This window comes from Pseudomonas sp. DR 5-09 (genome assembly GCF_001655595.1).
GTDB classification, from domain to species: Bacteria; Pseudomonadota; Gammaproteobacteria; order Pseudomonadales; family Pseudomonadaceae; genus Aquipseudomonas; species Aquipseudomonas pharyngis.
Map to the genome: position 1 here is coordinate 633872 of NZ_CP011566.1, position 459632 is coordinate 1093503.

Genomic DNA, 459632 nt, shown 5'->3' on the forward strand with positions numbered 1-459632 from the left:
GTACGAACTGGAAATCGCTTTCGCACAAATGCCGGCGCCGGGAGAGGAATGCCCGCCGTGGCTGGTCGATCGCCTGTTGCGCAATTTGCTGATCGACGTCACCGGCAACACCCACCGCGCCGAGTTCTGCATCGACAAGCTGTATTCACCGGACGGCGCCACCGGGCGCCTCGGCTTGCTGGAGTTGCGTGGTTTCGAAATGCCACCCCATGCGCGCATGAGCCTGGCGCAGCAGCTGTTGTTGCGAGCGCTGGTGGCGCGGTTCTGGCGCGAGCCCTACGCGCCGCCGAAACTGGCGCGCTGGGGTACGGAGCTGCACGACCGCTTCATGTTGCCGCACTTCATCGAACAGGACTTCGCCGACGTCATCGTCGAACTCAACAATGCCGGTTACCCCCTGCGTGCGGAATGGTTTGCGGCGCATCTTGAGTTCCGTTTCCCCAAGGTCGGCGATTACGCCGTCAACGATATCGAGCTGGAATTGCGCCAGGCTCTCGAACCCTGGCACGTGCTGGGCGAGGAGGGCGCGGCGGGCGGCACGGTGCGCTACGTCGATTCATCGCTGGAGCGTTTGCAGGTCAAGCTTACGGGGCTGCCGCCGCAGCGCTATCTGCTGACCTGCAATGGCATCCCGGTGCCGCTGCAACCGACCGGACGGGTTGGCGAGTTTGTCGCCGGCGTACGTTTTCGCGCGTGGCAACCGGCCAACTGCCTGCAACCGACGATCCCGGTGCATGCGCCGCTGGTGTTCGACTTGCTCGATACCTGGATGCAGCGTTCGCTGGGCGGCTGTCAGTACCACGTCGCCCATCCGGGCGGGCGCAATTACGAGACGCTGCCGGTCAACGCCAACGAAGCGGAGAGCCGGCGCATGGCGCGGTTCTTCCGCATCGGACACTCGCCGGGGAAACTTCCTGTACCGAACCTGACTATCTCCGACGAACTGCCGATGACTCTCGATTTACGACGTTTTTGATTCGTACACGACGCCCGGATTTTTCGTATATCCGGGCGTCATGTGCCTGCGTTAGTCTGACTGTTCCCTGCCGGCTGCCGAGCTTTCCATGCCTGACCTGCTTGACCGCTACCCGCTGACTGCGGGCACCTATCACGAACTGCTCGACGACAGCGGGGCGGTGCGCCCGCACTGGCGGCGACTGGTCGACCATTTGCAGCGCAGCACCCCGGCGCACCTGGTGCAGCGTCAGGCATTGCTGACCCGGCAGATTCAGGAAAACGGCGTGACCTACAACGTCTATGCGGATCCGAAAGGCGCGGATCGTCCGTGGGAGCTGGATCTGCTGCCCCACGTGATCGCTGCTGATGAGTGGCAGCAACTGTCCGCCGGAATCGCCCAGCGCGCGCGGCTGCTCAATGCGGTGCTGGCGGATCTGTACGGCCCGCAGCGGCTGATCAGCGAAGGGCTGCTGCCGGCGGAGCTGGTGTTCGGCCACAACAACTTCCTCTGGCCCTGTCAGGGCATTGCGCCGCCGGACGGGGCCTTTCTGCACCTGTATGCCGTGGATCTGGCGCGCACGCCGGACGGACGCTGGTGGGTGACGGCGGATCGTACCCAGGCGCCATCCGGTGCCGGTTATGCGCTGGAAAACCGCACTATCGTGTCCCGCGCCTTCCCCGAGTTGTATCGGGATCTGAAAGTGCAGCATCTGGCCGGATTCTTCCGCACCCTGCAGGAAACCCTCGCCCGTCAGGCTCCCTGCGACGATGACGCGCCGCTGGTGGTGTTGCTGACCCCGGGGCGCTTCAACGAGAGCTATTTCGAACATCTTTATCTTGCCCGCCAGCTCGGTTATCCGCTGGTGGAGGGCGGTGACCTGACGGTGCGTGATGCCACGGTCTACCTGAAAACCCTCAGTGGCCTGCGCCGGGTACACGCGATCCTGCGCCGGCTCGACGATGACTTCTGCGATCCGCTGGAACTGCGCACCGATTCCGCGCTGGGCGTTCCCGGATTGCTGGACGCGGTGCGTCAGGGCCGGGTGCTGGTGGCCAATGCACTGGGCAGTGGCGTACTGGAGTCGCCGGGGCTGCTCGGTTTTCTGCCGAAGATCAATCAGTACCTGTTCGGCGAAGACCTGATCCTGCCTTCCATCGCCACGTGGTGGTGCGGCGAAGCGCCGGTGTTGGCCCAGGCCCTGGAGAAACTGCCGGAGCTGCTGATCAAGCCGGCGTTCCCCTCGCAAAGCTTCCCTCCGGTTTTTGGCCGGGATCTGAGCGAAAAACAGCGTGAAAGTCTCGCCGCGCGCATGCAGGCCCGCCCTTATGCCTATGTCGCGCAAGAACTCGCGCAGCTGTCCCAGGCGCCGATCTGGCAGCCCGAGGACGGGCAACTGCAACCCCGGGCAATCGGCATGCGCATGTACGCGGTGGCCAGTCACGACGGTTATCGGGTGTTGCCCGGTGGCCTGACCCGGGTCGCGGCCGAAGCCGATGCCGAAGTGGTGTCGATGCAGCGCGGTGGTGCGAGCAAGGACACCTGGGTGCTGGGGGATCGGTCACCGAGCGGGGAACAGTGGAAAGCCCAGCGCAATATCGGCGTGCCCGATCTGGTGCGCCGCGATCCGTACCTGCCGTCGCGGGTGGTGGAAAACCTGTTCTGGTTCGGCCGTTACTGCGAGCGCTGCGACGACAGCGCGCGGCTGCTGCGGATCATGCTCGCGCGCTACGTCGACGGCGATGACCCGCAAGCCCTGCAGGCTGCGGTGGATCTGGGCGAGCGGCTGATGCTGCTGCCGGATGAAGGCGAACTGCCGGAACGCTTGCTTGCGGCGCTGCTCGGCGAGGACTGGTCGTTCAGCCTGCGCTCCAACCTGCAGCGCTTGCAGTGGGCGGCTTCGCAAGTGCGCGGCAAGTTGTCCCGGGAAAACTGGCAGGCGCTGGTGGAGCTGCAGCGTGAGGCTTCGGAACTGGACACCGACGAACCTGACTTCGGCGAGCTGCTGGATTTTCTCAACCGGTTGGTGATGTCGCTGGCGGCGCTGTCCGGGTTTGCCCTCGACGACATGACCCGCGACGAGGGCTGGCGCTTCCTGATGATCGGCCGGCGCATCGAACGCCTGCAATTTCTCAGCGGCAGTCTCGCGGGTTTCCTGCGGGGCGCCGGGGCGTTCGATCAGGCCGGGCTTGAGTGGTTGCTGGAGCTGGGCAACAGCAGCATCACCTATCGCTCGCGTTATCTGGCGGTGGCGCAGTTGATTCCGGTGCTCGACCTGTTGCTGCTGGACGAGCAGAACCCCCATGCGGTGCTGTTCCAGTTGAAGCTGGTGACCCGCACCCTCAAGCGGCTGAATGATGACTTCGGTATGCCGAGGGAGGCAGGATTGCCGCCGCTGGTCGAGCGTCTGGCGCGCTTCGATCTGAGCTGTCTGGAGAATCCCCTGTTCGGCGAATCCAGCGTACGCGCGGCCCTCGACGGTCTGGCGGATCTGTTGCAGGAAATCGCCGACGCCAGCAGTCAGGTCTCGGATCGTCTGGCCCTGCGCCATTTCGCCCATGTCGATGATGTCAGCCAGCGTACGGTGTCCGTCTGATGAGCGCCCATTACCAGATCTTTCACGACACCTGCTATCGCTACGACAGCCCGGTATCCCTGGCCCAGCAACTGGCGCATCTGTGGCCGCGCGAGTGCGACTGGCAGCGCTGCAGCGAGCAGCAATTGCTGATCAGCCCGCAGCCGACCACCCGCCGTGACGAGCAGGATGTGTTCGGCAATCCGCTGACCCGCCTGGCCTTCGAACGGCCCCACGATGAATTGCAGGTCAACGCACGGCTGACGGTCGAAGTGCTGGCGCGGCCCGTGGTGGATTTCCAGCAGTCGCCGGCCTGGGAACTGACCCGCAACGCGCTGACCTACAGCAGCCAGCCGCTGTCCGCTTCGTTGCTGGAAGTCTGTCGCTATCGATTTCAGTCGCCCTACGTGCATCTCAAACGCAGCTTCGTCGAGTTTTCGGAGAGCTGTTTCCCGGCCGGCAGACCGTTGATGCTGGGTGTGCAGGCCCTGATGCAGAAGATCTTCAGCGAATTCACCTTCGATGCCGAAGCGACCCAGGTCGCGACGCCGCTGGTGGAGGTACTGGAGCGGCGGCGCGGGGTCTGTCAGGACTTCGCGCACCTGATGCTCGCCTGTGTGCGCTCACGCGGGCTGGCGGCGCGTTACGTCAGCGGCTACCTGCTGACTCAACCGCCACCGGGGCAGCCACGGCTGATCGGCGCCGATGCGTCCCATGCCTGGGTCTCGGTGTTTTGCCCGGTGCTGGGCTGGGTGGATTTTGATCCGACAAACAATGTGCAGCCGGCACTGGAGCACATCACCCTGGCCTGGGGCCGGGATTTCTCCGATGTGTCGCCGTTGCGCGGGGTGATTCTGGGCGGTGGCAATCACGACCCGGAAGTCCGCGTCACCGTGTTGCCACTGGAGGAGTGAAGATCAAATGTGGGAGCGAGCTTGCTCGCGAAAGCAATTTTTCAGTCACATCCATAGTGAATGTCACGACGCTTTCGCGAGCATGCCCGCTCCCACAGGGATTGTGTTCAAGGTTTCAGCAATTTGCTCAGGCGTCGGGCGCCGGGTCTTTCGGTGTCTCAACATCATCATCTTCAGTCGCCACTTCACCGTCAGGGTTCAGTGCCGCCTCTTCAGCCATCTGTTTCTTGCGCTGAAGCTTTTCCTCTTTCTTCTGTTCCTTGGCCAAGTCACGTTGACGTTTGGCGAAGGAGTAATTGGGTTTGGCCATGGGCGATCCTCTGGGGTCGAAGGTGAGGTTGAGCGGCGCGTATTCTGCCCTGTATCGGTGCCCGGCGGTTAATCGGGTTTCTGGTCGACCCACTTGGGCGTGACGGTGGGCTTCCAGTGGTCGAGAGCCTCGAGCAGCGTTTGCGGCGATTCACTCACTTGCAGCATGTCACGGTGCGGCGCACGAACGAAGCCTTCGCCGACGATGTGATCGAGAAATGCAGTGAGTTTGCTGTAGAAACCGTTCACTTCCAGCAGGCCCAGCGGCTTGCCGTGGTAGCCGAGCTGGCCCCAGGTCCAGACTTCGAACAACTCTTCCAGGGTGCCGAGGCCACCGGGCAGGGCGATGAACGCATCGCTGAGTTCGGCCATTCGCGCCTTGCGGGCGTGCATGCCGTCGACCACTTCCAGGCGCGTCAGGCTCTTGTGACCGATTTCCTTGTCCATCAGGCTCTGCGGGATGATGCCGATCACTTCGCCACCGGCCGCCAGCGCGGCGTCAGCGACAATCCCCATCAGGCCGACAGCGCCACCGCCGTAGACCAGCGTCAGCTTACGCTCGGCGATAGCTGTGCCGAGGGCGATGGCGGCTTCGGTGTACGCCGGAGTGGTGCCGGCGTTGGCACCGCAAAATACACAAACGGATGTGAGAGACATGCCTTCCTCCTGGGTCAATCGGTCACAGGGTAATGGCTGGCACGTCTTGATCCAAGGGCTAGACTTCGCGTTTCGGGGTTTCACAGGTACCGCTGGCGCCACAGGCGTAAGCAGCGAGCAGACTGCACAACAGGCTGTTGAAGGACATGACGGATGCTCCAGATGAGTGTCGAGCCCTGAAGATACGGCCCGGCCAAACGTCTGGCTGTTAGATTGTTTCGATGAGTGTCATAGCCTGAAAGTTGTATACAATTTTTGACTCAAGTCATAGGAACTTGCGAAGATTTCAGGCAGTCTTCCAACCATTCGTGTTTTGTTAACCCTGCCTTGGAGATTCACCATGTTTTCCAAAGTTGTTGCGGTATCCCTGCTGGCGCTGGCCAGCAGCCAATTGATGGCTGCCGAGTGCAAAACCACCGTTGACTCCACCGACCAGATGTCCTTCAACACCAAGGCCATCGAAATCGACAAGAGCTGCAAGACCTTCACCGTCGAGCTGACCCACTCCGGCAGCCTGCCGAAGAACGTCATGGGCCATAACCTGGTGATCAGCAAAGAAGCCGACATGCAGCCGATCGCCACCGACGGCCTGGCCGCCGGCATCGACAAGAACTACCTGAAGGACGGTGACGAGCGCGTCATCGCTCACACCAAGATCATCGGCGCCAAGGAAACCGACTCGGTGACCTTCGACGTGTCCAAGCTCAAGGCTGACGAGAAATACGGCTTCTTCTGCTCGTTTCCAGGCCACATCTCGATGATGAAAGGCACCGTGACCCTGAAGTAAGCAACACACGGTCAAAAAAAGCGTCCCGAAGGACGCTTTTTTTATGCCCTGGATTCAAGGCGCAAACGGCATCACGCGTTTGTGATGAGTCTTTTTGTAGGTGTTGACGATGATGTCGAACGCTTCCTGACGCACCGGCTCGCCGTGCAGGAAAGCGTCGATTTCGGCGTAGGTCACGCCGTGGGAGGCTTCATCCGGCTTGCCCGGCGACAGGTCTTCCAGATCCGCCGTCGGCACTTTTTCCACCAGCGATTCCGGTGCGCCAAAGCTGCGGGCGATGGCCCGGACCTGGTTTTTCACCAGACCGCTGAGTGGGGCCAGGTCGCAGGCGCCGTCACCGAACTTGGTGAAGAAACCCATCACCGCTTCCGCCGCGTGGTCGGTGCCGATCACCAGGCCGTGGGCCGCGCCGGCGATGGTGTACTGGGCGACCATGCGCATCCGCGCCTTGGTGTTGCCGAGCACGAAATCCACCGACACCGCGTGCTTGCCTTCGAAGGCTGCGACTTCGCTGGCCAGGGACTTTACTGCCGGGCCGATGTTGACGGTGTGGCGCTCGTCCGGGGCGATGAAGTCTACCGAGGCCTGGGCGTCGTGTTCATCGAACTGCACGTCGTACGGCAGGCGCACGGCGATGAACTTGTAGGCCTCGTCGCCGGTGCGCTCGCGCAGTTCACGCATGGCGCGCTGGGCCAGCAGGCCTGCGGTCAGCGAATCCACCCCGCCGCTGATGCCCAGCACCAGGGTCTTGAGTCCGGAATTGGTCAGGCAATCCTGGATGAAGGTGATGCGGCGGGCGACTTCCGCTTCGAGGGCCTGGTGATCGGCGAACGGCGGCTGAACGTTGAGCTGTTCAGCAATCTCACGCTGTACGGCTTGCATGAATTCACTCCTTGCTGGAAAGGCTGGAAACGGCAGGAACCTGGAAAACGTGTCGCAAGTAGGCGACGAAATTCGGATCTTTGCAGTGGGTCTTGCCCGGCTCGTCGGAGATCTTCGCCACCGGTTGGCCGTTGCAGGCGGTCATTTTAAGCACGATGCTCATCGGTTCGACACCCGGAATGTCACAGGTCAGGTTGGTGCCGATACCGAAGCTGACATTGATCCGACCACGCAGGGCCCGGAAGATCTCCAGCGACTTGGGCAGGGTCAGGCTGTCGGAGAACACCAACGTCTTGCTCATCGGGTCGATGCCGAGCTTGTGATAGTGGGCGATGCATTTTTCGCCCCACAGCACCGGGTCCCCGGAGTCGTGGCGCAGACCGTCGAACAGCTTGGCGAAGAACAGATCGAAATCGCCGAGGAACGCGTCGGTGGTGATGCAGTCCGTGAGGGCGATCCCCAACAAGCCGCGGTACTCGCGGACCCAGCAATCGAGGGCGGCGATCTGGCTGTCGATCAGTCGCGGGCCGAGTTGCTGGTGGGCCATGATCCATTCGTGGGCCATGGTGCCCAGCGGTTTCATGTCCAGTTCGCGGGACAGGTGGACGTTGCTGGTGCCGACAAAACGCCCGGGGAAATCGTGCTTGAGCACGTTCACCACTTCTTCCTGCACGCGGTAGGAAAACCGCCGGCGTGTGCCGAAATCGGCGACCTGCAACTGCGACAATTCTTCGGCCGAGGCGTTGGCTGTCAGCCAGTCGAACTTGCGGTAGAGCTGTTCGCGGGCCTGTTCCAGCACCGTTTCGCGGTAGCGATAGCGGTTGCGCACTTCGCTGACGATCGCCAGCAGCGGCACTTCAAACAGAATCACATGCAGCCACGGCCCGCGCAGGCGGATGAACAGCTCGCCGTTCTCGATGCCGGTGTGCAGGTAGCGCAGGTTGAAACGGAACAGACCGAGGAACCGCAGGAAATCCGGCTTGAGGAACGAGATGCGCTCGAGAAAGCTCAACTGATCGGCGCTCAGGCTCAACTCGGCCAGACGCTCGACCTGGAAGCGGATCTCCGCCAGATAAGGGCGCAGATCCTCACTGTTACGGCAACGGAACTCCCATTCGACTTCGACGTTGGGGTAGTTGTGCAGCACCGCCTGCATCATCGTCAGTTTGTAGAAGTCGGTGTCGAGCAGGTTCTGCACGATGCGATCGGCAAACACACTCTCGCTCATAAAGGGGTCTCCAGGCGGACCGCGCGTTGGCGCGGTATCAATCAATGGCGCTAGTGGCGCATATCCGGGGTGGGGATTGCCAGCGATTTTTTGACCGCCACAGGGACTGAATACAACTTCAAACCGGACTGTCGATCTGCTCCAGCATCCACTTCACGAAATCCCGCACCTTGGGCACTTCTGCCGCGTGTTCCGGGTAGGCCAGGTAATAGGCGTCGGTGCTGGGCATCGCATGCTGCCAGGGAATGACCAGTTTGCCGTCGGCCAATTCCTCTTCCACCAGAAACCTCGGCAGCAGGGCGACGCCGCAGCCGACCTGCGCGGCGCGGATGCACATATAAAAGGTTTCGAAGCGCGGGCCGTGGTAGCTGTGTTCGGTCTGGTAGCCCTGGCTGTCGAACCAGTCGTGCCACGCTTGCGGGCGGGAAGCATTCTGCAGCAGGACCAGATCGGTGAGTTGCGTTGGGTCAGTCAACGGAGTGTCCGGCAGGCTGCTCGGCGCGCAGACCGGCACCAGTTCTTCGCCGAACAGCTTCAGGCACTCGGTGCCGGGGCGCGAACCCTGGCCGAAATAGAACGCCAGGTCGCTGCGCCCTTGCAGCAGATCATCCGCTTCTTGCTCGTTGCACAGGTCCAGATGAATCGACGGATGACGCAGACGCCAGCCCTTGAGGCGCGGCACCAGCCAGCGGGCGCCGAAGGTTGAGGGCGTGGAGACCCGCAGGACTTCGGTCTCGCCGCCGTAGGAACGCAGGTAATGGGTCGACATCTCGACCTGGGTCAGGATTTTTCTGACTTCCACCAGGTACAGATCGCCGGCCGGGGTCATCTGCAAACGGCGGCGTACGCGACGGAACAACAAGTGCTGCAGCAATTCCTCGAGCTGCGCCACCTGCTTGCTGACAGCGCTCTGGGTCAGGTTCAGTTCCTCGGCGGCCCGGGTGAAACTCAGGTGCCGGGTCACAGCCTCGAAGCACTGCAACGCGGTGATCGACGGCAAGTGGCGTTTGTTCAGCATGGGCGTTCCTTTTCTTGTCTTTCTGCGCAGCATGAATAAACGGAATGATATCTCGCGTAAAGGTCGTTTGTTGCACAGCCTTCCTGACGCTACAACTAAAGGTCTGCCCGGTCGTGAAAACGCGCCCGCACACATTCAGTTTTTTGCTTGAGGAGTGACCCATGGTTGCCGCATTGCTTGATCGTCTAGGTGTGAACCCGGCCCTGTACCAGAACGGCAAAGTGCCGGTGCATTCGCCCATCGACGGCAGCCGCATCGGCGCCGTGAACTGGGAAGGCCCGGCCGAAGTCGAGCAGCACATCAGTCGCGCAGATCATGCGTTCGAACATTGGCGCAAGGTGCCGGCCCCGCGTCGTGGCGAGCTGGTGCGTCAGTTCGGCGAAGTGCTGCGTGAATACAAGACCGAACTCGGTGAACTGGTTTCCTGGGAAGCGGGCAAGATCACCCAGGAAGGCCTCGGTGAAGTGCAGGAGATGATCGACATCTGCGATTTCGCCGTCGGTCTGTCCCGCCAGTTGTACGGTTTGACCATCGCCTCCGAGCGTCCGGGCCACCACATGCGTGAAACCTGGCACCCGCTGGGCGTGGTCGGCGTGATCAGTGCGTTCAACTTCCCGGTCGCGGTGTGGGCGTGGAATACCACGCTGGCGCTGGTCTGCGGCAACCCGGTGGTGTGGAAACCATCGGAGAAAACCCCGCTGACCGCGCTGGCCTGTCAGGCGCTGTTCGAGCGCGTACTGAAGAACTTCAGCGATGCCCCGGCGCACCTGAGCCAGGTGATCATCGGCGGTCGCGATGCCGGCGAAGCGCTGGTCGATGACCCGCGTGTCGCGCTGATTAGCGCCACCGGCAGCACCCGCATGGGCCGCGAAGTGGCGCCGAAAGTCGCCGCCCGCTTCGCCCGCAGCATTCTCGAACTGGGCGGCAACAACGCGATGATCCTCGGCCCGAGCGCCGATCTGGACATGGCCGTGCGCGCCATTCTGTTCAGCGCTGTCGGCACCGCCGGCCAGCGTTGCACCACGTTGCGGCGCCTGATCGCCCATGAGTCGGTGAAAGAAGAAATCGTCACCCGCCTCAAAGCCGCGTACTCCAAGGTTCGTATCGGTCACCCGCTGGAAGGCAATCTGATCGGCCCGCTGATCGACAAGCACAGCTTCGAAAACATGCAGGACGCGCTGGAGCAGGCGCTGAGCGAGGGCGGTCGGGTGTTCGGCGGCAAGCGCCAACTGGAAGACCAATTCCCTAACGCCTACTACGTGTCGCCGGCCATCGTTGAAATGCCGGAGCAGAGCGACGTGGTTTGCAGCGAGACCTTCGCACCGATCCTGTACGTGGTCGGCTACAGCGATTTCGAAGAGGCGCTGCGTCTGAACAACGCCGTGCCGCAAGGGTTGTCGTCGTGCATCTTCACCACCGATGTGCGCGAGGCCGAGAAATTCATGTCGGCGGTCGGCAGCGACTGCGGCATCGCCAACGTCAACATCGGCCCGAGCGGCGCGGAAATCGGCGGCGCGTTTGGTGGCGAGAAAGAGACGGGCGGTGGTCGTGAGTCGGGCTCGGATGCATGGCGCGCGTATATGCGTCGGCAGACCAATACCGTGAACTACTCGCTGGAGTTGCCGCTGGCGCAGGGCATTACGTTCGATTGAGGATTGAGCGGTAAGTCCCTTGTGGGAGCGAGCCTGCTCGCGATAGCGGTGTGTCAGTCGACACCAATGTTGGCTGAAACGCCGCTTTCGTCGGAGCGCCGCCCGGAGCAGGCTCGCTTCCACATTGTTGAACTGTGTGTTTGTTAGGTTTCTGTTGGAGTCTGGCAATGCCGTTACGCGAAGAATGTCTGTGGGAAAAACTCACGCCGCAACGCCCGGATAACACGGCGCTCAGGGGCGAGGTCAAAGTTGATGTCTGCGTGATCGGCGCCGGGTTTACCGGGCTGTCGGCGGCGCTGCATCTGCTGGAGAAAGGCAAAAGTGTCTGCGTGCTCGAAGCCCATCGCGCCGGGCATGGTGGCTCCGGGCGCAACGTCGGGCTGGTCAACGCCGGGATGTGGATTCCGCCGGACGAGATAGAGGCCGGCTTCGGCGAGGCGGTCGGCAGTCAGCTCAACCGCATGCTCGGTGCGGCGCCGGCGCTGGTGTTCAGCCTTGTGGATAAATACAACATCGATTGCCAGTTGCGCCGCGAAGGCACCCTGCACATGGCGCACAACGCCAAGGGTGAGGCGGACCTGCGCAGTCGCGAAGAACAATGGAAACGCCGCGGCGCACCGGTCGAACTGCTGACCGGCAAGGCCTGTGAACAGGCGACGGGCACACAGAAGATCGCCGCCGCGTTGCTCGACCGGCGCGCCGGTACGCTCAATCCGATGGCGTATGTCACCGGGCTGGCCAACGCTGTAATGAGCCTTGGCGGGCAGATGTTCGATCACTCGCCGGTCGCGCGTCTTGAACGCCAAGGGCAGCAATGGTCGGTGCAGACCGAGCAGGGTTCGGTGCTCGCCGAACAGGTGGTTATCGCTTCCAACGCCTACACCGAAGGCGACTGGACCGAACTCAAGCGCAATTTCTTCCCCGGTTACTACTATCAGGTCGCTTCGGTGCCGTTGACTGAAGACGCTGCCCAGGAAATCCTCCCGGGCGGCCAGGGCTCATGGGATACCCGCCAGGTGCTGAGCAGCATCCGCCGCGACAAGGACGGGCGTTTGTTGCTGGGCAGCCTCGGCAACGGCAATCAGAAACCGACATGGTTCCTCAAGGCCTGGGCCGACCGGGTGCAGCAGCATTACTTCCCCAATCTGAAACCCGTGGAGTGGGAATGCACCTGGACCGGGCGCATCGCGTTCACCCCTGATCATTTGATGCGCCTGTTCGAACCGGCGCCGGGACTGGTGGCCGTCACCGGTTACAACGGCCGGGGCGTGACTACCGGCACTGTGGTCGGCAAGGCCTTCGCCGATTACCTGTGTAACGGAAATCCTCAGGCATTGCCGATTCCGTTCGCACCGATGCAGCCGCTGGCGGGAGTTGGCTTGCGCAGTTGTCTGTACGAGGCCGGGTTCTCGCTGTATCACGCGGGCCAGTGCCTGCGGATCGTCATCTGAGTGTTGAAATATGTTGCCGGAAGCGGCGCTTTTCGATGTAGCGACTAGCCTGTAATGGTGCGGGTTGTAGCAGTCCCGCACCAGCAGTGTGCAGTTCGGTGACGCGGGCTGTTACAGGCTGGTTGCACGTCGTTTGGCGCCGCGGTTGCAATGATGGCGCGTGCGGGTTGCGCCTGAAAAAATAAATGGTTTCACCTTCCGCGGTTTAGACGGTTGCACGCCCAATGAAAATGGGAACGAAACAGTCGAAATAACAAGAAAGCAGCGACTTTTTGAAGAATAAAAAACCGATGGCACGGCCCTTGCTCTGAGCATTCAAGTGAAGTCGCAGTGCCAACTAAAAAAAACCTTGGAGCACCACCTCATGTCCCAGACGTTTTACAAGAAAGGCTTTCTGGCCCTCGCAGTGGCTACTGCGCTGGGTGTTTCTGCGTTTGCACAAGCTGATGTGAAAATCGGTGTGGCGGGTCCGATGACGGGCGCCAACGCGGCATTTGGCGAGCAATACATGAAAGGGGCACAAGCGGCGGCCGACGCGGTCAACGCGGCGGGCGGCGTCAACGGGGAGAAGATCGTCCTGGTCAAGGGCGATGACGCTTGCGAGCCGAAACAGGCGGTGACGGTCGCCAAGGACCTCACCAACCAGAAAGTCGCCGGTGTGGTCGGCCACTTCTGCTCGTCCTCCACCATTCCTGCATCCGAAATCTACGACGAAGCCGGGATCATCGCCATCACGCCGGGTTCCACCAACCCGCAAGTGACCGAGCGCGGCCTGAGCGCCATGTTCCGTATGTGCGGCCGTGACGACCAGCAAGGCATCGTCGCCGGCGATTACATCGTCGACGTGCTCAAGGGCAAGAAAGTCGTCGTGCTGCACGACAAGGACACCTACGGTCAGGGCCTGGCCGATGCCACCAAGGCTCAGCTGGAAAAACGCGGCGTGAAGCCAGTGCTGTACGAAGGTCTGACCCGTGGTGAAAAAGACTTCAGCACCATCGTCACCAAGATCCGTGGCGCCGGTGCCGATGTCGTCTACTTCGGTGGCCTGCACCCGGAAGCCGGCCCGCTGGTTCGCCAACTGCGTGAACAAGGCCTGAAAGACGTCAAGTTCATGTCCGACGACGGCATCGTGACCGACGAACTGGTGACCACCGCCGGTGGCCCGCAGTTCGTCGACGGCGTGCTGATGACCTTCGGTGCCGACCCACGCCTGCTGCCAGACAGCAAGACCGTGGTAGATGCATTCCGCAAGGCTGGCACCGAGCCTGAAGGCTACACCCTGTACGCCTATGCATCGGTTCAGACCCTGGCCGCCGCCTTCAACGGCGCCAAGTCGAACAAGGGCGAGGAGGCCGCTGCCTGGCTGAAGAAGAACCCGGTCAAGACCGTCATGGGCGAGAAGACCTGGGATTCCAAAGGCGACCTTAAGGTCTCCGATTACGTGGTCTACCAGTGGGACAAGGACGGCAAATATCACCAGCTGGAAAAACAGAAGTAAGGGCTGACGCGATCGGCTGACCTCCACTGTTCCATGTGGGAGCGAGCCTGCTCGCGAAGACGGACTGACAGGCAACATCGCTGTTGAATGATCAACCGCTTTCGCGAGCAGGCTCGCTCCCACAGGATCCTGTGGTGGTCGGGCTGAATGCGCTCTGACATTGCTCCGACGTAAATCTGTATTTTTCCTAGAAGAACCGCGCGCCTCAGGGTGTGCAGGTTCTCACTGCGTGAGATTGCGTTATGGATGGTATTTTCCTGCAGCAACTGGTCAACGGCCTGACCCTCGGGTCGGTCTATGGCCTGATCGCCATCGGCTACACAATGGTCTACGGCATCATCGGCATGATCAACTTCGCCCACGGCGAGGTTTACATGATTTCTGCTTACCTGGCGGCAATCAGTCTGGCTCTGCTGGCTTACTTCGGTATTGAATCCTTCCCGCTGCTGATGCTCGGCACCCTGGTATTCACCATCGTGATCACGGCGGTGTATGGCTGGGTCATCGAGCGAGTCGCTTACAAACCCCTGCGCAATTCCACCCGACTGGCACCGTTGATCAGCGCCATCGGCATCTCCCTGATCCTGCAGAACTACGCACAGATCGCCCAAGGCGCCAAACAACAGGGCGTTCCCACCCTGCTGACCGGAGCATGGCGTGTCGAAGTCGGTACCGGCTTCGTGCAGCTGACCTACACCAAAGTCTTCATCCTGGTGGCCGCATTCGTCGGCATGGGCCTGCTGACCTACGTCATCAAGTACACCAAACTCGGGCGCATGTGCCGTGCGACCCAGCAGGACCGCAAGATGGCTTCGATCCTCGGCATCAACACCGACCGAGTGATTTCCTACGTGTTCATCATCGGTGCGGCCATGGCGGCGTTGGCCGGCGTGCTGATCACCATGAACTACGGCACCTTCGACTTCTATGCCGGCTTCATCATCGGCATCAAGGCATTTACCGCGGCAGTACTGGGCGGGATCGGTTCGCTGCCTGGCGCCATGCTCGGCGGGATCATCCTCGGGATCTCCGAGTCGCTGTTCTCGGGCCTGGTCAACTCCGACTACAAAGACGTGTTCAGCTTCTCGCTGCTCGTACTTGTTCTGGTCTTCCGGCCTCAGGGCCTGCTGGGCCGTCCTCTTGTGTCGAAGGTGTAAGCGATGTCTTCAACCACTGCAAAATCCATTGATGTCAAAAAAAGCCTGGTTGAGGCGATTCTCGCCGGTCTGATCGCCCTGATCGTGTTCGGGCCGATCGTCGGCGTCGTACTCGACGGCTACAGCTTCAACCTCGAACCGACCCGCGTGGCGTGGATCATTGCCATCGTCATGGCCGGCCGGTTTGCCCTCAGTCTGTTCCTGCAAACCCCGAAGGGCCTGCGCATTCTCGACGGATTCGAGAGCACCGGTTCCGGCGTGCATGTGCTGGCCCCGGACTACAAATCGCGCCTGCGCTGGATCATCCCGCTGATGATCGCCATCGCCGTGGCGTTGCCGTTCTTCTCCAACTCCTACCTGCTGGGCGTGGTCATCCTTGGTTTGATCTACGTGCTGCTGGGGCTGGGACTGAACATCGTGGTAGGCCTGGCCGGCCTGCTCGACCTGGGTTACGTGGCGTTCTACGCCATCGGCGCCTATGGTCTGGCACTCGGGTATCAGTACCTCGGCCTGGGCTTCTGGACCGTGCTGCCACTGGCGGCGATCACCGCCGGACTTGCCGGTTGCATCCTCGGTTTCCCGGTACTGCGCCTGCATGGCGACTACCTGGCGATCGTGACCCTGGGCTTCGGTGAAATCATCCGTCTGGTGCTCAACAACTGGCTGTCCCTGACCGGCGGCCCGAACGGCATGCCGGCGCCACTGCCGACCTTCTTCGGTCTGGAATTCGGCAAGCGGGCGAAGGATGGCGGGGTGCCGTTCCACGAGTTCTTCGGCATCGCCTACAACCCGGACGTGAAGTACTACTTCATCTATGCGGTCCTGTTCCTGGTGGTGCTGGCCGTGCTGTACATCAAGCATCGTCTGGTGAAGATGCCGGTCGGCCGCGCCTGGGAAGCCCTGCGTGAAGACGAGATCGCCTGCCGCTCGATGGGCCTCAACCACGTGCTGGTCAAGCTCTCGGCGTTCACTATCGGTGCGTCCACGGCAGGTCTGGCGGGTGTGTTCTTCGCCACCTATCAAGGTTTCGTCAACCCGACCTCGTTCACCTTCTTCGAATCGGCATTGATCCTCGCCATCGTGGTGCTCGGTGGTATGGGCTCGACCATCGGTGTGGTGATTGCAGCGTTCGTGCTGACGGTTGCTCCGGAACTGCTGCGCGGCTTCGCCGAATACCGCGTGCTGCTGTTCGGGATCCTGATGGTGTTGATGATGATCTGGCGACCTCGCGGGCTGATCCGCATCAGCCGTACCGGGGTCACTCCACGCAAAGGTGCCATTCACTATGAGAGGACTGCGCCATGAGTGAAGTCGTACTCTCTGTTGAAAAACTGATGATGCACTTCGGTGGCATCAAGGCCTTGAGCGACGTCAGCCTGAAGGTCAAACGCAACTCGATCTTCGCCCTGATCGGCCCCAACGGCGCCGGCAAGACCACGGTGTTCAACTGCCTGACCGGTTTCTATAAAGCCTCCGGCGGCAAGATCGAACTCAACGTGCGCGGCCGGCAGACCAACGTCATTCAGCTGCTGGGCGAATCGTTCAAGCCGACTGACTTCGTCTCGCCGAAAAACTTTGCCAGCCGTCTGTATTACAAGATGTTCGGCGGCACCCACCTGGTGAACCGCGCGGGCCTGGCCCGGACGTTCCAGAACATTCGACTGTTCAAGGAAATGTCGGTGCTGGAAAACCTGCTGGTGGCCCAGCACATGTGGGTGAACCGCAACATGCTGGCCGGCATCCTCAACACCAAGGGCTACCGCAAGGCCGAAAGCGACGCGCTGGACTGCGCGTTCTACTGGCTGGAAGTGGTGGATCTGGTGGACTGCGCCAACCGTCTGGCCGGTGAGCTTTCCTACGGCCAGCAACGGCGTCTGGAAATCGCCCGGGCCATGTGCACGCGGCCGCAGATCATCTGCCTCGACGAACCGGCCGCCGGCCTCAACCCTCAGGAAACCGAAGCGCTGAGCGCGATGATCCGGCTGCTGCGCGACGAGCACGATCTGACCGTGGTGCTGATCGAACACGACATGGGCATGGTAATGAGCATTTCCGATCACATCGTGGTGCTGGACCACGGCATCGTCATCGCCGAGGGCGGACCGGATGCCATTCGTAACGATCCGAAAGTGATCGCCGCTTATCTGGGCGCCGACGAAGAGGAAGTCGTATGACGCAACCCATCCTCGAACTCAAGGATCTGGACGTGTTCTACGGCCCGATCCAGGCCCTCAAGGGCGTTTCGCTGCAGATCAACGAAGGGGAAACCGTCAGCCTGATCGGCTCCAACGGTGCCGGCAAATCCACGCTGCTGATGTCGATCTTCGGCCAGCCACGGGCGGCGGGCGGGCAGATCCTCTATCAAGGCGTGGACATTACCCACAAGTCATCGCACTACATCGCTTCCAATGGCATCGCGCAGTCGCCGGAAGGGCGGCGGGTGTTCCCCGACATGACCGTCGAGGAAAACCTGCTGATGGGCACCATTCCGATCGGCGACAAGTACGCCAAGGAAGACATGCAGCGCATGTTCGAGCTGTTCCCGCGGCTCGAGGAGCGCCGTAATCAGCGGCCATGACCATGTCCGGCGGCGAGCAGCAGATGCTCGCGATCGCGCGGGCGTTGATGAGCCGGCCCAAGCTGTTGCTGCTGGACGAGCCGAGCCTCGGTCTGGCGCCGATCGTGGTCAAACAGATCTTCGCCACCCTGCGGGAACTGGCGAAAACCGGCATGACCATTTTCCTCGTCGAGCAGAACGCCAACCATGCGTTGAAGCTGTCCGACCGGGCATACGTGATGGTCAACGGCGAGAATCCGCCTGACGGGAACCGGCCAGGAACTGCTGGTGAACGAGGAGGTGCGTAACGCTTACCTCGGCGGTCACTGATCGGTTGAAGTTGTCCACAAGCCTCGATGCGAAAGTGTCGGGGCTTTTTTGCGCCTGCCTGTTCACCGAAGACAGACACATTCGGGAAATTGTGGAAAACAAAATTGCCAACCTGCCAAAGCGCGACATATAGACGCTGCAAATGGCTGTTTTTCCACAGTTTTGACTTGTCCCCGTTTGCTGTGGAGCTGGCTGTGAATAACGTGGGTGTAGCTGGCTGGAAGCCTTTGAATACGTGGCTTTCAGCGCTGTGGTTGTTTTTTGAGCAGTGTGCTTTTGATGGTGGGCAGACCTGTTTGTCAACCTTTTTATGGGGGGACAAAGCAGCGCGGATGGCTGTGGTCAATCCTGTGGATAAGTCTGTGATTAAACTCTGGAAAGACTCGGCTGAGGGCCGTAATTGCTGGCCTCGCGCAATCATGGCCATGAACGGTCGGTCGTGCAAAATGCCCTGCCCGGCACAACTGGTTGTTCAGGGTCAAGCAAAAAACTTTCCAGATCACCCGCAAAGCCTTGTGTGGCGCGGCTTTGCGCTTTTCCACTTGCCCCCGGAAACTGTGGAAGGGCTTGTGGATAACGTGCGTGCACATGGCTACAGGCCACGGCGCATATGGCGTAGCGGCCGTTGATCAATTAATGAGCAGGATTCGATGGTTGCCGGTTAAAGCGGGGCCGGGCATGCTGCCCGCTGATTTTCTATTCCAATGGCTGCCCGGGCGGCCGAAGCAAGGAGAACACGATGTCCAACACCCTGTTTATCACCGGCGCGACCTCCGGTTTTGGTGAAGCCTGTGCCCGTCGTTTTGCCGAGGCCGGCTGGAAACTGGTGCTGACCGGTCGTCGTGAAGAACGCCTCAATGCGCTGTGCGCCGAGCTGTCGAAGCAGACCGAAGTGCATGGCCTGGTGCTGGACGTGCGTGATCGCAAGGCGATGGAAGAGGCGATTGCCAATCTGCCGCCATCGTTCGCCAAGCTGCGCGGCCTGATCAACAACGCCGGGCTGGCGCTGGGCGTGGACCCTGCACCGAAGTGCGACCTCGACGATTGGGACACCATGGTCGACACCAACGTCAAAGGCCTGATGTACAGCACTCGCCTGTTGCTGCCTCGCCTGATCGCCCACGGTCGTGGCGCCGGCATCATCAACCTCGGTTCCATCGCCGGTAACTACCCGTACCCGGGCAGCCACGTTTACGGCGCGACCAAGGCCTTCGTCAAACAGTTCTCGCTGAACCTGCGCTGCGACCTGCAGGGCACCGGCGTGCGCGTCAGCAACATCGAGCCGGGCCTGTGCGAGAGCGAGTTCTCGCTGGTGCGTTTCGCCGGCGATCAGGCGCGTTACGACGCCACCTACGCCGGTGCCGAGCCGATCCAGCCGCAGGACATCGCCGAGACCATCTTCTGGGTGCTGAATGCGCCGGCGCACATCAACATCAACAGCCTTGAGCTGATGCCGGTGAGCCAGACCTGGGCGGGTTTTGCCATCGAGCGTAACAAGGCTTGATAGGGTTTTGCCCCCTTCGCCAGTCTGCTGGCGAAGAGGGCAAATCGGCCAAATTCTGGCAGTAAGGTAGACTCACTCCTCAACAACCCCACCGCACCCAGCGGTTTTCAAGGTTTTTCGAGGAGTCAAAGTGAGTAACCGAGGTGAGCAGTCGCTGCTCAAGCAATCCACCCTTCTAATGTTGGCCGTGTCGGTCGCCGGAATCGTCACCGGTTTTGTTTCGGGTTCCCAGTCCATCCTGTTCGATGGCTTTTTTTCGCTGATCGCCACCTTCATCAAAGTCCTGATGCTGATCACCGCGAAGCTCATCGCCAAGCAAAGCAACCAGCGTTTCCAGTTCGGTTTCTGGCATCTGGAGCCGATGGTGCTGCTGATCGAGGGCAGTTTCCTGCTGCTGATCGCCATTTACGCGTTTCTCAACGGTGTGTTCGGCATCATCAATGGCGGACGTGAAATCGAACTGGGCCTGGTGATCATCTACGCGGCGGTGTTCACCGTTGTCGAGTTCGCCTACTTCTTCTATGTGCGCCACCGTAATCGCACGCTCAAGTCGAGCCTGATCCAGTTCGACAACATCAGTTGGCTGGTGGACGCGATGCTGTCGGTGGGCCTGCTCATCAGTTTCCTCGCGGCGCTGTTGCTCCAGTCCCAGGGTTACGGCGAGTGGGCGAAATTTGTCGACCCGCTGATCCTGATCGTGCTGGCCCTGACCATGCTGCCGCCGGCCTTCAAGATCCTCGGCCCGGCGTTGCGGGACGTGCTCGGCATTGCGCCGGACACGCTGGACGATCAGGTGCGCCAGGTGATGGATGCGGCCAAGGTCGAGCATGGTTTCGACGACTACGTGTCCTACGTGCAGAAGCACGGGCGGGCGCGGTTCATCGAGATTCATGTGGTGTTGCCAGCGGACTACCGGCTGCAGAGCGTCGGTCAGCTGGATGTGCTGCGTGAGGAGATTTCCGCGAAGCTGGGCAAACCGGATGCGGCGCGCTGGCTGACCATCAGTTTCACTGGCGACCGGAAGTGGATTGCCTGATGTTTGCGGCGAGGGAGCCTGCTCCCTCGCCACAGCTGTCAGCTCAGATAGCCGGCGATGCCGCGATAGCAGGTCGCCAAATGATACGGCGTGGTCGACGGCATGTCCTTGCGGCTGACCTCGCCCTGATCGTCACGGCACTCGTGCCAGCCGCCGGCATGCAGAAAGCGCTGTTGCAACGCCTGCAACTGGCGCCGCACGGCGGCTTCGCTGTCCGGACGCAGCGTCAGCGCGCGCAGGTATTCGGCCTGGGCCCAGATGCGTTGGGTCGAATCCTTCCCGTGTCCTTGCGGATCAAGCATGGCCAGCACCGCACCGGTGTCGGCCTCGACGCCCTGTTGTTCGGTGAAGGCAAACGCACGATCCAGTGCCGCGTGCAGCTTCGAGCCGCGTAGCAGCGGTGAGGATTCGAGCAGGAAATACCATTCGAACTGATGCCCCGGTTCAAACCAGTTATCCACAGCCCCCAGCGGCTTTTCCATCAACACGCCCTGTTGCGGTTCGATGAAGCGCTTGTGCATGGCTGTGCATAACTCGCTCAGCGCCTGCTGGGTCTGCGGATCTTCGCGCACCGCCAAGGTGGCCAGGAAGGCTTCGGCCAGGTGCATCAGCGGATTTTGCAGCGGGCCGGTTTCCAGCGTGATCCAGTCGCGATCAAGGCAGGCTTCGTAGAGGCCGTCGCCCGTTGCGAAGCGCCGGCCGATCACTTCCAGCGCAGCGTTGAGCGTCGATTCCACCAAGGGCTCGCGGGATTTTTCCCAGTAATGCGCGCAAGCGAACAGGATAAAGGCGTGGGTGTAGAGATCCTTGCGCTGATCCAGCGGTTTGCCCTGCGGATCGATGCTGTAGAACCAGCCGCCGTGCTCGGCATCGTGGAAGTGCCGTTGCAGGGAACGGAACAGTGCAGCCGCGCGGATTTCGGCGTTATCCACAACCCCGATCAGGCTGGAAAACAGGTACAGCTGCCGTGCGCAGGCCATGGCCCGATAGCGCTGCGGTGGCAGCGGCTGATGCGCGGCGTCCAGCGCCTCGTAAGGCAACGCCATGTCGGCGTTCCAGCCCGGTCCTTGCCAGAGGGGCACGATCACGTTCAGAAAGTGCTGTTGCACTTCGCCGAACAGGGCGGTCAGTTCAGGCAGGGAGGTGGAGCGGGAAGCGTGGGGCATGGGCGGACGTCGTCACGGCAGGGGCGATTGCGCGACATGGTAGCAGAGAGACCGGCCTTAGAGACGCGGTGTCTGTCAGGCCGCTTTCGTCGGAGCGCCGCCCGGACCAAGCCCGCTCCCACGATGGTCACGCCGAACACAATACTTGTGAACAACACAGAACAACTGTGGGAGCGGGCTTGCTCGCGAAGAGGCCTGATCAGGCGATAGAGTTCAACCGGCCAGCAACCACGCGCCTGTCACTGCCGAAGCCGCTCCGGCCAGTCGAACCAGCGGCGCGGCCGCCTGAGGCAGAAAACGCACGACGGCATAACCTGCCGCATGCAATGCAGCCGTTGCGACCACGAAACCGGCGGCATACGCCCAAGGGCTCGACATGTCCGGCAACTCGAGGCCGTGAGCCACGCCATGGAACAGCGCAAACAGCGCCGTCGCCGCCACCGCCATCATCAGTGGCGGACGCACCGCCAGCGCCACCGCCAGACCCAGCGCCAGCACCGAGGCGGCAATCCCGCTTTCCAGCACCGGCAATTCCAGCCCTTCAAAGCCGAGCAGGCCACCGATCAGCATGGTGCCGACAAAGGTGCATGGCAGCGCCCAGCGTGCGGCGCCTTGCTGCTGCGCGGCCCACAGGCCGACGGCCAGCATTGCCAGCAAATGGTCGAGGCCGCCGATCGGGTGGCTGATGCCGGCCACCAGACCAGAGTCGCCGTGGCCAGGGTGGGCGAAGGCCAGGGCCGGGGTCAGCAGCAGCGCGACGGCGCCGAGAATACGTTTGAGTGTCATGGATAAGCTTCCTTGTTGAGCAGTGAATCAGGCTGCAGTCAGCAGGCCCTGGCGTTCGATGAAGGCGATGATGTCTTCCAGGCCCTGACCGGTTTTCTGGTTGCTGAACACGAACGGCTTGCCGTTGCGCATGCGTTGGGTGTCGCTGTTCATCATCTCCAGCGAGGCGCCGACCAGCGGCGCAAGGTCGATCTTGTTGATCACCAGCAGGTCGGATTTGCAAATGCCGGGCCCGCCCTTGCGCGGCAGCTTGTCGCCGGCGGAAACGTCGATCACGTAGATGGTCAGGTCGGACAGTTCCGGGCTGAAGGTTGCGGAAAGGTTGTCGCCGCCGGACTCCACCAGAATCAGGTCCAGCCCCGGAAAACGTCGGTTCAGTTGATCCACCGCTTCGAGGTTGATCGAGGCGTCTTCGCGGATCGCCGTGTGCGGGCAGCCGCCGGTTTCCACGCCGATGATGCGTTCCGGCGCCAGGGCTTCGTTGCGCACCAGAAAGTCGGCGTCTTCGCGGGTATAGATGTCGTTCGTGACTACAGCCAGGTTGTAGCGCTCGCGCAGGGCCAGGCACAGGGCCAGGGTCAACGCGGTCTTGCCGGAACCGACCGGGCCGCCGATGCCGACGCGCAGGGGTTGTGTGTTCATGTGCTTCTCCAGATAAAAGGCCCTAGGAACGGAACAGGCGGCTGTACTGGCGCTCATGGGCCATGCACGCCAGGGACAGACCGAACGCGGCGCTGCCGAGGTGTTCGGGGTTGATTCGGGTGGCGTCCTGCTGCGCCTGTTGCAGTAGCGGCAGAAGTTCGCTGGTCAGGCGCTGGGCGGCTTGCTGGCCTAGCGGCAAGGTTTTCATCAGCACCGCGAGCTGGTTTTCCAGCCAGCTCCACAGCCACGCGGCGAGGGCGTCCTGCGGGCTGATCTGCCAAGCGCGAGCCGCCAAGGCCCAGCACAGGGCCAGGTGCGGCTCGGCGCAATGTTCGAGAAAGTCCCGCGCGGGCTGATCGAGCTCGGGCAAGCCGATGAGCAATTGCTGCAACGAATAGCCCATCTGCCGGCTCTCCAGATGCAGCTCGCGGGTTTCGCGGCTGGCGCGATGGCTTTCGCAGAGCTTGCGCAATTCATCCCAGTGTTCGTCCGCGGCGGCCTGGCAATGGGCGAGCAACATGGGCGCCTCGAACCGCGCGAGGTTGAGCAGCAATTGATCGCTGATCCAGCGGCGGGCGCTGTCCGGGCTGTCGACGCGGCCGTTATCCACAGCCATTTCCAGGCCCTGGGAATAGCTGTAGCCGCCAATCGGCAATTGCGGACTGGCCAGGCGCAGCAGCGCCCAGGCCGGGTTCACAGACGGACGCCGAACTGATGGAGTTTCGGCGCGTAGTTGAAGTCTTCGTCGCCGTGCCGCGAATGGTGATGGCCGCCGCCATAGGCGCCGTGCTCGGGCTGAAAGGGTGCTTCGATCGATTCGACCTGCGCGCCCAGTTGTTCAAGCATCGCCTTGAGCACGTAATCGTCGAGCAGCCGCAACCAGCCGTCACCGACTTGCAGAGCAACGTGGCGATTGCCCAGGTGATAGGCGGCGCGGGTCAGTTCGAAAGCATTGGCGCAGGTGACGTGCAGCAATTGTTCGGGGCGGGCGCAGACCCGGACGATCCGGCCATCTTCGGCTTGCAGGCACTCACCGTCATACAGCGGCGGCTGACCGCGCTCCAGAAACAGTCCGACGTCCTCGCCTTCGGCACTGAAACAGCGCAGGCGGCTTTTGCTCCTGGCTTCGAAGGTCAGGTGCAACTCGGCGGCCCAGACGGGTTGGGGGTCGATTCTGCGGTGAATCACCAGCATCGGAAAGCTTCCAGCAGTGGACAATGCTCAGGCTAGAGCAAGGGGCTTGCCAATCGGACGAGATGTAGGAAAACCCTGTCGGAGCGTAGTGGATGTTTCAAGATGTTGCAGGATTGTGAGGTGTTTTGGTGCATGAAGTTTTTTACATGCACCAAATAGGAGCTTGCGTGGGGGGGGTGGGGGATCTGGAGGAGAACTATTCGGTACTGCCGAGCCCTTGCCAGTGCTTCAGCCCGATAAAGATAAAGCGCAACTGCTGGGTGATCTTCGCCTGGGGCGTCAGATGCTCCGGCAGAGCTTCGGCGGGCGGGTCGATAATGTCCGGCAGGGTGGCGAACACCGATTTGACGATCAGGTCGGCCATCACGCTCAGGCCATCGCGATTCAGATGCTGAAGCTTGGGCATCAGGGCCAGGTCCGCCGCCAGGTCGGAGCTGATGTCTTCACGCAAGCGGCCGATGGCCTGACGCACCGGCAACGATCCGCCGTACTGCTCGCGGGCCAGAAACAGGAATTGCGAACGGTTGGCGCTGACCACGTCGAGGAAGATCCGCACCGACGCATCGATGATGCCGCCCATGACGAATTCGTTGTGGCGGACCAGGCGGATGGTTTCGCGGAAGGTCTGGCCGACTTCACTGACCAGCACCAGGCCGAGTTCGTCCATGTCGGCGAAATGGCGGTAGAAACCGGTTGGCACGATGCCGGCGGTTTTCGTCACTTCACGCAGGCTCAGGCTGCCGAATCCTCGGCCGCTTTCCATCAGGTGGCGGGCAGCGTCCATCAGGGCGTTGCGGGTCTGTTGTTTCTGTTCGGCGCGGGGCAGCATCGCAAGGGTGTGTTCTTAGGCAAGACAAGCGCCGCACTCTAGCAAATCGGCTTTGTCGGCGTCGAACGGCAGGGGAGATGGAGGCGGGAAATCGCGACTTCTTTATACAGGCTGCTGAAAAGTCAAAAGCCCAATCCGGGGATTGGGCTTTTTTTCCAGGCCGCCATGGGCTTAGCTCAAAGCGCTGTTGCGTTCGATCACACGGTCACCACCGCCTTCGGCCAGAGTTTGACCTTGTGGGGTGCGATCACCACCGTCCGATGCCAGGGTCTGGCCTTGTGGGGTACGGTCGCCGCCGTCAGAAGCCAGGGTTTGACCTTGTGGAGTGCGATCCGAACCGTCTTGAACCAGACCTTTCTCTTCCAGACGATCACGGCCGCCTTCAGCTACGGTTTGACCTTGTGGGGTTTTGTCATAGCCATCTTGAACCAGGCCTTTTTCTTCCAGACGGTTACGACCGTTTTCAGCCAGGGTCTGGCCTTGTGGAGTGCGGTCCGAGCCATCAGCAGCAACGGTCTGGCTGAACACCGAGTGGCTGGTTTTGACTTGCGGCGTTGCTTGATCAGCAGCTGGCAGAGCGAAAGCGGTGCTGGCCAGCATCGAGAGGGTAAGACTGAACAGAAGTTGGCGTTTCATGATGGGTTGCTCCTTGGGAGGGCGATAAAGTGGGTACGAAGCTAATGCTACTCTCGATAAGTCGATATAAAAGTTCATAAACACAATGGTAATAATCAACAGAATTGATTGTTCCATTGGGAGGCTCTAGCTCGGGCGTTTCAGACGGGCGGTTTTGCACTGCGGTGGGTATTTTCCACCCACTTGCGCTCCGCAAATGTGCGGGGCCGGTAACGCCAAATCGACCGATCGGTCAGAATGGCGACCGTTTTTCCCCTCGACGGGGCTTTGGATTAAACCTGCGGGCTGTTTGTCAGTCACAGATTTCATGAGGGCCATCATGGCCTGCCGTTTCAGCTGCGTCGTGCCAATGGATGCAGTCGTCTTCAGGAGCTTTGTGCATGACGCGCACCCGTAAAATCTTCGCCTGGACCTTCGCCACCCTTGTGCTGCTTCTGGCGGTGCTGGTGTTGGTCATCGTGTTTTTCGACTGGAACCGGATCAAGCCGCCGCTCAATGCCAAAGTCTCGGAAGAATTGCACCGACCGTTCGCCATCAACGGCAACCTGTCGGTGGTCTGGCGGCGTGAACTCGACGAGGGCGGCTGGCGCGCCTGGGTGCCGTGGCCGCATGTGGTGGCCGAAGACCTGACGCTGGGCAATCCGGACTGGTCGAAACAGCCGCAGATGGTCACCCTCAAACGGGTCGAGCTGCGCATCTCGCCACTGGCCTTGCTGGCGCAACGGGTGACGATCCCGCGGATCGACCTGACTGAGCCGAACGCACAATTGCAGCGCCTGGCCGACGGTCGCGCCAACTGGACCTTCAAGTTCGATCCCAAGGACCCGAACGCCGAGCCCTCGAACTGGGTGGTCGACATCGGCGCCATCGGTTTCGACAAGGGCCACGTCACCCTGGATGACCAGACCCTCAGGACCAACCTCGACTTGCTGATCGATCCGCTGGGCAAGCCGATTCCGTTCAGCGATATCGTCGGTGACAAAGCCGCGAAAACCGCACAGGACAAGGGCGGTGCACCGCAGGATTACGCCTTCGGCCTGAAAGTCACCGGCCAGTACCACGGCCAGAAACTTGCCGGTCAGGGCAAGATCGGCGGCCTGCTGGCGCTACAGGACGCGAGCAAACCGTTCCCGTTGCAGGCCCAGGCGAAGATCGGTGATACCAGCGTCGAACTCGCCGGCACCCTGACCGATCCGCTGAATCTCGGCGCCCTCGATCTGCGCCTGAAACTGGCCGGCGCCAGCCTCGGCAATCTGTATCCGCTGACCGGCGTGACCCTGCCGGACACCCCGCCTTATGCCACCGACGGCCATTTGATCGCCAAGCTGCATGAGCCGGGCGGCGCGCAGTTCCGCTACGAACAGTTCAACGGCAAGATCGGCAGCAGCGACATCCATGGCGATCTGGCCTACGTCGCCAGCCAGCCACGGCCCAAGCTGAGTGGCGCGCTGCTGTCCAATCAACTGTTGTTTGCCGACCTCGCGCCGCTGATCGGTGCCGACTCCAATGCCAAGCAGAAGGCCCGTGGCGGCGAGAGCAAGCAGCCGGCGGACAAGGTGTTGCCGGTGGAAGAGTTCAAGACCGAGCGCTGGCGCGACATGGACGCCGACGTCGAATTCACCGGCAAACGCATCGTCCACAGTGAAGAACTGCCTTTCACCGATCTCTATACCCACCTGAAACTCAACGACGGCGAACTGAGCCTGGAGCCACTGCGCTTCGGTGTGGCCGGCGGCAATCTCGACGCGCAGATTCGCCTCAACGGTCGTACCGAGCCACTGGAAGGCCGGGCCAAATTGACCGCGCGCAAGTTCAAGCTCAAACAGCTGTTCCCGACCTTCGAACCGATGAAGACCAGTTTCGGCGAGCTTAACGGTGATGCCGACATCGCCGGTCGCGGCAACTCGGTGGCGAAGCTGTTGGGCGGTGCCAACGGCAACCTGAAGATGCTGATCAACGACGGCGCGATCAGTCGCGAGTTGATGGAGCTGGCAGGCCTGAACGTCGGCAACTACGTGGTCGGCAAGATCTTTGGCGACAAGGAAGTGAAGATCAACTGCGCGGCGGCGGACTTCGACATCAAGACCGGCCTGGCCAGTACGCGGCTGTTTGTGTTCGATACCGAGAACGCGATCATCTACATCGACGGCACGGCGAACATGGCCACCGAGCAACTGGATCTGACGGTGACGCCGGAATCCAAGGGCTGGCGCCTGATTTCCCTGCGCTCGCCGTTGTATGTACGCGGCAAGTTCATCAAGCCGGATGCCGGGGTGAAAGCGGTGCCGTTGATGTTGCGCGGGGCAGGGATGGTGGCGTTGGGGGTGATCGCCGCGCCGGCGGCGGGGCTGCTGGCGCTGGTGGCGCCGAGCGGCGGCGAGCCGAATCAGTGCGCGCCGTTGCTGGAGCAGATGAAGGCGGGCAAGGCACCCGTCACAGTGAAACCTACAAAATGATCGGTGATTGACAGGGCCTCTTCGCGAGAATTACAGGTCTTTCAGGATATCGGCCATGTCATCGGCATGCTCTTCTTCCTGAGCCAGGATGTCTTCGAAGATCCGGCGGGTGGTCGGATCCTTTTCACCGATGTACTGGATGATCTCGCGGTAGCTGTCGATGGCGATCCGCTCGGCCACCAAGTCCTCGTAGACCATTTCCTTCAAGGTGTTGCCGGCCACGTATTGCGCGTGGGACATCTTCGACAGCAAGTCCGGGTTGAACTCCGGCTCGCCGCCCAGTTGCACGATGCGCTCGGCGAGACGGTCGGCGTGTTCGGCTTCCTGAGTGGCGTGCTCGAGGAACTCGTTGGCGGCGACGTTGGCTTTCAGGCCGTTGGCCATGAAGTAGTGGCGCTTGTAGCGCAAGACGCAGACCAGTTCAGTGGCCAGCGACTCGTTGAGCAGGCGCAGCACTTCTTCACGGTTGGCGCTGTAGCTTTCGGTCACCGCGCCATTTTCCACATGCAGTCGTGCGCGCTCGCGCAGGGTTTGAACATCAGACAAATGCAGGTCACTCATTTCAGTCTCCTGGAGGCTAATCCGATTGGCGTCACGTTCTGCTGACGTGATCGTTACCAGGTTGTGAGTGATGAACGCGGCAAAAAGTTTTGTCGGATTCAGCGCGGGGCATGTCCCGAAAGCAATGCCTCCTCGCGCAGCCAGGCAAAAAACGCCTTCACCGGCGGGTGCCGCTCGCGGCCCGGTACGCAAAGTGCGCTGTATCCGGCGCCATCGACCTGGACCTCGCCCTTGTACGGCACCAGCAAACCGCTGGCGACGCTCTGCGACACCAGAATGTTGCTCGCCAGCACCAGCCCCTGTCCGGCAATGGCCGCTTGCAGGGCGTAATGCTCTTCGTCGTATTCGCGGACGGCCGGGTGCTGATTCAGCCAGTTCTCGCCCGACTGCGCGCACCAGGCCTCCCAGCCGTGGGCGTAGAGCTTCGAATTGTGCCAATGCACGCTGATCAGCGCCGGGGTGCGACGGGCGGCCAGCGCCACCTGTTCCGGCGAGCCGTACACGCCGAACGATTCATCGAACAGGCACAACCCGTAGAGGTTCGGGTAATCGTCGAGGCTGTAGCGCAACACCAGATCGACGCTCGCGTCCTGATGCAGGTCGATGACTTCGCAATGCGTATCCAGGCGCACATTGATGTTCGGGTGCTTGGCGTAAAACCGCCCCAGGCGCGGCACCAGCCATAGCGCAGCAAACGCGGCGGTGGTCGACAGCGTCAGGCTGCTGCCGCTGCGTTGCGGGCGCAGGGTGTCGACGCTTTGCGCCACTTCCAGAAATGCGCCGTGCAGGCTGCGAAACAGCCGCTCGCCGCCCTCGGTCAGGCGCACCTGACGCGGCAGGCGTTCGAACAGCGCCACGCCGAGCCAGTCCTCCAGCGAGCGGATCTGATGGGAAATCGCCGTGGGCGTCACCGCCAGTTCTTCGGCGGCCGCCTTGAAACTCAACAGGCGTGAGGCGGATTCGAACGCGCGCAGGGCGGTCAGGGGCAAGGCTGCGAACATGAAAACTCCACGGATGAGATCAATTCATCCCGACTGATTTTTGCTCATTTGAGGCGGTGATGTGATGCCTGCAATCTGGCGCCACACAGTCACTCAAGTCTAGACCTCAAGGAGATTCAGATGAGCAAGATTCTTGCAATCCATGCCAGCCCTCGCGGTGAACGTTCTCATTCGCGGCGTCTGGCAGAAAGCTTTCTCAGCGCCTGGCAAGTCCGCCATCCACAGGCTCAGGTCACCCGCCGTGAAGTCGGGCGGGCGGTGATTCCGGCGGTTAATGAGGCGTTTGTCGCGGCGGCGTTTTACCCGGAGCCCGAGGCTCGACCGCTGACGATGCAAGCCGATCTGGCGCTCAGCGATCAACTGGTGGGCGAGCTGTTCGATCACGACCTGCTGCTGATTTCCACGCCGATGTACAACTTCAACGTGCCCAGCGGCCTCAAGGCCTGGGTCGATCAGATCGTCCGGTTGGGCCTGACGTTTGATCACACCCTCGACAACGGTATCGCCCAGTACACGCCGTTGTTGCACGGCAAGAAGGCGCTGATCGTCACCAGTCGCGGCGGTTTCGGATTCGGCCCGGGTGGCGAGCTGGAGGCGCTGAACCACGCCGATCCATGGCTGCGCACGGCATTGGGTTTCATCGGTATCAACGACGTCACGGTGGTCGCCGCCGAGGGCGAGGAATCCGCCGAGCGCACCTTCGCGGTGTCGGTGGCCGAGGCCGAGCAGCGCTTGCTCGACCTGGCCCGGGAGTTCTAGGTGGCCTGGCTGTTTCTGCTGATCGCGGCCGGGTTTGAGGTCACTTTCGCCATGGGCATGAAGTACGCCGAAGGTTTCACCCGGCTCTGGCCGTCGCTGATTACCGTGGTCGCGGCGGTGGGCGGGGTGTACTTCCTGACCCTGGCGATGCGCGAGTTGCCGGTGAGCATCGCCTATCCGATCTGGACCGCCATCGGTTCGCTCGGCACGGTGTTTCTCGGTTTCGCCCTGCTGGGCGAGAGTCTGACGCTGGTGAAGTTGCTGTCGGTGGGGCTGATTGTGGCGGGGGTGGTGGGGCTGAAGTAGGCTGGTCGTGGAGTTGTCATCATCGAGGAGGATGCTTGGCGGGCGTTTTGCACGCCTTGCATCCACTCACCGACCACAAGGATGTTTGCCCATGTCGCAAGATTCGGCCACACGTTATCCACTGGTGCTGGTGCCGGGAATGCTCGGTTTCATCCGTCTGGTGCTTTACCCGTACTGGTACGGGATCATCAAAGCGTTGCGCCGGAGTGGTGCGACAGTGATTGCGGTGCAGGTGTCGCCGCTCAACTCCACCGAAGTGCGCGGCGAGCAGTTGCTGGCGCGCATCGATGAAATCCTGCGCGAGACCGGTGCGGCCAAGGTCAATCTCTTCGGCCATAGCCAGGGGTCGCTGACGGCGCGTTATGCGGCGGCCAAGCGTCCGGATCTGGTGGCGTCGGTGACGTCGGTGGCCGGGCCCAATCACGGTTCGGAACTGGCCGACTACCTGGCGAAACACTATCCGGCGGACAGCGCCAAAGGGCGCATTCTGGAAGCGCTGTTACGTTTTGTCGGCTGGCTGATGGCGCTGCTGGAAACCGGCTATCACGGGCCGAAACTACCGGTGGATATCCACGCCTCGCACAACTCGTTGACCACCGAAGGCGTGGCGCTGTTCAACCAGCGTTATCCACAGGGCTTGCCGCAAACCTGGGGCGGGCACGGGCCGGAAGAGGTCAACGGCGTGCGCTACTACTCGTGGTCCGGCACCTTGCAGCCGGGCAAGACCGATCGTGGTGGCAACCTGTTCGACGGCACCAACCGCAGTTGCCGGTTGTTCGCCAAAACCTTCGTGCGCGAGCCGGGGCAGTGCGACGGCATGGTCGGACGCTACAGCTCGCACTTGGGCACGGTCATCGGCGATGACTACCCGATGGATCACTTCGACATCGTCAACCAGTCACTGGGACTGGTCGGCAAAGGCGCGGATCCGGTGCGGCTGTTTGTCGAGCATGCGGCACGGTTGAAAGCCGCAGGAGTCTAGGCGGCGCTTGGAGTGCGGGAGCGACCGAGGACGGTGGTCCAGCGCTCGGAAAGAATTACCCCACCCAGTGTCAGCAAACCACCGACCAGGTGATACATCGCCAGTTGTTCCTTCAATACCACCGCAGCAATCAGCGCGGTGATCAGTGGCAGCAGGTTAAAGAACAGCGTGGTCCGGCTCGGGCCCAGACGCTGCACGGCCTGCATCCACGCCAGCGGCGCGAGCATCGAGGCCAGCAGGCACGCATACAGCACCAGCGGAATGTTCTGCAGGGTCAGGCCGGTTTTCGGCGACACGGCGTACAGCGGAAACAGCACCACCACCGCCACCAGCACCTGCAAATACAGCAACACCAGCGGCGGCAGGCGCAGCTGCCACTTTTTCAGCAGGGTGCTGTAGATCGCGTAGGCGAGGGTGGCGACCAGCATCATCGCGTCACCCAGGTTCACCCCGTGTTGCAGCAACGCGCCGAGGCTGCCGGACGACACCACCACCAGCACACCGGCGAACGACAGCAGCGCACCGACCAGCGCACCGGCCGTCAGGCGCTGGCCGAGGCTGATGATCGCCATGGCCAGCGACATCAGCGGCATCAGGGACAGGATGATGCCCATGTTGGTGGCGCTGGTCAGGGTCGCGGCGAAGTAGGCCAGGCTCTGGTAGACCGCCATGCCGAGTACACCGAGGATGAAGATCTTGCCCAGGTTCGGGCGAATCTGCGGCCAGTGCGCGATCACCTTCTTGAGCATGAACGGGGTAAACAGCAGGCCGGCGAGCAGCCAGCGGTAAAAGCCGATCTCGGCGGGAAAGATCGCGCCGACCGCGAGCTTGTTGATCACGGTGTTGCCGGCCCAGATGAAAATCGCCAGCAGGGGAAACGCGTATTGCATGGGAGGAGAAACCAGTACGTTGATGAACGGCGATTATCCCCTGTCTGGATGCAGGCCTATACTGCGAACCGGACAACCCGCCCCTGATTCCGGACAGCATGAACAGTAAACACATCGATCTGCTGGATTTCAGCGAACTGCCGTCGGCAGTGTATTTCCGCTATGCCGACTTCAACGCCCATGAATACGCCGCGCCGCACCGCCATCCGTGGGGCACGCTGGAGTACGCAGCCCACGGTGTGCTGCACATGGATGTCGACGGCAGCCGTTTCATGTCGCCGCCGCAGTACGCGGTGTGGGTGCCGCCGCAGGTCGAGCACAGTTTCTACAGCCATCAGCCGGTCAATTATCGGGCGGTGTGCCTGGCGCCGGATGTGTGTTCCGATTTGCCGGCGCAGGCCTGCACTCTTGCGATCAGCGACATTCTCAAGGCGATCCTCAAGGACTTCGCCGCCCGCGATGTGAAGATTCCCGCGTTCGAAGCCGACCAGCGCCTGGCCCAGGTGTTGGTGGATCAATTGCGCCAGGCGCCGGTCCATCAATGCTATCTGCCCTACGCCAGCAGCCCCGGATTGCTGACCATCCTTGAAACCCTGCAGGCCGAGCCCGGCAACAACCAGCCGCTGGCGCACTGGGCGGCGCTGGTGCATGTCAGCGAGCGCACCCTGGCCCGGCAGTTCGTGCGGGAGCTGGGGATGAGTTTCGGCGAATGGCGTCAGCGGCTGCGTTATCTTGCGGCGATCGAGGCGCTGGAGAGTTCGCGCAGCGTGCAGGAAATCGCCTTCGATCTCGGCTACAGCAGCGGCTCGGCCTTCATCGCCATGTTTGCCCGGCAGGCCGGATGTACCCCGGAGCAGTATCGGCGCAGCCATCTTGAGGCCAGGAAGGTGTAACAAGCTTTGACTACACTCCAGCAGAGGCCACCTCCATCGAGGCGGCGCCAAGGAGAAAACTCCATGAAGATGTTGCGTGTCCCTTTGTTGATGATCGGTCTGCTGCTGTGCTCCCAGGGTTTCGCCGCCACGGCGCAACAGAACAAGATGACCACGTGCAACGCCGACGCCACGGCCAAGAGCCTCAAGGGCGACGAGCGCAAAGCCTTCATGAGCACCTGCCTCAAGGCAGCGCCGGCGGCCAACGATGCCAAGGCCCTGACCCCGCAGCAACAGAAAATGAAAACCTGCAATGCCGATGCGGCCACCAAGGCGCTGACCGGCGATGCGCGCAAGACCTTCATGAGTGATTGCCTGAAGAAAAAATAAAGCGGGTTTGAGTGGTGACTGGCAGATGTGTCCGGCTTGGGATCCAGGCCCTCACCCTAACCCTCTCCCAGAGGGAGAGGGGACTGACCGCGTTGTTTCCAGACATTCTTCGACCTGAAACATCCGGTCGATTATGGATTCGATACAGAGCTTTCAGGTCGCCAGATCACCCAAGCATCCCGCAATCAGTTCCCTCTCCCTCCGGGCGGTCCGACGTTTCGGGAGGGCTAGGGTGAGGGCTGGGCCGCAAGTCAGACACCAAACCCCAAACACCGCATATCCCTAGTGCTCCCCAAGGATCGCTGGCAGACTGCCAATCCTTTTACGCCGTTCGTTTTGAGGCTGTATGCCAACGTTTTCTGAGCGTCATGTTGTGTTCTGGGTCAGTTGCATCATCATTTTCGGCGGTCTGTTGCTGGTGTTGCCATTGCGTTTGCTGCCCAGCCTGCTGGCCGGGTTGCTGGTGTTCGAACTGGTCAACATGCTCACCCCGCAACTGCAACGGTTGATCGAAGGCCGGCGTGCGCGCTGGCTGGCGGTGGCGCTGCTCGGCACGCTGGTGGTGAGTGTGCTGGCGCTGATCTTTGCCGGGGCCATCAGTTTCCTGTTGCATGAAGCGGAAAACCCCGGCGCTTCCCTCGACAAATTCATGGGTGTGGTTGACCGCGCCCGCGGGCAACTGCCGCCGTTTATCGATAGCTACCTGCCGGCCAGTGCCGCCGAGTTCCGGGTGGCCATCGGTGAATGGGCGAGCAAGCATTTGTCGGAGCTGCAACTGGTGGGCAAGGACGCGGCGCACATGTTCGTGACGCTGCTGATCGGCATGGTGCTGGGCGCGATCATCGCCTTGCAGCGCGTACCGGACGTCACCAAGCGCAAACCGCTGGCGGCCGCCCTGTTCGACCGTCTGCACCTGCTGGTTCAGGCGTTTCGCAACATCGTGTTCGCACAGATCAAGATTTCCCTGCTCAACACCTTCTTCACCGGGATCTTCCTGGCCGTGATCCTGCCGCTGTTCGGGATCAAGCTGCCGCTGACCAAGACCCTGATCGTGCTGACCTTCCTGCTCGGCCTGCTGCCGGTGATCGGCAACCTGATGTCGAACACGCTGATCACCATCGTCGGCCTGTCGCTGTCGATCTGGGTGGCGATTGCGGCGCTGGGTTACCTGATCTTTATCCACAAGCTCGAATACTTTCTCAACGCGCGCATCGTCGGCGGGCAGATCAGTGCCAAGTCCTGGGAGTTGCTGCTGGCAATGCTGGTGTTCGAGGCCGCGTTCGGCCTGCCGGGGGTGGTGGCGGGGCCGATTTATTACGCGTATCTGAAGAGTGAGTTGAAGCTGGGCGGGATGGTTTGATCCAGACTTCCAGCGTCTGAACTGGCCCTTTCGCGAGCAAGCCCGCTCCCACAGGATCACACTGAACCTGTGGGAGCGGGCTTGCTCGCGAAGGGCGCACCGCCGCTTTTGGATCAGTTCACCGAGCCGTAACGTTTCATGGCTTCAATCGCCAGACCGCTACCAATGCTGCCAAAGATGTTCCCTTCCACATGCCGCGCGTTCGGCAGCATCGCCGAGACGCTGTTGCGCAGTGCCGGGATGCCGCTGGAACCGCCGGTGAAGAACACCGTATCGACCTGACCCACCGCCACATTCGCGTCGGCCAGCAACCGGGTGACGCTGGCGCGCACGCGCTCGAGCTGCGACTCGATGGCCGACTCGAACAATGCCCGGGTCAGTTCCACGCTCAGGCCCGACTCAATGCGATCCAGCGGCACATGACGGCTGTCGTTGTGGGTCAGGTGGATCTTGGTTTCTTCCACTTCCATCGCCAGCCAGTGCCCGGCGCGCTGTTCGATCAGCTTGAACAGACGGTCGATGCCGCCGGTGTCCTCGATGTCGTAGCGCATGCTGCCCAGGGCCAGGGTCGATTTCTGCGAGTACACCGAGTTGATGGTGTGCCAGGTCGCCAGGTTCATGTGGTGGCTGGTCGGCATGAACGCGCCGCTTTTCATGCGGCTGCCGTAGCCGAACAGCGGCATCAGGCCTTGCAGGCTCAGCTGTTTGTCGAAATCGGTCCCGCCGATGTGCACGCCACCGGTGGCGAGAATGTCGTCGTGGCGGTTATCCACACCACGACGCTCGGGCGACAGGCGCACCAGCGAGAAGTCCGAGGTACCACCGCCGATGTCGACGATCAGGACCAGCTCTTCCTTTTCGATGGTCGACTCGTAGTCGAAGGCCGCGGCAATCGGCTCGTACTGGAACGACACGTCCTTGAAACCGAGCTTGCGTGCCACTTCCACCAAGGTGTCCTCGGCTTCCTGGTCGGCCAGCGGATCGTCGTCGACGAAGAACACCGGACGGCCCAGCACCACTTGCTCGAACTCACGACCGGCGGTCGCTTCAGCGCGGCTCTTGAGCTGGCCGATGAACAGCCCGAGCAAGTCCTTGAACGGCATCGCGGTGCCGAGGACGCTGGTGTCGTGCTTGATCAGCTTGGAACCCAGCAGGCTCTTGAGCGAGCGCATCAGCCGGCCTTCGTAGCCTTCCAGGTATTCGTGCAGCGCCAGACGGCCGTAAACCGGACGGCGCTCTTCGATGTTGAAAAAGACCACCGACGGCAGGGTGATCTTGTCGTCTTCCAGCGCGATCATCGTTTCCATGCCGGGGCGCAGCCAGCCGACGGTGGAGTTGGACGTGCCGAAGTCGATGCCGCAGGCACGGGCTGGAGAGGCGTCTTTCATGGTCTTACGGTTCCGGTCAAAAAACGGCCGCGCAGTGTATGTCAGTGCGCGACAGATTCGAAGGCCGGTCATCTGCTATTTCACGACTAAGCTTGCTTGAAACTCGGCGCTTTGCCCCAAACTTGCTGGCATGGGCCGGCAGACATACCGGCGGTCGCAAGAACCGCCGTCCACTGCCGATAAACTTCTGCTGCGCCACCCGGTCACAACCTTGAGATCGGTCAACCCGGCACGTGCGAATCGGCGCATGCTGGCATCGGCGCGAAATCGATAACGGATGGTGATTCCTTCGATGGACTTCAAAGACTATTACAAGATACTCGGCGTGGAGCCGACGGCTGACGACAAGGCGATCAAGGCTGCCTATCGCAAGCTGGCGCGCAAATACCACCCCGATGTCAGCAAGGAAAAGGACGCCGAGGCCAAGTTCAAGGACGCCTCGGAAGCCTATGAAGCGCTGAAAAGCGCCGACAAGCGCGCCGAATACGACGAACTGCGTCGTTATGGCCAGCACGGTCAGCCGTTTCAGGGCCCGCCGGGCTGGCAGAGCCGTGGCGGCTTTGGTGGCGGCGGTGGCGACACCGGTGACTTCTCGGACTTCTTCAGTTCGATCTTCGGCAATCGCGGCCCCGGTTTCGGTGGCGGCGCTGGCCGGCAATCCCGCAGCGCCGGACGGCGAGGGCAAGACGTGGAACTGGAACTGCCGATCTTTCTGGAAGAGACGCTTTCGAACGAATCGAAAAAGATCAGCTTCCAGGTCCCGCAATACAACGGTTCGGGCCAGCATGTCAGCAACACCAGCAAGAGCCTGAACGTGAAGATCCCGGCCGGCGTGGCCGACGGCGAGCGCATCCGCCTCAAGGGCCAGGGCGCACCGGGCATCGGTGGCGGCGCCAATGGCGATCTGTACCTGACCATCCGTTTCGCGCCGCACCCGAAATTCGACGTTGAAGGCGAAAACCTGATCATCACCTTGCCGTTGGCACCGTGGGAGCTGGCGCTGGGCGCCGAAGTGGCCGTGCCGACCCTGACCGGCAAGATCAACCTCAAGGTTCCGGCCGGCAGCCAGAACGGCCAGCGCATGCGTGCCAAGGGCCACGGTCTGCAGAACAAGGCGGGCGAGCGCGGTTATCTGTTCGTCCAGCTCAAGGCCGTGATGCCCAAAGCCAACGGCGATGACGTCAAGGCGCTGTGGCAGGAACTGGCGAAGAAGGCCGCCTTCAATCCGCGCGAGAACTTCTGATACTGACGACGGAGTAGCCCATCATGAGCAGCCCCCTGATCGTTCAACTGGACATGGCAGAATTCTGTGAGGCGGCCGACCTGTCGGACGTCTACGTGATTGAAATCGTCGAACACGGCATCCTCGAACCTCAGGGCGCGCAGCCCAGGGAATGGCGCTTCACCGATTACGAACTGGCCCTGGCCAAACGCGCCGCCAAGCTGCGGCGCGACCTGGAGCTGGAATGGGAAGGCGTCGCGCTGGCGCTGGACCTGCTGGAAGAAGTGCAGGAGTTGCGATCCGAGAACCGCATGCTCCGTCAGCGTCTGGCGCGGCTGGTGGTCGAGTAGCGTTTCATACCTGTCTGGGCAGCGTCACGCTGAACAGCGTACCGTCGGCTGCGCTTGAACTGACTTCGATCGTCCCGCCGTGTGCGGTCACCACTTCCTTGACGATGAACAGGCCCAGACCGAGGCTGGTCGACGGCTGTCCGAGTTCTTCGTCGGCACTGCGCACCAATGGATCGAAAAGGGTGCCGATGGCTTCCTCAGGGATCGGCACGCCGTGGTTGTGCACGCTCAGGTGCACGCTTGCAGCGTCGCCCCGCAGCGTCACCAGGATCTCCTGCCGGTTCGAGCCATGCTGCAAGGCATTACCGATCAGATTCTGCAGCAGTTGATCGATCCGTCCGGCATCCCAGACGCCACGGGTATCGCCCTCGGCTTTCAGGGTCGGGTCGCATTGTGGATTGCCGGCGCAGGCCTCGGCGATGGCCGCTCGCGCCGCGTCGGCCAGGTCCATCGGCGCGGGTTCGATCGGCAGGCTTCTGCCCAGGCGGCTGCGTACCAGCTCCAAGAGGTCGCTGACCATGGCCCCCATGTGTCGCGCGCCTGTTTTGATGTTCAGCGCGCAAGTCAGAGCATCGCCTTGCAGCGTGGTTTTGCGCATCAGCAACTCGGTGGACATGCTCACCGCTTGCAGGGGCGCGCGCAGGTCATGGCCGAGAATGGCCAGAAAGATGTCCCGGGAATGCTCCATCTGCTCGGCGTAAGCCGCCGTCGATTCGGCCAGGGCTTCGTCGATGGCTTCGTTGAAGCGGATCATGTCCTGGAAGTACGCCATGTCCGGCGATTCCAGACTGTCGACCCAGCGCCGTATCACACAGGCGCGCAGGTGGCGGAATTCCGAGGTCATCTGCACCAGGTCAAAGCCGACGGTATGGCGAAGTTCTCCATGGCTGGCGCCGGCTTCATCCAGACTCGGGGTCTTTTCGGGGCCTTCGCCCTTGGCCTTGGCGACCTGTTCGTCGCGGCTTTGCGGTTTGCTCATGTCGCGGGCGGCGGCCCGCAGGATGGCGCTGGCGTGATCGCGCAGACCGGCGGAGTCCAGATAGTCGGCGGCCGGGGTGATGGTAGCGGCAAACTGTTCCCATTCATCGACGATAGCGTCGATATTGGCCAGGATGAACTCGGAAAGACGCATGGGCAGTTCCTGAAAAAAGGCGACAGCGAATCGAATATTAGTCCCTTTGGCGAGAAATACACGACCCTTTGCCCGGTGGTTTTCCAGCACCACGAAAAAGGCCCCGAGACCCTGCGTCAGGCAGGTGCTCGGGGCCTTTTTTGCGTGCGTCGGCTGTCAGAACAGGAAGTAACGCTGCGCCATCGGCAGGGTTTCGGCCGGTTCACACCAGAGCAGCACGCCGTCGGCCTTGACCTGATAGGTCTGCGGGTCGACATCGATGTTCGGCAGATAGTCGTTGTGGATCAGGTCGGTTTTCTGCACCTCGCGGCAACCTTTGACCACGGCGATTTTCTTCTTCAGGCCCAACGCTTCGGGCAGTCCCGACGCCTGCGCCGCCTGGCTGATGAAGGTCAGGCTGGTGGCGTGCAGCGAGCCACCGTAGCTGGCGAACATCGGGCGGTAGTGCACCGGTTGCGGGGTCGGGATCGAGGCGTTGGCGTCACCCATCAGGCTCGCGGCGATGGCGCCGCCCTTGAGGATCAACGTTGGCTTCACGCCAAAGAACGCCGGGCGCCAGAGCACCAGATCGGCCCATTTGCCGACTTCCACCGAACCCACTTCATGGCTGATGCCATGGGTGATCGCCGGGTTGATCGTGTACTTGGCGATGTAGCGTTTGGCGCGGAAGTTGTCGTTGCCTTCGCCGTCCTGCGCGAGCGGGCCGCGCTGCTTTTTCATCTTGTCGGCGGTCTGCCAGGTGCGCGTGATGACTTCGCCGACGCGGCCCATGGCCTGGCTGTCGGAGCTGATCATCGAGAACGCGCCGAGGTCATGCAGGATGTCTTCGGCGGCAATCGTTTCGCGGCGGATGCGGCTTTCGGCGAACGCCACGTCTTCGGCAATGCTCGGGTCGAGGTGGTGGCAGACCATCAGCATGTCGAGGTGTTCGTCGATGGTGTTGCGGGTGAACGGCCGGGTCGGGTTGGTCGAACTCGGCAGCACGTTGGCGAAACCGCAGGCTTTGATGATGTCCGGCGCATGGCCGCCACCGGCCCCTTCGGTGTGATAGGTGTGGATGGTGCGACCCTTGAACGCGCCGAGGGTGGTTTCGACGAAACCGGACTCGTTGAGGGTGTCGGTGTGGATCGCCACCTGCACGTCGTACTGGTCGGCAACGCTCAGGCAGTTGTCGATGCTCGCCGGGGTGGTACCCCAGTCTTCGTGCAGCTTGAGGCCGATGGCGCCGGCCTTGACCTGTTCGATCAGCGGTTCCGGCAGGCTGGCGTTGCCCTTGCCGGTTAGGCCGATGTTCATCGGGAACGCGTCCGCCGCCTGGAGCATCCGCGCCAGGTGCCACGGCCCCGAAGTGCAGGTCGTGGCATTGGTGCCGGTGGCCGGACCGGTGCCACCACCGATCATGGTGGTGACGCCGCTCATCAGCGCTTCTTCGATCTGCTGCGGGCAGATGAAGTGGATGTGGGTGTCGATGCCGCCGGCGGTGAGGATCATGCCTTCGCCGGCGATCACCTCGCTGCTGGCGCCGATGGCGATGGTCACGCCGGGCTGCACGTCCGGGTTGCCGGCCTTGCCGATGGCGGCGATGCGCCCGTCCTTGAGGCCGACGTCGGCCTTGACGATGCCCCAGTGGTCGATGATCAACGCGTTGGTGATGACGGTGTCGACCACTTCGGCTGCCAGCAACTGGCTCTGGCCCTGGCCGTCGCGGATCACTTTGCCGCCGCCGAACTTCACTTCTTCGCCGTAGGTGGTGAAGTCCTGTTCGACTTCGATCCACAGCTCGGTGTCGGCCAGGCGCACCTTGTCGCCGACGGTGGGGCCGAACATGTCGGCGTAGGCTTGTCTGGAAATCTTCATCTAGCGTCCTTCAGGAAAATAGCGGTGAGCCATCGACTCTCACCCTAACCCTCTCCCAGAGGGAGAGGGGACTGATCGCGGTGAGGCGGCTATCGGTGATCGGCTCCCTCTCCCTCCGGGCGGTCCGACGTTTCGGGAGGGTTGGGGTGAGGGCTGCGGTACACGCGGACTCAGAGGTCACCCATGACCCGCCCGGCAAACCCGAACACCCGCCGGTGCCCGGCGTAATCCACCAGTTCCACCTCGCGGCTCTGCCCCGGCTCGAAGCGCACGGCGGTGCCCGCCGGAATGTTCAGGCGCATGCCACGGCTGGCGGCGCGGTCGAAAGTCAGGGCGTCGTTGGTCTCGAAAAAATGGTAGTGCGAACCGACCTGGATCGGCCGGTCGCCGCTGTTCGCCACCTTGAGGCTGACGGTGCGGCGACCGACATTGAGTTCGATATCGCCGGGCTGGATCCGGTATTCGCCGGGAATCATCAGTTCGCTCCTTGCAGGACTTTGTAATAGAGGGCCGTCGGGCGATAGGTGCCGTTCGGGTCGCAGGCGTAATCGGGAATTTCCCCGGCGCGGGTGTAGCCCAGGGCCTTGTAGAAATCTTCGGCGGGGGAGCCGGCCTCGGTGTCGAGGTAAAGCATGCCGCGCTTGTACTGGCGAGCCGTCAGTTCCAGCGCTTCCATTAACTGTTGGCCGAGGCCGCGCCGCCGGGCGTGTTCGCGCACCAGCAGTTTCTGCACCTCGGCGCGGTTCAGGCCGTTGGCCTTCTGGCACAGGCTCAACTGGACGCTGGCCTGCACCTGTTCGTCCTTGACCACCACCCACAGCAACACGTTGCCCTTGTTCAGGTTGTCCTGCACGTCGTCGAAATAGGCGCGGGCCTGCGCGGCATCGAGGTCGGCCATGAAACCGACGCTGGCGCCATACCCTACGGCGTCGAGCAGCAGGTCGATCAGGCCCTGACGATAGTGCGCAAAACTTTCAGCATTGACGCGTCGCAGTTGGGCGGGGTTCATTGGTGTCACTCCTTGTGGGCGGGCGGCGGCTCCGCGCCAGGATTGAGGGTCAGTTGCATGAAGGTCAGGTCGAGCCAGCGGCCGAACTTGGTGCCGACTTGCGGCATCTGCCCGGTGGTGGTGAAACCGGCGCGCTCGTGCAGGCGGATCGATGCGGCGTTGCCGCTTTCGATGGCGGCGACCATGACGTGTTTGTCGCAGGTTTTCGCGCGTTCGATCAGTGCGCTCATCAATTGCGGGCCGAGACCGTTGCCGCGCTGGTCGCTGCGCACGTAGACCGAGTGCTCGACGGTGTGGCGGAAGCCGTCGAACGGTCGCCAGTCACCGAACGAAGCGTAGCCGAGGGTGGTGTTGTCGGCGTCGACGATCACCAGGATCGGATAACCCTGGGCCTGGCGCGCGCTGAACCACGCCTGACGGTTGCCGAGGTCGACGGCGGATTCATTCCAGATCGCCGTGGTGTTGAGCACGGCGTCGTTGTAGATGTCGCGGATCGCCGGCAGGTCGGCGTGCAGGGCATCGCGGATGGTGTAAGTCATGGCGCGGCCTCAGACGATCGGTTGATGGACGGTGACCAGTTTGGTGCCGTCGGGAAACGTCGCTTCGACCTGGATCTCCGGGATCATTTCCGGGATGCCTTCCATCACCTGCTCGCGGGTCAGCAGCGTGGTGCCGTAGTGCATCAGCTCGGCCACGGTCTGGCCGTCACGGGCGCCTTCGAGCAGCGCCGCCGAGATGTAGGCCATGGCCTCCGGGTAGTTGAGCTTCACGCCACGGGCCAGTCGCCGCTCGGCCACGAGGCCGGCGGTGAAGATCAGCAGCTTGTCTTTTTCGCGTGGGGTCAGGTCCATCGTTTGAAATCCATTTGGGCAGATTTGTGTGGTTCTTGTGGTGAGTGGGGTGTCAGTCAGACCCAGCCCTCACCCTAGCCCTCTCCCGGAGGGAGAGGGGACTGATCTCGGTCGTTTTCAATGGCCAGTTCAGTCAGTTGAATTCTTGTGTCTGAAACATTTCCAGCGGTCACCTCGGTCAGGCTCCCTCTCCCTCCGGGAGAGGGCGGGGGGTGAGGGCTGGTTTTCAGGTGCTCCATATTCTTGGCGGCACTGCCTCGCGTCCCATCAATTTCGGCCGCAGCAACCGCCACAATTCAATAAGCCACGCTCGCGCCAGCAACGCTTCACTGGCCAGGCAACGGGCGACCAAAAGACCGGGCAATTGCGTCAGATCTCCGCGCACGTCGTGGCCCAGCGAGCGGCAGCGTTCCAGCAATTCAGCATCGATCTCACCGGTCACCAGCAAGGTTGCAAACACCGGATTGCCATCCAGCCCGATCGGCGAATCAAGCAAACCATCGTTGCCGACGATGCGCTGGCGCTCATGCCACAGCAGCCGGCCATCACGGCGAATATCCAGATGCGCCTGAAAATGCCCGAGGTCAAAGCGCTCGCCACTGGCCGGACGACCCAGCGCCACCACGTCCCAGTAAAACAGTCGCGCATCGCCTTCAAGGTCGATCGAGGTCGTGAGTTCCGCCTGGGCGGCGCTGTAGACGATGGTTTCCTGGGGCAGCCATTCCAGTGTCGCGCCATCAGCGACATGCAGGTTCAGCGACTGATAAGCGGGCCCCGCCGCGCGATACCACTTGGCCGCGCCGGGGCTGGTGATCTGTGCCCAGGCGCCTTGTGCTACGCGGGCGCTGATGTCGAGCCGGTCACCGCCGGCAATGCCGCCCGGCGGGTGGACGATGATGTGCTGGCAGACCTCGGGCCCTTCGGCGTACAGATGCTTTTGCACCCGCAACGGGCCGAGGTGCCGGCGGCGGGTCGGCCGCGTGCAATCGCCGAAGCGGGCGTACGCCAGCTCCAGCTCGGCGTGCCAGCTCGGGGTAAACAGGGCAGTCGCAACAGGTAAGTTCATGTTTTTTGATTATCGTTAGGACGCTACAGATTAGACCGTAACCTCAAATAGTCACCAGCCCGCGTACACCTTCGGCTTCCATATTTTCGCCACGGCCCTGCTGCACGATCTCGCCCCGGGACATCACCAGGTATTGATCGGCCAGTTCGGCGGCGAAATCGTAGAACTGCTCCACCAGCAGAATCGCCATGTCGCCACGGGCGGCAAGTTTCTTGATCACCGCGCCGATTTCCTTGATCACCGACGGCTGGATGCCTTCGGTGGGCTCGTCGAGGATCAGCAGACGCGGACGGCTGGCCAGTGCGCGGCCAATCGCAAGCTGCTGTTGCTGACCGCCGGACAGATCGCCGCCGCGCCGCTGTTTCATTTGCAGCAGCACCGGGAACAGCTCGTAGATGAACGCCGGAACCTCTTTGGCTTCGCTGCCGGGAAAACGCGACAGCCCCATCAGCAGGTTCTCTTCCACGGTCAGTCGGCCGAAAATCTCCCGGCCCTGCGGCACGTAGGCGATCCCCGCGTGCACCCGTTGATGCGGCTTGAACGTGGTGATCGGTTGGCCTTCCCAGTTCACCGCGCCTTCCTTGGCCGGCAACAGGCCCATCAGGCATTTGAGCAGCGTGGTCTTGCCCACACCGTTACGCCCGAGCAGGCAGGTCACTTCGCCGACCTTCACGTCAAAACTCAGGCCGCGCAGGATGTGGCTACCGCCGTAGTACTGGTGCAGCTTGTCGACTTGCAGCATGTTCAAGTTCTCCTCAAATCCCCCTGTGGGAGCGGGCTTGCAGTTTCAGCGGCCGAGATAGACTTCGATCACGCGCTCGTTGTCCTGCACCTGTTCCAGTGATCCTTCGGCCAGCACGCTGCCCTGATGCAACACCGTGACGTGGTCGGCAATCGAGCCGACGAAGCCCATGTCGTGTTCCACCACCATCAGCGAGTGCTTGCCTGCGAGCGACTTGAACAGCTCGGCGGTGAACTCGGTTTCGGCGTCGGTCATGCCTGCCACTGGCTCATCGAGCAGCAGCAGTTGCGGGTCCTGCATCAGCAACATGCCGATTTCCAGAAACTGTTTCTGCCCGTGGGACAGCAGCCCCGCCGGGCGGTTGACCGAAGTGGTCAGGCGAATGGTGTCGAGCACTTCGCTGATCCGGTCTTTCTGCTCGCCGCTCAACTTCGCCCGCAGGCTGGCCCACACCGACTTGTCGGTTTTCTGCGCCAGCTCCAGGTTCTCGAACACGCTCAACGCTTCGAACACCGTCGGTTTCTGGAACTTGCGCCCGATCCCGGCCTGGGCGATCTGCACTTCGCTCATCTGCGTCAGGTCGAGGGTTTCACCGAACCATGCCTTGCCGTGGCTCGGGCGGGTCTTGCCGGTGATCACGTCCATCAGTGTGGTCTTGCCCGCGCCGTTGGGGCCGATGATGCAGCGCAGTTCGCCGACGCCGATGTACAGGTTCAGATTGTTCAGCGCGCGGAAGCCGTCGAAGCTGACGCTGATGTCTTCCAGGGTCAGGATCGTGCCGTGACGGGTGTCGAGGCCCGGCCCGACGCGTTGCCCGAGGCCGATCGAGTCGCGGCTGGTGCCTTCGTCCTTGTTCGGTTCCACCGGGAAAAAGGCCGGTTCCAGCATGAATTCAGCGCTCGCCGTGACTCTCATGATTCACCTCGTTTCTTCAGCAGACCGATCACGCCCTTGGGCAGGTACAACGTCACGACGATGAACAGCGCGCCGAGGAAGAACAGCCAGTATTCGGGGAAGGCCACGGTGAACCAGCTCTTCATGCCGTTGACCACGCCGGCGCCGAGCAGCGGGCCGATCAGCGTGCCGCGCCCGCCAAGGGCGACCCAGACGGCGGCCTCGATCGAGTTGGTCGGCGACATTTCGCTCGGGTTGATGATCCCCACTTGCGGCACGTACAACGCACCCGCCAGACCACACAACACCGCACTCAACACCCAGACGAACAGCTTGAAGCCGCGCGGGTCGTAGCCGCAGAACATCAGGCGATTTTCCGCGTCACGCAACGCGGTCAGCACCCGGCCGAACTTGCTGCGGGCCAGCCGCCAGCCGATGAACAGGCTCGCCACCAACAACAGCACCGTCGCCAGAAACAGCACCGCGCGAGTGCCCGGTTCGGTGATGCCGAAACCGAGGATCGTGCGGAAATTGGTGAAGCCGTTGTTGCCGCCGAAGCCGGTTTCGTTGCGGAAAAACAGCAGCATCCCGGCGAAGGTCAGGGCCTGGGTCATGATTGAGAAATACACACCCTTGATTCGCGAGCGGAAGGCGAAAAACCCGAACACCAGCGCCAACAACCCCGGCGCCAACACCACCAGGCACATCGCCCAGAGGAAGCTGCCGGTGCCGCTCCAGTACCACGGCAATTCCGTCCAAGACAGGAAGGTCATGAACGCCGGCAAGCCATCACCGGCAGCCCGGCGCATCAGGTACATGCCCATCGCATAACCGCCGAGGGCGAAGAACAGACCGTGGCCCAGCGACAGGAGACCGGCGTAACCCCAGACCAGATCCAGTGCCAGGGCGACGATGGCGTAGCAGAGAATCTTGCCCACCAGCGTCAGGGTGTAGGCCGAAACATGCAGCGAGCTGTCCGCCGGCAACAGCGACAGCAGAGGCAGGGCGATCAGCAAGGCGAGCACCACCGCGCCGATGGCGAGGGTGACTTTCGGGCCGGCCTTTTGTGTGGCCGTGACTAGTAGAGGCTGGTTCATCAGTCGATCACCCGTCCTTTCAGTGCGAAGAGGCCTTGCGGACGTTTCTGGATGAACAGAATGATCAGCGCGAGGATCAGGATCTTGCCGAGCACCGCACCGATCTGCGGTTCGAGAATCTTGTTGGCGATGCCCAGGCCGAACGCGGCGAACACGCTGCCGGCCAATTGCCCGACGCCGCCGAGCACCACCACCAGGAACGAGTCGATGATGTAGCTCTGGCCGAGGTCCGGGCCGACGTTGCCGATCTGGCTCAGGGCCACGCCACCGAGCCCGGCGATGCCCGAGCCGAGGCCGAAAGCGAGCATGTCGACGCGCCCGGTGGGCACGCCGCAGCAGGCGGCCATGTTGCGGTTCTGGGTGACGGCACGCACGTTCAGACCCAGGCGAGTCTTGTTCAGCAGCAGCCAGGTCAGCACCACCACAAACAGCGCAAAGGCGATGATCACGATGCGGTTGTACGGCAGCACCAGATTCGGCAACACCTGAATCCCGCCGGACAGCCATGCCGGGTTCGCCACTTCAACGTTCTGCGCACCGAACACCAGACGCACCAGTTGAATCAGCATCAGGCTGATGCCCCAGGTGGCCAGCAGGGTTTCCAGTGGTCGACCGTAGAGGTGACGGATCACCGTGCGCTCCAGGGCCATGCCGATGGCAGCGGTGACGAAGAACGCCACCGGCAGCGCGATCAGCGGATAGAACTCGATGGCCTGCGGCGCGTAGCGCTGGAACATCAACTGCACGACGTAGGTCGAGTAGGCGCCGAGCATCAGCATCTCGCCGTGGGCCATGTTGATCACACCGAGCAGGCCGAAAGTGATCGCCAGACCCAGCGCCGCGAGCAACAGAATCGAACCGAGGGACATGCCGCTGAAGGCCTGGCCGAGCAGTTCGCCGATCAGCAGTTTGCGCTTGACCTGGGCGAGGCTGGTTTCGGCGGCGGTGCGCACATTGGCATCGGTTTCGACGCCGGGTTCGAGCAAGCCTTCGAGGCGGGTACGGGCCAGCGGGTCGCCGGTTTCACCGAGCAGACGCACGGCCGCGAGGCGCACCGCCGGGTCGGTGTCGACCAGTTGCAGATTGGCCAGCGCCAGGCTCAGGGCGGCGTGGACGTTTTCATCGGTTTCGCCAGCCAGTTGCTGGTCGAGGAATTTCAGCTGCGCCGGTTTGGCGCTTTTCTGCAATTGCTGCGCGGCGGTCAGACGGGTTTTGGCGTCGGCGGCGAGCAATTGGTGGCTGGCCAGCGCGGTGTCGATCAGACCCCGCAGGCGGTTGTTCAGGCGCAGGGTCTTGGGTTGGCCGTCGACGGTCAGTTCGCCTTGTTGCAGGGCGTTGATCAGTTCGACACGCGCCGGATCGGGCTGCGCGGCCCAGGCTTCCAGCAGTTTGGCCTGTTGCGTGGGGTTGGCGGCGACGAAGTCTTCGGCGTCGCTGGCGTGGGTCATCATGGGCAGCAGGAGCAAGAGGGCCAGGATGACGCGGTAAAAGGCAGTGGGCATGGGTGGTGCTTCCTGTGTTGCGGTGGCCGATGGAGCGGTGTCCGACTGCGAAATCCAGCCCTCACCCTAGCCCTCTCCCGGAGGGAGAGGGGACTGACCGAGTTGTCTGTTCATCAAGCATCGACCTGAAAAAACAGAGTCGAACTCAGGCTTTGAAAACGATGGAGATCTGCTCCCTTTCCCTCTCTCCCTGAGGGAGAGGGCTGGGGTGAGGGGGAAGGTCTCAAGTCCGCCTCAAGGTCTGAATCCGCCTCAGTTGCTCTTCACCGCATACTCCGGCTTCTTGTCATTACCCGGAATGAACGGGCTCCACGGCTGCGCACGGATCGGCCCTTCGGTCTGCCACACGACGTTGAACTGACCGTCGCTCTGGATCTCGCCGATCATCACCGGTTTGTGCAGGTGGTGATTGGTCTTGTCCATGGTCAGGGTGTAGCCGGACGGCGCGGCGAAGGTCTGGCCGCCGAGGGCTTCGCGGACCTTGTCGACGTCGGTGGATTTGGCTTTCTCCGCCGCCTGCGCCCACATGTGGATGCCGACGTAAGTGGCTTCCATCGGGTCGTTGGTCACGGCCTTGTCGGCGCCCGGCAGGTTGTGTTTCTTCGCGTAGGCTTTCCAGTCATCGACGAACTTCTTGTTCACCGGGTTCTCCACCGACTCGAAGTAGTTCCATGCCGCGAGGTTGCCCACCAGCGGCTTGGTGTCGATGCCGCGCAGTTCTTCTTCGCCCACCGAGAACGCCACCACCGGTACGTCGGTGGCTTTCAGGCCCTGGTTGGCCAGCTCTTTGTAGAACGGCACGTTGGAGTCGCCGTTGACGGTGGAGATCACAGCGGTCTTGCCGCCGGCCGAGAATTTTTTGATGTTGGCGACGATGGTTTGATAGTCGCTGTGACCGAACGGGGTGTAGACCTCTTCGATGTCTTTATCCGCTACGCCTTTGGAGTGCAGGAACGAGCGCAGGATCTTGTTGGTGGTGCGCGGATACACGTAATCGGTGCCAAGCAGGAAGTAGCGCTTGGCACTGCCGCCTTCTTCGCTCATCAGGTATTCAACCGCCGGCATCGCTTGCTGGTTCGGCGCGGCGCCGGTGTAGAACACGTTCGGCGACATCTCTTCACCTTCGTATTGCACCGGGTAGAACAGCAGGCCGTTGAGTTCTTCGAACACCGGCAGCACCGATTTGCGCGACACCGAGGTCCAGCAGCCGAACACCACCGCAACCTTGTCCTGGGTCAGCAACTGCCGGCCCTTTTCCGCGAACAGTGGCCAGTTCGACGCCGGGTCGACCACCACCGGTTCGAGCATCTTGCCGTTCACCCCGCCCTTGGCGTTGATCTCGTCGATGGTCATCAACGCCATGTCCTTGAGCGACGTTTCGGAGATCGCCATGGTGCCGGACAACGAATGCAGAATCCCGACCTTGATGGTCTCGGCGGCCTGTACGGTCCAGGTCATGCCCATCGCGGCAATCGATGCCGTGAGTGTGAAAGCCTTGATCAAACTGCGACGCTTCATTGTGCGATCTCCATGAACGTTAAAGTTTTTTATGGTTGGCAGATGCGAACGACTGAAGGCTGTTTTGCAAGGGCTGTGCCCGGTCGGGTTTGGGCAGGAAAATGTCGGTTTAGAGCGGTCGCGCGTTGAGTCGGCGCACCATGAGGGGACGTGTTGCATGCAAAGGTGCAGTGGGGCGCGCCAAATTGGGGCGCGCCCCGAGAAATCAGCGGCGGCGCATCAGTCCGATGAAGAACAGCCCGCCGAGGGCTGCGGTGGCAACACCGATGGGCAGGTCTTCGGGGGCTATCAACGTGCGGGCGGCGACGTCCACCCAGACGAGGAAAACGCTGCCGAGCAACACGCACACCGGCAGCAGGCGCCGATGCTCGGCACCGATCAGGCGCCGGGCAATGTGCGGCACCATCAGCCCGACAAACCCGATGGAGCCGCTGATCGACACCAGCACCCCGGTCATCAGCGAAGCAATCACGAACACCCGCAGACGCACCGCCCGGGCATTCAGGCCGAGGGTGACGGCGGTCTGTTCGCCGGCCATCAAGGCGTTCAGCGGGCGGGCCATGCCGATCAGCAGAATCAATCCGAGCAACACGCTCAGCGCCGGCACCGCCAACAACGCCCAGCGCGCCAGACCCAGGCCACCGAGCATCCAGAACATCACCGCTGAACTGGCACGGTGATCGCCCATGAACAACAGCAGATTGGCGATCGCCATCATCACGAACGACACCGCCACGCCACACAGCAGCAGACGATCACTGTCCAGCCGACCCTGGCGGTTGGCGATGCCCAGCACCAGAAACATGCTCAACAACGCGCCGATGAACGCGGCGATCGGCAAGGTCAGCAGGCCGACGATTTCGCCGATGTGCAGCACCACGATCACTGCACCGAGCGTGGCACCGGAGGTGACGCCAAGCAGGTGTGGATCGGCCAGCGGATTGCGCGTCACCGCTTGCAGCACCGCGCCGATCAACGCCAGCCCGGCACCGACCAATGCACCGAGCAGCATGCGCGGCACGCGGATCAGCCAGACGATGTGTTCCTGGCCGGCGCTCCAGTCCGCCACACCGAGGCCGAACAGTTTGTGCAGCAGAATCCGCCACACCACGTCCACCGGCACCCGCGCCGGGCCGAAGCCCAGCGACACCACGCACGACACCAGCAGCACGGCACCGAGGGCGATCAGCAGCAGCGCATAGCGACGATCGATCATTCGCCGTGGAAACCTTTGGCCAGGGTTTCCACCGCCAGCACGTTGTCGATCCCCGGCGTGGCCTGCACGTAGGGGATGACGATGAAGCGCTGGTTCTTGATCGCGTCCACCGATTGCAGGGCCTTGTTCTTCAGCAGGAATTCAATCTTCTGCTCGGCGGTGATTTCGCTGTAGTCGACGATGACGATCACCTGTGGATTACGCTCGACCACGGTTTCCCAGTTGACCCGGGTCCAGCTCGCTTCGACGTCATCGAGAACGTTGTGCCCGCCGGCGGCGTCGATCAGCGCCTGCGGCATGCCGAGGCGGCCGGAGGTCATGGCGCGGTCTTCGCCGCTGTCGTACAGGAAAACACGGGGCTTTTCGGCGGGCAGGGCTTTGCGGACTTCGGCGACCTGACTTTGCATGTCGGCGATCAGCGCGTTGGCGCGATCCTGCACGTCGAAAATCTTTCCGAGGTTGCGCAGGTCGTTATAAGTGTCGTCCAGCGTGGCGGCCGGACGCTTCATCACGAAGGCGCAGGATTCAGTCAGCTCATAGACGTTGATGCCCAGCGGTTGCAGGGTCTGCGGCGTGAGATCACCGCCGACGCGCATGCCGTAATCCCAACCGGCGAAGAAGAAATCGACGTTGGCGTTGAGCAGGGTTTCCACCGAGGGGTACTTGGCCGCCAGTTCCGGCAGGCCGTCGAGCAGGCTCTGCATTTCAGGCGTTACCGATTTCCAGCCACTGACGCCGCTGTAGCCGGCCATCTTCGACTTGAGGCCGAGGGCGAGCATCATCTGGGTCATGTTGATGTCGTGGCTGACTGCGTGTTTCGGCGCTTGCTTGAAGGTCACTTCGCGGTTGCAGCTGTGGATCGTCAGCGGGTACTGGGTGGCCTCGGCGAAGGCGTGGGTGGTGCCCAGCAGCAGAGCGAGGCAAAGCAGGGAGCGCACAGTCATGGTCGGGTTATCCAGGTGATTCGCGGGTAGCCGTGGAGGGGGTGGGAGTCGATCAATGCTTCGACGCCGAACACGTCACGCAGCAGTTCGACGGTGAGCACTTCTTGCGGGGTGCCGCTGGCGACGATGCGACCGTGGTTGATCACATACAAACGGTCGCAGAACGCGGCAGCCAGGTTCAGGTCGTGGATGCTCGCCAACGTGCCGATTTGCAAACGCTTGACCAGTTGCAGCAGTTCCAGTTGATAACGCGGGTCGAGGTGGTTGGTCGGCTCGTCGAGGATCAGCAGTTGCGGTTGCTGGGTCAGGGCCCGGGCGAGGATCACCCGCTGTTTTTCACCGCCGGACAGCGTGGCGAATGCGTGATCTTCGAAGCCATCGAGACCCACGGATTTGAGGGCCTGGGTAGCGAGATTGCGGTCTTCCAGCGTGTCGCCGTCGAACAGGCCTTTGTGCGGCGTGCGGCCCATGGCGACCACTTCTTCGACGGTCAGGCCGAAGGCGTCGGGGAATTCCTGCAGGACCACGGCGATGCGTTGCGCGCACCAGCGTGAGGATTGCTTCCACACGTTGTGGTGATCGAGTCTGACCTCACCGGTTTCCGGCTGACTGAAGCGGTAGGCGCAACGCAACAGGCTGGTCTTGCCGCTGCCATTGGGCCCGATCAGCCCGACGAACTCACCGGCGGCCACTTGCAGCGAGGCGTCACGCAGCTGGAACTGGTGATGACAGTGGCCGTGGCCCAAGGGGGACCAAGCGAGATCAGTGAGGGACAGTGAGGTCATGTGAGGTTCAGTGTGATTTCTAAGGTTATGTCTGTCTGGTAGATCCATCCCCCTCACCCCAGCCCTCTCCCCCAAGGGGGGCGAGGGGGAAAGGGAGCCGATCTTCGTGCTCTTCAAATCCTGAGTTCGACTCGGTATTTCAAGTCGGTGTAACTTGCCCAAACACCTCGGTCAGCCCCGTCCATAGGGGAAATGGGAGCCGATCTTCGTGCTCTTCAAATCCTGAGTTCGACCCGGTATTTCAGGTCGGTGCAACTTGCCCAAACACCTCGGTCAGTCCCCTCTCCCTCCGGGAGAGGGTTAGGGTGAGGGCGGGGCCAGTGAGTCAAAAGGTGTAGTCAGCCGTAACAAAGAACGAACGAGGTTCACCCAGAATCCACTGCTGGCCCTCATTGTATTGGCTTTGCGCATACGTCCGGTCAAACAGATTGTTCACCTGCAACCCCAGCGTGGTGTTGCGCAGGGCTTTCCATGACAACGTTGCATCGACCACGGTGTAGCTCGGCAGCTCGTTGCGGTTGGCCATATCGGCGTAGCGCGCATCGACGTAACGCACGCCGGCGCCGGCTTTCAGGTCATCGGCCAGCGCCTTGCTCAGCCACAGATTGGCAGTGCGGCGTGGCACGTCCACCGGGCGATTGCCGTTGCGCGACACCGGCACGCCGCCGACCACTTCTTCAAAATCGTCGTACTTGGCCTTCACGATTGCAGCGTTGGCTTGCAGCTGCCAGGCGTGTGGCAGTTGCAGATCAAGGCTGGCTTCCAGACCGTTCGACGATTGCTGGCCGACCTGCTGCTTGAGCGTCGGGTTGCCCGGATCGTCGGTCAGCAGCTTCTTCTTCACGATGCGATACGCCGCCAGCGTGAACTCGCCACGCTGATCCCAGAACAGCTGCTTCAGGCCGATCTCGGTTTGCCGCGCGGTGGACAGGTCATATTGCTGTTGGCTCGGGCTCAGCGAAATCAAACCGCCGATGCCATCGGTGCTGGTGGCAACCTGGCCGTAGAACGAGGTGTCTTGCGTCAGCGCGAACACCAGGCCGGCCTTCCAGTTGTTGCCGGTCAGGGTCTTGTCGCTCTGGCTGCCATCGACCAGGTTGTTGCGATCCACGTGTACGTAGTCGCGGCGCACACCGGTCACCAGCGACCAGCGTTCGCTCAGTTGCGTGCGGTTTTCGGCGAACACCGACATCTGTCTGGTGGTGCTGTCGAACTGATCGCGATACGGATCGGCGCTCTCGAAATAACCGGTTTGCGGGTGATAGCGATCCAGCGGCTGGCCGTTCGACAATACGTCGTTGAACGGCGAGTTGCTGTCGAGCTGGAAGCGGATGCGGTTGTAATCAACGCCGGTCACGGTCTGGCTGTCGAGGCCGAACAGCGAGTGCTTGAAGGTGAAGGTCTGGCGGTCGCCGACCTGTTCCTGTTTGTGGCCGATGCCGAAGTAGCCGCTGCGGCCGAGCTGCTGACTGTCAGCGTCGAAGTTGTAGTTTTCGGCGTTCTGCCAACGGCGCTGGGCTTTCAGGTAGTACAGCTCGTTGCTGGCGCTGACCGCCTCGTTGATCTGCCAATCGGTGGTCAGGCGCGTCCATTGATCGTTGTAGTGCTGCTTGTCGTCGCGCACGTTGTAGTTCTTGTTGCGCAGGCTGTCTTTCAATTGGCCGTTGATCAGTGGCGTGCCGAAGTAGTTTTGCGGGCGCTGATCGCCGTAATCGTGGGCGAGGGTGAAGGTCAGGTCGTCGGTCGCCTGCCAGCGCAGGGCGGCGCTGATGAAGTCGCTGGACGAGTCGCCGCGATCGACCCAGCCGTTGCCGCGCAGGCGGTTGAGGTTGAGGCGATAGCTCAGGGTGTCGGTCAGCGAGCCGCCGCTGTCGAACGCCTGCTGCTGGCGGTCGAACGAGCCGTAGCCGACGCGCACATGGTTTTCGATTTCGCCATCGAACGGCTTCTTCGGGATCACGTTGACCACCGCGCCGGTCGCGCCCTCGCCGTACAGCACCGAGGCCGGGCCGCGCAGGACATCGACGCGCTCCACCGACCAGGTGTCGACCGGAAACGTCACCGTGCCCATGCCGGTGTACATGCGGTTGCCGTCATACAACTGCATCACCGAACTCTGCCCGGTAAAGCCCCGGGCCTGCAACGAGGTGCCGCCATCGCCGGGCGTGCCGGTGCGGCTGATGCCGGTGCTGCGCGACACCGCGTCCTGCACGCTGCGGTCGCCACGGGCGCGGACCTGTTCACCGCTCAGGCTTTCGACACTGGCCGGGGTTTCCATGGCCGTGAGGTTCAGGCGCGAGCCGGCGCTGGTCGGCGTGGTCAGGCTGACGGTCGGGTCGTCATTGGCCGGGGCGGTGATGGTGCCGGTGGGCAGCGTCAGCGGGGAGTTGTCGGCGTGGGCGCTGTTGTTCAGGGCGAACAGACAGAGGCTGGACAAGAGGTACTTGTTCATCGGGGCGGTGAATCACTTCTTCAAAAGAAAAGCCCGCAGCCTCATGACAGTGCATGGCTGCGGGCAGAGCAGCAAATTTGCGTTATACAGTAACACTAAAAGTTGCCGGAGTTTAAGCCCCGGCAGTTTAAAGATCTGTCTAAACCGCGCATCTCGCCTGTTTCATGATGAAGTTGAGGCGGATTCAGTTTGTCGGCCCAGACGCGACAGCAGCAACCGATCCAGCAACCACACCACCACCAGCGAAGCCCCCACCAGCGGAAACACCACCGCGAGTACGAGCATGATTGCCACGCCGGTTTTCCACTTCGGCAGATCGTGACGCAGCGGCGGTACGCCGAACTTGCCGTGCGGCCGGCGCTTCCACCAGATCACCACGCCGCTGACGGCGCTGAGCAGAATCATCAGGCAGATCAGCAGCACGATGATCTGGTTGAAGGTGCCGAACATCTTGCCCTCGTGGAGCATCACGCCGATCTCGGTAGCCCGGGCAACAGCGCCGTATTGCTCGAAGCGCACATCGGCGAGAACCTTGCCGGTGTACTGATCGATGTGCAGGGTGGCGTCGTTGCGCGGGTCGTCGGCGAACACGGCAATGGTGAACACGCCGGTGGCGGTGGTCGGCATTGTGATGCTGTAGCCCGGCTCGACCTTGCGCTCGATGGCGATGTTCTGCACATCCTGCAGGCGGATGGTCGGCGCGGCGGGGCCGTGTTGCATGCCGCCGTGGGCCATGTGTTCGGCATGGTCGCCGGACATCGGCATCGGGGTGTTTTCCATCGCCCACGGCACAGTCTGGCGCGCGGCGTTGTTGAGGCTGCCGGCCTCGACGTCGGAGGTCGGCACGTTGTCCCACATCGCCGCCGGGAACACGTTCCACACCTGGGCATATTGCTTGCCCCAGAAGCCGGTCCAGGTCATGCCGCTGAGCAGCATCACCAGCAGCAATGCGGCGCCCCAGAATCCGGTAACAGCATGCAGATCACGCCACAGCACGCGGCCGCGACTGCTCAGGCGTGGCCACAGAATCCCGGCGGCCTGACCTCGCGGCCACCACAGGAAAACCCCGGACACCACCAGCACCACGCCCCAGCCGGCGGCCATTTCGATCAGTCGGTCACCGACGGTGCCGATCATCAGTTCGCCGTGAATCGCCCGGGCGATGGCTTGCAGGTTCTGCTTGGCATCCTGCTCGCCGAGGATGTCGCCGTGGTACGGATCGACGAACACGTTCAGCTCATGGCCGGCATTGGCCACGACAAACTGCGCGCTGCGCTCGGCATTCACCGGCGGCAGGTACTGGGTGACCTGGCCCTGTGGATAAGCGCTTTTGACCTTTTGCAGCAAGTCATCGGCCGGCACGGTGTGATGCCCGGCGGGGACGTTCAGCAGGCTGCTGTACATCAGCGAATCGAGTTGCGGTTTGAACAGGTAAATGATGCCGGTCAGGGCCAGCATCACCATGAATGGGGCGACGAACAATCCGGCATAAAAATGCCAACGCCAGGCCAGGTTGTAGAAATTCGGTTTGGGCTGTTTCATCACGTGTGCTCCGCTTGGCTTGGATCTTCTCGTTGTCTGTTGTCACTCGCGCCCTCAAGGGGAGCGAGTGCCCTTGAGGGTTAGAAACTCATGTCCACCTTGGTCCAGAGCGTGCGCCCTGGCTCATTGATGGCTTGCGGGTCGTTGGCCGGGTAGCCGAACCCGGCGTTGCCCGCCAGGTTCAGGTGTTCGGCGTAAGCCTTGCCGAACAGGTTGTCGACGCCGGTACTGACCTTCCAGTGTTTGTTGATCCGGTAGGCACCGTTGAGCGAGAACACGCCGAAGCCTGAACTCTTGTCGTAATCCTTGCCGACCACGTTGCCCTTGTTCTGGTCGATACGGTTTTGCGCGGCGACCACCCTCCACAGTGCGCCGGCACTCCAGTTGTCTTCGCTGTAGGTCAGGCCGAAACGTGCATCCAGCGGCGGCATCTGCGGCAGGGCCTTGCCGTCGCTGCTGTTCTTGCCCCAGGCGTAGGCCAGGGTCGCATCGGCTTTCCAGTTGTCGGTGAGTTTGTAAGCGGCACCGAGTTCACCGCCCATGATCCGCGCGTCGATGTTCTCGGCGCGGGAGGTGCTCATGCCCATCATCGTCGGGGTGTAGTCGAACAGGATGTAGTCGCGCACCACGCCGATGTAGCCCGAGGCCCAGGCTTCGAGGTCGGCATCCTTGTAGTTCACGCCGAAGTCGAGCTGAGTGGTCTTTTCCGGCTTGATCGAATCGAACGCATTGACCGAACCGGCCGGGCCGGATTTGGGCGAAAACAGCTCCCAGTAATCCGGGAACCGCTGGGCGTGGCCGAGGCCGGCGTAGAGCGTGGTCGGGCTGTCGGCCAGGTCATGCTCGTAACGGATGAAACCGCTCGGCAGGGTGTCGGCGCGGGTATCGCCAGCGGTCGGGTTCGGCCGGGACATCATTCCCGAGCCGGTGCTCTGCCGATAATCCTTGGCCGAGGTGCGGTCGACCCGGGCGCCGGTAATCAGCCGGTCGCGGTCGGCGGCGTACCAGGTCATTTCGCTGAACACGCCGTAGTTATGGAAGTCGGCGTCCTTGGTGAACGGCTGATCCTTGTAGGTATCGATGCCCATGCCGCTGCGCTGCCGGTGTTCGTTGGTCTGCGCATCGAGCCCGGTGATCAGCTGGATGTCGGCCCAGCGCCAGGTGGCCTTGATGCGCGCGCCGAGGGTACGGCGGTCGACGTTGGACGCCATCGGTCCCGCCATCATCCCGGTGCCGGACGGCGTGCGCAGGGTGTAGTTGTCCATCACGTGGTCGGCGTAGTTGTAGTAGACCTGCGCTTCGAGCTTCTCCAGCACGTCGCTGAGGTTGGATTTCTCGAAACGCAGACCGAGGCTTTCGCGCAGGAATTGCGAGCCGTCCATGCCGCGTCCGGCGTAGCGCGCTTGGCCGTCGCCCTTGCCGGCGGTGAGTTCGATCAGGGTGTCGGCGTCCGGGGTCCAGCCCAGCGCCACGTCGCCGTTCCACTTGTCATAGCGCGAGGCAACGATGTCGTTGTTGCCGTCGCGGTAATCGTCGGAATGTGCGGTGTTGCCGATCACCCGCACATAGCCCAACGAACCGCCGGCCGCCGCATCGACGACTTTGTCGAAGCGCCCGTGGGAGCCGGCCAGCACGCTGGCGTTCACGCGGGTGCCCAGTTCGCCGAAGCTTTCCGGTTCGCGGTCGAACAGGATCGTGCCGGCCGAGGCGCCCGGTCCATAAAGCACGGTTTGCGGGCCTTTGATCACGGTGAGTTTGTCGTAGGTTTCGGGCGAGATGTACGAGGTTGGCGCGTCCATCCGGCCGGGGCAGGCGCCGAGCATCATGCTGCCGTTGGTGAGGATGTTCAGGCGCGAACCGAACATGCCGCGCAATACCGGATCACCGTTGGTGCCGCCGTTGCGCACCAGGGCGAAGCCGGGAATGGTCTTCAGGTAGTCGCCGCCGTCGCTGGCCGGCACCGGTTGGCGCGGGTCTTTCGGGTTGGTGACGATGGTCAGCGGCGAGCTCGGGGCGATGGCAGTGATCACCGTCGGGCTCAGTTCGTCAGCGTGGCCGGCATGTTCGTCGGCGTGGACCAGCGGGGACAGCAGGACGCCGCAAAGGACGGCGGTCGCGTGTCTGAAACGAACGCGGGATTCGTTCAGAGCAAAGGACGCCGGGGCAGAACCCGGGCGTGGGACAGCAGAAAACCTGGACATGACAATTTCCATCAAACAGTCGTAAACAACACGGCCGGCAGCCTGAAGCCGTCTTCTCAACCGTGTGCAATCAGAGGTGGGTGTTTACGCTGCGACGGGCGGGGCGCGGGTGCGGGCGCCGGGGAAGAAGGTCCGCCGGGCATGGTCCAGACGCGGGGAGGGTGGGGTGAAGGTGTTGACCAGTGGAATGCTGAAGGTGGCGAAGCTGCCACCGCCGGTCAGCGCCGGGCAGTTGAACAGCAGGCTGCAATAACCGCATTTTTCCCACAGTACGTGGTGCGAGGATTGCGGCGGGCAGTGTTCGGCCGAGGGTTTTGCTGCATGCGCGGAGTGATCCATGCCCGGCATGTCCATCGACATGTCCATGCTCATCGGCATGGAGGTCGAGGCGTGCTGATCCATCGGCATCGACTGGGAAATCAGCGGGCCGATGAAGATCATCAACATGGCGAACAGTGCGATCCAGCTGCCGCGGGTCAGGTGTTCAGTCTGACGGCGTTGCAGGGAGGGCTTGGCGCTCAGGGGGCGCATGGGCGGAGTCTGCCGGAACGGTTACTGGGCGTGCGCGTGGGCTTGCGTGGCTTGCGGCGGCTTCTTCTGCACGGCGACTTCGACGGTCACGTCACCGGCCTTTTCAAAGTGCATCGTCAGGGGAAAGCGTTTGCCGTCGGTCAGCAGACTGCGGTCGGTTGGATTCATCAGCATCACGTGATAGGCCATCGGCGCGAATGTCACGTTTTCACCGGCCGGGATGGCCACGTTCGGCACCTGTTGCATCTTCATCAGATCGCCCTGCATCACGTGCTCGTGCAGTTCCGCTGTCGGGGCAATCGGCGAGTCGACGCTGAGCAGGCGGTCAGCGGTCTTGCCGGCGTTGTGAATGATGAAATACGCGGCAACGGTCGGCGCGTTCGGCGGCAGTTCCTGCGACCACGGGTGGGCGATTTCCAGCTCGCCGGCCTTGTATCCGTGGGCATGGGCGAAGCACGCAGGCAGCAACAGCGCAGCGATGACGATGAATTTGTTCAACATGGCAGTTCTCCAGAACGATTTGAAACGCAGGTCAAATGCGGGAACAAATCAGACCAGAGGAGAGGCGCGGGGATTGAGGCTCGGCCATTGCTGGCGCGGTGTCGGGGTTTGCAGCAAGGCGGGCGCCACACTGCGATTACTTTCGTACTGAGCGAAATACAGCTGCGGCGAATGCCCCGGCAACGCCACCACCGGCGCCGATCCGGAACAGCACCAGCAATGCTGCATGGTCGAATGATTGTCACCGCTTTGCGGCGCTTTCTGATCGAGGCTGCCGATGTCGATCGCCACCATCTTCGTCCCGCTGCCGGTGCAGAAGCTGCTCCACAGCAACTGCTCGGCCGGCGACTGCGCCGCCTGCGCCATCGCTCCCGTCAACGGCATGGCAAGCATGTTGAACAGCACTGCGAAGCAGGCGATCCAGGCAAATGCGAGCCGGTGTCGGTTCATGGGGCAGGTCCGTGGGGTGGGCGATCAGGCGCGGCTATTTAGCCTGATCAGGGCCGATAAGTAAAAAAGCGTCGTGCGGTTTGGTGTCGCAGCGCTACATGCAATTGTGCGAGTAGCATGCTTGCCAGTTCCGTCTCGCCGTTATGAAAGAGTGTAGCGGCTTCGATTCGCAATGCCTGTGCGAAATCCGGATCAGATTGAATTCTCAATCGGATGGTCTGCTTATAGTCTCGGAGCGCCACGCGGTTGAATCGTCCATCGCCTGAGTCCAGTTCCGAACATGCCTTGACGTAGTGCACCAGTTCAGCAGGCGTGTGGAGAAAGTCCTTGATGTCGAAGCGGGTGAATTTTCCGGTCATTGGAACGTGCTCACAAATTCGATGAAACGCTAAACGTAAGCCTGGGCCGCTCGTGCAGATAGTCAGCGATTCTTTAAGTTCTTGTGGGCAGTGTCCTAGCACTCAGTAGGACTTGAGCTTTTTGTTTTTCACGGTCGGACTCCGGCCGCGAGGGCAGCGATGGCTTCAGCAACCGTCCAGAACTCCCGATCAACCCCCGCCAACTCCGGCCGCTTCAACACCATCACCGGCACCCCAAGCTCCCGCGCCACGTCCAGCTTCGGCTCGGTTGCGGTGCTGCCGCTGTTCTTGCTGATCAGCACGTCGATCTGCCGGCTTTCGAACAGGGTTCGTTCATCCTGCAGCAGAAACGGTCCACGGGCGCCGATGACTTCGCAGCGTTCGTTGCCGGGATAAATGTCGAGGGCGCGCAGGGTCCAGAACTGGTGCGCGGGGATTTCATCGAGGTGTTGCAGCGGTTCGCGGCCAAGGGTGAACAGGGGGCGGCGGAAGGGTTCGAGGGCGGTGATCAGTTCGGCCCAGTCGGCGACTTCGCGCCAGTCATCACCCGGTTGTGGTTGCCACGCGGGGCGGCGCAGGGCCCAGCAGGGGATGCCGGTGAGTTGCGCGGCGGTGGCGGCGTTCCGGCTGATTTGCGCGGCGTATGGATGGGTCGCGTCGAGCAAAAGCGTGATGCCTTCAGCGCGAATGAACTGCGCCAGACCATCGGCGCCACCGTAGCCGCCGACGCGCACCTGACACGTCAGATCGGTCGGCACCCGGCCGACACCGGCCAGGCTGTAGATGTGCTCCGGTCCCAACGTGCGTGCGATCGCCAACGCTTCCGTCACGCCGCCGAGCAACAAGATTCGCTTCATTCAAAGGCACCCGCATGGCCAACAATGCCACCCTGACGATCAATCGCAAACACCTCGACCTGCACCTGCGCCGGCACCACGCTGCGGGCGAATTCCAGCGCATGGCGGCAAACTTCATCACCGAGGGCAACGCCCGCCGCACTGGCCATCGCCAACGCCTGCTGGCTGGTGTTCGCCCCGCGAATGGCTTGCTGCAACGCATCGTCAGCACCAATCGCCGCTGCCCATTCCGCCAGTTGCGGCAGGTCGATACTCGAATGACGCGAGTGCAGGTCCATGTGCCCGGCCGCCAGTTTGCTGATCTTGCCGAAGCCGCCGCACAGGCTGAGTTTCTCCACAGGTACTTTGCGCAGGTGCTTGAGCACCGCGCCGACGAAGTCGCCCATTTCGATCAGGGCGATTTCCGGCAGGTTGTAGACCCGGCGCATGGTGTCTTCGCTGGCATTGCCGGTGCAGGCAGCGATGTGCAGGTAGCCGTTGGTTTTCGCCACGTCGATGCCTTGATGGATCGAAGCAATGTACGCCGCACAGGAAAACGGCCGGACGATGCCGCTGGTGCCGAGGATCGACAAGCCGCCGAGAATGCCCAGGCGCGGGTTCATGGTTTTCAGCGCCAGGGCTTCGCCGCCCTCGACATTGACCGTCACCTCGAAGCCGCCGAGATAGCCGGTTTCTTCGGCGAGCAGGGTCAGGTGATCGCTGATCATCTTGCGCGGCACCGGGTTGATCGCCGGTTCGCCGACGCCCAGCACCAACCCTGGCCGGGTTACAGTGCCGACGCCCTTGCCGGCCACGAAGCGAATCCCCGGCTCGGCCATCAGCCGCACCCGCGAATAAAGCAGGGCGCCGTGAGTCACGTCCGGATCATCGCCGGCATCCTTGATCGTTCCGGCTTCGGCGCCGTCTTCGGTCAGCCGGCAGAACTCCAGACGCATCTGCACCTGCTTGCCCTTGGGCAACACGATCTGCACGGCGTCGGCCGATGAGCCACCGAGCAGCAGACGGGCAGCGGCGAGGCTGGTGGCCGTGGCGCAGCTGCCGGTGGTCAGGCCGCTGCGCAGGGGCGCGGGTTGTTCGGCGGTTTCGTCACGCATCAAGGGGTTTGACCAGATCGAGCAGGGTGATCGGCAAGGCCTGGCGCCAGGTGTCGAACTCGCCCAGCGGCTGTGCCTGGGCAATGTGGATGCGGGTCAACTCGCCACCGTGGCGTTCGCGCCAGGCCATCAAGGTCATTTCGCTTTGCAGCGTCACGGCGTTGGCCACCAGTCGGCCGCCGGGTTTGAGGTGTTCCCAGCAGGTGTCGATCACGCCTTCGCGGGTCACGCCGCCGCCGATGAAAATGGCGTCCGGACGCTCAAGACCGGCGAGGGCCTGAGGAGCACTGCCGCGAATCAGTTGCAGGCCAGGAACGCCCAAGGCATCACGGTTGTGTTCGATCAGTTGCTGGCGACCTTCGTCGGCCTCGATGGCCAGGGCGCGGCAGCTCGGGTGCGCGCGCATCCACTCGATGCCGATCGAGCCGCTGCCGGCGCCGACGTCCCACAACAGTTCGCCCGGGGTCGGGGCGAGGCGGGCGAGGGTGATGGCGCGTACGTCGCGCTTGGTCAGTTGGCCGTCGTGCCGGAAGGCGGAGTCCGGCAGACCGGCGAGACGCGACAGGCGTGGTGTATCTGGATCACCCAGGCATTCGATGGCGATCACGTTGAGGTCGGCAATGAGCGGATCGTTCCAGTCGTTGGCGGTGCTGTCGATCCGGCGTTCGGCGCTGCCGCCCAGATGTTCCAGGACGTTCAGGCGACTGGCGCCGAATCCGCGCTCGCGCAGCAATTGCGCAACTGCGGCCGGGCTCTGGCCGTCATTGCTCAGCAGCAACAGGCGCACGCCGCTGAACAGTTGTGCGTTGAGGGCCGCAAGCGGGCGGGCCACCAGCGACAGCACATTGACGTCCTGCAACGGCCAGCCCAGTCGGGCGGCCGCCAGCGAGCATGAGGATGGCGCTGGCAGAACCAGCATCTCGACTCCTGGCACCTGCCGCGCCAGACTTGCGCCAACGCCGTAGTACATCGGATCACCACTGGCCAGCACGCAGACCGCTTCGCCACGGCGTTCAAGAACCGGGGCCAGGGAGAACGGGCTCGGCCACAACTGGCGCTCGCCACCGATGCACGCCGGCAACAGGTCCAGTTGACGCTGACCGCCGATGATCCGCGAGGCGCCCAGCACGGCGCGGCGGGCATTCTTGCCCAGGCCCTTGAAGCCGTCTTCACCGATTCCCACTACCGTCAGCCAGGGTGTCATGCCGTTCCTCAATCTCGTGCGCCGTTCAATCGGCGCATGATAGCGCGGCTTCTGTTGTCTGGCGTTGCTGCCTTGTTGCAGGCGAAGGCAGCGTAGACATGTTATGTGGCTGAAAACCGATTGGTGGATCGAGCGTCTTTGTTATTTTGGTTTTTGATCAAGTTGAACGTTACCCATAAAACGCACTGGATCATTTTCTGAACGATTATTTAATTAACTAGTGGTTGAACGCCTTGCTGGCGTCCTGTTATAGGGATGTGATGTAAACATGGATGACATAAAACATAATGCGACACTTGTCGGCGATATATTGCTGACCGGCAGTCGGGGACAAACACACGAGGACTATCAGTTCGCGTTGAACTGTACTTACCTGGCACAGCGCCAGGCGGATATGACTTATAACAGTGCGACCCAGCCTGGACGATGGACCGATTATTTTACCGATGTACTGTGGTCGCATGGCTGGAACCGTAATTATCAACCGATCGAGCACGTTCAAACGCAGTTCAGGGGCAGCGTGCGCGAGGTCTGGTCACGACTGGCATCGCCGCTGCTGAGTGCTGAACAGGTGGCTGGCGTTGATCGAGGGCTGGTGGCGCTCGAAGGCGACGTTGAACTGTTGAAAAAGGTCAAAGGCCTTAGTGGCAAAGTCTTCGATTTCAAAATCATGCCGATCAATTACAACGCCAATGGTGATATGGAATTGATCGTGACAAATACCCGGTTCATCAAGTCGAGCCTGAACACCGGGTATTTTTTCTGGAACGTTTCGCAAGTAATGACTCAGCTGGATGTTCTGGCTCGGAAGGTGGTGATCAGTCGCCGGGTCTTGGACGCTCGTCGAGCCAGTGTGATAAAGGCGCTGGAGGGGATCAAATTCAATTTCGAGGATTACCCGCTGTGACCGCCTCCCTCTGAGGCGATTTTCTTCCACGGGAATAGCCCGGCAACGCAGAATCCGACCGGCAGGCATTTTCATGCGCTCGGGCAAAGCAGGCATAATGGCGACCTTTCGCCCTCACGGTGCTGCCAGCCAGCCGGTCATCCCTTGAACGAACGCTCGATGTCAACAGCTCTACGCCCCTCGGCTTGTCCGGGGTTGCTGCGTATCGTCCAGGCGCTGGATGGCGGTATCTGCCGGATCAAACTCAATGGTGGTTCGATCAGCGCCGATCAGGCTGAGGTGGTGGCGCATGCCGCCGAGCATTTCGCCAGTGGCGTGATCGAGGCAACCAACCGCGCCAACCTGCAGATTCGCGGGATCGGCGAGCACAGTACCGCGCTGATCGACAGCCTGCTGGCCGTCGGCCTCGGGCCGCGAACCGCTGCCGGGGATGACGTGCGCAACCTGATGCTAAGCCCTGCTGCCGGAATCGACCCGCAGATGCGCCTGGATACCCGCACGCTCGCCGGGCAGATTCTCGATACCCTGCAAAGCCATCCGCGTTTCCACGAGTTGAGCGCCAAGTTCGCCGTGCAACTGGATGGCGGTGAAGCGCTGGCGATGCTCGAACATCCCCATGACCTGTGGTTGTCGGTTTACGAAGATCGCGGCGAAACGCTGTTGGCATTCGGCCTGGCGGGCTGTCCGTCGGAGCGACCGCTGGCCGCCGTGGCGCTTGCGCACGGACATGCGCTGGTGGTGGCGGTGCTGGAGGTGTTCCTCGATCTGGCTCGACCGGAGCAGACGCGAATGCGTCATCTGCTGGATGAATGTCCGGCGCCGATGTTCCTGGCAACACTCGGGCGGCGGATCCGTCTGCAAAGCGTCGGCGACTGGCGGCGTGAATCGACGCCGGAAGGCTTGCACATCGGCATCCATCCTCAGCCATCGGCCGGTCAGGTGTATGTCGGTGCCGCACCGGCGTTTGGCCGCCTCGATCCGGACATGCTGCGTGGCGCCGCGCAACTGGCCAGAACTTTCGGCGACGGCACCCTGCGTTTCACCCCTTGGCAGAGTCTGTTGCTGCCCAATGTGCGGGAAACCGCTGCGGTTCAAGTGCTCGACGAATTGGGCAAGCTGAACCTGCTGACCCATGCCGAAAATCCTGTAGCGCACCTGATCGCCTGCACCGGCTCCAAAGGCTGCGGCAAAGGCCTGGCCGACACCAAACACGATGCCCGCCTGCTGGCGACGCTGTTGCCACATGCCGTGGATGTGCACCTGTCCGGCTGCCCGCGTTCCTGCGCCGCCGCCCACCGCGCTCCGGCAACGTTGCTGGCCGTCAGCCCCGGTCATTACGACCTCTATATTCGCGATGCAGCGGTGCCCGGTTTCGGCGCGCTGCACGCTCAAAACTTTACTATCGAAGCGGCCGCGACCCTGCTCGTCGCCCGCTCACGGAGCCCCCTTGATGCTTGATTACATCCGCGACGGTCAGGAGATCTATCGCAACTCCTTCGCGATCATTCGCCGCGAGGCCAACCTCGCGCGCATCCCGGCCGACCTGGAAAAACTCGCGGTGCGGGTGATCCATGCCTGCGGCATGGTCGAGGCGATCGACGGGCTGCAATTCTCCGCAGGCGCCGGCAAGGCCGGGCGCGATGCGCTGGCCGCTGGCGCGCCGATCCTGTGCGATGCGCGGATGGTTTCCGAGGGCGTGACCCGTGCGCGCCTGCCGGCCAACAACGAAGTGATCTGCACCCTGCGCGACGACAGCGTTCCGGAGCTGGCGCGCGAGCTGGGCAACACCCGCTCGGCAGCGGCGCTGGAACTGTGGCGTCCGCATCTGGAGGGCAGCGTGGTGGTGATCGGCAACGCGCCGACCGCGCTGTTCTATCTGCTGGAAATGCTCGACGCCGGCGCCCCGAAGCCGGCGCTGATCCTCGGCTTTCCGGTGGGCTTCGTCGGCGCTGCCGAATCCAAGGCCGAGCTGGCCGCCAACAGCCGTGGGGTGCCGTTCGTGATCATGCAGGGCCGCCTCGGCGGCAGCGCCATGGCCGCCGCGGCGGTCAATGCCCTCGCCACGGAGATCGAATGATGCAGGCTAAAGGACGTTTGATTGGCCTGGGCGTCGGCCCCGGTGATCCGGAACTGATTACCGTCAAGGCCCTGCGCCTGTTGCGCGAGTCGCCGGTGGTGGCGTACTTCGTGGCCAAGGGCAAAAAGGGTAACGCGTTCGGCATCATCGAAGCGCACCTGCAGGACGCGCAGAATCTGCTGCCGCTGGTGTACCCGGTGACCACCGAAGTGCTGCCGGCGCCGCTGTCCTACGAACAGGTGATCAGCGATTTCTACGATGACGCGGCGCAGGAAGTGGCGGCGCATCTGGAGGCCGGTCGCGACGTGGCGGTGATCTGCGAAGGTGATCCGTTCTTCTACGGTTCCTACATGTACCTGCATGACCGCCTCGCCAACCGTTATGAAGCCGAAGTGGTGCCGGGCGTCTGCTCGATGCTCGGCGGCGCCTCGGTGCTGGGCGCACCGCTGGTGTATCGCAATCAGAGCCTGTCGGTGCTGTCCGGTGTGCTGCCTCATGATGAACTCAAACGTCGTCTGGCCGATGCCGACGCGGCGGTGATCATGAAGCTGGGGCGCAATTTCCCGAAAGTGCGCGACGTGTTGGCAGAACTGGGTCTGGCCGAGCGTGCGCTGTACGTCGAGCGCGCGACCATGGCCAACCAGAAGATCGTGCCGCTGGATGAGGTCGAACCGATGTCGTCGCCGTACTTCTCGCTGATCATTGTTCCCGGCGAACGGTGGCAAGGCTGATGACTCATTCCACACCGGCCATCGTCATTCTCGGCCAAGGCGCGTTGGCCACGGCCCGTCGCCTGCAGCAGGTCTATCCAGCTGCGCAGATTCATGGACTGAAAGGGCGCGTCGATGGCGCCGACCTGACTTACAGCGAGTTCGGCGCGACCCTGCGCGAGCTGTATCAACAGGACACGCCGATCATTGCCCTGTGCGCGGCGGGCATTGTCATCCGCACGCTGGCGCCGCTGTTGCTGGAAAAAGGCGCCGAACCGCCAGTGCTCGCCGTGGCGGAAGACGGCAGCGCCGTGGTGCCGCTGCTCGGCGGCCTCGGCGGGGTGAACGTCATGGCCCGCGAGATCGCGGCTGCACTTGAAGTCGCAGCGGCGATCACCACCAGCGGCGAATTGCGTTTCGGCACTTGCCTGCTCAATCCACCCGGCGGTTACGCGCTCGGGGATCTGGAGCAGGGCAAGCGATTTGTCTCTGATCTGCTCGCCGGCCACAGCGTGCGCATCGACGGTGCCGCGCCGTGGCTTGAGCAGGCGCAACTGCCGGAAGATCCACAGGCGCAGCGCTCGATTCACGTGGGCAGCGATGCTCGCGCGGCGAGCGCCAGTGAGTTGTTGATTTATCCGCGCAGCGTGGCGGTGGCGGTCGGGGCCGATGTGGCCGATCTGCCGGATGCGATTCGCAATGCGTTGCAGCAGGCCGGTGTGGCGATTCAATCGCTGGCCTGTCTGGTGGCGGCTGATACTCAGATGGCCAGTCCGGCGTTGCGTGAAGCCGCGCTTGAACTGGCTGTGCCGTTGCGCTTTGTGGCGCCGGCGAGTGACATCGGTGAGCTGGCTCGCGATGTTGTCCCCGACGCTCGAATCATCACAACATCCCACGACCTTGCCATCGCAGTGGCAGAACAGCCACTGGATGTTTCGCAGATCGGTCGTCCGCGCGGACGTCTGGCCGTCATCGGCCTCGGCCCGGGCGCGGCAGAGCTGATGGTGCCGGCGGTAAAAGCCGAGCTGGCCCGTGCCACCGACGTGTTGGGTTATGAAACCTACGTGCGCATGGCAGGTCCCTTCCGCGACGATCAGGTGCAGCATTGCACCGACAACCGCGAAGAAATGCAGCGTGCCCGCCACGCTTTCCGACTGGCCGCGCAGGGCCGATCGGTGATTGTGGTTTCGTCCGGCGATCCGGGGGTGTTCGCCATGGCGGCGGCGGTGCTCGAAGCGTTGCACGAATCGACGGATCCGGCGTGGCACAGCGTCGATCTGGAAATCCTGCCGGGTGTGTCCGCCTCACTCGCTACCGCCGCTCAGGCCGGTGCACCGCTGGGACACGACTTTTGCGTGATGTCGCTGTCGGACAACCTCAAGCCATGGTCGATCATTGAGAAGCGCCTGGACCTGGCCGCCGAGGCCGATCTGGCATTGGCGTTTTACAATCCGATCTCCCGCGCCCGTCCGTGGCAGTTGGGGCGAGCCCTGGAAATCGTTGCCCAACATCGCACACCGCAGACGCCGGTGGTGCTCGGTCGCGATATCGGCAGACCGGGGCAGACCCTGCGTACCACTACGCTGGGCGCATTGACCGCGGATCAGGTGGACATGCGCACCATGGTGCTGATCGGTTCATCCACCACCTGCACCTTCCCCCGTGCGACGGGAGGCGACTGGGTGTACACCCCCCGCTGGTATGGCGAAAAGCCTGGCGGCTGATGCTCCCTTCCATGCTGTGTGCCCCCTCGGGTATAGATTGACAAGACAAGGCCGCGAATGGATTGTTCGCGGCCTTGTCTTTCGTATCGCACGGCAATTTATATATCTGTGACACTTGTTTGGAAGTTTTGATGTGGCGGGAAGTTTCCGTTGAAATTGTTTGAATGGCTTGTTGTTTGTTGAGTTGGTTTTTTTATACTAGTTTCGCTTCCGGAAAGTGCGTGTCGATCTGTTGTTTGTGCATTGATATCAACTTGTTGCAAGAGCGATTTTTTTGTAATGGGGTATTTGTGCGCGTGATTTTCAATCGGCTCGTGTAATTTGTTATTTCGGGAGTTCACGTATGCGGGAAATTAATAATGATGTTGCCGATGTCGGTCATCTGAAGTTTGCGACGTTGTTCAAGTTTTCCGAATTTGAGCAGGCTCTGCAGCCTTACAAGGACAGCGCGCAATATGACGCGGCGCTTCGTTACTATTCTGCGTGTATCGATCTGCTCGACTCGCCTCGACTGTTGCAACCGCTGGCGCTGCTCAAGCAGGCACTGGGAGAATTGAACAAGGGGCGAGTGCGCCGTAGTTTAGACAAGGCACCGGTATCGACACCGGACGGCGGGACAGCGCCGGATCTTGCGCAGATCTTTGACAGGCTCGAAGTTGTCGAGTCGCGCCTGCACTCCAGTGTCGGGTTGATGAAACTTCCGGCTACGGCCGTGCCGAAAATCCTGCACTTCGTCTGGCTCGGTGGCGGGCTTGGCGAGATCCAGCGCGACTACATCAATCTCTGGAAACAAGTGCTGGCTGGAGAGGGTTACAAGATCAACCTCTGGTATGACAGTGATGCCATGTTGGCGCATGAAACCAATCGGCTGATCAGCGAGGCTGCGAAACTGCACAGCCTGCAGAACGGCGGTATGGATAGCTCCACTGAAGCGCAACTTGGATCAATGTATGAGGCGCGGGCCATCGTACTGAAACAGGAGATGTTCGCGCACATCAATCAGGCTGTTGCAAACGGGGTGTCGGCTGATGAGGCTCGGACGCAGTTGTTGAGTCGGGCGTACGGACAGCAGGCAGAAAGACTCAAATCGTTGAAAGAGCGCAATTTGCAGAGCGTGCATGCGTTGGTCGGTGGCGACTTGCAGTTGCGTGATCTCGCCGGGGCTGCGCAACCCATGCGGCTACGAGCGATCTACGATCAGGAGATGCGCTTGCGCGGCAATCTTGCCGCCGGATCCGATGTCGTGCGGCTGGAGGCATTGCTCCCCGAAGGGGGGCTGTACGCGGATGTCGATAATCTCCCGCCGTTGGTGAAGGTACTGGGCGGCGTGGACATCAGTACGGTCGGAAACGATGGCCAGCGGGGGATTTTGCAATTACTGCTGGACCACAATCCGCACTGGATGCCGGGGCGCCAGGCGGTGCGCGGCGGGTACACGGATTATGCCGACAGTATTCCCGCAGAGCATCGCCAGGCGCTGGAAGCGTTCGCCGGAAGCCGCCCTGCGCTGAATCAGGTTTTCCAGCCCCCTTCCGATCTCCTTGCACGCCCCTACATGTTGCGTGCTGTGCGTGAGGGCAATTCGTTGAGCAATGCCTGGCTGATGGCGCACCCGGGCTCGCCAATGCTGGAGGCCGTCATGCAGCGGCTGGGTTTTAACTATCAAGTGGTCAACGCAGTGTTCCGGACGGCGGCTGAAAGAGGTGTAGCCCCTCACGACGATGACTCCATGCAAGCCCTGGCGATCGCGGAGCTTGAGGATCGCCTCGGTGCCCTGGAGGGGCTGTCGGACGAGGATGAAATCGCGATGAGATATCTGGCGGACGCCGCTGCCAGTTACTACAGCGACGGCATTCGCCTTGAACGTGAGGGCACGATCTATCTCACCGGACCGGCTGCCATGCGTCTTGGCATGGGAGATTACGAGCAGGCGCATTTCACCCCGCGTGCTGGCGAAGCCTCTCGGGCTGAAGTCGGCATTGAACCGAAGGGCACGGTCAGTCGTTCAAGCGAGGAAGAGCTGGATCATTCCTGGAAAGAAAACGGAGCCGATGAACAACAGTGGGTCAGGAACGAACAGCAGCGTTTTCGCGACGGCCGATACACCACCCGTTACGCCGGCGACCTCGACGAACTGCTCAATCATTCCACCGTCGAGTTCGAGCTCGGCTGGCCGCTCATTGAAGGGCGCCATGTTCTGCTGACCGGGCTGCTGCAACGCCTGGCCGAGCGTCTGGGTAAACCGTTTACCCAGGCGATGATGAACGGCCATGACGGCCCGGTAGTGTTCGTCGACCGGCTGCCACTGGATTTCGACGACCGTCAGGCGATCCGCAATCAGGACACGCGGCTGCGACCACCGGCTTCTCTGGCCAATGAACAGACCCGGAGCCTTGCGCTGGACGAAGTGCTGGTGCGTCTGGGGGCGGGCTCCTTGCAACGGGCTCACCTCAGTCCGTTGCAGCGCCTGACACTCGGGGCCTTGCTCGGCGTTGAATCGCTGGATGAACAGAGTTTGCTGGCGCAGAACAGTGTGATGGAAAACCTGATCAACAGTGTCAGGGAGCGCGGGACTTCGGGACGGTTCGGGGTGATCGAGCAGCATCTGTTTCAGCGCAGGGACACCGCATTCGTTGCCGGGTTGAACAGTGTCCAGCACGAACTGCCGATGGACTTGCCGAATGCGCTGAGTCTGAAGAAAGCCGCCCTGGCCGGGGCGACGACGCTGTATGAGTGGGGGCAGCAGGTCGCGCAGATCAAGAAGGTGGCCCTCCAGGAACATCGTGAGCAAGTGCAGGATCGCCTGGAGCAGGTGCTCAATCAGCTCGAGGGCGGTGCCGTGAAACTGGCGCCACAGGACCTGCTGATGCACGGAATGGGCGATATGACTGCCGGGCGATGTTTTCCTCTTGCGCTGGCGATGAGTGCAGCCATCACTGAGGGCAAGGCTGCCACCCAGCGATTGCACGAGCGTTTTTACCTTGCGGTACTCGAGCCGGAACACGCTGACACAATCGCCTTTCTGGGGGCACTTGAGGAGATGCGTGGCGTGAAGTATGGCGATGTCGGGACTGCGCTGGGGCGGCTGGATCTGGACCAGGTCACGGCGACCCTCGAGGAGTCTGTCGGTACTCGAACCTTGATGCTCAACTCTGACAATCATTCGATGCTGGTTGCTCGTACCGTCAACGGCACGGAAGTCATCTACCACTTTTATGATCCCAACTTCGGCCTCTTCGAGTTCGAGACTGCTGCCACATTCAGAGCGGTACTGACGAGATTTTTCCAGAGAGGCATGACCAGACATTACGCCGCCTATGGTGAGCCTGACCGTCCGCAGTTCGATCTGATCGATCTCCAGGGGGAACGGGTAGCCGATCTGGATCTGTCGAGCGGTGCCAAGGTGGCACACCTTTTAAGGGAGGATGCGTTGCCGAGCATGCCGCTGCGCAGGGTTCGCCAGCGGCTTTTCAGCGCACACGGACAATCGCTGGTTGAAAATCCACACCTGGCCAGCACATTGCTGCAGTCCGACAGCCACTGGTGGGCCGAACAGGTCGCAGACGTGACTTCGCGGTTGCAGGAGGGGCATGAGTCAGTGTCGCCACTGGTGCCGTTATTCGAGTCGCTGGAGGTCACCCTCGAGGGCACTTATCGGGTGAGCATGCTCGATCCGAAGAGCGGCGAGGTGATGGCAACGGTCATCAGCCGCGACAGCCGTCTGCTGCGGATCAAAAATTATCTGGCCGAGCTGTTTTCGACGCTGGCCCAAAAACGTACCCGGGCCGGCGCGCCAGTCGATCCGACGGAAGCTTCCGCTGTTCACACCCTCAACGCCGGGTTCGCCGTTCAGGCGTTGATGAATGCCTTGCGCGACCGCGAAGGTGAAGGCCGCACATTGACCACCGCCGTGCAATGGCATGCCTACGTCAACTATGCGCAGCTGGTGCATGGCAATCTGGTGGACGTGGCGGGGCTGGTCGGGGTCCTGCAAACGGCATTGCGTGATGAAAGGATCATGGCCCGGACCACTGGGCAAGTGGTGGCCGAAGCGCTGGCGCCACTGACCGCCAGAACTTTGGGCAATGTGGCGGGGCATGTGGCCAATGAAGGCGTTGGCGCGGTACTGGGGCTGGCCAATGTCGGGTTCGATATCTATCAGTTGGCGAACGCAAAGAACGATGTGGAGGTCGCGACTTACGGTACTCAGTTGGGCTTTGACGCGGCGAGCCTGGCCCTGAGCGGTACAGGGCTTGCTGCGGCGGCCCTGGGGGCGGGTACGGCCGCTGCGGTGCTCGGTGGCGCCGGGGTGATTCTGGGCGGGCTGGCGATCGGGGTGACCGCGTTGGCACATGCCTACGCCATCATTGCCGAGGAGGCAAAAGCCGTCGGTCTGTTCTTCGATGAAATCGAGCAGGCTCATCGCGGTGCCGGCTACCGGTACGACGGCACGCAAGGTGCCTGGCTGCCGAGACCGTCGCTGATTATCAGGCAGTTGGATCTGGGCAACGGCAGGATGCAGCTGGACAGCACCCGGCTGTATCCGCTGCGTGATCATTTCGGAGTGCCGGAATTCGAAGCCGATTACTCACGCGCCATCAACCTCAGTGCCGAATTGGGTTATCCCGACGAGATGAGTTTCACTGCGCCCTCCGATCAACCCATCGTTTTACCCTGTACACCGCTGAACTGTTATCGCTACGAGTACAAGACCCTGCCGTTTGTCTCGGTGTTTCACGACAAGGGTTTTGACATTGCACGTCGCCTGGAAAAGAAAAAACCGGACGGCCAATGGCTGTTCCTGTTTTCGTTCTATTCCTTTCCCAGCGAATACGTCGTCTATCGGATTTATCCCGATTACCGACCCACCGACATCACCGTCAAGCTTGATGCCCGCGAGCGCAAGCTGGTCGTGCCGGTGATCCCGTCCCTGTGGCGGGGCAAGGTTTCCTATCGGCTGCAGGGGGGCGGCGGGACTTGCACGCTGGTGCTCAATCCCGGTGTCGACGTTGAGTTGCAGACGATCGGTGCGCAGAAGGATCGCTGGATTATCGCGGCGCCCTGGGCTCGTGAAACCGACATCGTGTTCGGCGAGGACGGCCGGTTCAGCGTCAAGGATTGCCGGTTCAAGGTCAGTGCCGGTGTTCCACCAGATCTGTATGTGCTGCTCGAAGGCGGCAACCTGTTCAAAGTCGAAGGCCGCATACTCACGTTATTGCTGGACCACCCCCCTCAGGAACAGCACGGACAGGTATTGCAGAATCATCTGCAGGAACTGGCCCGGGCCCATCGGCTGGTGCTGCCCTACACGCCGATCCACGATTATCTGATTCCATTCGAACCAGCCGATGCACCGCGTTACACCACCGGTTGGTACGACGCCCGTGAGGACCGGATTCTTTACGTGCGCAATGATGACGTTTCGGCCGACGATGCGCAGTTGTCGGTCGTGGTGGGCGAGTCGGCGTTTTTTCAATCGGCCGAGGGTTTCGAAATCTGGCAGGTCGAGGCGAACACGGGATTGCTCAGCCATCGCTATCGTCTGTTGTTCAAGCCGCGTGGCACCAGCTCGATTCGCAGTGTGGAGGCCGACGGGCAGGGTGTGGTTCATGTGGTGCAGGAGTATCTGCAGGCAGACGGCCGTGTGGAGCGCTTCAATTACCTTATTCACGATGGGCAGTTATGGTTGAGTTCAGTCACGCGCGGTCTTGAACCGGCATTCGAGGCGCTCCTCGATGAGACGGCCCCGTTGACCGATTGGACGTCTGTGCTCGGCGAGCAGATCGTGCTCAAGTCGAGTCATGACAAGTCCTACGCGACGGTCCACTGGCAGTTCGCGCCCTATGTGTCGATCTGCTGGATGATCGAAAACAACCTCCGTGACATGGCCTGGATCCGCACCCGCGACGACCTGATCATTCGCCCGGTGCCGCGTCGTCATCGCGCCCGGGGCTGGGCCGATTCGATCCAGAATCTGAACGACCTGATGCTGCTGACGGTGGCTGATGACAGCGATGTATTTGTCATCTATGACCGTAACGCGCAGACCTTGTGCCGGACGCAGTGCACGGTGCTCAAGGGCAAGATGCAATGGGCTCATCGTTGGGTGCAGCCTGCTGGACTGAAGCAGATTGCGGCACAGGAAAGCGGCTATCTGGCAAGTACCGCAGAGGGGCTTTCGTTTGAAATCGACAGCACCGGTGAGGTGCGCTTCGCCGGCGTGAGCGAACAATGGCTCAAGAGCCGCACCCAATGGTGGCTGGCGCTGGAAGGGCTGGCCAAGCGGTACTCCGTTGAACGGTTCACGATTGTCGGCGTTGTCAATGCCACCGGCGACGCGCGTTTGCATGCCTGGTACGTGGATAACCATCTGGTGCTGAGTGGGGCGCGGCAGGGCGATGTACGTCTTCTGGGACTGACCCCCGACAGACAGGCGGCGTGGTTGTTCGAACCGGCGGCAGGGCAAGTCTGGCGTCAGGCGTTGATCGATCCGCAGCGACTGGATCAGGCGTTCGGAACCGCTGCGCAGCTATTGCACGCTGAAGTGTTGACCCCGCCGGAACGGCAATGGGCACCGTGGAGCTTCGCCGACGTCAGGATCGACGGTACGGGGCTGCTGGGCACGACCCTCGATGGCCAGGTGTTGCAGTTGCACGCTCAGGCGCAACCTGTGCTGGCTGGTGTGGCGCTCGATTGGGTGGTCGCTCATGACGAGCACCTGATTCGTGACCTCGAGGCCATGCTGGTGAACCAGGCGCATCGCCCGTTCATTTCCATCGCCACCCGCGACGCCAGCGCGTGCTGGTACTTCGTCGACAGTGCGCGATTGATCCGGATCGCAGCGCAGGATCTACCCGGGGATTACGAGTTGCTGGGCGTTCGGCGACACACGGATGTCCTTCTGAACGATTCAGGGCAGCGACTGATTCGGGGTTATCCGAGCAAGCGGCAGATCGGGCCGCTGGATTACGTCCAGCGCAACGCCGAGGTGCTGGTGATCGAAGGGCAAGTGGATGCGCCGAACCTGTTGCCGCTGATTCCTGATGGTGTGCGCACACTGGTGGTGCGGATGGGCCACGGCTCCATGAAGTGCCATCTGTCGCAGGCTCTGACGCGCAGGCTGGATCGGCTGGTCATTGATGCACGGTTCCCGCTGGCCGGCCCGCCCGCGGTGATGAGTCGCCTGATCTGGTCGCTGGACACATCGCAAGCGCTGGAGGTCGGCGTTGTCGGGGATCACCTGGTGCTGATCGATCCTGATTCCGGACTCTGCGTGTTGTTCCGTGATGCCTGCGCGAACGATCCGGCGTTGCACGGCGACGTCATACTCGAGGTCAAGGGGTTGCGACCTTGCCAGGTATCGACGCTCGCCCGAGGGATGTTGGGGGCCAAGGGCGTGACAGGCAGCGTGACACTCAAAAGCTTGATAGAGGAGGCGAAGAGCAACCTCATGACTGAATCAACGATCTGAGTTAACGATTCAGTTGTGCTTGAAAGATAGTTGTCAGTGACCAAAGAAGACCGCCGATGGAAGTATTGGCGGTCTTTTGCATTCCGGTCTATGGCACCAGATAGCCCTTCACCCCGGTGAAGATGATCTGTGCGGCCAGCGCGCACACGAACAATCCCATCAGGCGACTGACGATCTGCAAGCCTTGATCGCCGAGGATCCGTTCGATGCGATTCGACAGATAAAGTACGACACCCACGGTAAAGCTGGCCAGGGCGATGCTCATGATGGCGGTGAGTTTGTCGTCCCAGTGGGGCTGACTGACGCCCATGACCAGCAACGCACCAATAGTGCCCGGGCCGACAGTCAGGGGAATGGTCAGCGGCACAATCGTCACGTCCTGCTGCACATTGTCCGTCTGCACCACCGACTTGCCTTGCGCCATGCCCAGTGCCGAGATGAACAGCACGCTGCCGGCGCCGATCCGGAAAGCATCTACGGTAATGCCGAACACATCGAAAATCACTCGCCCGAACAAATACAGAAGAACGCTGGAGACCAGCGTGGCGATCGCCACTTTCCAGGCCAGGCGTCGTTGCTCCTTGCGCGAATAACCACGGGTCAGGCTGATAAAGCAGGACAGCACGAAGAACGGGCTGTAGAGCACAAGCATCTTCAGGTAAACGCTGAACAACACATGGAGCATGGTTTCGACTCGCCGCTGTGGAGTGGACGACGTGGAGTCTATCAGTGGTTTAGTTGTTTGTGTCTGGAAGCGTGGTTTTAATCAGGTTTGATTTAACTTGTGTGGAAGTTGCTAAGTGGGTGGAAAGTTCAGATATCAAGTTACATGTTTTGCTTTGTTGTTTGTTTGATACTTGGTTATTGTTATTTGGCAAGTTCATGAGGAGCTTGTGATTCTAACTAATGGATGTGTCAAATGTATAATCAAGCTGTTCGTGAAAGTTATGTAAACACCTGTCTTGAAACGCTGGGTGAGTGTGATATCGGTGATCCGCTGATTATCAAGCCACGTGGCTTGCAGATTTCCGGTGATGATGTTGAAGCGCCGTCGCGCGGTAGCATCGTCGGTGAGGGCGTGCTGGGTTTCTCCAGTAACCTCACTGGCGATAACAAGTCCGATGCGCAGAATGCTTTTTTATTCGCAACGCGTGCAGCAAACAAAAAATACCCTGAAGAATCTCAGGGCAAGGAATGGTACCTGTACTTCCGGGACATCATGACCATGGCAGGCTGGACCCCTGTCAGCCGTTACTACAGCGATCTGCAAGTGGGTGGTACCAGTGTTCGCATGGACAAACTGGTTCTGGAGATTCTGTCTTCGGTCGTCGCGGGTGTTGCCTTGCCTGGCCCAACCAGCGCATTGATGCTGAAAGTAGCGGGCGATGCCATTGCCGCCCTGCAAAAGCGTGATACCGCAGCACTGACCGTTTACGAACGCAATCTGCTCGAGCATGGCGTCGGTGGTGTTTCCAGCGCCGCCTGCGTGGAAGTCGACGGTGAAGCGATCATGGCGGTCGGCGCAGTGCGCTTCCTGCGTCGGAACACCTCGACCAAAGTCATGTTTGTGGATCTTGATATTCGTAATGTGAAGTTGTATCGCGGTGAAACGGTATTTGCCAAAAATACATTCGTGGCGGATGGCGTGCGTGAGTTGATCAAGAACAAGTTGATTCCGCACAAGGACAAGATTGACGAGATCGACATTTGATGAGTTAAAAGGCGGCCGTAACAGGTCGCCTTTTTTACGGGGGACGATATGAAACTTGATTATTCGGTTTTGATCGTTGGCGCTTGCGTGATGTTGCTACCGGCAGCGGACGATGCGGATAGTTACAGCGATCTGGTCAACTCAGTGTTGTTGGCGCAGTTGGCCGCGAGCAAGAGAGTCGAAAAGTCGCAAGGTACTGACTGGTATGACGCTTACATCCAATTGATGGATGACTACTGGCTGCGCTACGCGCGCGCCCGACAAGACTGGTCCGTCAATGAGGGGGATGTCGAATCCGTCAGCGAATGGATCAGTGGCGCTATTGCCAAAGGTGGTTCGCAAAACGCCAGTGCGGCGGTGGCGACCTTGCAGCGTTTGGCTCAGTTATCGGGAGCCGAACCCGTCATGACGCTGCTGCGAGCTCATGTGCAAAGGACCATGTCCCTACCCGATGAGGCTCATGCCCCTGCCGGACCCGTTCGATTGCTAGCGATCATCGCCTCGACGCCAATGCGCATTTCGAGCGTCTATGTTGAGTTCCAGGCTCATGGGTCTATCGAACTCAACCCGCTGGCCCAGCGTTTCGAAGCACGGGACATACAGGGAGCGGTCTGCTTGCGCTACGCCAAAGCCAGTTTGTCGGAAACACTCTACGGGCCTGTACGTGATGCCATCGCCTTGAAAGTCAGGGACAGGCAAGCGGCTCACGTTTTGGCGATGGCTGTTGAATAGCGGCGAGACGCTTGATCCGCAACGCCGCTCAAAACGTTGAGGCGGTGCGATTCTGTTGGTCACGCTGCGCCACCCAGTGCTCGATCAGCTCACGCAGTTGCGACAGTTCCACCGGTTTGGCCATGTGCCCGTCCATCCCGGCCTGCCGCGCGCGCTCCTTGTGTTCAGCGAGGATGTGCGCTGTCAGCGCAACGATCGGCGTGCGAATGCGCTGGTTGCTGACTTCCCATGCGCGCAATTGCTGAGTCGCCGAGAACCCGTCGAGGATCGGCATTTCGCAATCCATCAACACCAGGTCGTAACGCTGGGCTTTCATTGCCTGCAAGGCTTCTTCGCCATTGCTGGCGGTGTCCGGTTGCAGATTGAGTTTGCCGAGCATGCCGCGGATGACCTTGGTGGAAATCGTGTTGTCTTCGGCCACCAGAATGCGGAAGTCGCTCGGCACCTTGACCGGCGCAGCGGGGCTGGCCGGCTGCGGCTGGAACACCACCTGGCCACGGTTGCGCTGGTTCAGTTCGTCGGCGAGCGTGGTCTTGAGGGTATAGCCGGCCACCGGTTTGGCCAGGATGCGCTTGATCCCCGAATTGCGCGCGATGATCTTGCTTGGCGCATTGCTGATGCCGGTAAGCATGATCAGCAGGATGTCGTGGTTCAGGCTCGGGTCTTCCTTGATCTTGGCCGCCAGTTGCATGCCGGTCATGCCGGGCATGTTCTGGTCCAGCAGAACCACGTCGAAATAGTCGCGCAGGTGCGCCTTGGTACGCAGCAGGGCCAGCGCTTCCTTGCCCGACGGCACGGCGCTGACGTTCAGGCCCCAGGCGCTGCATTGTTGCACCAGCACCTTGCGGCAGGTGTCGTTGTCGTCGACCACCAATACGCGTGCGCCTTGCAGCGGGCTGTCGAGGTCCGAGGTCGGGTGCTCCAGGCGATCGGGATCCAACGGCAGGGTCAGCCACAGCGTACTGCCCTGGCTGGCGCCGCTCTTGATGCCGAACTCGCCCTGCATCAAACGGATCAATTGGCGGGCGATCACCAGCCCGAGGTTGCCACCCAGACGGTTGGCCGACAGGAAGTGCTTGCTGTGCAACTCGGCGTGCATCAGCGCGTCGCGCTCTTCCTGATCCATCGGCTGGCCGCTGTCCTGCACGGCAATGCGCAGGCGTGGACCGGCACTGCGTTCGTCGAGGGCGACCACCACCAGCACTTCGCCTTCCTCGGTTTTCTTCAGGGCGTTTTCCAGCAGGCTCAGCAGTGTCTGGCGCAGGCGCGTCGGATCACCACTGATGACCCGTGGCACTTGCGGCTGGATGAAACTGATCAGCTCGACGTTCTGCTGTTCGGCCTTGGCGCGGTAGATGCTCAGGCAATCGTCGATCAGCGCGTTGAGGTCGAACTGCACGTCGTCGAGTTCGATCTGCCCGGACTCGAGCCGCGAGATGTCGAGGATCTCGTTGATCAGGGTCAGCAATTCGTTGCCGGCGCTGTGGATGGTTTGCACGTAGTCGCGTTGCTTGACCGACAGCGGCGTGCCGAGCAGCAGTTCGGTCATGCCCAGTACGCCGTTCATCGGCGTGCGGATTTCGTGGCTGATCTTGGCCAGGAACTCGGCCTTGGCGTTGATCTCGGCGTTGCTCGCGGCGAGGTCGCGGCTGATGCTGAAACGGCTTTCGGTAATGCTGCGCTGACGTTCGCCGAGGGCGATGCTCATCAGCAGGCCACTGATGCAGATGAAACCCATCAGGGTCATGATCAGGCCTTGCGGCGCCACCAGGGTCAGCCCCAGCAAGGCCGGGAGAATGATCAGTGTGCCGATGTTGAACACCACCATCGCGGCAACGAACAAGCGGGCAGGGCGGTAGCCTTTCTGCCAGTGATAGAAACCCACCAGCAGCATGCTCAGCCCAGCCAGGGCTACGAGCGCATAGGTGATGATGTTCAGCGGCAGGGTGTTGACGAACAACAGCAGCAGGCTGCAGATCACGATGAACAGGATGTCGCCGATCAGCAGCTTGTTCAGCGGATGCGGACCGAGCGGCGCGAAGAAACGGTAGGCGAACATCAGGCCCGCCGGTGCGGTCAGCAGCAGGGCCAGATAGGCGCCGGGAGTCTGGATCGCATGCCAGTTCGGCAGCCACGGACCGGCGAGGTTGAGCAACAGCAACAGGCTCAGGCTCAACAGGCCTTCACACACCGCGAGCCACAGGCTGCTGCGCGAGCGGGTGTAGGCGTAGCGGATCAGGTTGTGCAGGATCAGCATCGCCAGACAGCCGAACAGCAGGCCGTAGATCAGCGTCTGGTTGTGATTGGCCGCGGCCATCACTGCCGATTGCAGGGTGATATACGGGCGCAACTGGTGATCGGAGACCAGTCGCAGGTAGACGTCGAGGGGTTTGTCGCTTTGCGGCAGCGGCAGCATGAAATCGCTGCTCGGCAGCGGTCGTTCAACCTGGGGCTGAGCGGTACCGGTGTCGCGTTGTTCGATCAGGCGATCGCCGTCGAGGACATACAGATTGAGGTGCGACAGGTCGGGGGCGAAGATCCGCAGCACTTGTTCGTGCGTGCCGGGCGCCAGCCTGAAGCGCAGCCACAGGGCGCCATCGGGTTCGGCCGCGGTGAGGCGGTCAAGCTCGATAGGGCTGAATTGATTGGTGTAGCGGGCGGAGCGGATGTCGCTCAGCTGCAGGTTGCCCTGATCGTCAAGCAATACCGACCAGCCACTGCCTTGCGCGGCCTGGGCCGGGAGCATGCAGAGCAAGGTCAACAGCGTGACGGTGAAGCCTATGGCAATCCTGAGCCAGCGCACGGCGAAATCCCTTCGTAGGTTGATGCCAGAATATAACGATGCGCAGCGTCGGAACAGTCCGGCAAGGGCGATGAGCCCCTGCCGGAAACACAGCGTAGCTTATTACTGAGACTCACCGCGTTCACGGGCAATGGCGCGGTAGCCAATGTCGGTGCGGTAGAAGCAGCCTTCCCAGTCGATGGCCTTGGCCAGTTTGTAGGCCTGCTCCTGGGCGGCGCCGACGCTGGCGCCCATGGCGGTGGCGCACAGCACCCGACCGCCGGCCGTCACGACGTTGCCGTCCTTGAGCGCAGTACCGGCGTGGAAGACCTTGCCTTCCAGTGCGGCGGCTGCGTCCAGACCGTTGATCGGCGCGCCCTTGGCGTAGTCGCCCGGGTAACCGCCGGCGGCCAGCACGATGCCGACGCTCGGACGTGGATCCCACTGCGCTTCAACCTTGTCCAGCGCCTGGGCCAGTGCCGCTTCGACCAGCAGCACCAGGCTCGACTGCAGACGCAGCATCACCGGTTGGGTTTCCGGATCGCCGAAGCGGCAGTTGAACTCGATGACCTTCGGATTGCCGGCCTTGTCGATCATCAGACCGGCGTACAGAAAACCGGTATAGACGTTGCCTTCGTCGGCCATGCCGCGCACGGTCGGCCAGATCACTTGGTCCATCACGCGCTGGTGCACGTCGGCGGTGACCACCGGTGCAGGGGAGTAAGCACCCATGCCGCCGGTGTTCGGGCCGCTGTCGCCGTCGCCGACGCGTTTGTGGTCCTGGCTGGTGGCCATCGGCAGAACGTTCTTGCCGTCGACCATGACGATGAAGCTGGCTTCTTCGCCGTCGAGGAATTCTTCGATGACAACGCGCGAACCGGCGTCGCCAAAGGAATTGCCGGCGAGCATGTCGCGCACGGCGTCTTCGGCTTCGGCCAGGGTCATGGCGACGATCACGCCTTTACCGGCGGCCAGACCGTCAGCCTTGATCACGATCGGTGCGCCTTTTTCACGCAGATAAGCCAGGGCCGGCTCGATCTCGGTGAAGTTCTGGTAGTCGGCGGTCGGGATCTTGTGGCGTGCCAGGAAATCCTTGGTGAAGGCTTTCGAGCCTTCCAGCTGCGCGGCGCCGGCGGTCGGACCGAAGCAGTCCAGGCCACGGGAGCGGAACAGGTCGACGACGCCAGCCACCAGCGGTACTTCCGGGCCGACGATGGTCAGGGAAACGTTTTTCTCGGCGAAGTCAGCGAGCTGCTCGAGGGCCAGCACATCGATGGCGACGTTTTCGCACTTGGCCTCAATCGCGGTGCCGGCGTTGCCCGGTGCGACGAAAACTTTCTGCACACGCGGATCCTGAGCCACTTTCCAGGCCAGGGCGTGTTCGCGGCCACCGCTGCCAATGATCAAAACATTCATTTCAAAAACCTCAAAATTCTGTCAGGCGCTACTGGAGCGCTTTATGTGGGAGCGAGCCTGCTCGCGAAAGCGGTGTGTCAGTCAACGTCAACGTCGCTGGCAGATTGCATTCGCGAGCAGGCTCGCTCCCACATTTGAATCTGTGTATCAGTGACGGAAATGACGCATGCCGGTGAACACCATCGCGATGCCGGCCTCATCAGCAGCAGCAATCACTTCAGCATCACGCATCGAGCCACCCGGCTGGATCACCGCCGTGATACCGACCTTGGCCGCGTTGTCCAGACCGTCGCGGAACGGGAAGAACGCGTCCGACGCCATTACCGAACCAGCCACTTGCAGACCGGCGTGCTCAGCCTTGATCGCCGCGATACGCGCCGAGTTCACGCGGCTCATCTGGCCGGCGCCGACACCGATGGTCTGACGGTTCTTGGCGTAGACGATGGCGTTGGATTTGACGAACTTGGCCACTTTCCAGGCGAAGATCAGGTCATGGACTTCCTGTTCGGTCGGGGCGCGCTTGGTCACCACTTTCAGGTCGTCGGCGCCGATCATGCCGATGTCGCGGCTCTGTACCAGCAGCCCGCCGTTGACGCGCTTGTAGTCCCAGGCCGGAACGCGATCGGCCGACCACTCGCCGCAGGCCAACAGGCGTACGTTGGCTTTGGCAGCAACGATGGCGCGGGCTTCTTCGCTGACGCTTGGGGCGATGATCACTTCAACGAACTGACGCTCGACGATCGCCTTGGCGGTCTCGGCATCCAGTTCACGGTTGAAGGCGATGATGCCGCCGAACGCCGATTCGGTGTCAGTGGCGTAGGCCAGCTCGTAGGCCTGACGGATGCCGCCTTCGGCGTCCGGGCTCACGGCCACGCCGCACGGGTTGGCGTGCTTGACGATCACGCAGGCCGGTTTGACGAAGCTCTTCACGCATTCCAGCGCGGCGTCGGTGTCGGCCACGTTGTTGTACGACAGTTCCTTGCCTTGCAGCTGGGTCGCGGTGGCGATGCCGACTTCGGCAGGCTTGGCTTCAACGTAGAACGCCGCGCTCTGGTGCGGGTTCTCGCCGTAGCGCATTTCCTGGGCCTTGATGAACTGGCTGTTGAAGGTGCGCGGGAATTCGCTGCGACCTTCGGTGCTCAGGGTTTCGGCAGCCTGGTTCACGGTGCCCATGTAGTTGGCGATCATGCCGTCGTAGGCGGCGGTGTGTTCGAACGCCTTGAGCATCAGGTCGAAACGCTGAGCATAGGTCAGGCCACCGGCCTTGAGGTTTTCCAGGACGTTGGCGTAATCGCTGGCATTCACCACGATAGCCACGTCTTTGTGGTTTTTCGCCGCCGAACGGACCATGGTCGGGCCGCCGATGTCGATGTTCTCGATGGCGGTCGGCAGGTCGCAGCCTGGCTTGCTGATGGTGGCTTCGAACGGGTACAGGTTGACGGCTACCAGGTCGATCGGCTTGATGCCGTGCTCGTTCATGATCGCGTCGTCGATACCGCGACGACCGAGGATCCCGCCGTGGATTTTCGGGTGCAGGGTTTTCACCCGACCGTCCATCATCTCTGCGAAACCGGTGTAATCCGCGACTTCCACTGCGGCCACGCCGTTGTCCTGCAGCAGTTTGAAGGTCCCGCCGGTGGAAAGGATTTCCACGCCCAGGGCTTCCAGCTCCCTGGCGAATTCGAGGATCCCGGTCTTGTCGGAAACACTGATCAAGGCGCGGCGGATCGGCAGGCGGGTAGTCTGGTCGGTCATCTCAATTTCCATCAAAAGCAAGGGAAGTCAGCAAAAAAGGCGACCGGTTTTACGCGGGCGCCTTTCTGGTTTGATTGAATGCTTACAGCAGATCGTACTGCTTGAGTTTCTTGCGCAGCGTGCCGCGGTTCAGTCCGAGCAGCTCGCTGGCCTTGGTCTGGTTGCCCTTGACGTAGTTCATCACGCTTTCGAGCAGGGGAGCCTCGACTTCGGAGAGCACCAGGTTGTACACATCCGTGACGGACGCGCCCTCAAGGTGGGCGAAATAATTGTGCAGCGCCTTCTCGACACTCCCGCGAAGGGTCTGGCCTTCTTCGCTCGGGGTATTGAGGTGCTGTTTCAAATTCACGTTGTCGCTCACGGGTGTTGTTCCACTCACTAAAGTCTCGGTCATCATCGTCATGCGGCCACCCCTTCTCCGTCCCCTGTCAGGCTCTTGTAACGCTCGGCGAAGAACTCCCGAACGTTGGCGCATTGTGTTTCCGTACCATCCAAACGATTGAAGTGGGCGCGAAACTCCCTGGCGCCCGGCAAGGTTGCGAGATACCAGCCCACATGCTTGCGGGCAATTCGCACACCCATCACGTCCCCATAGAAGGCGTGGAGGGCGGCCAGATGCTCAAGCAGAATGCGTTCCACCTCGATCAGCTCCGGCGCCGGCAGTTTTTCGCCGGTACGCAGAAAGTGTTCGATCTCGCGAAAAATCCATGGCCGCCCCTGGGCGGCCCGGCCGATCAACAGGCCATCGGCACCGGTCGCGTCGAGCACGTAGCGGGCCTTTTCCGGCGATACGATGTCGCCGTTGGCAAAGACCGGAATCGACACCGCCTGCTTGATCGCGGCAATGGTGTCGTACTCGGCTTCGCCGGTGTACAGGTCGGCGCGGGTGCGGCCATGCACCGCCAGCGCCGTGATCCCGGCCTGTTCGGCGATCTTCGCCACGGTCAGTCCGTTCTTGTTGTCGCGATCCCATCCGGTGCGGATCTTCAGGGTCACCGGCACATCAACCGCCGCCACGACGGCATGCAGGATCTCGGTAACCAGTGCTTCATCCTTCAACAACGCGGAGCCGGCGGCCTTGTTGCAGACCTTCTTCGCCGGGCAACCCATGTTGATATCAATAATCTGTGCGCCCAGCTCGACGTTGGCCCGGGCCGCATCCGCCAGCATCTGCGCATCGCCACCGGCGATCTGCACCGAGCGTGGCTCGGGATCGCCTTCGTGGATCATGCGCATGCGCGACTTGCGGGTGTTCCACAGGCTCATGTCACTGGTGACCATTTCCGAGACTACAAGCCCTGCGCCCAGACGCTTGCACAGCTGACGAAAGGGCTGGTCGGTGACACCCGCCATCGGGGCGAGGATCAAACCGTTCTGCAATGTATATGGGCCGATGCGTACCGCCGACATAGGACTTCCCTGAAGTGGGGCCGGATCATGAGAGTTCGAAAAAGGGTTGGCATGATACCCGCTCTCGATGACTGGATAAAGGCTGAATTGAACAAAATCTGAACAGTTATTCTGTTATTACCGCCGGTTTGGTCGCGCGGTGTGCAGTCAGAAAATTGCCGTCAATCCGGGAGCGGTGAAGCGCTTCACTCGGGTGAGTGGAAACTCAGGCTGTAGTTCACCGCTTTCGGGCCTGGATCGAGGATGTCCAGAGCGATGTGGATCGGCGTCTGCGGTGGCATTTCCGCCATGCCTTCGAGGTCGCCGTTGAGGTATTCGCCGGGTTTGAAGCGACGACTGGCGATCAGGTGGCCGTTGAGGTCGGCGAAGCGCAGCTCCAGCAGCGGAAACGGCTGCGAGAACGGCGCGCGGTTATAAATGATCGCGTCCACCACCAGCGCACCGCTGAATTCCGGGTGGCTGCGCACCACCAGGTTGCTGCTCTTGATCTTGGCGATATCCACTTTGGACGGCACCGTGCAGCCGATTTGCGGGCACAGTTGCTGGAACCACGGCCGGTATTGATCCTGGCGCGCCAGTTCGTCGAAGTGATAGGCGATGTATTGTCCGCCCAGGCCGGCGGCGGCCAGCACGATCAGCAACAGCCAGAGCAGGCGACGGCTCCAGGGCGAGCGGCGTTTCTGCCAGTCCAGTTGCAGCGGATCATCGGTCAGATCCTGCAACGCTTCGGCGCGAGCACTGGATTCGACACGTTCGCGTTTTTTGCGCGCAGGTTCGATCAGTGGCAGTTCGTCGTCGACGTCATCGCTGGCCGACAGGCGTTCACGGCGGGCATTCGGGTCGATCGGATCGTGCAGGCGCAGTTGCGGGATCGGCGGTTCGTCGTCGAGATCCACCGGCTCCAGCGACAGCGAAGGTTCGGTGCGCTCCGGTCGGATCGGCTCCGGCTCGATGGCTTCGGGTTCATCTTCGACTTCGGGTGCGCGCTCATCTGCCGGTTCGCTGAACAGGCTGTCCGGCCAAGCCGTATCTTCCGGTTCATGGCTGTCGCGACGAGCGCTCAGGGCGTCTTCGCGTGGGCGGCCGAATTCGGTGGTCGGCTGGATTTCCCGTTGCTCGAGGCGGGCCAGCTCTTCGTCCAGATCCAGGCTGTCCAGATCCAGCTCGGCGGCGCTCCATTGCTTTTGGCTGATGGCGCGTGGCTCGGGCGTTTCGACGATGGCTGGTGGTTCGACAGGCGCAGGCTCGCTGATCGGCGGCGGCTCGCTGATTAACGGCGTCACCGGCGTGACCGCTTCCTTGCCTGCGTGTTGCTCCAACAATTGCTTGGCGGCATTGAACACTTGCAGGCAGGAGCCGCAACGAACCACCCCGCGGGCCACGCTTAACTGAGCGTGGCTGACGCGGAAACTGGTTTGGCAATGCGGGCACTGGGTGACGAAGCTGTCGGTCATGCGGCGGTCCGGATTGAGCAGGCGGTCATTCTAGCGCCGACGGCCGGTGATGCGCACCCAGCCATCGCGATTGGCGATCGGGTCGAGATCGAAGTCCTGCGCGTAGGCGGCAGCGACTTCGTCACCTTGTTCGGCGAGGATCCCGGACAGCGCCAGACGCCCGCCGGACTTGACCAGGCCGGACAGTTGCGGCGCCAGGGAAACCAGCGGACCGGCCAGAATGTTGGCCACCAGTACGTCGGCTTTGACCTGCGGCAGGTCTTCCGGAAGGTACAGCGGGAAGAGTTCGTCCGCGATGTTGTTGCGCCCGGCGTTGTCGCGGGAGGCTTCGAGTGCCTGCACGTCGATGTCGGTGCCCACGGCTTCTTTCGCGCCCAGCAGCAAGGCGGCAATCGCCAGAATCCCCGAGCCGCAGCCGAAGTCCAGCACGTTGCAGTCTTTCAGGTCCTGGCCGTCCAGCCATTCCAGGCACAGGGCGGTGGTCGGGTGGGTACCGGTACCGAAAGCCAGGCCCGGGTCCAGCAGCAGGTTGACCGCGTCCGGCTCCGGGGCGGCGTGCCAGCTCGGCACGATCCACAGACGCTGACCGAAACGCATCGGCTGGAAACCATCCATCCAGCTGCGTTCCCAGTCCTGGTCTTCGATCACTTCGCTGTGGTGCTCGGGCAGCGGACTGCCGGTCAGCAGTTCCAGATGGGCCAGTACCGGGGCGGCTTCAGTGCCGCCCTCGAACAGGGCCAGCAGGTGGGTGTGTGCCCACAGCGGGGTGGTGTTGAGTTCCGGCTCGAAGATCGGCTGGTCTTCGGCGTCCATGAAGGTCACCGAAACGGCGCCCACTTCAAGGAAAGCGTCTTCGTAGGTTTCGGCTTGTTCCGGGCTGATGGCGAGTCTTACTTGCAGCCAAGGCATGGCGGGCACCTGTGAAAAAGATTGATTGCAGCCTAGCGGCCTGCGAGAAGCGCGCAAGTTTACGCGAGCGCGACGGTTTTGTGGGAGCGGGGAATGTGTGAGCAGATGAAACCTTCGGAAACAACAAAGCCGCCCGAAGGCGGCCTTGTCTGGTGCGGGCTGAAGCTTAGTGCTTCTCGCCAGCCAGCTTGTGCTCGAGGTAGTGAATGTTCACGCCCCCTTTGCAGAAGCCTTCGTCACGGGTCAGATCACGGTGCAGCGGGATGTTGGTCTTGATCCCGTCAACCACGATTTCGTCCAGGGCATTGCGCATGCGGGCCATGGCTTCGTCGCGGGTCGCGCCGTAAGTGATCAGCTTGCCGATCAGCGAGTCGTAGTTCGGCGGAACGGCATAACCGCTGTACAGGTGCGAATCGACGCGAACGCCGTTGCCGCCTGGTGCGTGGAAATGCTTGACCGTACCCGGGCTCGGCATGAAGGTTTTCGGGTCTTCGGCGTTGATACGGCATTCCAGCGAATGACCGCGGATCACCACATCATCCTGGGTATACGACAGCTTGTTGCCAGCGGCGATGCTGAGCATCTCCTTGACGATGTCGATACCGGTGACCATTTCCGAAACCGGGTGCTCCACCTGAACACGGGTGTTCATTTCGATGAAGTAGAAGCGACCGTTCTCGTACAGGAACTCGAAGGTGCCGGCGCCACGGTAGCCGATGTCGATGCACGCCTTGACGCAGCGAGCCAGGACTTCCTTGCGCGCGTTCTCGTCGATGCCCGGTGCCGGCGCTTCCTCGAGAACCTTCTGGTGGCGGCGTTGCAGCGAGCAATCGCGGTCGCCCAGATGGATGGCGTTGCCCTGGCCGTCGGACAGAACCTGCACTTCGACGTGACGCGGGTTGGTCAGGAATTTTTCCAGATAGACCATCGGGTTGCCGAACGCCGCGCCTGCTTCGGAGCGGGTCAGTTTCGCCGAGGCGATCAGGTCTTCTTCCTTGTGCACCACGCGCATGCCGCGACCACCACCGCCGCCGGCGGCCTTGATGATCACCGGGTAGCCGACTTCACGACCGATGCGCAGCGCCGTTTCCTCGTCTTCCGGCAGCGGGCCGTCGGAACCTGGAACGGTTGGCACGCCCGCTTCGATCATCGCGTGCTTGGCCGATACCTTGTCGCCCATCAGGCGAATGGTTTCGGCTTTCGGACCGATGAAGGCGAAGCCGGAGTTCTCGACCTGCTCGGCGAAGTCGGCGTTTTCCGCGAGGAAACCGTAGCCTGGGTGAATGGCGGTAGCGCCAGTCACTTCAGCGGCAGCGATGATGGCCGGGATGTGCAGGTAGGACTGAGCGGCAGAAGCCGGGCCGATGCAGACGGATTCGTCTGCCAGACCCAGGTGCATCAGCTCTTTGTCGGCCTTGGAGTAAACGGCGACGGTCTTGATGCCCATCTCTTTGCAGGCACGCAGAATCCGCAGGGCGATCTCACCGCGGTTAGCGATCAGAACTTTTTCCAACTTCGCAGTCATCAAAGGCTCTCCGCAGTTCAAACGATGGTGAACAGCGGTTGGTCGTACTCAACCGGCTGGCCGTCTTCGACGAGGATGGACTCGATCACACCGCTGGTTTCAGCTTCGATGTGGTTCATCATCTTCATGGCTTCGACGATGCACAGGGTGTCGCCTTTCTTCACGGTCTGGCCGACTTCAACGAAGGACGGCGAGGTTGGCGAAGATTTGCGATAGAAGGTGCCGACCATCGGCGAACGGGCAACGGTGCCGTTCAGCGCTGGAGCAGCAGCGGCAGCTGGAGCTGCGGCAGCAGCAACCGGAGCGGCAGCGGCGGCAGGTGCAGCGGCCGGAGCCTGCATCGGAGCCGGTGCGTAGTACTGCTGCGCCGGGGTCTTGCTGTGGCGGCTGATGCGTACGGACTCTTCGCCTTCCTTGATCTCGAGCTCGTCGATGCCGGACTCTTCCAGCAATTCGATCAGTTTCTTAACTTTACGGATATCCATGAATCATCAACTCCCAAGGGTCGGTCAGGGGCGTATAGCTTGGTGTTCAAGCTGCTCTAGTGCAGCCTCCAGGGCCAGTCGGTAACCGCTGGCGCCAAGGCCGCAGATCACTCCTACCGCTACGTCGGAGAAGTAAGAGTGATGGCGGAAAGGTTCGCGTTTGTGCACGTTGGACAAATGCACTTCGATGAATGGGATGCTCACTCCCAGCAGCGCGTCACGTAATGCGACACTTGTGTGTGTAAATGCCGCCGGGTTGATCAGAATGAAGTCCACGCCTTCGCCGCGTGCGGCGTGGATGCGGTCGATCAATTCGTACTCGGCGTTGCTTTGCAGATACAGCAGATGATGGCCGGCTTCACGGGCGCGGCGTTCCAGATCCTGATTGATCTGCGCCAGGGTGGTCGACCCGTAGGTCCCGGGTTCCCGGGTGCCGAGCAGGTTCAGGTTGGGGCCGTGCAGCACCAGTAGCGTTGCCATCTGCGTGTTCCTTGTTATGGGTGAGCCTTCGTCAGAACCCGGCGACTATGCCGCAAAGACTTTGTGACTGTCCAGTTCTCTGCAATAGCCAGCACGATGACCGATGTTTGCGCAAAATATGTGACTGACTGATTAAATCCGGTCATTCGCTTTGGCGACACGTTCGGCGAAGTCGCTGGCGTTGATCTCGCCGATCACCCGCACATCGCGACGTTCCACTCCGTCTTTGCCGAAGAACATCAGCGCCGGTGGGCCAAACAGGCTGTAGCGGTCGAGCAGGGTGCGCTGTTCGGCGTTGCTGGCGGTGATGTCGAAGCGGATCAGCCGAAAGCCCTTGAGCCGATCCACGACTGTGGCGTCATTGAGTACTTCGTGTTCGATGACTTTGCAGCTGATGCACCAGTCGGCGTACCAGTCGAGCAGCAGTGGGGTGTCGGCGGTTTTCGCTTCGAGCAGCACCCGATCCAGTTCCGCCGGGGTGCTGACGGTCTGCCACGAACCGCTGTTTTGCCCAGTCGAACCGCCGTCGGCGAGGCGTGCCGGGGCTATTGGATTCAGCGGGTCGGTCTGCCCGCTGAACGCGCCGTACCAGCAGGCCAGCGCATAAAACAGCAGGAACAGGCCCAGCAACTGGCCGAGGCGTTTGCGCGGCGGTTTGTAGACGAATTCCAGAGCGCCGAGGAACAGGCCGACGCCGCCGGCCAGCAAGCCGATCAGCAGCAACGTGATCTGTCCCGGCAATACCCGGCTGAGCAAACCGATGGCCAGCCCGAGCAGCAACACGCCGATGCCGTTCTTCACGTACATCATCCAAGGCCCGCTTTTCGGCAGCCACGCCGCGCCACCGGTAGCCACCAGCAACAGCGGCGCGCCCATGCCCAGGCCGAGCATGAACAGCTTCAGGCCGCCACCCAGCGCGTCGCCGCTGGCGCTTATATAAAGCAGTGCGCCGGCCAGCGGTGCGGAAACGCACGGCGATACCAGCAAACTCGACACCACACCCAACACCGCCGCGCCCCACAACGAGCCGCCTTCTGTGCGCCCGGCGATCCGGTCGAGGCGGCTGCTGATGAAGTGCGGCAGTTTCAGCTCGAATACGCCGAACATCGCCAGCGCGAACACCGCAAAGAACATCGCGAACGGCACCAGCACCCACGCCGATTGCAGCCGTGCCTGCAGATTCAGTTGCGCGCCGAACAGCCCCATCAAGGCTCCGAGCAGGGCGAAGCACGCAGCCATCGGCAGCACATAAGCCAGGGACAGATTGAAGCCACGCAAACCGCCGACCTGCCCGCGCAACACCACACCGGACAGGATCGGCAGCATCGGCAATACACACGGCGTGAAGGTCAGGCCCAGGCCCGCCAGGAAAAACAGCGCCAGATCTCGCCAGTCCCAACCGGTCACCGGAGTGGACGCGTCACTTGGCGCTGCGTTGCCCGCGATGCTCAGGCGCTCGGTTTCCGGTGGATAGCACAAGCCTTTGTCGGCACAGCCCTGATAGGTGACGGCCAGCGTGAACGCTCGGGCATCATTGCGTGGCAGCTCCACATCGAGAATGCCGTGGTAGACCTCGACGTCACCGAAATACTCGTCGTGTTTCTGTTCGCCTTGCGGCAGTTGTGCGGCGCCAAGTTTTACCTCCGCCGGCTCGGCGCGAAATTGGAAACGGTGGCGGTAGAGGTAATAGCCTTCGGTGGCGACGAAGCGCAGTTTGACCGATTGCGGCGTGCTCTCGACCAGGCTCAGTTGAAAGGCTTCGCGCACTGGCAGGAAGTCGGCGCTGTTGTTGACCGAGCCCAGCGTGGCGCTGGGTTTGCTGTCGAACAGACCGGCGGCGCCGGCCGGCAGGGCGAAGACGAAAAACAGCAGGCAGAGCAGACGACGCATGACAATCTCGCGAATCAAAGGTGCGGGAATGATAGCGGACTTGGCCCTGCGCTGTGTGTCACACGCGGAACGCCTGCACGGCGGTGTGTAGCTGACCGCCCAGCAACAGCAGGTTCTCGCCTTGCTCGCGGCCCTGACCGATGCGCAGCAGATTGTCCCCGCCCAACTGGTGAATCCGTTCGCTGTGATCGCGAATCTCGCTGACCGCGCCGCTCTGTTGCGCGGTGATCTCAGCAATGCGGATGGCCGTGTCGGATATGGTCTGGATCGCGCCGACAATCTTGTCCAGCGCCCCGTCCGCCGATTGCGCCTGATTGGCGGTGGCTTCGGCATGTTCGACCTGTGCGCGCATGCCCTCGACCGATTGCCGGGCGGCGGTTTGCAGGCCGGCGATCAGGGTCTGAATCTCGGCGGTGGCGCCGGCGGTGCGTTGTGCCAGCGAGCGCACTTCCTCGGCCACCACGGCGAATCCGCGACCCATTTCCCCGGCGCGGGCGGCTTCGATCGCCGCGTTGAGCGCCAGCAGGTTGGTCTGGTCGGCAATCGAGCGGATCACCGTCAGTACGCCGCCGATGGTCGCCGACTCTTCGGCCAGGTGTTCGATCATCTGCGCATTGCCTTGCACTTCACCGACCAGCGCGTGCAGGCCGGTGAGGCTCTGGCCGATCACCTGTTGCCCGTGTTCGACCGCCAGCCCGGCATGGCGACTGGCGTCGGCGGCCTGGCGCGCATCGCCGGCCACTTGCTGAATGGTCGCTTCCAGTTCGCCGAGAGAATCACGGATCAGCGCTGTATCGCCGGCCTGATGTTCGGCACCGCTGTGCAAGTCATTGCTCAGTTCGGCGAGGGTGCGGCTGCTGCCCGCCACCTGTTCGGCATTGCCGCGAATGGTCCCGACCAGATCCACCAGGTAGGCGCGCAGACGATTGAGCGAGGCTTCGATGTCGTGCAGTTCGCGGTTGGTCTTGCCCAGATGAATGTCGCGGCTGAAGTCGCCTTCGGCCCAGGTCGACAGCGCCGGCGCGAGGTTGGTCAGGGTGCGGGCCAGGCGCCGCTGCAGGGTATCGATCAGCAGCGCGATCAGCAGAATCAGGCCGATCATCACGCCTTGCATCAGCCGTACTTCGCCCTGGATCTGCCCGTGCTGGGCGCGTACCACCGGTTCGAGGCCGGCGATGGCTTGTTGCACGGCGGCGATTTTCTGGTGGGTTGCGGTGCTCAGGTCGGTGCGCTTCTGGATCTGCTCGCGGGTGCGCGCCAGCTCCGCCGGATAACGGCCGAGCAAACTGTTGAGTTCGCGTTTGAGGCCGACGCCGGCGTCTTCGGCGGCGGCTTTTTCGGTGCTTTCGATGCCCATCAGCGCGGCGAAGTCGTCGCTGCCGGACTCACTGCTGGCGACCACACCGAGCAAGGGCAGGGCATCGATCGTTTGGGCCTGGGCGCGGATGTTGCTGACTTCGCGCTCGACATCGGCGGCCAGTTCACTGCGTCCGCTGCTGACCAGTTTGTCCCGGGCCAGCGACAGTTTGCCCAGATGTTGAGAGGCGATCAGCAGGGGCGTCAGGTAGGTCGCGTTGCCACCGGCGTAGGTGCTGAGTTGGTCGAGACTGGCGCTCAATTCGCGCTCGGCCTGCAATAGCAACGCCTGCGGATCACCGGCGAGTTTGCCGGCAGCCAGCAGGTCGGTCTTGCTGAATTCATCGAGGCCGCTGAGGCTCGGGCGCAAGGTGTCGGCCAGCGCGGGCGGCAGCTCACCGAGTTCTTTGTGCAACTGATCGATGGCCTGGCTGGCGCTGCTCAGGCGCAGAGCGTCACCGCTGGCGAGGTAATCCTCGACGTTGCGTGCGACTTCATTCTGAAATTGCTGCGACAGCCCCAGGTAACGCTCCATCAACAGATACGGGCGTTCCAAGGCTTTCTGCGACCACCACAGGGTGGCGCCGAGGGCCACGCAGACGGCGACCAGCAACAGAGTGTTGAGATTGGTGAGCAACTTCAGGCGCATGACGGCTACCAACGGCAGAATGGTAAGTGCCTGAATTTATTGCGGTTCTGTTACAGGGTTATGACCGATTGGGGCGATTCCGATGAAAAAGTGGCACTTTGCTTTGAGTCGCGGGCGGTCTGCACCCGATTGCGCCCTTCGCCCTTGGCGCGGTACAGCGCCTCGTCGGCCTGGCTGGCCATCATCAGGCTGTCGGAGTCGTCGTGCATCTCCACCACGCCGGCGCTGAAGGTGCACCACAGATCCTGCGGCTGGGCCGGATAGTGAATCTCGGCAAAGCGCTGGCGGATTTCGTCGAGCACTTTGTGCGCGGCTTCTATATCGGTGTCGGGCATGACGATGGCGAACTCTTCGCCGCCGTAACGGCCGATGAAGTCAGTCTTGCGCAGACGCTGCTTGAGAAACAGCGCCAGGCTCTTGATCACCCGGTCGCCCATGGGATGGCCGTGGCTGTCGTTGACCCGTTTGAAGTGGTCGATGTCGAGCATGGCAAAGCTCAACGGCTTGTTCTCGCGGCGGGCGCGGAACGAACAGTCTTCGAGCAATTGCAGAATGTGCGTGTGGTTGTACAGGCCGGTGAGGCTGTCGCGGACCATCCGTGCTTTCAGGTTGCGCGCGCGGGCGGCGCGGTTGCGTACGGTGGTGATCAGGTGGCGCGGCTTGATCGGCTTGGTCAGGAAGTCGTCGCCGCCCTCGCTCATGGCGTCGAGCTGCTTGTCCAGATCGTCTTCGGCCGACAGGTAAATGATCGGCACGCTGACGTATCGATCGTTATGACGAATGACCTTGGCCAGCTCGGTGCCGGTGCAGGCCGGCATGTACATGTCGAGAATGATCAAGTCCGGCTGGAAGTCCGCCAGCTCGGCCATGGCCTGGATCGGTTCGATCAGGGTGCGGGTGACGATCCCGGCGCTGTTGAGCAGGCGTTCGGTGTGCAGGGCCTGGGCGCGGGAGTCGTCGATGATCAGCACTTTATAGGGTTCGTACTGGGCGACGCAGGTCAGGACTTCGATCTTCTCCAGCAGGCTCGAGGCTTCGAGGGTACCGGTGAGAAATTCCTGGCCACCGGCGCGCACCGCTGCGAGGCGGGTCGGGGTGTCGGTTTCGTGCAGGCTGAAGAACAGCAGCGGCAGCGGTTCTTCCAGACCTTGCTGGGCTTCGGCGGCGAGCTTCAGACCGACGCCGGCGCCGCTGAAATCCACGTCCATGACAATCGCGGCCGGCAGGCGCTCGACCATCGAGGAGCGAAACGCCGACACACTGTCCAGCGCCTGAGCGCTCAGACCGAAAAACTCCAGCTGCTTGGCCAGCCGCTCGGCGCGGTCGTGATCCTGCAGCATCACGTAGATCGGTTTGCGCAAGGGCGGCAGGAAGGTCTGATCGAGCTGGTCGCCATGGCGCAGCCCGGTGCGCGACAGACGCTGCATCAAACGGTTGAGATCGGTGATCAGGCCGCTGCTCAGGCGTCCGCGATTGGCGTCCACCGCTTCCAGCGACTGGCTGATGTGGCGGGCCAGCTGAGTGTGCTCGGGCTGTTCGAAGCGCTCGGCAAAACGCAGCAGGCGCAGATTGGCCTCGCTCAGTTCGGCGAGGTCGGCAGTGGACCACTCACTGCGTTGCAGGCGCTGCCATATCTCAAGAATCTGACGTGCCTGATGAATTACCCGCTGGGCAAAGTGGTGCTTGAGGCGCTCACGGCTGGGGTCTTCTGGCTCGGTCATATCCTGACTACTAGTTAGGGTGCATGCTGAGATCGACTGGTGGCTCTATGCTAGCACCTCTTTTCCCTTACATGAGTGTCGTACGTCAATAATCTGCTGTGCGTCACCATTCAGTTTCTGACTGATCGGTTTCATCCGGGACTTGCTCGTCGATCAAATGCCCGTAAACCGGGCCTTGAAGGATGTTTCTCAGGGCTTTGAGGACGCTTCCCCGCGCTCGATGGTCATCGTCTGTCAGGGCTTTCTGATTTTTCCCAAGGTCGGTTTCGCAAGTGTTTTGCGCTGGTAGGGTCAGGGAAACCCCTACCGGATGTTTGCCCGGACATGACCCAGTGTTTCAACAAATACCCCAGCGATGCCCTGCGCCTGAATCACAACATCACGCCCGTTGCCGACTGTGAGTGCAATGAAGAGATGTTGTATGGCGAACGGGTGAGGGTGACCGAGGTGCCGGTTTTGACGTGCCAGTGCCTTTGGCGTGCCTATCAGCGGGAGGCGGAGAACATCGTCGCCCCTGACGGCGTGCTGATCGCCGATCCGGTGCAGCGCAACCGGGCGATCAACGCCGCGTATGCCCGACTGTGGCTGCATGACTCGCGGTTCCAGTGGGCCGGGCTGGCGGCGTTCGCGTCCAAGCAGGTCGGTTGTGGATTGCTGCATGCGGGGGACAGTATCGAGCTGATCCGCCAGGAGCATGAGGCGCGGCAGCGGGTGCGGGACGGGCGCCGTGAGTCCGGGCTGCTCACTCCGGACAAAATGCCCCGACAGGCCGAGGACTGGGGGGATTACCAAGAGGCGAGGGCGCGCAACCCTGTGCCTTCGCTGGATTTGCGTATTTCGGGTGAAGAGCTGTCATTGGTGCAGCAACAGTTCCGGCATGTGTACGACATGATGGCGATGGGCAATACCACGCTGTTTCTGGATGTTTATCCGCTGCATCAGTTTTATGCGGTGCGAGGGTTGGCGGAGTTGAAGAAGTGTCTGGGTGTCCGCAAGGAAATTTATGGGAGCGCGAGATTTCCGGTGCTTTGGCCAATTGGGGAAGAAATACTTTCCTTCGGTTTGGCATCCAAAGAAGTCCTGAAGGGCTTTGAGGCGATAGAGGCCGGAAATATCGCCGAAAGTGTGGAGCATCTGGCGTTTCACGAGCAGCGAAACATTCTTCAGCCCGCCATTTATGAAAATCGTCATCTGGTAACACTGTTGCGTGGTAACCACTTTTCTTACGTTACCGATTTCCCTTCCGGCGTGGCTCAGGCCATCGAGTTGACCCTCACCAGTCAATGCACGCGCGTCGATGATGGCCGAACCATCGGTTTTGGCAGCAATCCCCTGGCTGATCTGTCCGATATCGATCAGCGGATGAAGTTCGTGCTTCGGGCGGCAGCCCGTTTTGACCAAATGCTCAACGACCGCAACAGAGAGGTTTTGGCGCAATCCATCAGAGAAATTGCCGTCAAAGAGGGCGCTTGATGAGCTTGAGATCCTTTCTGCCCAATTGTCACCGTTGGGCGTGCCTGGTGGTTGGTTTTGGCTTGGCGTTGGCCGCCACACGTCAACTGACGCAGCCATTGTGGGACGACCCGATGATTGCCTTGGAGATCGGTGGGACTTACGAAAATATGCGCGAGCACTCAACCGCCCCCTTTAGCCGGTTGATTCGTGGTCACGTTTGGGGTGGCATGCCGAAGACGGATGCGCGAATGCGATTTGTCGATGCGCAGTACGGATTCGAAACGCCGCTGGCCCGCTTTTTCTCCGTTGGATTCAATGACAACGTGATCTTTGACGTACGTATGTCGCCGCAAGTCGAGCCGTTATTGATCGACGATGCCGTGAAGGTCGTTCTGGATCTGCAAGCCCAATGGTGCGCGAAAGGCTGGAGGCCGATGGGGACGCGAAGAGAACCCACCATGTCGGATACACCCGAGTGGCGGGTCTATCTCAGAGACAGCGTGATTCCCGGGATTTCTTATTGGCAGGCCGGCGATAAATACCAGGCGATGCTGGTTCTTGCACGGTTTCGCGACTCGAGGCATCCCGACCAGGAACGCTATCTCATCACCCTGGCCGTTGCCGAGCCCTGGATACCTTTCGAGGAAACGGAAACCCTCTACGAAGAACCCCACCCCTTTCCCCCGCCGCAACCCAAAAAAGGAGCAATACCATGCCAACCCCTGCCTTTATGACCCTTCATGGCAGCCGCCAGGGCCTGATCAGCGCCGGTGCCTTCACCGAACCGTCGGTGGGCAACAGCTACCAGAACGGGCGTGAGAACAAGATCATGGTTCAGGCCTTCAGCCACGGCATTCTCCTGCCCAACGGCGCGGGTGCCGGGCGGCGAATGCACAAACCGCTGGTCATCACCAAAACCATCGACAAAGCGTCGCCGCTGATCCAGGTCGCCCTGTGTTCCGGTGAACGGCTGAGCAAGTGTTGTCTGGAGTTCTATCGAACATCGGCCCACGGTACTCAGGAGCACTTCTATACGATTGAACTGGAGGACGCGCAGATCGTCAGCGCCGAGGTCTTTATGCCCGACTGCCAGGACCCAGTCACAGCGCACCTGACACAACGGGAAAAAGTCCACTTCAGTTACCGTCGCATCTACTGGCGGCATGAGATCAGCCGGACGATGGGTTCGGATGAGTGGCAGAGCGAGGGCCAGGGATGAGGATGGTTCACCATTCGCACCTGACCGAAAACGAGCGCCTGCATGTCTATCCGGTGGATCAGGCGCTGGAGCGGGTTTGCAAGGTATTGCTGGAAAGGCAACCCCTCGAAGGTCTCGATCAACTGCGGGCCGGTCTGATGCTCGATCTGGACAGTGAAGTGCTGGAGCACATCGAACGCGGCGAATGGCGGTTGCTCAGGGCCGAAGCCGATTACAGTGAATGGCCCACTGCCCAGTCAGCGTTCGATCAAGCGGTACTCGACCTGATGAACAATCCCCCGCCCCAACCCACCCGAACACCGCGAATCTATCGTCTGGTCGACAGCATGACCGGCGAGCCATTGCCGCAGCAGGCCTACATTGCAACGGTCGATGGTGTTCCCACCCAGCGCCGAACCGACGCGCAGGGCATCGCGCATCTGTTCATTCCGGATGATGCCCGGCAGATTTCAATGCGAATTTTCAACGTCTGAAGCCTGCGTCTATCCTTTCGTTCACCGACGACCTCCACTTGTTTTTCTCCGCTACCCTGATCGCGGGTGCCCGGTCGAGGCACGTTGTTGTATGGTTGTGGTCGAACCGTTGAACCCAAGATTGAAAGGATATCGCCATGCTGGACTGGAAGAACCGCGCGGGCAGCGCGCCTGAACGTGCCGCCGAGCCCAAGTCGGCCGCCCGCAGCTATGTCGGCGGGCTGTTGTTCAGCCGGGCGCTGGCCACGCTGGTCGCCATTTACCTGTTGGTGACTATTGCCCTTGGCTGGTACTGGAGCCAGGAGCCGGCGCTGTTTCCCGTGGCGCAGAACGCTCAGGTTGCCGCCGAGAAAGAGGGCAAGCAGATGGTGGTCGGCTACACCACCGTCGAAACCCTGAAAACCGTTGCCGGCACGTTGCTCGACAAGCCGGGCGGCTATATTTCCAACGACCGTTTCCCGCCGGGCCTGTGGATGGACAACATGCCGAGCTGGGAATACGGCGTACTGGTGCAGGTCCGCGACCTGACCCGCGCCCTGCGCAAGGATTTCGCCCGTTCGCAGTCGCAATCGGCTGAAGACGCCGACCTGGCCAAGGCCGAGCCGCGCTTCAACTTCGACAACAAGAGCTGGGTCCTGCCATCCAGCGAGTCGGAATATCAGGAAGGCATCAATTCCCTGAGCCGTTATCAGGCGCGCCTGTCCGACCCGACCCAGAAAAACGCGCTGTTCTACGCCCGTGCCGACAACCTGAACAACTGGCTGGGTGATGTCGGCACTCGTCTCGGGTCGCTGTCGCAACGCCTGTCGGCCAGTGTTGGCCGGGTCAAGCTCAACACCGCGCTGAAAACCGAAGTGCCGGCGGTGGGTGAAGTGCCGCAGGTCGACGAGGAAGTCGTCGAGACTCCGTGGATGCAGATCGACAACGTGTTCTACGAAGCTCGCGGTCAGGCCTGGGCGCTGTCGCACCTGCTGCGCGCGATCGAGGTCGATTTCGCCGACGTGCTGGCGAAGAAGAACGCGACCGTCAGCGTGCGTCAGATCATCCGCGAACTGGAAGCCTCCCAGGAGCCGGTCTGGAGCCCGATGATCCTCAATGGCAGCGGTTTCGGTGTGCTGGCCAACCACTCGCTGGTCATGGCCAACTACATTTCCCGGGCCAACGCGGCCGTGATCGATTTGCGTCAACTGCTCAATCAGGGCTGAGTCATGGACGAGAGCGCCAAAGAGGCGGCCCACCGCGCCGCCTCGGATGCCGAACAGATCGCCTGGGTGGACGAGCAGGACAACCTGCTCGGCGCCCTGGTGCGTTCGGACCTGCGAGAACGCGGACTGATCGGCCGTGGCACCTACATCATGCTGTTCAACTCCGCCGGTGAACTCTGCGTGCATCGGCGCACGTTGAGCAAAGCCATCTATCCCGGTTACTGGGACGTGGCGGCGGGCGGCATGGTGCAGGCGAACGAGACCTACGCCGAGTCGGCGGCCCGTGAGCTGGAGGAAGAGCTGGGGGTGAGTGGTGTCGAACTGACGGCCCACGACCATTTCTACTTCGAAGACACCGGCAATCGCCTGTGGTGTTCGGCGTTTTCGGCGGTGTGGGACGGGCCGTTGATCCTGCAGCCGGAGGAGGTGCTCGAAGCGCGTTTCATTCCGGTCGAACAGGTCATGCGGGAAATCGAGCAAAAGCCTTATTGCCCGGACTCTCTGGCAGCCTTGAAACGTTATCTGAAGGCTCAGCAAAGCAACGTCGCAAAGAACACATAAATTGGCGCCGATTGGCACTTAGCAATCGGCGTTTTTGCCGTTACACTGCGCGACCTTTTCAAGCTGCACCGGCCTGCTTTTATTGAAGAACCGGTGCAGTAGCGCTGCCCCTGCCTGAGTGGGGCTTCGCGGTCGATAGCCTTGCCCAAGGCAGCGATCAGTCTTTGTCCTCCCGAGAGGATTGCCGGTGGCCAAAAAAGCCGCATCCTTCGCCGCCCTGGGCGGCCTGGTATTTTCCACCGACGCAGGTCGTCATTGCCCGGAATGCAGCAAGCCGGTGGACGCCTGTATCTGCAAGCAAACCGTGATCCCGGCCGGCGACGGCATTGCCCGTGTGCGCCGCGAGAGCAAGGGGCGTGGCGGCAAGACGGTGACCACCATCACCGGCGTGCCTCTGGCCGAAGACGCACTCAAGGAGCTGGCGACAACGTTGAAGAAACGTTGCGGCACCGGCGGTGCGTTGAAAGACGGGATCATCGAGATCCAGGGCGACCATGTCGAGCTGCTCCTGGCCGAGTTGGTCAAGCACGGCTTCAAAGCGAAGAAGTCCGGCGGCTAGCAGCCTCTGTGAAACCCACCGGCGGCTTGATTCAGCTCCAGAGTCCCTGGGCCTGACGTCGTTTCCATGGTTTTCACAGAGCCTGTTCATGACCGGTTTCTAAACTCAACGCTGTCAGCGCGGTCTACCGCCCCGCTGACGAACCGTCATTTTCATTCTTTAGACTGCGCCGGCCTGCGATCAGGCGACGCACTATGACTTCTTTATAGGGGACTTCGATGTCCGTACGACGCACACGCAAAGACGATGGCAGCCAATGGACAGTTGCGGACAGCCGCAGTGTTTACGGGATTCGCCATTGGGGGGCCGGGTATTTCGCGATCAATGACGCCGGTCGCGTCGAAGTTCGTCCGAACGGCCCGAGCAGCTCGCCTATCGATCTGTTCGAACAAGTCGACCAGCTGCGCAAGAGTGGCTTGTCCCTGCCGCTGCTGGTGCGTTTTCCCGACATCCTGCAAGACCGCGTCCGTCAGCTGACCGGCGCTTTCGATGCGAACATCGAGCGTCTGGAATACCAGAGCAAATACACCGCGCTGTACCCGATCAAGGTCAACCAGCAGGAAGCGGTGATCGAGAACATCATCGCCACCCAGAACGTTTCGATCGGTCTGGAAGCCGGCTCCAAGCCCGAGCTGCTGGCCGTGCTGGCGCTGGCGCCGAAGGGCGGCACCATCGTCTGCAACGGTTACAAGGACCGCGAGTTCATCCGTCTGGCGCTGATGGGCCAGAAGCTCGGCCACAATGTATTCATTGTGATCGAGAAAGAATCCGAAGTCGGTCTGGTGATCGAAGAGGCCGCCTCGCTCAAGGTCAAGCCGCAGGTCGGTCTGCGCGTGCGTCTGTCCTCCCTGGCGTCGTCGAAGTGGGCGGACACCGGTGGCGAGAAATCCAAGTTCGGTCTGTCGGCGGCGCAACTGCTGTCGGTGGTCGAGCGTTTCCGCGCGGCGGGCCTGGATCAGGGCATCCGTCTGCTGCACTTCCACATGGGTTCGCAGATCGCCAACCTGGCCGACTACCAGCACGGTTTCAAGGAAGCGATCCGTTACTACGGCGAGCTGCGCAACCTCGGTCTGCCGGTCGATCACATCGACGTCGGTGGTGGCCTGGGTGTGGACTACGACGGTACGCACTCGCGCAACGCCAGTTCGATCAACTACGACATGGATGACTACGCCGGTGTCGTGGTCGGCATGCTCAAGGAGTTCTGCGATGCGCAGGCGCTGCCGCATCCGCACATCTTCTCCGAAAGCGGCCGCTCGCTGACCGCGCACCACGCGATGCTGGTGGTGCAGGTCACCGACGTCGAGAAACACAACGACGAAATCCCGTTGATCGAGAACAAGGAAGCGCTGCCGGAAACCGTGCAGTGGCTGGTTGACCTGCTGGGCCCGACCGACATCGAAATGGTCACCGAAACCTACTGGCGCGCCACCCACTACATGAGCGACGTGGCCGCCCAGTACGCCGACGGCAAACTGACCCTGGCCGAGAAGGCCCTGGCCGAGCAGTGCTACTTCGCCGTATGCCGTCGTCTGCACAACTCGCTGAAGGCACGTCAGCGTTCGCACCGTCAGGTGCTGGACGAACTCAACGACAAGCTGGCCGACAAGTACATCTGCAACTTCTCGGTATTCCAGAGCCTGCCGGACACCTGGGCGATCGATCAGGTGCTGCCGATCATCCCGTTGCACCGTCTCGACGAAGAGCCGCTGCGTCGCGCGGTGCTGCAGGATCTGACCTGCGACTCCGACGGCAAGATCAACCAGTACGTCGACGAGCAGAGCATCGAGACCAGCCTGCCCGTGCATGCGCTGAACGAAGGTGAAGACTATCTGCTGGGCGTGTTCCTGGTCGGCGCCTATCAGGAAATTCTTGGCGACATGCACAACCTGTTCGGTGACACCGACTCGGTGAACATTTACCAGAACGCCGACGGCAGCGTGTACCACGCCGGCATTGAAACCCACGACACCATCGAAGACATGCTGCGCTATGTGCACCTGTCGCCGGAAGAACTGATGACTCACTATCGCGACAAGTGCGCCAGTGCCCGCATCAGCGCCAGCGAACGCACCCAGTTCCTCGATGCCCTGCGCCTGGGTCTGACCCGCTCCTCCTACCTGTCCTCCTGAGGCCAGGTTCCGCTTTTATCTGGTTGTCTGAAATTGTTCCGCCCACCGCGGACGTTTCAGATGACCGGGTGAGACGCTTCTTTTTCTCTTCGCGAAATGGCCTGTTTCCAGGCCAGCAAAGTGACGTTGTCTGCTTTTCGCGTAGGTCATTTCCGAATTTGTAGTTCGGCCCTCTACTCGGCCATGGGTCTCGGCGAGAATCCCCGCCCGCCCCCCTGTAGAGAATCCCCCCATGTTCGATCCAGCCGACGAGCCGTCGTTTCGTCTCGATGTAGCGGGCCTGTCCGACTCGCTTGAAGTCCTGGCATTTACGGGTTGCGAAGCCATCAGCGAGCCTTTCGCGTTCGAGATCGACTTGCTGGTCGATGATCCGCACCTGGACCTTGCCGGGCTGATGTATCGTTCGGCGCGCCTGTGTTTCGGGCCTTGCGGCAATGGTATTCACGGGCAGTTGCATAGCCTTGTCCAGCATGAACAGGGGCGCAGCGCCCGGTTGTGCCGGGCGCGGCTGGGGCCGCGGTTGAGCTGTCTGGGACTGCGCTTCAGCCAGCGCATTTTCAGCGACCGCTCGGTGCCGCAGATTCTGGATCAGGTGCTCAAGGAGCACGGCATCAGTGGCAACTGGCGTCGGTTCGATCTGCAAGGCGCTTATCCGCCCCGGACATTCTGCACCCAGTACGGCGAGTCGGATCTGCAACTGGTACAGAGGCTGTGCGGACAGACACGCATTCACTATCACTTCGAGCAAGGGAGCCAGGGGCATTGCCTGGTGTTCGGTGATGACCCGGCCCGGCTGCCACGCGCCGGCAATCTGCAATTCGAGAGCGAAGAAGGAGCGCCGTCGCCGCCAGTGCGCCGCTGGCAACTGGGCGAGCATGCCCGCCTGCACGCAAAGGGGCCGCGGCGGACACTGACGGCGCAGGGGCATTCCGATTCGCCAACCCTGCGCAGTGGTCATTGGTTGACGATTTCCGGCGAGCCCTTGGCAGACGCCAATACGGACTGGCTGGTGAGTCGAATCGAGCATCGAGCCGATCAGTCGCTCGAGCCGCCCTACAGCAACCGGATTTTTGCCCTTGACCAGTTGCCGGAGCCTCGATCACCCGTTGAATACCGCGGTGCTCGCATGTGCAGCCCACAGCGTGCCTGGGTGGTGTCGGTCGAGGAGACGCAACCTGATGCCGTGCGGCCGGTGGCCGTTCAGTTCGACTGGCTTTATCAGGGCGAAGGGGCCCGCCCCAGCCACTGCTGGCTGCCGCTGGCGCCGGCGTTGGCCGATACGCCGATGGCATCATTGAAGGACGGGGTAGAGGTGGTGGTGAGCTTTCTGGAAGGTGACCCTGAACAGCCCGTGATCAGCGGCGTCTTGCAGGTCCCGGCACTCATCGAGGGCATCGAGGATGACGCATCGTCAACGCTGCCCGAGCGCCTGGATACCGCCGGCGTGCCTCAATGGTTGAAGGCGGCCGAGCCTTTGTTGTTGCTGTGCCTGATACCGGGGGGCGGCAGTTATCGCCATTGCTCGGCGTCACTGTGCAGCTGTCGATTGGTCGCCGGGCTCAAAACGAGCGATGGAAGATGAGCGGCGCAGCCCCCGGACAACGCGCTCAATGGTTGTTGCTGGATATCGCACAGGCGCCTCAGGCAGTGAAGACGTTACGTCAGGGATTCTCCGGTGTGCACTGCCTGCAGCTGTTTGACGGTACCGAGTTTCAGCCGGTCAGTGAGCAAGGCCCATGGCTGATCGACCTGCGTGACTGCCCGGCGCTATCGGCGCTCTGTCATACTGATCCCATGACCTGGCAAGGGCTGCTGCTGGGCAGCGAGGTCTCGGCGCAGTCACTGCGCGAACACTTGCAGCGGATGCTGACCGTGTCCATCGGCCTGAATCACCGGGCACTGCTCAATTTCTACAATCGGCAGACCGCCAGTTACTTTTTCGATGCCTGCGATGCCCGGCAATTGAGCTGCTGGCTTGGGCCGATCGGATGGCTGCGCTGGTTCGGCGGGACCTGGGCCGATCTGGCTGGTGGCAGTCAGGGCTGGCAGCAACTTCGCAATCCGGGGCTGCCCGTGGAGCCGCTGCGCATCGAGCAAAGCCTGACCCGGCAACAGCGTGAACGCTTGCACCGTTGCCTGCTGGATCAGCATGTCTGGCGCTGGAGTCAGGCGACGGGAAACAACTTTCGGCTGATATCTGCCTTTCAGGAACAAGGTCTGGCACTGGGCTTCAGCGAGCGGACGCTGCTGGACGACTGGTTGTGGCTGCGTTTGCTGCATCCGCGTGCCGAGCTGATGCCGCTGCCGCAAGGTTTGACTCCGCGAGAACGACTCGAACTGTTGCGTCGGCGCTGGTTGAACGATCCGTCGTGAAGCATCGCTTCAGTGAGCGGCACCGTTGAACCAGCCATCGGTGCGTCGCAGCCACCACGCCAGTCCCCCGAGGGCCAGGCTGCGCAGCACCATGAACAACAGGAACGAAATCCACAGGCCGTGATTGCCCAGACCTTGCAGCGCCCAAGCGACAGGCAGCAGCAGGATCACGGTGGCCAGCATGCCGTTGCGCATTTCCCGGGCGCGGGTGGCGCCGATGAACAGGCCGTCGAGCAAGTAGCTCCAGACCGCGATCAACGGCAGGACAGCCAGGTAGGGCAGGTAAATGTACGCGGTCTCCCGCACGCTCTGGATGTCGGTCTGCATTTCGATGAACAGGTGGCCGGCCAGCAGAAACAGCGCGGCGAAGCCCAGGCTCGCCAGCAACGACCAACCGCCGGCAACCACCAGCGAACGACGCAGGGCCAGACGATCACGGGCGCCGATGGCGTGGCCGCACAGGGCTTCGACGGCGTGGGCCAGTCCGTCCAGTGCGTGGGCGGTCAGCAGCAGGCCGTTGAGCAGCAGCGCGTTGGCCGCGACCGTGGCATCGCCCAGTCGCGCGCCCTGCACGGTGATCAGGAAAAACACCGATTGCAGGGCCAGGCTGCGGATGAAAATGTCGCGGTTGACCGCCAGCAGCGGACGCCAGCTCTGCCAGATTTTCAGAGCCGCCCAGGCAATGTGTCCGGGATAGGCGCGCAAGGCTCTACGAGTCATCCACAGGCCGAGCAGGGCGCCGCTCCATTCGGCGATTACCGATGCGCGGGCCGAACCGACCACGCCCCAATCCAGCCCAATGACGAACCACAGGTTGAGCACGATGTTGATCAGGTTGGTGCTCAGCAGAATCGCCAGCGGCGCCCGGGCATTCTGGGTGCCGAGGAACCAGCCGACCAGCGCATAACTGGCCAGCGCCGCCGGCAGCCCGAACAGGCGGGTGTGAAAGAAGTCACGGGTCAGTTGATCCAGCTCCGCCGACGGTTGCATGAAGTGCAGTGCGACCCCGCTCAGTGGTACACCCAGCGCCCCGAGCAGCAGCGCCAGCCCCATCGCCAGCAGCAGGCCCTGAAGCAGAATCTGCCGCAAGGCCGCGCCGTCGCTGCGCCCGGCGGCCTGGGCGGCGAAGCCAGTGGTGCCCATGCGCAGAAAACCCATGGCCCAGGCCAGAAAGGTATACAGGCTGGCGCCAACCGCCACCGCGCCCAGTTGATGAGCGTGGGGCAGGTGACCGATGACGGTGCTGTCGACCAGCGCCACCAGCGGCACGGAAATGTTGGAGAGGATCATGGGGGCGGCGAGGGCCCAGACCCGTTGATGGGTCGGGCGGTCGCGCCAGTCGGCGATCAGGTTGGACATGCGGGCTCCTTGGGGAGCGGCATTGTAGCGGGAGGTGTCAGTGAATGATCCAGCTCAGCAGCCACAATCCCAGCAGCAACCAGATGATTCCGGCAATGATCGAGGCATTCATGAACGCGCGGATCGCCGACCACAGCAGCATCAGGCCGACGATCAGCGCGATGATGCTGATGATCGACGTGTCCATGCCCAGCGCCTTCGACAGCCCGTCGACAAAGTTGCCGCCGGCGTTGCCGAGCAGATTGAACAGGCCGCTGAGGCCATCGACGATGAAGCGGATGATCGAGCCGAGCGCCTGGCCCAGCCATTCGAAAAAGCTTTCTACCTGCATGTCTGTTTCCTGATGAAAGAGCTGAGCCTTGGGCCGCAGCGGGTGCGGTCGAGTTCCCTGCAAGCATAGAGGGTTTTAACGGTCGACTGGCGCTTGCCTTCGCTCGGCATCCCCCCGAAGCTATACGCCTTCAGGAGAGCCCGATGAACCTTGTTGAACTGACCGAACGCCTGCACGCCATTCGCGACCGTAATGACTGGCGGCAATTTCACAGCCCGAAAAACCTGGCCATGGCCGCCAGCGTGGAAATGTCCGAACTGGTGGAAATCTTCCAGTGGCTGACCGAAGACCAGTCCCGCCAATTGCCGGCGGACAAACTCGCCCATGCCGGGCAGGAAGTCGGCGACATCGTGCTCTATCTGTTGCTGCTGTGCAGCGAACTGGGGCTGGACATGAATGAAGTGGTGCGCAGCAAACTCGCCGACAGCGAACGGCGGTTCAGCTGATGAGCGACCGTCATTTCGATCAGTTGGCGACCCGTTTCGCCGAAAAAATCTACGGCGGCGCCAAAGGCGCGATCCGCCTCGCCGTGTTGCAGGCCGACCTCGCCGAAGCCTTGCCGGATCGTCCGTTGCGGGTGCTGGACATCGGTGGCGGCCTGGGCCACATGTCGTTGTGGCTGGCTGAACGCGGGCACGAGGTGACCTTCACCGAGCCGGCCGAACCGATGCTCGAAGGCGCCCGCCAGCGCTTTGCCGAAGCCGGGCAAAGCGCGACGTTCATTCAGGCGCCCTGGCAGGAACTGCTCGGCCAGCTCACCGAGCCTTACGATCTGGTGCTGTGCCATGCGGTGCTGGAATGGCTGGCCGAACCTCACGCGATCCTGCCGGTGCTGCATCAGTTGACCAAGCCCGGCGGCTGGCTGTCGCTGGCGTTCTACAACCGCGATGCGCTGATTTACCGGAACCTGCTCAAAGGCCATTTCAAGAAAATGCGCAAGAACGACCTGGCCGGCGAAAAGCAGAGCCTGACCCCGCAGCAGCCACTCGATCCACGGGAACTGGCGACGCAACTCGCCGGGTTGTGGCAGGTCGAAACCCAGAGCGGGGTGCGGGTTTTCCACGATTACATGCCGGTGGAATTCCAGGCCCGCGCCGAGTTGATTGATTTGCTCGAGATGGAGCTCGCCCACCGTCGTCACCCAAGCTTCGCCGGGCTTGGGCGCTACTTGCACTGGATCTGCCGGCCGATCTGATCGGAGCGAGATATGAAAGGTCATTCAGGGTTACTGCTGATCTGTCTGGGGTTGGCCGCCTGCCAGGGCAGCAACCCTTACGTGGCGCAGTCACGACCGTTGCCGCCGGCCCCACCGCAAGCGGCGACCACCTTCGACCGCAGCGCTTATCCCGCGCCCCCTCGTGACTACGGGCGCTATCGCAGCTGGGCGTGGCTCAACAGTCAGCTGCCGCCGGGCACGGCCTGGGCGGATTCGGCGCAAGTGGCCGAAGCCGTCAGCAGTGCGCTGGACCAGCGCGGCCTGCGCCCGCTGCATGACAATCGCCCGGCCGACCTGCTGGTCAGCGCCAACCTGAGCCTGGAAACCCGCCTGCGTCAGGTGCAGGACGATTACGGTTACTACGGCGGCGGATACGGCGGTTATGACCGTTACGGCCGCGGTTACGGGATGTACAACTCGGTGCCGATCGTGCGTACCTATCAGGAGCAGGTCGTGGTGGTGCGGGTCGATCTGTTCGACGCCGGCAGTGGTCAACCGGTCTGGAGCGCCAGCGCCGAAACCGGTACCCAGGGCACGCAAAGTGATCGCACCGATGCGATTCGGGAGGCTGTCGAAAAGGCCATGTCGGCGTATCCTCCCGGTTAGCCTTCTGCAAATGAAAGCGCCCTCAGGTTCATGTCTTCCACCGGAGAAAAACCATGTTCCGCCGTCTTGCTTTACTGGTCGTTATCGCGCTGCTCAGTGCCTGCGCCTCGAACCAGGTTAATCATGACTTTGACGCCAGCCGCGACTTCGCCGCGTATCGCAGCTGGAGCTGGAAAGACCCCGCCCTGCAATACCGCCCCGATGATCCAAGGATCAAGAGCGACCTGACCGAGCAGCGCATCCGTCAGGCCGTTGCCGATCAACTGGATCAGCGTGGCTTGCGCCCGGCCGCCTCGGGCGCCCGAGGCGATCTGTTTGTGCAGACCTACCTGATCGTCGAGGACCGTCAGCAACAGGTGACCACCAACTACGGCGGCGGTTGGGGTGGCCCGTGGAACGGTTACTGGGGCGCGCCGATGTACAACGAAACCCGCAACATCACCTACAAGGTGGCGACCATTCAGGTCGATCTGCTCGACGGCAAGGACGGCAAACTGGTGTGGCGCGGCAGCGACGAGCAAATACTCAGCCGCACGCCGAACCCGGCGGATCGCAGCAATGCCATCCGCGAAACCGTGGCGCGGATCCTGTCCAACTATCCGCCGCGTTGAGTCTGTTGAAAAAAGTACGGGAGCCAAATGGCTCCCGTTTTTTATGGGCGGGTGAAAATGGCGCGTTGCCAGCAGTGTTGCCTGCGCGTGTCTACACTCTTACCCATCCATGGAGGTTGCGCCCGGCCGTGCGCCGGCAAAGGAGTGCGCCATGTCGCGTCATTCGCAGTGCGGCGGGCCAGCCCGGCAGCGGGGAGCCATCGGCCTGATGGCGGCCGCCACCCTCAGCCTGGCGCTGGTCCTGATGCTGCTGGTCGTGGACACCGGTCGCCTGTACATGGAGCAACGCAAACTGCAGCGCCTGGTGGACACCGCCGCCCTCGAAGCCGTCAGCCGAGGCGGCAACTGCCTGCCGGGCCTCACTGCGGCCAGTTACGCGGGGCAAAGCGCGACACGCAACGGGTTTGTCGCCAATGCCACCAACGTTCTTGTGATCGATTGCGGAAAGTTGGCGACAGCCGCCACCGGCCTGCGCACTTTTACGGTGGACGCCACGCAATCAGAGGCGGTCAAGGTCGCGGCCAACCGTACCGTCACCACCAGTTTTGCCGGCGGGGTGCAGGCGTTGTTCAGTGGCACACCCGTCAGTCTCAACACCGTGCTATACGCTTCGGCGGTGGCGGCCAAACCCAAGCCGACCGTCGCTCAATTGAACATCCGCAGCAACCTGGCCAGCATCAGCACCGCGCAATCGAACATCCTCAATCCACTGTTTTCCGGCCTGCTGGGCGGTAACGTCAACCTGACGGCCCTGGGCTGGGAAAGCCTGCTCAACACTGACATCAACCTGCTTGGCTACCTGAATCAACTGGCGATCAACCTCAATGTGGCCGCCGGCAATTACACCCAGTTGCTCAATACCCAGGCCACAGTGACGCAACTGATCCAGGCCGCGATTACGGCGGTCCAGCTCAACGGCGCCACCGCTGAAGTGATTACCGCGCTGGGCCAACTGCAAGTGGCGGCGATCAATGCCGCGCCGGTCAAGCTCGGCGACATCCTGCAATTGCAGACCGGCACCACGGCCGCCGGGCTGGATGCCAATCTGCAGTTGCTGCAACTGGTCCAGGGCGTGATTCAACTGGCCAACAGCAAGAGTGCGGTGGCCGCGACTCTGCCGATCAGCGTGCTGGGGCTGGCGAATGTCACGGTGCGGGTCAAAATCATCGAGCCGCCGCAGTTTTCCGCGATCGGCGATCCGGCGCTGGCCAGGACCAATCCCACCGGGCCGAACCGGATCTATGTGCGCACCGCGCAGATACGCACGCTGCTTTCGGTGAATCTGCCGGTACTGTCCGGGGTGACCGGGTTGGCCAACGCGGTACTCGGACTGGTTGGCACGCTGACACCGACCCTCAATGCACTGTTGAGCCTTAATCTGGTCGCCACATTGAATTCGGCCGGCTGCCTGCTCGGTGCCGGTTGTGAGCAACTGGACCCGAAGCTGTTGCCCTCGCCGCAGATCGACATCAGCCTGGACGCCGGTGGTGCCGTCAGTTATGTCACCGATTACAGTTGTCCGACCGGCAATGCCGGCACCAAAAGCCTGACGGCCCGAACCACCACCTCGATTGCCGATCTCAAACTGGGCAAGATCGACCCGACCAACGCCTTCTCTTCTGCCGCCCAACCCACCGTCACACCGTTGCCGCTGGTGGATCTGGGCACGGTGACCTGCCACAAGATTCTGGGGATCGGCAGCTGTGACCCGAGCACTCACGTGCCGTACGGCGCTGGCGGCATTGCGATCATGGTCAACACCAGCGTGGCGCAGAACACCCAGAACCTGGTGTTTTCCAGCGGTAATCCGTTCGCCACACCGCCCAACCTGAAACTGCCGCCAAGCGTGATTGCTGCCGCGCCCTCAACCAACATCGTCAACAGTCTGGCAAGCACCCTCGCCGGGATCAATCTGATCGTCTACAAACCCCAGGGCAGCAACCCGCTGGGCGCGATTGTCACAGGCGTTGCCAGCCTGATCAGTGATGTCACGACGATCCTGCAACCGGTGATCACCAATCTGGTGAGTCCGCTGCTGGATCCGCTGCTGAACAATTTGCTCAAGGGGCTGGGCATCAATCTGATGGACGTCGACGTAGGCGCCAACATGACCTGTGGCCAGACCGGCAAGGCCTATCTGGTGATCTAGTCGTCGGGGGCGATCGGCAGTTCGATGCAGAACCGTGCACCGTCCGCCGAGTTGCGCACACTGAGGTGGCCGCCCATGTTCTCGATGATCCCGTAACTCACCGACAACCCCAGACCAGTGCCGACGCCTATCGGTTTGGTGGTGAAGAACGGTTCGAAAATCCGCTCCAGCAGACGCGGGTCGATACCGCCGCCGTTGTCTTCGACCCACAGTCGCACGTGTTGCTCGTCGCGCTCGGCGTAGATCGAAATCCACGGCTTGAACGTCGAGTCGGACTCGCGTTTGCCCAGCAGCGCATCCCGGGCGTTGACCATCAGGTTGATCAACACCTGTTCAAGCTGATCGACGTACCCGCGCACCTGAACCTCGAATGCGGTTTCACTGATGCGCAGATCCACGCCTTTGCCGCGCATGCCTTCGGCCAGCAGCGACAGCGTGCCTTCGATGGCGCTGGCCGGGTTGAACAGCTGCTGCTCGATCTCGGAGCGGCGACCGAATACCCGCATGTGGTCCACCACTTTCGCGGCGCGCTGCACCTGCGCATCGATGCGATTGAGTTTGTCGGTCAGGTAATCGATCTGCGCATCGCCGTTGCTCAGGCGCTTCCGTACGTTGACGATGGCCATGCGCATCACGTTCAGCGGCTGATTGATTTCGTGGGCCAGGCCGGTGGCCATTTCGCCAAGGGTGGCCATTTTTGCGCTTTGCGTGAGCTGCTGTTGAGAGCGGCGCACTTCAGTGTTGTCACGGCCCACCGCCTGTACTTCGATCAGTTTGCCGTGCTCATCGAACACGCCGCGATCCGACCACACCCACCACGCATGTTCGCGCCCCGGTAATTGCAGGTTGATTTCGGCGCTGCTGACGGGAGATTGCGGGGTCAACTGCGCCAGGCGCTCAACGAAGGCCGCGCGCTGAACGTCGGACATCCAGCTGCCCAGATCGACCCCGGCCAGGGCTTCGGGGGCGCATTCCAGATAGGTCGCCAGCGGCCGGTTGCCGAACGTCAGGATCAGATCCGGGCGGTAGCGGCAGATCATCGCCGGCGAGTCCTCCACCAGAATCCGATAGCGTTCCTCACTCTGTCTGACCTGCTCGGCGGCCAGCGTTGCTTCGGTGACGTCCAGCCACAAGCCGACAGCTTCCACCGGGAGGCCGAGGTCGTTGCGCAACAGCCGGGCTTCGTCGAGCAGCCAGTGGTAATCGCCGCGACTGTCGCGCATGCGATAGCGGGCGCGCACCGAACCTTCGCGCAGCAGTTGCCGGGTTCGCTCGAAATACAGGGCGCGGTCTTCCGGATGAATCCGCTCTGCCAGCGCACTGGCGTCACAGTCCTCCAGGCTCCAGCCCATTAGCGGTTGCAGGCTGGCGCTGAAAAACGCCGGCAACAAGGCGCCTTCGACGTAGTGCTGGACGTAAATCACCGCCGGCGAACTGGCGATCAGGTTGTCCAGCCGTGCATGGGCGGCAGCGGCCAGTTGCTGCTGGTTCTTGATGTCGCTGATGTCGAGCATGAAACCCACCAGCCGCCGGTGCTCGCCGGTGCCGGTGACCTGCCCCTGAAGGCGATACCACGCCTGCGTCTGGTTGCCATCGCGAGGATGCAGGCGCACGCACAGGTCGAGGATTTCCCCTTGCATCTGCAGGGCTTGCAGGCGGCTGCGGACTTCTTCGCGATCGGCGGGATGGATCAGGCTCAGCCAGGCCCCGAGCGTCAGCGTCGAGCTGTCCTGTTGCAGGATGGCAGCCAGCGTCGGGGCCAGTTGAATCTGCTCGCTATGGCTGATTTCCCACCAGCCTGTGCCAAGCATTGTCTGCAACGACTCCAGCCGTTCCAGTTGCAGTTGATGCTGCTGCTCGCGCAGGCGACCGAGAAGGGGGCCGGCCAGGGCGCCTGCCAGCATCAGCCAGTCGCGATCGGCCAGATACGGCGCGGTCTTGTCCACCGCGTAAAAACCGCAGAGCAGCCACGCCATCACGCCTCGATCATCGCTGTAGGGCACGGCGAAGCCTTCGGCATTACCGAACAGGCCCTGGACCCGCGAGTGTTCATACTGGCCGTAATGTTCACCCAGCCTTTGCGGGCCGGTGCCATTGAGGCTGTCGAGCGGCGTGCCCAGACGCTGGCCGTCGTGCCACAGCGCCGGGGCGTCATGGGCGTGGAACTGCTGATGGATCTGCCAGCCCTGTTCCTGCTCATCGAGCAGGGCGAGTGCCAGGCACGGGATCTGGCAGCGCTGGGCGATCACCTGCAATTGTTCGCTGACGAGCATCGGCAACCGTCCCAGGCTGCAGCTGCGCACCTGTTTGCTGATCTGCTCGGCGAGCATGTGGCACGCCTCGCGCTGATGCGCTTGCTGGCGTTCGGACAACAGGTCGGCAATGTCGATCAGTTGCAGCAGCCAGCCATCGCTCAGCGGCTGGACCCAGCCGCGCAGGTGCAAGGTCTGGTCGCCCAGACCGGGAAAATCCAGGTCCAGCAGTTGGCCTTGCCAGTCTTGCGGGCGGCCCTCGATCGCCAGCGTGCAGTGCGCCAGCAGGTAGTCGTGCAACGGCACCGGTTTGTCGCGGGGCGTCTGTTGCGCCAGCAGCAGGCGCAGCGGGCCGGCCATTTGCAACACGCCGCCGTCGTTGTCGAGGTGGATGTGCAGGCCCGTCAGCGGGGTCCCGAGTACGTCCGGCAAATCGCTGGCGACCATATTTCGCTTGAGCAGGCGGCCGAGCAGGTTGTCACCCGGAGTCAAAATTTCAGACTCGAAATGGCGGTCAGGTTGGCGGGCAGGCTGGGGACAGCGCCGACGCCCGGCAACACCAGAAAGGGGATGACCCGATTGAGCTTGCTCACCGGGTAATTGACGCTGACGGTGAGCGTGCCCTGGGCCGGGTCGTAGACCGTTGTCGTGTCCGTGCCGACCACCACGTTCAGCGACGACGGCAGCACCGACAATTGCTGGGTCAACGCGGCATTGGCGGTGCTGACCAGAACGCTTGCATAGTTGGGAACCGCGGGATCGACCGCCACGGCGCGGCGGATGGCTTCGGCGGTGACCTGGTTGAACGTCTGCATCAGCACGAACGGCAAGCTGTAGCTGACGAGGCCATAAAACACCGCGAAAAAGATCACGAACACCAAGGCGAACTCAATCGCCACCGCGCCTTTTTGCGCCTTCCGAGAGCCGGTTTTCATCCGTGCGTCTACCCTGACAGTCACTGCGTAGTATCAGCATAGAATCATTCAGCAAAAACGGACGGTTTTTACCGGATGCAAAGCCTTGTCCTTCTGATCTGGTTGACAGCGTGCGCGGCTCAGGATGCCCGGCAGCGAAGGATTGCCAACGCACTGACGCTGGGCGCTGGCGCGCTGGCGCTGGTCTATCTGCTGTCTTTCGGTACCACCTGGATGGGCGCCGAAGCCGGGCAGGGCGGCTGGGCCTGTGTCGTGGCCCTGGCATTCACGTTGCCCGGGTATTTCATGGGCCGAATGGGCGCCGGTGATGTGAAACTAATGACAGCTCTTGGTCTTGCGACGGACGGCGTCTCGCTGCTCGGGATTTTTATCGGCGCCGGTGCGGCGAGCCTGATCTGGATGCTGCTTGCGCCAAGAGTCTGGCTGCATATGAGTCAAGGGCTTAGGCACCGACTTAGGTATATGGCGCCATCCGTGTCAAAAAAGCTGCCATTTGCGCCGTTCGTGCTGATCGGATTTTTGCTTGCACTACCTTGGATCCATTAGTCGCCAAGCGCCACTAGTCTTATGTACATAGTCGGAAAGTGGGTCTACCTTCAAAGTAACGAGTTATACAGCCAGCGGCTGACAGTACAGGAATGGTCAGTTTTTGGCCCGGGCATGGAGTGGCACGTGAACAAGCTTACATCTGCGGTAAAAGTCATCGTTGTCGATGATCAGCCTCTGATCGTCGAAGAACTCTGTGAATTTCTCGAGAGCAGCGGCTATCGTTGTGTGCCGTGCCAGTCCAGCAAAGAGGCGATCGAGCGTTTTTCGGACGACACGGCGATCGGCCTGGTGCTGTGCGATCTGCACATGCCGGACATGGACGGCATTCAACTGGTGCAGGAACTGCAACGGCTGGCCGGCAAACACCGGGCGTTCGAAGCCATCATGCTCACCGGCCGCGCTGACAAGCAGGACGTGATCAAGGCCTTGCGCGCCGGGATTGCCGACTACTACCAGAAACCGGTCAATCTGGATGAATTGCTCGAAGGCCTGCAACGCCAGGAAGCGGTGCTGCAGGAGCGGCAGAAAACCCTGCAACTGGGCCATCTGAATCAAAAACTTCAGGACCTGTCGTCGTCCATCGATGATCTTTATCAGGATCTGGACAAGGTGCGTCGCGCGCCGGCGCCCGTCAGTGATGAGGCGCACCGTGAGGCCGGTGAACTGGAGATCCCGGCGATCTTCAATCAGCTGTCGCCACGGCAACTGGACGTGGCGCGCCTGGTGGGCAAGGGGCAGACCAACTATCAGATTGCCTGTGAGCTGGGCATCACCGAAAACACGGTGAAGCTTTACGTTTCTCAGGTGCTACGCCTGACCCACATGCACAACCGCACGCAGTTGGCGCTGGCGTTATCGCCGGGCAATTCCGGTTTGCGCCAGCGGGTAACCGCACACTGAGACAGACTGCCGGGTAACCCATTTACCCGGCACTCACTTTCGGCTTGGGAAACAGATTGTCCAGGGTCTCCAGCAGCCGCACGTGATAGATCGGCTTGCGGAACAGGTCCAGCACCTGCAACCGCAGCATGTCGCTAACGTCCTCCATGTCTGCATGCCCCGACGTCACGATCACCGGCAGATGCTGGCGCGAGGTGTGTTCGCGCAGACGCTTGATCAGCGACATGCCGCTTTCCTCCGGCATGCGCAGATCGGTGATTACCAGAGCGATATCGGGATGGCGGGTCAGGTGATGCAGGGCGAGTTTGACCGAGGTGGCGGTATGACAGACGAAGCCTTCGCCTTCCAGCAACTCCGCCAGCTCCAGCAACGCGTCCTCTTCGTCGTCAACCAGAAGCAACTGTTGGCGTGGGGAAGAAGACACGTTCATGGGCAGTACCTGAAAGCTGAATGGTAGATCGAGTGTAGCCCGACATCAGCAAGGTGCTGGCGCAACCGTGCTGTGGATTATGGCGTTGGCCGGGTTTGCGTCGTGCCGCCCAGTGACACCAGAACGTTGTTGAAGATCGCCAGCATACGATCACCCAGCGGAGTGACGAAAACGACCACCACCACGGCGACCATGGCCACGACGATGGCGTATTCAATTGCCGAAGCCCCGTCCTCATGTTTGTAGAGCAGCAAAGCTCTGGCCATTAAATAATCAACGATCATTCGAAACATATGCCCACTCCTTTGCGCACCTGGCGCCGATGTCACAGCAGCGGCAAAGCGTTCGCCGTGCCATTTGAGCATTGTCAACAAAGCCCCACCCAACAACTGTAAGAACGGATTAGTCATAAAGGATTAGTCGCTTCGTCACGCCCGGAATTTCGACTGCTGATTGGGCCAACACCCATACTTTCGTGGGTTATTTGTCTGTCAGTAATGGCGTTTTGTCTTGTTTCAGCTAGCGTGGAAATAGCGAAATAGTTGGATGTTCATAGCTGCCTGATTGCGATGTCCCTTGGTAGGAAGTGCGGGCTGGTAGTGCAGCAGGAAAGGGAGAGCCGTCATGAACAGTCGTGTGACCATGGGCCTTGCAACGGTGCTTTTACTGGGGGCCATCGTTGTCGGATATTGGGGCCTGGTGCTCAGCCGGCAGCCCGCTCCGGTTGCCGAGGCTCCCGCGCCTGCGGTGGTCACCGTCGAAAAAACCGTCGCTGCCGCCGAAGACCAGACCCGCCAGCCGGTCGTGGTCCTGGTGCGTGACGTCCCGCCCTTCACCCCCCTCACTGCCGCCGATCTGGCCGTTGAAAAACTGCTCAGCGCCCCCCCCGGCAGTCTCGGTACCCTCGAACAGGCCGTGGGCCGCACACCGTGGCGACACCTGAGCGCCGGCACCTGGCTCAACGAAGAAAGCTTCGAGGCCGGCGGCACACTGGCGCGCATGATCCACAGTGACGAGCGCGCGCTCGCGGTGTCGGTCGATGAAGTGATCGGCGCGGCCGGGCAGTTGATTCCCGGGGATTTCGTCGACGTGCTGTTGTACCTGCGCCAGGACGCCAGTAACCCGCAGCAGTCGGCACAGATTGTGGTGCCGGCCATGCGTGTGCTCGGCGTCGGCGAACAATACGGCCTGACCAACGACGGCCAGCCGTCCGCTCCTGCAATGAGTGCCGACGACAAGATCAAACAGGACCAGCGCCGGCTCACCGCGCGCACCGTGGTGCTGGCGGTGCCTGAGCAATTGTTGAGTCGAATGATGCTCGCCACCCAGGTCGGGACGTTGCGCCTGGCCGTGCGCAGCAGCGAAGAACAGCGCCTGGCCAGGTATTGGGCCGGCGAACGTCAGGCGCCGGACAAACTGGTCGCCGCCAACAGCCAACTCTTCCAGTTCACTCAGTTGGCGCTGGGGACCGCGCCGAAAACCGCGCCCGGCAGCGACCACAGCGGTGCGATACGGCCCGCGGTGGAAGTGATTCGCGGCAATCAGACCAACCCACAAAACCCATGACTGAGCAAGGATCCAAGTGCATGCAGAGTCGTTCCTGGCCGACCTTCAATCCCGTGCTCCGGGCCTTGCTGCTGATGGGACTGTCAATCAATGCCGCGCAGGCGGCCAGCGGCAACTGCGCGGCCCTCGGGCGCTTACCGCCAGTGATCGAAATCAACGAAGGCTGGCAACAGGACATGCAATCACCGGTGGCGATCACGCGCCTGGCCATCGGCGATCCGAAAATCGCCGACGTGCATGCCAATGGCAACTCATCGTTTCTGCTTACCGCCGTGGCGCCGGGCGCTACCAGTCTGATGGTCTGGACCGGCTGCTCCAGCGAGCCCCGCCAGAGCATGGTGTTCGTCAAGGGCGCCGCCACCTCTGGCCTCACCAACACCGGTGCGCTGCCATCGGATGATGCGCTGTTGCCCTCGCAGGTGCAGACCGACATTCGTTTTGTCGAAGTCAGCCGCACCAAACTCAAACAGGCCTCCGCTTCGCTGATCGGCACCCGCGGCAATTTCCTCTTTGGCTCACCCGGGACCTTGCCGCCCATCGACGGTGTCCCGCAACCGCGATTGCCGGTGGACAACTCGCTGTTCAACTTCTCGTGGATCGGCGGCAAGACCATGGCGATCATCAATGCCCTCGAGGGCAGCGGCTTCGCCTATACCCTGGCGCGGCCAAGCCTGGTGGCTCTCAACGGGCAGAGTGCGAGTTTCCTCGCAGGCGGGCAGATTCCGGTTCCGGTGCCCAGCTCCGGCAGCGATAACGTGTCGATCGAATACAAGGAATTCGGCATCCGCCTGACCCTGACGCCCACCATCATCAGCCACGATCGCATCGCCTTGAAAGTGGCGCCGGAAGTCAGCGAACTGGATTTCAGCAACGCGGTGAACATCGCCGGCACCACCGTGCCGGCCCTGACCATCCGCCGCACCGACACCAGCATTTCCCTCGCCGATGGCGAGAGTTTTGTCATCAGCGGTCTGATAAGCACCAGCAACACTTCCCAGGTCGACAAGTTTCCGGGGCTGGGCGATATCCCGGTGCTCGGGGCCTTTTTCAAAAGCTCGCAGATCAAGCGCGAAGAGCGTGAGCTGCTGATGATCGTCACCCCGCACCTGGTGCGTCCGCTCTCGGCGGAGGCACAACTGCCGTCGTTGCCGGGTGAAAAACTGCGCAACTACGACCCGAATTTCTACCGCATGTTCTTCCTGGAAAACGGTAACTTCGACAAGCGCAGCGGGTTGTCCCAATGAGCCAGAGCCTGAGTCAGACCTTCCTCGCCATCACCCGCAACAACACCGATCTGGAGTGGCTGCAAAGCGCGCTTGCGCCGTTGGGCCAGGTGGTCAGTGCCGGTGGCGGCAGCCTCGACGAATTGCTCGCGCTGGTGGACGTCACCTTCGCCAGCCTGGTGTTCGTCGGCCTCGACCGGGAACACGTGGTGGCCCAGAGCGCGCTGATCGAAGGCGCGCTGGAGGCCAAGCCGATGCTGGCGATCGTTGCCCTTGGCGACGGCATGGACAACCAGCTTGTACTCAATGCGATGCGCGCCGGGGCACGGGATTTCGTCGCCTATGGTTCGCGTTCCAGCGAAGTGGCCGGGCTGGTGCGGCGCTTGAGCAAACGCCTGCCGCCGGTGACCCACAACGCGCAACTGGGTGGCCTGACGGTGTTGTACGGCGTACAGAGCAGTTCCGACGGCGCGCTGCTGGCCAACCATATGGCACTAGTGGTGCAAAAGAGCGGGCAGCAGACGCTGCTGCTGGACCTCGGGCTGCCACGTGGCGACAGTCTGGCGTTGCTGGGGCTGGAAAGTTCGTTCCACTTCGGCGATGCCTTGCGCCACCTGCGCAGGCTCGACGCCACGTTGATCGACAGCGCGTTCACCAGCGCCGAAGCGGGGCTGCGGATTCTGGCGTACGCCGACAATGACGAACCACTGGAAAGCACCAGCGCCGCCGAGCTGTTCATGTTGCTCAGCGCCTTGCGCCAGCACTTCCAGCACATCGTCGTGAACCTCACCGGCCAGCCTGACAGCGAAGCCCTGCGGACCTTTGTCAGCCATTGCGACAAGCTGATCTGGTACACCGACCAGAGCGTGCTCGATTGCCGGCGCAATCTGGCGGTGTTCAATCTGTGGCGGGAAAAAGGCATGAAGCTCGATCACGGACGGCTGTTGGTCGACCGCTATCTGAGCAACGTCGCGCCGGATGCGGACACCCTCGGCAAGACTTTCAACCTGGAAGTGATCGCGGTGCTGACTTTGAGTCCAGAATTGCGCATGAACGCCAAGAACCAGGGCGTCAGCCTGTTTGAACTGGCGCCCCGGGAAAAACTCACCCAGAGCCTGCGGGTGCTCGGCGAACGGCTGGCCAAGCGCTCCGAAGGTCTGGCCAAACCCAAGGTCACCTGGTTCGACCGGTTGCGAGGCACCTCATGAGCCCGGAAAAACTTTTCGGTGCACCGGCGCGGGGCCAGTCGGGCAACACCGACCACGAAGGCCTGAAACTGGTGCTGCATCGCTACATCATCGATGCCATCGAGGAGTCCGGGAAAAACCTGCTGGAAGGCTCGCGGCAGTTGCTGGCGCAATTTGTCACCGACAAGGTCGCCGAATACATCGCCCGTCTGCACCTGGCGATTTCCCGTTACGAGATGGAGCGGCTGGGGGAAGAAATCGTCGATGAGCTGACCGGCTTCGGTCCGCTGGAAGTCTTGCTGCGCGACACCGCCGTCACCGAAATCCTGGTCAACGGCCCGCATCGGGTGTTCGTCGAGCGTGACGGGGTACTGCATCAGAGTGACCTGCGCTTTATCGATGCGCACCACGTCGAACGGGTCATGCAGCGCATTCTTGCGCCGCTCGGTCGGCGGCTGGACGAGTCTTCGCCGATGGTCGATGCGCGCCTGCCCGACGGCAGCCGCGTCAACGCGATCATCCCGCCGATCGCCCTCGACGGCCCGTGCCTGTCGATTCGAAAATTCCGCAAGGACATGCTCAAGAGCAGCGACCTGATTGCGATGCAGACCATCGACCTGCCGATTTTCGAGTGTTTCCAGGAGGCCGTGGGCAAGCGCTGCAATATCCTGATCAGCGGCGGCACGGGCACCGGCAAGACCACGCTGCTGAACATTCTCAGCCAATTGATCAACCCCCACGAACGACTGGTAACCATCGAAGACGTTGCCGAACTGCAACTCGGCCATCCCCACGTGGTGCGTCTGGAAACCCGCCCGCCGAATGCCGAGGGCCATGGCGAGGTCAAGGCCAGCGACTTGATCCGCAACGCTCTGCGGATGCGTCCGGACCGGATCATTCTCGGCGAGATCCGTGGCGTTGAAGTGCTCGACGTGCTGACAGCGATGAACACCGGTCACGACGGTTCGATGAGCACGGTCCACGCCAACAATGCCCAGGATGCGTTGCTGCGCCTGGAAACCCTGGTCGGCCTGACCGGGCGCACGGTGGCCGAACGCACCCTGCGGCAGATGATCTGTGCGGCGCTCGACGTGATCATTCAGTTGACTCGCATGCCTGACGGCCGGCGCTGTGTCAGTGAAGTGGTGGAAGTGGTCGGCGTGCGCGAAGACGTGTATGTCACCAACACCCTGTTTCGTCTGGATCGACGCACCGGGTTCGGCTTCCTGCGCGAGGCGGTCAATCCGGCCGGCGACAAGTTGCGGCGCGAGTCGAGTCTGGGCTGAACGCATGGAGCCTTCGTCATGATCGGACCGGTGATCCTGATTGTCCTTTGCCTGTTGCTGCTGGGGTTGTCGATTCGCCTGTTCCTGCAGGGCGTGCGCAAGACTGCCAACGAACGGGTGCTCTCTCGCCTCGCCGTCGGACAACCGCAAGCAACGGCCGAAAAAAACTCGTGGACCGGTCTGGAGCGGATGTTCCTGCGGGCAGGCCTTGGCCGGCCGAGCGAGCGATTCGGGCTTTGGCTGTCGTTGTGGGTCGTGGGCATGATGCTGGGTTATCTGCTGGCCGACTGGATTGGCCTGTTGCTGCTGATACTGGCGCCGCCGCTGATTTTGCGCTTGTACATCGCCTGGCTGTATCGACGCCGGCTCAATCGGATGATCGAACAGTTACCGCAGTTGCTCGACCACACCGTGCGCAGCCTCAAGTCTGGCCGGACGCTGAGCGATGCAGTGATGGGCGGCATCGAAACCAGTGAGGACCCGTTGAAAGCCGCGATGGGCCGAGTGCAGCGCAACGTGCAGCTGGGGGTGAATCTGCCGGACGCGGTCAGCGATTTCGCCGAGCTCTACGAGCAGGACGAACTGCGCATGTTCGCCCTGGGCCTGAAGGTCAACCACCGCTACGGCGGCAACGCCAGCGAGTTGCTGGAGAACCTGATCAAACTGATTCGCGAACGTGACCAGGGTGCCCGGCAACTGCGCGCGCTGACCGGCGAAACCCGGATGACCGCGTGGGTACTCGGATCGCTGCCGGTGATTCTCGTCAGTTACTTCATGCTGACCAATCCCGGCTACATGCTCGGCATGTGGAACGACTCCGGCGGTCGGACCATGCTGATTGTCGCGGTGGTGTTGCAGGTCTCCGGTTGCCTGGCGCTGTGGCGCATGTTGAGGAGTGTCTGACATGCTGATGCTGGCCAGTCTCATGCTGTTGCTCGGGGCGTTGTTGCTGGTCGGCAACCACCTGCTGACCGAGCGGCGTCGAGTGCGTCAGGTCAACCAGCGTCTGCAGGGCCACCTGGTGCGCGAGAACCGTTTCGGCAACTGGCTGCGGGCACTGGGCAGCAGCCGGTTCGGCCAGCGCTCGGTGAGCATCGACAGTGAAACCCAGACCCTGCTCAGCCGGCTCGGCTGGCGCCGGGCCAGCGAGCGCTCGCTGTTTGCCGCCTGCCAGATCGGCACGCCGCTGCTGACGCTGGGGCTGGGCGTGTTTCTGAAAGAGGTGTTTTTCCCCCTCGCACCCAACGGCTGGCTGGTGCCGATGATCGCCACCGGCGTCGGCTATCTGCTGCCCAAACGCCTGCTGGCGTATGCCGCTGCCCGTCGGCAGAAAATCATTGCGGTGGAAGTGTCGACGTTCATTCCGCTGCTGCGGATCCTGTTCGAGTCCGGCATGGCCGTCGAGCAGGCCCTGCGTGTACTCAGCAGCGAGGGGCAAAAACTGCTGCCGGAACTGACCGGCGAACTGCGTCTGATCCTGGCCCGTGTCGACTCGGGCCTGGAACTCGGACAAGAGTTGAACAAGGCGGCCGCGATGCTGGCGGTGGATGAGTTCACCGACACCTGCGTGATCCTGCAACAACTGATTCAACAGGGCGGCGGCGCGATGAAATCGTTGCTGACGCTCAAGCAATTGCTGGATGACCGACGCCTGACACGCTTGCAGGAGTACATCTCGAAGATGTCGGCAAAGATGTCGGTGGTCATGATGCTGCTGCTTTTTCCGGCCTTGCTGATCGTTTTGGCGGGCCCCGGTTTTACCGCAATCACCCGGGCGTTTGCGTCCTGACAATGACAATGGCGATGGAGAGCGATTGATGAAAGCACTGATGGTCATGGCTAGCCTGTTGCTGCTCGGCGGTTGCGCAACCGACGGTCAGGCACCGTGGACGACGATGCTGGCGCCGGCCAGCTGCAGCAAGTTGAGCTCCGAACAGGAGCTGTCGCTGAACCTCGCCGATGATCTGGTCAACGACGGCAAGCTGCACGCCAGCCTGGCCAATCTGCAGGGTCTGCCCGACAACCTCGTCGAGGTGCGGCTGCGCAAGGCCAAGGTCTATCGCCTGCTGGGACGCAGTGAAGCGGAGCCGTTGTATCGCAGTCTGCTGGGCACATGCCTGAACGCCGACGCCGAACATGGCCTGGGCCAGTTGTACGCCGCCCGTGGTGACAACGGCCAGGCGCAGGCCCACCTGCAACGGGCGGCGCGGCTGGCGCCGACCAATGAAAACATCCGCAATGATCTGGGCGTGGTGTACCTCAATCAGCTGCGGCTCGAGGACGCTCGTTTCGAGTTCCTGACCGCCATCGAGCTGAAGCAGAACAATCAGTTGGCGACGCTGAATCTGGTGACCCTGCTGCTCTACCAGAACAACTGGCAGCAAGCCGCCGAAGTGGTCAGCCGCGCGCACCTGACCCCGGAGCAGTTCAGCGATGCCCAGGCGCGTGCGGAGAAACTCAAGTCGCCGGTCAGAGCCAGACCCGTCGCTGGCAATCAGGTCGCGGTGGCGATTGATGCGCAACCGGCGATCAAGTGAGCCTCAAGGAGATGCCATGAACACGTTCAAGACCCTGTGTTGCCTGAGCCTGTTGAGTCTGCCGCTCGGCGCGCTGGCCATCGACGCCGGCCCGGCCTCGGCCCAGCAGCAGGAAACCGAAGGCTGGCTGTTGCTGCAAAGCCGCAACAAGGCCGCGTCCCCCGATCCGCAGGCGGCCACGGCCACCGAGCGTGAGCTGGCGATGCAGCGCTGGTTGAAGAAGTACAGATATGAAATCCCCGATTTCTACGACCCGGATGCCGGGGGCAAGATCGAAACGAATAACTAGCTCGTCGCAGGCAACCGGCGTTGCCTGCGACGGCGGTCTATAGCTGATAACTGAAACTGATGCTGTAACGCGGCCGGCGGTTGAACGTATCCAGCGCTTCATCCGACATCGCCTTGGCGGCTTCCAGGGCGATGTTGTAGTACTTCGCATCGCCGAATCTCAGGCCGACCGCCGCCGATGACAGGTTGTTGGCCTGTACCGGCAATTCATTGAACCAGCTGCGCGAGCGATCGAGCACGAAGTACGGTTGCAGGATGCGCACCCAATTGCCGTCGCGGTTGAAGCTGTAGTTGATTTCGTAAGCCACGCCCCAGCCCTTGTCGCCGGACGCCTGATCATCGGGATAACCACGGCCGAAATTCTGCCCGCCGAACACCGCGCGCTCGCTGTCGGGCAGGGTGTCGTCGCTCCAGTACAACGCGGCTGACAGTACGCCTTGCCAGTTATCAAAGAACTTGTCGCTCTGCACCCCCGACAGACGCACCCGGAAAAAATCGAGGTCGATGGCGCTGTTGTTGGTGTGCGCGCCCAGGCTGTCGAAGCCCTGGTACACGCCGCCGCTGAGAATGCGCAGTTGCCGGGCATCGGCCTTGCGCCAGTCGCTTTCGAAGGCGAGGGCGCGGATGTCGGTGCGTTCTTCGGCGCTCAGCGGGTAGCCGATCACGTTGTAGCGGGTCTTGTCGTTGACGGCGTACAGGCGCGATCCGGCGGTCAGCAGTTCATCCGAGGCGGCAATCAGCGGCAGGGTGAAACCGAGCGAGTAACGGTCGTTTTCACGGTGCGGCTTGAGTTCCAGACCGTTGTTCAGCACTACGTTGGTGCCGGGATCGGCCCGGTAGCGTGAGGCCGACAGGCTCAGTTGCGCACCTTCGTCGTTGATGAATTGGTTGTAGTCCAGCCGGTAGTAACGCTCGTGATCATCTCCCGGTGGAAACAGGCCGCTGAGGCTCAGCTGTTCGCCCATCGAGGTTTGTGAATTGCTGCTGATACCGAGCAGGGCCTGAGTGCCGTTGCGGTTGTCTTCGGTGGTGCTCAGGGTGCTGGTGAACGGTTTGCGGCTGGCCTGGGCCACCAGCGTGGTTGCACCATCGGTGGTGCCGGGTGGCGGCACCTGGGCCTGGATCGTCACGCCGGGAATGCGGGTCATCAGTGTGGTGTAGCGCTCGAACGTCTTGCGTGTGAGAGGGCGCTCAGCCTGAAGCTTGGCCGCCAGTCGTTCGAGCAGGGCTTTGACCCGCCCGACGTCGCCCGCGATCTGCACGTCCCGCACGTAGCCTTCCACCAGCACGACGCGCGCCACGCCGTCGTCGAAGTTCTGTTGTGGCAGGAAGGCGTAGGACAGCAAATAACCGTCCTGCTGGTAGCGACGGGTGATGTTGCGGGTGGCTTCGATCAGGTCTGCAAGGCTGCTCTCGCGACCGATCAGGGGCTTGTAGATTTCTGCCAGTTCGTTCAACGGGTAGAGCGTGCCGCCTTCGATCTGCACGGTCCTGAGGTTGATCTTTGTACTCATCAGCAGCGGCTGGGCGGCCGTGGCGCCGGGATCCGGTACTTGCAGTGGCGCGGCGTTCGGCCGATAGGCGTCGGCGGGCAGGTTCGGCACCGGCAGGTTGCGAATGGTTTCGTTGCTGTTGAGAAAGCTGGGCAGGGTGTCGGCGAGGGTTGTGCAACTGAGACTGAGAAACAGCAGGGATGCCATAACGCGCATAGGACACTCCATGTTCAAACCCCAGCACCGGGCGGGTTTTCTCCTAAGAAAAAAGCGGAAGACTCGTGGGAATCTTCCGCCCTCAACCAAGCGTAGGCGCTGTAGGTTCGGCCGTCGAATCGGCCAGGTGCAATTCAGCGTTTGTTGCCGCCCAGGGCGCCGGTAAGACCGCCGAGGACGCCACCCAGTCCGCCGCCAGTCCCGGTGGCGGTGCCACCGTTGACCAGTCCGCCGACCGCAGTGACCGTATTGCCCACCGTGGTGACGGTGTTGCCGACCGCCGTCACTACAGGGTTGCTGTTGGTGCTGGCAATCGTGTTGCCGAGATTGCCGACGGCACCGCCGACCTGACCGGTGAGACCGGCGACCGGAGTGCCGAGCCCGGTGGCGGCGCCGACATTCTGGGTCAGGCTGGTGACCGCCGTGGTGACTGGCGCAAGTCCGGCACCCACGTTGTTGCCCAGGGTTGCCAGGGGAGTGGTCGGGCTGGTGATCGGCGAGCCCGAACCGCCGAGCACGGTGTTGAGCGAGGCCACGGTGTTGCCGGCCGCCGCCAGCACGCCACCGGGTGCGGCGAGAGTGCCATTGCCGCTGCTCAAGCCGGCGCCGACGTTGACCACGGCGCCGCCGACGGTTTGCAGCAAGCCATTGCTGCCCAGACCGCCACCGACGCCTGTTCCCGAACCGGTGCCGTTGTCCACCAGCCCACCGGCCTTGCCGACGGCAGTGCCGACATTGCTCAGGGCGCCGCCGACGGTGTTGGTCAGAGCGTTGCCGTTGCCGGCGACAGTGACCTTGTCACCCACGCCGTCCACCGTGCTGCCGACCTTCTGGACCAAACCGTTCAACGGCGCGCCCAGTCCTGTAGCCGTACCGAGTTTGTCCGTGGTGCTTTCGACCATGGCAATCACCGGCACCAGTTTGCTGCCGACTTCTTTGGTCACCGAGCCGAGCGGGCCGGTGGTGGTGGCGGTGCTGAGGGTGTCGCCGAGCATGGTGACCTTTTCGCCGACCCCGTTTAGCACTGGGGCGACCTTGGTTACCACACCGCCGACCACGGGAACGCTGCCCGTGGCAGTCGCCAGTTTGCCGCTCAGGTCGGACACGCCGTTGCCCACATCCTGCACCACGCCGCCGACCGCCGAAGCGGTGACGCCCAGACCATTGTCGGTGGTCGCCAGTTTGCCGATGCCGTTGGCTACGCCGTCACCCAGCGTGGTCACAACGTTGCCGGCGGTTTTGGCGGCGCTTTGCACCACGCCGCCAACGACAGGCACGCCGCTCAGGGAGTCACCTACCTGGCCGACGCCATCGCCGACGCCGCTGACGGTATTACCGACGTCCTGCACCAGGGTGGTCGTCACCAGCGAAGGGGTCGTGGGATTGGTCGGGTTCGTCGGGTCCGTCGGATTGGTGGGATTGGTGGGATTGGTCGGATTGGTCGGATTGGTCGGATCCGTTGTCCCTCCCGTTCCGCCAGTGCCACCGGTACCGCCAGTGCCCGCGGTGTCTCCGGTTCCACCCGTGCCACCGGTGCCGCCAGTACCTGCAGTCGAGCTGTCGGGGGAAGAACTGCCGGAACTGCTGTGATGACCGCCGCCGCCACTGCTGCAACCGGCCAGACCGAGGGAGAGAATGAGGGCCAGTGCCGTTGCCGATTTGCACCATGCCGCCTGAGCTTTCATCTGAGTTTTCATGAGCGTTATTCCTTGCACCTGTCACAACGTTTGTTGTTTTCGATGGCCCGCCGATTCTGTTGCCGGCAGTGCCTTCGTCCGTTGTGCTCATATCAATCGCAAGGCCGGATCCACGCCATTCTCAAGTTGGTATTAACGCCTTTATGCAGGGGGATGCGAGTGCCGCCTAACGACTAATACCGAGGATATAGGCGCGCAAAAAAAAGCCTTGAAAATCAAGGCTGGGTTTCGGCGAGGGAGGTTTGTGCGGCGTGGGAAAACTTAAGTGATATATACACAATTGAGCAGGTTTTCCCGGCCTCGATGTCAGGCTACCGGCTGCCAGTTGCCCACCATGTGCTCCAGATCCCCGGCGCCGATCAGGCGCAACTCACCGCTGGAACCGGCCGCGCTGGCGAACAGACTCACCTCGCTCGGCAGGCGCACCGGTTTGCGAAAGTGCACGGTGACCTCAAGGTTGGCCTTGGGCAGATGATCTGCCAGCGCCGCCAGCGTGCGGGCCTTGTTCCATAACCCGTGGGCGATGGCTGTGGGGAAACCGAACAGCTTGGCACTGGCGGCGCTCAGGTGGATCGGGTTGTAGTCGCCGGAGACTTTCGCGTACTGCCGGCCGATGTCCGCCGGCGCCTTCCATTGCGCCACTTGCATCAGCGGCAGCGCCGGCTCCCAGGCCTGTTCGACCGGTTCGCCTTCAAGCTTCACGCCGCGACAGAGCATTTGGCTTTCGGCTTCCCACAACGGGCCGAGTTGATCGTCGAGGGTGGTCAGCAGATCGAAGGTCGCGCCTTTGGGATGGGGTTGCAGGTTATGCACCCGGACACTGACTTGCGCACGACTGATCCCGCCCATCGGCCGCAATACGCGGATGCGATTGCTCAGATGAATCAGCCCCAGCAGCGGGAACGGAAAGTCTTTGGCCGTCAGCAATTGCATCTGCAGGGCGAACGCCAGGATATGCGGATAGGTCGGCGGCAGCAGACCGTCATCGGTGAAACCGCAGACCTTGCGATAGGCCGCCAGACGTTTGCCATCGACCTCGACGGCGCAACGCAAGCCGCTGGCGGGCAGGGTGGTGCCGGTGATTTTGCGTCGGGTCGCCGCCCGGGCATACAGCCCCGGCAGGCTCGGCTCGTAGTGCAGCGTTTGCCATTCGATGCTCATGCTCAGGCCCCCAGAACGCTTTGGCCGCACACCCGCAGCGCTTGCCCGGTGAACGCGCCGGTGCCCGGTTGTGCCAGCCAGGCCACGGCTTCGGCGACGTCTTGCGGCAGGCCGCCCTGGCCCAGCGAACTCATGCGCCGCCCGGCCTCGCGCAGGCCGAACGGGATGTGCGCAGTCATCTGGGTCTCGATGAACCCCGGTGCCACGGCGTTGATGCTGATGCCGCGTTCCAGCAACGTCGGCGCCCAGGCTTGAGCCAGTCCGATCAGCCCGGCCTTGCTTGCCGCGTAGTTGGTCTGCCCGCGATTGCCGGCGATGCCGCTGATCGACGCCAGCAGAATCACCCGCGCGTTATCGCGCAACGTGCCGCTGTCGAGCAGGGCTTTGGTCAGCACTTGCGGTGCGTTGAGGTTGACCGCCAACACCGCGTCCCAGAATTCCGGCGTCATGTTGGCCAGGGTCTTGTCACGGGTGATGCCGGCGTTGTGCACCAGAATGTCGAGGCCGTCCGGCAGTTGTTCGATCAGTTGCGCGGCAGCATCTTCGGCGCAGATGTCGAGGGTGATGGCGCGCCCGCCGAGGCGCGCGGCGAGGGCTTCCAGATCGGTTTTCGCGGGCGGCACGTCGAGCAGGATCACTTCGGCGCCGTCACGGGCCAGGGTTTCGGCGATTGAGGCGCCGATGCCGCGCGCCGCGCCGGTGACCAGCGCCTTGCGCCCGGTCAACGGGCGCGTCCAGTCGGTGACCTGAGTGGCGCAGGCCGTCAGCCGGATCACCTGCCCGGAGACGAATGCACTTTTCGGCGAAAGGAAAAACCGCAGCGGCCCTTCGAGCTGATCCTCGGCGCCTTCGCCCACGTAGATCAGTTGCAGCGTGCCGCCGCTGCGCAGTTCCTTGGCCAGCGAGCGCGAGAAGCCTTCAAGCGCTCGCTGTGCGCTGGCGGCAAACGGTTCACGCAGGGTTTCCGGGGCGCGGCCGAGAATCACCAGGTGCGCGCTGCTGTCGAGGTTCTTCATCAAAGGCTGGAAGAACTCGCGCAGCTGCTTGAGCTGGTCGGTGTGCTGCAAATCGCTGGCGTCGAACACCACGGCCTTGAGTTTCGGGCCATGGCCGGGAATCCATTGGATGGCGCTGGCCGGCTGATCGCCGTAGCGATAAATGGCATCGGTCAACCGGTTGGCAAAGGCGCTGACCTGCTCGGCCAGCGGACCACCGCCGATCAGCAGCGCACCGTCCACCGGCCGCAGGCGCCCGGCCTGCCAGCGTTCCAGCCGCACCGGCGACGGCAGGCCCAGGGCCCCGACCAGACGGTGGCCGATAGGCGAGTTGGCGAAGTCGATATAGCGGTCAGACATGGAACGCTCTCCAGAAGATGGGGTTCAAAGTGTGGACTGCGAAGCGCAATCAATCGTTCGATCCACGCAATAAGGCCTACGCTAGAACACTGAGGTTTAGCAGGTCTTGCAGATAAATGCGGACCTTGTGGGAGCGAGCCTGCTCGCGAAGGCGTCGTCAGCCTCAACATGCTGGCGCCTGACAGTCAGCCATCGCGAGCAGGCTCGCTCCCACAGGGATCGTTTTTCAATTCAGAATTTCACAAGGAGCATTTCATGAGTCAGCTGCGCCGCGTCGCGATCATTGGTGGCAACCGCATTCCGTTCGCCCGCTCCAACGGGCCCTACGCCACCGCCAGCAATCAGGTGATGCTCACCGCCGCTCTCGAAGGCCTGATCGAACGCTACAACCTGCACGGCCAGCGCATCGGCGAAGTGGTCGCAGGGGCGGTGCTGAAATTGTCACGGGATATGAACCTGACCCGCGAATGCGTGCTCGGCTCGCGGCTGTCGCCGGCCACCCCGGCCTATGACATCCAGCAGGCCTGCGGCACCGGCCTGGAAGCGGCGCTGCTGGTGGCGAACAAGATCGCCCTCGGCCAGATCGATTGCGGCATTGCTGGCGGCGTCGACACGACGTCGGACGCGCCGATCAGCGTCAGCGAAGGCCTGCGCAAGATCCTCCTGCAAGCCAACCGCGCCAAGACCACCGGCGACAAGCTCAAGACCTTTCTGCAATTACGCCCGAAACACCTGATCCCCGACTTCCCGCGCAACGGCGAACCGCGCACCGGCCTGTCGATGGGCGAGCACTGCGAATTGATGGCGCAGACCTGGAACATCCCCCGCGAGGAACAGGATCAACTGGCCTTCGAAAGCCACCACAAACTGGCGGCGTCCTACAGCGAAGGCTGGCACAACGACCTGATGACCCCGTTCCTCGGCCTGACCCGCGACAACAACCTGCGCCCGGACCTGACCCTGGAAAAACTCGCGACCCTGAAACCGGCCTTCGAGAAAAGCGCCAAAGGCACCTTGACCGCCGGCAACTCCACGCCGCTGACCGATGGCGCGTCGGTGGTATTGCTGGGCAGCGAGGAGTGGGCGAGGGAACGTGGTCTGCCGATCCTTGCGTACCTGCGGGACGGCGAAGCGGCGGCGGTGGATTTCGTCAACGGTGCCGAAGGGCTGCTGATGGCGCCGGTCTATGCCGTGCCACGCTTGCTGGCGCGCAATGGACTGACCTTGCAGGATTTCGACTACTACGAAATCCACGAGGCATTTGCCGCGCAAGTGTTGTGCACGTTAAAAGCCTGGGAGGATCCGGAGTACTGCAAGACCCGGTTGGGGCTGGACGCGCCGCTGGGATCGATTGATCGCAGCCGTTTGAACGTCAAGGGCAGCTCGCTGGCGGCGGGGCATCCGTTTGCCGCGACGGGCGGGAGGATTGTGGCGAACCTGGCGAAGTTGCTGGATGCGGCGGGGCAGGGGCGGGGGTTGATTTCGATTTGTGCGGCTGGTGGACAGGGTGTGACGGCGATCATCGAGCGCTAGAAGAGCAAAAGCTTGCCCTCACCCTAACCCTCTCCCGGAGGGAGAGGGGACTGATTGGGGGATGCTTCAGAAGTACGCCGACCTGAAAGAACGTTGTTGAATCCATAATCGACTCGATCTTTCAGGTCGATGTATGACGTAAGACACCTCGGTCGGCTCCCTCTCCCCCCGGGAGAGGGCTGGGGTGAGGGCGCTTTTCAGGTTGCCCGCCAATCTCAAGTACGGAACCGCCGCACCAACCCATCCAGCTCATTCGACAGCCCCGCCAGACTCTGTGAATCCAGCCGCGCCGAATTCGCCAGCTCCGCCACCAACTGCGCATCACCATGAATCTGGCTGATGTGCCGATTGATGTCCTCAGCCACCTGATGCTGCTCTTCAGCGGCCGTGGCGATCTGCGTGTTCATGTCGCGAATCACATCCACCGACTCACGGATCTGCCCAAAGCTCTCCCGCGCCTCACCAATGCGCGCAACCGATTGCTGCGACACATCAAGACTGGCGCGCATCTGCTGGGTTACCGCGCTGGTGCGTTTGGCCAGGTTGCCCAGCAGCCCGTCGATTTCCGCCGTCGAATCCGCCGTGCGTTTGGCCAGTGCGCGAACCTCATCGGCCACCACCGCAAAACCACGACCCTGCTCACCGGCCCGCGCCGCTTCGATGGCCGCGTTGAGCGCTAGCAGGTTGGTCTGTTCGGCGATGGAGCGGATGGTGCCGAGGATCGACTGGATGTCGTTGCTGTCGCGCTCCAGTTGCTGCATCGACTGCGCCGATTGCTCCAGCTCCTGGCTCAGTTGATCGACGCTGTGCACCGCCGCATCGATCTGCTGCTGGCCTTCGCGAGCCTGGCGCTGGCCGCTGTCGGCAGACTCCGCCGCCTGGCTGCACGAGCGGGCGACTTCGTTGGCGGTGGCGACCATTTCGTGGAACGCGGTCGAGACCATGTCCACCGCTTCGCGCTGGCGTCCGGCGGCTTCGGCCATGTCGCCGGAGACCCGGGTCGAGCTCTGCGAAGTGGCGAGGATTTTTCCAGCCGCGCCACCGATATGCTGGATCAGGCTGCGGATCGCGGTAAGGAATTGGTTGAACCAGTTGGCCAGTTGCGCGGTTTCGTCGCTGCCACGGATATCGAGGCTCTTGGTCAGGTCGCCTTCGCCTTGGGCGATGCCTTCCAGACCACTGGCCACGCTGCGGATCGGCCGCACGATCAGGCTGGCGAAACTGGCACCGACCACCGCGAAAAACACCGCCAGCACGGCCGCAATGATCGCGATCAGCCAAGTCAGTTGGGTGGCGGAACTCATCACTTCGTTCTGTTTGATCAGGCCGATGAAGGTCCAGCCCAGTTGCTCCGAGGGCCAGACATTGGCCATGTAACGCTCGCCGTTGAGCTCAATGTCAACCAGGCCTTTGCCGGCCTTGGCCAGTTGCGCGTAGCCGTCGCCGAGGCTGTCGAGTCGTTTGAAGTTGTGCTCCGGTTGTTTCGGGTCGACCAGCACCGTGCCGGTGTTTTCCATCAGCATCAGGTAACCGCTTTCACCGAGCTTGATCTGTTTGACGATCTCGGTCAGTTGCTTGAGCGACACGTCAATGTTGACCACGCCACCCTGGGCGCCCAACTGGTTGGCGACCGCCCGCACGGTGCTGACCAGAACCGCGTCGTCGCCGGCCCAGTAATAGGCCTCGGTGCGCAGGGTCTTGCCCGGGTTGGCCATGGCCGTCTTGTACCAGGGGCGGGTGCGCGGGTCGTAGTTGGCCATCTTCGGATCGCCCGGCCAGAAGGCATAGCCGCCGCTGTTCAATCCATAGGAGACGTAGGAGTAGGCCGGGTGGGATTTGGCCAGCCCCTCGAACAGTGCAAACAGTTGCTTGTCGATCTCGCCATCGGAGGTATCGGCGGCGTTGGCGCTCATGCGGCTGCGCACGCTGCCGTCGGCGTTCTTCACCAGCGGCTGCGCCGCCAGGTAATCGACGTTCTGGCTGATGCCGTCGAAAAACAGCTGCATGGCATTGCTGACCTGACGGATCTCGCGCCCGCTGCTGTCGACAAAATCGTCCCGGGCATCGCTGCGCAGGTTCAGTACCACCAGCGTGGCGACCAGCACCACGGGCAAGCAGGCGATGATTGCAAACGCCCAGGTCAACTTCTGTTTGATGTTCATCCGCGCTCCAGATTTTCTTGTAGGCCCACGCAGTGCAGATGACTCGCGGTTATTGGCAGCCGAGAAACCTATCTCTCACCCGTTTCCCTGGGTGCGACATCGAAGTTTTTTTTGGAACGATTGTCGGACAAGTTCCTCTGTCTCAGAGGAATTCGGCTGATGAAGGGGGAAATTGAGGTCTTGGGAGAAAATTCTTACGAGATCTGTTCAGTTGGATGTCAGATTCTGTCGCAAATGCCCTCAAGTCCTGGCGCCTATAAATTCGCCGGCCTCGGCTATGATTCGAAGCGGTCGATAAAGAGGCGAATTGACCTGATTTATCCGGCACAGTGTGTGCATCCACAGGTTCACAGGTCGGCAACCCCTCCCCGCGATGCGAGGATTGCCGTATAACGAATGACATTCGCGTGTTTGGTAATAAAGGACCCACAATAAAAGCTGATGAAGACTCCAAAACGCATTGAACCCCTGATCGAGGACGGTCTGGTCGACGAAGTGCTGCGTCCACTCATGAGTGGCAAAGAAGCAGCTGTTTATGTGGTGCGCTGCGGCAATCAGTTACGTTGCGCAAAGGTCTACAAGGAGGCGAACAAACGCAGTTTCCGCCAGGCGGCCGAGTATCAGGAAGGCCGCAAGGTTCGCAACAGCCGACAGGCCCGGGCGATGGCCAAGGGTTCCAAGTTCGGGCGCAAGGAAGCCGAAGACGCCTGGCAGAACGCCGAAGTCGCGGCGCTGTTCCGTCTGGCCAACGCCGGGGTGCGAGTGCCCAAGCCGTACGACTTCCTCGAAGGCGTGCTGCTGATGGAACTGGTGGCCGATGAATACGGCGATGCCGCGCCGCGTCTGAACGACGTGGTGCTGGAGCCGGATCAGGCCCGCGAGTATCACGCGTTCCTGATTTCGCAGATCGTGCTGATGTTGTGTACCGGTCTGGTGCACGGTGACCTCTCGGAGTTCAACGTGCTGCTGACGCCGACGGGGCCGGTCATCATCGACCTGCCGCAAGCGGTGGACGCGGCGGGCAACAACCATGCGTTCAGCATGCTGGAGCGTGACGTCGGCAACATGGCGTCGTACTTCGGCCGCTTCGCCCCGGAGTTGAAGAAAACCAAATACGCCAAGGAAATGTGGGCGTTGTACGAGGCGGGTACGCTGCACCCGGCCAGCGTGCTGACCGGCGAGTTCGACGATCCCGAGGACCTGGCCGATGTCGGCGGGGTGCTGCGCGAGATCGAAGCGGCGCGTCTGGATGAGGAGCGCAAGCAAGCCATCCGCGCGGCGGACGACGAGCCCAAGGGCAAGTCCGACGAACCTCCGCCACCACCGTGGATGCAGTGAGCATCTGAAAAACAAAACCCGGCTTCGGCCGGGTTTTACACATTCAAGGATTGATTGTGACCAGCACTTCCCGCAATGCCCGGCTGATCATCACGGCGCGGCTGATCTCCGATTTCGGCGCGTTCCTCAACATGGTTGCGCTGGCCACTTATGTCTACCTGCTGAGCAACAGCGCGATGAGCGTGGGGATCTTTCTCGCCAGTCGCGTGGGGGGCGGGATTTTTGCCAGCCTGATCGGCACCGCGTTTTATCGTCGATGCAGTGGCCGTCTGCCGTTGATTACTTTCGATCTGCTGCGCGCTGCCGTGCTTGGATTGTTGCTGATCGTCCCGGTCAGCCAGCAAGCGTTGTGGCTGCCGCTGATTGCGTTCGGCCTGGGCTTTGGCAATTCGATGTTCGCCATCGGCCTAAACAGCCAGTTGCCGCGCTTGATCGAGCCGGCGCAGTTGCTCAAGACCAATGCCTGGATCACATCCGCCTCGTCCATGGCGATGGTTGGCGGCAGTCTGGTGTCCGGGTTGCTGGTTGCGGGGTTTGGTTTTGAAACGGTGTTTGCGCTGAATGCGGTGACCTATCTGTTGGCGGCAGTGTTGATTGCGCCGCTGCGGTTCAGTGCACCGGAGCCGGTGGCCGAATCCAGCACTAAACAGGGTGAGTGGTCGGCATTGTTGCAAGGTCTGCGCAGTGCCCCGGTGGTGGCCGCGATGCTGGCGGTGACAATGGCCGACACCCTTGGCAGCGCTGCGCACAACGTCGGTTTTCCGATCATTTCCAAACTGCTGACACCGGACTCGGCCAGCACCACGCTGGGCCTGATGCTCGCAGTGTGGGCCGTCGGCAAACTGCTCGGCGCGCGGATCGCCAGTCGCCTGAACGGCTCGGAAAACATTCATCTGGAGCGCCGCTATTTCGGCGGCGTGCTGCTGATGTCCTGCGGTTTCATCCTGATGTTCCAGCAGCACAGCGTCGTCGGTCTGTTGCTGTTTTCGCTGCCGGCCGGATTGGGTGACGGGTTTTCGGAAGTCGGCCTGATGTCACGGCTGCAACGGGAGCCGGAGCCTTTGCGCCTGCCGATCTTCAGCTTCCTGACGCTGTTGCAGATGACCGGGTTCGGCGTCGGCATGCTGATCGCCGCACCGTTCTATGCGTGGTGGGCGCCGGGTGCCGTGGTGCTGCTGTTCCACGGCATTCCCCTCGCCACAGTGCTGTCGATGAAAATCCTGCTGCTCAGGCGCGCGCGGGTTGCGCGCAGCAGCCCGACGCCAGTTCCTTGAGGATCGGACAGTCCGGGCGATGGTCGCCGTGGCAGTGCTCGACCAGATCCTGCAGAGTGTCGCGCAGTTCGCCGAGTTCGCGGATCTTCTGATTCAGCTCGTCGATGTGCTGGCGGGCCAGGGCCTTCACATCGGCGCTGGCGCGCTGGCGATCCTGCCAGAGGGTCAGCAGCTTGCCGACTTCCTCCAGCGAAAAACCCAGATCCCGCGAGCGCTTGATGAATGCCAGTGTGTGCAGGTCATCGTCGCCGTAGACGCGATAGCCGCTGTCGGTGCGATGAGCAGCCTTGAGCAGACCGATCGACTCGTAATAACGGATCATCTTTGCGCTCAGGCCACTGTGGCGGGCCGCTTGGCCGATGTTCATCGGTTGTCCTCCAGATCCTCGGGTTTCCAGGTTTTCAACAGTAGCGCATTGCTCACCACGCTGACGCTCGACAGGGCCATCGCCGCACCGGCCAACACCGGATTGAGAAAGCCGAACGCCGCCAGCGGAATGCCGATCAGGTTGTAGACGAAGGCCCAGAACAGGTTCTGGCGGATCTTCGCGTAGGTCTTGCGGCTGATCTCCAGCGCTGCGGGCACCAGCCGTGGATCGCCGCGCATCAGGGTGATGCCGGCGGCGTGCATGGCCACGTCGGTGCCGCCACCCATGGCGATACCGATGTCGGCGGCGGCCAGCGCCGGTGCGTCGTTGATGCCGTCACCGACCATGGCCACGACCCCGGTTTTTTTCAGCTCGGCGACAGTGGCGGCTTTTTCCGCCGGCAGCACTTCGGCGTGGACATTTTCGATGCCCAGCGCTTCGGCCACCACCCGGGCGCTGCCGCGGTTGTCGCCGGTCAGCAGGTGGCTGTGGATGTGCTGGGCCGCCAGTTGTTGCACCGCGTGCAGCGCGCCGGGCTTGAGGGTGTCGCCGAAGGCGAACAGACCGAGCACGCGAGGTTCCGGGCTTTGCTCGATCAGCCAGGACAGCGTGCGGCCTTCGGTTTCCCAGGCCTTGGCGGACTCGCTCAGGTCTCCGGCATTCAGACCGCTTTCTTCCAGCAAGCGCCGGTTGCCCAGCGCCAGGCGCCGGCCGTCGAGGCTGCCGGCGATGCCGCGCCCGGTCAGGGACTGGCTGTCGCTGACATCCGGCACGCTCAGACGGCGTTCGGCACAGGCATCCAGCACCGCTTTGGCCAGCGGATGTTCGCTGCCGCGTTGCAGTGCGCCGGCCGCTGTCAGCAGGGCGTTTTCATCACCGTCGATCGCGCTGAAATGCGCGATGCGCGGCGTGCCGGAGGTCAGGGTGCCGGTCTTGTCGAACACCACGGCGCTGACTTCATGGGCACGTTCCAGTGCCTCGGCGTCCTTGATCAGAATCCCGTGGCGGGCGGCCACGCCGGTGCCGGCCATGATCGCGGTCGGTGTCGCCAGACCGAGGGCACACGGGCAGGCGATCACCAGTACCGCGACGGCGTTGATCAACGCGGTTTCCAGCGGCGCGCCGTACAGCCACCAGCCGATCAGCGTGGCCAGGGCCAGCAGCAACACGGTCGGTACGAACACCTGACTGACCTTATCCACCAGTTTCTGGATCGGAGCTTTCGCGGCCTGGGCGTCCTCCACCAGACGGATAATCCGCGCCAGTACGCTTTCCGCACCGAGCGCCGTAGTGCTTACCAGTAAGCGGCCTTCGCCGTTGATCGCACCGCCGGTGACCTTGTCGCCCGGTTGTTTGGGTACCGGCAGGCTCTCGCCGCTGATCAGTGCTTCGTCGGCGTGGCTCTGGCCTTCCAGCACTTCGCCGTCCACCGGGAAACGTTCACCGGGTTTGACCAAAACCCGATCGCCAAGACGCAGGGCGCTGATGGCGACGTCCTGTTCGCGACCATCGATGACTTGAATTGCCCGTTCCGGGCGCAACGCTTCCAGTGCGCGGATGGCGCTGGCGGTCTGGCGTTTGGCACGGCTTTCCAGGTATTTGCCGAGCAGCACCAGAGCGATGACCACTGCCGAGGCTTCGAAATACAGATGCGGCATGCGCCCGTCGGCGGTGGCCCATTCGTAGAGACTCAAGCCATAACCGGCGCTCGTGCCCAATGCCACCAGCAAATCCATGTTGCCGGCCCCGGCGCGTACGGCTTTCCACGCCGCCAGATAAAACCGCGCACCGAAAATGAACTGCACCGGGGTCGCGAGGGCGAATTGCGCCCAGGCCGGCAGCATCCAGTGAATGCCGAACGGTTGCAGCAGCATCGGCAGCACCAGCGGCAAGGCGAGGGCGATGGCGCAGATCAGTGCCCAGCGCTCATGGTTCAGGCGCTGTTGACGATTGTCGGATTGAGGATGTTCGAGTTCGAAGAGGCTGGCCGAATAACCGGCCTTGCTCACGGCGGCGATCAGGGTTTGCGGGTCGACCGCGCCGAGCAATTCGAGATGAGCGCGTTCATTGGCGAGGTTGACGCTGACGCTTTTCACCCCCGCAACCTTGTTCAGAGCGCGCTCGACACGACCGACGCAGGAGGCGCAGGTCATGCCGTCGATGTTCAATTCCAGGGTCCGCTGCGGCACGCTGTAACCGGCGCGTTCGACTGCTTCCATCAGCGCCGGCAGGCTGTCGCCGGGGGCCTGCACCCGGGCCTGTTCGGTGGCGAGGTTGACACTGACGGCACTGGCGCCGCTGACTTTGCTCAACGCCCGCTCGACACGGCCGGCGCAACTGGCGCAGGTCATGCCGCTGATGGGCAGATCGAAGGTGATGGAATCGGACATCGGTCGTACTCCCTGTAGAAGATGCCTACAGGATCAACCTTGCCATGCTGGCAAGGTCAAGCGCCAATCCGAAAGCGTCAGTAGCCGAGGCCGGTCGGCTTGAGGTACATGCCTTCCTGGTTCATCGCGATGCGGAATTTCAGGATGTCGCCGGCATGCAGTCTGATCTCCTGCGAGCCCGGCGCGAGCATGCCCGGGTTGCAACCCGGCATTTGCCCCGGCAGCAGTTTCAGGCGCAGCGAGACATTGCCCGGCGGCAGGTTGAACGACGTGCTTTGCTCCTGAAACAGGCGCGCAGACAGCTGATCCTGGATGTACACGCCGATTTCGCAGGAGGTCGCCACTTCCAGGCGCTCGCGGGAAATGATCAGCACCCCGTAATCTTCCCCGGCGGCTTGCACCGAAGGGATCGCGGCAAAGAGGCTGAGTAAGCCAAACAGGCTGAAAGCTGACCAGCGCATGGCTGAATCTCCTGAATTCATGTCATTGATGCGTGCAGCTTGGCCGAGCGCGGCGCCGATTGCCAGCCCGGCAGTTTTTTGCAGAACTTGACCTTGCCATCGTGGCAAGCCTGAAACTGCCGGCAACCTCACTCAAAGGAGTCATTCCATGCAAGTGTTCACTGTTGAAGGCATGTCCTGCGGTCACTGTGTCAAGGCCGTCACCCAGGCGGTGCAGAGCAAGGATCCGGCCGCCAGCGTGCGGGTCGATCTGGCGGCGAAGGAAGTCGGCGTCGAAAGTGCGCTGAGCGCCGAGCAGGTGATCGAGGCGATCAGCGAAGAAGGCTACGCCATCAAACTCGCCTGATCTTTTTAATAGTTAGCGAGCTACCGGAATGTTCAAGGCGTCCTCGCGCAGCTAGACTGTCGGGCTGCACTCAACTCAACTGCCCGCCCGACCTGGACGCCTGATGAACTTCCGTACCCTTCTGATTCTCGGTGCCCTGACCGCTTTCGGTCCGTTGGCGATCGACTTCTATCTACCCGCGTTTCCCACTATGGCGCTGGCGTTCGGCACCGACGAGAAACACGTCCAGCTGACGCTGTCGGCTTACTTCTTCGGCCTGTCCATCGGTCAACTGGCTTACGGGCCGTTGGCGGATCGCTTCGGCCGGCGGATTCCGTTGCTGATCGGTCTGACGCTGTTCACGCTGGCGTCAGTGGCCTGCGCCTATGCGCCGAATCTGGAGTGGCTCATCGCGGCACGGTTGGTGCAGGCGCTGGGCGGTTGTGCGGGGATGGTGATTGCCCGGGCGGTGGTCAGCGACAAGTGCGACGCGGTGGGTTCGGCGAAAGTGTTCTCGCAGCTGATGCTGGTGATGGGGCTGGCACCGATTCTGGCGCCGATGCTCGGCGGTCTGCTGGTCAACACCACGGGGTGGCAGTCGATTTTCCTGGTGCTGACCGGATTCAGTGCCCTGGCCGGACTGGCCGTGGCCCTCGGCCTGCCGGAAAGTCTGCCGGCGCATGTTCCGCGCCAGCCGTTGTCCGGCGCCCTGCGTCAGTACGGTCGGCTACTGGCGGATCCGGTCTACATGGGCCATGCCCTGACCGGCGGTATCGCCATCGCCGGGATGTTTGCCTACATCGCCGGTTCCCCTTTCATATTCATCAAACTGTACGGCGTGCCGGCCGAGCATTTCGGCTGGCTGTTCGGCACCAACGCGGCCGGGTTCATTCTGGTCGCACAGGTCAATGCGCGCCTGCTGGCCAAGCGCGGTCCGGCCTTTCTGCTGTCACGGGCGGTCTGGGTTTACCTGGGTGCCGGGCTGACGCTGCTCGCGGTCAGCGCCTTGCACACCGAGTCCCTGTGGCCATTGCTGATTCCCTTGTTCATCTGCGTGGCCAGCCTTGGCTGCATCAGCCCCAATGCGGCGGCGTGTGCGATGAACGGGCAGGGCGGTCGCGCCGGCAGTGCTTCAGCGTTGCTCGGTAGCCTGCAGTTCAGCGTCGCTGCAGGGGCCTCGGCGCTGGTGGGGATCCTGCACGATGGCACCGCCGTGCCGATGGCCATGGTCATCAGCCTGTGTGGTTTGCTGGTGGTGTGCGCAGCGATGCTCACCCGGCGCATCCAGAATGCCCGGGCGCTGGCAAAGGCGCAGGCTGAAAACTGAAACGAAAGCCTCAGCCGACAGCGCGCTGCTGGCCGTGATCGGGAATCTGATGGGGCGCCTGCAGACGCGCTTCGAGGGTGCGGGTGAAGGCCAGCGCTTCGGCCTCACTGCGGAAGGTCACGGCGTGCTGGTCAAGACGAACTTGCCATTGGGACTTTGCCACTTCTTTTATCAGGATCTTCATTGCTGACCTCCCGTACGTAAAAGATTGCATCGCAGAGGACTCGATTGTAGTCCTGAATACGATCGCAATTGTGACAAGGGTCAAGCATCTGACTGACGGCAAAAAAACACCGCAGCCCCCGAGCCAGCCACATCGGAGGCTGGAGAAGGCTGCGGCCTTGCGGGTTTTAGAAACCTTCTAAAACAATTTTCCCCTTGGCCTTGCCGCTTTCCAGCAATTCATGGGCGCGGCGCAGGTTGCTCGCGTTGATCGTGCCGAAGTGCTCGCCGACCGTGGTTTTCAAGGTGCCGCTGTCGATCAGCCCGGCCACTCGATTGAGCAGTTTGTGCTGCTCGATCATGTCCGGCGTTTCGAACAGCGAGCGGGTGTACATGAACTCCCAGTGCAGTGACAGGCTCTTGCGCTTGAGCTTGGTTACGTCCAGCGCTTTCGGATCGTCGATCAGCGCCAGTTTGCCTTGCGGCGCCAGAGCCTCGACCAGTTGGTCCAGATGCTGTTCGGTCTGGGTCAGGCTGGCGACGTGGGTCACGTGGGCCACACCGGCGCGTTTCAGTTCTTCGCTCAACGGCTGGCTGTGATCGATCACAACGTCGGCGCCCAGCTCGGTCACCCAGTCGCGGGTCTCCGGGCGGGAGGCGGTGCCGATCACCTTGAGTCCGGTCAACTGGCTGGCCAGTTGGGTGAGGATCGAACCAACGCCGCCGGCCGCGCCGACGATCAGCAGGCTCTGGCCTTCGTCAGTGTTGCCTTCGCGAATCTGCAGGCGTTCGAACAACAATTCCCACGCCGTAATGGCGGTCAGCGGCAAGGCGGCAGCTTCGGCGAAGCCGAGGGTTTTCGGCATGTGGCCGACAATCCGCTCATCGACGACGTGCAATTCGCTGTTGCCACCGGCCCGGGCAATGGAGCCGGCGTAGAACACCTTGTCGCCGGCCTTGAACAGGGTCACTTCACTTCCGACGGCCTTGACCACACCGGCCACGTCCCAGCCCAGTACCTTGGCGGCGCCGCCTTCCGGCGCGACGTTCTGGCGAACCTTGGTGTCGACCGGGTTGACTGAAATCGCTTTGACTTCCACCAGCAGGTCGCGGGGGCCGGCTACCGGTTCTGGCAGTTCGATGTCTTGCAGGGATTTTTCGTCGCTGATCGGGAGCGAGGCGTAATAGGCGATAGCTTTCATGGAGAACTCCGAAAGTGAATATAGGAAGGTTTCAGGCGATGACGCGCAGGCGCTTGAGTTCGAAGTGTTCGAGGAACGCCTCGGCCTGGCTGCGGAAATGCTGGATATGCGCGCTGGCATCGTGGGCTTGCAAGGCTTCGTCGCTGGCCCACTGTTCGATCATGTAGAAGGCCAGTGGATTGGCCAGGTCCTGATGCAGTTCGTACTGACCGCAACCCGCTTCGGCGCGGGTCGGTTCGATCAGGGCGCGCAGGTGCTGTTCGAGAGCGTCCTGCTGGCCAGGTCGGGCGATCAGGGTGGCAATAGCGGTGAAAGGCTGGGACATGTTCGACTCCGGGACGGGATGAATTCGATGGAAGGCATGATTGGCTATTTCTGCCCGAGATAAAACCGGCTAAAAGAGCAGTCTCTTTCAATGTTTTTTTGATAATCGAGGCTGAGGATGCTGCGTTTCGATGACTTGCAGTTGTTTGTCCGGGCGGCGGATCTGGGCAGCCTGTCGGCGGCGGCGCGGGTGATGGACATGTCCGCCGCGGTGGCCAGTGCCGCGCTCAAGCGGATCGAGCAGCAACTGGGCGCGCGCCTGTTGGCACGCTCCACCCGCAGTCTGCGGCTGACGGCCGAAGGTGAAGGGTTTCTCGAATACGCCCGCGCTGCGTTGAGCAACCTGGATGAGGGGCGCCGCCTGCTGGCCAGCGGGCAGGACCAGGTCAGCGGCATTCTGCAACTGTCGGCGCCTTCGGACTTCGGTCGCAACCTGCTGTTGCCGTGGCTCGATGAATTTCAACGCGAACATCCGAAGCTGACGGTGCGACTGCTGCTGGGTGACCGCATCGCCGACCTGTTTCGCCAGCCGGTGGACATCGCCTTGCGCTACGGCGAGCCGGAGGATTCGAGTCTGGTGGCATTGCCGATTGCCCCGCACAACCGACGGGTACTGTGCGCTTCGCCGCTCTACCTGGCGCGGCACGGCGAGCCGCTGCATCTGGAACAGCTCGCGCAGCACAACTGCCTGCTGTACATGCTCGGTGGCCGGGTGCATGACCACTGGAGTTTTCATGACGGCAAGCGCGAGGTCAGCCTGACCGTCAGTGGCGATCGCTTCAGTGATGATGCCGATGTGGTGCGTCTGTGGGCGGTGGCTGGCGCGGGGATCGCATATAAGTCGTGGCTTGATGTGGCCGGTGATGTACTGGCGGGGCGACTGAAAGTGCTGTTGCCGGAGCTGCTCTGTGAACGCGCTCCGCTGAATCTGCTGTGCGCCCATCGCGCACAATTGAGTAAGCCAGTGAACCTTCTGAGGGAAATGCTCGCCAGTCGTTGCGCTGAATTGAGTAGCCGATTTCCCGTTTTCTTGGAGACCGATCATTAGTCGCAGGTAAATAGCGAAATTTCTCTCAGGAACAATCACCAGCCACGGCCACTCCGGCGCAGGACGCAGCGAGCAACCCGCTTATACTAGCGACCGCCTGAAGCCCGCACCGACAGGCCGGCAAGAGAACGATCAGACCGGAACCGGCGGGGCAGGAACGAGGGTCGCGACAGTACTGCGGTTTCCTCGCTGCGGCGCGCAAAGTGCCTCGGCTCAAGGCACTTTGCGCGTCTTGGCCGACGACTGATTACTGGTCAAGATGTCTATGAGCAGTAGACGATACGATTCAACAGGGAGTGAATACATGGAACATGCACCTTGCATCAGCCAGATCGCCACGTTGCTGGCCGATCCCAAACGCAGCGCAATGATGTGGGCGTTGATGGATGGCTCGGCGCGGCAGACCGAGGAGCTGGCGTTGCTGGCCGGGCTTTCGCCTTCGTCAGCCAGTGCGCATCTGGGGCGCTTGTCCGCTGGCGGTCTGTTGAAGGTCGAGGCGCGCGGACGCAAACGCTTCTTTCGTCTGGCGGCTCCTGAAATCGGTGCGGCCATCGAGGCGCTGGCCAGTGCCACCCTGGCCAGCGCCCCGCGAGAAATCCCCGACGTGTTCAAGCGTGCCTCGCCGGTCGTCAGACCCCAGGCCGCGCCGTCGTCACTGCTGCGCGCGCGGTTTTGCGACGATCATCTCGGGGGCACGCTGGCCGCCGATCTGTACCAGCGGCTGCTTGACGCCGGCTGGATCGAGCAGCTTGAAAACCGGGTGGTCGTGACGCACAAAGGCTCGACACAACTGGCCGGGCGCGGCGTTTACATCCAGGCCCTGGCTCACCGCAACGCCCAGGTGGCGTGTGCTTGCCCGGACTGGAGCGAGCGTCGTCCGCACATGGGAGGCTCGCTGGGGGCTGCGTTGTTGCAGCTGTTCATGCAGTCGGGCTGGCTGGTGCTGCCCAAGGATTCCCGTGCTTTGCAACTGACGGCGGCGGGCCAGCGGGAAATTCATCGATTTGCCTGTGAGACCGAGCTGGAAATGGCGTTATAGAGCGCTTTCTTCCACCGATGTACTCCTGAACGTCGCCAACGGCTGCGAACAAGTCGCATCTGGCACAGGCGCGCAACCGCTATCGCGCACACTCGATCCGGGGACTTTTCGGATTGAGGAGGTGGCATGGACACGGGAAACTACAGCGCGGCAGATCGACTGGAGCGCCTGCCAGTCAGCGGTTATCACCGGATCATCTTCATCATCATCGCCCTGGCGTTTTTCTTCGACTCCATGGATCTGGCGATGATGACCTTCCTGCTCGGCTCGATCAAAGCCGAGTTCGGCCTGAGCAGCGCCGAGGCTGGTCTGCTGGCCAGTTCGAGCTTTTTCGGCATGGTGCTGGGGGCGTCGCTGTCCGGGATGCTGGCTGATCGATTCGGCCGAAAACCGGTGTTCCAGTGGAGCATCGTCCTGTGGGGGCTGGCCAGTTACCTGTGCTCCACGGCGCAGACGGTCGAAAGCCTGACGCTGTTTCGCATCCTGCTGGGAGTCGGCATGGGCATGGAGTTTCCGATTGCTCAGTCGATGTTGTCGGAATTGATTCCTGCTCAGCGTCGGGGTCGCTACATCGCCCTGATGGACGGTTTCTGGCCGCTGGGTTTTGTCGCGGCGGGCGTGCTGTCGTATTTCCTGCTGCCGTTGATTGGCTGGCGCGACATCTTTCTGGTACTGGCGGTGCCGGCGGTGTTCGTGCTGGCGATCCGCTTTTTCATTCCCGAGTCGCCGCGCTGGCTGGAACAGGCCGGCAAACACGACGCAGCGGACAAGGTTTTGTGCGGCATCGAGGCGCGGGTACGGGCATCGCTGGGCGGTGCTGCATTGCCGGCGCCGGTTCGTCTGCCACGTAGCGTGACCCCGCCGGGCCATTTCCTTTCGGCGCTCAAACAGATCTGGTCTCCGCAGTATCGCCGGCGCACGACGATGATCTGGAGCCTTTGGTTCTTCGCGCTGCTCGGCTTCTACGGCCTGACCTCCTGGCTCAGCGCGCTGCTGCAACAGTCGGGGTTTGCGGTCACCCAGTCGGTGTATTACACGGTGCTGATTTCCCTCGGCGGGATTCCCGGTTTCCTGATGGCGGCCTGGCTGGTGGAGCGCTGGGGACGCAAGCCGGTGTGCATCGTCACGCTACTCGGCGGCGGGGTGATGGCGTTTCTATACGGGCAGAGCGCAGTGTTCGGCGGCAACGTGGCGCTGCTGATCGGTACGGGGCTGTTGATGCAGTTTTTCCTGTTCGGTATGTGGGCGGTGCTCTACACCTACACGCCGGAACTGTACCCGACCTCGGCGCGGGCGACGGGCTCGGGGTTCGCCTCGGCCATCGGGCGCGTGGGTTCGCTGCTCGGGCCGTTGGTCACCGGGCTGGTGTTCCCGATCACCGGGCAGGGTGGGGTGTTTGCGCTGGGGGCGCTGTGCTTTGCGATTGCGGCGGGGGTGGTGTGGCTGTTCGGGATGGAGACCCGGGGCAAGACGCTGGAAGAGCTGACTGAAACCGAGATGCTCAGCTGAATACAGCACCCTGTGGGAGCGGGCTTGCCCGCGATGGCGGACCGTCAGTCAACATTGATGTTGGAAGTGATGGCCTCATCGCGGGCAAGCCCGCTTGTATGTTTAGACTTGAAGGGGTGGGCGGGACTAAAAGCTCGATTCCGACTCTAGCCAGTACGGACCGTGGGAGACTTCTCGTCCCGCCCTTTCTACCTAAAGCGCCGATAAGGAATTCATCGGTAAAACCGACGATAGAGGCAAGCCAGCGCTACGGTAGACCCCGACAAGCTCTTAAACCCTAGCTCCGAGGATTCGTCATGACAATCCTTACCTCGCCAACGGTGATTGGTGTCGATGTGGCCAAAGCCGAAATCGTCGCTTATCGCGAAGATCTGAAAAACATTCAGGTCATCAACAACGACCGTACGTCTATAGGTCGTTGGCTGAAGACCCTGCCCGCACAAAGCTCGATTTCCCTGGAAGCCACTAATCTCTACCACCTGGATACGGCCGAACTGGCCCATGGTATGGGGCATCGGGTTTACGTCGTGGACCCTTACCGGGTGAGCCATTACCGCGAAAGCATCGGTCAGCGTGCAAAAACCGACCCTTGTGATGCACGTCTTCTGGCGCGTTATCTAACCAGTGAACAGCACCGGCTGCGGGTCTGGAGCCCACCACCACGGCACTACACGGTGTTGAAAAGTCTGCTTAACAAGCGTGCGCAGCTGATGAAGGCCCGAGTCAGTATCATGCTGAGCTGGTCAAACGAACCTCTCCTTGAAGATCTTTTGGCCCATGGGTTGGAGCATTTCAAACAGCTTGATCAGGCCATTCAGGAATTACTTCGCAAAGTCAGCCAAGAGGCCGGCATTAGCGAAAACATCAGACGCTGCAAAGCGATTGAAGGGATTGGTGAACTCACGGCAACGGGACTGGCAACTACGTACATGCGAGGTGAGTTCGCCAGCGCCGATGCGTTCATCGCCTTTCTGGGAATGGATTTGAAGGCAAAGGACTCAGGCAAGAAACACAGTCCTCGCCACTTGAGCAAAAAAGGTGACGGGGAATTACGGCGTCTTGCACACAATGCAGCTATGGCAGCTTGTCGGTCCCCTGTTTGGAAACCGTTCTATGAATCCTATCTGGCAAGAGGTCTAGCCAGAACCCAGGCCTTGGTCATCCTCGCCCGTAAGCTTTGCCGGGTGGCATTCGCCCTCATGAAAAATCAGAGCGAATACCAACCCAATTTAAGGTTGCAGGGTTCCCCTGCAACATAGAATCTCCCACAGTTTTTGTATTGCTCTTTATGGTTTTACCAGGCGCGCATCCAGGCTGTTCTGCGCCAGACGCTTGGCCTGATCCTGAGTCATGCCCAGGTGGGTGTGCAGCGCATGGAAGTTCTCGGTCACGTAACCACCGAAGTACGCCGGGTCATCGGAGTTCACCGTGACTTTCACGCCGCGCTCAAGCATGTCGAGGATGTTGTGCTGGGACATGTGATCGAACACGCAGAGCTTGGTGTTCGACAGCGGGCACACGGTCAGCGGGATCTGCTCGTCGATGATCCGCTGCATCAGGCGCTCGTCTTCGATGGCGCGCACGCCATGGTCGATACGCTGGATTTTCAGCAGGTCGATGGCTTCCCAGATGTATTCCGGTGGGCCTTCTTCACCGGCGTGGGCGACGGTCAGGAAACCTTCGTGGCGGGCACGATCGAACACGCGTTGGAATTTGCTCGGCGGGTGACCCATCTCGGAGCTGTCCAGACCTACGGCGACAAATGCATCACGGAACGGCAGTGCCTGGTCGAGGGTTTTCTGTGCTTCGTCTTCGCTGAGGTGGCGCAGGAAACTCAGGATCAAACCGCTGGTGATGCCCAGTTGCTGCTCGCCATCCTTCAGCGCGGCGGCGATACCGTTGAGCACCACTTCGAACGGGATACCCCGGTCGGTGTGGGTCTGCGGATCGAAGAACGGTTCGGTGTGAATCACGTTCTGTTCTTTGCAGCGCAGCAGGTAGGCCCAAGTCAGGTCGTAGAAATCCTGGGAGGTGCGCAGCACGTCGGCGCCCTGGTAATACAGGTCGAGGAATTCCTGCAGGTTGTTGAAGGCGTAAGCCTTGCGCAGGGTTTCGACGTCGCTCCACGGCAGGGCGATCTTGTTGCGCTCGGCCAGGGCGAACAACAGCTCGGGCTCCAGCGAGCCCTCGAGGTGCAGGTGCAGTTCAGCCTTGGGCAGGGCGTTGAGCCAGTCGTACATATTCTTTTCTCATCAGGTGCAATGGCGGGCATTCTACAGATGCCCGCCGAAACAATTGGCAAAACCTGACCAACCGATCCATCACACCGCTTCCTGCTCCCGTCGATAGGCGTAGGTATCGGCGAAGCGCGACAGCAGGAATTCGGCGCAGGTGGTGGTCGGATATTTCGCAGGATGCTGTGCGTCCTGGCAACCGGGCAGGCACTCGATACGGGTATCCGGATGCGGCTCGGCGAAGAACGGCATCGAGTAGCGATCCACCCCGAGAGGGCTGATCACCCGGTGCGGGGTCGAGCGATATCGGTCATTGCTCCAGCGCGCCATCATGTCGCCGAGGTTGACCACGAAGGTGCCGTCGATGGGCGGTGCGTCGATCCACTGGCCGTTGACGTTCTTCACCTGCAGGCCGCCGGCGCTGTCCTGATACAGCAGCGTGATGCAGCCGTAATCGGTGTGCGCGCCGGCACCTTGCTGTTCGGCGGAACTGGCGGTGTGGCGCGGTGGGTAATGGATCATCCGCAGCACGCTGACCGGTTCGTTGAAGCGTGTATCGAAGAAGTCGCGCTCGATGCCCAGCGCTAACGTCATGGCCCGCAACAGGGTTTGCGCCAGGGCCTGCATGTCGAGGTAGTGCTGCTCCATCAGCGCCTCCCAGCCAGGGATGGCCGGATGACGGTTGGGGCCACGTAACGGTTTTCCTGCCAGCACCTCGGGATGATCGGCCGGCAGGTGCAGGCCCATGTCGAAGGTTTCCTTGAGATCGCTGGGTTTGTCCGGGTCGAGCTGTTCGGTGGCGATGGCGCCGTAGCCGCGATGATGGACGGTCTGGGTGATGTCGATCTTGAGTTTTTCCGCGCTCGGCAGCGCGAAGAAGTGCCGGGCGTGATCGAGCAGGGATTCGATGCGCTGCGCAGAAATCGGGTGACCCTTGATGTAGAAAAATCCCCATTCGCGGCAAGCGTGGTCGATCTGTTCGGCGACGGCCGGCCAGGCGTTCTGGTCGTCGGAGTAGAGCGGCGAGATGTCGATGATCGGGAGTTGGTTCATTTCGAATGCTCGTTAGCGACCGCTCCCATGCAGAGGAGCGGTCAGGGGCAGGTGTATTACTTCGGCATCTCGGCCTTCATGCCTTCGACGTAGTAATTCATCGACGCCAGTTCGGCGTTGGTGGCGCTGACCCCCGCCGGGATTTTCTCGACGCCGGCCTGATCCTTGATCGGCCCGGTGAACGGTTGCAGGGCGCCGCTCTTGATGTCGGCGATGATCTGCTCGGCTTCGGCCTTCACCGGTGCCGGCACCAGGTCGCTGATCGGCAGTTCGACCGTGCCTTCCTTCAATCCGCCCCAGTAGTCCTGGGATTTCCAGTTGTGGTCGATCACGCTCTGGGTCGCTTGAATGTAGTGCGGCGCCCAGTCGTTGACGATCGAGGTCAGCACCGCTTTCGGCCCGAAGTGCGCCATGTCCGAAGCGTAGCCCACGGCGTACACGCCGCGTCGCTCGGCGGCCTGGATCGGCGCCGGGCTGTCGGTGTGCTGGAACACCACGTCCACGCCCTGATCGATCAGCGCGTTGGCCGCGTCGGCCTCCTTGCCCGGGTCGAACCACGAGTTGACCCACACCACTTTGATTTCGGTACCGGGGTTGTACTTGTTCAAGGCCAGTTGAATGGCGTTGATGTCGCGGATCACTTCGGGGATCGGGAACGAGGCGACGTAGCCGATTTTTTTGCTCTTGGTCATCTTCGCCGCGAGGAAACCACCGACGTAACGGCCCTCATACGTACGCGCGAGATAGGTGCCGAGATTCTTGTCCTGCTTGTAGCCGGTGGCGTGTTCGAAGGTCACCTTGGGAAACTGTTTGGCGACTTTCACCGTCGGGTTCATGTAGCCGAAAGAGGTGGTGAAGATCAGGTCGTAATTGTCCTTGGCCATGTTGCGGATCACCCGCTCGGCGTCGGCGCCTTCGGCGACGTTTTCCACGTAATTGGTGGTGATCTGCGTGCCGAGTTTTTCCGCCAGCGCCTTGCGCCCCTGTTCATGCTGATACGTCCAGCCGTGGTCGCCGATGGGGCCGATGTAGACGAAGCCGACTTTCAGTGGATCGGCGGCACTGGCGCTCAGGCTGAGGCCAAGGCCCATGGCGATGCACAGCAGTGTTTGCAGTGGACGTTTTTGCATGAACGCGAACTCCCTTTTGTTGTGTGTGGGGAGGGCAATGCAAAAGGCTGACCAAGCGGACAACAAATCGAGTCGAAATCGCGGCGAGGCCTTCGCGAGCAAGCCCGCTCCCACGTGGCAACACCTTCACCTGTGGGAGCGAGCCTGCTCGCGATGGGGCCGGTCCAGGCCAATAAAGTGCACCTGCCGAACCAGCTGCCATTCCGTGGTGCGCTAAGGTGTAACGAACCATTAGCGCCACCCCGCAGTCAGTAGCTCATTCGAACCCCTGCGCCAAAAGGCTCGCCATGCTCACGATCCTCAAGCAAGAAAGCTTTCTGCTGTTGGCCGTCATCGCCACCTGTGTTGCGTATCCGCTGGAGCACTGGCTGCTGCACAGTGGCCAGTTTGTCGCGCTGACGGCCGGGCTGGTGCTGATCGCCTTCATCGTCGCCGCCTCGATGCGCGTTGCCCATCAGGCTGAACTGCTCGCGGAAAAAGTCGGCGATCCGTACGGCACGATGATCCTGACCCTCGCCGCCGTGCTGGTGGAAGTGGTGATCCTGGCGATCATGATGAGCAACGAAGCCTCGCCGACATTGGTACGCGACACGATCTATTCGGCGGTGATGCTCGACATCAACGGCATCCTCGGCCTCGCCGCGCTGATGGGCGGGATCAAGCATGGCGAGCAGTCCTACAACGACGATTCGGCCCGCAGTTACAGCGTGATGATTCTCACCGCCATGGGCGTGTCGATGGTGGTGCCGGAGTTCATTCCCGAGGCCAACTGGAAAATCTATTCGGCCTTCACCATCGGCGCGATGGTGGTGCTTTATGCGTTGTTCCTGCGCATGCAGGTCGGGCCGCACAGTTACTTTTTCAGCTACAGCTACCCGGACAAACGTCGCAAGAAAGAGCCCGTGGAACAGGAGCCGAAACCGGTCAGCCTGGCGCTGTCGATCGGCATTCTGGTGTTCGGTGTGGTGGTGATCGGCGCACTGGCCGAGGTGATGTCCAAGACCCTCGATCTGGGCCTGGAAGGGACGGGCGCACCACCGGTGATCACGGCGATTCTGGTGGCAGCGATTTCCGCGGCGCCGGAGATTCTGACCGCGTTACGCGCGGCGTTGGCTAACCGTATGCAGTCGGTGGTCAACATTGCGATGGGCGCTTCGTTGTCGACGGTGATCCTGACGGTGCCGGTGATGGAGGCGATGGCGCTCTATACGGGGCAGCCGTTTCAGATGGCGATGACCCCGGTGCAGACGGTGATGATCTTTATCACGCTGATCGTCAGCGCGATCAACCTCAATGACGGCGAGACCAATGCCATCGAGGGCATGACCCACTTTGTGCTGTTTGCGACGTTCATCATGCTGTCGTTGCTTGGTCTCTGAGCCGATCACAAAACCAAATGTGGGAGCAAGCCCGCTCCCACATTCAGACTTCCGCTTGGATCAGTTACCGGCAATCAACTGCCGAGCCGCCTGGCTGTGATCGGCAATCAGGCCTTTGAGATCCAGCCCTTCAACCTGCCCGTCAACCACGCGCCACTTGCCGCCGACCATCACGCGATCCGCCCGGTCCGCACCGCACAACAGCAACGCCGAGATCGGGTCATGGCTGCCGGAGAAGCGCAACTCATCGAGCTTGAACAACGCCAGATCCGCCTGCTTGCCGACCGCCAGTTCACCGATGTCGGTGCGACCCAGCAGGCTCGCCGAACCCTTGGTCGCCCAGCCCAGCACACGTTCCGGAGTGATCTTCTCGGCGCCGTAACGCAAGCGCTGGATGTACAGGGCCTGACGCGCTTCGAGGATCATGTTCGAGGCATCGTTGGACGCCGAGCCATCCACACCGATACCGAACAACGCGCCGGCATCGGTCAGATCGATACTCGGGCAGATGCCGGACGCCAGACGCATGTTCGAGCTCGGGCAATGGCAGATACCGGTGCCGGCCGCGCCGAGACGGGCGATTTCGTCGGGGTTGAAATGGATGCCGTGAGCCAGCCAGGTGCGTGGGCCGAGCCAGCCGACGCTGTCCAGATAATCCACCGTGCGCAGGCCGAAGCGTTGCAGGCAAAAGTCTTCTTCGTCGAGGGTTTCGGCGAGGTGAGTGTGCAGGCGCACATCGAGTTTGTTCGCCAGTTCGGCGCTGGCGGACATGATTTCCGCGGTCACCGAGAACGGCGAGCACGGCGCCAGAGCGATCTGGATTTGCGCGCCGTCGCCACGTTCGTGGTACTCGTGAATCAGGCGCTGACTGTCGTCGAGAATTACCTGGCCTTCCTGCACGGTCTGCTGCGGAGGCAGACCGCCGTCCTTCTCGCCGAGGCTCATCGAACCACGGGTGAGCATGGCGCGCATGCCCAGTTCGCGCACGGTTTCGACCTGCACGTCGATGGCGTTTTCCAGGCCATCCGGGAACAGGTAATGGTGATCGGCAGCGGTGGTGCAACCCGACAACAGCAACTCGGCCAGCGCGACTTTGCTGGCGAGGGCGAGCTTTTCAGGCGTCAGGCGCGCCCAGACCGGGTACAGGGTTTTCAGCCACGGGAACAACGGCTGATTGACCACCGGCGCCCAGGCGCGGGTCAGGGTCTGATAGAAGTGGTGATGGGTGTTGATCAGGCCCGGCAGGATCACGTGTTCACGGGCGTCGAACACTTCATTGCATGGCGCGGAAGGTTGCTGGCCGGCACCGAGCACTTCGGTGATCACACCGTCTTGCAGGACCAGACCGCCACGGGCATCGAGACCGTTGGCCGTGAAAATGGCGAGGGGATTTTTTAACCAGATACGGGTCGCAGGCATTGTGGCCGGCTCCTCTGAAAGTTGGGTTCAGGGTTGCCAGCTCAGTGTTGCCCTGTCTGCTGATCCAGGGTCGCCGCGAGGGGCGAGGTGCGGAGTTTCGAACAAAATGTTTCGACGGGCAAGCCCAACCCGACCAGACACCGGGATAACCCTGTGGGGGTGAGCCCCCACAGGGTCCAGTGATTACCAGGGAATGGTTTCACCCTTGTAGTTCACGAAGTGATGGCCGCCCTTGCCGGCGAACGCATCCACCTGATCCACCAGGCCACGGGTGCTGGTCTCCACGTCGATGTCGGCACCTTCACCGCCCATGTCGGTTTTCACCCAGCCCGGATGCAGCGACAGCACCGTAAGTTTCTGCTCGCCCAACTGCGTGACGAAGCTGTTGGTCATCGAGTTCAGCGCCGCTTTGCTGGCCTTGTACAGCGCCAGTTCCGGCGCGTCGGGCATGGTCACGCTGCCGAGCACCGAACTCATGAACGCCAGCACGCCGCTGCCGTCGCGGATCTGCCCGACAAAGCGCTGGGCCAGATTGATCGGTGCCACCGCGTTGGTGAAGAACAACTGACCGACTTCCGCCAGCGTCGCGCCGCCCGGGGTCTGCACTTCGGGGCCTTTGACCCCGGCGTTGACGAACAGCAGGTCGAAGGTCTCGCCCTTGAGCTTCTGGCTCAGGGCGATCACCGCTTGCTGGTCGTCCATGTCGAGTTTTTCGATTTGCACGTTGCCCAGTGCTTCGAGAGCCTCGGCGTTGGAAGGATTGCGAACCGTGGCGGTGACTTGCCAGCCGTCGGCCAGCAGGGTTTTCACCAGTCCCAGGCCCAGGCCCCGGGAGGCGCCGATGATCAATGCGTGCTTGGCAGGATTAAGTGCGGACATGATTGGCTTTCCTTGAAAGTTGAAAGATCACGGGTTCAATGGACAACGTTGACCGAGCCGATGCTGCAACTCCTGGCGCAACTCACCGAGTTCGGCCATGCGGGTTTCGACCAGCTTGAGTTTGTCTTGCAGCAGTTGCGTGACGGTGGTGTCAGGATTTGGCGATTGCCACAGCGCGCCAACGCTGCTGCCGATCTCGCCGAGAGTAAAGCCCAGACGCTGCGCCGTTTTGATGTAGAGCACCAATTGCACCATCTCCGGCGGATAGTCGCGATAACCGTTGGCGCTGCGTTGCGCCGCGATCAATCCGCGCTCCTCGTAAAAACGCAGCGTGTCACGGCTGACATCGCAGGCCTGGGCCAACTCACCGATGCGCATCTTGCAGGTCTCGAAAGTGTTTGACCCTGGAGCATACTCCAGGCTTTACCGTGGTTGCTCCCTGAATTTTCGGAGCAAGGATGATGTGGACTTCAACGCAGTATCGGCAGGTGGTGCGCGGCAGCGCCTGGTATGACTTGATCGTGACGGCGGCGTTTGTCACACCGTGGAGTTTTGCTGTGTTGCACGGGTTGCTGACGGCGCTGAGTCAGGCGCTGGAGCTGCCCGGCGAGCTGCCGCCGTTCGAACCTGCGCATCTGTTGATCGCCAATTTGTTCGGTTCGGTGGTGTGCATGTGGGCGGTGCTGCGGATTCGTGATCCGCAGCCGGTTTATGGGCGCTATGACGCGGTGACGCGGTTTCTGTTCGCCGCGTGGATGACGTATGCCCTGGCCCACGGCGCCAGTTCGTTGGTGGTGGGTTTCCTGGTTCTCGAAGTGGCGTGGGGCATCGCTCAGGCGTTGCCGGTCCGGCCGCTGTCGCGAGCCGTAGCGGCTTAGTGCCCGGCCTGCCACGGCTGCCCCAGTGATACCGGCGCGTACAACCGTGTACGCAGCGCATCCCGCGACAACAACACCAGCACCAGAATCGTCGCGACATACGGCAGCATCGCCAGCAGACTTGAAGGAATCGCCAGCCCCAACCCCTGCGCCACCAGGTGCAGGATGCTGGCGAGTCCGAACAGATACGCGCCGAGCAGCAAGCGCCACACCCGCCAACTGGCGAACACCACCAGCGCCAGGGCGATCCAGCCGCGTCCGGCGGTCATGTTCTCGGCCCACATCGGCGTGTAAGCCAGCGACAGATAAGCGCCGGCCAGTCCGGCCATCGCCCCGCCGAACAACACCGCCAGTGTGCGCACGGTCAGCACCGGCAAACCCATGGCACTGGCCGCATCCGGGTTCTCGCCGACCGCTTGAATGATCAGCCCGACACGGCTTTTCACGATCACCCACGCCACCAGCGCAAACAGCGCGAACGACAGGTACACCAGCAGATCCTGGGCAAACAGCATGCGGCCGATCAGCGGGATTTCGCTCAAGTAAGGAATCGCCAGCGGCTCGAATCCCGCCAGCGGTTTGCCGACCCACGCCGCGCCGACAAAGGTCGACAGGCCGACGCCAAAAATCGTCAGCGCCAGTCCGGTCGCCACCTGATTGGCGTTGAACACCAGCGCCACCAGAGCAAACAGCGACGACAGCAACATCCCGGCGAGCATCGCGAGCACCACGCCGAGCCACAGGTTGCCGCTGTTGAACGCGACGATGAAACCGATCACCGCGCCAAACAGCATCATGCCTTCCTGACCGAGGTTGAGTACGCCGCTCTTCTCGCAGATCAATTCACCCAGCGCCACCAGCAGCAGTGGCGTACCGCAGCGCACCATGGCGTAGAAAATATTGCTCAACAGATCGATATCCATCACAGCGCTCCGGCGGTTACGGCGGTGGTAGAAGTGCGCCGCACCCAGCGCAGGTTAAGACGTGGCCGATAGAGGATCAGCACGTCACAGGCCAGCAGGAAAAACAGCATCATTCCCTGAAATAACTGAGTGATCGCCTGCGGCAGATTCAGCGTCATCTGTGCGCTCTCGCCACCGATGTACAGCAGCGCCATCAACAGGCTGGAAAACAGAATGCCGATCGGATTGAGCCTGCCGAGAAATGCCACGGTGATCGCCGCGTAGCCGTAGCCCGGCGAGACCTGCGGCACCAGTTGGCCGATCGGTCCGGTGACTTCGCAGACACCGGCCAGTCCCGCCAATCCTCCGCTGATCAGTAGTGCGAGCCAGATCAGACGCTTCTCGCGAAACCCGACAAACCCTGCCGCACGCTTGTCCAGCCCCAGCACCTTGATCTGGAAACCGACGAAGCTTTTCTGCAGCAACACCCACACCGCGACCAGCGCGAGCAAGGCGAAATACACGCCGATGTGTGCCCGACCGTCCTCCATTAACAGCGGCAGGCGGCTGGCGTCGCTGAACATTGCCGATTCGGGAAAATTGAATCCGGCCGGATCCTTCAGCGGCCCGTGTACGCAGAACAGCAACAGGTTCAGCGCGATGTAGTTGAGCATGATGCTGGTGAGGATTTCGTTGGCATTGAAGCGGGTACGCAACCAGGCGGTGAGCCCGGCCCAGGCGGCGCCGGCGAACGTGCCGGTCAGCAGGATCAGCACCAGCGCCCAGCGGCTTTGCATGTCGATGATGTTCACCGCCAGCGCACTGCCGGCCAGCGCGCCGAGCAGCAATTGGCCTTCGGCACCGATGTTCCAGATCCGCGCCTGATAGGCCACCGCGAGGCCCAGCGCACACAGCAGAATCGGCAGGGTTTTGACCAGCAGCTCGGAGACGCCATACAGGTCGCTGACCGGGGCGATCAGCAAAGTATGCAAAGTCTTCAGCGGATCGTGGCCAAGGGCGACGAACAGCAACGATCCGCAGACCAGCGTCAGCACCGCCGCCAGCACCGGCGAGCACCAGAGCATCAGGCGCGATTGCCGGCCACGGGGTTCGAGGGAAAGCAACATGGGAAAACTCCGTTAAACCGTGGCCGGTTGTGATTGAGGGGTGTCGAACTGGCCGGCCATCCAGCCGCCGACGTCGCTGAGGCGGGTTTGCGCCGTGTCCTGCAACACCGACAGGCGCCCGCCGCACAGCGCGCCGAGGCGGTCGCTGATCTGGAACAGTTCGTCGAGGTCTTCGGAGATCACCAGAATCGCCGCCCCGGCATCGCGCAGGGCAATCAGCGCCCGGTGAATGGTGGCCGCCGCGCCGACATCCACGCCCCAGGTCGGGTGCGCGGCGATCAGCAGTTTCGGTTGCTGGAGGATTTCCCGGCCGAGGATGAATTTCTGCAGGTTGCCGCCGGACAGGCTGCGGGCGGCGGTCTGGGTGTCCGGGGTTTTCACGCCGAAGCGCTCGATGATCGTTTGGGCGAGGGCTTCGACCTTGCCGCGCTCGATCAAACCGTGGCTGACCAGGCCTTGTTGAAAGGCGGTGAGCAGGGCGTTGTCCGCCAGGCTCATGTCCGGCACCGCGCCATGCCCGAGGCGTTCGGCGGGGACGAACGCCAGGCCGAGTTTGCGTCGGGCATCCGGGCGCTGATCGGCGACAGGGTGTTCCTGGAAGCAGATGGTTTGCGCTGCATCGCGGTGCAGTGTTTGCTCGCCGCTGAGCAATGCCAGAAGCTCGTCCTGCCCGTTGCCCGCCACGCCGGCGATGCCGACGATTTCACCGCTGCGCACCTGCAGATCGATGTCGTTCAGGGAGCAACCGAACGGATCCGGGTTGTGCCAGTTCAGACCGCTGACCTGCAAGAACGCCGCGCCACCGGTGACCTTCGTGAACTCGCCGATCAAGGTCGCGGCGTCGCCCACCATCAATTGCGCCAGTTGCCGATCAGTGCAGTCTGCGGGCACGCAATGCCCGGCCACCCGACCACCACGCAACACTGTGGCGCTGTGGCACAAGGCGCGCACCTCGCCAAGTTTGTGGCTGATGAACAGAATGCTGCAGCCTTCGGCCGCGAGCCGGCGCAGGGTGATGAACAACTCTTCGGCTTCCTGCGGCGTGAGCACCGAGGTCGGTTCGTCGAGAATCAGCAGGCGAATGTCCTGCATCAGGCAACGCACAATCTCGACCCGTTGCCGCTCGCCGATCGACAGGCTGTGGACAAGTCGCTGGGGTTCCAGCGCCATGCCATATCGGCGCGACACTTCACGGATTTTCGCCTCAAGCTGTTTCGGCGAACCGGCCGCTGCACCCATCGCCAATGCAATGTTCTGCGCCACGCTCAAGGTCTCGAACAGCGAGAAATGCTGGAACACCATGCCGATGCCCAACTGCCGCGCCTGGGCCGGGTTGCGCATAGTCACCGGTTGACCCTGCCACAGCATCTCACCCGAATCGGCCTGGGTGACGCCGTAGATGATCTTCATCAACGTGCTTTTGCCTGCACCGTTTTCACCGAGCAGCGCGTGGATTTCACCGGGGGCGATGCTCAGGTCGATGGCGTCATTGGCAAGGCAACCGGGATAACGTTTGCTGATTTGGCGCAGTTGCAGCTGCGGTGTGGACGTGGGGTTTGGCATGACAGGCTCGGGTTGCTTGGAGTTGTGCCTGTGGATAAAGCAATTTCCTGGCCATTGAGTCAGGAACGCAGGTGGCTGCTGTTTGCCAGCCTGTGGCGCAGAGCCTGTGAATCGAATTCGGTTGCCTGCACGGCACCACTTGAGGGCAAAGCCTTTGATCAGGCTCCAGTTTTGCCCGCAACTGGCTGATCAAAAAACGAGCAACCCCGCCGAAGCCATGCAGAACCTGCGACTGCGCCAGCCATGAACGGCTTATCCACAGGTTGCTCCACAGTATTTGTGCGCAAGACAAAATCCCGGGCATAAGCACTGCCGGGCTTTCTTCTAAAGGCGATAAACAACGCTAAGCGATTGTTTTTACGTGAAATTGTTCATTGCGATGGGAGATTGGACGAAAAGTGAGCAAATCCCGCAAAGCCACGTGACAGAAGGGTTACAGCCTCCTGTGCTCAGGTTATCCACAGCCGGGTGCACAGCGGATGTGGGCAAGTCTCGGGCATAAGCAAACGGGCTGGTGCCCCAAAACATGGCGGGGCTTCAACGCTGCAGCAGGATTCGCCCGCGGCTCAGGTCGGCCAGCTGATTCTGCAACAGCTCGATGTGCGCTTCGCCCACGGCCAGTTGCAACTCGACACCATTGGCGGTGAAGTTTTCCTCGACCACCAATCCGCCCAGATCCGCGACCCGCAGCTTTACCAGCGCCAGTTCGCCAAAGGCGCAGGCGCAATGCACGGGCACGCGGCTGATCAACTCGATCTTCGGCGCGGCTTGCAGGCACTTGTTGGCGCCGCCGCCATAGGCCCGGGCCAGGCCGCCGGTGCCCAGCTGAATGCCGCCGTACCAGCGGATCACCAGCACCGCGACCTGATCGCAGTCCTGCGCTTCGATGGCCGCGAGAATCGGCCGCCCGGCAGTGCCGCCGGGTTCGCCGTCGTCGTTGCTGCGGTACTGATCGCCGAGCTTCCACGCCCAGCAATTGTGCGAAGCGTTCAAGTCGCTGTGTTGCTCGATGAAGGCTTGCGCATCGGCAGGGCTGCCGATCGGCGCGGCGAAGGTGATGAAGCGGCTTTTGCGAATCTCTTCGCGGAATTCGCAAAAGCCGCTGAGGGTGAATGGCATAAAACGACTTATATAGAAGAAGTGAGGCCGCAGCCTTTGAGGATGATGCGGATCAGATTGTTGCCGGCGTCTTCCATGTCCTGTTTGGTCAACTTGCTGCGACCGGTCACCCGACAGATCTGGGTGGCGAAGTCGGCGTAATGCTGGGTGCTGCCCCACAACAGGAAGATCAGGTGCACCGGGTCGACCGGATCCATTTTGCCCGCGTCGATCCAGGCCTGGAACACGCCGGCGCGGCCCTGGAACCAGGCGCGGTAATCCTGATTGAAATATTCGGTGAGGCATTCGCCGCCGCTGATCACTTCCATCGCGAAGATCCGCGACGCTTGCGGCTGGCGACGGGAGAATTCCATTTTCGCGCGGATGTAGCGGGTCAGTGCTTCGGCCGGATCGTCCTCGGCCGTCAGGGTATTGAAGGTGCTGTCCCACAATTGAAGGATGTTGCTCAGCACCGCCACGTACAACCCGAGCTTGTTGGTGAAGTAGTAATGCAGGTTCGCCTTGGGCAGTCCGGCCTTGGTGGCGATGGTGTTCATGCTCGTGCCTTTGTACCCGTGACGGGCGAACTCGTCTTCGGCGGCTTTGATGATGGTCTCTTCGTTCTTCTGACGAATGCGGCTGGCGGGTTTGCCGCCGTGGGCTGGGACTTCAAAGGTCATAGGCACTTCCGGGTTTGTCTGTGGGGTGCAACCAGTTGCGTTGATAGCGCAACCATCGGCGCGGGACAAGCCCCGGGCGAATAAAACCCCGGTCGTCAGCGGGTGGCGGCGAGGCTCTCGAGAAAACTTTCCAGTACCAGATGAGGGCGACGGCCCTTGCGGGTAACCGAGGCCAGGCTCAAATCATAGAAGCGGGTACTGGCCTTGAGCGCGCGCAAGCGACCTTGTTGAACCCAGAGACTGGCGTAGTGATCCGGCAGGTAGCCGATGTAGCGCCCGGTCAGAATCAGGAACGCCATGCCTTCGCGGTCGGAAGCGCTGGCGGTGCAGTTGAGCGCCTGATAGTGCGCCTGGATCTCCGCCGGCAAACGGAAGGTCGGGGCGATGGCGTCCTGACTGTTCAAGCGTTCGTCATCCAGCTGTTTATCGTCGACGTAAAACAACGGATGACCAACTGCGCAGTAGAGCAGCGAACGTTCGCTGTACAGCGGTTGGTATTCCAGTCCCGACAACGCACTGGCCTGCGGCACCACGCCGACATGCAGGCGACCGTCGAGCACACCTTGTTCGACTTCGTTGGGGGCGATCATGCGGATCTGGATTTGCACGTCTGGCCCGCGTTCCTTCAACTGCGCGAGAGCGTGGGTGATGCGCATGTGGGGCAGGGTGACGAGGTTGTCGGTCAGGCCGATGATCAGTTCACCACGCAGGTGCTGGTGCAGGCCGTTGACCTCGGTGCGGAAACTTTCCAATGCACTCAACAGTTGCAGCGCCGACTGGTAAACCTCGCGGCCTTCCTCGGTCAGGGAGAAACCGGCGCGCCCGCGTTGGCACAGTCGCAGGCCGAGGCGTTGTTCCAGATCGCTCATCTGCTGGCTGATCGCCGAGCGACCGATGCCGAGCACGGTTTCCGCTGCCGAGAAGCCGCCGCACTCCACCACGCTGCGAAAAATTCGCAGCAGGCGAATGTCAAAGTCACTGACCTGGGCCAGTGGATCGGGGCGGCGGCTGCTCATGCTGTTGTGCTCATTGTTTAGCAGAGTTCTAACTGAAGGTTAGAAGAGTTGAATTTCACCGACTTTATCCCCGTGGCAATTTAGCTGCAACAACGCTTTCTATCGCTCTGAAGCTTATTGCCCTGCGAGGTTTTGCCCGATGAACATGCCTGAAAACGCGCCGTCGCCACTGGCCAGCCAACTGAAGCTGGACGCGCACTGGATGCCGTACACCGCCAACCGCAACTTCCAGCGCGACCCGCGCCTGATCGTTGGTGCCGAAGGCAGCTGGCTGATCGACGACAAGGGCCGCAAGGTGTACGACTCGCTGTCCGGTCTGTGGACCTGCGGCGCCGGGCATACCCGCAAGGAAATCCAGGAAGCGGTGGCCAAGCAGTTGGGCACTCTCGATTACTCGCCGGGCTTCCAGTACGGCCACCCGCTGTCGTTCCAGCTGGCGGAGAAAATCACCGACCTGACGCCGGGCAACCTGAATCACGTGTTCTTCACCGACTCCGGTTCCGAGTGCGCCGATACCGCGGTGAAAATGGTCCGTGCTTACTGGCGCCTGAAAGGCCAGTCGACCAAGACCAAGATGATCGGCCGCGCCCGTGGTTATCACGGCGTGAACATCGCCGGCACCAGCCTCGGCGGCGTCAACGGCAACCGCAAGCTGTTCGGTCAGGCGATGATGGATGTCGATCACCTGCCGCACACTCTGCTGGCGAGCAATGCGTTCTCCCGTGGCATGCCGGAGCAGGGCGGTATCGCCCTTGCCGATGAGCTGTTGAAGCTGATCGAGCTGCACGATGCTTCGAACATCGCAGCGGTGTTCGTTGAGCCGATGGCCGGTTCCGCTGGCGTGCTGGTTCCGCCGCAGGGCTACCTGAAGCGTCTGCGTGAAATCTGCGATCAGCACAACATCCTGCTGGTGTTCGACGAAGTGATCACCGGTTTCGGCCGTACCGGCACCATGTTCGGCGCCACCACCTTCGGTGTGACCCCGGATCTGATGTGCATCGCCAAGCAAGTCACCAACGGCGCGATCCCGATGGGCGCGGTAATTGCCAGCTCCGAGATCTACCAGACCTTCATGAACCAGCCGACCCCGGAATACGCTGTGGAATTTCCGCACGGCTACACCTACTCGGCGCACCCGGTGGCTTGCGCCGCTGGCCTGGCGGCACTCGACCTGCTGCAAAAGGAAAACCTGGTGCAGAGCGTGGCTGAAGTTGCACCGCATTTCGAAAATGCCCTGCATGGCCTGAAAGGCGCGAAGAACGTCATCGACATTCGCAACTTCGGTCTGGCCGGTGCAATCCAGATCGCGGGCCGTGACGGCGACGCCATCGTGCGTCCGTTCGAAGCCGGCATGGCGTTGTGGAAGGCCGGGTTCTACGTTCGCTTCGGCGGCGACACCCTGCAGTTCGGCCCAACCTTCAACAGCAAGCCGCAGGACCTTGATCGTCTGTTCGACGCGGTCGGCGAAGTGCTGAACAAGCTCGACTGATTTTTCCTTCTATATAGATACGCCAATGGCAGGCGCCCCTTGCGGGCGTCCGCGCACAAGAATTCAGGAGTTCCCCGATGAGCGTTATCCCGCATTTGATCAATGGCGAACTGGTGACCGAGAACGGTCGCGCGGTCGATGTGTTCAACCCGTCCACCGGTCAGGCTATCCACAAGCTGCCGCTGGCCAGCCGTGAAACCATCCAGCACGCCATTGATGCCGCCAAGGCTGCGTTCCCGGCCTGGCGCAATACGCCACCGGCCAAACGTGCCCAGGTGATGTTCCGTTTCAAGCAACTGCTGGAGCAGAACGAAGCACGCATCGCGCAATTGATCAGCGAAGAACACGGCAAGACTCTGGAAGATGCTGCCGGTGAACTGAAGCGTGGCATCGAGAACGTCGAGTTCGCCTGCGCAGCGCCGGAAATCCTCAAGGGCGAGTACAGCCGCAACGTCGGCCCGAACATCGATGCCTGGTCGGACTTCCAGCCGCTGGGCGTGGTGGCCGGCATCACCCCGTTCAACTTCCCGGCGATGGTGCCGCTGTGGATGTATCCGCTGGCGATCGTTTGCGGCAACTGCTTCATCCTCAAGCCGTCCGAACGCGACCCAAGCTCGACCCTGCTGATCGCGCAACTGCTGCTCGAAGCCGGCCTGCCAAAAGGCGTGCTGAGCGTGGTGCACGGTGACAAGACTGCGGTGGACGCGCTGATTGAAGCGCCGGAAGTCAAAGCGCTGAGCTTCGTGGGTTCGACGCCGATTGCCGAGTACATCTATGCCGAAGGCACCAAGCGCGGCAAGCGCGTACAGGCACTGGGCGGCGCGAAGAACCATGCGGTGCTGATGCCGGATGCGGATCTGGACAACGCGGTCAGCGCACTGATGGGCGCGGCTTACGGTTCCTGCGGTGAACGCTGCATGGCGATTTCGGTGGCGGTGTGTGTTGGCGATCAGGTGGCCGATGCACTGGTGGCCAAACTGGTCCCTCAGATCAAGGCGCTGAAAATCGGTGCCGGCACTTCGTGTGGTCTGGATATGGGGCCGCTCGTAACCGGTCAGGCGCGTGACAAGGTCAGCGGTTATGTCGAAGACGGCGTGGCGGCGGGCGCGACTCTGGTGGTCGACGGTCGTGGTCTGAGCGTTGCCGGTCATGAAGAAGGCTTCTTCCTGGGGGGCTGCCTGTTCGACAACGTCACGCCTGAGATGCGCATCTATAAAGAAGAGATCTTCGGGCCGGTGCTGTGCGTCGTCCGGGTGAACAGCCTGGAAGAGGCGATGCAACTGATCAATGATCACGAATACGGCAACGGCACCTGCATCTTCACTCGTGACGGTGAAGCGGCGCGTCTGTTCTGCGACGAGATCGAAGTCGGCATGGTCGGGGTCAACGTTCCACTGCCGGTGCCGGTGGCTTACCACAGCTTCGGCGGCTGGAAGCGCTCGCTGTTCGGCGACCTGCATGCTTACGGTCCGGATGGTGTGCGCTTCTATACCCGTCGCAAGGCGATCACCCAGCGATGGCCACAGCGTGCGAGCCATGAGGCGTCGCAGTTCGCATTCCCTAGCTTGTAAGTAGAAGGGCAGTGCAAAGAAGGCCGACCTTTTAAGGTCGGCCTCCGCGTTTCGAGGCATTTTTGACCGATATGACAGATTTATGAAAATAAGGGTTGACGGCGAATTCCAGAGGTCTATAATTCGCCCCACTTCCGGCGCAGTCGAAACGGAAAACTCCTTGAAATTCAATGAGTTAAGTAGGTTTCGATAGTGGGTCGCTTCAGTTCATCGAAGCCTGGAGGCAGTTGGAAATGCCGGTTTGTTGGGTGCTTTCAACGGTTCGATCCTCTCGGTCGAAAGCGGAGAAAAAGAGGTGTTGACAGCAGCGTGTAACGCTGTAGAATTCGCCTCCCGCTAACGAGAGATCGGAAGCGCAAGTGGTTGAAGTTGTTGAAGAAATCTTCGAAAACTTCTGAAAATAATCACTTGACAGCAAATGAGGCTGCTGTAGAATGCGCGCCTCGGTTGAGACGAAAGATCTTAACCAACCGCTCTTTAACAACTGAATCAAGCAATTCGTGTGGGTACTTGTGGAGTCAGACTGATAGTCAGAAAGATTATCAGCATCACAAGTTACTCCGCGAGAAATCAAAGATGTAACCAACGATTGCTGAGCCAAGTTTAGGGTTTCTTAAAAACCCAAAGATGTTTGAACTGAAGAGTTTGATCATGGCTCAGATTGAACGCTGGCGGCAGGCCTAACACATGCAAGTCGAGCGGATGAAGGGAGCTTGCTCCTGAATTCAGCGGCGGACGGGTGAGTAATGCCTAGGAATCTGCCTGGTAGTGGGGGACAACGTTTCGAAAGGAACGCTAATACCGCATACGTCCTACGGGAGAAAGCAGGGGACCTTCGGGCCTTGCGCTATCAGATGAGCCTAGGTCGGATTAGCTAGTTGGTGAGGTAATGGCTCACCAAGGCGACGATCCGTAACTGGTCTGAGAGGATGATCAGTCACACTGGAACTGAGACACGGTCCAGACTCCTACGGGAGGCAGCAGTGGGGAATATTGGACAATGGGCGAAAGCCTGATCCAGCCATGCCGCGTGTGTGAAGAAGGTCTTCGGATTGTAAAGCACTTTAAGTTGGGAGGAAGGGTTGTAGATTAATACTCTGCAATTTTGACGTTACCGACAGAATAAGCACCGGCTAACTCTGTGCCAGCAGCCGCGGTAATACAGAGGGTGCAAGCGTTAATCGGAATTACTGGGCGTAAAGCGCGCGTAGGTGGTTCGTTAAGTTGGATGTGAAATCCCCGGGCTCAACCTGGGAACTGCATCCAAAACTGGCGAGCTAGAGTATGGTAGAGGGTGGTGGAATTTCCTGTGTAGCGGTGAAATGCGTAGATATAGGAAGGAACACCAGTGGCGAAGGCGACCACCTGGACTGATACTGACACTGAGGTGCGAAAGCGTGGGGAGCAAACAGGATTAGATACCCTGGTAGTCCACGCCGTAAACGATGTCAACTAGCCGTTGGGAGCCTTGAGCTCTTAGTGGCGCAGCTAACGCATTAAGTTGACCGCCTGGGGAGTACGGCCGCAAGGTTAAAACTCAAATGAATTGACGGGGGCCCGCACAAGCGGTGGAGCATGTGGTTTAATTCGAAGCAACGCGAAGAACCTTACCAGGCCTTGACATCCAATGAACTTTCCAGAGATGGATTGGTGCCTTCGGGAACATTGAGACAGGTGCTGCATGGCTGTCGTCAGCTCGTGTCGTGAGATGTTGGGTTAAGTCCCGTAACGAGCGCAACCCTTGTCCTTAGTTACCAGCACGTTATGGTGGGCACTCTAAGGAGACTGCCGGTGACAAACCGGAGGAAGGTGGGGATGACGTCAAGTCATCATGGCCCTTACGGCCTGGGCTACACACGTGCTACAATGGTCGGTACAAAGGGTTGCCAAGCCGCGAGGTGGAGCTAATCCCATAAAACCGATCGTAGTCCGGATCGCAGTCTGCAACTCGACTGCGTGAAGTCGGAATCGCTAGTAATCGCGAATCAGAATGTCGCGGTGAATACGTTCCCGGGCCTTGTACACACCGCCCGTCACACCATGGGAGTGGGTTGCACCAGAAGTAGCTAGTCTAACCTTCGGGAGGACGGTTACCACGGTGTGATTCATGACTGGGGTGAAGTCGTAACAAGGTAGCCGTAGGGGAACCTGCGGCTGGATCACCTCCTTAATCGACGACATCAGCTGCTCCATAAGTTCCCACACGAATTGCTTGATTCATTGAAGAAGACGATAGAAGCAGATTTAAGCTCCAAGCTGATAGCTCAGAGCTAGCAGTTACAAGCTCGAAATTGGGTCTGTAGCTCAGTTGGTTAGAGCGCACCCCTGATAAGGGTGAGGTCGGCAGTTCGAATCTGCCCAGACCCACCAATTTTGTTATGGGGCCATAGCTCAGCTGGGAGAGCGCCTGCCTTGCACGCAGGAGGTCAGCGGTTCGATCCCGCTTGGCTCCACCATAAACTGCTTCGAAAGTTTGAGAGTTTAGAAATGAATATTCGAGTTGAATATTGATTTCTAGTCTTTTGATTAGATCGTTCTTTAAAAATTTGGGTATGTGATAGAAAGATAGACTGATGGCCACTTTCACTGGTGGTGATCAGGCTAAGGTAAAATTTGTGAGTTCTCTTAGTTGAGAAATTCGAATTTTCGGCGAATGTCGTCTTCACAGTATAACCAGATTGCTTGGGGTTATATGGTCAAGTGAAGAAGCGCATACGGTGGATGCCTTGGCAGTCAGAGGCGATGAAAGACGTGGTAGCCTGCGAAAAGCTTCGGGGAGTCGGCAAACAGACTTTGATCCGGAGATGTCTGAATGGGGGAACCCAGCCATCACAAGATGGTTATCTTGTACTGAATACATAGGTGCAAGAGGCGAACCAGGGGAACTGAAACATCTAAGTACCCTGAGGAAAAGAAATCAACCGAGATTCCCTTAGTAGTGGCGAGCGAACGGGGACTAGCCCTTAAGTGGCTTTGAGATTAGCGGAACGCTCTGGAAAGTGCGGCCATAGTGGGTGATAGCCCTGTACGCGAAAATCTCTTAGTCATGAAATCGAGTAGGACGGAGCACGAGAAACTTTGTCTGAATATGGGGGGACCATCCTCCAAGGCTAAATACTACTGACTGACCGATAGTGAACTAGTACCGTGAGGGAAAGGCGAAAAGAACCCCGGAGAGGGGAGTGAAATAGATCCTGAAACCGTATGCGTACAAGCAGTGGGAGCAGACTTTGTTCTGTGACTGCGTACCTTTTGTATAATGGGTCAGCGACTTATTTTCAGTGGCGAGCTTAACCGAATAGGGGAGGCGTAGCGAAAGCGAGTCTTAATAGGGCGTCTAGTCGCTGGGAATAGACCCGAAACCGGGCGATCTATCCATGGGCAGGTTGAAGGTTAGGTAACACTGACTGGAGGACCGAACCGACTACCGTTGAAAAGTTAGCGGATGACCTGTGGATCGGAGTGAAAGGCTAATCAAGCTCGGAGATAGCTGGTTCTCCTCGAAAGCTATTTAGGTAGCGCCTCATGTATCACTGTAGGGGGTAGAGCACTGTTTCGGCTAGGGGGTCATCCCGACTTACCAAACCGATGCAAACTCCGAATACCTACAAGTGCCGAGCATGGGAGACACACGGCGGGTGCTAACGTCCGTCGTGAAAAGGGAAACAACCCAGACCGTCAGCTAAGGTCCCAAAGTTATGGTTAAGTGGGAAACGATGTGGGAAGGCTTAGACAGCTAGGAGGTTGGCTTAGAAGCAGCCACCCTTTAAAGAAAGCGTAATAGCTCACTAGTCGAGTCGGCCTGCGCGGAAGATGTAACGGGGCTCAAACCATACACCGAAGCTACGGGTATCACGCAAGTGATGCGGTAGAGGAGCGTTCTGTAAGCCTGTGAAGGTGAGTTGAGAAGCTTGCTGGAGGTATCAGAAGTGCGAATGCTGACATGAGTAACGACAATGGGTGTGAAAAACACCCACGCCGAAAGACCAAGGTTTCCTGCGCAACGTTAATCGACGCAGGGTTAGTCGGTCCCTAAGGCGAGGCTGAAAAGCGTAGTCGATGGAAAACAGGTTAATATTCCTGTACTTCTGGTTATTGCGATGGAGGGACGGAGAAGGCTAGGCCAGCTTGGCGTTGGTTGTCCAAGTTTAAGGTGGTAGGCTGAAATCTTAGGTAAATCCGGGGTTTCAAGGCCGAGAGCTGATGACGAGTTGCCTTTAGGCGACGAAGTGGTTGATGCCATGCTTCCAAGAAAAGCTTCTAAGCTTCAGATAACCAGGAACCGTACCCCAAACCGACACAGGTGGTTGGGTAGAGAATACCAAGGCGCTTGAGAGAACTCGGGTGAAGGAACTAGGCAAAATGGCACCGTAACTTCGGGAGAAGGTGCGCCGGTGAGGGTGAAGCACTTGCTGCGTAAGCCCACGCCGGTCGAAGATACCAGGCCGCTGCGACTGTTTATTAAAAACACAGCACTCTGCAAACACGAAAGTGGACGTATAGGGTGTGACGCCTGCCCGGTGCCGGAAGGTTAATTGATGGGGTTAGCTAACGCGAAGCTCTTGATCGAAGCCCCGGTAAACGGCGGCCGTAACTATAACGGTCCTAAGGTAGCGAAATTCCTTGTCGGGTAAGTTCCGACCTGCACGAATGGCGTAACGATGGCGGCGCTGTCTCCACCCGAGACTCAGTGAAATTGAAATCGCTGTGAAGATGCAGTGTATCCGCGGCTAGACGGAAAGACCCCGTGAACCTTTACTATAGCTTTGCACTGGACTTTGAATTTGCTTGTGTAGGATAGGTGGGAGGCTTTGAAGCGTGGACGCCAGTTCGCGTGGAGCCATCCTTGAAATACCACCCTGGCAACTTTGAGGTTCTAACTCAGGTCCGTCATCCGGATCGAGGACAGTGTATGGTGGGTAGTTTGACTGGGGCGGTCTCCTCCTAAAGAGTAACGGAGGAGTACGAAGGTGCGCTCAGACCGGTCGGAAATCGGTCGTAGAGTATAAAGGCAAAAGCGCGCTTGACTGCGAGACAGACACGTCGAGCAGGTACGAAAGTAGGTCTTAGTGATCCGGTGGTTCTGTATGGAAGGGCCATCGCTCAACGGATAAAAGGTACTCCGGGGATAACAGGCTGATACCGCCCAAGAGTTCATATCGACGGCGGTGTTTGGCACCTCGATGTCGGCTCATCACATCCTGGGGCTGAAGCCGGTCCCAAGGGTATGGCTGTTCGCCATTTAAAGTGGTACGCGAGCTGGGTTTAGAACGTCGTGAGACAGTTCGGTCCCTATCTGCCGTGGACGTTTGAGATTTGAGAGGGGCTGCTCCTAGTACGAGAGGACCGGAGTGGACGAACCTCTGGTGTTCCGGTTGTCACGCCAGTGGCATTGCCGGGTAGCTATGTTCGGGAAAGATAACCGCTGAAAGCATCTAAGCGGGAAACTTGCCTCAAGATGAGATCTCACTGGAACCTTGAGTTCCCTGAAGGGCCGTCGAAGACTACGACGTTGATAGGTTGGGTGTGTAAGCGCTGTGAGGCGTTGAGCTAACCAATACTAATTGCCCGTGAGGCTTGACCATATAACACCCAAGCAATCTGTAGACTCGAAAGAGACCAGATTGCGGTGTGTGAAGACGCAATGAACCGAAAGTTCGATGCTCACAAAACACCTAGCTGTCACATACCCAATTTGCTGAAGCGAGGCCATTTGGTCACGAGTCAGTACCCGAATTTCTTGACGACCATAGAGCGTTGGAACCACCTGATCCCATCCCGAACTCAGAAGTGAAACGATGCATCGCCGATGGTAGTGTGGGGTTTCCCCATGTGAGAGTAGGTCATCGTCAAGATTAAATTCCGAAACCCCAATTGCGAAAGCAGTTGGGGTTTTGTTTTGCCCGCAGGAAAGTTCGTACGGCATTCTCGGACGCCTTGCGGCTGTCCTCGCCAGCCGACAATGCTAAGGTTCAGTCCTAGCTTTTGTACTTTTCCAAGGAAGCCTTCATGCCGGACACCCAGTCCCTCAACGCTGCATTCATGGTCGTTCAGAGCAATAGCCTGGATGAACTGCGCAGCCTTGTGATCAGCATCATGAGGCGTTATCCACTGGCTCCCTTGGAGAACGAAATTGCACTCGTACAGAGCAACGGCATCGCTCAATGGCTCAAGCTGGCACTGGCTGAGGATCCTGAAGCAGACGACTTAGGCGGCTGTGGTATCGCCGCCGCAATTGATGTGCAACTGCCGGGCAGTTTCATGTGGCAGCTTTACCGGATGGTGCTGGGCCGAGAGGAAATTCCGGCAAAGTCGCTGCTCGACAAGGCACCGTTGACCTGGCGTCTGATGCGCCTGTTGCCACAGGTCATCAACCGGCCGCATTTCGAACCGCTGCAACGCTTTCTCACCCATGACACCGATCTGCGCAAGCGTTACCAGTTGTCCGAACGCTTGGCTGACCTCTTCGACCAATATCAGGTTTACCGCGCTGATTGGCTTGAGGACTGGGCAGAGGGGCATCATCAGCTTCGCAATGTAAGAGGTGAAGCGAAGCCGCTCCCAGCGTCCAGTTGCTGGCAGGCAGAGTTGTGGCGCGCCCTGCTGGACGATGTGGGCGAGCAAGGCATGGCCCAAAGTCGGGCAGGCGTGCACCAGCGATTCATGGAGCGCATCAACAGTCTTGAAAGCGCACCGTCCGGACTTCCCCAGCGAGTGATCGTTTTTGGAATTTCCTCGTTGCCCGCACAAGTACTGGAAGCGTTGGCCGGGCTTTCCCGTTTCAGCCAGGTTTTGTTGTGCGTCCATAACCCCTGTCGTTATCACTGGGCCGATATCGTTGCCGACAAGGATCTACTACGTCATCAGTACAAGCGACAAGCCCGCAAAAACGGCATGCCTGTGGTGCTGGACTCGGAATCACTCCACCAACATGCTCACCCGCTCCTCGCTGCATGGGGTAAGCAAGGTCGTGATTACATCAACCTTCTCGACAGCTACGACGAGCCTGACAGCTATCGCGCAGCATTTCGTAACGGGCGTATCGATCTGTTCAGCGAAACCCAGCCGGAGAACATGCTCAATCAGTTACAGGACGATATTCTGGAACTGCGGCCACTCAGCGAGACTCGAGCGCGCTGGCCGGCAGTCGATCTGACTCAAGACGATTCGATCCGCTTTCATATTGCCCATAGCGCCCAGCGCGAAGTGGAGATTCTCCACGACCAGTTGCTGGCACGTTTCAGTGCCAACCCTCAATTACGCCCGCGCGACGTGATCGTGATGGTGCCTGACATCGATAGCTATGCGCCGCATATCCGCGCCGTCTTTGGTCAGCTGGATCGTCATGACCCACGCTTCATTCCCTTCACCATGGCCGATCAGGGGCAACGCGGACGAGATCCATTGCTGATCGCGGTCGAGCATCTGCTCAAGCTGCCGGATAGCCGTTTTCCCGTCAGTGAGATCCTCGACTTGCTCGACGTTCCTGCGTTACGCGCCAGGTTTGGTGTGCAGGAGCGAGACTTGCCGACCCTGCATCGCTGGATCGAGGGGGCTGGGGTGCGTTGGGGCATCGATGCCGGGCAACGTGCCGAGCTGGGATTGCCCGACGAGTTGGAGCAAAACAGTTGGCGCTTTGGCTTGCGCCGGATGCTGCTCGGTTATGCCGTCGGCAGTTCCGGCGCCTGTGGGGATATCGAGCCGTACGACGAAATCGGTGGTCTCGATGCCGCGCTGATCGGCCCGTTGGTAGCATTGCTGGATGCACTGGAACTCTCGTATCAGCAACTGATGAGGCCTGCACAGCCACAGGAGTGGGGGTATCGGCTTCAGGCGTTGATGCAGCTTTTTTTCAAACCCGAAGACGAGCATGACGACTACCTGCTGGCTCAACTCGAGGAGTTGCGCGAAACCTGGCTGGAAACCTGCGAAGCCGTCGGTCTGCTGGACGAGCTGCCACTGACCGTCGTCCGTGAGGCCTGGCTGGCAGGGCTGGATCAGGGGCGTCTGTCGCAGCGCTTTCTGGCCGGAGCCGTTAACTTTTGCACGCTGATGCCGATGCGCGCGATTCCGTTCAGACTGGTTTGTCTGTTGGGCATGAACGATGGCGATTATCCACGCGCTCAACCACCGTTGGACTTCGATCTCATGGGCAGCGACTACCGGCCGGGAGATCGTTCCCGTCGTGAGGATGATCGTTATCTTCTGCTAGAGGCACTCTTGTCCGCTCGTCATCAGCTCTACATCAGTTGGGTCGGTCGCAGCATTCGCGACAACAGTGATCGGCCAGCCTCTGTGTTGATCGGCCAGTTGCGCGATCATCTCGCCAATGGATGGCGATCGGCTGACGACAACGAGGATCTCCTGATTGCCATGACCCAGGAGCATCCGTTGCAGCCATTCAGTTCGCGCTACTTCCACGACGAAGACAAATTGTTCAGCTACGCCAGCGAATGGCAGGTGCTGCATCAACGTCACGAACGGAACGACGTCGTAACAATGCTTGACCCGCATGTCCAGGAGGAGCCGTTGAGCCTGGAGCTGTTGCAGGACTTCCTGCGCAATCCGGTCCGACACTTTTTCACTCAGCGACTCAAGGTTTACTTCGAAGCGGCGCAGGTACCTCAGGCTGACGAGGAACCCTTTGTGCTGGATGCGTTGCAGCGATACATGCTCAGCGACAGCTTGCTCGGGGCCGCCTTGAGACACCCGGACAATGTTGGTCAGGCACTCGAGTCTCAGGCCCGTCGCCTGCAAAACAGCGGACTGTTGCCCATGGCCGGATTCGGTGAGTGCCTTCAGCGAGAGCTGATCGAACCTTTGCCAGACTTGTTGCAACGCTATCAACAGCTGTTGGCGTTATGGCCAATGCCATTGACCAACGCGCTACCGGTCAATTTTGAATGGCAGGAACTGCGTCTGGAGGGATGGCTGGGCGGTTTGCACCGGCGCGCCGATGGCGGCGTGCTGTCGGTCACGACGATCCCCAACAGCATAGGCTCGATCAAGAGCCGCAAATGGCATCGCATGACCAAATCATGGGTCAGTCACCTTGTCGCGTGTGCCAGTGGGCTTTCCCTGACGACCGCACTGGTGGCCAGTGATGACACGCTCCTTCTTGATCCTCTGGAACCAACCCGAGCGGGGCGAGTTCTTGAGGATCTGCTGCTCGCCTGGCAGACGGGCATGCGCCAGCCGCTGCCGGTCGCGGTGAAAACGGCTTTTGCGTGGCTGGCACAGACCGATCCGGTCAAGGCTGAAGCGGCTGCCCGTAAAGCCTATGAAGGGGATGGTCAGACCAGCGAAGGTGAACGTCGCGAAAGCCCGGCTCTGGCCCGACAATTCGCCGACTATGATGCACTGCAGGCGGATGAAACCTTCTCAGGTTGGTGTGATGCACTGTATCGCCCCTTGCTTGAGGCGGGGTGGCGCACATGGACCCATGAGGAGGCAGGCGCATGAGCAATCAACAGCCGCTCGCGCTGGCATTCCCGTTAAGGGGCAGCCAACTGATCGAAGCCAGCGCGGGCACTGGCAAGACGTTTACCATTTCGGCGTTGTATCTGCGGTTGATCCTCGGCCACGGAGGCGAGGCGAGTGGTTTCGGTCGTGAGCTGTTGCCCCCGCAGATTCTCGTGGTGACCTTCACCGATGCGGCGACCAAGGAGTTGCGCGAGCGTATACGTACACGCCTGGCTGAGGCGGCCCGCTTCTTCCGTGACGAGACACCGCCCCCCGATGCGTTGATCGATGAACTGCGTGCACAGTTCGATCCGCAACAATGGCCCGGCTGCGCCAATCGCCTGGACATCGCTGCGCAATGGATGGACGAGGCCGCGGTCTCGACGATCCACAGTTGGTGTCAGCGAATGCTGCGCGAGCATGCGTTCGACAGCGGCAGTCTGTTTACCCAGACCCTGGAAACCGATCACAGCGACCTGCTCGGCGAAGTGTTGCGCGATTATTGGCGGCTGTTCTGCTACCCGATGCAGGGCGACGCCTTGAGCTGGGTCCGCAGTCACTGGGGAGGGCCGGCGGCCCTGTTGCCGCGTGTACGGGGGCTGTTTGGCACCGAGCGCGAAGGGAACTCAGACCAGACGCCATCCGAACTGATCGAAGAATGCCTGCAGGAACGCCGTGCGGCATTGGTGGAGTTGAAGGGACCATGGCGGCAGTGGTCCGATGAGTTGCTCGCTATCTGCCATCAGGGTGTCGCCAACAAAATGGTGGATGGGCGCAAGATGCAGGCCCGCTATTTCGAACCCTGGTTTGAAAAGCTCAAGGCCTGGGCTGAGGACGAGACGCTCGAACAATTGGATATCGGCACCGGGTTCGCCCGGCTCACACCGGAGGGCATGGCTGAAGCCTGGAAAGGCGAGCCGCCGAGTCACCCGGGCCTGGATGCCATGCCTGTGCTCAAGTCGAGTCTCGACAATTTGCCGACGCCTGATGCGGCGGTGCTGCAGCATGCTGCCAAATGGGTCGGTGCTCGCTTTGAAGATGAGAAGCGCCGTCGAGCCGAAATGGGTTTCGACGACATGCTGCTGCGTCTGGATGCGGCTTTGCAGTCCGACGGTGGGGAGCGTCTCGCCACGCTTATTCGCGAGCAGTTCCCCGTAGCTTTGATCGATGAATTCCAGGACACGGATCCGGTGCAGTACCGGATTTTCGAAAGCATCTATCGCATTGAAGAGAATAACCCCGAGACCGGGCTGTTCCTGATTGGCGACCCCAAGCAGGCGATCTATGCCTTCCGTGGCGCGGATATCTACACCTATCTGCGAGCCCGCCAGGCCACAACCGGACGCCTGCATACCCTGGGCACCAACTTCCGTTCCAGTCACGGGATGGTCCGTGCGGTCAACCATGTGTTCGAGCGTGCCGAGGCCCGTGAGCAAGGGCGCGGGGCGTTTCTGTTCCGAGAGAAAAACGGCGATAACCCGGTGCCGTTCCAGCCTGTAGAGGCGCAGGGACGCAAAGAACATTTGCAGGTAGCCGGGCTGGACGTACCGGCGCTGAACATCTGGCATCTATCTACCGACAAGCCACTGTCCGGGGCAGTTTATCGCCAGCAGTTGGCGGCAGCCTGCGCCAGTGAGATCACAGCCCTGCTCAATGGCGGGCAGACCGGTCGCGTCGGGTTTGCGCAGGAGGGCAAGGATTGGCGTGGACTGCGGCCAGCGGACATTGCGATCCTGGTGCGCGACGGTAAAGAGGCGCAGGCGATATGCGGTGAGCTCGCAGCGCGTGGAGTCCGCAGCGTTTATCTGTCGGACAAGGACTCGGTCTTTGCCGCACAGGAAGCCCATGACCTGTTGTCGTGGCTCAAGGCGTGCGCCGAGCCGGATGTCGAGCGCTCCCTGAAAGCGGCGCTGGCGTGCATCACGCTGAATCTGCCACTGGCTGAACTGGAGCGTCTGAATCAGGACGAACTGGTCTGGGAAACCCGGGTCATGCAGTTCCGCGGTTATCGTGAACTGTGGCGCAAGCAAGGGGTGCTGCCGATGTTGCGGCGCCTGCTGCACGACTTTCAACTGCCGCAGATGCTCATTGCCCGCAGTGATGGTGAGCGGGTGCTGACCAACCTGTTGCACCTGTCGGAGTTGTTGCAACAGGCCGCGTCGGAACTCGATGGTGAGCAGGCACTGATCCGCCATCTGGCCGAGCATTTGGCCCTGTCCGGCCAGGCCGGTGAAGAGCAGATCCTGCGTCTTGAAAGCGACGAACAACTGGTCAAGGTCGTGACCATTCACAAGTCCAAGGGGCTTGAGTACCCGTTGGTGTTCCTGCCTTTCATCTGCTCGGCTAAACCGGTAGATGGCAGTCGATTGCCGCTGCACTACCACGATGAATCCGGCAAGGCTCGCATCAGCCTGAAGCCCGACGCGGAACTGATCGCTGTGGCGGACACCGAACGCCTGGCAGAGGATCTGCGTTTGCTCTACGTCGCGCTGACCCGCGCACAACACGCTTGCTGGCTTGGGGTGACGGATCTCAAGCGCGGCAACCACAGCAGCTCGGTGCTGCACCTTTCTGCACTGGGCTATCTGTTGGGCGGCGGCGTAACGTTGAACGAATCCAGCGGATTGGCCCGCTGGCTGGACGATCTGCAACAGGATTGTTCGGCGCTGAGCGTTGTTGAAATGCCAGAAGCCACCAGCGAGGTTTACCAGCCTCCGCGTAACGAAGCCACTTTGCGTGCCACCCTTTTACCGAGCCGCAGGGCCAGCGAGAACTGGTGGATCGCTTCGTACAGTGCCTTGCGCATCAGTGACGTGCTGAGCGTTGGCAACGACGAAGCCCCCGACAGTCCGCAAGCGCAAAAGCTGTTCGACGACGAACGCCTCGATCCTGAAGCACCGCGCGAGATCATCGCCGGCGGAGCTGATATTCACCGTTTCCCTCGTGGACCGAATCCGGGAACGTTTCTTCACGGTTTGCTCGAGTGGGCGGGTGAGGAGGGCTTCGCGGTCACCCGCGAGTCGCTCGATGATGCGATCGCCCGGCGTTGCAATCGACGGGGCTGGGAGGGCTGGATCACCACCCTCGGCGACTGGTTGCAACACTTGCTCAAACTGCCACTGCCTGCGGGCCTCGACCAACCGCCAGTGGTGCTTGAGCAATTGAAGCAATATCGGGTCGAGATGGAGTTCTGGTTCGCCAGCCACAAGGTCGACGTGCTCAAGCTCGACGAACAGGTGCTTCAATTCACTCACAACGGTGTGGCCCGGGTCGGCGCCGAAGCGGTGCAGCTCAATGGTATGTTCAAAGGCTTTATCGACCTGACGTTCGAGCATGAGGGCCGGTACTACGTGGCCGATTACAAATCCAACTGGCTGGGCGTCGATGACGCCGCGTACACCGAACGGGCCATGGAGCAGTCAATTCTCGACAACCGTTACGACCTGCAATACGTGCTGTACCTGTTGGCACTGCATCGTCAGCTCAAGGCGCGGCTCGCCGATTACGACTACGACCGGCATATCGGCGGCGCGTTGTATCTGTTTCTGCGTGGAACTCGGGCGCCTGGTGGTGGCGTTTACTTCGCACGCCCACCACGGGAGCTGATCGAGCGTCTGGACATCATGTTCCAGGGTAAACCGCAACCCAGGGCCGAGCCCGCGTGGGTGCAGGGAGAATTGCTATGAATCGGACGTTCGCCGACCTGCTGCCCACGCCGCTGACCGCCGACAGCCTCGCGCAGCTGACACCTCTCACCTGTGCCGATGATCTGCTGCTATTGCTCACCCGCTGGGTCGAGCGCGGATGGCTGCGGGCACTGGACAAGGCATTCGTGGCTTTTCTTCATGAATTGGCACCCGATGTCGATCCGCTGGTGTTGCTCGCCGCCGCATTGACCAGTCACCAGCTCGGCCATGGACATGTGTGCCTGGATCTGTTTGAAACCCTCAAGGCGCCGGATTTCGCCCTGTCTTTGCCTCCGGAAGGGGACATGCAACCCGGTGCATTGCTGCTGCCATCGCAGCTGCTTGAAACACTCGACGGGGCGCACTGGTGCAATGTACTGGCCGGCAGTTCGCTGGTGGCACTGGCCGCCGACGAAGGTGCGTCGGCTCAGGAGCGCCCGCTGGTGTTGTCCGGCAAACGCTTGTACTTGCGGCGCTATTGGGCCTACGAGCGGCGTATCGACAGCGCACTGCGTCAGCGACTCGCGGAGCAGGAAGCGACACCACCCGATCTTGCTCGGCGGTTGGACGCACTGTTCGATCCGGCCCAGCGTGCGGATGTCATCGACTGGCAGAAACTCGCCTGCGCCCTGGCTACTCGGAGTGCCTTCAGCATCATCACGGGCGGCCCGGGCACCGGCAAGACGACGACGGTGGTCCGTTTGCTGGCGTTGCTCCAGGCACCTGCGGTCGAGGCTCATCAGCCACTGCGCATTCGGCTCGCGGCGCCTACCGGTAAAGCGGCGGCGCGGCTGACCGAGTCCATCAGTCAGCAGGTGCAGTCGCTGAAGGTCGCTGACAGTGTCCGGGAAAAAATCCCGACCGAGGTGACCACGGTACACCGCCTGCTTGGCAGCCGTCCCGGCACGCGGCACTTTCGCCACCATGCCGGTAACCGCCTGCCACTGGATGTACTGGTGGTCGATGAAGCATCCATGATCGACCTGGAAATGATGGCCAATCTGCTCGATGCCTTGCCGCCTCATGCTCGACTGGTGTTGCTGGGCGACAAGGATCAACTGGCCTCGGTGGAGGCTGGCGCGGTGCTGGGCGATTTGTGCCGTGATGCCGAAGCGGGTTGGTACAGTCCGCAGACTCGCCAGTGGCTGGAAGCGGTGAGCGGCGAATCCCTGCAAGACAGCGGTTTGCAAGAAGGCAGTGACAGCTCGCACCCGCTGGCCCAGCAAGTGGTGATGTTGCGTCACTCACGGCGTTTCGGCGAGGGCAGCGGCATCGGTCAACTGGCGCGACGGGTGAATAAGCAACTCTCGGACGAGGCTCGCCAGTTGCTGGATGCCAAAACCCATGGCGATGTGTTTTCGTTGCCACTTCAGAACGAGCACGACCGGAAACTTGAGCACCTGGTGCTCGATGGACACGGCGAAGGCCCCCACGGTTATCGACACTATCTGAGCATTTTGCGCGATCGACGTCCGGTGAGCGGAACGCCGCTCGAGAACCCGGGTTGGGTCGATTGGGCGCGTGACGTCCTGCGGGCCTTCGATACCTTCCAGTTGTTGTGCGCAGTGCGCAAAGGGCCGTGGGGTGTTGAGGGGCTTAATCAGCGCATCACCGATGCATTGCTCAAGGCGCGGCTGATCGAGAGCGACCAGCAATGGTACGAAGGCCGGCCGGTGTTGATGACTCGAAACGACTATGGCCTCGGGCTGATGAACGGTGACATCGGTATCGCCCTGAAATTGCCCGAGCGCGATGGCCCGGATGCCGGTAAGTCGGTGTTGCGCGTGGCGTTCCCGCGTAACGACGGGCGCGGTGGGGTGCGTTTCGTGTTGCCGAGCCGGCTCAATGATGTCGAGACCGTGTACGCCATGACCGTGCACAAGTCACAGGGCTCGGAGTTTGCCCATACCGCGCTGATCCTGCCGGACGCCCTGAACCCCGTGTTGACCAAGGAACTGATATACACCGGAATTACCCGGGCCAAGGACTGGTTCACCTTGATCGAACCCCGCAATGGCGTATTTGAAGAGGCAGTACAACGCAAGGTGAAGCGCTTGAGCGGACTGATGCTGGAACTGGAAGAAGGAAGGACGCCTTGAGGATGAAGGTGCCTGGATGACTGACGATTATTGACCGACCGGTCAGAGGTCGCTGTATCGCTGGTGTTCCAGCGCTGTGCTATCGTTGCGGCATCATTTCGTAACGATCCAAGAGAATCCCTGCATGAAGGTGGCTGTCTGGGCGACAGAGCGCGTAGTTGTCTGCAAGCCGGCATTGCTTGCCGTTGCACTCTGTTTGCTCACGGGTGTGGCCGCTGCCCAGACTCCAGCCCCTGCGGGGATGGCCGAACAGCGGGCCAAATCCGTCACTCAGGTTGTCCTCGGTATCCTCAGTTATGCGCGCTGGCCGGTAGAGCCGGCGCAGTTGCGCCTGTGCATCGTCGGCCCGACCGAATACACCGATGACCTGGTCAAGGGCACGACCCAGGCCACGGGCCGTCCGGTCATCGTGCGCCGGCTGTTGGCCGACAATCCAGCCATCGTCAGCGAGTGCGACGCGGTCTATATCGGCAAACTCACCACAGACGAACGCAGCCGGCTGTTCGCGTCCCTGATCGGCCATCCGGTGCTGAGCATCAGCGAAGGCGGCGATCAATGCACGGTCGGCAGTCTGTTCTGCCTGCGGGTTGGTGATGAACAAGTGTCGTTCGAGGTCAATCTCGACTCCGTCGCTCGTAGCGGTGTGCGCATTCACCCCAGCGTGCTGCAGTTGTCGCGCCGCAAACCGGCGGTGCCATGAGACGCGACAAATCCACAGGGCGCCCGACCCTCGGCTCGGTCATCGGCCGTGGCAACCTGATTGTGGCGCTGGTCGCCGTGGCAATGGCCAGTGTGTCGCTGACGCTGCTCGGGGTGCTGGCGCTGCGGGTCTATGCCGATCACAACCTGCACTTGATCGCCCGCTCGATCAGTTACACCGTGGAAGCCGCCGTGGTGTTCAACGACAAGGCCGCCGCGACCGAAGCGCTGGCGTTGATCGCCTCGACCGAAGAAGTGGCCGATGCCCAGGTGCTGGACGCTCAGGGTCAATTGCTCGCGCGCTGGCAGCGTCCGGAGAACGGCCTGATTTCCGAGCTGGAGATGCAGGTCGCGCGAGTCATTCTGGAAAAACCCATCAACCTGCCGATCCAGCATCAGGATCGCGAGATCGGGCGGATCTTGCTGATCGGCCACGGTGGCAGCCTGATGCGTTTTCTGTTGAGCGGTCTGGCGGGGATCATTCTCTGCACGGCGATCAGCGCCTGGGTCGCGCTGTACCTGGCGCAGCGTCAGTTGCGCAGGATCATCGGCCCGTTGCACAGCCTGGCGGCGGTGGCGCATGCGGCCCGCAGCGAGCGGGCACTGGATCGACGGGTGCCACGGGCAAAAATTGCCGAACTGGACAACCTCGGCACCGACTTCAATGCCCTGCTCGATGAACTCGAATCCTGGCAAACCCACTTGCAGAGCGAGAACGAAACCCTCGCCCATCAGGCCAGCCATGACAGCCTCACCGGGTTGCCGAACCGGGCCTTTTTCGAAGGCCGCCTGATCCGTGCTCTGCGCAATGCCCACAAGTTGAATGAGCAAGTGGCGGTGCTGTTTCTCGACAGCGACCGTTTCAAGGACATCAACGACAACTTCGGTCATGCCGCTGGCGATGCCGTGCTGGTGGCGGTGGCGAATCGGGTGCGGGCGCAGTTGCGTGAAGAGGATCTGGTGGCGCGTCTGGGCGGTGACGAGTTCGCCGTTCTGCTCACGCCCTTGCACAAGACCGAAGACGCCGAACGCATTGCCGACAAGATCCTCGCCAGCATGGACACCCCGATTGCGCTGCCGGGCGACAGCAGTGTCGTGACGTCGCTCAGTATCGGCATCGCGGTTTACCCCGATCATGGCGTCACGCCTGGCACCTTGCTTGATGCGGCCGATGCCGCGATGTATCAAGCCAAGCGTTTGTCGCGCGGCGCCCAATTCACGGCCGGGACGGAGTACCCGGTCGATTCCGTTCAAACCAGGAGCTGATGCCCGTGTCCTCACTTTCCTTTCGCCTGTTTTCCACTCTGTTGCTGACGGCCATGCTGGCCCTGACCGGTTGCCAGACCGCCCCGCAAAAAGGCCTGACGCCGGCCCAGGTCGCGGTTCTCAAGCAGCAAGGCTTCGAGCTGACCGATGACGGCTGGGAGTTTGGCCTGTCGGGCAAAGTATTGTTTGGCAGCGATGTCGAAAGCCTGAATCAGCAAAGTACCGAAATCGTCGAGCGTATCGGTAAAGCCTTGCTGGGTGTCGGCATCGAGCGCGTGCGGGTCGATGGCCACACCGACGCTTCGGGCAAGGAAACCTATAACCAGCAGCTGTCACTGCGTCGCGCGAAAAGCGTCGGCAAAGTGCTGACCTCGGTCGGCATGAAAGAAGAGAACATCCAGTTGCAAGGCCTCGGCAGCCGCGAACCGGTCGCCTCCAACGATACCGCCGCCGGCCGCACCGAAAACCGCCGGGTGTCGATCGTGGTCAGCGCCGATTAGTCGGCGAACTGCATCTCTCGAGTTTCACCCATCAACAGCGCCTGATTGCGCTCGGTCACCTCACGGATGTAATCCCACAACAGGGTGATCCGCTTGAGCTTGCGCAGGTCTTCCCGGCAGTACATCCAGAACTGCCGGGTGATATCGATTTCCTCCGGCAACACCGGCAGCAGGCGCGGATCCTGAGCCGCGAGAAAGCACGGCAGAATCGCCAGCGAGCGCCCCTGCTGCGCCGCCACGAACTGCGCAATCACGCTGGTGCTGCGTAAATTGGCGCTGGCACCGGGCAACACGTTCGCCAGATACAGCAGCTCCGAGCTGAACGCCAGGTCATCCACGTAACTGATGAATTGATGCTTGCCCAGGTCGGCGGGGCGGCGGATCGGCGGATGTTTGTCCAGGTATTCCTGGGTCGCGTAGAGCTGCAAGCGGTAGTCGCAGAGTTTGCAGCACACGTACGGCCCGTGTTCCGGGCGCTCGAGGGCGATGACGATGTCGGCCTCGCGTTTGGACAGGCTGATGAAGTGTGGCAGCGGCAGGATGTCCACCGAGATCGCCGGGTAGGCGTCGACGAAGTGGCTCAGTTGCGGGGTGATGAAGAAGCTGCCGAAACCTTCGGTGCAGCCCATCCGCACGTGCCCGGACAGTGCGACGCCGGAGCCCGACACTTGCTCGCAGGCCATGTGCAGCGTGCTTTCGATCGACTCGGCATAACTCAGCAGGCGCTGGCCTTCGGCAGTCAGCACGAAACCGTTGGTGCGCGACTTTTCGAACAGCAAAGTGCCGAGCGCCGCTTCCAGCGAACTGATTCGCCGCGACACGGTGGTGTAGTCCACCGCCAGGCGTTTGGCCGCCGTGCTGGCCTTGCGGGTACGGGCGACTTCAAGGAAAAACTTGAGGTCATCCCAATTCAGCGAGCCTAGAGAGGTGATGTTTTTTTGCATGATGGACGGGCTTATATGTGCGTTCTTATTAGAAGTTTGCACATCTATACTCCAAAAACAGTCCGACAACCAATTCGTGACACACGCCTCATCTCAAGGCGAACCTTTCGCCTTGGCTCCTAAGATAAAAACAAGTTCTGGAGACCAGCATGAACGCATCGCTTACGCCCAACGAAACCACGATCCAGAAGGTCAAGCTGCTGATCGACGGCGAGTGGGTCGAGTCGCAGACCACCGAGTGGCACGACATCGTCAACCCAGCGACCCAGCAGGTTCTGGCCAAGGTTCCATTCGCCACCGCCGCTGAAGTCGACGCTGCTGTCAGCGCCGCCCAGCGCGCCTTCCAGACCTGGAAGCTGACCCCGATTGGCGCGCGCATGCGCATCATGCTCAAGCTGCAGGCGTTGATCCGCGAACATTCCAAACGCATCGCCGTGGTGCTGAGCGCCGAGCAGGGCAAGACCATTGCCGATGCCGAAGGCGACATTTTCCGTGGCCTGGAGGTGGTCGAGCACGCCTGCTCCATCGGCAGCCTGCAAATGGGCGAGTTCGCCGAGAACGTCGCCGGCGGCGTCGACACCTACACCCTGCGCCAACCGATCGGCGTTTGCGCCGGCATTACCCCGTTCAACTTCCCGGCAATGATTCCGCTGTGGATGTTCCCGATGGCCATTGCCTGCGGCAACACCTTCGTCCTCAAACCATCCGAACAGGATCCGCTGTCGACCATGTTGCTGGTGGAGCTGGCGATTGAAGCCGGCATTCCGGCCGGTGTGCTTAACGTCGTTCATGGTGGCAAGGACGTGGTTGACGGCCTGTGCACCCACAAGGACATCAAGGCGGTTTCGTTCGTCGGTTCGACCGCCGTCGGCACTCACGTTTATGACCTGGCCGGTAAGCACGGCAAGCGCGTGCAATCGATGATGGGCGCGAAGAACCACGCGGTGGTGCTGCCGGATGCCAATCGCGAGCAAGCGCTCAATGCCTTGGTCGGTGCCGGTTTCGGTGCGGCGGGTCAACGTTGCATGGCCACTTCGGTGGTGGTGCTGGTGGGCGCGGCCAAACAGTGGCTGCCGGATCTGAAAGCGCTGGCGCAGAAACTCAAAGTCAACGCCGGCAACGAGCCGGGCACCGACGTCGGCCCGGTGATTTCGAAAAAGGCCAAGGCGCGAATTCTCGATCTGATCGAAAGCGGCATCAAGGAAGGCGCGAAACTCGAACTGGACGGTCGCGACATCAGCGTGCCGGGCTACGAGCACGGCAACTTCGTCGGTCCGACCCTGTTCTCCGGGGTCACCACCGACATGCAGATCTACACCCAGGAAATCTTCGGCCCGGTGTTGGTGGTGCTGGAAGTCGACACCCTCGATCAGGCCATCGCGCTGGTCAACGCCAACCCGTTCGGCAACGGCACGTGCCTGTTCACCCAGAGCGGTGCGGCGGCGCGTAAGTTCCAGACTGAAATCGACGTCGGCCAGGTCGGCATCAACATCCCGATTCCGGTACCGGTTCCGTTCTTCAGCTTTACCGGTTCGCGCGGTTCGAAACTCGGCGACCTCGGCCCGTACGGCAAGCAAGTGGTGCAGTTCTACACCCAGACCAAAACGGTCACAGCGCGCTGGTTCGACGACGACAGCGTCAACGACGGCGTGAACACCACCATCAACCTGCGTTGAGGAATGGCCATGAAAATCGCATTTATCGGGCTGGGCAACATGGGCGCGCCGATGGCGCGCAACCTGATCAAGGCCGGGCATTCGCTGAACCTGGTGGACCTGAACAAAACCGTGCTGGCGGAACTCGAGCAACTGGGCGGCACCATCCGCGCTTCGGCTCGCGAAGCTGCTGAAGATGCTGAACTGGTGATCACCATGTTGCCGGCGGCGGTGCATGTGCGCAGCGTCTGGCTCGGTGAAGACGGCGTGCTCGCCGGGATCGGCAAAGGCGTGCCGGCGGTGGATTGCAGCACCATCGATCCGCAGACGGCACGCGATGTCGCGGCGGCGGCTGCCAAACAAGGCGTGGCCATGGCCGACGCTCCGGTGTCCGGCGGCACTGGCGGCGCCACGGCCGGGACGCTGACCTTCATGGTCGGTGCTACCCCGGAACTGTTCGCCACCCTGCAACCGGTGCTGGCGCAGATGGGCCGCAACATCGTGCATTGCGGTGAGGTCGGCACCGGCCAGATCGCCAAGATCTGCAACAACCTGTTGCTCGCCATTTCGATGGTCGGCGTCAGCGAGGCGATGGCGCTGGGTGATGCGCTGGGGATCGACACCACGGTGCTCGCCGGGATCATCAACAGCTCGACCGGTCGTTGCTGGAGTTCGGAAATGTACAACCCGTGGCCGGGCATCGTCGAAACGGCGCCGGCCTCACGCGGCTACACGGGGGGCTTCGGCGCCGAGCTGATGCTCAAGGATCTGGGGCTGGCCACCGAAGCGGCGCGTCAGGCCCATCAGCCAGTGGTGCTGGGCGCGGTGGCGCAGCAGTTGTATCAGGCGATGAGTCAGCGCGGGGAAGGGGGCAAGGACTTCTCGGCGATCATCAACAGCTATCGCAAGCCGCAGTAATCGTCGTCAGGCCTGTGCTCGCCACAGGTCTGCACATCCAATGCAGTAGGTGTTGCCGGGAAATCACGTCGGGTGGTTTCCCGGCTTTTTTGTATCAGGCGAACACGAAATATTTGCGCACGGTCTCGACGACTTCCCAAGTGCCTTTCATGCCGGGCTCGACCACGAAGATGTCGCCGGCGCGCAGGTGGATCGGCTCCATGCCGTCCGGGGTAATCACGCAGTAGCCTTCCTGGAAATGGCAGTACTCCCACTTCACGTAATCCACCCGCCACTTGCCCGGCGTGCAGATCCACGTGCCCATGATCTTGCTGCCGTCTTCGCTGGTGTAGGCGTTGAGGTTGACGGTGTGCGGGTCGCCCTCGAGTTTTTCCCATTTACAGGCGTCGAGTACGGGCAGGGGATGGGTGTCGCGCAGAACGGTGATAGGTGCGGGCATGACGGCTCCAGGCCAAAGGGGGTTGGAGCCGTCACCGTAGCTTTCGCGGGTACTGTCGGAATGTCTGGGGTCGACCTCCAGATGCCTGTAAGCGCTGGGGGCAAGTCTGCGTGACTCGCGAATGTGCACCATCGCTGTGCATATCAGACGGTTTTAGTACAAGCGTGCACTATAAAAGTTCAATCAATTTTTAGACTAAAACGAGATAACCATTCTGACACCTATTGCAAAACAAAATCGTCTGTACTATAACATTCGTACTAAAGAACTATTCCTCAAAACGGAGCTTCATCTGAGTCACGGACAGACTTGAATCGGCTTTTTCTCATCTCGACAACTGACTTGGCCTTTGGCTCAAGTGTGAACCTTTATCTGTTGTTAATGAATAATGACAGTTGAATGAACCGGACAGTTAATAAGTGGCGCGGACGCAATGTCTCGCGTGCTTTGAGTTGAAGCCTTAAATGAACAGTTAATTAATTATTTGTGCACTGGCGGATTTATATCTGCGGGATACGCACGCCTATCGGAATTTTATGTGCCCGGCATCAATGGAATGAGGCTTTATTGTGGACGACATAAACGTAATTGAAGTTTCGACGACTGTTGATAGTTCAAGTGAGCTTGGCCGGCACGTCTGGGTGCGTGCCGGCAGTCGCCTGAAAAACGTGCAGATCGGCGATGACTGCTTCATCGGCTTCAGGTGCGATTTGCAGCACGCGTCGGTCGGCAAGTCCAGCATGTTCGCCACTGGTGCCCAGTGCCTGGGGACGGCGCAGTCGCCGGTTCGGATTGCCGAAAATGTCTGGGTGGGCGCCAAGGCCACCGTGACTGCCGGTGTTTCCATCGGTGCCGGGGCCGTGGTGGCGGCTGGCGCATTGGTGACCGCGGATGTGCCGCCGGACGCAATCGTCGTCGGTCGCCCGGCGCGGGTCATTGCCCAGCGCACTGTGGTCGAGGACGGCCGGCCGAGCCCGGAACCGGTGCTGGCCAAAGTCCGGGACCGGGCGCGCCAGGGCTTGCCGTCGATGCTCGATCGGTCCACGCAGTCGGTCGCGCGGCTCAAGTCGCTGAACCCCGACACCCTGACGTGGGACATCAGCGACGATGCCCTGATCGATGCCGAATTGCGCGGAGGGGCGTCAGTGGAGATCGCCCGGGACTGCATCCTGATCGGGCGCAGCAACCGTCAGGGCGGCATGTCACAACTGGGCGGCATTGAACTGGGCACTGGCGCTCGACTGGCGCCGGGCGTGGTGATCGAAGCGGCCGGCGGAGTGACCATCGGTGCCTTCAGCGAGCTGGCCGAAGGCGTCACGATTGTCGCGTCCACTCATGATCATTCGTTCCGCTCACTGCCTTGGGAGGAGGCACCGGTGCGCATTGGAAGTCGTTGCGTTATTGGCGAGGGCGCCATCTTGGTAGGTCCACTGAATATTGGTGACGGTGCCGTTATCAAACCGTACTCGGTGGTTATAAGGGATGTATTGGAAAACACTGTGGTTCATGGCGTTGTTCAACTAATGGAGATTCAAGAATGATTTTATTTGCCCCCAATCCAACCGGTTCCGGTCACAACATGCGCGCGCTGTCCATCGCTCAGGCGATTAAAAAGCAGCGCCCGGACATGCCATTGACCGTGGCACTGGCTTCCCTGCAGCCGACCTTTACGCCGATGTTTGAAAAGTCCGGCGTTGAAGTTGTGGATATTGCCGGCCGTTTGGTCGATTACTCGAAAAAGAGCAACTTGTCGAAAGAACTCGACTGGAATAATTACATTGGCGGCTATATCGCCAATACCTTCTTGTCCGGCGAGCGGATTCTGTCTTACCTGGCCTTGATCGCCGAATACAAGCCGACCGCCCTGGTGTCGGACTACAACATGGCCGCCTGCCTGGCCGCGATTTTCAGCGGTACGCCGCTGGTGTTCGTCACCGAGCGCTACGACTTCACCCTTTGCCAGCTCGAAGACCATGATCTGGCCGACGGCGGTTTCGAAGTCAACGCGCTGGAAATGGCCCGCGCCCGAACCGCGCTGCACAGCCAGTTCAACTGGATGATCAATCAGAGCCAGCTGGTGCTGACCGACAAACCGTACGTGGCTTCCCTCGATCAGGGCACTCCGGTGGCCGAAGCGCTGGCCAGCGGCAAGGCGCATTTTGTTGGGCCGATGATCCGCGACATCAATGTGCAGACCGGTTTGAACGTGCGCGAGCAACTGAACCTCGGCGACTCGCCGTTCATTGTCGCCTCTATCAGTGGCACGACCATGTTCGCGGAGAACAAGGACGCATTGCTTGCCGCATATCTGGACAGCTTCAAGATCCTGCGCGAGCGCAATCCGGAACTGAAACTGGTGTTGCTGGGCCGTCAGGATATCCAGGCTCAGGACGGTGTAGTTTGTGTGCCGTACTACCCGGACTGGATGGGCCTGCTGCGCGAAGCCAGCCTGCTGATTTCGGCACCGGGCTGGATCACCGTGACTGAGATCGCGGCGATGAATATTCCGACCCTGTTCCTGTTGTCGTCCAAGTCCGAATACCACGAACTGGAAGCTCTGCGTCGTCTGGAGTTGCTGGGCTTCCCGACGCATATCGGATACGACCGTGATCGTATCGTCGAACTGATCCAGGGCGAACTGGAAAAAGACACCGGCGCTTCGACCTATTACGCACCGCATCAGCAAGTGGCTGCGCCGGATGGCGAAGGTGCCGCCCGCGCCGCGACGCGCATCATCGAGTTGTGCCAGGGCAGCGTTGTGTCGCTGACCGAAAGCAAAGCCGCTTAACCTCAAGGAAGAGGGATTCACCATGTCACTGCATCCGCAGTTTCTATTTGATCAAGGCCTCAAGGACATCGAGCACGGCGGCTTTTTCGCCGTGACCGATGCCAGTGGCGAGGTGGCGATTTCCAGCGACAAGCAGTTGCAGGATCAAGTCGCCGCGACGCTCTACCAGGCCGAGCACGGCGACGATGTCGAACTGCGTTTTGCCCATGACGGGCTGATGCGTTTGCATGATGCGTCGAATGGCGGTTTCCACGAACTGGCCGACCGCTACTGGACGCCGCACGGCTCCGGACGCTGCCGCACGCTGGCATTGCAACTGGACGCACTGGCAGCATTGATTGCCTATCAGCGTCGGGTGCCGCAGGACGCGGCGAATAATGCCGCGATCCACGGCCTGCTGGAAAAGGTCGAAGCGCTCTACGCCCGTTCCACCGTCGCCGGTCTGTACAGCAGCGACTGGTCGACGCCGCTGGAGCTGGCGACCTCGATCGATCTCGACATCAGCGCCACGGCCTTGCTCGCGCGTATCGACAATCAGCCGTTGGGTCTCGGGTTGGTCGGGCACTTGCAGATTCATGCAGAAAACCTGATCGGCCGGGTGGCCGGCAGCGACAGCCAATCCTGTGTCGATGTGGCGCTGACCCGTTGCGGTGTGCGTGCGCAGGTCAGTCTGGTACTGGCGCAACTGGCCGATGTGCGGGACGACAATGCGTTGTCGAATCTGGCCCGTTCGTTCCTGCTGCAAACCCTGGCGCTGTTCCGCGATCCGGCGTACGGCGGGTATTGGGATCGGGTCGGGATCAACGGCAAAGTGCGTTGCGACTGGCACACCTCGTACAAAAATCACGAGTCGCCATTCCCGATCAAGACTGCCTACGACGTGGCGTTGCTGTTGCAGGCGATTCAGGCCTTGCCGTCCGGCGCGAGCGAAGCGGATCGGGCTTCGGTGACGGCAGCGTTGCTGGAGTTCCATGACGCCCGCAATGGCGGTCTGTTCATGGGCAAGGGCTACTTCTGGTCGACCCCGGATGACCCGACCGTACCGTTCATTCGGCAGTTCTGGGCGCCGCCGCGTCAGCCGGGGATCTTCAGCATCGGCAACCTGACGTACCTGCCGCTGCACCTGAAAAGCCTGAAAACCCAGCTCGCCGCCGCCCACGCCTTGCAGTCCATCGCGCCGGCCGCTGCCGTCACTCATCATGACGATGCGGTGCTGGTAAACCGTGAGCTGCAAGTGATCGATGGCGGTGGTGATGTGCAGCGCATTCACCCGAATGGCGTGCCGACCATCAAGGTCGATCTGCAGCGTTATCTGGCGTGGCTGGCCAAGGCCCGGGCGTCGAATGAAACGCCCTACGGGCTGACCGCCGAAACCGCGCCGCTGGGTTTCCGTGCCGACAAGACCTGGCAGGTTTTTTCCGGGCTGCATGTGATTTCGGACTTGCACGCCCTGGGCCTGCAAATCGAAAACAAGGCCAGCCTGATCGATTGCATCAGGGCCTCGCAAAACACCGACGGCGGATTCGCCGAGCAGCCGGGGCATCTGAGCGATGTGTTCGCGACCTACTGCGCGGTGTTGTCGCTGCGAGTGCTGGGCGCGTTGCCGAACGATATCGGCGGTTGCGTGCGTTACCTGCAAGCGTGCCAAAACCCCGATGGCGGGTTCGGCGATGTGCCGGGTTTCGGCTCCGATATTTGGCACACCAACCTGGCGGTGCTGTCGCTGCACGCCCTTGAAGCCAAGGCGCCGGACGAGCAGGGCGTGATGGCGTTTGCCTTGCGCTGCCGCTCGGTCGATGGCGGGTTCGCAAACAAGCCGGGTTATCCGCCGGACGCGTTTTCGGTGTACCGCGTGGTGTCGACGCTGTTCATTCTCAACCGACGCATCGTTGATGCGGAACAGACCGTCGCCTGGCTTCAGAGCCTGCAACTGTCCAACGGCTCGTTCCATTACCGGCCGGGCAAAGCGGTCAGCCTGGTGGGTACTTACATGGCCATCGCAGCAATGTATTTGCTCGACGCGCAGCCGACGTATCTGCAGGAATCGAAAGACTGGATCGCTGCCCATCAGAAGCAGGACGGTGGATTCGGCCCGCTCAACGCGACCTCGGCGACCACCGACGAAAGCTTCGTCTGCATCCAGACGCTGCTGATTCTCGAGCAAGGGCTGTCGCCATACTGGGTCGCGTTGTTGAACTGATCCGCACACAGCATCGAAGGACGTTCAATCATCATTTTGCCAGGGGAGGCGCTGATGAAAATTTTAGTGACAGGGGGCGCGGGCTTCATTGGCTCGGCCGTGGTGCGGTTTCTGATCGATGAGACCGAATGTGAAGTGATCAACGTCGACAAGCTGACCTACGCCGGCAATCTGGAATCGCTGGCCGATGTGTCCGATTCGCCGCGTTACCGTTTCTGCCAGGTCGACATCTGCGACAAGCCGGCGCTGGACGAACTGTTCGCACGGCTGCAACCGGATGCGGTGATGCATCTGGCCGCCGAGTCCCACGTGGACCGCTCGATAGATGGCCCGCAAGCCTTCATCGAAACCAACATCGTTGGCACCTACACGATGCTCGAAGCGGCGCGAGGTTACTGGAACCGACTGGATGCGGCGCGTCAGGCGGTGTTCCGTTTCCATCACATTTCCACCGATGAGGTGTATGGCGACCTGGAACCCGAAGATCCGGCGTTCACCGAGCGCACGCCGTATGCGCCAAGCTCGCCGTACTCGGCGACCAAGGCCGGTTCCGATCATCTGGTTCGCGCCTGGCATCGCACCTTTGGCTTGCCGGTGGTGATGAGCAACTGCTCGAACAATTACGGGCCGTATCACTTCCCGGAAAAACTGATTCCTCACGTCATTCTCAATGCGCTGCAAGGCAAGCCGTTGCCGGTGTACGGCGATGGCGCGCAGATTCGCGACTGGCTGTTCGTCGAGGATCACGCCCGCGCCCTGTATGCGGTGGTCACTCGCGGTGAGGTCGGGCAGACCTACAACATCGGCGGCCACAACGAGAAGACCAACCTCGAAGTCGTGCAGACCCTGTGCGACCTGCTTGAGGCACGCGGTGCGGAGAAGCCGCCGGGCGTTGCGCACTTCCGCGACCTGATCACCTTCGTCAAGGATCGTCCGGGCCACGACAAACGCTATGCCGTCGATGCCGGAAAAATTCACGCGACGCTGGGTTGGACGCCGCAGGAAACCTTCGAAAGCGGCATGCAGAAAACTGTCGACTGGTATCTGGATAACCGTGCCTGGTGGATGCGGGTGATGTCCGGCGCCTACGCGCTGGAGCGCCTCGGCGAGCAACGCGACGAAGCCCTCGTGGCCTGAACATTCCGTCATTCAAATCTCACTGCTTGAAAGGAAAAAAGCATGGCCAAGTACAAAGGAATTCTGCTGGCGGGCGGCGCCGGTTCGCGTCTGCACCCGATCACTTTGGGCGTCTCGAAACAGTCGCTGCCGGTGTATGACAAACCGATGATCTACTACCCGCTGTCGGTGCTGATGCTGGCGGAAATCCGCGAGATCCTGATCATCTCCACCCCGGAAGATCTGCCGGGCTTTCAGCGCATGCTCGGCGACGGCAGCCAGTTGGGCCTGAGCCTGAGCTACGCGGTGCAACCAAGCCCGGACGGCCTCGCCCAGGCGTTCATCATCGGTCGTGAGTTCGTCGGTGAAGACAACGTCTGCCTGGTGCTCGGCGACAACATTTTCTACGGCGCCGGTTTCGGTGAAACCCTGCTGCAAGCGGCGGCGCGTGATGACGGCGCGACGGTGTTCGGTTACTACGTGGCCGATCCCGAGCGCTTTGGCGTGGTGGAATTCGATGCTACCGGCAAGGCCCTGAGCATCTGCGAAAAACCGAGCGATCCAAAGTCCAACTACGCCGTCACCGGCCTGTATTTCTACGACAACGAAGTGCTGCAGATTGCCGCTGACATCAAGCCGTCGCCGCGCGGCGAGCTGGAGATCACCGACGTCAACAACGTCTATCTGCAACGCGGCAAATTGAACGTGTCGGTGATGGGGCGTGGCATGGCGTGGCTGGATACCGGCACCCACGATGCGTTGATGGAGGCCGGCAATTTCGTCCAGGCCATCGAGAAACGCCAGGGCCTGAAAATCGCTTGCCTCGAAGAAATCGCCTACCACAAGGGCTGGATCGACGACGCGCAGTTGCTGGTGCATGCGGGCAGCATGAGCAAGACCGGTTACGGTCAGTATCTGGCCCGTTTGATTCACGATGACGTGGTGGTGGCGATGGATGCGCAGCGCCCGTTGAAAGGCGCTGCCTGATCAAGTGTGGGAGCGAGCCTGCTCGCTCCCCCAGGTTCAGTGGCCGGTCACGCTGTCGAGTTGGGCAGCTTTGACCGTGGCGCGTGGATCGGCCGACGGAGTTTGCAAACGGGCCAGGCGATTGGCGTGCGTCGGCGCTTCGGCCGCCAGCGGCGAACGGCGTTTGCGGGTTTCTTCACGCAGCACCGGCAACACTTCCTTGCCGAACATGTCGAGTTGTTCCAGCACCGTTTTCAGCGGAATGCCGCCATGGTCGAACAGGAACAGCTGGCGCTGGTAGTCGCCGAAGTACTCGCGGAAGGTCAGGGTCTTGTCGATGATTTCCTGAGGGCTGCCGACGGCCAGCGGGGTCATTTCCATGAACTCTTCCAGCGACGGGCCATGGCCGTACACCGGGGCGTTGTCGAAGTAGGGACGGAACTCCCGGCGCGCATCCTGCGAGTTGCGGCGCATGAAAATGTGCCCGCCGAGACCGACGATCGCCTGCTCCGGCGTGCCGTGACCGTAATGGGCAAACCGCGCGCGGTAGAACTCGACCAGCGCCATGAAATGCTCACGGGGCCAGAGGATGTGGCTGGCGAAAAAACCGTCGCCGTAATACGCCGCCTGCTCGGCGATTTCCGGGGTGCGGATCGAGCCGTGCCAGACGAAGGGCGGCAGGTCATCGAGGGGCCTGGGGATCGAGGTGAAGTTTTTCAGCGGGGTGCGAAAGCGTCCGCTCCAGTTGAGGTCTTCTTCGCGCCAGAGCCGGTGCAGCAGGCGATAGTTCTCCATCGCCAGTGGCAGGCCGTCGGCGATGCTTTTGCCGAACCAGGGATAGACCGGTGCGGTGTTGCCCCGGCCGAGCATCAGGTCCATGCGGCCGCCGCAGAGGTTTTGCAGCAGCGAATATTCTTCGGCCAGGCGCACCGGATCGTTGGTGCTGATCAGGGTGGTGGACGTCGAGAGAATGATGCGTTGGGTCTTGGCGGCGATGTAGGCCAGCAGCGTGGTGGGAGAGGAGGTGATGAACGGAGGATTGTGGTGCTCGCCGGTGGCGAACACGTCCAGTCCGATGTCTTCGGCTTTCTGCGCAATTTGCAGGGTGGCCTGGATGCGCTCGGATTCGCTGGGGGTACGGGCGTTGGTAGGGTCTTGTGTGACGTCGCCAACGGTGTAGATCCCGAATTGCATAAAGCCTCCTTGCCTTGGGTAAAGGTGTGTTTGGAACCCTCGCCGCGAAGAATGAATCGTCGCGGCACTTGAAATGTACGCCTGTACACGTACAATCGCAATTCTGCATCATCGTCTGAACGGCTTTGAACACCTCATCGAGAGAGGAACGCGACATGGAACTGGGATTTATCGGTCTGGGCACGATGGGCGCACCGATGGTGCTGAACCTGCTGAAAGCCGGGCATCGGGTCCGCGTGTGGAATCGTTCGACGGCACCGCTGGAGGCACTGGCCGCGGCCGGCGCCGAAGCTGTCGAGACACCGGCGCTGGCGGCCCAGGCCGAGGTGCTGATCTCGATGCTCGGCGATGACACGGCAATCCGCTCGGTGTTCTTCGACGCCAAGGCGCTGGACGGTCTGCGGGCCGGCAGCGTTCACGTCAACATGTCCACGGTGTCCGTGGCGCTGGCCAGGGAACTGGCGGCCTTGCATGAAGCACGCGGCGTCGGTTACGTGTCGGCACCGGTACTGGGGCGTGTCGATGTGGCGGCTGCCGGCAATCTGAACATTCTCGCCTCCGGGCCCGCCGAAGTACTGGCTCGGGTACAGCCGTTGTTCGATGTGCTGGGGCGCAAGACCTGGACGCTCGGCGACACGGCCGAGGTGGCCTGCGCTGCCAAACTGTCGGCCAACCTGATGATCGCCTCGGCAATCGAATCCATGGCCGAAGCCTCGACCCTGGCCGGCGGCTACGGCATCAGTCGCGAGGCGTTCATCGAGATGATCACCTCGACCCTGTTTGCCGTGCCGGTCTATCAGGGTTACGGCAAGCTGATGGTCGATGAAACATTCGAGCCGGCGGGTTTCAAGTTGTCGCTGGGTCTCAAGGACGTGCGCCTGGCGCTGGAAGCTGGTGAAGCGGCGCAGGTGCCGCTGCCGTTTGCCAGCGTGTTGAAGGACAACCTTCTGGACGGCATGGCCCATGGTCAGGCCGATCAGGACTGGGCCTCGCTGTCGAAAGTCAGTGACCGGCGTGCCGGCGTGAAGTAATCCAAAAGTTTCAAGCAACGTAACTTGTGCGCAAGTTACGTTGGCCTTTTGCGCCTTGCGTTATTGTCGGACAGTGATTGCTCTTTTATTGGGAAATGAAAGAAGTCTGATAATAGTGCTTGTCAAATGTACGACTGTAGACGTACATTTTTATCGGGGTTTAACAACAATAAAAGTTCTGTCTGTTTTTTCGTCTGCTGATCGTAAATAAATAATAGCTAGGAGCCGTTATGAAAAATCTAATGCAATGGAACAGCCTTCCCTCCGAATCCAATGAATGGCTCGAGAAGGTGCGTGCACTGAATCCGCTGATTATTCAGCACCGCGATTACAGCGAGCAGACCAATGCGACGCACAAGGATGTGATGTCCCGATTCTTCAAGGAAGGTTTTGGCCGGACCTCGGTGTCCAAGGCGTTCGGCGGGTCCCAGGTAGATATCCAGACCACCTCGGCCCTGCTGCTGGAATTCGCCCGGTTTGACGCCTCGCTGTCCTGGCAACTGGCAGTGCAAGTGGCGATGGGGCGCCTGTCGGACTACCTGCCGGAAGCCACTTCCGAAGCGATCTACAACCACTGCGACGGTTTCGTGATCGGCGCCATCCACTCCGGCGGCGAAGCGCTGCCGATGGGCGACGAGTACCTGCTGAGCGGCAAATGGGCGTTCGCCAGCGGCTCGGCCCACGCCGACTGGCTGGTCTGCACCGCGACCGTCAAAGGCACTGAAAACAACACTAATCCGGAAGTGCGGATGTTCTTCGTGCCCGCCAGCCAGTGCACCATCCTGCCGACCTGGGACACCCTGGGCATGCGCGGCACCGGCAGCCATCACTTCCAGTGCTCCAACGTGATCGTCCACAAGTCTTTCTCGCTGGATGTCGAAACCCTCAAGCAATCCCCCGAAGCGCGCAATTCCCGGGCCTATGCCACCGGTTACTACGAGTTCGGCACCCTGGCGGCGATGTCCACCGTGCTCGGCGTGGCCCGGGCTGCGGTCGATCACTTCCGCAATGACCGCGCCGTGAACACCGACCCGGGCCTGGAAGGGGTGATCTTCGAGAAGACCGGTCGCGCCATCTCCTCGGTGCATACCGCACAACTGCTGCTGGAAGATGCGATCCATCAGGTGATCAACCGGGGTGAAACCATCGGCGAACCGGTCAGCGCCCGCGTCGGCCTGGCAGCCTCGGTGCTGACCGAGAACTCGGTCAATGCGGTCAACCAGATCTACTCGATGGCCGGTTCCAAAGCCGTCTACAAGTCGCACTTCCTGGAGCGTTGCTTCCGCGATATCCACACCGGTTCGAAGCACTTCACGTTGTCGCCTTTGAACTTGCACGGTATCGGCAAGTATTACCTGGATAAAACCAACGTACTGGCCGCGGCGTAACAGCGGATAAATAAAGCGGGCGCGTTTACAAGTGAAAGTTCACAGGGATCGATAACGCGCCCGTCTTTAGTTGCACCTTTATTTTCTTAAAACTCAAACTTTTGTGCTCGCAGCAAAGAGTCAAGGGAGTGCCACATGCTTGCTCGAAACATTATCAAGTCGCTGATCTTTATTGTTTTTGTGGTGGTGTTGTCCGCTGCACTGGGCTGGCGTTTCTGGTCGCCGCCACCGGCGGCGGCCGAGCAACGGATCCCCAGCACCCGGGTCGGTCTGGCCGTGGTCAAAAAGCAGCCTTACACCTACTACCTCGAGGCCATCGGCAAACTCGAAGCCCAGCGTCAGGTGCTGGTGTCGGCTGAAGTCAGCGGCAAAGTGGTGGACATCGATTTCGAGTCCGGCGATGAAGTGAAGGCGGGGCAAGTGCTGCTCAAGCTCAACGACGCGCCGGAGCAAGGCGAACTGGTGCGCCTGAAAGGCGAGTACGAATCGGCCAAGGCCCAGTTCGCCCGTGTCCAGGAGCTAGCCAAGACCGGCGCCGAAAGTCGTCGCGCCTTCGACAGTGCCCGCGCTCAATACGACGCGGCCAAAGGCGACATGGAGCGCATGCAGGCGCAGATCGCTCAACGCCATATCCGCGCGCCGTTCGCCGGCACCCTCGGCATTCGCCTGGCGCACCTGGGCCAATACCTGCAGGCCGGCAGCGCGGTGGCAACCCTGACCGATCCGGGCGTGCTGCGCGTCAACTTCACCCTCGCCGAGCGCGATGGCTCGCAAGTGCAACTGGGCCAGACCGTGCAGGCCAAGGTCGATGCCTGGGGTGATGTGACCTTCGCCGGCAAGATCGTCGCGGTCGATCCGCAGATCAACCAGTCCCACACCATCAACGTGCAAGCGGTCATTACCGACACGCAAAAACGCCTGCGTCCCGGCATGTATGCACGGGTCTCGGTGACCCTGCCGCAGACCGCCGAGCTGCTGATTCCGGAAACCGCGATCACCTACAACGCCTACGGCGAAAGCGTGTTCTCGGTCTACACCGACGAGGCCGGCGTGCAGAAGGTCAAGCGTGAAAGCATCAAGGTCGGCGAGCGCCGCGATGGCTGGGCGGTGGTCGACAAGGGCCTGACCGAAGGCGTGCAAGTGGTGACGTCCGGCCAGCTCAAGCTCCACGACGGCGTGGCGGTGGAAGGTGTCCCGGACACGATTGCTCTTAAACTCAGTGGGCTGGAAAAATGAATTTCACCGACCTCTTTCTTCGCCGCCCGGTGCTGGCCGTGGTGGTCAGCACGCTGATCCTGCTGTTCGGGGTGCGCGCGCTGATGAACCTGCCGATCCGCCAGTACCCGATGCTGGAAACGTCGACCATCACGGTTACGACCCAATATCCCGGCGCCTCTTCGGAACTGATGCAAGGCTTCGTCACGCAGCCGATCAGCCAGGCCGTGGCCTCGGTCGAGGGCATCGACTATCTGTCGTCGGCCTCGACCCAGGGCCGCAGCCAGGTGACGATCCGCATGGCACTCAACAGTGACTCCATCGCGGCGCTGACCGAGGTCATGGCCAAGGTCAACCAGATCAAATACCGCTTGCCGAAGGACGCGTACGACCCGGTGGTGGAACGCACGTCCGGCGGCTTCACCAGCGTGGCCTACGTCGCGTTCGCCAGCTCCAACCTGACCATTCCGGAGATGTCCGACTACATCTCCCGCGTCGTCGAGCCGATGTTCGCCGGCATCGAAGGCGTGGCCAAGATCAACATCATGGGCGAGCAGAAACTGTCCATGCGCCTGTGGCTCGACCCGCAGCGTCTGGCCGGTTACGGCATGACCGGGCAGGACGTGTCGGCGGCCATCGAGGGCAACAACTTCCAGGCGGCTCCCGGTCAGGTCAAAGGCCTGTACGTGGTCAGCAACCTGCGGGTCAACACTGACCTGAACAGCGTCGAAGATTTCCGCGACATGGTGCTGCGCAACGACAACGGCCACATCATCCGTGTGCGTGACGTCGGCACCGTGGAGTTGAACGCAGCCTCCACCGACACCAGCGGCGCGATGAGCGACGTACCGGCGCTGTTCCTTGGCCTGGACGCCGCACCGACCGGCAACCCGCTGGTCATCGTCAAACGCGTGCGCGAATTGCTGCCGCAGATCCAGGAAACCCTGCCACCGGGCGTGACCGTGCAGATCCCGTTCGAAGTGGCGCACTTCATTCAGTCGTCGATCGACGAGGTGAGCTACACCCTGCTCGAAGCGCTGGTGATCGTGGTGCTGGTGATCTACCTGTGCCTCGGTACGTTCCGCACCGTGCTGATTCCGCTGGTGACGATTCCGCTGTCGATGCTCGGCGCAGCGATGCTGATGCAGATGTTCGGCTTCAGCCTCAATCTGCTGACCTTGCTGGCGATGGTTTTGGCCATCGGGTTGGTGGTGGACGACGCCATCGTCGTGGTGGAAAACGTCCACCGTCACATCGAAGAGGGCAAGACGCCGTTCGACGCTGCGCTGATCGGCGCCCGTGAAGTGGCGGGGCCGGTGGTGGCGATGACCTTCACCCTGGCGGCGGTGTACGCGCCAATTGGCTTGATGGGCGGCCTCACCGGCACGCTGTTCAAGGAGTTCGCGCTGACCCTGGCCGGCGCCGTGGTGATTTCCGGCATCGTCGCGCTGACCCTGTCGCCGATCATGAGTACCCGTCTGCTGGACGCGAAAACCAGCGAAGGTTTCATGGCGGTCAAGGCAGATCGATTCTTCCAGTACCTGTCCCGTCGTTATGGCGCGCTGCTCGGCGGTTCGCTGGCCCGGCGCTGGATCAGCCTGAGCGTGGCGCTGGTGATCTTCTTCAGCCTGCCGTTCCTCTATCGCTCGGCGCAGACCGAACTGGCGCCGCTGGAAGACCAGAACATCCTGCTGACCGCAATCAAGGCGCCGCAGCACGCCAACCTGAATTACCTCGAGGCCTACGCCCACGAGTTGTACAAGACCTTCAACGAAATCCCCGAGGGTTACAGCAACTGGGTGGCGAACGGTTCCGACGGTCTGTCCAACAGCGTCGGCGGGATCAACCTGGTGGACTGGGAAAAACGCGGTCGCGATGCCAACACCATCCAGCCTGACTTGCAGGCGCGGGTGAACCAGATCGAAGGCACGAGCATTTTCGTGTTCCAGATGCCGCCGCTGCCGGGCTCCACCGGTGGCCTGCCGGTGCAGATGGTGATCCGCAGCGATCAGGAATACCTGGCGCTGTACAACGTGATGGATCAGCTCAAGCAAGCCGCGCAGGCCAGCGGTCTGTTCGCGGTGGTCGACAGTGATCTGGACTTCAACAACCCGGTGGTGGAAATCCAGGTCGACCGGGCCAAGGCCAACGCCCTGGGCATCCGCATGCAGGACATCGGCGAAACGCTGAACAGCCTGATCGGTGAGAAGTACGTCAACCGGTTCTCGTTCCATGGTCGCTCCTACGACGTGATCCCGCAGTCGGTGTCGGCGGATCGCCTGACTCCGGAAACCCTGAAGCTGTATTACGTGAAGGACCAGAAGGGCAATCCGGTGCCGCTGTCGACACTGGCCACTCTCAGCGTCAAGGTCGAGCCGAATCGCCTGACCCAGTTCAACCAGCAGAACTCCGCCACGTTCCAGGCCATCCCGGCGCCGGGCGTGACGTTGGGTGATGCAGTGGGCTTCCTGCAAAAACAATCGGAAGGTTTCCCCGCCGGCTTCAGTTTCGACTGGCAGTCCGACGCCCGCCAATACGTGCAGGAAGGCAACAGCCTGGCGTTCACCTTCGGCCTGGCCCTGGTGATCATCTATCTGGTACTGAGCGTGCAGTACGAGAGCTTCCGCGATCCGTTCATCATTCTGATCAGCGTGCCGTTGTCGATCTGCGGGGCCCTGGTGCCGCTGGCGCTGGGCATGACTTCCATGAACATCTACACCCAGATCGGCCTGATCACGCTGATCGGTCTGATCAGTAAGCACGGGATTCTGATGGTCGCGTTCGCCAACGAGTTGCAGCGCCAGCAAGGCATGGACCGCGTGCAAGCCATTCAGCATGCCGCGCAGGTGCGTTTGCGGCCGATCCTGATGACCACCGCTGCCATGGTGGTCGGCCTCGCGCCGCTGTTGTTCGCCAGCGGTGCCGGCGCCAACAGCCGCTTCGGCCTGGGCCTGGTGATTGTGGTGGGGATGCTGATCGGCACCTTGTTCACCCTGTTCATTCTGCCGTCGGTGTACACGCTGCTCAGTTCGATCAAGCAACCGAGCCACGCACCCGAAGCCGAGCCGGCCGGCGTGCCGCAACCCATCCTGTGAGGACGTGACATGCATTCGATTACACGTTTGATGCTGGCGCCGCTGGCGGCGTCCATCCTGTTGGCGGCGGGCTGTGTGAACTACGCCGGGATCGATCATCAGGGCAAATTGCTGGCGGTCGGCGATGCGCCGTCCGACAGCCTGAAAGACAAATTGCCGCCGGCCCAATGGCCGCGTGCGGATTGGTGGACATCGCTGGGCGATCCACGTCTGGGAGCTCTGATCGAAGAGGCTTACGCCAGCAACCCGGACTTGCAGGAAGTCGCTGCCCGGGTCGCGAAAGCCAACGCATTTCTCGACCTGCGCGACGCCGAGCGTTATCCGGAAATGGACGCATCGGCGGGTGTCACTCGCGGTCGGCTGTCGCGCTTCGAGGACTACAGCGGCGAGGGACACAAGTACTTCACCGCACGCAATCTGGCGGTGAATTTCAGCTACACCTTCGACCTCTGGGGCGGCCAGCGTGCCGCCTGGGAATCGGCGCTGAACAGCGCGAGAGCGGCGGAAGTCGATCTGCAATCGTCGCGGCTGATTCTGGCGGTCAACGTGGTCAAGGCTTACAACCAGTTGGCGTATGCGTGGCAGGTCTCGGAGCTCAATCAACGGGATCTGGAACGCTTGAGCAAACTGGTGGACCTGACGGATTCACGTTACGGCTCGGGCCTCGACAATCTGTCGCAACTCAAGCAGGTGCAGAGCCTCAAGGCGCGTTCGGAATCGACGCTGATCGGCGCCAACGAAGACATCGAAATCGCCCGCCTGCAGTTGTCGGCGCTGATCGGCAAGGGCGTCGATCGTGCGCACACGCTCGAGCGCCCATCGAGTCTGCAAGCGAGCGTGGTGGCATTGCCGGCGCAGTTGCCGGCTCAACTATTGGGCCGCCGTCCGGACATCGTCGCCGCACGTTGGCGCGTGGAGGCCGAGACTAAAAACGTCGAGGCGGTGAAGACCACGTTCTACCCGAACATCAATCTGGTGGCGGCGGCGGGGTCCCATGCATTGACCGGTGATGCGCTGTTCGCCGGGGTCAGCAAGTTCTGGAACGTGGCGCCGACGGTGTCGCTGCCGATCTTCGATGCCGGGCGTCTGCGCTCGGATCTGAAGGCCGGCAATGCCGAACTCGACAGCTCCATCGCACAGTACAACCGGGTGCTGAATTCGGCCCTGCACGAGGTGGCGATTTCGGTGACGCAGTTGCGTTCGTTCGAGCAGCAGATCGTCGTGCAGCGCGATGCCTGTGCAATTGCCCAGTCGTCCTACGATCTGTCGCAGTCGCGCTACAAGGCCGGGGAGGACACGTTCCTCGATGCGCTTAACATCGAGCAACAATTGATTCAGGACGAAATGCGCCTGGCCTTCCTCAACAGCAAGCACATCGACAGTTCGGTTTCGTTGATGGCAGCGCTGGGCGGCGGGTTCCAGGCGCCTGCGCTGGAGACCGCGCAGAGCAGCGATTTGTAGGTGTTTTGCGGGACGCCGCCTCCGGGGCGGCTGTCGCGGGGAAAAAACATCTTGTGTATAGTCTTACTGTTCTCGTATAGACGAATACAAGCCGGATTTTTCCCGCCTATATCATCAAGGGTACCTACCTATGAACGTCCCGAATCATCCCAATCAGGATCAGATCCTTCTGGAAAATGTGCTGTCCGCATTGGGAAGCCCGCTGCGCCTGACCGTGTTGAAAGTATTGGCCGATGGCCAGGAACATCCGTGCGGCCGGATCCTCAAGGGTGCATCGAAGTCGACCATGACCCACCACTGGCGGGTTCTGCGTGACAGCGGTCTGATTTGGCAGCGTCCTTACGGTCGGGAAAACCTGCTGTCCTTGCGTCGTGAAGACATGGACGTGCGTTTTCCGGGCCTGCTCGACTCGCTGCTGTCGGCGGTCAAGACCGATGAACAGACCATCAGCGTCATCAGCAAACACGAAGTGACCGAAGAAGTCGGAGCCGAGTGACAGACACCGCCGGTGAAGGGTTGGCCTTCCACGGCAACCAACAATTCACCATCACCAGGAAGGTGTGAGCGGGTATGGATACAAGTCATTACTGGTCATCGCGACCGCTGTCGGAATTGACCGGCTCCGAGCATCACTGGCTGTTTTTGCCCGGGGCGTTGACCCCGCGCCTGAAAGCCATGGGCGACTATTCAATCGAAGTCGTCGAGCAGTCCCATGGCCCGCTCAATCCTGAAGAAGCGCAAGTGCTGAACGTGCCGCCAAACACCATTGGCTGGGTGCGTGAGGTGGTGATGAAGCTCGATGGCGAGGCATGTGTCGCGGCGCGCAGCCTGACCAGCGTGCCGGCGCTGAATGGCGACTGGGCGGAGCTGAACGGCTACGGCCGTCGACCGCTGGCCGAGATTCTCTACACCTCGGAGCAGACCCTGCGCGAACCCTTCCAATGTGCCTTGCTGCCGCCCGGTGCGCCGTTGGCCGCGCTGTCCTATCGCTACGCGCCGCAAGCCGAACGTCTGTTGGCCCGGCGTTCGCGTTTCACCCGCAATGGTTCGGCGCTGCTGGTCAGCGAGTGCTTTCTGCCAGCGTTCTGGGCTCGGGTCGAGTACGCTCAGGCGCTCAAGTCGGCCTGATGAAATGAAACCTGCGGAAGCGAACCCCCGCAGGTTTTTTTTCGCCGGTTTTTCAGAGCCGGATCACCGCTTCGATTTGCTTGATGGCTGGCGTCAGCGCTTGCGCCAGTTGCTCGGCTTTCGAGGTCGGGCGCATGGTTCTCGACGAGCGCAGAAACAACGGATCATCGAAGCGCTTGCGCAGCCGTGCCAGCGATCCGCTGATGGCGGGTTGTTTGACGTGCAGACGTTCGGCCGTGCGCGACACGCTGCGTTCGCGGAACAGCACCAGGAAAATGATGATCAGGTTCAGGTCGATATCCGCGAAGTTGTCTTCATTGAATAGCATGGTTACATCCCTGTCATGACCCGCCGGCCGGCTTCAGCCGAGGCCGGCGGGTGTCTGGATCACTGCTCGGGTGCCAGGCGCAGTTCGTCGTTCAGACGGTAGTAACTGCGGTTGAAATAGACCAGGCCTTCCGTGGCCTCGCTGTGTTGCTGCAGCTCGAGAATTTCACAGTAGAAGATGCTGTGGGTGCCGACCTCGTCGACCTTGCTGACTCGGCAATCGAGGCTGACCAGCGCCTCCTCGATCACCGGCGAACCGGTCTTGAGGGTCTGGCAGTTCACGCTGGAAAAACGCTCCTGCATGCTCAACTGCCGATTGGCGAACGCACCGGAGGTCGACTGGTGGTCGCCGGTCAGGACGTTCACGCACAGTACGCCATTGGTCTTGAAATGCTCGTGATTGGACGACGAGCGATTGACGCACACCAGCAGCGTCGGCGGTGAATCCGTCACGCTGCACACCGCCGAGGCGGTAAAGCCGAAACGCCCCGCAGGGCCATCGGTCGTGACGATGGTGACGGCACTCCCCAGCATCGCCATTGCATTACGAAACTCCGTTGAATCAACCATCGCGTCACCTCATTCCATGTAGGTTTAATGGAGCCGATCCGTTCTTCCTTGTCCGTTGTCGTTGTGCGAAAACGGGTATCGGGCAACACGTTCGCTCTGGCGATATAGTACGTATGTATACGTACCTTGCAAGCTATTCCTTGTGCTTAATTTGCCGAAGAAAAAAACATGTTTACGGGAGTGCCAAGGCTTGCAACAAGGCTGTGGCATAGGGCGGCAACGCGGCGATGTCGCGGGCGCACAGCAACAGTTTGCGCCTGGCCCAGCCTTCGCTCATCGGCAGGGTCTTGAAGGCTTGCGGCGCGGCGCGCTGAACCGCCGCCAGCGGCACGATGCCCAGGCCGGCACCTCGGGCCACCATGCGCATCACCCCGTCGAAGCCATCGGCGCGGATGCGGATCTGCATCCGCGAGCCGCTGTGCAGCGCCTGCTCTTCCAGGTAAATCGCCAAAGCGCTGTCGGCCTGCAGCCCGACAAAGTCATGGCGCAGAGCGTCGCTGAAACTGACTTCAGTTGCGTCAGACAGTGGATGTTCCAAAGGCAGAATCAGCACCAGCGGATCATCGCGAAAGGCTAGGGTCTGCAAGTCGGTGGTGTCGATCGCGTCGGACACAATGCCCAGATCCGCCGCGCCCTGACGCAAGGCATGGGTGATGCGAGCGCTGGGCAGTTCCTGCAAATCGATGTCGAGATTGGGATGTTCACGCAGGAAATCCGCCAGCACCTCCGGCAGGTATTCGCTGAGCGCCGTGGTGTTACACAGCAGACGCACCTGGCCTCTGACGCCGCGGGCATATTCGGCCAGATCCTGTTGCAGACGTTCGGCCTGTTGCAGCAACACCCGCGCATGTTGCGCCAGGGCCTTGCCGGCCGGGGTTGGTGTGACACCACGGCGCCCGCGCTCGAGGAATTCGGTACCCAATGAAGCTTCCATTGCCCTGATACGCGCGCTCGCCGCCGCCAGCGACAGATGACTGCGTGCGGCGCCGGCGGTGATGTTGCCGCTGTCGATGATGTGCAAATAGAGGCGCAGGTCGGTGAGGTCGAAGTGCATGGGGCAGCCTCAATATCAGTGGTGTCGGTCCCGACGAAGAGGCCAGTGGCCGCAAAAAATCTACAAGCCTCTTGTGTTGAAAGAGGCTGCCTCAGTGTATGACAGATTTTCAGTCCATCCGCACAAGCGCAAAGTATCGCCATGAACGCACTCGCCGATTTCTATCAAAACCTCGGTCTGGCCCTGTCATTGCTGGTGATCGCGACGTTTGTCGTTGCCGGCATGATCAAGGGCGTGATCGGTCTCGGCCTGCCCACCGTCGCCATGGGTTTGCTCGGTCTGGCTATGGCACCGTCGCAGGCTGCGGCGTTGCTGATCATTCCGGCAACCCTCACCAACGTCTGGCAACTGGCGTTCGGCGGACATTTGCAGGGGCTGGTGAATCGGCTGTGGCCGATGCTGCTGGCGATTTTCCTCGGCACGGCCATCGGCACCTTGTGGATCGGCATGGCAGGCGGGCATTGGGTGGTGCGCGGACTTGGCGCGGCGCTATTGCTCTATGCGTTGAGCGGATTGTTCCTGCCGACGCTGAGTGTCAGTCGCCGCCATGAACCATGGCTGGGGCCGTTGTGTGGCGTGATCACCGGCGTCATCACTTCGGCGACGGGGGTGTTCGTGATTCCCGCCGTCCCGTACATGCAGGCCCTGGGCTTGAGCCGCGATGAACTGGTGCAGGCGCTGGGGCTGTCCTTCACCGTGTCGACCCTGGCGCTGGCCGGCGGATTGCTCTGGCGCGGGTCGCTCGGCGGCGCGGAGCTGAGTGCTTCGCTGCTGGCGCTGATCCCCGCTGTCCTCGGCATGTGGCTCGGCCAATGGCTGCGCCAGCGCATCAGCGCCGTGCTGTTCAGGCGGGTGTTTTTCATCGGTCTGGGCGCGCTCGGCGCCCATCTGCTGATCAGCGGTTAGCGGACGAATCGCTGAGCATTTCAATCGGGCGGATATCGAAATCCCGCTCCAGGTATTCCATGCGCTGGGCCAGGAACTGCTGCATGTGCGGCAGGTTCGAGTGCACGTCCAGATGCGCCTGGCTTTCCCAGATCTCGTAGAAGATGAACAGGGTCGGGTCTTCCTTGTCGCGCAGCATGTGGTACTCGATGCAGCCGGGTTCGGCGCGGCTCGGCTCGACGTAGGCGCGGAAAAACGCTTCGAAAGCCTCGGCTTTTTCCGGGCGGGTCTTGGCGTGCAGGATGAAACCCTGGCGTTCGCTCATCGCAAAAAACTCCTCAGATTCAGATGGCGGCCAATCCTACGGCAACAATCGGCAATCGATTCGTGCGTTTTACTCAAATGATTTTTGCGCCGTCGGTGCTTATTCCGCGCGAGGCGGATCGCTAATCTGCCGCCATTGCATTTTTCCACTTCTCCATCCAGCGCTCTGCGCTGCGCATCGGAATCCGATCGAGGCTCTCCCATGAAAAAAGTGCTGTTGCTCAATGGCGGTAAAAAATTCGCCCACTCCGACGGTCGCTACAACACCACCCTGCACGAAGCGGCGTTGAGCGTGCTGGATCGTGGCGGTCTCGACGTCAAGACCACCTTCATCGACGAGGGTTACGACGTCGCTGAAGAGGTCGCCAAATTCCTCTGGGCCGACGTGATCATTTATCAGATGCCGGGCTGGTGGATGGGCGCACCGTGGACCGTGAAAAAGTACATCGACGAAGTCTTCACCGAAGGCCACGGCAGCCTCTACGCCAGCGACGGCCGTACCCGTTCCGATTCCTCGCAGAAGTACGGCAGCGGCGGTCTGATCCACGGCAAGCAATACATGCTGTCGCTGACCTGGAACGCACCGCAGCAGGCGTTCGATGACCCGACCGACTTCTTCGAAGCCAAAGGCGTGGACGCCGTGTACTTCCCGTTCCACAAGGCCAACCAGTTCCTCGGCATGACCGGCCTGCCGACGTTCCTTTGTGTGGACGTGATGAAACGCCCGAACATCGAAGCGGATATGGCGCGTTACGAGCAGCATCTGACCGAGGTGTTTGGCCTCAAGGCCTGACGCTCGGCTACTATCGAAGGCCTGAGCTTGCGCAGCAGGCCTTTCGATTCGAGGACACCCGTGAAAGCCAGATCCGATGAGTTGCAGATTTTCGTCTGCGTGATCGAATGCGGTTCGATTTCCGCCGCCGCCGAGCAGGTCGGACAGACGCCGTCGGCGGTCAGCCGCACGCTGTCGCGACTGGAAGCCAAGCTCGACACCACGCTGATCAACCGCACCACTCGGCGCATGGACCTGACCGAGGAGGGCAAGTACTTCTTCGAACAGGCCAAGCTGATCCTCGACCAGATGGACCAGCTCGAAGAGCGCCTGTCTTCGCGCCAGCAGACGCCATCAGGGCGACTGCGGATCAACGCCGCGTCGCCGTTCATGCTCCACGCCGTCGTGCCGTACATCGACGAATTCCGCCGGCTGTACCCGGACATCCAGCTCGAACTCAACAGCAATGACCTGATCATTGACCTGCTGGAACAAAGCACCGACGTTGCTATCCGCATCGGCACCCTCGCCGATTCGACGTTGCATGCCCGCTCGCTGGGTTGCAGTCCGCTGCTGATCGTCGCGAGTCCAGCGTATGTGGAAAAACACGGTGCGCCGCGCGAAGTGGCCGATCTGAGCGAGCACACCTTGCTTGGCTTCACCCAGAACGAAGGCCTCAACCAGTGGCCGCTGCGTTACGTGCACGGCGACCGTTGGCCGATCACTCCGGCGATCAGCGCCTCCAGCGGCGAGACGGTTCGTCATCTCGCACTGGAAGGCCAGGGCATCGCCTGCCTCTCGCACTTCATGACCATCGACGACATTCGCGCAGGGCGCCTCAAGGTGTTGCTGGCGGAATTCAACAGCGGTTATCGCCAGCCGATCAACGCGGTGTACTACCGCAACTCGCAGCTGGCGCTGCGCATCCAGTGCTTCCTGGACTTCATCCAGAGCAAACTGGCGGCTTACGCCAGCGCTGATTTCAAGGGCTGATTCGTGATCCCTGCGCAACAGTGATTTGGTTGTGGGCGGGTTTTTCCACAGGACTCGCCGGTCGATACTCGCTCCATCACTTACTCACGCAGGGAGTTTCTCCATGAACGTATTCGTCACCGGCGCTGCCGGTTTTATCGGCGGCTCCATCGCCACCGGTCTGGTCCAGGCCGGCCACACCGTCACCGGTCTGGTGCGCAGCGCCGAACAGGCCAATGAGCTGAAAGCGCTGGGCATCACCCCGGTAATCGGCACCCTCGACGACAAGACACTGCTGGCCGAACAGGCCCGCGCCGCCGACGCCGTGATCAACGCCGCCAGCAGCGACCATCGCGGTGCGGTCGAAGCCCTGCTCGATGCCCTGCGCGGCTCCAACAAAGTGTTCCTGCACACCAGCGGTTCGAGCATCGTCGGCGATGCGTCCGGCGGCAAATCCAGCGACGTTATCTACTTCGAAGACAACCTGCCGGAGCCGACCGTCGACAAGGCCGCACGCGTGGCCATCGACAATCTGGTCCTCGCCGCAGCGCAGGACGGCGTGAACTCGGCCGTCATCTGCAACACCCTGATCTACGGCCACAGCCTGGGCGTCAATCGCGACAGCGTGCAACTGCCGCGCCTGCTGAAACAGGCACGTAAAAGCGGCGTGGTGCGTCACGTCGGCACCGGCCAGAACATCTGGTCCAACGTGCACATCGAAGATGTCGTGGCGCTGTACCTGCTGGCCCTGACCAAAAACGTCCCGGGCACCTTCTACTTCGTCGAAAGCGGCGAGGCGTCGTTCATCGACATGACCACCGCCATGGCCGAAGCCCTGAATCTGGGCCAGCCACAAGACTGGCCACTGAAAGATGCCGAAGCCGAGTGGGGCTACGAAATGGCCAACTACGGCCTCGGCTCCAACAGCCGCGTACGCGGCAAACACGCCCGCGAACTGCTCGGCTGGGCGCCGAAGCGCACGTCGGTGGTTGAATGGATTCGTAACGAAATGGTGTGAGGGTTGATTAAACCCGAGAGGGCTTTGCGACTAACCTGTGAACGGCTGCCTTTGGGCAGCCGTTTGTGTTTTTGGATTTGTCTTGGTGTCGGGGCAACACCCGGCGCTTTTCAATGTTCAGTGGCATCAGGAGGGGCAAGGATGGTTGATCGTTATGATGCCGAGGGCTCGCAAAGTTCTTATGAACCAGGCTCCGACGAACAGGTACTGAGCAATAAATTAGGGATAACCGATCCTGAAGACATGGATGACGCAGAGCTCATCCTGTTGGAAAAGTTGTACCAGTTCGTGCTCATCGAGCATTTGCCAAATCGGCCATTAACCGTTCAGGACCTGAAAGAGTGGCACCGACACTGGTTGGGCAATCTCTATTCATGGGCCGGCGATGTGCGTGCGGTGAATATGGGCAAGGATGGCTTTTTCTTTGCCGCAGCACCGCAGATTCCCCGACTGCTTGATGGTTTCGAGAGGGACTGTCTTGGCAAGTACACACCTTGCAAGCCTGATCTGGATGAAAACCTGATCCACGCCATCGCTGTCACGCACGTGGAGTTCATCCTGATTCATCCATTTCGCGAGGGTAATGGGCGTCTGTCGCGATTGTTGGCGGATGTCATGGCGGTGCAGGCGGGGTATGTACCGCTCGACTACAGCAGTTGGGAGCGAAACAAAGAGGCTTATTTTGCGGCAATCAACCAAGGGCTGAATTGCAATTACGAACCCATGGAGTATTGGGTTCGGCAGGCATTGTGGACTTGAGTGACGATCTCATTTGGCCAGAGAAAGATGCAGAAACTTGCTGTCCTTGAGCTTCAGCTTGCGTTCAATCGATTCAACGCTCTGACCCGTTTCGATGGCTGTCGAGCTGGCAATCGCGCGTATCAACGCTTCGGCAGTGAGCTTTTTGGGGCGGCGGCGCGAAGCAGTCATGGCAGGAACTCGATAGAAAGCGTCTGCCGAGTATAGCGCCTGGACTGATGTTGAAAACCTTGTGGTCTGGGCGAAACCTTCAGCCGGGTCATGAAAATCCCACCCCTCGATTTTCATTATTCGCGACAAGACATATCCAAAAACGACAACCCTTATCCCTCCACGAAAATTACTTTCACCTGGTTTGAAAACTCGATCTCGAAATGATTTATGAGTTTCACAACCCATTCGAACGTGACCCTTTCGAGGAGTACCGCATGACACCGTCCTTCGGCTATTGGCTGCTGGTGTACGCTGCCGTTGCCATCATCGCCCTGATCGTTCTGATCGCCCGTTACCGGCTCAATCCGTTCATTGTTATCACCCTGATTTCCATCGGCCTGGCGCTGGTGGCGGGGATGCCGCCGTCCGGGGTGGTGGGGGCGTATGAGGCCGGGGTGGGCAAGACGCTGGGGCACATTGCGCTGGTGGTGGCGCTGGGGACGATGCTCGGCAAGATGATGGCCGAGTCCGGCGGGGCCGAGCAGATGGCGCGCACGTTGATCGAGCGCTTCGGCGAGAAGAACGCGCACTGGGCGATGGTGTGCATTGCGTTTCTGGTGGGGCTGCCGCTGTTTTTCGAAGTCGGTTTCGTGTTGCTGGTGCCGATTGCCTTTACCGTGGCGCGGCGGGTTGGCGTGTCGATTCTGATGGTCGGTTTGCCGATGGTCGCGGGGCTGTCGGTGGTGCATGCGCTGGTGCCGCCGCACCCGGCGGCGATGCTGGCGGTGCAGGCCTATCAGGCGTCGGTCGGGCAGACCTTGCTGTACGCGATTGCCATCGGCATTCCGACGGCGATCATTGCCGGCCCCCTGTACGCCAAATTCATCGTGCCGCGCATTCAGTTGCCGGCGGATAACCCGCTGGAAAAACAATTCCTCGAACGCGAACCCCGCGACAGCCTGCCAGGTTTTGGTATCACCATGGCGACCATTCTGTTGCCGGTGGTGCTGATGTTGATCGGCGGCTGGGCCAACCTGATTGCCACGCCGGGCAGCGCTTTCAACCAGTTCCTGTTGTTCATCGGCAACTCGGTGATCGCGTTGTTGCTGGCGACGCTGTTGAGCTTCTGGACGTTCGGCATTGCGCAGGGTTTCAACCGGGAGTCGATCCTCAAATTCACCAACGAATGCCTGGCACCGACCGCCAGCATTACCTTGCTAGTGGGCGCCGGTGGCGGGCTGAACCGGATTCTGGTGGACGCCGGCGTCACCGATCAGATCGTCGGCCTCGCTCACGAATTTCACCTGTCGCCGCTGATCATGGGCTGGCTGTTCGCCGCGTTGATGCGCATCGCCACCGGTTCGGCCACGGTCGCGATGACCACGGCTTCCGGCGTGGTCGCGCCCGTGGCCATCGGTCTGGGTTATCCACACCCGGAACTGCTGGTGCTGGCGACCGGCGCGGGCTCGGTTATCTTTTCCCACGTCAACGACGGCGGCTTCTGGTTGATCAAGGAATACTTCAACATGACCGTGGCCCAGACGTTCAAGACCTGGACGGTGCTGGAAACCCTGATCTCGATTGTCGCTTTCGCCCTGACCGTCGGTCTTTCTTACCTGCTGTAGTCGGAGTTATCCGCCATGGACATCCTTTATCAGATCCGCGCCCGTCAGGATTCCTTCAGCGCCGGTGAAGGACGCATCGCCCGTCTGATGCTCGACGACGTAGGATTTGCCGCCTCCGCCAGCCTCGAAGACTTGGCGCAGCGGGCCGAAGTCAGCACCGCTACGCTGTCGCGCTTCGCCCGCACCGTCGGTTGCCGCGACCTGCGCGACCTGCGCCTGCAACTGGCCCAGGCCAGCGGCGTCGGCAGCCGTTTCCTCGACCCGGCGGGCACGCCCGAACAGTCGGCGTTTTACGGGCAGATCGTCGGCGATATTGAAACCACGCTTCGCCAGCATCTGGCGGCGTTCGATGAATCGCGCTTCGCCGATACGGTGAAACTGCTGGGCCAGGCGCGGATGATCCACGCCTTCGGCATCGGCGGTTGCTCGACCCTGTGCAGCGATGAGTTGCAAGTGCGGCTGGTGCGCCTCGGCTACCCGATTGCGGTGTGCCACGACGCGGTGATGATGCGCGTCACCGCCGCCAGCCTCAGCGCCGAGCAGGTGGTGATCGTCTGTTCGCTGACCGGCATCACCCCGGAGTTGCTGGAGACCGTAGCGCTGGCGCGCAACTACGGCGCACGGATTCTCGCCATCACCCGCGCCGACTCGCCGCTGGCGGAACTGGCCGACATCGTCCTGCCGCTGCAAGGCGCCGAGACCTCGTTCATCTACAAACCGACGGCGGCGCGCTACGGCATGCTGCTGGCCATCGACGTGCTGGCCACCGAGCTTGCGCTGGCCAATCCTGAAGACAATCAAGAACGTCTGCGGCGGATCAAACTCGCCCTCGACGAATACCGTGGCGGCGATGATCACCTGCCGCTGGGAGACTGACATGCTGTACGACACCCTGATTCGCAACGCGCTGGTCATCGACGGCAGCAACAACCCCGGTTACGCGGCCGACGTGGCGATCCTCGACGGCCGCATCGCGCAGATCGGCGACTTGGGCGATGCCCGCGCCACGGATGAAATCGACGCCGCCGGCCGTGTGCTGGCGCCGGGTTTCATCGACGTGCACACCCACGACGACACCGTGGTGATCCGTCAGCCGCAGATGCTGCCCAAGCTCAGCCAGGGCGTGACCACGGTGATTGTCGGTAACTGCGGGATCAGTGCGGCGCCGGTCAGTTTGCGCGGCGATCCGCCGGATCCGATGAACCTGCTCGGCTCGGCGGCAGCGTTCGTCTATCCGCGTTTCAGCGACTACCGCGCAGCGGTGGAAGCGGCCAATCCCACGTTGAACGTGGCGGCGCTGGTCGGGCATACGGCGCTGCGCAGCAATCATCTTGATGATCTGTTTCGAACCGCCACTGACGATGAAATCAGCGCCATGCGCGAGCAGTTGCGTGAAAGCCTGGAGGCGGGCGCCCTTGGGTTATCCACAGGGCTGGCGTATGCGAGTGCGTTCTCGGCATCCACCGATGAAGTCATGCAATTGACCGAAGAATTGAATGCGTTCGGCGCGGTGTACACCACCCACCTGCGCAGTGAATTCGAACCGGTGCTGGAGGCGATGGACGAGGCCTTCCGCATCGGCCGCCACGCTCAGTCGCCGGTGATCATTTCCCACCTCAAATGTGCCGGCGCCGGTAACTGGGGTCGCAGTCCGCAGTTGCTCGCCTCGCTGGAAGCCGCGGCGAAAACTCACCCGGTCGGCTGCGATTGCTACCCGTATGCGGCGAGTTCTTCGACGCTGGATCTGAAGCAGGTCACCGACGCCCACCGCATCACCATCACCTGGTCGACGCCGCATCCGGATATGGGCGGTCGCGACCTGATGGACATCGCCGCCGAATGGAACCTGTCATTGCTCGACGCCGCCAAACGCCTGCAACCGGCGGGCGCGGTGTATTACGGCATGGACGAGAACGACGTGCGCCGGATCCTCGCCCATCCGCTGTCGATGGTTGGCTCCGATGGCCTGCCGGAAGACCCATTCCCGCACCCACGTCTGTGGGGGGCTTTCCCACGGGTGCTCGGACATTTCAGTCGTGATGTCGGGCTGTTTCCGCTGCACACCGCCGTGCACAAGATGACCGGTCTGTCGGCGTCGCGATTCGGTCTGAAGGAAAGGGGCGAGATTCGTGAAGGCCACTGGGCGGATCTGGTGTTGTTCGACCCGGCAACCGTGCGTGACGTGGCGGATTTCAACGACCCGCAACGTGCCGCGCAAGGCATCGACGGGGTGTGGATCAATGGTGTGTTGAGTTATCGCGACGGCCAGGCCAACGGGCAGACAGCAGGGCGGTTCCTGGCGCGCCAGGGCGATCTGCGCGACGGCTTTCGTTGAATTTTGCTGACTGCGTCACGGTGATGGCACATTGCAATTAAAGAAAGCCATCACCAAGCCGAATTGCTGACATCCACCCCGGCTACACTCTGGGGCCAATCAGTCAGGGAGCAACCCATGAGCTTCGGCAAAACCACCCCGATTCTGCGGATTTTCGATGAAGCCAAAGCCGTGGAGTTCTACGTCGACTTCCTGGGCTTCAAGATCGACTGGCAGCATCGTTTCGAACCCGGTTTCCCGTTGTACCTGCAAGTGTCGCGCGGCGAGTGTGTGCTGCATCTGTCCGAACACCACGGCGATGCGACACCGGGTTCGGCCCTGCGGATCGAGACCGATGAACTGGAGGCGTTTCAGCAGCAGTTGCTGGCCAAGGAATACACGTTTTCGCATCCACAGATTCAGGCCATGCCGTGGGGCAGCCAGGACATGACCATCGCCGATCCGTTCGGTAATCGTCTGGTGTTCACCAACGCGATCAGTCTTTAGCCGTCGTTCGACACCCGGTGAATCTGCCGAAACTCACCGGGCGGCATCCCGCGTCGGCTCTTGAAGGCGCGGTGAAAGGAGCGTGATTCGCTGAAGCCCAGATACTGGGCGATGTCCTGAATCGGCAGGGTGCTGTTGAGCAGGTAATGCTCGGCCAGTTCCTGGCGCAGTTCATCGAGAATCTGCTGATACGACGTGCCGGTCTGATGCAACTGGCGTTGCAGCGTGCGCACCGACACGGCGAGATGTTCGGCGACTTGTTCCTTGCGCGGCAGGCCTTCCTTGAGCAACTGGCGCAGGATGCTTTTGACCCGCTGCTCCAGCGACGCATCCTCCAGTGTCGCCATCAAACTCTGCGCGTGCTCTTCCAGGGTGCGCAGCAAATGCGCATCGGCCTGGCGCAACGGCAACTGCAAATACGGTAGCGGCACGATCAGTGCGGAATACGCCTGATCGAACAGCACCGGGCATTCAAAAAACTGTTCGTACTGCGTCAGCGTCGTGCCCGCCGGGAGTGAGTGTTCCAGCCACACCGCGGCCGGCGACAGTCGGGTATCGGCGATCCAGCGCGCGTATTGCAGCCAGGAGCCGAGCACGTTTTCCACCAGATGCCGGCGAATCCGCGGGCGCTCAAAGCGACAGCTCCAGATCAGGTGTACGTGGCTGTCGTGTACCTCGGCGCGGCTGACGCCCATGTCGCCCACCAGTTTTTCGAACGGCATGATGCGGCTCATGGCATCGCCCAATGTCGCGCAATTCATGGTGATGTAACCCAGCACGCTCCACGAGTTGGGCAGGACGAAATTCGCCGCGTTGAGGCCGAACAGCGGATCGCCCGAGTGTTCGCAAAAGTAATCGAGCAACCGCTCATGGGTTTCACCCGGCAAGCGCAGGCTGTTGTCGCTCAACTGCTGCGCCTGCAACCCGGCCGCCGCCAACGCAGGCTCGATGGCCAGGCCCAGATGTTCGGCATGGCGCAGGTACTTGAGCAGCGGCGGGACGGAGGTGAAGCCGAGCGATTGCATGACCGAATCCTCTTGATCGAGGCCGCCGTGGGCGGATGAGCGCTCTGAAAGGTAATTTGAATCCGCGAATAAAGTAAATGGCTGACGCTTGCGCGACGTTGGGGGTTGAGGTGATCAGCCCTTGGAGAATTTGAGCGAGACAAGCCTTAAGCCTTTGTGACAAAGCCCGCGTCCTGCGGGCTTTGTCATTGAACGATCAATAAGAAGCGGCGAGCACACCGCACTCGCCACCTCCCGCATCAGTCCGTCGGCAAGACCTTGTCCAGCGCACGGTTAACGGCCAGTTCGGCGATCATCACGATCTGGGCGATGCCTTGCAGGGTCTTACGGTGGCTGCCTTCGACCAGCGCCACATAATTGTTGAGCATGACGGTGGCGGAGCCGAGGGATTCGCTGGCGTCCACCAGCAGGGATTCGGTATCGGCTTCGGGGTGAGCCTGGTAGAGGGTGTTGGGTTTGTAGGGCGCGGCCATGATGTGGGCGCTGAGTGGACCCAGGTGATAATCGAGGGCGCGTTCGGCGGCTTCGTTGAAGCGTTTCGAACCGGGGCATTCGTAGGGGGATGCCGGATCCGGGAGGGTTGTGGGTTCGGTGAGTGGTGGGTTTGGCGTTACCTTGAACATAGATGCTTACCTCTGATGAGGCTGCGCCCATTTCGCCGCTGAGCAAAAGGGAGGCAGCTGTGCGCAAGTTAGCGGCCCGGTAAGCATCACAACCCGGCGCATCCGAAGATGCCATGCGCACAGCCACCATCAAGTGCAGGCGAATGCCTGACTGGATCGGACGTGTACAACCGTGAACGCATGCCGAACCGCTAAGTTCGATCACTGGAAATCAGTGACGCAATCAAATTACGCAGCCAGCCCAAGGCGCACAAGCCGGCGGATTCTGGCGTAGCCGTAGGCAACGGCGCAAGGTTTTGTGGGCTTCGGGACGTATCACGGCATGTCCTTAAACACCCATCGCCAACCGCGTGTAATTACGTTTCAGAACCCTTAATCCAATTCCTGAAGATGCCAATTTCCGGGCAAAAAAGAAGGGCAGCTGTTCAGCTGCCCTTCTTTGTACATCGGCTTTCGTGTGCAGGGTTTACACGCGGAAATGGCTCACCATCTGCTGCAACTGCCCACCCAACCGCGCCAGTTCAACGCTGGACTTGGCCGTCTCATCACTCGCCGCCGCGGTCTGCTCCGACACGTCACGGACGTTGATGATGCTGCGGCTGATTTCTTCGGCCACGGCGCTTTGCTGTTCGGCGGCAGCGGCGATCTGCTGGTTCATCGACTGGATGTTTGACACCGTGCGGGTGATGTTTTCCAGCGAGTCGCCGGCCTTGCGGGTCAGGGCGACGCTGCTGTCGGTCAGGGCGCGGCTGTTGTTCATTACGGCGGCCACTTGCTGCGTGCCGTTCTGCAGACCGGCCACCAGGCCTTCGATTTCCTCGGTGGATTTCTGCGTGCGCTGGGCCAGGCCACGGACTTCGTCGGCGACCACGGCAAAACCGCGACCGGCTTCACCGGCACGGGCGGCTTCGATGGCGGCGTTGAGGGCCAGCAGGTTGGTCTGTTCGGCCACGGCCTTGATCACGTCCATGACGCTGCCGATCTTGTCGCTTTCCTGTTGCAGCACGCTCATGGCTTCGGTGGAGCGCACCACTTCGCTGGCCAGACGCTCGATCTGGGCGATGGCTTCGTTCACCACTTTGTCGCCTTCGCGGGCTTCGCCGTCAGCGGCGGCTGCGGCTTGCGACGCTTCTTCGGCGTTGCGCGCGACTTCCTGCACGGTGGCAGTCATCTCGTGCATGGCGGTGGCCACCTGATCGGTCTCGACCTTCTGGCTGTTCACGCCGGCGCTGGTCTGTTCGGTCACGGCCGACAGTTCTTCGGCGGCGCTGGCGATCTGGGTCACGCCGTCGCGGATGCCGCTGATCAGGTCGCGCAGGGTCACGCCCATGCGGGCGATGCCTTGTTGCAGCACGCCGAGTTCGTCGCGGCGGGTGACCACCACGTTATGGCTCAAATCGCCGCTGGCGATGCGGTCGACCACGGCCATGGTTTCCTGCAACGGACGGGTGATCTGACGGGTGATGATGAAGGCAGCGATGATGCCGACCAGCAAGGCCAGCAGGGTGCTGATCAGTTGCAGGGTGCGGGCCTGGGCGCTTTCGGCGTCACGGCGATCGAGCTGGATCTGATACAGCTGCTCGCTCAGCGATACGATCAGGTTGCCCTGATCGGTCATTTCCTTGCGCGCCTGCACCGCATCGGTGTTGGCGTTCTTGAAGGCCTGCAAGGCGCTGCGGTAGTTGGTCAGTGCGGTTTCCAGCTGACGCAGGGCGTCCTGTTGGGTGCTGGCGAAATGCATGTTCAGTGGCTTGAGGCTGGCGATGGCCGCATCCAGTTGGCCGACGGCTTTCTGCTCGGTCTCGGCGTTGGCGGTGGCGGTGTAGCCACGCACTTCGTAGCGCGCCAGGATGAACGCTTCCTTGGCGGCGGTGACGGCCTGGAACTGCTCGAAACGCTCATCGCTCAACGGCATTTGCTGGACGCGGTTGCTCAGCGCTTCGATCAGGCCGTAGGCCGTCGCGGCACTGGCGGCCATCGAGTCGCGCGCTGTGTTGCCGGTGCGATAGGCATTACGCATCTTGTTCAGCGAAGTCTGGTACTCGGCGATGGTCGCCGCCTGCTCCTTGAGCAGTTTGACGTTTTCCGGACTCTTGAAGCTGCTGATCAGCTTCTGCTGTTGGGCGGCGAACCCGTCGAGGGTGGTCTGCACGTTCTGCGCGGCGGTTTCGTCGCCGTTGGTCAGCATGTATTGCAGGCGCACCACGCGCAGTTTGGTCAGGCCAGCGTTGAGCTGGGTGATGTCGCTCATCCAGTTGCTGCGGTCAATCAGGCCGCCCAGGCTGGTCCAGCCAGTGAGTGCCAGGATGCAGGTCAGGGCCAGGACGAGGCCGAATCCGAGGCCCAGTTTCAGGTTCACGCTGATGTTGCCGAACCAGCTATTCATCAAAAATCCTCCAGAAAAACGTTGTGCGTCTTGATCGTCGGTCAGGCTGGAAGATTGTTGTTTTTTTGCGCCAGCAAGGGTGTAAGCAGGACTGTATCGGCCGCAAATCCGAGAGCTGAAAGGATTTTGTCCTACGGAATTTGTAACAGGCTCTCACAAGACTTTTTTCACATGGGTTTCACTGGCTGCCCACGCCGTGCTCTCTAACCTCGCCGCATCGAATGACAAGTGATGGCGGCTTTTTGTGGAATTGCGACTGAGTCTGTTCGGCATCAAGCGCTCGATTGATCTGAGCGGTCTGGCCCGTTTTCGAAACACCTGGGTGGTCTTGGCGGCGTCGGCGCTGGTCATTCCGCTGACACTCTGGCTGCTGGCCCCGGCGGCGGTGCCTGACCTTGCCCACGGCAATGTGGCCGGAGCGCAGGCGCTGAAGGAGGGCTGGAACAAAGGCGAAATCATCGTGCTGGTGCGCCACGTCGAGCGCTGCGACCACTCGAAAGCCGCTTGCCTGAGTGGCCACGATGGCATCACCGATCGCTCGCGCAGTGTCGCGGTGAGCGTCGGCGCGCAGTTCGAGCAGTTGGGCCTGGACAAGGCCGACGTCTACAACAGCCCGATGGTGCGCACGGTGCAGACCGCCGGCTACATGTTCAACAAGGCGGCGACCGGCGAAGACTGGCTGATCAGTTGCAAGGGCCGGATGCTGCAGGACGCGCTCGCGCACAAGGTCCCGGGACGCAACCTGATTCTGGTGACCCACAGCGAATGCATGGCGCAGCTGGAAAAAGACCTCAAGGTGCCGGCCTCGACCCTCGGGTACGGCGCATCGCTGTTTGTTTCCGCCGCCAGCCCGGCGGCCCCACAGATGCTCGGCTTCATTGAAGCCTCCGACTGGCGCACGGTGACCACCCGATGAAATCACGCTTTTATGCTTACAACTTCGGTATCCCGCTGCTGTGTGCCGCGCTGGTGTTCCTGATGTTCGACATGACCCGTATCGACATCGCGTTCAGCAATCTGCTGTTCGATCCACTGAGCCAGACGTTCCCGCTCGACAAGATTCACTTCTTTGAAAAACTGACCCACAAGTGGGCGCGGATTATTCCGAACTGGACCGCTGAAATTGCCTTGATCGGCGCCATGCTGTCGTTTGTCTGGCCACTGGTAAAACCGCAGAAGCATCCGCGCCTGGGCGGGTTTCTCGAGCGCAGTAAAGTCGCCCCGGTGCTACGCTTTGCCGCCGATCACCGTAGGGATTTTCTGTTTGTGGTGGTGGCTTTCGCGGTCTGCACCGGGGTGATCCATTTCCTCAAGGCACACACCAGCGTCTACTGCCCGATCGAGACCACGCTGTACGGCGGAAAGATGCCGCACATCGAGTGGTACAACAATTTCCAGCTGTTCCTCGAAGCGGGTGAAGGGCGTTGCTGGCCGGGCGGTCATGCTTCCGGTGGCTTCACCATGCTGGCGTTGTATTTCGTGGCGCGTCGTTATCAGTGGCGTTTCTCCAGCGCGTTGTTGTGGGGCTCGCTGCTGCTCGGTTTTGTCTACGGCACTACGCGGGTCCTACAGGGCTGGCACTACATGTCCCACACGTTCTGGGCCGGGATCTTCGTGTGGCTGGCGTGTTTGCTGACGGCGCTGGCGTTTTACGGGCGGGCTCGTCTGGAGTTGCCGGTGTTGAGCAAGCGTGAGCGACGGGTGTTCGCTGCGCAGCCTGAGGTTTCTCTCTGAGGCCTCGCCGCTGAAATGAAAACCCGCCATCACCGGCGGGTTTTTCGTTTGTGCTGTCGTGGCTTCAGTAGTCCACGAAGTAATACGCCTGGCGCCCGACCATCATGGTCTTGTGGACTTTCAGCGGGGCGGCGGGTTCGCTGTCTCCCGACATCACGGCGATGTGCGAGGGCGATGCACTGAGAAATTCCCGTAGCTGTGCATCGGTGTCCAGGCCCTTCAGGACGCTTTGGGTGTAGAACACGCTGGCGCCGCCGACCCGTTCGTTGGCTTGAAACAGTGCGACCTGATTGCCGCTCGCCTGCAAGGACTGGATGTGTTCGGTCAGCGGCAGGAACGACAGGTGTTTATCGGCGTTCGGCAGTGCCCATTGCGCGGCGCCAAGGTAGCTGGCGATGACCACCGCCAATATGCCCGCCGCCACTGTCTGACGATGCCGGGCGAAGCGCCCGACAAAACCATTCCTGTGATCCTTCAACCTGTCGAACAGCACGCCCGCATATTCCGCCGCGATCACTGCCGCGGCCGGTGTCATCGACATCAGGTACACCGTGCGTTTGCTCGAAGCCAGGGTCAGCAGGATGAATTGCGCGATTATCCACAGGCTGAAAAACAGCAGGTAACGATTGGCCTTCAGCTCCTTGCGAAAATGCCACAACCCCAGATACACCAGAATGTTCCAGGGCAGGAACGCCTGCGGCAGCTTGGCGAGGTAGTAGTAAAACGGCTCGTAGTGCCCGGCTTCGACGAACGATCCGCTGAAGCGTCCGACGCTGTTTGTCAGCAACACTTCGCTGACGGCCTGGACGCCACCGCGCTGATAGAGCACGGCGAGCCAGATCATCAGCGGGATTAGGCCGACCAACGTCAGCAGTCCCGGCCGCAGCCAGTCCGTCAGCTTGAAGCGCTTGTCCATCAGGTTGTCGGCCAACAGAAAAGCGAAAATCACCACGCCCGGCATCGCCAGCCCGAGTACGCCTTTGCTCAGCGTGGCGATGGCGATCCCGGCTACAAACACCAACGAATTGCCTGGAGTCGGTGCTCGCTGCGCCTGGAAAAACGCCAGCAACGCCATGGTCACTCCGAGGGCAAGCAGAGCATCCTCGCCGACCCCGCGCACGTTGCTCCAGTAACTGGCCATGGTCGCCAGCAGAATCCCCGCCGTCCAGGCGATGGCCTTCGGACGTTCGAAGCGGCGCAACATCGCGTACAGCAGCATCACGCTGAGCAACCCGGCCACCGCCGACGCCAGTCGCACCGCCCAGGGCGAGACACCGAAAACCCGCAAGGCGCCGGCGTCCAGCCACAGGCTCAGGGGCGGTTTTTCCAGAAAGGGCTCGCCGAACAGACGCGGCGTCACCCAGTCGTTGTCCAGGTGCATCTCCATCGCAATGCCCGCAACCCGGGCCTCGGTGGAACCTTGCAGTTGATGGCTGCCGAGGGCGAAAAAGAACAGCAGAGCGGCAAGCAGAAGCAGGGAAGAGGCGGCACGCGACATGGGTTCAGGCAACCGGAAGTGAGCGGAAACCCGAGCTTACGCGGCCATTCCTTAATAATTTGTGAACGTCAGGACAGCGGTCGCGACCAGCGTTGCTCCGACGTTTCGAAACGCGGATTGACCCGCGCCGTCAGCACATGATCCTGCCAGCGCCCGGCTATGTTCAGGTACGCCTTGGCGTAGCCTTCACGCTCGAACCCGAGGCGTTCCAGCAACCGGGCGCTGCGTTCATTCCCGGGAATGTAGTTGGCCATGATCCGGTGCAGGTTCTGGGTCTCGAACATATAGGCGATGGCCGCCTCCAGCGCTTCCTGCATCAAACCCTTGCCCTGATGCGCCTCGTCGATGTGATAGCCCAGATAACACGCCTGAAACGCACCGCGAATGATCCCGCTGAAATTGCAGGCGCCGATCATCTGCTCACCATCCGGGGTCAGCAACGCCATATGCACCGCCAGCCCGGCTTCGAAGGCACTGGCCTGTATTTCAAGGCGCCGGCGGATCTGTTCGGTGGAGAAATAGTCGGTGGTGCGAATCGGTGACCACGGCGCGAGGTGGCGTTGATTGCGCTGGTAGAACGCGCTTTCCAGAGGCGCTTGATCCGGGGCGAGTACCGCGAGCGTCAAGCGTTGACAGGGCAGGGTCAGCAGCGGCATCGGGTGCTCCGGAAGCAGGGAATGATCGACAGAATTGTCCGGCCGGACGGAAAACACAACTGGATCGCCTAACGCAGAGCACTATAAATTTCCCTGATTCACTTCACATCCGGTTATGAGATTCGTCGTTCAAGGAGGACATGATGGAATGGGCATTCAAGGCGGGGGAGCAGTCGCTGCGACTGATACCGGCGGATCCGGCGTTTTACTCGTTGTTTCAGCAGGCGCTGAACGCCAGTTACCTCGATCATTCGGAATTTCTGCCTTGGCCGCGTGAGTACACCAACGCGGAGCAGGCGCTCGAGTTTCTGCTGAAGGCCCGAAAAGAATTCAACAGCGAAACCGGCGAGCGACGATGGCTGATCGTGACCGAGGACGGGCAAGCGCTGATCGGTTGCATCGGGCTGAAACCCCGCTCGCGCAACCGCTACGTCGTGGGGTATTGGGCCAACACCGAGCAATCGGGCAAGGGCTACATGCGTGCCGCCCTCACGCACCTGCTCAACAACCTTCCTGAATTCACCTTTTACCTGACGGCGTCCTCTGCCAATGCGCGAAGCCGGCGTCTGGCCGAGGCTGTCGGGTTTGTGTTGATCAGGATCCACCCAGGGGCCCGGCAATCGGAACGGCACGGTGAGCAAGACACCTGCGTCTATCGCCTGCCACGCAAATCGCAGGCGAAAAAAAGCCCGCAGGAGCGCGGGCGAACCGTAGTTTCTTGAATGAGCGAGGCCAATGTACACGGCCATCACCGCCGCCGGGGTGAAGAAAAGTTCATGTCGATGAACGACTTGCGTCATCGACGAGCGGTCGTTTTTCAGTGAACGACAGGTGCCGTCGTACGGGGCACTAGATTCACTGGATCAAGGTTCTCCACGGCGCGATTGACCAGCATTTCAGTCATGATCGACAGCTGCCGGATCGCCAGCAACCGGCTGCGCTGAGAGCCTGTGAAATCATCGGCGATGTTCGCCGTCATCATGTTGAGCGCCGCCAGGGTTTCACAGGCATGGGTCAGCAGAGTGGCCGTGTCCACATCGGTGCGCACGGAGAAAATCTCGTTGAACGGCAGGGTGCGACGCGGCTTTCTTACGTATTCCTGAGGCTGGGCAAGCACAGCCGGTTCTTTCGCTTCGGTTTCGTGAGGCGGTGTTTGATCAGGCAGGCTTCGGGTGTCTTTTTTCATGACGAGGCTCCATGGTTTCAGGCTCCCGGCGAATCCCTTTGGTAAACCATCTGCCGGGTTGCACGGAGCGCGAAGACTAGCGTTTGGAAGCATCTTGAACCAGTTCATGAAAGTCGACGCGGGTTGCGGGAAATTTCCTAGGACGTTGGGTGGAGGTGTTGTCGGGATGAGGAAGTGTAGATGTGACGAGGCCCGCATTGGGCGGGCCTTGTTGTGCCGGGGTAATCTGAAACGGTAATTTATCTTATTGATTATTATAGTTAATATTAGTTGTGTATTTTTATTGGAATACCAAATGGAATACCTCATGGGATAGCACTCCGTTGACCCCCGCCTGTATTCGATCTGAAAACCTTGCTTCGCATCCATGATAAGCAGTGATCTTCTCGCAGCAGGCGGGACAACGGGCAGCACTCGATCCGAGTCGGAAGGTGGCAACAGGCAGAAACCGGCCAGAAGCGGACTCTCGACCAAGTACAGCTAACGACCCATAGTGGCCCCTTGCAATGGATGTCAATCAGGCCAAAGATGGCTTTGAATCGGGATAATTTCCGACTGCCCCGTTGAAAGCGTCATGGCTGTCGATCCTGTCACTGATGACCTTTTCACTGAGACACCGGCCGGTCCCGTCGACGACCGAAAAAACAGCTACTACCCCGAGCGTATGAGCCGGGCGCGGGAGCGCAGGAGGTTAGGAAGACAGCGAAAATATTTATAAATTAGCCTCCCGCCAACTAGAAAAATCATAGAAGATTAAAAATGGCTAAAGATAAGAAAATTGACATAGCGGCAGTTAGCAAACGTCTAGAGCATTTGATTCCAAGGTACATCGACTCACTCGCGAACGAGGGCAATGAGGACTACCAGGGGGCGTTCGAAATTTTCGAATTTGATGAGCCCTTACTCAAAGCCCTTACAAAAACAACATACGCGGCTAAACACCTAGATTATGATTTTTTTATGGGCCTCATACATTCAGTAATTGTCAATTATGGAATACATGACCCCGAGGAAGCTGCCACAGCCATCAGCGACTACGTTGAATCCACAAACGATCGCCGTGACTGGGTTGCGGTTTTTCCTTACATATTCAACAATCCTCTACGTGACTTCCCGCGTGGCAAAGATAAGGATCTTGATCTCAAATTCGGAGCATTCACGGTAAAAACAAAGTCTCATGAATTCGAGAGCCTAGAAAAAATACTTCAAGCTGAGTTCAAGCTCACGAGCGTCTCTAGAACTGATCATCAGCACCAGACGTACCAAGGGAGCGGATCAATTAATAAGTGCCCGCTAATAATGTTTGAGGTGCATGGGGCGGAGGATGCAGCGTTTCACTATGGAAGATGGAAGCTGAAATACTTTACAAACTTACTTGAGGTATATGGAGTTTTGGCGGACTGTAAAGGTGGTGGATGGGCAAGCAATGAAATTGATACAAACCATGTGTTCCTCATAAATAAAGTGACAGGAGGAATAGAGCGCTCCCCACTTACCGTATCCACTAGGATTAACCTCTGTCCGGATAGCGGCTTTTATGATTCTTTGGATGAGGAATTTAGCGTCTACTCCAACATGATCACAAACCACAATGACAAACTTTTCGCAAGACTCAAAAGCGCCCTTAATTTCTTTTCGCGTGCGCTGAACGGCACCGACAGAGTACTGGGGTTTATCTCATATGTTATCGCAATCGAAGCCATATTTTCCCGAGACAAGCATACACCCATTAGAATTACGCTCGCTGAGTATATCGCGCTACTCTGCTACCCTCGCGAAGAGAGAGTAGGCATTTATAAAGATATAAAAAAAATATACGACACTCGATCTGCACTTGTTCATACTGGCAAAATCGATATTGATGTAGAACTCATTAAGAAGACCGAAACGATTGCAGCCAAAACCATACTGCATACTTTCCGACTTTATCATAAATTGAATTCGTCAGGCCAAGGCAACATCGAAGATCGTTTTTTCGATCATCTTCGTGATTTAAGACTAGGCGTTTCCACCAGCAGCGAGTGAACTCGTTACTTCAGGCACTGCATGTGGTTACTCACGTGCATTCTGAAGTTCACTTCGAGAAATGAAAGAGAGAAGCTACGCTCCCCCGTTTCAAATGCTAGGTAAGGAACGACAGAAACCGACTCATGGCCGACTCTAAATGTCTGCTTATGGCCGTTTTCTGCCTGTGGCGACCGACTGAAAACGGCCATTAGCAGACCGCCCCACACGGATCAGTGGGCTCGCTTTGAGGTACCGAGGTTTCTAGAAAAGCTATACCTATTCACGCACCCGCCCAAGATGCGATGCATCGCTCTGGAAGCGGAAGCCGATATTTGTCAGTCGCAAACAGGCATCTGCATGTGTTGGAGTCGAAGCCGGCGACCGCGCGGTCGCCGGAACCGCTCTGGGAATCAATTTCCGCCGTGAGGCAGGAACGCACCACGGAATCGCATCTTCCCGGAGGACAGGCGTTCATAAGCCTCCGTTACTTGGTCAAGAGAGAAGGTTTCGACTATAGGCTTGACCTTACCCTTCGCGGCCAATTCGAGAATTTCGGCGAGGTAGTGCTGTCCCCCATGCGTGGAGCCAACCACCCGTTGGCGCATCATATGGAATGGCTTGCCATCGGACGGAATCGAGAACGGCTTGCTGAAGTCGAGCCCGCAAAGGACGATGCGACCGTCAGGATTGACCCCCGCGAGCGCCTTTTCGGCGGTTTCGAAGTCGTTGGTGGTGATCAGCAGCACGTCGGCACCACCGACTGCCAATAGCTCCTCGGCATTGGTGACGACATGGTCGGCCCCCAAGTCGGTCGCAAGCTTGTGCTTGTCTGGAGAATGCGTGATCGCGATGGTCTCGAATCCGCATGCCTTTGAGAACTGCAAGGCGACGTGGCCCAACCCGCCGATCCCCAGCACAGCGACCCTGTCACCCGGTTTCGGCTCCGCGTCTCGCAGGCCGCTCCAGGTGGTATAGCCCGCGCACATCATGGGCGCGGCGTCCGTGTAGGACAGCCCATCGGGCAACAATACGGTGCCTTCCGCAGAAATTGCGATGTACTCTGCGTGCCCGCCCTGCGACGCGAAGCCGGTCGTTCTGGGCGCAACGCAGTTCATGGCAGTCTGGCCGGTCAACGGGCGGTTCTGGCGGCAGTAAGGGCATCGACCGCACGAGGACTGTACCCAGGTGGTACCGACTCGGTCTCCAACCTTGCGCGTGTGGACACCCGCACCGACTTCGACGATTTCACCAACCACTTCGTGACCCGGAGTCTGAGGATAAATGTCACCGCCAGCCCCCTGAGTTGCCCACACGTCCGTGTAGCACATGCCGGAGGCGTGAACTTTCACCAGGACCAGCCCTGGCTCTGCCTTGGGCATGGGAACCTCATGAACCTCCCAGGGTTTGTTCGCGCCGGTCATCACAACTGCCTTCATCTTCATCGCATGTTCCTTTCGATCAGGTGGTCATTACTGTTAGGGCTGCGAACGAGATGCTCTGAGAGCTACACCGGCCCTTTTGGACCCACGATGCTGCAGCTTCATTCGAGTCTATGGGTCGTTGACTGTCGCGACAATCTGGTCAATATTTGATTCCATGATGAAAGTAATTCACCAATCCAAGGGCAATGACCTGTCGGCCTTTGCCGCATTCTTAGCGGTCGCAGCCCACCGAAGTTTCCGCAGCGCCGCAATCGATCTCGACATGACGCCCTCAGCGATCAGTCACTCGATCAAGGCTCTCGAACAACGGTTAAACGTCCGCCTTTTCAACCGGACGACTCGAAGCGTCTCCTTGACCGAGGCGGGAGAGCGCCTGGCCATAAAACTAAGACCGGCAATGGCCTCAGTTGAAGAAGCCGTTCGGGAGCTGGAGAGCAATGACCAGGCTCCCAGCGGAACGGTGCGAATCAATGCCAGTGAGGGCGCCATCCGGTTGGTACTGTGGCCAGTGCTTGCGCGCTTTTTGCGCGAGAATCCTCGCGTCCATCTCGACATATTCAGTGATGGCAAGCTGAGCGATATCGTTGCCGATGGTTTTGATGCGGGTATCCGATTAGCGGAAGCAGTACCCAAAGATATGGTGGCCATCCCAGTTATGGGAGAGGTCCGCTTTGCGGTAGTGGCGTCGCCCGAGTACTTCGAGCAACGCGGATATCCAGTAGTGCCGCAAGATCTGTATGACCATCATTGCATCCGCTTCCGGTTTGAAAGTGGTGCAATCTACAGATGGGAGTTTGAGCGCCATGGCGCTGTCGAAAGGATCAACGCTCCCGGCCCTCTCACGTTGACTGATCAATCGTTGATGGTGGAGGCAGCAATCGAGGGAATAGGGATCGCCTTCGTGCCCGACCATCTTGCAGCACATGCGCTCAAGGAGGGCCGACTCAAACGAGTTCTGGAAGAGTGGTGTCCCGCGTATCTGGGGCTGTGCCTCTATTACTCGGCGAATCGCCATGTACCATCCGGCCTCAGGGCGTTGATCAATATGCTGACTGATAAGCGGTCCGGCAATTAGACGACCTTGCGCCTAGGAGCCGGCGGGCCCGTGGTAACACCGCCAGGCACAATTTGACGACCAGCATCGTCAGCGACTTGCCATTGCAGCTGTCTGCGGCTGATCGTTGGCCAAGCGTCTCGGACGCGTCCGCGGTCTTAGGGAAAAGGGGACTGATTTATTTCTCAGAAATTATATCAGTCCCCTTTTCTCTGCTTGCAATCCGTCCGCTTCTGGCCGGTTTCTGCCCGTCGCTACCCTCGGCTGCGGGGAGCTGGCGGTCAGTTAAGTATCAAGACTTTGGATGGAGCGTCAGTGTTAAATCCAGCCTGCGATATGATTAGCGTAACTGAGGTTTAAGGCCTCAATCGACACGAACTGGTCGGTCGGGTGACCCGCGGTAACAGAAAGCGATTTAGTGCCAAATTAGAGGGGGCGCTTACATCGACTTGACCGATACAACTTCCACAAACCTGAATTTTTTTCTGGCCGTCTTTGTAGCTTCTTGCTCCGCAACTATTGAGCTCAGCGTATCGGCCTCATGCACCATCTCGTGCATTTTGCCTTCAAATTCATTTCCCACCCGCAGCGTGACTCTCAGCCTGGGCGTGAAGCCTTTTGAGACTTTCTTTTTCTTCGCTGCGTTTACCGGTTGTACCATCACGACATCCGAGACGGTGTCTTGCACGTGTGTGTTAAATGCTGGCGCAGGGGACTGAGAATCACCGAATAGCGCCCGGCGCATCTCTTCTTCCGTCAATTCTGTATTCATAACGTTTCTCAGAAGGGCGTTATGTACAACCATGCCGATTCTATCAGCGTGGTCGGACTCTGCATTATTCGTCGCTAGGTCAGACCTGAAGCGGTGGAGGGCCACCAGTCACCGTCGAGCGTCATCATCTGGCTGGCAGCTTCATTCGATGTATAGCTTATTGATACTGCATGCTTGTGTTGTCACTGCTTCACATTTACGCTTTGTCCCGTCACGGTCAATCCCGTGGCCGGGTGTCAGAACCTGAATTGTTCGAGGCGCATAGCGCCATAGCCAGCTATTAAGTGCTTACATAGGCTTAGCTGCTGCTTTTCTATGGCGGTCCGTGCGGGGCAGGCTTCGGCCTGGCCGGTTCCCTCGGACGCCGGTTTCTGACCCCCGTACGGTCCGCCACCCATTTCGTGTCAGAACGGCTGGGTGGACGGCTCCTTAACTGTCCGAGGAGATAAGGAAAATGACCTGTCCCCCTTTTAAGCTCGTGCGCCACCCTGGCCTAATGATTCAAGCTGCACAATATCTCGGAGGATTCCGCGATGTTTGATCTTTCGCTTCTCATTGGCCTACCCAAACCCAACAGCATCGATACTTCATCGCTTACCCCTGAAGATGCAGCGATTAAACTACGGCAGGCTGCAATACTTCGGCTTAATGGCGCACAGAGCGTCCTGCTTCATTTTCCACAGGATGTTGAGCTGGCGGTAGAGCTGTTGGATGACGCGGCTGTATTGTTCGACAAGGCGTTTCGATCTTTGTCCGGTATCCCAGCTCAGCGCGTTCATCAACAGGTTGGTGAGTACGTCTCTGTCCCTTCAGCTGAAGGCTGTCCTGGTCTTCGAACACCATGGGGCAATGAATTCCGCCCGATGATTGAGGACGGCGTTCGGTGCGCTGAGACCTGGCTCGATGGTTCATCATTGCCGCTGTGGTGGGCACTGGCGCAAAACCGAAAGCATCATCGTCCAGGTGACCCCCAAGAAGCATTTGAAGCAGGTTTTCTGCTGCGATTGCAGCAAACGCTGATCATGCGACGTGATGCAGTCACTTCCCAGTCAACCAGCATCGATGCCTGAGTTTGTAATTGACGTTTGAGACTTTGCTTTTCCCGCCAAACCCTCCGATTAAGCGATCTTTGATCGCGCCGATCGGAGGGTTCACTCGCTTTTCCTTGCAGCCACCGCGTTCCCCTCTTTCATTTCAAATTTGATCAGCGCCAGCCTTCTTTTACCCGTCAGTAATTGCTCGTGATCTGTATCGGGCGCAGGGCCATTTCAGTGTCAAAGCGGATCCTTTCGTTGGGCATGGATATAGGTATGGCGACAGCGGCGACAGTGGCGACAACTCGCGTATAACGTGGTCTGGAGCATGGCGACAGAAGTGGCGACAGTCGCCACTTTCTCAGCGCATTGGCGGTGCCGCTTGACCGCCTTTTCGAGTGGGTATAACAATTGGCGCACGGATCGCTGTCGTTGACAGCACCTGCCCAGGTAGCCAGAACCTTTAAGGCTACGCCACTCGCGTGGTGGTTCTTCCCCAAGTGCGATTAGCGTCCGGCGGCTCGCACGGTCACTCCCAAGAGTGATGGATGCCTACTCGACCAATCTGCCTACTGCGGCAGACGATGGACCTTCCTCGCTGCACTGCAGCAACCTCACCTCTCGGCACACTTCGCTGCGCCAATCCGCGCCCGTCTCTTTCTTCTGGAAAGAGACGGGCGCTCGTACCACTGCTGCAAGCCACGTCGTACAGGGCGTTGCCGCAACTCTCCTCGTGACAATCGACCTGACAAATCCGATTCGTCGCCATCCGCAACGACACAGGCACCGGTGCCGCAGCCAATGGAAAGGCTGCATCTGACTGACAGTCAGGCATGCCCCAGGTGTCCATGTCGTTGCCTTCTCCTACTCCGGATCTCCAGGTGCCGAACTCGTCAGTCGGCACAGCCTCTACCCGCCCGCATCTTCGGATGCGACTAAGGAGGCCAGATTCATGGGGTTATGCCCTCGCTCCCGGTTGTAAGGAGCCGTTCGTTCCGCGTCAGTGAGCACCTCACAGGCCGCAGGGGCCTTGATCCCTGATAACACTCAACAACCGTGGCGGGACTACGTGAGGACAACCAGCAATGAACGAGGAGAGGGCCATGCAGCAGTTAGATCCGAAGCTTGAACTACCACGACCACCTCGACCGTTGATTGAGTCGAATCCCGTGGCCCAGCCTTATCCGGTGCAGGCACTGGGTGGGATTCTTGGGCCTGCGGTGGAGCGCATGGCCGAGGTCATCGGCGTGCCCCAGGCATTGGCTGCACAATCGGTGTTGGCTGCCTCGGCGCTGGCTACCCAAGGTCATGCCGGCTTACAGCTCGACGGGAGAAGTTATCCCCTCTCGCTGTACCTGATCACGGTGGCAGCTTCGGGGGATCGTAAAACGGCGGCAGACCGATCTGCATTGCTGCCAGCGCGCCAATGGGAGCGTGAGCAGTGGCAGCGCTACCGCGAACAGCTTGCCCGGTACCTCGCCGCACAGCGCCAGATGCAGCGTATCAACCCTGCCGATCCCGACTCCGCGAACGGTGTACCGCTCGAAGCGGAGCCCTCTGCACCGAGGCTGATTACCACGGACCCAACTATTGAAGCGCTGATCAAAGGGCTCTGCCATGACCTGCCGAGCATGGGGTTGTTCTGCGATGAAGGGGGACAATTCCTCGGCAGCAGCACCATGAGTCGAGATAACCGTTTGAAAGCGGTTACGACCTTGTCGTCACTCTGGGACGGCAGTCCGATAGATCGCGCGCGGTCTATGGCGGGTGAAAGCTTGCGAGCTTACGATCGACGCTTAAGCCTGCACCTGATGCTGCAACCGTATCTAGCCATGCAGTTACTCAGTGACCCATTGCTGCAGGGGCAAGGCATTCTCGGTCGCTGCCTCATCACCTGGCCCACCAGTCTGGCCGGACAACGCAGTTACCAGTCTGTCGACTTGTCCAAAGACCCCGCCCTAAAGCGATATCACCACCGTCTTTCGGCCCTGTTTCATCAGCCTTGGTCACTTTCCGCTGACGGTGCCTTGCGGCTATCACCGTTGACACTGAGTCCGTTAGCCCGCCGTCGCTGGATTGATTTGCATGATGCTATCGAAGCTCAGCTGGGGGAGTTTGGCGAGCTGGCCAGCGTACGGCCCAGCGGATCAAAGGCCGCCGATAACCTGCTGCGCGTCGCCGGCATTCTTGCAGTTGTGGAGGAGAGCAGCGTCGTGGAGGTCGACCATATCCAACGGGCCTCCGCTTTAGTCGGCTACTACCTCACCGAGATCCAGCGCCTGACTGAGCAGGAGCCAGTGTGTCGGGTAAAGGAAGAGGCGGACCGGCTGTTGCGCTGGCTACAGGTCAAAGATTGGAAGCGTTTCAGTATTCGTGAATTGAATCGCAACGGTCCTCGCTTTGCCCGCAAGAGCAGTCGTCATGCCGCCAAGCTCCTGGTCGAGTTGATTGATCATCAGTGGTTGATCACCGATGGCCACACCTTCGAGGTGCGCCATGTTTAATCTTGATGAAGCGCTGCGCAACCATCTGGCACAGCGTCAAAAGGAGCCCAAAGCGCGATTTGTCGCCGCTACTGTCGCCACTTTGTCGCCACGCTCAAAACCAAGCAGGACGAGGGTTGTCGCCGCTGTCGCCAGTGTCGCCACCACCCATAAAGCTATCGCCTCTACGACAGCCATTATTCAATGGTTGAAAGAGGAGGGTGCGCATCTTTACGTCACCGACAACACGCTGTGTTTTCGCCCGACTGATTGGGCTCAGTTCGCGATTGTAAGTGCGCACTGGCGAGCCCTTTTGCATGATCTCGCGGCAGTCGATCAGGAACAGAAAAATGGCCCGGGTCGGTAAGCGAGCGGGGCGTAATTTTGGCTTTGGTCGCCAGCTCAGCTATGCCGGACCGCAAGCACTGAAGGATCTATTTGGCGACGGCCATTTTGCTACCGTCAAAGCCCATAGCGATCGGTGGCAGGCGTTCGTGCATTGGTGTCGATCCGATGAAGGACCGAGGGTCAACGACGCGCGCCAGATAGACCGCGAGATCCTCATGCGGTACGCCGTCCACGTGCGGGAGCAGGTCGATCAGGGCAACGTCGGCATTGCCACCGCGCAGAACCGCCTGTCCAGCGTCAACCGCACGTTGGCCGCGCTGCGCGGTGATCAGTACGTCAAAATCCCCAGCCCGAGTAAGGCGCTAGGCCTACAGCGTTCAAGCGTGCGTAGTGAGGCTCCGCAAGGCCAAGACCGTGCGCGGGTCGAGTTGATCGCGCGGGCGCTGTCAGATCGTCAGCAATCGAGGGTGAGTGCTATTGTGCTCCTCGCCCGTGAGACTGGTATGCGCCTGCGCGAAGCGATCCTGGCCGATCTGCCCCGACTGCAACGTGAGGTTCGGCAACTGGGCAAGATCAACATCCAGGATGGCACCAAAGGTGGTCGATCAGGGGCCTCGGCACCGCGCTGGATTACGGTAACGGATCAAGTTCGCGATGCCCTGGATTGGGCCAGCGCGACCTCACCCAATGGCAGCCGGAATTTGTTGGTGCCCGGCGAAAGCTACAAAGACTTTATGCAGGCAGTTGTGCGACCGGCACGGGACATCCTGCATGAGCATGGATTGAAAGGTTTTCATGAGCTGCGGGCGGCTTACGCCTGTGAGCGCTATGAGCAACTGACTGGCTTGAATGCACCCGTCAATGGCGGTCGTGTTCATCGAGAAGATCGAGAGCTTGATCAGCGCGCGCGACAGCAGATCAGCCACGAATTGGGACATAACCGCATCGATGTGGTGAGTGCCTACATCGGAGGCCGGCGATGACGGCCGAGTTCGATATAGCGTTGTTCCTGGGCCCCGTGCTCAAAGGTGCACATGCCACGCAGCAGCGGCACATCAGGCAAGCAGAAAGGATGCACAAGGTGATTCGTGAACGCTGGGGTTGCGCGACTCCCTGGTCCTGGAGAGAAAAGCACGTGAGATGGTTTTTGGAGCACTATTTGCGATGCTCAGCTCCAACTACCATCTACTACTACGAGTTAACAGCAGGGTTGATCCGCCGTAGAAAGGCAAAAGTCGTGGTTGCCTGATAGATCTTTAAGCGTGAGCCCCTGAGTATGGGAATGCGGAGCCTTCCCATACTCAGGGGCTTGGCTGAAGAGGCGCAGGCATATCAGAGATCTAGCGATTGTCGTCACTCCTTTCGCCCTACTACACGACACGGATCGTAGCCGGTGGCGCGTTCCTTTTGGATGTTCAGCGAATCGGTACGACGTTGCGATCTCTGGTTTGATTGATGGCCGATGCCGACAGGCTGCCGGTGGCCGCCTTCTGGATATATTCACTCCACCAAGCCATCATCGGACGCCGGCGTTCGATGTAATCCGTCCGGTTGTAGGCGCTACGAACTTCGTCCTTGTCGACATGTGCCAGTGCGACCTCGATCAGCTCCGGGTCCCAGCCATGCTCATTCAGGATGGTGCTCGCCATCGAGCGCAAGCCGTGGCTGACTAAACGGTCCTGAAAGCCCATGCGCTTCAACGCCATGTTGGCGGTCTGGCTATTGGCATGGGTGCGGGGGTTTCTATCTGAGGGGAACACGTACTCTCTGTGACCGCTGAGTTGCTTGAGCGTCTCCAGTAACGAAAGTGCCTGATCGGTAAGAGGGATTGTGTGCGGCCGACGCTTTTTCATGCGCTCTGGCGGAATGGTCCAAATGCGCTTGTCGAAGTCGATATCTGCCCATCGTGTGGTGGCTGCTTCGGCAGGGCGGGTCATCGTGTGCAACTGCCATTCGATCAGGCAGCGGGTCGTGCGCTTGATGCTTGCGTTCGCGATTTCCATCATGAGCTCGGGAAGCTCCTCAGGTGGTAGCGCAGCCATGTTCTCTTTTTTGGGTTTCTTGAACACCGCCCGAATTCCATTGAGGGGGTTCGCAAATATCAGCCCGGAGTTGACCCCGTAGGTCATGATCTCGTTGAGTCGTTGGCTCAATCGTTTGACGGTTTCGAGACTTCCTTTGGCCTCGATTGGGCGAAGGATCTTGATAACCATAGGAGCAGTGATTTGAGAGAGCGGCGTTGTTTTCATACTTGGGAAAACATGAAGCGTCAGCGATCTCCAAATATCTTCGGCGTAGGCTTTGGTTACGGAGTCTTTCTTCAGCTCGAACCAGGCCGTGGCCACCTTCTCGAAAGTGTGTTCAGTCTCAGCAAGTTTGGCTTGCCTTACCTCATCACGCTGGGTTTTGGGATCAGTGCCCAACGCGAGCAGCTCACGTGCCTCTGCGGCTTTCTTCCGGGCGTTGGCTAGCGAGAGGTCAGGGTATGGACCAAGCGCCATGTTGATACGGCTTCTGGTCAACGGCTCGCGGTAATTGAAATTCCACATCATCGAGCCGCTGGCGCGTACTCGAAGCTGCAAGCCATCGCCGTCGCTGAGGACGAAGTCTTTACCAGTTGCCTTGACCGCCTTGAGCTGGCGATCTGAGAGGCGGGTTGCGTTAGTAGGCATGGGGCTACCTCCAGCACCGTTTTGGTATCCTGAAAATAGCATTTGGCGGTCCGGGATACCACCTGGGATACCAAAGCGGCTGGAACTCCGAAACTCTCCAAAGCTCCCATAAGCGCTGAAACCCCTGTATTTACTGGATTTCAGGCACAAAAAAAGACGTCCGTGGACGTCTTTAGATGATGAAGTGGTGGAGCCGGGGGGATTTGAACCCCCGTCCGCCAGTACTCCGCTGTCGGTACTACATGCGTAGCCGTGTCTATTAAGTTAACCCTCAGCGACCCGACGGGCAGGGTGCTTTGGGCGAGTTGTGTAAGTTTTAGCCGCTTCGTCCACAACGTACTGCACGGCGATTCTGTTCTATATGACAATCATTTTGGGTTTACAGACATCCCCTGATGATTGCTGGACCCGAAGGTACCAGGAGTGCATGTCAGCTGCAATTAAGCAGCGAGAGCAGCACCGTATTGGTCGTCATTGGCAACTATAAGTAGTTGCAACAGTGGATTTACGACTTCTGTTACCAAGTCGGCATGCACCTAGAGTTTCGCAACCGGCGTCGAATCCTAAACGGCCCCGAGCCTGGCGCTCTGTGTGGCTTATGAGCAACAAGCCTGCGCAGTGTACGCCAAACGGCTCACAAGGCCAACCCGAAGGTTGGCCTGAGCTTCGATCAGTTGTTGGTTCCGCTGGTTTTGCGGATTTCCAGAATGGTTTGCTGGGTTTCAGCCACGCATTCGTCGATCTTGCCCTGGGCCTTGAGTGCCTGGGCTTTTTGCACGCTGGCTTCTACCCGTTGACTCAGGTCGGGTGAGGCCATTGCCTGCGCCTTGGCGTTGTTGATGGTTTGCAGATTGGCATCACACAGGTCAGCGGGCTTGTCGGCAGCGAACGAAGCCGACGCCATCATCGAGGCAGTAACGAACAGACCTAACAGTACAGAACGTTTCATATGAATCTCCTTGAACTGAGGGATCCAGACTTCGCTGGCCGTCAGGACGGGCAACCGAATGGAGGACAAGCCCCGATTGTTCGGGGCCTGTTCTGTGGACTGCGGTCGCTCGCAAGGGTTCTATTTTTCTTCAGAGGGCAGTTGCGGGGGCTTTTGCGCGGGTCACCCGGTCCACCAGATACACGAGACCGTGGTAGTCGATGCCGCCGTGTTGCGTCAGACCGATCTCACAGGTGCGGCTGGTGGAAATCCCCTCGCTGCACTGTTGCACCGCATCCTTGAGCGTTCGCAGCGAATGGCTGTTGAGCTCCGGCGTGGTGAAACCCTTGTCGCCGGCGAAACCGCAGCAGTGAATGCCTTCCGGGATCACCACGTTCTTGCTGCATTTGCGCGCCAGTTCGATCAGCGCCTGGCTTTCCCCCAGATGTTGAGTGCTGCAGGTCACGTGAACGGCAATCGGTGCTTCCTGCGGGGTGAAGTCGAGCCGATCCATCAGATGCGTACGGATGAATCGCACAGGGTCATACAGATCCAGGCGAACATTTCCCACATCCTGCACCAGCCGCAGCGTGCAGGGGCTGGTGTCGCAATAGATCGGATCGAGCCCGCCGCGACTGGCCTGGAGCAGCGCGCCGATCAGCTCCTGACGCTTGTGTTCGGCCTGTTCGGCGTAGCCCTTGGACGCAAAGGGCTGACCGCAGCAGAGGTTGTCCAGATTGTCCGGAAACACCACCTGATAACCGGCCTTTTCCAGCAGACCACGGGTTTTGTCGTACAGCGACATCTGCTCCTTGTCGCCCGCCGCCGGCCCCATCACCCGCGAGACGCAGGCTGCCAGATACACGACGCGCGGGCGTTCGTCCGACACGGCCGGGCTGAAGCGAATGGCTTTTTCCGGCTGCGGCATCGCGTGGGTCCACAGCGGCACCTGACCTTTGGACAGCCGGCTCAGTGTTGCCGAAAGCTTCGCCAGCCGCGGTGCACCCAACAACATCCGCGCACCGTTGGCCACATGCAGGGTGAAACGCGCACCTTGCAGGGTGGTGGCGAAATTACCTTCGATTAAGTTGGCGGTTTTCGTATGGGTGGCGTGACGGCTGCGCAGCTTTTTCACCAGCTCGCCGGTATTGATTCCTACAGGGCAGCGTTGCGCACATAAACCGGTCGCAGCGCATGTGTCGATGCCTTGGTACTCGTAGGCTTTTTCCAGTTCGGTGGTGTCGATCCCGGCGCGTTTTCGCGCCTGGATATCGCGCCAGATCACGATGCGCTGGCGCGGGCTCAGGGTCAGGCCTTTCGAGGGGCAGACCGGTTCGCAGAAACCGCACTCGATGCATTTATCCACAATCTCGTCGGCCGCCGGCAGCGGTTTCAGGTGCTTGAGGTGGATCTGCGGATCTTCGCTTAGCACCACGTCCGGATTGAGAATGCCGTTGGGGTCGAGCAGGCGTTTGAGCTGCCACATCAATTGATAGGCGTCGCTGCCCCATTCCAGTTCGACGAAGGGCGCCATGTTGCGCCCGGTGCCGTGCTCCGCCTTCAGCGAGCCGCCGAACTCCACGGCCACCAGTTGCGCCACGTCGTCCATGAACGCCTGATAGCGTGCGACTTCTTCCGTGCTGTTGAAGCCTTGGGTGAAGACGAAGTGCAGATTGCCTTCCAGCGCGTGTCCGAAAAGGATCGCTTCGTCGTAGGCGTGTTTGTCGAACAGCTCGATCAAGCGGTTTACGCCGATGGCCAGTTGCTCGACCGGGAAGGTCACGTCTTCGATGATCACCGTGGTGCCGGTCTTGCGCACGGCGCCGACGGCGGGGAAGGTGTCCTTGCGGATTGCCCAGAGGCGGGCGTTTTCGACCGGGTCTTCGGTGAAGTCGACCTGTTTCTCCACCGGGAAGGCGCTGAGCGAGGCCATGATCTGCGCCAGTTGTTCCTGCAGCAACGTGGAAGAGGCGGCGCGGGATTCGATCAACAGCGCGCAGGCATTGTTCGACAGCTGCTGTACGAAAGCCGGCATGCCAGGTTTGTCCTGCACCGAGCGCAGGCTGCGGCGGTCGAGCAGTTCCACGGCGGACACCGGTTGGCTTTTCAGCACGGTGACGGCGTTGCAGCAGGTTTCCACGTCCGGGAAAACGATCAGTGCCGAAGCCTTGTTCGGGTGGTCGATCACCGTGTCGTAAGTCACGGCGCTGATGAAGCCAAGCGTGCCTTCGGAACCGACCAGCAAGTGGCTCAAGATATCCACAGGCTCATCGAAATCCACCAGGGCGTTGAGCGACAGGCCGGTGGTATTTTTCAGACGGTATTTGTGGCGAATTCGTGCGGCCAGTTCGGCATTGGCGCGGGTCTCGCGGCCCAAGCTCGCCAGGCGTTCCAGCAATTGACCGTGGCTGACTCGAAACGCCTCGACGCTGGCGGCATCTTCGGTGTCGAGGCGGGTGCCGTCGGCCAGCACCAGACGAATCCCGGCCAGCGTGTGATAGGTGTTTTGCGCGGTGCCGCAGCACATGCCGCTGGCGTTGTTGGCGACGATGCCGCCGATCTTGCAAGCGTTGATCGACGCCGGATCCGGGCCGATCTTGCGCCCGAATGGCGCGAGCCATGCGTTGGCCTGGGCGCCGATTACCCCCGGTTGCAGGCGAATTTGTGTGCCTTGTCCGCGGATTTCACGCGCGTTCCAGTTATCCCCAAGCACGATCAGCACCGAATCGCTGATCGCCTGTCCGGACAGGCTCGTGCCGGCGGCGCGGAAGGTCACCGGGACCTGATCGCGCTGGGCCAGTTTCAGCAGCGCTACCACTTCATCTTCGGATTCGACGCGGATCACCAGTTGCGGAATCAACCGGTAGAAGCTGGCATCGGTGCCGAAAGCCAGGGTCGACAGCGGATCGTCGAAACGCCGTTCGGCAGGAATCAATTGCTGCGCATCGCGCAGGAAAGTCGCCGGTAAGGTCATTGGTCCTCCAGGATCAACACCACCAGGTCTTTCGGGCCGTGGGCGCCGTAGGCCAGCACTTGTTCGATGTCGGCGGTTTTCGACGGGCCGGACACCAGCAATGCATTGGTCGGCATGCCTTGGGCCCACTCGAATTCCTGCTGCACCTGATAGAAGTTGTCACGAATCTGGCTGGCCTTGAGCAGGGCGAAATGCACCGGCGGCACCAGGCTCATCAACCGTGGCTCTTCGCGGGTCGGCCAGAGAATCAGGCTGCCGGTGGCGGCGATGGCGCCGAGGGTGCCGGTGAGGCTGGCCGGGGTGTCGTTGAACAACTCGGCTTTCCATTCCTCCATCGGCCGGTCGTAGGATTTCAGCGCCGGCAGATCAGGATTGTTCGCCCAGTGTTGTGTGATGCGCTGCCCGTGCGGCGTAGTCGGTGCGATCAGCAGGCTCGGCAACTGGCGGTCGCGCAGCAGTTGCGCCAGCAGCGCCGGCCACCCATCAGCGGATGTCAGGTGGATTTCGGTGTGCACCGCTTCCATCAGTTTGCGCAGTTGCGGGATCCGTTGTTCGGTGCTGTAGGTGTAAGGCTGGGTCACCAGATCGACATCAAAGTTGTCGGCAATCGGCGTGGTGCCGGTCAGACTTTTCTTTAACTTGCCGAGGATATTTTGCTTGGCGCTCATCAACGGTCTCCTTGTTTGGCCAGGTGTTCGCGAGCCATGTCATGCAATGAGCGGGCGGCGGGTTTCGGTGCGCTGTGATTCTGCGTCCACGGCCCGACATTGTTCGGCGCCAGGGCGCGCAGTCGCGTGGCGAAGAACGCGAACAGCCGATACAGGGTCGGCGAGCTGTTGAGCTTCGCCCAGGCGTTCCAGATGAAACGTTCCTTGCGCGAATACTTGCTGCCCTGGCCGCGCATCACTTGATGAGGACTGTCGGGGGCTTTGACGTTCTCTTCGCGTAGGCGGCGCAGCAGTGCAGGAATAGGAATTTTTACCGGACACACTTCACCGCAGGCGCCGCACAGCGAAGACGCGCTCGGGTGATCCGGGACTTTTGCCAGGCCGACCATGTGCGGGGTGATGATTTTGCCGATCGGGCCGGGGTAAACCTCGCCGTAGGTATGGCCGCCGACGCGGGTGTAGACCGGGCAATGATTCATGCAGGCGCCACAGCGGATGCAGTTCAAGGTTTGGCGCAGTTCGCTGTCGGCGAAAGCCTGGCTGCGACCGTTGTCGAGCAGCACCAGATGCACTTCCTGCGGGCCGTCGAGTTCATGTTCCTTGCGCGGGCCGGAGATCATGTTGACGTAGGTGGTGATCGGAATGCCCAGCGCCGAGCGGGTCAACAGCGATAGCAGCGGCACCACGTCGCGCAGGTTTTCCACGACTTTTTCGATACCGGTAACGGCGATGTGCACCGGCGGCACGGTGGTGGTCATGCGGCCGTTGCCTTCGTTTTCCACCAGCAGCAGGGTGCCGGTTTCGGCCACGGCGAAGTTGACGCCGGAGACGCCGATGTCCGCTTCGAAGAATTTCTGCCGCAGGACCCTGCGACCGATCTGAATGAGTTGGTCAACGTCCTTGGTGTATTCCACGCCAAGTTTGTCGTGGAACAAGGACGCGACCTGACCGGCATTCTTGTGGATTGCCGGCATGATTATGTGTGAAGGCTTCTCGTGGTCGAGCTGGACGATGTACTCCCCCATGTCGGACTCCAGACATTCAATGTCCCGAGCCTCGAGGAAATGGTTCATCTCCATCTCTTCGCTGACCATCGATTTGCCCTTGATCACTTGCCGCGCCTCGTGAGCGCGGATGATCGAAAGGACGATGCCATTGGCCTCGTCCACCGTTTCCGCCCAGTGCACTTTCACACCGTTGCGGGTCAGGTTCTGTTCCAGTTGCTCGAGCAGGTCGGGCAACTTGGAGAGCGCACGCGCCCTGATCGAGTTGCCCAGGGCGCGCAAGTGTTCTCTTTCATGGGCATCGCTGAAAGCCGCTGCCCGCTTGGTCATCAGTGAATCCATCGCGGTGCGGAAGTTGTTCCGTAACTGCGAGTCGCCCAGGGCGTTGTGTGCCCGGGTGCGGAAATCTTCTTCTACGGCAACCGTAGGAATAATGGTGGAAGTGCTCATCGCGCACCTCCGGTTCGTTGCCAGAGGAAGCTCGCCAGGTGTTGCCCGCGCAGTGCTTCCTGCTGTTTTTCCAGCGAGCCGTTGATGTTCATCAGGCAGCCGCAGTCGGCACTGAGTACCTGATGCGCGCCGGATTCCTTCAACGCCCGGGTCTTGTCAGCCACCATCGCGCCGGAAATGTCTGGCATACGGACGCTGAATGTCCCACCGAAGCCACAGCATTCGCTTTCGTGATCGTGGTTGACCCGTTCCACGTTGCTCAACTGCGCCAACAACTCGCGGCCGTGCAGGTGGGTGTTCATTTCCCGTCGCGCCGAACACGAAGTGTGCAGCGCCACTTTGACCGGCTCGCCGCTGTCCTTGAGCTGCACCTTGCAGACGAACAGCAGAAACTCGGCCAGCTCATAGGTACGGGCCGCGAGGGCCTGAACCTGTTTCAACGTTTCCGGCTCGTCCTTGAACAAGTCGGCGTAATGCTCGCGGATCATCCCGGCGCACGAACCCGACGGCACCACCACCGGATAGTCCCCGGCAAACAGCGCCAGTTGCGAGCGCGCCACCGTCCGTGCCTGCTCGGTGTAACCCGAGGTGTAGGCCGGTTGTCCGCAGCAGCTCTGCCCTTGCGGGTAATCGACCCGGATGCCTTCGCGTTCCAGCAAGTGGATCGCGTCCATCCCGGCTTCCGGGTAGAACAGGTCGACCACGCACGTGCCGAACAGGTAGACCCGCGATGGTTTCTCGCCGGGGTATTGCCGGGGTTCGGGCAGTGGCGGTGCGACGCGAGTGGCGTTGGGCACAGCGTTGTAAAAAAGCTCGCTCATCAGGCGTGTCTCCGGGGGGGCCCGGTTATCCGTCTGTTGAGGCTGCCGAATATAGAGCGCGTTGCTTTCAGCAGCCTTACAGACCGGGTTGTGAATTGCTGACACCGGAATCACGAACCGGTGTCGGTTTTTTCCATGTTGCTTGTCGGCTTAATGCACCAGCATGCCGGTGAACCAGTAGGCCTGAGCCAAAGTGATGAGGCCGACAATCGTTGCAAAGAATAGGCTGTGCTTGAGGGTGAAGCGGAACAGATCGGATTCCTTGCCCACCAGGCCGGTTGCTGCGCAGGCCACGGCGATCGATTGTGGCGAGATCATTTTGCCGGTCACGCCACCGCTGGTATTGGCCGCCACCAACAGAGTGTCGTTGACCCCGATCTGGTGTGCGGTGGTCGCTTGCAGCGAACTGAACAGGGCGTTGGATGAAGTATCGGAACCGGTGAGGAACACGCCGAGCCAGCCAAGGAATGGCGAGAAAAACGGGAACGCTGCGCCAGTTCCGGCAAGCACCAGAGCCATGGTCGAGGACATGCCGGAATAGTTGGTGACGAAGGCAAACGCCAGCACCATGCCGATCGACAGGATCGGCCAGCGCAGTTCGTAGAAGGTCTCTTTCAAAGTGGTCAGACCAGTTTTGAAGTTGATCTTCAGCACCAGCATCGAGATCAGCGCGGAGAAGAAAATCGCCGTGCCGGTCGCGGAGATCGGGTCGAGTTTGAACACGGCCGGGATCGCGGTCGGGGCGGCAACAATCGGTGCGGTCTTGATCACCAGTTGATCCAGGTGCGGGATCGCGAAGTTGAACACCCAGGCGTACATCGAACCGCCGGCGGCGAACATGGCCTTGAAGGGCTTGAGGGTCCAGATGGTCACCAGCACGGTGAGGATCAGGAACGGCGACCACGCCTTGAAAATTTCCCCAAGGCTGTAAGGCGAAGCGACGGTGGTGCGCTTCTGGCCGAAACCGCCGACGCTGGCGCTGACCACCGAAGCGGACACGGCGCCGACGATGTGCTGGCCGGCGGCACGTTTCGGTTGCCAGACCTTCAGGAACAGGGTCAGCGAAATCAGGCTGGCCAGGGCCGAGGTGATGTCCGGCAGTTCCGGGCCGATGAAGTTCGACGTGAAGTATTGGGTGACGGCAAAGCTCAAGCCTGCGACCAGCGCCGCCGGCCAAGTTTCACGCACGCCGCGCAGGCCGTCCATCATGAACACCAGCCAGAACGGCACGAACAGCGACAGCAACGGCAGTTGACGACCGGTCATGGCGCCGATCTTGAACGCATCGATGCCGGTGACTTGCCCGGCCACGATGATCGGAATCCCCAGTGCGCCGAACGCAACCGGTGCGGTGTTGGCAATCAGGCACAGGCCGGCGGCGTACAGCGGGTTGAAGCCGAGTCCCACCAGCAGCGCAGCGGTAATCGCCACTGGCGCGCCGAAACCGGCGGCGCCTTCCAGGAATGCACCGAAGCAGAAACCGATCAACAGCACCTGAAGACGCTGATCGTCAGTGATCGACAGCACCGAGCTGCGGATGACCTCGAACTGACCGCTCTTGACCGTCAGTTTGTACAGGAACACCGCTGCCACAATGATCCAGGCAATCGGCCACAGACCATAGGCGAAGCCATATCCGGCAGCGGCGAACGCCATGTCGACCGGCATCTGGAACGCAAAGATCGCCACGGCGATGGCCAGGGCGAGCGTGATGCTGCCGGCCACATGACCTTTGAGGCGGAACACCGCAAGGGCGAGGAAGAAGAAAACGATGGGGATGACGGCCGCGAGTGCGGACACGCCGAGACTGCCGAGCGGGCTGTAGAGCTGTTGCCAGGTTTGCATATGGGGTGGCCCCTAATTGTTGTTGGTCAGGCACTGTCAGCGTTCTTGGTTAATTGGTAAGACCAATTTACAAGTGCTGTCGGCTAGGGTAAAAGCCTTGATGTCGGTGTGTCAATTTGCCGCCCTAAAACTTTTGTCGAACAACCGGACGGCGAATCGGATTGCACCGGTTGAATTGGCGTCATCTGGCAGGTGTCGGCGCAGCGTCGATAGGCCAGAATAGAGAGCCCGGCGAGCGGTCGGGATGGTGGAGAGTTGAGTGATGGGGTTTGATCAGATACGTCAGCGCCGTTTGTCTGACGACATTGTTGAGCGACTGGAAGGGATGATTCTCGAGGGCACGCTGAAGTCCGGCGAGCGCCTGCCAGCCGAGCGGACACTGGCGGAACAGTTCGGCGTTTCCCGGCCCTCTTTGCGCGAGGCGATTCAGAAGCTTGCGGCCAAGGGCTTGCTGGTCAGCAAGCAGGGCGGCGGCAACTATGTCGTGGAAAGCCTCGGTTCGACGTTCAGCGATCCGCTGCTGCAATTGCTGGAAAGCAATCCCGAGGCGCAGCGCGATCTGCTGGAATTTCGCCACACGCTGGAGGCATCGTGTGCCTATTACGCAGCATTGCGCGCCACGGATGTGGATCGTGAACGGCTGACGGCTGCGTTTGAAGAGTTACAGGACTGCTATTCGCGTCATGACGAAGTGAGCCGGGCGGAAGAGGGCGCGGCGGATGCGAAATTCCACCTGGCGATTGCCGAAGCCAGTCATAACGCGGTGTTGCTGCACACCATTCGCGGGCTGTTCGATTTGCTCAAGCGCAACGTGGTGACCAACATCGGTGGCATGTACAAGCAGCGCACGGAAACTCGCGACATGCTGATCACCCAGCATCGGGAGTTGTATCTGGCGATTATCGAGGGTCGCGCGGAACAGGCGCGTGAGGTGTCCAGCCGACACATTCTGTATGTGCAGGAAGTGCTGGAAGAAGTGCGGCAGGAAGTACAGCGCATGGCTCGCGCCGAGCGACGCAAAGGGATGTAAAAAAGACCGCTCCCGTGCGAGGCGCGGGAACGGTCATTCAGGCAGAAGAATCAGTCTTCCTTGCCCTTGTTGCGCACCGCACGCTGCAACTCGCGACCGGCGTCGCGTTCGCGTTCGGTATCACGCTTGTCGTATTCCTTCTTGCCCTTGCCCAGCGCGATCTCGCACTTGACCATGTGCTTGCTCCAGTACCAGGACAGGCACACGCAGGCGTAACCCTTCTGCTGCACGGCGGCGGCGAGCTTGTCCAGCTCGCGGCGGTTGAGCAGCAACTTGCGGGTACGCACCGGGTCGGCAATGACGTGGGTGCTGGCGGTCATCAGAGGCGTGATGTGGCTGCCGAGCAACCAGGCTTCGCCATCCTTGAGCAACACGTAACTGTCGACCAGTTGCAGCTTGCTTGCCCGCAGACTTTTTACTTCCCAGCCGGCCAGGACCAGACCAGCCTCGAACTTGTGCTCGATGAAGTAATCGTGTCGCGCCTTTTTGTTTTGCGCGATGGTCCCTGTTGGGTGTTTCTTCTGTTTAGCCATAGGGGCGGCATTATATGGAGATAAACGGCTGTCGGCTACGGTGATGCTGCGTGCTTGAGCAGGTTGAGTGAATCCCGGACAATGCGGCCTCTTTTTCTAACGCTTGGGCGTGATAAACGATGTCGACAGACAAGGTTTCTGTCCACGGCAGTTGGGCTAGCCGCTGGGTTTTCATATTCGCCGCGACCGGTTCGGCCGTGGGATTGGGCAGCATCTGGAAATTCCCCTACATGGTCGGGGTCTACGGTGGCGGCGCCTTCGTGCTGATGTTTCTGGCGTGTATCGCGCTGATCGGCATCCCGGTAATGCTCGCCGAAACCCTGATCGGCCGCCGTGCCCGCCAGAGTCCGGCGAATGCCCTGAAGGTGCTGGCGCGGGAAGCCGGGCACTCGGGCAAGTGGTCGTGGGGCGCGTTCGCCGGGATGATCACGGCGCTGCTGATCCTGTCTTTCTACAGTGTGGTCGGCGGCTGGTCGCTGGATTACATCATTGATATGGGGCGCGGAGACTTCCAGGGCGCGACGGCTGATCAGGTCGGAGCCTACTTCGGTAATGTCATCGCCGACCCGTGGCGTATCACGCTGTGGCACACGGTTTTCATGCTGTTGTCGGCGGTGGTGATTGCCAAGGGTGTGGTCGCCGGGCTCGAGCGCAGCCTGCGGATCATGATGCCGCTGCTGTTCGTGATGGTGCTGGTGCTGCTGGGTTACAGCATGACCACCGGGCATTTCATGGAAGGCGTACATTTCATGTTCGACTTCCACCCGGAAAAAGTCCTCGACGGCTTGCTGCCGGCCATGGGCCACGCGTTCTTCTCCCTGAGCGTGGGCGTGGGCTCGATCATGATCTACGGCGCCTACATGACCAAGGAAGCCTCGCTGTCGGGCACGGTCGTCGGTGTGGCGCTGCTCGATACCTTTGTTTCGCTGGTGGCCGGTCTGGCCTTGTTTCCGATTGTGTTCGCCGGTGGTTTGAACCCGAGCGAAGGCCCGGGGCTGATGTTTGTCAGCCTGCCATTTGCTTTCGGTAACGTGCTGTTCGGCCAGTTGATGGGCGTGGTGTTCTTCGTTCTGGTGGCCATTGCGGCCTGGAGCTCGGCGATTTCCCTGCTGGAGCCAATGGTCGCCTATCTGGTCGAGCGGACTAAAATCAGCCGTGCCTGGGTGACATTCTGGTTGGCGTTCACCTGCTGGTTCGTTGGCCTGGGCACGGTGTTTTCCTTCAATATCTGGAAGGAAGCCAAATTTTTCGTGAACGATGGTGGGGTGTTCCATCTCTACCAGTGGGGTGCGGCCGGTGGCCTGGACTTCTTTGGCGTGATCGACTTCTTCACCTCGCGCATCATGTTGCCGCTCGGTGGGCTGTGCTTTGTGCTGTTTGCCGGTTGGGTGATGGGGCGTGAGGCGGTACGTGATGAATTGTCGATTCGCAGCCCGGCGCTGTTCGCCCTGTCTCTGTTTTTGATGCGCTATGTGGCGCCCATCGGCATTCTTGTAGTGTTTGCCGCCCAGCTCTGGAAGTGACGCTTACATGACGACACATATTCAACGATCGGCGCTGCTGCCTTATCCGGCGCAATTTCTCTACGACCTCGTCAATGACGTGGCACGTTACCCGGAATTTCTGCCGTGGTGCTCGTCTGCTGAAGTCCTGGAAAGCTCGCCTGAGCACATGCGCGCCAGTGTCGGCGTGGCCAAGGGCGGCCTCAGTCAGCACTTCGTGACACGCAATACGCTGGTGCCGGGGCAGTCGATCGAGATGAACCTGGAGGAGGGACCGTTCAATCAGCTGCACGGCGTCTGGGTATTCAAGGCGCTGAACGAGAAGGCCTGCAAGATCAGTCTGGATCTGTCCTTCGACTACGCCGGGCCGCTGGTCCGCGCGACGCTCGGTCCTTTGTTCAATCAGGCGGCCAATACGCTGGTGGACGCGTTCTGCCAGCGCGCCAAGCAGATGCATGGTTGAGCCGGTGATCGAAGTCGAAGTGGTGTATGCGGCGGTTGATCGTCAGGTTTTGCGTGTAATCAGTGTTGCTGAGGGTACGACGGTGCGTGCGGCGCTGATGGCGTCGGAGATTGATGCTGAATTTCCGGGGCTGGATCTGAGCAGTTGTCCCTTGGGGATTTTCGGCAAAGTGATCGCTGATCCGGATACTCGACAGGTTCAGGAAGGTGATCGCATCGAGATCTATCGACCACTGTTGGCTGATCCGAAAGAAGTGCGTCGTCTGCGTGCCGCCAAAGCCGCCGAGGCCAAGGCGCGAAACCAATAGGCTGGCAAAACGGCAGGCAATAAAAAACCCGGAATTTCCGGGTTTTTTATTGCGTCGCAAATTATTGCGGCGAGGTGTCCAGCGGTTCTGGCGTTGGAACCGGAACGGTTTCCACGCCATCGACGTCCTTCTGGATCTGATCCAGCAAGGAGCCAGGCTTGGCCGGTTTTTCCGGTTTCGGCTGCTCGGTGTTCTCAGCAGGAGCGGTCACGCTGGTGCCACTGTCCTTGCCGAGAATGGCTTCGTCACGGCTGACGCCCGGCATGAAGTCACCGGACAGACTGACAAGGCGGTCATTCGAGTCGAAAATGACACTCATGCGTTCCTGCTGGCGTTCACCGCCACCAGGTTGCAGGCTGTACAGATAATCCCAGCGATTGGCATGGAACGTGTCGGCAAGCAGAGGGTTGCCCATGATAAACCGTACTTGCGGCCGGGTCATTCCCGGGCGTAACTGGTCTATCATGTCCTGCGTGACGACATTGCCCTGCTGGATGTCGATTTTGTAAACCCCGGGGAATGAACAACCGGCGAGTGCGAGCAGTCCCACAAAGGTGAAACTGGTTAGCAAGAGCTTGGTGTTTTGCATCGGTGGGCGACTTCCACTATCTTGGCTGGGACAACGTAAACGCCGATCATACCCGCATTAAGAGAAGCTGCGAAGCAGCATCGCGAGAAAGCTGACCATGGTTGAAAATAGCGAACTACGCAAAGCCGGCCTCAAAGTGACCCTGCCACGGGTCAAGATCCTGCAAATGCTCGACTCTACAGAGCAGCGTCACATGAGTGCCGAGGACGTCTACAAGGCGTTGATGGAAGCTGGCGAGGACGTCGGTCTGGCCACGGTCTACCGTGTTCTGACCCAGTTCGAAGCGGCTGGCCTCGTGGTCCGTCACAACTTCGACGGCGGCCACGCGGTATTCGAATTGGCCGACGGTGGCCACCACGACCATATGGTTAACGTGGAGTCGGGCGAAGTAATCGAATTCTTCGACGAAGAAATCGAAAAACTTCAGAAGGCGATCGTCGAGAAGCACGGTTACGAGATGGTTGATCACAATCTCGTACTGTACGTACGCAACAAAAAGTAAGCATGTCGCGCGAATTTCAGGTTCGCGAAACGAGCGAAGGCGACCCAAGGGTCGCCTTCGTGCTTTCTGGCGTGCTTAAACCTTTGCGGTGACGACCATCTTTTTCGCGTGCGCCAAAGACTCTTTGGTCAGATCGATGCCGCCAAGCATGCGTGCGACTTCTTCTATACGGTCATTCTTGCTCAGCTTCGAAACAGCCGTGTGAGTGGCCTGCTCGCCTCGCACCTTGTGCACGAACAGATGCTGATGCCCCTGAGCCGCGACTTGCGGCAAGTGCGTAACCGTCAGTACTTGTCCGCGATCCCCGAGGCGACGCAGCAACTGGCCGACGATTTCAGCCGTTGGACCGCCAATCCCCACGTCCACTTCGTCGAATACCAATGTCGGTACGCGAGAGGTCTGGGCGGTAATTACCTGGATGGCAAGGCTGATCCGTGACAACTCACCGCCGGACGCCACTTTGGCCAGGGCCTTCAACGGTTGGCCCGGGTTGGCGCTGACCAGCAGCTCGACCTGTTCCAGGCCATTGGGTTGCAGTTCGCTGCTGTTGTTGGCGCGCAATTCGATGGTGAAGCGACCGCCGGGCATGCCTAGGCGTTGAATCTCCTGTTCCACCGCGCTGGCCAGGCTGCTGGCTGCTTGATGACGCAGCTCGCTCAGCTCCCGGGCCTTTTCCTGATAATGGCGGGCATAGGATGCAAGTTCCTCGGCGAGGCGTTCGATGGATTCATCGTTGGCGTCCAGCGCTTCGATTTCGTCGAGCAGCTTCTGCTGCATCTCTGCCACTTCCGTCGGCTGAATGCGGTGTTTGCGTGCCAGTGTGTAAATGGAATCCAGACGCTCTTCCAGATATTGCAGGCGCGCTGGGTCGGCGTCGAAGTTGTCGAGAAAGCGATTGAGCTCGCCGACGGCTTCTTCAACCTGAATCTGCGCACTGGTCAGCAGGCTGCTCGCTTCACCTAGCGCGCCGACGGAGTTGTTCACGCTCGACAGTCTATTGAGGCTGGCCGTAAGGGCATTCAAAACGTTGCCGGAATCGCTTTCGCTGCATTGCTCGACCACTTGTCGGCAGATGCCGAGCAGGGTTTCTGCGTTGGTCAGGTTCTTGTGTTCCTGCTCCAGTTCTTCCAGCTCGTTTTCCCCGAGGCCGAGGTTTTCCAGTTCTTCGAGCTGGTAGCTGAGCAATTGATGGCGTGCACGCTGTTCGTCGCCGGAGTTGGACAAGCGTTCCAGCTCCTGACGGGTCTGGCGCCAGCGCTGGGCGGCCAGGTGAACCTGGCGTGCCAGATCGGTGGCCCCGGCGTATTCGTCGAGCAGGCGCCGGTGGGTGTCGGTCTTGAGCAGGGATTGGTGTTCGTGCTGGCTGTGGATATCGATCAGCAGCTCGCCGAGTGCCTTGAGGTCACCGAGCGGGCAGGGCGTGCCATTTATATAGCCGCGTGAGCGACCTTCGGACGTGATGACCCGGCGCAGGATGCACGGACCGTCGGTTTCCAGGTCGCGTTCCGCCAGCCAGGCACTGGCCTCGGGAATATCCGCCAGATCGAAGGTCGCCAGGATATCGGCCTTGTCGGCGCCCGGTCGCACCACGCCGCTGTCGGCGCGATCACCGAGCGTCAGGCCCAGGGCGTCGAGCATGATCGATTTGCCGGCGCCGGTTTCCCCGGTAATCACGCTCATGCCGCGATCGAGTTCGAGATCGAGATGTTCAACGATGGCGTAGTTGTGTACGGACAGGTGCACCAGCATAAAGGCCGCTCCCAGGCTTCAGGTCTGGTTATTTATACAGTGTTTTGTTTCGGGCTGACAATGCCCTCGCTCAGCTCAATGGAGAAGATCCGATCAAATGCTTGTCGCGCGCAGGAATGCCAATGCAGCACTTTTTTGTAGGGTTAATCGTTGTCAGCCCTTGAAGCCTGATTTTGCGGCCCCATATACCGGGGCAGAAGCGCGAATCGAACTCGCGGACGATATTGAAAGGAGAATTCTATGGCTGACGAACAGACAGTAGATACGCAAAACCCAGAAGCCAATCAGGCGCCCGAGACTTCGGGTGATGACCTGGCGACCCGTGTACAAGTGCTCGAAGAGCAATTGGCCGCCGCGCAGGATCAATCGCTGCGCGTAGCTGCCGATCTGCAGAACGTCCGCCGCCGTGCCGAGCAGGATGTCGAAAAGGCGCACAAGTTTGCGCTGGAAAAATTCGCCGGCGACCTGCTGCCGATCGTCGACAGCCTGGAGCGCGGCCTCGAACTGTCGAGCCCGGATGACGAAAGCATCCGTCCGATGCGCGAAGGCATCGAGCTGACCCTGAAAATGTTTCACGACACCCTCACGCGTTATCAGCTTGTAGCTGTCAGCCCGCAGGAAGGCGAACCGTTCAACGCCGTGGAACATCAGGCAATGGCCATGCAGGAAAGTGATGTCCTGGAGCCGAACAGCATTCTGAAGGTGTTCCAGAAGGGCTACCAGCTCAACGGTCGCCTGCTGCGTCCGGCGATGGTCGTGGTCAGCAAGGCGCCGGCGCCAGTTTCGCCTTCGATTGACGAGAAGGCTTGAAATTAGCCGCAAGGCCCCCATTTAGAAGTCAAGCGTTTAAGTATTACCGCAGTTAGCCACCACTGCTGCGGCAAAAAATCCAAAGTTTCGGGAGAGTGAACATGGGCAAAATTATCGGTATCGACCTGGGGACTACCAACTCCTGCGTCTCCGTGCTGGAAAACGGCGTGGCCAAAGTTATTGAGAACGCCGAAGGCGCGCGTACAACGCCGTCGATCATCGCTTACGCCAATGATGGTGAAATTCTGGTAGGTCAGTCCGCCAAGCGTCAGGCTGTGACCAACCCGCACAACACACTGTTCGCAGTGAAGCGCCTGATTGGCCGCCGCTTCGACGAAGAAGTTGTACAGAAAGACATCAAGCTGGTGCCTTACAAGATCGTCAAGGCCAACAACGGTGACGCCTGGGTCGAGGCTTCCGGCAAGCAGATGGCTCCGCCGCAAATCAGCGCCGAAGTCCTGAAAAAGATGAAGAAGACCGCCGAAGACTACCTCGGCGAAGCGGTGACCGAAGCGGTGATCACCGTTCCGGCCTACTTCAACGACAGTCAGCGTCAGGCGACTAAAGATGCTGGTCGCATCGCCGGTCTGGACGTAAAACGTATCATCAACGAACCAACCGCAGCCGCTCTGGCTTATGGCATGGACAAGGCCAAGGGCGATCACACCGTGATCGTTTACGACCTGGGTGGTGGTACTTTCGACGTTTCCGTGATCGAAATCGCTGAAGTTGACGGCGAGCACCAGTTCGAAGTGCTGGCCACCAACGGTGACACCTTCCTGGGTGGTGAAGACTTCGACATGCGCCTGATCGACTACCTCGTCGACGAGTTCAAGAAAGAGTCCGGCATGGACCTGAAGAACGATCCTCTGGCCTTGCAGCGTCTGAAAGAAGCCGCTGAGAAAGCCAAGATCGAGCTGTCTTCTTCGCAGTCGACCGACGTCAACCTGCCGTACATCACAGCAGACGCGACTGGTCCTAAGCACCTGAACGTGAAGATCTCTCGTGCCAAGCTCGAGTCGCTGGTCGAAGATCTGGTGAACCGTACCATCGAGCCATGCCGTATTGCTCTGAAGGACGCCGGTATCGACGTCAGCAAAATTGACGACGTCATTCTGGTTGGTGGTCAGACTCGTATGCCACTGGTGCAGAAGGCAGTTACCGATTTCTTCGGTAAAGAAGCACGTAAAGACGTGAACCCGGACGAAGCTGTTGCCATGGGTGCTGCGATCCAGGGCGCCGTTCTGGCCGGTGACGTGAAAGACGTTCTGCTGCTTGACGTCAGCCCGCTGACCCTGGGTATCGAAACCATGGGTGGCGTGATGACCGCGCTGATCGAGAAAAACACCACGATTCCTACCAAGAAATCGCAAGTGTTCTCGACCGCCGACGACAACCAGGGCGCCGTGACCATTCACGTCCTGCAAGGCGAGCGCAAGCAAGCCGCACAGAACAAGTCCCTGGGCAAGTTCGATCTGGCCGACATTCCACCGGCTCCACGTGGTGTTCCGCAGATCGAAGTGACCTTCGACATCGACGCCAACGGCATCCTGCACGTAGGTGCGAAGGACAAGGCGACCGGCAAAGAGCAGAAGATCACCATCAAGGCTAACTCTGGTCTGTCGGATGAAGAAATCCAGAAAATGGTGCGCGACGCCGAGCTGAACGCCGAGGAAGACCGCAAGTTCGAAGAGCTGGCCGCTGCCCGTAACCAGGGTGATGCACTGGTTCACTCGACTCGCAAGATGATCGCTGACGCTGGCGACAAAGTGACTGCAGAAGAGAAGACTGCAATCGAAGCGGCCGTGGTTGCCCTGGAAGCTGCCGTCAAAGGCGACGACAAGGCTGCCATCGACGCCAAGGTTGAAGAGCTGTCGAAAGTCTCTGCGCCGGTTGCTCAGAAGATGTACGCCGAACAGGCTCAGCCTGAAGGCGCGGCACCGCACGACGAGAAAGCTGAAAAGGCTGACGATGTTGTCGATGCCGAGTTCGAAGAAGTCAAAGACCACAAGTAAGTTTGTTGGTCGCCCGGTTGACTGCCTTGCGGCGGTGACTGGTAGGATGTCGCCGCGCGGGAGCTTGCTCCCGCGTTGGCGTATCTGGAATACGCGAATTTTTACAGCATGCGACAACGGCGGATTGAGTGACTTGTTCGTTAGAGCAAGTTCAGATGACTGGGCTCCATAACCAAGGCGCTGCGACGACTCATAGCGCGCTATGGGGAGGAGCAGCAACGCAGGGTATGGTGCTCAGGCATCGAAATTGCCTAACGAACAAGTCATTCAGTCCGCCCCAGGGTGCTGGCGGTATGGCCGGGAATGCTCCTGCTTTTCGCGCCGTAAATACCGCATGAACCAAAGACCAGGATCGTTGAATTGACGTGAGTTGGGTCCGGGCCTGTATTGGGGCTCAACGAGTTTGGCGAAGCTCAGGAGGGATTTGCCGAACGTCCTCAAGAGTATGAAGAACTTATGGCTAAGCGTGACTATTACGAAGTGTTGGGTGTTGAGCGCGGCTCAAGCGAAGCGGACCTGAAAAAGGCCTATCGCCGTCTGGCGATGAAGCACCACCCGGACCGTAATCCCGGTGACAAGGCGTCGGAAGATCTGTTCAAGGAGGCCAACGAAGCCTACGAAGTGCTGTCCGATTCCAGCAAGCGTGCAGCGTACGATCAGTACGGTCATGCCGGCGTCGACCCGAGCATGGGTGGCGGCGGTGCAGGCTTCGGCGGTCAGAACTTCTCCGACATCTTCGGTGATGTCTTCAGTGACTTCTTCGGTGGCGGTCGCGGCGGTTCCCGTGGCGGCGCTCAGCGCGGCAGCGATTTGCGTTACACCCTCGAGCTGAACCTGGAAGAAGCGGTACGCGGTACGACCGTGAATATCCGCGTTCCGACGCTGGTCAATTGCAAACCATGCGACGGTTCGGGCGCCAAGAAAGGCTCGTCGCCATCGACTTGCCCGACTTGCGGCGGCATCGGTCAGGTGCGTATGCAGCAAGGCTTCTTCTCGGTGCAGCAGACCTGCCCGCGCTGTCATGGCCAGGGCAAGATCATTTCCGATCCGTGCGATTCCTGCCACGGCGACGGTCGCGTCGAAGAGTACAAAACCCTCTCCGTCAAAGTGCCGGCCGGTGTCGACACTGGTGACCGCATTCGTCTGTCCGGCGAAGGCGAAGCGGGCACTCAGGGTGGTCCGACCGGCGACCTGTACGTGGTGATCAACGTCCGCGAACACGACATCTTCCAACGCGACGGCAAGCACCTGTTCTGCGAAGTGCCGATCAGCTTTGTCGACGCGGCCCTGGGTGGCGAGCTGGAAATTCCGACCCTCGACGGTCGCGTCAAATTGAAGATTCCGGAAGGGACACAGACCGGCAAGCAGTTCCGCGTACGCGGTAAAGGTGTTGCGCCAGTGCGTGGCGGTGGTGCGGGCGACCTGATGTGTCGTGTGGCCGTCGAGACGCCGGTCAATCTGAACCGTCGTCAGCGTGAATTGCTGGAAGAGTTCCGCAGTTCCCTGGCGGACGACAACAGCCACTCCCCGAAAACCACCGGTTGGTTCGACGGTGTGAAACGCTTCTTCGGCGATCTGTAAGGAGTCGGCATGCGACGTATAGCTGTGATGGGCGCTGCCGGGCGCATGGGCAAGATTCTGGTCGAGGCGGTGCAGCAGCGCGCGCCGCTGACCGGTTTGACGGCTGCGATTGTCCGCCCTGGCAGTACGCTGATCGGTGTGGATGCCGGTGAGCTGGCTTCGCTCGGTCGAATCGGCGTGCCGCTGTCCGGGAATCTGGAGTCGGTGGCGGAAGAGTTCGATGTGTTGATCGACTTCACCTTGCCGGAAGTGATGCTGAAAAACCTGGCCTTCTGCCGCAAGGCCGGCAAGGCGATGGTGATCGGCACGACCGGGCTGGATGCTGCGCAGAAGCAGTTGCTGGCCGAGGCGGGCAAGGATATTCCGATCGTGTTCGCCGCCAACTTCAGTGTCGGCGTCAACCTTTCGCTGAAGCTGCTCGACATGGCGGCACGGGTGTTGGCGGAAGATGCGGACATCGAAATCATTGAGGCCCATCACCGCCACAAGATCGATGCGCCATCGGGCACGGCCCTGCGCATGGGTGAAGTGATCGCCAATGCGCTGGATCGTGATCTGCAGAAGGTTGCGGTCTATGGTCGTGAAGGCCACACCGGTGCCCGTGAGCGTGAGACCATCGGCTTCGCCACTGTTCGCGGTGGTGATGTGGTGGGTGATCACACGGTGCTGTTTGCCTGTGAAGGCGAACGTCTGGAGATCACGCACAAGGCTTCGAGTCGCATGACGTTTGCCAAGGGCGCGGTGCGTGCGGCGTTGTGGCTGGATGCTCGCGAGCCTGGTTTGTACGACATGCAGGACGTGCTCGACCTGCATTGAGATGTTATGAATCCGGCGCAAACGCCCTGTTTGTGCCGGTTTCAATCCGCTGAGCGACGCCCTGTCGCATTCTCCGGCCTTTCAGGCTCATTGGCGGTAGACCAAAAATCCCTTTTTCTGTAAGCTACAGCTTTAGTGTGTCCACTAAAAGCGCGCAGAATAATTCAGTGAAGAAGCGGGGTGACGTGTCCATACGTCACTCCGCTTTTTTACAACCTGCGATTGCCCTTTCATGCGTTATTTACGGGAGGTCTTCTTGACTAAGCCAGCCATACTCGCCCTTGCTGATGGCAGCATTTTTCGCGGCGAAGCCATTGGAGCCGACGGTCAGACCGTTGGTGAGGTGGTGTTCAACACCGCAATGACCGGCTATCAGGAAATCCTTACCGATCCTTCCTACGCCCAACAGATCGTTACCCTGACTTACCCGCACATCGGCAACACCGGCACGACGCCGGAAGACGCCGAGTCCGACCGCGTCTGGTCCGCTGGTCTGGTCATCCGTGACCTGCCGCTGGTAGCGAGCAACTGGCGTAACACGATGTCCCTGTCCGATTACCTGAAAGCCAATAATGTTGTGGCGATCGCCGGTATCGACACCCGCCGCCTGACCCGCATCCTGCGTGAAAAAGGCGCACAGAACGGCTGCATCATGGCCGGCGACAACATTTCCGAAGAGGCGGCCATCGCCGCTGCGCAAGGTTTCCCGGGCCTGAAGGGCATGGACCTGGCGAAAGTCGTCAGCACCAAGACCCAATACGAATGGCGCTCCACTGTCTGGGATCTGAAAACCGACAGCCACGCGACCATCGAAGCCTCCGAGCTGCCATACCACGTGGTTGCCTACGACTACGGCGTCAAGGTAAACATCCTGCGCATGCTGGTCGAGCGCGGTTGCCGCGTGACCGTGGTTCCGGCGCAAACCCCGGCTGCCGACGTGCTCGCACTGAAGCCGGACGGCGTGTTCCTGTCCAACGGCCCTGGTGACCCGGAGCCTTGCGACTACGCGATCAAGGCCATCAAGGAAGTGCTGGAAACCGAAATTCCGGTCTTCGGCATCTGCCTCGGTCACCAGCTGCTGGCTCTGGCCTCTGGCGCCAAGACCCTGAAAATGGGCCACGGCCACCACGGTGCCAACCACCCGGTTCAGGATCTGGACACTGGCGTCGTGATGATCACCAGCCAGAACCACGGTTTCGCGGTTGACGAAGCGACCCTGCCAGCCAACGTCCGCGCGATCCATAAATCGCTGTTCGACGGCACTTTGCAAGGCATCGAGCGTACCGACAAGAGCGCGTTCAGCTTCCAGGGTCACCCTGAAGCGAGCCCGGGCCCGAACGATGTGGCCCCCCTGTTTGACCGCTTCATCAACGAGATGGCCAAGCGACGCTAAGCGCTCGCCTTGAGACTGTAGCGAGAAGCCCCTCGAGGGCGGCCCCGGAACCGGCGGCCCCCTCGGGACTTCAGAAATCGATCAAGACGGCTTGCCGACTGACCTGCGGATTTGAGTGACAAACCCATGCCAAAACGTACAGACATTAAAAGCATCCTGATTCTCGGCGCTGGCCCGATCGTTATCGGCCAGGCCTGCGAATTCGACTACTCCGGCGCCCAGGCCTGTAAAGCCCTGCGCGAAGAGGGTTACCGCGTCATCCTGGTGAACTCCAACCCGGCCACCATCATGACCGACCCGGACATGGCCGACGCCACCTACATCGAGCCGATCAAGTGGCAGACCGTTGCCAAGATCATCGAAAAAGAGCGTCCGGATGCCGTGCTGCCAACCATGGGCGGCCAGACTGCTCTGAACTGCGCCCTGGACCTGGAGCGCGAAGGCGTTCTGGAGAAGTTCGGCGTAGAGATGATCGGCGCCAACGCCGACACCATCGACAAGGCTGAAGACCGCTCGCGTTTCGACAAGGCGATGAAAGCCATCGGCCTGGAATGCCCGCGTTCGGGTATCGCCCACAGCATGGAAGAAGCCAACGCGGTGCTCGAGCGCCTGGGCTTCCCGTGCATCATTCGTCCGTCCTTCACCATGGGCGGCACCGGTGGCGGTATCGCTTACAACCGTGAAGAGTTCGAAGAAATCTGCGCCCGTGGTCTGGACCTGTCGCCAACCAAAGAGCTGCTGATCGACGAATCGCTGATCGGCTGGAAAGAATATGAAATGGAAGTTGTCCGCGACAAAAAGGACAACTGCATCATCGTCTGCTCGATCGAAAACTTCGACCCGATGGGCGTGCACACCGGTGACTCGATCACTGTTGCCCCGGCTCAGACCCTGACCGACAAGGAATACCAGATCCTGCGTAACGCCTCGCTGGCGGTACTGCGTGAGATCGGCGTCGAGACCGGTGGTTCCAACGTTCAGTTCGGTATCTGCCCGGACACCGGCCGCATGGTCGTGATCGAGATGAACCCGCGTGTATCCCGCTCGTCGGCTCTGGCCTCGAAAGCCACCGGTTTCCCGATCGCCAAGATCGCGGCCAAGCTGGCCGTCGGTTACACCCTCGACGAATTGCAGAACGACATCACCGGCGGCCGTACCCCGGCGTCCTTCGAGCCGTCCATCGACTACGTCGTGACCAAGCTGCCGCGCTTCGCTTTCGAGAAGTTCGCCAACGCTGACGCGCGCCTGACCACTCAGATGAAGTCGGTCGGTGAAGTCATGGCCATCGGCCGTACCTTCCAGGAATCCCTGCAGAAAGCCCTGCGCGGTCTGGAAGTGGGTGTTTGCGGTCTGGACGAGAAAGTCGACCTGAGCAACCCGGAAAGCATGAGCGTGCTCAAGCGCGAGCTGACCGTGCCGGGCGCCGAGCGTATCTGGTACGTGGCGGACGCCTTCCGCGCCGGCATGACCGTCGAAGAAATCTTCGGCATGAACATGATCGATCCGTGGTTCCTGGTGCAGATCGAAGATCTGATCAAGGACGAAGAGAAGGTCAAGACCCTCGGTCTGTCCGCTATCGACCGCGATCTGATGTATAAGCTCAAGCGCAAGGGTTTCTCCGACCAGCGTCTGGCCAAGCTGCTGGGCGTCACCGAGAAGAACCTGCGCACTCACCGCCACAAACTGGAAGTGTTCCCGGTCTACAAACGCGTCGACACTTGCGCGGCCGAGTTCGCCACCGACACCGCCTACCTGTACTCGACCTACGAGGAAGAGTGCGAAGCCGCGCCGTCCGGTCGCGACAAGATCATCATCCTCGGCGGTGGCCCGAACCGTATCGGTCAGGGCATCGAGTTCGACTACTGCTGCGTTCACGCGGCACTGGCGCTGCGCGATGACGGTTACGAGACCATCATGGTCAACTGCAACCCGGAAACCGTTTCCACTGACTACGACACTTCCGACCGTCTGTACTTCGAGCCGGTGACCCTGGAAGACGTCCTGGAAATCTGCCGCGTCGAGAAGCCGAAAGGCGTGATCGTCCAGTACGGCGGCCAGACGCCTCTGAAGCTGGCTCGCGCCCTGGAAGCAGCCGGCGTGCCGATCATCGGCACCAGCCCTGATGCCATCGACCGCGCCGAAGACCGTGAGCGCTTCCAGCAAATGGTCGAGCGCCTGAACCTGCGTCAGCCGCCAAACGCCACCGTGCGCAGCGAAGACGAAGCTGTTCGCGCCGCTGCGAAGATCGGTTACCCGCTGGTGGTGCGTCCGTCCTACGTACTGGGCGGTCGGGCGATGGAAATCGTCTACAAGGAAGAAGAGCTCAAGCGTTACCTGCGTGACGCGGTGCAAGTGTCGAACGACAGCCCGGTGCTGCTCGACCACTTCCTCAACTGCGCCATCGAGATGGACGTGGATGCGGTCTGCGACGGCAAGGACGTCGTGATCGGCGCGATCATGCAGCACATCGAACAGGCGGGCGTTCACTCCGGTGACTCCGCGTGCTCGCTGCCGCCGTATTCGCTGCCGGCGCACATCCAGGACGAAATGCGCGAACAGGTCAAGAAAATGGCCCTGGAACTGGGTGTGGTCGGCCTGATGAACGTTCAGTTGGCGCTGCAAGGCGAAGACATCTACGTCATCGAAGTCAACCCGCGCGCTTCCCGTACCGTGCCTTTCGTGTCCAAGTGCATCGGGATTTCCCTGGCCATGGTCGCGGCTCGTGTGATGGCCGGTAAAACCCTGAAGGAAATCGGCTTCACCAAGGAAATCATTCCGAACTTCTACAGCGTGAAAGAGGCGGTGTTCCCGTTCGCCAAATTCCCTGGCGTTGACCCGATCCTCGGCCCTGAGATGAAGTCCACCGGTGAAGTGATGGGCGTCGGCGACACCTTCGGCGAAGCCTTCGCCAAAGCCCAGATGGGCGCCAGCGAAGTGCTGCCGACCGGCGGTACCGCGTTCATCAGCGTCCGCGATGATGACAAGCCACTGGTTGCAGGCGTGGCCCGTGATCTGATCAACTTGGGCTTCGAAGTCGTCGCCACCGCCGGCACTGCCAAGTTGATCGAAGCCGCAGGTCTGAAAGTGCGTCGCGTGAACAAGGTGACCGAGGGGCGTCCGCATGTGGTCGACATGATCAAGAATGACGAAGTCACTCTGATCATCAACACCACCGAAGGTCGTCAATCGATCGCCGATTCCTATTCCATTCGCCGTAACGCCTTGCAGCACAAGATTTACTGCACCACCACCATTGCTGCTGGCGAAGCTATCTGTGAAGCGCTGAAGTTCGGTCCCGAGAAGACCGTACGCCGCTTGCAGGATCTACACGCAGGATTGAAGGCATGAATAAATACCCAATGACCGTCCAGGGCTCCAAGGCCCTGGAAGAAGAGCATGCTCACCTGACCAAGGTCGTTCGTCCGAAGCTCAGCCAGGACATCGGTACGGCCCGCGAGTTGGGTGATTTGAAGGAAAACGCTGAATACCATGCCGCCCGCGAACAGCAAGGCATGGTCGAGGCACGGATCCGTGATATCGAAGGTCGTCTGCAGAACGCGGTGATCATTGATGTGACGACCATTCCGCACACCGGCAAAGTGATTTTCGGCACCACCGTCGAAATCGCCAACGTCGAGACTGATGAAAGCGTCACTTACCAGATCGTGGGTGAGGACGAAGCGGACATCAAGCTCGGCAAGATTTCGGTAGGTTCGCCAATCGCCCGCGCCTTGATTGCCAAGGAAGAGGGCGATACGGTCGTCGTGAAAACGCCAGGTGGCGATATCGAGTACGAGATTGTCGAAGTCCGTCACATCTGAGGGTGGGCGCCCGTTGCGTGCGGGCGCGATGCTCTGGCAACTGGCCCAGATGTTGTGGGTCGGTGGCCTGTGGCTGGTACACCTCGGTCTGCGGCCGGTGCTGGGTCAGATTGGCCTGGCTCCGCTGTTGATCGATGAGGTTGCAAGTACGTTTGAAGTGGCGGTAGTGGGTTTTGCCGTCGCGTGCGTGATATTTCAGGCTTTGGTGCTGGTACAGGCCGTGGGCCTTGCCAGTCTATGGCGGGATTTTCGCGGGCAGGTGTTGCTGATGGCGTTGTATGCGTGTGCGATGTTTGTCGCAGTGCGTGTCGGCTGGCCGGATGCGCAGCGCTGGCAGGTGTTCAGCTTTCTTGTGTTGGGTTTTTCCGGGTTGGTGCTGGTATTGCAGCCGGTGCCGGGATGGAGTGGCAGGGTGCGCGAAGCACACCCTTGACCCTTGCCATCACTTGAAGCGATGGACGTTCGACAGTTGCTTGTTGACGCTGAAGTTCTTGCGGTAAATCAGTGCCATCTTGCCGATGACTTGAACCAGATCGGCCTTGCCGGTCTTGCACAGCTCTGCAACGGACGCCAGGCGCGCCTCGCGATCGAGGATGTTGAGCTTGATCTTGATCAGCTCGTGATCTGCCAATGCGCGTTCGAGTTCGGCTAAAACACCCTCAGTCAAACCGTTGTCAGCCACAGTCAGAACTGGTTTCAGGTGGTGACCAATGGATTTGTACTGTTTCTTCTGCTCTGGAGTGAGCGGCATAATCTGACCCTTTCGTCTGGATTCTGTAAAATGGCGGCCATTTTACCCGAGGGCTCGTGGATCCGCCCAATTAATCACGACCCTAATCAACGAGGTGCCCAATGGCGCGTTCCAAGACAAGCCTTGGTTGGCTGAAAAGACATGTCAATGATCCCTATGTGAAGCAAGCGCAGAAGGATGGCTACCGCTCGCGTGCGAGTTACAAGCTTCTGGAGATCCAGGAGAAATACAAACTGATCCGTCCGGGCATGAACGTCGTCGACCTGGGCGCGGCGCCTGGCGGCTGGTCGCAGGTCACCAGCCGGCTGATCGGTGGTCAGGGGCGACTGATCGCCTCGGACATCCTGGAAATGGACAGCATCCCGGACGTGACTTTCATCCAGGGTGACTTCACCGAGGATGCAGTGCTCGCTCAGATCCTTGAGGCTGTGGGTAATTCGCAGGTGGACCTTGTGATTTCCGATATGGCCCCCAATATGAGTGGTACGCCTGAAGTGGATATGCCAAAAGCCATGTTCCTTTGCGAGCTGGCGCTTGATCTGGCGGAACGGATACTCAAGCCGGGTGGCAATTTCGTGATCAAGATTTTTCAGGGCGAAGGGTTCGATGTCTACCTGAAGGATGCTCGCAAGAAGTTCGACAAGATCCAGATGATCAAGCCGGACTCCTCTCGTGGCAGCTCTCGTGAGCAATATATGCTGGCATGGGGCTACCGCGGTCGTAGCGAGTAAAACGAGGTTTTTTGGCGGGGTGATAGGTTTTTCGTATTTCGCCCCGCGCGCATAAGCGAATATTGTGTAGAAAGTGTTTCACAAAGGGTTACAGACGGCGCCTGCCAGAGCTGTAGGTAATGTAGTAAGTTAGGCCGGTGAATATCATGCGAAGCGCGCGCCAGTAGCGGAGCTTGCTTCAGAGGGTAGTTAATTGAACGATATGGCAAAGAATCTGATCCTGTGGTTGATCATCGCGGCAGTCCTGGTGACGGTGATGAACAACTTCTCCAGCCCTAACGAGCCGCAGACCCTCAACTATTCCGACTTCATCCAGCAGGTCAAGGATGGCAAGGTCGAGCGCGTGGCCGTCGACGGCTACGTGATTACCGGCAAGCGCAACGATGGCGACAGCTTCAAGACCATTCGTCCGGCAATCCAGGACAATGGCTTGATCGGCGACCTGGTCGACAACCACGTTGTGGTCGAAGGCAAGCAGCCTGAGCAGCAAAGTATCTGGACCCAGCTTCTGGTAGCCAGCTTCCCGATCCTGGTGATCATCGCGGTGTTCATGTTCTTCATGCGCCAGATGCAGGGCGGCGCTGGCGGCAAGGGCGGGCCGATGAGCTTCGGCAAGAGCAAGGCGCGTCTGCTGTCCGAAGATCAGGTGAAAACCACACTGGCTGACGTTGCCGGTTGCGACGAAGCCAAGGAAGAAGTGGGCGAACTGGTCGAGTTCCTCCGTGATCCGGGCAAGTTCCAGCGCCTGGGTGGCCGCATTCCTCGCGGCGTGCTGATGGTTGGTCCTCCGGGTACCGGTAAAACCTTGCTGGCCAAGGCGATTGCCGGCGAAGCCAAGGTGCCGTTCTTCACCATTTCCGGTTCCGACTTCGTCGAAATGTTCGTCGGTGTCGGTGCCAGCCGCGTTCGTGACATGTTCGAACAGGCCAAGAAACACGCACCATGCATCATCTTCATCGACGAGATTGACGCCGTTGGTCGCCATCGTGGCGCCGGTATGGGCGGCGGTCACGACGAGCGCGAACAGACTCTCAACCAGTTACTGGTGGAGATGGACGGTTTCGAAATGAACGACGGCATCATCGTCATCGCCGCGACTAACCGTCCTGACGTGCTGGACCCTGCTTTGCTGCGTCCGGGTCGTTTCGACCGTCAGGTGGTGGTCGGCTTGCCGGACATCCGTGGTCGCGAGCAGATCCTCAAGGTTCACATGCGTAAAGTGCCAATGGGTGATGATGTTGCTCCGGCTGTTATCGCACGTGGTACTCCGGGTTTCTCCGGCGCCGACCTGGCGAACCTGGTCAACGAGGCTTCGCTGTTCGCTGCCCGTGCCGGCAAGCGCATCGTCGAAATGAAAGAATTCGAACTGGCCAAAGACAAGATCATGATGGGCGCCGAGCGCAAATCCATGGTCATGTCCGAGAAGGAAAAGCAGAACACCGCTTATCACGAAGCAGGCCACGCCATTGTCGGTCGCGTCGTGCCCGAGCATGATCCGGTCTACAAGGTGTCGATCATCCCTCGCGGTCGTGCGTTGGGTGTGACCATGTTTCTGCCGGAAGAAGATCGTTACAGCCTGTCCAAGCGTGCGCTGATCAGTCAGATCTGCTCGCTGTACGGCGGCCGTATTGCTGAAGAGATGACTTTGGGCTTTGACGGTGTGACGACTGGTGCTTCCAACGACATCATGCGTGCGAGTCAGATTGCGCGGAACATGGTGACCAAGTGGGGTCTGTCGGAAAAACTCGGTCCGTTGATGTACGCCGAAGAAGAGGGGGAAGTATTCCTCGGTCGCGGCGGTGGCGGTCAGAATGCCAGCTTCTCCGGTGAGACAGCCAAGCTGATCGACTCTGAAGTACGCAGCATCATCGATCAGTGCTACGGCACGGCCAAACAGATCCTCACGGACAACCGCGACAAGCTCGATGCCATGGCGGATGCACTGATGAAGTACGAGACGATCGATGCCGAGCAGATCGACGACATCATGGCTGGTCGTACACCTCGCGAGCCTCGCGATTGGTCGGGCGGCACCGGTACTGGCACACCGCCTGTCATTCAGGGCGAGCGTCCGGAAACACCGATTGGCGGTCCGGCTGCCGACGTTTAAGGTTTGAAATGACTTCTGTACAGTCCCTGACCCGGTTGCCTTGCGGCAACCGGGTTCTTGATTTGGCCCGGACGCATGTCATGGGCATTCTCAATGTCACTCCTGATTCTTTTTCCGACGGTGGCCGATACAGCCGGCTCGACGCGGCCTTGCGTCATGCCGAAGCCATGGTTGCGGCGGGTGCAACGCTGATCGATGTGGGCGGCGAGTCGACCCGCCCGGGCGCGCGGGCGGTTTCTCCGTTGGAGGAGCTGGAGCGTGTCGCTCCCGTGGTCGAGCTTATCAATCGCGAACTGGATGTGGTCATATCGGTCGATACGTCCACTCCGGCGGTCATGCGCGAAACAGCGCGTTTGGGTGCTGGCTTGATCAACGACGTTCGTTCGCTACGGCGGGATGGCGCGCTTGATGCGGCGGCGGCCACGGGATTGCCCGTGTGCCTGATGCACATGCTCGGCGAGCCTGGCGATATGCAGGATGATCCGCGTTATCAGGATGTCACCCGGGAAGTGGGTGAGTTTCTTGCCGAACGCATGGTTCAGTGCGAGGAGGCAGGCATTCCGGCCGAGCGGATCATTCTTGATCCGGGCTTCGGCTTCGCCAAAACCCTGCAGCACAATCTAAGCTTGTTCAAGCATATGGAAGCCCTGCATGCGTTGGGGCGGCCGCTATTGGTGGGCGTTTCGCGCAAAAGCATGATCGGCCATGCATTGAATCGCCCCGTGGGTGAGCGTCTGTATGGCGGTTTGGCACTGGCTGCACTGGCATTGGTGAAAGGCGCGCGTATATTGCGCGTCCATGATGTGGCGGAAACGGTGGACGTGGTGCGAATGCTCGCAGCCGTGGAATCAGCCGAATAAGAATGATGGAGCACTTATGAGCAAGAAATATTTTGGTACCGACGGGATTCGTGGTCGCGTCGGGGAATACCCGATCACTCCGGACTTCATGCTCAAGCTCGGCTGGGCTGCCGGTATGGCCTTTCGCAAGATGGGTGCCTGCAAGGTGCTGGTCGGCAAGGACACGCGAATTTCCGGCTACATGTTCGAATCGGCACTTGAGGCTGGCCTGACATCGGCGGGCGCCGATGTAATGCTGCTCGGTCCGATGCCGACTCCGGCCATCGCCTACCTGTCGCGTACATTCCAGGCTGAGGCCGGAATCGTGATCAGTGCATCGCACAATCCGCATGACGATAACGGCATCAAGTTTTTCTCCGGCAAGGGCACCAAGCTGCCCGATGAGCTGGAACTGATGATCGAGGAATTGCTCGATACACCGATGACTGTTGTGGAGTCGAGCAAGATTGGCAAGGTGTCGCGAATCAATGATGCGTCCGGTCGCTATATCGAGTTTTGCAAGAGCTCTGTGCCGACCGGCACCAGTTTTTCCGGACTGAAGATTGTCATCGACTGCGCGCACGGAGCTACCTACAAGGTCGCGCCGAGTGTTTTCCGTGAGCTGGGTGCCGAAGTTGTGGTTCTGTCCGCGCAGCCCAATGGTCTGAATATCAACGACAACTGTGGCTCCACGCACATGGGGCAATTGCAGGCGGCGGTGTTGTCCGAGCATGCGGATCTGGGTATCGCCTTCGACGGTGATGGTGATCGGGTGCTGATGGTCGACCACACCGGGGCGATAGTCGATGGTGACGAGCTGATTTTCATCATCGCGCGCGATCTGCATGAGCGAGGCAAATTGCAGGGCGGTGTGGTCGGTACGCTGATGAGCAATCTGGGCCTGGAGTTGGCTCTGGCGGATCTGGGTATTCCTTTTGTGCGTGCAAATGTCGGCGACCGCTATGTGATTGCCGAATTGCTGGAGCGCGATTGGCTGGTCGGGGGCGAGAACTCCGGACATGTCGTTTGCTTCAACCACACGACGACTGGCGATGCGATCATTGCGGCGTTGCAGGTGCTGATGGCATTGAAAACACGCAACGAAGGTCTGGCGCAAACTCGTCAGGCCCTGCGTAAGTGTCCTCAAGTGCTGATCAACGTGCGCTTCGGCGGTGGCGACAGCCCGCTGGAGCACCCGGCTGTCAAGGAGGCGAGCGCACGCGTAACCCAGGCTATGGCGGGGCGCGGGCGTGTGCTTTTGCGCAAGTCCGGGACAGAGCCTCTGGTACGTGTGATGGTCGAAGGCGAGGACGAAATCCAGGTTCGTGGCTATGCCGAAGAACTGGCAAAACTGGTAACTGAAGTTTCTGCCTGATTCGGCTTGCCAGCCATGATTGTGTTGGGTAACATCTGCGCCCACTTTGACCGACGAGGTACAGCATGCGTCGCCCTATGGTAGCTGGTAACTGGAAGATGCACGGTACCCGCGCCAGCGTCGCTGAGCTGATCAACGGCCTTCGTCATCTGGCCTTGCCAAGCGGTGTTGATGTCGCGGTATTCCCGCCTTGCTTGTATATCAATCAAGTGATTGATGGCTTGAAAGGCAAATCGATTTCGGTCGGTGCGCAGAATTCTGCGGTGGAATCCATGCAAGGTGCATTGACGGGCGAGATTGCGCCGAGTCAGTTGGTGGATGCAGGTTGTTCCCTGGTGCTTGTCGGGCACTCCGAACGCCGCCAGATCATGGGTGAGCGAGACGGAATGCTGAATCGCAAGTTCGCAGCGGCACAGGCATGTGGCTTGATTCCGGTGTTGTGTGTAGGGGAGACCCTGGAGCAGCGCGAAGCCGGAAAGACTCTTGAGGTTGTCGGGCGTCAGCTGGGCAGTATCATCGAGGAGCTGGGTGTCGGTGCTTTTGCCAACGCAGTGATCGCTTACGAGCCGGTCTGGGCGATTGGTACCGGGCTGACTGCAACGCCGCAACAGGCTCAGGATGTGCATAAAGCCATTCGCGAGCAGTTGGCGGCAGAGAATTCTGAAGTGGCACGAGGTGTGCGGCTTCTATACGGCGGCAGCGTGAAGGCGGCCAATGCGGTCGAACTGTTCGGCATGCCGGATATCGATGGGGGGCTCATTGGTGGAGCTTCCCTGAATGCAGATGAGTTCGGTGCGATTTGTCGCGCCGCGGGAAACTGAAAAAATGCTGGAAACAGTCGTAGTCGTTTTTCATCTGCTGGGTGCATTGGGCGTAGTTGCTCTGGTTTTGCTGCAGCAGGGTAAAGGTGCGGACGCTGGCGCGTCTTTCGGAGCAGGTGCTTCAAATACTGTGTTCGGAAGCCAAGGTTCCTCTACCTTTCTTAGTAAGTTTACTGCTATACTTGCCGCCGGTTTCTTCATAACCAGCTTGGGGTTAGGATACTTTGCTAAAGAGAAGGCTCATCAGCTGACTCAAGCAGGTTTGCCAAACCCGGCAGTGTTGGAAGTTCCAAAGCAACAACCGGCTTCTGATGATGTCCCGGTGCTTCAAGAGCAAAAGTCTGCTACTCCAGCGACTGACGTACCTCCAGCTCAAGAGCAGAAGTAAGAAGGGTTTCAAACGTAGTATTGCCGAGGTGGTGGAATTGGTAGACACGCAACCTTGAGGTGGTTGTGCCCATAGGGTGTAGGGGTTCGAGTCCCCTTCTCGGTACCAATTAGTCAGGAGAGCCCGCTGTTGCGGGCTTTCTTGCAGGTGGAAGGTTACATTGACCCTAAAAGGGATCGGTCGTATACTTCCGCCCCAGCTTTGTCGCGGGGTGGAGCAGTCTGGTAGCTCGTCGGGCTCATAACCCGAAGGTCGTCGGTTCAAATCCGGCCCCCGCAACCAGTTTAAGGAGCCCCTTTTAAGGGGCTTTTTGTTAGCTGGACACTTTCAACGCCGCTGTTCGACGGCGTTTCAAGGATGGGCGTTTCGCCCATTTTTTTATTTTGCATAGCATGCACATACATGCACGAGGGGGTTCAGGTGTCGAGCAAGCTAGAAGAGTTGCAGGCCTTGCTGGCCCCGGTGGTCGTGGCCCTAGGCTATGAATGCTGGGGTATTGAGTTTTCGGCTCAAGGTCGCCACTCAATGTTGCGCGTTTATATCGATAAGGAAGGCGGCGTACTGGTGGACGATTGTGCCATCGTCAGCCGTCAGATCAGCGGTGTGCTGGATGTTGAAGATCCGATCTCCGTTGAATACACCCTTGAAGTTTCCTCGCCAGGCATGGAACGCCCACTGTTCACTCTTGAGCAGTTTGCCAAATATGTCGGTGAACAAGTGAAGATCAAGCTGCGCTCGCCTTTTGAAGGTCGACGCAACTTTCAGGGCCTTCTGCGCGGTGTAGAAGAACAGGACGTCGTGGTGCAGGTAGATGACCATGAGTTCCTGTTGCCGATCGATATGATCGACAAGGCCAACATTATTCCCAGTTTTGACTGAGACGCGGATCCCGCGGATCCAATGGCTTGCGAAAGGCGAGGCGTACGATGAGCAAAGAAGTACTGCTGGTTGTTGAGTCGGTATCCAATGAAAAGGGTGTACCGGCAAGCGTAATTTTTGAAGCGCTGGAGCTGGCTCTGGCCACTGCTACCAAAAAGCGTTTTGAAGACGAAGTTGATCTGCGTGTGGAAATCAACCGCCACACCGGTTCTTACGAAACTTTCCGTCGCTGGACGGTCGTCGAAGAGAATGATCTCGATGATCCGGCCATCGAAACCTGGCCGAGCAAGGTTGCTGAAACGCACCCTGGCGCCAAGGTTGGCGACGTCGTTGAAGAAAAGATCGAGTCCATCGAGTTCGGCCGCATCGCTGCGCAGACCGCCAAACAGGTCATCGTGCAGAAAGTGCGCGAAGCCGAGCGCGCTCAAGTGGTTGACGCTTATCGCGAGCGCCTGGGAGAAATCATCTCCGGCACCGTGAAGAAAGTGACCCGCGACAACGTGATCGTCGACCTGGGTAATAACGCTGAAGCGTTGCTGGCCCGTGAAGACATCATCTCTCGCGAAACCTTCCGTGTTGGCGTGCGTCTGCGTGCGCTGCTCAAGGAAATCCGCACCGAGAACCGCGGCCCTCAGTTGATCCTGTCGCGTACCGCGCCGGAAATGCTGATCGAGCTGTTCCGTATCGAAGTGCCGGAAATCGCTGAAGGTCTGATCGAAGTCATGGCCGCCTCCCGTGATCCGGGTTCGCGTGCCAAGATCGCTGTCCGCTCCAAGGACAAACGCATCGACCCGCAAGGCGCGTGCATCGGTATGCGCGGTTCGCGCGTCCAGGCCGTGTCGGGCGAGTTGGGTGGCGAGCGTGTCGATATCGTCCTGTGGGACGACAACCCGGCACAGTTCGTGATCAATGCCATGTCGCCGGCAGAAGTGGCGGCCATCATCGTTGACGAAGATGCCCATGCCATGGACATCGCCGTTGGCGCAGACAATCTGGCTCAGGCCATCGGTCGTGGTGGTCAGAACGTGCGTCTGGCGAGCCAGCTGACTGGCTGGACCCTGAACGTGATGACTGAATCGGACATCCAGGCTAAGCAACAAGCGGAAACCGGCGACATCCTGCGCAACTTCATCGACGAGCTGGAAGTCGACGAAGAACTGGCTCAGGTGCTGGTAGACGAAGGCTTCACCAGCCTGGAAGAGATTGCCTACGTACCGTTGGAAGAAATGCTCAACATCGACGGCTTTGACGAGGACATCGTCAACGAGCTTCGCGCTCGTGCCAAGGATCGCTTGTTGACCAAAGCCATCGCTACTGAGGAAAAGCTGGCAGACGCCCATCCGGCCGAAGACCTGCTCTCGCTTGAGGGTATGGACAAGGATTTGGCGATGGAACTGGCGGTGCGCGGCGTAATTACCCGCGAAGACCTGGCCGAGCAGTCTATTGACGATCTGCTCGACATCGACGGCATTGACGATGATCGTGCCGGCAAGTTGATCATGGCCGCCCGAGCCCACTGGTTCGAGTAATTAGGCGCGGCCTGAGGAGAGAAGTGCATGACGCAAGTCACGGTGAAACAACTGGCCGATGAGGTCAAAACACCGGTAGAGCGCCTGTTGCAGCAGATGCGTGAGGCAGGTCTGCCGCACACCGCCGCCGAAGAAAATGTGACTGACAGTGAGAAGCAATCCCTGCTGACCCACTTGAAAAGCAGCCACAAGGCGAAAGTGGAAGAACCACGCAAGATCACGCTGCAGCGTAAAACCACCAGCACCCTGCGTGTGGCTGGCAGCAAAAGCATCAGCGTTGAAGTCCGCAAGAAGAAAGTTTTCGTACAGCGTAGCCCGGAAGAAATCGAAGCCGAGCGCAAGCGTGAACTGGATGAACGTCGCGCAGTAGAAAATGCTGCCCGTCAGAAGGCTGAAGAAGAAGCCCGCGTGCGCGCCGAAGAAGAAGCGCGTCGCCAGCCTGCTGCGCCGTCCGCTCCTGCCGAAGCCGTCGCTGCCCCTGCGCCAGTGGCCGAACCAGTGCGCGAAGCTGCGCCGGTTGTGGCTGCTGCGCCAGCTGCCGACACTCGCAAGCGTGACGAACAGCGCCGTCCGGACAAACCACGTGCTGACGACAACAACCGTCGTGGCGGTGGTGATGGCGAGCGCAAAAACGCTCCGCATCGCGCATCGGTCAAGGAAAAGGCTCCGGCTCCACGTGTGGCGCCACGCACTACCGACGAAGAGAGCGATGGCTTCCGTCGCGGCGGTCGCGGCAAGGCCAAGCTGAAGAAACGCAACGCCCACGGTTTCCAGAGCCCGACCGGCCCTGTCGTGCGTGAAGTGAAGATCGGCGAAACCATCACTGTTGGCGATCTCGCCCAGCAGATGTCGGTCAAGGCTGCCGAAATCATCAAGTTCATGTTCAAGCTGGGCACCCCGGCCACCATTAACCAGGTACTGGATCAGGAAACTGCCCAACTGGTCGCAGAAGAACTGGGCCACAAAGTGACCCTGGTCAGCGACACCGCCCTGGAAGATTCCCTGGCCGAGTCCCTGAAGTTCGAAGGTGAAGCGGTTCCTCGTGCGCCGGTCGTGACCGTAATGGGTCACGTTGACCACGGTAAGACTTCGCTGCTCGACTACATCCGTCGTGCCAAGGTAGCTGCTGGCGAAGCCGGCGGTATCACCCAGCACATCGGTGCATACCACGTTGAAACCGAACGCGGCATGGTCACCTTCCTCGACACCCCTGGTCACGCCGCGTTTACCGCCATGCGTGCCCGTGGTGCCAAGGCGACCGACATCGTAATCCTGGTGGTTGCGGCGGACGACGGCGTGATGCCACAAACCATCGAAGCCGTTCAGCACGCTGTTGCTGCTGGCGTTCCGCTGGTGGTTGCGGTGAACAAGATCGACAAGCCGGGTGCTGATCTTGATCGCATCCGCAGCGAACTGTCGGCTCACGGCGTGACCTCTGAAGACTGGGGTGGTGACACTCCATTCGTTCCGGTCTCCGCGAAGATGGGTACCGGCGTCGACGAGCTGCTTGAAGCTGTATTGCTGCAGGCTGAAGTTCTCGAGCTGACCGCCACTCCTTCGGCTCCTGGCCGCGGTGTCGTGGTTGAATCGCGTCTCGACAAGGGCCGTGGCCCGGTGGCGACCGTTCTGGTTCAGGACGGTACGCTGCGTCAAGGCGACATGGTGCTGGTCGGCTCGAACTATGGCCGCGTGCGCGCCATGCTCGACGAGAACGGCAAGCCGATCAAGGAAGCGGGTCCGGCCATTCCGGTCGAGATCCTCGGCCTGGACGGTACGCCTGACGCCGGCGACGAAATGAGCGTGGTTGCCGACGAGAAGAAAGCCCGTGAAGTGGCTCTGTTCCGTCAAGGCAAGTTCCGCGAAGTCAAACTGGCTCGCGCTCACGCCGGCAAGCTGGAAAACATCTTCGAAAGCATGGGCCAGGAAGAGAAGAAGACGCTCAACATCGTCCTCAAATCCGACGTCCGTGGTTCGCTGGAAGCCTTGCAGGGCGCTCTCAACGGCCTGGGCAACGACGAAGTGCAAGTGCGCGTGGTCGGTGGCGGTGTCGGTGGTATCACAGAATCCGACGCCAACCTGGCACTGGCTTCCAACGCTGTACTGTTCGGCTTCAACGTGCGTGCCGATGCCGGCGCACGGAAGATCGTCGAGCAGGAAGGTCTGGACATGCGTTACTACAACGTGATCTACGACATCATCGAAGACGTCAAGAAAGCCCTGACCGGTATGCTTGGCAGCGACGTTCGCGAGAACATCCTCGGTGTGGCCGAAGTCCGTGACGTGTTCCGTTCGCCGAAGTTTGGCGCGATCGCTGGTTGCATGGTGATCGAAGGTGTTGTGCACCGTAACCGTCCGATCCGTGTACTGCGTGAAGACATCGTGATCTTCGAAGGCGAGCTGGAATCCCTGCGCCGCTTCAAGGATGACGCTTCCGAAGTACGTGCCGGCATGGAATGCGGTATCGGCGTGAAGAGCTACAACGACGTCAAAGTCGGCGACAAGATCGAAGTCTTCGAGAAGGTTCAGGTTGCTCGCAGCCTCTGACTCGCGCACTTCAAGGGCCACGTCGGGCCGCCGCATGCAAGTGCGCGGCACGGCGTCAGGACTCTAAACGCAACGCCCGGTCTGGCTTTTGTCAGGCCGGGCGTTTGCCGCTTTCAGACCTTGCGGGTTTCACCGCAGGGCAGTAACAGGTAACAAATCATGGCAAAAGAATACAGCCGTACCCAACGTATCGGCGATCAGATGCAGCGTGAGCTGGCCCAGCTGATCCGTCGTGAAGTCAAAGACCCGCGCGTCGGCCTGGTCACCATTACCGCTGTGGAAGTCAGCCGTGACGTCGGTCACGCGAAGATCTTCATTACCGTGATGGGGCAGGACAACGCCGAAGACATCGCGCAAAGCATCAAGGTGCTCAACGCTGCCGCCGGTTTCCTGCGCATGCAGCTGGCCCGCGAAATGAAGCTGCGCAGCGTGCCGCAATTGCACTTCCACTACGACGAAAGCGTCGTGCGGGGTGCGCACCTGTCGGCCCTGATCGAGCGCGCTGTGGCTGAGGACAATCAGCACGTGGCTGCGGCAGAACCCGAAGACACCAAGGAGTAACTCGGTGGCTCAGGTCAAACGTATCCGTCGTAACGTCAGCGGCATCATCCTGCTCGACAAGCCGTTGGGGTTCACCTCCAACGCCGCGTTGCAGAAGGTTCGCTGGCTGCTCAACGCCGAGAAGGCCGGTCATACCGGCAGTCTCGATCCTCTGGCCACCGGCGTTCTGCCGCTGTGCTTTGGTGAGGCGACCAAGTTCTCGCAGTACCTGCTCGATTCCGACAAGGGTTACGAAACCCTCGCGCAACTGGGCAAGACCACCACCACGGCGGACGCCGAGGGTGAGGTTTTGCAGGAGCGCCCGGTGACCGTTGGTCAGGCCGACATTGAAGCGGTTCTGCCGAAATTTCGCGGCCAAATCAGTCAGATACCGCCGATGTACTCCGCTCTCAAGCGTGATGGCCAGCCGCTGTACAAGTTGGCCCGTGCAGGCGAAGTAGTGGAGCGCGAACCGCGTTCTGTTACTATTGCGCGCTTGGAATTGCTGGCCTTCGAAGGCGATACTGCGCGACTCGCGGTGGATTGCAGCAAGGGCACCTATATTCGCACCCTGGTGGAGGATATCGGTGAGCAACTCGGTTGTGGTGCGTACGTCGCTGAATTGCGTCGTACCCAGGCCGGGCCTTTCACCCTGGCGCAGACCGTGACCCTCGAAGAGCTGGAAGCGGTACATGCCGAAGGCGGCAACGAAGCGGTCGACCGCTTCCTGATGCCATCGGACAGCGGTCTGCAGGATTGGCCGCTGCTGCAGTTCTCGGAAGCGAGCGCGTTCTACTGGCTCAATGGCCAGCCGGTACGTGCCCCGGATGCTCCGAAGTTCGGCATGGTGCGGGTACAGGATCACAACGGTCGCTTCATCGGTATCGGTGAAGTGAGCGAAGACGGGCGCATCGCGCCGCGTCGACTGATTCGGTCAGAATGACCGGAAACCGGTCTGTGTAACAGCAGGCCGGCGAGTGTGGCTGTCAACAGGCACGGTCACTACTCATTTATAGATACAGGGATTTGTCCCTGGCCTGTTGAAACTGTTTTTGAAACGGTTTCCTGATAAAAGGATTGCCTCATGGCTCTCGACGTTCAAGAAAAAGCTCAAATCGTTGCCGACTACCAGCAAGCTGTTGGTGACACTGGTTCGCCAGAAGTGCAAGTTGCACTGCTGACCGCCAACATCAACAAACTGCAAGGTCACTTCAAGGCCAACGGTAAAGACCACCACTCCCGTCGTGGTCTGATCCGCATGGTTAACCAGCGTCGCAAGCTGCTGGACTACCTGAAAGGCAAGGACGTGAGCCGTTACAGCGCTCTGATCGCTCGCCTGGGTCTGCGTCGCTAATCAGCGATTGCGCTATGAGGTTGGTTGTCTGTCAGACGTCAGCGGGTTTCCGCCGGCGTCCGGCAGGCTCCCAGCCTCAAGTTTTATCTGGATACACGTTTTACCCTGGACAGGCGTCGGGCCGATTCCCGGCATTGCCCAAGAATTTCGCAAGAAACCAGTTCCCCCAAGAGCCACAAAGAAGGTAGGACACCGTGAACCCGGTAATCAAAAAATTCCAGTTCGGTCAGTCGACCGTTACCCTCGAGACTGGCCGTATCGCCCGTCAGGCCTCCGGCGCAGTATTGGTCACCGTTGACGACGACGTCAGCGTATTGGTGACCGTAGTCGGTGCCAAGCAAGCCGATCCGGGCAAGGGCTTCTTCCCTCTGTCCGTTCACTACCAGGAAAAGACCTACGCTGCCGGCAAGATCCCTGGCGGTTTCTTCAAGCGTGAAGGCCGTCCTTCCGAGAAAGAAACCCTGACTTCCCGACTGATCGACCGTCCGATCCGTCCGCTGTTCCCGGAAGGTTTCATGAACGAAGTGCAGGTTGTCTGCACCGTCGTTTCCACCAGCAAGAAGACCGATCCGGACATCGCTGCGATGATCGGTACCTCGGCTGCCCTGGCGATCTCCGGCATTCCGTTCGACGGCCCGATCGGCGCCGCTCGCGTTGCTTTCCACGAAAGCACCGGCTACCTGCTGAACCCGACCTACGAGCAGCAGGCTGCCTCGAGCCTGGACATGGTCGTTGCGGGTACTTCGGACGCCGTGCTGATGGTTGAATCGGAAGCCAAAGAGCTGACCGAAGACCAGATGCTGGGCGCAGTACTGTTTGCTCACGACGAGTTCCAGGTCGTGATCAACGCCGTTAAGGAACTGGCTGCCGAAGCTGCCAAGCCAACCTGGACCTGGGCACCTGCTCCAGAAGCCACCGAGCTGCTGGCCGCTATCCGTTCCGAGTTCGGCGAAGCGATCTCCCAGGCTTACACCATCACCATCAAGGCCGACCGTTACGCGCGTCTGGGCGAGCTGCGTGACCAGGTTGTGGCCAAGCTTTCCGGTGAGGAAGGCCAGCCTTCGGCTGCCGACGTCAAAGCCGCTTTCGGTGAAATCGAATACCGCACCGTTCGCGAAAACATCGTTAACGGCAAGCCACGTATCGACGGTCGCGACACCCGCACCGTACGTCCGCTGAACATCGAAGTCGGCGTTCTGCCGAAGACTCACGGTTCGGCACTGTTCACCCGTGGCGAAACCCAGGCTCTGGTCGTCGCGACGCTGGGCACCGCCCGTGACGCGCAACTGCTGGACACCCTGGAAGGCGAGAAAAAAGACCCGTTCATGCTGCACTACAACTTCCCTCCGTTCTCGGTGGGCGAGTGTGGTCGCATGGGTGGCGCCGGTCGTCGCGAAATCGGTCACGGCCGTCTGGCCCGTCGCTCGGTTTCGGCCATGCTGCCTGCCGCTGATGTGTTCCCGTACACCATCCGTGTGGTATCGGAAATCACCGAATCCAACGGTTCGAGCTCGATGGCTTCCGTTTGCGGCGCTTCCCTGGCCCTGATGGACGCTGGTGTTCCGATGAAGGCACCGGTTGCCGGTATCGCCATGGGTCTGGTTAAAGAAGGCGAGAAGTTCGCCGTCCTGACCGACATCCTGGGCGACGAAGACCACCTGGGCGACATGGACTTCAAAGTAGCCGGTACCGCCAAAGGTGTGACCGCGCTGCAGATGGACATCAAGATCAAGGGCATCACCGAAGAAATCATGGAAATCGCTCTGGGCCAAGCCCTGGAAGCGCGCCTGAACATCCTCGGCCAGATGAACCAGATCATCGGCCAGTCGCGTACCGAACTGTCGGCCAACGCTCCGACCATGATCGCGATGAAGATCGACACCGACAAGATCCGTGACGTTATCGGTAAGGGTGGCGCGACCATCCGTGCGATCTGCGAAGAAACCAAGGCTTCGATCGACATCGAAGACGACGGCTCGATCAAGATCTTCGGCGAAACCAAGGAAGCGGCTGAAGCAGCTCGTCAGCGCGTTCTGGGTATCACCGCAGAGGCCGAGATCGGCAAGATCTACGTCGGCAAGGTTGAGCGCATCGTCGACTTCGGCGCATTCGTCAACATCCTGCCGGGCAAGGACGGTCTGGTTCACATCTCGATGCTGAGCGACGCTCGCGTAGAGAAAGTGACCGACATCCTGAAAGAAGGCCAGGAAGTGGAAGTGCTGGTACTGGACGTGGATAACCGCGGCCGTATCAAGCTGTCCATCAAAGACGTGGCCGCTGCGAAGGCTTCGGGCGTTTAATCACCCCGCAGCTCCAGCGCAATGAAAATGCCCCGCCGTGAAAACGGCGGGGTATTTTTTTGTCCGTGAAATATCGAGTCATTCGGCGAAGTTGCCGACCTGCAAGACCGGTGCTAGGTTTAGCCCACCGCCCGTGTAGCTCAGCCGGTAGAGCAGCGCACTCGTAACGCGAAGGTCGCAGGTTCGATTCCTGTCTCGGGCACCACCTCTCCCTTATCCTTTTGAACCGGCATTTATGTTCCACAGGTCAACTTTTTGTGGGAGAGATGTAAAGAGCCGTGTAATTCGTCATGCAAACGTCCTATATTCGGTGCCTGCCTGAGCATCGCCCAGCAGTTTTCAGATGATCCCGAATGGTTCCGAAGGCCGGACAGTCCGCGTCAGAGAGATCCTTGATGATCCAGATCCATCCTCCATTCCTATGATCAGCGAGAACGCCATGACCGAATTAACTCAAGAGCAACGTCACGAAGAAGCGCTTAGAAAATACATTCTGGATGTCCCGGATCTGAAGGAAGAGATCAAGGACCTGAGTCCCGATGATCAGAAAGACCAGATTCAGTGGGCGTTCGAAGATGAAGCCGAAGCCCAGGGCCTGCAGCCGTGGGAATTGACCCTCAAGTACACCAGCACGCCTGAGGAGTTCGAGGCCAAGCGCCTGGAGCTGCACAAGGAAGCGGCCGAAGTGTTGGGCGTCGAGTGGGAAGAGTACTGCGAGATGAACAATCTGGTGGTCTGAAACAAAAACGCCAGCCTCGAAAGGGCTGGCGTTTTTTATTGCGTGATCGACTCAGATGCTCAGGCGCATCGACAGATCCACGGCCTTCACGTCCTTGGTCATCGCGCCGATCGAGATGTAATCCACCCCGGTCTGTGCGATCGGCAGCAGCGTGCTTTCGTTGATGCCGCCACTGGCTTCCAGTTTTGCCTTGCCGCCGTTCAGGCGCACGGCTTCGCGCATGTCGTCGAGGCTCAGCTCATCGAGCATGATGATGTCGGCACCGGCGGCCAGCGCCTCCTTCAGCTCTTCCAGACTTTCCACTTCGATTTCCACCGGCTTGCCCGGGGCGATCTTGTGCGCAGCGGCAATGGCCTGCGGGATGCCGCCGCTGGCAGCGATGTGGTTTTCCTTGATCAGGAACGCGTCGTAGAGACCGATGCGATGGTTATGGCAACCGCCGCAGGTGACCGCGTATTTCTGCGCCAGACGCAGGCCCGGCAGGGTCTTGCGGGTGTCGAGCAGTTTCACCGACGTCTCGGCAACGAAGTCCGCCAGGTACTGCGCGCGGGTCGCCACGCCCGACAGCAATTGCAGGAAGTTCAGGGCGCTGCGCTCGCCGGTCAGTAGCGACCGGGCAGGGCCTTCCAGATGAAACAACGGCTGATTCGGCGAAACCCGTTCGCCATCGCGCACCTGCCAATGCACCGCCACCCGCGGATCGAGCTGGCGGAACACCGCATCGACCCAGGCCGTGCCACTGATGACGGCGGCGTCACGGGTGATGATGGTGGCTTTGGCCAGGCGTTCGGCCGGGATCAGTTGCGCGGTGATGTCGCCGCTGCCGATGTCTTCGAGCAACGCACGGCGCACGTTGGCTTCGATTTCGGCGGTCAAATCGGCGAGACGTAGATTCGGCATAACGGGCTCCACAAACTAAGTGGTCCGATTATAGGGGCATGGCGTCGGCCAACCCAAGGCGAGAACAGTCACGCAGCGCTGCATCCGGTCGATTTTCTTTGAGCAAACCCGATTCTGTCGTGGTCACTTCAAGGTGCCGGCGCATAGGGGAAACCCTGACGGCTCTGGCGCCGGGGACATCTTTTGCAAGATAATCCGCCTTGCATTTGACGCCATGAGTTTGACGTCGGCAAATCACCGTTTCAGGAGGCTTGGATGCACAACGACGGGAATGTAGTGCCTCTGCACAAGGCCACTACCGATCAGGCGCCTCACTCGCCGCTCGCCCGCCTGCCTGTGATTCTGCTTCAGGTTCGCGACAAGGCTGCCCAGCGCCTGCGCAACGGGTTGCAGGAGCTGTTCGATAACGCCGACGACACCCTGTTCGAAATGGCCGACCGGGCACGCAACGACGTCGAACAGAACATTTTTTTTGAGGCCATGCGCGACCTGCGCCTCAAGCGCAAGAACATCGAACGCGGTTTTCTCGAGCAGTTTTTCGAAGCCTTTGTCGGCCTCACTCAATTCGATCCCGTCCCCACCGTCCTGTCTCACGCCTTGCAATATGGGGACACCTCGGCGCGCACTGATGACATGGAGCGCAGCGTCGCGGTCGAAACCATGGTCGGCCGCGTACTCAATCGCGACGGCTTCGCCCTCGATCAACTGACCGCGCGGTTCAATGCGTTGTTGGGCAAGACTCTGAGCGATCATTACAACCCGCTGGGCCCGGCGATGCTTTGCGAGTACTTCCTGCAGGCCGGGCGCAATCTGGGGGTGGAGATCAAGGTCAAGCTGATCCTGCTCAAATTGTTCGAGCGCTATGTGCTGGCCGGTACCGATCAACTCTACGCCGAAGCCAACCAACTGCTGATCGCCACGGGCGTGTTGCCCGAACTCAAGCCAGCACCGGCCCGTCGTGCCATCGATCAGGCCGTGGCCAGCGTGCAGAGTGAATTCAAGGGCGTCGACAAACCTCAGACGGATGCGGGCGTGCAGGAGGTCTTCGCCGCGTTGCAGGAGTTGCTGCTGCATGTGCGCGGTACCGTTGCGCCGACCCTGGAACCCAGCGCTCCCGCCCAACCAATTTCCACCCGCGACCTGCTGCGCCTGCTCTCGCACCTGCAGCAATACGTGCCGGCGCTGGCGGTGCAGGACGACTTCGATCTGCGTCATCAACTTGAACAACTGCTGACCCGGGTCAGCGTGCGCAGCGGCAAGTCGCGAATTGTCGGCGGGGCTGACGAGGACGTGATCAATCTGGTGGCCATGGTCTTCGACTGCATCCTCGATGATCGCAACCTGCCGGATTCCCTCAAGGCGCTGATTGCCCGGTTGCAGATCCCGATGTTGAAGGTCGCGGTGATCGACAAAAGCTTCTTCAGCCGCAGCAGCCACCCGGCGCGCCGCCTGCTCAACGAAATCGCCGAGGCGGCGATGGGCTGGGGCGAGTGCGACGGTAATGCGCGCGACAGCCTGTACCTGCGCATCGAGCAAGTGGTGCAGCGCCTGCTGACGGATTTCGTCGATGACCCGGCGATTTTTTCCGAGTTGCTGGCGGACTTCCTCGCCTTCACCAGTGACGAGCGCCGTCGCAGCGAATTGCTTGAACAGCGTTTGCGCGATGCCGAAGAGGGCCGGGCGAAAACCGAACTGGCTCGCCAGCGCGTCGAGCAGGCGCTCAATCAGGCTTTGCTGGGCAAGGTCCTGCCACCGTCGGTGGTGACGTTCGTGCAAGACGCCTGGAGCAAGGTGTTGCTGCTGACCTGCCTCAAGCATGGCGATCAGTCCGCCGAATGGCAGGCCGACGTGCAGACCATGGAGCAATTGATCTGGAGCGTGCAGCGTCACGACGACGCCGAAGCCGGTCTGCGTCTGCTGGCGCTGGTGCCGGGATTGCTCAAGTCATTGCGCGACGGCCTGAGCACTTCGGCCTTCGATCCGTTTGCCACCAGCGGTTTTTTCAGTGAGCTGGAAGCGCTGCATGTTCGGCTGCTCGAACCGTCCAGCGCACCGGATCAGTCCGTGCTGCCGGAAATGATCGAAGTGTCGCAGGCGATTGTCCTGCAGATGGCTGACGACGGTCTCAAGCCACGCACGCCAGCGCGTTTGCCAGCCGACGATGTCGGTCTGCGCCAGGTCGAACAGTTGCGTCTGGGCAGTTGGGTGGCGTTCGAGGAGGACGAAGAACACACTCTGCGCTGCAAGCTGGCGGCGATCATCGAGGCTACCGGCAAGTACGTGTTCGTCGACCGCACCGGCATGAAAGTGCTGGAGCGCGACCGCACGGAACTGGCCCTGGCGTTTCGTCGCGGCGCGGTGCGGGCGCTGGACGACACCTTGCTGTTCGACCGGGCGCTGGAGTCGGTGCTCGGCAATCTGCGGCGGCTCAATCGCGGCAAGTGATCGCGCGCCGGGGGCCGATCACGGCATACTGGTCGCCAACACAGTCGGCGTTGAAGGAATCGGTATGCAGTTGGATCCCGCAAGCGGGTGGTGTCACGGGGTGCAGGTCTGCCCTTCGCCCAACTTCAATGAACGCCCGGCGGGCGAAGTCTCCCTGTTGGTCATCCACAACATCAGCCTGCCGCCGGCACAGTTCGCCACCGGCAAGGTCCAGGAATTTTTCCAGAATCGTCTGGATGTCACGGAACATCCCTACTTTGCGGGGATCGCCGACCTGCGCGTGTCGGCGCATTTTCTGATCGAACGTGACGGCAAGGTCACCCAGTTTGTCTCCTGTCTTGAGCGCGCCTGGCATGCCGGCGTTTCGGTGTTCGAGGGACGGGAAACCTGTAACGATTTTTCCGTAGGCATCGAGCTGGAAGGCACCGATGATCTGCCGTTCACCGATGCGCAGTACCAGGCGTTGACCGTGCTGACCCGGCAGATACAGGCGGCGTTCCCGGCGATCACCGTCGAGCGCATTTGCGGGCACAGCGACATCGCCCCCGGACGCAAGACCGACCCCGGACCCGCATTCGATTGGGCACGCTACCGCGCCGCCCTGGCACAAGAGGAAGGACAATGAGTTTTCTGGTGTTACTGCTGGCGGTATGGATCGAGAAGTTCTCGGCTCTGCGCCAACGGGTGCAACGCGATGGCGGATGGATCCGCGAACTGCACAAGCTTGAAACCGGTGGGCTGGCGAAACAGCCGTGGCTGGTGCTGATTGTTCTGGTGCTGCTGCCGGTGGCATTGCTGGGCTTGTTGCTGCTGGTGCTGGAGCCGGTGGCCTATGGTCTGCTGGCATTGCCGGTGCATTTGCTGGTGGTGATTTACAGCCTGGGGCGGGGTGACCTGCTCGGCGAACTCGGGCCGTTTCGCGACGCCTGGCGCCGTGAGGACCTGCAGGCCGCCGCCCATGTGGCCAAGCGTGATCTGAACATCTGCGCCGAAAGCGGAGAACAATTGCTGGAGCAAGTGCAGCGGCATCTGTTGTGGCAGGCCTACCAGAGCTTTTTTGCGGTGATTTTCTGGTACTTCCTGCTCGGTCCGGTGGCGGCACTGAGTTACCGCTTGCTGGCGCTGGCGGAGGAAAACGCCCAGAACCCGGCGGTGGCCGAACGGGCAGGGCAACTGCGTCACGCCTTCGACTGGGTGCCGGTGCGCCTGCTGGCGGCGAGCCTCGCCTTGGTCGGCAATTTCGTCGCGGTCAGTCGGGTGATGCTGCACGAGCTGCTGAACTGGAACATCAGCGCCGCGCAACTGATCAACAGGGTCGGGCTCGCGGCCGGGGAAATCCCGCCGGCCGCTGTCGGCCCCGAAGGCATCAACACCCTCGACTGCCTGTGGGAGTTGCTGCTGCGGGCGGCGGTGCTGTGGTATGCCGGATTTGCCCTGTGGACAGTGCTGGCGTAGGCCGTTCGAGTGACGAGGGGGGCAATCCCCCTCGTTAACCTTAAGTTACAAAACCTCCCTTCGATTTGAGCTATACAGAGATAGCGCCCGATAGTGGCTATCTGCTGTCGCCCCGCGCCTGCCAATAAAAACAAGAAAAAACCAAGGGAGACTTCCAGTGAAGAGCTTGCTCTATCCCGCCGTCTCGCTGATGAACCGCTTGAGCTTCGGCATGAAGTTCAGCCTGATCAGCGTGCTGTTCCTGGTGCCGATGCTGGTGACCAATTTCTATCTGGTGCGCGATTCCTATCGCGAATTCCAGGGCACCCGGGTGGAGCTGCAGAGCCTCGACCTGCTGGGCAGCAGCCTGACCCTGCGCCGGGATCTGGAAACCCTCAACAATCTGGTGCAGATCAACGTCACCCTCGGCCAGTCCGGCAAGGCCGGCAATGTCGAGGCGCAGATCACCAGTCTTGAGCAAAACGTTCTGGCGCGCCTGCAAGGGCTGACGCCCATGACCGAGGATCCGGAGCAGATCAAATTCTTCGAGGCCAAGCGCGATGAAATGATCGCCGCTTTCAAGGCCCAGCAGGCGGAAAACTCTCTGCAAAGCAAAAGTGCGCTGATTGGCAAATTGCTCGGCAATGCGCAGATTTTCAGCCAGATCGTGGCCAGTCAGGCCGGATTGAGTCGCGACAACCAGAGCGACATACGCCAGCTCAGCGAGCTGATCACCGCGATCACGCCGGCCGTCACCCAGGCCTTGGGCGAAGGTCGGGCGATGGGCTCGTATTCATTGGGCCAGGGCTTTCTCAACAGTTCGTCGAGCACCCGTTTCGACGAGTTGCTGGTGCAGATCGAAAAGCTTCAGGCCGAATATGGCCTGAAATTGCAGGATGCGCTGGGTTCGAGCAAAGCCGCCCGTGACTCCCTGAGCGCCCCGGCCGATGCCAGCAAGGCGTCGCTGAAACAGGCCGGCACCCTGATCGAAGAACAAGTGGTGATGGCCGAAACCCTCGACGCCCCATGGCAGGGTTTTTATGACCAGCTCACCGGGCTGATGGACCAGACCTATCAGCTCAACGACGCCACCCTAAAATTCCTCGACACCCAATTGCAACAGCGCCTGGGGCAAAACCGTACGCACATGGTGCTGCAAGCCGTGGCGTTGTCGCTGGTGTTCGTGCTGATTTTCTATCTCTACGGTGGCTTCTATGCCTCGACCCGCGCCACCCTGAAAAACCTCGGCGCCATGATGGATAAAGTCGCGGCGGGCGACATGACGGTGAATTTCCACGCCAACAGCCGCGATGAACTCGGCGAGTTGGGGGAAGTGTTCAACGGTACGGTGAGGAAAATCCATGACCTGATCGAACGGGTCGGCCACACCGTTGGCGAGGTCGAGCGGCAGGCGGGGCAGGTGGAAAACGTCTCGGCGCAAAGCAATCAGGCGGTCGCCGGGCAACGCACACAGATCGAACAGGTGGCGACGGCGATGAACCAGATGTCGGCAACGTCGCTGGAGGTGGCACGCAGTGCGGCGGCAGCGGTCAGCAGCGCCCACAGCGTGAACGATGAAACCATCAATGGGCGCGGACTGGTGGAATCGCAGCAGGGCAGCATCGCGGCACTGGCGAGCGAAATCGATCAATCGGTGCTGGTGATCAACCAGTTGGCCAGCGACAGTCAGTCGATCAGTCGCGTTCTGGAAGTGATCAAGAGCATCGCCGAACAGACCAATCTGCTGGCGCTCAACGCCGCGATCGAGGCTGCGCGGGCCGGTGAGCAGGGGCGCGGTTTTGCCGTGGTCGCTGACGAAGTCCGCACGCTGGCCAAACGCACTCAGCAATCGACCGAAGAAATTGAGCAGATGATCGCCAAGCTCCATGGCGGCGTCGGCGCGGCAGTGAAGGCCATGGGCGTCAGCCATCAGATGGCCAACGGCACGGTGGGGCAGTCGGAGAAAGTTCAGCAGGCGCTGGAAAACATCCTCGGCGCTGTCGGCATGATCGTCGACCAGAACCAGCAGATCGCCGCCGCTGTCGAGCAGCAGACCGCCGTCGCCCACGATATCGACCAGAACATCGTCGAGATCAACCGTGCCGGCGAGCGCACCGCAGAAGGTGCGCATCAGACCGAAGACGCCAGCCGTGCGTTGTCGGCGCAGGTGGTCGAGTTGAAGCAGTTGATCAGCGCCTTCCGGGTTTGAAGCGACCTGCTTCCTGTGAGGCAGGTTTTTTCGGAATGGCTTGTAGTACTTTTTTGCCTACATCTGTAAGCCCAATCCTGTTTTCCTCCAGGCGCTGGTTTTTCGGCTTCAATGAACCAAGATCAATTCATTGACCACTTGGAGGAGATCGCACATGTCCGTCGCAACCCTGGGCGTTCAGGGCCGCTGCGCCCACTGCCAGACCACGCTGGTGCTCAAGCCCTGGCAACTGAATGCCATTTCGATCCACGAAGCGTTCACCTGCGCCCACTGCCAAAAAAGCCTGGAGCTGCGCTGCCCGAAGCAGATCAAACGCTTTCGTTCGCTCGATTCACTTGGCCTGCTGCGCGCCAGTGCGCTGGTGACGGTGTGCACCGCGCTGCTGGTGGCCCTGGTGATGGAATGGGTGGGTCTGCTCAGCGTCACCGAGCAGCTGAACGGATCGCTGATCGCGATTTTCGTGTACTTCGCGGTGATTCGTTATGCCCGGCACCGCCAGCACCTGACGCTGATTCTCGACGCGGCCAAGGCTCACGCCGACTGACTACCAGCCGAACACGTCGCAGCTGTTGGCGGTACTGGCGGCGGCGAGTTGTTGCGCACTGATGTTCATCAAAGTGGCCAGTGAGTCGCAGATCGCCGGCAGATGCGCCGGCGTATTGCGCACGCCGGGGTACATGGCGGGCGCCATGTCCGGTGAGTCGGTTTCCAGCACCACCGAATCCAGCGGCAAGTCGACCAGCACCCGGTGCATGCGCAACGCCTGCGGCCAGGTCGGTGCACCACCGAGGCCGAGTTTGAAACCAAGCTTGATGTATTCCCGCGCTTCTTCACGGCTGCCGGCGAAGGCGTGGATGATCCCGGCGCGTTTGAGCTTGAAGCGCTTGAGCGTGGCGATCACCGCCGCATGGCTGCGCCGTACGTGGATCAGCGCCGGTAATTCGAAATCCGCCGCCAGTTGCAGCTGCGCTTCGAACAGCGCCTGCTGGCGTTCGCGGTCGAGGGTTTCGATGAAGTAATCCAGGCCGATTTCACCGACCGCGCACAGCTGCCTATGACCCTTTAGCCGTGTCAGCCAGTCGCCCAGTGCCAGCAAGTCTTGCGGCCGATGCTGATCGAGATAGACCGGGTGCAAACCGAAGGTCGCGTACAGATCGGCATCGCTTTGCACCAGATCCCACACCCGTTGCCAGTTACCCTCGTAGACCCCGAGCACCACCATTCGCCGCACCCCGAGGGCGCGGCTTTCGGTGAGCAGCGCCGCGCGGTCGGCGTCGAAGTCAGGGAAGTCCAGATGGGTGTGGCTGTCGATCAGCTCCACGGCTCAGTCCCGGTGAATACGCTGCTTGAAGGTACGGGCGATGGCCTGCACGCCGGGCTGGTAGTCCGATTGTTCGACCGCCGCCAGCGCCAGTTCCAGCGCCTTGTCGGCGATCAACTGGTGCTGCTGGGCCATGGCGTTGACCGGCAGCGGCAGGAAGTCGAGCAACTGGGTGTCACCGAATGTGCCGAGGCGCAACGGGCGGTTTTTGAGCGGGAAGTCATGCAGCGCGTCGAACACGCCCTGCAGCAGCACGTAGGACGTGGTCACCAGCGCATCCGGCAAATGCCCGAGACGTTGCAGAAGTTCTTCCATCAATTGCTTGCCGCACTCGCGGCTGAAGGATTCGGCGTGCTCGATCAGCACTTCGCCCTTGAACCCGGCCAGGGCTTGCTTGAACCCGGCCGCACGTTCCTGGCTGATGCTCAGTTCCGGGCGGGCGCCCAGCAGCACGATCTGCTTCGGCTGCGGGTCGAGCAGGCTTTCGGTCAGGTGCAGGCTGGCTTCGCGGTCATCGCTGACCACCGAACAGAAATGCTCGGCATCCATCACCCGGTCGATGGCAATGATCGGCAAGCCCTTGGCCTGCAACTGACGATAACTGTCGTCACCGGCCGGCAGGCAACTGGCGACGATCAATGCATCGCAGCGCCGGGCGCGGAACAGTTGCAGCAGTTGTCGCTCGCTGTCCGGCGCGTCGTCGGAGCTGGCGATCAGCAGCTGATAACCCCGCGCCCGGGCGCCTTGCTCCAGCAGTTTGGCGATCCGCGCGTAACTGGGGTTTTCCAGATCCGGCAGGATAAAACCCAGGGTCCGGGTGTGCCGACTGCGCAGCCCGGCTGCCTGTGGATTGGGGGTAAAGCCGTGCAGATCGACCACCGCTCGCACCCGCTCGACGGTGGCGTTGCTGATGCGTTGCTGTTCGGCCTTGCCGTTGATGACGTAGCTGGCGGTGGTCACGGACACTCCGGCCAACCGCGCGATATCACTGAGTTTCAACCCGGGATTTCCTTGTTTTTTCGAGCTTGCCGCGACATTTTCGCCAATCCTACCCGATTCAGGCAGGCGACCATTGTCTCAGCGCATCCGACAAGTTGGACTTCAAGGATGGGACATTATCGAGTAACGTGCCGATCAATCTAGATTAAACGTTTCAGCAAGCGTATTTTCTACGTTTTAGACGCCTTTGGCCGGTTCTGCCGTGAAACCGCCAAAACTGCCTCCTGAAAAGGATGGCCTACAGCGCCTAAGCTGCAACCATTCAAAACAATACCTGGCGTCAAACGACGCCAAAAAGGAGATCGCATGCTCGAGCTCACTGTAGAGCAGATATCCATGGGCCAGTCGGCTGTGGATAAACCCGCCGCTTTGCAATTGCTGGCCAGTCATCTGGTCGCCGATGGTCTGGTCGCCGACGGCTACCTCGCCGGCCTGCAGGCCCGGGAGGCTCAGGGCTCGACCTTCCTCGGCCAAGGCATTGCGATCCCCCACGGCACGCCCGAAACCCGCGATCAGGTGTTCGCCACCGGCGTGCGCCTGATGCAGTTCCCCGACGGCGTGGACTGGGGCGATGGCCAGATCGTTTATCTGGCCATCGGCATCGCGGCCAAATCCGACGAACACCTGCGCCTGCTGCAACTGCTGACCCGCGCCCTCGGTGAAACCGATCTGGGCCAGGCCCTGCGCCGCGCCAGTTCGCCTGAAGCGTTGCTGAAACTGCTGCAAGGCGCGCCGCAAGAGCTGGCGCTGGATGCGCAGATGATTGGCCTCGGCGTATCCGCCGACGATTTCGAAGAACTGGTCTGGCGTGGTGCGCGTCTGCTGCGCCAGGCCGATTGCGTGAGCAACGGTTTCGCCGGCGTGCTGCAGCAAGTCGAAGCGCTGCCGCTGGGCGATGGCCTGTGGTGGCTGCACAGCGAACAGACCGTGAAGCGTCCGGGCCTGGCCTTCGTCACCCCGGACAAACCGATGCGTTACCTCGGCCAGCCGCTCAGCGGTCTGTTCTGTCTGGCCAGCCTCGGTGAAGCGCATCAGGCGTTGCTCGAGCGTTTGTGCGCGTTGCTGATCGAAGGTCGCGGCCATGAACTGGGCCGCGCCACCAGCAGCCGTAAAGTCCTCGAAGTGCTTGGCGGTGAGTTGCCGGCCGATTGGCCGAGCGCACGTATCGCATTGGCCAACGCCCATGGTCTGCACGCGCGGCCGGCGAAGATCCTCGCGCAACTGGCGAAAAGTTTTGACGGCGAGATTCGTGTGCGCATCGTCGACAGTCAGGACAGCGCCGTATCGGTGAAAAGCCTGAGCAAACTGCTGAGCCTCGGCGCCCGTCGCGGCCAGGTGCTGGAAATCATCGCCGAACCGAGCATCGCCGCCGATGCGTTGCCGGCCTTGCTGGCCGCCATCGAAGAAGGCCTCGGCGAAGAAGTCGAACCGTTGCCCGCAGTCAGTCAACAGCGCGAAGTGATTACGGACATCGCAGAAGTGCTGACCGCCCCGACCTCCGGCAGTCTGCTGCAAGCGATCCCTGCCGCCCCTGGCATCGCTATCGGCCCGGCCCACATTCAGGTCCAGCAAGCCATCGATTACCCGTTGCGCGGCGAGTCTGCCGCCATCGAGCGCGAACGTCTCAAGCAAGCGCTGTCCGACGTGCGTCAGGACATTCAGGGCCTGATCGAGCGTAGCAAGGCCAAGGCGATCCGCGAGATTTTCATCACCCACCAGGAAATGCTCGACGACCCGGAACTCACCGACGAAGTCGACACCCGCCTCAAGCAGGGCGAAAGCGCCGAAGCGGCGTGGATGGCCGTGATCGAGGCCGCCGCAAAACAACAGGAAGCGTTGCAGGACGCGTTGCTCGCCGAACGCGCTGCCGACCTGCGCGACATCGGTCGCCGGGTGCTGGCGCAACTGTGTGGTGTGCAGACGCCCGCCGAGCCCGAGCAACCGTACATTCTGGTGATGGATGAGGTCGGCCCGTCTGACGTTGCGCGGCTGGATCCGGCGCGGGTCGCGGGGATTCTCACTGCCCGTGGCGGCGCCACCGCTCACAGCGCCATCGTGGCTCGCGCGCTGGGGATTCCGGCGCTGGTCGGTGCGGGCGCTGCGGTGTTGCTGCTGAAGCCGGGCACGCCGTTGCTGCTCGATGGTCAGCGCGGTCGCCTGCATGTGGACGCGGATGCCGCGACCCTGCAACGTGCCAGCGAAGAACGCGACACCCGCGAACAACGCTTGAAAGCCGCCGCCGAACAACGCCATCAACCGGCGCACACCACCGACGGCCACGCCGTGGAAGTGTTCGCCAACATCGGTGAAAGCGCCGGTGTGATCAGCGCGGTGGAGCAGGGCGCCGAAGGCATCGGTCTGTTGCGCACCGAACTGATTTTCATGGCTCATCCACAGGCGCCGGACGAGGCGACTCAGGAAGCCGAATACCGCCGCGTCCTCGACGGCCTCGCCGGTCGCCCGCTGGTGGTACGCACCCTCGATGTCGGCGGCGACAAACCGCTGCCGTATTGGCCGATTGCCAAGGAAGAAAACCCGTTCCTCGGCGTGCGCGGGATTCGCCTGACCTTGCAGCGTCCGCAGATCATGGAAGCGCAGTTGCGCGCCTTGCTGCGCTCGGCGGACAACCGTCCGTTGCGGATCATGTTCCCGATGGTCGGCAGCGTCGAAGAATGGCGTCAGGCCCGCGACATGACCGAACGCCTGCGTCTGGAAATCCCGGTCGCCGACCTGCAACTGGGGATCATGATCGAAGTGCCGTCCGCAGCGTTGCTGGCGCCGGTGCTGGCCAAAGAGGTGGATTTCTTTAGCGTCGGCACCAACGACCTGACCCAGTACACGCTGGCGATCGACCGTGGTCATCCGACCCTGTCCGCCCAGGCTGACGGCCTGCACCCGGCGGTCCTGCAACTGATCGACATCACCGTGCGCGCGGCCCATGCCCATGGCAAATGGGTCGGCGTGTGCGGCGAACTGGCGGCGGATCCGCTGGCGGTGCCGGTGCTGGTCGGCCTCGGTGTGGATGAACTGAGCGTCTCCGGGCGCAGCATCGCCGAGGTCAAGGCACGCATCCGCGAACTCAGCCTGACGCAAACGCAAACCCTTGCTCAACAAGCCTTGGCCGTGGGCAGCGCCAACGAAGTGCGCGCATTAGTGGAGGCCCTGTAATGGCCAAGATTCTCACCCTGACCCTCAACCCGGCGCTGGACCTCACGGTGCAGTTGCCACGTCTTGAGGCCGGTCAGGTCAACCGCAGCGACGAGATGCACACCCACGCCGCCGGCAAGGGCGTCAACGTTGCGCAAGTGCTGGCCGACCTCGGTCATCAACTGACGGTCAGCGGCTTTCTCGGCGAAGACAATCTGCAAGCGTTCGAAACCCTGTTCGCCAAGCGCGGTTTCACCGATGCGTTTATCCGGGTGCCCGGCGAGACCCGCAGCAACATCAAGGTCGCGGAACAGGACGGGCGCATCACCGACATCAACGGCCCGGGGCCGATGGTCGGCGTGGTGGCGCAACAGGCGTTGCTGGATCGACTGGTGCAGATCGCGCCGGGGCATGACGCGGTGGTGGTCGCCGGCAGTTTGCCGCGCGGCGTCACTGCACAGTGGTTGCGCGAACTGGTCGAACGCTTGAAAACGTTGGGCCTGAAAGTCGCCCTGGACACCAGCGGCGACGCCTTGCGCGCGGCGCTCAAGGCCGGCCCGTGGCTGATCAAGCCGAACACCGAAGAGCTGGCCGATGCGCTGGGCTGTGAAGTGGTGTCCCACGCGTCTCAGGCTGAAGCGGCCAATCGGCTGCACGCTCAGGGCATCGAGCACGTGGTGATTTCCCACGGTGCCGAAGGTGTGAACTGGTTCAGCGTCGGCTCGGCGTTGCATGCGACGCCGCCGAAGGTCAGCGTCGCCAGTACGGTCGGTGCCGGCGATTCGTTGCTGGCCGGCATGCTCCACGGTCTGCTCAGCGCCGACACGCCGGAACAGACCCTGCGCACGGCCACGGCGATTGCGGCGCAGGCAGTGACCCAGATCGGATTCGGTATTCACGATGCTGCGCAACTGACGCAGCTCGAACAGGGTGTGCGCGTGCGCCCCCTGACAGAACAATAAGAGGGTTTGTCATGAAGTTAGCCATTGTCACGGCCTGCCCTAACGGCATGGTCACCAGTGTGCTGTGCGCCCGGCTGCTGGATGCCGCGGCCCAGCGTCAGGGCTGGAGCACCAGCGTCGAAGTGGTGGATGCGTCGCACCCGGAACGCGAGTTGTCAGCGGCCACCATCGAAGCCGCCGAGTGGGTGTTGCTGGTGACCACGGGACCGGTGGACATGACCCGGTTCATCGGCAAGAAAGTCTTTCGGATTGCGCCGGCGCAAGCCCTGCAGGATGTTGAAGACGTGCTGCGGCGTGGCGCCGTCGAGGCGCAGGTTTACGTCGCTGACGAAACGCCGCCCGTGGTTGCCAGCGCGCAAGCGCCGCGTCTGGTCGCGGTCACTGCATGCCCGACCGGCGTCGCTCATACATTCATGGCCGCCGAAGCCTTGCAGCAAGCCGCCAAGCGTCTGGGCTACGACCTGCAAGTCGAAACCCAGGGCTCGGTCGGCGCGCGAAATCCGCTGAGCGCGGCAGCGATTGCCGAGGCTGACGTAGTGCTGCTGGCGGCTGACATTGAAGTCGCCACCGAGCGTTTCGCCGGCAAGAAAATCTACCGCTGCGGCACCGGCATTGCGTTGAAGCAATCCGAAGCCACGCTGAAAAAAGCCCTGGCCGAAGGTGTCGTTGAAAACGCTGCCGGCGACGGCAAGGCCCCTGCCAAACAAGAGAAAAGCGGCGTCTACAAACACCTGCTGACCGGTGTGTCGTTCATGCTGCCGATGGTGGTAGCGGGCGGTCTGATGATCGCCTTGTCGTTCGTGTTCGGCATCACCGCGTTCAAGGAAGAGGGCACGCTGGCGGCGGCGCTGATGCAGATCGGTGGCGAGACCGCGTTCAAATTGATGGTGCCGCTGCTGGCCGGTTACATCGCCTGGTCGATTGCCGACCGTCCCGGACTCGCACCGGGGATGATCGGCGGTTTGCTGGCGAGCACCCTGGGCGCCGGATTCATCGGCGGGATCGTTGCCGGGTTTATCGCAGGCTATGCCGCCAAAGCAATCAGTCGCTATGTGGCGCTGCCGCAAAGTCTCGAAGCGCTGAAACCGATTCTGATCATCCCGTTGTTCGCCAGTCTGTTCACCGGACTGGTGATGATTTACGTGGTCGGCAAACCGGTGGCCGGGATGCTTGCGGCGCTGACCCATTTCCTCGACAGCATGGGCACCACCAACGCGATCCTGCTCGGTGTGCTGCTGGGCGGCATGATGTGCGTCGACCTCGGCGGGCCGATCAACAAGGCCGCGTATGCGTTCTCGGTGGGGCTGCTGGCCTCGCAGAGTTATGCACCGATGGCCGCGACCATGGCCGCCGGCATGGTGCCGCCGATCGGTCTGGGTATCGCCACCTTCATCGCCCGACGCAAGTTTGCCCAGACCGAACGCGAGGCCGGTAAAGCGGCGCTGGTGCTCGGGTTGTGCTTCATCTCCGAAGGGGCGATTCCGTTTGCCGCGAAAGACCCTTTGCGGGTGATCCCGGCGAGCATTGCCGGCGGTGCGCTGACCGGTGCGCTGTCGATGTACTTCGGCTGCAAACTGATGGCGCCCCACGGTGGCCTGTTCGTGCTGGCGATTCCGAATGCTATCAACCATGCGCTGTTGTACCTGCTGGCGATTGTCGCGGGCAGTCTGCTGACGGCGGTGGTGTATGCGCTGGTCAAACGCCCGGAAGCCGTGGAACTGGCGCTGGAGCCCGCGAAGGCGTGAGGTGTCACACCCTTTTCATCTAGCGGTGCTTAAGTTTTCCTTTTTTCAGGGAGAACACCATGAGCGATTTCAATCCCGGTCGCCGGCGCGTGATGCAAGCCGTCGGCGCCGGACTGCTGATGCCGGGGCTGGCGCCGGCCGTGATCGCGTCGGTCAAGGATCGACCGCAACTGACTGACGGCGTGCAATCCGGCGACCTGCAGGGTGACCGCGCGATGATCTGGAGCCGCGCCGACCGCCCGGCACAGATGGTGGTGGAGTGGGACACCCGCAGCCAGTTCCGTCATCCGCGCCGAGTCGTCTCGGCGCTGGCCGATGCCCGCAGCGATTTCACCGCCCGCGTCGAACTCACCGGGTTGCCCGCTGATCAGGCGATTTTCTACCGCGTGTATTTCAAGGACGCCCGCACCGGCGTTGCCAGCGAGCCGTGGCTCGGCCACTTGCGCAGTGCACCGACGGCGCGGCGCAATATCCGCTTCGTCTGGAGCGGCGACACCGTCGGCCAGGGCTTCGGCATCAACCCCGATATCGGCGGCATGCGCATCTATGAAGCCATGCGCATGCGCCTGCCGGACTTCTTTATCCACAGCGGCGACACGATCTATGCCGACGGCCCGGTGCCGGCGCAGCTGACCACCGAGGGTGGCCGGATCTGGCGTAACCTCACCACGGAAGCCAAGAGCAAGGTCGCCCAGACCCTCGACGATTATCGCGGCAATTACCGCTACAACCTGATGGACGAAAACGTCCGTCGCTTCAACGCCGAAGTGCCGCAGATCTGGCAGTGGGACGACCATGAAGTGGTCAACAACTGGTCGCCGGGCAAGCAGCTCGACGAGCGTTATCAGGAAAAAAATATCCACACCCTGGTCGGCCGTGCGCGTCAGGCCTGGCTCGAATATGCGCCGATGCGTTTGCAGGCGGCCGATGGCGGCGGGCGGATTTATCGCAAGCTCAGTTACGGGCCGATGCTCGATGTGTTTGTGCTCGACATGCGCAGTTATCGCGGCGCCAACGACGACAATCTCGGGGCGGAAAAACCGTTCCTCGGACGCGAGCAACTGAACTGGCTCAAGCGTGGATTGAAGGCCTCGAAAGCCCAGTGGAAAGTGATTGCCGCCGACATGCCGATCGGTCTCGGCGTGCCCGACGGTGAAGTCAGTCCAGGTGTTGCGCGCTGGGAAGCGGTAGCCAACGGCGATCCCGGTCCGGCCCAGGGGCGCGAACTGGAAGTGGCCGAATTGCTCGGGTTCCTGCGGGCACATCAGGTGCGCAATTTCGTGTTCCTGACGGCGGACGTGCATTACTGCGCGGCGCATCACTATCACCCTGATCGCGCGGCGTTCCAGGATTTCGAACCGTTCTGGGAGTTTGTCGCAGGGCCGTTGAACGCCGGCAGTTTCGGCCCCAATCCGCTGGACAAGACCTTCGGCCCGCAAGTGGTGTTCCAGAAAGCGCCCCCGACGCAAAACGCTTCACCGTTTGCCGGGTTTCAGTTTTTCGGCGAGGTGAACATCGAGGGGCAGAGCGGGGAGATGAGCGTGGTGTTGCGGGATCTGGAGGGGGTGGCGGTGTTTGAGCAGAAGCTGCAGCCGACCTGAGATCACCGCGAAACACACGGTGGGAGCGAGCCTGCTCGCGATGACGGTGTCACAGACAACTAATGTGTTGAATGTAAAACCGATATCGCGAGCAGGCTCGCTCCTACAGAGAGCGTGGTGTTAGTAAACGTCGCGACGATAACGACCCTGTTCGATCAGGCGTTCGACTTCGGCGGCGCCCAGTACTTCATTGAGCACCTGATCCACCCCCGAAGCCATGCCTTGAAGGCTGCCGCAGATGTAGATCACTGCACCGTCCGCCAGCCATTTCTTCAGCTCGCCGGCCGATTCGCGCAGGCGATCCTGCACGTAAATCTTCTCGGCCTGATCTCGCGAGAACGCCAGATCGAGGCGTTCCAGATCGCCATTGATCAACCACTCTTCCAGCTCCGCGCGACAGAGGAAATCGTGCTCGCGATTGCGCTCGCCAAACAGCAGCCAGTGACGCTGTTGGTTGTCGGCGATCCGCGCCTTGAGCAAGCTGCGTAGCCCGGCGAGGCCGGTGCCGTTGCCCAGCAGGATCATCGGCACCGGAGCGTTCGGCAGGTGGAAACCGCTGTTGCGGCGGACCCGCAGGCTGATGCTGCCGCCGATCTGCGCATGCTCGGTCAGCCAGCCGGAGCCGATGCCGAGGCTGCCATCGGCATGCTGTTCCTGACGCACGATCAGCTCCAGTACGCCATCGGCGGCAATCGAGGCGATCGAGTATTCGCGCATCGCCAACGGCACCATCGCATCGACCAGCGCCTGAGCGTGCAGGCCCACCAGATGGGCGCGGTGCTCGGGCAATTGGCGGCTGGCGAGGGCCACTTCCAGCGACTCTTGCAGGCCGTTGACCTTGACGCTGGTTTCGCCACGGATGCCGAGGCCGTCGAGGAAATGCTCGATTGCCCACGGGCAATTGCGCGGCAGCACTTCCACCAGATCGCCGGCCAGCCAGCTGCGGGAGGTCGGTGCGGTCAGACCCAGCAGATAGACCGGTGCGCCGGCGCTGTCCGGGTTCATCAGCTCGCGGCGCACCAGTGTCCAGTTCTCGTAGCTCGGTGCCTGCCAGGTGTCGACCGGTGCTTGCCCGGTGAGCAGGCCGAGCTGGGTCTGCCAGTGACGCAGGGCGTAAGGGTCGCCGCTGTCGACTTCGACCGGGGCGAACAGGGTCTTGCCGCCGTGTTCGCCGAGCCATTGATGCAAGCGTCGGGCAAAACCGCAGAAGTGTTGATACTGCCGATCGCCGAGGCCGAGTACGGCGTAGTTGAGGCTGTCGAGGGTCGAGGCGTTGTTCAGCACTTTGCGTTCGAAACCGCGCGCGCTGTCCGGCGCTTCGCCGTCGCCGAAGGTACTGACCACGAACAGCGCGTTGTTCGATTCGCGCAGATCCTGCTCGCTGACATTCGCCAGCGGCTGCACCTTCACCGGCAATCCGGCGGCCTGCAATTGCCCGGCGGTCTGCCACGCCAGTTGCTCGGCAAAACCGCTCTGGCTGGCGAAACCGATCAGCCACGCCGGTGTATCGCCGGCCGGTTGGTCGAGACCTTTGCGGGCATCCTTGATCTGCTTTTTCTTGCGCCGGCGATCCAGGTACAACAGCCAGCCGGTGATGAAGAACAGCGGCATCAAGACGGCCGCGACGGTGACGATGATTCGCCCGACCAGACCGAAATAGCTGCCGACGTGCAGCGCGTAAATGCTGGTCAGCAATTGCGCCTTGACGCTTTTGTCGGCGTAGCGGTCGACGCGCTTGACCACGCCGGTGGCCGGGTCGAGGGTGATCTGGTTCAGCGCGCGGTCATGGGGCGAGCTGTCGAGCAGGTAGAACACGGTCGCCGGTTGGCCGGCCACTGGCGGCATGCGGATGTTATAGGCGGCGAGGCCCGGGCCGGCGGTGCTGTAGATGCTGAGCCACATGGCGGCGTAATCGGCAGTCGGCGCCGGACCTTCAGGGGCCGGGCCACGACCGCCGCGCACGCGCTCGTTTTGCGGTGCATCGGAAAGCAGTCGGGTCAGGCCCTTGTTGTACCACTCGTAGGACCAGGACAGTCCGGTCAGTGCCAGCAGCAGATACACCAACATGCACCAGGTGCCGAACACCGAGTGCAGATCCCAGTTGAAGCTGCGGCCCTTTTTCTTCCAGTCGAGGGTCAGCCAGACACGCCAGCTGTTCCACTGTCGTGGCCAGCGCAGGTACAGGCCGGACAGGCAGAAGAACACCAACATCAGGGTGCAGGCGCCGGTGATGTTGCGACCGGTATCGCCCATGGCGAGGAATCGGTGCAGTTGCAGCATCAGGCCGAAGAAGTCCTGGCCGGTGGCCTCGCCTTTGAACTCGGCGGTGTAGGGATCGAAGTAGCGCATCTCGCCCCGGCGCTCGCCTTTGGGCGGGGTGAACCAGACGCGGCCGGCGCTGCCGCTTTCGGGTTCGACCGAGAGCATCGAGACTTTCTTGCCCGAGGCCGCTTCGATGTGCGCCACCAGATCGGCGGGCGGCAGCACGCCGGCGACCTGCTTCTCGACCTGCAACACCGAAGGGTTGAGGGCTTTGAGAATTTCGTCCTGAAACGAATAGGCAGCGCCGGTGATGCCCATCAGGGCCAGCACCAGCCCGGCAGTGATGCCAAAAAACCAGTGCAACTGGAACAGGGTTTTCTTCAACACGTTGCTTGCCTTGTCCGTTCGGAGGTTGTGTTCACGGCGTGCATTATGCCGTGGCTTATCGAGAAACGTTCTTTATTACGCACAAAAGCCCCGCTCAAATGAATGAACGGGGCTCGGTACTTCCCTCTTCGATCAGAAGTGGAAGTTGGTGCTCAGCAATGCCGTACGGCCCGCCGCCTGATTGGCGAAGTGGGTCGAGAAGGCCTTGTCGTAGTAGGTCTCGTTGGTCAGGTTCTGCACGTTCAGTTGCAGGTCGACGTTTTTGCTCAGCTTGTACGCCGCCATCGCGTCGTAGCGAACGTAGGAATCGACCATGGTGGTGTTGGCCACGTTGCCGAATACGTCATCCACATAGAACGCACCGCCACCGATGGTCAGCTTCGGCGTGACCTGGTAAGTGGTCCACAGGCTGGCGCTGTTCTTCGGCGTGTTGGGCAACTCGTTACCGTTGTTGGCCTTGTTGGCCGGCAGGTCACCACCGTCCACCTGTTCGCTGTCCATGTAGGCGTAACCGGCGAACACTTGCCACTTGTCGGTGATCTTGCCGCTGGCGGACAGCTCGATACCTTGAACGCGGGTCTTGCCGGCGTTCTCGTACGAGGTGGTATCGACCTGGACACGCGCGTTTTCTTTCTCGGTGCGGAAGATGTCGGCGGTCAGCGACAGGCGATCGTTCAGCAGATCCCACTTGGTACCGATTTCGTAGTTCTTAGTGGTTTCCGGCTCCATGTCGCTCTTGAGCAGGTTGCCGTTGCGATCTGGCGTGCCGCCCAGCGGGTTGCCTTCCTGACCTTCACCCAGAGTGTTGCCCGGCGGTGTGGCGGAGGTGGCGTAGGACGCATAGATGCTGCCGTTCTCTGCCGGTTTGTAGACGACGCCGAACTGGCCGGTGACGAACTCGCTGGTGTCAGCACCCTTGGAGGTGGTGCGGCCAGCGTTGTTGTAAGTCTTGTAGCCGGTTTCGAAGTGGTCGTAACGCAGGCCCATGTTCACCAGCCATTGCTCGGACAGCTCCAGGGTGTCGAACGCATACAGCGCGTAGGTATCGGACTGGGTGTCGGTGCCGGCGTAGTTGCGCGAGATTGCGCCGTTCCATGGATCGTTCGGGTTCGGGTTCGACAGCGAGGTGCAGTTGTAGCCGCTGGCAGCGCCGATCAGAGCCGGATTGCAGTTGGTGGTCACGGCCGAGGTGCGCGGCGTGGTGTCGGTGTTGACGTTGTACGAGGATTTGCTGCTTTCCTCACGGGTGTACTCGACACCGGTGGAGAAGCTGTTCTTGAAGCCGGCAACGTAGAAGTTGCCGAACAGATCGGTCTGGTTGGTGGTGGTCTCGGTATTGCTCACACGAGTGTTCGCACGACGCCAGACGCTGCCGTTGTTGACGTTGCCCTTGCTGTCGTCCGGCTGGGTCAGGATGTAATCCTGCATGCTGGTGCCGTGACGCAGGGTGTTCTTGATCGTCAGCGAGTCGCTCAGGTCATGCTCGATGGCGAAGGTCGCGGTGTCGGTGCGGCCCTTGCGGAAGTCGCGGTCCAGACCGTAGAAATTGCTGTGATCGCCGCCGGCGTACGGCTTGTCCGGGTTGGACTTGGTGCGCGCCGCCGAGCCACCGGCCGGAATGGTGTAAGGGATGCCCGAATCCGGCGTGTCGTTGCTTTCGAGATGGTAATAATCGAGGTTGACGCGAGTGTCGGTGCCCAGGCCGAAGGCCAGGGACGGCGCGATGCCCCAACGGTCGTAGTCGACCTTGTCGCGACCGGCGACGTTGCTCTCGTGGCTCATCAGGTTCAGACGGCCGGCAGCGGTGTCGCTGAACTGGTAGTTGCCATCCATCGTGTAGCGCTGGGTCTGGTCGGAGCCCCAGGTGAAGCCACCGTCGAACGAGTTGCCCAAATGGGCTTTCTTGCTCACCAGGTTGATGCTGCCGCCCGCCGCACCACGACCGCCGATGGCGGAGTTCGGGCCCTTGCTGACTTCGATGTTTTCCACGGCGAAGATTTCGCGGCTCTGGGAGCCGGTATCGCGCACGCCGTCGAGGTAGGTGTCGCCCTGGGCGTCGAAACCACGGATGAACGGACGGTCGCCCTGCGGGTTGCCGCCTTCACCGGCACCGAAAGTGATGCCCGGCACGGTGCGCAGCGCGTCCTGCATGTTCAGGGCGCCGGTGTCTTTCAGCACTTGTTGCGGGATAACGGTGACTGAGCGCGGCGTGTCGACCAGCGGCGCGGTGTACTTGGGCGAGGAGGCTTTCTCGACCTGGTAGGAGGTCGAGTCCTGGGCTTCGCCGGTGATGGCGGTGGCGTCCAGGGCGATGGCATTGCCGGTGGCTTTGCTGTCGGTTTTTTCGGCGGCGAACACCATGTGGCCTGCGGAGCCGGCGGTGATCGCCACGCCGATGGCGGAAGCGAGCAGACGTGGTGAACTGACCGGTACTTGTGCTGGTTGACGTGCCATTTTTATTCCCCTCCCCAAGGATTTGAGGCGGCGGAATATAGGGTAAACAGGTATTCGTATCAATTGCGAAACATTACTATTCGCGACAAATTTACATTCTTTACAATTTAACCTTACGGTTTTTACCAGTTCATTCGTCTAGCGGGTTTTACACAGTCAATAAGAATCAATACCATTGGCATCCTTTTGCCATCTGGTGACGTCGCCATGCTCCTGCACATTCCCGCACTGTTCGAGAAAGACGAAGTGCAGCGCATTCGCGAGGCGCTGGAACAGGCGGACTGGGCCGATGGCAAGATCACCGCCGGCTATCAATCGGCCAAGGCCAAGCACAATCTGCAGCTTCCGGAAGGCCATCCGCTGGCCAAGGAAATCGGCGCCGCGATGCTTGAACGCCTGTGGAAAAACCCGCTGTTCATGTCGGCCGCGCTGCCGCACAAAGTGTTCCCGCCGTTACTCAACTGCTACACGGCGGGTGGCAGTTTCGATTTTCACATCGACAATGCCGTACGCCAGCCCAAGGGCAGCATCGAACGGGTACGCACTGATCTGTCGGCCACGCTGTTCTTCAGCGAACCCGAGGACTACGACGGCGGCGAGCTGGAAATCCAGGACACCTTCGGCACCCAACGGGTGAAACTGCCCGCCGGCGACATGGTGCTGTACCCCGGCACCAGCCTGCACAAGGTCAATGCAGTCACTCGCGGCGCGCGTTATGCCTCGTTCTTCTGGACTCAAAGCCTGGTGCGCGAGGACAGCCAACGCGCGTTGCTGTTCGAGATGGACGGTGCGATCCAGCAGCTTACCCAGGACATGCCCGATCACCCTTCGCTGATCCGCCTCACCGGCACCTATCACAACCTGCTGCGTCGCTGGGTCGAGGTGTAAGTGGCGGACTTTCGTTTGCGCCGCGAGGAAGTCCTCGACGGCGAACGCCTCACGGCCATGCTCGAAGAAAGCCCTGCCCGCGCGGCTCAGGCGATTCTGATCGCGGCGGGTGAGGGCGTGCTGGAAGCGCAGGCGCTGCTTGGGCAGATCCTGCTCGATGGTCACGGGATTGCTCAGGATCAGCCGCTGGCCTTGCGCTGGTTTGAAATCGCCGCAGGGCAAGGTCATCTGATGGCGCGCAATATGCTCGGCCGCTGCCATGAGCACGGTTGGGGGTGCGTGGCGGACGCAGCGATTGCCGCCCAGCAATATCGCGTTGCAGCGGATGCCGGGCTGGATTGGGCGATGTATAACCTGGCCAACCTGCTGGCAACCGGGCGCGGTGTTGCGGTCGATCATCTTCAGGCCATGGCGCTGTATCAGCGCGCGGCAGAGTCAGGGCATGCCAAGTCGATGAACCTGCTCGGGCGTTATCTGGAAGAGGGGCAAGTGTGCCCGGCGAATCCGGCAGCGGCCCGTGACTGGTATCGACGTTCGGCCGAAGGCGGGGATTTTCGTGGGCAGTTCAGCTACGCGGCGGTGTTGGCGGCTGAGGGGCGCGTTGATGAGGCGTTGGTCTGGCTGGAGAAAGCGCTGGCCGGCGGCAACCTGAATTTTCTGCGCGTGGCCAGCCAGACGCTGGCGAGCGCAACCGATCCGCGAATCCAGGCACTGGCGCAGGCCTACGCTCGCCGTTGCGCCGAGTTACAGAACACCTGAATCGCAGCCACAAAAAAGCCCATGACATGTCATGGGCTTTTTGCATTACGCCAGCATCGCTTACACGTAGAACGATTTCAGCGGCGGGAAGCCGTTGAACTCTACCGCGCTGTAACTGGTGGTGTACGCACCGGTCGACAGCCAGTACAGGCGATCACCGATCGCCAGGTTCAGCGGCAGACCGTACTTGTAGTTCTCGTACATGATGTCGGCGCTGTCGCAGGTCGGGCCGGCGATCACGACTTCTTCCATCTCGCCTTTCTTCTCGGTCCAGATCGGGAACTTGATCGCTTCGTCCATGGTTTCGATCAGGCCGGAGAATTTGCCCACATCGGTGTACACCCAACGCTCGACGGCGGTACGGGATTTACGCGCGACCAGCACCACTTCGCTGACCAGGATGCCAGCGTTGGCGATCAGCGAACGGCCCGGCTCCAGAATGATTTCCGGCAGGTCATCACCGAAGTCTTCCTTGAGGAAGCGGATGATTTCTTCGGCGTAGGTTTCCAGGCTATTGGTGCGGGTGATGTAGTTGGCCGGGAAGCCACCGCCCATGTTGATCAGCTTCAGGTGGATGCCGTCTTCTTCTTTCAGGCGCTCGAAGATCACTTTGACCTTGGCGATGGCGGCGTCCCAGACGCTGATGTCACGCTGTTGCGAACCGACGTGGAAGGAGATGCCGTATGGCACCAGGCCCAGGTCGCGGGCGAGGATCAGCAGGTCCATGGCCATGTCGGTCTGGCAGCCGAATTTGCGCGACAGCGGCCAGTCGGCGGTGGTCGAGCCTTCGGTCAGGATGCGCACATAGACTTTGGCGCCCGGTGCGGCCTTGGCGATGTTGCGCAGGTCGGCTTCCGAGTCGGTGGCGAACAGGCGCACGCCCTTCTCATAGAAGTAGCGAATGTCTTTGGACTTCTTGATGGTGTTGCCGTAGCTGATCTGGTCCGCGCTGACGCCACGGCTCAGCACTTTGTCCAGCTCATAGATCGAGGCGATGTCGAAGCTCGAACCTTTCTCTTTGAGCAGGTCGATGATCTCGACGGCCGGGTTGGCCTTGACCGCGTAGTAGACCTTGGCGAATTCGAAACCGGCGCGCAGGTCATCGTAGGCCTGGGCGATCATCGCGGTGTCGATCACTACGAACGGGGTTTCCTGTTTGTCGGCGAACGCCTTCATTTTCTGAAAGGTTTCGCGCGCGAAATAGTCTTCGACCTGGATCGACATGCTGGGAACTCTCCTACTGGCAAACAAAGTTAATCAATGGGTGCAAATGAACGTCCTCCGTATCCCCACTTTGGTTCGCCTACTTCCCAAGGCATGTCGCCGAAAGCAAAAAGGCCATGGGAAATGAAGCTTTCTTTCCCTTGGCCTTGCTGTCTCGTCGTCAGTACTTGAGCCGGATGGATCGTTTCCAGCATGGACGTTCGGCGCGAACTTTAGGGCGTGAGGGGCCTGAGATCAACTAAAAATGTCGCGTTTTTGCACGCTTCTGACGTACGTCGCGGATATCACTCTTTGTACCCGACCGAGATGACGAGCAGATGTTCCGCAATAATTTTCAGGTGTTAAAAATACCTGCACGTTCGACGGTGATGTGTGCCAAGTCTCAGATAAGTACGATCACTTCAACATCGGCGACGTTGGCGGCGAGAAGGGGAGGTGAGGGGGAAGTTGCGGGTTAACGCTGACATCGTCGGCCGGGTTGAGGCCTCTGGCGTGTTGATATTTCTTGCCGGCTAATCGTCGGCAAAAAAATCACGGCTCTCAGGTTCCGGTGGTCGAAAAAAAGGGCTGTCGAGCAGCCCTTTTGCGTTTGATCAGGCCACCGCCTCGGCTGGCGACACAATATTGGTCTTCATTCCGCGCGATCGACCGGAACTCAGGTACGCCGCAATCGACTCTTGCGTAACCTCGCCGAGGAACACACGCTCGGCATCCATCACCGGCAGCCATGAGCGATTGAACTCGTACATGCGCGACAACAGGATGCGCAAATGCTCGTCGTAGGCAGCCGTGGCGTTGAACTCGCGCAGGAACTGCGCACAGGTGCCGGTCTGACGGTGCAGGTCACGACGGCGCACATACCCCAGCGCCTTGTTCTCAGCGTCAGTGACGACGACATAGCGACGGTCATGTTCGTCCATCAACTCCAGCGCGTCGGCCACCGGGGTTTCCGGGCTGACCGACGGCGCGTTGTCCGCCGCATCTTCGGCCTTTACCAGCAGCAGGCGTTTGAGGGTGCTGTCCTGACCGACGAAGTTGCTGACGAAATCATCCGCCGGGTGGGCGAGCAGGGTGTCCGGATGGTCGATCTGCAACAGCTTGCCGGCGCGGAAGATCGCGATCTTGTCGCCGAGCTTGATCGCTTCGTCGATGTCATGGCTGACCATGATCACGGTCTTGTTCAGTGCGCGTTGCATCTCGAAGAACTCGTTCTGGATCATCTCGCGGTTGATCGGGTCCACCGCGCCGAACGGTTCGTCCATCAGCAGCAGCGGTGCATCCGCCGCCAGCGCACGGATCACGCCGATCCGTTGCTGCTGGCCGCCGGACAGTTCGCGGGGGTAGCGATGCAGATACTGCTTGGGTTCAAGCTTGATCATGCTCATCAGTTCGCGGGCGCGGTCGTGGCATTTCTGTTTGTCCCAGCCGAGCAGTTTTGGCACGACGACGATGTTCTCTTCGATGGTCATGTTCGGGAACAGACCGATCTGCTGGATCACGTAGCCGATGTTGCGGCGCAGGGTCACTTCGTCGAGGTCGGTGGTGTCTTCGCCGTTGATCAGGATCTTGCCCGAGGTCGGTTTGATCAGGCGGTTGATCATTTTCAGCGTGGTGCTTTTGCCGCAACCCGATGGCCCGAGGAACACACAGATTTCGCCTTCATTGACGGTCAGGCTTACCGAGTCCACGGCTTTCACATCTTTGCCGTTGCTTTGGAAGGTCTTGCTGAGGTTTTGAAGTTCGATCATTTGAGGAGTCCTTTTGGAGTCAGCGAACGTTGCAGCCACTGCAAAATGAGGTCGGCGAAGATCGCCAGAAGACTGACCAGCAGCGCGCCGACGATGAGCATCGACATGTCACTGCGGCTGATGGAAGCGAGGATCAGCACACCGAGGCCGCCGGCGCCGATAGTCGCGGCGATGGTCATCACGCCGATGTTCATCACCACGGCGGTGCGTACGCCGGCGAGGATCACCGGCACGGCGATCGGCAACTCGACCATGCGCAAGCGTTGGCCGAAGGTCATGCCGATGCCGCGAGCGGCTTCGCGAATGCCCGGCTCGACGCCGGTCAGGGCGAGGTAGGTGTTGCGCATGATCGGCAGCAGTGAATAAAGGAACACGGCGGTGATCGCCGGCATCGGGCCGAGGCCCTGGCCGAATTTCGAGTAGAACGGCAGCAGCAGGCCGAACAGGGCAATCGACGGCACGGTCAGCAGCACCGTGGCGCTGGCCTGCAAGGGGCCGGCGAGGCTTGGGAAACGCGTCATCAGGATGCCCAGCGGCACGCCGATGAGGATTGCCAGGCTGACGGCAATGCCGACCAGGGTGATGTGCTGCCAGGTCAGGTGCATCACCTGCTGCCAGTCGAGGTGGGAAAAGGCGTTCAGGAATTCCATGGCTTTTCCTCCTTTAGTTCAGTGGATGCTGGCGCAGGAAGTCGGCAGCGACTTTCGACGGGCTCTCGTGATCGACATCGACCCGCGCGTTGAGCTGGCGCATGGTTTCGTCGTCGAACAGCTCGGCCAGCGGCTTGAGTTGCTCCGCCAGTTGCGGGTGGGCGTCGAGGTAGGCCTGACGCACGACCGGCGCAGCGGTGTAGTCCGGGAAGTAATGCTTGTCGTCTTCCAAAAGCTTCAGGCCGAAGGCGTTGAGGCGACCGTCGGTGGTGTAGACCAGACCGGCAAACACCTGACCGTTACGCAGCGCGGTGTAGACCAGCCCCGCGTCCATCTGCCGGATGTTCTTGCGGGTCAGGTTCATGTCGTAGAGCTTGACCATGCCGTCCAGACCGTCGGAGCGGTTGGCGAACTCGGTGTCCAGCGCCACCAGATGATTAGTTTTGGCTTCAGCGCGCAGCACTTCGTTCAACTGGCTGATGGTGTGGATCTGCGGATATTCCTCGGCCACGGTCTTCGGCAGGGCGAGGGCGTAGGTGTTGCTGAATTTCGACGGTGTCAGCCAGACCAGGCCTTTTTTCGCGTCGAGTTCTTTCACCCGGGCGTAGGACTGTGCGCTGTCGAGTTTCTCGGTGACATGGTTGTAGGCCACCAGCGACACGCCGGTGTACTCCCAGAGCATGTCCAGTTGTCCGGTTTCGTGGGCGCTGCGGGCCAGGTTACTGCCCAGGCCACCGGTGATCTGCGCGTCGTAGCCTTTGCTGCGCAGGTATTGCGCGGTGATTTCCGCGAGCAGGGTCTGCTCGGTAAATACTCGGGCGCCGAGGCGAATCACCGGTTTGTCGGCGGCTTGGGCGATCCCTGCGAAGAGCAGCACGCAGCCCAGAATCAAACTAAGTCTTTTCATAAATATTCCTTCGCAAAGCCTCAAGACGGGCGCAAACCGCGTTCCAGCCAGAGACGGCTGGCGAGGGTGACCACGCCATCGAGCAGCAGGGCCAGCAGCGCGGTGCACGCGGCGCCGAGCAGCAGTTGCGGCTGATTGTTCAGGGCGATGCCGGGGAAGATCAGGCTGCCGAGGCTGTTGGCGCCGATCAGGAAGGCCAGCGGCGCGGTGCCAACGTTGATCGCCAAAGCCACTCGCACACCGCCGACGATGATCGGCACGGCGTTGGGCAACTCGACTTTCCACAGCACCTGGCGCGGGGTCATGCCGATGCCGACGGCGGCCTCTTTCAGCGAGCCCTGGACGTTTTTCAGGCCTTCGTAGGTGTTGCGCACAATCGGCAACAGCGAGGCGAGGAACAGGGCGAAGATCGCCGGACCGCTGCCGATGCCGAGAATCCCCAGGGCAATCGCCAGCACGGCCAGCGGCGGCACGGTGTTGCCGATGTTGAAGATCTGCATGAAGCGTTCGGCGCGGCCGACCATGGTCGGGCGGCTCAGGAAAATACCGGCGGGGAGTCCCACGACAAGGGCGGCCAGCATTGAGGCGAGGACGAGAATCAGATGAGCTTGCAGGTAAAACAACAAATCGTCGCGGTAGTGTTCGATCGTGTTGATGCCGATCCAGTGGACCAGCAGGGCCAGGAGCGCGATCACCACCGCACCTCCCATCAGCCCTTTGCCATAGCGGATAGCCACAGGCGGACTCCTTTTTTTAGTCGGCGAACGCAGTCCCGTGTTCAGTGGCCGGGGTGGTCAATTTTGTTAGCCCAACTTCGGCGCCAGAAGTTCATATCCTGCGTTGCTGTTCCTCGCCATAGCGAGCTATGACTCGTCACAGCGCCTTGGCTATGAACTGCTGGCATCCAAATTTGAGCCAACAAAATTGACCACCCCGGCCACCTGCCAAGCCTTGGCTGCCGGGAGAGTCGTTCGCGAGAAGCAGCTTTTTTTCAGCCCGGCAAAAGCGGTCTGAAAGCGAGCCATGAGCGCAGCCTCGTCAGGCTAACTTGCTGATTTTTCAGCCCCTGACGAATTGTCGTAACAGGGGATGGACGTCTCCGTGCTTTAAAAGGTTCCCATCCGAGGCAGCATTTGGCCACCCTTAATGTGCTCAACGGTTCGGTTATTGAATCGAGTTGGGCTATAATCGCCGCCCTTTTTTGAATCACCGCCAGGCGATTTCCCATGACCAGACAGGCCGCCGAAGTCGCGAAACGCCGCACTTTCGCCATTATTTCCCACCCCGATGCCGGTAAAACCACCATCACCGAAAAGCTCTTGCTGATGGGCAAGGCGATTGCCGTGGCCGGTACGGTGAAATCCCGTAAATCCGACCGCCACGCGACATCCGACTGGATGGAGATGGAAAAGCAGCGGGGTATCTCGATCACCACGTCGGTCATGCAGTTCCCGTATCGCGAACACATGATCAACCTGCTCGACACCCCGGGCCACGAAGACTTCTCCGAAGACACCTACCGCACCCTGACCGCGGTGGACTCGGCATTGATGGTTCTCGACGGCGGTAAAGGTGTAGAGCCACGTACCATCGCGCTGATGGACGTCTGCCGTCTGCGTGACACGCCGATCGTCAGCTTCATCAACAAACTCGACCGTGACATCCGCGACCCGATCGAACTGCTCGACGAAATCGAAGCCGTCCTGAAGATCAAGGCTGCGCCGATCACCTGGCCGATCGGTTGCTACCGCGACTTCAAGGGCGTGTACCACCTGGCCGACGACTACATCATCGTCTACACCGCCGGTCACGGTCACGAACGCACCGAAACCAAGATCATCGAGAAGCTCGATTCCGACGAAGCACGCGCGCATCTGGGCGACGAGTACGAGCGTTTCCTCGAACAGCTGGAACTGGTGCAGGGCGCCTGCCACGAGTTCAACCAGCAGGAGTTCCTCGACGGTCAACTGACCCCGGTGTTCTTCGGTACTGCATTGGGCAACTTCGGGGTCGACCATGTGCTCGACGCTGTGGTCGACTGGGCCCCACGTCCGCTGCCGCGCGTGGCCAATGAGCGCACCGTGGAGCCGGTGGAAGAGAAGTTCTCGGGCTTCATCTTCAAGATCCAGGCGAACATGGACCCGAAACATCGCGACCGTATCGCCTTCATGCGTATCTGCTCCGGCAAGTACGAGAAAGGCATGAAAATGCGTCACGTGCGTACCGGCAAGGACGTGCGCATCGGCGACGCCCTGACGTTCTTCTCCTCCGAGCGTGAACAGTTGGAAGAGGCGTATGCCGGCGACATCATCGGTCTGCACAACCATGGCACGATCCAGATCGGCGACACCTTCAGCGAAGGCGAAACCCTGGGCTTCACCGGTATCCCGCACTTCGCCCCGGAACTGTTCCGTCGCGTACGCCTGCGCGACCCGCTGAAATCCAAGCAACTGCGTCAGGGCCTGCAGCAGTTGGCCGAAGAAGGCGCAACCCAGGTGTTCTTCCCGGAGCGCAGCAACGACATCATCCTCGGCGCCGTCGGTGTGCTGCAGTTCGATGTGGTCGCCAGCCGCCTGAAAGAGGAATACAAGGTCGAGTGCTCCTACGAGCCGATCACCGTGTACTCCGCGCGCTGGATCGAATGCAGCGACAAGAAGAAGCTCGAGGAATTCTCCAACAAGGCCGTGGAAAACCTGGCACTGGACGGCGGCGGTCACCTGACCTACCTCGCGCCGACGCGGGTCAACCTGGCCCTGATGGAAGAGCGCTGGCCGGACGTGAAATTCCGTGCGACCCGTGAGCACCACTAAGCGCTGATTGGCTGCACCCAAAACCCCGTCGCGAAAGCTGCGGGGTTTTTTATTGCCGGAAAATACCTGTGGGGAGCGAGCCCGCTCGCGATAGCGGATGGTCAACCGAAGTTGGACGGGCTCATCAATCGCCATCGCGAGCAGGCTCGCTCCCACAGCAGACCTTCCACATTAGATGGATTGGGTATAGGCGTTATTTCCAACCAGTCTCTACAGCCACGGCATTTCCAGCCGCTCCACAACGTCCTATCTGGTGAACCCGGCGGATCGGAACTAGATTTCAATCAGCGTCAGGTCAGCATGAATTTCTCACCTGGAACAGGATGGACTCGGCTATGAAAAGCAGGTTGCTACGGATTTTGCTGCTATTGAAAGTGATGGTGATGCTGTCCCTCGGCACCGCGACGGCCTGGGCCGAGTGCGAGGATCACGACACCCAGGCGTCCAGCGGTCAGGTGGGGCACAGCGCGCTGATGCTGGCCAAGTCCGAGTCCGAGCCGGGCGATCAGGGCCAGGGTGGCAGCGCCGACGATGACGACTCGACCACCGACGAGCCGGACTCCGATGATCCGGATGAGGGCGACAGCCAGACGTAGATTCCGGACAAAAGAAAACCCCTTCTTTCTCGACTGATGCGCAATCGAGGCAGAAGGGGTTTGGTCAACTCATCAACAACCCGCCCCGGGAAACGGGGCGGGTTTTTTCAGGCCGCGCCGTCGAGGAACTGCTCGGCGTAGTGGCACGCGACCTGACGCGTGTCGAGCTGGCGCAGGGCCGGCTCTTCGCTGCTGCAACGCGCGGTGGCGTATGGGCAGCGCTTGTGGAACGCGCAGCCAGGCGGCGGGTTCAGCGGGTTGGGCAACTCGCCGACGATCTTGATTTTCGGCTTGTCCGGATCCGGATGGATGGTTGGGGTCGCCGACAACAGCGCCTGGGTGTACGGGTGCAGAGGGCGGGCATAGATGTCGTGCTTCGGACCGATTTCCACCGGGCGACCGAGGTACATCACCATCACGTCATCGGCCACGTGCTGCACCACCGCCAGGTTGTGCGAGATGAACACGTAACCGGTGTTGAACTCCTGCTGCATGTCCATGAACAGGTTCAGCACCTGCGCCTGGATCGACACGTCCAGCGCCGAGGTCGGTTCGTCCGCCACCAGCACTTTCGGTTGTAGCATCATGGCGCGGGCCAGCGCGATACGCTGACGCTGACCGCCGGAGAACATGTGCGGATAACGCTGGTAGTGCTCGGGACGCAAGCCGACCTGCTTCATCATCGCCTGGACTTTCTCGCGACGTTCGGCGGCCGACAGGTTGGTGTTGATCAGCAGCGGCTCGGCCAGCTGATCACCGATTTTCTGCCGTGGGTTCAACGATGCGTACGGGCTCTGGAACACCATCTGCACGTCTTTGCGCAGTTGCTTGCGCTGAGCCTTGTCGGCGCCGGCCACTTCTTGCCCGGCGATTTTCAGGGAGCCGGATGACGGCTCTTCGATCAGGGTCAGGGCGCGGGCGAGGGTGGATTTGCCGCAGCCCGATTCACCGACGACGGCGAGGGTCTTACCCGCTTCCAGCTCGAACGACACGCCGTTGAGGGCGCGCACGGTGGCGTGGCCCTTGAACAGGCCACGGGAGACTTCGTAGTGACGGGTCAGGTCGCGGGCGGTAAGTACGACGGCCATTACGCCACCTCCTGGTTCAGCGGATAGAAGCAGCGGGCGAGGCTGTGGCTTTTCGGGTCAAGGGTCGGACGCTGCGCGCGGCAGCTGTCCTGCACGTACGGGCAGCGCGGCGACAGCAGGCAGCCTTGCGGGCGGTCGTAACGGCCGGGAACGATGCCCGGCAGCGTCGCGAGACGCTCGGCACCCTGACTGTGCTCCGGAATCGCCTTGAGCAGCGCTTCGCTGTACGGGTGGGCCGGGATGTCGAACAGTTGCGGCACCTGCCCGACTTCAACGGCCTGGCCGGCGTACATCACGCACACGCGCTGAGCGGTTTCGGCCACCACGGCGAGGTCGTGGGTGATCAGCACCAGGCCCATGTTCTGCTCTTTCTGCAACGCCAGCAGCAGGTCCATGATCTGCGCCTGAATCGTTACGTCGAGTGCGGTGGTCGGCTCGTCGGCGATCAGCAGTTTCGGCTCGCCGGCAATCGCCATGGCAATCGCCACACGCTGGCTCATGCCGCCGGACAGTTGGTGCGGGTAGGCGTCCATACGGCTGGCGGCGCCCGGGATCTCGACTTTTTCCAGCAGTTCGATCGCACGCTTGCGCGCTTGCTTGCCGGACATTTTCAGGTGCAGGCGCAGCACTTCTTCGATCTGGAAACCGACGGTGTAGCTTGGGTTCAGCGCGGTCATCGGGTCCTGGAACACCATCGCCAGGTCTTTGCCGACGATCTGCCGACGCTGGCGGTTGTTCAGCTTGAGCATGTTCTTGCCGTCGAAGCTCAGCGAATCGGCGGTGACGATCCCCGGGTGCTCGATCAGGCCCATCAGCGCCATCATGGTCACGGACTTGCCGGAACCCGACTCGCCCACGATCGCCAGGACTTCGCCCTTGTCGACTTTCAGGTCGAGGCCGTCGACGACCGGGGTGGCGTTCTTGTCGCCGAAGCGAACGTTGAGATTCTTGATTTCTAACAGTGACATGGGAATCTCCTCAGGCGGCGTTCTTGAGTTTCGGGTCCAGCGCATCGCGCAGGCCGTCGCCCATCAAGTTGATTGCCAGCACGCTGAGCAAAATGGTCAAACCAGGCAGACTCACCACCCACCAGGCGCGTTCGATGTAGTCGCGGGCCGAAGCCAGCATGGTGCCCCACTCAGGGGTTGGCGGCTGGACGCCGAGGCCGAGGAAGCCCAGGGCGGCGGCATCGAGGATCGCCGAGGAGAAGCTCAGGGTCGCCTGAACGATCAGCGGTGCCATGCAGTTCGGCAGCACGGTGATGAACATCAGGCGTGGCAGACCGGCACCGGCCAGGCGCGCGGCGGTCACGTAGTCGCGGTTCAGCTCACCCATCACGGCGGCACGGGTCAGACGCACGTAGGACGGCAAGGACACCACGGCAATCGCGATCACGGTGTTGATCAGGCCAGGGCCGAGGATGGCGACGATGGCCACGGCCAGCAGCAGCGATGGCAGAGCCAGCATGATGTCCATCAGACGCATGATGGTCGGACCGACCACTTTCGGGAAGAAACCGGCGAACAGACCCAGCAGGATCCCCGGGATCAGCGACATCACCACCGACGACAGACCGATCAGCAGCGACAGGCGCGAACCCTGGATCAGACGCGACAGCAGGTCGCGACCCAGTTCATCGGTGCCGAGCAGGAATTGCATCTGACCGCCTTCGAGCCACGCCGGCGGCGTCAGCAGGAAGTCACGGTATTGCTCGCTCGGGTTATGCGGGGCGACCCACGGCGCGAAGATCGCGCAGAAAATCACCAGCAGCATGAACAGCAGGCCGGCGACGGCGCCCTTGTTCTTGGCGAAAGCCTGCCAGAACTCTTTGTACGGTGACGGGTACAGCAGACTTTGATCCACGGCGGTGGCGGCGGTGACTACTGAGGAAGTTGGAGTGCTCATGGGTATTGACCTCAGCGCTGATGACGGATGCGTGGGTTGGCAAAGCCGTAGAGGATATCCACCACGAAGTTGACCAGAATCACCAGGCAGGCGATTAACAGGATGCCGTTTTGCACAACCGGGTAGTCCCGGGCGCCGATGGCTTCGATCAGCCATTTACCGATGCCGGGCCAGGAGAAGATGGTTTCGGTCAGGACCGCACCGGCCAGCAGAGTGCCGACCTGCAGGCCGACCACGGTCAGCACCGGAATCAGCGCGTTGCGCAGGCCGTGGACGAACACCACGCGCGACGGCGACAGGCCTTTGGCCCTGGCGGTACGGATGTAGTCTTCACGCAGCACTTCGAGCATCGACGAACGGGTCATCCGCGCGATCACCGCCAGCGGAATGGTGCCCAGCACGATGGCCGGCAGGATCAGGTGGTGCAGGGCATCGAGGAACGCGCCCATGTCATCGGCCAGCAGGGTGTCAATCAGCATGAAGCCGGTGCGCGGCTCGATGTCGTAGAGCAGGTCGATCCGCCCGGACACCGGGGTCCAGCCCAGGCTCACCGAGAAGAACATGATGAGGATCAGGCCCCACCAGAAGATCGGCATCGAGTAACCCGCGAGGGAGATGCCCATCACCCCGTGGTCAAACAGGGATCCTCGCTTGAGAGCCGCGATCACCCCGGCCAAGAGGCCCAGGATGCCAGCGAACAGCAGGGCGGCCATGGACAGTTCCAGGGTCGCCGGGAAGAGGGAGGTGAACTCGGTCCATACGCTCTCACGGGTGCGCAGGGATTCGCCGAGATCGCCGTGGGCCAGTTTGCCGATGTAGTCCAGGTACTGGGCGTACAGCGGTTTGTTCAGACCGAGGCGTTCCATTGCCTGAGCGTGCATTTCGGGGTCGACCCGACGTTCGCCCATCATCACTTCCACGGGGTCGCCGGGAATCATGCGAATCAACGCGAAAGTCAGCAAGGTGATGCCGAAAAACGTGGGGATCAACAACCCCAGTCGGCGGGCAATAAAACTAAACATCGTGTGTGGTACCTCATCAGCCGGTTAGGCGTGCCCGGTTTCCCTGGGGTCAGGGAAACCGGGAGTTTTCTTATCTACTTCACCTGGGTGGTGGCGAAGTTATTGGTTGTCAGAGGGCTGATGTGATAACCCTCTACGTTGTTGCGCATTGCGGTGAACATGCGGGTGTGGGCCATGCTGATCCACGGCTGATCCTGATTGAACAGCACTTGAGCCTGTTCATACAGCCTGGCGCGTTCGGCCGGATCTACTTTAGCCCGTGCTTCGTCGAGCAGGGCCTGGAATTTCTCGTTGCACCAGCGCGCGTAGTTTTCGCCGTTCTTGGCGGCTTCGCAACTGAGCATAGGCGTCAGGAAGTTATCCGGGTCGCCGTTGTCGCCCGCCCATCCGGCCGAGACCATGTCGTGCTCGCCGGCCTTGGCGCGTTTGAGCATCTCGCCCCATTCCATCACGCGGATGTCGATCTTGATCCCGACTTTCGCCAGGTCAGCCTGCATCATCTGCGCGCCGAGCATCGGGTTCGGGTTGGTCGGGCCACCGCCGTTGCGGGTGAACAGGGTGAACGTGGTGCCTTCCGGTACTCCGGCTTCCTTGAGCAGGGCACGGGCCTTGTCGAGGTCACGTGGCGGGTTTTTCAGCTCGTGGTTATAGCCCAGCAGGGTTGGCGGGTACGGGTTGACCGCAACCGTCGCGTTGCCTTTGCCGAACAGGGCGTTGACGTAGGCTTCCTTGTCGAAGGCGATGTCGATCGCCTTACGCACCCGCACGTCGCTGATGTACTTGTGCTGGGTGTTCATGGCGACGTACGAGACGGTCATCGCATCCAGTTCGTCGACTTTCAGATTGCTGTCTTTCTTGATGCTCGGGATGTCATCCGGTTTCGGGTACAGCGCGATCTGGCACTCATTGGCCTTGAGTTTCTGCAAGCGCACGTTGTTGTCGGTGGCAATCGCCAGGATCAGCGCGTCAGCCGGCGCCTTGCCGCGGAAGTAGTCCGGGTTGGCCTTGAAGCGTACCTGGGCGTCCTTGTTGTAGCGCTGGAAGATGAATGGCCCGGTGCCGACCGGTTTGCTGTTCAGATCGCCTGTCTTGTTGGCCTTGAGCAACTGATCGGCGTACTCGGCCGAGTAGATCGAGGAGAACGCCATGGCGATGTCGGCCAGGAATGGCGCTTCGCGACGGGTCAGGGTGAACTTGACGGTGCTGTCGTCGACTTTCTCGACGCTTTTGAGCAGTTCCTTGAAGCCCATGCTTTCAAAGTACGGGAAGCCCACGCTCGACAGCTTGTGCCACGGGTGATTCGGGTCCAGCTGACGCTGGAAACTCCAGACCACGTCGTCGGCGTTCAGGTCGCGGGTCGGCTTGAAATATTCGGTGGTGTGAAACTTGACACCTTTGCGCAGGTGGAACGTGTAGGTCAGGCCGTCTTCGCTGATGTCCCACGACTCGGCCAGCGCCGGAATCACTTCGGTGGTACCGGGCTTGAAGTCCGCCAGACGGTTGAAGATGGTTTCGGCCACCGCGTCGGCAGTGACTGCAGTCGTGTACTGGACCATATCGAAGCCTTCCGGACTGGCTTCGGTGCAGACCACCAAGGGTTTGGCCGAGACGCCGACAGCGACACTCAGCAACGCAGCCGCGATGGCCGCACGTAGGGGAAGCATTTTCATCAAGAACCCTCTGCAATCGGTTGAAGACAAAAAGCCGAACGGCCGACTCGTCACTGAGTCAGCCGTCGGCTGGCGTTTTTACAGGATGTTGAATGGAACGGTGGTCACCAGACGGAACTCGTTGATGCTGCCGTCAGCCTGGTTCTCGCTCGCGCGGTGCGCGGTGTAGGTCGCACGAACGGTGGTGGCTTTCAGAGGACCGCTCTGTACCGCATAAGCGGCACCGATCCCGTATTCATAGTGATGCTCGCCGTCCATCGACTGCACGCCATCGTAGCCGCCACCCTTGTAGTGAGTGCCGTCGATGCCCCAGCCGCGGGCTTGGTAGATGTTGAACTTCAGGCCTGGCACGCCGTATTCGGCCATGTTCAGACCGTAGGCCACCTGGAAGGATTTCTCGTTCGGGCCGTTGAAGTCCGACAGCAGGGAGTTGGCCAGGTAGATGCCGTTTGTTTCGTGCAGGTAGTCGAAGTACTCGTTACCGTTCACTTCCTGGTAGGAGAAGGTCAGGGTATGCGCTTGGTGGGTCAGACCGAACGACAGGGAGTAGGTGTCGTTGTCGATTTCACCGAGTTTTTTCTTACCTTCGTCCACGGTCTTGTAGTAGTTCAGACCGGTGGTCAGGGCCAGAACCGAGCTGTCACCCAGCACGTGAGTGGCGCCGAAGTAGTACTGGTTCCACAGGTCTTCGGCCTGGGTGCCCCACAGGCTGGTGGTCAGGCTGGCGAACGGCTGGTACGAGATACCGCCGGTGTGAACGTGGTCGGCTTCGGCATCGATCGCGCCGTATTCGGAGCGGAATTTGCTCAGGCTTTCTTCGGTACGCGGCGACACGCGGTCGAACGAGGCCAGGTCGAAGGACAGGTTGTTCAGCTCTTCGCTGTGGATCGCGAGACCTTCGAAGCTCGATGGCAGCGGACGGTTGCCGATCACATCAACCTGCGGGCTGCTGAAGTTCATGCGACCGGCGGTCAGGGTGGTGTTGGAGATCCGCGCCTTGACGTTGGCCAGGCCGACTTTGCTCCACTGGCCCTGGGCTTCGCCGCCTTCACGGGTCAGGGTACGGTTGTTGCCCGCGCCTGGACGGGTGCCCGGTGCGCCGCCGTTGTTGGCCGCCAGGTTCTCGCGGTCACGCTCCAGCGCGATGGCGTTGTACGCCGCCACTTCGGTGCTGAAACCGACGGTGCCTTCGGTGAAGCCCGAGTTGTACTTGACGATGGTGCCCTGCACCCAGTTGATACGGCGGTCGGTCGGGGTGGCCACACCATCCTTGCGATAGGTGAACTTGCCGCCGCGTTTCAGTTGTTCGTTGGCGTACCAGTTTCGGGTCGTGCCGCTGATTGTGGAGCCTTCGAGAAAGCCGGTGGCTTCAGCCTGGGCGCTCTTCTCGTTGACAGTCACCGGGGTGAACGCCTGGCTTTGGGTTTCCGCATAAGCCGTGGCGGTGATGCTGCTGATGGCCAGGGCCAGTATCGCGGTATTGCTCAGTTTCATGGGTGAAGCTCCTTTACTTTCTTTTTATGCCGGCTTTTTTGGGTTGGCCGGTTATTGGTTTAGAACTCATTCACACATCGCAAACGTTTGCAAAAGGCCTGATTGGCGAATTTCGGCAAAGCGCTTGCGTGAGGGGGTAGACGGCCCCCTCAGCATTGCGGCTAATCGGTTTTTTGTTTAATCGATGCTGACACCCGAAAACACGTTGCGACCGAACGGGCTCACCTTGAACCCTTCGACTTTGGCGCTCAGCGGCTGGTTGACCGTCGAGTGGGCGACAGGCGTGATCGGCACTTGCTGCTTGAGCAGTTGCTGGGCCTGTTTGTAGAGCACGGTGCGCTGGTCACGGTCGGTGACGACCTTGGCCTGTTTGATCAGCTTGTCGTAAGCCGGATCGCACCACATGGAGTAGTTGTTGCCGCCGATGGCATCGCAGCTGTAGAGCGTGCCGAGCCAGTTGTCCGGATCCCCGTTGTCACCGGTCCAGCCGATCAGGCTCACGTCGTGCTCGCCATTCTTGGTGCGCTTGATGTACTCGCCCCATTCGTAGCTGACGATCTTCACTTTCAGACCGATCTTGGCCCAGTCGGCCTGGAGCATTTCGGCCATCAGTTTGGCGTTCGGGTTGTACGGACGTTGTACCGGCATCGCCCACAGGGTGATCTCGGTGCCTTCCTTGACGCCGGCAGCCTTGAGCAGCTCTTTGGCTTTCTCCGGGTTATAGGCGGCGTCCTTGATCGTGTCGTCGTAGGACCATTGGGTCGGCGGCATGGCATTGACGGCCAGTTGACCGGCGCCTTGATAAACAGCGTTGAGAATGCCCTGTTTATTCACCGCCATGTCCAGCGCCTGACGCACTTCGAGCTGGTCGAACGGCTTGTGGCGCACGTTGTAGGCGATATAGCCGAGGTTGAAGCCCGGCTTCTCGATCAATTGCAGTTTCGGGTCGTTCTTCAGTGCCGGCACATCGGCCGGACGCGGGTGCAGGGTGACCTGGCATTCGCCGGCCTTGAGCTTTTGCACACGTACCGAGGCGTCGGTATTGATCGCGAAAATCAGGTTCTTCAGCTTCACCCGGCTCGGATCCCAGTAGTGCGGGTTGCCGGTGTAGCGAATGTTCGAGTCTTTCTGGTAGCTCTTGAACACGAACGGGCCAGTGCCGATTGGCTTCTGGTTGATGTCGCTCGGCTTGCCTTCGGCCAGCAGTTTGTCGGCGTACTCGGCGGACAGGATGGCGGCGAAGCTCATGGCGATATTCTGGATGAACGCGGCGTCGACGCTGTTGAGCGTGAACTGCACGGTCAGTGGCCCGGTCTTCTCGACCTTGGCGATGTTCTTGTTGAGGCTCATCCCGTTGAAATACGGGAACTCGGTCGGATAAGCCTTACGGAAAGGCTGTTGCGGATCGAGCATGCGGTTAAACGTGAACAGCACGTCGTCGGCGTTGAAATCGCGTGTAGGTTTGAAGTACGGCGTTGTATGAAATTTCACCCCTTCACGCAGGTGAAAGGTGTACTTGAGGCCGTCCTCGGAAATATCCCAGCTGGTTGCGAGGCCCGGTACTACACCGGTCGCGCCTTTTTCGAACTCGGCCAGTCGGTTGTACAGCGGTTCGGCGGCGTCGTTATCGGTCGCCGTTGTGTACTGCGCGGTATCGAAACCGGCCGGACTGCCTTCGGAGCAAAACACCAGGCTGTCGCTGGCGGCATGACTGGCGGACGTGGCGGCCAACAGGCCGGCGCCCAGCAATGCGGAAAAAACCAAGGTATGGCGCATGACGCTCCCTCTTTTTTAGTGTTTTTCAATGCGCCGCGATCCCGTCCAGGGACGTTGTAGCTGCATTGAGCTCAAACCGAAACGAACAGCAAAAACCGAAAGCCCACGCAGTCACTGGTCAGAACCCGACGGTAGGGGCCGTGGGTCTGGCAGTAAATGCGCTGAGTCCTAAAGACTCGTAGGAAAAGGCGACACGTCCTAAACCATCCCGGTCAGACGGGCTGGAAAAGGTTGTAGGCAAATTCCTTACTTCTCGGCAAAAAAAACAGCGGCGACGCTGAAAACGTCGCCGCTGCCTCTTTTATTTGCTGACGCTGACGCCGTAGAAGGAGTTCAAGCCGAACGGGCTGATCTTGAAGTCCTGCACGTTGGCGCGCATGGGTTGATACACCGTCGAGTGAGCGATAGGTGTCATAGGGACTGCATCTTTGAGGACGTGCTGCGCCTCTTTGTAGAGTTCGGTGCGCTTGGCCTGGTCAGTGGTGCGCTTGGCTTCTTTCACGAGGCCGTCGAATTTCTTGTCGCACCATTTGGAGAAGTTGTTGCCGCTCAGGGAGTCGCAACCAAACAGCACGTTGAGCCAGTTGTCCGGATCACCATTGTCACCGCTCCAGCCAATCAGCATGCCCTGGTTCTCGCCACCCTTGGAGCGCTTGATGTACTCGCCCCACTCGTAGCTCTGAATCTTCACGTTCAGACCGATTTTCTTCCAGTCGGACTGGAGCATTTCGGCCATCAGCTTGGCGTTCGGGTTGTACGGACGCTGAACCGGCATCGCCCACAGGACGATCTCGGTACCTTCCTTGACGCCGGCTTCCTTGAGCAGCTGCTTGGCTTTCTCAGGATCGTACTTGGCGTCCTTGATGGTGGTGTCGTAGGACCACTGGGTCGGAGGCATGGCGTTGACGGCCAGTTGTCCGGCGCCCTGGTAAACCGAATCGATGATCTGTGGCTTGTTGACCGACATGTCCAGCGCCTGGCGAACGCGCAGGTCGGCCAGCGGGTTAGGCTCGTTGCTGCCCTTGACCTTGTCCATCACGTTGTAGGCGATGTAGCCCAGGTTGAAGCCAGCCTGGTCAGGCATCTTCAGCGCAGGATCGGCTTTCAATGCCGCGAGGTCGGCCGGACGCGGGAACAGGGTGACCTGGCACTCGTTCTTCTTCAGCTTCTGGATACGTACCGACGGGTCGGTGGTGATGGCGAAGATCAGGTTGTCGATCTTCACGTCTTCAGGCTTCCAGTACTCCTTGTTGCCGGTGTAGCGGATGTTGGAGTCTTTCTGGTAGCTCTTGAACACGAACGGACCAGTGCCGATCGGCTTCTGGTTGATGTCGGCAGCCTTGCCTTCTTTCAGCAGCTGGGCTGCGTACTCGGCGGACTGGATCGACGCGAAGCTCATGGCCATGTTCTGGATGAACGCGGCGTCGACTTCTTTCAGAGTGAACTTGACGGTGTGGTCGTCGACTTTATCGATCTTGGTGATGTTGGTGTCCATCCCCATGTCGGTGAAGTACGGGAATTCGGTCGGGTACGCCTTACGGAACGGGTCATCCTTGTTAATCATGCGATTGAAGGTGAACAGCACGTCGTCGGCGTTGAACTCACGAGTCGGCTTGAAATACGGGGTGGTGTGGAACTTGACGCCTTCACGCAGGTGGAAGGTGTAAGTCAGGCCGTCATCCGAGATGTCCCACTTGGTCGCCAGCCCAGGAATCACGGCGGTACCGCCACGCTCGAACTGGGTCAGACGGTTGAACATGGTTTCGGCTGAGGCGTCGAAGTCGGTTCCGGTGGTGTATTGGCCTGGATCGAAACCGGCCGGGCTGCCTTCGGAGCAGAACACCAGGTTAGTCGCAGCGGTGGCGAAAGGTGCGGAGGCTAACAAGCCTGCGCCGACTAAAAACGGAATGACCGCGTGTTTAAGCATGTTGGCCTCATGATTTGTTGTCATTTTTTAGTAGTGAGGTACGACCTCGTGAGTCGTGCCTGCGGATACTTATGCAGGGCCCATACCCAATGCAAGATCCAGAGCGCTCGGCGGCCTCAAAGCGTGGCACGAACGTACCTTAATGTCGCATCCGTATAACTTCTGACGCATTTGACCGTTTGCGACCGGTTTTTACGGTGCAAATGAAGCCCCAAAACGGTGCGCTGGTCACACTGTGCGCGCCGGATTGGGGCCGGGTGTTACTTATTTATACCCACGCCATAGAAGGGGGTTAGACCGAACGGGCTGATCTTGAAGTCGCTGACTTCCTTGCGCAGTGGCTGGAACACCGTGGAGTTGGCGATCGGCGTGATCGGCACCTGCTGTTTAAGGATCAGTTGCGCCTGTTGATACAGTTTTACCCGTTGCGATTTATCGGTGGACACCTTGGCCTGCTGCACCAGCTTGTCGTAGGCCGGGTCGCACCATTTGGCGTAGTTGCTGCCCTTCACCGCCGCGCAGCTGTACAGCACGCCCAGCCAGTTGTCGGGGTCGCCGTTGTCACCGGTCCAGCCGTAGATCATCGCGTCGTGCTCGCCATTCTTGGCGCGCTTGATGTACTCGCCCCATTCATAGCTGACGATGTTGGCCTTGATACCGATCTTTTCCCAATCCTGCTGGATCATCTGTGCCGACATCCGCGCATTCGGGTTCGAGGCGCGCTGCACGGTCATGGCCCAGAGGTTGATGGTTGTACCCGGTGCAACCCCGGCTTCCTTGAGTAGCGCTTTGGCTTTCACAGGGTCATGCGGTGCGTCTTTTATGTTCGGATCGAACGACCATTGGGCTGGTGGCAAGGCGTTTTGCGCCAGCTGTCCGGCACTCTGGTAAACCGCTTTGATGATTGCCGGTTTGTCGATGGCCATGTCCAGCGCCTGGCGCACTTTGAGCTGATCCAGCGGTGGATGAGTGGTGTTGTAGGCGAGGAAGCCGAGGTTGAAACCGGCTTGTTTCAACACCCGCAGATTCGGGTCTTTTTCCATCACTTCGATGTCGGCGGGGCGCGGGTAGCCGCTGACCTGGCATTCGCCGGTCTTGAGCTTTTGCAGGCGGACGGCGGCGTCCGGGGTGATCGAGAACACCAGGTTGTCGAGCTTCACGTCCTCGGGTTTCCAGTAGTCCTGGTTCGCGGCGTAGCGGATCTGCGCGTCCTTCTGGTAGCGCTTGAACACGAACGGGCCGGTGCCGACCGGTTTCTGGTTGAGGTCGGCGGCGTGGCCTTCCTTCAGCAATTGGGCTGCGTATTCGGCCGATTGCACCGAGGCGAAGCTCATGGCGAGGTTTTGCACGAATGCGGCGTCGACGTTGTTCAGGTTGAAGCGCACGGTGTTGTCGTCGAGTTTTTCCACGGATTTGATCGTGGTGTTCAGGCCCATGTCGGTGAAGTACGGGGACTCGGCGGGGTAGGCCTTGCGAAAGGCGTTGTCCGGGTCGAGCAGGCGCTGGAAGGTGAACAGGACGTCGTCAGCGTTGAAGGTCCGGGTCGGGGTGAAGTAGTCGGTGGTGTGGAATTTTACGTTTTGGCGCAGGTGGAAGGTGTACTGGAGGCCGTCCGGGCTTACGTCCCATTTGGTCGCCAGACCGGGTTCGACTTCGGTGCCGCCGCGTTTGAATTGGGTGAGGCGGTTGAAGACGGTTTCGGCGGAGGCGTCGAAGTCGGTGCCGCTGGTGTATTGGCTGGGGTCGAAGCCGGCGGGGCTGGCTTCGGAGCAGTAGACCAGGGTTGTTGCTGCGTTGGCGATTGGGGTTATGGCGGTCAGGGCCAGGGTTATTAGAAGTGGTTTGAAGGTGAATCGATCCATGGAGTCCCCGGGTGCATTGGAGGTAGTTGTGGGGAGGAGGGTAGCCGGGGTTTCGGTGGGCGCGGAAATATCGTTTTTCTAGGTGAGGTGTCTATCTCGGTATATCTGGGGAGGTCGTGAACATATCCGTTTCTTCGGGTGCTGCGGCTTATGGTTCCGCCCTGACGGCGGGTCACTTTTTACAAACGCCTAAAAAGTAACCAAAAACGCTTTGCTCCTGCGTTCGGCCCCTCGCTGGGGCTCGGGGTTCCTTCGTTCCGGGATTCATCCGGGGGCATCGCCTACGGTTTGCTTCGCTGCACCTCCTCTCGATGTGTTTGGCTTCGCCAAACGGTCGCTGCGCTCCCACCCCCGGATAAATCCCTCCACTCAGCCTTCCGACGTCGCCCGTGGATCAAGATCAAAAGCTGCAGCCGAGCTAACGCTCATCCTGTTGAGTGGTGGGGGGAGAAGCGGATGTGGAGGCAGAGGGAGAGGGAGAGGGAGAGGGAGAGGGAGTGTCAGAAGTGGAACGATGTGTGTTTCAAAACTGGAATTTACCTCGATATCTCACGTCGGCGTACCTCCCCCAAGCACCGCGGTCAGTCCCCTCTCCCTCCGGGAGAGGGCTAGGGTGAGGGCAGCTTTTGAAGCTGTTTAAATCTCAACAACAACCCAGGATCCTTCCCACAAGGTTTTCAGGTTGTCCGTCGGAAGCACGATCCCTAGTCTTTGGTTGTCGCAGAAAACTCTGTGATTGGGTGTGAGAACCCTGGCAAGTGAGTGTTATTAAAACGTCAGTCCGACCATAATTGCCGCCAGCTTTTGCTGCCTGTAATTGATTTATGGCGGCTGTGTGCGGGCAGACTTTGGTCTGGCCGGAATCTCCTTGCCCGGTTTCTCACCCCGCACATAGCTGCCACCTCTTCGCCGCGTGAGAACGGCATTGGGTGGCTTCAAGTCAGCAAGGAGTTAATCAATGAACAAGGTTGTCCCCGACCCACCCCTCGAATCACCCACACCCCTCGAAGAAGCCATGCGCGCCGAAGACCTCGCCCGCAACCGCGAAGCCATCAAACGCGCTCTCGACTATTACCTGTGCCCCAATCCTTCCAAACCGCGCCCGAGCACGATGTACATGGTCACGCCCAACGTCGACACCGAAAGCCTGCTGGCCAATGCCTGCGAGTCCCTGGCCTCGGCCAGTACCATCGCCAGCAATTTCGCCAATGAGCTCAGCGGTTCGCAGCGCAGTACGGCGCTCGGGATCCAGCAGATCATCATGCTGGCCGAGCTGGCGGTGAACCGCGCGCTGGACCGGGTTGATCCGCGTGCTTGAGACCGCGTCATCGTTCATCGCGGGCAAGCCCGCTCCCACAGGGTCGTGCGCGATTTCAATAAATGCGCAGAACTGGTGGGAACTGGCTTGCCAGCGATGACGGCAGAGCTGACAACACAAATCCCGGGCACAAAAAAACCGGCGATCATCACTGATCGCCGGTTTTTCATTCAACTGTCATTCAATCACTGCATCAACACTTCAATCGAGCCATCAGCGGTCAGGCTGACCTGGCTGGTGCCGGCTTCGACTTCAGGCGTGACGGGTGCCGAATCCATGCCCGCGGCTTTCATCATCATCGGGGCGCGCATGTAGGGTTGCGGGAAGCCGTTGCTGTTGAGGTTCAGGTTGACGATTTTGTAGCCCTTGCCGCCCAAGGCGTCGGTGGCCAGTTGGGCGCGGGCCTTGAAGGCGGTGACGGCTTCTTTCAGCAGTTTGTCTTCGCTGGCCTTGCGGGTCGGGTCGGCGATGGCGAAGTCCATGCCGCCCATTTTCAGGTCGGTCAGCAGCTCACCGGTGAGTTTGGACAGGGCGGCGAAGTCGGCGCTTTCCAGGCGCAGTTCGGCGCGTTCGCGCCAGCCGGTGATTTTCTGGCCCTTGGTGTCGTAGATCGGGTAGCTGTTGCGGCTGCCCTGGCGCAGGGTGATGTCTTTGACTTGCTTGGCCTGGGCCAGTGCCTTGTTCATGGTGGTGCTGACGTCGGCGGCGAGTTTGGCCGGGTCGGTGTTTTGCTCTTCGGTGTAGAGGGTCACGATCATCAGGTCGCGGGCCACTTCCTGGCTGACTTCGGCGCGCAGGGAAATCTGGTTGTAGTGCAGCTCATCGGCGGCCAGGGCCGGAAGGCTGGCGATGCTGCCGACGGTCAGGGCGAGAAGGGCGGCGCTGCGGCGAAATGTGTGCATGAAAGCTCCTTGATGAGGGCGCAGGTGATGTTCGGGGGCCTGCGTGAAACCATCAGACTCTAGCTTCTGTGATCCGGTTCGCCCAGTTACAACTTCTATACAGATCACGCTGACGGCCATCCGTCGGAGAGGTGGCGTTACCTGTTAGTTCTGACAGTAGAAATGTTCAACGTGTTGGTCGAGCATCACTAAGCCCTTCGCGATAGCCATCAACTGGCCGAGTGATCGGCTTCGATGAACTCCATCCTATAAGGAAATAGTCATGACACCGGAAGCGAAAACAGATGCAAACCAACGCGGTTTTGATGTCCTTTTTGTCAATGGACCCAATGATCAGCAATGGGTCGACGTTTTTATCCATGGCACGCAACAAGGATTTCGGTTCGGCACGATCGAGGAAGGCTGGAACAAGGTCCAGGAGTTGATTAACAGGGATTCCTACGGAATTGGGAACTGACTGAGCCTTCAAACCGGCTATCTCAAATAGATCGCCGGTTTTTTCGCTTTTCGAATACCCCTCGTGACGGCAGCCTTATAGCTGTCACACAACTTTCTGCCATGTGGTCGTTTGCCGCACTTTCGCCTCTCGAGCTCGCGCCTTGGTTATACTCCGTGCGATCCGCCTGGAGCGCTCATCAGGAGAGCTCATGCTCGCCCCCGTACAACTGACTTCCGCCACTCGCCAGAACCTCTGGCGGCTGACTTTCATCCGCACCCTGGTGCTCGCCGCGCAGGCCGGTTCCGTGGGCCTGGCTTACTGGCTGGATTTGTTGCCGTTGCCGTGGGTGCAACTGGTGATGACCCTCGGCTGTTCGATTCTGCTGTGTGTGTTCACCGCCGTGCGTTTGCGCACTTCGTGGCCGGTGACCGAGCTCGAATACGCGTTGCAACTGGCCTGCGATCTGGTTATCCACAGCGCCTTGCTGTATTTCTCCGGTGGCTCGACCAATCCGTTCGTTTCGTATTATCTGGTGCCGCTGACCATCGCTGCGGTGACGCTGCCGTGGCGTTATTCGGTAGTGCTGTCGGGCATTGCGTTGGCCTTGTACACCCTAATGCTGACGCACTTCTATCCGCTGGAAACCCTGCCGGTCGCGCGGGAAAACCTGCAGATCTACGGCATGTGGCTGAGCTTTGCCCTGGCGGCGGCAGTGATTACGTTCTTCGCCGCGCGCATGGCTGAAGAGCTGCGCCGCCAGGAAGAGTTGCGCGCGATCCGTCGGGAAGAAGGCCTGCGCGATCAGCAATTGCTGGCCGTCGCGACTCAGGCCGCCGGTGCCGCCCATGAACTGGGCACACCGCTGGCGACCATGAGTGTGTTGCTCAACGAAATGCAGCAGGATCACCCCGATCCAATGCTGCAGGAAGACCTGAAGGTGTTGAAGGATCAGGTGAAGCTCTGCAAGGAGACTCTGCAACAACTGGTGCGTGCTGCCGAAGCCAATCGCCGGATGGCGGTGGAGATGCAGGACGTCACCGAGTGGCTCGACGAGGCGCTCAACCGTTGGCACCTGATGCGCCCGGAAGCCAGTTATCGCTTCCAGCGTCTGGGCCAGGGCCCGTTGCCGCGTGTGGCGCCGCCGCCGGATCTGACCCAGGCCTTGTTGAATCTGTTGAACAACGCCGCCGATGCCTGCCCGGAAAACCTTCAGGTGACCCTGGACTGGACCGCCGAAGACCTGACCATCAGCATCCGCGATCATGGCGCCGGTGTGCCGCTGGCCATCGCCGAGCAGATCGGCAAACCGTTTTTTACCACCAAGGGCAAAGGTTTCGGCCTGGGCCTGTTTTTGAGCAAGGCCAGCGTGACACGCGCCGGCGGCTCAGTGAAACTCTATAGTCATGAGGAAGGCGGCACGCTCACCGAGCTGCGCCTGCCCCACGGCGCCCGAGGAGAGCAACATGAGTGACGAAATCCAAGTCGAAGGCGAAGAACTGCCGCATTTGCTGCTGGTCGATGACGACGCGACCTTCACCCGGGTGATGGCCCGGGCCATGGCCCGTCGTGGTTTCCGCGTCAGCACCGCCGGTTCCGCCGAAGAAGGCCTGACCATCGCCCAGGCCGATCTGCCGGACTATGCCGCGCTGGACCTGAAGATGGACGGCGACTCCGGCCTGGTGTTGTTGCCGAAGCTGCTGGAGCTGGACCCGGAAATGCGCGTGGTGATCCTCACCGGTTACTCGAGCATTGCCACTGCGGTCGAGGCGATCAAGCGCGGCGCCTGCAATTACCTGTGCAAACCGGCCGACGCCGACGATGTGCTGGCAGCGTTGCTGTCCGAGCACGCCGACCTCGACAGCCTGGTGCCGGAAAACCCGATGTCGGTGGATCGCCTGCAGTGGGAGCACATCCAGCGCGTGCTGACCGAGCACGAAGGCAACATTTCCGCCACTGCCCGCGCCTTGGGCATGCACCGCCGCACCCTGCAGCGCAAACTGCAGAAGCGTCCGGTTCGTCGCTGAACCTGCGCTGAACGACCATCGCCAGCCCTCGCGATAAAACGCACCGATCATCTATGATCGGTGCGTGTCTGTTCTTTTCTTTATCGAGCCTTTTCCATGAATCAGAACGCTGAATATTCCGCGGTCAACGATACTGTGCGCGGGCAGTTTTTTCGCAAGGTGTGGGCCATGATCACGCCTTACTGGCGCAGCGAAGAGAAGGGCAAGGCCTGGACGTTGCTGATTGCCGTGATCGCACTGACATTGTTCAGCGTGGCGATCTCGGTGTGGATTAACAGTTGGTACAAGGACTTCTACAACGCCTTGCAGAAGAAGGACGAGGCGGCGTTCTGGCAGTTGATCCTGTATTTCTGCGGCATTGCGGCGGTGGCGATTCTTGGCGCGGTGTATCGCCTGTACCTGACGCAGATGCTGACCATTCGTTGGCGGGCATGGCTCACCGAGAACCATTTCAAACGCTGGCTCGGGCACAAGAACTACTACCAGCTGGAGCAGGGCGGCTACACCGACAACCCTGACCAGCGGATTTCCGAAGATCTCAATACCTTCACCAGCAACACCTTGAGTCTGGCCCTGGGGTTGATCCGCACGGTGGTCAGCCTGGTGTCGTTTTCGATCATTCTGTGGGGCGTCTCCGGCAGCATCGAAGTATTCGGCATCGAGATTCCCGGCTACATGTTCTGGTGTGCGTTGCTGTACGCGGCGGTCGGCAGCTGGCTGACGCACCTGATCGGTCGACGCCTGATCGGCCTGAACAACCAGCAGCAACGCTTCGAAGCGGACCTGCGCTTCTCCATGGTGCGAGTACGTGAGAACGCCGAGAGTATTGCGTTGTACAACGGCGAGCCGAACGAGAATCGCCGTCTGAGCAACCGCTTCGGTCTGGTCTGGCACAACTTCTGGGACATCATGCGGGTGTCCAAGCGCCTGACGTTCTTCACCTCGGGTTACGGCCAGATCGCAATCATCTTCCCGTTCATCGTCGCGGCCCCGCGTTACCTGACTGGCAAGATCGAGTTGGGTGAGCTGATGCAGATCAACTCGGCATTCGGCAACGTGCAGGAGAACTTCAGCTGGTTCATCAACGCCTATGCGGACCTCGCCGCGTGGCGCGCCACGTGCGATCGTCTGCTGAGTTTCCGCCAGGCGATGACCGACAACGAAGAACGTGCACCGGCCATCGACGTGCAGAATCAGGGCGATGAGCTGAAGGTTCGTAACCTCGGCCTCGATCTGGCTGACGGTCGTCACCTGCTGACCAGCGCCGACATGACTGTGGAGCAGGGCGATCGGGTGATGCTCAGCGGTCGTTCCGGCAGTGGTAAATCCACGCTGCTGCGGGCGATGGGGCATTTGTGGCCGGCCGGGCACGGCAGCATTCGCCTGCCGGCTTCGCGTTATCTGTTCCTGCCGCAAAAACCGTATCTGCCGATCGGGACCCTGCGTGAGGCGTTGAGTTATCCACAACCGGGCGACACCTACGCGCCCGAGCGTTATGCACAGGTGTTGGAGACTTGCCGTTTGCCGCATCTTGTCGCGCGACTGGACGAGGCCAACCACTGGCAGCGCATGTTGTCGCCGGGTGAACAGCAACGTCTGGCCTTCGCGCGTGCGCTGCTCTATGCGCCGCAATGGCTGTACATGGACGAAGCAACGTCGGCGATGGATGAAGAGGATGAGGCCACGCTGTACCAGGCGCTGATCGATCAGTTGCCCGGCCTGAGCATCGTCAGCGTCGGCCATCGCAGCAGCCTCAAGCGCTTCCATCCACGGCATGTGCGGATTGACAGTGGTCACCTGGTTGAGCAGAACGTGACCGCCTGATACGTCCATACTCGCCGTGTGGGGCTGGCTTGCCAGCGCCCACACGGCGAGTGTGGAAACGGAAAGTGATCGTACAACCCGCTTGAGCTATGATGCCCACAAGCCGAATTTTCGAGACAAGATGCAGACCATGGAAAACCTGATCGACACCCCGCGCCTCCCTCGCAAGCGCCGCAGCCTGGCTCAAGAACTGGTGACGGTGCTGACCGAGCAGATCCGCGACGGTCTGCTCAAGCGTGGCGACAAGTTGCCCACCGAGTCGGCGATCATGGAAGCCCATGGTGTCAGCCGCACTGTGGTGCGCGAGGCGATCTCCCGGCTACAGGCCGCAGGTCAGGTGGAAACCCGTCATGGCATCGGCACTTTCGTGCTCGATACCCCGAGCCCCAGCGGTTTCCGGATCGATCCGGCTACAGTGGTCACACTGCGTGACGTGCTGGCCATTCTCGAATTGCGTATCAGCCTCGAAGTCGAATCCGCCGGCCTTGCCGCGCAGCGTCGCAGCACCGAGCAACTCGCTGCGATGCGCGCGGCCCTTGATGCGCTGAATGACAGCGTGGCCCACGCCAGCGATGCAGTGGCGTCGGACTTCCAGTTCCATCTGCAAATCGCGCTGTCCACCGGCAACCGCTACTTCACCGACATCATGACCCACCTGGGCACCAGCATCATTCCGCGCACTCGCCTGAACTCGGCGCGACTGGCCCATGACGATCAGCAGCACTACATGAATCGCCTGAGTCGCGAGCACGAGGAAATCTACGACGCCATCGCCCGTCAGGATTCCGATGCCGCCCGCGCGGCCATGCGCCTGCATTTGACCAACAGCCGGGAAAGACTGCGCCAGGCTCATGAAGAGGCGCAGGCGCAGGGTTGATTGTTGCCTATCGTTCGAGTTGTCGATTGTTTCAAGGTTTATAAACCTCGGTCTCGAGCATGACATCGGTGATGGGCTCTTCGATATCGAAGGGCACAGACAGGATTTTTTTGGTGACGATGTACTGCTGGTCGACACCCGCGAACTTCAGAATGTCGGACAAATTGACAATCCCCTCGAACATAAAATACCGCCGATTGCCCACGGGGTTCTTAAGCGTGTAGGTCACTTTCATGATTGCAGCTCCTGGACTGAGAATTGAGTCTCAGCCTAGGAGCAGTCATTCTGTCGGCGCACCTGTAAAAACTAACAGTTTCGACGAGCGGTGCTGGCTGGTCTCAGGCTCCAACGTAGAGCTTCAACGGTTCGAAGGAAGGCTGCAGACTGGCCTCATCAGCAAACTTGTAGCGCAGTTCAACGGTGCTGTTCAGGTACTTTTCCAGTTCGAATCTGGGGATGCTCAGTTCGATCCCGGTCAGGCCGAGCATGTCATCGAGGGCGTCATCCCAAGTGCCGGTCGGTTTCGACAAACCCTGCCATTCGGGCTCTTCCGGGGCGTCACCTATAACTCGGCACGACTGGCCCATGACGATCAGCAGCACTACATGAATCGCCTGAGTCGCGAGCACGAGGAAATCTACGACGCGATTGCCCGTCAGGATTCGATGCCGCCGGTGCGGCCATGCGCCTGCACCTGACCAACAGCCGCGAACGGCTGCGCCAGGCTCATGAAGAGGCGCAGGCGCAGGGGTGATTGTTGCTTATCGTTCGAGTTGAACTGTCAGCAATGGGGATGACTCAGCATTACCGTTGAATCTGGTGACGGTGTAATGCAATTCGGCCTTGGCACCGGGAACAAGTTTTTTCTCAAAGACATCTTTGGGGATGGCGAAGATCACTGGCCTTCCCACCTCGGCTGCGGTCAGTACACGGGTCCCTTGCCATTCGTTACCGGTCGAGGTCCTTACGTGCATGTTAATCACGTCGCCAACAGAGGCCTGGGAGAAAGGCGGCACAACACTGTGAGCGTCTCCCTTCAGTTTGCCAACGTGGAGCACACCATTCACGGCTTCTTCGAGATCCGGTGCCGCCAAGGCTTTGACTTGTGCAGTCATGATCAAACTCCTTTTCACATCCATTTGAACCCTGTTCAGAACGCAGCCATTTTGTTGGGCTGACGGAGCCGGTTCGTTAACTCCTCAGCGATTGAAGCCGGGAATGGATGTGCACGGCACCTGTTAGAAATAACAGTTTCGACGAACGGTCGATGCCTTCGGAAAGGTATGCCTGGTCTGCGGGAAAACGGCCGGCTCAGGTCTCTATATGTAGCGTCAACGGTTCGGAGGAAGGCTCCAGACTGGCCTCATCAGCAAACTTGTAGCGCAGTTCAACGGTGCTGTTCAGGTACTTTTCCAGCTCGAATCTCGGGATGCTCAGTTCGATCCCGGTCAGGCCGACCATGTCATCGAGTGCGTCATCCCAGACGCCGGTCTGCTCCGACAAGCCTTGCCATTCGGGCTCTTCCGGGTCGTCACCGAGGATCGGGTACACATCCCAGTTCGGCGGGGTGTTCTGGCCATCGGGTACACGAACGATCAGGTCGTCATCCAGACTCGATAACCGCAGGATGATCGAGTCGCTGGCGTGATCGGGGAATTGTGGAAGGTGTGCAGCGGCAAACGTCATGTTTCGCTCTCCTTGAAAGATCTGCCGCGATCCTTCGCGGCAGTCGTCGCACTTTACCCGGCGAATCGGTGAGGCGCGCCGGAGCAATCTTGTCCGGGCATTTCAGCTGTGGGGCAGAATCGAACGATCCACCCTGACCGCCAGTTTTCCCGGGCCGGGCTTGACGTCGAACGTCGCCTGGCCATGAGCATCCACCGACGCGCGGGCGATAGCCACGCCATCGCGCAGCAATTGCAGCGGCGCACCTTTCAATGATTGGCCCGAGGCCAGTTCCAGTTTCAATTTGAGGGTCATCGAATCGCTCCTTAATTCGTGTTGCCGGTTGGGTAATAGTCCTTGAGCAGCAGGTAAGTGCTCCAGCCCCACCAGTCGTCGACGGTGGCGGTGTCGTTGAGGTTGTTAACGTCCTTGCGCCGCAGGACTTTGTTGCCCTCGACGCGGAACAGTGGCGAGAAGTTGTTGGCCGGGTCCAGCACGGCTGTCAGATCCGGCAACCGTTGCAGCGCGTTGAAGGTGGTCGGCACGTTGCCGCTTGAATAAGCGGCATACACCTCGTCCGCCGAATCCTGTACGGCTTGATTCACCTGATTGCGGTTGTCGGCGTCCGTGGCATCGAAGTAGCGCTTGTCACCGAACGCCCGCCATTGCTCGCCATGTCCGTTACGTACCTTGAGGCCGAACTTGCTGTCTTCGTCGTGCATGAAGCGAGTGATCAGCGAGCCCAGGTCACTCGGCGTCACCGCGGCGGCCATGGCTTTGCGCGGCACCCGCAAATGTCCGGAGGAAAACAGGTCGGTGAGGTAGTGATCGGCAAAAGCGTTCATCGCGTAGGCCCGTTCCAGTTGCAGTTCGTCTTGGCTGGCGTGGGCGGCAGCGGCGTTTTGCAGGGCAACGGTGTGCCCGGCGATGTAGGCTTGTCGGGCCCATTCGCCGAAATGGTCGGCGTTGTTCGCCGCCAGTTTCAGATAGCGACCGAGCGGAAACAGCGCCGAGACGAAACTGCCGCCGCCGGTGATTTTGTTCCACTCTTCCGACAACGTATCTCCTAACGCGTCGTAGGCCTCATGAGGCTGCTTGCCGTCCTTGATTGCCCGTTTTACCGCGTCGATTTCCTTTTGCATGATCGCGAGAATCTGCGTCGCTTCAAACTTAGAAGCGGGCAGCGCTGCGAGGCTGTCGAAGGCTGCCGTGAAGCGCTGAAGGCGATCAGCCGGGGTCGATCCTTCATTGATCGGGCGGTCGACGATTCCATAGAAATCACCACCCAGTGCCAGCACCTGGCCGTAGGTCAGCGCCAACCCGTTCGGCAGATGCAGGGGCACGTTTTGCGCGAGTAGCGGCTCGGCATTTTCAACGAAGCGCAGTCGGGTGTTATCGCCGATAGCCGTGTGTTCCGCACCTTCGAAGCGCAGTTGCGGCTTGCCTTTCAAGGCTTGAGCGGGCAGGGCGGTCATGGGTTCGACATCGCTGTGCGCGTCGGCGATGTGCAACAGCAAGTGCGGGTTTTCGGCATTGAAGGCGATGCCGCCGGGGGTAAACAAGTCATCAAAACGAGCGATGACCGGTGCAGGTTTTTCGAAGCATTTTGTTTGTAGACCGGACATTTCTTTCTCCTTGATATGTCGTCGGCAGGTTGTATTTAACTGTACGTATATACAGTTAAGTTCAGCCTAGTCGAGAAATTTCCTACGTCAAAAAGAAATCCTGTCCGACAAAAAATGCCCTCCAACGATGAAATGCAGTTGACGGTTATATTTTAAGTTGTACGATGACCTACAACTTCGGCGAAGGCTGAACGGTCCACTCACAAAAAAACGTTGCTACCAGGGTGTTCGAATAATGAATCCACAAGAACTGAAGTCCATCCTCTCCGCCGGCCTGCTCTCGTTCCCGGTGACCGATTTCAATGCCCAGGGCGATTTCAACCGCGCTGGCTACATCAAACGCCTGGAATGGCTGGCCCCGTACGGTGCTTCAGCCCTGTTCGCCGCCGGTGGCACCGGTGAATTCTTCTCCCTGGCTGCCAGCGAATACTCGGAAATCATCAAGACTGCCGTCGACACCTGCGCCAGCAGCGTGCCGATCCTCGCCGGTGTCGGTGGTTCGACCCGCCAGGCCATCGAATACGCTCAGGAAGCCGAGCGTCTGGGCGCCAAAGGTCTGTTGCTGCTGCCGCACTACCTGACCGAAGCCAGCCAGGACGGTGTCGCCGCCCACGTTGAAGCGGTGTGCAAATCGGTCAACATCGGTGTGGTGGTGTACAACCGCAACGTCTGCCGCCTGACCGCGCCGCTGCTGGAGCGTCTGGCCGAGCGCTGCCCGAACCTGATCGGTTACAAGGACGGTCTGGGTGATATCGAACTGATGGTGTCGATCCGTCGTCGCCTCGGTGATCGCTTCAGCTACCTCGGTGGTCTGCCGACCGCCGAAGTCTACGCCGCGGCCTACAAGGCCCTGGGCGTGCCGGTCTACTCGTCGGCGGTGTTCAACTTCATCCCGAAAACCGCGATGGACTTCTACCACGCGATTGCCCGTGAAGATCACGCCACCGTCGGCAAGATCATCGACGACTTCTTCCTGCCGTACCTGGACATCCGCAACCGCAAAGCCGGTTACGCCGTGAGCATCGTCAAGGCAGGCGCCAAGATCGCCGGCTATGACGCAGGCCCGGTGCGGGCGCCGCTGACCGACCTGACCGGCGAAGAGTACGAAATGCTCGCTGCGCTGATCGACAAGCAAGGTGCGCAGTAACACACCTCTATAAACAAGGCCGCTGAGCAATCAGCGGCCTTTTGCGTCAGGAGAATGATTCGTGACCAAGCGCTATGACAACTACATCAACGGTGAATGGGTCGCCGGTAACGATTACTCGGCGAACATCAACCCGTCCGAACTGAGCGACACCATCGGCGATTACGCCAAGGCTGACCTGGCTCAGGTCAACGCCGCCATCGACGCCGCGCGCGCCGCGTTCCCGGCGTGGTCGACCTCGGGCATTCAGGCCCGTCACGATTCGCTGGACAAAGTCGGTACTGAAATCCTCGCCCGCCGCGAAGAGCTCGGCACCCTGCTGGCCCGGGAAGAGGGCAAGACCCTGCCCGAAGCCATCGGCGAAGTGACCCGCGCCGGCAACATCTTCAAGTTCTTCGCTGGCGAGTGCCTGCGCCTGTCCGGCGACTACGTGCCGTCGGTGCGTCCGGGCGTCAACGTCGAAGTCACCCGCGAAGCCCTGGGTGTGGTCGGCCTGATCACCCCGTGGAACTTCCCGATTGCCATCCCGTCGTGGAAAATCGCCCCGGCCCTGGCCTACGGCAACTGCGTGGTGTTGAAGCCAGCGGATCTGGTGCCGGGTTGCGCTTGGGCCCTGGCCGAAATCATCTCCCGCGCAGGTTTCCCTGCCGGCGTGTTCAACTTGGTGATGGGCAGCGGCCGCGTGGTTGGCGAAGCTTTGGTCAACAGCCCGAAAGTCGACGGCATCAGCTTCACCGGCTCTGTCGGTGTGGGTCGGCAGATCGCGGTCAATTGCGTGTCGCGCCAGGCCAAGGTTCAGTTGGAGATGGGCGGCAAGAACCCGCAGATCATTCTCGACGACGCCGACCTCAAGCAGGCGGTCGAGCTGTCGGTGCAGAGCGCGTTCTACTCCACTGGCCAGCGTTGCACGGCTTCGAGCCGACTGATCGTCACTGCCGGGATTCACGACAAGTTCGTCGAAGCTATGGCCGAGCGCATGAAATCGATCAAGGTCGGCCACGCGCTGAAGGCTGGCACCGACATCGGTCCGGTGGTTTCGCAAGCGCAGCTTGAACAGGACATGAAGTACATCGACATCGGTCAGTCCGAAGGTGCGCGTCTGGTCAGCGGCGGTGGTCTGGTGACCTGCGACACCGAGGGTTACTTCCTTGCGCCGACCCTGTTTGCCGACAGCGAAGCGTCGATGCGCATCAGCCGCGAAGAGATCTTCGGCCCGGTGGCCAACATCGTTCGCGTGGCCGATTACGAGGCTGCACTGGCCATGGCCAACGACACCGAATTCGGTCTGTCGGCGGGTATCGCCACCACGTCGCTGAAGTACGCCAACCACTTCAAGCGTCATTCCCAGGCCGGGATGGTGATGGTCAACCTGCCGACCGCCGGTGTCGATTACCACGTTCCGTTCGGTGGCCGTAAGGGTTCATCCTATGGCTCACGTGAGCAAGGCCGCTATGCGCAAGAGTTCTACACGGTCGTGAAGACCAGCTACATCGGTTCGTAAATCGCTGCACCCGCGCCGGGCCTTCGCCTGAGGCCCTGCGCGGCACAAGACCAAAGAATGTTTTACCCGCATAAAAATAATCAGTGGGAGTACATCTACATGCAATCGTCCAAGCCGACTCACGTCCGCTATTTGATCCTGCTCATGCTGTTTCTGGTGACCACGATCAACTACGCCGACCGCGCCACCATCGCGATCGCCGGTTCCAGTTTGCAAAAAGACCTCGGCATCGACGCGGTCACCCTCGGCTACATCTTCTCTGCTTTCGGTTGGGCCTACGTGGCCGGGCAAATTCCCGGCGGCTGGCTGCTCGATCGCTTCGGCTCGAAAAAAGTCTATGCCCTGAGCATTTTCACCTGGTCGCTGTTCACCGTGCTGCAAGGCTTCGTCGGTGAATTCGGCATGTCCACGGCCATCGTCGCGCTGTTCATGCTGCGCTTCCTGGTGGGTCTGGCCGAGGCGCCATCGTTCCCCGGCAACGCCCGCATTGTGGCGGCCTGGTTCCCGACGGCTGAACGCGGTACCGCTTCGGCGATCTTCAACTCGGCGCAATACTTTGCCACCGTGTTGTTCGCGCCGCTGATGGGCTGGATCGTGTTCTCCTTTGGCTGGGAGCACGTGTTCATCGTCATGGGCCTGCTCGGCATCGTGTTCTCGCTGGTCTGGCTCAAGGTTATCCACAGCCCGCGCCAACACCCGATGGCCAACGAAGCGGAAGTGAAGTTCATCGCCGACAACGGCGGCATGGTCGACATGGACCAGAAACAAGGCAAAAAGGCTGACGGTCCGAAGTGGGATTACATCCGCCAGTTGCTGACCAATCGCATGATGCTCGGCGTTTACCTGGGCCAGTACTGCATCAACGGCATCACCTATTTCTTCCTGACCTGGTTCCCGGTGTACCTGGTGCAGGAACGCGGCATGACCATCCTCAAGGCCGGTTTCATCGCCTCGTTGCCGGCGATCTGCGGCTTTATCGGCGGCGTGCTCGGCGGGGTGATTTCCGATTACCTGCTGCGCAAGGGCCATTCGCTGACCTTCGCCCGCAAGGCGCCGATCATTGCCGGCCTGCTGGTTTCGAGCAGCATCGTGGCGTGCAACTATGTCGACGTTGAATGGATGGTGGTCGGCTTCATGGCCCTGGCATTCTTCGGCAAAGGCGTGGGGGCTCTGGGCTGGGCAGTGGTGTCCGACACTTCGCCGAAACAGATCGCCGGTCTGAGCGGTGGCCTGTTCAACACCTTCGGCAACATCGCCTCGATCACCACTCCGATCGTCATCGGTTACATCATCAGTTCCACCGGCTCGTTCAAATGGGCGCTGGTGTTCGTCGGTGCCAACGCACTCGTGGCGGTGTTCAGCTACCTGGTGATCGTCGGCCCGATCAAACGTGTGGTCCTTAAAGAGCCGCCAACCCAGGGCGGTTCCGAAGCCACCGGCAAATTGTCTCAAGCGCATTCCTGAGGAGCGGCGTCATGCAGTTGATTGAACATTCCGACTCGCCGCGCTACATCCGCCTGCACGAGCGGGACAACGTAGTGGTAGTGGTCAACGACCAGGGCGTGCCGGCCGGCACCGCATTTGCCGATGGCCTGGTGACGGTGGATTTCGTGCCGCAGAGTCACAAGGTCAGCCTCGTGGATATCCCCGAGGGCGGCACGGTGATTCGCTACGGCCAGATCATTGGCTACGCGTTGCAGCCGATTCCCCGTGGCAGTTGGGTCAGGGAAGATCAACTGCGCATGCCGACCGCGCCACCGCTGGACAGCCTGCCGCTGTCCACCGAAGTGCCGGACGCCCAGGCGCCCCTGGAAGGCTTCACGTTCGAGGGATATCGCAACGCCGACGGCACTGTCGGCACGCGCAACATCCTCGGGATCACCACCACCGTGCAATGCGTCACCGGGGTGCTCGATCACGCGGTGAAGCGGATCAAGGACGAACTGTTGCCCAAGTACCCGCACGTCGATGACGTGGTGGCGCTGACCCACAGTTACGGTTGCGGCGTGGCCATCACGGCGACCGACGCTTACATCCCGATCCGCACCGTGCGCAATCTGGCGCGCAACCCGAACCTCGGTGGCGAGGCGTTGGTGATCAGCCTGGGCTGCGAGAAATTGCAGGCCGGGCAGGTGATGCACGAGGACGATGCCTCGGTGGATCTGAGCGAGCCGTGGCTGTATCGCTTGCAGGATTCCAGTCACGGTTTCACCGAGATGATCGAGCAGATCATGGAACTGGCCGAAGTTCGCCTGAAGAAACTCGACCAGCGCCGCCGGGAAACCGTGCCGGCGTCCGAGCTGATCCTCGGTATGCAGTGCGGCGGCAGCGATGCGTTTTCCGGCATCACCGCCAACCCGGCGCTGGGTTATGCCTCGGACTTGCTGCTGCGGGCGGGGGCGACGGTGATGTTTTCCGAAGTCACCGAAGTGCGTGATGCGATTTACCTGCTGACCTCTCGGGCGCAGAGCAAAACCGTTGCCGAGGAACTGGTGCGCGAGATGGACTGGTACGACCGTTACCTGGCCAAGGGCGAAGCGGATCGCAGCGCCAATACCACGCCGGGCAACAAGAAGGGCGGGTTGTCGAATATCGTCGAGAAGTCGTTGGGCTCGATCGTGAAGTCCGGCAGCAGCGCGATCAGCGGTGTGCTCGGCCCGGGTGAGCGCTTCAAGCAGAAGGGTTTGATCTTCTGTGCGACACCGGCGAGTGATTTCGTCTGCGGTACGTTGCAACTGGCGGCGGGGATGAACCTGCACGTGTTCACCACCGGTCGTGGTACGCCTTATGGTCTGGCCATGGCGCCGGTGGTGAAGGTTTCGACTCGTACCGAACTGGCGCAGCGCTGGCCGGATCTGATCGATATCGATGCCGGGCGGATTGCTACCGGACGCGCGTCCATCGAGGAGTTGGGTTGGGAGTTGTTCCACTACTACCTGGATGTGGCGAGCGGCAAGCAGCAGACGTGGGCGGAGAAGCACAAGCTGCATAACGACATTACGTTGTTCAATCCGGCGCCGATTACTTGATCGTTGAGTGTTTGATCGTTCCCACGCTCTGCGTGGGAACGCCTCCTGTGACGCTCCGCGTCACGACTTTGGACGCAGAGCGTCCCGGGCTGCATTCCCACGCAGAGCATGGGAACGATCAGGGTGAAAGTGGCTTATCATTAGCCCCCTAACGACGCTCACCTCCAAGGCTCCCCGGCATGCTGGCTATTTTTCTTGAAACCCTGAACATCACCGCGCCGGTGTTTGCCATGCTGTTTCTCGGTGTGCTGCTCAAGCGCATCGACTGGATCAACGACAACTTCATCCACACCGCTTCGTCGCTGGTGTTCAACGTCACCATGCCGGCGCTGCTGTTTCTCGGCATCCTGCACGCCGACCTGCACGCCGCGCTGCAACCGGCGCTGCTGATCTATTTTGCCCTCGCCACGCTGGTCAGTTTTGCCGTGGCCTGGGGCTGGGCGATTTTCCGTTGTCCGCGTGAAGATCGTGGCATCTACACCCAAGGCGCGTTTCGCGGCAACAACGGGGTGATCGGCCTGGCGCTGGCGGCGAGCATGTATGGCGACTACGGAATTTCCCTCGGAGCGATTCTCGCGGCGCTGGTCATCCTGTTCTACAACACCCTGTCGACCATCGTGCTGGCGGTCTACAGCCCGGTGATCAAGTCGGACCCGTGGAGCATCTGCAAAAGCGTGGTCAGCAATCCGTTGATCATCAGCGTGATCGCGGCGGCGCCGTTCGCTTATTTCAAGATCGGTCTGCCGGGGTGGCTGGAAACCTCCGTTCAGTACCTGGCACAGACCACGCTGCCGCTGGCACTGATCTGTATTGGCGGCACGCTGTCGCTGGCGGCGCTGCGCAAGAGCGGCAACATGGCGCTCAGTTCGAGTCTGGTGAAGATGGTCGGCCTGCCGGTGATTGCCACGCTGGGTGCATGGCTGTGGGGCTTTCGCGGGGCGGAACTGGGGATTCTGTTTCTGTACTTCGGCAGCCCGACTGCTGCCGCCAGTTTTGTCATGGCCCGTGCGGCGCAGGGCAATCATGAACTGGCGGCGGCGATCATCGTGCTGACCACGCTGATGGCGGCGATCACCACCAACATCGGGATCTTCTTCCTGCAGTGGGGCGGGTGGATCTAGCCTGAGACCGGGCTTGCTCGCGAAGGGGACAGTGCTGTCACTCAGGCTTCTGGTAACTGTCGATCACTTCCTGCGCCGCGCGGAACGCATCGATCGCCGCCGGCACGCCGGCATACACCGCGCAATGCAGCAGCGCTTCACGGATCTCATCGACCGTGCAGCCATTGTTCAACGCGCCGCGCACGTGACCCTTCAATTCCTGCGGGCACTTCAATGCGGTCAGCGCGGCAAGGGTGATCAGGCTGCGGGTTTTCAGCGGCAAACCTTCGCGATTCCACACGCCGCCCCAGGCGTGTTCGTTGACGAAATCCTGCAGCGGTTGGGTGAACTCGGTGGCGTTGCCCAGCGCGCGGTCGACAAACGCGTCGCCCATTACCTGACGGCGGACTTCAACCCCGGATTTCTTCGATTCGGTCATGGCACATCCCTCTTGTGGTGTTGGCGGCGCCAGGCGCGCACGGACGTGAAAAACAGAAACGTCAGCAGCGTCGGCAGCACATAAAACAGCATCAATCGCTCGAGCTTTCCGGCCAGTGGCATGCCGGTGGTGAACGACACCACGTGCAGCCCGTACGCCAGGTACAAACCCAGCAGCAACAGGCCTTCGGCCCGGGTCACGCGGTAGCCGGAATAGAACACCGGCAGGCACAGCAACGCGACGCCGAGCATTACCGGCAGGTCGAAATCCAGCGCATTGGGCGAGACCGACAGCGGTGTCGGCGCGATCAAAGCGGTGAGACCCAGCACCCCAAGCAGGTTGAACAGGTTGGCACCGATCACGTTGCCCACGGCGATGTCCCGCTGACCGCGCAGCGCGGCGATCAGCGAGGTGGCGAGTTCCGGCAGCGAAGTGCCGACCGCGACCACGGTCAGGCCGATCACCCGTTCGGAGAACCCTAGGTCAGTGGCGACGACCACGGCCGCCCCCAGCAGCAAGTGTCCGGCGAACACCAGCATGACCAGACCGCCGACAATCATCAGCAGGCTGGTAAACCACGGGGCCTGCGGATCGTGGGGTTGATCGGAATGCGGGCGGGTCGAGTGCCGCGACTGGCGCAGCAATAATCCGAGGTACAGGGCCAGGGCGCCCAGCAGCAGAATGCCGTCGAGGCGCCCGAGTTCTTCATTCCATGCCAGCACGAACACCAGCAGGCTGGCGCCGATCATCAACGGGATGTCGAGGCGCACCAGTTGCCGCGATACCCGCAGCGGAATGATCAGCGCCGACAGGCCGAGGGTGACAAGAATGTTGAAAATGCTGCTGCCGATCACGCTGCTGACCGCGATATCCGGCGTGTGCGCCTGCACGGCTTGCAGGCTGACGGCCATTTGCGGGGCGCTGCTGCCGAGGGCGACGATGGTCAGGCCGATGATCAGCGGTCGTACATGCAGGCGCGCGGCCAGGCGCACGGCGGCGCGCACCATCAGTTCGGCGCCGGCGATCAGCAGGAACAGCCCGCTGAGCAATTCGATCACGCTGATCAGCGGCAAGTCGGTCAGTCCGAAAATGGTGGACGCTCCATCAGTCGTCGAGGGCCTGGACCCGCACCCGGGCGGTTCCACTGCGCAGCATACCGAGCTGTTCGGCCGCCGCACGTGAAACATCGATCAGGCGGCCACGGGTGTGCGGGCCACGGTCGTTGATGCGGACCACGACGGATTCATCGTTTTTCAGGTTGGTGACCTTCACCCGAGTGCCGAACGGCAATTGGCGGTGAGCGGCGGTCAGGGAATTCTGGTTGAACGCTTCGCCGCTGGCGGTACGTTTACCGTGGTGTTTGGCTCCGTAATAGGAGGCGACGCCGGTCTGGTCGTAACCGTGCGGGTCGATGATGTCGGTGCTGGCGCAACCGGCCAGCAAGGAGAGCAGGGCGCAGGCGCCGAGCAGACGTTTCATTCATAAGCTCCCAAGTGATCGTTCCCACGCTCCGGCGTGGGAATGCAACCCGTGACGCTCTGCGTCACACCGCAATGGACGCGGAGCGTCCGAGGCGGCATTCCCACGCAGAGCGTGGGAACGATCCTCAGGCGCGGGGCCATCGTCAGCCTTCGAGCTTGCTTTTCAGCAGTTCGTTCACTTGCTGCGGGTTGGCCTTGCCCTTGGAGGCTTTCATGGCCTGACCGACGAAGAAGCCGAACATCTTGCCGCGCTTGGCTTCGTCTGCCGCGCGGTATTGTTCGACCTGCTCGGCGTTGGCCGCGAGCATTTCGTCCAGCACCGCCGAGATCGCGCCGGTGTCGGTAACCTGCTTCAGGCCGCGCTTTTCGATGATCTCGTCTGCGCTGCCTTCGCCGTTGGCCATCGCTTCGAACACCACCTTGGCGATCTTGCCGGAGATGGTGTTGTCCTTGATGCGCTGCAGCATGCCGCCCAGTTGCTCGGCGGAAACCGGCGAATCCTCGATGTCCAGGTTCTGCTTGTTGAGCAGGCTGCCCAACTCGACCATCACCCAGTTCGCCGCCAGTTTGGCGTCGCCGCCGATGCTCGCGACTTTCTCGAAGTAGTCCGCCTGCTCACGGCTGGTGGCCAGCACGTTGGCGTCGTAGGCCGACAGACCGAAGGCACTCTGGAAGCGCTCGCGTTTCTGCGGTGGCAGCTCCGGCAGGGTGGCGCGCACGTCGTTGAGGAACGAATCCTCGATGACCACCGGCAGCAGGTCCGGATCGGGGAAGTAACGGTAGTCGTTGGCTTCCTCTTTGCTGCGCATCGGACGGGTTTCGTCCTTGTTCGGATCGTACAGACGGGTCTGCTGGATCACTTTGCCGCCGTCTTCGATCAGGTCGATCTGACGCTGGATCTCGGAGTTGATCGCCTTCTCGATGAAGCGGAACGAGTTGACGTTCTTGATCTCGCAGCGGGTGCCGAACTCGACCTGGCCTTTCGGACGTACCGACACGTTGCAGTCGCAACGCAGCGAGCCCTCGGCCATGTTGCCGTCGCAGATGCCCAGGTAACGCACCAGCGCGTGGATCGCCTTGACGTAGGCCACCGCTTCCTTGGCGCTACGCATGTCCGGCTCGGACACGATTTCCAGCAGCGGCGTGCCGGCGCGGTTCAGGTCGATGCCGGTGGCGCCGCTGAATTCTTCGTGCAGGCTTTTGCCGGCGTCTTCTTCCAGGTGCGCGCGGGTGATGCCGACACGTTTGACCGTGCCGTCTTCCAGGGCGATGTCCAGGTGGCCCTTGCCGACGATCGGCAACTCCATCTGGCTGATCTGGTAGCCCTTCGGCAGGTCCGGGTAGAAGTAGTTCTTGCGGGCGAACACGTTGTGCTGACCGATCTCGGCGTCAATCGCCAGACCGAACATCACCGCCATGCGCACCGCTTCCTGGTTGAGCACCGGCAGCACGCCGGGCATGCCCAGGTCGATCAGGCTGGCCTGGGTGTTCGGCTCGGAACCGAACTGGGTGGAACTACCGGAAAAGATTTTCGACCGGGTGGTGAGCTGGGTGTGAATCTCCAGACCGATCACGACTTCCCATTGCATGTGTGTCTCCTCAGAAGCCGGTTGGGGTGCGAGTGTGCCAGTCAGTGTTCAACTGATACTGATGCGCAACGTTGAGCAAACGGCCTTCCTGGAAATACGGCGCGAGCAGTTGCACGCCAACCGGCAGACCGTCGACAAAACCGGCCGGCATCGACAGACCCGGCAGGCCCGCGAGGTTGGCGGTGATGGTGTAGACGTCTTCCAGGTAGGCAGCGACCGGGTCGCTGTTCTTGGCGCCGAGTTTCCAGGCCGGGTTTGGCGTGGTCGGGCCGAGGATGATGTCGACTTCATTAAATGCAGCCATGAAGTCGTTCTTCACCAGGCGACGGATCTTCTGGGCTTTGAGGTAGTAGGCATCGTAGTAACCGGCGGACAGCGCGTAGGCACCGACCATGATCCGGCGCTGTACTTCAGGCCCGAAACCTTCGCCACGGGAGCGCTTGTACAGGTCTTCCAGGTTCTTCGGGTCTGCGCAGCGGTGGCCGAAGCGCACGCCGTCGAAACGCGACAGGTTGGAGGACGCTTCTGCCGGGGCGATCACGTAGTACGCAGGAATCGCGTGCTGCATGTTCGGCAGGCTGATTTCCTTGATCACGGCACCGAGCTTCTGCAGCTCTTTGATGCTGTTCTGGATCAGGTCGGCGATGCGCGGGTCGAGACCTGCACCGAAGTATTCCTTCGGCACACCGATGCGCAGGCCTTGCAGCGAACCGTTCAGGCCGGCGGCGTAGTCCGGCACGGGTTCATCGATGCTGGTGGAGTCGTTCGGATCGAAGCCGGCCATACCTTGCAACAAAATCGCGCAGTCTTCGGCAGTGCGAGCCAGAGGGCCGCCCTGATCGAGGCTGGAGGCGTAAGCGATCATGCCCCAGCGCGAAACGCGACCGTAGGTCGGTTTCAGGCCGGTGAGGTTGGTGAACGCGGCTGGCTGACGGATCGAGCCGCCGGTGTCGGTGGCTGTTGCGGCGGGCAACAGACGAGCGGCAACCGCGGCAGCCGAACCACCGGACGAACCGCCCGGCACGTGTTCCAGGTTCCACGGGTTTTTCACCGCGCCGTACCAGCTCGACTCGTTGGCCGAACCCATGGCGAATTCGTCCATGTTGGTCTTTCCAAGGGTCACGGTGCCGGCGGCGGCCAGCTTCGACACCACGGTGGCGTCGTATGGGGCCTTGAAGTTGTCGAGCATCTTCGAGCCGCAGCTGGTGCGGATGCCCTGGGTGCAGAACAGGTCTTTATGGGCGATCGGCGCGCCGAGCAGGGCGCCGCTCTCACCATTGGCCCGGCGCACGTCGGCGGCTTTCGCCTGCTCGAGGGCCAGCTCTTCGGTGAGGCTGATGAAACTGTTGAGCTGCGGGTCGAGCTGGGTAATGCGCGCCAGCAGGACTTTGGTCAGCTCTTCGGAGGAAAACTTTTTATCGGCGAGACCGCGGGCGATCTCGGCCAGAGTCAATTGATGCATTGCAGGCTCTTTCCCTTTAGTCGATGACTTTCGGAACCAGGTACAGGCCGTTTTCGACCGCTGGTGCGATGGACTGATAAGCCTCGCGGTTATTGCTTTCGGTCACGACGTCGGCGCGCAGGCGCTGACTGGCTTCCAGCGGGTGGGCCAGCGGCTCGATACCGTCGGTATTCACCGCCTGCATTTCGTCGACCAGCCCGAGAATGCTGTTGAGGGCCGAAGTGATATGTGGAAGATCGGCGTCATTAAGGCCAAGGCTGGCCAGATGAGCGATTTTTTCCACGTCGGAGCGTTCTAGCGCCATCGGGTTTCTCCAGTGGAAAACAGGACGGACGGCGTCCGTGTGTTAGATTGTCGGAACACTACCGCACTTCTACGGTCATAAGGCCGCGATTGTGGGGCTTGGTGCACAGAAAAGCGGCCAATTTAACATATTGGCGCCTTGCCCAAAATCCCTGTCGTTGTTAGAGTTTGCCGCACTTTTTTACCCACGCGTTGCCTAGGGTCCCTTTCCCATGTTCAAGAAACTGCGTGGCATGTTTTCCAGCGATCTTTCCATTGACCTGGGCACTGCCAACACCCTTATTTACGTGCGCGAGCGCGGTATCGTCCTGAATGAGCCATCGGTTGTGGCCATTCGGACACACGGTAACCAGAAAAGTGTCGTCGCTGTCGGCACCGAGGCCAAGCGCATGCTCGGCCGTACGCCGGGCAACATTGCTGCCATTCGTCCGATGAAGGACGGCGTGATCGCCGACTTCAGCGTCTGCGAAAAGATGCTGCAATACTTTATCAACAAGGTTCACGAAAACAGCTTTCTGCAGCCCAGCCCTCGTGTGCTGATCTGCGTTCCATGCAAGTCCACCCAGGTTGAGCGTCGTGCCATCCGTGAATCGGCCCTTGGTGCCGGTGCCCGTGAAGTGTTCCTGATCGAAGAGCCGATGGCCGCTGCGATCGGTGCCGGCCTGCCGGTTGAAGAAGCTCGCGGTTCGATGGTCGTGGATATCGGTGGTGGTACCACCGAAATCGCGCTGATCTCCCTGAACGGTGTGGTCTATGCCGAATCCGTACGCGTTGGCGGCGACCGCTTCGACGAAGCGATCATCACCTACGTGCGCCGCAACTACGGCAGCCTGATCGGCGAATCCACCGCCGAGCGCATCAAGCAGGAAATCGGTACGGCCTACCCGGGCGGCGAAGTTCGCGAAGTCGACGTTCGCGGTCGCAACCTGGCCGAAGGCGTTCCACGCGCATTCACCCTGAACTCCAACGAAGTGCTGGAAGCTCTGCAAGAGTCCCTGGCAACCATCGTTCAGGCCGTGAAAAGTGCCCTGGAGCAATCGCCGCCGGAACTGGCTTCCGACATCGCCGAGCGAGGCCTGGTGCTGACCGGTGGTGGCGCGCTGCTGCGTGACCTCGACAAGCTGCTGGCCCAGGAAACCGGTCTGCCGGTGATCGTTGCCGAAGATCCGCTGACCTGCGTCGCTCGCGGTGGTGGCCGTGCACTGGAAATGATGGACAAGCACACCATGGACCTGCTCTCCAGCGAATAATCGCCGGGTGCAATACGTGGGTGAGCGCACAGGCAGCACTTTGCAGTGCTGCCTGTTGGCGTTTATCTTCTGTCAGTCTTCATCCAGGCCGGTTTGATGCCGTATGAATAAACAGAACATTTGCCTGGGAGGAGCGGCTTATTAAACCGCTTTTCGCCAAGGGCCCCTCACTGGGCGTGCGCTTGTTGGTGCTGGCCGTACTGTCGGTCGCGCTGATGGTCGTTGACGCGCGCTTCAGCCTGCTTAAACCCGTACGCAGCCAGGCCTCGCTGGTGCTGATGGATGCCTACTGGATTACTGACCTGCCCGGACGGTTGTGGGAAGGGATCGCCAGCCAGTTCGGCAGTCGCACCGAGCTCGTCGCCGAAAATGAAAAACTCAAGTCGGAGAACCTGCTGTTGCAGGGTCGCATGCAGAAGCTTGCCGCCCTCACCGAGCAGAACGTCCGTCTGCGCGAGTTGCTCAATTCCTCCGCGCTGGTCAACGAGAAGGTCGAAGTGGCCGAGCTGATCGGCATGGACCCCAACCCCTTCACCCATCGCATCATCATCAACAAAGGCGAGCGCGATGGCGTGGTGCTCGGTCAGCCCGTGCTCGATGCTCGTGGCCTGATGGGGCAGGTGGTCGAACTGATGCCGTACACCTCCCGTGTGCTGCTGCTGACCGACTCGACCCACAGCATTCCTGTGCAGGTGAACCGTAACGGTCTGCGGGCGATCGCCAGCGGCACCGGTAACCCTGAGCGTCTGGAGTTGCGCCACGTGGCGGACACCGCCGATATCAAGGAAGGTGATCTGCTGGTCAGTTCGGGCCTCGGTCAGCGTTTCCCGGCCGGTTATCCGGTGGCGACGGTCAAGGAAGTGATCCACGATTCCGGCCAGCCATTCGCCATTGTTCGCGCCGTGCCGACCGCCGCATTGAACCGCAGCCGCTACCTGCTGCTGGTATTCAGTGACAACCGCACCGCTGAAGAACGTGCCAACGATGCCGCGCAGGCTCAGGAAAACCTCGATGCCTTTGGTGGCGGTCCGGTGGTTCCGGCCACGGTGCCGAAAATCGTCACCCCGCCTGCCGCAGCCGCAACCCCTGCCACGACGACAGCGCCGGCTACGCCTGCCGCCGGCACCACGCCGGCCAAACCCGCTGCGAGCAAACCGCCTGCAGCCACACCCGCGATCAGCAAGCCACCGGCCAATCAGCCCGCTGCTCGACCAGCGGCCAAGCCGCCTGTCACTGCGCCGGCGACCACCGGGAGGCAAGAATAATGGTCGGAGCTACCGCATCGCGTAACGGCTGGATCGTCTGGCTGACGTTTATCGTCGGCATACTGCTCAGCGTGTCGCCATTGCCGATTTTCATGGAAATCCTGCGCCCGCTGTGGCTGGCCTTGCTCCTGACTTTCTGGGCTTTGTACCTGCCGCATACGGTCGGCATGGTCACGGCCTTCTGCCTGGGACTGGCCGAAGACGTGCTGCAAGGCGATCTGCTCGGTCAGAATGCATTGATCCTGACCCTGATCACGTTCCTGGTGCTGTCGTTGCAGCAACGCCTGCGGATGTTCCCGATGTGGCAGCAGAGTCTGGTGATCCTGGTGATCTTCGGCCTCGCCCAGCTCGTACAGCTTTGGCTCAGTGCCTTGACCGGCAACCGTCAGCCGACCCTTGCGCTGGTCCTGCCGGCACTGGTCAGTGCCTTGCTCTGGCCATGGGTCAGCTTCGCTTTGCGTGGATTGCGCCGGCGCTACAAAATCAACTGATTCGGTCAGGCATTTGCCCGCACCAGTGCCTTGCCTCGCAAATGAAGTTCTTTTTGGGCGAGCGGCTGTTGTTGCCAGACAAGGCGCCGTGACGAGTCATAGCGTGCTATGGCGAGGAACGGCAACGCAGTATGGCAACAACAGACGCCGACCAAAGGGAACAGCATTTGTGAGGCAGGGCACCAAACAGGGAGATGTCTTGATGAAAAAGCTTTACCTCGCCTCAGGATCGCCGCGTCGGCGTGAGTTGCTCATGCAGATCGGCATCCCGTTTACCGCCATCAGCGCGGACATCGATGAAACCCCTCTCGCCAATGAATCCCCATCGGCCTACGTCGAGCGCCTGGCGCGCGGCAAGGCCGAGGCCGGACGGCGCACCGTCGTCTGCGCTGGACCATTTTGCGTACTGGGCGCCGACACCGCCGTGGTGCTGGACGGCAAAATTCTTGGCAAACCGGTGGACGAAGCCGACGCATGCGCCATGCTGATGATGTTGTCCAGCAAGGAGCATGAAGTGCTGACGGCGATTGCCGTGCTCGACGGCCAGCGCTGCGAGTCGCGGGTGGTGCGCAGTCGGGTGCGGTTCCGTTCGATCAGTCGCGAAGAAGCCGCCGCCTACTGGGCCAGCGGCGAACCCCGGGACAAGGCGGGTGGCTACGGCATTCAGGGGCTTGGCGCGGTGTTCGTCGCCGGCCTCAATGGCAGTTACTCGGCGGTCGTCGGCTTGCCGGTGTGCGAAAGCGCAGAACTGCTCGGCCATTTCGGCATACCCTGTTGGCAAACCCTGAACGCGCAATAAGCGTCGAACGGACCAGATGCGGCCATTATCGTGAACATGCCTGAACGAGACCCTGCCATGAGTGAAGAGATTCTGATCAACATCACGCCGATGGAATCGCGTGTGGCGGTGGTCGAAAACGGTGTGCTGCAAGAAGTGCACGTCGAGCGTACGCAAAAGCGCGGGATCGTCGGCAACATCTATAAAGGCAAGGTGGTGCGGGTTCTGCCGGGCATGCAGGCGGCTTTCGTCGACATCGGCCTGGATCGCGCGGCCTTCATTCACGCCTCGGAAATTTCCCTGCGCGAAGGTCCTGCGGTGGAAAGCATCAGTGCGCTTGTACACGAAGGCCAGAGCCTTGTGGTGCAAGTCACCAAGGATCCGATCGGTTCCAAAGGTGCGCGGCTGACCACGCAACTGTCGATCCCGTCGCGTTATCTGGTGTACATGCCGCGCACGGCCCACGTCGGCATTTCCCTGAAGATCGAAGACGAAGCCGAGCGCGAACGACTCAAGCAGGTGGTCAGCGATTGCGTGGCCAAAGAAGGAATCAAAGAGGCCGGCGGCTTCATTTTGCGTACCGCCGCCGAAGGTGCCGGGGCCGATGAGATCCTGATGGACATCCGCTACTTGCGCCGCTTGTGGGATCAGATCAACGAGCAGATCAAGACCATCGGCGCACCGAGTGTGATCTACGAAGACCTCGGCCTGGCGCTGCGCACCCTGCGCGACCTGGTCAGCCCGAAGATCGAGAAGATCCGCATCGATTCCCGGGAAACCTTCCAGAAAACCACGCAGTTCGTCGCCGAACTGATGCCGGAAATCGCCGATCGTCTGGAACACTACCCGGGTGAACGGCCGATCTTCGACCTGTATGGCGTCGAAGACGAAATCCAGAAAGCCCTGGAACGGAAGGTGCCGCTGAAGTCCGGCGGTTATCTGGTCATCGATCCAGCGGAAGCCATGACCACCATCGACGTGAACACCGGGGCGTTCGTCGGTCATCGCAATCTTGAAGAAACCATCTTCAAGACCAACCTCGAAGCCGCGACCGCGATTGCCCGGCAGATGCGCCTGCGCAATCTGGGCGGGATCATCATCATCGACTTCATCGACATGGAAGACGAAGAGCACCAGCGCCAGGTGCTGCGTACCCTGGAGAAACAGCTGGAGCGCGATCACGCCAAGACCAACATCATCGGCATTACCGAGTTGGGCCTGGTGCAGATGACGCGCAAGCGCACCCGCGAAAGCCTCGAGCAAGTGTTGTGCGAACCGTGCAGCAGCTGTCAGGGCCGGGGCAAGCTGAAAACTCCGGAAACCATTTGCTACGAGATTTTCCGCGAGATCCTGCGTGAAGCCCGGGCCTATCAGGCCGAGGGTTATCGGGTGCTGGCGAACCAGAAAGTCGTCGACCGGCTGCTCGATGAAGAGTCCGGTAACGTGGCCGAACTTGAAGGTTTCATTGGGCGCACCATACGCTTCCAGGTGGAAACCATGTATTCCCAGGAACAATATGACGTGGTGCTGCTCTGAACCCCTGCATCACCTTTTTCCTGAAACGGCTGGCCTCAGCTTTTTGCAGTATTTTTGCCATGGGAGCCAACTGACATGGAACGTCTGACACGCATTTTGGCCGCACTGACCCGCTGGGGTCTGGGCCTGTGCGCGTTGGTTCTGGTATTGATGGCGTTGTACGTCAGTCTCGGCCGGGAACTCACGCCACTGGTGGCCGAATACCGCGCCGATATCGAAGACAAGGCCAGTGCCGCCCTGGGCATGCCGCTGCAGATCGGCGAGCTGGAAGGCAACTGGAGCGGGTTTGCCCCGATCCTGCTGGCCCACGACGTGATGGTCGGCAGCGGCGCCAATGCCCTGCGCCTGGATCGGGTGCGCGCGGTGCCGGATCTTTGGGCTAGTCTGCTGGCCCGCGAAGTGCGCATCGCCCATTTGGAACTCAATGGTCTGAAGATCAGCCTCAAGGAAGGCGAAGACGGAAAGTGGGCGCTGGAAGGCTTGCCGGTGCAGCAGGACCAGCCCATGGATCCCGAGCAACTGTTCAACCGCATGCAAATGATTCAGCAACTGTCGGTGCTCGACAGTCAGGTGACGTTGCAGCCGCTGGAGCAGGCGCCGCTGACCCTCACTTATGTCGGTCTCAATCTGAAGACCGGGTCCAGCCGCCAACGCCTCGATGCGCGCCTGACCCTGCCCGACGGTCAGCCTGTGGCGCTGAGCCTGCGCACACGACTTCGTCCGAATCAGTGGCAGAACAGCGAAGTGGACGGTTATGCCAGCCTGCCGCAGAGCGACTGGTCGAAGTGGCTGCCTGAGCGCCTGACCCAACAATGGAATTTCTCCGAGATCAAGGCCGGTGGCGAGCTGTGGGTCAACTGGCGAGAGGGGGCTTTGCAGAGCGCGGCGATCCGTCTCAATGCGCCGCAACTGACCGGCGCCTACGCTGAACGCAAGCCGATCCAGATCAACAATCTGGCGCTCAATGGCTATTTCCAGCGCGGTTCCGAGGGAGCCATTGTCACACTTGATTCGCTGGCGATGAATTTCGGCGAAACCCGTTGGGAATCCCATGTCCAGATCAAACAGACTGCCGCCACCGACAAGAACGAAGAACTCTGGCATCTGCAGGCCGACCGGCTCGACCTGACCCCGATCACACCTTTGCTCAATGCCCTCGGACCTTTGCCCCAAGGCTTCGCCACCATGGTCGAGCGCCTGAAAGTGACCGGCGGTCTGCGTAACGTGCTGCTGGATTTCCGGCCGAACGCCACCGACGACAGCAAATTCAGCTTCGCCGCCAACCTCGATCAAGTCGGCTTCGACGCCTACCACGGCGCGCCGGCGGCACGGAATGTCAGCGGCAGTCTTACCGGCAATCTCGGTGGCGGCGAGCTGCGCATGGACAGCAAGGACTTCGTCCTGCACCTCGATCCGATCTTCGCCAAGCCATGGCAATACATTCAGGCCAACGCCCGGTTGACCTGGAAGCTCGATAAAGAAGGTTTCACCCTGATCGCGCCGTACCTGAAGGTGCTCGGCGAGGAAGGCAAGATCGCCGGCGACTTCCTGATCCGCCTGCACTTCGACCACAGCCAGGAAGACTACATGGATCTGCGAGTCGGTCTGGTGGATGGCGACGGTCGCTACACCGCCAAGTACCTGCCGCAAGTCCTGAGTCCGGCCCTCGATGAATGGCTGCGTACGGCGATTCTCAAGGGCGCGGTGGATCAGGGTTTCTTCCAGTATCAGGGTTCGCTGAACAAGAACGCCGGGGAAGCGGATCGCAGCATCAGTCTGTTCTTCAAGGTGCACGACGCCGAACTGGCGTTCCAGCCAGGCTGGCCGCACGTGAGCAAGGTCAACGGTGATGTGTTCATCGAAGACAGCGGCGTGCGGATTCTGGCCAGCAAGGGCCAGTTGCTCGACACCCAGGTCAGCGATGTCTTCGTCAATATTCCCCACGTGCCGAGCGGCGAGCACAGCCATATGTTCCTCGACGGCAGCTTTGCCGGCGGGCTGGGCGATGGCCTGAAGATTCTTCAGGAGGCGCCGATCGGCACTGCCGATACTTTTGCCGGCTGGGAAGGCGAGGGTGACCTGCAAGGCAAGCTCAAACTCGATGTGCCGTTGGCCAAGGGTGATCAGCCGAAAATTCTCGTCGACTTCAAAACCGCCAATGCGCGCTTGAAGCTGGCGGAGCCGAAGCTGGAATTGAGCCAGCTCAAGGGCGACTTCCGCTTCGACAGCGCCAAGGGGCTGAGCGGGCAGAACATCAGTGCCCGGGCCTTTGACAAACCGGTGACCGCGCAAATCTTCGCCGACGGCGCCCCCGGCAAACTCAAGACCCGGGTCGCGGCGTCAGGACAGGTCGAGGTCAAGAAACTCACCGACTGGCTGGGCGTGACTCAGCCTTTGCCGGTGTCCGGGACGATTCCGTATCAGCTGCAAGTGAATCTGGACGGTGCCGACAGCCAATTGATGGTCAGCTCCAGTCTGAAAGGCGTGGCGGTGGATCTGCCGGCGCCGTTCGGTATGGCCGCCGATGTCGGGCGTGACACGGTGTTCCGCATGACGTTGCAGGGGCAGGAACGGCGTTACTGGGTCAATTACGATCAACTGGCCAACTTCACCTTCGCCGCGCCACCGGGCAATTTTGCCGATGGTCGGGGTGAGCTGTTCCTCGGCGCTGGCGAAGCGGTGTTGCCGGGCAGCAAAGGCCTGCGGGTGCGTGGCGTGTTGTCGGAGCTGGACGTAAAGCCGTGGCAGGATCTGCTGGACAAATACGCCGGCCAGGATCCAGGCGGCAACGCCAAACAGTTGCTCAGCAGCGCAGATTTCAAGATCGGCAAACTCACCGCCTTCGGCACCACCCTGGATCAGGCAGCCGTGCAGGTGAATCGCAAGCCCGGTGCCTGGGCGTTGGCGCTCGACAGTCAGCAGGCCAAAGGCACGGCCGGCATTCCCGACGCCAAGGGCGCGCCGATTGCGGTGAACCTGCAATACGTGCGATTGCCGGCGCCGGACCCGACGGTGCAGGCCGACGAGAACGCGCCGGACCCGCTGGCCTCGGTCGATCCAAGCAAGATTCCGGCGCTGGATATCACCATCAATCAATTGTTCCAGGGCCAGGACCTGGTCGGCGGCTGGTCGCTCAAGGTTCGACCGACCGGCAAGGGCATTGCCCTGAACAACCTCGATCTGGGCCTCAAGGGCATCCTCTTGCAGGGCAGCGGTGGCTGGGAGGGAGCACCCGGTGCCACGACCAGTTGGTACAAGGGGCGGATCGGCGGCAAGAACCTCGCCGATGTGCTCAAGGGCTGGGGTTTTGCGCCGAGCGTGACCAGCGAAGAATTCCACATGGATGTCGATGGCCGCTGGCCGGGCTCGCCGGCGTGGCTGGCGACCAAGCGCTTCTCCGGCACACTCGACGCGTCCCTTAACAAAGGCCAGTTCGTCGAAGTCGAGGGCGGCGCCCAGGCGTTGCGGGTGTTCGGCCTGCTCAACTTCAACTCGATTGGCCGGCGTTTGCGTCTCGACTTCTCCGACCTGTTCGGCAAAGGCTTGAGCTATGACCGGGTCAAGGGTTTGCTGGTGGCGACCAATGGCGTTTATGTGACGAAAGAGCCCATCAAGTTGACCGGCCCCTCGAGCAACCTGGAACTGGACGGCACGCTGGATCTGGTGGGCGACAAGGTAGATGCCAAATTGCTGGTGACTTTGCCTGTGACCAACAACCTGCCGATTGCCGCGCTGATTGTCGGCGCGCCGGCCGTCGGCGGTGCGTTGTTCCTGATCGACAAGCTGATCGGCGATCGCGTGGCGCGGTTCGCCAGCGTCAAATACACCGTCAAAGGCCCGTGGAAAGAGCCGAAAATCACCTTCGACAAGCCTTTTTGAACAGCCAGCCCCTGAACCGATGGAGTAGCATGGCCGCATACCTCTTGCGGAGTGCGCCATGTCTTTAGCGGTGATTCAAATGGTCAGCCAGAGCGATGTGCTGGCCAATCTGCGCGATGCCCGACGTTTGCTCGAACAGGCAGCCAGCGCCGGCGCGAAGCTGGCGGTGCTGCCGGAAAACTTCGCGGCCATGGGCCGTCGCGACATCGCCGATATCGGCCGCGCCGAAGCGCTTGGCGAAGGCCCGATCCTGCCGTGGTTGAAACAGACCGCCCGCGACCTCAGGTTATGGATTGTGGCCGGCACCTTGCCGTTGCCGCCGGTGGGTCAGCCTGAGGCGAAGTCCCATGCCTGCTCGCTGCTGGTGAACGATCAGGGCGAAATCGTTGCACGCTATGACAAGTTGCACCTGTTCGATGTCGACGTAGCGGACAATCGCGGCCGTTACCGCGAATCCGATGACTATGCTTATGGCAGTGGCGTGGTGGTCGCGGACACGCCGGTCGGGCGATTGGGCCTGACGGTGTGCTACGACCTGCGCTTCCCGGAGCTGTACAGCGAACTGCGCGCTGCCGGGGCTGAACTGATTACCGCACCGTCGGCCTTCACCGCAGTGACAGGGGCGGCGCACTGGGATGTACTGATCCGCGCGCGGGCCATTGAAACCCAGTGCTACGTGCTGGCGGCAGCCCAGGGCGGAACGCATCCGGGGCCGCGGGAAACCTTTGGCCACGGGGCGATTGTCGACCCGTGGGGCCGCGTGCTGGCGCAGCAGGAACAAGGCGAAGCCGTGTTGCTGGCCGAGCGCGACAGCAATGAACAAGCGTCCATCCGGGCGCGAATGCCGGTGACCGGTCATCGGCGGTTTTTTTCGCAGGGCGCACAGCGACCTGCTTCAGAACACGAATTTAAGGCGTAAAACCTATGAGCGAGTTGTTGTCCTCAGTCAGTGATCACCTGTTGGCGCCCGGCGGCGTGACGATCGAGAGCCTGCAAGGCGTGCTCGGTGATCTGGCGGGTCCAGGCATCGATGCGGCCGACCTGTATTTCCAGGGGCAGATTTCCGAGTCCTGGTCGCTGGAAGACGGCATCGTCAAGGAAGGTAGTTTCAACCTCGACCAGGGTGTTGGCGTGCGTGCGCAGTCCGGTGAGAAAACCGGTTTTGCCTACAGCAACGCGATCACCCTGGAAGCCCTCGGCGCAGCGGCCCGTGCGGCCCGTTCGATTTCCCGCGCCGGGCAGAACGGCACGGTGCAGGCGTTCAGCACCCAGGACGTCGCCCAGTTGTATGCGCCGGACAACCCGCTGGAAGTCCTGAGCCGCGCTGAAAAAGTCGAACTGCTCAAGCGCATCGATGTGGCGACCCGCGCCCTCGATCCGCGTATCCAGCAGGTCAGCGTGAGCATGGCCGGGGTCTGGGAGCGGATTCTGGTGGCCTCGACCGACGGCGGCCTGGCGGCCGATGTGCGTCCGCTGGTGCGTTTCAATGTCAGTGTGATCGTCGAGCAAAACGGCCGTCGCGAGCGCGGCGGACATGGCGGCGGCGGGCGTACCGACTACCGTTATTTCCTCGCCGAAGACCGTGCCATGGGTTATGCCCGTGAGGCGTTGCGTCAGGCGCTGGTGAATCTGGAAGCGATTCCGGCACCGGCCGGGACCTTGCCGGTGGTTCTGGGCTCGGGCTGGTCCGGCGTGCTGCTGCACGAAGCGGTCGGCCACGGCCTGGAAGGCGATTTCAACCGCAAGGGCAGTTCAGCCTATAGCGGACGCATGGGCGAAATGGTTGCCTCGAAACTCTGCACCATCGTCGATGACGGCACCCTGAGCGGTCGTCGCGGTTCCCTGAGCGTCGACGACGAAGGCACCCCGACCGAGTGCACCACGCTGATCGAAAACGGCGTGCTCAAAGGCTACATGCAGGACAAGCTCAACGCGCGGCTGATGGGCGTGGCCCGCACCGGCAACGGTCGGCGCGAATCCTATGCGCACCTGCCGATGCCAAGGATGACCAACACTTACATGCTCGGCGGCCAGAGCGATCCGGCGGAAATCATCGCCTCGGTGAAAAAGGGCATCTACTGCGCCAACCTCGGCGGCGGTCAGGTCGACATCACCAGCGGCAAATTCGTGTTCTCCACCAGCGAGGCTTATCTGATCGAGGACGGCAAGATCACTGCACCGGTCAAAGGCGCAACGTTGATCGGCAACGGTCCGGAAGCGATGAGCCGGGTGTCGATGGTCGGTAACGATCTGGCGCTGGACAGCGGTGTGGGCACATGCGGCAAGGACGGGCAGTCGGTGCCGGTGGGTGTGGGTCAGCCGACCCTGAAAATTGATGCGATCACCGTGGGTGGCACGGGCGCATAAGAAGGGATGGAGCTTCGGGTGGCGCGCGGTGCGGCCACCCGGTGGCGAATATCAGCGCAGACCGCGTTGAGTCTCGTCCAGCTCACGGATGTACTTGAAGATCTTGCGGCTCGAGGCAGGAGGTTTGTTTTGCGCAACCTCGTGCTGGGCCTGACGGATCAGGGAACGCAGTTGCTGGCGGTCGGCGTCCGGGTAATCGACGACGAATTTCTCCAGTACGGCATCGTCACCGGCGATCAGGCGGTCACGCCAGCGTTCGAGATTGTGGAAACGCTCGTTGTACTGACGGGTAGAGGCGTCGAGTTGATCGAGCAGGGTGAGAATCGCGTCAGTGTCCTGATCGCGCATCAGTTTGCCGATGAACTGCAAGTGCCGTTTACGCGCGATGTTCGCGGTGTGCTTGGGCGCATCGGCCAAGGCCCGGCGCAAAGCGTCGGTCAATGGCAGTTTTGCCTGCAAGTCGGGCTTGAGCGTTGTAAGGCGCTCGCCAAGGTCAACCAGAGCATGCAGCTCGCGTTTGACCTGGGATTTGCTTTTTTCTCCCGTATCGAGGGAGTCGTCGTAAGAATCAACCATGGTGGCAGTCCGCAAAGAAACGCCGCCATGATAACCAGTCGGGGGCCGCTTGTCCGGCCCGGTCGCTCGAAGGCCCCAGCCGAAAGCAGAATTTGAGTGGAGATGAGCATGAGTGCAGTTGAAAGCGTCGGCCCACAGGCATTGCCGGCACTGCAGGAACAGGTCGAGCAGATCATCGCCGAAGCCAAGCGTCAGGGTGCCAGTGCCTGCGAAGTCGCGGTGTCGCTGGAGCAGGGCCTGTCGACGTCGGTGCGTCAGCGTGAAGTCGAAACGGTCGAGTTCAACCGCGATCAGGGTTTTGGCATCACGTTGTATGTCGGCCAGCGCAAGGGTTCTGCCAGCACGTCCGCCACCGGGCCGGATGCGATTCGCGAGACTGTCGCCGCCGCGCTGGCGATTGCCAAGCACACCTCGGAAGACGAAGCCTCGGGGCTGGCCGATGCCGCGCTGATGGCCAGGGATATTCAGGATTTCGACCTGTTCCACCAATGGGACATCACGCCGGAGCAGGCCATCGAGAAGGCGTTGCTCTGTGAAGCTGCCGCGTTCGACGCCGATGCGCGCATCAAGAATGCCGATGGCACCACGTTGAGCACTCATCAGGGCTGCCGCGTGTATGGCAACAGCCATGGTTTCATCGGCGGTTATGCGTCGACCCGGCACAGCCTGAGCTGCGTGATGATCGCCGAGGCCGATGGCCAGATGCAACGCGACTACTGGTATGACGTGAACCGCCAGGGCAGTTTGCTGGCGGATCCGGTGAGCATTGGCCAGCGTGCGGCACAGCGCGCGGCGAGTCGCCTGGGTGCGCGCCCGGTGCCGACCTGCGAAGTGCCTGTATTGTTTTCGGCGGAACTGGCGGGTGGGTTGTTCGGCAGCTTCCTGTCGGCGATTTCCGGCGGCAGTCTGTACCGCAAATCGTCATTCCTCGAAGGCACTCTGGGGCAGAAGCTGTTCCCGGAATGGTTGACCATCGACGAGCGTCCACACCTGATGCGCGCCATGGGCAGTGCTTCCTACGATGGTGACGGTCTGGCGACTTATGCCAAACCGTTCGTCGAGAAGGGCGAGCTGGTCTCGTACATCCTCGGCACCTATTCCGGTCGCAAACTCGGCATGCCGAGCACCGCCAACGCGGGCGGTGTGCATAACCTGTTCGTCACCCATGGCGATGAAGACCAGGCCGCCTTGCTGCGACGCATGGGTCGTGGCCTGTTGGTCACCGAATTGATGGGTCATGGTCTGAACATGGTGACCGGTGATTACTCGCGCGGTGCGGCGGGGTTCTGGGTCGAGAATGGGGAGATCCAGTTCGCGGTGCAGGAAGTGACCATCGCCGGCAACATGCGGGACATGTTCAAGCAGATCGTCGCGGTGGGTAACGATCTGGAACTGCGCAGCAACATTCGCACCGGTTCGGTGTTGATCGAAAAGATGACTGTCGCTGGCAGCTAAGCCCAGGCCGGTACACAAAAAGGCGCGTCACCCGATTGGGTGGCGCGCCTTTTTCATGTCTGCAAATTTTTTGGGCTGCTCAGGGCAGCTGAAAAGCCACCCTTGTTTTGGTTCTCATTATCATCTAATAATAAATCTCATTATCGGATGAGCCCAGGATCATGAGTTCTGCCTTGCACGAGCAGCCGTACCTCGAAAGCTGGCGCTGGATGAGTCGCCAGATCCGTTGCGCGATGGATCCCGACGAACCACGACTGATCGAACATTACCTGGCCGAAGGCCGGTATCTGGCCTGCTGCACGGCGACCTCGCCCTGGATGATCGCTGAAACCTCCTTCCGTCTGCTGCTCGACACGGCCACCGATATCGCGTTGCCGTGGCACTGGCGCAGCCTGTGTCTCGATCAAGCCTGGCGCCCCTTGCGTGAAATGGAGCGCCTGTCGCTGTGCAAGTGCCGGCTCAAACGCTGGCAAAGCTACACCTGGCAATTGGCGACCTGCGAGTTGCTTCCCTCGATTCCTCTCATAGAACTGGTGCAAGGATTTTCAGATGACCAAGACACGTATTGAGCGCGACAGCATGGGCGAACTGCAGGTGCCGGTGGACGCTCTCTACGGCGCGCAGACCCAGCGCGCAGTGGATAACTTCCCGATCAGCGGCAAGCCGATGCCGACCCAGTTCATCCGCGCCCTGATTCTGGCCAAAGCGGCCGCCGCTCGCGCCAACGTTGAACTCAACCAGCTCAGTGCAGCGCAAGGCAAAGCCATCAGCGATGCCGCCCAAGGGTTGTTGGAAGGCGACTTCATGCGGCATTTCCCGGTGGACATCTTCCAGACCGGTTCCGGCACCAGCTCCAACATGAACGCCAATGAAGTGATCGCCACCCTGGCCAGCCGCTTGCTCGACGAACCGGTGAACGCCAACGACCACGTCAACTGTGGGCAGAGCAGCAACGACATCATTCCGACCACTATCCACGTCAGCGCCGCATTGGCCCTGCACGAACAACTGCTGCCGGCGCTGCTGCACCTGGTGCAGGTGATCGAGCGAAAGGCCGAACAGGTCCATCATCACGTCAAGACCGGTCGCACCCACTTGATGGACGCCATGCCGGTACGCCTGAGCCAAGTGCTCAACGGCTGGGCGCAGCAGCTCAAGGCCAATATCGGTCACCTGCAGGATTTGCTCCCAAGCCTGCAATCCCTGGCCCAGGGCGGCACGGCGGTCGGCACCGGAATCAACGCGCATCCGGAATTTGCTGCGCGTTTCAGCCGCCAATTGAGCCAGTTGACCAACGTCCAGTTCACGCCGGGCAAGGATCTGTTCGCCCTGATCGGCTCGCAAGACACCGCTGTGGCCGTATCGGGCCAGCTCAAGGCCACCGCCGTTTCATTGATGAAAATTGCCAACGACCTGCGCTGGATGAACTCCGGCCCGCTCGCCGGGCTCGGTGAAATCGAGCTTGAGGGCCTGCAGCCGGGCTCATCGATCATGCCAGGCAAGGTCAACCCGGTGATCCCGGAAGCCACCGCCATGGTAGCTGCGCAAGTGATCGGCAATGACTCGGTGATCACCATCGCCGGTCAATCAGGCAATTTCGAGCTGAACGTGATGCTGCCGATCATTGCCCAGAATCTGCTGAGCAGCATTGAGTTGCTGACCAACTCCAGCCGTTTGCTGGGTGACAAGGCCATCGCCACCTTCAAGGTCAACGAGTCGCGCCTCAAGGAAGCGCTGTCGCGCAACCCGATTCTGGTGACCGCGCTCAACCCGATCATCGGTTACCAGAAAGCTGCCGAGATCGCCAAGCAGGCCTACAAGCAGGGTCGCCCGGTGATCGACGTTGCGCTGGAGCACACCGACCTGTCGCGCAGCCAGCTGGAAGAGTTGCTCAATCCCGAGAAACTCACCGCCGGCGGCGTGTAAGCACCGCAACCGCTTTGGAGATTCACCATGGAGCACTGGAAACGCACGATCGAACGGGCCAATCGCTGCTTCATACTGGGCGAGCTGATCGATGCCCGAGAGGCCTACCTGCAAGCCCTGGCTCTGGCGCAAGTGTTGTTCGAGCGCTGGGCCGATGCCGACGAAGCGGTGGCGGCTTGCGTCATCTCCCACCACAACCTGGCCGATCTGCATCTGCGCCTGAATCAGCCGGAGGAGAGCGCCGAGTACCTGTGCGCGATCCATCAACGGCTGTTGCAGACCATGCAGGACGAGCGCCTGCGCCCGGCCCTGCGTGAAGCGGCGCTGCGCCAGAGCAGCAAGACCTATGTCGAGCTGCTCAATTTCATCAGCGAACACGGCGAATACCCGCGCACCCAGCGTTTGCTGCACCCGGATACCGGCAACGCGCGCCGCGCGCCTGCCCCACATCACCATGGAGTCCATTGAAATGGCTTTTACCCTGCCAGCCTTGCCTTACGCCTACGACGCACTGGAGCCGCACATCGATGCGCAAACCATGGAGATCCACTACACCAAGCATCATCAGACCTACATCAACAACCTGAACGCTGCGGTCGAGGGCACCGAATTCGCGGAATGGCCGGTGGAGAAGCTGGTCGCCAGCGTCCAGCAACTGCCGGAAAAGCTCCGCGCGGCGGTGATCAACCAGGGCGGCGGTCATGCCAACCATTCGCTGTTCTGGGAAGTCATGGTGCCCAACGGCGGTGGCAAACCGGACGGTGCGCTGGCCAGGGCGATCGATGAGCAGCTGGGTGGCCTCGACAGCTTCAAGGAAGCCTTCACCAAAGCCGCGTTGACCCGTTTCGGCAGTGGCTGGGCGTGGCTCAGCGTCACGCCCGACAAGAAACTGGTGGTGGAAAGCAGCGGCAACCAGGACAGCCCGCTGATGAACGGCAACACGCCGATTCTCGGGCTCGACGTGTGGGAACACGCGTACTACCTGCGTTATCAGAACCGTCGGCCGGAATACATCAACGCGTTTTACAACGTGATCAACTGGCCGGAAGTCGCTGCACGCTATCAGGCGGCGCTGGTTTAAGTCTTCTATAAAAACAATTCCAAGGCGGACTATGGGCACTGAGACACTGGCGATCGGAAGTGGGCGCATGTTTCGTTACGCAATCGGATCGCTGCTGCTGTTGGCGGGCATGACCTTGCTGGTCGCCCACGGACTCGAATGGCTGAATCTGGAGCCGAGGTTGTTGCGGGCGTTGCAAGGCGGCGCGATTTGCGCCCTCGGCACCGCACTCGGGGCTGTTCCGGTGCTGGTGATCCGCAACATGCCCCAGGCGCTGGGCGATACGCTGTTGGGTTTTGGCGCCGGTGTAATGCTGGCGGCAACCGCGTTTTCGCTGATCGTGCCGGGAATCGCCGCCGCCGAAAGTCTGGGCCTGAGCCCATGGGGCGCCAGCGGCCTGATTTGCTTCGGCATCATGTTCGGGGCGTTCGGCCTGTATCTGGTTGATCGCCGTGTGTCGGGGGCCTCGCCGGAAATGCTCATCGGCACCGTCGAACATCCGGTGATTCCGCCACGGATCTGGTTGTTCGTGTTCGCGATCATTGCCCATAACATCCCGGAAGGCATGGCGGTCGGTGTCTCGGCGGGCGGTGGAATGCCGGAAGCAGACAGTCTGGCCATGGGCATTGCCTTGCAGGATGTGCCCGAAGGGCTGGTGATTGCCCTGGTACTGGCCGGCGCCGGGATGTCGCGGGTCAAGGCGTTTTTGATTGGCGCAGCGTCAGGTCTGGTCGAACCGGTATTTGCGCTGCTCTGTGCGTGGCTGGTCAGTCTTGCCGAACTGTTGCTGCCCTTGGGGTTAGCGCTGGCGGCTGGCGCCATGCTGCTGGTGGTGACTCACGAGGTCATCCCCGAGTCGCGACGCAATGGTCACGAGAAGCTGGCCAGTCTGGGATTGCTGATCGGCTTCTGTCTGATGATGGTGATGGATACCGCGTTGGGCTGAACCGGGAGGAGGGAGCGGGCTACTTTCGCCTCAGGCGTTTCAACCGCCTTCGTCGAAGTAGTTTTCGATCAGTTCCACCAGCGCGCGCATGGCTTCCTCTTCCTGGTGGCCTTCGGTACTCAGATAGATTTTCGTGCCCTTGCCCGCAGCGAGCATCATCATCGCCATGATGCTTTTACCGTCAACCGTGGTTTCCGGAGTGCGGCCCACTTTGATCGTGCAATCGGGAAACTTACCCGCCACCCCGACGAATTTTGCAGATGCGCGGGCGTGCAGGCCCAGCTTGTTGATGATTTCGATTTCACGAGCAGGCATCGCGGTGTGAATCCTTTAGCTGAGGTCGCGGTGGCGAACCTGGACGTTCTTCAGGGTCTTCTGCAGCGCCTGGCCAAGACGTTCGGTCAGGTAAACGGAACGGTGATGCCCGCCGGTGCAGCCGATGGCAATGGTGACGTAAGCGCGGTTACTCGCGGCAAAGCGCGGCAACCATTTGTGCAGGTACGTGTAAATATCCTGGTACATCTCCTCGACCTCCGGCTGCGCCGCCAGATACTCGGCGACCGGCTGATCGAGACCGGATTGCGCGCGCAGTTCCGGTTTCCAGTACGGGTTCGGCAGGCAGCGTACATCGAACACCAGATCCGCATCCACCGGCATGCCGCGTTTGAAACCGAAAGACTCCACCAGAAACGCGGTACCCGGCTCCGGCTGGTTCAACAGGCGCAGCTTGATGGTGTCGCGCAGTTGGTAGAGATTGAGGTTGGTGGTGTTGATTTTCAGGTCGGCGAGATCGGCAATCGGGCCGAGCAGGGCGCTTTCATCCTGAATGGCTTCTGCCAGCGAACGATTGGCGTTGCTCAGTGGGTGGCGGCGGCGAGTTTCGGAGAAACGCTTGAGCAGGGTTTCTTCGTCGGCATCCAGATACAGGACATCGCATTGAATGTGCTTGGCGCGTACGTCCTCGAGCAATTCCGGAAATCGGGTCAGATGGCTCGGCAAATTGCGTGCATCGATCGATACCGCCACCAGTGGCTGCGCCAGCTCGGTGTGAATCAGGGCGCGTTCGGCCAGTTCCGGCAGTAGACCGGCCGGCAGGTTATCGATGCAGTAGTAGCCGTTGTCCTCAAGGACATCCAGGGCAGTACTTTTACCCGAGCCGGAACGGCCACTGACAATGATCAAGCGCATGGTTACGGCCTGTTCTGTTCTTCCAGTACAACCTGGTACAAGGCTTCGTTGCTTGGCGCGCTGCGCAGTCTGTCGCGCACGTCCTTGCGGTCGAGCATGCTGGCGATCTGGCGTAACAGCTCCAGGTGCGCATCGGTGGCGGCTTCCGGCACCAGCAGGACGAAGAGCAAGTCCACGGGCGCGCCGTCGATAGCGTCGAAATCGATAGGGGCATCAAGGTGCATCAGCGCACTGATCGGCGCTTCGCAGCCCTTGAGGCGGCAGTGGGGAATGGCGATGCCGTTGCCAAAACCGGTGGAACCCAGTTTTTCACGGGCAATCAATGCCTCGAAGACATCTTGCATCTCCAGATCCGGGACTTCCCGGGCGATCAGGTTGGCAATTTGTTCGAGGGCTTTCTTTTTACTGCCGCCCGGCACGTTCACCAGGGAACGGCCGGGGGTCAGGATACTTTCAAGTCGGATCATGGGGGTGGGGGTTATCGACCGGTAGCGCCCTGAAGCAGGCTCTGGGTCTTTTCCTTATGCTTTTTGAGTTGTTTATCAAGCTTGTCGGTCAGCGCGTCGATCGCAGCGTACATATCGGTATGTTCCGCGTTTGCGACGACCTCATTGCCGGGAATATGCAGCGTGGCTTCGATTTTCTGCTTCAGTTTTTCGACGCACATCGTGACTTGCACGTTGGTGATCTTGTCGAAATGCCCTTCGAGCTTCTTGAGCTTGAGCTCGATGTACTCGCGCAGAGGCTGGGTAACTTCCAGTTGGTGTCCACTGATGTTGACTTGCATACAGCTTCTCCTTCGTTGCCAGTGCATAAAGCGGCAGGCCGAAGAGCCTGCCACTGGAACGCTGTAACGTGGCTTACATCAACCGCTTGCGTTCGCTCGAAGGCGCGATCCCGAGGGATTCGCGGTACTTGGCGACCGTGCGGCGAGCCACCTGAATGCCTTGTGCCTCCAGTAAACCAGCGATCTTGCTGTCACTCAACGGCTTTTTCTGATTTTCCGCGGCAACCAGTTTCTTGATGATCGCGCGGATCGCCGTGGACGAGCATTCGCCGCCTTCGGAGGTACTGACGTGGCTGGAGAAAAAGTATTTCAGTTCATATATGCCCCGTGGGGTATGCATGAATTTTTGCGTGGTTACGCGGGAAATCGTCGACTCGTGCATGCCAACCGCTTCTGCAATGTCGTGCAGGACCAACGGCTTCATGGCTTCGTCGCCGTACTCCAGAAACCCGCGCTGGTGCTCGACGATCTGGGTGGCCACTTTCATCAGGGTTTCGTTGCGGCTCTGCAGGCTCTTGATGAACCAGCGGGCTTCCTGCAACTGATTGCGCATGAAGGTGTTGTCGGCGCTGGTGTCGGCGCGGCGCACGAAACCGGCGTACTGGGCGTTGACCCGCAGGCGCGGCACCGACTCCTGATTCAGCTCGACCAGCCAGCGCTCGTTGTCCTTGCGCACGATGACGTCAGGCACCACGTACTCGGCTTCGGTGGATTCGATCTGCGAACCGGGGCGCGGGTTCAGGCTCTGCACCAGTTCGATGACCTGCCGCAGCTCGTCTTCCTTGAGCTTCATGCGCCGCATCAACTGGCTGTAGTCGCGGCTGCCGAGCAAGTCGATGTAATCGGTGACCAGGCGCTTGGCTTCGGCCAGCCAAGGGGTCTTGGCCGACAGCTGGCGCAATTGCAGCAGCAGGCATTCGCCCAGGTTACGTGCGCCGATGCCGGCCGGTTCGAACTGCTGGATGCGGTGCAGGACGGCTTCGATCTCGTCCAGCTCGATGTCGAGTTCCGGATCAAAGGCGTCGAGGATTTCTTCGAGGGTTTCGTCCAGATAGCCCTGATTGTTGATGCAATCGATCAGGGTGACGGCGATCAGGCGATCGGTGTCGGACATCGGTGCCAGGTTCAACTGCCACAGCAGGTGGCTTTGCAGGCTCTCGCCGGCGGAGGTGCGGGTGGTGAAGTCCCACTCATCATCGTCGCTGCTTGGCAGGCTGCTGGCGCTGGTCTGGTAGACGTCTTCCCAGGCGGTGTCCACCGGCAATTCGTTGGGGATTCGCTCGTTCCATTCGCCGTCTTCGAGGTTGTCGACTGTCGGCGCGGTCTCCTGATAGGAGGGTTCCTGGATCTCGGTGTTGGGCTTCTGTTCGGCGTTGTCGGCCATGGGGTCGGAGTTGTCGAAGTCGTCTCCGTCCTCCTGGCGTTCGAGCATCGGATTGGATTCCAGAGCCTCCTGGATTTCCTGTTGCAGATCCAGGGTCGACAATTGGAGCAGGCGGATGGCCTGTTGCAGCTGCGGTGTCATCGTCAGCTGCTGGCCCATTCTCAAGACTAGCGATGGTTTCATGGCAGGGGCTTAACACCTTATTCGCCGGCGCTATGCGCCATCCACTACAGGGCGCCGGAGCGCCAAACTTAAGCAAATTATATGCCTGAAACTGTCGTGTTTGCCTAGAGCGCTGTAACAATAAAAGCGTATAAAAAGGCGTTTCAACGTTACAGCACCCGGACGACTGGTCGGATGCTGTCGCGCTTACAGGCGGAACTCGTGACCCAGATAGACTTCCTTCACCAGATCGTTGGCGAGGATGGTCGCGGAGTCGCCTTCGGCGATCAACTGGCCGTCGTTGACGATGTAGGCGGTTTCGCAGATATCCAGCGTCTCACGGACGTTGTGGTCGGTGATCAGTACGCCGATCCCCTTGGCCTTGAGGTGATGGATGATCTGCTTGATGTCGCCGACCGAGATCGGGTCGACACCGGCGAACGGTTCGTCGAGCAGGATGAATTTCGGTGCCGTGGCCAGTGCGCGGGCGATTTCTACCCGGCGGCGCTCACCACCGGACAGGCTCATGCCGAGGTTGTCGCGGATGTGGCTGATGTGGAATTCCTGCAGCAGGCTTTCCAGTTCCTTGCGACGACCTGCCTTGTCGAGCTCCTGACGGGTCTCGAGGATGGCCATGATGTTGTCGGCCACCGACAGTTTGCGGAAGATCGACGCTTCTTGCGGCAGATAGCCGATACCGGCCTTTGCACGACCGTGCATTGGCTGGTGACTGACGTCCAGGTCGTCGATCAGTACCCGACCCTGATCGGCCTGAACCAGGCCGACGATCATGTAGAAACACGTGGTCTTGCCGGCGCCGTTCGGGCCGAGGAGGCCGACGATCTGGCCGCTGTCGATCGACAGGCTGACGTCACGCACAACCTGACGGCTTTTATAGGCCTTGGCCAGGTGCTGAGCTTTCAGAGTTGCCATTACTGGGTTTTCTCGTCGGTTTTCTTCTTCGGCTGGATCACCATGTCGATGCGCGGACGCGCTTCGGTGACCTTGCTGCCGGTAGCGCGACCGGCGCTGGCCAGTTTCTTCACCGTGTCATAGACGATTTTTTCGCCCTGAGTGGTGTTGTTGTCCTTGTCGACGACTTTGGCCTTGTCGATCAGAACAACGCGGTTCTGCTGTGCGTGGTATTGAATGGTCACGCCCCAGCCCTGAACGGGTTTGGCATCACCGGCAGTCTGCAACTGTTCGAAGTAGGCGAGGTTGCCGACCGAGGTCACGACGTCGATGTCGCCGTTAGGCGCACGGGTCATGGTCACGGTGTTGCCTTTGACGATCATCGAACCCTGGGTGATGATCACGTCGCCTTTGTAGGTGGCAACGCCGTTCTTGTCGTCCAGTTGGGCATCGTCGGCCTGAATGCGGATTGGCTGCTCTTGATCGTTCGGCAGAGCCCAGGCGCTCACGCTTCCCAGTGCTGCGCCCAGACTGAGCAAAATAGGGAGGGTTTTAACGAGCCTCATACTGTCCTCTTACGTTCGATAGCAGGTGTATCCTGCTTTCCTTCAAATACGCTTTCATTCCTACGCCAGTCGATACACCGCCAGCGCCGTCGATTCTAACGGGTTGCTGGGTCTGCGCATATTGCTGCTGAGGGAACACGGTCATGCGTGTGCTGGTAATCAGGGTGTCGCGGTTCTTTTCGTCGGTGCGCTTGACCCGAACGGAGTCGATCAGCTCGACCTCGGTGCCACCGGAGTTCACTTCACCGCGTTCGCTGGTCACGTGCCACGGGAAGTCGGTGCCACGGAACATGTTCAGATCAGGCTTGGTGACCAGTGTAATGTCGGTCGCCTTGACGTGCTCGGCCTTGTCGGACGTCATTTCGTACTGCACTTTGCCGTCTTCGAGGTACTGGATCGTGTGCGTATTGGTCGCGTACCAGTCGATCGGGCTTTCCTCTGCCGAAACCGGCGGTTTGTCGAGGAAGCGTTCCGGGCTGATGTTCCAGTAGCCGACCGCACCGAAAATCGCCGCGATGCAACCGAACAGCAGGATGTTGCGAAACTTTTTGCTAAACATGGTTGGACTCACAGATACGCATTGTTGGCGGCGTCGAGGCTGCCTTGGGCGCGCAGGATCAGTTCGCAGAATTCGCGGGCGGCACCTTCGCCGCCACGAGCCTGGGTGACGCCATGAGCGTGTTCGCGAACAAAAGGTGCGGCGTTGGCCACGGCCATGCCCAGGCCTACACGGCGGATCACCGGCAGATCCGGCAGGTCGTCGCCGAGGTAAGCCACTTGTTCATAGCTTAGGCCCAGTTGTTCCAGAAGACCGTCGAGAACGACCAGTTTGTCTTCACGGCCCTGAAACAGGTGCGGGATCCCCAGGTTCTTCGCCCGACGCTCGACCACCGGAGTCTTGCGACCGCTGATGATGGCGGTCTGTACGCCGGCGTTCATCAGCATCTTGATGCCCTGGCCATCCAGTGTATTGAAAGTCTTGAACTCGCTGCCGTCTTCAAGGAAGTACAGGCGCCCGTCGGTGAGGACACCGTCGACGTCGAAAACCGCCAGTTTGATGGCCTTGCCGCGTTGCAGCAGATCGGTGCTCATTTACATCACTCCTGCGCGCAGCAGGTCGGAGAGGTTGAAGGCGCCGATCGGGCGATCCTCTTCATCCACGACAACCAGCGCGTTGATTCGGTGGTCTTCCATGATTTTCAGGGCTTCGGCGGCAAGCATCTCGGCGCGGGCGGTCTTGCCGTGCACGGTCATCACCTGGTCGATGGTGGCGCTGTGGATATCAATGCTGCGATCCAGGGTGCGACGCAGGTCGCCGTCAGTGAAGATCCCGGCCAGCTTGCCGTCGGTTTCCAGGATGACGGTCATGCCCAGGCCCTTGCGGGTCATTTCCATCAACGCGTCCTTGAGCAGGGTGCCGCGCTGTACCTGCGGCAGTTCCTGGCCGGCGTGCATGACGTTTTCCACTTTCAGCAGCAGGCGTCGGCCCAGTGCGCCGCCGGGGTGGGAAAAGGCGAAGTCTTCGGCAGTGAAGCCGCGCGCTTCCAGCAGCGCCACGGCCAGGGCGTCGCCCATGACCAGTGCGGCGGTGGTCGAGGAGGTCGGCGCCAGGTTCAGCGGGCAGGCTTCGTGCTCGACGTGAACGTTGAGGTTGACCTCGGCGGCCTTGGCCAGCGGCGATTGCGGGTTGCCGGTGACGCTGATCAGCTGAATGCCCAGGCGCTTGATCAGTGGCAGCAGAGTGACGATTTCGTTGGTGGAACCGGAGTTCGACAGGGCCAGAATGACGTCATCGCGAGTGATCATGCCCATGTCGCCGTGGCTGGCTTCGGCCGGGTGCACGAAAAACGCCGGGGTGCCGGTGCTGGCCAGGGTCGCGGCAATCTTGTTGCCGATGTGCCCGGACTTGCCCATGCCGACCACGACAACACGGCCCTTGCTGGCCAGAATCATCTCGCAAGCGCGTACGAAATCGGCGTCGATATGGGGCAACAAGCCTTGTACGGCTTCCACTTCGAGGCGAATGGTGCGTTGTGCCGATTGAATCAGGTCGCTGGTTTGGCTCATGTCAGAAATCGTATAGCCCGATGAAAAGGCGGCGATTATAGCGGTTATGTTGAAAAGCCTCACGCAAGTTCGTCGTGCTTTGTCATTCCTCGTTACCAAAACGCTCCAAATATACCTTCAAGCCCCTCAGCTCGCAGATCCGGGCCGGTGCAGGCCTTGGGCGCTTGCCCTTTGCAGTGATATAGTTCGCCGCCAGTTCGGCCTGCCCGGGATGTAGGGGCTTTCCTCAGAAAGCCAGGCGTCCGAGTGAGAGGCTGCATCGCAAGGAGTTTAGATGAGTGCCGATAACGCCTACGCGGTCGAGCTGAAGGGAGTCTCCTTCAAGCGCGGTGCGCGGAGCATTTTCAATAACGTCGATATCCGCATCCCGCGCGGCAAGGTCACCGGCATCATGGGGCCTTCCGGGTGCGGCAAGACCACACTGTTGCGCCTGATGGGCGCCCAGTTGCGGCCATCCAAGGGCGAGGTCTGGGTCAACGGCCAGAACCTGCCGAAGCTGTCGCGCAGCGATCTGTTCGATGCGCGCAAGCACATGGGCGTGCTGTTTCAGAGTGGCGCCCTGTTCACCGATCTCGATGTGTTCGAGAACGTCGCCTTCCCGCTGCGTGTTCATACCGACCTGCCGGAGGAGATGATCCGTGACATCGTCCTGCTCAAATTGCAGGCAGTGGGGTTGCGCGGTGCGATCGAGCTGATGCCTGACGAGCTGTCCGGCGGCATGAAGCGCCGGGTCGCCCTGGCCCGGGCCATTGCCCTCGATCCGCAGATCCTCATGTACGACGAACCGTTCGTCGGCCAGGATCCGATCGCCATGGGTGTGCTGGTTCGCCTGATCCGTCTGCTCAACGATGCCTTAGGCATCACCAGCATCGTGGTGTCCCACGACCTCGCCGAAACCGCGAGTATTGCTGACTACATCTATGTGGTCGGTGATGGCCAGGTATTGGGGCAGGGCACGCCGGACGAACTGATGGGCTCGGACGATCCGCGTATCCGCCAGTTCATGACCGGTGAACCCGACGGCCCGGTGCCGTATCACTTTCCAGCGCCGGATTACCGCGCAGATCTTCTGGGGAAGCGCCGCTGATGCGCAGAATTACATTAATGGAGCGTGTGCGTCGTTTCGGCCTCGCCGGAATCGACAGCGTCGCAGTGTTCGGGCGTTCGACCCTGTTCCTGTTTCATGCCCTGCTCGGGCGTGGCGGCATCGGTGGCGGGTTTGGCCTGCTGGTCAAGCAGTTGCATTCCGTCGGCGTGATGTCGCTGGTGATCATCGTGGTGTCCGGGATTTTCATCGGCATGGTGCTGGCGCTGCAGGGCTTCAACATTCTGTCGAGTTACGGTTCGGAGCAGGCCGTCGGCCAGATGGTGGCGCTGACCCTGCTGCGTGAGCTGGGACCGGTGGTGACCGCGCTGTTGTTTGCCGGTCGTGCCGGCTCGGCGCTGACGGCGGAAATCGGCAACATGAAATCCACCGAACAGTTGTCCAGTCTGGAAATGATCGGGGTCGACCCGCTCAAGTACATCATTGCCCCGCGTCTGTGGGCAGGCTTCATTTCCCTGCCGGTGCTGGCGATGATCTTCAGCGTGGTCGGCATCTGGGGCGGTTCATGGGTCGCCGTCGACTGGCTGGGTGTCTACGAAGGTTCCTACTGGTCGAACATGCAGAACAGCGTGAGCTTCGGTGACGATGTGCTCAACGGCATCATCAAAAGTGCAGTATTCGCTTTTGTCGTCACCTGGATCGCCGTATTTCAAGGCTACGACTGCGAACCCACTTCCGAGGGGATCAGTCGTGCCACCACCAAGACCGTGGTTTACGCCTCGCTGGCAGTACTCGGCCTGGACTTTATTCTGACCGCTTTGATGTTTGGAGATTTCTGATGCAAAACCGCACCCTGGAAATCGGTGTCGGCCTGTTCCTGCTGGCAGGGATCCTGGCTTTGTTGCTGCTGGCCCTGCGGGTCAGTGGCCTGTCTCCGACTTCGACCACCGATACCTACAAGCTTTACGCGTATTTCGACAATATCGCCGGTTTGACGGTCAGAGCCAAAGTGACCATGGCGGGCGTGACCATCGGCAAGGTCACCGCAATCGATCTGGATCGCGACAGCTTCACCGGTCGGGTAACCCTGCAAGTGGATAAAAGCGTCGACAATCTGCCGACCGACTCCACAGCATCTATCCTGACAGCGGGTCTGCTGGGCGAGAAGTACATCGGTATCAGCGTGGGCGGCGAAGACACCCGCCTCAAGGATGGTGGAACCATCCACGACACGCAGTCGTCTCTGGTACTGGAAGACCTGATCGGTAAATTCCTGCTCAATACCGTTAGCAAAGACGCCAAATGAGGAGCTTTTGAATGATCTCTACCTTGCGACGTGGCCTGTTGGTGTTGCTTGCGGCACTGCCGCTGGTGGCTAACGCCGTGGCGGCACAATCGGCGCACGATCTGGTTCAGGACACCACGAACCGGATGCTCGCCGACCTGGCGGCCAATAAAGAGAAGTACAAGCAGGATCCGCAGGATTTCTATACGGCGCTGAACACCATCGTCGGCCCTGTGGTCGATGCCGAAGGTATTTCCAAGAGCATCATGACGGTCAAGTATTCGCGCAAGGCAACCCCGGCGCAGATGAAGACCTTCGAGGAAAACTTCAAGCGCGGTCTGTTCCAGTTCTACGGCAACGCCTTGCTCGAGTACAACAACCAGGGCATCACCGTCGATGCGCCCAAGGATGAATCGGGCGACCGCACCAGTGTCGGCATGACCGTCAAAGGCAACAATGGCGCGATCTACCCTGTGCAGTACACCCTGGAGAAGATCAACGGCGAGTGGAAGCTGCGCAATGTGATCATCAACGGCATCAACATCGGCAAGCTGTTCCGTGACCAGTTCGCCGACGCGATGCAACGCAATGGCAACGATCTGGACAAGACCATCAACGGCTGGGCCGGGGAAGTCGCCAAGGCCAAGCAGTCGGCCGAGCAGAACGAGAAGCCAGCCCAATGACCGAGTCGGCCATTCGTCTGGACGAAGCCAGTGAGCTGCAGCTCAGCGGCGTGCTGGATTACCGCACCGGCCCGGATCTTCGGGAACAGGGCCGGGCGCTGATCAAGTCGTGCACCGCCCCGGCATTGGTGATCGATTGCTCGGCGGTGGAGAAGTCCAGCAGCGTCGGTCTATCGCTGCTGCTGTGCTTCATTCGCGATGCAAAGGCCGCCGGCAAGGCGGTCAGCATCCGCGGGATGCCCGAAGACATGCGCGAAATTGCTCAGGTCAGCGAACTGACCGAGCTGTTGGCGCAACCCTGAACCCGCATCAATAGAGAAGCCCCCCGTCAGAGTCCTGCGCAGCGGGGTTCGCAGGCGCGGGGCTTTTTTGTATGATGTCCGACCCGTGCGCACAGGGCGCCGATTGAGGTTGAGCATGCAGGCCGTAGAAGTGAAGAGCTTCCTTGAAGGAAAGCTGCCAGGAACGCTGGTGGAAGTTGAAGGCGAAGGCTGCAACTTTCAGCTGAACGTGATTAGTGATGAACTGGCGGCGTTGAGCCCGGTCAAGCGTCAGCAAAGCATCTATGCCCATTTGAACCCTTGGATCGCCGATGGCAGCATCCACGCGGTCACTATGAAATTTTTCAGCAGCGCGGCCTGGGCCGAGCGCACCTGAGCCCTAGGGCGTCGAGATTCTTATGGATAAATTGATTATTACCGGTGGCGCTCGTCTTGATGGCGAGATCCGCATCTCCGGGGCGAAGAACTCCGCCCTGCCGATCCTGGCTGCCACCCTGCTGTGCGATGGCCCGGTTACCGTTGGCAACCTGCCGCACCTGCACGACATCACCACCATGATCGAGCTGTTCGGTCGCATGGGCATCGAGCCTGTGATCGACGAGAAGCTTAGCGTCGAAATCGACCCGCGCACCATCAAGACCCTGATCGCCCCGTACGAGCTGGTGAAAACCATGCGCGCGTCGATCCTGGTGCTGGGCCCGATGGTTGCGCGTTTCGGTGAAGCCGAAGTCGCACTGCCTGGCGGTTGCGCCATCGGTTCGCGTCCGGTTGACCTGCACATCCGTGGCCTGGAAGCCATGGGCGCGGTCATCGACGTCGAAGGCGGCTACATCAAGGCCAAGGCGCCTGAAGGCGGCTTGCGTGGCGCTCACTTCTTCTTTGATACCGTCAGCGTGACCGGTACCGAGAACATCATGATGGCTGCCGCTCTGGCCAAGGGCCGCAGCGTGTTGCAGAACGCCGCCCGTGAACCTGAAGTGGTCGACCTGGCGAACTTCCTCAACGCCATGGGCGCCAAGGTGTCCGGTGCCGGCACCGACACCATCACCATTGATGGCGTCGAGCGTCTGGGTTCGGCTTTCTACAAGGTCATGCCTGACCGTATCGAAACCGGCACCTACCTGGTGGCCGCTGCGGTTACCGGTGGCCGCGTGAAAGTCAAGGACACCGATCCGACCATCCTCGAAGCCGTTCTGGACAAACTCCGTGAAGCCGGCGCAGAAATCACCTGTGGTGAAGACTGGATCGAGTTGAACATGCACGGCAAACGCCCGAAAGCGGTCAACGTGCGCACGGCACCGTACCCGGCGTTCCCGACCGACATGCAGGCGCAGTTCATCTCGCTCAACGCCATTGCCGAAGGCACCGGTGCCGTGATCGAGACGATCTTCGAAAACCGCTTCATGCACGTCTACGAACTGCATCGCATGGGCGCCAAGATCCAGGTCGAGGGCAACACGGCCATCGTGACCGGTACTGAAATCCTCAAGGGCGCGCCAGTCATGGCTACCGACCTGCGGGCTTCGGCCAGCCTCGTGATCTCGGCCCTGATGGCTGAAGGCGATACCCTGATCGACCGCATCTACCACATCGACCGTGGTTACGAGTGCATCGAGGAAAAACTGCAGATGCTGGGCGCCAGGATCCGTCGCGTTCCGGGCTGATCGCTGCATCTGGACACAGGGAAGTGTCCGTTGAATTCGTTTTGATCGGGGGTGGCAACGCCCTCGATGTATGTCCGGCGCCGATTGCGACCGGACATGAGTACCTTGATAAGGACTGACGTTTCCCATGTTGACCATCGCACTGTCCAAGGGCCGCATCCTTGACGACACCCTGCCGCTTCTCGCCGAAGCGGGCATCGTGCCGACCGAGAATCCGGACAAGAGCCGCAAGCTGATCATCCCCACGACCCAGGAAGACGTTCGCCTGTTGATCGTGCGGGCTACCGACGTGCCGACCTATGTCGAGCATGGCGCGGCCGACCTCGGCGTTGCCGGTAAAGACGTGCTGATGGAATACACTGGCCAGGGCCTGTACGAGCCGCTGGATCTGCAGATTGCCCAGTGCAAGCTGATGACCGCCGGCAAGGTCGGCGCGGTCGAGCCCAAGGGCCGCCTGCGCGTCGCCACCAAATTCGTCAACGTCGCCAAGCGTTACTACGCCGAGCAGGGCCGTCAGGTCGACATCATCAAGCTGTACGGCTCGATGGAGCTGGCGCCGCTGATCGGTCTGGCCGACAAGATCATCGACGTGGTCGACACCGGCAACACCCTGCGCGCCAACGGCCTGGAACCCCAGGAACTGATCGCCACGATCAGCTCGCGTCTGGTCGTCAATAAAGCTTCGATGAAAATGCAACACGCCCGAATCCAGGCGTTGATCGACACCCTGCGCAAGGCAGTGGAGTCTCGACACCGCGGCTGATGTACCTGCGCGACGTTAAGTCGCGCCCGTCTATCCGCCTCATAGCCAGAATCTCAGGTGCCCAAGCGGATCGAATGGTAATTTCGGGCGCCTGAGTTTTTTGCCATTCCTATGAGGCTCTCGCTATGACCGCACCGACTGCAATTCGCCGACTCAACGCTGCTGACCCGGATTTCGCGCATCATCTGGATCATCTGCTGAGCTGGGAAAGTGTGTCTGACGACTCGGTCAATCAGCGGGTGCTGGACATCATCAAGGCTGTGCGCGAGCGCGGTGACGCGGCGCTGGTCGAGTTCACCCAGAAATTCGACGGCCTCGAAGTCGCCTCGATGGCGGACTTGATCCTGCCGCGCGAGCGTCTGGAACTGGCCCTGACCCGCATCACCGTGCCGCAACGCGAAGCGCTGGAAAAAGCCGCCGCCCGCGTGCGCAGCTATCACGAAAAACAGAAGCAGGACTCCTGGAGCTACACCGAAGCCGACGGCACCGTGCTGGGTCAGAAAGTCACGCCACTGGATCGCGCCGGTCTGTACGTGCCGGGCGGCAAGGCGTCGTACCCGTCGTCGGTGTTGATGAACGCGATTCCGGCCAAGGTCGCCGGCGTGACCGAAGTGGTCATGGTGGTGCCGACCCCGCGCGGCGAAGTCAACGAGCTGGTGCTGGCGGCGGCATGCATCGCCGGTGTCGACCGGGTGTTCACCATCGGTGGCGCACAAGCCGTTGCCGCGTTGGCCTATGGCACTGAAAGCGTGCCGCAGGTGGACAAGGTTGTCGGTCCGGGCAACATCTACGTGGCGACCGCCAAGCGTCACGTGTTCGGTCAGGTCGGCATCGACATGATCGCCGGCCCGTCGGAAATCCTCGTGGTATGCGACGGCCAGACCGATCCGGACTGGATCGCCATGGACCTGTTCTCCCAGGCCGAGCACGACGAAGACGCCCAGGCGATCCTGGTCAGCCCGGACGCCGAGTTCCTCGACAAGGTCGCCGCGAGCATCGACAAACTGCTGCCGACCATGGATCGCGCAACCATCATCGAAACCTCGATCAACGGCCGTGGTGCCCTGATCCACGTGCGTGACATGACCCAGGCCATCGAAGTCGCCAACCGCATCGCCCCGGAACACCTTGAGCTGTCGGTCGCCGACCCGCAGGCCTGGTTGCCGCAGATTCGCCACGCCGGCGCGATCTTCATGGGCCGTCACACCTCCGAAGCGCTGGGCGACTACTGCGCGGGTCCGAACCACGTGCTGCCGACCTCCGGTACTGCGCGTTTCTCTTCGCCGCTGGGCGTGTACGACTTCCAGAAACGCTCGTCGATCATCTTCTGCTCCGAGGCCGGCGCTTCCGAGCTTGGCAAGACTGCATCGATCCTGGCTCGTGGCGAATCGCTGAGCGCCCACGCGCGCAGCGCCGAATACCGCATCAAAGACGAAGTGAAGGGGAACTGAACATGAGTAAATTCTGGAGCCCGTTCGTCAAGGATCTGGTGCCTTACGTGCCGGGCGAGCAGCCGAAGCTGACCCGTCTGGTCAAGCTCAACACCAACGAAAACCCGTACGGCCCGTCACCAAAAGCCCTGGCGGCGATGCAGACCGAACTCAACGACAACCTGCGCCTGTACCCGGACCCGAACAGCGATCTGCTGAAAAACGCCGTCGCCAAGTACTACGGCGTACAAAGCAATCAAGTGTTCCTCGGCAACGGTTCGGACGAAGTGCTGGCGCACATCTTCCACGGTCTGCTGCAACACGATCAGCCGATCCTGTTCCCGGACATCAGCTACAGCTTCTATCCGGTTTACTGCGGCCTTTACGGCATCACGTTCGACGCGGTGCCGCTGGATGCGCAGTTCCAGATCAACCCGGCCGACTACGCCAAGCCGAACGGCGGGATCATCTTCCCCAATCCGAACGCACCAACCGGTTGCCTGCTGGCACTGGAAGCGGTCGAGCAGATTCTCAAGGCCAACCCGGATTCCGTGGTGGTGGTCGACGAGGCCTATATCGACTTCGGTGGCGAAACCGCGATCAGCCTGGTGGATCGTTACCCGAACCTGCTGGTGACCCAGACCCTGTCCAAGTCCCGTTCGCTGGCGGGCCTGCGGGTCGGTCTGGCGGTCGGGCATCCAGACCTGATCGAGGCGCTGGAGCGGATCAAGAACAGCTTCAACTCTTACCCGATCGATCGCATGGCGAATGTCGGTGCGGCGGCAGCGTTCGAAGATCGCGAGTACTTCGACAAGACCTGCGCATTAGTCATCGAAAGTCGCGAATGGGTGGTTGCGCAGTTGCAGGCCAAGGGCTTTGAAGTGCTGCCGTCAGCGGCGAACTTCATCTTCGCCCGGCATCCGCAACACGATGCGGCAGGGCTGGCGGCCAAGCTGCGTGAGCAGGGTGTGATCGTGCGCCACTTCAAGCAGGAGCGGATTGCCCAGTTCCTGCGGATCTCGATCGGCACGCCGGAGCAGAATCAGGCGTTGATCGACGCGCTTGGCGAGCTCTGATCAGCCGCCGTAAAAAAGGGAGCGAATAAGCTCCCTTTTTTGTGCATCAGTTTTCTTCCTTTTCCTTGATCGGCGCTGGTGGCGGACGCAGACCGATCTCGGCCGTCAACTTCAACTCCTTGCCATTGCGCATCACTTGAATCGTGACCTTGTCGGTCGGCTTGATCCGCGCCACCTGGTTCATCGACTTTCGGCCATCGCCGGCCGGTTCTCCGTCGATGCTGAGGATTACGTCACCCAGTTGCAGGCCGGCCTTCTGTGCCGGGCCGTCGCGGAAAATCCCCGCCACCACGATCCCCGGACGCCCGGACAGGCCAAACGACTCTGCCAGTTCCTGGGTCAGCGGTTGCACTTCAATGCCCAGCCAGCCACGAATCACCTGGCCGTGCTCGATGATCGACTTCATCACTTCCATCGCCAGTTTCACCGGGATCGCAAAACCGATGCCCTGGGAGCCGCCGGACTTGGAGAAAATCGCGGTGTTGATGCCGGTGAGGTTGCCGTTGGCGTCGACCAGCGCGCCGCCGGAGTTGCCGGGGTTGATGGCCGCGTCGGTCTGGATGAAGTCTTCGTAGTTGTTCAGGCCCAGCTGGTTGCGGCCGGTGGCGCTGATGATGCCCATGGTCACGGTCTGGCCGACGCCGAACGGGTTGCCGATGGCCAGTGCGACGTCGCCGATGCGGATGTTGTCGGAGCGGCCGACGGTGATCGACGGCAGGGTTTTCAGGTCGATCTTCAGGACCGCGAGGTCGGTTTCCGGATCGCTGCCGATCACTCGGGCCAGGGTTTCGCGACCGTCCTTGAGCGCCACGACGATCTGGTCGGCGCCGCTGGTGACGTGGTTGTTGGTCAGGATGTAGCCTTCCGGGCTCATGATCACCCCGGAGCCGAGGCTCGATTCCATGCGCTTCTGCTTCGGTGAATTGTCACCGAAGAAACGGCGGAACTGCGGATCCTCGAACAGCGGATGGCTCGGCTTGTTGATGACTTTGGTGGTGTAGAGGTTGACCACCGAAGGCGCGGCGATGGTCACCGCGTCCGCATAGGACACCGGCCCCTGCTGCACGCTGGTGGTCTGCGGGGCCTGTTGCAGGTTGACGTCGAGGCTCGGAAGCCCGACCCACTGCGGGTAACGCTGAATAATCAACAGAGCGATAAGCACGCCGGCCAACAGCGGCCAGCCGAAAAAACGCAGCGCCTTGAGCATTAAGCACGTCCTGGAAAAGTTGCAGGCGGGGTCAGACCGCCCATAATGTCGCGCATTATACGAGGCCGCGCGCGCCTCTGAACGGGATATTTAGGAGTCTTTCATGGCCGTCGCCCTGAGCACCCTGGTCGAAGAAGCCGACCGTTACCTTGGCAGTGCGAAAATTGCCGATTATTGCCCCAATGGTCTGCAGGTCGAGGGCCGTCCGCAGGTGATGCGCATCGTCAGTGGTGTCACCGCCAGCCAGGCGTTGCTCGATGCCGCCGTCGAAGCCGAAGCCGATCTGGTGCTGGTGCATCACGGTTATTTCTGGAAGGGCGAGAACCCGTGCATCACCGGCATGAAGCAGCGCCGTTTGAAGACGCTGCTCAAGCACGATATCAGTCTGCTCGGTTATCACCTGCCGCTGGATCTGCATCCGGATGTCGGCAATAACGTGCAACTGGCCCGTCAACTGGACATCACCGTCGAAGGGCCGCTGGATCCGGACAATCTGAAAATCGTCGGTCTGGTCGGTTCGCTGAGCGAACCAATGACCCCGCGTGACTTCGCTCGCAAAGTGCAGGAAGTCATGGGCCGCGAACCGCTGCTGGTCGAAGGCAGTGCGATGATCCGCCGTGTTGGCTGGTGCACCGGCGGCGGTCAGGGCTACATCGACAACGCCATCGCTGCCGGCGTCGATCTGTTCCTCAGCGGCGAAGCCTCCGAGCAGACGTTCCACAGCGCCCGGGAAAATGACATCAGCTTCATCGCCGCCGGCCACCACGCCACCGAACGCTATGGCGTGCAGGCGCTGGGCGATTATCTGGCGAAACGTTTTGCGCTGGAGCACATCTTTATCGACTGCCCGAATCCGATCTGAGCGCCCGAACAGGCAGGCATATTCATATACCCTTTCGATCTAGTTGGCGTCCTGATTAGAAGGGGGCGCTGTGCTAGGATTCCCCGCTCGAACACGGCCCGCTGGCCGTTCATAAGAAAGCTTTCGTGAGTAGCCATGGTCGACAAACTGACGCATCTGAAACAGCTGGAGGCGGAAAGCATCCACATCATCCGCGAGGTGGCCGCCGAGTTCGACAACCCGGTGATGCTGTACTCCATCGGTAAAGACTCCGCCGTGATGCTGCATCTGGCACGCAAGGCGTTCTTCCCGGGCAAACTGCCGTTTCCGGTGATGCACGTCGACACCCGCTGGAAATTCCAGGAAATGTACAAGTTCCGCGACAAGATGGTCGAAGAGCTTGGCCTGGACCTCATCACTCACATCAACCCCGATGGCGTGGCGCAGAACATCAACCCGTTCACCCACGGCAGCGCCAAGCACACCGACATCATGAAGACCGAGGGCCTGAAGCAGGCACTCGACAAGCATGGTTTCGACGCAGCCTTCGGCGGTGCCCGTCGCGATGAAGAGAAGTCCCGCGCCAAGGAGCGCGTCTACTCGTTCCGTGACAGCAAACATCGCTGGGACCCGAAGAACCAGCGTCCCGAGCTGTGGAACGTCTACAACGGCAAGGTCAACAAGGGCGAATCCATTCGTGTGTTCCCGCTGTCGAACTGGACCGAGCTGGACATCTGGCAGTACATCTACCTCGAGGGCATCCCGATCGTACCGCTGTACTTCGCCGCCGAACGCGAAGTGATCGAGAAGAACGGCACGCTGATCATGATCGACGACGAGCGCATCCTCGAGCACCTGTCCGACGAGGACAAGGCGCGCATCGTCAAAAAGAAAGTGCGTTTCCGTACCCTTGGCTGCTACCCGTTGACGGGCGCGGTGGAGTCCGAGGCCGAAAGCCTGACGGACATCATTCAGGAAATGCTCCTGACGCGAACTTCCGAGCGCCAGGGCCGGGTCATCGACCACGATGGCGCAGGCTCGATGGAAGACAAAAAACGTCAAGGCTATTTCTAAGGGGCTGTCATGTCGCATGTTTCTGATTTGATCAGCGAGGACATCCTCGCCTACCTGGGCCAGCACGAACGTAAAGAGCTGCTGCGCTTTTTGACCTGCGGTAACGTCGATGACGGCAAGAGCACCCTGATCGGGCGCCTGCTGCACGACTCGAAGATGATCTACGAGGATCACCTCGAAGCCATCACCCGCGATTCGAAGAAAGTCGGCACCACCGGTGACGACATCGACCTGGCGTTGCTGGTCGACGGCTTGCAGGCCGAGCGCGAGCAGGGCATCACCATCGATGTCGCCTACCGCTATTTCTCCACCGCCAAGCGCAAATTCATCATCGCCGACACCCCCGGCCATGAGCAGTACACCCGCAACATGGCCACCGGTGCGTCCACCTGTGACCTGGCGATCATCCTGGTCGACGCCCGTTACGGCGTGCAGACCCAGACCCGCCGCCACAGCTTCATCGCCTCGTTGCTGGGCATCAAGCACATCGTCGTCGCCATCAACAAGATGGACCTCAAGGGCTTCGATCAGGGCGTGTTCGAGTCGATCAAGGCCGACTACCTGAAGTTCGCCGAAGGCTTGAAGATGAAGCCGACCAGCATGCACTTCGTGCCGATGTCCGCTCTGAAGGGCGACAACGTGGTGAACAAGTCCGAGCGCTCTCCGTGGTACACCGGCCAGTCGCTGATGGAAATCCTCGAGACCGTGGAAGTGGCGGGCGATCGCAACTTCACCGATCTGCGTTTCCCGGTGCAGTACGTCAACCGTCCGAACCTGAACTTCCGCGGTTTCGCCGGCACCCTGGCCAGCGGCATCGTCAAGAAGGGCGACGAAGTCGTGGTCCTGCCGTCGGGCAAGAGCAGCCGCGTGAAATCCATCGTCACTTTCGAAGGTGAGCTGGAACACGCAGGTCCTGGCCAGGCGGTAACGCTGACCATGGAAGACGAAATCGACATCTCCCGTGGCGACCTGCTGGTTCACGCCGACAACGTTCCGCCGGTCACCGACAGCTTCGAAGCGATGCTGGTGTGGATGGCTGAAGAGCCGATGCTGCCGGGCAAGAAATACGACATCAAGCGCGCCACCAGTTACGTGCCGGGCTCCATCGCCAGCATCGTCAACAAGGTCGACGTCAACACCCTCGAAGAAGGCCCGGCGAGCGCGTTGCAGCTCAACGAAATCGGCAAGGTGAAGATCGCGCTCGACGCGCCGATCGCCCTCGACGGTTACGACAGCAATCGCACCACCGGCGCATTCATCGTCATCGACCGTTTGACCAACGGCACCGTCGGCGCCGGCATGATCGTCGCTCAGCCGGTGACCCACGGTACGGCTACGCATCACGGCAAACTGGCCCATGTTGCGACCGAAGAACGCGCTCAGCGTTTCGGTCAGCAACCGGCTACCGTGCTGTTCAGCGGCCTGTCCGGCGCTGGCAAGAGCACCTTGGCATACGCGGTCGAGCGCAAGCTGTTTGATCTGGGTCGTGCGGTGTTTGTGCTGGATGGCCAGAACCTGCGTCACGATCTCAACAAGGGTCTGCCGCAGGATCGCGCCGGTCGCACCGAGAACTGGCGTCGTGCTGCACATGTGGCGCGTCAGTTCAACGAAGCGGGTCTGTTGACGCTTGCGGCGTTTGTGGCGCCGAGTGCCGAAGGTCGTGAACAGGCGAAGGATCTGATCGGCAAGGAGCGTCTGCTGACGGTTTATGTTCAGGCTTCGCCGACTGTGTGCGCCGAGCGTGATCCGCAAGGTTTGTATGCTGCCGGTGGCGACAACATTCCGGGCGAATCCTTCCCGTATGACGTGCCGCTGGATGCTGATCTGGTGATCGACACCCAGTCGCTGTCGCTGGATGAAAGTGTGAAGCTGGTGCTGGATCTGTTGCGCAAGCGTGGCGCGATTTAAGCGTTAGCTGCCAATGAAAAGCCCGCCGATGAGTGATCATCGGCGGGTTTTTTTTGGGGTTGTTTGGGGTGAATATCCGTTGCTGCGGTAACGGCGGCTTATGGTTTCGCCCTTACGGCGAGTCACTTTTTTCAAACGCCCGGAATGCCGGCCCAGAAAAAAGTAACCAAAAACGCTGGGCCCCGGCGTTCGGCCCCTCGCTGTGGCTCGGTGTTCCTTCGTTCCGGGATTCATCCGGGGGCATCGCCTACGGTTTGCTTCGCTGCACCTCCTCTCGATGCATGCGGCTGCGCCGCACGGTCGCTGCGCTCCCACCCCCGGATGAATCCCTCCACTCAGCCTGCCGATGGGGCCGGCACGTCAAAAGCCTTACTCGAGCTAACGCTCATCGTGTTGAGTGGTGGGAAGCTAAAAGCGAACTGTTTTCCTGTGGGAGCCAGCCTGCTGGCGATGGCGGCCTGACAGACGACCAATTTCTGTCAGGTGTTCCCACAGGGGGGATCAGCGTCGGTTGGGATAATCGCGGTGCATCTGTTCCAGCAATGCATCCTTGTCTTGCCACAGTTGGTTGATCCAGCCCTGGAATTGCAGGCGGTATTCGCCGTCCTGGTCGTAGTTCCTGCCGATGAACTGCGGTGGGATTTTCAGTTCTTCGAAGTGCACCACTACGTCTCGGACGTTGCCGCACAGCAGATCCCAGAAGCCAGGGCGTCCGCCCGGGTAGTGGATGGTGACGTTGACGATCGATTCCAGCTGTTCGCCCATTGCATCCAGTACGAACGCGATGCCGCCGGCCTTGGGCTTGAGCAGGTATTTGAACGGTGATTGCTGCTGCGCATGCTTGCCTTCGGTAAAGCGTGTGCCCTCGACGAAGTTGAAGATGCCTACCGGGTTGTCGCGGAATTTCGCGCAGGTCTTGCGGGTGGTTTCGAGGTCTTTGCCTTTCTTTTCCGGGTGTTTTTCCAGATAGGCTTTTGAATAGCGCTTCATGAACGGGAAGCCCAGTGTCCACCACGCCAGGCCGATGACCGGGACCCAGATCAGTTCCTGCTTGAGAAAGAACTTCAACGGCTGGATGCGCCGGTTGAGCACGTATTGCAGCACCAGGATGTCGACCCAGCTCTGATGGTTGCTGGTGATCAGGTACGAGTGCTGGTAGTCCAGGCCCTGCAGACCGCTGAGGTGCCAGCGGGTGCGGCGCACCAGGTTCATCCAGCCCTTGTTGTTGCTGATCCAGGCCTCGTGGGTGTGGCTCATCAGCCAACGCGAAGCGCGGCGTGCGAGGCCGAACGGCAGCACTTTGATCAGCGCCACAAGAAACAGGAACGAGCACAGCAGGATCGTGTTCAGCGCCAGCAGCAGCGCGGCGATCACGCCGCGCAGGGGGGCAGGGAGAAAAGCCAGCATCGGGTCAGATATCCAGAGGTCGGTTGGCAGCCTGAATCGCGGTCAGGGCGATGGTGTAGACGATGTCGTCGACCTGCGCGCCGCGCGGCAGATCGTTCACCGGTTTGCGCAGGCCTTGCAGCATCGGGCCGAGGCTCACGCAATCGGCACTGCGTTGAACGGCCTTGTGGGTGGTGTTGCCGGTGTTCAGGTCGGGGAATACGAACACCGTGGCGCGACCTGCCACCTGGCTGTTCGGCGCCAGTTGCCGGGCCACGGTTTCGTTGGCGGCGGCGTCGTACTGCAACGGCCCGTCGATCAGCAGCGAGTGCTGTTGTTCGTGGGCGAGCAGGGTGGCTTCGCGGACTTTCTCGACTTCCTCGCCAGTGGCCGATTCGCCGCTGGAGTAGCTGATCATCGCCACGCGCGGGGTGATGCCGAAGGCGGCGGCCGAGTCGGCGCTTTGCAGGGCGATCTCCGCCAGTTCGCTGGCGCTCGGATGCGGGTTCATCACGCAGTCGCCGTAGACCAGCACCTCTTCCGGGAACAGCATGAAGAACACCGACGACACCAGTGTGCAGCCCGGAGCGGTCTTGATCAGTTGAAGCGCCGGGCGGATGGTGTTGGCCGTGGTGTTGATGATGCCGGAGACCAGGCCGTCGACTTCATCCAGTGCCAGCATCATGGTGCCGATCACCACGGTGTCTTCGAGTTGCTGCTCGGCCATCGGCGCGTTGAGGCTTTTGCTCTTGCGCAGCGCGACCATCGGCTCGACGTAGCGCTCACGGATCAGGTCCGGATCGAGGATTTCCAGCCCCGGCGGCAGCGTGATGCCCTGAGCACGTGCGACAGCTTCGACGTCAGCCGGTTTGGCCAGCAGCACGCAACGGGCGATCCCGCGTTCCTGACAGATTGCCGCCGCCTGCACGGTGAGCGGCTCGCTGCCTTCGGGCAAGACGATACGTTTGTTGGCGGCCTGCGCGCGTTGAATCAACTGATAGCGGAACACCGCCGGCGACAGGCGCATTTCCCGTGGCGTGCCACAGCGCTGGTGCAGCCAGTTGGCATCGAGGTGACTGGCGACGAAATCGGTGATGATCTCCGCGCGTTCGCGGTCATCGACGGGGATTTCCTTGTTCAGGCCGTTGAGCAGGTTGGCCGTGTCGTAGGAGCCGGTGCTCACCGACAGCACTGGCAAGCCAGCCTGCAATGCGCCACGGCACAAGTCCATGATGCGTGGGTCGGGCAGGGTGTCGCTGGTCAGCAACAGGCCGGCCAGCGGTACGCCGTTAATGGCGGCGAGGCTGACGGCGAGGATGATGTCGTCGCGATCGCCAGGGGTTACCACCAGCACGCCGGGCTTGAGCAGGTCCACGGTGTTGCGCATGGTGCGTGCGCAAATGATGGTCTTGGTCATGCGCCGGGTTTCGTAGTCGCCGGCGTTGAGCACCTGGGCGCCCATCAGGTCGGCGACGTCGCGGGTGCGCGGGGCGTTGAGTTCGGGCTGGAACGGAATGCAGCCGAGCAGACGGAAATCACCTGTGCGCAGCAACGGCGAGTGCTCTTTCAGACGCGCGGCGAAGGCGTCCATGCTCTCGTCGGTCTTGACCTTGTTAAGGATCACGCCGAGGACTTTCGGGTCTTTCGGCCCGCCGAACAGTTGCGCCTGCAACTCGACGCGGCCGGACAGTTCGGTCAGCACTTCGTTTTCCGGGGCCGAGACCAGAATCACCTCGGCATCCAGGCTCTTGGCCAGGTGCAGGTTGACCCGCGCGGCGTAGCTGGCGCTGCGGGTCGGCACCATGCCTTCGACGACCAGCACGTCTTTGCCGATGGCGGCCTGCTGGTAGAGGGTGATGATTTCTTCGAGCAACTCGTCGAGCTGACCGTCGCCGAGCATCCGCTCGACGTGGGCCAGGCCCAGTGGTTGTGGCGGTTTCAGGCCGTGCGTACGGGCCACCAGTTCAGTCGAACGCTCAGGGCCGGTGTCGCCCGGATGCGGCTGGGCAATCGGTTTGAAGAAGCCGACTTTCAGCCCGGCCCGTTCCAGCGTACGCACCAGCCCGAGGCTGATGGAGGTCAGACCCACACCAAAGTCGGTGGGCGCGATAAAAAAAGTTTGCATGCGGATTCTCTAAGGGTGCATGGCAATGGCGATCGTCTCTGTGTGCCGATCTGCCGCAATTCAGTCGCCAAGGTTATCGCTAACCGAGCCTTGTGCGCACCAACCGCAAGCAAAGGGTTGGCCTATTTTTTCAATACGTTGCGCGGCGTCCAGCACCCACGCCCGGGACTGCCAGGGCGGGAGGTGGCGCAGGTGCTGGGTGTGGCCGCAGGAGAGCTCGGCGACCCAGTGGCCTTCCTCATCCTGATGGAATCCGCTGACGGTCACGGGCGCCAATCGATCCCGTCTGTCCGGGTTCTGTTCGCTTTCGGGCAAATCCTTGTTTAGACTTGTCCGTTCTTCATTCTTATGCAAAAGGTCTCGCCCCATGCTGATCGCCGCCAATAAGGCTGTCTCCATCGACTATACCCTGACCAACGACGCTGGTGAGGTCATCGACAGCTCCGCCGGCGGCGCTCCGCTGGTCTACCTGCATGGCGCAGGCAACATCATCCCGGGCCTGGAAAAAGCCCTAGAAGGTAAAGAAGTCGGCAACGAGCTGGACGTTTCCGTCGAGCCGGAAGATGCCTACGGCGAATACGCCGCTGAACTGGTCAGCACCCTGAGCCGCAGCATGTTCGAAGGCGTTGACGAGCTGGAAGTCGGCATGCAGTTCCACGCTTCGGCGCCGGACGGCCAGATGCAGATCGTCACCATTCGTGACCTGGACGGCGACGACGTCACTGTCGACGGCAACCACCCGCTGGCCGGTCAGCGCCTGAACTTCAAGGTGAAGGTCGTTGCCATCCGTGATGCCAGCCAGGAAGAAATCGCTCATGGTCACGTCCATGGCGAAGGTGGCCATCATCACTGATTTTCTGCGCTAAGCTTTCGAGTACTGGAGAGGCGCCCGAGGGCGCCTTTTTAGTCCGCGGCTGTCCTTGGTGGTCTCGCCAAGTGGCTGTTTCGAGTAGAAAACGGGAATCTGGAGTTCGTCATGAGTGCTTTTCACGACCTTAAGTTGACAGCCCTGGATGGCCAGGAGCTACCGCTGGCACCCTTCAAGGGCCAAGTCGTGCTGGTGGTCAACGTCGCCTCCAAATGCGGCTTGACCCCACAGTACGCGGCGCTGGAAAACCTTTATCAGCAATACAAAGGCAAAGGCTTCAGTGTGCTGGGCCTGCCGTGCAACCAGTTTGCCGGCCAGGAACCGGGCAGTGAGCAGGAGATCCAGGAATTCTGCAGCCTCAACTATGGCGTGAGTTTTCCATTGTCGAAAAAGCTCGAAGTCAACGGTCACGACCGCCATCAGCTATACCGTCTGCTGGCGGGCGAGGGCGCGGAGTTTCCCGGTGACATCACCTGGAATTTCGAGAAATTCCTGCTCGGCAAGGACGGTCGGGTACTGGCCCGGTTCTCGCCGCGCACGGCGCCGGATGATCCTTCGGTGATCACGGCGATTGAAAAAGCCCTGAGCTGAAACACAAAAATCGCAGCCATCGAGCTGCGATTTTTTTCGCCTGCCTTTTGACCCTTAATCATTCAGATCAATAGTGCTATCGGCTGGTTGGAACTGCGCATATTATCGCCGTCATATGATTCGCATGACCGTCGATCAATTTTTCGTGGAGCCTCCCATGCCCGTGCAAGCCCTGTTCAAACCGTTCCAGCTCGGTGCCCTCGAACTGCCGACCCGCGTGGTCATGGCGCCCATGACCCGCTCGTTTTCTCCTGGCGGTGTGCCCAATTCCAAAGTGATCGAGTACTACCGTCGTCGTGCGGCGGCCGGTGTCGGCCTGATCATCACCGAAGGCACCACCGTCGGCCATCAGGCTTCCAACGGTTACCCGAACGTGCCGCACTTCTACGGTGAAGCCGCGCTGGCCGGTTGGAAAAAAGTCGTGGACGCGGTTCACGCCGAAGGCGGCAAGATCGTTCCGCAACTGTGGCACGTCGGCAATGTGCGCCGTCTGGGTACCGAACCGGACGCGAGCGTGCCGGGTTACGGCCCGTCGGAAAAACTCAAGGACGGTCAGGTCGTGGTGCACGGCATGACCAAGCAGGACATTCAGGACGTGATCGCAGCCTTCGCCCAAGCGGCGAAAGATGCCCAGAGCATTGGCATGGACGGCGTGGAAATCCACGGCGCCCACGGTTACCTGATCGACCAGTTCTTCTGGGAAGGCAGCAACCAGCGCACTGACGAATACGGTGGCAGCCTGGCCAACCGTTCGCGTTTCGCCATCGAGCTGATCCAGGCCGTACGCGCGGCGGTGGGTGAAGGCTTCCCGATCATCTTCCGTTTCTCGCAGTGGAAACAGCAGGACTACACCGCGCGTCTGGTGCAAACAGCCGAAGCGCTGGGCGAGTTCCTCAAGCCGTTGTCCGACGCTGGCGTGGACATTTTCCACTGCTCGACGCGCCGTTTCTGGGAGCCGGAATTCGACGGTTCCGACCTGAACCTGGCCGGCTGGACACGCAAGCTGACCGGCAAACCAACCATCACCGTCGGCAGCGTCGGCCTCGACGGCGAGTTCCTCCAGTTCATGGTCAACACCGACAAGGTCGCGCAACCGGCCAGTCTGGAAAAACTGCTGGAGCGTCTGAACAACGACGAGTTCGATCTGGTGGCGGTGGGGCGTGCGCTGCTGGTGGATCCGGACTGGGCGCAGAAAGTGCGCGAAGGCCGCGAGCAGGACATTCTGCCGTTCAGCCGTGAGGCGTTGATGACGCTGGTTTGATCGTTGTGGGAGGCTTGTCGCGCAGGTCGCGGCAAGCCCCCAGCAAATGGTTTTCAAACTGTTCGACGATAGCCGCCCAACCCTGGCGGCTGGCGTGTTGGCGTGCATTCAGGCGCACGCAGCGCAACCTTTCGTCTTCTTCCAGCAGCCACGCTGCTGCCTCGCAGAACGCCTCTTCATCCCCGGGCATCGCCAGCACGCCGTTGTAGCCATGGCGAATATGCTGGGCCGCCGCGGCCTGGTCGTAAGCCACCACCCCCAGGCCTGAGGCCAGCGCTTCCAGCACGACGTTGCCAAAGGTTTCGGTCAGGCTCGGAAACAGAAACACATCCCCCGATGCGTAGTGCGCCGCCAGTGCTTCGCCACGTTGCGAGCCGCAGAAAATCGCCTCGGGCAGTTCCTTTTCCAATGCCATTCGTTGCGGCCCGTCGCCGATCACGATCAGCTTCAGATTACGTTGTGGGTAAGTGCCGGCGAGCTTTTCGAAACTGCGCTTGAGCAGGCCCAGATTCTTCTCTGGCGCCAGGCGTCCTACGTGAATGACCGCAATGTCCTGCTCGCCAAGACCCCATTGCTCACGCAAGGCATTCAAGCGTTTGGCTGGGTGAAACAGCTGACTGTCGACACCTCGCGACAGCAGCGCCAGACGCTCGAAGTGCCGGCGCTCCAGTTCCAGGCGCTGGCTGACGCTCGGCACCAGGGTCAGGGCCGAACGATTGTGAAACCAGCGCAGATAGTGGGTGAGCAAGCGCGTCAGCAAACCCAGCCCATATTGGTGGGTGTATTGCTGAAAATTGGTATGAAAGCCGCTGACCACGGCAATACCGAGTCGGCGTGCCGCGCGCAGTGCCGACAGCCCGAGCGGGCCTTCGGTTGCGATATAGAGTACGTCCGGGCGCTGGCGCGTCCAGCGTCGCAGCAGTTTGTGCATCGACGACTGCCCCCATTGCAGCCCCGGATAACCCGGCAACGGCCAGCCTCGGCACAGCAGCAGCGAGTCATCTTCACTTCGCTGCGGATCGTCAGCCTGACGCGGTCGCACCAGTTCCACCCGATGCCCGCGTGCGCGCAAACCGTCGCACAAGCGGCCAAGGGTATTGGCCACGCCGTTGATTTCCGGTGGGAAAGTTTCGCTGATGAGGGTGATATGTAGAGCTGTCGTCATGGCCTCAGTGTCGGCTGAGGCCATGTCGTGGTTGTGACGTTCGGATGATGGATTTGTGACGCGGCCTCAGCGTTGCGTCACCAGATTCTCGGCCCCGCGCTCACGCACCCAGAACAGTGTCGCGCCAGCCACAGCCGCCGGCATCATCAGGATGTTCACCACCGGAATCAGCAGCACCAGATAGACGATCCCGCCGAAGCTCATGCTCTGCCAGCGCTTCTGGCGCAGCCAGGCGAGCATCTCGTTCCAGCCGAGTTTGTGGTTGTCCGCCGGGTAGTCGATGTACTGGATTGCCATCATCCACACCCCGAACAGCAGCCACAGCGGCGCGGCGACGATGTTCACCACCGGGATGAACGAGAGAATGAACAGGCCGATGGCGCGGGGCAGGAAGTAACCGAGTTTGCGCATTTCCCGGGCGAGGGTGCGCGGGATCATGGCGATCAGTTCGCCCCAACTGAAGGCCGGGAAGTCGTCGGTGCCGCGCACCACCACTTCAACCTTTTCCGCGAGGAAACCGTTGAATGGGGCGGCGATCACGTTGGCCAGCATGGTGAAGGTGAAGAACACCATCAGCGCCACCAGCACCACGAACAGCGGCCACAGGATGTAGCTGAGGAAACTCAGCCATTCGGGCAGCGACGGCATCAGCGTGTCGACCCACAGGCTGAACTGGTGACCGGCCAGATAGATCAATCCGACGAACAGCACCAGATTGATGGCCAGCGGCAGCAGCACGAACAGGCGCAGGCCCGGGCTCAAGACCAGTTTGAGGCCCTCGCGCAGGTATTGCGGGCCGGACAGAACAGGGGCGGGCATAAGGTGCTCCGAGCAAGGGAAAACGCGCCGACCTTACCGACTTTGCAGAACCTGTGAAAGCGCGGCAGCGGGATCGACATTCACTGTAACAAAGACGTCCATCTCGTCAGTGTGTCGGCATAGAGACCACCTATGAGCTGGATTGTTAAACCGTATTTCCTTAATCTTGCCCCCCTCGATACGCTGCACCCAACTTTTTACAGGACTGTCGAGCTCATGCCTTCCCCAAGGTTATCCACAGTCCTTTTTTATTCCCGCCGGCAGTCCGGCGTCCGGCCAGGTGTCTTGGCCGGTCAACAGGAGCAGGTTCATGTCTGAAGTCCGTCATTCGCGAGTGATCATCCTCGGTTCCGGCCCTGCCGGTTACAGCGCTGCCGTCTACGCTGCCCGTGCCAACCTCAAGCCGCTGCTGATCACCGGCATGCAGGCCGGCGGTCAATTGACCACCACCACCGAAGTCGACAACTGGCCGGGCGACGTCCACGGCCTGACCGGTCCGGTGCTGATGGAGCGCATGCGCGAGCACGCCGAGCGTTTTGAAACCGAGATCGTCTTCGATCACATCAACGCTGTGGACTTCGCTTCCAAGCCATACAGCCTGACCGGCGACAGCGGCACCTACACCTGCGACGCGCTGATCATCGCCACTGGCGCCAGCGCTCGTTACCTGGGCCTGCCGTCGGAAGAAGCGTTCATGGGCAAAGGCGTTTCGGCCTGCGCGACCTGCGACGGTTTCTTCTATCGCAACAAGCCGGTGGCCGTGGTCGGTGGCGGCAACACCGCTGTCGAAGAAGCGCTTTACCTGGCGAACATCGCCAGCAAGGTCACCCTGATTCACCGTCGCGAAACCTTCCGCGCCGAGAAGATCCTGATCGACAAGCTCAACGCCCGTGTGGCCGAAGGCAAGATCGAGCTGAAGCTGAACGCGACCCTGGACGAAGTGCTGGGTGACAACATGGGCGTGACCGGTGCGCGTCTGAAGAACAACGACGGCAGCTTCGACGAAATCAAGGTCGACGGCGTGTTCATCGCGATCGGCCACACCCCGAACACCTCGCTGTTCGAAGGTCAGCTGGAGCTGAAGGACGGTTACCTCGTCGTTCAGGGCGGCCGTGAAGGCAACGCCACCGCGACCAGCGTCGAAGGCATCTTCGCTGCCGGCGACGTGGCCGACCACGTTTACCGTCAGGCTATCACCTCGGCCGGCGCCGGTTGCATGGCGGCACTGGACACCGAGCGTTACCTGGACGGTCTGCAGAACGCTTCGTTCTAAGATCGCAGAAACGAAAAAACCGGCCAATTGGCCGGTTTTTTCATGCCTGCGATTCGCTCGGGAATCAGCGGCGGGTCAGCGGTTGCGCTTCGAATTTCACGCCCGCCAGACCGTGCTGGATCAGCGCACGGATATTGCCGTGATCGCTGCCTTCAGGCGTTGCCACGACCGAACGGTAGTGTTCGCCGAACGCCAGCAGTGCTTCTTCATCGCTCAAGCCTTCCAGCAACGCCAGACCCAGGGTCTTGCACGAACCTTCGTTCTGCCCGGCGGCGTTCTCCACGCCGCCGTTGTTGAACGCCTGCGGCTGGTAGTCGTAACCGGCGGCGATGAACGACAGGGTGTCGGCAAAAACGTGTTCGCCGCTCTTGAGGCTGGCGCGCAGGGTGTTCAGATCACTCATGGGGTTTTCCTTTGGCGAACGCCGCTTGCTGTTCGGCGCTGGCTTCTTGCTGATATTGGGCTTTCCAGTCGGCGTACGGCATGCCGTAAACCACTTCACGGGCATCGTCGAGGCTGACCTCGATCCGGCGCTCGTCGGCCTCGGCCTTGTACCACTTGGACAGGCAGTTGCGGCAGAACCCGGCGAGGTTCATCAGGTCGATGTTCTGCACGTCCTTGCGGCTGTCCAGGTGGGCGACCAGCCGGCGGAAGGCGGCGGCTTCGAGTTCGAGGCGTTGTTGCTCGGTCATGATGGGCTCTGTGCAGTCAAATCGTGGCGCGGATGATAAAAGTCTGACGCCCGGAGCGCCAGACACGTTCAGCGGCTGGCGGCGAGGGTGATCGACACCGACTCGGCAAAACGCAAGGCATGCGGTTTGTCGACTTCGACTTCCGCGTACAGCACCGATTCGTTGGCCGTCACCAGATCCAGCAGCTCCTGGGTCAGGCGTTCGAGCAGCGCGAAGCGGTTGCCTTCCACGTGGGCGATGATCGCCTTGGTGATGGTGCGGTAGTTCAGCGCGTGGTCGATGTCGTTGTCACGCACCGCTTCCTGCGCGGCGTACAGGATGGTCAGGTTGATCAGCACATCCTGCTTGTTGAGGATTTCGTCCTCGTTGATCCCGATAAAGGTGCGCAGGCGCAGATCCTTGACCCGGATGCGCGCCATTCCCGGTTGAAGTTGTGGCATTTATTTGCTCCGTCCAATCAATTGCAGGAACTCCTGGCGGGTGTTGCTCGACTCGCGGAAGGCGCCGAGCATGACCGAGGTGTTCATGGTCGAATTCTGTTTCTCGACACCGCGCATCATCATGCACATGTGCCGGGCTTCGATGACCACCGCGACACCGGCGGCATCGGTGACTTGCTGGACCGCCTCGGCGATCTGGCGGGTGAGGTTTTCCTGGATCTGCAGGCGGCGGGCGAACATGTCCACCAGTCGCGCGATCTTCGACAGCCCCAGCACCCTGCCCGTCGGAATATAAGCCACATGGGCCTTGCCGATGAAGGGCAGCAGGTGATGTTCGCACAACGAATAGAGCTCGATGTCGGCGACGATGATCATCTCGTCGGTGTCGGAGGCAAACAGCGCGCCATTGACGATCTCTTCAACGCTCTGTTCGTAGCCGTGACACAGATACTGCATGGCCTTGGCCGCCCGCGCCGGTGTGTCTAGCAGTCCTTCGCGGTCAGGGTTTTCACCGAGACCGATCAGGATCTCGCGGTAATGCTCGGGCAGGGAACGGGTCATGGAGCATCCTCGCGGGGGCGTATTACTTGACGTGCCGCCCGCCGTTGACGGTCAGGGTCGTGCCGGTGACATACGGGTTGTCGAGCAGGTAACGCAGGCTCTGATAGATCACTTCGCTGCCGGGTTCGATGCCCAGCGCGGACTTTGCCAGCGCCTTGGCGCGGTACGCCGCGTCGTCGTCGGGATTGAACAATAGCAGGGCTGGCGCGATGCCGTTGACCTTGATTGTCGGCGCGTAGCGCGCAGCGAAGGACAACGTGAGACTGTCGAGCCCGGCCTTGCTGGCGCAATAGCCGATGTGTTTGCTGCTGCCCTTGCGCGTGACGTCATCGCTGATGTGGATGATGTCGGCAGGGCTCGAACGTTGCAGCAGTTCGGCGCAATGCAGGTTGATCAGGTAGGGCGCCAGCATATGAATGTTGAACATCCGGCTGAAGGCTTCGGCTTCGCCGTCGTCGGTTTCCGCCAGCCATTCCGAGGCGTTGTGCACGATGGCGCGCAGGCTGTCGGTGCGGGACTTCAGTTCGGTGATGAACGCGAGGATCGAGGCTTCGCTGGAAAAATCCGCATGCAACCCGAGGGCGCCCAGATCCCGCAACGTCTTCACCCCTGGTCGTTCGCTGCGGTAGGTGAAGATCACCCGATGGCCATCTTCCAGCAGACGCTGCGCACAATGCAGGCCGACCCGCTGGCCGGCGCCGGTGATGAGGATGGGAGCGGTGGGAGAAGTCATGTACGGCTCGCGTCGAAGTCAGAGCAAAAACTATAACAGCGACGCGAGCGACGGCTTCAGCGATTTTGTGTGGACGGCGTGGCAGGCAATGGGCGAGCAGGCGCCGGGTTGAGCCAGCCGGCCAGCAGGCGGGTCGACAGCGGAATGAAAAAGTAAACCATCAACGGGGTCAGGCACAGCGTGCTGATGAAGACTCTCGGCAACAGGCTCATTTCAGCGAGCAGCGGGCCCAGCACGAAGTTGAACAGCAGCGACACCGGGAAGAACGCCAGCCAGATCGCCACGGCCTGTTTCCAGCGCGGCGGGCGATGACCGGCAGCACCGAACCAGCCTTCGATCCCGCTGACCCGATGTTCCGTCGGGTGGGCAAACAGATCGCTGCCACGGGCCAGCCATGCGGTGCGCGAAGCCGAATGTTCCCAGGCGTGCAGGGTCTGTTCGTCGACGAAGCGGAAAATGATCTGGAATTCATCGTCGCCGGGAGGCGGGGCCAGTACGCCGGAGCCGAGGTAACCGGGGAAGTCGGTGGCCAGTTGTTCGCCTTCTCGCAACCAGGCGATCAGGTCCTGATAACGACCATTGGCGACACGACGCGCGACCATCAGCGTGACGGGGGAAGTAGACATTGTGTATCTCCGTATTGCAGGTGCGTCGCTCCGGGTAGGAGTTTCGCCTGACGCAGCGCCGGGGTAGAGGGCTGCGTTCTTTGACAAGCAAGGATTATTCCTTATTTTCGTGACGAACCCGATACTTTCGTTCCATTTGATCGCTTGAACCGCTCGGGGGCATCAGGAGTAGAATGGATCCAACTTCGCCCACAAACTCTTCCAACAAGGACGTGTCCGCACAAATGCCTGTCATTACAGACGTTCGTCCTGCTTCGCAGGCATCCGTAGCGCTGGATCGCGAGGAGCTTTTTCCTATACGTGAAGTGGCGCGCCTGACCGGCGTGAACCCGGTGACGTTGCGCGCATGGGAGCGACGATACGGATTGATTCAGCCAACGCGCACCGAGAGTGGGCATCGCCTGTATTCGATGACCGATATCGAGCGCGTTCGCAGCATCGTCGACTGGATCGATCGGGGCGTTTCGGTGAGCAAGGTCGGCAAGATCCTGGCCAAGACCGAGCCAATGAAAGTGCTGGCCCACTTCATTCCCGATGATCTGGTGCAGGCGGACTATCTCCAGTGGCAGGAACAGGTTCGGCAGGCAGTCAGTTCGTTTGACGATCAGTTGCTTGATCGGGTCTACGGTCAGATTTTCTCCACCTATGCCTTGCCTGTCGTGTTTCAAGACATTCTGATGCCGCTGTGGCTGCAAATGCTCCAGCGTCAGGATGCGTTCGGACAAACCAGCGAGTGGCTGTTCTTCGATGGTTTTCTGCGAGCGAAAGTGCTGCAGCGCATCGTCGTGCTGCGGGGCTCGCAACCGCGCAAGGTGATCGTCAGCGCGCTGGCCGGTCAGTGTCGCGAGCTTGAGTTGTTGGTGGCAGCGCTGTTTCTCAGCGGCAATGACGCGGGGGTTCGTGTGCTCACCACCGGTCAACCGTTCGATGAGCTGACGCTGGTGTGCGAGAAGATCAAGCCCGAGGCGCTGGTGCTGTTTTCCAATCACGCCCCGGCACCCGAGCTGCCGCGTCGACTGAATCGTCTGGCGCTGAGTCTTGATTGTCAGTTGATGCTGGCGGGGGATGCGGCCGATCTGGCACAGGACAGCCTGGCGGGATCATCGGTCGGCTGCCTGGGCAATGAAGGATCGACCATGCGCCAGCGCATGAATCAGTTCCTCGCAGGGACGCTGGATACCTGAGAATCAGGTGTGCAGGGCAGGGTGGGTCAGGCGATGTTGTTGCAGGATGAACTGGCGCAGACGCTCGGTTTCATCGGCATCGCTCTGGCTTAGCTCGTAAGCATAAAAGCCGCTTTCGGTTTCCCGCTCGAACGTCCCGCGCAGGGCAATCCGCTCATAGCCCGACGGGCTGAACCACAAGGCAAAGTGCTTCGGCGGCTTGGTCTTGTTGCGCACTTCCAGCAGCACACCCTTGTGCGAAACCTCGTGAACCCACAGCGTGCCCGGTTGGCCCTTGGCATTTTCCAGTGCCACCGGCTCTTCCAGGGTCAGGCGCCATGGACGCACCATCGGCCCGTCTTCATAAATGCTCGGCACCCCAAGACGCAGATGCAGGGCGTGGAATTCGTCTTCCACCAGATGCAGCGGGAAAGTCATCTGCTGATTTTCGAAGTTAGCCTGGATGGTGACTTGCTCATGGGCCGCCAGACGCGTGAGCAAATCACGGATCTGTGAACCACCATTGACCAGCAGGCTCGACGTCGCATCCCGTACATTGAGTTGCGGGTTGTGTTGCATGGTCTGGATGAAATCCAGCTCATCCTGGGTCAGGAGGGCGTCACGCTGCATGGCTAACTCGAAATGAATAATTACAAAGTCATTGGTGATTGTAGTTAATGACAATTAGTTCGTTGTTTTGTTTTCGCCGTTCGTCGCTTTCAAGGCAGTAATTTCTGCTTCCAGTGCCGCAACCTGGGCTTCCAGTTGCGCCACCCGCTGCTGCGCCTTGACCTGAACCGTAACGTCCTTTTGCACACCTACGAAGTAGGTCTGCCCGTCGTCGGCATTTTTTACCGTCGAAAGAGACAGTTCGTTCCAGAACGGCGTGCCGTCCTTGCGGTAGTTGCGCAGGATTTCGCGGCAGGAACCACCGTTCTTCAGCGCCTCGCGAATCACCCCTAAACCGGCCTGGTCGCGATCCCCGGCCTGCAGAAAACGGCAGTCCTGATAGAGAATTTCTTCGCTGGTGTAGCCGGTCAGTTTTTCGAAAGCCGGATTCACGTAGATCAGGATGTTGTCCTGATTACCTTCTTTTTCTGCCACCACGATTCCATCGTTCGACGCGTTGATCACCATTTGCAGGAGACTGGCATTGATCATCTATGAAGCCTTACAAGGAGTTCGATGGCAGGCATTCTAGAAGATCGACCGGCGCTGTCTACTGGCCATCAGCGCTGATCGAGAGCCAATCGCAACAGAGCGCCGCTGGCTGTTACTATCGCCGCTCTTTTTTTCAGTTTCAGGATCAGATTGATGAAAGTCGCCATCCTCTCCGGCTCGGTGTACGGCACGGCCGAAGAAGTCGCTCGCCACGCTCAGAGCCTGTTGAACGCCGCCGGTTTTGAAACCTTCTACAACTCGCGCGCCAGCCTCGCCGATCTCCAGGCGTTTGGCCCTGAAGCCTTGCTCGGCGTGACCTCGACCACCGGCATGGGCGAGCTGCCGGACAACCTGCAGCCGTTGTATTCGGCCATTCGTGATCAACTGCCGGCAGCCTGGCGTGGTTTGCCCGGCGGGGTGATCGCACTGGGTGACGCCAGCTACGGCGACACCTTCTGCGGCGGCGGCGAGCAACTGCGCGAATTGTTCGGCGAGCTGGGCGTGCGCGAAGTGCAGGACATGCTGCGCATCGACGCCAGCGAAAGCGTCACCCCGGAAACCGACGCCGAGCCTTGGCTGGAACAGTTGATCGCCACGCTCAAGGGCTGATCCCGCGTTCACGCAACAGCGCCAGCCAGGCCTGCGCAGCCTTCGACAGATAGGCGCCCCGGCGCCAGATGAAAGCGATGTCCCAGCGCAAGTAGTCCGGCGCATTCAGGGTCAGGCGCACCACGCCTGGCCGCACCAGACCGCGTGCCACCACGCTGGGCAGCAGCACCACGCCTTGTCCGGCGGCGACCAGAGCCGCAAGAAAATCCGCCTGCCCACTGCGTCCGCCTTCCCTCGGGGTGAAGCCCATCTGCTGGCACGCCTGGAGCAAGCGATCGTTGAGCACGAAACTGCGCTGATACAAAAGGAACGGCGTATCGGCCAACTCCTCCAGACCGATTTCACCTTTTGCCGCCAGTGGGTGATCCACCGGTAACAGCGCATCCAGCGGTTCATCGCAGAATGGCTGAAAGTCGAATTGCGGATCCTTCGGCAGCAGACTGCCACCCAACTCCAGCTCGCCGCTGAGCACCGCCTGTTCGATATTGCGGCTGCCACCCTCAAGCAACTGCACGCTGATGTTCGGATAGCGCCGTCGGTATTCGGCAAACAGCCCGGCAAACAATGCATCGCTGCCCAGCAAGGGCAACCCGAGACGTAACTCGCCGCGTGCCAATTGGCTGAGGTCATCAAGTTCGCTGAGCAATTCATTGCGCAACCGCAGCATGCCTTCGGCCCGGTGCAGCACCACGCTGCCGGCAGCGGTCAGGCGTATCTGTGAACCCAGTCGTTCGAGCAACGGTGTGCCGAGGCTCTGTTCGAGCTGGGCGATCTGCTTGCTCACGGCGGACTGACTGATGTGCAGGTTTTTTGCAGCTTGAGTGAAACCGCCCTGATGCATGACTTCGACGAAACTTCTGAGTTGTTTGAATTCCATGGCCTGATTCCAGATTGGAATGGCTTTGAGTCTAACAATTCGCTTCGGAGATGGCAGTCAGCTTCGTAAGATAGGCATCCGAAAGGAGCTCACCGATGAAAGTCTCAACCCTCAAGTACCTCTCTCGCCTGCTGGCCGAACTGGCCGTGCTGCTCGCTCTTTACCTGCTCGGCTGCCAGATCGCAGCGTGGCTGGCCTGGCCGATTCCCGGCGGCGTGATCGGCATGGCGCTGTTGCTGCTGGGTTTTGCGTTCGGCTGGGTCAAGCCGGCGGCGCTGCAAATGGGCGCAGGCTTGTTGATGGCCGAGATGCTGCTGTTCTTCATTCCGGCGCTGATGAGCCTGCTGGATTACGGCGCGTTGCTGCGCGATGACGGCTGGCGGATCTTGTTGGTGATCGCGGCCAGCACCCTGATGGTGATGCTGGTGACCGCGTTCACCGTGGAGCTGGCCGTGCGCCTGAGGCGGTCCCATGAAGCTTGAGCTGATGCCGATGTTTTGGCTGGCGTTCACCTTGCTGGCCTATTTGTTCAGTCGCTGGCTGTATCGGCGGACCGGACGTTACGTGCTGTCGCCACTGATTCTGGTTCCCGCGTTGCTGCTCGCGCTTGCCGTGCCGTTGCACACCGCTTACGCCGAGTATTCGAGCAACACCCATTGGCTGATGCTGGTACTCGGGCCGGTCACCGTGGCGTTTGCGGTGCCGATCTGGCAACAGCGGCGATTGCTGGTGCGGCATTGGTCGGCGTTGCTGCTGGGCATGCTGGCCGGCAGTGCGGCATCGATTGCCACGTCGTTCGGCCTCGCGAAAGCGCTGGCGCTGGACAGTTCGGTGACGCTGTCGCTGGTGCCGCGCTCGATCACCACACCGTTCGCCATGCCGCTGGCGCAGGACCTCGGTGGCGTGCCTGAGCTGACAGCGGTGTTCGTGATGTTCACCGGGGTGTTCGGCGCCATGCTCGGCGGTGTGCTGCTCAAGTGGCTGCCACTGCGCAGCCCATTGGCGCGCGGTGCATTGTTCGGCGTGGGTGCTCATGGTGCGGGCGTCAGCCGCGCCCATGAAGTGGGCGGCGAAGAGGGCTCGGTCGCGGGGCTGGTGATGGTGCTGACGGGACTGCTCAATCTGTTCGCCGCGCCTTTGTTGGCGTCGTTGCTTTGACATGGATCCAAGCAGATTGCGTCGCTGACTCGTTCAGTCATCAAGCTGGCTGCCAATGCAACTACGCGACCGTCCGGGGCTGACTAGACTGCTGACACACGCAAAAACAATAAGAACGCAGAGGTGCATACAGTGAGCGTAGCCCCCGTCCCTTCGTCCGTGAACGTCAAAGATCAGGTCAGTGCCGCGGAATGGCAGACCCGGGTCGATCTGGCCGCCTGTTATCGTCTGGTCGCCCTGCATGGCTGGGACGATCTGATCTTCACTCACATTTCCGCCAAGGTGCCCGGTACCGAAGATTTCCTGATCAACCCGTTCGGTCTGATGTTCCATGAGATCACCGCGTCCAGTCTGGTGAAGGTCGACCAGGCCGGTAACAAGCTCATGGACATCCCCTACGAAATCAATCCCGCCGGCTACACGATTCACAGCGCCGTTCATGAAGTGCGGCACGACGTGGCCTGCGTGCTGCACACCCACACTGCCTCCGGTGTTGCGGTGTCGGCGCAGAAGCAGGGCGTGTTGCCGATCAGTCAGCAATCGCTGTTCGTGCTGTCGAGCCTGGCCTTTCACGCTTACGAAGGTGTGGCGCTCAACCATGAAGAGAAAGCGCGGTTGCAGGCGGATCTGGGCGACAGCAATTTCCTGATGCTGCACAACCACGGTCTGCTGACCTGTGGCGGCACCATCGCCGACACGTTCCTGATGATGTTCACCTTTCAGCGTGCGTGCGACATTCAGGTCATGGCGCAGACCGGCGGTGCCGAACTGATCGCCATCGAACCGCAGATTCTGGCTGGCGCCAAGGCAATGATTGCCGGCGTCACCAAAAGTGCCCAAGGCATGGGGGGCGCGCTGGCCTGGCCGGCGCTGCTGCGCAAACTCGATAAACAAGACCCGGGATATAGACTCTAATGCCTCTCGCCGAGATCCCTCTGAGTGTCTGGCGCAAACGCGGCCAGACGTTTGTCTTCCATGGTCAGCCGATCCGTTACTGGACGGCCGGGCAGGGTGATCCGCTGCTGCTGATCCATGGCTTTCCGACGGCCAGTTGGGACTGGCATTACCTGTGGCAGCCGCTGTCCCAGCGCTACCGGGTGATTGCCTGCGACATGCTCGGCTTCGGCGACTCGGCCAAACCCCTGAATCACACCTACAGCCTGCTGGAGCAGGCCGATCTGCAACAGGCCTTGCTGGCGCATCTGCAGGTCGAGCAACCGGTGCACATTCTGGCCCACGACTACGGCGACAGTGTTGCCCAGGAACTGCTGGCCCGGCATTACGAAGACCTGATCGAAGTGGCCAGTTGCGTGTTCCTCAACGGCGGTCTGTTCCCGGAAACCCATCGACCGCTGCTGGCGCAAAAACTGCTGCTCAGCCCTCTGGGCTGGATGATCGGTCGGGCATTCACCCGCGATGCGCTGGTGAAGAGCTTCCAGCAGATTTTCGGCCCGGACACCCGGCCCAGCGAGAGCGAAATGGATGATTTCTGGAGCCTGATCGAATGCAATCGCGGGCAACGCGTCATGCACAAGCTGATTCACTACATTCCCGAGCGCCGGGTTCAGCGTGATCGCTGGGTCGCGGCGATGCAGCGCGGCGAGGTGCCGCTGCGGGTGATCGATGGCGAAGTCGATCCGATTTCCGGGGCGCACATGGTCGAGCGTTATCGCGAGCTGATTCCTGACGCCGACACCGTGCTGTTGCCAGGCATCGGCCATTACCCGCAAAGCGAAGCGCCGGTGCAGGTGCTCAAACACTACCTCGAATTTCGCGATCACTTCGTGTTGCCGCCGCGCAAGGTGGCGTGCTCCTGACTTAGTGCCCGAGGCGCCTGACGCCTCGGCACGTTTCATCATCCCCCAGCCTTATCGCGCACCATTCAGCCTCAGCCGTGTTCGTTGTGACCGCACGCCTTGTGCCTGACACTCAGGGACACTGTCCCTCAGGTCTGCTGGAGTTGCCCCGATGAATGATTCTGTGCGTTTCGAAGATAAAGTCGTGATCGTCACCGGTGCCGGTGGTGGCCTGGGACGCGCTCACGCTTTGCTGTTCGCCAAACAGGGCGCCAAAGTGCTGGTCAACGACCTCGGCGGCTCGACCCAGGGTGAAGGCGCCAACGCTTCGGCCGCTGATCGCGTGGTGGCGGAAATCCGCGAGGCCGGCGGCATCGCCGAAGCCAACCATGACTCGGTCACCGACGGCGACAAACTGGTGCAGAACGCGCTCGATGTGTTCGGCCGCGTCGATGTGGTGGTCAACAACGCCGGGATCCTGCGCGACAAGACCTTCCACAAAATGGAAGACGCCGACTGGGATCTGGTCTACCGCGTCCACGTCGAAGGCGCCTACAAGGTGACCCGCGCCGCGTGGCCGCACCTGCGTGAGCAAAATTACGGCCGGGTGATCTTCACCGCCTCGACTTCGGGCATCTACGGCAACTTCGGCCAGTCCAACTACGGCATGGCCAAACTCGGTCTCTACGGCCTGACCCGCACCCTGGCCATCGAAGGTCGCAAGAACAACATCCTGGTCAACGCCATTGCCCCCACCGGCGGTACGCGCATGACTGAAGGCCTGATCCCGCCGCAAGTGTTCGAACAACTCAAACCGGAACTGGTCAGCCCGCTGGTGGTGTACCTGGCCAGCGAACAGTGCCAGGAAACTTCCGGCCTGTTCGAAGTCGGCGGCGGCTGGATGGGCAAGGTGCGCTGGGAGCGCAGCCTCGGTGCCGGGTTCGATCCTCGCGTCGGGTTTTCCCCGGAAGACGTCGCGGCGCACTGGCAGCAGATCTGTGATTTCGAAGGCGCGGCGCATCCGAAGGACAACATCGAAGCGCTGAAGGAAATGATGGGGAATCTGCAGAAGTATTCGTTGTAACCCGAAGAGGCCACCAGGTGAGAGCCTGGTGGCCGATTTGCCGATCAGGTGTATCTGTTTTCGATCATGAATTTTGGAGGGGACCAGTTGGGGCCTTTAATCGCGACAGACCCTTCGCCGACTGCCAACACCCCGAGTTCAAAAAGCCTTGTGTAGGTTTCCAGCAACTCTCCGCTTTCTATGACTTCACGTCGATATCGGCCAAACATTCTGTCCAGGGAGGGAATAGCTGAGCCGAGGCCGAACACAGTCAAAACATCTTCTACTGGCTCATTTTTGACAATTTGTTCAACGATGCTCATTGCTGCCCTCCTTTTAAAAGGTTTTTGAAAAACACTTCGTCCTGTTTGTCTGCTGCCGCTATGGCATCTTCCGTGTAAAGCAAAGACTCATGATCCGCCAGTTGGAAATCCTCCAATGTTGCGCTGTGCGCGTTGTTCCACATCGGGGATTCTTTGTCTGGCTTGAAGTCATCACTCAATCCTAGCGCTCGAAATCTCTCTAGTTCCCTAATCTCATGAGTGTAATAGCGTAAATCAGTGTCGGTGGCTGCCATTTGACCGTTCAGTATTTTTTCAAGTCGATGAATCATGATGTTGTTCGCATCTGATTGATCAAATCGTGCGATGTGTAGTTTAACCGAGGAAATGCCGGTGCCCGTGATGACTGCCTGACGCCAGTCAAGATGAAGTATCGGTCCACCTGCTTGAGCTGGATTGAAAAGTCGCCCGCTATATATTCCTCTAACAGAAGCCCCCTCATACGGACTGCTGATCACCACATACAGCGGCGCAACCCCCGAGTCCTCCGGAAAGATAATGACGAAGCGCTCCCATTCCTCCTCCAGGCTCGGGTGGAGGTCGAGCCTTCCCTCGATCGGCATGATCGGCGCGCCGCTGTATGTCGGCGGATCGGTATCGGCACTCGGGAGCAGCGTGGAGCTGTCGCCCGGGCTGATGACCGGGGTCCAGGTCAGAATGTCGTTGGGCAAATCGGGCAGGACGGTCTCGTAAACCCCGTTGAGCGAATCGAAGGTCGCACGCAGCACCGGAACATCGCTGCGTACCTGAAAGTCGTCAGCGCTGACTACGAAGACTTCGGCGCCGGCGCCCATCCTTCTTGTCCCCAGTCCGATCGGTATCTGCAATGTGCCCTGGCGCTGCGCGATCTCGCGTAATGCCTGCGGCGTGGCAGAAGACAACTCGACCAGCGGCACGCTGACGCTGAAACGCTCACCGTTGCCCAGACGTGAAGGCGCCAGCAAAGCCGCGAACCCGACCGCAACCGGTGCCAGCAGCGAGGCGCCCAAGGCGTTGATGCCGACAACCGCCGAGCGCAGGACCGTGAGGATCGCTGTGGCTGTCGACGGGGTCAGGCGCGCTGCGTTCGAGGCGAATGCGATCACCGGCCCGGCGCTGGCCGCCGCGGCAGACGCTGGATAAACCCGCTGGCCCGCATCCGCTCGTGCCTGGTCACGGGCCTGGCGTGCAGCCTCTGTATGGCGCTGCTGCTTGGCGAGGGCTTCCAAGTGCGCCTGTTCAGCAGCCAGCTGGCGCGCAGCGGCTTCGGCGGCAATCCGCGCCTGTTCCGCGGCTTTGCGTTGTGCCTCGGCCAGCGCCGCCAACCGCGCTTGCTCGCGGGCCTGGACTTCTTGCTGTTCCTGTTGGCGCCGCGCCGTCTCCGCCAAGGCTTTCTGGCGTTGCTGTTCTGCGGCGATCCGCGCCTGTTCGGCGGCGCGGCGTGCGGTTTCTGCGGCCTGGGCCTGCGCGGCGTCATTGGCCTGTACCGCCGCCAGCCAGTTGTGCACGTTGACGTGTTGTTGATGCAGCGTCGCCAGCGTCTGGGTCAGCAATCTGACTTCCATTGCCGCGCGATAGGATTGCTTCCACAGGTTCATCCCCGGTCCGTTGGGACTCAGCACCTTGTCCACGGCGTAGGCCCGGGACAGGAACTGGTAGACCGTCTTGTCGGTGGGATCGCTGCCGTAGAAGCCGTGGGACAGTTGTGCCTGCTGTTGCAGTTGCGCGTTCTTGCGCTGGATCAGCCGGTTGCGCACGCCCAGCTCTCGGCTGATCGCGGCAGCGGGCGGCAGCGGCTGGGTCGACTCTTCCAGGCGGGTCGCGGCCAGATCGACTTCAATGGTTTGCGGGATTTGTGCAGCCTTCGCCTGGTATTCCTGAGTCAGCGGGGTAATGAAGTTCTGCAACACCTGCTGATAACGGGCAGGGCTGCGCGGCGTGCCGAACGGACCGTTATAACGATTGTGATCAACAGTGGAAATGCCGGGGTTGAAATGCGACGGTGCTTCAGCGGTTGTCCACACAGGCTCCGTCAATTCAAATGGAGGTGGTCTTTGCATATTCATATCCTTTTGAATGTGCGTTGGTTTTTCAGAACATAAACGTACGAATCACTAATGGGTATTTGCCCGTTGAAGTTACAGGAGAGTTTGCGCAGAGGTATCTGAGAAGGGTGTAGGTTGTAACTTGCGTTTAAGCGTGAACTTTCATTGCTTATACAAAGACTCAGGAAACTTCTTACGTATTAAAAGAACTTTCCTGCGCTGAAAAGGGAAACGGCACTTCAGAGCAGCGCGAGCGCCACGCAATCATTTATCGGGGTCAAAAAGCGCCCATAAAAAAGGCCGCTGCAAACGCAGCGGCCAAGGTAAGACGTTGGATCAAGGAGCTACAAATCAACGTCAGTGAACACCGGGGCGAGGGATCGAAAAACGCTTCGGTCCATCAGAAATCGATTGCCGACGACTCGGTCGCGGACTTTGTGCTTGCTGGCGGTCTGCCGTGAAAGCCCGCACAGAATAAGGGCTGGCGCGTCAGGGAAAAATAGCGATTCCGGACATGCACTGTTACGGGGCATGTAACAGTGGCGCGCACTGGCCTGGTCATTATCCGTTGTGTTGATAGTGGTTCATCCAGCCTGTTCATGGCGGGCGCGAAGCCTCGTCGCAGGCGGGGATTCATCCTTTCGAGCGACAGCGTGAATACCTCCTTGGTGCGCTTATCCTCGCCGTGGCGCGGCAGTAGGGTGGGGTCTTCTGTCACTCACCGGGGAAGACGCATGACAAAAACAACAATGCGCGCCATCTTCACGCCGCAAGCGCTGGCCGCTGCGGTGGCCTTGGGTTGCTGTGCCCAGGCGCACGCGGTCGCTTTCAATATCGGGGAAATCGAAGGCACCTTCGACTCGTCGCTGTCGGTCGGGGCGAGCTGGGGCATGCGCGATGCCGACAAGTCGCTGGTCGGTACGGTCAACGGCGGCACCGGCCAGTCGTCCACCGGTGATGACGGGCGGTTGAACTTCAAGAAGGGCGAGACCTTTTCCAAGATCTTCAAGGGCATCCATGACCTCGAACTGAAGTACGGCGACACCGGTGTGTTCGTGCGCGGCAAGTACTGGTACGACTTCGAACTCAAGGACGAAGACCGCGAGTTCAAACCGATCAGCGACAAGGGACGCAAGGAAGGCGCGAAGTCTTCCGGCGCGCAGATCCTCGACGCCTTCGTCTATCACAACTATTCCATCGCCGACCTGCCGGGCACCGTGCGCGCCGGCAAACAGGTGGTGAGCTGGGGCGAAAGTACCTTCATCGGCAACTCGATCAACAGCATCAACCCGATCGACGTCTCGGCGTTCCGCCGGCCAGGTGCGGAGATCAAGGAAGGGCTGATTCCGGTGAACATGCTGTTCGCCTCTCAGGGGCTCACCGATCAACTGACGATCGAGGGCTTCTATCAACTGGAATGGGATCAGACCGTCCTCGACAACTGCGGGACCTTTTTCGGGGTCGACGTGGCAGCGGACGGTTGCAACAACGGCTACACCGTCGGCAGCCCGGCGATCGCCCCGTTGGCGCCGCTGGCGGCAGCCTTCGGCCAGCCGATCCAGGTGACCCGCGAAGGTGTGATCGTGCCCCGTGGCGGTGATCGCGATGCGCGGGATTCCGGGCAGTGGGGTACGGCGCTGCGCTGGCTCGGCGACGACACCGAGTACGGCCTTTACTTCATGAACTACCACAGCCGCACGCCGACCGTCGGCACCAGTACCGCCGGTCTGTCGACCCTCGCGGCGCTGCCGGGCATGGTCGGGATCGCCAACCGCCTGGCCCCCGGCAGCGGTTCGGGACTGGCGCAAAGCGTGATGCTCGGGCGCGGCCAGTACTACCTCGAATACCCGGAAGACATTCGCCTGTACGGCGCGAGTTTCTCCACCACGTTGCCGACCGGCACCGCCTGGACCGGCGAGATCAGCTATCGGCCCAATGCGCCGGTGCAGGTCAACACCAACGACCTGACCCTGGCGCTGGTCAATCCGATTGCCGGCGGTACGGCGTCGCCGCTGGTTACCTCGCCGGGGGCCGACAACAAGGGCTACCGACGCAAGGAAGTGACGCAGATCCAGAGCACGCTGACGCACTTTTTCGATCAGGTCTGGGGCGCTGAGCGCCTGACCCTGGTGGGCGAGGCCGCCGTGGTGCGGGTCGGCGGACTGGAGTCGCGCAGCAAGCTGCGTTACGGCCGCGACTCGGTGTACGGCCAGTACGGTTTCGGCGGCGACACCGACGGTTTCGTCACCTCCACCTCCTGGGGCTATCGCGCCCGGGCGATCCTCGATTACGCCAACGTGATCGGCGGGATCAACCTCAAGCCCAACCTGTCCTGGTCCCACGACGTCGCCGGTTATGGCCCTAACGGCCTGTTCAACGAAGGCGCCAAGGCTGTCAGCGTCGGGGTCGATGCCGACTATCGCAACACCTATACCGCGAGCCTGAGTTACACCGACTTTTTCGGTGGTGACTACAACACCCTCGAAGACCGTGACTTCGTGGCCCTGAGCTTCGGTGTGAACTTCTGATCTGCCCGAGAAGGATGAATGCAATGCGCAAGATGATTCTGCAATGCGGTGTCCTGGCCCTGAGCCTGCTGGCCGCCAATGTGATCGCGGCGGTGTCGCCGGAGGAAGCCAACAAGCTCGGCACCAGCTTGACGCCGCTGGGCGCCGAGAAGGCCGGCAACGCCGACGGCTCGATTCCGGCCTGGACCGGCGGTATCCCGAAAAACGCCGGAGCAGTCGACAGCAAGGGCTTTCTGGCTGACCCGTTTGCCAGCGAAAAACCGTTGTTCACGATTACTGCCGCCAACGTCGACAAGTACAAGGACAAGCTGTCCGACGGCCAGGTGGCGATGTTCAAGCGCTACCCCGAAACCTACAGGATCCCGGTCTACCCGACCCATCGCACCGTGGCCGCACCGCCGGAAATCTACGAGTCGGCCAAACGCAGCGCGCTCAACGTCACCAGCATCAACGACGGCAACGGCCTGGCCAATTTCACCGGTAACCGCTACTACGCGTTCCCCATTCCCAAAAATGGCGTCGAGGTGTTGTGGAACCACATCACCCGTTATCACGGCGGCAACCTGCGGCGGATCATCACGCAGGTGACGCCGCAAACCAACGGCAGCTACACGCCGATCCGCTTCGAAGAAGAGGTCGCCGTGCCGCAATTGATGAAGGATCTCGATCCGGAAAAAGCCGCCAACGTCCTGACTTTTTTCAAGCAGTCGGTGACGGCCCCGGCGCGCCTGGCCGGTAACGTGCTGCTGGTGCACGAGACTCTCGATCAGGTGAAGGAACCGCGTCTGGCGTGGATCTACAACGCCGGTCAGCGCCGGGTGCGCCGTGCGCCGCAGGTTGCCTATGACGGTCCGGGCACCGCTGCCGACGGCCTGCGCACCTCGGATAACTTCGACATGTTCTCCGGCGCGCCGGACCGCTACGACTGGAAACTGATCGGCAAGAAGGAAATGTACATTCCGTACAACAGCTACAAGCTCGACTCGCCGAGCCTCAAGTACGACGACATCGTCAAGGCCGGGCACATCAACCAGGACCTGACGCGTTATGAGCTGCATCGGGTCTGGGAAGTGGTCGGTACGGTGAAACCGAACGAGCGGCACATCTACGCCAAACGCCACATGTACATCGACGAGGACAGCTGGCAAGTGGCGCTGGCCGATCATTACGACGGTCGCGGACAGTTGTGGCGAGTGGCCGAGGGACATGCTCAGTACTACTACGATCACCAGGCCCAGGCCTACACCCTCGAAGCGCTCTACGACATCATCGCCGGCCGCTACATTGCCCTGGGGATGAAGAACGAAGAGAAACACAGCTTCGAATTCGGCTTCGAAGCCAAGGCTGCCGACTATACCCCGTCGGCCTTGCGCGCCGAGGGCGTACGGTAAGGGTTTCGATACATTGGCAAGGCAAAAGGCGACCGCACGGTCGCCTTTTTTATGGGCGCCAATCAGCGTACTGAATACTCGTCAACAAGCAGCAGGGAGAGGACTAGGGTGAGCGCACAACGATAAAAAGGCGTACCCGATGACCGCCATGACCCACGCTCCGGATCGAGCGGATTTTCTCCCGAGACTGTCTTCCCATCACCTTGCGCGGCCTCGCCTTTGCGCGGCTCTGCTCGAGTCAGCGGCGCGGGTCAAACTGATCTGCGCGCCAGCCGGCAGCGGCAAGACCGCGCTGCTCACCGAATGCCTGCTGCAGGCGCCGGTCAATTGCACCGTGTGCTGGTTGCCGCTGGCAGGTACGTCCCTTGGCACTGGCGAGTTTTGCGAGCGGCTTGCACACGCTATGGGGCTGGCCGCATCGGACGAAGCGTCACTGCTGCATGAACTGTCGCGACGGACTTCGTCGACCTGGGTGTTGCTCGACGATTACTGCCGATACCCGGAGCCTGCGCTGGATGCATTTCTCGACCGAATGCTGGCGGTCAGCAGCCCGGCCCTGACGTGGTGGATCGGTACTCGGAGGCGTCCGCCCTGCAACTGGCCGCGCCTGCTGCTCGATGATGCGTTGTACGAATGTGAAGCCGCGGCGTTGGCGCTGACCCGTGACGAGATCGCACAGGTGTTGCGCCACTTGTCCCCGGCCCAGGCCGATAGCGTGGCCGGACGCATCTTTCGGCGCAGCGGCGGTTGGTGCGCCGGGGTGCGGATGTTGTTGATGCAAAAATGCGACTGGTCGCAAAAGACTTTGCCGCAGCAGCGCATGGACACCTTGCTGGACTACCTGCAACACGAACTGTTCAGCGGTCTGAGTCCGGAACTGGCCGAGGCCTGGAGAGTGCTGGCGCATTTGCCGCGGTTCAATGCCAGCCTGTGCGACCACTTGTTCGGCGCCGGCGAAGGGGCGCAATGGATGCGCGATCTGCAAACGCTGGGATGCTTTATCGAACCCTGGCGGGCCTCGTCTGAATGGTTGCAAGTCTGTTCCCCGCTGTCGCGCCTGATGCGCAGCGAGCCGTGGCCTGGCGGGCGTTCCTGGCATCGCCGGGCCTGTCAGTGGTTCACCGCCGGACGCCATTGGAAATGCGCCTTTGAACAGGCGCTGCTGGCTGAAGAGTACGAAGTCGCGGTGAGCCTGTTGCAGCACTTCAGTTTCGAGCAACTGTTCGAGGAGCAGACGGTCGTGCTGTTGTTGCGTCTTTACGAGCAACGCGGCGAGGAACTGTTAGTGGGGTCTGCGCAACTGGTCGGGTTGATCACGGCGGCGCTGCTGTTCGCCGGGCGTTTCGAACAGGCCGGTGAGTGCATCGCGCAACTGTCCCGCTTCCTGCCGCCACGGTCGGCGGATGAGCAGCGCCAGTTGATCGCCCGATGGCAGGCCCAGCAAGGGTGGTTGTTGCACTTGCAAGGGCGCATGGACGAGGCGCGCGAACATTTCGAGCAAGCCTTGAACGACTTGTCACCGCAGGCCTGGACGGCGCGTCTGTTATGCCTGTCGGGCCGCACTCAGCAAGCGTTGCTGTGTGGTGAGCTGGAACTGGCTCATTCGATAAATCGTGAAGCGCTGTGCCTGGCCCGGGCGGAAGGCTCATTGCTGTTCGAAGCGTTGCTGGAACTCGATCACGCCCAACTGCTGGAGCAACGGGGCGCGTTGGCTCGCGCCGAAGAGTTGCTGGCCAATCTTTGCGCAATGCTCGCGTCCTCCGTCGAGCGACCGACGCCGCTGTTGGGCCGTATCGCCTTGCGTCGGGGGCGACTGGCGCTGAGCATGGGTCAATCAATTCGGGCTGCCGAACTCTTTCAGCAGGGGCTCGACGACTGCCTGCGCAGCTTTGACAAGCGCGTGCTGTACGGCTTTCTCGGTCAGGCGCAACTGGCCGCTGATCAGAGTGACTATTCGCAAGCATTCATGCACCTGCGCGATGCCGAACGGTTGATGCAGCAGCGGCAAATTCCAGAAACGGTTTATCGCGGTGTTCTGTTGCAGGTCAGCAGTGAGTTCTGGTTGCAACAGGGACGACCCGAACTGGCTCGTGAAGCGTTGAGTCGAGTGCTCAGGCACTATCGTGGCCCGCGTGGACGGCAGGCGCCGCCGGCGACGCTGGAGCTGATCCCGCGTATCGAGTATTTGCTGATACTGGCCGAGACCCGCTTGAAGCAGGCGCACCAGCCGGTGGCGCGGCTGCAGTCCCTGCTCGAGCAGGCTCAGTCTTGCCGGATGATCGTTCTGGAAGCCGAGCAGTGGCTGGCAATGAGCGAGGTGGCATCGATCCTCAATGATCGGGATTCTGCCCGACAGTATTTCGACAGGGGGCGCAAGTTGGCCTGCCAGTTCAACTTGCAGCGTCTGGTCATGAAATTTGACGAAGCCGCTTCGGATATTCGCCCCGGGTCATCACCCGAACATCCGTTTCTTGATGGCGGTGACAATGAAAGTTCATTGAGCCTGAGAGAATCGCAAGTGTTGGGGTTGATTGCGGCGGGAAGTTCCAATCAACAAATAGCGGACAAGTTGTTCATCTCATTGCATACCGTTAAAACTCATGTCCGGCGAATTCATGCAAAGTTGGGCGTTGAACGCCGGACGCATGCCGTGGCGCGCGCGAGAGTTCTGGGTTTGTGTTGTTAATTGTCAGTTAATAAGTATGTTGTTTTTTTTTAAGTCTGGTCCTTTTAAATGTCTTGCAATGGACAGTGGGTTTTTTATTGGTTTTGCTCCGGTTAAGTTGTTTGCACTGCTTGGACGATGTTTTGTCGTCTGGTTATCCTGTGTAATAACGGAGTTTTATCATGAATACAGTTGAAAGGTTTTCGGCAGAAAATCATCTGAGTGAAATCAATAAACTCAGGTACGGCCTGGAAGGTTTGCTGGGTGCACTACCGTCGTTCAAATCGCTTTTGCAGGATCTGGTGTTAAAAGAACTTCAACAGTTATCACCGAATATTTATATCAGCAAAACGTACATTACCGCCCAGCGTCCAGAGATTGCGAATCCACAACCGACCGGGTTGTTGATGGACGTGTTCATGCAGTGCCTGGTGTCCGGCAATGCGCCCGTCTATGACGCCAGTCTGTACGGCGTCTACGATTGGCCTGACTCCACGGATGAAGAAGACCGGATTCACGGGCTGGATGTAGTAGCCGTCGGTTCGTTGATCGGTAATGTGCTGGGATCGCTGGCGCAGAAGTACACGCCTTTGCTGGCGCAATACTGGGCTGCTTCTTCGGGGAAGGACGGCTTGGGGCGTGATCTGGCTTCGCGCAGTCTTCAGCTGCAGGATGTCTATGCAGCGCTGTTCTGGCAGGAATTTGGCGCAACGGTGCAGATGCAAGGCGTCAGGCCGGAGGTAGAGGAAAGCTATGCAATTTACATCAGGGGCACGTCCCTGACTCCGGCCTACAGTATTTCACTGCAACTGGAAAACGGTCGATTCGCAACGCTGGCCGGCTGCTTTGTCACGTACCTCACGGGGCGCTCTATCCCCGAACTGGTTCTGGACGATGACGAATGGGTTGTCCTCTACACTTGCGTGAACGGCCTGGAAACATTCCGCACACCCGCCTTGATGCATCAAACGTTGCAGCAACGTCTGGGCAATGCAGAAACCCGGGCACAACTGCTCAGGAGCGTTTCACAGGAAGATGCCGAGCAGGTCGGCAGCGTTCCGGATATCCGTTACCTGAACATTCAAGGCGAAATCTTCCAGACCCTCACCGCCCAGCTTCTTGATAAACAAATGCGTGACGTTGCTTACTTCCTTCGCCGGTTACAGGTGCCGGGCGGGGATCGGCCTGCTCTCGTGCGTTCGGTCGAGAGCGCCCTTCAGCAGCAGGCGGTCATCGACGCTGCCAGGGGACGGGTCGCCAGACTACTGGCCCTGATGAAACGAAACGCCCGGCCGCAATGGTTGAAGGATGCCACTGCCAACCATCAGGAAGTATTCGCTTCTCTGGAAAAGGAACTGCTCAGAGGGCAGGTGAACCTGCATGAGGCCTTGGGAGGGGTATCTTCTTTTCAGGACTACGTGCGCGGAGTCGTCGAAACCCACATCAGCGCGGGCGATACCCGGCGAGTGGACCCTGATACTGTCTGGGTAAAAGTGGAATATTCTTTGCGCATTGGCACGCGGCGTATTGAACATGTCGAGCGTAAAACCCTGACTCAGTTGTTCATGTACGGCGTGCATGACACGGCGGCTCCCTACACGATCAAGCTCGAAGCCTTTCACAACAATCCTCGACTGACAGCTTCGAATATCGAACTCGCCATCCGCCAGTTTGATCTGCGTGTGCAATATGCCAATCAGCGCAATCAGCGTTTCGCACAGGCGCGGATTCGCGAAGCCATGCGCGAAGTCCTGGGGCAGGAAATTGCGCTCAGCCACTTCGCCGCCGTCCTGCAAAAACACATCGGCCCGCAAGGGCAGAATTTGGTGCAGCGGTATCTGCATGGCGATTCGGGAGTCGAAGCGTTTGGCGTTGCGTTTCGTCAAGACTACAAGCCGTTCAAGGACATGATTGCGTTTCGTGCAAGGGGTGCTGCGCCAGACCTCCAGTTACATGTGCTGTATGCGCCGGGTGCCCCGACCGGGCAGCAATGGTACGAATTCTCCGATCTGACCGGATTGAAACGACAGTTCATCTCCTGGGGTTTCGAGCCACGTGATCGTGAGTTCCTGACCGCTCAGGCTTTCAGCAAGGATCGCGCTGCCTTCGTGAAAGACGAGCTCTCTTATGTCGAGCCACGCCCTGTGTTTCATCCGGGGTGGTGGGGGCGCGTCACCTTGGTCGAGTGGACTCGGGGGCGCGGTGAAGGGCCACTGATGGGGGCCATCCATGAAATCATCGATTGGGAAATCGCTGAGGAACAGGTGGCCACGCCCGTTTGGTACAGGAATGCGGCGTCGGGGGATCGCGAGATGCTTACCCGAGTGAACACGGATTTCAAGGCGCTCTACGAACTGTCGAAAGACGAGCTGAATATCCCCACGCTGGTTTCTTATTCGCGAGACCAGGTGATGGAACGGTTAAACAGTCACCTGCGTCGTTCTGACCCGAACCACCCCTTGATCGATCCTGATCGCGTTAATGTCAAGGTGAAAGGGCAGGACTGGATGACGCTTACCCAGCTCTTCATTCAATGGCAGCTTTGGCCTGGTGATGATCAGGTGGCATTCGTCTCCAGGGATGGTTCTTCACTGGGAAATCTGAATGCGACGGTCGTCAAATCGTTGATCGGTTTGCGGCCGGGCATGATGTATGAGTGGCATCTGGTCGACCGTTTCGCCAACGGTCCGTCGCTGGATCTCAAGGCGAAGCTGTTCTGCAAGCTCAAGCAGAACGAAATGCTCAGGGCCGCATTGACCCAGAAGATGCAGGGCTCTCTGTCCTCCGAGCAGTTCAACTGGCTGACGGGACTGGTCGATGGGCTCGATCATGACCGTCCTCATCAACTGGAACCTTTCAAGCCGGGCACTACTCCGCAGGAGGGTATCTACGAGCTGAATCTTGAAGGGCGACGCATCGAGGGCGCTTATACGTTTGGACGCCGGGTGGCAGGGAAGCTGCAACTGCTGGTCTATATTCCGAAGGCTCCGGACGGGCTGAGTTTCCGCCCGCTCGAATCCTTGACACTGGGGCTCAAGGACGCCGACCTGGGAAATCACGTCATTGCACTGACCAGGCTCGAACACAGGGGTGTGGTACAGAACTTTGTCATTCGCTGCCAAAACGCTTCAGGCGCTCTCCCGGTCCCTGCGTTGAACAACAGTTATGCCGTGACTCATTTCAAGTTCGAATTCGACAGCATGATTTCCCGTGTGCTCAGCGACGTTGACTATCAAACCACCACACCTGCCGAGCGATTCTGGAACACGGTCATGGTGATCACCGAGCTTGCGGTGGATATCGTCTCGCTGTTTGTCCCGCCGGTGGGATTGGTGAGCAGCATCGTGCGCATCACACGTTCGATCGTCCAGGGCATCGTTGCCTACAGTCTGGGAGATGACAAAGCCGGCAAGAACCATCTCGCCTCGGCGTGGAGAAGCTCCATTCTCTTGTATGTGGGAATTGTGGCAGGCGTTGGCGGATCTGTTTCGGCGGTGGGGCTGCTGTCGCGAGTCAAGGATATTTCCGAGATCGTGTCGACCGTGACCGGGGTGCCGGTGGGGATTGGTTATGTCACCGCCGTGGCTTCTCCCTACGTGATCGCGGACAGTAAAACCCGAATCATCGGCTGACCCCTTGCCTCGTCAATCTGGCTGATAACCCATCCGCCAACTCACGGCCCGCGTCGCAGCCAATAACCGCTGCGCCGCCGGGCCGTTTTCGTCGGCGTGGAACAACGATGTCGGGCCGACGATGGTCAATACCGCCGCGACCTGCCCGAGGGCGTTGAACACCGGTGCCGACAGGGCATCGACGCCTGGCATCAGCAAGCCGTGGACATGATGCAGACCGCGTTCACGGATCTGTTCGCACAATGCCGCATAGGCTTTTCCGTCTGCCAATGGATGAGCGCCGACTGCGATTTCCTGCTCTCGCAATTCGCCGGTTTCCCGGTGCGGCAGGTAAGCGCCGAACACCAGGCCGGTGGAGGAACTGAGCAGCGGCAGCACCGACCCCAATTGCGTCACCACCGTCACCGCGCGCACCGCCGGTTCGATGTGCACCACGGTCGCGCCCTGATTGCCCCACACCGCCAGGAAACAGGTTTCGTTGAGTTCGTCGCGCAACTCGGCCAGCGGCAGGGCAGCGACTTTCAGCACGTCCATACTGTTGAGGGCGGCCAAGCCCACGCGCAGCGCTTCACGGCCGAGGCCGTAGTGGTTGGTGGCGGTGTTCTGTTCGGCAAAGCCCGAGGCAATCAGGGCCTGCAGATAACGGTGAACCTTGCTCGCCGGCATCTGCACATGTTCGGCCAGGCGCGACAGCGAAGTGGACGGTGACAACTCGGCCAGGGCCTTGAGGATGTCGGTGCCGACTTCGGCGGAGCGGACTTTCTGTTTGCCGTTGCTGTCGCTGGTTTTTTCCATGGTGCTGCGTGTCCCGGAACGAATGGGCGTCTTTATAGCTTGACGCTCGATAGCGAGCAAATTACGTTATGCGTAATTGAATTACGATAAAAATAACCCCGGCGTGCCAAGACCTCCGATCCAGAGCGTCCGGCCATGCCGACTCCCTGTTCAGGAGGCTCCATGAACCTCGATTCAGCCCTGGCTTACCAGTCCGGTTTCGGCAACGAATTCAGCTCCGAAGCGTTGCCCGGCGCGCTGCCCGTCGGCCAGAACTCTCCGCAGAAAGCCCCGTACGGTCTGTACACCGAACTGTTCTCCGGCACCGCATTCACTATGACCCGCAGCGAAGCGCGGCGCACTTGGATGTACCGGATCCAGCCGTCGGCCAATCACCCGGCATTCGTTAAACTGGAGCGGCAATTGGCGGGCGGCCCGTTGGGTGAAGTCACCCCCAATCGCCTGCGCTGGAACCCGCTGGAGATTCCGGCCGAACCGACCGATTTCATCGACGGGCTGGTGAGCATGGCAGCCAACTCCGCTGCCGAAAAACCGGCCGGCATCAGCATCTATCACTATTGCGCCAACCGTTCGATGGAGCGCGTTTTTTTTAATGCCGATGGCGAGCTGCTGCTGGTGCCGCAACTGGGTCGCCTGCGCATCGCCACCGAACTGGGTGTGCTGGAAGTGGCGCCGCTAGAAATCGCCGTGCTGCCACGGGGCCTGAAATTCCGCGTCGAACTGCTCGATCCGCAAGCGCGCGGTTACGTCGCCGAGAACCATGGCGCGCCGTTGCGTCTTCCGGATCTGGGACCGATCGGCAGCAACGGTCTGGCCAATCCACGGGACTTCCTGACCCCGGTCGCCGCCTACGAAAACCTGCAACAGCCGACCACCCTGGTGCAGAAGTTCCTCGGCCAGTTGTGGGGCACCGAACTCAATCACTCGCCGCTGAACGTGGTCGCCTGGCACGGCAACAACGTGCCGTACAAATATGACCTGCGCCGCTTCAACACCATCGGCACCGTCAGTTTCGATCACCCGGATCCGTCGATCTTCACCGTGCTGACCTCGCCGACCAGCGTCCACGGTCTGGCCAACCTCGACTTCGTGATCTTCCCGCCGCGCTGGATGGTGGCCGAGAACACCTTCCGTCCGCCGTGGTTCCACCGCAACCTGATGAACGAATTCATGGGCCTGATCCAGGGCGAGTACGACGCCAAGGCCGAAGGCTTTGTGCCCGGTGGCGCGTCCCTGCACAGCTGCATGAGCGCCCACGGCCCGGACGGCGAGACTTGCACCAAAGCCATCAACGCGGACCTCAAACCGGCGAAGATCGACAACACCATGGCCTTCATGTTCGAGACCAGCCAGGTACTGCGCCCAAGCCGTTTTGCCCTCGACTGTCCGCAACTGCAATCCACTTACGACGCCTGCTGGGCCACGCTGCCCGCCACGTTCGACCCGACCCGGAGATAACCCATGACTCAGAATTCCATCACCCGCAGCTGGGTCGCCTCGGCCAACGGTCACGCGGATTTCCCGTTGCAGAACCTGCCGCTGGGCGTGTTCAGCAACAACGGTTCGGCACCGCGCGCCGGCGTGGCGATTGGCGAACACATCTTCGATCTGCAAGTGGCGCTGGAGGCCGGTCTGTTTGATGGCGTCGCGCGCAGTGCTGTCGAAGCCATGCGCGGCGGTCAGTTGAACGCGTTCTTCGAACTCGGCCGCGACGCCCGCGTTGCCTTGCGCGAACGTCTGCTGGAACTGTTCAGCGAGGGCAGCACTCATCGCGGCAACATTGAAGCCCAGGGCGTGAAACTGCTGCCGCTGGCTGCCGATTGCCAGCTGCACCTGCCGGCGCGCATCAGCGACTACACCGACTTCTACGTCGGCATCGAACACGCGCAGAACGTCGGCAAACTGTTCCGTCCGGACAACCCGTTGCTGCCGAACTACAAACACGTGCCGATCGGCTACCACGGTCGTGCCTCCACCGTGCGCGCCTCCGGTGCCGACGTGCGTCGTCCGAAAGGCCAGACTTTGCCAGCCGGCGCGACCGAGCCGACCTTCGGCCCGTGCGCGCGTCTGGACTATGAACTGGAACTGGGGATCTGGATCGGTCAGGGCAACGAGATGGGCGAGCCGATCGCCATTGGTGACGCCGCTGAACACATCGCCGGTTTCTGCCTGCTCAACGACTGGTCGGCCCGTGACATCCAGGCTTGGGAATACCAGCCGCTCGGTCCGTTTTTGTCCAAGAGCTTCATCACCAGTGTTTCGCCATGGGTGGTGACTGCCGAAGCGCTGGCGCCATTCCGCACTGCGCAACCGGCGCGTCCGCAAGGTGATCCGCAGCCGCTGCCGTACCTGCTCGACAAACGTGATCAGGAGGGTGGTGGTTTCGACATCGAGCTGGAAGTGCTGCTGCTCACCGAGAAAATGCGCGAACAGAACCTGCCGGCCCATCGCCTGACCCTGAGCAACACCCGCTATATGTACTGGACCGTCGCGCAAATGGTTGCACACCACAGCGTCAACGGTTGCCAGTTGCAGGCCGGTGACCTGTTCGGTTCGGGCACCTTGTCCGGGCCGGAAAACGGTCAGTTCGGCAGCCTGCTGGAAATCACCGAGGGCGGTAAAAAGCCGATCGAACTGGCCTCCGGTGAAGTGCGCAAATTCCTTGAAGACGGCGACGAAATCATCCTGCGCGCCCGCTGCGCCCGCGAAGGTTTTGCTTCGATCGGCTTCGGCGAATGCCGTGGCACCGTGCTGGCGGCGCGCTGACAGGAGCGGCTCATGGATCTCTACACCTATTACCGTTCCACCTCGTCGTACCGGGTGCGGATCGCGCTGGCACTCAAGGGCCTCGACTACCAGGCGTTGCCGGTCAACCTGATCGCACCGCCCGGTGGCGAGCATCGGCAACCGGTGTACCTGGCGATCAATCCGCAGGGCCGGGTGCCGGCGCTGCGCACTGACGAAGGCAAGTTGCTGATTCAGTCACCGGCGATCATCGAGTATCTGGAGGAACGTTATCCACAGGTGCCGTTGCTGCCCGAAGACCTTGTTGCCCGCGCCCAGGTGCGCGGCGTTGCGGCGGTGATCGGCTGCGATGTGCATCCGTTGCACAACGTCAGCGTGCTCAATCGCCTGCGCGGTCTGGGGCATGACGAGCCGCAGGTCAACGAGTGGATCGGCCACTGGATCAGTCAGGGGCTGGCGACGGTGGAGCAGTTGATCGGCGACAGCGGCTTCTGTTTCGGCGAGTGGCCGTGCGTGGCGGACGTTTACCTGATTCCGCAGTTGTACGCGGCCGAGCGGTTCAACGTATCGCTGGAGGCGTATCCACGGATTCGTCGGGTGGCCGCGTTGGCCGCTGAGCATCCGGCGTTCATTGCAGCGCATCCGGCGAATCAGCCGGACACGCCGAAGTAGCATTTGATGGCTCCCGTGCAGCGCACGGGAGCCATTCCGGTTACCCGCAAAAAATCATAAAAACAAAACAGGTACCTTGCGATGCACAACCAGATTGCCAGCTTCCGGGCGGCACTCGACGCCCGTCCTGTGTCCCGCTTTCAGTGGTTGCTCCTGATGCTTCTCGCCTTGCTGCTGGTTACCGACGGCTATGACGCCCAGGTGCTCGGTTACGTGGTGCCGGCGCTGGCGCAGGACTGGGGCCTGGAAAAATCCGCATTCGGCCCGGTGTTCAGCGCCAACCTGCTGGGGCTGACCCTCGGCTCCCTTGCTGTTACGCCGCTGGCCGACCGCTTCGGCGTTCGACGGATTCTGCTCGCCTGTGTGCTGATCTATGCCAGCCTCACCGTGCTGATGGTGTTCGCCGATTCCCTGAATACCCTGATGATCGCGCGCTTCATCTGCGGCATCGGCATGGGCGGTGCGATGCCCAGCGCCATGGCGTTGATGTCGGAATATTCGCCGCCACGCCTGCGCACGCTGATGGTGACGCTGGCGGCGTGCGGCTTCTCCTTCGGTGGTGCGGCAGGTGGTTTTGTTGCGGCCGGCTTCATCGACCGGTTTGGCTGGCAGGCGGTATTCCTCGCCGGTGGTGTCACGCCGCTGCTGCTGTTTCCGTTTCTCTGGTGGATGCTGCCGGAATCCTTGCCACGGCTGCTGCGTGACGCTCCACCGTATGCGCGCCTGCGCAAGGTCACCGCACGGATGCTGCCGGACTGGCAACCGCCCGCCGCATCGGTTGAGCAGAACGAGCGCGAGCAGGGCAGCAAACTGACCGTGGTGGAGTTGTTCCGCAACGGTTACGCCCGCCCGACCTTGCTGATCTGGGCCACGTTTTTCGTCAGCCTGATCCTGCTGTATTTCATGATCAGCTGGCTGCCGTCGCTGCTGCTGGAAAGTGGCCTGAAGCTCAACGAAGCGAACCTGGTGACGTCGATGTTCCTGTTCGCCGGCACACTCGGCGCAATCTGCATGGCGTGGTTCGCCGACCGGTTGAAAAGCAAGGTGAGGCTACTGTCCGGTGTGCTGGCTGGCGCGGCGGTGTGCACGATCCTGCTGGGCCTGAATCACGACAACCCGCGCTATCTGGTGGCCTGTGTGTTCGCGGCAGGGTTCTGCATCATCGGCGGGCAACTGACGCTCAATGCGTTCGCCAGCAATTTCTATCCGGCCCACGTGCGCGCCACCGGCACCGGTTGGGCGCTGGGGGTAGGGCGCTTCGGCTCGATTCTCGGGCCGCTGTTCGGCAGCCTGTTGCTGGCAATGCACATTCCGGTGGAGCAGATTTTCTTCTTCTGCGCGATTCCGGCAGTGATTGCGGCGTTGCTGATCATTCAGGTGCGTTCGCCAGCCACTGCCCTGCTCAGTGGACGACTGAGTTCGGCGGCAGATGCCCCAGCCGTTCCGTCAGGCGAAGTCGCTGAATCGGGTCGTCACTGAGCAATAGCGCGTGCTCCAGATCGAAACGCTCGGCGTTCGGGCAATCGAGGCGCTGGTACAGACTGGCCCGGGCCAGATAGTCGGCGGCGCTGGCGTTACCCAGTTCGAGCACGCGCTCGGCATCGATCAACGCGGCGATGAAGTCGTCGTGGGTCAGGTGCAACTGGCGCAGGTTGCGTGACAGGCGCTGAAGCATCTGCACCGGTTCGGCAGTCAGCAGATGGTCAGCGCTGAGTTTCATCTGGTGGCCGTACTGGCGGTGCAGCAGTTCGCGGCAGTCGTTTGGATACAGACGTCGTCCGCCGCACGGATCGAGCAGGTGATCGGCCCCGGGCACCTTGAGCAGGAAATGCCCGGGGAAGTTCACCCCGACCAGCGGAATCTCCAGGCCACGGGCCAGTTCCAGAGCGATCAGTGCCAGCGCCAGCGGCTGGCCGCGTCGGGTCTGCATGACTTTGTGCACCATTGCGGCCTGTGGGCGCAGCGGTATGAAATCATCTTGCGCGAAGCCCAGATCGGTCATCCGCCGCAACAACGGTTGCGCCAGCTCGCTGACCGGCAGCAACGGCAATCCATAGCTGACCCGCTGTTGCAGCTCCTTGAAGTCCTGCAGCAGTGCTTCGGGATCGACTTGTTTGTCGTGTTCGGCGGCCATCCACAACGCGGCTTCGAACAGCGCGGGCGGTGAACGGTGCAGACATTCGAAAAAACGTTGGCGCGGACTCATCTCAATCTCCGGGGCATGCCTCGTTTTAGCCCCGTCTTTGCCATTCGTCCAGTGCCGGGCCGCTCTGCCATCGGGTTATGCCACAACCCGGTGATCAGTGGCGGCGCTTATTCCGGCGCGCTTCAGCAATTTTCAGGCGCAAGCCTATACTGGCGTCTACCAGAAGTGATTCGGGAGCCTGCCGATGTTCGCTCTCATGCAAAGCACTCGCCTGGAATCGCTGCACCTTAGCGTTGATCCGGTGTCCGGATTGAAGGCGGTCATTGCCATTCATAACAGTCGCCTCGGGCCTGCCCTGGGCGGGTGTCGTTATCTTGCCTACCCGAACGACGAATCCGCAGTCGAGGACGCCATACGCCTGGCCCAGGGCATGAGCTACAAGGCTGCACTGGCCGGTCTCGCCCAGGGTGGCGGGGTGGCCGTGATCGTGCGGCCGGCCCATGTGGAAAACCGCGCCGCACTGTTCGAGGCGTTCGGTCGTTGCATCGATCAGCTCGACGGGCGCTACATCACCGCCATCGACAGCGGCACTTCGGTGGCGGACATGGACTGCATTGCCCAGCAGACCCAGCATGTCACCAGCACCACCTCCGCCGGCGACCCGGCGCCGCATGCGGCGATGGGCGTGTTCACCGGAATTCGCGCCACGGCCATGGCGCGGCTGGGCAGCGACAACCTAGAAGGGTTGCGCGTGGCGATTCAGGGGCTGGGCAATGTTGGTTATGCCCTCGCTGAACAGTTGCACGCAGCCGGTGCCGAGCTGCTGGTCAGCGACATCGACCACGGCAAGGTGCAACTGGCGATGGAGCAGCTCAACGCCCATCCGATTGCCAACGACGCCTTGCTCAGCACGCCGTGCGACATCCTCGCGCCGTGCGGCCTCGGCGGGGTGCTCAACAGCCACTCGGTCACCCAGTTGCGCTGCTCGGCGGTGGCGGGCTCGGCCAACAATCAGCTGACGCACCTGGACGTCGCCGATCAACTGGAGCGGCGCGGCATCCTGTATGCGCCGGATTACGTGATCAATGCCGGCGGGCTGATTTACGTTTCCCTCAAGCATCGGGGCGACGAACTGACAACCATCACCGCGCACCTGTCGAAGATCAGTTCGCGCCTGACCGAAGTCTTCGCCCACGCCCAGGCAGAAAAACGTTCACCTGCGCGGGTGGCAGACGAGCTGGCGGAAAAGGTGTTGTACCGCTGAGGTTTGTCCGGACATGAAAAAGCCCCTGAGTCTTTCAACTCAGGGGCTATTCAATTCAGAGGCTTCAATTCAGATGCCGATTACTTCGCAGCCTTCGCCGCTTTTGCAGGTTTGGCTGGCGCTTCTGCCGGTTCGGCCACTTCGGCCGTTTCGGTCGCCACAACCGGTGCCGCCGGTGCGTTGATCAGCTCCGACAGGGCATCAGGCTGGCTCTTGAACGCTCGGGCGAACACATCGCGGTTCTTCGCCATGAAGATCCCGACTTCTTCCACTTGCTGCTCGCTCAACGAAGGAACGGCTTTTTCCAGCACTTCGGCCAACAGTTCGGCCAGTTCGAGCATTTTGTCATGACGGTCAGCTTCGGCTTTATCCATGAACAAGCGCTCCAGATCTCGGCTGCTGCGGTATACCACTTCGACGGCCATTCACCACCTCACATGCCTTCACATTAAGTTGTCTTTGCGACTACTGTATCTATATACAGCGAAAAGGATAAGCGAATCCCTGCGCTTTGGGTAGTGGCTTTTCAATGTAGACCGGATTCGGATTTTGTCAGCCCGACGTCTGCGCACAGGTGCGACCAAACGCCACGGCGCAGGTTTCGCGGCGGCTCGCCATGATGGCGTGGCCTCTTTTCTGCATGCATCTGCGTACGTGCGCAATAACCGTCACGTCCAGCAAGCAACATCCGCTCGAACCGGGCTAAGGAACCTTCATCGTGAAAATCAACTGGGCCGAGAAACTGCGGCAAAACGTGCATCAACTGGCCGAGTCCCTGGGCAACCTGTTCGTCGAGACTTTCCACTACCTGGCGCTGTTCGCCATTGGTGCGGTAACCGCATGGGCGGCGGTGATGGAGTTTCTCGGGATGCTCGAGGAAGGGCACATCAAGATCGATGACATTCTGTTGCTGTTCATCTATCTGGAACTGGGGGCGATGGTCGGGATTTACTTCAAGACCAACCACATGCCGGTGCGCTTCCTGATCTACGTGGCGATCACCGCACTGACGCGCCTGCTGATCTCCAACGTCTCGCACCACAATCCGCCGGACATGGGCATCATCTACCTGTGCGGCGGGATTCTGCTGCTGGCGTTCTCGATCCTGGTGGTGCGTTACGCCTCGTCGCAATTCCCTTCGGTGAAGATCGAGAACCCGCACCGCAAGATCGGCACGGGCTCCAGTGAACACCCGGAAGTAGAGAAGGGCGAACTCTAAAGGCTCGCGGCTGGCCGGGGCTGGTGCTTGACCCCGCGCGGTGGCGGGGTGATTGCGTCGCCGCGTGTCATGGCGTCGAGTACCGCCATGGCGCTGTGGCCCTGTTCGATGGCGATGCCGAACTGAATGCTTTGCACCAGGCGTTTGAGGCGCTTGGGGTCATTGCGCTGTTCGGCGCTGATCATCCGCTTGGCGACGATCCGCCCGCTTCTGGAGAGGGTCAGCATGATGCTGCCGTCCAGCCCCTGAATGCTCAGGTTGATCTGATAGTCCGGCGCGAAGGCATCGGTAATGATCTGAAAAGGATTGTCCATGATGCGTCACCGCCTGATTGAACGTGCAGTTGTTGACCGGCCTTGATCGGGTTGGTTCGCCAAACCTGACCATCGGCCTTTCCGTGGTCCTGTCTCCTTCAGCGATGTAGCAAGGGACATGCCGGGAATATTGTCGAACAATGAATCCGGCCAAAAAGAAGGCGAGCCCATGGCTCGCCTTCTTCGTTTGCGGCCCATTTCAGGGCAGAACCGAGTAGATGATCGCTGACAGTGCAATCAGGCCGATCAGCACCACGAACACGTTGGACGCCTGGCCCGAATACTGGCGCAAGGCCGGCACGCGGCGGATGGCGTACATCGGCATCAGGAACAACAGGCAGGCAATCACCGGCCCGCCCAGGGTTTCGATCATGCCGAGGATGCTTGGGTTGAAGGTCGCCACGGCCCAGCAGCTGAGGATCATGAACAGTGCGGTCGCACGGTTCAGCCAGCTCGCCGACATCACCCGGCCACGGCTGCGCAGGCTTTTGACGATCATGCCCTGGAAGCCTTCGCTGGCGCCGATGTAATGGCCGAGGAAGGACTTGGTGATCGCCACCAACGCAATCAGCGGCGCAGCGTTAGCGATGACCGGGGTCTGGAAGTGGTTGGCCAGGTACGACAGGATCGAGATGTTCTGCGCCTTGGCCGCTGCCAGATCCGCCGGCGACAGCGCCAGCACGCAACTGAAGCAGAAGAACATCACCGTCACCACCATCATGCCGTGGGCCATGGCGAGGATACCGCTGCTCTTGCGCTCGGCCTGCTCGCCGTAACGCTGTTTCTGCTCGACGGCGAACGCGGAAATGATCGGCGAATGGTTGAACGAGAACACCATCACCGGAATCGCCAGCCACAGGGTCTTGAGGAACACCGACATTTCCATCGGTTCTTGAGCACTGGCGAAGAACGCGCCGTTCCAGTTCGGAATCAGGCTGATGCCGAGCAACAGCAACGCGGCGACGAACGGATAGACCAGCACGCTCATGGCTTTGACGATCACGCTCTGACCGCAGCGGACGATGGCCATCAGACCGAGGATCAGCGCCAGCGACAGCACCGCGCGCGGCGGCGGGGCGATGTGCAACTGGTGTTCGAGGAAGCTGCTGAGGGTGTTGGTCAGCGCCACGCTGTACACCAGCAGGATCGGGAAGATCGCGAAGAAATACAGCAGCGTGATCAGTTTGCCGGCGCCGATGCCGAAGTGTTCTTCCACCACTTCAGTGATGTCACCGGAGCGGCCCGACAGCACGAAGCGGGTCAGGCCCCGGTGCGCGAAGAAGGTCATCGGGAACGCCAACAATGCCAGGATCAGCAACGGCCAGAAGCCGCCGACACCAGCGTTGATCGGCAGGAACAAGGTGCCGGCACCGATGGCCGTGCCGTACAGGCCGAGCATCCAGGTGGTGTCGAATTTGCTCCAGCCCTTGTTGGCGGTTTCGGTATTGCGTGTGCGGTCTACAGCGGGATTTTCGGCAGCGGGTGTGCGTACATCGGTCATCGTTTTTGCCTCGTTATTATTCTTGCTCGGGCTCACGTGTTACGGGCGGTCAGGGAGCGCTCCTCAGCACTCCACCCAGCTCACGGCCAGGCCGCCCCGTGAAGTCTCTTTGTATTTGTCATGCATGTCGGCGCCGGTATCGCGCATGGTGCGGATCACCCGGTCGAGGGAAATGAAGTGTTTGCCGTCGCCGCGCAGGGCCATTTGCGTGGCGTTGATCGCCTTCACCGCAGCGATGGCATTGCGCTCGATGCACGGCACTTGCACGAGGCCGCCGACCGGGTCGCAGGTCAGACCGAGGTTGTGTTCCAGGCCGATTTCGGCGGCGTTTTCCAGTTGCTCCGGGGTGGCGCCGAGCACATCGGCCAGACCCGCAGCGGCCATGGCGCAGGCAGAGCCGACTTCGCCCTGGCAGCCGACTTCGGCGCCGGAAATCGAGGCGTTTTTCTTGCACAGGATGCCGACCGCTGCCGCGCCCAGAAAGAACGCAACCACGTCGTCGTCCGACGCATCCGGATTGAATTTCATGTAGTAGTGCAGAACGGCCGGGATGATCCCGGCGGCACCGTTGGTCGGCGCGGTCACCATGCGCCCGCCGGCGGCGTTCTCTTCGTTGACGGCGAGGGCGAACAGGTTGACCCACTCCATCGCCGACAGGGTCGAACTGATGACGTTCGGCTTGCCGATTTCCAGCAGGCTGCGGTGCAATTTCGCCGCGCGACGCGGAACGTTCAGACCGCCGGGCAGAATGCCTTCGTGACGCAGGCCTTGCTCGACGCACTCGCGCATTACCGACCAGATGTGCAGCAGGCCCTGACGGATCTCGGCATCGCTGCGCCAGGCCCGTTCGTTGGCCATCATCAGTTCGGACACCCGCAGGTTGTGCTGCTTGCACAGCGCCAGCAGTTCGACGGCGCTGGAGAATTCGTAAGGCAACTCGACGCCGCCGGCCGGCGCCACACCCGATTCGGCTTCGGCCGCTTCGATGATGAAACCGCCGCCGACCGAGTAGTACGTCTGCTCGAACAATTGGCCGGATGCACCGAAGGCTGTCAGCGACATGGCGTTGGGGTGGTAGGGCAGGCTCTCGTCCAGCAGCAGGAGATCGTGCTGCCAGTTGAAGGCGATCGAGCGTTCACCGGCCAGAGAGAGTTGGCCGGTCTCGCGCACTTGCTGGATGCGCGGCTCGATGGTCGACGGATCGATGCTGTCCGGCCATTCGCCCATCAAGCCCATGACCGTTGCGCGGTCGGTGGCATGGCCGACGCCGGTGGCCGAAAGCGAGCCATATAAGCGGATTTCCACCCGCTGCACATCGTTCAGCAAATGCTGGTCGATCAGGGCCTGGGCGAAGGTCGCGGCGGCGCGCATCGGGCCGACGGTGTGGGAACTGGACGGACCGATGCCGACTTTGAATAGATCGAAAACACTGATAGCCATGCTAAACCCTTACAAGCAATGGAGTAGGAATCGCTGCCATTTTTTGTAGGACAAGCGCAATGTCGGCGATACTGCCTACCTCGCTTCAACGTGACTAACGAAATTTCCTAAGTAAGCCTTTAGCAGGACTAAACCATGAGTCGTCAATTGCATGCCCAGACTTACGTCTGGCTGCAGGTGTTTTCCTGTGCCGCGCGGCACCTGTCATTCACCCGCTGTGCCGAGGAACTGCACATCACGCCGGGGGCGGTGAGTCAGCAAATCCGACAGCTGGAAGAGCGACTGGGGTTTCGCCTGTTTCATCGCCGTGCGCGGGGCGTGGAGTTGAGCGCGGAAGGGCAGCGACTGGCGATCACGGTCAACGAGGCTTACGGCAGCATCGACGCGGAATTGCGACGGCTGGATGCGGGGATGATCAGCGGGATTCTGCGGTTGCGCTCGATTCCATCGTTCCTCAGCAAATGGCTGACCCCGCGCTTGCCACGCCTGCAACAGCGTTACCCGGACATCCAGTTGCGGCTGGTGGCCGAGGACAGCAGCGTGCCGTTGCATGAAGGGGATTTCGACCTGGCCATCGACCTGAACGACGGCAGCTATCCGGGATTGTTATCCACAGCCTTGCTCGACGAGCAGATTTTCCCGGTGTGCGCGCCGGGCCTGCTGCGCGGACGGCCGCCGCTGCACGGGCCGGCGGATCTGGTGCATTTTCCGCTGCTGCACGACATCACCGCCTGGCGCGGCAGCTATGAATACGCGGAGTGGGAGTTTTATCTCAATGCCATCGGTTTCGAGGGCGCGGATGTGCGGCGCGGGCACACGTTCAATCGCAACCACCTGACCATCGAAGCGGCGATTGCCGGCATGGGCGTGGCGATTGCCCGGCGCACGTTGCTCAACGACGAGCTGGAGCGGGGGACGTTGATCGTGCCGTTCGGGATTTCGGTGCCCAATCACAAGCGCTATGTATTGCTTTATGCGCCGGGGGCCCTGAGCCATCCGGGCGTACGGGCGGTGCATGACTGGCTGGTGGAAGAAGCGGGGATTTTTCGCAGCCTGCACCCGTTGGGTGATGGCCAATTGTGAGCAGATTTTTCGGGGTGGCGGGGCGACCCAACTCCCGACCTTACCAGCGCTTTACTCGGTTGTCCGGCTTTTTTTGCGAATGAATATTTATCTTTTTTAAGGGGTTGAAATGTTCGTCCGGCGGGCCGATTGTTGTAATCAAGAGGTCACGAAATCCTGTTCCAGGCCTCTTGCGAGCTAGCTGAAATAAGGGATGAACTATGCAAATCCAAGTCAACAGCGACAACCATATTCAAAGCAGCAAACGACTGGAGGAGTGGGTACGAACCACAATTGAGAGCACGCTCGACCGTTATGAGGAAGACCTGACCCGTGTCGAAGTCCATCTGAGCGACGAGAACGGTGACAAACCAGGTCCTCATGATTTGCGCTGCCAACTGGAAGCGCGGCCAAAAGGCCATCAACCGATTTCCGTCACCCACAAAGCCGATTCGCTGGAACAGGCGATCGATGGTGCAGCCGAAAAACTGGAGCACGCGCTGGAGCACCTGTTTGGCAAACTGCGCGGCAAACCGCGAGCCGCTGTGGTGCCATTCACAAGCAAAGCCAATGACAAGCTGTTGGCGGAAGAGTTTGACGAGAACGAACAGGCAGCGATCAACAGTTGATGCGCTGATTTTCCAAGCCACCCAATGAGAAAGGGCCTGCAATTGCAGGCCCTTTCTGTTTTCAGCAGGGATCAGAAAGCAACGGAGGTCTGCACGTACACCGTGCGCGGTTCACCCACATACTTGCCCTTGTTGTTGTCATCGAACGAGCGGGTGAAGTACTGGGTGTTGAAGATGTTCTTCACCCCCACCGCCACGTTCAGGTCCGACAGCTGCGGCCCGAAGTCATAACCGGCGCGGCTGCTGAACAGCATGTAGCCCGGGATCTTGCCGGTGCTGCCGTCGGCGCTTTCTTTCGAGGTGTTGGCGTTGTCGGCGAACTGGTCGCTCTGGAAGCTGCTGTCCAGGTTAAGCTTCCACGGCCCTTCGGTGTAACCGACGCCGATCGTGCCTTTGTGTTTCGACGAGAACGGCACACGATTGCCCTTGTTCGGCCCCTCTTCGCGGATGGTCGCGTCGACATACGCGTAAGTGGCGTAGACGTCGAAGCCGGCCAGCGCCGGGCTCAAGTCGTCGAGAGCGTAGTTGACGCTGGTCTCGATGCCCTGATGGCGGGTTTCGCCACGGGCGATTACCGAATCATTGGTCTGGTTGCTTTCGTACTGGTTGTCGAAGTTGATCAGGAATGCGCCGATCTCCGCTCGCAGCGCACCGTTGTCGTAACGGGTGCCGAGTTCCCAGGTGCGGGCCTTCTCCGGTTTCACTTCGCCGCTGCTGACGCGGTTGGGCATCTGGCTGTATTGCACGCTACCGAACGAACCTTCGGTGTTGGCGTACAGGTTCCAGCTGTCGGACAGGTGATACAGCACGTTCAGCGCCGGCAGCGCGGTGTTGTAGTCACCCTTGTATTTGACGTTGGTCAGGTTGTTGGTCTGCTGCGACTCGATCATCTCGTAGCGCACGCCCGGGGTAATGGTCCACTTGCCGATGTCGATCCGGTCATCGACGAAAAATGCATTGGCTTCCGTGCCGCCACGGGTGTCGCGGTCATTGCGGCTGTTGGTGGTCGGATACTCGTTGCTGGCAATCGGGGTGCGATAGCGCAGTTCGTGGCCGGCTTCGTTTATGTAGCGATAGCCGACGCCGACTTCATGGCTGGTGGCGCCGAGGTCGAAGCCTTGAGCGAAGCGGGTTTCCAGACCGCGCACCCAATACTCGCGCGGCGACAGCGACAGGAACGTGCCCTGATCCAGGTAACCGCTGCGCAGGGTCTTGGTGAAGAAGGTATTGGCGGTGAACTCGCGGCGATCTTCCTGATAGCGATAGCCGACATTGAACATCGTGCGACGGCCCCAGAACTGGTCTTTTGGCCGGGTCGACTGGTACGGATCGGCATCGTAATCGGCGACATTCAGGCCGCCGGGCATGTCGGCCTTGCCTTCGTAATACTGTGCCATGGCGTTGAAACTGTTGGCCTCGTCGAGCTGGTATTTGCCCTTGAGGATCAGGTCGTCGATTTCCGTATCGCTGTGTTCGCGCCAGTCGCCACCGCGAGTGCCGGAGTACAACAGCGCGCCGCCCAGACCGTTGGCATTGGTGCCGCCGGCCAGCAGGTTGGCGCTGGTCTTGAAGCCGTCATGGCTGGACGATGGACTGGTTTCAGTCTGGAAACCGCCCTTGACGGTCGGCTCGTCCGGAATCGCCCGGGTCACGAAGTTGACCACGCCGCCGACGTTCTGCGGGCCGTAACGCACGGCGCCGCCACCACGCACCACGTCCACCGCATCCATGTTGCCCATGCTGATCGGCGCGAACGACAACTGCGGCTGGCCATAAGGGGCGAACGGCACGGGAATGCCGTCCATCAATACGGTCGAGCGTGCGGCCAGGCGCGGGTTGAGGCCACGAATGCCGAAGTTCAGCGCCATGTCGTGGCTGCCGGTGCCGTTGTTTTCCGGCGCGTTGACGCCGGGAATGCGGTTGAGCACGTCACGGGCCTGGGTCGCGCCCTGGCGCTCGAACTCTTCGCGGCGGATCACGTCACGGGCACCGGGATGTTCAAAGACGTTGACCTGCGCAGCCTCACCCAGCCAGTCGCCGACCACTTTCGAGGTGTCCAGCTCCAGGGCGCTGTCGTTCGACGGTTGCAGGCTGAAGGCATTGCCACCCTCGGCGCGGGCTTGCAGGCCGGTGCCTTCGAGCAGCGCATTCAGACCTTGTTCCGCTGTGTAGTTGCCTTCCAGACCACGGCTTTGCACACCGCTGGTGACTTGCGAGCCGAACGAGATCAGTACACCGGCTTCACGGCCGAACTGGTTGAGGGCGTTTTCCAGCGACGACGGGGCGATGTGATAAGCCTTGGTTTCGGCAGCCTGCGCAAGGGGCAGAGCGCTGAAGCTCAGGCTGGCGCCGAGGACGAGGTTGCGCAGGGTTCGGGCCAGCGGCGTGAGGCGGGTGGGGTGCATGGAGGACGGTCCTGAGAAGGTTGAATCAAGGGGGCTTTCCTTCTCTGTCACGCCAGATCTGAAAAACGGCTCATTTATTTTTGCAGGGGACGCGGAGCGTCCCGGGGCTGCATTCCCACGCGGACGGTTCGACACTTCGACGTGGGAACGATCAGGCTTTAGCTTCGACCGTCACCCAGTAACGGGTGAAGCGCCTCACTTTTACCGGCAGGCTGATTTCCAGCAGGTCGAGAATCCGCTCGCTGTCGTCCAGTGGATAAGACCCGGAAATCAGCAGGTCAGCCACTTTCGCATCGCAATGGAGCTGCCCGCGCCGGTAGCGACCGAGTTCATCGAGAAAGTCGCCCAGACGCATGTGCGCGGCCACCAGCATGCCGTCGGCCCAGGCGCCGCTGTTGGCGTCCAGCGGTTTTGCCGCGCTGACGCCGGTGGTGCTGAAACTCAGTTGTCGGGCGACCGGCAGCAGCATCGGCGCGCGACCTGGCACGTTCAGTTCGACCCGACCTTCAAACAGTGCAACCTGCGTACGGTCGGCGAACTGCCGTACGTTTATTCGCGCGCCCTGGGTTTTCAGCACGCCTTGGGCGGTTTGCACGTCGAAGGATTGCGTGGCGGTCAGCAGCATCTCGCCTTCGAGCAGACGGATCAAACCATCGCCCCGGACATCCGCCGCGCTGGCGGTGTTGAGTTGCAACTGGCCGTCGGCGCCGAGCGAGATCTTGCGCCGCTGACCAATCGGGCTGCGGTAATCGGCCAGCAGCGATGGCAACTGATTGTGCTCGCGCATGCCCCAGGTGACCGCCGAACCGGCGCCGAGAATCAGCAACAACTTCAGCGTCTGACGACGGCTGCCGGACTTCGGCGCATTCAGTGCGGCGTGGGCCAGTGGCGACGACAACCCGCGCAACCGCGAATTGACCCGCTGAATGTGCTCCCACGCGCGGCGGTGTTCGCTGTGGGCATCGATCCATTGCTGCCAGGCTTGTTGCTGGCGCGGGTTCAACGGGCCTTGCTGCATTTCCAGCAACCAGTGCACCGCCTGTTCGGCGACCTGCGCGGAAAAATCCATCGACGGGTTCACAGGGCGAAGTAGCAGCGCATCGCTGCCTTGTTCAGATGACGTTTGACCGTGGCCACGGAAATGCCCAGTTCGGCGGCGATCTGCGGATAAGTCAGGCCATCGACCTGCGCCAGCAGAAATGCGCGTTTGACGACGCGCGGCAGGCCATCAAGCAACTGATCCAGCTCCATCAGGGTTTGCAGGATGATGGCTTTCTCTTCTTCCGAAGGCGCAACCATTTCCGGGATCTGCGCGAGGGTGTCGAGGTAGGCGCGCTCCAGGTCCTGGCGGCGGTAATGGTTGAACAGCACGCGCTTGGCCAGGGTGGTGAGGAATGCGCGCGGTTCGATAATCACTGGCGGCTCGCGGGCGGTCAGCACCCGGATGAAGGTGTCCTGAGCGAGATCGGCGGCGCTGTCCGGGCAGCCGAGTTTGCGCCGCAGCCAGCCGGTGAGCCAACTGTGGTGGGCCTGATAGAGCGATTCGACAGGATGGGCGGACGGCAACGGCATCACTCCGGGCGCATGCAGGATGCGTTAGAGAACAAGAATGGTTCGCATTGTAGGGCTGCGGAGGGTGCCCGGCAATCAGACTCTTTTGCGTATGAGAATATTTATCATTAATATTGCTCGCCTGTCGTTCGGCGTCTTGGTCGGACGTTAATCGTTTCAGGGTCGAAACATGAAAGCCAAACTCGCCACACTTCCCCTGTCCTATCGTCTGGCCGTCACTTCGCGGGTGCTCGCGGCGGTGTTCGGCGGCTATCTGGTCGCGGCATTGGCCAGCGTTACGCTGACGTTGTGGCTGCCGCTGAACCGCGCCGAGGCAGTGGTGACCGGCATGACCGTTTCGTTCCTGGTCTATCTGGTGGCGGTGCTCTGGTGTTTCGCCTGTCGCACGGCCTGGTCGGCGTGGGTCGGTCTGCTGGTGCCGAGCGTGATCCTGGCCACCGTTTCCGGCGCTGCGCGCGGTCTGGGTCTGGCATGAAAGAGGGTTTTCGACAAGCGATGGCCTGGCTGCACACCTGGACCGGGCTGGTTTTCGGCTGGCTGTTGTTTGCGATTTTTCTGACCGGAACCCTGGCCTATTTCAAGGACGAAACCAGTCACTGGATGCAGCCGGAAATCCAGGCGCACCCATTGGATGCCGAAAAAAGCCTGACGCTGGCCCAGCACTATCTGCAACAAAACGCCCCCGACGCTTCGCGCTGGATCATTGGCCTGCCCGACGCCCGCGATCCCGGTCTGAGCGTGGGCTGGCAGCAGACGCCAGCCAAGCCCGGCGAGCGCGGCGCATTCACCCGCAAGACCCTCGACGCGCAAACCGGTGCCGAAGTGCAGCCCCGGGAAAGCATGGGCGGCGAGTTTTTCTACCGCTTCCATTTCCAGCTGCAAATGCCTTATCCGTGGGGCCGCTGGCTCTCGACCATCGCCGCGATGGTGATGTTTGTCGCGCTGATCACCGGGATCATCACCCACAAGAAAATCTTCAAGGACTTCTTCACCTTCCGCCCGCGCAAGGGCCAGCGCTCGTGGCTCGACGGACACAACGCGGTGGCTGTGCTGGTGTTGCCGTTTCATCTGATGATCACCTACAGCAGTCTGGTGATCTTCATGTCGATGGTGATGCCGGCGAGCATTCTGGTTTCGTACGGCAACAACGTCAGGGCGTTTTACGACGAGGTTTTTCCCGAATCCAGCGTCCCTGAACGGGCCAATCAACCGGCGACACTGGCACCGCTGGCGCCCCTGTTGCTGGCGGCCAGCGAGCAATGGTCGGGTGGACATGTCGGGCGTATCAGCGTGAACAATCCGGGCGATGCCAATGCCTCGGTGGTGATGTCCCGTGCGGGTTCCGACCGAGTGGTGAATGATTCCGGCAGCGCCGTGACCTTCAGCGGTGTCAGCGGACAAGTCATCGGCACAACGCCCGATCAGCCGATGGCGATGGCGGTTGCTGGCAGTTTCTACGGTTTGCACATGGGCCACTTTGCCGGACCGGTGCTGCGCTGGCTGTATTTCATCTGTGGTCTGGCGGGCACGGCGATGATCGGCACCGGGCTGGTGATCTGGCTCGGCAAGCGTCAGCTCAAACACATCAAAAGCGGTGGGATGCCCTTCGAGTTGCGGCTGGTGCAAGTGCTGAACATTGCCAGCATGGCCGGGCTGGTGGCGGCGGTCGCCGTGTTCTTCTGGGCCAATCGTCTGCTGCCGGTGAATCTGGCCGGGCGTGCCGACTGGGAAGTGAATGCGTTCTTCATCGCCTGGGGCTTAAGCGTGGTGCATGCGATGTTGCGTCCGGGGCGCAAGGCCTGGGTCGAACAGCTGTCGCTGGGGGCTGCACTGTTTATCGCGGTTCCGCTTCTTAACGGTTTGACCTCCCCTTATCACCTCGGCGTGACAGTGCCTGAAGGCGACTGGGCCTTGGCCGGTTTCGACCTGACGTGTCTGGGCAGTGGCCTCTTTCTCGCCTGGGCCGCGCGGAAAATGCAGCGCGCTGGACACATCGTCAGCGTGCAAAAGCCAGCCCGCGAAACGGCCCGGCCGATCACCCTTGAGCATGGGACGAACTGAATGCTGCTGGCGCTGTTGCTTTGTTATTGCGCTTTCACGGCGCTGTGCCTGGCGATGCCTCGGCATCACGAAGAGCTGCTGGGTCAAAAACCTTCGACCCGCCGTCGGCAAGGTTTGAAACTCGCAGGCTGGCTGTTGCTGGGGCTGTCGCTGTGGGCGGCGGTTGCCATGAAGGGCTGGAGTTTTGGTCTGGTCGACTGGTGCGCAGTGTTGATGCTCAGTGCGCTGACGTTGGTGCTGTTGTTGCCCTATCGCCCACGTCTGGCCTTGACCATGGCCGGACTGAGCCTGCTCGCCAGCCCGGTCGCTGCATGGGCCTTGAACTGACATGCTGATCGGCCATCCTCCCGAACATCGCGACGACGAACCCCATGGCGCCCGCGCGCATTTTCTTCAGGTGTTCCTGTCCCAGCGTTCGCAGATGGAAGCGCTGGTGAGCCGGCGCGTCGGTTGCCGGGCGACGGCGGCGGATCTGGTGCAGGATCTGTTTCTGCGATTCTGGCGTCGACCGCTGGTGGAGGTCGAAGAACTCAGCACTTATCTGTTGCGTTGCGCCGGCAATATCGCCATCGATCATTTGCGCAGCGAAGGCGCGCGGGTGCGGGTCAACGAAGGCTGGCAACCGGATGAGCCGGACAGCAGCGCCAGCGAACCGCAGGCGGCGCTCGAAGCGGGCAACGATTTGCGCCACGTCGAAGCGGCCTTGCGCGCCTTGCCCGAGCGCACGCGGCAGATCTTTTTGCTCAATCGCATCCACGGGCGCAAGTACGCCGAGATCGCCAAGGCCATGGGCCTGTCCCAAAGTGCTGTGGAAAAACATATGATGCGCGCCCTCGAGGCCTGCAAGGCCAGCCTGCGCGAACCCGCGCCACGCCTGCCAGGGAAAGCACCGTGAACAACTCCGACCGAGTCATCCCGACGCCCGCGCAGGAACAGGCCGCTTTTGCCTGGCTGAGCCTGCTGCACGACCGCCCGAGCACCGGTGATCAGCTGACGTTCAGTCAATGGCTGCGCGCTGACCCGGCTCACGCCGAGGCCTACGCCCAGGCGCAAGTGGTGTGGGAGTTGAGCGAAGGACCGGCGCGCACCCTGGCCGATGAAGACGCACTGGCGTTGCAGAGTTTGCTCAACGCGATGGATCGACCGCGCCGTGCATCGCTTCGACGCTGGGCCGGCGCGCTGGCCATGGCGGCCTGCCTGCTGTTGATGATCAGCCTCGGCAGCGGTTGGCAGCCGCAGCGCTGGATCGATGATCTGGGCGCCGATTACGTGTCGGCACCGGGCGAGATCCGCACCGTGACTCTGGCCGATCAATCGCAGGTGACGCTGGATGCCGACAGTGCCATCGCCGTGGATTTCAGTCATGGCGAGCGGCATGTGCAATTGCGCCGAGGGGCCGGATTTTTCAGCGTGACTCACACGGGTGATCCCTTTGTGGTCGAGGCTGAAAAGGGCCAGGCGCGGGTGCTCGGCACTCAGTTCGAAGTGCGCCTGCAACCTCAAGGCGCCCAGGTGACGGTGCTGTCCGGACGCGTCGGCGTGACGGCATCCCCTGACGGCCAACAGCAGATTCTCACCGCCGGCCAGCAAGTGGCATACGGCGCAGGCACTGCCGCAAAACTGCACGCCGTGGACAGCGAAGCGCAACTGGCGTGGCGCCAGGGCTGGCTGACTTACTACAAGTCGACACTGGCCGATGTAGTGCAGGATCTGCGGCGTTATTACCCCGGACGGATCGTGTTGCTCAACGACGAACTGGGGGCGCGCAAGGTCAGCGGCAGCTTTCCGAGCAAGGATCCGCAAGCCGTGTTGAATTCGCTGCAAGGGGTGTTGGGATTCGAGCAGCACCAGGTGTTGGGCAAGCTGATCATCCTGCGCTGAAAATATTTTCAACTTAGTGGTGAGGTAAACCCGGACGCCATCCGTGTAGTGACTGAAACTGCGAGTCATTCGCATCCGTTGCGGTTCTACACAGGTCATGAGCAATGAAGTCCAGGGCAAAATCGGGTTCGGTCAAACAGTGGTTGGGCGTTTCAGCCTTGAGTTTTTCGGCATTGGCCCTGTTGCCGCTGAGCGTGGCGCTGGCCGCTGAATCCGTCAGCAGCCAGCCACAAAAGCAATTCAGTTTTTCCCTGGCTGCCAAGCCGTTGCCTCAGGCCCTGAGCGACTTCAGCCGTGTCACCGGGCAGAGCGTGGTTTATACCGATGAAGCGCCTTATGGCCTGACTGCTCAAGCGGTCAACGGCCAGATGAGTGCCGAGCAGGCGCTGCAACGTCTGCTCACCGGCTCCGGCCTGACCTTCCGCCGCACTGACAGCCATACCCTGGCGCTCGAACCGCAACCGACCGCAGGCGCGTTGAACCTCGGCGCGACGAACATCACCTCGGTGGTCGACCAGCCGATGAGCTACCAGCCACCGGAAACCAGTTCGGTGATGCGCTCTTCCGCTTCGCTTCAGGAAATCCCGCAGACCGTCAACGTGATTGCGGCCCAGGTCATTCGCGATCAGGCTCCGCGCAATCTTGATGATGCACTGGCCAACGTCAGCGGCATCACCCAGGGCAACACCTTGGGCAGCACCCAAGATTCGGTGATGACCCGCGGCTTCGGTGACAACCGCAACGGCTCGATCATGCGCGACGGCATGCCGGTGGTGCAGGGCCGTGGCATGAACGCCACCGTGGATCGCGTCGAGGTGCTCAAGGGCCCGGCCTCGCTGCTCTACGGGATTCAGGACCCGGGCGGCGTGGTCAACATGGTCAGCAAGAAGCCCGAACTGACCCAGTACAACGCGCTGACCCTGCGCGGCTCGACCTACGGCGACGGCAAGAATGGCAGCGGCGGCTCGTTCGACAGCACCGGTGCGCTGGGGGATTCCGGCCTCGCGTATCGCATGGTGCTGGATCACGAAGACGAAGATTACTGGCGCAATTTCGGCACCCACCGCGAAACCCTGGTTGCACCGTCGCTGGCCTGGTACGGCGAGCGCACCAAGCTGTTGTTCGCTTACGAGCACCGTGAATTCCTGACCCCGTTTGATCGTGGAACCCTGATCGATCCACGCACCAACCATCCGCTGGATATCTCGCGCAACGAGCGGCTCGACGAGAAATTCAACGACATGGAAGGGCGTTCCGATCTCTATCACTTTGAGGCCGATCACGAACTCAACGACGACTGGAAAGCCCATTTCGGCTACAGCTGGAATCGCGAAACCTACGACGCCAGCCAGGTCCGCGTAACCGCGATCGACACCAAAAAAGGCACCCTGACCCGCAGCATGGACGGCACCCAGGGCGCGATCAGCACCGACCGCTTCACCACGGCCAGCCTCGAAGGCAAGGTCAACGTGCTGGGCATGCAGCATGATCTGGTGTTCGGCGTCGACGACGAGTACCGCAAGATCTACCGCGCCGACCTGATCCGCCAGAAAAGCCTGAGCACCTTCAGTTACGTCAACCCGGTCTACGGCCGCGAAGTTGAAGGCACCACCGTCAGCCCGGCGGACAGTGCGCAAACCGATCTGCTGCGCAGCGACTCGGTGTTCCTGCAGGACTCCATCCACCTCAACGACCAGTGGATTCTGGTGGCTGGCGGGCGCTTCCAGGAGTACGACCAGTACGCCGGCAAAGGCGTGCCGTTCAAGGCCAACACCGACAGCAACGGCCAGAAGTGGGTGCCGCGCGCGGGTCTGGTGTATCGCTATACCGACGCGTTGTCGTTCTACGGCAGCTACACCGAATCGTTCAAACCCAACTCGACCATCGCGCCGCTGAGCGGCAGCAGCACCGTGCTCGACGGCAGCATCGCGCCGGAAGAAGCCAAGTCCTGGGAGCTGGGCGCACGCCTCGACATTCCGGGGCGTGTCACCGGCAATATCGCCCTGTTCGACATCAAGAAACGCAACGTGCTGGTGGCCAATTCCGAAGGCCCGACGACGATTTACAGCGCCGCCGGCGAAGTGCGTTCCCGGGGCCTGGAAGTGGACCTGACCGGCCAGCTCAGCGACCGCTGGAGCATGATCGGCAGCTACGCCTATACCGACGCCGAGGTTACGGAAGATCCGGACTACAAAGGCAACAGGCTGCAGAACGTGGCGAAAAATACCGGCTCGCTGTCGGCGGTCTACGACTTCGGCAGCGTGATCGGTGGTGATCAACTTCGGGTCGGCGCCGGCGCGCGGTATGTCGGTGAACGAGCGGGTAACGCGGTCAACGACTTCGATCTGCCGAGCTACACCGTGGCCGATGCGTTCGCCACGTACGACACCCGGGTCGAGGGGCAGAAGGTCAAGTTCCAGCTCAACGTGAAGAACCTGTTCGATCGCACCTACTACACCTCGGCGGCGAGCCGTTTCTTCGTGTCGATGGGCGATTCGCGGCAGATTTCGTTGTCGAGCACGCTGGAGTTCTGATCAGCGCAAAAACGCCTGGCGATACTCGCCGGGCGTTCCACCCAGCACCTGGCGAAAGCGGTTGGTGAAGTGGCTGGCACTGGCAAATCCACACGCCAGGGCAATCTCCCCCAGCGGCAACGCCGTGCCCCGCAACAACTCCCGCGCCCGACTCAAACGCCGCGCCAGCACATACTGATGTGGCGGCAGTCCGAAGCTCACCCGGAACATCCGCGCGAAGTGGTATTCCGACAACGCACACAACCCCGCCAGTTGCCCGAGGCTGATCGGCTCGGCCAGTTGGCTGTCGATGAACTCCACCAGTTGCCGGCGCTGATGCGGCGCCAGCCCGCCCTTGAGGCGCAAGCCGTGGCGTACGCCGACCTGGCTCAACAAGGTTTGGCTGATCAGTTCGTGGGCCAGGCTGCTGGTCAGCAGACGCTCGCCAGGCTCGTCCCAATTGAGAGTGAGTAACTGGCGAAACCGTCGGGCCTGTTGCGGATCTTCCAGAAAAGTCTGTTCGCGCAGCTGCATTTCCCGGGGCTCGCGATCCAGCAGCGTGACGCAACCCAAGGCAAATTGTTCGGCGCTGAAATACAGGTGGGCCAGGCGAATGTCGCCATTGATCACCCACCCCGACTCGTGGTCGGCTGGCAGGATGCACAACTTGTCCGGACTGCCTTTGTTTCCGGGGGCGCCACGGCGGAACGTGCCGGTGCCGCCAGCGATGTAGCAGGAGAGCGTGTGATGGCTCGGCGCGTCATAGTCGCGGGCGTCGTGGTGGTTGGTCCACAAGGCTGCGGACAGGCCGTCCCCCAACTCGGCGCTGCGCACAAGGCATGCGTTGGGCGAGCTGTTCAAGGCTTGAAAGACTTGCAGGGTATCGATGGCGGCCATGGTCGGTTCTCTTCAACGCCTTGCATCCTACTCCGTAGATGTTGCGCTGCCAGCCTGCACGCCGACAAAAGCGCAAGTTTATGCAAGCGAGGGGTGAAGGCGCAGGCGGACACTGAAACCCAATCGAGGAGTGTCTGCCATGAACCTGTCGTTGTATTTGTTGACCGTGCTGATCTGGGGCACCACCTGGATAGCCTTGAAGTGGCAACTGGGCGTGGTGGCGATTCCGGTGTCGATCGTCTATCGCTTCGGTCTCGCGGCGCTGGTGTTGTTTGCGCTGTTGCTGCTCAGCCGTCGGCTGCAACCGATGAACCGGCGCGGGCATCTGATCTGTGTGGCGCAGGGGTTGTGCCTGTTCTGCGTCAACTTCATGTGTTTCCTGACTGCCAGCCAATGGATCCCCAGCGGTCTGGTGGCGGTGGTGTTTTCCACGGCGACGTTGTGGAACGCGCTGAATGCGCGGGTGTTCTTCGGCCAACGCATCGCGCGCAATGTGCTGATGGGCGGGGCGCTGGGGCTGTCTGGCCTGGGCCTGCTGTTCTGGCCGGAGCTGGCCGGGCATCACGCCAGTCCGCAAACCCTGCTGGGCCTGGGTCTGGCACTCTGCGGCACCTTGTGCTTCTCGGCGGGCAACATGCTCTCGAGCCTGCAACAGAAGGCCGGTCTCAAGCCGCTGACCACCAATGCCTGGGGCATGGCCTACGGTGCGGCGATGCTCTCGGTGTGGTGCCTGGTCAAGGGCATTCCATTCGAGATGGAGTGGACGTCGCGCTACATTGGCGCGCTTCTATATCTGGTTATTCCGGGATCGGTGATCGGCTTCACCGCCTACTTGACGTTGGTCGGCCGCATGGGCCCGGAGCGCGCCGCCTACTGCACGGTGCTGTTCCCGGTGGTGGCGCTGAATGTCTCGGCCTTCGCCGAAGGCTATCAATGGACGGCACCGGCATTGGCGGGGCTGGTATTGGTGATGCTGGGGAATGTGCTGGTGTTTCGTAAACCCGAAGTTGCGGTTGTGGCGAAGCATGGAAAGTTGGCCTGAGATTGATTGAATCTTGAGCGTTGATTATTCAACGCTCGTTTTTCAATGTTATGAAAATCAGTACCGGTAACATGAAATCGACAATGTGCCGTGCCCAGTCTTTCGCATTCCATACTTGTGAAGTGTCCATGTCGAACCATTCAACACCGATGGTTTGCAGGCAAACATAATAGGTGAAGATCGCAATCAGCAAGCCAATGATCGAGAACCTTTTTGCCTCGTGAAAGACAGCCGCGGACTCGTTGACTTTGCGGTAGAGATAATAAGTACCGAGCAGGCAATAAGCGGTGTAGATCGCTTCCGTGGTGATGATGAACCAATAGATCCGGTGGTGCATCATCGGCGATTCAATCGCCCTGTAACGTATGTTCTCGTTGATCTGTGTCGTATCCATGCTCAGGATGTGTCCGACGTACTCATAGTTTGCCGAGTAGTCGGTCACGTTTCCGTACATCACCAGTAGTCCAAAGAAGCTGATGTAAGCCATCAGGCAGACTTTGCTGTAACGGATTAATTGATCGGTATTGGAAATTCTCACGGTTACTATTCTCCGGTGTGTTTATCTTTGTATTGGATAAAGCCGGGAAAGTTTATAGCGGGATGGTTTATTTCGTTGGCGTGTTGATTTGCAAAGTATGTATTGGCTGAAAGTTGAACGGGCAAGCACTTTACAGTACTTGCCCGATTTGTTTATCCGCGCCAGACCTGCGGGTTCACCAGATCCTGCGGACGCTCGCCGAGCAGGGCACTGCGCAGGTTGGCCAGGGCACGATTGGCCATAGCTTCGCGGGTTTCGTGAGTGGCCGAGCCGATGTGCGGCAGGGTCACGGCGTTTTTCAGCTGAAACAGCGGTGATTCGGCCAGCGGTTCCTTCTCGTAAACGTCCAGACCGGCACCGCGAATCCGGTTGTTCTGCAATGCCTCGATCAGTGCCGGCTCGTCGACGACCGGGCCACGGGAGATGTTCACCAGAATCGCATCCGGCTTCATCAGCGCCAGTTCGCGGTGGCTGATCAGGTGGCGGGTCTTGTCGCTGAGCGGCACCACCAGACAAACGAAGTCGGCCTCGGCCAGCAGTTGGTCAAGGCTGCGAAATTGTGCACCGAGTTGCTGTTCGAGTTCGGTCTTGCGGCTGTTGCCGCTGTAGAGGATCGGCATGTTGAAGCCGAAGCGGCCGCGACGGGCGACGGCAGCGCCGATGTTGCCCATGCCGACGATGCCCAGGGTCTTGCCGTGCACGTCGCAACCGAACAGCGGTGCGCCGACGCTGGCCTGCCATTGGCCGGCCTTGGTCCAGGCGTCGAGTTCGGCGACGCGGCGGGCGCTGCTCATGATCAGGGCGAAGGCCAGGTCGGCGGTGCTTTCGGTGAGCACGTCCGGGGTGTTGGTGAGCATGATCCCGCGTTCGTTGAAATAGGCGAGGTCGTAGTTGTCGTAGCCGACGGAGACGCTGGAGACCACTTCGAGTTTGACGGCGTTTTCCAGTTGGGCCTTGCCGAGTTTGCGACCGACGCCGATCAGGCCGTGGGCGTGGGGCAGGGCTTCGTTGAACTGGGCGTTGATGTCGCCGTTTTTCGGGTTGGGGACGATGACGTCGAACTCTTGTTGCAGGCGTTCGATCATTGGGGGGGTGATGCGGCTGAAGGCCAGGACTGTTTTTTTCATTGGCATTGGGCTCGGCTGTTCTGGGTTGCCAAGCAAGCTAACATTCTTCGCCAGGTTTGGCTTGTCCTTGGCGGCCTCTGGGCCGACCAGGTTCTTGGGGTTTTGGGTGAATATCCGTTGCTTCGGGGGTTGCGGCTGGCGGTTTCGCTTTTACAGCGAGTCACTTTGGCAAACGCCCCAAAGTAACCAAAACGCTGGGCCCCGGCGTTCGGCACCTCGCCTAGGCTCGGTGTTCCTTCGCTCCGGGATTCATCCGGGGGCATCGCCTCCGGTTTGCTTCGCTGCACCTCCTCTCGATGTGTTTGGCTTCGCCAAACGGTCGCTGCGCTCCCACCCCCGGATAAATCCCTCCACTCAGCCTTCCGATGGGGCCGGTACGTCAAAAGCCTTACTCGAGCTAACGCTCATCGTTTTGAGTGGTGAGAAGCGAACAGCGAACTTGAGCTAACGCTCATCGTTTGATCGTTCCCACGCTCTGCGTGGGAATGCAGCCCGGGACGCTCTGCGTCCCATCCGAGCTGCCAGCGAATGCGGTTGTCGCTGGCAGGTCGGTTTGGTCAGAGCGGCTTAGCTGTGTGTGGGATGACGTTGTACTTCGACGTTATCCAGCACGCGGTTCACGGCGAGCTCGGCGAGCATGATGACTTGTTGAATGCCCAGAATCCGGTGTCGCTGTGGTGAGTCGACATAGGCTGCCACGTCACTGGCCATGACGCTGGCCGAGGCCAGGGATTCGCAGGCGTGGGCCAGCAGGCTTTCGTCGTCCATGTCCGGTGAAATCTGGAACATTTCGCTCGGTTTGCGGCCGGGGCATTTTTTCGGGAGAGGGTTCAGGTAGTGGTCGAGCGCGCGTTCGGCGGCGTCGTGGAGTTTGTTTGAATCGGCGGATTCGTAGGGCGAGGTGTCGTTGGTTTCAGGGGGATTCGGAGTAAGTTTTTTCATGGCAAAGATCCTTAAGTCTTGGAGGAGCTGCCATTTTTCGTTTTCCAGGCGAAAGAGGTGGCAGCTGTACGCGGACTGGAAAAACCGGAAAGGATCAAACCCGGCAGACCCGAAGGTCTCCCACGTACAGCTACCATAACGTCGCGAAAAAACGCCGCATTATGTCATGGGCTGTGATCCTGAACTTCGGGTTTTCCAGACCCGGCCGCTGATGCGTCAGCGACCCTCAAAAGCCTATCCACCTCGTTTCCGAGGGACAACCGACGCGACTTGTCGGAAACGTCCCCCCAAATCACCCCGTCTGTAGGACGGTAAACTCAGTTCGCGAGCCTGGCTCCACCCAGACTCCCACTCATCTCATAAGCCGCCAGTTCCGCCTGATGCCCCGCCAATATCTCCGGCAGCGAACCACGCAGGTATTCAACCCAGGTCTTGATCTTCGCATCCAGGTACTGCCGCGACGGGTAGATCGCATACAGGTTCAGTTCCTGCGAGCGGTAGTTCGGCATCACCCGCACCAACGAGCCGTTGCGCAAGCCTTCAATCGCGGCGTACACCGGTAACACGCCGACTCCCATCCCACTGGTGATCGCGCTTTTCATCGCGTCGGCGGAGTTCACCAGGAAAGGGGAGCTGTTGATAGTGACCACTTCCTGACCGTCCGGGCCGTCGAAGGCCCATTTTTCCAGGGGGATCACCGGGCTCACCAGGCGCAGGCAGGCGTGGTTCAGCAGGTCGCTGGGTTTTTGTGCGCAGCCGTTGGCTTTCACGTAGGCCGGGGAGGCGCAGACGATGCTGTAGGTGATGCCCAGGCGTTGCGAGACGAAGCCCGAGTCCGGCAGCTCGCGAGCGAGGACGATGGACACGTCGTAGCCTTCGTCGAGCAGGTCCGGCACGCGGTTGGCCATGGTCAGGTCGAAGGTCACGTCGGGGTGGGTCTTGCGATAGCGGGCGATGGCGTCGATCACGAAGTGCTGGCCGATGCCGGTCATGGTGTGCACTTTCAATTGTCCGGCCGGGCGGGCGTGGGCTTCGCTGGCTTCGGCTTCGGCCTCTTCGACGTAGGCGAGGATCTGCTCGCAGCGCAGCAGGTAGCGCTTGCCGGCTTCGGTGAGCGCGATGCGGCGGGTCGTGCGATTGAGCAGGCGGGTTTGCAGGTGGGCCTCAAGGTTGGAGACCGCGCGCGAGACGTTGGCAGTGGTGGTGTCGAGCTGCACGGCGGCGGCGGTGAAGCTGCCGGCTTCCGCTACACAACTGAAGGCGCGCATGTTTTGCAAAGTGTCCATGGGGTGCTCTCAAGGGAGATGGCAAATTGTGACACGAAGTTTCAGGGTCTGAGACCCCGACCAAGGGATTATCTCGTTAACGGTAACAAAGATTCACAGGATTCCCAGCTTATCGCCGTCATGGCGCCCCCCTAGAATTGCGCCCACCTCGAAACATCTCCCACCTCAGGAATTCGCAGCAGTGCCGCGTCGCATCAACAGAGCGCTTTTGCCGCTCAGTGTTCTGGCTTTTTCGTTAGGTCTTGGCGGCTGCATCGGAACCGGAGGGATTGCCCCGCAGGGCAAGGCTCTGGAGGCCAATGAACTGGCCACCGACGAGGCCATCGCCCACGCCGCCCGTGACGCAAACTGGCCCACCGCCCAATGGTGGCAAGCCTACGGTGACCCGCAACTCAACCATTGGATCGACCTCGCCGTGCAGGGCAGCCCGACCCTGGCCATGGCCGCCGCGCGCGTGCGTCAGGCCCGGTCCATGGCTGGCGTGGCCGAGGCGGCCGAGTCGTTGCAGATCAATGGCGAGTCGACCCTCAAGCGCCACAACTGGCCGACCGATCAGTTCTACGGCCCCGGTGAGCTGGCCAACAGCACCACCTGGGACAACAACGCCGCGCTGGGTTTCAGTTACGCCCTCGACCTCTGGGGGCGTGAAAGCAACAGCACCGAGCGTGCGGTGGATCTGGCGCACATGAGCGCGGCCGAGGCGCGTCAGGCGCAGCTCGAATTGCAGAACAACATCGTGCGCGCCTATATCGAGCTGTCGCTGCATTACGCCCAGCGCGATATCGTGGCGGCGACGCTCAAACAGCAACAGCAGATTCTCGAGCTGGCGCAGAAACGCCTGGACGGCGGGATCGGCACCCACTTCGAAGTCAGCCAGGCCGAAACCCCGCTGCCGGAAACCCATCGGCAACTGGATGCGCTGGACGAAGAAATCGCCCTGAGCCGCAACCAGATCGCCGCACTGGCCGGCAATGGGCCGGGCGCCGGGACGCAATTGCAGCGGCCGACCCTGTCCCTTGGCGCAGCGCTCAAACTGCCGTCGGCGCTGCCCGCCGAACTGCTCGGCCAGCGTCCGGACGTGGTCGCCAGTCGCTGGCAAGTGGCGGCGCAGGCGCGCGGAATCGATGTCGCGCACGCCGGGTTCTACCCCAACGTCGATCTGGTCGGCAGCCTCGGCTACATGGCCACCGGCGGCGGGGCGCTGGAGTTCCTGACCGGCAAGAAGCTCAACTACAACGTCGGCCCGGCGATCTCGCTGCCGATCTTTGACGGCGGGCGACTGCGTGCGGAGCTCGGCGAAGCGTCGGCGGGTTATGACATCGCCGTCGCGCATTACAACCAGACCCTGGTCAATGCGCTGAAGAACATCTCGGACCAGTTGATCCGCCGCGAGTCGATGGACAAGCAGCAGACATTCGCCGCCGAATCCGTGGCCACGGCGCAGAAGACCTACGACATCGCGATGATCGCCTACCAGCGCGGGCTCACCGATTACCTCAACGTGCTCAATGCGCAGACCTTGCTGTTCAAACAGCAGCAGGTTCAGCAGCAAGTGCAGGCGGCGCGATTGAGTGCCCACGCAGAACTGGTGACGGCATTGGGCGGTGGCCTTGGCGCGGGTAAAGACGTGCCGACGGCACAACAAACTCAGGCACCGAAAATCCCGGCCCTCCTGCGTTGAACACACAACCCCTGGGGGAGCGGGCTTGCTCGCGAAGAGGGAGTGTCAGGCAGCCCATGTGTTGTCTGACACAGCGCATTCGCGAGCAAGCCCGCTCCCACAGTTTCTACGGTTCGACTGAATTTTTGAGCACGACCAAATGACTCCCTTGCCCGCACCTTTACGCTGGCTCTACTCCCTGGAATGGCGCCGGGGCTTATTCGACTGGGCGCGCAGCGACGGCGTGACCTGGGTCTACATCTTCAAGGTGTTGATCGCCGCATTCCTTACCCTGTGGCTGGCGATGCGTCTGGAACTGCCGCAGCCGCGCACGGCGATGATCACCGTGTTCATCGTCATGCAGCCGCAGAGCGGCCAGGTGTTCGCCAAGAGTTTCTACCGTTTTCTCGGCACCCTGGCAGGGTCGGCGATGATGGTCACGCTGATTTCACTGTTCGCCCAGAACACTGAACTGTTCCTCGGCTCGCTGGCGATCTGGGTCGGCATCTGCTCGGCCGGGGCCGCCCGTTGCCGTAACTTCCGCGCCTACGGTTTCGTGCTGGCCGGCTACACGGCGGCGATGGTCGGCCTGCCTGCGCTGGCCCATCCTGACGGCGCGTTCATGGCGGCGGTGTGGCGGGTGCTGGAAATCTCGCTGGGGATTCTCTGCTCGACCCTGGTCAGCGCCGCGATCCTGCCGCAGACCGCCAGTGCCGCGATGCGCAACGCCTTGTATCAGCGCTTCGGTGTGTTCGCCCTGTTCGTCACCGACGGCCTGCGCGGGCGCAGCAAACCGGAGGCGTTCGAGGCCAGCAACGTGCGCTTCATCGCCGAAGCGGTGGGGCTGGAAGGGCTGCGCAGTGTGACCGTGTTCGAAGACCCGCACATGCGTCGACGCAACGGTCGGCTCAGTCGCCTGAACAGCGAGTTCATGGGCATCACCACCCGTTTCAACGCCTTGCACCAGTTGCTCGAACGCCTGCGCCGCAACGGTGCCGATCATGTGGAAGCGGCGATCAAACCGGGCCTGCAGGACTTGGCCGAAGTGCTCGACGGCTTCAGCGGCCGCGCCCTGACCAGCCCGGATGCGGCGCGTCTGGTGCTGGCGCTGGCGGCGTACAAGGAAGGCTTGCCGACGCGGGTGCGCAGCCTGCGGGCGCTCTTCCAGGAGAGTGAACCGAGCGATGCCGAGCAGCTGGATTTCCACACCGCATACGAGTTGCTCTATCGCTTCGTCGATGACCTGCACAGTTATGCACAGACCCACGCTTCGCTGGCCGATCACCGCCACGAACGCGAGCGCTGGGACGAGCCGTTCACCCCGCAAACCAGTTGGTGGGCCGCAGCGGCTTCGGGGATTCGTGCGTCATTCATTCTGATCGTGCTCGGCAGTTACTGGGTCGCCACTGCGTGGCCGAGCGGCGCGACCATGACCCTGATCGCCGCGGCCACCGTGGGTCTGTCCGCCGCCACACCGAATCCGAAACGCATGGCGTTCCAGATGGCCTGCGGCACGTTCCTCGGGGCGTTGATCGGCTTCGTCGAAATGTTTTTCATCTTCCCGTGGATCGATGGTTTTCCGTTGCTGTGCGTGATGCTCGCGCCGGTGATCGTGCTCGGCTCGTTCCTCGCATCGCGGCCGCAATACGCCGGCGTCGGCCTCGGGCTGCTGATCTTTTTCAGCACCGGTTCGGTGCCGGACAACCTGACGATCTACAACCCCTACACCTTCATCAACGACTACATCGCCATGGTCATGGGCATGCTGGTCTGCGCAGCGGCGGGCGCGATCATTCTGCCGCCGAACAGCCGCTGGTTGTGGCAGCGGCTGGAGCAGGATCTGCGCGGGCAAGTGGTGTACGCGATCAGCGGCAAGCTCAAAGGCCTGGCGTCGAGTTTCGAAAGCCGTACCCGCGACCTGATGCATCAGGCCTATGGGCTGGCGGCCGGTCAGCCGCTGGTGCAGAAAAACCTGCTGCGCTGGATGTTCGTGGTGCTGGAAGTTGGCCACGCGATCATCGAGTTGCGCAAGGAACAGGCGATCCTGCCGGTGCATCCGGCGTATGCCGAATCCCAGCCGTGGCGCCAGGCAATCCGGGTCATGGGACGCTCGCTGGTGCGGCTGTTCCTGCAACCGAATTCGAGCAATCTGGAGCGCGCACTGGTCGCGGTCGATCACGCGATCAGCCGGGTCGCCGCCACCGATGAGCCGTTCGCCCCGCACTTCGATACCTCGGCACTGCGGCGGGTGAAAAGCTACCTGCACTTCATCCGCACCTCATTGCTCGACCCGCAATCGCCCCTTGCTGCCTACGCCATCGCCAAGCCCGAAGGACTTGCCCATGCCTCGTGAAATCGCCTTCCACGGCGTGTACATGCCGACCATGACCCTGATGTTTTTCGTCGCTGCGGCACTGGCCTGGGCGCTGGACCGGTTTCTGTCGGGGTTCGATCTGTACCGCTTCTTCTGGCACCCGGCGCTGCTGCGCCTGAGCCTGTTTACCTGTCTGTTCGGCGCGATGGCGCTGACTGTCTACCGTTGAGAACGCTCTGATGAAAAAGTTTTTCAGCCTGCTCGCGACCCTGCTGGTGCTGGCCCTGGCGCTGTGGATCGGCCGCACGTTGTGGGAGCACTACATGAACACCCCGTGGACCCGCGACGGCCGGGTGCGCGCCGACATCATCAACGTCGCCGCCGACGTCACCGGTGAAGTGGTCGACGTGCCGGTGCGCGACAACCAGTTGGTGAAGAAAGGTGATCTGCTGATGCAGATCGACCCCGAGCACTATCGCTTGGCGGTGAAACAGGCGCAGTCCCTGGTCGCTTCGCGCAAGGCCACGTGGGAGATGCGCAAGGTCAACGCCCATCGCCGCGCCGACCTCGACAACCTGGTGATCTCCAAGGAAAACCGCGACGACGCCAGCAACATCGCCGACTCGGCGCTGGCCGATTACCAACAGGCCAAGGCCCAACTGGAAGCCGCCGAACTCAACCTCAAACGCACCGAAGTGCGGGCGGCGGTGGACGGCTACGTGACCAACCTCAACGTCCATCGCGGCGACTACGCCCGCATCGGCGAAGCGAAAATGGCCGTGGTCGACATGAACTCGTTCTGGGTCTACGGCTTCTTCGAAGAAACCAAACTGCCCCACGTGCGCGTCGGCGATAAAGCCGACATGCAGCTGATGAGCGGCGAAGTCCTCAAGGGCCACGTGGAGAGCATTTCCCGTGGCATCTACGACCGCGACAACCCGGAAAGCCGCGAGCTGATCGCCGATGTGAACCCGACCTTCAACTGGGTGCGCCTGGCGCAACGGGTGCCGGTGCGGATTCACATCGATGAAGTGCCGGAAGGTGTGCTGCTGGCGGCGGGGATCACTTGCACCGTGGTGGTGAAGCAGGACGCTGTGGATAACTGACAGACCGATTCGCTGCAAATCGCGAGCAGGCTCGCTCCCACACTGGATCTGTGCCGCACTGAAGATCCCATGTGGGAGCGAGCCTGCTCGCGATTGGGACGACTCAATTTCACGAGCAAATACTCAGCATCTACTCGCTGCAAAACGTCTCGTGCAGATGCCGCCAGATCACGCGTCCGGATTCGGTTTTTTCAAACACCACGGTTGAACGCCGATCCGTGTGCAACCCCCCCGCATCGGTCTGCTGTTCGCGATAACTCACCACCGCGCCGTGTGCATGCAAGGCAATCCCTTGAAGCTCGTCGAGCTCGATCCTGAACCCGCTCTTCTTCCCGCCCGCCATTTGAAACAGCGCACGCAAAGCCTCGAAATCCAGCACACGCCCCAGCGGCGTCACCATGGAGAACCGTGGCGAAAAACGCGTCAGCAATCGCTCCAGCGCTGCCTTGTCTTCTTCCACCGCAAACCATCGCTCGATGGCCTCATGGGCCTGGATCACTTCGTCAAAATAGTCGGTGTAGTCAGTCATGTGGATTTTTCCTGAAGGTGAGGTGCGCGCAGAAGGCTGAGCACTGTCGTCGAGTCGAAACGCAGCACGGCGGCCATCGGCAACAGGGTGAGCAGCGCGGCGGCGAGAAAGCAGTACTGGAAACCGTGGGTACCCAAGGCGCCCAGCAAAGAGCTGAGCAGCGCCGCGCCGAGGCAGAAACCAAGCTGCCGATTGATGTTCCACAGGGCGCTGGAGTGGCCCATTTTTTCCGGCGTGATGCCGACAAACGCCAGGGTCTGGGCGGTGACGCTGCACAGACTGCCGCCCAGCCCCATCAGGGCGTAGGCCAAGATCAACGTGACGCTGGCAGGGTGGTCGATCTGCATCAGCACGACAATGCCCTGGCACTGCAGCAGCATGCCGGCGATCAGCAATGGCTTGGGGCCGGTCCGGTTGAAGCTGCGTTTGCCCAGCATGATTGCCACACCCGAGGCCGCCGCCCAGGCCAGCATCAGCGCCCCGATTTGCGCCGCACTGAAGCCGAGGTCGTGCAGGTACAGCACGGCGATCATGTGAGTGCCGGTGAAGATGCCGGGCACGCACAGGTAGATCAGCATCGCCAGACGCAATGACGGGTTCTTGATCAGTTGCAGATCAAGCACCGCACCCGGTTTGTTCCAGCCATCGCGCAGGTAGATGCACACCGTCATGACGCTGAGCAGCAGGACACCACCCGCGAGATGGCGGGTGGCCGGGGCGCTCGCCAGGCTGACGGCGATCAGCAACAGACACAGCGCGGACGCCGCCAGCAGCAGGCCGCGTGCGTCCAGTGCCGGGCGTTCACTCGCAGCCTGATCCGCTTTCAACCAGAGCAGGCCCAATCCGAAAGCGAAAAGAGCCACCGGCAGGTTCAAATAGAAAATCCAGCGCCACGACAACGCCTCGACGATCAGACCACCCGCCGCCGGCGACAGCGCCGGCACCATCAGCGCCACGAGCAAAACCACCCCCGTGAAGTGCGCACGTTGTGTAGCCGGAAACTCTCGATAGGCCAGCGCCTGGCCCACCGGCAGCAGCAATCCACCACCCAGCCCTTGCAGCAGTCGCCAACCGATCAGGCTTTCAATCGAACCGGCCTGAGCGATGAGCCCGGAGGCGATCCCGAACAGCAGCAGCGAACCGAGAATCAGCCGCCGCTCGCCGACCCGTGCAGCCAGCCACACACTCATCGGAATGATCAGCGTCAGCCCGAGCATGTAGGCGTTGGTGATCCAGGCCAGTTGCGTCACCGAGGCGTGCAACTGCGCGGCGATGTCCGGGTAGGCAATGCTGGCGGCGAACATGTTCAGCAGGTCGAGGGCGAGCCCCAACAGATACACCAGCGCAACTTTCGAGCGATAGGCCATGGCAGCTTCCCTGTGATGAGGCGTGCAGGGTAGGGCGCTGGCGGCGATAGAAATACGCTGATTTGGCTGCTAGTTTGTCAAAATTATTTTGACACCGGAGCGCTGTGAACATGGTCAGCCTGGATCGATTCGATACCTTCAAGGCCGTGGTCGAGGCCGGCTCGCTGACCGCTGCCGCTGACACGCTGGGGCAGACGCGGGCGGTGGTGAGCTTCAACCTCAAGCGGCTGGAAGAAGAGTTGGGCGTCACCCTGCTCACCCGCAACACCCGGCAACTGGCCCTGACCGATGCCGGCGAACGTTTTTATCGGCGCTGCTTGCGCACCCTCGACGAGGCGCGATTGGCGATCGAGGAAGCGCGTTCGGAACACTCACAACTCAAGGGCACGCTGCGCATCACCACGACCGTGGAGTTCGCGCTGGCTCAGGTGGTACCGGCGCTGGAGGTGTTTCGACAGCAGCAGCCGCAACTGAATATTCACCTGTCCACGTCCTCAACTCACGCCGATCTGATCTCCGAACGGTTTGACATGGCGATCCGCCTGGGCCGCATGCACGACTCCAATCTGCGGGCGGTGCAGTTGTCGACGTTCGAGGTGTTTGCCGTCGCGGCACCGGGGCTGGCCGAGCGATTTGCACCGGTCGATACGCTGGCGGTGCTGGAGTCGATGCCGACGCTGGGGCATGGGCGAGTGCCGGAAATGACGGTCAGCGACCCCGCCGGCACCGAGCATATCTATCAGCCAAAACCGGGAACCACCGCCATCGTCGCGGACAACTCCGCGACTCTCCGTGCCTTTGCACTGACCGGGCAAGGCGTGGCGATTCTGCCGCAGTGGCTGATTCAGGAAGACCTGGATGCCGGGCGATTACAGCGTTTGCTGCCGGATTACCGCTTCGCCCGGCAAGGCGTCTACGCGCTGTACCCGGACACCCGCCACCTGCCGCTGAAGGTGCGGGCGTTCATTGATTTCATGAAAGGCTGGGGCTGAGTGTTGGCTGGCCTGGCCTCTTCGCGAGCAAGCCCGCTCCCACATTTGGAATGCATTCCCCTGTGGGAGCGGGCTTGCTCGCGAAAGCGTCAACTCGGTCTCAGAGCTTTGCGCGCAAGCCAAAGCGCTTCATCAACGTCGATTCCAGCAAGCCTTTCGGCAGCAAAGTCGCCAGCAACGGCAACGCCCGGCTGCCATTGCCGATGCGGATCAGCCGTGGTGGCTTGCTCTGCTGCACTGCCTTGAGCAACTCGGCGGCAAAGTCGCTGGCCGGGGTTGGTTTGTCCTGCGAGGCCTTGGCCCGCGCCCGGATGCCTTCACGCAACGGAAACCACGGCGATTGTTCGTTGATCAGTTGTTCGGCCTCATGCCCGGCGTTCTTGGCGAAGCTGGATTGAATCGCCCCCGGCTGCACTTCCATGACGCGAATCCCGAACGGCGCCAGCTCCATGCGCAATGCATCGCTCAGCGCGTGCACCGCCGCTTTAGACGCGCAATAGGCGCCGGCAAATGGCGTGACCAGCACCCCGGAAACACTGCCAACATTCACCACCAGGCCCTTGGCCCGGCGCAGCACCGGGAACAGTGCACGGGTTACGCCGACAATCGAAAACACGTTGGTCTCGAACTGGCGCTGCATGGCCGCCACACCGCCGTCGAGCAGCGGCCCCATGGCGCCGTAACCGGCATTGTTGATCAGCACGTCGAGGCCGCCGTGTTGCTGGTTGATCCGCTCGGCGAGTTGTTCCAGCGCTGCGTTGTCATTGACGTCGAGCTGCACCGCCGTGAACCCGGCCGCGCTGAGCGCCGCGACATCTTCCGCCTTGCGTGCACTGGCCCAGACCTCGTAGCCGGCGCCTTTGAATGCATCGGCGAGGGCGCGGCCGATGCCGCTGGAACAACCGGTAATCAACGCAACGGGCATGGCGCATTCCTTGTGCAAAACAGTGGGAGAGGGGATCAGTCGGAGAAACTACCCTGCAATCGCTCGGCGCGAAACTCCAGGGTTTGCGGGCGATAACCGGGACGCAACGGCGGCATCGGCAAACAGTCTTCCCAGTTGCCGCCGGGCTGCAATTCGCCGGGGCCGCGATAGCGCGGGGCGGCGTATTGATTGTCGGCCAGGTTCACGGTGTCGCCCGGCGCATACGCGGCAATGCGCCAGCGCAGTTCGGTCAGCGGCACGTCGTTACCATTGTTCAACTTGAGCAGCAGCGGACGGTCGGCGGGGCAGTGTTCGGGGGCATAGACAATGCGCAGTTCAAGGCGCGCCAGTTGCTTGACCTCGCGGTTGTCCAGCCACACCACCCACATCGCCACCAGCCCCAGGCCCACAGCGGCGGCCATCGACACCGGCAGGGCCTTGGCCGGGTAGCGCAACAGCAGGATCAGCCAGGTGATGACCAGCAAGACGCCGATGAACATGTTCGAACACTCCTTGAACTTGTGCCTGCCATCCTACCGAAGGGGCGCGGGAATGGACATTCGCGGATTGCGCGCAGGTGCCGTTGGTCGGGACTGTCATTTCCGACAGTAGCCGAAACAGCGCTGAGCTTGCTCTGATGCCAGAGGCACACCAAATGCCGATTGCGGGGAAGCGCGCTCCATGAGCTTGCACGTCAATACGCCGAGGATGTCTGTGATCGACCCGCGCGGCTTGCCGGTTCGCTCGGTCGACTATTGTCGAGACATCGAGAACGGACCGGTCGAGTCCCGGATCAACCGCACCCTGCATGACGCTGCGGGGCGTGCGCTGAAACAGTGGGACCCGCGACTTTGGCTGTCGCAAGCCGACGACCCGCTGACGCCGGCCAATCTGATGCAGGTGTTTGCTCTGGACGCCACGGTGATTCGCTCGGACAGCGTCGATGCAGGTACGCAAATCGAACTGAAGGGACTCGCTGCACAAACGATGTTCAGTTGGGACAGCCGTCAGACGCGGCGCGAGATCGAGCACGACAATTTGCTGCGCCCCGTCGCGATATTCGAAGAAGGAACAGGCGTGCCTCGGCGTTGTGTCGAGCGCCTGACCTACGGTCATCCCGGCAGCGGGGACCCGTCGCGCAACCAGTTCGGTCAGCTGATCCGCCATGACCATCCGGCCGGCAGCGTACTGTTCAACGCGTTTGCAATCAGCGGTGCATGCACCGAGGACACCCGGCACTTCACGCTGGATCCGCTGACACCCGACTGGCCGGAGCAGGAGGCGGAGCGTGCGCGGCTGCTGGAGCCAGGCGCCGGTGAGCTGTCGCGGTGGCGCCATGGTGCATTGGG

Annotated in this window: 409 protein-coding genes, 5 tRNA genes, 3 rRNA genes, 1 other RNA gene and 6 pseudogenes (2 of these 424 running past the window's edge); 232 read left to right on the forward strand and 192 right to left on the reverse strand. The window is 60.9% G+C overall.

The features are described 5' to 3' along the window. From PDR5_RS02745 to PDR5_RS02755, 3 genes are all read left to right on the forward strand, one after another. On the forward strand, nt 1–976 hold the 3' end of the coding sequence (locus PDR5_RS02745; protein WP_064593117.1) for a transglutaminase family protein. 2300 nt of this gene lie to the left of the window's left edge; the window shows 976 of its 3276 coding nt (coding positions 2301–3276); the start codon falls outside the window, past its left edge; its stop codon occupies nt 974–976. 88 nt (nt 977–1064) lie between these two features. Beyond that, nucleotides 1065–3551: a circularly permuted type 2 ATP-grasp protein gene (locus PDR5_RS02750; RefSeq protein ID WP_064593119.1), complete on the forward strand. Its 2487-nt coding sequence runs from the start codon at nt 1065–1067 to the stop codon at nt 3549–3551. Beyond that, nucleotides 3551–4444, forward strand: a complete 894-nt coding sequence (locus PDR5_RS02755; RefSeq protein WP_064593121.1) for a transglutaminase family protein — start codon at nt 3551–3553, stop codon at nt 4442–4444. The genes PDR5_RS02750 and PDR5_RS02755 overlap by 1 nt, the downstream gene beginning before the upstream one ends. Before the next feature lie 127 nt (nt 4445–4571). On the opposite strand, the gene PDR5_RS02760 is transcribed toward PDR5_RS02755, so the two are convergent. Further along, nucleotides 4572–4754 carry a hypothetical protein gene (locus PDR5_RS02760; protein WP_064593122.1) on the reverse strand — a complete coding sequence of 61 codons (183 nt, stop codon included), beginning with the start codon at nt 4752–4754 and terminating at the stop codon, nt 4572–4574. A gap of 68 nt (nt 4755–4822) precedes the next feature. Then, nucleotides 4823–5410, reverse strand: coding sequence for a TIGR00730 family Rossman fold protein (locus PDR5_RS02765; RefSeq protein WP_064593125.1), 588 nt, complete (start codon nt 5408–5410; stop codon nt 4823–4825). Between the two features lie 340 nt (nt 5411–5750). On the opposite strand from PDR5_RS02765, the gene azu reads away from it, so the two are divergent. Beyond that, a complete protein-coding gene (gene azu, locus PDR5_RS02770) occupies nt 5751–6197 on the forward strand; it encodes an azurin (RefSeq protein ID WP_064593127.1) in 447 nt (148 codons plus the stop codon). Nucleotides 6198–6251: 54 nt separating this feature from the next. On the opposite strand, the gene nadE is transcribed toward azu, so the two are convergent. From nadE to PDR5_RS02785, 3 genes are all read right to left on the reverse strand, one after another. Then, nucleotides 6252–7079 carry an ammonia-dependent NAD(+) synthetase gene (gene nadE, locus PDR5_RS02775; RefSeq protein WP_039766691.1) on the reverse strand — a complete coding sequence of 276 codons (828 nt, stop codon included), beginning with the start codon at nt 7077–7079 and terminating at the stop codon, nt 6252–6254. A 4-nt stretch (nt 7080–7083) separates the two neighbouring features. Beyond that, a complete protein-coding gene (gene pncB / locus PDR5_RS02780) occupies nt 7084–8307 on the reverse strand; it encodes a nicotinate phosphoribosyltransferase (RefSeq protein ID WP_011332202.1) in 1224 nt (407 codons plus the stop codon). Between the two features lie 118 nt (nt 8308–8425). Continuing rightward, nucleotides 8426–9325 (reverse strand): LysR family transcriptional regulator, encoded by a 900-nt coding sequence (locus PDR5_RS02785; RefSeq protein WP_064593129.1) that lies wholly within the window; start codon nt 9323–9325, stop codon nt 8426–8428. A 161-nt stretch (nt 9326–9486) separates the two neighbouring features. Here PDR5_RS02785 and amaB point away from each other — a divergent pair, with 161 nt between their 5' ends. From amaB to PDR5_RS02830, 10 genes and pseudogenes are all read left to right on the forward strand, one after another. Further along, nucleotides 9487–10977: an L-piperidine-6-carboxylate dehydrogenase gene (gene amaB, locus PDR5_RS02790; RefSeq protein WP_064379117.1), complete on the forward strand. Its 1491-nt coding sequence runs from the start codon at nt 9487–9489 to the stop codon at nt 10975–10977. Between the two features lie 167 nt (nt 10978–11144). After that, nucleotides 11145–12428, forward strand: a complete 1284-nt coding sequence (gene amaA / locus PDR5_RS02795; protein WP_064593131.1) for an L-pipecolate oxidase — start codon at nt 11145–11147, stop codon at nt 12426–12428. Between the two features lie 364 nt (nt 12429–12792). Beyond that, nucleotides 12793–13926 (forward strand): ABC transporter substrate-binding protein, encoded by a 1134-nt coding sequence (locus tag PDR5_RS02800; RefSeq protein ID WP_039766703.1) that lies wholly within the window; start codon nt 12793–12795, stop codon nt 13924–13926. A 242-nt stretch (nt 13927–14168) separates the two neighbouring features. Then, on the forward strand, nt 14169–15083 hold the full coding sequence (locus tag PDR5_RS02805) for an ABC transporter permease subunit (RefSeq protein ID WP_039766704.1): 915 nt from the start codon (nt 14169–14171) through the stop codon (nt 15081–15083). 3 nt (nt 15084–15086) lie between these two features. Continuing rightward, entirely contained in the window at nt 15087–16388 is a 1302-nt protein-coding gene (gene livM, locus PDR5_RS02810; protein WP_064593135.1) for a high-affinity branched-chain amino acid ABC transporter permease LivM, read from the forward strand. After that, the gene (locus tag PDR5_RS02815; protein WP_064593137.1) at nt 16385–17257 is read left to right on the forward strand and encodes an ATP-binding cassette domain-containing protein; all 873 of its coding nucleotides are present in this window, start codon (nt 16385–16387) and stop codon (nt 17255–17257) included. Before livM ends, PDR5_RS02815 begins: the two co-directional genes overlap by 4 nt. Further along, nucleotides 17254–17970, forward strand: a pseudogene (locus PDR5_RS02820) (ABC transporter ATP-binding protein). Before PDR5_RS02815 ends, PDR5_RS02820 begins: the two are co-directional and overlap by 4 nt. Nucleotides 17971–18164: 194 nt before the next feature. Beyond that, entirely contained in the window at nt 18165–18599 is a 435-nt protein-coding gene (locus PDR5_RS29950; RefSeq protein ID WP_177343720.1) for a hypothetical protein, read from the forward strand. A 110-nt stretch (nt 18600–18709) separates the two neighbouring features. Continuing rightward, the gene (locus PDR5_RS02825; RefSeq protein WP_011332209.1) at nt 18710–19474 is read left to right on the forward strand and encodes an SDR family oxidoreductase; all 765 of its coding nucleotides are present in this window, start codon (nt 18710–18712) and stop codon (nt 19472–19474) included. A 130-nt stretch (nt 19475–19604) separates the two neighbouring features. Next, the gene (locus PDR5_RS02830) at nt 19605–20510 is read left to right on the forward strand and encodes a cation diffusion facilitator family transporter (RefSeq protein ID WP_064593138.1); all 906 of its coding nucleotides are present in this window, start codon (nt 19605–19607) and stop codon (nt 20508–20510) included. Nucleotides 20511–20548: 38 nt separating this feature from the next. Here the strand turns inward: PDR5_RS02830 and PDR5_RS02835 are convergent, their stop codons facing one another. The 7 genes from PDR5_RS02835 to PDR5_RS02865 all read right to left on the reverse strand — a co-directional run bounded on the left by PDR5_RS02835 (nt 20549) and on the right by PDR5_RS02865 (nt 25763). Then, the gene (locus PDR5_RS02835) at nt 20549–21676 is read right to left on the reverse strand and encodes an AGE family epimerase/isomerase (RefSeq protein WP_064593140.1); all 1128 of its coding nucleotides are present in this window, start codon (nt 21674–21676) and stop codon (nt 20549–20551) included. A 213-nt stretch (nt 21677–21889) separates the two neighbouring features. Continuing rightward, a complete protein-coding gene (locus tag PDR5_RS02840; RefSeq protein WP_064593142.1) occupies nt 21890–22462 on the reverse strand; it encodes a HupE/UreJ family protein in 573 nt (190 codons plus the stop codon). A 27-nt stretch (nt 22463–22489) separates the two neighbouring features. Next, a complete protein-coding gene (gene ureG, locus PDR5_RS02845) occupies nt 22490–23104 on the reverse strand; it encodes an urease accessory protein UreG (RefSeq protein WP_007950645.1) in 615 nt (204 codons plus the stop codon). 22 nt (nt 23105–23126) lie between these two features. Then, complete coding sequence (locus PDR5_RS02850) at nt 23127–23801, reverse strand: urease accessory protein UreF (protein WP_064593144.1); 675 nt, start codon at nt 23799–23801, stop codon at nt 23127–23129. Further along, the gene (ureE, locus tag PDR5_RS02855; protein ID WP_011332214.1) at nt 23798–24298 is read right to left on the reverse strand and encodes an urease accessory protein UreE; all 501 of its coding nucleotides are present in this window, start codon (nt 24296–24298) and stop codon (nt 23798–23800) included. Before ureE ends, PDR5_RS02850 begins: the two co-directional genes overlap by 4 nt. A gap of 196 nt (nt 24299–24494) precedes the next feature. After that, the gene (locus PDR5_RS02860; protein WP_039766718.1) at nt 24495–25127 is read right to left on the reverse strand and encodes a TetR family transcriptional regulator; all 633 of its coding nucleotides are present in this window, start codon (nt 25125–25127) and stop codon (nt 24495–24497) included. A gap of 171 nt (nt 25128–25298) precedes the next feature. Further along, nucleotides 25299–25763 (reverse strand): hypothetical protein, encoded by a 465-nt coding sequence (locus PDR5_RS02865; RefSeq protein WP_064379127.1) that lies wholly within the window; start codon nt 25761–25763, stop codon nt 25299–25301. Nucleotides 25764–26143: 380 nt separating this feature from the next. Between PDR5_RS02865 and PDR5_RS02870 the strand changes: the two genes are divergently transcribed. Continuing rightward, nucleotides 26144–28219, forward strand: a complete 2076-nt coding sequence (locus tag PDR5_RS02870) for an AsmA family protein (RefSeq protein ID WP_064593146.1) — start codon at nt 26144–26146, stop codon at nt 28217–28219. 30 nt (nt 28220–28249) lie between these two features. On the opposite strand, the gene PDR5_RS02875 is transcribed toward PDR5_RS02870, so the two are convergent. Then, a complete protein-coding gene (locus PDR5_RS02875) occupies nt 28250–28780 on the reverse strand; it encodes a ferritin-like domain-containing protein (protein WP_064593148.1) in 531 nt (176 codons plus the stop codon). A 98-nt stretch (nt 28781–28878) separates the two neighbouring features. Beyond that, the gene (locus PDR5_RS02880; RefSeq protein WP_064593150.1) at nt 28879–29781 is read right to left on the reverse strand and encodes a LysR substrate-binding domain-containing protein; all 903 of its coding nucleotides are present in this window, start codon (nt 29779–29781) and stop codon (nt 28879–28881) included. A gap of 120 nt (nt 29782–29901) precedes the next feature. On the opposite strand from PDR5_RS02880, the gene PDR5_RS02885 reads away from it, so the two are divergent. The 3 genes from PDR5_RS02885 to PDR5_RS02895 all read left to right on the forward strand — a co-directional run bounded on the left by PDR5_RS02885 (nt 29902) and on the right by PDR5_RS02895 (nt 31828). After that, nucleotides 29902–30540, forward strand: coding sequence for an FMN-dependent NADH-azoreductase (locus tag PDR5_RS02885; protein ID WP_064593151.1), 639 nt, complete (start codon nt 29902–29904; stop codon nt 30538–30540). Next, on the forward strand, nt 30541–30846 hold the full coding sequence (locus PDR5_RS02890; RefSeq protein ID WP_011332220.1) for a DMT family transporter: 306 nt from the start codon (nt 30541–30543) through the stop codon (nt 30844–30846). It begins immediately after the preceding gene. A 91-nt stretch (nt 30847–30937) separates the two neighbouring features. Continuing rightward, on the forward strand, nt 30938–31828 hold the full coding sequence (locus PDR5_RS02895) for an esterase/lipase family protein (protein WP_064593152.1): 891 nt from the start codon (nt 30938–30940) through the stop codon (nt 31826–31828). Here the strand turns inward: PDR5_RS02895 and PDR5_RS02900 are convergent. Then, the gene (locus PDR5_RS02900; protein WP_064593155.1) at nt 31825–32718 is read right to left on the reverse strand and encodes a DMT family transporter; all 894 of its coding nucleotides are present in this window, start codon (nt 32716–32718) and stop codon (nt 31825–31827) included. The genes PDR5_RS02895 and PDR5_RS02900 overlap by 4 nt on opposite strands. Nucleotides 32719–32816: 98 nt before the next feature. On the opposite strand from PDR5_RS02900, the gene PDR5_RS02905 reads away from it, so the two are divergent. From PDR5_RS02905 to PDR5_RS02915, 3 genes are all read left to right on the forward strand, one after another. After that, complete coding sequence (locus PDR5_RS02905) at nt 32817–33611, forward strand: AraC family transcriptional regulator (protein WP_064593157.1); 795 nt, start codon at nt 32817–32819, stop codon at nt 33609–33611. Nucleotides 33612–33674: 63 nt separating this feature from the next. Further along, entirely contained in the window at nt 33675–33980 is a 306-nt protein-coding gene (locus tag PDR5_RS02910) for a PsiF family protein (protein ID WP_011332224.1), read from the forward strand. Nucleotides 33981–34326: 346 nt separating this feature from the next. Beyond that, entirely contained in the window at nt 34327–35340 is a 1014-nt protein-coding gene (locus PDR5_RS02915; protein WP_064593159.1) for an AI-2E family transporter, read from the forward strand. Between the two features lie 113 nt (nt 35341–35453). Here PDR5_RS02915 and PDR5_RS02920 read toward each other — a convergent pair whose 3' ends face one another. Then, entirely contained in the window at nt 35454–36728 is a 1275-nt protein-coding gene (locus PDR5_RS02920) for an Hsp70 family protein (protein ID WP_064593161.1), read from the reverse strand. Nucleotides 36729–37020: 292 nt separating this feature from the next. On the opposite strand from PDR5_RS02920, the gene PDR5_RS02925 reads away from it, so the two are divergent. Further along, nucleotides 37021–37971 (forward strand): DnaJ C-terminal domain-containing protein, encoded by a 951-nt coding sequence (locus PDR5_RS02925; RefSeq protein ID WP_064600657.1) that lies wholly within the window; start codon nt 37021–37023, stop codon nt 37969–37971. A gap of 23 nt (nt 37972–37994) precedes the next feature. Then, nucleotides 37995–38300 (forward strand): chaperone modulator CbpM, encoded by a 306-nt coding sequence (locus PDR5_RS02930; RefSeq protein ID WP_039766735.1) that lies wholly within the window; start codon nt 37995–37997, stop codon nt 38298–38300. 4 nt (nt 38301–38304) lie between these two features. Here PDR5_RS02930 and PDR5_RS02935 read toward each other — a convergent pair whose 3' ends face one another. From PDR5_RS02935 to PDR5_RS03055, 25 genes are all read right to left on the reverse strand, one after another. Beyond that, nucleotides 38305–39432, reverse strand: a complete 1128-nt coding sequence (locus PDR5_RS02935) for a sensor histidine kinase (protein WP_064593163.1) — start codon at nt 39430–39432, stop codon at nt 38305–38307. Between the two features lie 156 nt (nt 39433–39588). Beyond that, nucleotides 39589–41289, reverse strand: a complete 1701-nt coding sequence (gene ureC / locus PDR5_RS02940; protein ID WP_064593165.1) for an urease subunit alpha — start codon at nt 41287–41289, stop codon at nt 39589–39591. 170 nt (nt 41290–41459) lie between these two features. Next, entirely contained in the window at nt 41460–41765 is a 306-nt protein-coding gene (locus tag PDR5_RS02945; RefSeq protein WP_064593167.1) for an urease subunit beta, read from the reverse strand. Beyond that, entirely contained in the window at nt 41765–42298 is a 534-nt protein-coding gene (locus PDR5_RS02950; RefSeq protein WP_064593169.1) for a GNAT family N-acetyltransferase, read from the reverse strand. The genes PDR5_RS02945 and PDR5_RS02950 overlap by 1 nt, the downstream gene beginning before the upstream one ends. A gap of 5 nt (nt 42299–42303) precedes the next feature. Beyond that, entirely contained in the window at nt 42304–42837 is a 534-nt protein-coding gene (locus PDR5_RS02955) for a GNAT family N-acetyltransferase (protein WP_064593171.1), read from the reverse strand. A 9-nt stretch (nt 42838–42846) separates the two neighbouring features. After that, nucleotides 42847–43149 carry an urease subunit gamma gene (ureA, locus tag PDR5_RS02960; protein WP_011332234.1) on the reverse strand — a complete coding sequence of 101 codons (303 nt, stop codon included), beginning with the start codon at nt 43147–43149 and terminating at the stop codon, nt 42847–42849. A gap of 226 nt (nt 43150–43375) precedes the next feature. After that, nucleotides 43376–44215, reverse strand: a complete 840-nt coding sequence (locus tag PDR5_RS02965) for an urease accessory protein UreD (protein WP_064593173.1) — start codon at nt 44213–44215, stop codon at nt 43376–43378. A 43-nt stretch (nt 44216–44258) separates the two neighbouring features. After that, the gene (gene urtE / locus PDR5_RS02970; RefSeq protein WP_039766753.1) at nt 44259–44957 is read right to left on the reverse strand and encodes an urea ABC transporter ATP-binding subunit UrtE; all 699 of its coding nucleotides are present in this window, start codon (nt 44955–44957) and stop codon (nt 44259–44261) included. 45 nt (nt 44958–45002) lie between these two features. Then, nucleotides 45003–45872, reverse strand: a complete 870-nt coding sequence (urtD, locus tag PDR5_RS02975; RefSeq protein ID WP_007950599.1) for an urea ABC transporter ATP-binding protein UrtD — start codon at nt 45870–45872, stop codon at nt 45003–45005. After that, nucleotides 45869–46948, reverse strand: a complete 1080-nt coding sequence (urtC, locus tag PDR5_RS02980; protein ID WP_064593175.1) for an urea ABC transporter permease subunit UrtC — start codon at nt 46946–46948, stop codon at nt 45869–45871. The genes urtD and urtC overlap by 4 nt, the downstream gene beginning before the upstream one ends. Next, the gene (gene urtB / locus PDR5_RS02985; protein WP_064593177.1) at nt 46948–48450 is read right to left on the reverse strand and encodes an urea ABC transporter permease subunit UrtB; all 1503 of its coding nucleotides are present in this window, start codon (nt 48448–48450) and stop codon (nt 46948–46950) included. The genes urtC and urtB overlap by 1 nt, the downstream gene beginning before the upstream one ends. 252 nt (nt 48451–48702) lie before the next feature. Continuing rightward, nucleotides 48703–49968, reverse strand: coding sequence for an urea ABC transporter substrate-binding protein (urtA, locus tag PDR5_RS02990; RefSeq protein WP_064593179.1), 1266 nt, complete (start codon nt 49966–49968; stop codon nt 48703–48705). 205 nt (nt 49969–50173) lie between these two features. Then, nucleotides 50174–51184: a FecCD family ABC transporter permease gene (locus PDR5_RS02995; RefSeq protein ID WP_064593181.1), complete on the reverse strand. Its 1011-nt coding sequence runs from the start codon at nt 51182–51184 to the stop codon at nt 50174–50176. After that, entirely contained in the window at nt 51181–52128 is a 948-nt protein-coding gene (locus PDR5_RS03000; RefSeq protein ID WP_064593186.1) for an ABC transporter substrate-binding protein, read from the reverse strand. The genes PDR5_RS02995 and PDR5_RS03000 overlap by 4 nt, the downstream gene beginning before the upstream one ends. After that, a complete protein-coding gene (locus PDR5_RS03005; protein ID WP_064593188.1) occupies nt 52125–52913 on the reverse strand; it encodes an ABC transporter ATP-binding protein in 789 nt (262 codons plus the stop codon). Before PDR5_RS03005 ends, PDR5_RS03000 begins: the two co-directional genes overlap by 4 nt. A gap of 325 nt (nt 52914–53238) precedes the next feature. Next, nucleotides 53239–55365, reverse strand: coding sequence for a TonB-dependent receptor (locus tag PDR5_RS03010; RefSeq protein ID WP_064593190.1), 2127 nt, complete (start codon nt 55363–55365; stop codon nt 53239–53241). Between the two features lie 162 nt (nt 55366–55527). Further along, a complete protein-coding gene (locus tag PDR5_RS03015) occupies nt 55528–56907 on the reverse strand; it encodes a PepSY-associated TM helix domain-containing protein (RefSeq protein WP_064593192.1) in 1380 nt (459 codons plus the stop codon). A gap of 80 nt (nt 56908–56987) precedes the next feature. Continuing rightward, on the reverse strand, nt 56988–59108 hold the full coding sequence (locus tag PDR5_RS03020) for a TonB-dependent copper receptor (RefSeq protein WP_064593194.1): 2121 nt from the start codon (nt 59106–59108) through the stop codon (nt 56988–56990). 84 nt (nt 59109–59192) lie between these two features. After that, nucleotides 59193–59639 carry a DUF2946 domain-containing protein gene (locus PDR5_RS03025; RefSeq protein ID WP_064593196.1) on the reverse strand — a complete coding sequence of 149 codons (447 nt, stop codon included), beginning with the start codon at nt 59637–59639 and terminating at the stop codon, nt 59193–59195. A 21-nt stretch (nt 59640–59660) separates the two neighbouring features. Continuing rightward, on the reverse strand, nt 59661–60140 hold the full coding sequence (locus PDR5_RS03030; RefSeq protein WP_064593198.1) for a copper chaperone PCu(A)C: 480 nt from the start codon (nt 60138–60140) through the stop codon (nt 59661–59663). A gap of 48 nt (nt 60141–60188) precedes the next feature. Further along, the gene (locus PDR5_RS03035) at nt 60189–60590 is read right to left on the reverse strand and encodes a DUF2946 domain-containing protein (protein ID WP_064593200.1); all 402 of its coding nucleotides are present in this window, start codon (nt 60588–60590) and stop codon (nt 60189–60191) included. Nucleotides 60591–60637: 47 nt separating this feature from the next. Next, on the reverse strand, nt 60638–60949 hold the full coding sequence (locus tag PDR5_RS03040; RefSeq protein ID WP_039772019.1) for a hypothetical protein: 312 nt from the start codon (nt 60947–60949) through the stop codon (nt 60638–60640). Nucleotides 60950–61077: 128 nt separating this feature from the next. Beyond that, nucleotides 61078–61806, reverse strand: a complete 729-nt coding sequence (locus PDR5_RS03045; protein ID WP_064593202.1) for a cobalt-precorrin-6A reductase — start codon at nt 61804–61806, stop codon at nt 61078–61080. Continuing rightward, the gene (locus tag PDR5_RS03050) at nt 61803–62900 is read right to left on the reverse strand and encodes a cobalt-precorrin-5B (C(1))-methyltransferase (RefSeq protein ID WP_064593204.1); all 1098 of its coding nucleotides are present in this window, start codon (nt 62898–62900) and stop codon (nt 61803–61805) included. Before PDR5_RS03050 ends, PDR5_RS03045 begins: the two co-directional genes overlap by 4 nt. Next, the gene (locus PDR5_RS03055; RefSeq protein ID WP_064593206.1) at nt 62893–64104 is read right to left on the reverse strand and encodes a bifunctional cobalt-precorrin-7 (C(5))-methyltransferase/cobalt-precorrin-6B (C(15))-methyltransferase; all 1212 of its coding nucleotides are present in this window, start codon (nt 64102–64104) and stop codon (nt 62893–62895) included. The genes PDR5_RS03050 and PDR5_RS03055 overlap by 8 nt, the downstream gene beginning before the upstream one ends. A 268-nt stretch (nt 64105–64372) precedes the next feature. On the opposite strand from PDR5_RS03055, the gene PDR5_RS03060 reads away from it, so the two are divergent. The 6 genes from PDR5_RS03060 (at nt 64373) to PDR5_RS03085 (ending at nt 76993) form a co-directional block, all read left to right on the forward strand. After that, entirely contained in the window at nt 64373–65011 is a 639-nt protein-coding gene (locus PDR5_RS03060; protein WP_064593208.1) for a hypothetical protein, read from the forward strand. A 159-nt stretch (nt 65012–65170) separates the two neighbouring features. Next, nucleotides 65171–66469, forward strand: a complete 1299-nt coding sequence (cobG, locus tag PDR5_RS03065; RefSeq protein ID WP_064593210.1) for a precorrin-3B synthase — start codon at nt 65171–65173, stop codon at nt 66467–66469. Beyond that, a complete protein-coding gene (locus PDR5_RS03070) occupies nt 66462–67088 on the forward strand; it encodes a precorrin-8X methylmutase (protein WP_064593212.1) in 627 nt (208 codons plus the stop codon). Before cobG ends, PDR5_RS03070 begins: the two co-directional genes overlap by 8 nt. Further along, nucleotides 67085–67819 carry a precorrin-2 C(20)-methyltransferase gene (locus tag PDR5_RS03075; RefSeq protein ID WP_442963850.1) on the forward strand — a complete coding sequence of 245 codons (735 nt, stop codon included), beginning with the start codon at nt 67085–67087 and terminating at the stop codon, nt 67817–67819. Before PDR5_RS03070 ends, PDR5_RS03075 begins: the two co-directional genes overlap by 4 nt. Continuing rightward, nucleotides 67819–69522: a precorrin-3B C(17)-methyltransferase gene (gene cobJ / locus PDR5_RS03080; RefSeq protein ID WP_064593216.1), complete on the forward strand. Its 1704-nt coding sequence runs from the start codon at nt 67819–67821 to the stop codon at nt 69520–69522. Before PDR5_RS03075 ends, cobJ begins: the two co-directional genes overlap by 1 nt. Before the next feature lie 343 nt (nt 69523–69865). Then, nucleotides 69866–76993 carry a TcdA/TcdB pore-forming domain-containing protein gene (locus PDR5_RS03085; RefSeq protein WP_064593218.1) on the forward strand — a complete coding sequence of 2376 codons (7128 nt, stop codon included), beginning with the start codon at nt 69866–69868 and terminating at the stop codon, nt 76991–76993. A gap of 88 nt (nt 76994–77081) precedes the next feature. On the opposite strand, the gene PDR5_RS03090 is transcribed toward PDR5_RS03085, so the two are convergent. Further along, on the reverse strand, nt 77082–77678 hold the full coding sequence (locus PDR5_RS03090; protein WP_064593220.1) for a MarC family protein: 597 nt from the start codon (nt 77676–77678) through the stop codon (nt 77082–77084). Nucleotides 77679–77912: 234 nt separating this feature from the next. On the opposite strand from PDR5_RS03090, the gene PDR5_RS03095 reads away from it, so the two are divergent. Both PDR5_RS03095 and PDR5_RS03100 read left to right on the forward strand, forming a co-directional pair. Further along, nucleotides 77913–78704, forward strand: a complete 792-nt coding sequence (locus PDR5_RS03095; RefSeq protein WP_064593221.1) for a hypothetical protein — start codon at nt 77913–77915, stop codon at nt 78702–78704. Between the two features lie 48 nt (nt 78705–78752). Beyond that, nucleotides 78753–79436, forward strand: coding sequence for a hypothetical protein (locus PDR5_RS03100; RefSeq protein ID WP_064593223.1), 684 nt, complete (start codon nt 78753–78755; stop codon nt 79434–79436). A 28-nt stretch (nt 79437–79464) separates the two neighbouring features. Here the strand turns inward: PDR5_RS03100 and PDR5_RS03105 are convergent, their stop codons facing one another. The 13 genes from PDR5_RS03105 to gcbA all read right to left on the reverse strand — a co-directional run bounded on the left by PDR5_RS03105 (nt 79465) and on the right by gcbA (nt 97268). After that, nucleotides 79465–82239: a hybrid sensor histidine kinase/response regulator gene (locus tag PDR5_RS03105; protein WP_064593225.1), complete on the reverse strand. Its 2775-nt coding sequence runs from the start codon at nt 82237–82239 to the stop codon at nt 79465–79467. Between the two features lie 102 nt (nt 82240–82341). Next, complete coding sequence (gene purD, locus PDR5_RS03110; RefSeq protein ID WP_007951030.1) at nt 82342–83634, reverse strand: phosphoribosylamine--glycine ligase; 1293 nt, start codon at nt 83632–83634, stop codon at nt 82342–82344. 147 nt (nt 83635–83781) lie between these two features. Beyond that, entirely contained in the window at nt 83782–85389 is a 1608-nt protein-coding gene (purH, locus tag PDR5_RS03115) for a bifunctional phosphoribosylaminoimidazolecarboxamide formyltransferase/IMP cyclohydrolase (protein WP_039772035.1), read from the reverse strand. An 82-nt stretch (nt 85390–85471) separates the two neighbouring features. Then, nucleotides 85472–85792, reverse strand: coding sequence for a DNA-binding transcriptional regulator Fis (fis, locus tag PDR5_RS03120; protein WP_002555375.1), 321 nt, complete (start codon nt 85790–85792; stop codon nt 85472–85474). Further along, entirely contained in the window at nt 85789–86799 is a 1011-nt protein-coding gene (gene dusB, locus PDR5_RS03125) for a tRNA dihydrouridine synthase DusB (RefSeq protein WP_007951027.1), read from the reverse strand. Before dusB ends, fis begins: the two co-directional genes overlap by 4 nt. Before the next feature lie 185 nt (nt 86800–86984). After that, on the reverse strand, nt 86985–88253 hold the full coding sequence (locus tag PDR5_RS03130) for a DUF3426 domain-containing protein (RefSeq protein ID WP_064593227.1): 1269 nt from the start codon (nt 88251–88253) through the stop codon (nt 86985–86987). 30 nt (nt 88254–88283) lie between these two features. After that, the gene (gene prmA / locus PDR5_RS03135; protein WP_007951025.1) at nt 88284–89162 is read right to left on the reverse strand and encodes a 50S ribosomal protein L11 methyltransferase; all 879 of its coding nucleotides are present in this window, start codon (nt 89160–89162) and stop codon (nt 88284–88286) included. Between the two features lie 166 nt (nt 89163–89328). Further along, complete coding sequence (gene accC / locus PDR5_RS03140) at nt 89329–90687, reverse strand: acetyl-CoA carboxylase biotin carboxylase subunit (RefSeq protein ID WP_064593229.1); 1359 nt, start codon at nt 90685–90687, stop codon at nt 89329–89331. A gap of 17 nt (nt 90688–90704) precedes the next feature. After that, nucleotides 90705–91172, reverse strand: a complete 468-nt coding sequence (gene accB / locus PDR5_RS03145) for an acetyl-CoA carboxylase biotin carboxyl carrier protein (protein WP_007951023.1) — start codon at nt 91170–91172, stop codon at nt 90705–90707. 24 nt (nt 91173–91196) lie between these two features. Continuing rightward, nucleotides 91197–91652, reverse strand: coding sequence for a type II 3-dehydroquinate dehydratase (aroQ, locus tag PDR5_RS03150; protein WP_064593231.1), 456 nt, complete (start codon nt 91650–91652; stop codon nt 91197–91199). A 132-nt stretch (nt 91653–91784) separates the two neighbouring features. Then, on the reverse strand, nt 91785–93542 hold the full coding sequence (locus tag PDR5_RS03155) for a protein-disulfide reductase DsbD (RefSeq protein WP_064593232.1): 1758 nt from the start codon (nt 93540–93542) through the stop codon (nt 91785–91787). Nucleotides 93543–93600: 58 nt separating this feature from the next. Beyond that, nucleotides 93601–95547 (reverse strand): methyl-accepting chemotaxis protein, encoded by a 1947-nt coding sequence (locus PDR5_RS03160; protein WP_064593234.1) that lies wholly within the window; start codon nt 95545–95547, stop codon nt 93601–93603. A gap of 50 nt (nt 95548–95597) precedes the next feature. Then, entirely contained in the window at nt 95598–97268 is a 1671-nt protein-coding gene (gcbA, locus tag PDR5_RS03165) for a diguanylate cyclase GcbA (RefSeq protein WP_064593235.1), read from the reverse strand. 324 nt (nt 97269–97592) lie between these two features. On the opposite strand from gcbA, the gene PDR5_RS03170 reads away from it, so the two are divergent. The 10 genes from PDR5_RS03170 to PDR5_RS03215 all read left to right on the forward strand — a co-directional run bounded on the left by PDR5_RS03170 (nt 97593) and on the right by PDR5_RS03215 (nt 107245). Beyond that, on the forward strand, nt 97593–98741 hold the full coding sequence (locus tag PDR5_RS03170) for a DUF2515 family protein (protein ID WP_064593237.1): 1149 nt from the start codon (nt 97593–97595) through the stop codon (nt 98739–98741). Next, nucleotides 98741–99457: a hypothetical protein gene (locus PDR5_RS03175; RefSeq protein ID WP_064593239.1), complete on the forward strand. Its 717-nt coding sequence runs from the start codon at nt 98741–98743 to the stop codon at nt 99455–99457. Before PDR5_RS03170 ends, PDR5_RS03175 begins: the two co-directional genes overlap by 1 nt. After that, nucleotides 99436–99942: an Hcp family type VI secretion system effector gene (locus tag PDR5_RS03180; RefSeq protein WP_064593241.1), complete on the forward strand. Its 507-nt coding sequence runs from the start codon at nt 99436–99438 to the stop codon at nt 99940–99942. The genes PDR5_RS03175 and PDR5_RS03180 overlap by 22 nt, the downstream gene beginning before the upstream one ends. After that, nucleotides 99939–100415, forward strand: coding sequence for a hypothetical protein (locus PDR5_RS03185; protein WP_064593243.1), 477 nt, complete (start codon nt 99939–99941; stop codon nt 100413–100415). Before PDR5_RS03180 ends, PDR5_RS03185 begins: the two co-directional genes overlap by 4 nt. Nucleotides 100416–100552: 137 nt before the next feature. Further along, nucleotides 100553–101620 carry a DUF2333 family protein gene (locus PDR5_RS03190; RefSeq protein ID WP_064593244.1) on the forward strand — a complete coding sequence of 356 codons (1068 nt, stop codon included), beginning with the start codon at nt 100553–100555 and terminating at the stop codon, nt 101618–101620. Between the two features lie 3 nt (nt 101621–101623). Beyond that, nucleotides 101624–102181 carry an NUDIX hydrolase gene (locus PDR5_RS03195; protein ID WP_064593245.1) on the forward strand — a complete coding sequence of 186 codons (558 nt, stop codon included), beginning with the start codon at nt 101624–101626 and terminating at the stop codon, nt 102179–102181. Nucleotides 102182–102368: 187 nt separating this feature from the next. Beyond that, the gene (locus tag PDR5_RS03200; RefSeq protein ID WP_007951016.1) at nt 102369–102740 is read left to right on the forward strand and encodes a translation initiation factor Sui1; all 372 of its coding nucleotides are present in this window, start codon (nt 102369–102371) and stop codon (nt 102738–102740) included. Between the two features lie 218 nt (nt 102741–102958). Then, on the forward strand, nt 102959–104872 hold the full coding sequence (gene speA, locus PDR5_RS03205; RefSeq protein ID WP_039772053.1) for an arginine decarboxylase: 1914 nt from the start codon (nt 102959–102961) through the stop codon (nt 104870–104872). A 232-nt stretch (nt 104873–105104) separates the two neighbouring features. Beyond that, nucleotides 105105–106454 carry a type VI secretion system Vgr family protein gene (locus PDR5_RS03210; RefSeq protein ID WP_064593246.1) on the forward strand — a complete coding sequence of 450 codons (1350 nt, stop codon included), beginning with the start codon at nt 105105–105107 and terminating at the stop codon, nt 106452–106454. Then, nucleotides 106451–107245: a DUF4123 domain-containing protein gene (locus PDR5_RS03215; protein ID WP_064593247.1), complete on the forward strand. Its 795-nt coding sequence runs from the start codon at nt 106451–106453 to the stop codon at nt 107243–107245. The genes PDR5_RS03210 and PDR5_RS03215 overlap by 4 nt, the downstream gene beginning before the upstream one ends. A 9-nt stretch (nt 107246–107254) precedes the next feature. On the opposite strand, the gene PDR5_RS03220 is transcribed toward PDR5_RS03215, so the two are convergent. Further along, nucleotides 107255–108604: an MATE family efflux transporter gene (locus PDR5_RS03220; RefSeq protein ID WP_064593248.1), complete on the reverse strand. Its 1350-nt coding sequence runs from the start codon at nt 108602–108604 to the stop codon at nt 107255–107257. A 37-nt stretch (nt 108605–108641) separates the two neighbouring features. Continuing rightward, nucleotides 108642–108935 (reverse strand): hypothetical protein, encoded by a 294-nt coding sequence (locus PDR5_RS03225; protein ID WP_007951010.1) that lies wholly within the window; start codon nt 108933–108935, stop codon nt 108642–108644. 143 nt (nt 108936–109078) lie between these two features. Between PDR5_RS03225 and PDR5_RS03230 the strand changes: the two genes are divergently transcribed. The 5 genes from PDR5_RS03230 (at nt 109079) to PDR5_RS03250 (ending at nt 113517) form a co-directional block, all read left to right on the forward strand. Next, nucleotides 109079–109381, forward strand: a complete 303-nt coding sequence (locus tag PDR5_RS03230) for a MazG-like family protein (RefSeq protein WP_007951009.1) — start codon at nt 109079–109081, stop codon at nt 109379–109381. Further along, nucleotides 109381–110130: a methyltransferase gene (locus PDR5_RS03235; RefSeq protein WP_064593249.1), complete on the forward strand. Its 750-nt coding sequence runs from the start codon at nt 109381–109383 to the stop codon at nt 110128–110130. The genes PDR5_RS03230 and PDR5_RS03235 overlap by 1 nt, the downstream gene beginning before the upstream one ends. Nucleotides 110131–110142: 12 nt before the next feature. Beyond that, nucleotides 110143–110757 carry a DUF4136 domain-containing protein gene (locus PDR5_RS03240; RefSeq protein ID WP_064593250.1) on the forward strand — a complete coding sequence of 205 codons (615 nt, stop codon included), beginning with the start codon at nt 110143–110145 and terminating at the stop codon, nt 110755–110757. Nucleotides 110758–110810: 53 nt separating this feature from the next. Next, nucleotides 110811–111368 (forward strand): DUF4136 domain-containing protein, encoded by a 558-nt coding sequence (locus PDR5_RS03245; RefSeq protein WP_064593251.1) that lies wholly within the window; start codon nt 110811–110813, stop codon nt 111366–111368. A gap of 151 nt (nt 111369–111519) precedes the next feature. After that, nucleotides 111520–113517 carry a pilus assembly protein TadG-related protein gene (locus PDR5_RS03250; protein WP_064593252.1) on the forward strand — a complete coding sequence of 666 codons (1998 nt, stop codon included), beginning with the start codon at nt 111520–111522 and terminating at the stop codon, nt 113515–113517. Here the strand turns inward: PDR5_RS03250 and PDR5_RS03255 are convergent. Both PDR5_RS03255 and PDR5_RS03260 read right to left on the reverse strand, forming a co-directional pair. Next, nucleotides 113514–116261 carry a PAS domain-containing sensor histidine kinase gene (locus tag PDR5_RS03255; protein WP_064593253.1) on the reverse strand — a complete coding sequence of 916 codons (2748 nt, stop codon included), beginning with the start codon at nt 116259–116261 and terminating at the stop codon, nt 113514–113516. The genes PDR5_RS03250 and PDR5_RS03255 overlap by 4 nt on opposite strands. Next, nucleotides 116258–116704 (reverse strand): TadE/TadG family type IV pilus assembly protein, encoded by a 447-nt coding sequence (locus tag PDR5_RS03260; RefSeq protein WP_064593254.1) that lies wholly within the window; start codon nt 116702–116704, stop codon nt 116258–116260. Before PDR5_RS03260 ends, PDR5_RS03255 begins: the two co-directional genes overlap by 4 nt. Nucleotides 116705–116779: 75 nt before the next feature. On the opposite strand from PDR5_RS03260, the gene PDR5_RS03265 reads away from it, so the two are divergent. Then, on the forward strand, nt 116780–117250 hold the full coding sequence (locus PDR5_RS03265; protein WP_064593255.1) for an A24 family peptidase: 471 nt from the start codon (nt 116780–116782) through the stop codon (nt 117248–117250). A 126-nt stretch (nt 117251–117376) separates the two neighbouring features. Further along, nucleotides 117377–118153 carry a response regulator transcription factor gene (locus tag PDR5_RS03270; RefSeq protein ID WP_064600659.1) on the forward strand — a complete coding sequence of 259 codons (777 nt, stop codon included), beginning with the start codon at nt 117377–117379 and terminating at the stop codon, nt 118151–118153. 22 nt (nt 118154–118175) lie between these two features. On the opposite strand, the gene PDR5_RS03275 is transcribed toward PDR5_RS03270, so the two are convergent. Continuing rightward, complete coding sequence (locus tag PDR5_RS03275) at nt 118176–118583, reverse strand: response regulator (RefSeq protein ID WP_064593256.1); 408 nt, start codon at nt 118581–118583, stop codon at nt 118176–118178. A gap of 77 nt (nt 118584–118660) precedes the next feature. Further along, complete coding sequence (locus PDR5_RS03280) at nt 118661–118867, reverse strand: Flp family type IVb pilin (protein WP_039772511.1); 207 nt, start codon at nt 118865–118867, stop codon at nt 118661–118663. A gap of 340 nt (nt 118868–119207) precedes the next feature. Here PDR5_RS03280 and cpaB point away from each other — a divergent pair, with 340 nt between their 5' ends. Genes cpaB through PDR5_RS03320 form a run of 8 tightly spaced genes read left to right on the forward strand, consistent with a single transcriptional unit; the run spans nt 119208 to nt 126671 of the window. Beyond that, nucleotides 119208–120149, forward strand: coding sequence for a Flp pilus assembly protein CpaB (gene cpaB / locus PDR5_RS03285; protein WP_064593257.1), 942 nt, complete (start codon nt 119208–119210; stop codon nt 120147–120149). A 20-nt stretch (nt 120150–120169) separates the two neighbouring features. Further along, complete coding sequence (locus tag PDR5_RS03290) at nt 120170–121393, forward strand: type II and III secretion system protein family protein (RefSeq protein WP_064593258.1); 1224 nt, start codon at nt 120170–120172, stop codon at nt 121391–121393. Then, nucleotides 121390–122580 (forward strand): pilus assembly protein, encoded by a 1191-nt coding sequence (locus PDR5_RS03295; RefSeq protein WP_064593259.1) that lies wholly within the window; start codon nt 121390–121392, stop codon nt 122578–122580. Before PDR5_RS03290 ends, PDR5_RS03295 begins: the two co-directional genes overlap by 4 nt. After that, nucleotides 122577–123845: a CpaF family protein gene (locus PDR5_RS03300; RefSeq protein WP_064593260.1), complete on the forward strand. Its 1269-nt coding sequence runs from the start codon at nt 122577–122579 to the stop codon at nt 123843–123845. Before PDR5_RS03295 ends, PDR5_RS03300 begins: the two co-directional genes overlap by 4 nt. Nucleotides 123846–123863: 18 nt before the next feature. After that, nucleotides 123864–124748: a type II secretion system F family protein gene (locus tag PDR5_RS03305; protein ID WP_064593261.1), complete on the forward strand. Its 885-nt coding sequence runs from the start codon at nt 123864–123866 to the stop codon at nt 124746–124748. Between the two features lies 1 nt (nt 124749). After that, entirely contained in the window at nt 124750–125634 is an 885-nt protein-coding gene (locus tag PDR5_RS03310) for a type II secretion system F family protein (RefSeq protein WP_039772493.1), read from the forward strand. A gap of 28 nt (nt 125635–125662) precedes the next feature. Beyond that, nucleotides 125663–126382, forward strand: a complete 720-nt coding sequence (locus tag PDR5_RS03315) for a tetratricopeptide repeat protein (protein WP_064593262.1) — start codon at nt 125663–125665, stop codon at nt 126380–126382. Between the two features lie 16 nt (nt 126383–126398). Beyond that, entirely contained in the window at nt 126399–126671 is a 273-nt protein-coding gene (locus tag PDR5_RS03320) for a DUF3613 domain-containing protein (RefSeq protein WP_064593263.1), read from the forward strand. 37 nt (nt 126672–126708) lie between these two features. On the opposite strand, the gene PDR5_RS03325 is transcribed toward PDR5_RS03320, so the two are convergent. The 4 genes from PDR5_RS03325 to PDR5_RS03340 form a co-directional block, all read right to left on the reverse strand. Then, nucleotides 126709–128379 (reverse strand): ShlB/FhaC/HecB family hemolysin secretion/activation protein, encoded by a 1671-nt coding sequence (locus PDR5_RS03325; protein ID WP_064593264.1) that lies wholly within the window; start codon nt 128377–128379, stop codon nt 126709–126711. A gap of 134 nt (nt 128380–128513) precedes the next feature. Next, entirely contained in the window at nt 128514–130076 is a 1563-nt protein-coding gene (locus PDR5_RS03330) for a collagen-like triple helix repeat-containing protein (protein ID WP_064593265.1), read from the reverse strand. 306 nt (nt 130077–130382) lie between these two features. Continuing rightward, entirely contained in the window at nt 130383–131237 is an 855-nt protein-coding gene (locus PDR5_RS03335) for a MaoC family dehydratase (protein ID WP_064593266.1), read from the reverse strand. Between the two features lie 2 nt (nt 131238–131239). After that, nucleotides 131240–132592 (reverse strand): 3-oxoacyl-ACP reductase, encoded by a 1353-nt coding sequence (locus PDR5_RS03340; protein WP_064593267.1) that lies wholly within the window; start codon nt 132590–132592, stop codon nt 131240–131242. Between the two features lie 255 nt (nt 132593–132847). Here PDR5_RS03340 and PDR5_RS03345 point away from each other — a divergent pair, with 255 nt between their 5' ends. Further along, nucleotides 132848–134125, forward strand: a complete 1278-nt coding sequence (locus PDR5_RS03345) for an acetyl-CoA C-acetyltransferase (protein ID WP_064593268.1) — start codon at nt 132848–132850, stop codon at nt 134123–134125. A 215-nt stretch (nt 134126–134340) separates the two neighbouring features. Here PDR5_RS03345 and PDR5_RS30405 read toward each other — a convergent pair whose 3' ends face one another. Next, nucleotides 134341–135108 carry a methyl-accepting chemotaxis protein gene (locus PDR5_RS30405; protein WP_371850984.1) on the reverse strand — a complete coding sequence of 256 codons (768 nt, stop codon included), beginning with the start codon at nt 135106–135108 and terminating at the stop codon, nt 134341–134343. A 90-nt stretch (nt 135109–135198) separates the two neighbouring features. Next, nucleotides 135199–136287: pseudogene (locus tag PDR5_RS30410) on the reverse strand (cache domain-containing protein); the annotation flags it as partial. 441 nt (nt 136288–136728) lie between these two features. Here PDR5_RS30410 and PDR5_RS03355 point away from each other — a divergent pair. Together PDR5_RS03355 and PDR5_RS03360 are read left to right on the forward strand one after the other, a co-directional pair. Continuing rightward, a complete protein-coding gene (locus PDR5_RS03355) occupies nt 136729–137625 on the forward strand; it encodes a PA4780 family RIO1-like protein kinase (protein WP_011332300.1) in 897 nt (298 codons plus the stop codon). A 56-nt stretch (nt 137626–137681) separates the two neighbouring features. Beyond that, nucleotides 137682–138899, forward strand: a complete 1218-nt coding sequence (locus tag PDR5_RS03360; RefSeq protein ID WP_064593270.1) for an MFS transporter — start codon at nt 137682–137684, stop codon at nt 138897–138899. On the opposite strand, the gene cueR is transcribed toward PDR5_RS03360, so the two are convergent. The 3 genes from cueR to PDR5_RS03375 all read right to left on the reverse strand — a co-directional run bounded on the left by cueR (nt 138853) and on the right by PDR5_RS03375 (nt 142117). After that, a complete protein-coding gene (cueR, locus tag PDR5_RS03365) occupies nt 138853–139266 on the reverse strand; it encodes a Cu(I)-responsive transcriptional regulator (protein ID WP_007958485.1) in 414 nt (137 codons plus the stop codon). The genes PDR5_RS03360 and cueR overlap by 47 nt on opposite strands. Continuing rightward, nucleotides 139263–141656 carry a heavy metal translocating P-type ATPase gene (locus PDR5_RS03370; RefSeq protein ID WP_064593271.1) on the reverse strand — a complete coding sequence of 798 codons (2394 nt, stop codon included), beginning with the start codon at nt 141654–141656 and terminating at the stop codon, nt 139263–139265. The genes cueR and PDR5_RS03370 overlap by 4 nt, the downstream gene beginning before the upstream one ends. Nucleotides 141657–141733: 77 nt before the next feature. Then, a complete protein-coding gene (locus PDR5_RS03375; protein WP_064593272.1) occupies nt 141734–142117 on the reverse strand; it encodes a hypothetical protein in 384 nt (127 codons plus the stop codon). 148 nt (nt 142118–142265) lie between these two features. Between PDR5_RS03375 and PDR5_RS03380 the strand changes: the two genes are divergently transcribed. Together PDR5_RS03380 and PDR5_RS03385 are read left to right on the forward strand one after the other, a co-directional pair. After that, complete coding sequence (locus PDR5_RS03380; RefSeq protein WP_007958490.1) at nt 142266–142463, forward strand: heavy-metal-associated domain-containing protein; 198 nt, start codon at nt 142266–142268, stop codon at nt 142461–142463. Nucleotides 142464–142566: 103 nt separating this feature from the next. Beyond that, a complete protein-coding gene (locus PDR5_RS03385; RefSeq protein ID WP_064593273.1) occupies nt 142567–143769 on the forward strand; it encodes a multidrug effflux MFS transporter in 1203 nt (400 codons plus the stop codon). A 10-nt stretch (nt 143770–143779) separates the two neighbouring features. Here PDR5_RS03385 and PDR5_RS29800 read toward each other — a convergent pair whose 3' ends face one another. The 3 genes from PDR5_RS29800 to PDR5_RS03395 all read right to left on the reverse strand — a co-directional run bounded on the left by PDR5_RS29800 (nt 143780) and on the right by PDR5_RS03395 (nt 145458). After that, nucleotides 143780–143953, reverse strand: a complete 174-nt coding sequence (locus PDR5_RS29800) for a hypothetical protein (protein ID WP_172829468.1) — start codon at nt 143951–143953, stop codon at nt 143780–143782. 166 nt (nt 143954–144119) lie between these two features. Further along, nucleotides 144120–145133 carry a zinc-binding alcohol dehydrogenase family protein gene (locus PDR5_RS03390; protein WP_064593274.1) on the reverse strand — a complete coding sequence of 338 codons (1014 nt, stop codon included), beginning with the start codon at nt 145131–145133 and terminating at the stop codon, nt 144120–144122. A gap of 31 nt (nt 145134–145164) precedes the next feature. After that, nucleotides 145165–145458 (reverse strand): putative quinol monooxygenase, encoded by a 294-nt coding sequence (locus tag PDR5_RS03395; RefSeq protein WP_011332308.1) that lies wholly within the window; start codon nt 145456–145458, stop codon nt 145165–145167. Between the two features lie 117 nt (nt 145459–145575). Here PDR5_RS03395 and PDR5_RS03400 point away from each other — a divergent pair, with 117 nt between their 5' ends. The 4 genes from PDR5_RS03400 to PDR5_RS03415 all read left to right on the forward strand — a co-directional run bounded on the left by PDR5_RS03400 (nt 145576) and on the right by PDR5_RS03415 (nt 150312). Next, complete coding sequence (locus tag PDR5_RS03400) at nt 145576–146505, forward strand: LysR family transcriptional regulator (protein ID WP_064593275.1); 930 nt, start codon at nt 145576–145578, stop codon at nt 146503–146505. A 304-nt stretch (nt 146506–146809) separates the two neighbouring features. Then, nucleotides 146810–147544 carry an ArsR/SmtB family transcription factor gene (locus PDR5_RS03405; protein WP_064593276.1) on the forward strand — a complete coding sequence of 245 codons (735 nt, stop codon included), beginning with the start codon at nt 146810–146812 and terminating at the stop codon, nt 147542–147544. A gap of 126 nt (nt 147545–147670) precedes the next feature. Next, nucleotides 147671–149053: an MFS transporter gene (locus PDR5_RS03410; protein WP_064593277.1), complete on the forward strand. Its 1383-nt coding sequence runs from the start codon at nt 147671–147673 to the stop codon at nt 149051–149053. A gap of 296 nt (nt 149054–149349) precedes the next feature. Next, nucleotides 149350–150312, forward strand: coding sequence for an IS110 family transposase (locus tag PDR5_RS03415; protein WP_064592530.1), 963 nt, complete (start codon nt 149350–149352; stop codon nt 150310–150312). A 27-nt stretch (nt 150313–150339) separates the two neighbouring features. On the opposite strand, the gene PDR5_RS03420 is transcribed toward PDR5_RS03415, so the two are convergent. The 3 genes from PDR5_RS03420 to PDR5_RS03430 form a co-directional block, all read right to left on the reverse strand. Beyond that, nucleotides 150340–151293: an adenosine deaminase gene (locus PDR5_RS03420; RefSeq protein ID WP_007958502.1), complete on the reverse strand. Its 954-nt coding sequence runs from the start codon at nt 151291–151293 to the stop codon at nt 150340–150342. Between the two features lie 81 nt (nt 151294–151374). Continuing rightward, a complete protein-coding gene (locus PDR5_RS03425; protein ID WP_064593278.1) occupies nt 151375–152340 on the reverse strand; it encodes a 2-oxoglutarate and iron-dependent oxygenase domain-containing protein in 966 nt (321 codons plus the stop codon). 56 nt (nt 152341–152396) lie between these two features. After that, the gene (locus PDR5_RS03430) at nt 152397–153470 is read right to left on the reverse strand and encodes a BMP family ABC transporter substrate-binding protein (RefSeq protein ID WP_064593279.1); all 1074 of its coding nucleotides are present in this window, start codon (nt 153468–153470) and stop codon (nt 152397–152399) included. A 287-nt stretch (nt 153471–153757) separates the two neighbouring features. Here PDR5_RS03430 and PDR5_RS03435 point away from each other — a divergent pair, with 287 nt between their 5' ends. Next, nucleotides 153758–154849, forward strand: coding sequence for a calcium:proton antiporter (locus PDR5_RS03435; RefSeq protein ID WP_064593280.1), 1092 nt, complete (start codon nt 153758–153760; stop codon nt 154847–154849). A gap of 60 nt (nt 154850–154909) precedes the next feature. Here the strand turns inward: PDR5_RS03435 and PDR5_RS03440 are convergent, their stop codons facing one another. From PDR5_RS03440 to PDR5_RS03450, 3 genes are all read right to left on the reverse strand, one after another. Next, nucleotides 154910–156268, reverse strand: coding sequence for an 8-oxoguanine deaminase (locus PDR5_RS03440; RefSeq protein WP_064593281.1), 1359 nt, complete (start codon nt 156266–156268; stop codon nt 154910–154912). A gap of 183 nt (nt 156269–156451) precedes the next feature. After that, nucleotides 156452–157147: an SDR family oxidoreductase gene (locus PDR5_RS03445; protein WP_011332317.1), complete on the reverse strand. Its 696-nt coding sequence runs from the start codon at nt 157145–157147 to the stop codon at nt 156452–156454. Nucleotides 157148–157174: 27 nt separating this feature from the next. Further along, nucleotides 157175–157525: a MerR family transcriptional regulator gene (locus PDR5_RS03450; protein ID WP_064593282.1), complete on the reverse strand. Its 351-nt coding sequence runs from the start codon at nt 157523–157525 to the stop codon at nt 157175–157177. Nucleotides 157526–157608: 83 nt separating this feature from the next. On the opposite strand from PDR5_RS03450, the gene PDR5_RS03455 reads away from it, so the two are divergent. Beyond that, nucleotides 157609–158025, forward strand: a complete 417-nt coding sequence (locus tag PDR5_RS03455; RefSeq protein WP_039773249.1) for a hypothetical protein — start codon at nt 157609–157611, stop codon at nt 158023–158025. On the opposite strand, the gene PDR5_RS03460 is transcribed toward PDR5_RS03455, so the two are convergent. The 6 genes from PDR5_RS03460 to PDR5_RS03485 form a co-directional block, all read right to left on the reverse strand. Beyond that, on the reverse strand, nt 158022–158948 hold the full coding sequence (locus tag PDR5_RS03460) for an ABC transporter permease (protein ID WP_039773215.1): 927 nt from the start codon (nt 158946–158948) through the stop codon (nt 158022–158024). The genes PDR5_RS03455 and PDR5_RS03460 overlap by 4 nt on opposite strands. Then, complete coding sequence (locus PDR5_RS03465) at nt 158948–160054, reverse strand: ABC transporter permease (protein WP_064593283.1); 1107 nt, start codon at nt 160052–160054, stop codon at nt 158948–158950. The genes PDR5_RS03460 and PDR5_RS03465 overlap by 1 nt, the downstream gene beginning before the upstream one ends. A 12-nt stretch (nt 160055–160066) precedes the next feature. Then, on the reverse strand, nt 160067–161617 hold the full coding sequence (locus PDR5_RS03470) for an ABC transporter ATP-binding protein (protein ID WP_064593284.1): 1551 nt from the start codon (nt 161615–161617) through the stop codon (nt 160067–160069). A 537-nt stretch (nt 161618–162154) separates the two neighbouring features. Then, on the reverse strand, nt 162155–162736 hold the full coding sequence (locus PDR5_RS03475; protein ID WP_064593285.1) for an IMPACT family protein: 582 nt from the start codon (nt 162734–162736) through the stop codon (nt 162155–162157). A gap of 8 nt (nt 162737–162744) precedes the next feature. Then, entirely contained in the window at nt 162745–163395 is a 651-nt protein-coding gene (locus tag PDR5_RS03480) for a TetR/AcrR family transcriptional regulator (RefSeq protein ID WP_011332324.1), read from the reverse strand. 95 nt (nt 163396–163490) lie between these two features. Beyond that, nucleotides 163491–164411 (reverse strand): LysR family transcriptional regulator, encoded by a 921-nt coding sequence (locus PDR5_RS03485; RefSeq protein WP_007958517.1) that lies wholly within the window; start codon nt 164409–164411, stop codon nt 163491–163493. Nucleotides 164412–164550: 139 nt separating this feature from the next. On the opposite strand from PDR5_RS03485, the gene PDR5_RS03490 reads away from it, so the two are divergent. The 13 genes from PDR5_RS03490 to PDR5_RS03550 all read left to right on the forward strand — a co-directional run bounded on the left by PDR5_RS03490 (nt 164551) and on the right by PDR5_RS03550 (nt 185183). Beyond that, nucleotides 164551–165900, forward strand: a complete 1350-nt coding sequence (locus tag PDR5_RS03490; RefSeq protein WP_011332325.1) for an aspartate aminotransferase family protein — start codon at nt 164551–164553, stop codon at nt 165898–165900. Nucleotides 165901–165977: 77 nt separating this feature from the next. Next, nucleotides 165978–167471 carry a CoA-acylating methylmalonate-semialdehyde dehydrogenase gene (locus tag PDR5_RS03495; protein ID WP_011332326.1) on the forward strand — a complete coding sequence of 498 codons (1494 nt, stop codon included), beginning with the start codon at nt 165978–165980 and terminating at the stop codon, nt 167469–167471. A gap of 633 nt (nt 167472–168104) precedes the next feature. Next, nucleotides 168105–169641, forward strand: a 16S ribosomal RNA gene (locus tag PDR5_RS03500). A 123-nt stretch (nt 169642–169764) separates the two neighbouring features. Then, a tRNA-Ile gene (locus PDR5_RS03505) sits at nt 169765–169841 on the forward strand. A 10-nt stretch (nt 169842–169851) separates the two neighbouring features. Next, nucleotides 169852–169927: transfer RNA gene (locus PDR5_RS03510), tRNA-Ala, on the forward strand. A 238-nt stretch (nt 169928–170165) separates the two neighbouring features. Beyond that, a 23S ribosomal RNA gene (locus PDR5_RS03515) occupies nt 170166–173056 on the forward strand. Between the two features lie 154 nt (nt 173057–173210). Beyond that, nucleotides 173211–173326, forward strand: a 5S ribosomal RNA gene (gene rrf / locus PDR5_RS03520). The 16S, 23S and 5S rRNA genes sit together here with 2 tRNA genes alongside, the layout of an rRNA operon. A 154-nt stretch (nt 173327–173480) precedes the next feature. After that, entirely contained in the window at nt 173481–176933 is a 3453-nt protein-coding gene (recC, locus tag PDR5_RS03525; RefSeq protein ID WP_064593286.1) for an exodeoxyribonuclease V subunit gamma, read from the forward strand. After that, nucleotides 176930–180619 (forward strand): exodeoxyribonuclease V subunit beta, encoded by a 3690-nt coding sequence (recB, locus tag PDR5_RS03530; protein ID WP_064593287.1) that lies wholly within the window; start codon nt 176930–176932, stop codon nt 180617–180619. Before recC ends, recB begins: the two co-directional genes overlap by 4 nt. Next, on the forward strand, nt 180616–182718 hold the full coding sequence (gene recD, locus PDR5_RS03535) for an exodeoxyribonuclease V subunit alpha (RefSeq protein ID WP_064593288.1): 2103 nt from the start codon (nt 180616–180618) through the stop codon (nt 182716–182718). The genes recB and recD overlap by 4 nt, the downstream gene beginning before the upstream one ends. Nucleotides 182719–182842: 124 nt before the next feature. Continuing rightward, complete coding sequence (locus PDR5_RS03540; RefSeq protein ID WP_064593289.1) at nt 182843–183418, forward strand: YfiR family protein; 576 nt, start codon at nt 182843–182845, stop codon at nt 183416–183418. After that, nucleotides 183415–184683 (forward strand): diguanylate cyclase domain-containing protein, encoded by a 1269-nt coding sequence (locus PDR5_RS03545; RefSeq protein WP_064593290.1) that lies wholly within the window; start codon nt 183415–183417, stop codon nt 184681–184683. The genes PDR5_RS03540 and PDR5_RS03545 overlap by 4 nt, the downstream gene beginning before the upstream one ends. Then, the gene (locus PDR5_RS03550) at nt 184683–185183 is read left to right on the forward strand and encodes an OmpA family protein (protein WP_064593291.1); all 501 of its coding nucleotides are present in this window, start codon (nt 184683–184685) and stop codon (nt 185181–185183) included. The genes PDR5_RS03545 and PDR5_RS03550 overlap by 1 nt, the downstream gene beginning before the upstream one ends. Here PDR5_RS03550 and PDR5_RS03555 read toward each other — a convergent pair. After that, complete coding sequence (locus tag PDR5_RS03555; protein WP_064593292.1) at nt 185180–186127, reverse strand: LysR family transcriptional regulator; 948 nt, start codon at nt 186125–186127, stop codon at nt 185180–185182. The two genes, PDR5_RS03550 and PDR5_RS03555, sit on opposite strands and share 4 nt — an antisense overlap. A 149-nt stretch (nt 186128–186276) precedes the next feature. Here PDR5_RS03555 and PDR5_RS03560 point away from each other — a divergent pair, with 149 nt between their 5' ends. Continuing rightward, nucleotides 186277–187803: a CoA-acylating methylmalonate-semialdehyde dehydrogenase gene (locus PDR5_RS03560; RefSeq protein WP_064593293.1), complete on the forward strand. Its 1527-nt coding sequence runs from the start codon at nt 186277–186279 to the stop codon at nt 187801–187803. A gap of 9 nt (nt 187804–187812) precedes the next feature. Then, the gene (gene mmsB, locus PDR5_RS03565) at nt 187813–188700 is read left to right on the forward strand and encodes a 3-hydroxyisobutyrate dehydrogenase (protein ID WP_039772935.1); all 888 of its coding nucleotides are present in this window, start codon (nt 187813–187815) and stop codon (nt 188698–188700) included. A gap of 94 nt (nt 188701–188794) precedes the next feature. On the opposite strand, the gene PDR5_RS03570 is transcribed toward mmsB, so the two are convergent. Beyond that, nucleotides 188795–189139, reverse strand: coding sequence for a cupin domain-containing protein (locus tag PDR5_RS03570; protein ID WP_007953863.1), 345 nt, complete (start codon nt 189137–189139; stop codon nt 188795–188797). Between the two features lie 641 nt (nt 189140–189780). On the opposite strand from PDR5_RS03570, the gene PDR5_RS03575 reads away from it, so the two are divergent. From PDR5_RS03575 to rfbA, 5 genes are read left to right on the forward strand one after another with little or no spacing between them, the layout of a single operon-like run. After that, nucleotides 189781–190680, forward strand: a complete 900-nt coding sequence (locus PDR5_RS03575; RefSeq protein ID WP_237233792.1) for an acyltransferase — start codon at nt 189781–189783, stop codon at nt 190678–190680. After that, nucleotides 190677–191927, forward strand: coding sequence for a hypothetical protein (locus PDR5_RS03580; RefSeq protein WP_064593295.1), 1251 nt, complete (start codon nt 190677–190679; stop codon nt 191925–191927). The genes PDR5_RS03575 and PDR5_RS03580 overlap by 4 nt, the downstream gene beginning before the upstream one ends. A gap of 22 nt (nt 191928–191949) precedes the next feature. Further along, entirely contained in the window at nt 191950–194127 is a 2178-nt protein-coding gene (locus tag PDR5_RS03585; RefSeq protein ID WP_064593296.1) for a prenyltransferase/squalene oxidase repeat-containing protein, read from the forward strand. A 54-nt stretch (nt 194128–194181) separates the two neighbouring features. Then, the gene (gene rfbB, locus PDR5_RS03590) at nt 194182–195264 is read left to right on the forward strand and encodes a dTDP-glucose 4,6-dehydratase (protein WP_218188772.1); all 1083 of its coding nucleotides are present in this window, start codon (nt 194182–194184) and stop codon (nt 195262–195264) included. A 42-nt stretch (nt 195265–195306) separates the two neighbouring features. Beyond that, complete coding sequence (gene rfbA / locus PDR5_RS03595) at nt 195307–196230, forward strand: glucose-1-phosphate thymidylyltransferase RfbA (RefSeq protein WP_064593297.1); 924 nt, start codon at nt 195307–195309, stop codon at nt 196228–196230. A 36-nt stretch (nt 196231–196266) separates the two neighbouring features. Here the strand turns inward: rfbA and PDR5_RS03600 are convergent, their stop codons facing one another. Then, complete coding sequence (locus PDR5_RS03600) at nt 196267–197403, reverse strand: LLM class flavin-dependent oxidoreductase (RefSeq protein ID WP_039772929.1); 1137 nt, start codon at nt 197401–197403, stop codon at nt 196267–196269. A 125-nt stretch (nt 197404–197528) separates the two neighbouring features. Between PDR5_RS03600 and PDR5_RS03605 the strand changes: the two genes are divergently transcribed. From PDR5_RS03605 to PDR5_RS03635, 7 genes are all read left to right on the forward strand, one after another. Further along, entirely contained in the window at nt 197529–198434 is a 906-nt protein-coding gene (locus PDR5_RS03605) for an NAD(P)-dependent oxidoreductase (RefSeq protein ID WP_257784438.1), read from the forward strand. A 230-nt stretch (nt 198435–198664) separates the two neighbouring features. Next, nucleotides 198665–199822, forward strand: coding sequence for an oxidoreductase (locus PDR5_RS03610; protein ID WP_064593299.1), 1158 nt, complete (start codon nt 198665–198667; stop codon nt 199820–199822). A gap of 135 nt (nt 199823–199957) precedes the next feature. Further along, a complete protein-coding gene (locus tag PDR5_RS03615) occupies nt 199958–201058 on the forward strand; it encodes an efflux RND transporter periplasmic adaptor subunit (RefSeq protein ID WP_064593300.1) in 1101 nt (366 codons plus the stop codon). Further along, nucleotides 201055–204132: a MexW/MexI family multidrug efflux RND transporter permease subunit gene (locus PDR5_RS03620; protein ID WP_064593301.1), complete on the forward strand. Its 3078-nt coding sequence runs from the start codon at nt 201055–201057 to the stop codon at nt 204130–204132. The genes PDR5_RS03615 and PDR5_RS03620 overlap by 4 nt, the downstream gene beginning before the upstream one ends. A 9-nt stretch (nt 204133–204141) precedes the next feature. Further along, a complete protein-coding gene (locus tag PDR5_RS03625) occupies nt 204142–205593 on the forward strand; it encodes an efflux transporter outer membrane subunit (RefSeq protein WP_064593302.1) in 1452 nt (483 codons plus the stop codon). Between the two features lie 130 nt (nt 205594–205723). Further along, the gene (locus PDR5_RS03630) at nt 205724–206089 is read left to right on the forward strand and encodes an ArsR/SmtB family transcription factor (protein ID WP_039772921.1); all 366 of its coding nucleotides are present in this window, start codon (nt 205724–205726) and stop codon (nt 206087–206089) included. 74 nt (nt 206090–206163) lie between these two features. Further along, nucleotides 206164–206721: a chorismate--pyruvate lyase family protein gene (locus PDR5_RS03635; protein WP_064593303.1), complete on the forward strand. Its 558-nt coding sequence runs from the start codon at nt 206164–206166 to the stop codon at nt 206719–206721. 52 nt (nt 206722–206773) lie between these two features. Here PDR5_RS03635 and PDR5_RS03640 read toward each other — a convergent pair whose 3' ends face one another. From PDR5_RS03640 to PDR5_RS03650, 3 genes are all read right to left on the reverse strand, one after another. Continuing rightward, nucleotides 206774–207049 (reverse strand): helix-turn-helix domain-containing protein, encoded by a 276-nt coding sequence (locus PDR5_RS03640; RefSeq protein ID WP_007953837.1) that lies wholly within the window; start codon nt 207047–207049, stop codon nt 206774–206776. A gap of 59 nt (nt 207050–207108) precedes the next feature. Further along, nucleotides 207109–207618, reverse strand: coding sequence for a flavin reductase (locus PDR5_RS03645; RefSeq protein WP_007953834.1), 510 nt, complete (start codon nt 207616–207618; stop codon nt 207109–207111). A 172-nt stretch (nt 207619–207790) separates the two neighbouring features. Continuing rightward, nucleotides 207791–208672, reverse strand: a complete 882-nt coding sequence (locus PDR5_RS03650; RefSeq protein WP_064593304.1) for a LysR substrate-binding domain-containing protein — start codon at nt 208670–208672, stop codon at nt 207791–207793. A 141-nt stretch (nt 208673–208813) separates the two neighbouring features. On the opposite strand from PDR5_RS03650, the gene PDR5_RS03655 reads away from it, so the two are divergent. Further along, nucleotides 208814–209578, forward strand: a complete 765-nt coding sequence (locus PDR5_RS03655) for a sulfite exporter TauE/SafE family protein (RefSeq protein WP_064593305.1) — start codon at nt 208814–208816, stop codon at nt 209576–209578. On the opposite strand, the gene PDR5_RS03660 is transcribed toward PDR5_RS03655, so the two are convergent. Continuing rightward, on the reverse strand, nt 209568–209882 hold the full coding sequence (locus PDR5_RS03660; RefSeq protein ID WP_064593306.1) for a putative quinol monooxygenase: 315 nt from the start codon (nt 209880–209882) through the stop codon (nt 209568–209570). The two genes, PDR5_RS03655 and PDR5_RS03660, sit on opposite strands and share 11 nt — an antisense overlap. Before the next feature lie 201 nt (nt 209883–210083). Here PDR5_RS03660 and PDR5_RS03665 point away from each other — a divergent pair, with 201 nt between their 5' ends. The 4 genes from PDR5_RS03665 to PDR5_RS03680 all read left to right on the forward strand — a co-directional run bounded on the left by PDR5_RS03665 (nt 210084) and on the right by PDR5_RS03680 (nt 213402). Next, nucleotides 210084–210674 carry an NAD(P)H-dependent oxidoreductase gene (locus PDR5_RS03665; RefSeq protein ID WP_064593307.1) on the forward strand — a complete coding sequence of 197 codons (591 nt, stop codon included), beginning with the start codon at nt 210084–210086 and terminating at the stop codon, nt 210672–210674. Nucleotides 210675–210734: 60 nt separating this feature from the next. Continuing rightward, nucleotides 210735–211646, forward strand: a complete 912-nt coding sequence (locus PDR5_RS03670) for a LysR family transcriptional regulator (protein ID WP_064593308.1) — start codon at nt 210735–210737, stop codon at nt 211644–211646. A 103-nt stretch (nt 211647–211749) separates the two neighbouring features. Beyond that, the gene (locus PDR5_RS03675) at nt 211750–212643 is read left to right on the forward strand and encodes an NAD-dependent epimerase/dehydratase family protein (protein WP_064593309.1); all 894 of its coding nucleotides are present in this window, start codon (nt 211750–211752) and stop codon (nt 212641–212643) included. 141 nt (nt 212644–212784) lie between these two features. After that, on the forward strand, nt 212785–213402 hold the full coding sequence (locus PDR5_RS03680) for a Fic/DOC family protein (protein WP_064593310.1): 618 nt from the start codon (nt 212785–212787) through the stop codon (nt 213400–213402). A 9-nt stretch (nt 213403–213411) separates the two neighbouring features. On the opposite strand, the gene PDR5_RS29610 is transcribed toward PDR5_RS03680, so the two are convergent. Then, nucleotides 213412–213690, reverse strand: a complete 279-nt coding sequence (locus tag PDR5_RS29610) for a hypothetical protein (RefSeq protein ID WP_156669308.1) — start codon at nt 213688–213690, stop codon at nt 213412–213414. A 140-nt stretch (nt 213691–213830) separates the two neighbouring features. Between PDR5_RS29610 and PDR5_RS03685 the strand changes: the two genes are divergently transcribed. From PDR5_RS03685 to PDR5_RS03700, 4 genes are all read left to right on the forward strand, one after another. Then, nucleotides 213831–215180, forward strand: a complete 1350-nt coding sequence (locus tag PDR5_RS03685; protein ID WP_064600663.1) for a GntP family permease — start codon at nt 213831–213833, stop codon at nt 215178–215180. A gap of 15 nt (nt 215181–215195) precedes the next feature. Continuing rightward, nucleotides 215196–216056 (forward strand): MurR/RpiR family transcriptional regulator, encoded by an 861-nt coding sequence (locus PDR5_RS03690; RefSeq protein ID WP_064593311.1) that lies wholly within the window; start codon nt 215196–215198, stop codon nt 216054–216056. Between the two features lies 1 nt (nt 216057). Continuing rightward, nucleotides 216058–217515, forward strand: a complete 1458-nt coding sequence (locus PDR5_RS03695) for a D-aminoacylase (RefSeq protein ID WP_064593312.1) — start codon at nt 216058–216060, stop codon at nt 217513–217515. A 117-nt stretch (nt 217516–217632) separates the two neighbouring features. After that, complete coding sequence (locus PDR5_RS03700; RefSeq protein ID WP_064593313.1) at nt 217633–218001, forward strand: glyoxalase superfamily protein; 369 nt, start codon at nt 217633–217635, stop codon at nt 217999–218001. On the opposite strand, the gene gliR is transcribed toward PDR5_RS03700, so the two are convergent. The 4 genes and pseudogenes from gliR to PDR5_RS30420 all read right to left on the reverse strand — a co-directional run. Further along, nucleotides 217998–219026 (reverse strand): AraC family transcriptional regulator GliR, encoded by a 1029-nt coding sequence (gene gliR / locus PDR5_RS03705; RefSeq protein WP_064593314.1) that lies wholly within the window; start codon nt 219024–219026, stop codon nt 217998–218000. The genes PDR5_RS03700 and gliR overlap by 4 nt on opposite strands. Nucleotides 219027–219265: 239 nt before the next feature. Further along, a complete protein-coding gene (locus PDR5_RS03710) occupies nt 219266–219649 on the reverse strand; it encodes a DUF6124 family protein (protein ID WP_064593315.1) in 384 nt (127 codons plus the stop codon). Nucleotides 219650–220115: 466 nt separating this feature from the next. Beyond that, nucleotides 220116–220979 (reverse strand): methyl-accepting chemotaxis protein, encoded by an 864-nt coding sequence (locus PDR5_RS30415; protein WP_371857340.1) that lies wholly within the window; start codon nt 220977–220979, stop codon nt 220116–220118. Continuing rightward, a pseudogene (locus PDR5_RS30420) lies at nt 220974–222035 on the reverse strand (methyl-accepting chemotaxis protein); the annotation flags it as partial. The gene PDR5_RS30415 and the pseudogene PDR5_RS30420, both read right to left, overlap by 6 nt. Nucleotides 222036–222279: 244 nt before the next feature. Between PDR5_RS30420 and PDR5_RS03720 the strand changes: the two are divergent. Together PDR5_RS03720 and PDR5_RS03725 are read left to right on the forward strand one after the other, a co-directional pair. Then, on the forward strand, nt 222280–222951 hold the full coding sequence (locus PDR5_RS03720; RefSeq protein WP_064593317.1) for a hypothetical protein: 672 nt from the start codon (nt 222280–222282) through the stop codon (nt 222949–222951). Continuing rightward, the gene (locus PDR5_RS03725) at nt 222948–223769 is read left to right on the forward strand and encodes a phosphatase PAP2 family protein (RefSeq protein WP_064593318.1); all 822 of its coding nucleotides are present in this window, start codon (nt 222948–222950) and stop codon (nt 223767–223769) included. Before PDR5_RS03720 ends, PDR5_RS03725 begins: the two co-directional genes overlap by 4 nt. 64 nt (nt 223770–223833) lie before the next feature. Here PDR5_RS03725 and PDR5_RS03730 read toward each other — a convergent pair whose 3' ends face one another. Continuing rightward, the gene (locus PDR5_RS03730; RefSeq protein ID WP_064593319.1) at nt 223834–225267 is read right to left on the reverse strand and encodes an ArnT family glycosyltransferase; all 1434 of its coding nucleotides are present in this window, start codon (nt 225265–225267) and stop codon (nt 223834–223836) included. A gap of 68 nt (nt 225268–225335) precedes the next feature. Beyond that, nucleotides 225336–225923 (reverse strand): ribosomal protein S5-alanine N-acetyltransferase, encoded by a 588-nt coding sequence (gene rimJ, locus PDR5_RS03735; RefSeq protein WP_064593320.1) that lies wholly within the window; start codon nt 225921–225923, stop codon nt 225336–225338. 143 nt (nt 225924–226066) lie between these two features. Between rimJ and PDR5_RS03740 the strand changes: the two genes are divergently transcribed. Next, a complete protein-coding gene (locus tag PDR5_RS03740; protein WP_064593321.1) occupies nt 226067–226645 on the forward strand; it encodes a GNAT family N-acetyltransferase in 579 nt (192 codons plus the stop codon). 95 nt (nt 226646–226740) lie between these two features. On the opposite strand, the gene PDR5_RS03745 is transcribed toward PDR5_RS03740, so the two are convergent. Continuing rightward, on the reverse strand, nt 226741–227109 hold the full coding sequence (locus PDR5_RS03745; protein WP_064593322.1) for a DUF6124 family protein: 369 nt from the start codon (nt 227107–227109) through the stop codon (nt 226741–226743). Between the two features lie 759 nt (nt 227110–227868). Here PDR5_RS03745 and PDR5_RS03750 point away from each other — a divergent pair. Next, a complete protein-coding gene (locus PDR5_RS03750) occupies nt 227869–229134 on the forward strand; it encodes a HEPN domain-containing protein (protein WP_064593323.1) in 1266 nt (421 codons plus the stop codon). Nucleotides 229135–229526: 392 nt separating this feature from the next. Here the strand turns inward: PDR5_RS03750 and PDR5_RS03755 are convergent, their stop codons facing one another. Continuing rightward, nucleotides 229527–230558, reverse strand: a complete 1032-nt coding sequence (locus PDR5_RS03755) for an alcohol dehydrogenase catalytic domain-containing protein (protein ID WP_082934353.1) — start codon at nt 230556–230558, stop codon at nt 229527–229529. Nucleotides 230559–230715: 157 nt separating this feature from the next. On the opposite strand from PDR5_RS03755, the gene PDR5_RS03760 reads away from it, so the two are divergent. Continuing rightward, nucleotides 230716–231633: a LysR family transcriptional regulator gene (locus PDR5_RS03760; protein ID WP_064593324.1), complete on the forward strand. Its 918-nt coding sequence runs from the start codon at nt 230716–230718 to the stop codon at nt 231631–231633. Nucleotides 231634–232051: 418 nt separating this feature from the next. On the opposite strand, the gene PDR5_RS03765 is transcribed toward PDR5_RS03760, so the two are convergent. Beyond that, a complete protein-coding gene (locus PDR5_RS03765; RefSeq protein WP_063325169.1) occupies nt 232052–232384 on the reverse strand; it encodes a hypothetical protein in 333 nt (110 codons plus the stop codon). A gap of 533 nt (nt 232385–232917) precedes the next feature. On the opposite strand from PDR5_RS03765, the gene PDR5_RS03770 reads away from it, so the two are divergent. From PDR5_RS03770 to PDR5_RS30010, 5 genes are all read left to right on the forward strand, one after another. Beyond that, entirely contained in the window at nt 232918–233454 is a 537-nt protein-coding gene (locus tag PDR5_RS03770) for a LasR-specific antiactivator QslA (protein ID WP_064593325.1), read from the forward strand. A gap of 1067 nt (nt 233455–234521) precedes the next feature. After that, nucleotides 234522–235922, forward strand: coding sequence for a YfjI family protein (locus PDR5_RS03775; protein ID WP_064600667.1), 1401 nt, complete (start codon nt 234522–234524; stop codon nt 235920–235922). Beyond that, nucleotides 235915–236268, forward strand: a complete 354-nt coding sequence (locus PDR5_RS03780; protein ID WP_064593326.1) for a hypothetical protein — start codon at nt 235915–235917, stop codon at nt 236266–236268. The genes PDR5_RS03775 and PDR5_RS03780 overlap by 8 nt, the downstream gene beginning before the upstream one ends. Next, on the forward strand, nt 236252–237232 hold the full coding sequence (locus tag PDR5_RS03785) for an integrase domain-containing protein (RefSeq protein WP_064593327.1): 981 nt from the start codon (nt 236252–236254) through the stop codon (nt 237230–237232). The genes PDR5_RS03780 and PDR5_RS03785 overlap by 17 nt, the downstream gene beginning before the upstream one ends. Further along, nucleotides 237229–237498 (forward strand): hypothetical protein, encoded by a 270-nt coding sequence (locus PDR5_RS30010; RefSeq protein WP_064593328.1) that lies wholly within the window; start codon nt 237229–237231, stop codon nt 237496–237498. Before PDR5_RS03785 ends, PDR5_RS30010 begins: the two co-directional genes overlap by 4 nt. Nucleotides 237499–237664: 166 nt before the next feature. Here the strand turns inward: PDR5_RS30010 and PDR5_RS03795 are convergent, their stop codons facing one another. The 8 genes from PDR5_RS03795 to PDR5_RS03830 all read right to left on the reverse strand — a co-directional run bounded on the left by PDR5_RS03795 (nt 237665) and on the right by PDR5_RS03830 (nt 247611). Continuing rightward, nucleotides 237665–238921: an integrase domain-containing protein gene (locus tag PDR5_RS03795; RefSeq protein WP_064593329.1), complete on the reverse strand. Its 1257-nt coding sequence runs from the start codon at nt 238919–238921 to the stop codon at nt 237665–237667. 185 nt (nt 238922–239106) lie between these two features. Continuing rightward, nucleotides 239107–239496: a transfer-messenger RNA gene (gene ssrA, locus PDR5_RS03800) on the reverse strand. A 95-nt stretch (nt 239497–239591) separates the two neighbouring features. Continuing rightward, nucleotides 239592–239870 carry a hypothetical protein gene (locus tag PDR5_RS03805; protein WP_011332383.1) on the reverse strand — a complete coding sequence of 93 codons (279 nt, stop codon included), beginning with the start codon at nt 239868–239870 and terminating at the stop codon, nt 239592–239594. A gap of 130 nt (nt 239871–240000) precedes the next feature. Beyond that, nucleotides 240001–242823 carry an FAD-binding and (Fe-S)-binding domain-containing protein gene (locus PDR5_RS03810; protein ID WP_064593330.1) on the reverse strand — a complete coding sequence of 941 codons (2823 nt, stop codon included), beginning with the start codon at nt 242821–242823 and terminating at the stop codon, nt 240001–240003. Next, on the reverse strand, nt 242820–243491 hold the full coding sequence (locus PDR5_RS03815; RefSeq protein ID WP_039769132.1) for a LutC/YkgG family protein: 672 nt from the start codon (nt 243489–243491) through the stop codon (nt 242820–242822). The genes PDR5_RS03810 and PDR5_RS03815 overlap by 4 nt, the downstream gene beginning before the upstream one ends. Beyond that, nucleotides 243491–244945, reverse strand: a complete 1455-nt coding sequence (locus tag PDR5_RS03820; protein WP_064593331.1) for a LutB/LldF family L-lactate oxidation iron-sulfur protein — start codon at nt 244943–244945, stop codon at nt 243491–243493. The genes PDR5_RS03815 and PDR5_RS03820 overlap by 1 nt, the downstream gene beginning before the upstream one ends. After that, nucleotides 244942–245766 (reverse strand): (Fe-S)-binding protein, encoded by an 825-nt coding sequence (locus PDR5_RS03825; protein WP_064593332.1) that lies wholly within the window; start codon nt 245764–245766, stop codon nt 244942–244944. Before PDR5_RS03825 ends, PDR5_RS03820 begins: the two co-directional genes overlap by 4 nt. A 150-nt stretch (nt 245767–245916) precedes the next feature. Further along, nucleotides 245917–247611: a lactate permease LctP family transporter gene (locus PDR5_RS03830; protein WP_064593333.1), complete on the reverse strand. Its 1695-nt coding sequence runs from the start codon at nt 247609–247611 to the stop codon at nt 245917–245919. Between the two features lie 262 nt (nt 247612–247873). On the opposite strand from PDR5_RS03830, the gene PDR5_RS03835 reads away from it, so the two are divergent. Continuing rightward, complete coding sequence (locus tag PDR5_RS03835; RefSeq protein WP_039769141.1) at nt 247874–248641, forward strand: FCD domain-containing protein; 768 nt, start codon at nt 247874–247876, stop codon at nt 248639–248641. A 50-nt stretch (nt 248642–248691) separates the two neighbouring features. On the opposite strand, the gene smpB is transcribed toward PDR5_RS03835, so the two are convergent. Beyond that, on the reverse strand, nt 248692–249174 hold the full coding sequence (gene smpB / locus PDR5_RS03840) for an SsrA-binding protein SmpB (RefSeq protein WP_007953781.1): 483 nt from the start codon (nt 249172–249174) through the stop codon (nt 248692–248694). A gap of 119 nt (nt 249175–249293) precedes the next feature. On the opposite strand from smpB, the gene PDR5_RS03845 reads away from it, so the two are divergent. Genes PDR5_RS03845 through PDR5_RS03855 form a run of 3 tightly spaced genes read left to right on the forward strand, consistent with a single transcriptional unit; the run spans nt 249294 to nt 251446 of the window. Continuing rightward, nucleotides 249294–250697 carry a sodium-dependent transporter gene (locus PDR5_RS03845; protein WP_039769144.1) on the forward strand — a complete coding sequence of 468 codons (1404 nt, stop codon included), beginning with the start codon at nt 249294–249296 and terminating at the stop codon, nt 250695–250697. Nucleotides 250698–250704: 7 nt separating this feature from the next. Further along, the gene (locus PDR5_RS03850) at nt 250705–251139 is read left to right on the forward strand and encodes a type II toxin-antitoxin system RatA family toxin (RefSeq protein WP_003221509.1); all 435 of its coding nucleotides are present in this window, start codon (nt 250705–250707) and stop codon (nt 251137–251139) included. Then, nucleotides 251132–251446: an RnfH family protein gene (locus PDR5_RS03855; RefSeq protein ID WP_064593334.1), complete on the forward strand. Its 315-nt coding sequence runs from the start codon at nt 251132–251134 to the stop codon at nt 251444–251446. The genes PDR5_RS03850 and PDR5_RS03855 overlap by 8 nt, the downstream gene beginning before the upstream one ends. Nucleotides 251447–251507: 61 nt before the next feature. Here PDR5_RS03855 and PDR5_RS03860 read toward each other — a convergent pair whose 3' ends face one another. Next, the gene (locus PDR5_RS03860; protein WP_011332391.1) at nt 251508–252035 is read right to left on the reverse strand and encodes an outer membrane protein assembly factor BamE; all 528 of its coding nucleotides are present in this window, start codon (nt 252033–252035) and stop codon (nt 251508–251510) included. Between the two features lie 97 nt (nt 252036–252132). On the opposite strand from PDR5_RS03860, the gene fur reads away from it, so the two are divergent. After that, nucleotides 252133–252537 (forward strand): ferric iron uptake transcriptional regulator, encoded by a 405-nt coding sequence (fur, locus tag PDR5_RS03865; protein WP_039769149.1) that lies wholly within the window; start codon nt 252133–252135, stop codon nt 252535–252537. 75 nt (nt 252538–252612) lie between these two features. Here the strand turns inward: fur and recN are convergent, their stop codons facing one another. Further along, on the reverse strand, nt 252613–254286 hold the full coding sequence (gene recN, locus PDR5_RS03870; protein ID WP_064593335.1) for a DNA repair protein RecN: 1674 nt from the start codon (nt 254284–254286) through the stop codon (nt 252613–252615). A 240-nt stretch (nt 254287–254526) separates the two neighbouring features. On the opposite strand from recN, the gene grpE reads away from it, so the two are divergent. From grpE to PDR5_RS03910, 8 genes are all read left to right on the forward strand, one after another. Next, nucleotides 254527–255096 (forward strand): nucleotide exchange factor GrpE, encoded by a 570-nt coding sequence (grpE, locus tag PDR5_RS03875; RefSeq protein ID WP_039769154.1) that lies wholly within the window; start codon nt 254527–254529, stop codon nt 255094–255096. Between the two features lie 101 nt (nt 255097–255197). Continuing rightward, complete coding sequence (gene dnaK / locus PDR5_RS03880; RefSeq protein WP_064593336.1) at nt 255198–257111, forward strand: molecular chaperone DnaK; 1914 nt, start codon at nt 255198–255200, stop codon at nt 257109–257111. A 456-nt stretch (nt 257112–257567) separates the two neighbouring features. Beyond that, on the forward strand, nt 257568–258692 hold the full coding sequence (gene dnaJ, locus PDR5_RS03885) for a molecular chaperone DnaJ (protein WP_039769159.1): 1125 nt from the start codon (nt 257568–257570) through the stop codon (nt 258690–258692). A 9-nt stretch (nt 258693–258701) separates the two neighbouring features. Continuing rightward, nucleotides 258702–259508 carry a 4-hydroxy-tetrahydrodipicolinate reductase gene (dapB, locus tag PDR5_RS03890; protein WP_007953764.1) on the forward strand — a complete coding sequence of 269 codons (807 nt, stop codon included), beginning with the start codon at nt 258702–258704 and terminating at the stop codon, nt 259506–259508. A gap of 256 nt (nt 259509–259764) precedes the next feature. Continuing rightward, complete coding sequence (gene carA, locus PDR5_RS03895; protein WP_064593337.1) at nt 259765–260901, forward strand: glutamine-hydrolyzing carbamoyl-phosphate synthase small subunit; 1137 nt, start codon at nt 259765–259767, stop codon at nt 260899–260901. A gap of 126 nt (nt 260902–261027) precedes the next feature. Beyond that, nucleotides 261028–264249 (forward strand): carbamoyl-phosphate synthase large subunit, encoded by a 3222-nt coding sequence (carB, locus tag PDR5_RS03900; RefSeq protein WP_039769162.1) that lies wholly within the window; start codon nt 261028–261030, stop codon nt 264247–264249. Continuing rightward, entirely contained in the window at nt 264246–264722 is a 477-nt protein-coding gene (gene greA / locus PDR5_RS03905) for a transcription elongation factor GreA (RefSeq protein ID WP_007953757.1), read from the forward strand. The genes carB and greA overlap by 4 nt, the downstream gene beginning before the upstream one ends. Nucleotides 264723–264750: 28 nt before the next feature. Next, the gene (locus PDR5_RS03910; protein WP_064593338.1) at nt 264751–265155 is read left to right on the forward strand and encodes a hypothetical protein; all 405 of its coding nucleotides are present in this window, start codon (nt 264751–264753) and stop codon (nt 265153–265155) included. Between the two features lie 9 nt (nt 265156–265164). Here PDR5_RS03910 and PDR5_RS03915 read toward each other — a convergent pair whose 3' ends face one another. Then, nucleotides 265165–265473, reverse strand: coding sequence for a YhbY family RNA-binding protein (locus PDR5_RS03915; protein WP_007953753.1), 309 nt, complete (start codon nt 265471–265473; stop codon nt 265165–265167). Nucleotides 265474–265574: 101 nt separating this feature from the next. Between PDR5_RS03915 and rlmE the strand changes: the two genes are divergently transcribed. The 17 genes from rlmE (at nt 265575) to PDR5_RS04000 (ending at nt 281622) form a co-directional block, all read left to right on the forward strand. Then, nucleotides 265575–266204 carry a 23S rRNA (uridine(2552)-2'-O)-methyltransferase RlmE gene (gene rlmE, locus PDR5_RS03920; RefSeq protein ID WP_007953751.1) on the forward strand — a complete coding sequence of 210 codons (630 nt, stop codon included), beginning with the start codon at nt 265575–265577 and terminating at the stop codon, nt 266202–266204. 202 nt (nt 266205–266406) lie between these two features. Continuing rightward, nucleotides 266407–268314 (forward strand): ATP-dependent zinc metalloprotease FtsH, encoded by a 1908-nt coding sequence (gene ftsH / locus PDR5_RS03925; RefSeq protein ID WP_011332403.1) that lies wholly within the window; start codon nt 266407–266409, stop codon nt 268312–268314. Between the two features lie 8 nt (nt 268315–268322). After that, on the forward strand, nt 268323–269174 hold the full coding sequence (folP, locus tag PDR5_RS03930; protein WP_064593339.1) for a dihydropteroate synthase: 852 nt from the start codon (nt 268323–268325) through the stop codon (nt 269172–269174). 16 nt (nt 269175–269190) lie between these two features. Then, nucleotides 269191–270528 (forward strand): phosphoglucosamine mutase, encoded by a 1338-nt coding sequence (gene glmM / locus PDR5_RS03935; protein WP_039769173.1) that lies wholly within the window; start codon nt 269191–269193, stop codon nt 270526–270528. Between the two features lie 65 nt (nt 270529–270593). After that, entirely contained in the window at nt 270594–271349 is a 756-nt protein-coding gene (tpiA, locus tag PDR5_RS03940) for a triose-phosphate isomerase (RefSeq protein WP_007953744.1), read from the forward strand. 4 nt (nt 271350–271353) lie between these two features. Beyond that, a complete protein-coding gene (gene secG, locus PDR5_RS03945) occupies nt 271354–271737 on the forward strand; it encodes a preprotein translocase subunit SecG (protein ID WP_011332406.1) in 384 nt (127 codons plus the stop codon). A 22-nt stretch (nt 271738–271759) separates the two neighbouring features. Beyond that, nucleotides 271760–271845, forward strand: a tRNA-Leu gene (locus PDR5_RS03950). Nucleotides 271846–271942: 97 nt separating this feature from the next. Beyond that, nucleotides 271943–272019: transfer RNA gene (locus PDR5_RS03955), tRNA-Met, on the forward strand. A gap of 138 nt (nt 272020–272157) precedes the next feature. After that, nucleotides 272158–272616, forward strand: coding sequence for a ribosome maturation factor RimP (gene rimP / locus PDR5_RS03960; RefSeq protein ID WP_039769696.1), 459 nt, complete (start codon nt 272158–272160; stop codon nt 272614–272616). A gap of 47 nt (nt 272617–272663) precedes the next feature. Then, the gene (gene nusA / locus PDR5_RS03965; RefSeq protein WP_003221546.1) at nt 272664–274145 is read left to right on the forward strand and encodes a transcription termination factor NusA; all 1482 of its coding nucleotides are present in this window, start codon (nt 272664–272666) and stop codon (nt 274143–274145) included. A 27-nt stretch (nt 274146–274172) separates the two neighbouring features. Beyond that, entirely contained in the window at nt 274173–276689 is a 2517-nt protein-coding gene (infB, locus tag PDR5_RS03970; RefSeq protein WP_064593340.1) for a translation initiation factor IF-2, read from the forward strand. Nucleotides 276690–276848: 159 nt separating this feature from the next. Next, nucleotides 276849–277250, forward strand: coding sequence for a 30S ribosome-binding factor RbfA (rbfA, locus tag PDR5_RS03975; RefSeq protein WP_007953741.1), 402 nt, complete (start codon nt 276849–276851; stop codon nt 277248–277250). A gap of 4 nt (nt 277251–277254) precedes the next feature. Next, entirely contained in the window at nt 277255–278172 is a 918-nt protein-coding gene (gene truB, locus PDR5_RS03980) for a tRNA pseudouridine(55) synthase TruB (protein WP_007953739.1), read from the forward strand. 141 nt (nt 278173–278313) lie between these two features. Continuing rightward, a complete protein-coding gene (gene rpsO / locus PDR5_RS03985) occupies nt 278314–278583 on the forward strand; it encodes a 30S ribosomal protein S15 (protein ID WP_011332409.1) in 270 nt (89 codons plus the stop codon). Nucleotides 278584–278777: 194 nt separating this feature from the next. Then, the gene (gene pnp, locus PDR5_RS03990) at nt 278778–280883 is read left to right on the forward strand and encodes a polyribonucleotide nucleotidyltransferase (protein ID WP_011332410.1); all 2106 of its coding nucleotides are present in this window, start codon (nt 278778–278780) and stop codon (nt 280881–280883) included. 129 nt (nt 280884–281012) lie between these two features. Further along, nucleotides 281013–281088, forward strand: a tRNA-Thr gene (locus PDR5_RS03995). A gap of 234 nt (nt 281089–281322) precedes the next feature. Beyond that, nucleotides 281323–281622, forward strand: coding sequence for a DUF6388 family protein (locus PDR5_RS04000; RefSeq protein WP_039769697.1), 300 nt, complete (start codon nt 281323–281325; stop codon nt 281620–281622). A 51-nt stretch (nt 281623–281673) separates the two neighbouring features. Here PDR5_RS04000 and nadC read toward each other — a convergent pair whose 3' ends face one another. After that, nucleotides 281674–282522, reverse strand: a complete 849-nt coding sequence (gene nadC, locus PDR5_RS04005) for a carboxylating nicotinate-nucleotide diphosphorylase (RefSeq protein WP_007953729.1) — start codon at nt 282520–282522, stop codon at nt 281674–281676. Between the two features lie 255 nt (nt 282523–282777). Between nadC and PDR5_RS04010 the strand changes: the two genes are divergently transcribed. The 6 genes and pseudogenes from PDR5_RS04010 (at nt 282778) to PDR5_RS04030 (ending at nt 289154) form a co-directional block, all read left to right on the forward strand. Next, complete coding sequence (locus PDR5_RS04010; RefSeq protein WP_064593341.1) at nt 282778–284967, forward strand: DUF1631 domain-containing protein; 2190 nt, start codon at nt 282778–282780, stop codon at nt 284965–284967. 64 nt (nt 284968–285031) lie between these two features. After that, the gene (gene ampD / locus PDR5_RS04015; RefSeq protein ID WP_011332414.1) at nt 285032–285592 is read left to right on the forward strand and encodes a 1,6-anhydro-N-acetylmuramyl-L-alanine amidase AmpD; all 561 of its coding nucleotides are present in this window, start codon (nt 285032–285034) and stop codon (nt 285590–285592) included. Then, on the forward strand, nt 285589–286422 hold the full coding sequence (ampE, locus tag PDR5_RS04020; RefSeq protein WP_039769185.1) for a regulatory signaling modulator protein AmpE: 834 nt from the start codon (nt 285589–285591) through the stop codon (nt 286420–286422). The genes ampD and ampE overlap by 4 nt, the downstream gene beginning before the upstream one ends. A 1126-nt stretch (nt 286423–287548) precedes the next feature. Next, nucleotides 287549–287752: pseudogene (locus PDR5_RS30425) on the forward strand (HAMP domain-containing protein); the annotation flags it as partial. Between the two features lie 153 nt (nt 287753–287905). Further along, complete coding sequence (locus PDR5_RS30430) at nt 287906–288610, forward strand: methyl-accepting chemotaxis protein (RefSeq protein WP_371857714.1); 705 nt, start codon at nt 287906–287908, stop codon at nt 288608–288610. 154 nt (nt 288611–288764) lie between these two features. After that, a complete protein-coding gene (locus tag PDR5_RS04030) occupies nt 288765–289154 on the forward strand; it encodes a hypothetical protein (RefSeq protein ID WP_064593343.1) in 390 nt (129 codons plus the stop codon). Here the strand turns inward: PDR5_RS04030 and PDR5_RS04035 are convergent, their stop codons facing one another. Next, the gene (locus tag PDR5_RS04035) at nt 289155–289931 is read right to left on the reverse strand and encodes a TatD family hydrolase (protein WP_064593344.1); all 777 of its coding nucleotides are present in this window, start codon (nt 289929–289931) and stop codon (nt 289155–289157) included. Between the two features lie 3 nt (nt 289932–289934). Further along, nucleotides 289935–290930, reverse strand: a complete 996-nt coding sequence (gene cra / locus PDR5_RS04040) for a catabolite repressor/activator (protein ID WP_064593345.1) — start codon at nt 290928–290930, stop codon at nt 289935–289937. A gap of 306 nt (nt 290931–291236) precedes the next feature. Between cra and ptsP the strand changes: the two genes are divergently transcribed. Genes ptsP through PDR5_RS04060 form a run of 4 tightly spaced genes read left to right on the forward strand, consistent with a single transcriptional unit; the run spans nt 291237 to nt 298385 of the window. Then, nucleotides 291237–294098, forward strand: coding sequence for a phosphoenolpyruvate--protein phosphotransferase (ptsP, locus tag PDR5_RS04045; RefSeq protein WP_064593346.1), 2862 nt, complete (start codon nt 291237–291239; stop codon nt 294096–294098). Then, the gene (gene pfkB, locus PDR5_RS04050; protein ID WP_064593347.1) at nt 294098–295039 is read left to right on the forward strand and encodes a 1-phosphofructokinase; all 942 of its coding nucleotides are present in this window, start codon (nt 294098–294100) and stop codon (nt 295037–295039) included. Before ptsP ends, pfkB begins: the two co-directional genes overlap by 1 nt. An 11-nt stretch (nt 295040–295050) precedes the next feature. Beyond that, nucleotides 295051–296784 (forward strand): PTS fructose-like transporter subunit IIB, encoded by a 1734-nt coding sequence (locus PDR5_RS04055; protein WP_064593348.1) that lies wholly within the window; start codon nt 295051–295053, stop codon nt 296782–296784. Between the two features lie 59 nt (nt 296785–296843). Next, nucleotides 296844–298385: an alkaline phosphatase D family protein gene (locus PDR5_RS04060; RefSeq protein ID WP_064593349.1), complete on the forward strand. Its 1542-nt coding sequence runs from the start codon at nt 296844–296846 to the stop codon at nt 298383–298385. A 120-nt stretch (nt 298386–298505) separates the two neighbouring features. Here the strand turns inward: PDR5_RS04060 and PDR5_RS04065 are convergent, their stop codons facing one another. Further along, a complete protein-coding gene (locus PDR5_RS04065) occupies nt 298506–301034 on the reverse strand; it encodes a PepSY domain-containing protein (RefSeq protein WP_064593350.1) in 2529 nt (842 codons plus the stop codon). A 132-nt stretch (nt 301035–301166) separates the two neighbouring features. Further along, complete coding sequence (locus PDR5_RS04070) at nt 301167–303488, reverse strand: TonB-dependent receptor (RefSeq protein ID WP_064593351.1); 2322 nt, start codon at nt 303486–303488, stop codon at nt 301167–301169. Nucleotides 303489–303695: 207 nt separating this feature from the next. On the opposite strand from PDR5_RS04070, the gene PDR5_RS04075 reads away from it, so the two are divergent. Together PDR5_RS04075 and PDR5_RS04080 are read left to right on the forward strand one after the other, a co-directional pair. After that, on the forward strand, nt 303696–304376 hold the full coding sequence (locus PDR5_RS04075; protein ID WP_039769208.1) for a Fe2+-dependent dioxygenase: 681 nt from the start codon (nt 303696–303698) through the stop codon (nt 304374–304376). Beyond that, nucleotides 304377–305135, forward strand: coding sequence for a tetratricopeptide repeat protein (locus PDR5_RS04080; protein WP_237233795.1), 759 nt, complete (start codon nt 304377–304379; stop codon nt 305133–305135). 60 nt (nt 305136–305195) lie between these two features. Here PDR5_RS04080 and PDR5_RS04085 read toward each other — a convergent pair whose 3' ends face one another. From PDR5_RS04085 to PDR5_RS04105, 5 genes are all read right to left on the reverse strand, one after another. Next, a complete protein-coding gene (locus PDR5_RS04085) occupies nt 305196–306359 on the reverse strand; it encodes a type III PLP-dependent enzyme (protein ID WP_007953693.1) in 1164 nt (387 codons plus the stop codon). A gap of 593 nt (nt 306360–306952) precedes the next feature. After that, nucleotides 306953–308107: an osmoprotectant ABC transporter ATP-binding protein OsmV gene (locus tag PDR5_RS04090; protein WP_039769215.1), complete on the reverse strand. Its 1155-nt coding sequence runs from the start codon at nt 308105–308107 to the stop codon at nt 306953–306955. Further along, the gene (locus tag PDR5_RS04095; protein ID WP_007953690.1) at nt 308104–308757 is read right to left on the reverse strand and encodes an ABC transporter permease; all 654 of its coding nucleotides are present in this window, start codon (nt 308755–308757) and stop codon (nt 308104–308106) included. The genes PDR5_RS04090 and PDR5_RS04095 overlap by 4 nt, the downstream gene beginning before the upstream one ends. 13 nt (nt 308758–308770) lie before the next feature. Further along, nucleotides 308771–309664, reverse strand: coding sequence for a glycine betaine ABC transporter substrate-binding protein (locus PDR5_RS04100; RefSeq protein WP_064593352.1), 894 nt, complete (start codon nt 309662–309664; stop codon nt 308771–308773). A 20-nt stretch (nt 309665–309684) separates the two neighbouring features. Beyond that, complete coding sequence (locus PDR5_RS04105) at nt 309685–310374, reverse strand: ABC transporter permease (protein ID WP_172829515.1); 690 nt, start codon at nt 310372–310374, stop codon at nt 309685–309687. 516 nt (nt 310375–310890) lie between these two features. Between PDR5_RS04105 and PDR5_RS04110 the strand changes: the two genes are divergently transcribed. After that, on the forward strand, nt 310891–312474 hold the full coding sequence (locus PDR5_RS04110; RefSeq protein WP_011332431.1) for a peptide chain release factor 3: 1584 nt from the start codon (nt 310891–310893) through the stop codon (nt 312472–312474). Between the two features lie 335 nt (nt 312475–312809). After that, nucleotides 312810–313070 (forward strand): hypothetical protein, encoded by a 261-nt coding sequence (locus tag PDR5_RS04115; RefSeq protein ID WP_064593354.1) that lies wholly within the window; start codon nt 312810–312812, stop codon nt 313068–313070. Nucleotides 313071–313177: 107 nt separating this feature from the next. On the opposite strand, the gene PDR5_RS04120 is transcribed toward PDR5_RS04115, so the two are convergent. From PDR5_RS04120 to PDR5_RS04160, 9 genes are all read right to left on the reverse strand, one after another. Beyond that, nucleotides 313178–314158, reverse strand: a complete 981-nt coding sequence (locus tag PDR5_RS04120) for a peptide ABC transporter ATP-binding protein (RefSeq protein WP_007953682.1) — start codon at nt 314156–314158, stop codon at nt 313178–313180. Next, nucleotides 314158–315126: an ABC transporter ATP-binding protein gene (locus PDR5_RS04125; protein ID WP_011332433.1), complete on the reverse strand. Its 969-nt coding sequence runs from the start codon at nt 315124–315126 to the stop codon at nt 314158–314160. The genes PDR5_RS04120 and PDR5_RS04125 overlap by 1 nt, the downstream gene beginning before the upstream one ends. Before the next feature lie 10 nt (nt 315127–315136). After that, nucleotides 315137–316063 carry an ABC transporter permease subunit gene (locus PDR5_RS04130; protein WP_039769224.1) on the reverse strand — a complete coding sequence of 309 codons (927 nt, stop codon included), beginning with the start codon at nt 316061–316063 and terminating at the stop codon, nt 315137–315139. Between the two features lie 11 nt (nt 316064–316074). Continuing rightward, entirely contained in the window at nt 316075–317085 is a 1011-nt protein-coding gene (locus PDR5_RS04135; RefSeq protein WP_047597886.1) for an ABC transporter permease subunit, read from the reverse strand. 74 nt (nt 317086–317159) lie between these two features. After that, nucleotides 317160–318755, reverse strand: a complete 1596-nt coding sequence (locus PDR5_RS04140; protein WP_064593355.1) for an ABC transporter substrate-binding protein — start codon at nt 318753–318755, stop codon at nt 317160–317162. Between the two features lie 78 nt (nt 318756–318833). Continuing rightward, nucleotides 318834–320249 carry an OprD family porin gene (locus PDR5_RS04145; RefSeq protein ID WP_064593356.1) on the reverse strand — a complete coding sequence of 472 codons (1416 nt, stop codon included), beginning with the start codon at nt 320247–320249 and terminating at the stop codon, nt 318834–318836. Nucleotides 320250–320426: 177 nt separating this feature from the next. Next, on the reverse strand, nt 320427–322025 hold the full coding sequence (locus PDR5_RS04150; RefSeq protein ID WP_064593357.1) for an ABC transporter substrate-binding protein: 1599 nt from the start codon (nt 322023–322025) through the stop codon (nt 320427–320429). Between the two features lie 301 nt (nt 322026–322326). Then, the gene (locus PDR5_RS04155) at nt 322327–323952 is read right to left on the reverse strand and encodes an ABC transporter substrate-binding protein (RefSeq protein ID WP_064593358.1); all 1626 of its coding nucleotides are present in this window, start codon (nt 323950–323952) and stop codon (nt 322327–322329) included. A 260-nt stretch (nt 323953–324212) separates the two neighbouring features. After that, the gene (locus tag PDR5_RS04160; protein ID WP_064593359.1) at nt 324213–325814 is read right to left on the reverse strand and encodes an ABC transporter substrate-binding protein; all 1602 of its coding nucleotides are present in this window, start codon (nt 325812–325814) and stop codon (nt 324213–324215) included. 958 nt (nt 325815–326772) lie between these two features. Between PDR5_RS04160 and PDR5_RS04165 the strand changes: the two genes are divergently transcribed. Further along, nucleotides 326773–327132 (forward strand): DUF6124 family protein, encoded by a 360-nt coding sequence (locus tag PDR5_RS04165; RefSeq protein WP_064593360.1) that lies wholly within the window; start codon nt 326773–326775, stop codon nt 327130–327132. Nucleotides 327133–327317: 185 nt separating this feature from the next. Here the strand turns inward: PDR5_RS04165 and PDR5_RS04170 are convergent, their stop codons facing one another. Next, nucleotides 327318–328034 carry an SIMPL domain-containing protein gene (locus PDR5_RS04170; RefSeq protein WP_064593362.1) on the reverse strand — a complete coding sequence of 239 codons (717 nt, stop codon included), beginning with the start codon at nt 328032–328034 and terminating at the stop codon, nt 327318–327320. Nucleotides 328035–328296: 262 nt separating this feature from the next. Between PDR5_RS04170 and PDR5_RS04175 the strand changes: the two genes are divergently transcribed. From PDR5_RS04175 to PDR5_RS04195, 5 genes are all read left to right on the forward strand, one after another. Beyond that, the gene (locus PDR5_RS04175; protein ID WP_064593364.1) at nt 328297–328491 is read left to right on the forward strand and encodes a hypothetical protein; all 195 of its coding nucleotides are present in this window, start codon (nt 328297–328299) and stop codon (nt 328489–328491) included. Nucleotides 328492–328681: 190 nt separating this feature from the next. Beyond that, a complete protein-coding gene (locus PDR5_RS04180; RefSeq protein WP_064593366.1) occupies nt 328682–329944 on the forward strand; it encodes an ATP-binding protein in 1263 nt (420 codons plus the stop codon). Then, on the forward strand, nt 329937–330497 hold the full coding sequence (locus PDR5_RS04185) for a response regulator transcription factor (protein WP_003221630.1): 561 nt from the start codon (nt 329937–329939) through the stop codon (nt 330495–330497). The genes PDR5_RS04180 and PDR5_RS04185 overlap by 8 nt, the downstream gene beginning before the upstream one ends. 96 nt (nt 330498–330593) lie before the next feature. Beyond that, complete coding sequence (locus tag PDR5_RS04190) at nt 330594–332321, forward strand: ABC transporter ATP-binding protein/permease (protein ID WP_064593368.1); 1728 nt, start codon at nt 330594–330596, stop codon at nt 332319–332321. A gap of 130 nt (nt 332322–332451) precedes the next feature. Next, nucleotides 332452–333198, forward strand: coding sequence for a FadR/GntR family transcriptional regulator (locus tag PDR5_RS04195; protein ID WP_175473381.1), 747 nt, complete (start codon nt 332452–332454; stop codon nt 333196–333198). Between the two features lie 31 nt (nt 333199–333229). On the opposite strand, the gene PDR5_RS04200 is transcribed toward PDR5_RS04195, so the two are convergent. Then, on the reverse strand, nt 333230–333433 hold the full coding sequence (locus tag PDR5_RS04200) for a hypothetical protein (protein WP_064593370.1): 204 nt from the start codon (nt 333431–333433) through the stop codon (nt 333230–333232). A 103-nt stretch (nt 333434–333536) separates the two neighbouring features. Then, nucleotides 333537–333800: a hypothetical protein gene (locus PDR5_RS04205; RefSeq protein ID WP_237233878.1), complete on the reverse strand. Its 264-nt coding sequence runs from the start codon at nt 333798–333800 to the stop codon at nt 333537–333539. Between PDR5_RS04205 and PDR5_RS29085 the strand changes: the two are divergent. Continuing rightward, nucleotides 333765–333952 (forward strand): annotated as a pseudogene (locus tag PDR5_RS29085) (FCD domain-containing protein); the annotation flags it as partial. The gene PDR5_RS04205 and the pseudogene PDR5_RS29085 sit on opposite strands and share 36 nt — an antisense overlap. Before the next feature lie 7 nt (nt 333953–333959). On the opposite strand, the gene PDR5_RS04210 reads toward PDR5_RS29085, so the two are convergent. The 4 genes from PDR5_RS04210 to PDR5_RS04225 form a co-directional block, all read right to left on the reverse strand. Then, the gene (locus tag PDR5_RS04210) at nt 333960–334313 is read right to left on the reverse strand and encodes a hypothetical protein (protein ID WP_064593374.1); all 354 of its coding nucleotides are present in this window, start codon (nt 334311–334313) and stop codon (nt 333960–333962) included. Between the two features lie 196 nt (nt 334314–334509). Beyond that, complete coding sequence (locus tag PDR5_RS04215) at nt 334510–334884, reverse strand: hypothetical protein (protein WP_064593375.1); 375 nt, start codon at nt 334882–334884, stop codon at nt 334510–334512. A gap of 102 nt (nt 334885–334986) precedes the next feature. Further along, nucleotides 334987–335178, reverse strand: coding sequence for a hypothetical protein (locus tag PDR5_RS04220; protein WP_064593376.1), 192 nt, complete (start codon nt 335176–335178; stop codon nt 334987–334989). Nucleotides 335179–335189: 11 nt separating this feature from the next. Then, nucleotides 335190–336488 (reverse strand): hypothetical protein, encoded by a 1299-nt coding sequence (locus PDR5_RS04225; RefSeq protein WP_064593377.1) that lies wholly within the window; start codon nt 336486–336488, stop codon nt 335190–335192. 235 nt (nt 336489–336723) lie between these two features. Here PDR5_RS04225 and kdgD point away from each other — a divergent pair, with 235 nt between their 5' ends. The 5 genes from kdgD (at nt 336724) to PDR5_RS04250 (ending at nt 343286) form a co-directional block, all read left to right on the forward strand. Continuing rightward, nucleotides 336724–337635 carry a 5-dehydro-4-deoxyglucarate dehydratase gene (gene kdgD / locus PDR5_RS04230; RefSeq protein WP_011332448.1) on the forward strand — a complete coding sequence of 304 codons (912 nt, stop codon included), beginning with the start codon at nt 336724–336726 and terminating at the stop codon, nt 337633–337635. Nucleotides 337636–337696: 61 nt separating this feature from the next. Then, the gene (locus tag PDR5_RS04235; protein ID WP_011332449.1) at nt 337697–339136 is read left to right on the forward strand and encodes an aldehyde dehydrogenase family protein; all 1440 of its coding nucleotides are present in this window, start codon (nt 337697–337699) and stop codon (nt 339134–339136) included. 99 nt (nt 339137–339235) lie between these two features. Beyond that, a complete protein-coding gene (locus PDR5_RS04240) occupies nt 339236–340600 on the forward strand; it encodes an MFS transporter (RefSeq protein WP_039769701.1) in 1365 nt (454 codons plus the stop codon). Between the two features lie 11 nt (nt 340601–340611). Continuing rightward, nucleotides 340612–342165 (forward strand): galactarate dehydratase, encoded by a 1554-nt coding sequence (gene garD / locus PDR5_RS04245; protein ID WP_064593380.1) that lies wholly within the window; start codon nt 340612–340614, stop codon nt 342163–342165. Nucleotides 342166–342344: 179 nt separating this feature from the next. Continuing rightward, nucleotides 342345–343286: an AEC family transporter gene (locus tag PDR5_RS04250; protein WP_064593382.1), complete on the forward strand. Its 942-nt coding sequence runs from the start codon at nt 342345–342347 to the stop codon at nt 343284–343286. Between the two features lie 37 nt (nt 343287–343323). On the opposite strand, the gene PDR5_RS04255 is transcribed toward PDR5_RS04250, so the two are convergent. From PDR5_RS04255 to gatC, 6 genes are all read right to left on the reverse strand, one after another. Further along, nucleotides 343324–343704 carry a carboxymuconolactone decarboxylase family protein gene (locus tag PDR5_RS04255; RefSeq protein ID WP_011332452.1) on the reverse strand — a complete coding sequence of 127 codons (381 nt, stop codon included), beginning with the start codon at nt 343702–343704 and terminating at the stop codon, nt 343324–343326. Next, complete coding sequence (locus PDR5_RS04260; RefSeq protein WP_064600672.1) at nt 343701–344762, reverse strand: calcium/sodium antiporter; 1062 nt, start codon at nt 344760–344762, stop codon at nt 343701–343703. The genes PDR5_RS04255 and PDR5_RS04260 overlap by 4 nt, the downstream gene beginning before the upstream one ends. A gap of 46 nt (nt 344763–344808) precedes the next feature. Next, on the reverse strand, nt 344809–345183 hold the full coding sequence (locus PDR5_RS04265; RefSeq protein ID WP_064593383.1) for a septal ring lytic transglycosylase RlpA family protein: 375 nt from the start codon (nt 345181–345183) through the stop codon (nt 344809–344811). A gap of 145 nt (nt 345184–345328) precedes the next feature. Continuing rightward, a complete protein-coding gene (gene gatB, locus PDR5_RS04270) occupies nt 345329–346774 on the reverse strand; it encodes an Asp-tRNA(Asn)/Glu-tRNA(Gln) amidotransferase subunit GatB (protein WP_039769265.1) in 1446 nt (481 codons plus the stop codon). Between the two features lie 10 nt (nt 346775–346784). Then, a complete protein-coding gene (gene gatA, locus PDR5_RS04275) occupies nt 346785–348236 on the reverse strand; it encodes an Asp-tRNA(Asn)/Glu-tRNA(Gln) amidotransferase subunit GatA (RefSeq protein ID WP_011332456.1) in 1452 nt (483 codons plus the stop codon). A gap of 16 nt (nt 348237–348252) precedes the next feature. Next, nucleotides 348253–348540: an Asp-tRNA(Asn)/Glu-tRNA(Gln) amidotransferase subunit GatC gene (gatC, locus tag PDR5_RS04280; RefSeq protein ID WP_007953612.1), complete on the reverse strand. Its 288-nt coding sequence runs from the start codon at nt 348538–348540 to the stop codon at nt 348253–348255. A 211-nt stretch (nt 348541–348751) separates the two neighbouring features. Between gatC and mreB the strand changes: the two genes are divergently transcribed. From mreB to tldD, 8 genes are all read left to right on the forward strand, one after another. After that, nucleotides 348752–349789: a rod shape-determining protein MreB gene (mreB, locus tag PDR5_RS04285; protein WP_002555108.1), complete on the forward strand. Its 1038-nt coding sequence runs from the start codon at nt 348752–348754 to the stop codon at nt 349787–349789. 140 nt (nt 349790–349929) lie between these two features. After that, nucleotides 349930–351054, forward strand: coding sequence for a rod shape-determining protein MreC (mreC, locus tag PDR5_RS04290; RefSeq protein WP_082934355.1), 1125 nt, complete (start codon nt 349930–349932; stop codon nt 351052–351054). After that, nucleotides 351054–351545: a rod shape-determining protein MreD gene (mreD, locus tag PDR5_RS04295; RefSeq protein WP_064593386.1), complete on the forward strand. Its 492-nt coding sequence runs from the start codon at nt 351054–351056 to the stop codon at nt 351543–351545. Before mreC ends, mreD begins: the two co-directional genes overlap by 1 nt. Before the next feature lie 202 nt (nt 351546–351747). Then, a complete protein-coding gene (locus tag PDR5_RS04300; RefSeq protein WP_064593387.1) occupies nt 351748–352344 on the forward strand; it encodes a Maf family protein in 597 nt (198 codons plus the stop codon). Nucleotides 352345–352401: 57 nt separating this feature from the next. Then, complete coding sequence (gene rng, locus PDR5_RS04305) at nt 352402–353859, forward strand: ribonuclease G (protein ID WP_007953605.1); 1458 nt, start codon at nt 352402–352404, stop codon at nt 353857–353859. A gap of 75 nt (nt 353860–353934) precedes the next feature. Continuing rightward, on the forward strand, nt 353935–357738 hold the full coding sequence (locus PDR5_RS04310; protein WP_064593388.1) for a YhdP family protein: 3804 nt from the start codon (nt 353935–353937) through the stop codon (nt 357736–357738). 58 nt (nt 357739–357796) lie between these two features. After that, nucleotides 357797–358657, forward strand: a complete 861-nt coding sequence (locus PDR5_RS04315; protein WP_007953603.1) for a carbon-nitrogen hydrolase family protein — start codon at nt 357797–357799, stop codon at nt 358655–358657. Nucleotides 358658–358662: 5 nt separating this feature from the next. Next, nucleotides 358663–360105, forward strand: a complete 1443-nt coding sequence (gene tldD / locus PDR5_RS04320) for a metalloprotease TldD (protein ID WP_007953601.1) — start codon at nt 358663–358665, stop codon at nt 360103–360105. Nucleotides 360106–360156: 51 nt separating this feature from the next. Here the strand turns inward: tldD and yjgA are convergent, their stop codons facing one another. Further along, nucleotides 360157–360681, reverse strand: a complete 525-nt coding sequence (gene yjgA, locus PDR5_RS04325; RefSeq protein ID WP_007953598.1) for a ribosome biogenesis factor YjgA — start codon at nt 360679–360681, stop codon at nt 360157–360159. A 108-nt stretch (nt 360682–360789) separates the two neighbouring features. On the opposite strand from yjgA, the gene pmbA reads away from it, so the two are divergent. From pmbA to PDR5_RS04355, 6 genes are all read left to right on the forward strand, one after another. Next, nucleotides 360790–362136, forward strand: coding sequence for a metalloprotease PmbA (gene pmbA / locus PDR5_RS04330; protein ID WP_039769277.1), 1347 nt, complete (start codon nt 360790–360792; stop codon nt 362134–362136). A gap of 161 nt (nt 362137–362297) precedes the next feature. Further along, the gene (locus tag PDR5_RS04335; RefSeq protein WP_064593389.1) at nt 362298–362705 is read left to right on the forward strand and encodes a hypothetical protein; all 408 of its coding nucleotides are present in this window, start codon (nt 362298–362300) and stop codon (nt 362703–362705) included. Continuing rightward, nucleotides 362686–364062 (forward strand): class II fumarate hydratase, encoded by a 1377-nt coding sequence (locus PDR5_RS04340; protein ID WP_064593391.1) that lies wholly within the window; start codon nt 362686–362688, stop codon nt 364060–364062. The genes PDR5_RS04335 and PDR5_RS04340 overlap by 20 nt, the downstream gene beginning before the upstream one ends. 27 nt (nt 364063–364089) lie before the next feature. Beyond that, nucleotides 364090–364530, forward strand: a complete 441-nt coding sequence (locus PDR5_RS04345; protein ID WP_064593392.1) for a hypothetical protein — start codon at nt 364090–364092, stop codon at nt 364528–364530. A 1-nt stretch (nt 364531) separates the two neighbouring features. After that, nucleotides 364532–365143: a superoxide dismutase gene (locus PDR5_RS04350; RefSeq protein WP_064593393.1), complete on the forward strand. Its 612-nt coding sequence runs from the start codon at nt 364532–364534 to the stop codon at nt 365141–365143. Between the two features lie 31 nt (nt 365144–365174). Then, nucleotides 365175–366068, forward strand: coding sequence for a ZIP family metal transporter (locus PDR5_RS04355; protein WP_064593394.1), 894 nt, complete (start codon nt 365175–365177; stop codon nt 366066–366068). Nucleotides 366069–366107: 39 nt separating this feature from the next. Here PDR5_RS04355 and PDR5_RS04360 read toward each other — a convergent pair whose 3' ends face one another. The 10 genes from PDR5_RS04360 to PDR5_RS04405 all read right to left on the reverse strand — a co-directional run bounded on the left by PDR5_RS04360 (nt 366108) and on the right by PDR5_RS04405 (nt 373134). Continuing rightward, nucleotides 366108–366383, reverse strand: a complete 276-nt coding sequence (locus tag PDR5_RS04360) for an HPr family phosphocarrier protein (RefSeq protein ID WP_064593396.1) — start codon at nt 366381–366383, stop codon at nt 366108–366110. 15 nt (nt 366384–366398) lie between these two features. Beyond that, nucleotides 366399–367256 carry an RNase adapter RapZ gene (gene rapZ / locus PDR5_RS04365; RefSeq protein WP_064593397.1) on the reverse strand — a complete coding sequence of 286 codons (858 nt, stop codon included), beginning with the start codon at nt 367254–367256 and terminating at the stop codon, nt 366399–366401. Between the two features lie 2 nt (nt 367257–367258). Next, on the reverse strand, nt 367259–367723 hold the full coding sequence (ptsN, locus tag PDR5_RS04370; protein WP_007953580.1) for a PTS IIA-like nitrogen regulatory protein PtsN: 465 nt from the start codon (nt 367721–367723) through the stop codon (nt 367259–367261). A gap of 11 nt (nt 367724–367734) precedes the next feature. Next, nucleotides 367735–368043 carry a ribosome hibernation-promoting factor, HPF/YfiA family gene (gene hpf, locus PDR5_RS04375; RefSeq protein WP_011332471.1) on the reverse strand — a complete coding sequence of 103 codons (309 nt, stop codon included), beginning with the start codon at nt 368041–368043 and terminating at the stop codon, nt 367735–367737. 73 nt (nt 368044–368116) lie between these two features. Beyond that, a complete protein-coding gene (locus tag PDR5_RS04380) occupies nt 368117–369610 on the reverse strand; it encodes an RNA polymerase factor sigma-54 (RefSeq protein WP_011332472.1) in 1494 nt (497 codons plus the stop codon). Nucleotides 369611–369796: 186 nt separating this feature from the next. Continuing rightward, nucleotides 369797–370522, reverse strand: coding sequence for an LPS export ABC transporter ATP-binding protein (gene lptB, locus PDR5_RS04385; RefSeq protein WP_007953572.1), 726 nt, complete (start codon nt 370520–370522; stop codon nt 369797–369799). Then, complete coding sequence (gene lptA / locus PDR5_RS04390) at nt 370522–371067, reverse strand: lipopolysaccharide transport periplasmic protein LptA (protein WP_064593398.1); 546 nt, start codon at nt 371065–371067, stop codon at nt 370522–370524. Before lptA ends, lptB begins: the two co-directional genes overlap by 1 nt. Continuing rightward, nucleotides 371054–371626: an LPS export ABC transporter periplasmic protein LptC gene (lptC, locus tag PDR5_RS04395; protein ID WP_007953568.1), complete on the reverse strand. Its 573-nt coding sequence runs from the start codon at nt 371624–371626 to the stop codon at nt 371054–371056. Before lptC ends, lptA begins: the two co-directional genes overlap by 14 nt. An 8-nt stretch (nt 371627–371634) precedes the next feature. Further along, nucleotides 371635–372159 (reverse strand): KdsC family phosphatase, encoded by a 525-nt coding sequence (locus tag PDR5_RS04400; protein ID WP_039769294.1) that lies wholly within the window; start codon nt 372157–372159, stop codon nt 371635–371637. Then, nucleotides 372160–373134, reverse strand: coding sequence for a KpsF/GutQ family sugar-phosphate isomerase (locus PDR5_RS04405; protein WP_064593399.1), 975 nt, complete (start codon nt 373132–373134; stop codon nt 372160–372162). 274 nt (nt 373135–373408) lie between these two features. Between PDR5_RS04405 and PDR5_RS04410 the strand changes: the two genes are divergently transcribed. The 10 genes from PDR5_RS04410 to hisC all read left to right on the forward strand — a co-directional run bounded on the left by PDR5_RS04410 (nt 373409) and on the right by hisC (nt 381361). Next, nucleotides 373409–374221: an ATP-binding cassette domain-containing protein gene (locus tag PDR5_RS04410; protein ID WP_064593401.1), complete on the forward strand. Its 813-nt coding sequence runs from the start codon at nt 373409–373411 to the stop codon at nt 374219–374221. Further along, complete coding sequence (gene mlaE / locus PDR5_RS04415; RefSeq protein ID WP_007953561.1) at nt 374221–375018, forward strand: lipid asymmetry maintenance ABC transporter permease subunit MlaE; 798 nt, start codon at nt 374221–374223, stop codon at nt 375016–375018. Before PDR5_RS04410 ends, mlaE begins: the two co-directional genes overlap by 1 nt. Then, nucleotides 375018–375485, forward strand: a complete 468-nt coding sequence (mlaD, locus tag PDR5_RS04420) for an outer membrane lipid asymmetry maintenance protein MlaD (protein ID WP_007953559.1) — start codon at nt 375018–375020, stop codon at nt 375483–375485. The genes mlaE and mlaD overlap by 1 nt, the downstream gene beginning before the upstream one ends. A gap of 11 nt (nt 375486–375496) precedes the next feature. Next, nucleotides 375497–376147 carry an MlaC/ttg2D family ABC transporter substrate-binding protein gene (locus PDR5_RS04425; protein ID WP_039769300.1) on the forward strand — a complete coding sequence of 217 codons (651 nt, stop codon included), beginning with the start codon at nt 375497–375499 and terminating at the stop codon, nt 376145–376147. Next, entirely contained in the window at nt 376144–376449 is a 306-nt protein-coding gene (locus PDR5_RS04430; RefSeq protein WP_039769302.1) for an STAS domain-containing protein, read from the forward strand. The genes PDR5_RS04425 and PDR5_RS04430 overlap by 4 nt, the downstream gene beginning before the upstream one ends. A gap of 115 nt (nt 376450–376564) precedes the next feature. Beyond that, on the forward strand, nt 376565–376804 hold the full coding sequence (locus tag PDR5_RS04435) for a BolA family protein (RefSeq protein ID WP_039769303.1): 240 nt from the start codon (nt 376565–376567) through the stop codon (nt 376802–376804). Nucleotides 376805–376826: 22 nt separating this feature from the next. Further along, the gene (murA, locus tag PDR5_RS04440; RefSeq protein ID WP_064593402.1) at nt 376827–378092 is read left to right on the forward strand and encodes a UDP-N-acetylglucosamine 1-carboxyvinyltransferase; all 1266 of its coding nucleotides are present in this window, start codon (nt 376827–376829) and stop codon (nt 378090–378092) included. Between the two features lie 127 nt (nt 378093–378219). Next, nucleotides 378220–378855: an ATP phosphoribosyltransferase gene (hisG, locus tag PDR5_RS04445; protein WP_007953554.1), complete on the forward strand. Its 636-nt coding sequence runs from the start codon at nt 378220–378222 to the stop codon at nt 378853–378855. Nucleotides 378856–378980: 125 nt separating this feature from the next. Continuing rightward, nucleotides 378981–380306 carry a histidinol dehydrogenase gene (hisD, locus tag PDR5_RS04450; protein WP_064593403.1) on the forward strand — a complete coding sequence of 442 codons (1326 nt, stop codon included), beginning with the start codon at nt 378981–378983 and terminating at the stop codon, nt 380304–380306. 2 nt (nt 380307–380308) lie between these two features. Then, nucleotides 380309–381361, forward strand: a complete 1053-nt coding sequence (hisC, locus tag PDR5_RS04455; protein ID WP_064593404.1) for a histidinol-phosphate transaminase — start codon at nt 380309–380311, stop codon at nt 381359–381361. A 46-nt stretch (nt 381362–381407) separates the two neighbouring features. On the opposite strand, the gene algW is transcribed toward hisC, so the two are convergent. Further along, entirely contained in the window at nt 381408–382568 is a 1161-nt protein-coding gene (algW, locus tag PDR5_RS04460; RefSeq protein WP_064593406.1) for a Do family serine endopeptidase AlgW, read from the reverse strand. A gap of 103 nt (nt 382569–382671) precedes the next feature. Here algW and PDR5_RS04465 point away from each other — a divergent pair, with 103 nt between their 5' ends. The 3 genes from PDR5_RS04465 (at nt 382672) to cysN (ending at nt 386391) form a co-directional block, all read left to right on the forward strand. Beyond that, nucleotides 382672–383430, forward strand: coding sequence for a Nif3-like dinuclear metal center hexameric protein (locus PDR5_RS04465; RefSeq protein WP_011332485.1), 759 nt, complete (start codon nt 382672–382674; stop codon nt 383428–383430). Nucleotides 383431–383565: 135 nt separating this feature from the next. Then, complete coding sequence (gene cysD / locus PDR5_RS04470; protein WP_007912374.1) at nt 383566–384483, forward strand: sulfate adenylyltransferase subunit CysD; 918 nt, start codon at nt 383566–383568, stop codon at nt 384481–384483. A 9-nt stretch (nt 384484–384492) separates the two neighbouring features. Further along, nucleotides 384493–386391 (forward strand): sulfate adenylyltransferase subunit CysN, encoded by a 1899-nt coding sequence (cysN, locus tag PDR5_RS04475; protein ID WP_064593408.1) that lies wholly within the window; start codon nt 384493–384495, stop codon nt 386389–386391. Nucleotides 386392–386892: 501 nt separating this feature from the next. Here the strand turns inward: cysN and PDR5_RS04480 are convergent. Genes PDR5_RS04480 through PDR5_RS04490 form a run of 3 tightly spaced genes read right to left on the reverse strand, consistent with a single transcriptional unit; the run spans nt 386893 to nt 390271 of the window. Further along, nucleotides 386893–387798 (reverse strand): acyltransferase, encoded by a 906-nt coding sequence (locus PDR5_RS04480; protein WP_064593410.1) that lies wholly within the window; start codon nt 387796–387798, stop codon nt 386893–386895. Between the two features lie 4 nt (nt 387799–387802). Then, a complete protein-coding gene (gene pta, locus PDR5_RS04485) occupies nt 387803–389902 on the reverse strand; it encodes a phosphate acetyltransferase (protein ID WP_064593412.1) in 2100 nt (699 codons plus the stop codon). A gap of 60 nt (nt 389903–389962) precedes the next feature. After that, nucleotides 389963–390271 (reverse strand): DUF3565 domain-containing protein, encoded by a 309-nt coding sequence (locus tag PDR5_RS04490; protein WP_064600674.1) that lies wholly within the window; start codon nt 390269–390271, stop codon nt 389963–389965. On the opposite strand from PDR5_RS04490, the gene PDR5_RS04495 reads away from it, so the two are divergent. The 3 genes from PDR5_RS04495 to PDR5_RS04505 all read left to right on the forward strand — a co-directional run bounded on the left by PDR5_RS04495 (nt 390270) and on the right by PDR5_RS04505 (nt 392622). After that, nucleotides 390270–390755 (forward strand): FKBP-type peptidyl-prolyl cis-trans isomerase, encoded by a 486-nt coding sequence (locus PDR5_RS04495; RefSeq protein ID WP_007959084.1) that lies wholly within the window; start codon nt 390270–390272, stop codon nt 390753–390755. The genes PDR5_RS04490 and PDR5_RS04495 overlap by 2 nt on opposite strands. A gap of 123 nt (nt 390756–390878) precedes the next feature. Further along, nucleotides 390879–391361, forward strand: a complete 483-nt coding sequence (locus PDR5_RS04500; RefSeq protein WP_007959082.1) for a glutathione peroxidase — start codon at nt 390879–390881, stop codon at nt 391359–391361. Nucleotides 391362–391518: 157 nt separating this feature from the next. Continuing rightward, nucleotides 391519–392622 (forward strand): NADH:flavin oxidoreductase, encoded by a 1104-nt coding sequence (locus tag PDR5_RS04505; RefSeq protein WP_064600676.1) that lies wholly within the window; start codon nt 391519–391521, stop codon nt 392620–392622. Here PDR5_RS04505 and PDR5_RS04510 read toward each other — a convergent pair. Beyond that, on the reverse strand, nt 392591–393811 hold the full coding sequence (locus PDR5_RS04510) for a glycosyltransferase family 4 protein (protein ID WP_064593414.1): 1221 nt from the start codon (nt 393809–393811) through the stop codon (nt 392591–392593). The genes PDR5_RS04505 and PDR5_RS04510 overlap by 32 nt on opposite strands. 42 nt (nt 393812–393853) lie before the next feature. After that, nucleotides 393854–394606 carry a sulfate transporter CysZ gene (cysZ, locus tag PDR5_RS04515; RefSeq protein WP_011332493.1) on the reverse strand — a complete coding sequence of 251 codons (753 nt, stop codon included), beginning with the start codon at nt 394604–394606 and terminating at the stop codon, nt 393854–393856. Between the two features lie 310 nt (nt 394607–394916). On the opposite strand from cysZ, the gene trxB reads away from it, so the two are divergent. Continuing rightward, complete coding sequence (gene trxB, locus PDR5_RS04520) at nt 394917–395879, forward strand: thioredoxin-disulfide reductase (RefSeq protein WP_039769336.1); 963 nt, start codon at nt 394917–394919, stop codon at nt 395877–395879. 64 nt (nt 395880–395943) lie between these two features. Here trxB and PDR5_RS04525 read toward each other — a convergent pair whose 3' ends face one another. The 6 genes from PDR5_RS04525 to PDR5_RS04550 form a co-directional block, all read right to left on the reverse strand. Further along, nucleotides 395944–396282 carry a HopJ type III effector protein gene (locus PDR5_RS04525; protein ID WP_011332495.1) on the reverse strand — a complete coding sequence of 113 codons (339 nt, stop codon included), beginning with the start codon at nt 396280–396282 and terminating at the stop codon, nt 395944–395946. Further along, nucleotides 396275–396571, reverse strand: a complete 297-nt coding sequence (locus PDR5_RS04530; RefSeq protein WP_064593416.1) for a DUF1244 domain-containing protein — start codon at nt 396569–396571, stop codon at nt 396275–396277. Before PDR5_RS04530 ends, PDR5_RS04525 begins: the two co-directional genes overlap by 8 nt. A gap of 68 nt (nt 396572–396639) precedes the next feature. Continuing rightward, nucleotides 396640–397011, reverse strand: coding sequence for a dihydroneopterin triphosphate 2'-epimerase (folX, locus tag PDR5_RS04535; RefSeq protein WP_064593417.1), 372 nt, complete (start codon nt 397009–397011; stop codon nt 396640–396642). After that, on the reverse strand, nt 397012–397572 hold the full coding sequence (gene folE, locus PDR5_RS04540) for a GTP cyclohydrolase I FolE (RefSeq protein WP_064593419.1): 561 nt from the start codon (nt 397570–397572) through the stop codon (nt 397012–397014). Between the two features lie 22 nt (nt 397573–397594). Beyond that, entirely contained in the window at nt 397595–398305 is a 711-nt protein-coding gene (folM, locus tag PDR5_RS04545) for a dihydromonapterin reductase (protein WP_064593421.1), read from the reverse strand. Between the two features lie 56 nt (nt 398306–398361). Beyond that, complete coding sequence (locus PDR5_RS04550; protein ID WP_064593423.1) at nt 398362–398931, reverse strand: antibiotic biosynthesis monooxygenase; 570 nt, start codon at nt 398929–398931, stop codon at nt 398362–398364. Between the two features lie 224 nt (nt 398932–399155). Here PDR5_RS04550 and PDR5_RS04555 point away from each other — a divergent pair, with 224 nt between their 5' ends. Further along, entirely contained in the window at nt 399156–400115 is a 960-nt protein-coding gene (locus PDR5_RS04555) for a MerR family transcriptional regulator (RefSeq protein ID WP_064593425.1), read from the forward strand. 3 nt (nt 400116–400118) lie between these two features. Here the strand turns inward: PDR5_RS04555 and PDR5_RS04560 are convergent, their stop codons facing one another. Both PDR5_RS04560 and PDR5_RS04565 read right to left on the reverse strand, forming a co-directional pair. Continuing rightward, complete coding sequence (locus tag PDR5_RS04560) at nt 400119–400724, reverse strand: hypothetical protein (RefSeq protein ID WP_039769347.1); 606 nt, start codon at nt 400722–400724, stop codon at nt 400119–400121. Nucleotides 400725–400778: 54 nt separating this feature from the next. Continuing rightward, nucleotides 400779–401255, reverse strand: coding sequence for a PAS domain-containing protein (locus PDR5_RS04565; protein WP_064593428.1), 477 nt, complete (start codon nt 401253–401255; stop codon nt 400779–400781). Between the two features lie 153 nt (nt 401256–401408). On the opposite strand from PDR5_RS04565, the gene PDR5_RS04570 reads away from it, so the two are divergent. After that, complete coding sequence (locus PDR5_RS04570) at nt 401409–401864, forward strand: flavodoxin (RefSeq protein WP_064593430.1); 456 nt, start codon at nt 401409–401411, stop codon at nt 401862–401864. Here PDR5_RS04570 and PDR5_RS04575 read toward each other — a convergent pair. Continuing rightward, the gene (locus PDR5_RS04575) at nt 401854–402741 is read right to left on the reverse strand and encodes a LysR family transcriptional regulator (RefSeq protein WP_064593432.1); all 888 of its coding nucleotides are present in this window, start codon (nt 402739–402741) and stop codon (nt 401854–401856) included. The two genes, PDR5_RS04570 and PDR5_RS04575, sit on opposite strands and share 11 nt — an antisense overlap. A 95-nt stretch (nt 402742–402836) precedes the next feature. On the opposite strand from PDR5_RS04575, the gene PDR5_RS04580 reads away from it, so the two are divergent. From PDR5_RS04580 to PDR5_RS04600, 5 genes are all read left to right on the forward strand, one after another. After that, a complete protein-coding gene (locus PDR5_RS04580) occupies nt 402837–403223 on the forward strand; it encodes a CidA/LrgA family protein (protein ID WP_064593434.1) in 387 nt (128 codons plus the stop codon). Continuing rightward, nucleotides 403213–403899 (forward strand): LrgB family protein, encoded by a 687-nt coding sequence (locus PDR5_RS04585; protein ID WP_064593437.1) that lies wholly within the window; start codon nt 403213–403215, stop codon nt 403897–403899. Before PDR5_RS04580 ends, PDR5_RS04585 begins: the two co-directional genes overlap by 11 nt. A 132-nt stretch (nt 403900–404031) precedes the next feature. After that, on the forward strand, nt 404032–404814 hold the full coding sequence (locus PDR5_RS04590) for a class II aldolase/adducin family protein (protein ID WP_064593439.1): 783 nt from the start codon (nt 404032–404034) through the stop codon (nt 404812–404814). After that, complete coding sequence (locus PDR5_RS04595; RefSeq protein ID WP_064593441.1) at nt 404814–405716, forward strand: alpha/beta fold hydrolase; 903 nt, start codon at nt 404814–404816, stop codon at nt 405714–405716. The genes PDR5_RS04590 and PDR5_RS04595 overlap by 1 nt, the downstream gene beginning before the upstream one ends. A gap of 151 nt (nt 405717–405867) precedes the next feature. Continuing rightward, on the forward strand, nt 405868–406779 hold the full coding sequence (locus tag PDR5_RS04600) for an SDR family oxidoreductase (protein ID WP_064593443.1): 912 nt from the start codon (nt 405868–405870) through the stop codon (nt 406777–406779). Nucleotides 406780–406823: 44 nt separating this feature from the next. Here the strand turns inward: PDR5_RS04600 and PDR5_RS04605 are convergent, their stop codons facing one another. Both PDR5_RS04605 and PDR5_RS04610 read right to left on the reverse strand, forming a co-directional pair. After that, nucleotides 406824–407081 carry a hypothetical protein gene (locus PDR5_RS04605; RefSeq protein WP_064593445.1) on the reverse strand — a complete coding sequence of 86 codons (258 nt, stop codon included), beginning with the start codon at nt 407079–407081 and terminating at the stop codon, nt 406824–406826. Further along, nucleotides 407078–409138 carry an S-type pyocin domain-containing protein gene (locus tag PDR5_RS04610; RefSeq protein ID WP_064593448.1) on the reverse strand — a complete coding sequence of 687 codons (2061 nt, stop codon included), beginning with the start codon at nt 409136–409138 and terminating at the stop codon, nt 407078–407080. The genes PDR5_RS04605 and PDR5_RS04610 overlap by 4 nt, the downstream gene beginning before the upstream one ends. A gap of 719 nt (nt 409139–409857) precedes the next feature. On the opposite strand from PDR5_RS04610, the gene PDR5_RS04615 reads away from it, so the two are divergent. The 4 genes from PDR5_RS04615 (at nt 409858) to PDR5_RS04630 (ending at nt 419339) form a co-directional block, all read left to right on the forward strand. Further along, nucleotides 409858–411651, forward strand: coding sequence for a DUF1302 domain-containing protein (locus tag PDR5_RS04615; RefSeq protein ID WP_064593450.1), 1794 nt, complete (start codon nt 409858–409860; stop codon nt 411649–411651). A 23-nt stretch (nt 411652–411674) separates the two neighbouring features. After that, on the forward strand, nt 411675–413042 hold the full coding sequence (locus PDR5_RS04620; protein ID WP_064593451.1) for a DUF1329 domain-containing protein: 1368 nt from the start codon (nt 411675–411677) through the stop codon (nt 413040–413042). Between the two features lie 139 nt (nt 413043–413181). Continuing rightward, nucleotides 413182–415728 carry a LuxR C-terminal-related transcriptional regulator gene (locus tag PDR5_RS04625; RefSeq protein WP_064593455.1) on the forward strand — a complete coding sequence of 849 codons (2547 nt, stop codon included), beginning with the start codon at nt 413182–413184 and terminating at the stop codon, nt 415726–415728. A 161-nt stretch (nt 415729–415889) separates the two neighbouring features. Beyond that, on the forward strand, nt 415890–419339 hold the full coding sequence (locus PDR5_RS04630) for a dermonecrotic toxin domain-containing protein (RefSeq protein WP_064593457.1): 3450 nt from the start codon (nt 415890–415892) through the stop codon (nt 419337–419339). A gap of 12 nt (nt 419340–419351) precedes the next feature. Here the strand turns inward: PDR5_RS04630 and PDR5_RS04635 are convergent, their stop codons facing one another. Continuing rightward, nucleotides 419352–420134, reverse strand: coding sequence for an IclR family transcriptional regulator (locus PDR5_RS04635; RefSeq protein WP_064593459.1), 783 nt, complete (start codon nt 420132–420134; stop codon nt 419352–419354). Between the two features lie 162 nt (nt 420135–420296). On the opposite strand from PDR5_RS04635, the gene hmgA reads away from it, so the two are divergent. The 4 genes from hmgA to PDR5_RS04655 all read left to right on the forward strand — a co-directional run bounded on the left by hmgA (nt 420297) and on the right by PDR5_RS04655 (nt 425030). Continuing rightward, nucleotides 420297–421592, forward strand: coding sequence for a homogentisate 1,2-dioxygenase (hmgA, locus tag PDR5_RS04640; protein WP_064593461.1), 1296 nt, complete (start codon nt 420297–420299; stop codon nt 421590–421592). A gap of 3 nt (nt 421593–421595) precedes the next feature. Next, a complete protein-coding gene (gene fahA / locus PDR5_RS04645) occupies nt 421596–422900 on the forward strand; it encodes a fumarylacetoacetase (RefSeq protein WP_064593464.1) in 1305 nt (434 codons plus the stop codon). Between the two features lie 12 nt (nt 422901–422912). Further along, nucleotides 422913–423551, forward strand: coding sequence for a maleylacetoacetate isomerase (maiA, locus tag PDR5_RS04650; RefSeq protein ID WP_064593466.1), 639 nt, complete (start codon nt 422913–422915; stop codon nt 423549–423551). 81 nt (nt 423552–423632) lie between these two features. Next, complete coding sequence (locus tag PDR5_RS04655; RefSeq protein ID WP_064593468.1) at nt 423633–425030, forward strand: MFS transporter; 1398 nt, start codon at nt 423633–423635, stop codon at nt 425028–425030. On the opposite strand, the gene PDR5_RS04660 is transcribed toward PDR5_RS04655, so the two are convergent. Then, nucleotides 424954–425757, reverse strand: a complete 804-nt coding sequence (locus tag PDR5_RS04660) for a SirB1 family protein (protein ID WP_064593470.1) — start codon at nt 425755–425757, stop codon at nt 424954–424956. The genes PDR5_RS04655 and PDR5_RS04660 overlap by 77 nt on opposite strands. 184 nt (nt 425758–425941) lie before the next feature. Between PDR5_RS04660 and PDR5_RS04665 the strand changes: the two genes are divergently transcribed. Next, entirely contained in the window at nt 425942–426961 is a 1020-nt protein-coding gene (locus PDR5_RS04665; protein WP_064593472.1) for a Glu/Leu/Phe/Val dehydrogenase family protein, read from the forward strand. Between the two features lie 167 nt (nt 426962–427128). On the opposite strand, the pseudogene PDR5_RS04670 reads toward PDR5_RS04665, so the two are convergent. Next, nucleotides 427129–427386 (reverse strand): annotated as a pseudogene (locus PDR5_RS04670) (YebG family protein); the annotation flags it as partial. Between the two features lie 293 nt (nt 427387–427679). Between PDR5_RS04670 and PDR5_RS04675 the strand changes: the two are divergent. Continuing rightward, on the forward strand, nt 427680–428180 hold the full coding sequence (locus tag PDR5_RS04675; RefSeq protein ID WP_007957255.1) for a phosphate-starvation-inducible protein PsiE: 501 nt from the start codon (nt 427680–427682) through the stop codon (nt 428178–428180). Here PDR5_RS04675 and PDR5_RS04680 read toward each other — a convergent pair. The 3 genes from PDR5_RS04680 to PDR5_RS04690 all read right to left on the reverse strand — a co-directional run bounded on the left by PDR5_RS04680 (nt 428177) and on the right by PDR5_RS04690 (nt 431435). Beyond that, a complete protein-coding gene (locus tag PDR5_RS04680; RefSeq protein ID WP_064593476.1) occupies nt 428177–428494 on the reverse strand; it encodes a DUF3509 domain-containing protein in 318 nt (105 codons plus the stop codon). The two genes, PDR5_RS04675 and PDR5_RS04680, sit on opposite strands and share 4 nt — an antisense overlap. Before the next feature lie 199 nt (nt 428495–428693). Next, nucleotides 428694–429995: an HAAAP family serine/threonine permease gene (locus tag PDR5_RS04685; RefSeq protein ID WP_064593478.1), complete on the reverse strand. Its 1302-nt coding sequence runs from the start codon at nt 429993–429995 to the stop codon at nt 428694–428696. Between the two features lie 63 nt (nt 429996–430058). Continuing rightward, on the reverse strand, nt 430059–431435 hold the full coding sequence (locus tag PDR5_RS04690) for an L-serine ammonia-lyase (protein WP_064593480.1): 1377 nt from the start codon (nt 431433–431435) through the stop codon (nt 430059–430061). Between the two features lie 135 nt (nt 431436–431570). On the opposite strand from PDR5_RS04690, the gene PDR5_RS04695 reads away from it, so the two are divergent. Further along, nucleotides 431571–432518: a LysR substrate-binding domain-containing protein gene (locus tag PDR5_RS04695; protein ID WP_064593482.1), complete on the forward strand. Its 948-nt coding sequence runs from the start codon at nt 431571–431573 to the stop codon at nt 432516–432518. Nucleotides 432519–432718: 200 nt separating this feature from the next. Continuing rightward, the gene (locus tag PDR5_RS04700) at nt 432719–433126 is read left to right on the forward strand and encodes an HPF/RaiA family ribosome-associated protein (protein WP_011332524.1); all 408 of its coding nucleotides are present in this window, start codon (nt 432719–432721) and stop codon (nt 433124–433126) included. Between the two features lie 71 nt (nt 433127–433197). Here the strand turns inward: PDR5_RS04700 and fecA are convergent, their stop codons facing one another. The 3 genes from fecA to PDR5_RS04715 all read right to left on the reverse strand — a co-directional run bounded on the left by fecA (nt 433198) and on the right by PDR5_RS04715 (nt 437097). After that, complete coding sequence (gene fecA / locus PDR5_RS04705) at nt 433198–435531, reverse strand: TonB-dependent Fe(3+) dicitrate receptor FecA (RefSeq protein WP_064593484.1); 2334 nt, start codon at nt 435529–435531, stop codon at nt 433198–433200. A 151-nt stretch (nt 435532–435682) separates the two neighbouring features. Then, entirely contained in the window at nt 435683–436600 is a 918-nt protein-coding gene (locus tag PDR5_RS04710; protein ID WP_442963851.1) for a DUF4880 domain-containing protein, read from the reverse strand. A gap of 8 nt (nt 436601–436608) precedes the next feature. Then, nucleotides 436609–437097 carry a sigma-70 family RNA polymerase sigma factor gene (locus tag PDR5_RS04715; RefSeq protein ID WP_064600677.1) on the reverse strand — a complete coding sequence of 163 codons (489 nt, stop codon included), beginning with the start codon at nt 437095–437097 and terminating at the stop codon, nt 436609–436611. A gap of 175 nt (nt 437098–437272) precedes the next feature. Between PDR5_RS04715 and PDR5_RS04720 the strand changes: the two genes are divergently transcribed. The 6 genes from PDR5_RS04720 (at nt 437273) to PDR5_RS04745 (ending at nt 443579) form a co-directional block, all read left to right on the forward strand. Next, nucleotides 437273–437578, forward strand: a complete 306-nt coding sequence (locus PDR5_RS04720) for a DUF3649 domain-containing protein (RefSeq protein WP_039769401.1) — start codon at nt 437273–437275, stop codon at nt 437576–437578. After that, nucleotides 437575–439164 (forward strand): PepSY-associated TM helix domain-containing protein, encoded by a 1590-nt coding sequence (locus PDR5_RS04725; RefSeq protein ID WP_064593488.1) that lies wholly within the window; start codon nt 437575–437577, stop codon nt 439162–439164. Before PDR5_RS04720 ends, PDR5_RS04725 begins: the two co-directional genes overlap by 4 nt. After that, nucleotides 439165–439491, forward strand: coding sequence for a DUF3325 domain-containing protein (locus PDR5_RS04730; RefSeq protein ID WP_064593490.1), 327 nt, complete (start codon nt 439165–439167; stop codon nt 439489–439491). 1 nt (nt 439492) lies between these two features. Continuing rightward, nucleotides 439493–440059, forward strand: coding sequence for an RNA polymerase sigma factor (locus PDR5_RS04735; protein WP_064593492.1), 567 nt, complete (start codon nt 439493–439495; stop codon nt 440057–440059). Beyond that, a complete protein-coding gene (locus tag PDR5_RS04740) occupies nt 440056–441045 on the forward strand; it encodes a FecR family protein (protein ID WP_064593494.1) in 990 nt (329 codons plus the stop codon). Before PDR5_RS04735 ends, PDR5_RS04740 begins: the two co-directional genes overlap by 4 nt. 104 nt (nt 441046–441149) lie before the next feature. Further along, nucleotides 441150–443579, forward strand: a complete 2430-nt coding sequence (locus PDR5_RS04745; protein WP_064593496.1) for a TonB-dependent siderophore receptor — start codon at nt 441150–441152, stop codon at nt 443577–443579. Here the strand turns inward: PDR5_RS04745 and PDR5_RS04750 are convergent, their stop codons facing one another. Then, nucleotides 443580–444455 carry a helix-turn-helix domain-containing protein gene (locus tag PDR5_RS04750; RefSeq protein WP_064593498.1) on the reverse strand — a complete coding sequence of 292 codons (876 nt, stop codon included), beginning with the start codon at nt 444453–444455 and terminating at the stop codon, nt 443580–443582. It abuts the gene before it with no gap. 139 nt (nt 444456–444594) lie between these two features. Here PDR5_RS04750 and PDR5_RS04755 point away from each other — a divergent pair, with 139 nt between their 5' ends. Continuing rightward, nucleotides 444595–445497 (forward strand): DMT family transporter, encoded by a 903-nt coding sequence (locus PDR5_RS04755; protein ID WP_064593500.1) that lies wholly within the window; start codon nt 444595–444597, stop codon nt 445495–445497. Between the two features lie 28 nt (nt 445498–445525). Here the strand turns inward: PDR5_RS04755 and PDR5_RS04760 are convergent, their stop codons facing one another. The 4 genes from PDR5_RS04760 to PDR5_RS04775 all read right to left on the reverse strand — a co-directional run bounded on the left by PDR5_RS04760 (nt 445526) and on the right by PDR5_RS04775 (nt 449390). Beyond that, nucleotides 445526–446035: a DUF2165 family protein gene (locus PDR5_RS04760; RefSeq protein WP_082934356.1), complete on the reverse strand. Its 510-nt coding sequence runs from the start codon at nt 446033–446035 to the stop codon at nt 445526–445528. Between the two features lie 152 nt (nt 446036–446187). After that, nucleotides 446188–447162, reverse strand: a complete 975-nt coding sequence (locus PDR5_RS04765; protein ID WP_064593502.1) for a 2-hydroxyacid dehydrogenase — start codon at nt 447160–447162, stop codon at nt 446188–446190. 567 nt (nt 447163–447729) lie between these two features. Continuing rightward, complete coding sequence (locus PDR5_RS04770; protein WP_039769418.1) at nt 447730–448104, reverse strand: DUF6124 family protein; 375 nt, start codon at nt 448102–448104, stop codon at nt 447730–447732. Between the two features lie 317 nt (nt 448105–448421). After that, nucleotides 448422–449390 carry a LysR family transcriptional regulator gene (locus tag PDR5_RS04775; protein WP_039769420.1) on the reverse strand — a complete coding sequence of 323 codons (969 nt, stop codon included), beginning with the start codon at nt 449388–449390 and terminating at the stop codon, nt 448422–448424. A gap of 181 nt (nt 449391–449571) precedes the next feature. Here PDR5_RS04775 and PDR5_RS04780 point away from each other — a divergent pair, with 181 nt between their 5' ends. The 4 genes from PDR5_RS04780 (at nt 449572) to PDR5_RS04795 (ending at nt 454470) form a co-directional block, all read left to right on the forward strand. Continuing rightward, nucleotides 449572–451071 carry an efflux transporter outer membrane subunit gene (locus PDR5_RS04780; RefSeq protein ID WP_064593504.1) on the forward strand — a complete coding sequence of 500 codons (1500 nt, stop codon included), beginning with the start codon at nt 449572–449574 and terminating at the stop codon, nt 451069–451071. A 139-nt stretch (nt 451072–451210) separates the two neighbouring features. Continuing rightward, nucleotides 451211–453403, forward strand: coding sequence for an FUSC family protein (locus PDR5_RS04785; protein WP_064593509.1), 2193 nt, complete (start codon nt 451211–451213; stop codon nt 453401–453403). Then, nucleotides 453393–453593: a DUF1656 domain-containing protein gene (locus tag PDR5_RS04790; protein ID WP_003221811.1), complete on the forward strand. Its 201-nt coding sequence runs from the start codon at nt 453393–453395 to the stop codon at nt 453591–453593. Before PDR5_RS04785 ends, PDR5_RS04790 begins: the two co-directional genes overlap by 11 nt. A 10-nt stretch (nt 453594–453603) precedes the next feature. Beyond that, nucleotides 453604–454470, forward strand: a complete 867-nt coding sequence (locus PDR5_RS04795; RefSeq protein ID WP_064593511.1) for an efflux RND transporter periplasmic adaptor subunit — start codon at nt 453604–453606, stop codon at nt 454468–454470. A gap of 130 nt (nt 454471–454600) precedes the next feature. Here the strand turns inward: PDR5_RS04795 and PDR5_RS04800 are convergent, their stop codons facing one another. Both PDR5_RS04800 and PDR5_RS04805 read right to left on the reverse strand, forming a co-directional pair. Then, nucleotides 454601–454999: a DUF4440 domain-containing protein gene (locus tag PDR5_RS04800; RefSeq protein ID WP_064593513.1), complete on the reverse strand. Its 399-nt coding sequence runs from the start codon at nt 454997–454999 to the stop codon at nt 454601–454603. Beyond that, complete coding sequence (locus PDR5_RS04805) at nt 454996–456366, reverse strand: MFS transporter (RefSeq protein WP_064593515.1); 1371 nt, start codon at nt 456364–456366, stop codon at nt 454996–454998. Before PDR5_RS04805 ends, PDR5_RS04800 begins: the two co-directional genes overlap by 4 nt. 110 nt (nt 456367–456476) lie before the next feature. On the opposite strand from PDR5_RS04805, the gene PDR5_RS04810 reads away from it, so the two are divergent. After that, entirely contained in the window at nt 456477–457358 is an 882-nt protein-coding gene (locus PDR5_RS04810; protein ID WP_064593517.1) for a LysR family transcriptional regulator, read from the forward strand. Between the two features lie 100 nt (nt 457359–457458). Here the strand turns inward: PDR5_RS04810 and PDR5_RS04815 are convergent, their stop codons facing one another. Both PDR5_RS04815 and PDR5_RS04820 read right to left on the reverse strand, forming a co-directional pair. Next, nucleotides 457459–458283, reverse strand: coding sequence for an SDR family oxidoreductase (locus PDR5_RS04815; RefSeq protein WP_064593520.1), 825 nt, complete (start codon nt 458281–458283; stop codon nt 457459–457461). 35 nt (nt 458284–458318) lie between these two features. After that, entirely contained in the window at nt 458319–458783 is a 465-nt protein-coding gene (locus tag PDR5_RS04820) for a hypothetical protein (protein ID WP_039769436.1), read from the reverse strand. A 181-nt stretch (nt 458784–458964) separates the two neighbouring features. On the opposite strand from PDR5_RS04820, the gene PDR5_RS04825 reads away from it, so the two are divergent. Continuing rightward, on the forward strand, nt 458965–459632 hold the beginning of the coding sequence (locus PDR5_RS04825; RefSeq protein ID WP_064593522.1) for an RHS repeat domain-containing protein. The gene runs 2161 nt beyond the window's last position; 668 of the gene's 2829 nt are visible here — the first part of the coding sequence; the start codon lies at nt 458965–458967; its stop codon lies beyond the right edge, outside the window.

Coding starts and splice junctions, on each gene's coding strand:
- PDR5_RS04380 (WP_011332472.1), bottom strand. CDS start 369,610: ATGAAACCATCGCTAGTCTTGAGAATGGGCCAGCAGCTGACGATGACA.
- PDR5_RS03700 (WP_064593313.1), top strand. CDS start 217,633: ATGAGCTTCGGCAAAACCACCCCGATTCTGCGGATTTTCGATGAAGCC.
- fur (WP_039769149.1), top strand. CDS start 252,133: ATGGTTGAAAATAGCGAACTACGCAAAGCCGGCCTCAAAGTGACCCTG.
- PDR5_RS03665 (WP_064593307.1), top strand. CDS start 210,084: ATGAAAAAAGTGCTGTTGCTCAATGGCGGTAAAAAATTCGCCCACTCC.
- PDR5_RS04595 (WP_064593441.1), top strand. CDS start 404,814: ATGCCTCTCGCCGAGATCCCTCTGAGTGTCTGGCGCAAACGCGGCCAG.
- PDR5_RS02750 (WP_064593119.1), top strand. CDS start 1,065: ATGCCTGACCTGCTTGACCGCTACCCGCTGACTGCGGGCACCTATCAC.
- rfbB (WP_218188772.1), top strand. CDS start 194,182: ATGAAAATTTTAGTGACAGGGGGCGCGGGCTTCATTGGCTCGGCCGTG.
- PDR5_RS04155 (WP_064593358.1), bottom strand. CDS start 323,952: ATGCTTAAACACGCGGTCATTCCGTTTTTAGTCGGCGCAGGCTTGTTA.
- PDR5_RS04190 (WP_064593368.1), top strand. CDS start 330,594: ATGAATCAGAACGCTGAATATTCCGCGGTCAACGATACTGTGCGCGGG.
- PDR5_RS30405 (WP_371850984.1), bottom strand. CDS start 135,108: ATGGCCGAAGCCGCCGGACGCCAGCGCGAAGCGGTGGACATGGTCTCG.
- PDR5_RS02935 (WP_064593163.1), bottom strand. CDS start 39,432: ATGCGTCTTTCCGAGTTCATCCTGGCCAATATCGACGCTATCGTCGAT.
- PDR5_RS02860 (WP_039766718.1), bottom strand. CDS start 25,127: ATGCTGCCCCGCGCCGAACAGAAACAACAGACCCGCAACGCCCTGATG.
- PDR5_RS04800 (WP_064593513.1), bottom strand. CDS start 454,999: ATGACTGACTACACCGACTATTTTGACGAAGTGATCCAGGCCCATGAG.
- folX (WP_064593417.1), bottom strand. CDS start 397,011: ATGCCACAACTTCAACCGGGAATGGCGCGCATCCGGGTCAAGGATCTG.
- PDR5_RS03850 (WP_003221509.1), top strand. CDS start 250,705: ATGACGACACATATTCAACGATCGGCGCTGCTGCCTTATCCGGCGCAA.
- cpaB (WP_064593257.1), top strand. CDS start 119,208: ATGAACAGTCGTGTGACCATGGGCCTTGCAACGGTGCTTTTACTGGGG.
- PDR5_RS03555 (WP_064593292.1), bottom strand. CDS start 186,127: ATGCAAAAAAACATCACCTCTCTAGGCTCGCTGAATTGGGATGACCTC.
- PDR5_RS04525 (WP_011332495.1), bottom strand. CDS start 396,282: ATGAGTGATCTGAACACCCTGCGCGCCAGCCTCAAGAGCGGCGAACAC.
- pmbA (WP_039769277.1), top strand. CDS start 360,790: ATGAGTGCAGTTGAAAGCGTCGGCCCACAGGCATTGCCGGCACTGCAG.
- PDR5_RS03405 (WP_064593276.1), top strand. CDS start 146,810: ATGGAACATGCACCTTGCATCAGCCAGATCGCCACGTTGCTGGCCGAT.
- PDR5_RS04145 (WP_064593356.1), bottom strand. CDS start 320,249: ATGAAACTGAGCAATACCGCGATACTGGCCCTGGCCATCAGCAGCATC.
- PDR5_RS04185 (WP_003221630.1), top strand. CDS start 329,937: ATGAGTGACGAAATCCAAGTCGAAGGCGAAGAACTGCCGCATTTGCTG.
- PDR5_RS04600 (WP_064593443.1), top strand. CDS start 405,868: ATGAATGATTCTGTGCGTTTCGAAGATAAAGTCGTGATCGTCACCGGT.
- PDR5_RS04350 (WP_064593393.1), top strand. CDS start 364,532: ATGGCTTTTACCCTGCCAGCCTTGCCTTACGCCTACGACGCACTGGAG.
- PDR5_RS04160 (WP_064593359.1), bottom strand. CDS start 325,814: ATGGATCGATTCACCTTCAAACCACTTCTAATAACCCTGGCCCTGACC.
- PDR5_RS03650 (WP_064593304.1), bottom strand. CDS start 208,672: ATGCACTTCGACCTCACCGACCTGCGCCTCTATTTGCACATCATCGAC.
- PDR5_RS03090 (WP_064593220.1), bottom strand. CDS start 77,678: ATGCTCCATGTGTTGTTCAGCGTTTACCTGAAGATGCTTGTGCTCTAC.
- carB (WP_039769162.1), top strand. CDS start 261,028: ATGCCAAAACGTACAGACATTAAAAGCATCCTGATTCTCGGCGCTGGC.
- PDR5_RS04550 (WP_064593423.1), bottom strand. CDS start 398,931: ATGTCTACTTCCCCCGTCACGCTGATGGTCGCGCGTCGTGTCGCCAAT.
- PDR5_RS03225 (WP_007951010.1), bottom strand. CDS start 108,935: ATGCAGGTAGAAAGCTTTTTCGAATGGCTGGGCCAGGCGCTCGGCTCG.
- PDR5_RS04820 (WP_039769436.1), bottom strand. CDS start 458,783: ATGTTCATCGGCGTCTTGCTGGTCATCACCTGGCTGATCCTGCTGTTG.
- PDR5_RS04115 (WP_064593354.1), top strand. CDS start 312,810: ATGAAAAGCAGGTTGCTACGGATTTTGCTGCTATTGAAAGTGATGGTG.
- PDR5_RS04100 (WP_064593352.1), bottom strand. CDS start 309,664: ATGAAAAGACTTAGTTTGATTCTGGGCTGCGTGCTGCTCTTCGCAGGG.
- PDR5_RS04610 (WP_064593448.1), bottom strand. CDS start 409,138: ATGCAAAGACCACCTCCATTTGAATTGACGGAGCCTGTGTGGACAACC.
- PDR5_RS03370 (WP_064593271.1), bottom strand. CDS start 141,656: ATGTCCGATTCCATCACCTTCGATCTGCCCATCAGCGGCATGACCTGC.
- PDR5_RS03830 (WP_064593333.1), bottom strand. CDS start 247,611: ATGCAAACCTGGCAACAGCTCTACAGCCCGCTCGGCAGTCTCGGCGTG.
- PDR5_RS03690 (WP_064593311.1), top strand. CDS start 215,196: ATGGACATCCTTTATCAGATCCGCGCCCGTCAGGATTCCTTCAGCGCC.
- PDR5_RS03480 (WP_011332324.1), bottom strand. CDS start 163,395: ATGACCTTTGAAGTCCCAGCCCACGGCGGCAAACCCGCCAGCCGCATT.
- PDR5_RS04425 (WP_039769300.1), top strand. CDS start 375,497: ATGATCTCTACCTTGCGACGTGGCCTGTTGGTGTTGCTTGCGGCACTG.
- PDR5_RS04175 (WP_064593364.1), top strand. CDS start 328,297: ATGACACCGGAAGCGAAAACAGATGCAAACCAACGCGGTTTTGATGTC.
- PDR5_RS04770 (WP_039769418.1), bottom strand. CDS start 448,104: ATGAAAAAACTTACTCCGAATCCCCCTGAAACCAACGACACCTCGCCC.
- dnaJ (WP_039769159.1), top strand. CDS start 257,568: ATGGCTAAGCGTGACTATTACGAAGTGTTGGGTGTTGAGCGCGGCTCA.
- lptB (WP_007953572.1), bottom strand. CDS start 370,522: ATGGCAACTCTGAAAGCTCAGCACCTGGCCAAGGCCTATAAAAGCCGT.
- PDR5_RS03245 (WP_064593251.1), top strand. CDS start 110,811: ATGTTCCGCCGTCTTGCTTTACTGGTCGTTATCGCGCTGCTCAGTGCC.
- PDR5_RS03300 (WP_064593260.1), top strand. CDS start 122,577: ATGAGCCCGGAAAAACTTTTCGGTGCACCGGCGCGGGGCCAGTCGGGC.
- cysD (WP_007912374.1), top strand. CDS start 383,566: ATGGTCGACAAACTGACGCATCTGAAACAGCTGGAGGCGGAAAGCATC.
- folM (WP_064593421.1), bottom strand. CDS start 398,305: ATGACTTCTCCCACCGCTCCCATCCTCATCACCGGCGCCGGCCAGCGG.
- PDR5_RS03915 (WP_007953753.1), bottom strand. CDS start 265,473: ATGCCGCTCACTCCAGAGCAGAAGAAACAGTACAAATCCATTGGTCAC.
- PDR5_RS03085 (WP_064593218.1), top strand. CDS start 69,866: ATGCGGGAAATTAATAATGATGTTGCCGATGTCGGTCATCTGAAGTTT.
- PDR5_RS03075 (WP_442963850.1), top strand. CDS start 67,085: ATGATGCAGGCTAAAGGACGTTTGATTGGCCTGGGCGTCGGCCCCGGT.
- PDR5_RS04400 (WP_039769294.1), bottom strand. CDS start 372,159: ATGAGCACCGATCTGCTGCAACGCGGCAAGGCCATCAAACTGGCGGTT.
- PDR5_RS03215 (WP_064593247.1), top strand. CDS start 106,451: ATGAGCGGCGCAGCCCCCGGACAACGCGCTCAATGGTTGTTGCTGGAT.
- PDR5_RS04170 (WP_064593362.1), bottom strand. CDS start 328,034: ATGCACACATTTCGCCGCAGCGCCGCCCTTCTCGCCCTGACCGTCGGC.
- PDR5_RS03795 (WP_064593329.1), bottom strand. CDS start 238,921: ATGCCTACTAACGCAACCCGCCTCTCAGATCGCCAGCTCAAGGCGGTC.
- PDR5_RS02950 (WP_064593169.1), bottom strand. CDS start 42,298: ATGAACCCCGCCCAACTGCGACGCGTCAATGCTGAAAGTTTTGCGCAC.
- PDR5_RS04140 (WP_064593355.1), bottom strand. CDS start 318,755: ATGAAAATGCTTCCCCTACGTGCGGCCATCGCGGCTGCGTTGCTGAGT.
- PDR5_RS04085 (WP_007953693.1), bottom strand. CDS start 306,359: ATGTCGATCCAGGTCGAAGACTATTTCGCGCGCGAAACCTTTCAGAAA.
- PDR5_RS02825 (WP_011332209.1), top strand. CDS start 18,710: ATGTCCAACACCCTGTTTATCACCGGCGCGACCTCCGGTTTTGGTGAA.
- PDR5_RS03040 (WP_039772019.1), bottom strand. CDS start 60,949: ATGACCGGAAAATTCACCCGCTTCGACATCAAGGACTTTCTCCACACG.
- grpE (WP_039769154.1), top strand. CDS start 254,527: ATGGCTGACGAACAGACAGTAGATACGCAAAACCCAGAAGCCAATCAG.
- speA (WP_039772053.1), top strand. CDS start 102,959: ATGTCCGTACGACGCACACGCAAAGACGATGGCAGCCAATGGACAGTT.
- PDR5_RS03265 (WP_064593255.1), top strand. CDS start 116,780: ATGCAAAGCCTTGTCCTTCTGATCTGGTTGACAGCGTGCGCGGCTCAG.
- PDR5_RS03585 (WP_064593296.1), top strand. CDS start 191,950: ATGTCACTGCATCCGCAGTTTCTATTTGATCAAGGCCTCAAGGACATC.
- PDR5_RS04010 (WP_064593341.1), top strand. CDS start 282,778: ATGCACAACGACGGGAATGTAGTGCCTCTGCACAAGGCCACTACCGAT.
- PDR5_RS04585 (WP_064593437.1), top strand. CDS start 403,213: ATGAAGCTTGAGCTGATGCCGATGTTTTGGCTGGCGTTCACCTTGCTG.
- cobG (WP_064593210.1), top strand. CDS start 65,171: ATGTCAACAGCTCTACGCCCCTCGGCTTGTCCGGGGTTGCTGCGTATC.
- PDR5_RS03070 (WP_064593212.1), top strand. CDS start 66,462: ATGCTTGATTACATCCGCGACGGTCAGGAGATCTATCGCAACTCCTTC.
- PDR5_RS03760 (WP_064593324.1), top strand. CDS start 230,716: ATGAAAGTAATTCACCAATCCAAGGGCAATGACCTGTCGGCCTTTGCC.
- PDR5_RS03295 (WP_064593259.1), top strand. CDS start 121,390: ATGAGCCAGAGCCTGAGTCAGACCTTCCTCGCCATCACCCGCAACAAC.
- gatB (WP_039769265.1), bottom strand. CDS start 346,774: ATGCAATGGGAAGTCGTGATCGGTCTGGAGATTCACACCCAGCTCACC.
- tldD (WP_007953601.1), top strand. CDS start 358,663: ATGAGCGAGTTGTTGTCCTCAGTCAGTGATCACCTGTTGGCGCCCGGC.
- gatC (WP_007953612.1), bottom strand. CDS start 348,540: ATGGCGCTAGAACGCTCCGACGTGGAAAAAATCGCTCATCTGGCCAGC.
- gcbA (WP_064593235.1), bottom strand. CDS start 97,268: ATGACCGAGCCAGAAGACCCCAGCCGTGAGCGCCTCAAGCACCACTTT.
- PDR5_RS03635 (WP_064593303.1), top strand. CDS start 206,164: ATGGATACAAGTCATTACTGGTCATCGCGACCGCTGTCGGAATTGACC.
- PDR5_RS03625 (WP_064593302.1), top strand. CDS start 204,142: ATGCATTCGATTACACGTTTGATGCTGGCGCCGCTGGCGGCGTCCATC.
- PDR5_RS03815 (WP_039769132.1), bottom strand. CDS start 243,491: ATGAGCGCCAAGCAAAATATCCTCGGCAAGTTAAAGAAAAGTCTGACC.
- pta (WP_064593412.1), bottom strand. CDS start 389,902: ATGCAAACTTTTTTTATCGCGCCCACCGACTTTGGTGTGGGTCTGACC.
- PDR5_RS04490 (WP_064600674.1), bottom strand. CDS start 390,271: ATGGGGCGAGACCTTTTGCATAAGAATGAAGAACGGACAAGTCTAAAC.
- smpB (WP_007953781.1), bottom strand. CDS start 249,174: ATGGCTAAACAGAAGAAACACCCAACAGGGACCATCGCGCAAAACAAA.
- tpiA (WP_007953744.1), top strand. CDS start 270,594: ATGCGTCGCCCTATGGTAGCTGGTAACTGGAAGATGCACGGTACCCGC.
- PDR5_RS03540 (WP_064593289.1), top strand. CDS start 182,843: ATGAAGGTGGCTGTCTGGGCGACAGAGCGCGTAGTTGTCTGCAAGCCG.
- PDR5_RS04570 (WP_064593430.1), top strand. CDS start 401,409: ATGAAAGTCGCCATCCTCTCCGGCTCGGTGTACGGCACGGCCGAAGAA.
- PDR5_RS29800 (WP_172829468.1), bottom strand. CDS start 143,953: ATGAAGATCCTGATAAAAGAAGTGGCAAAGTCCCAATGGCAAGTTCGT.
- urtC (WP_064593175.1), bottom strand. CDS start 46,948: ATGAACCAGCCTCTACTAGTCACGGCCACACAAAAGGCCGGCCCGAAA.
- PDR5_RS02885 (WP_064593151.1), top strand. CDS start 29,902: ATGAGCAAGATTCTTGCAATCCATGCCAGCCCTCGCGGTGAACGTTCT.
- ureE (WP_011332214.1), bottom strand. CDS start 24,298: ATGCTGGTGATTCACCGCAGAATCGACCCCCAACCCGTCTGGGCCGCC.
- PDR5_RS04465 (WP_011332485.1), top strand. CDS start 382,672: ATGGCCGTCGCCCTGAGCACCCTGGTCGAAGAAGCCGACCGTTACCTT.
- gliR (WP_064593314.1), bottom strand. CDS start 219,026: ATGCAATCGCTCGGCTTCACCTCCGTCCCGCCGCTGCTCAAGTACCTG.
- accC (WP_064593229.1), bottom strand. CDS start 90,687: ATGACTGCGAAGTTGGAAAAAGTTCTGATCGCTAACCGCGGTGAGATC.
- PDR5_RS03695 (WP_064593312.1), top strand. CDS start 216,058: ATGCTGTACGACACCCTGATTCGCAACGCGCTGGTCATCGACGGCAGC.
- PDR5_RS04430 (WP_039769302.1), top strand. CDS start 376,144: ATGACCGAGTCGGCCATTCGTCTGGACGAAGCCAGTGAGCTGCAGCTC.
- PDR5_RS03685 (WP_064600663.1), top strand. CDS start 213,831: ATGACACCGTCCTTCGGCTATTGGCTGCTGGTGTACGCTGCCGTTGCC.
- PDR5_RS03710 (WP_064593315.1), bottom strand. CDS start 219,649: ATGTTCAAGGTAACGCCAAACCCACCACTCACCGAACCCACAACCCTC.
- prmA (WP_007951025.1), bottom strand. CDS start 89,162: ATGCCTTGGCTGCAAGTAAGACTCGCCATCAGCCCGGAACAAGCCGAA.
- PDR5_RS03220 (WP_064593248.1), bottom strand. CDS start 108,604: ATGTCCAACCTGATCGCCGACTGGCGCGACCGCCCGACCCATCAACGG.
- PDR5_RS04505 (WP_064600676.1), top strand. CDS start 391,519: ATGCCCGTGCAAGCCCTGTTCAAACCGTTCCAGCTCGGTGCCCTCGAA.
- PDR5_RS03330 (WP_064593265.1), bottom strand. CDS start 130,076: ATGAAAACTCAGATGAAAGCTCAGGCGGCATGGTGCAAATCGGCAACG.
- cysZ (WP_011332493.1), bottom strand. CDS start 394,606: ATGCCCGCCCCTGTTCTGTCCGGCCCGCAATACCTGCGCGAGGGCCTC.
- PDR5_RS03805 (WP_011332383.1), bottom strand. CDS start 239,870: ATGAAACGTTCTGTACTGTTAGGTCTGTTCGTTACTGCCTCGATGATG.
- PDR5_RS03435 (WP_064593280.1), top strand. CDS start 153,758: ATGCTCACGATCCTCAAGCAAGAAAGCTTTCTGCTGTTGGCCGTCATC.
- PDR5_RS03855 (WP_064593334.1), top strand. CDS start 251,132: ATGGTTGAGCCGGTGATCGAAGTCGAAGTGGTGTATGCGGCGGTTGAT.
- PDR5_RS03660 (WP_064593306.1), bottom strand. CDS start 209,882: ATGAGCGAACGCCAGGGTTTCATCCTGCACGCCAAGACCCGCCCGGAA.
- urtB (WP_064593177.1), bottom strand. CDS start 48,450: ATGCCCACTGCCTTTTACCGCGTCATCCTGGCCCTCTTGCTCCTGCTG.
- PDR5_RS03180 (WP_064593241.1), top strand. CDS start 99,436: ATGCCAACCCCTGCCTTTATGACCCTTCATGGCAGCCGCCAGGGCCTG.
- PDR5_RS03015 (WP_064593192.1), bottom strand. CDS start 56,907: ATGAAACAGCCCAAACCGAATTTCTACAACCTGGCCTGGCGTTGGCAT.
- PDR5_RS04625 (WP_064593455.1), top strand. CDS start 413,182: ATGACCGCCATGACCCACGCTCCGGATCGAGCGGATTTTCTCCCGAGA.
- rbfA (WP_007953741.1), top strand. CDS start 276,849: ATGGCAAAAGAATACAGCCGTACCCAACGTATCGGCGATCAGATGCAG.
- nusA (WP_003221546.1), top strand. CDS start 272,664: ATGAGCAAAGAAGTACTGCTGGTTGTTGAGTCGGTATCCAATGAAAAG.
- PDR5_RS03485 (WP_007958517.1), bottom strand. CDS start 164,411: ATGAGCAGCCGCCGCCCCGATCCACTGGCCCAGGTCAGTGACTTTGAC.
- PDR5_RS04690 (WP_064593480.1), bottom strand. CDS start 431,435: ATGGCTATCAGTGTTTTCGATCTATTCAAAGTCGGCATCGGTCCGTCC.
- PDR5_RS04785 (WP_064593509.1), top strand. CDS start 451,211: ATGACTCCCTTGCCCGCACCTTTACGCTGGCTCTACTCCCTGGAATGG.
- nadC (WP_007953729.1), bottom strand. CDS start 282,522: ATGCCGAATCTACGTCTCGCCGATTTGACCGCCGAAATCGAAGCCAAC.
- cysN (WP_064593408.1), top strand. CDS start 384,493: ATGTCGCATGTTTCTGATTTGATCAGCGAGGACATCCTCGCCTACCTG.
- PDR5_RS04725 (WP_064593488.1), top strand. CDS start 437,575: ATGAAAGAGGGTTTTCGACAAGCGATGGCCTGGCTGCACACCTGGACC.
- PDR5_RS03835 (WP_039769141.1), top strand. CDS start 247,874: ATGGGGTTTGATCAGATACGTCAGCGCCGTTTGTCTGACGACATTGTT.
- PDR5_RS04165 (WP_064593360.1), top strand. CDS start 326,773: ATGAACAAGGTTGTCCCCGACCCACCCCTCGAATCACCCACACCCCTC.
- PDR5_RS04315 (WP_007953603.1), top strand. CDS start 357,797: ATGTCTTTAGCGGTGATTCAAATGGTCAGCCAGAGCGATGTGCTGGCC.
- maiA (WP_064593466.1), top strand. CDS start 422,913: ATGGATCTCTACACCTATTACCGTTCCACCTCGTCGTACCGGGTGCGG.
- PDR5_RS04410 (WP_064593401.1), top strand. CDS start 373,409: ATGAGTGCCGATAACGCCTACGCGGTCGAGCTGAAGGGAGTCTCCTTC.
- PDR5_RS04220 (WP_064593376.1), bottom strand. CDS start 335,178: ATGACCCTCAAATTGAAACTGGAACTGGCCTCGGGCCAATCATTGAAA.
- PDR5_RS03615 (WP_064593300.1), top strand. CDS start 199,958: ATGCTTGCTCGAAACATTATCAAGTCGCTGATCTTTATTGTTTTTGTG.
- PDR5_RS03440 (WP_064593281.1), bottom strand. CDS start 156,268: ATGCCTGCGACCCGTATCTGGTTAAAAAATCCCCTCGCCATTTTCACG.
- recD (WP_064593288.1), top strand. CDS start 180,616: ATGAATCGGACGTTCGCCGACCTGCTGCCCACGCCGCTGACCGCCGAC.
- PDR5_RS03305 (WP_064593261.1), top strand. CDS start 123,864: ATGATCGGACCGGTGATCCTGATTGTCCTTTGCCTGTTGCTGCTGGGG.
- rng (WP_007953605.1), top strand. CDS start 352,402: ATGAGTGAAGAGATTCTGATCAACATCACGCCGATGGAATCGCGTGTG.
- PDR5_RS03235 (WP_064593249.1), top strand. CDS start 109,381: ATGAGCGACCGTCATTTCGATCAGTTGGCGACCCGTTTCGCCGAAAAA.
- hpf (WP_011332471.1), bottom strand. CDS start 368,043: ATGCAAGTCAACATCAGTGGACACCAACTGGAAGTTACCCAGCCTCTG.
- PDR5_RS03655 (WP_064593305.1), top strand. CDS start 208,814: ATGAACGCACTCGCCGATTTCTATCAAAACCTCGGTCTGGCCCTGTCA.
- PDR5_RS04805 (WP_064593515.1), bottom strand. CDS start 456,366: ATGGCCTATCGCTCGAAAGTTGCGCTGGTGTATCTGTTGGGGCTCGCC.
- PDR5_RS04620 (WP_064593451.1), top strand. CDS start 411,675: ATGCGCAAGATGATTCTGCAATGCGGTGTCCTGGCCCTGAGCCTGCTG.
- PDR5_RS04300 (WP_064593387.1), top strand. CDS start 351,748: ATGAAAAAGCTTTACCTCGCCTCAGGATCGCCGCGTCGGCGTGAGTTG.
- PDR5_RS03910 (WP_064593338.1), top strand. CDS start 264,751: ATGCTCTGGCAACTGGCCCAGATGTTGTGGGTCGGTGGCCTGTGGCTG.
- mlaE (WP_007953561.1), top strand. CDS start 374,221: ATGCGCAGAATTACATTAATGGAGCGTGTGCGTCGTTTCGGCCTCGCC.
- PDR5_RS04075 (WP_039769208.1), top strand. CDS start 303,696: ATGCTCCTGCACATTCCCGCACTGTTCGAGAAAGACGAAGTGCAGCGC.
- PDR5_RS02965 (WP_064593173.1), bottom strand. CDS start 44,215: ATGAACTTACCTGTTGCGACTGCCCTGTTTACCCCGAGCTGGCACGCC.
- PDR5_RS04435 (WP_039769303.1), top strand. CDS start 376,565: ATGCAGGCCGTAGAAGTGAAGAGCTTCCTTGAAGGAAAGCTGCCAGGA.
- PDR5_RS02815 (WP_064593137.1), top strand. CDS start 16,385: ATGAGTGAAGTCGTACTCTCTGTTGAAAAACTGATGATGCACTTCGGT.
- nadE (WP_039766691.1), bottom strand. CDS start 7,079: ATGCAAGCCGTACAGCGTGAGATTGCTGAACAGCTCAACGTTCAGCCG.
- rimJ (WP_064593320.1), bottom strand. CDS start 225,923: ATGCCGCTGCTGACCCTGCCCTGTCAACGCTTGACGCTCGCGGTACTC.
- PDR5_RS02835 (WP_064593140.1), bottom strand. CDS start 21,676: ATGCCCCACGCTTCCCGCTCCACCTCCCTGCCTGAACTGACCGCCCTG.
- ptsP (WP_064593346.1), top strand. CDS start 291,237: ATGCTCGAGCTCACTGTAGAGCAGATATCCATGGGCCAGTCGGCTGTG.
- PDR5_RS03000 (WP_064593186.1), bottom strand. CDS start 52,128: ATGACTGTGCGCTCCCTGCTTTGCCTCGCTCTGCTGCTGGGCACCACC.
- folP (WP_064593339.1), top strand. CDS start 268,323: ATGACTTCTGTACAGTCCCTGACCCGGTTGCCTTGCGGCAACCGGGTT.
- PDR5_RS03325 (WP_064593264.1), bottom strand. CDS start 128,379: ATGCGCGTTATGGCATCCCTGCTGTTTCTCAGTCTCAGTTGCACAACC.
- dusB (WP_007951027.1), bottom strand. CDS start 86,799: ATGTCGGCGGTACGCATCGGCCCATATACATTGCAGAACGGTTTGATC.
- PDR5_RS02880 (WP_064593150.1), bottom strand. CDS start 29,781: ATGTTCGCAGCCTTGCCCCTGACCGCCCTGCGCGCGTTCGAATCCGCC.
- PDR5_RS02840 (WP_064593142.1), bottom strand. CDS start 22,462: ATGACACTCAAACGTATTCTCGGCGCCGTCGCGCTGCTGCTGACCCCG.
- PDR5_RS03560 (WP_064593293.1), top strand. CDS start 186,277: ATGAACGCATCGCTTACGCCCAACGAAACCACGATCCAGAAGGTCAAG.
- PDR5_RS03170 (WP_064593237.1), top strand. CDS start 97,593: ATGACCCAGTGTTTCAACAAATACCCCAGCGATGCCCTGCGCCTGAAT.
- PDR5_RS03410 (WP_064593277.1), top strand. CDS start 147,671: ATGGACACGGGAAACTACAGCGCGGCAGATCGACTGGAGCGCCTGCCA.
- mmsB (WP_039772935.1), top strand. CDS start 187,813: ATGAAAATCGCATTTATCGGGCTGGGCAACATGGGCGCGCCGATGGCG.
- PDR5_RS02945 (WP_064593167.1), bottom strand. CDS start 41,765: ATGATTCCCGGCGAATACCGGATCCAGCCCGGCGATATCGAACTCAAT.
- PDR5_RS03640 (WP_007953837.1), bottom strand. CDS start 207,049: ATGCTATTCAATGAAGACAACTTCGCGGATATCGACCTGAACCTGATC.
- urtE (WP_039766753.1), bottom strand. CDS start 44,957: ATGCTGCAAGTCGACAAGCTGCACCAGTACTACGGCGGTAGCCACATC.
- urtA (WP_064593179.1), bottom strand. CDS start 49,968: ATGAAGCGTCGCAGTTTGATCAAGGCTTTCACACTCACGGCATCGATT.
- PDR5_RS04735 (WP_064593492.1), top strand. CDS start 439,493: ATGCTGATCGGCCATCCTCCCGAACATCGCGACGACGAACCCCATGGC.
- PDR5_RS04720 (WP_039769401.1), top strand. CDS start 437,273: ATGAAAGCCAAACTCGCCACACTTCCCCTGTCCTATCGTCTGGCCGTC.
- PDR5_RS04530 (WP_064593416.1), bottom strand. CDS start 396,571: ATGACCGAGCAACAACGCCTCGAACTCGAAGCCGCCGCCTTCCGCCGG.
- ampE (WP_039769185.1), top strand. CDS start 285,589: ATGAGTTTTCTGGTGTTACTGCTGGCGGTATGGATCGAGAAGTTCTCG.
- PDR5_RS02955 (WP_064593171.1), bottom strand. CDS start 42,837: ATGACTTACACCATCCGCGATGCCCTGCACGCCGACCTGCCGGCGATC.
- PDR5_RS03780 (WP_064593326.1), top strand. CDS start 235,915: ATGTTTAATCTTGATGAAGCGCTGCGCAACCATCTGGCACAGCGTCAA.
- rapZ (WP_064593397.1), bottom strand. CDS start 367,256: ATGCGCTTGATCATTGTCAGTGGCCGTTCCGGCTCGGGTAAAAGTACT.
- PDR5_RS03390 (WP_064593274.1), bottom strand. CDS start 145,133: ATGAAAGCTATCGCCTATTACGCCTCGCTCCCGATCAGCGACGAAAAA.
- PDR5_RS03445 (WP_011332317.1), bottom strand. CDS start 157,147: ATGTCCGCACTTAATCCTGCCAAGCACGCATTGATCATCGGCGCCTCC.
- PDR5_RS03310 (WP_039772493.1), top strand. CDS start 124,750: ATGCTGATGCTGGCCAGTCTCATGCTGTTGCTCGGGGCGTTGTTGCTG.
- PDR5_RS03275 (WP_064593256.1), bottom strand. CDS start 118,583: ATGAACGTGTCTTCTTCCCCACGCCAACAGTTGCTTCTGGTTGACGAC.
- PDR5_RS03395 (WP_011332308.1), bottom strand. CDS start 145,458: ATGTCCCAGCCTTTCACCGCTATTGCCACCCTGATCGCCCGACCTGGC.
- PDR5_RS03600 (WP_039772929.1), bottom strand. CDS start 197,403: ATGCAATTCGGGATCTACACCGTTGGCGACGTCACACAAGACCCTACC.
- PDR5_RS02785 (WP_064593129.1), bottom strand. CDS start 9,325: ATGCTGAACAAACGCCACTTGCCGTCGATCACCGCGTTGCAGTGCTTC.
- dnaK (WP_064593336.1), top strand. CDS start 255,198: ATGGGCAAAATTATCGGTATCGACCTGGGGACTACCAACTCCTGCGTC.
- PDR5_RS03785 (WP_064593327.1), top strand. CDS start 236,252: ATGGCCCGGGTCGGTAAGCGAGCGGGGCGTAATTTTGGCTTTGGTCGC.
- PDR5_RS03155 (WP_064593232.1), bottom strand. CDS start 93,542: ATGCGTCGTCTGCTCTGCCTGCTGTTTTTCGTCTTCGCCCTGCCGGCC.
- PDR5_RS03230 (WP_007951009.1), top strand. CDS start 109,079: ATGAACCTTGTTGAACTGACCGAACGCCTGCACGCCATTCGCGACCGT.
- PDR5_RS02895 (WP_064593152.1), top strand. CDS start 30,938: ATGTCGCAAGATTCGGCCACACGTTATCCACTGGTGCTGGTGCCGGGA.
- hisD (WP_064593403.1), top strand. CDS start 378,981: ATGACCGCACCGACTGCAATTCGCCGACTCAACGCTGCTGACCCGGAT.
- PDR5_RS04580 (WP_064593434.1), top strand. CDS start 402,837: ATGAAAGTCTCAACCCTCAAGTACCTCTCTCGCCTGCTGGCCGAACTG.
- PDR5_RS03320 (WP_064593263.1), top strand. CDS start 126,399: ATGAACACGTTCAAGACCCTGTGTTGCCTGAGCCTGTTGAGTCTGCCG.
- secG (WP_011332406.1), top strand. CDS start 271,354: ATGCTGGAAACAGTCGTAGTCGTTTTTCATCTGCTGGGTGCATTGGGC.
- PDR5_RS03260 (WP_064593254.1), bottom strand. CDS start 116,704: ATGAAAACCGGCTCTCGGAAGGCGCAAAAAGGCGCGGTGGCGATTGAG.
- PDR5_RS04250 (WP_064593382.1), top strand. CDS start 342,345: ATGCTGGCTATTTTTCTTGAAACCCTGAACATCACCGCGCCGGTGTTT.
- PDR5_RS03290 (WP_064593258.1), top strand. CDS start 120,170: ATGCAGAGTCGTTCCTGGCCGACCTTCAATCCCGTGCTCCGGGCCTTG.
- pfkB (WP_064593347.1), top strand. CDS start 294,098: ATGGCCAAGATTCTCACCCTGACCCTCAACCCGGCGCTGGACCTCACG.
- PDR5_RS04565 (WP_064593428.1), bottom strand. CDS start 401,255: ATGATCAATGCCAGTCTCCTGCAAATGGTGATCAACGCGTCGAACGAT.
- PDR5_RS04200 (WP_064593370.1), bottom strand. CDS start 333,433: ATGAAAGTGACCTACACGCTTAAGAACCCCGTGGGCAATCGGCGGTAT.
- murA (WP_064593402.1), top strand. CDS start 376,827: ATGGATAAATTGATTATTACCGGTGGCGCTCGTCTTGATGGCGAGATC.
- PDR5_RS03035 (WP_064593200.1), bottom strand. CDS start 60,590: ATGAACCGACACCGGCTCGCATTTGCCTGGATCGCCTGCTTCGCAGTG.
- accB (WP_007951023.1), bottom strand. CDS start 91,172: ATGGATATCCGTAAAGTTAAGAAACTGATCGAATTGCTGGAAGAGTCC.
- PDR5_RS03345 (WP_064593268.1), top strand. CDS start 132,848: ATGAGTCAGCTGCGCCGCGTCGCGATCATTGGTGGCAACCGCATTCCG.
- PDR5_RS03620 (WP_064593301.1), top strand. CDS start 201,055: ATGAATTTCACCGACCTCTTTCTTCGCCGCCCGGTGCTGGCCGTGGTG.
- PDR5_RS04810 (WP_064593517.1), top strand. CDS start 456,477: ATGGTCAGCCTGGATCGATTCGATACCTTCAAGGCCGTGGTCGAGGCC.
- PDR5_RS04125 (WP_011332433.1), bottom strand. CDS start 315,126: ATGTCACTGTTAGAAATCAAGAATCTCAACGTTCGCTTCGGCGACAAG.
- PDR5_RS03005 (WP_064593188.1), bottom strand. CDS start 52,913: ATGACCTCACTGTCCCTCACTGATCTCGCTTGGTCCCCCTTGGGCCAC.
- ftsH (WP_011332403.1), top strand. CDS start 266,407: ATGGCAAAGAATCTGATCCTGTGGTTGATCATCGCGGCAGTCCTGGTG.
- PDR5_RS04605 (WP_064593445.1), bottom strand. CDS start 407,081: ATGAGCATCGTTGAACAAATTGTCAAAAATGAGCCAGTAGAAGATGTT.
- rlmE (WP_007953751.1), top strand. CDS start 265,575: ATGGCGCGTTCCAAGACAAGCCTTGGTTGGCTGAAAAGACATGTCAAT.
- PDR5_RS03195 (WP_064593245.1), top strand. CDS start 101,624: ATGGACGAGAGCGCCAAAGAGGCGGCCCACCGCGCCGCCTCGGATGCC.
- PDR5_RS03470 (WP_064593284.1), bottom strand. CDS start 161,617: ATGCCAAACCCCACGTCCACACCGCAGCTGCAACTGCGCCAAATCAGC.
- PDR5_RS04665 (WP_064593472.1), top strand. CDS start 425,942: ATGTTCGCTCTCATGCAAAGCACTCGCCTGGAATCGCTGCACCTTAGC.
- PDR5_RS04135 (WP_047597886.1), bottom strand. CDS start 317,085: ATGTTTAGTTTTATTGCCCGCCGACTGGGGTTGTTGATCCCCACGTTT.
- PDR5_RS03025 (WP_064593196.1), bottom strand. CDS start 59,639: ATGCGCCCCCTGAGCGCCAAGCCCTCCCTGCAACGCCGTCAGACTGAA.
- PDR5_RS04495 (WP_007959084.1), top strand. CDS start 390,270: ATGCTGATCGCCGCCAATAAGGCTGTCTCCATCGACTATACCCTGACC.
- PDR5_RS04150 (WP_064593357.1), bottom strand. CDS start 322,025: ATGCGCCATACCTTGGTTTTTTCCGCATTGCTGGGCGCCGGCCTGTTG.
- PDR5_RS04795 (WP_064593511.1), top strand. CDS start 453,604: ATGAAAAAGTTTTTCAGCCTGCTCGCGACCCTGCTGGTGCTGGCCCTG.
- PDR5_RS03465 (WP_064593283.1), bottom strand. CDS start 160,054: ATGTTGCTTTCCCTCGAACCCCGTGGCCGGCAATCGCGCCTGATGCTC.
- PDR5_RS02765 (WP_064593125.1), bottom strand. CDS start 5,410: ATGTCTCTCACATCCGTTTGTGTATTTTGCGGTGCCAACGCCGGCACC.
- PDR5_RS03495 (WP_011332326.1), top strand. CDS start 165,978: ATGAGCGTTATCCCGCATTTGATCAATGGCGAACTGGTGACCGAGAAC.
- fis (WP_002555375.1), bottom strand. CDS start 85,792: ATGACGATGATGACCGAGACTTTAGTGAGTGGAACAACACCCGTGAGC.
- PDR5_RS04680 (WP_064593476.1), bottom strand. CDS start 428,494: ATGGACAATCCTTTTCAGATCATTACCGATGCCTTCGCGCCGGACTAT.
- PDR5_RS03060 (WP_064593208.1), top strand. CDS start 64,373: ATGGATGACATAAAACATAATGCGACACTTGTCGGCGATATATTGCTG.
- PDR5_RS03450 (WP_064593282.1), bottom strand. CDS start 157,525: ATGCGCATCGGTGAGTTGGCCCAGGCCTGCGATGTCAGCCGTGACACG.
- PDR5_RS02925 (WP_064600657.1), top strand. CDS start 37,021: ATGGACTTCAAAGACTATTACAAGATACTCGGCGTGGAGCCGACGGCT.
- PDR5_RS03820 (WP_064593331.1), bottom strand. CDS start 244,945: ATGAGCACTTCCACCATTATTCCTACGGTTGCCGTAGAAGAAGATTTC.
- PDR5_RS04630 (WP_064593457.1), top strand. CDS start 415,890: ATGAATACAGTTGAAAGGTTTTCGGCAGAAAATCATCTGAGTGAAATC.
- PDR5_RS04195 (WP_175473381.1), top strand. CDS start 332,452: ATGGAAAACCTGATCGACACCCCGCGCCTCCCTCGCAAGCGCCGCAGC.
- PDR5_RS04510 (WP_064593414.1), bottom strand. CDS start 393,811: ATGGCCTCAGCCGACACTGAGGCCATGACGACAGCTCTACATATCACC.
- PDR5_RS03385 (WP_064593273.1), top strand. CDS start 142,567: ATGAACTTCCGTACCCTTCTGATTCTCGGTGCCCTGACCGCTTTCGGT.
- PDR5_RS03210 (WP_064593246.1), top strand. CDS start 105,105: ATGTTCGATCCAGCCGACGAGCCGTCGTTTCGTCTCGATGTAGCGGGC.
- PDR5_RS02905 (WP_064593157.1), top strand. CDS start 32,817: ATGAACAGTAAACACATCGATCTGCTGGATTTCAGCGAACTGCCGTCG.
- PDR5_RS04090 (WP_039769215.1), bottom strand. CDS start 308,107: ATGATCGAACTTCAAAACCTCAGCAAGACCTTCCAAAGCAACGGCAAA.
- PDR5_RS03730 (WP_064593319.1), bottom strand. CDS start 225,267: ATGTCGCGTGCCGCCTCTTCCCTGCTTCTGCTTGCCGCTCTGCTGTTC.
- glmM (WP_039769173.1), top strand. CDS start 269,191: ATGAGCAAGAAATATTTTGGTACCGACGGGATTCGTGGTCGCGTCGGG.
- PDR5_RS03460 (WP_039773215.1), bottom strand. CDS start 158,948: ATGGATATCGATCTGTTGAGCAATATTTTCTACGCCATGGTGCGCTGC.
- PDR5_RS02755 (WP_064593121.1), top strand. CDS start 3,551: ATGAGCGCCCATTACCAGATCTTTCACGACACCTGCTATCGCTACGAC.
- PDR5_RS03355 (WP_011332300.1), top strand. CDS start 136,729: ATGAAGACTCCAAAACGCATTGAACCCCTGATCGAGGACGGTCTGGTC.
- PDR5_RS04555 (WP_064593425.1), top strand. CDS start 399,156: ATGCCTGTCATTACAGACGTTCGTCCTGCTTCGCAGGCATCCGTAGCG.
- PDR5_RS03810 (WP_064593330.1), bottom strand. CDS start 242,823: ATGACCTTACCGGCGACTTTCCTGCGCGATGCGCAGCAATTGATTCCT.
- PDR5_RS04730 (WP_064593490.1), top strand. CDS start 439,165: ATGCTGCTGGCGCTGTTGCTTTGTTATTGCGCTTTCACGGCGCTGTGC.
- PDR5_RS04775 (WP_039769420.1), bottom strand. CDS start 449,390: ATGGACACTTTGCAAAACATGCGCGCCTTCAGTTGTGTAGCGGAAGCC.
- PDR5_RS03020 (WP_064593194.1), bottom strand. CDS start 59,108: ATGTCCAGGTTTTCTGCTGTCCCACGCCCGGGTTCTGCCCCGGCGTCC.
- PDR5_RS04500 (WP_007959082.1), top strand. CDS start 390,879: ATGAGTGCTTTTCACGACCTTAAGTTGACAGCCCTGGATGGCCAGGAG.
- PDR5_RS02805 (WP_039766704.1), top strand. CDS start 14,169: ATGGATGGTATTTTCCTGCAGCAACTGGTCAACGGCCTGACCCTCGGG.
- PDR5_RS03130 (WP_064593227.1), bottom strand. CDS start 88,253: ATGACCGACAGCTTCGTCACCCAGTGCCCGCATTGCCAAACCAGTTTC.
- PDR5_RS04130 (WP_039769224.1), bottom strand. CDS start 316,063: ATGAGCACTCCAACTTCCTCAGTAGTCACCGCCGCCACCGCCGTGGAT.
- PDR5_RS03545 (WP_064593290.1), top strand. CDS start 183,415: ATGAGACGCGACAAATCCACAGGGCGCCCGACCCTCGGCTCGGTCATC.
- PDR5_RS03745 (WP_064593322.1), bottom strand. CDS start 227,109: ATGAAAAAAGACACCCGAAGCCTGCCTGATCAAACACCGCCTCACGAA.
- mreB (WP_002555108.1), top strand. CDS start 348,752: ATGTTCAAGAAACTGCGTGGCATGTTTTCCAGCGATCTTTCCATTGAC.
- livM (WP_064593135.1), top strand. CDS start 15,087: ATGTCTTCAACCACTGCAAAATCCATTGATGTCAAAAAAAGCCTGGTT.
- PDR5_RS03335 (WP_064593266.1), bottom strand. CDS start 131,237: ATGAGCATCGAATGGCAAACGCTGCACTACGAGCCGAGCCTGCCGGGG.
- urtD (WP_007950599.1), bottom strand. CDS start 45,872: ATGAGAGTCACGGCGAGCGCTGAATTCATGCTGGAACCGGCCTTTTTC.
- dapB (WP_007953764.1), top strand. CDS start 258,702: ATGCGACGTATAGCTGTGATGGGCGCTGCCGGGCGCATGGGCAAGATT.
- PDR5_RS03755 (WP_082934353.1), bottom strand. CDS start 230,558: ATGAAGATGAAGGCAGTTGTGATGACCGGCGCGAACAAACCCTGGGAG.
- PDR5_RS03420 (WP_007958502.1), bottom strand. CDS start 151,293: ATGTACGACTGGCTCAACGCCCTGCCCAAGGCTGAACTGCACCTGCAC.
- PDR5_RS04180 (WP_064593366.1), top strand. CDS start 328,682: ATGCTCGCCCCCGTACAACTGACTTCCGCCACTCGCCAGAACCTCTGG.
- PDR5_RS03680 (WP_064593310.1), top strand. CDS start 212,785: ATGGTTGATCGTTATGATGCCGAGGGCTCGCAAAGTTCTTATGAACCA.
- lptC (WP_007953568.1), bottom strand. CDS start 371,626: ATGTTTAGCAAAAAGTTTCGCAACATCCTGCTGTTCGGTTGCATCGCG.
- PDR5_RS04745 (WP_064593496.1), top strand. CDS start 441,150: ATGAAGTCCAGGGCAAAATCGGGTTCGGTCAAACAGTGGTTGGGCGTT.
- PDR5_RS02875 (WP_064593148.1), bottom strand. CDS start 28,780: ATGAGTGACCTGCATTTGTCTGATGTTCAAACCCTGCGCGAGCGCGCA.
- PDR5_RS04240 (WP_039769701.1), top strand. CDS start 339,236: ATGCAATCGTCCAAGCCGACTCACGTCCGCTATTTGATCCTGCTCATG.
- mreD (WP_064593386.1), top strand. CDS start 351,054: ATGGTCGGAGCTACCGCATCGCGTAACGGCTGGATCGTCTGGCTGACG.
- PDR5_RS03050 (WP_064593204.1), bottom strand. CDS start 62,900: ATGCGTGACGAAACCGCCGAACAACCCGCGCCCCTGCGCAGCGGCCTG.
- yjgA (WP_007953598.1), bottom strand. CDS start 360,681: ATGGTTGATTCTTACGACGACTCCCTCGATACGGGAGAAAAAAGCAAA.
- PDR5_RS03825 (WP_064593332.1), bottom strand. CDS start 245,766: ATGAGCGAGCTTTTTTACAACGCTGTGCCCAACGCCACTCGCGTCGCA.
- PDR5_RS04635 (WP_064593459.1), bottom strand. CDS start 420,134: ATGGAAAAAACCAGCGACAGCAACGGCAAACAGAAAGTCCGCTCCGCC.
- PDR5_RS03185 (WP_064593243.1), top strand. CDS start 99,939: ATGAGGATGGTTCACCATTCGCACCTGACCGAAAACGAGCGCCTGCAT.
- PDR5_RS04215 (WP_064593375.1), bottom strand. CDS start 334,884: ATGACGTTTGCCGCTGCACACCTTCCACAATTCCCCGATCACGCCAGC.
- PDR5_RS02865 (WP_064379127.1), bottom strand. CDS start 25,763: ATGAAACGCCAACTTCTGTTCAGTCTTACCCTCTCGATGCTGGCCAGC.
- lptA (WP_064593398.1), bottom strand. CDS start 371,067: ATGAGGCTCGTTAAAACCCTCCCTATTTTGCTCAGTCTGGGCGCAGCA.
- hmgA (WP_064593461.1), top strand. CDS start 420,297: ATGAACCTCGATTCAGCCCTGGCTTACCAGTCCGGTTTCGGCAACGAA.
- PDR5_RS04095 (WP_007953690.1), bottom strand. CDS start 308,757: ATGGAATTCCTGAACGCCTTTTCCCACCTCGACTGGCAGCAGGTGATG.
- PDR5_RS03860 (WP_011332391.1), bottom strand. CDS start 252,035: ATGCAAAACACCAAGCTCTTGCTAACCAGTTTCACCTTTGTGGGACTG.
- PDR5_RS03675 (WP_064593309.1), top strand. CDS start 211,750: ATGAACGTATTCGTCACCGGCGCTGCCGGTTTTATCGGCGGCTCCATC.
- PDR5_RS03775 (WP_064600667.1), top strand. CDS start 234,522: ATGCAGCAGTTAGATCCGAAGCTTGAACTACCACGACCACCTCGACCG.
- amaB (WP_064379117.1), top strand. CDS start 9,487: ATGGTTGCCGCATTGCTTGATCGTCTAGGTGTGAACCCGGCCCTGTAC.
- PDR5_RS04655 (WP_064593468.1), top strand. CDS start 423,633: ATGCACAACCAGATTGCCAGCTTCCGGGCGGCACTCGACGCCCGTCCT.
- PDR5_RS04345 (WP_064593392.1), top strand. CDS start 364,090: ATGGAGCACTGGAAACGCACGATCGAACGGGCCAATCGCTGCTTCATA.
- cobJ (WP_064593216.1), top strand. CDS start 67,819: ATGACTCATTCCACACCGGCCATCGTCATTCTCGGCCAAGGCGCGTTG.
- PDR5_RS30430 (WP_371857714.1), top strand. CDS start 287,906: ATGTCGGCAACGTCGCTGGAGGTGGCACGCAGTGCGGCGGCAGCGGTC.
- recC (WP_064593286.1), top strand. CDS start 173,481: ATGCCGGACACCCAGTCCCTCAACGCTGCATTCATGGTCGTTCAGAGC.
- ptsN (WP_007953580.1), bottom strand. CDS start 367,723: ATGATCCGACTTGAAAGTATCCTGACCCCCGGCCGTTCCCTGGTGAAC.
- azu (WP_064593127.1), top strand. CDS start 5,751: ATGTTTTCCAAAGTTGTTGCGGTATCCCTGCTGGCGCTGGCCAGCAGC.
- aroQ (WP_064593231.1), bottom strand. CDS start 91,652: ATGGCAACGCTACTGGTGCTGCACGGCCCCAACCTGAACCTGCTCGGC.
- PDR5_RS02870 (WP_064593146.1), top strand. CDS start 26,144: ATGACGCGCACCCGTAAAATCTTCGCCTGGACCTTCGCCACCCTTGTG.
- PDR5_RS04790 (WP_003221811.1), top strand. CDS start 453,393: ATGCCTCGTGAAATCGCCTTCCACGGCGTGTACATGCCGACCATGACC.
- ureC (WP_064593165.1), bottom strand. CDS start 41,289: ATGAAGATTTCCAGACAAGCCTACGCCGACATGTTCGGCCCCACCGTC.
- infB (WP_064593340.1), top strand. CDS start 274,173: ATGACGCAAGTCACGGTGAAACAACTGGCCGATGAGGTCAAAACACCG.
- PDR5_RS03490 (WP_011332325.1), top strand. CDS start 164,551: ATGAACATGCCTGAAAACGCGCCGTCGCCACTGGCCAGCCAACTGAAG.
- PDR5_RS04210 (WP_064593374.1), bottom strand. CDS start 334,313: ATGACTGCACAAGTCAAAGCCTTGGCGGCACCGGATCTCGAAGAAGCC.
- purH (WP_039772035.1), bottom strand. CDS start 85,389: ATGACCGACCAGACTACCCGCCTGCCGATCCGCCGCGCCTTGATCAGT.
- PDR5_RS03645 (WP_007953834.1), bottom strand. CDS start 207,618: ATGGTTGATTCAACGGAGTTTCGTAATGCAATGGCGATGCTGGGGAGT.
- PDR5_RS04765 (WP_064593502.1), bottom strand. CDS start 447,162: ATGAAAAAAACAGTCCTGGCCTTCAGCCGCATCACCCCCCCAATGATC.
- recN (WP_064593335.1), bottom strand. CDS start 254,286: ATGCTGGTGCACCTGTCCGTACACAACTACGCCATCGTTGAACATCTC.
- PDR5_RS04105 (WP_172829515.1), bottom strand. CDS start 310,374: ATGGGAGGTGCGGTGGTGATCGCGCTCCTGGCCCTGCTGGTCCACTGG.
- PDR5_RS03725 (WP_064593318.1), top strand. CDS start 222,948: ATGAAATCACGCTTTTATGCTTACAACTTCGGTATCCCGCTGCTGTGT.
- PDR5_RS04120 (WP_007953682.1), bottom strand. CDS start 314,158: ATGGCCGTCGTACTTACCGCCCGCGACCTGACCCGTCACTACGAAGTC.
- PDR5_RS04335 (WP_064593389.1), top strand. CDS start 362,298: ATGAGTTCTGCCTTGCACGAGCAGCCGTACCTCGAAAGCTGGCGCTGG.
- mlaD (WP_007953559.1), top strand. CDS start 375,018: ATGCAAAACCGCACCCTGGAAATCGGTGTCGGCCTGTTCCTGCTGGCA.
- PDR5_RS03045 (WP_064593202.1), bottom strand. CDS start 61,806: ATGAAGCGAATCTTGTTGCTCGGCGGCGTGACGGAAGCGTTGGCGATC.
- ureA (WP_011332234.1), bottom strand. CDS start 43,149: ATGGACCTGACCCCACGCGAAAAAGACAAGCTGCTGATCTTCACCGCC.
- PDR5_RS04750 (WP_064593498.1), bottom strand. CDS start 444,455: ATGGCCGCCATCGATACCCTGCAAGTCTTTCAAGCCTTGAACAGCTCG.
- PDR5_RS03030 (WP_064593198.1), bottom strand. CDS start 60,140: ATGTTGAACAAATTCATCGTCATCGCTGCGCTGTTGCTGCCTGCGTGC.
- PDR5_RS03095 (WP_064593221.1), top strand. CDS start 77,913: ATGTATAATCAAGCTGTTCGTGAAAGTTATGTAAACACCTGTCTTGAA.
- PDR5_RS03570 (WP_007953863.1), bottom strand. CDS start 189,139: ATGCCCGCACCTATCACCGTTCTGCGCGACACCCATCCCCTGCCCGTA.
- PDR5_RS03175 (WP_064593239.1), top strand. CDS start 98,741: ATGAGCTTGAGATCCTTTCTGCCCAATTGTCACCGTTGGGCGTGCCTG.
- PDR5_RS03380 (WP_007958490.1), top strand. CDS start 142,266: ATGCAAGTGTTCACTGTTGAAGGCATGTCCTGCGGTCACTGTGTCAAG.
- PDR5_RS04815 (WP_064593520.1), bottom strand. CDS start 458,283: ATGCCCGTTGCGTTGATTACCGGTTGTTCCAGCGGCATCGGCCGCGCC.
- cueR (WP_007958485.1), bottom strand. CDS start 139,266: ATGAACATCGGCCAAGCGGCCCGCCACAGTGGCCTGAGCGCAAAGATG.
- fahA (WP_064593464.1), top strand. CDS start 421,596: ATGACTCAGAATTCCATCACCCGCAGCTGGGTCGCCTCGGCCAACGGT.
- PDR5_RS04060 (WP_064593349.1), top strand. CDS start 296,844: ATGAGCGATTTCAATCCCGGTCGCCGGCGCGTGATGCAAGCCGTCGGC.
- PDR5_RS03160 (WP_064593234.1), bottom strand. CDS start 95,547: ATGCGCCTGAAGTTGCTCACCAATCTCAACACTCTGTTGCTGGTCGCC.
- PDR5_RS04265 (WP_064593383.1), bottom strand. CDS start 345,183: ATGAAACGTCTGCTCGGCGCCTGCGCCCTGCTCTCCTTGCTGGCCGGT.
- amaA (WP_064593131.1), top strand. CDS start 11,145: ATGCCGTTACGCGAAGAATGTCTGTGGGAAAAACTCACGCCGCAACGC.
- PDR5_RS04755 (WP_064593500.1), top strand. CDS start 444,595: ATGAACCTGTCGTTGTATTTGTTGACCGTGCTGATCTGGGGCACCACC.
- PDR5_RS03375 (WP_064593272.1), bottom strand. CDS start 142,117: ATGCGCTGGTCAGCTTTCAGCCTGTTTGGCTTACTCAGCCTCTTTGCC.
- PDR5_RS04480 (WP_064593410.1), bottom strand. CDS start 387,798: ATGCTGGCTTTTCTCCCTGCCCCCCTGCGCGGCGTGATCGCCGCGCTG.
- PDR5_RS03845 (WP_039769144.1), top strand. CDS start 249,294: ATGTCGACAGACAAGGTTTCTGTCCACGGCAGTTGGGCTAGCCGCTGG.
- PDR5_RS03610 (WP_064593299.1), top strand. CDS start 198,665: ATGAAAAATCTAATGCAATGGAACAGCCTTCCCTCCGAATCCAATGAA.
- ureG (WP_007950645.1), bottom strand. CDS start 23,104: ATGAACACACAACCCCTGCGCGTCGGCATCGGCGGCCCGGTCGGTTCC.
- trxB (WP_039769336.1), top strand. CDS start 394,917: ATGTCTGAAGTCCGTCATTCGCGAGTGATCATCCTCGGTTCCGGCCCT.
- PDR5_RS02920 (WP_064593161.1), bottom strand. CDS start 36,728: ATGAAAGACGCCTCTCCAGCCCGTGCCTGCGGCATCGACTTCGGCACG.
- PDR5_RS04615 (WP_064593450.1), top strand. CDS start 409,858: ATGACAAAAACAACAATGCGCGCCATCTTCACGCCGCAAGCGCTGGCC.
- recB (WP_064593287.1), top strand. CDS start 176,930: ATGAGCAATCAACAGCCGCTCGCGCTGGCATTCCCGTTAAGGGGCAGC.
- kdgD (WP_011332448.1), top strand. CDS start 336,724: ATGAATCCACAAGAACTGAAGTCCATCCTCTCCGCCGGCCTGCTCTCG.
- PDR5_RS04685 (WP_064593478.1), bottom strand. CDS start 429,995: ATGACCGATGTACGCACACCCGCTGCCGAAAATCCCGCTGTAGACCGC.
- hisC (WP_064593404.1), top strand. CDS start 380,309: ATGAGTAAATTCTGGAGCCCGTTCGTCAAGGATCTGGTGCCTTACGTG.
- PDR5_RS02760 (WP_064593122.1), bottom strand. CDS start 4,754: ATGGCCAAACCCAATTACTCCTTCGCCAAACGTCAACGTGACTTGGCC.
- greA (WP_007953757.1), top strand. CDS start 264,246: ATGAATAAATACCCAATGACCGTCCAGGGCTCCAAGGCCCTGGAAGAA.
- PDR5_RS04355 (WP_064593394.1), top strand. CDS start 365,175: ATGGGCACTGAGACACTGGCGATCGGAAGTGGGCGCATGTTTCGTTAC.
- PDR5_RS03740 (WP_064593321.1), top strand. CDS start 226,067: ATGGAATGGGCATTCAAGGCGGGGGAGCAGTCGCTGCGACTGATACCG.
- PDR5_RS03190 (WP_064593244.1), top strand. CDS start 100,553: ATGCTGGACTGGAAGAACCGCGCGGGCAGCGCGCCTGAACGTGCCGCC.
- PDR5_RS03765 (WP_063325169.1), bottom strand. CDS start 232,384: ATGAATACAGAATTGACGGAAGAAGAGATGCGCCGGGCGCTATTCGGT.
- PDR5_RS30415 (WP_371857340.1), bottom strand. CDS start 220,979: ATGGGCGTGACCCTGCGCGACCTGATCAGCGGCATCCGCGACGGCGTG.
- PDR5_RS03455 (WP_039773249.1), top strand. CDS start 157,609: ATGTGGACTTCAACGCAGTATCGGCAGGTGGTGCGCGGCAGCGCCTGG.
- PDR5_RS03475 (WP_064593285.1), bottom strand. CDS start 162,736: ATGCCATTCACCCTCAGCGGCTTTTGCGAATTCCGCGAAGAGATTCGC.
- PDR5_RS04340 (WP_064593391.1), top strand. CDS start 362,686: ATGACCAAGACACGTATTGAGCGCGACAGCATGGGCGAACTGCAGGTG.
- PDR5_RS04255 (WP_011332452.1), bottom strand. CDS start 343,704: ATGACCGAATCGAAGAAATCCGGGGTTGAAGTCCGCCGTCAGGTAATG.
- PDR5_RS03415 (WP_064592530.1), top strand. CDS start 149,350: ATGACAATCCTTACCTCGCCAACGGTGATTGGTGTCGATGTGGCCAAA.
- PDR5_RS03425 (WP_064593278.1), bottom strand. CDS start 152,340: ATGAACCAACTCCCGATCATCGACATCTCGCCGCTCTACTCCGACGAC.
- PDR5_RS03400 (WP_064593275.1), top strand. CDS start 145,576: ATGCTGCGTTTCGATGACTTGCAGTTGTTTGTCCGGGCGGCGGATCTG.
- PDR5_RS04695 (WP_064593482.1), top strand. CDS start 431,571: ATGAGTCGTCAATTGCATGCCCAGACTTACGTCTGGCTGCAGGTGTTT.
- algW (WP_064593406.1), bottom strand. CDS start 382,568: ATGCTCAAGGCGCTGCGTTTTTTCGGCTGGCCGCTGTTGGCCGGCGTG.
- PDR5_RS03630 (WP_039772921.1), top strand. CDS start 205,724: ATGAACGTCCCGAATCATCCCAATCAGGATCAGATCCTTCTGGAAAAT.
- PDR5_RS04405 (WP_064593399.1), bottom strand. CDS start 373,134: ATGAGCCAAACCAGCGACCTGATTCAATCGGCACAACGCACCATTCGC.
- hisG (WP_007953554.1), top strand. CDS start 378,220: ATGTTGACCATCGCACTGTCCAAGGGCCGCATCCTTGACGACACCCTG.
- PDR5_RS30010 (WP_064593328.1), top strand. CDS start 237,229: ATGACGGCCGAGTTCGATATAGCGTTGTTCCTGGGCCCCGTGCTCAAA.
- PDR5_RS02900 (WP_064593155.1), bottom strand. CDS start 32,718: ATGCAATACGCGTTTCCCCTGCTGGCGATTTTCATCTGGGCCGGCAAC.
- gatA (WP_011332456.1), bottom strand. CDS start 348,236: ATGCATCAATTGACTCTGGCCGAGATCGCCCGCGGTCTCGCCGATAAA.
- PDR5_RS02910 (WP_011332224.1), top strand. CDS start 33,675: ATGAAGATGTTGCGTGTCCCTTTGTTGATGATCGGTCTGCTGCTGTGC.
- PDR5_RS02800 (WP_039766703.1), top strand. CDS start 12,793: ATGTCCCAGACGTTTTACAAGAAAGGCTTTCTGGCCCTCGCAGTGGCT.
- rfbA (WP_064593297.1), top strand. CDS start 195,307: ATGGCCAAGTACAAAGGAATTCTGCTGGCGGGCGGCGCCGGTTCGCGT.
- rpsO (WP_011332409.1), top strand. CDS start 278,314: ATGGCTCTCGACGTTCAAGAAAAAGCTCAAATCGTTGCCGACTACCAG.
- PDR5_RS03550 (WP_064593291.1), top strand. CDS start 184,683: ATGCCCGTGTCCTCACTTTCCTTTCGCCTGTTTTCCACTCTGTTGCTG.
- PDR5_RS29610 (WP_156669308.1), bottom strand. CDS start 213,690: ATGAAAATCGAGGGGTGGGATTTTCATGACCCGGCTGAAGGTTTCGCC.
- PDR5_RS04030 (WP_064593343.1), top strand. CDS start 288,765: ATGTCCGTCGCAACCCTGGGCGTTCAGGGCCGCTGCGCCCACTGCCAG.
- PDR5_RS03750 (WP_064593323.1), top strand. CDS start 227,869: ATGGCTAAAGATAAGAAAATTGACATAGCGGCAGTTAGCAAACGTCTA.
- PDR5_RS03010 (WP_064593190.1), bottom strand. CDS start 55,365: ATGAACAAGTACCTCTTGTCCAGCCTCTGTCTGTTCGCCCTGAACAAC.
- purD (WP_007951030.1), bottom strand. CDS start 83,634: ATGAATGTTTTGATCATTGGCAGCGGTGGCCGCGAACACGCCCTGGCC.
- PDR5_RS03250 (WP_064593252.1), top strand. CDS start 111,520: ATGTCGCGTCATTCGCAGTGCGGCGGGCCAGCCCGGCAGCGGGGAGCC.
- PDR5_RS04310 (WP_064593388.1), top strand. CDS start 353,935: ATGGAACGTCTGACACGCATTTTGGCCGCACTGACCCGCTGGGGTCTG.
- pncB (WP_011332202.1), bottom strand. CDS start 8,307: ATGAGCGAGAGTGTGTTTGCCGATCGCATCGTGCAGAACCTGCTCGAC.
- PDR5_RS03240 (WP_064593250.1), top strand. CDS start 110,143: ATGAAAGGTCATTCAGGGTTACTGCTGATCTGTCTGGGGTTGGCCGCC.
- PDR5_RS03100 (WP_064593223.1), top strand. CDS start 78,753: ATGAAACTTGATTATTCGGTTTTGATCGTTGGCGCTTGCGTGATGTTG.
- PDR5_RS04110 (WP_011332431.1), top strand. CDS start 310,891: ATGACCAGACAGGCCGCCGAAGTCGCGAAACGCCGCACTTTCGCCATT.
- PDR5_RS03430 (WP_064593279.1), bottom strand. CDS start 153,470: ATGCAAAAACGTCCACTGCAAACACTGCTGTGCATCGCCATGGGCCTT.
- PDR5_RS04660 (WP_064593470.1), bottom strand. CDS start 425,757: ATGAGTCCGCGCCAACGTTTTTTCGAATGTCTGCACCGTTCACCGCCC.
- PDR5_RS04070 (WP_064593351.1), bottom strand. CDS start 303,488: ATGGCACGTCAACCAGCACAAGTACCGGTCAGTTCACCACGTCTGCTC.
- ampD (WP_011332414.1), top strand. CDS start 285,032: ATGCAGTTGGATCCCGCAAGCGGGTGGTGTCACGGGGTGCAGGTCTGC.
- PDR5_RS04225 (WP_064593377.1), bottom strand. CDS start 336,488: ATGTCCGGTCTACAAACAAAATGCTTCGAAAAACCTGCACCGGTCATC.
- folE (WP_064593419.1), bottom strand. CDS start 397,572: ATGACCCGTTCCCTGCCCGAGCATTACCGCGAGATCCTGATCGGTCTC.
- PDR5_RS02915 (WP_064593159.1), top strand. CDS start 34,327: ATGCCAACGTTTTCTGAGCGTCATGTTGTGTTCTGGGTCAGTTGCATC.
- PDR5_RS04360 (WP_064593396.1), bottom strand. CDS start 366,383: ATGCCTGCTCGTGAAATCGAAATCATCAACAAGCTGGGCCTGCACGCC.
- PDR5_RS03580 (WP_064593295.1), top strand. CDS start 190,677: ATGATTTTATTTGCCCCCAATCCAACCGGTTCCGGTCACAACATGCGC.
- PDR5_RS04560 (WP_039769347.1), bottom strand. CDS start 400,724: ATGCAGCGTGACGCCCTCCTGACCCAGGATGAGCTGGATTTCATCCAG.
- PDR5_RS04575 (WP_064593432.1), bottom strand. CDS start 402,741: ATGGAATTCAAACAACTCAGAAGTTTCGTCGAAGTCATGCATCAGGGC.
- PDR5_RS04700 (WP_011332524.1), top strand. CDS start 432,719: ATGCAAATCCAAGTCAACAGCGACAACCATATTCAAAGCAGCAAACGA.
- PDR5_RS03315 (WP_064593262.1), top strand. CDS start 125,663: ATGAAAGCACTGATGGTCATGGCTAGCCTGTTGCTGCTCGGCGGTTGC.
- PDR5_RS04000 (WP_039769697.1), top strand. CDS start 281,323: ATGACCGAATTAACTCAAGAGCAACGTCACGAAGAAGCGCTTAGAAAA.
- PDR5_RS03770 (WP_064593325.1), top strand. CDS start 232,918: ATGTTTGATCTTTCGCTTCTCATTGGCCTACCCAAACCCAACAGCATC.
- PDR5_RS03340 (WP_064593267.1), bottom strand. CDS start 132,592: ATGTCTGACCGCTATATCGACTTCGCCAACTCGCCTATCGGCCACCGT.
- PDR5_RS03055 (WP_064593206.1), bottom strand. CDS start 64,104: ATGACACCCTGGCTGACGGTAGTGGGAATCGGTGAAGACGGCTTCAAG.
- PDR5_RS03280 (WP_039772511.1), bottom strand. CDS start 118,867: ATGATCGTTGATTATTTAATGGCCAGAGCTTTGCTGCTCTACAAACAT.
- PDR5_RS04055 (WP_064593348.1), top strand. CDS start 295,051: ATGAAGTTAGCCATTGTCACGGCCTGCCCTAACGGCATGGTCACCAGT.
- PDR5_RS04710 (WP_442963851.1), bottom strand. CDS start 436,600: ATGGATTTTTCCGCGCAGGTCGCCGAACAGGCGGTGCACTGGTTGCTG.
- fecA (WP_064593484.1), bottom strand. CDS start 435,531: ATGCACCCCACCCGCCTCACGCCGCTGGCCCGAACCCTGCGCAACCTC.
- PDR5_RS02995 (WP_064593181.1), bottom strand. CDS start 51,184: ATGATCGATCGTCGCTATGCGCTGCTGCTGATCGCCCTCGGTGCCGTG.
- garD (WP_064593380.1), top strand. CDS start 340,612: ATGCAGTTGATTGAACATTCCGACTCGCCGCGCTACATCCGCCTGCAC.
- PDR5_RS02930 (WP_039766735.1), top strand. CDS start 37,995: ATGAGCAGCCCCCTGATCGTTCAACTGGACATGGCAGAATTCTGTGAG.